This window comes from Actinoallomurus liliacearum (genome assembly GCF_039542035.1).
GTDB lineage: Bacteria > Actinomycetota > Actinomycetes > Streptosporangiales > Streptosporangiaceae > Actinoallomurus > Actinoallomurus liliacearum.
This window is the reverse complement of sequence record NZ_BAABHJ010000002.1, coordinates 56,388-503,174: the sequence shown is the minus strand read 5'-3', so window position 1 is coordinate 503,174 and position 446,787 is coordinate 56,388. Positions and strand designations below refer to the sequence as shown.

General features: G+C 71.6%; 451 protein-coding genes, 8 pseudogenes and 1 riboswitch (1 of these 460 cut by a window edge). Of the genes and pseudogenes, 219 read left to right on the top strand and 240 right to left on the bottom strand.

Annotated features, from left to right (window positions below; genetic code table 11):
• The 3 genes from ABD978_RS04950 to ABD978_RS04940 all read left to right on the top strand — a co-directional run.
• A protein-coding gene (locus ABD978_RS04950) for a bifunctional nuclease family protein (RefSeq protein WP_345348972.1) crosses the window boundary here: on the top strand, window positions 1-352 show its 3' portion. The gene continues 119 nt to the left of window position 1, outside the view; 352 of the gene's 471 nt are visible here — the last part of the coding sequence; the start codon falls outside the window, past its left edge; it ends in the stop codon at window positions 350-352.
• A 422-nt stretch (window positions 353-774) separates the two neighbouring features.
• Entirely contained in the window at window positions 775-1,368 is a 594-nt protein-coding gene (locus ABD978_RS04945; RefSeq protein ID WP_364441874.1) for a MerR family transcriptional regulator, read from the top strand.
• A gap of 46 nt (window positions 1,369-1,414) precedes the next feature.
• A complete protein-coding gene (locus tag ABD978_RS04940) occupies window positions 1,415-2,416 on the top strand; it encodes a glutathione S-transferase family protein (RefSeq protein WP_345348969.1) in 1,002 nt (333 codons plus the stop codon).
• 21 nt (window positions 2,417-2,437) lie between these two features.
• On the opposite strand, the gene ABD978_RS04935 is transcribed toward ABD978_RS04940, so the two are convergent.
• The 3 genes from ABD978_RS04935 to ABD978_RS04925 form a co-directional block, all read right to left on the bottom strand.
• On the bottom strand, window positions 2,438-5,059 hold the full coding sequence (locus tag ABD978_RS04935; RefSeq protein WP_345348966.1) for a lysylphosphatidylglycerol synthase transmembrane domain-containing protein: 2,622 nt from the start codon (window positions 5,057-5,059) through the stop codon (window positions 2,438-2,440).
• Window positions 5,060-5,325: 266 nt separating this feature from the next.
• Window positions 5,326-6,159, bottom strand: a complete 834-nt coding sequence (locus ABD978_RS04930; RefSeq protein ID WP_345348963.1) for an NmrA family NAD(P)-binding protein — start codon at window positions 6,157-6,159, stop codon at window positions 5,326-5,328.
• Between the two features lie 202 nt (window positions 6,160-6,361).
• On the bottom strand, window positions 6,362-7,222 hold the full coding sequence (locus tag ABD978_RS04925; RefSeq protein ID WP_345348960.1) for an SCO6745 family protein: 861 nt from the start codon (window positions 7,220-7,222) through the stop codon (window positions 6,362-6,364).
• Window positions 7,223-7,355: 133 nt separating this feature from the next.
• Window positions 7,356-7,453, top strand: a riboswitch (glycine riboswitch).
• 162 nt (window positions 7,454-7,615) lie between these two features.
• On the opposite strand from ABD978_RS04925, the gene gcvP reads away from it, so the two are divergent.
• A complete protein-coding gene (gene gcvP, locus ABD978_RS04920; RefSeq protein WP_345348957.1) occupies window positions 7,616-10,453 on the top strand; it encodes an aminomethyl-transferring glycine dehydrogenase in 2,838 nt (945 codons plus the stop codon).
• Window positions 10,454-10,616: 163 nt separating this feature from the next.
• Here gcvP and ABD978_RS04915 read toward each other — a convergent pair whose 3' ends face one another.
• Window positions 10,617-11,693 (bottom strand): glutamate--cysteine ligase 2, encoded by a 1,077-nt coding sequence (locus ABD978_RS04915; RefSeq protein WP_345348954.1) that lies wholly within the window; start codon window positions 11,691-11,693, stop codon window positions 10,617-10,619.
• A gap of 191 nt (window positions 11,694-11,884) precedes the next feature.
• Here ABD978_RS04915 and ABD978_RS04910 point away from each other — a divergent pair, with 191 nt between their 5' ends.
• Together ABD978_RS04910 and ABD978_RS04905 are read left to right on the top strand one after the other, a co-directional pair.
• Window positions 11,885-13,000: a WD40/YVTN/BNR-like repeat-containing protein gene (locus ABD978_RS04910; RefSeq protein ID WP_345348951.1), complete on the top strand. Its 1,116-nt coding sequence runs from the start codon at window positions 11,885-11,887 to the stop codon at window positions 12,998-13,000.
• Window positions 12,997-13,293 (top strand): MoaD/ThiS family protein, encoded by a 297-nt coding sequence (locus ABD978_RS04905; RefSeq protein WP_345348949.1) that lies wholly within the window; start codon window positions 12,997-12,999, stop codon window positions 13,291-13,293. Before ABD978_RS04910 ends, ABD978_RS04905 begins: the two co-directional genes overlap by 4 nt.
• A gap of 134 nt (window positions 13,294-13,427) precedes the next feature.
• Here ABD978_RS04905 and ABD978_RS04900 read toward each other — a convergent pair whose 3' ends face one another.
• Genes ABD978_RS04900 through ABD978_RS04890 form a run of 3 tightly spaced genes read right to left on the bottom strand, consistent with a single transcriptional unit; the run spans window position 13,428 to window position 15,318 of the window.
• On the bottom strand, window positions 13,428-14,255 hold the full coding sequence (locus tag ABD978_RS04900; RefSeq protein WP_345348947.1) for a MauE/DoxX family redox-associated membrane protein: 828 nt from the start codon (window positions 14,253-14,255) through the stop codon (window positions 13,428-13,430).
• 20 nt (window positions 14,256-14,275) lie between these two features.
• Complete coding sequence (locus ABD978_RS04895) at window positions 14,276-14,878, bottom strand: cell wall protein (RefSeq protein ID WP_345348945.1); 603 nt, start codon at window positions 14,876-14,878, stop codon at window positions 14,276-14,278.
• 14 nt (window positions 14,879-14,892) lie between these two features.
• Entirely contained in the window at window positions 14,893-15,318 is a 426-nt protein-coding gene (locus ABD978_RS04890; protein ID WP_345348943.1) for an RlpA-like double-psi beta-barrel domain-containing protein, read from the bottom strand.
• Between the two features lie 546 nt (window positions 15,319-15,864).
• Between ABD978_RS04890 and ABD978_RS04885 the strand changes: the two genes are divergently transcribed.
• Window positions 15,865-17,322 (top strand): serine hydrolase domain-containing protein, encoded by a 1,458-nt coding sequence (locus tag ABD978_RS04885; protein WP_345348940.1) that lies wholly within the window; start codon window positions 15,865-15,867, stop codon window positions 17,320-17,322.
• A gap of 473 nt (window positions 17,323-17,795) precedes the next feature.
• Window positions 17,796-18,926: a tetratricopeptide repeat protein gene (locus ABD978_RS04880; protein ID WP_345348937.1), complete on the top strand. Its 1,131-nt coding sequence runs from the start codon at window positions 17,796-17,798 to the stop codon at window positions 18,924-18,926.
• Between the two features lie 87 nt (window positions 18,927-19,013).
• Here the strand turns inward: ABD978_RS04880 and ABD978_RS04875 are convergent, their stop codons facing one another.
• Window positions 19,014-19,442: a PPOX class F420-dependent oxidoreductase gene (locus ABD978_RS04875; protein ID WP_345348934.1), complete on the bottom strand. Its 429-nt coding sequence runs from the start codon at window positions 19,440-19,442 to the stop codon at window positions 19,014-19,016.
• A 43-nt stretch (window positions 19,443-19,485) separates the two neighbouring features.
• The gene (locus ABD978_RS04870) at window positions 19,486-20,613 is read right to left on the bottom strand and encodes a VIT1/CCC1 transporter family protein (protein ID WP_345348931.1); all 1,128 of its coding nucleotides are present in this window, start codon (window positions 20,611-20,613) and stop codon (window positions 19,486-19,488) included.
• A gap of 125 nt (window positions 20,614-20,738) precedes the next feature.
• On the opposite strand from ABD978_RS04870, the gene ABD978_RS04865 reads away from it, so the two are divergent.
• Entirely contained in the window at window positions 20,739-21,341 is a 603-nt protein-coding gene (locus tag ABD978_RS04865) for an alpha/beta hydrolase family protein (protein WP_345348928.1), read from the top strand.
• A 51-nt stretch (window positions 21,342-21,392) separates the two neighbouring features.
• Here ABD978_RS04865 and ABD978_RS04860 read toward each other — a convergent pair whose 3' ends face one another.
• From ABD978_RS04860 to ABD978_RS04850, 3 genes are all read right to left on the bottom strand, one after another.
• Window positions 21,393-21,596, bottom strand: coding sequence for a DUF5999 family protein (locus tag ABD978_RS04860; protein ID WP_345349566.1), 204 nt, complete (start codon window positions 21,594-21,596; stop codon window positions 21,393-21,395).
• 265 nt (window positions 21,597-21,861) lie between these two features.
• Window positions 21,862-22,728: an oxygenase MpaB family protein gene (locus ABD978_RS04855; RefSeq protein ID WP_345348924.1), complete on the bottom strand. Its 867-nt coding sequence runs from the start codon at window positions 22,726-22,728 to the stop codon at window positions 21,862-21,864.
• 225 nt (window positions 22,729-22,953) lie between these two features.
• On the bottom strand, window positions 22,954-23,493 hold the full coding sequence (locus ABD978_RS04850) for a TetR/AcrR family transcriptional regulator (RefSeq protein WP_345348921.1): 540 nt from the start codon (window positions 23,491-23,493) through the stop codon (window positions 22,954-22,956).
• 115 nt (window positions 23,494-23,608) lie between these two features.
• On the opposite strand from ABD978_RS04850, the gene ABD978_RS04845 reads away from it, so the two are divergent.
• A complete protein-coding gene (locus ABD978_RS04845) occupies window positions 23,609-24,019 on the top strand; it encodes a plectin (RefSeq protein ID WP_345348918.1) in 411 nt (136 codons plus the stop codon).
• Between the two features lie 410 nt (window positions 24,020-24,429).
• A complete protein-coding gene (locus ABD978_RS04840; protein ID WP_345349563.1) occupies window positions 24,430-25,056 on the top strand; it encodes a maleylpyruvate isomerase N-terminal domain-containing protein in 627 nt (208 codons plus the stop codon).
• Between the two features lie 55 nt (window positions 25,057-25,111).
• Here ABD978_RS04840 and ABD978_RS04835 read toward each other — a convergent pair whose 3' ends face one another.
• Together ABD978_RS04835 and ABD978_RS04830 are read right to left on the bottom strand one after the other, a co-directional pair.
• Window positions 25,112-26,068, bottom strand: coding sequence for a DUF5996 family protein (locus tag ABD978_RS04835; RefSeq protein ID WP_345348915.1), 957 nt, complete (start codon window positions 26,066-26,068; stop codon window positions 25,112-25,114).
• Between the two features lie 173 nt (window positions 26,069-26,241).
• Window positions 26,242-26,769, bottom strand: coding sequence for a winged helix-turn-helix transcriptional regulator (locus ABD978_RS04830; RefSeq protein WP_345348912.1), 528 nt, complete (start codon window positions 26,767-26,769; stop codon window positions 26,242-26,244).
• Window positions 26,770-26,846: 77 nt separating this feature from the next.
• Between ABD978_RS04830 and ABD978_RS04825 the strand changes: the two genes are divergently transcribed.
• Both ABD978_RS04825 and ABD978_RS04820 read left to right on the top strand, forming a co-directional pair.
• The gene (locus ABD978_RS04825; protein ID WP_345348909.1) at window positions 26,847-28,211 is read left to right on the top strand and encodes an MFS transporter; all 1,365 of its coding nucleotides are present in this window, start codon (window positions 26,847-26,849) and stop codon (window positions 28,209-28,211) included.
• A gap of 210 nt (window positions 28,212-28,421) precedes the next feature.
• Complete coding sequence (locus ABD978_RS04820; protein ID WP_345348906.1) at window positions 28,422-29,066, top strand: lysophospholipid acyltransferase family protein; 645 nt, start codon at window positions 28,422-28,424, stop codon at window positions 29,064-29,066.
• A 59-nt stretch (window positions 29,067-29,125) separates the two neighbouring features.
• Here ABD978_RS04820 and ABD978_RS04815 read toward each other — a convergent pair whose 3' ends face one another.
• Together ABD978_RS04815 and ABD978_RS04810 are read right to left on the bottom strand one after the other, a co-directional pair.
• The gene (locus ABD978_RS04815) at window positions 29,126-29,773 is read right to left on the bottom strand and encodes a response regulator (protein WP_345348903.1); all 648 of its coding nucleotides are present in this window, start codon (window positions 29,771-29,773) and stop codon (window positions 29,126-29,128) included.
• Window positions 29,770-31,017, bottom strand: coding sequence for a sensor histidine kinase (locus ABD978_RS04810; protein ID WP_345348900.1), 1,248 nt, complete (start codon window positions 31,015-31,017; stop codon window positions 29,770-29,772). Before ABD978_RS04810 ends, ABD978_RS04815 begins: the two co-directional genes overlap by 4 nt.
• Before the next feature lie 381 nt (window positions 31,018-31,398).
• Between ABD978_RS04810 and rho the strand changes: the two are divergent.
• Window positions 31,399-32,529: pseudogene (gene rho / locus ABD978_RS04805) on the top strand (transcription termination factor Rho); the annotation flags it as partial.
• Between the two features lie 63 nt (window positions 32,530-32,592).
• Here the strand turns inward: rho and ABD978_RS04800 are convergent.
• The 3 genes from ABD978_RS04800 to ABD978_RS04790 are packed head-to-tail and all read right to left on the bottom strand — an operon-like array spanning window position 32,593 to window position 35,271.
• Window positions 32,593-33,189 (bottom strand): LysE family translocator, encoded by a 597-nt coding sequence (locus ABD978_RS04800; protein ID WP_345348894.1) that lies wholly within the window; start codon window positions 33,187-33,189, stop codon window positions 32,593-32,595.
• Window positions 33,189-34,991, bottom strand: coding sequence for a glutamine--fructose-6-phosphate transaminase (isomerizing) (gene glmS, locus ABD978_RS04795; RefSeq protein ID WP_345348891.1), 1,803 nt, complete (start codon window positions 34,989-34,991; stop codon window positions 33,189-33,191). Before glmS ends, ABD978_RS04800 begins: the two co-directional genes overlap by 1 nt.
• Window positions 34,992-35,001: 10 nt before the next feature.
• Complete coding sequence (locus tag ABD978_RS04790) at window positions 35,002-35,271, bottom strand: hypothetical protein (protein ID WP_345348888.1); 270 nt, start codon at window positions 35,269-35,271, stop codon at window positions 35,002-35,004.
• Between the two features lie 153 nt (window positions 35,272-35,424).
• On the opposite strand from ABD978_RS04790, the gene ABD978_RS04785 reads away from it, so the two are divergent.
• On the top strand, window positions 35,425-36,006 hold the full coding sequence (locus tag ABD978_RS04785; RefSeq protein ID WP_345348885.1) for a TetR/AcrR family transcriptional regulator: 582 nt from the start codon (window positions 35,425-35,427) through the stop codon (window positions 36,004-36,006).
• A gap of 71 nt (window positions 36,007-36,077) precedes the next feature.
• Window positions 36,078-36,926: an NAD(P)-dependent oxidoreductase gene (locus tag ABD978_RS04780; RefSeq protein WP_345348882.1), complete on the top strand. Its 849-nt coding sequence runs from the start codon at window positions 36,078-36,080 to the stop codon at window positions 36,924-36,926.
• Between the two features lie 158 nt (window positions 36,927-37,084).
• Here ABD978_RS04780 and ABD978_RS04775 read toward each other — a convergent pair whose 3' ends face one another.
• The gene (locus ABD978_RS04775; protein ID WP_345348879.1) at window positions 37,085-37,666 is read right to left on the bottom strand and encodes a TetR/AcrR family transcriptional regulator; all 582 of its coding nucleotides are present in this window, start codon (window positions 37,664-37,666) and stop codon (window positions 37,085-37,087) included.
• A 183-nt stretch (window positions 37,667-37,849) separates the two neighbouring features.
• Between ABD978_RS04775 and ABD978_RS04770 the strand changes: the two genes are divergently transcribed.
• Window positions 37,850-38,266: a VOC family protein gene (locus ABD978_RS04770; protein ID WP_345348876.1), complete on the top strand. Its 417-nt coding sequence runs from the start codon at window positions 37,850-37,852 to the stop codon at window positions 38,264-38,266.
• A 64-nt stretch (window positions 38,267-38,330) separates the two neighbouring features.
• On the top strand, window positions 38,331-39,335 hold the full coding sequence (locus ABD978_RS04765) for an RNA polymerase subunit sigma-70 (protein WP_345348873.1): 1,005 nt from the start codon (window positions 38,331-38,333) through the stop codon (window positions 39,333-39,335).
• 41 nt (window positions 39,336-39,376) lie between these two features.
• On the opposite strand, the gene ABD978_RS04760 is transcribed toward ABD978_RS04765, so the two are convergent.
• The gene (locus ABD978_RS04760) at window positions 39,377-40,711 is read right to left on the bottom strand and encodes a nitrate/nitrite transporter (protein ID WP_345348870.1); all 1,335 of its coding nucleotides are present in this window, start codon (window positions 40,709-40,711) and stop codon (window positions 39,377-39,379) included.
• A gap of 236 nt (window positions 40,712-40,947) precedes the next feature.
• Between ABD978_RS04760 and ABD978_RS04755 the strand changes: the two genes are divergently transcribed.
• From ABD978_RS04755 to ABD978_RS04730, 6 genes are all read left to right on the top strand, one after another.
• On the top strand, window positions 40,948-43,014 hold the full coding sequence (locus tag ABD978_RS04755) for a molybdopterin oxidoreductase family protein (RefSeq protein WP_345348867.1): 2,067 nt from the start codon (window positions 40,948-40,950) through the stop codon (window positions 43,012-43,014).
• Window positions 43,011-44,453 (top strand): FAD-dependent oxidoreductase, encoded by a 1,443-nt coding sequence (locus ABD978_RS04750; protein WP_345348864.1) that lies wholly within the window; start codon window positions 43,011-43,013, stop codon window positions 44,451-44,453. The genes ABD978_RS04755 and ABD978_RS04750 overlap by 4 nt, the downstream gene beginning before the upstream one ends.
• Before the next feature lie 96 nt (window positions 44,454-44,549).
• Window positions 44,550-47,012: a nitrite reductase large subunit NirB gene (nirB, locus tag ABD978_RS04745; protein ID WP_345348861.1), complete on the top strand. Its 2,463-nt coding sequence runs from the start codon at window positions 44,550-44,552 to the stop codon at window positions 47,010-47,012.
• Window positions 47,013-47,076: 64 nt separating this feature from the next.
• On the top strand, window positions 47,077-47,451 hold the full coding sequence (nirD, locus tag ABD978_RS04740) for a nitrite reductase small subunit NirD (RefSeq protein WP_345348858.1): 375 nt from the start codon (window positions 47,077-47,079) through the stop codon (window positions 47,449-47,451).
• A complete protein-coding gene (locus ABD978_RS04735; RefSeq protein WP_345348855.1) occupies window positions 47,448-48,626 on the top strand; it encodes a uroporphyrinogen-III synthase in 1,179 nt (392 codons plus the stop codon). The genes nirD and ABD978_RS04735 overlap by 4 nt, the downstream gene beginning before the upstream one ends.
• The gene (locus ABD978_RS04730; RefSeq protein ID WP_345348852.1) at window positions 48,623-49,339 is read left to right on the top strand and encodes a sirohydrochlorin chelatase; all 717 of its coding nucleotides are present in this window, start codon (window positions 48,623-48,625) and stop codon (window positions 49,337-49,339) included. Before ABD978_RS04735 ends, ABD978_RS04730 begins: the two co-directional genes overlap by 4 nt.
• Here ABD978_RS04730 and ABD978_RS04725 read toward each other — a convergent pair.
• Window positions 49,278-49,874 (bottom strand): GNAT family N-acetyltransferase, encoded by a 597-nt coding sequence (locus ABD978_RS04725; protein ID WP_345348849.1) that lies wholly within the window; start codon window positions 49,872-49,874, stop codon window positions 49,278-49,280. The genes ABD978_RS04730 and ABD978_RS04725 overlap by 62 nt on opposite strands.
• Window positions 49,875-49,927: 53 nt before the next feature.
• Window positions 49,928-50,332: a winged helix-turn-helix transcriptional regulator gene (locus ABD978_RS04720; RefSeq protein ID WP_345348846.1), complete on the bottom strand. Its 405-nt coding sequence runs from the start codon at window positions 50,330-50,332 to the stop codon at window positions 49,928-49,930.
• Window positions 50,333-50,444: 112 nt separating this feature from the next.
• Here ABD978_RS04720 and ABD978_RS04715 point away from each other — a divergent pair, with 112 nt between their 5' ends.
• Window positions 50,445-51,380 carry an NADP-dependent oxidoreductase gene (locus ABD978_RS04715; protein WP_345348843.1) on the top strand — a complete coding sequence of 312 codons (936 nt, stop codon included), beginning with the start codon at window positions 50,445-50,447 and terminating at the stop codon, window positions 51,378-51,380.
• A gap of 91 nt (window positions 51,381-51,471) precedes the next feature.
• On the opposite strand, the gene ABD978_RS04710 is transcribed toward ABD978_RS04715, so the two are convergent.
• From ABD978_RS04710 to ABD978_RS04700, 3 genes are all read right to left on the bottom strand, one after another.
• Entirely contained in the window at window positions 51,472-52,239 is a 768-nt protein-coding gene (locus ABD978_RS04710) for a dioxygenase family protein (protein ID WP_345348840.1), read from the bottom strand.
• A gap of 162 nt (window positions 52,240-52,401) precedes the next feature.
• The gene (locus tag ABD978_RS04705; protein ID WP_345348837.1) at window positions 52,402-53,514 is read right to left on the bottom strand and encodes a sensor histidine kinase; all 1,113 of its coding nucleotides are present in this window, start codon (window positions 53,512-53,514) and stop codon (window positions 52,402-52,404) included.
• Entirely contained in the window at window positions 53,511-54,173 is a 663-nt protein-coding gene (locus ABD978_RS04700; RefSeq protein WP_345348834.1) for a response regulator transcription factor, read from the bottom strand. Before ABD978_RS04700 ends, ABD978_RS04705 begins: the two co-directional genes overlap by 4 nt.
• A gap of 255 nt (window positions 54,174-54,428) precedes the next feature.
• On the opposite strand from ABD978_RS04700, the gene ABD978_RS04695 reads away from it, so the two are divergent.
• The 3 genes from ABD978_RS04695 to ABD978_RS04685 are packed head-to-tail and all read left to right on the top strand — an operon-like array spanning window position 54,429 to window position 57,612.
• A complete protein-coding gene (locus tag ABD978_RS04695) occupies window positions 54,429-55,298 on the top strand; it encodes an ATP-binding cassette domain-containing protein (protein ID WP_345348831.1) in 870 nt (289 codons plus the stop codon).
• Window positions 55,295-56,845, top strand: coding sequence for an ABC transporter permease subunit (locus ABD978_RS04690; RefSeq protein ID WP_345348828.1), 1,551 nt, complete (start codon window positions 55,295-55,297; stop codon window positions 56,843-56,845). Before ABD978_RS04695 ends, ABD978_RS04690 begins: the two co-directional genes overlap by 4 nt.
• Entirely contained in the window at window positions 56,842-57,612 is a 771-nt protein-coding gene (locus ABD978_RS04685) for an ABC transporter permease (RefSeq protein WP_345348825.1), read from the top strand. The genes ABD978_RS04690 and ABD978_RS04685 overlap by 4 nt, the downstream gene beginning before the upstream one ends.
• Before the next feature lie 82 nt (window positions 57,613-57,694).
• Here the strand turns inward: ABD978_RS04685 and ABD978_RS04680 are convergent, their stop codons facing one another.
• Together ABD978_RS04680 and ABD978_RS04675 are read right to left on the bottom strand one after the other, a co-directional pair.
• A complete protein-coding gene (locus ABD978_RS04680; protein ID WP_345348822.1) occupies window positions 57,695-59,035 on the bottom strand; it encodes an RNA polymerase sigma factor in 1,341 nt (446 codons plus the stop codon).
• A 257-nt stretch (window positions 59,036-59,292) separates the two neighbouring features.
• Window positions 59,293-59,676 (bottom strand): hypothetical protein, encoded by a 384-nt coding sequence (locus ABD978_RS04675; RefSeq protein WP_345348819.1) that lies wholly within the window; start codon window positions 59,674-59,676, stop codon window positions 59,293-59,295.
• A gap of 166 nt (window positions 59,677-59,842) precedes the next feature.
• Between ABD978_RS04675 and ABD978_RS04670 the strand changes: the two genes are divergently transcribed.
• Window positions 59,843-60,256, top strand: a complete 414-nt coding sequence (locus ABD978_RS04670; RefSeq protein ID WP_345348816.1) for a ribonuclease domain-containing protein — start codon at window positions 59,843-59,845, stop codon at window positions 60,254-60,256.
• Window positions 60,257-60,314: 58 nt separating this feature from the next.
• On the opposite strand, the gene ABD978_RS04665 is transcribed toward ABD978_RS04670, so the two are convergent.
• A complete protein-coding gene (locus ABD978_RS04665; RefSeq protein ID WP_345348813.1) occupies window positions 60,315-61,481 on the bottom strand; it encodes an AMP-binding protein in 1,167 nt (388 codons plus the stop codon).
• A gap of 180 nt (window positions 61,482-61,661) precedes the next feature.
• On the opposite strand from ABD978_RS04665, the gene ABD978_RS04660 reads away from it, so the two are divergent.
• The 3 genes from ABD978_RS04660 to menD all read left to right on the top strand — a co-directional run bounded on the left by ABD978_RS04660 (window position 61,662) and on the right by menD (window position 65,331).
• Complete coding sequence (locus ABD978_RS04660) at window positions 61,662-62,561, top strand: 1,4-dihydroxy-2-naphthoyl-CoA synthase (protein WP_252781354.1); 900 nt, start codon at window positions 61,662-61,664, stop codon at window positions 62,559-62,561.
• A gap of 119 nt (window positions 62,562-62,680) precedes the next feature.
• Window positions 62,681-63,673 (top strand): o-succinylbenzoate synthase, encoded by a 993-nt coding sequence (locus ABD978_RS04655; RefSeq protein ID WP_345348808.1) that lies wholly within the window; start codon window positions 62,681-62,683, stop codon window positions 63,671-63,673.
• A complete protein-coding gene (menD, locus tag ABD978_RS04650) occupies window positions 63,670-65,331 on the top strand; it encodes a 2-succinyl-5-enolpyruvyl-6-hydroxy-3-cyclohexene-1-carboxylic-acid synthase (protein ID WP_345348805.1) in 1,662 nt (553 codons plus the stop codon). The genes ABD978_RS04655 and menD overlap by 4 nt, the downstream gene beginning before the upstream one ends.
• Before the next feature lie 13 nt (window positions 65,332-65,344).
• Here menD and ABD978_RS04645 read toward each other — a convergent pair whose 3' ends face one another.
• The 5 genes from ABD978_RS04645 to ABD978_RS04625 form a co-directional block, all read right to left on the bottom strand.
• A complete protein-coding gene (locus ABD978_RS04645) occupies window positions 65,345-67,129 on the bottom strand; it encodes an ABC transporter ATP-binding protein (protein ID WP_345348802.1) in 1,785 nt (594 codons plus the stop codon).
• A complete protein-coding gene (locus tag ABD978_RS04640; RefSeq protein ID WP_345348799.1) occupies window positions 67,126-68,964 on the bottom strand; it encodes an ABC transporter ATP-binding protein in 1,839 nt (612 codons plus the stop codon). Before ABD978_RS04640 ends, ABD978_RS04645 begins: the two co-directional genes overlap by 4 nt.
• Window positions 68,961-69,401: a MarR family winged helix-turn-helix transcriptional regulator gene (locus ABD978_RS04635; RefSeq protein ID WP_345348796.1), complete on the bottom strand. Its 441-nt coding sequence runs from the start codon at window positions 69,399-69,401 to the stop codon at window positions 68,961-68,963. Before ABD978_RS04635 ends, ABD978_RS04640 begins: the two co-directional genes overlap by 4 nt.
• Window positions 69,402-69,487: 86 nt before the next feature.
• Window positions 69,488-70,639: a winged helix DNA-binding domain-containing protein gene (locus ABD978_RS04630; RefSeq protein ID WP_345348793.1), complete on the bottom strand. Its 1,152-nt coding sequence runs from the start codon at window positions 70,637-70,639 to the stop codon at window positions 69,488-69,490.
• 54 nt (window positions 70,640-70,693) lie between these two features.
• Window positions 70,694-71,500, bottom strand: a complete 807-nt coding sequence (locus ABD978_RS04625; protein ID WP_345348790.1) for a tyrosine-protein phosphatase — start codon at window positions 71,498-71,500, stop codon at window positions 70,694-70,696.
• Window positions 71,501-71,593: 93 nt separating this feature from the next.
• Between ABD978_RS04625 and ABD978_RS04620 the strand changes: the two genes are divergently transcribed.
• Entirely contained in the window at window positions 71,594-72,358 is a 765-nt protein-coding gene (locus ABD978_RS04620; protein ID WP_345348787.1) for a TetR/AcrR family transcriptional regulator, read from the top strand.
• A 6-nt stretch (window positions 72,359-72,364) separates the two neighbouring features.
• Here the strand turns inward: ABD978_RS04620 and ABD978_RS04615 are convergent, their stop codons facing one another.
• The 3 genes from ABD978_RS04615 to ABD978_RS04605 all read right to left on the bottom strand — a co-directional run bounded on the left by ABD978_RS04615 (window position 72,365) and on the right by ABD978_RS04605 (window position 75,196).
• The gene (locus ABD978_RS04615; RefSeq protein WP_345348784.1) at window positions 72,365-73,591 is read right to left on the bottom strand and encodes an isochorismate synthase; all 1,227 of its coding nucleotides are present in this window, start codon (window positions 73,589-73,591) and stop codon (window positions 72,365-72,367) included.
• Window positions 73,592-74,193: 602 nt separating this feature from the next.
• Entirely contained in the window at window positions 74,194-74,382 is a 189-nt protein-coding gene (locus tag ABD978_RS04610) for a hypothetical protein (RefSeq protein ID WP_345348781.1), read from the bottom strand.
• 409 nt (window positions 74,383-74,791) lie between these two features.
• Window positions 74,792-75,196, bottom strand: coding sequence for a VOC family protein (locus tag ABD978_RS04605; RefSeq protein ID WP_345348778.1), 405 nt, complete (start codon window positions 75,194-75,196; stop codon window positions 74,792-74,794).
• Window positions 75,197-75,258: 62 nt separating this feature from the next.
• Between ABD978_RS04605 and ABD978_RS04600 the strand changes: the two genes are divergently transcribed.
• Complete coding sequence (locus tag ABD978_RS04600; RefSeq protein WP_345348775.1) at window positions 75,259-75,702, top strand: MarR family winged helix-turn-helix transcriptional regulator; 444 nt, start codon at window positions 75,259-75,261, stop codon at window positions 75,700-75,702.
• Here ABD978_RS04600 and ABD978_RS04595 read toward each other — a convergent pair.
• Both ABD978_RS04595 and ABD978_RS04590 read right to left on the bottom strand, forming a co-directional pair.
• Entirely contained in the window at window positions 75,699-76,733 is a 1,035-nt protein-coding gene (locus ABD978_RS04595) for a zinc-dependent alcohol dehydrogenase family protein (protein ID WP_345348772.1), read from the bottom strand. The genes ABD978_RS04600 and ABD978_RS04595 overlap by 4 nt on opposite strands.
• A 66-nt stretch (window positions 76,734-76,799) precedes the next feature.
• On the bottom strand, window positions 76,800-77,600 hold the full coding sequence (locus tag ABD978_RS04590) for a class I SAM-dependent methyltransferase (protein ID WP_345348769.1): 801 nt from the start codon (window positions 77,598-77,600) through the stop codon (window positions 76,800-76,802).
• Window positions 77,601-77,690: 90 nt separating this feature from the next.
• Here ABD978_RS04590 and ABD978_RS04585 point away from each other — a divergent pair, with 90 nt between their 5' ends.
• Both ABD978_RS04585 and ABD978_RS04580 read left to right on the top strand, forming a co-directional pair.
• Window positions 77,691-78,008 carry an ArsR/SmtB family transcription factor gene (locus ABD978_RS04585; protein WP_252781336.1) on the top strand — a complete coding sequence of 106 codons (318 nt, stop codon included), beginning with the start codon at window positions 77,691-77,693 and terminating at the stop codon, window positions 78,006-78,008.
• Between the two features lie 8 nt (window positions 78,009-78,016).
• Entirely contained in the window at window positions 78,017-78,934 is a 918-nt protein-coding gene (locus tag ABD978_RS04580) for an SRPBCC family protein (RefSeq protein ID WP_345348760.1), read from the top strand.
• Here the strand turns inward: ABD978_RS04580 and ABD978_RS04575 are convergent.
• Complete coding sequence (locus ABD978_RS04575; RefSeq protein WP_345348757.1) at window positions 78,907-79,554, bottom strand: spermine/spermidine synthase domain-containing protein; 648 nt, start codon at window positions 79,552-79,554, stop codon at window positions 78,907-78,909. The genes ABD978_RS04580 and ABD978_RS04575 overlap by 28 nt on opposite strands.
• Before the next feature lie 107 nt (window positions 79,555-79,661).
• Between ABD978_RS04575 and ABD978_RS04570 the strand changes: the two genes are divergently transcribed.
• The gene (locus tag ABD978_RS04570; RefSeq protein ID WP_345348754.1) at window positions 79,662-79,895 is read left to right on the top strand and encodes a CsbD family protein; all 234 of its coding nucleotides are present in this window, start codon (window positions 79,662-79,664) and stop codon (window positions 79,893-79,895) included.
• Between the two features lie 96 nt (window positions 79,896-79,991).
• On the opposite strand, the gene ABD978_RS04565 is transcribed toward ABD978_RS04570, so the two are convergent.
• From ABD978_RS04565 to ABD978_RS04550, 4 genes are all read right to left on the bottom strand, one after another.
• Window positions 79,992-80,570, bottom strand: a complete 579-nt coding sequence (locus ABD978_RS04565; RefSeq protein WP_345348751.1) for a TetR/AcrR family transcriptional regulator — start codon at window positions 80,568-80,570, stop codon at window positions 79,992-79,994.
• 11 nt (window positions 80,571-80,581) lie between these two features.
• Window positions 80,582-80,962, bottom strand: coding sequence for a hypothetical protein (locus ABD978_RS04560; RefSeq protein WP_345348748.1), 381 nt, complete (start codon window positions 80,960-80,962; stop codon window positions 80,582-80,584).
• Between the two features lie 56 nt (window positions 80,963-81,018).
• Complete coding sequence (locus tag ABD978_RS04555; RefSeq protein ID WP_345348745.1) at window positions 81,019-83,097, bottom strand: tetratricopeptide repeat protein; 2,079 nt, start codon at window positions 83,095-83,097, stop codon at window positions 81,019-81,021.
• A 290-nt stretch (window positions 83,098-83,387) separates the two neighbouring features.
• Complete coding sequence (locus ABD978_RS04550) at window positions 83,388-83,945, bottom strand: Hsp20/alpha crystallin family protein (RefSeq protein ID WP_345348742.1); 558 nt, start codon at window positions 83,943-83,945, stop codon at window positions 83,388-83,390.
• 357 nt (window positions 83,946-84,302) lie between these two features.
• Here ABD978_RS04550 and ABD978_RS04545 point away from each other — a divergent pair, with 357 nt between their 5' ends.
• The 11 genes from ABD978_RS04545 to ABD978_RS04495 all read left to right on the top strand — a co-directional run bounded on the left by ABD978_RS04545 (window position 84,303) and on the right by ABD978_RS04495 (window position 91,072).
• Entirely contained in the window at window positions 84,303-85,007 is a 705-nt protein-coding gene (locus tag ABD978_RS04545) for a hypothetical protein (RefSeq protein WP_345348739.1), read from the top strand.
• Between the two features lie 6 nt (window positions 85,008-85,013).
• Entirely contained in the window at window positions 85,014-86,312 is a 1,299-nt protein-coding gene (locus ABD978_RS04540) for an SRPBCC family protein (protein ID WP_345348736.1), read from the top strand.
• Window positions 86,313-86,339: 27 nt separating this feature from the next.
• Entirely contained in the window at window positions 86,340-86,738 is a 399-nt protein-coding gene (gene gvpJ, locus ABD978_RS04535; protein ID WP_345348733.1) for a gas vesicle protein GvpJ, read from the top strand.
• A 1-nt stretch (window position 86,739) separates the two neighbouring features.
• The gene (locus ABD978_RS04530) at window positions 86,740-87,525 is read left to right on the top strand and encodes a GvpL/GvpF family gas vesicle protein (protein ID WP_345348730.1); all 786 of its coding nucleotides are present in this window, start codon (window positions 86,740-86,742) and stop codon (window positions 87,523-87,525) included.
• A gap of 3 nt (window positions 87,526-87,528) precedes the next feature.
• Window positions 87,529-87,771: a gas vesicle protein GvpG gene (locus ABD978_RS04525; protein ID WP_345348727.1), complete on the top strand. Its 243-nt coding sequence runs from the start codon at window positions 87,529-87,531 to the stop codon at window positions 87,769-87,771.
• A 34-nt stretch (window positions 87,772-87,805) separates the two neighbouring features.
• On the top strand, window positions 87,806-88,216 hold the full coding sequence (gene gvpO, locus ABD978_RS04520; RefSeq protein ID WP_345348724.1) for a gas vesicle protein GvpO: 411 nt from the start codon (window positions 87,806-87,808) through the stop codon (window positions 88,214-88,216).
• A complete protein-coding gene (locus tag ABD978_RS04515) occupies window positions 88,213-88,626 on the top strand; it encodes a gas vesicle protein (protein WP_345348721.1) in 414 nt (137 codons plus the stop codon). The genes gvpO and ABD978_RS04515 overlap by 4 nt, the downstream gene beginning before the upstream one ends.
• Window positions 88,619-89,410 (top strand): GvpL/GvpF family gas vesicle protein, encoded by a 792-nt coding sequence (locus tag ABD978_RS04510; protein WP_345348718.1) that lies wholly within the window; start codon window positions 88,619-88,621, stop codon window positions 89,408-89,410. Before ABD978_RS04515 ends, ABD978_RS04510 begins: the two co-directional genes overlap by 8 nt.
• A complete protein-coding gene (locus ABD978_RS04505) occupies window positions 89,407-89,655 on the top strand; it encodes a gas vesicle protein (protein WP_345348715.1) in 249 nt (82 codons plus the stop codon). Before ABD978_RS04510 ends, ABD978_RS04505 begins: the two co-directional genes overlap by 4 nt.
• Complete coding sequence (locus ABD978_RS04500) at window positions 89,652-90,005, top strand: gas vesicle protein K (RefSeq protein ID WP_345348712.1); 354 nt, start codon at window positions 89,652-89,654, stop codon at window positions 90,003-90,005. Before ABD978_RS04505 ends, ABD978_RS04500 begins: the two co-directional genes overlap by 4 nt.
• 146 nt (window positions 90,006-90,151) lie before the next feature.
• Window positions 90,152-91,072 (top strand): undecaprenyl-diphosphate phosphatase, encoded by a 921-nt coding sequence (locus ABD978_RS04495; protein ID WP_345348709.1) that lies wholly within the window; start codon window positions 90,152-90,154, stop codon window positions 91,070-91,072.
• Here ABD978_RS04495 and ABD978_RS04490 read toward each other — a convergent pair.
• Window positions 91,021-92,052, bottom strand: coding sequence for a M56 family metallopeptidase (locus ABD978_RS04490; RefSeq protein ID WP_345348706.1), 1,032 nt, complete (start codon window positions 92,050-92,052; stop codon window positions 91,021-91,023). The two genes, ABD978_RS04495 and ABD978_RS04490, sit on opposite strands and share 52 nt — an antisense overlap.
• A gap of 102 nt (window positions 92,053-92,154) precedes the next feature.
• Between ABD978_RS04490 and ABD978_RS04485 the strand changes: the two genes are divergently transcribed.
• The 3 genes from ABD978_RS04485 (at window position 92,155) to ABD978_RS04475 (ending at window position 94,390) form a co-directional block, all read left to right on the top strand.
• Window positions 92,155-92,532, top strand: coding sequence for a BlaI/MecI/CopY family transcriptional regulator (locus ABD978_RS04485; protein WP_345348703.1), 378 nt, complete (start codon window positions 92,155-92,157; stop codon window positions 92,530-92,532).
• 56 nt (window positions 92,533-92,588) lie between these two features.
• Window positions 92,589-93,476, top strand: a complete 888-nt coding sequence (locus tag ABD978_RS04480) for an alkaline phosphatase family protein (protein ID WP_345348700.1) — start codon at window positions 92,589-92,591, stop codon at window positions 93,474-93,476.
• A gap of 113 nt (window positions 93,477-93,589) precedes the next feature.
• Window positions 93,590-94,390 carry a M14 family zinc carboxypeptidase gene (locus ABD978_RS04475; RefSeq protein ID WP_345348697.1) on the top strand — a complete coding sequence of 267 codons (801 nt, stop codon included), beginning with the start codon at window positions 93,590-93,592 and terminating at the stop codon, window positions 94,388-94,390.
• A gap of 68 nt (window positions 94,391-94,458) precedes the next feature.
• Here ABD978_RS04475 and ABD978_RS04470 read toward each other — a convergent pair whose 3' ends face one another.
• Complete coding sequence (locus tag ABD978_RS04470; protein ID WP_345348694.1) at window positions 94,459-95,628, bottom strand: glycosyltransferase family 4 protein; 1,170 nt, start codon at window positions 95,626-95,628, stop codon at window positions 94,459-94,461.
• Window positions 95,629-95,817: 189 nt separating this feature from the next.
• On the opposite strand from ABD978_RS04470, the gene ABD978_RS04465 reads away from it, so the two are divergent.
• Together ABD978_RS04465 and ABD978_RS04460 are read left to right on the top strand one after the other, a co-directional pair.
• Window positions 95,818-96,198: a BlaI/MecI/CopY family transcriptional regulator gene (locus ABD978_RS04465; RefSeq protein WP_345349560.1), complete on the top strand. Its 381-nt coding sequence runs from the start codon at window positions 95,818-95,820 to the stop codon at window positions 96,196-96,198.
• A gap of 1 nt (window position 96,199) precedes the next feature.
• Complete coding sequence (locus ABD978_RS04460) at window positions 96,200-97,219, top strand: M48 family metalloprotease (protein ID WP_345348691.1); 1,020 nt, start codon at window positions 96,200-96,202, stop codon at window positions 97,217-97,219.
• A gap of 165 nt (window positions 97,220-97,384) precedes the next feature.
• On the opposite strand, the gene ABD978_RS04455 is transcribed toward ABD978_RS04460, so the two are convergent.
• The 6 genes from ABD978_RS04455 to ABD978_RS04430 all read right to left on the bottom strand — a co-directional run bounded on the left by ABD978_RS04455 (window position 97,385) and on the right by ABD978_RS04430 (window position 102,147).
• A complete protein-coding gene (locus tag ABD978_RS04455) occupies window positions 97,385-97,552 on the bottom strand; it encodes a hypothetical protein (RefSeq protein ID WP_345348688.1) in 168 nt (55 codons plus the stop codon).
• Between the two features lie 108 nt (window positions 97,553-97,660).
• Window positions 97,661-98,470, bottom strand: coding sequence for a COG4705 family protein (locus ABD978_RS04450; RefSeq protein WP_345348685.1), 810 nt, complete (start codon window positions 98,468-98,470; stop codon window positions 97,661-97,663).
• A 46-nt stretch (window positions 98,471-98,516) separates the two neighbouring features.
• Window positions 98,517-99,176 carry a response regulator gene (locus ABD978_RS04445; protein WP_345348682.1) on the bottom strand — a complete coding sequence of 220 codons (660 nt, stop codon included), beginning with the start codon at window positions 99,174-99,176 and terminating at the stop codon, window positions 98,517-98,519.
• Complete coding sequence (locus ABD978_RS04440; protein WP_345348679.1) at window positions 99,173-100,396, bottom strand: sensor histidine kinase; 1,224 nt, start codon at window positions 100,394-100,396, stop codon at window positions 99,173-99,175. The genes ABD978_RS04445 and ABD978_RS04440 overlap by 4 nt, the downstream gene beginning before the upstream one ends.
• 6 nt (window positions 100,397-100,402) lie before the next feature.
• The gene (locus ABD978_RS04435; protein ID WP_345348676.1) at window positions 100,403-101,221 is read right to left on the bottom strand and encodes an ABC transporter permease; all 819 of its coding nucleotides are present in this window, start codon (window positions 101,219-101,221) and stop codon (window positions 100,403-100,405) included.
• Window positions 101,218-102,147 (bottom strand): ABC transporter ATP-binding protein, encoded by a 930-nt coding sequence (locus ABD978_RS04430; RefSeq protein ID WP_345348673.1) that lies wholly within the window; start codon window positions 102,145-102,147, stop codon window positions 101,218-101,220. Before ABD978_RS04430 ends, ABD978_RS04435 begins: the two co-directional genes overlap by 4 nt.
• Window positions 102,148-102,689: 542 nt before the next feature.
• Here ABD978_RS04430 and ABD978_RS04425 point away from each other — a divergent pair.
• From ABD978_RS04425 to ABD978_RS04410, 4 genes are all read left to right on the top strand, one after another.
• On the top strand, window positions 102,690-103,793 hold the full coding sequence (locus tag ABD978_RS04425; protein ID WP_345348670.1) for a YncE family protein: 1,104 nt from the start codon (window positions 102,690-102,692) through the stop codon (window positions 103,791-103,793).
• 107 nt (window positions 103,794-103,900) lie between these two features.
• Window positions 103,901-104,845, top strand: a complete 945-nt coding sequence (locus tag ABD978_RS04420) for a DUF523 and DUF1722 domain-containing protein (RefSeq protein WP_345348667.1) — start codon at window positions 103,901-103,903, stop codon at window positions 104,843-104,845.
• A 197-nt stretch (window positions 104,846-105,042) separates the two neighbouring features.
• On the top strand, window positions 105,043-106,434 hold the full coding sequence (locus ABD978_RS04415) for an MFS transporter (RefSeq protein WP_425550669.1): 1,392 nt from the start codon (window positions 105,043-105,045) through the stop codon (window positions 106,432-106,434).
• Complete coding sequence (locus tag ABD978_RS04410) at window positions 106,431-106,928, top strand: MarR family winged helix-turn-helix transcriptional regulator (protein ID WP_345348661.1); 498 nt, start codon at window positions 106,431-106,433, stop codon at window positions 106,926-106,928. The genes ABD978_RS04415 and ABD978_RS04410 overlap by 4 nt, the downstream gene beginning before the upstream one ends.
• A gap of 9 nt (window positions 106,929-106,937) precedes the next feature.
• Here the strand turns inward: ABD978_RS04410 and ABD978_RS04405 are convergent, their stop codons facing one another.
• Window positions 106,938-108,002: an ABC-2 transporter permease gene (locus ABD978_RS04405; protein ID WP_345348658.1), complete on the bottom strand. Its 1,065-nt coding sequence runs from the start codon at window positions 108,000-108,002 to the stop codon at window positions 106,938-106,940.
• Between the two features lie 97 nt (window positions 108,003-108,099).
• A complete protein-coding gene (locus tag ABD978_RS04400; RefSeq protein ID WP_345348655.1) occupies window positions 108,100-108,951 on the bottom strand; it encodes a dienelactone hydrolase family protein in 852 nt (283 codons plus the stop codon).
• A 96-nt stretch (window positions 108,952-109,047) separates the two neighbouring features.
• Between ABD978_RS04400 and ABD978_RS04395 the strand changes: the two genes are divergently transcribed.
• Window positions 109,048-110,022 (top strand): GlxA family transcriptional regulator, encoded by a 975-nt coding sequence (locus ABD978_RS04395; protein ID WP_345348652.1) that lies wholly within the window; start codon window positions 109,048-109,050, stop codon window positions 110,020-110,022.
• 172 nt (window positions 110,023-110,194) lie between these two features.
• On the opposite strand, the gene ABD978_RS04390 is transcribed toward ABD978_RS04395, so the two are convergent.
• Entirely contained in the window at window positions 110,195-111,862 is a 1,668-nt protein-coding gene (locus tag ABD978_RS04390; protein WP_345348649.1) for a phosphodiester glycosidase family protein, read from the bottom strand.
• Window positions 111,863-112,173: 311 nt separating this feature from the next.
• On the opposite strand from ABD978_RS04390, the pseudogene ABD978_RS43760 reads away from it, so the two are divergent.
• Window positions 112,174-112,581 (top strand): annotated as a pseudogene (locus tag ABD978_RS43760) (ATP-grasp domain-containing protein); the annotation flags it as partial.
• A gap of 61 nt (window positions 112,582-112,642) precedes the next feature.
• Here the strand turns inward: ABD978_RS43760 and ABD978_RS04385 are convergent.
• Window positions 112,643-113,074 (bottom strand): hypothetical protein, encoded by a 432-nt coding sequence (locus ABD978_RS04385; protein ID WP_345348646.1) that lies wholly within the window; start codon window positions 113,072-113,074, stop codon window positions 112,643-112,645.
• 202 nt (window positions 113,075-113,276) lie between these two features.
• Here ABD978_RS04385 and ABD978_RS04380 point away from each other — a divergent pair, with 202 nt between their 5' ends.
• The 3 genes from ABD978_RS04380 to ABD978_RS04370 all read left to right on the top strand — a co-directional run bounded on the left by ABD978_RS04380 (window position 113,277) and on the right by ABD978_RS04370 (window position 119,515).
• Complete coding sequence (locus tag ABD978_RS04380) at window positions 113,277-114,623, top strand: helix-turn-helix domain-containing protein (RefSeq protein ID WP_345348643.1); 1,347 nt, start codon at window positions 113,277-113,279, stop codon at window positions 114,621-114,623.
• 224 nt (window positions 114,624-114,847) lie between these two features.
• Window positions 114,848-117,673 (top strand): FAD-binding and (Fe-S)-binding domain-containing protein, encoded by a 2,826-nt coding sequence (locus tag ABD978_RS04375; RefSeq protein WP_345348640.1) that lies wholly within the window; start codon window positions 114,848-114,850, stop codon window positions 117,671-117,673.
• Window positions 117,674-117,910: 237 nt separating this feature from the next.
• The gene (locus ABD978_RS04370; RefSeq protein ID WP_345348637.1) at window positions 117,911-119,515 is read left to right on the top strand and encodes an FAD-dependent oxidoreductase; all 1,605 of its coding nucleotides are present in this window, start codon (window positions 117,911-117,913) and stop codon (window positions 119,513-119,515) included.
• A gap of 45 nt (window positions 119,516-119,560) precedes the next feature.
• On the opposite strand, the gene ABD978_RS04365 is transcribed toward ABD978_RS04370, so the two are convergent.
• The gene (locus ABD978_RS04365) at window positions 119,561-120,670 is read right to left on the bottom strand and encodes a sulfite oxidase (RefSeq protein ID WP_345348634.1); all 1,110 of its coding nucleotides are present in this window, start codon (window positions 120,668-120,670) and stop codon (window positions 119,561-119,563) included.
• A gap of 132 nt (window positions 120,671-120,802) precedes the next feature.
• Window positions 120,803-122,431, bottom strand: coding sequence for a hypothetical protein (locus ABD978_RS04360; RefSeq protein ID WP_345348631.1), 1,629 nt, complete (start codon window positions 122,429-122,431; stop codon window positions 120,803-120,805).
• Between the two features lie 414 nt (window positions 122,432-122,845).
• Here ABD978_RS04360 and ABD978_RS04355 point away from each other — a divergent pair, with 414 nt between their 5' ends.
• Both ABD978_RS04355 and ABD978_RS04350 read left to right on the top strand, forming a co-directional pair.
• A complete protein-coding gene (locus ABD978_RS04355) occupies window positions 122,846-125,242 on the top strand; it encodes a DHA2 family efflux MFS transporter permease subunit (protein ID WP_345348628.1) in 2,397 nt (798 codons plus the stop codon).
• The gene (locus ABD978_RS04350) at window positions 125,239-126,066 is read left to right on the top strand and encodes a YceI family protein (protein ID WP_345348625.1); all 828 of its coding nucleotides are present in this window, start codon (window positions 125,239-125,241) and stop codon (window positions 126,064-126,066) included. Before ABD978_RS04355 ends, ABD978_RS04350 begins: the two co-directional genes overlap by 4 nt.
• A 111-nt stretch (window positions 126,067-126,177) precedes the next feature.
• Here ABD978_RS04350 and ABD978_RS04345 read toward each other — a convergent pair whose 3' ends face one another.
• From ABD978_RS04345 to ABD978_RS04335, 3 genes are all read right to left on the bottom strand, one after another.
• Window positions 126,178-127,749: a phytoene desaturase family protein gene (locus ABD978_RS04345; RefSeq protein ID WP_345348622.1), complete on the bottom strand. Its 1,572-nt coding sequence runs from the start codon at window positions 127,747-127,749 to the stop codon at window positions 126,178-126,180.
• Between the two features lie 72 nt (window positions 127,750-127,821).
• Window positions 127,822-129,381 (bottom strand): APC family permease, encoded by a 1,560-nt coding sequence (locus ABD978_RS04340; protein WP_345348619.1) that lies wholly within the window; start codon window positions 129,379-129,381, stop codon window positions 127,822-127,824.
• A 207-nt stretch (window positions 129,382-129,588) separates the two neighbouring features.
• Window positions 129,589-131,568 (bottom strand): putative Ig domain-containing protein, encoded by a 1,980-nt coding sequence (locus ABD978_RS04335; protein WP_345348616.1) that lies wholly within the window; start codon window positions 131,566-131,568, stop codon window positions 129,589-129,591.
• 211 nt (window positions 131,569-131,779) lie between these two features.
• Here ABD978_RS04335 and ABD978_RS04330 point away from each other — a divergent pair, with 211 nt between their 5' ends.
• The 5 genes from ABD978_RS04330 (at window position 131,780) to ABD978_RS04310 (ending at window position 137,564) form a co-directional block, all read left to right on the top strand.
• On the top strand, window positions 131,780-132,661 hold the full coding sequence (locus ABD978_RS04330; protein ID WP_345348613.1) for a Gfo/Idh/MocA family protein: 882 nt from the start codon (window positions 131,780-131,782) through the stop codon (window positions 132,659-132,661).
• A gap of 91 nt (window positions 132,662-132,752) precedes the next feature.
• Window positions 132,753-133,070: a PadR family transcriptional regulator gene (locus ABD978_RS04325; protein ID WP_345348610.1), complete on the top strand. Its 318-nt coding sequence runs from the start codon at window positions 132,753-132,755 to the stop codon at window positions 133,068-133,070.
• 2 nt (window positions 133,071-133,072) lie between these two features.
• Entirely contained in the window at window positions 133,073-134,098 is a 1,026-nt protein-coding gene (locus ABD978_RS04320) for a permease prefix domain 1-containing protein (protein WP_345348607.1), read from the top strand.
• A 170-nt stretch (window positions 134,099-134,268) separates the two neighbouring features.
• On the top strand, window positions 134,269-135,039 hold the full coding sequence (locus ABD978_RS04315) for an ABC transporter ATP-binding protein (RefSeq protein WP_345348604.1): 771 nt from the start codon (window positions 134,269-134,271) through the stop codon (window positions 135,037-135,039).
• Window positions 135,039-137,564 (top strand): FtsX-like permease family protein, encoded by a 2,526-nt coding sequence (locus ABD978_RS04310; RefSeq protein WP_345348601.1) that lies wholly within the window; start codon window positions 135,039-135,041, stop codon window positions 137,562-137,564. Before ABD978_RS04315 ends, ABD978_RS04310 begins: the two co-directional genes overlap by 1 nt.
• Window positions 137,565-137,595: 31 nt before the next feature.
• Here ABD978_RS04310 and ABD978_RS04305 read toward each other — a convergent pair whose 3' ends face one another.
• The 6 genes from ABD978_RS04305 to ABD978_RS04280 all read right to left on the bottom strand — a co-directional run bounded on the left by ABD978_RS04305 (window position 137,596) and on the right by ABD978_RS04280 (window position 143,271).
• Entirely contained in the window at window positions 137,596-138,456 is an 861-nt protein-coding gene (locus ABD978_RS04305) for an aldo/keto reductase (protein WP_345348598.1), read from the bottom strand.
• A 129-nt stretch (window positions 138,457-138,585) separates the two neighbouring features.
• Window positions 138,586-140,373 (bottom strand): discoidin domain-containing protein, encoded by a 1,788-nt coding sequence (locus ABD978_RS04300; protein ID WP_345348595.1) that lies wholly within the window; start codon window positions 140,371-140,373, stop codon window positions 138,586-138,588.
• A gap of 138 nt (window positions 140,374-140,511) precedes the next feature.
• Complete coding sequence (locus ABD978_RS04295; RefSeq protein WP_345348591.1) at window positions 140,512-141,126, bottom strand: glycosyltransferase family 2 protein; 615 nt, start codon at window positions 141,124-141,126, stop codon at window positions 140,512-140,514.
• Window positions 141,123-141,713 carry a class I SAM-dependent DNA methyltransferase gene (locus ABD978_RS04290; RefSeq protein WP_345348588.1) on the bottom strand — a complete coding sequence of 197 codons (591 nt, stop codon included), beginning with the start codon at window positions 141,711-141,713 and terminating at the stop codon, window positions 141,123-141,125. The genes ABD978_RS04295 and ABD978_RS04290 overlap by 4 nt, the downstream gene beginning before the upstream one ends.
• Window positions 141,710-142,402 (bottom strand): PIG-L deacetylase family protein, encoded by a 693-nt coding sequence (locus ABD978_RS04285; protein WP_345348585.1) that lies wholly within the window; start codon window positions 142,400-142,402, stop codon window positions 141,710-141,712. Before ABD978_RS04285 ends, ABD978_RS04290 begins: the two co-directional genes overlap by 4 nt.
• The gene (locus ABD978_RS04280) at window positions 142,399-143,271 is read right to left on the bottom strand and encodes an acyl-CoA dehydrogenase family protein (RefSeq protein ID WP_345348582.1); all 873 of its coding nucleotides are present in this window, start codon (window positions 143,269-143,271) and stop codon (window positions 142,399-142,401) included. The genes ABD978_RS04285 and ABD978_RS04280 overlap by 4 nt, the downstream gene beginning before the upstream one ends.
• A 130-nt stretch (window positions 143,272-143,401) precedes the next feature.
• Here ABD978_RS04280 and ABD978_RS04275 point away from each other — a divergent pair, with 130 nt between their 5' ends.
• On the top strand, window positions 143,402-144,043 hold the full coding sequence (locus tag ABD978_RS04275) for a class I SAM-dependent methyltransferase (protein ID WP_345348579.1): 642 nt from the start codon (window positions 143,402-143,404) through the stop codon (window positions 144,041-144,043).
• 63 nt (window positions 144,044-144,106) lie between these two features.
• Here ABD978_RS04275 and ABD978_RS04270 read toward each other — a convergent pair whose 3' ends face one another.
• The 3 genes from ABD978_RS04270 to ABD978_RS04260 form a co-directional block, all read right to left on the bottom strand.
• A complete protein-coding gene (locus ABD978_RS04270; protein WP_345348576.1) occupies window positions 144,107-145,114 on the bottom strand; it encodes an acetamidase/formamidase family protein in 1,008 nt (335 codons plus the stop codon).
• On the bottom strand, window positions 145,111-146,502 hold the full coding sequence (locus ABD978_RS04265; RefSeq protein ID WP_345348573.1) for an APC family permease: 1,392 nt from the start codon (window positions 146,500-146,502) through the stop codon (window positions 145,111-145,113). Before ABD978_RS04265 ends, ABD978_RS04270 begins: the two co-directional genes overlap by 4 nt.
• Before the next feature lie 74 nt (window positions 146,503-146,576).
• Window positions 146,577-147,683, bottom strand: a complete 1,107-nt coding sequence (locus ABD978_RS04260) for an ABC transporter substrate-binding protein (RefSeq protein WP_345348570.1) — start codon at window positions 147,681-147,683, stop codon at window positions 146,577-146,579.
• Between the two features lie 46 nt (window positions 147,684-147,729).
• On the opposite strand from ABD978_RS04260, the gene ABD978_RS04255 reads away from it, so the two are divergent.
• The 3 genes from ABD978_RS04255 to ABD978_RS04245 all read left to right on the top strand — a co-directional run bounded on the left by ABD978_RS04255 (window position 147,730) and on the right by ABD978_RS04245 (window position 153,539).
• Complete coding sequence (locus ABD978_RS04255; protein ID WP_345348567.1) at window positions 147,730-148,185, top strand: MarR family winged helix-turn-helix transcriptional regulator; 456 nt, start codon at window positions 147,730-147,732, stop codon at window positions 148,183-148,185.
• Window positions 148,186-148,467: 282 nt separating this feature from the next.
• Window positions 148,468-151,890: a glycoside hydrolase family 3 C-terminal domain-containing protein gene (locus tag ABD978_RS04250; protein WP_345348564.1), complete on the top strand. Its 3,423-nt coding sequence runs from the start codon at window positions 148,468-148,470 to the stop codon at window positions 151,888-151,890.
• A 332-nt stretch (window positions 151,891-152,222) separates the two neighbouring features.
• Entirely contained in the window at window positions 152,223-153,539 is a 1,317-nt protein-coding gene (locus ABD978_RS04245; RefSeq protein ID WP_345348561.1) for a hypothetical protein, read from the top strand.
• Between the two features lie 34 nt (window positions 153,540-153,573).
• Here the strand turns inward: ABD978_RS04245 and ABD978_RS04240 are convergent, their stop codons facing one another.
• On the bottom strand, window positions 153,574-154,803 hold the full coding sequence (locus tag ABD978_RS04240) for a trans-sulfuration enzyme family protein (RefSeq protein WP_345348558.1): 1,230 nt from the start codon (window positions 154,801-154,803) through the stop codon (window positions 153,574-153,576).
• Between the two features lie 98 nt (window positions 154,804-154,901).
• On the opposite strand from ABD978_RS04240, the gene ABD978_RS04235 reads away from it, so the two are divergent.
• Window positions 154,902-155,399, top strand: coding sequence for an Lrp/AsnC family transcriptional regulator (locus ABD978_RS04235; protein WP_345348555.1), 498 nt, complete (start codon window positions 154,902-154,904; stop codon window positions 155,397-155,399).
• Window positions 155,400-155,571: 172 nt separating this feature from the next.
• Here the strand turns inward: ABD978_RS04235 and ABD978_RS04230 are convergent, their stop codons facing one another.
• Window positions 155,572-156,903, bottom strand: a complete 1,332-nt coding sequence (locus ABD978_RS04230; protein ID WP_345348552.1) for an esterase/lipase family protein — start codon at window positions 156,901-156,903, stop codon at window positions 155,572-155,574.
• A 553-nt stretch (window positions 156,904-157,456) separates the two neighbouring features.
• On the opposite strand from ABD978_RS04230, the gene ABD978_RS43755 reads away from it, so the two are divergent.
• From ABD978_RS43755 to ABD978_RS04220, 3 genes are all read left to right on the top strand, one after another.
• Entirely contained in the window at window positions 157,457-157,960 is a 504-nt protein-coding gene (locus tag ABD978_RS43755) for a radical SAM protein (protein ID WP_425550668.1), read from the top strand.
• Window positions 157,864-158,832, top strand: a complete 969-nt coding sequence (locus ABD978_RS04225) for a hypothetical protein (RefSeq protein WP_345348549.1) — start codon at window positions 157,864-157,866, stop codon at window positions 158,830-158,832. The genes ABD978_RS43755 and ABD978_RS04225 overlap by 97 nt, the downstream gene beginning before the upstream one ends.
• 507 nt (window positions 158,833-159,339) lie before the next feature.
• A complete protein-coding gene (locus ABD978_RS04220) occupies window positions 159,340-161,652 on the top strand; it encodes a molybdopterin-dependent oxidoreductase (RefSeq protein WP_345348546.1) in 2,313 nt (770 codons plus the stop codon).
• A gap of 20 nt (window positions 161,653-161,672) precedes the next feature.
• Here ABD978_RS04220 and ABD978_RS04215 read toward each other — a convergent pair.
• From ABD978_RS04215 to ABD978_RS04195, 5 genes and pseudogenes are all read right to left on the bottom strand, one after another.
• A pseudogene (locus tag ABD978_RS04215) lies at window positions 161,673-161,828 on the bottom strand (superoxide dismutase); the annotation flags it as partial.
• A gap of 250 nt (window positions 161,829-162,078) precedes the next feature.
• Window positions 162,079-162,630, bottom strand: coding sequence for an EF-hand domain-containing protein (locus ABD978_RS04210; protein WP_345348540.1), 552 nt, complete (start codon window positions 162,628-162,630; stop codon window positions 162,079-162,081).
• Between the two features lie 311 nt (window positions 162,631-162,941).
• Window positions 162,942-163,244, bottom strand: coding sequence for a hypothetical protein (locus ABD978_RS04205; protein WP_345348537.1), 303 nt, complete (start codon window positions 163,242-163,244; stop codon window positions 162,942-162,944).
• Window positions 163,245-163,397: 153 nt separating this feature from the next.
• A complete protein-coding gene (locus ABD978_RS04200; RefSeq protein WP_345348534.1) occupies window positions 163,398-164,405 on the bottom strand; it encodes an Rv2578c family radical SAM protein in 1,008 nt (335 codons plus the stop codon).
• 55 nt (window positions 164,406-164,460) lie between these two features.
• Entirely contained in the window at window positions 164,461-165,345 is an 885-nt protein-coding gene (locus tag ABD978_RS04195) for a LysR family transcriptional regulator (protein ID WP_345348531.1), read from the bottom strand.
• Window positions 165,346-165,417: 72 nt separating this feature from the next.
• Here ABD978_RS04195 and ABD978_RS04190 point away from each other — a divergent pair, with 72 nt between their 5' ends.
• Entirely contained in the window at window positions 165,418-166,401 is a 984-nt protein-coding gene (locus tag ABD978_RS04190) for a DMT family transporter (protein ID WP_345348528.1), read from the top strand.
• Here ABD978_RS04190 and ABD978_RS04185 read toward each other — a convergent pair.
• Window positions 166,346-167,449: a site-2 protease family protein gene (locus ABD978_RS04185; protein ID WP_345348525.1), complete on the bottom strand. Its 1,104-nt coding sequence runs from the start codon at window positions 167,447-167,449 to the stop codon at window positions 166,346-166,348. The two genes, ABD978_RS04190 and ABD978_RS04185, sit on opposite strands and share 56 nt — an antisense overlap.
• 76 nt (window positions 167,450-167,525) lie before the next feature.
• On the opposite strand from ABD978_RS04185, the gene ABD978_RS04180 reads away from it, so the two are divergent.
• Together ABD978_RS04180 and ABD978_RS04175 are read left to right on the top strand one after the other, a co-directional pair.
• Window positions 167,526-169,091, top strand: a complete 1,566-nt coding sequence (locus ABD978_RS04180) for a glycoside hydrolase family 10-like protein (RefSeq protein ID WP_345348522.1) — start codon at window positions 167,526-167,528, stop codon at window positions 169,089-169,091.
• Window positions 169,092-169,219: 128 nt separating this feature from the next.
• On the top strand, window positions 169,220-169,423 hold the full coding sequence (locus ABD978_RS04175) for a DUF3040 domain-containing protein (RefSeq protein ID WP_345348519.1): 204 nt from the start codon (window positions 169,220-169,222) through the stop codon (window positions 169,421-169,423).
• Window positions 169,424-169,684: 261 nt separating this feature from the next.
• On the opposite strand, the gene ABD978_RS04170 is transcribed toward ABD978_RS04175, so the two are convergent.
• Complete coding sequence (locus ABD978_RS04170) at window positions 169,685-170,140, bottom strand: ester cyclase (RefSeq protein WP_345348516.1); 456 nt, start codon at window positions 170,138-170,140, stop codon at window positions 169,685-169,687.
• Between the two features lie 179 nt (window positions 170,141-170,319).
• Between ABD978_RS04170 and ABD978_RS04165 the strand changes: the two genes are divergently transcribed.
• From ABD978_RS04165 to ABD978_RS04155, 3 genes are all read left to right on the top strand, one after another.
• Window positions 170,320-170,895, top strand: a complete 576-nt coding sequence (locus ABD978_RS04165; protein ID WP_345348513.1) for an RNA polymerase sigma factor — start codon at window positions 170,320-170,322, stop codon at window positions 170,893-170,895.
• On the top strand, window positions 170,882-171,670 hold the full coding sequence (locus tag ABD978_RS04160; RefSeq protein ID WP_345348510.1) for a methylated-DNA--[protein]-cysteine S-methyltransferase: 789 nt from the start codon (window positions 170,882-170,884) through the stop codon (window positions 171,668-171,670). Before ABD978_RS04165 ends, ABD978_RS04160 begins: the two co-directional genes overlap by 14 nt.
• 109 nt (window positions 171,671-171,779) lie before the next feature.
• Window positions 171,780-173,105 (top strand): acyltransferase family protein, encoded by a 1,326-nt coding sequence (locus ABD978_RS04155; protein WP_345348507.1) that lies wholly within the window; start codon window positions 171,780-171,782, stop codon window positions 173,103-173,105.
• Between the two features lie 66 nt (window positions 173,106-173,171).
• Here the strand turns inward: ABD978_RS04155 and ABD978_RS04150 are convergent, their stop codons facing one another.
• The 3 genes from ABD978_RS04150 to ABD978_RS04140 form a co-directional block, all read right to left on the bottom strand.
• Window positions 173,172-173,927 carry a nuclease-related domain-containing protein gene (locus ABD978_RS04150; protein WP_345348504.1) on the bottom strand — a complete coding sequence of 252 codons (756 nt, stop codon included), beginning with the start codon at window positions 173,925-173,927 and terminating at the stop codon, window positions 173,172-173,174.
• Between the two features lie 347 nt (window positions 173,928-174,274).
• A complete protein-coding gene (locus tag ABD978_RS04145; RefSeq protein WP_345348501.1) occupies window positions 174,275-174,889 on the bottom strand; it encodes a MarC family protein in 615 nt (204 codons plus the stop codon).
• Window positions 174,890-175,134: 245 nt separating this feature from the next.
• On the bottom strand, window positions 175,135-175,737 hold the full coding sequence (locus ABD978_RS04140; RefSeq protein ID WP_345348498.1) for a CGNR zinc finger domain-containing protein: 603 nt from the start codon (window positions 175,735-175,737) through the stop codon (window positions 175,135-175,137).
• Between the two features lie 92 nt (window positions 175,738-175,829).
• Here ABD978_RS04140 and ABD978_RS04135 point away from each other — a divergent pair, with 92 nt between their 5' ends.
• Window positions 175,830-176,258, top strand: coding sequence for a carboxymuconolactone decarboxylase family protein (locus tag ABD978_RS04135; RefSeq protein WP_345348495.1), 429 nt, complete (start codon window positions 175,830-175,832; stop codon window positions 176,256-176,258).
• Complete coding sequence (locus tag ABD978_RS04130) at window positions 176,255-177,160, top strand: phosphotriesterase family protein (protein WP_345348492.1); 906 nt, start codon at window positions 176,255-176,257, stop codon at window positions 177,158-177,160. The genes ABD978_RS04135 and ABD978_RS04130 overlap by 4 nt, the downstream gene beginning before the upstream one ends.
• A 397-nt stretch (window positions 177,161-177,557) precedes the next feature.
• Here the strand turns inward: ABD978_RS04130 and ABD978_RS04125 are convergent, their stop codons facing one another.
• Window positions 177,558-178,337 carry an alpha/beta fold hydrolase gene (locus tag ABD978_RS04125; protein ID WP_345348489.1) on the bottom strand — a complete coding sequence of 260 codons (780 nt, stop codon included), beginning with the start codon at window positions 178,335-178,337 and terminating at the stop codon, window positions 177,558-177,560.
• A gap of 47 nt (window positions 178,338-178,384) precedes the next feature.
• Window positions 178,385-178,789, bottom strand: coding sequence for an ArsR/SmtB family transcription factor (locus ABD978_RS04120; RefSeq protein WP_345348486.1), 405 nt, complete (start codon window positions 178,787-178,789; stop codon window positions 178,385-178,387).
• Between the two features lie 122 nt (window positions 178,790-178,911).
• Here ABD978_RS04120 and ABD978_RS04115 point away from each other — a divergent pair, with 122 nt between their 5' ends.
• Complete coding sequence (locus ABD978_RS04115; RefSeq protein ID WP_345348483.1) at window positions 178,912-180,156, top strand: MFS transporter; 1,245 nt, start codon at window positions 178,912-178,914, stop codon at window positions 180,154-180,156.
• A 177-nt stretch (window positions 180,157-180,333) separates the two neighbouring features.
• Here the strand turns inward: ABD978_RS04115 and ABD978_RS04110 are convergent, their stop codons facing one another.
• The gene (locus tag ABD978_RS04110; protein ID WP_345348480.1) at window positions 180,334-180,690 is read right to left on the bottom strand and encodes a tetratricopeptide repeat protein; all 357 of its coding nucleotides are present in this window, start codon (window positions 180,688-180,690) and stop codon (window positions 180,334-180,336) included.
• A gap of 164 nt (window positions 180,691-180,854) precedes the next feature.
• On the opposite strand from ABD978_RS04110, the gene ABD978_RS04105 reads away from it, so the two are divergent.
• Window positions 180,855-181,850, top strand: a complete 996-nt coding sequence (locus tag ABD978_RS04105) for a pirin family protein (RefSeq protein WP_345348477.1) — start codon at window positions 180,855-180,857, stop codon at window positions 181,848-181,850.
• A 1-nt stretch (window position 181,851) separates the two neighbouring features.
• Here ABD978_RS04105 and ABD978_RS04100 read toward each other — a convergent pair whose 3' ends face one another.
• A complete protein-coding gene (locus ABD978_RS04100; RefSeq protein ID WP_345348474.1) occupies window positions 181,852-184,584 on the bottom strand; it encodes a hypothetical protein in 2,733 nt (910 codons plus the stop codon).
• A gap of 91 nt (window positions 184,585-184,675) precedes the next feature.
• On the opposite strand from ABD978_RS04100, the gene ABD978_RS04095 reads away from it, so the two are divergent.
• Both ABD978_RS04095 and ABD978_RS04090 read left to right on the top strand, forming a co-directional pair.
• The gene (locus tag ABD978_RS04095) at window positions 184,676-185,653 is read left to right on the top strand and encodes an EamA family transporter (RefSeq protein ID WP_345348471.1); all 978 of its coding nucleotides are present in this window, start codon (window positions 184,676-184,678) and stop codon (window positions 185,651-185,653) included.
• Window positions 185,654-185,737: 84 nt separating this feature from the next.
• Window positions 185,738-186,154 carry an acyl-CoA-like ligand-binding transcription factor gene (locus tag ABD978_RS04090; protein WP_345348468.1) on the top strand — a complete coding sequence of 139 codons (417 nt, stop codon included), beginning with the start codon at window positions 185,738-185,740 and terminating at the stop codon, window positions 186,152-186,154.
• Between the two features lie 16 nt (window positions 186,155-186,170).
• Here ABD978_RS04090 and ABD978_RS04085 read toward each other — a convergent pair whose 3' ends face one another.
• Window positions 186,171-186,770 (bottom strand): TetR/AcrR family transcriptional regulator, encoded by a 600-nt coding sequence (locus ABD978_RS04085; RefSeq protein WP_345348465.1) that lies wholly within the window; start codon window positions 186,768-186,770, stop codon window positions 186,171-186,173.
• Window positions 186,771-186,902: 132 nt separating this feature from the next.
• Here ABD978_RS04085 and abc-f point away from each other — a divergent pair, with 132 nt between their 5' ends.
• From abc-f to ABD978_RS04070, 3 genes are read left to right on the top strand one after another with little or no spacing between them, the layout of a single operon-like run.
• Entirely contained in the window at window positions 186,903-188,537 is a 1,635-nt protein-coding gene (abc-f, locus tag ABD978_RS04080; RefSeq protein ID WP_345348462.1) for a ribosomal protection-like ABC-F family protein, read from the top strand.
• Window positions 188,538-188,570: 33 nt separating this feature from the next.
• Entirely contained in the window at window positions 188,571-189,200 is a 630-nt protein-coding gene (locus ABD978_RS04075; RefSeq protein WP_345348459.1) for a TetR/AcrR family transcriptional regulator, read from the top strand.
• The gene (locus ABD978_RS04070) at window positions 189,197-190,615 is read left to right on the top strand and encodes an MFS transporter (protein WP_345348456.1); all 1,419 of its coding nucleotides are present in this window, start codon (window positions 189,197-189,199) and stop codon (window positions 190,613-190,615) included. Before ABD978_RS04075 ends, ABD978_RS04070 begins: the two co-directional genes overlap by 4 nt.
• 43 nt (window positions 190,616-190,658) lie before the next feature.
• Here the strand turns inward: ABD978_RS04070 and ABD978_RS04065 are convergent, their stop codons facing one another.
• Window positions 190,659-191,294 carry a PadR family transcriptional regulator gene (locus ABD978_RS04065; protein ID WP_345348452.1) on the bottom strand — a complete coding sequence of 212 codons (636 nt, stop codon included), beginning with the start codon at window positions 191,292-191,294 and terminating at the stop codon, window positions 190,659-190,661.
• A 183-nt stretch (window positions 191,295-191,477) separates the two neighbouring features.
• Here ABD978_RS04065 and ABD978_RS04060 point away from each other — a divergent pair, with 183 nt between their 5' ends.
• From ABD978_RS04060 to ABD978_RS04050, 3 genes are all read left to right on the top strand, one after another.
• A complete protein-coding gene (locus tag ABD978_RS04060) occupies window positions 191,478-192,419 on the top strand; it encodes an arylamine N-acetyltransferase family protein (RefSeq protein WP_345348449.1) in 942 nt (313 codons plus the stop codon).
• A 74-nt stretch (window positions 192,420-192,493) separates the two neighbouring features.
• Window positions 192,494-193,630 (top strand): epoxide hydrolase family protein, encoded by a 1,137-nt coding sequence (locus tag ABD978_RS04055; protein WP_345348446.1) that lies wholly within the window; start codon window positions 192,494-192,496, stop codon window positions 193,628-193,630.
• A 93-nt stretch (window positions 193,631-193,723) separates the two neighbouring features.
• A complete protein-coding gene (locus ABD978_RS04050; RefSeq protein ID WP_345348443.1) occupies window positions 193,724-194,902 on the top strand; it encodes an FAD-dependent monooxygenase in 1,179 nt (392 codons plus the stop codon).
• A 63-nt stretch (window positions 194,903-194,965) separates the two neighbouring features.
• Here ABD978_RS04050 and ABD978_RS04045 read toward each other — a convergent pair whose 3' ends face one another.
• The gene (locus tag ABD978_RS04045) at window positions 194,966-196,570 is read right to left on the bottom strand and encodes an FAD-dependent monooxygenase (RefSeq protein ID WP_345348440.1); all 1,605 of its coding nucleotides are present in this window, start codon (window positions 196,568-196,570) and stop codon (window positions 194,966-194,968) included.
• A gap of 404 nt (window positions 196,571-196,974) precedes the next feature.
• Here ABD978_RS04045 and ABD978_RS04040 point away from each other — a divergent pair, with 404 nt between their 5' ends.
• Window positions 196,975-199,263: an NACHT domain-containing protein gene (locus ABD978_RS04040; RefSeq protein WP_345348437.1), complete on the top strand. Its 2,289-nt coding sequence runs from the start codon at window positions 196,975-196,977 to the stop codon at window positions 199,261-199,263.
• A 592-nt stretch (window positions 199,264-199,855) separates the two neighbouring features.
• Here the strand turns inward: ABD978_RS04040 and ABD978_RS04035 are convergent.
• From ABD978_RS04035 to ABD978_RS04025, 3 genes are all read right to left on the bottom strand, one after another.
• Window positions 199,856-200,323, bottom strand: coding sequence for an SRPBCC family protein (locus ABD978_RS04035; RefSeq protein WP_345348434.1), 468 nt, complete (start codon window positions 200,321-200,323; stop codon window positions 199,856-199,858).
• Complete coding sequence (locus tag ABD978_RS04030; RefSeq protein ID WP_345348431.1) at window positions 200,320-200,640, bottom strand: ArsR/SmtB family transcription factor; 321 nt, start codon at window positions 200,638-200,640, stop codon at window positions 200,320-200,322. The genes ABD978_RS04035 and ABD978_RS04030 overlap by 4 nt, the downstream gene beginning before the upstream one ends.
• Before the next feature lie 66 nt (window positions 200,641-200,706).
• Complete coding sequence (locus ABD978_RS04025; RefSeq protein WP_345348428.1) at window positions 200,707-201,174, bottom strand: MarR family winged helix-turn-helix transcriptional regulator; 468 nt, start codon at window positions 201,172-201,174, stop codon at window positions 200,707-200,709.
• A 68-nt stretch (window positions 201,175-201,242) separates the two neighbouring features.
• On the opposite strand from ABD978_RS04025, the gene ABD978_RS04020 reads away from it, so the two are divergent.
• The gene (locus tag ABD978_RS04020; RefSeq protein ID WP_345348425.1) at window positions 201,243-201,797 is read left to right on the top strand and encodes a carboxymuconolactone decarboxylase family protein; all 555 of its coding nucleotides are present in this window, start codon (window positions 201,243-201,245) and stop codon (window positions 201,795-201,797) included.
• Window positions 201,798-201,803: 6 nt separating this feature from the next.
• Here the strand turns inward: ABD978_RS04020 and ABD978_RS04015 are convergent, their stop codons facing one another.
• From ABD978_RS04015 to ABD978_RS03985, 7 genes are all read right to left on the bottom strand, one after another.
• Window positions 201,804-203,687: a helix-turn-helix domain-containing protein gene (locus ABD978_RS04015; protein ID WP_345348422.1), complete on the bottom strand. Its 1,884-nt coding sequence runs from the start codon at window positions 203,685-203,687 to the stop codon at window positions 201,804-201,806.
• 11 nt (window positions 203,688-203,698) lie between these two features.
• On the bottom strand, window positions 203,699-204,487 hold the full coding sequence (locus ABD978_RS04010; RefSeq protein ID WP_425550667.1) for a 3-hydroxybutyrate dehydrogenase: 789 nt from the start codon (window positions 204,485-204,487) through the stop codon (window positions 203,699-203,701).
• Window positions 204,484-205,458, bottom strand: a complete 975-nt coding sequence (locus ABD978_RS04005) for a branched-chain amino acid ABC transporter permease (RefSeq protein WP_345348416.1) — start codon at window positions 205,456-205,458, stop codon at window positions 204,484-204,486. Before ABD978_RS04005 ends, ABD978_RS04010 begins: the two co-directional genes overlap by 4 nt.
• Window positions 205,455-206,318: a branched-chain amino acid ABC transporter permease gene (locus ABD978_RS04000; protein WP_345348413.1), complete on the bottom strand. Its 864-nt coding sequence runs from the start codon at window positions 206,316-206,318 to the stop codon at window positions 205,455-205,457. Before ABD978_RS04000 ends, ABD978_RS04005 begins: the two co-directional genes overlap by 4 nt.
• Window positions 206,319-206,382: 64 nt before the next feature.
• Window positions 206,383-207,624: an ABC transporter substrate-binding protein gene (locus ABD978_RS03995; RefSeq protein ID WP_345348410.1), complete on the bottom strand. Its 1,242-nt coding sequence runs from the start codon at window positions 207,622-207,624 to the stop codon at window positions 206,383-206,385.
• Window positions 207,625-207,658: 34 nt separating this feature from the next.
• Window positions 207,659-208,363, bottom strand: coding sequence for an ABC transporter ATP-binding protein (locus tag ABD978_RS03990; protein ID WP_345348407.1), 705 nt, complete (start codon window positions 208,361-208,363; stop codon window positions 207,659-207,661).
• Window positions 208,350-209,123 (bottom strand): ABC transporter ATP-binding protein, encoded by a 774-nt coding sequence (locus ABD978_RS03985; protein WP_345348404.1) that lies wholly within the window; start codon window positions 209,121-209,123, stop codon window positions 208,350-208,352. Before ABD978_RS03985 ends, ABD978_RS03990 begins: the two co-directional genes overlap by 14 nt.
• Before the next feature lie 329 nt (window positions 209,124-209,452).
• Here ABD978_RS03985 and ABD978_RS03980 point away from each other — a divergent pair, with 329 nt between their 5' ends.
• A complete protein-coding gene (locus ABD978_RS03980) occupies window positions 209,453-210,823 on the top strand; it encodes a tannase/feruloyl esterase family alpha/beta hydrolase (protein ID WP_345348401.1) in 1,371 nt (456 codons plus the stop codon).
• 196 nt (window positions 210,824-211,019) lie between these two features.
• On the opposite strand, the gene ABD978_RS03975 is transcribed toward ABD978_RS03980, so the two are convergent.
• The 6 genes from ABD978_RS03975 to ABD978_RS03950 all read right to left on the bottom strand — a co-directional run bounded on the left by ABD978_RS03975 (window position 211,020) and on the right by ABD978_RS03950 (window position 214,741).
• A complete protein-coding gene (locus ABD978_RS03975; protein WP_345348398.1) occupies window positions 211,020-211,541 on the bottom strand; it encodes a hypothetical protein in 522 nt (173 codons plus the stop codon).
• A 244-nt stretch (window positions 211,542-211,785) separates the two neighbouring features.
• The gene (locus ABD978_RS03970; RefSeq protein WP_345348395.1) at window positions 211,786-212,613 is read right to left on the bottom strand and encodes a MerR family transcriptional regulator; all 828 of its coding nucleotides are present in this window, start codon (window positions 212,611-212,613) and stop codon (window positions 211,786-211,788) included.
• Window positions 212,614-212,636: 23 nt separating this feature from the next.
• Window positions 212,637-213,437, bottom strand: coding sequence for an alpha/beta fold hydrolase (locus ABD978_RS03965; RefSeq protein ID WP_345348391.1), 801 nt, complete (start codon window positions 213,435-213,437; stop codon window positions 212,637-212,639).
• Between the two features lie 3 nt (window positions 213,438-213,440).
• Entirely contained in the window at window positions 213,441-214,022 is a 582-nt protein-coding gene (locus ABD978_RS03960) for a carboxymuconolactone decarboxylase family protein (RefSeq protein ID WP_345348388.1), read from the bottom strand.
• Between the two features lie 105 nt (window positions 214,023-214,127).
• Window positions 214,128-214,475, bottom strand: a complete 348-nt coding sequence (locus tag ABD978_RS03955; protein WP_345348384.1) for an STAS domain-containing protein — start codon at window positions 214,473-214,475, stop codon at window positions 214,128-214,130.
• Window positions 214,472-214,741 carry a hypothetical protein gene (locus tag ABD978_RS03950; protein ID WP_345348381.1) on the bottom strand — a complete coding sequence of 90 codons (270 nt, stop codon included), beginning with the start codon at window positions 214,739-214,741 and terminating at the stop codon, window positions 214,472-214,474. Before ABD978_RS03950 ends, ABD978_RS03955 begins: the two co-directional genes overlap by 4 nt.
• A 170-nt stretch (window positions 214,742-214,911) precedes the next feature.
• Here ABD978_RS03950 and ABD978_RS03945 point away from each other — a divergent pair, with 170 nt between their 5' ends.
• The 3 genes from ABD978_RS03945 to ABD978_RS03935 all read left to right on the top strand — a co-directional run bounded on the left by ABD978_RS03945 (window position 214,912) and on the right by ABD978_RS03935 (window position 219,791).
• Window positions 214,912-219,138, top strand: a complete 4,227-nt coding sequence (locus tag ABD978_RS03945) for a SpoIIE family protein phosphatase (RefSeq protein ID WP_345348378.1) — start codon at window positions 214,912-214,914, stop codon at window positions 219,136-219,138.
• Window positions 219,135-219,455, top strand: a complete 321-nt coding sequence (locus ABD978_RS03940; protein WP_345348375.1) for an STAS domain-containing protein — start codon at window positions 219,135-219,137, stop codon at window positions 219,453-219,455. The genes ABD978_RS03945 and ABD978_RS03940 overlap by 4 nt, the downstream gene beginning before the upstream one ends.
• A 162-nt stretch (window positions 219,456-219,617) precedes the next feature.
• Window positions 219,618-219,791 (top strand): hypothetical protein, encoded by a 174-nt coding sequence (locus ABD978_RS03935; RefSeq protein ID WP_425550677.1) that lies wholly within the window; start codon window positions 219,618-219,620, stop codon window positions 219,789-219,791.
• Window positions 219,792-219,844: 53 nt separating this feature from the next.
• On the opposite strand, the gene ABD978_RS03930 is transcribed toward ABD978_RS03935, so the two are convergent.
• From ABD978_RS03930 to ABD978_RS03920, 3 genes are read right to left on the bottom strand one after another with little or no spacing between them, the layout of a single operon-like run.
• Window positions 219,845-220,156 carry an EthD family reductase gene (locus tag ABD978_RS03930; RefSeq protein WP_345348372.1) on the bottom strand — a complete coding sequence of 104 codons (312 nt, stop codon included), beginning with the start codon at window positions 220,154-220,156 and terminating at the stop codon, window positions 219,845-219,847.
• On the bottom strand, window positions 220,153-220,710 hold the full coding sequence (locus tag ABD978_RS03925; protein ID WP_345348369.1) for a dihydrofolate reductase family protein: 558 nt from the start codon (window positions 220,708-220,710) through the stop codon (window positions 220,153-220,155). The genes ABD978_RS03930 and ABD978_RS03925 overlap by 4 nt, the downstream gene beginning before the upstream one ends.
• 56 nt (window positions 220,711-220,766) lie before the next feature.
• Window positions 220,767-221,789 (bottom strand): sigma-70 family RNA polymerase sigma factor, encoded by a 1,023-nt coding sequence (locus ABD978_RS03920; RefSeq protein WP_345348366.1) that lies wholly within the window; start codon window positions 221,787-221,789, stop codon window positions 220,767-220,769.
• A gap of 27 nt (window positions 221,790-221,816) precedes the next feature.
• Here ABD978_RS03920 and ABD978_RS03915 point away from each other — a divergent pair, with 27 nt between their 5' ends.
• Window positions 221,817-222,029: a hypothetical protein gene (locus ABD978_RS03915; protein ID WP_345348363.1), complete on the top strand. Its 213-nt coding sequence runs from the start codon at window positions 221,817-221,819 to the stop codon at window positions 222,027-222,029.
• Here ABD978_RS03915 and ABD978_RS03910 read toward each other — a convergent pair.
• Window positions 221,995-223,119: a methyltransferase gene (locus ABD978_RS03910; RefSeq protein WP_345348360.1), complete on the bottom strand. Its 1,125-nt coding sequence runs from the start codon at window positions 223,117-223,119 to the stop codon at window positions 221,995-221,997. The two genes, ABD978_RS03915 and ABD978_RS03910, sit on opposite strands and share 35 nt — an antisense overlap.
• 327 nt (window positions 223,120-223,446) lie before the next feature.
• Here ABD978_RS03910 and ABD978_RS03905 point away from each other — a divergent pair, with 327 nt between their 5' ends.
• Window positions 223,447-224,046, top strand: coding sequence for a GNAT family N-acetyltransferase (locus ABD978_RS03905; RefSeq protein ID WP_345348357.1), 600 nt, complete (start codon window positions 223,447-223,449; stop codon window positions 224,044-224,046).
• 37 nt (window positions 224,047-224,083) lie between these two features.
• Here the strand turns inward: ABD978_RS03905 and ABD978_RS03900 are convergent, their stop codons facing one another.
• A complete protein-coding gene (locus tag ABD978_RS03900) occupies window positions 224,084-224,620 on the bottom strand; it encodes a DUF1062 domain-containing protein (protein ID WP_345348354.1) in 537 nt (178 codons plus the stop codon).
• 496 nt (window positions 224,621-225,116) lie between these two features.
• Here ABD978_RS03900 and ABD978_RS03895 point away from each other — a divergent pair, with 496 nt between their 5' ends.
• The gene (locus tag ABD978_RS03895; protein ID WP_345348351.1) at window positions 225,117-225,635 is read left to right on the top strand and encodes a carboxymuconolactone decarboxylase family protein; all 519 of its coding nucleotides are present in this window, start codon (window positions 225,117-225,119) and stop codon (window positions 225,633-225,635) included.
• 245 nt (window positions 225,636-225,880) lie between these two features.
• Here the strand turns inward: ABD978_RS03895 and pdxR (ABD978_RS03890) are convergent, their stop codons facing one another.
• Complete coding sequence (pdxR, locus tag ABD978_RS03890) at window positions 225,881-227,371, bottom strand: MocR-like pyridoxine biosynthesis transcription factor PdxR (protein ID WP_345348348.1); 1,491 nt, start codon at window positions 227,369-227,371, stop codon at window positions 225,881-225,883.
• A 70-nt stretch (window positions 227,372-227,441) separates the two neighbouring features.
• On the opposite strand from pdxR (ABD978_RS03890), the gene ABD978_RS03885 reads away from it, so the two are divergent.
• Together ABD978_RS03885 and ABD978_RS03880 are read left to right on the top strand one after the other, a co-directional pair.
• Window positions 227,442-228,053 carry a LysE family translocator gene (locus ABD978_RS03885; RefSeq protein ID WP_345348345.1) on the top strand — a complete coding sequence of 204 codons (612 nt, stop codon included), beginning with the start codon at window positions 227,442-227,444 and terminating at the stop codon, window positions 228,051-228,053.
• Window positions 228,054-228,079: 26 nt separating this feature from the next.
• On the top strand, window positions 228,080-228,811 hold the full coding sequence (locus ABD978_RS03880) for a B3/B4 domain-containing protein (protein ID WP_345348342.1): 732 nt from the start codon (window positions 228,080-228,082) through the stop codon (window positions 228,809-228,811).
• 92 nt (window positions 228,812-228,903) lie between these two features.
• On the opposite strand, the pseudogene ABD978_RS43750 reads toward ABD978_RS03880, so the two are convergent.
• Window positions 228,904-229,020 (bottom strand): annotated as a pseudogene (locus ABD978_RS43750) (helix-turn-helix domain-containing protein); the annotation flags it as partial.
• 237 nt (window positions 229,021-229,257) lie between these two features.
• Between ABD978_RS43750 and ABD978_RS03875 the strand changes: the two are divergent.
• Complete coding sequence (locus ABD978_RS03875; protein WP_345348339.1) at window positions 229,258-229,704, top strand: hypothetical protein; 447 nt, start codon at window positions 229,258-229,260, stop codon at window positions 229,702-229,704.
• Between the two features lie 178 nt (window positions 229,705-229,882).
• Here ABD978_RS03875 and ABD978_RS43745 read toward each other — a convergent pair whose 3' ends face one another.
• Complete coding sequence (locus tag ABD978_RS43745; protein ID WP_425550666.1) at window positions 229,883-230,011, bottom strand: DUF397 domain-containing protein; 129 nt, start codon at window positions 230,009-230,011, stop codon at window positions 229,883-229,885.
• On the bottom strand, window positions 229,974-230,837 hold the full coding sequence (locus ABD978_RS03870) for a Scr1 family TA system antitoxin-like transcriptional regulator (protein ID WP_345348336.1): 864 nt from the start codon (window positions 230,835-230,837) through the stop codon (window positions 229,974-229,976). Before ABD978_RS03870 ends, ABD978_RS43745 begins: the two co-directional genes overlap by 38 nt.
• A gap of 178 nt (window positions 230,838-231,015) precedes the next feature.
• Here ABD978_RS03870 and ABD978_RS03865 point away from each other — a divergent pair, with 178 nt between their 5' ends.
• The 3 genes from ABD978_RS03865 (at window position 231,016) to ABD978_RS03855 (ending at window position 234,198) form a co-directional block, all read left to right on the top strand.
• Window positions 231,016-231,687, top strand: a complete 672-nt coding sequence (locus ABD978_RS03865) for an ATP-binding protein (protein ID WP_345348333.1) — start codon at window positions 231,016-231,018, stop codon at window positions 231,685-231,687.
• 127 nt (window positions 231,688-231,814) lie between these two features.
• Window positions 231,815-233,008, top strand: coding sequence for a YncE family protein (locus tag ABD978_RS03860; protein WP_345348330.1), 1,194 nt, complete (start codon window positions 231,815-231,817; stop codon window positions 233,006-233,008).
• 65 nt (window positions 233,009-233,073) lie between these two features.
• The gene (locus ABD978_RS03855) at window positions 233,074-234,198 is read left to right on the top strand and encodes a PucR family transcriptional regulator (RefSeq protein WP_345348327.1); all 1,125 of its coding nucleotides are present in this window, start codon (window positions 233,074-233,076) and stop codon (window positions 234,196-234,198) included.
• Between the two features lie 73 nt (window positions 234,199-234,271).
• Here ABD978_RS03855 and ABD978_RS03850 read toward each other — a convergent pair whose 3' ends face one another.
• The gene (locus tag ABD978_RS03850; RefSeq protein ID WP_345348324.1) at window positions 234,272-235,150 is read right to left on the bottom strand and encodes an SDR family NAD(P)-dependent oxidoreductase; all 879 of its coding nucleotides are present in this window, start codon (window positions 235,148-235,150) and stop codon (window positions 234,272-234,274) included.
• Between the two features lie 97 nt (window positions 235,151-235,247).
• On the opposite strand from ABD978_RS03850, the gene ABD978_RS03845 reads away from it, so the two are divergent.
• Window positions 235,248-235,814: a TetR/AcrR family transcriptional regulator gene (locus tag ABD978_RS03845; protein WP_345348321.1), complete on the top strand. Its 567-nt coding sequence runs from the start codon at window positions 235,248-235,250 to the stop codon at window positions 235,812-235,814.
• 37 nt (window positions 235,815-235,851) lie between these two features.
• Here the strand turns inward: ABD978_RS03845 and ABD978_RS03840 are convergent, their stop codons facing one another.
• The 3 genes and pseudogenes from ABD978_RS03840 to ABD978_RS03830 form a co-directional block, all read right to left on the bottom strand.
• Complete coding sequence (locus ABD978_RS03840; RefSeq protein ID WP_345348318.1) at window positions 235,852-236,748, bottom strand: RNA polymerase sigma-70 factor; 897 nt, start codon at window positions 236,746-236,748, stop codon at window positions 235,852-235,854.
• Between the two features lie 2 nt (window positions 236,749-236,750).
• Window positions 236,751-237,950 (bottom strand): NAD(P)/FAD-dependent oxidoreductase, encoded by a 1,200-nt coding sequence (locus ABD978_RS03835; RefSeq protein ID WP_345348315.1) that lies wholly within the window; start codon window positions 237,948-237,950, stop codon window positions 236,751-236,753.
• 85 nt (window positions 237,951-238,035) lie between these two features.
• A pseudogene (locus tag ABD978_RS03830) lies at window positions 238,036-238,305 on the bottom strand (dihydrofolate reductase family protein); the annotation flags it as partial.
• Between the two features lie 44 nt (window positions 238,306-238,349).
• On the opposite strand from ABD978_RS03830, the gene ABD978_RS03825 reads away from it, so the two are divergent.
• The gene (locus tag ABD978_RS03825; RefSeq protein ID WP_345348312.1) at window positions 238,350-239,675 is read left to right on the top strand and encodes a DUF4158 domain-containing protein; all 1,326 of its coding nucleotides are present in this window, start codon (window positions 238,350-238,352) and stop codon (window positions 239,673-239,675) included.
• Here the strand turns inward: ABD978_RS03825 and ABD978_RS03820 are convergent.
• Together ABD978_RS03820 and ABD978_RS03815 are read right to left on the bottom strand one after the other, a co-directional pair.
• Entirely contained in the window at window positions 239,594-240,472 is an 879-nt protein-coding gene (locus tag ABD978_RS03820; RefSeq protein WP_345348309.1) for an NADP-dependent oxidoreductase, read from the bottom strand. The two genes, ABD978_RS03825 and ABD978_RS03820, sit on opposite strands and share 82 nt — an antisense overlap.
• Window positions 240,473-240,506: 34 nt before the next feature.
• Window positions 240,507-241,676 carry an MFS transporter gene (locus ABD978_RS03815; RefSeq protein ID WP_345348306.1) on the bottom strand — a complete coding sequence of 390 codons (1,170 nt, stop codon included), beginning with the start codon at window positions 241,674-241,676 and terminating at the stop codon, window positions 240,507-240,509.
• Between the two features lie 95 nt (window positions 241,677-241,771).
• Here ABD978_RS03815 and ABD978_RS03810 point away from each other — a divergent pair, with 95 nt between their 5' ends.
• Both ABD978_RS03810 and ABD978_RS03805 read left to right on the top strand, forming a co-directional pair.
• Window positions 241,772-242,161: a MerR family transcriptional regulator gene (locus ABD978_RS03810; protein WP_345348303.1), complete on the top strand. Its 390-nt coding sequence runs from the start codon at window positions 241,772-241,774 to the stop codon at window positions 242,159-242,161.
• 75 nt (window positions 242,162-242,236) lie between these two features.
• Window positions 242,237-242,506 (top strand): annotated as a pseudogene (locus ABD978_RS03805) (recombinase family protein); the annotation flags it as partial.
• A 419-nt stretch (window positions 242,507-242,925) separates the two neighbouring features.
• Here ABD978_RS03805 and ABD978_RS03800 read toward each other — a convergent pair.
• Both ABD978_RS03800 and ABD978_RS03795 read right to left on the bottom strand, forming a co-directional pair.
• A complete protein-coding gene (locus ABD978_RS03800) occupies window positions 242,926-243,246 on the bottom strand; it encodes a recombinase family protein (RefSeq protein WP_486303909.1) in 321 nt (106 codons plus the stop codon).
• Between the two features lie 95 nt (window positions 243,247-243,341).
• Window positions 243,342-243,764: a YybH family protein gene (locus ABD978_RS03795; RefSeq protein ID WP_345348297.1), complete on the bottom strand. Its 423-nt coding sequence runs from the start codon at window positions 243,762-243,764 to the stop codon at window positions 243,342-243,344.
• Between the two features lie 199 nt (window positions 243,765-243,963).
• On the opposite strand from ABD978_RS03795, the gene ABD978_RS03790 reads away from it, so the two are divergent.
• Window positions 243,964-244,605, top strand: coding sequence for a TetR/AcrR family transcriptional regulator (locus ABD978_RS03790; protein ID WP_345348294.1), 642 nt, complete (start codon window positions 243,964-243,966; stop codon window positions 244,603-244,605).
• Between the two features lie 411 nt (window positions 244,606-245,016).
• On the top strand, window positions 245,017-245,190 hold the full coding sequence (locus ABD978_RS03785; protein ID WP_345348291.1) for a hypothetical protein: 174 nt from the start codon (window positions 245,017-245,019) through the stop codon (window positions 245,188-245,190).
• 228 nt (window positions 245,191-245,418) lie between these two features.
• Here ABD978_RS03785 and ABD978_RS03780 read toward each other — a convergent pair whose 3' ends face one another.
• Window positions 245,419-245,832, bottom strand: a complete 414-nt coding sequence (locus ABD978_RS03780; RefSeq protein WP_345348288.1) for an SRPBCC family protein — start codon at window positions 245,830-245,832, stop codon at window positions 245,419-245,421.
• Window positions 245,833-246,026: 194 nt separating this feature from the next.
• Window positions 246,027-246,794 (bottom strand): SDR family NAD(P)-dependent oxidoreductase, encoded by a 768-nt coding sequence (locus tag ABD978_RS03775; RefSeq protein ID WP_345348285.1) that lies wholly within the window; start codon window positions 246,792-246,794, stop codon window positions 246,027-246,029.
• A gap of 50 nt (window positions 246,795-246,844) precedes the next feature.
• On the opposite strand from ABD978_RS03775, the gene ABD978_RS03770 reads away from it, so the two are divergent.
• On the top strand, window positions 246,845-248,158 hold the full coding sequence (locus tag ABD978_RS03770) for an SLC13 family permease (protein WP_345348282.1): 1,314 nt from the start codon (window positions 246,845-246,847) through the stop codon (window positions 248,156-248,158).
• 5 nt (window positions 248,159-248,163) lie between these two features.
• Window positions 248,164-248,652 (top strand): universal stress protein, encoded by a 489-nt coding sequence (locus ABD978_RS03765; protein ID WP_345348279.1) that lies wholly within the window; start codon window positions 248,164-248,166, stop codon window positions 248,650-248,652.
• Window positions 248,653-248,665: 13 nt separating this feature from the next.
• Here ABD978_RS03765 and ABD978_RS03760 read toward each other — a convergent pair whose 3' ends face one another.
• Window positions 248,666-249,394 carry a DedA family protein gene (locus ABD978_RS03760; protein ID WP_345348276.1) on the bottom strand — a complete coding sequence of 243 codons (729 nt, stop codon included), beginning with the start codon at window positions 249,392-249,394 and terminating at the stop codon, window positions 248,666-248,668.
• A gap of 263 nt (window positions 249,395-249,657) precedes the next feature.
• On the opposite strand from ABD978_RS03760, the gene ABD978_RS03755 reads away from it, so the two are divergent.
• Together ABD978_RS03755 and ABD978_RS03750 are read left to right on the top strand one after the other, a co-directional pair.
• Window positions 249,658-251,127 carry an AlkA N-terminal domain-containing protein gene (locus ABD978_RS03755; RefSeq protein ID WP_345348273.1) on the top strand — a complete coding sequence of 490 codons (1,470 nt, stop codon included), beginning with the start codon at window positions 249,658-249,660 and terminating at the stop codon, window positions 251,125-251,127.
• Between the two features lie 16 nt (window positions 251,128-251,143).
• On the top strand, window positions 251,144-251,683 hold the full coding sequence (locus tag ABD978_RS03750) for a methylated-DNA--[protein]-cysteine S-methyltransferase (RefSeq protein ID WP_345348270.1): 540 nt from the start codon (window positions 251,144-251,146) through the stop codon (window positions 251,681-251,683).
• Here the strand turns inward: ABD978_RS03750 and ABD978_RS03745 are convergent.
• Window positions 251,680-252,540, bottom strand: coding sequence for a helix-turn-helix transcriptional regulator (locus ABD978_RS03745; protein ID WP_345348267.1), 861 nt, complete (start codon window positions 252,538-252,540; stop codon window positions 251,680-251,682). The two genes, ABD978_RS03750 and ABD978_RS03745, sit on opposite strands and share 4 nt — an antisense overlap.
• 147 nt (window positions 252,541-252,687) lie before the next feature.
• On the opposite strand from ABD978_RS03745, the gene ABD978_RS03740 reads away from it, so the two are divergent.
• The gene (locus ABD978_RS03740; RefSeq protein WP_345348264.1) at window positions 252,688-253,419 is read left to right on the top strand and encodes an SDR family oxidoreductase; all 732 of its coding nucleotides are present in this window, start codon (window positions 252,688-252,690) and stop codon (window positions 253,417-253,419) included.
• A gap of 17 nt (window positions 253,420-253,436) precedes the next feature.
• Here ABD978_RS03740 and ABD978_RS03735 read toward each other — a convergent pair whose 3' ends face one another.
• From ABD978_RS03735 to ABD978_RS03720, 4 genes are read right to left on the bottom strand one after another with little or no spacing between them, the layout of a single operon-like run.
• The gene (locus ABD978_RS03735) at window positions 253,437-254,288 is read right to left on the bottom strand and encodes a TIGR02452 family protein (protein ID WP_345348261.1); all 852 of its coding nucleotides are present in this window, start codon (window positions 254,286-254,288) and stop codon (window positions 253,437-253,439) included.
• Window positions 254,285-254,845 (bottom strand): GNAT family N-acetyltransferase, encoded by a 561-nt coding sequence (locus tag ABD978_RS03730; RefSeq protein ID WP_345348258.1) that lies wholly within the window; start codon window positions 254,843-254,845, stop codon window positions 254,285-254,287. The genes ABD978_RS03735 and ABD978_RS03730 overlap by 4 nt, the downstream gene beginning before the upstream one ends.
• A gap of 56 nt (window positions 254,846-254,901) precedes the next feature.
• On the bottom strand, window positions 254,902-255,327 hold the full coding sequence (locus ABD978_RS03725) for a nucleoside deaminase (RefSeq protein ID WP_345348255.1): 426 nt from the start codon (window positions 255,325-255,327) through the stop codon (window positions 254,902-254,904).
• Window positions 255,328-255,341: 14 nt separating this feature from the next.
• Window positions 255,342-256,196: an LLM class flavin-dependent oxidoreductase gene (locus ABD978_RS03720; RefSeq protein WP_345348253.1), complete on the bottom strand. Its 855-nt coding sequence runs from the start codon at window positions 256,194-256,196 to the stop codon at window positions 255,342-255,344.
• 93 nt (window positions 256,197-256,289) lie between these two features.
• Between ABD978_RS03720 and ABD978_RS03715 the strand changes: the two genes are divergently transcribed.
• Window positions 256,290-256,754, top strand: coding sequence for an Lrp/AsnC family transcriptional regulator (locus tag ABD978_RS03715; protein WP_345348251.1), 465 nt, complete (start codon window positions 256,290-256,292; stop codon window positions 256,752-256,754).
• A 43-nt stretch (window positions 256,755-256,797) separates the two neighbouring features.
• Window positions 256,798-257,703 carry an alpha/beta hydrolase fold domain-containing protein gene (locus tag ABD978_RS03710; RefSeq protein ID WP_345348248.1) on the top strand — a complete coding sequence of 302 codons (906 nt, stop codon included), beginning with the start codon at window positions 256,798-256,800 and terminating at the stop codon, window positions 257,701-257,703.
• Between the two features lie 93 nt (window positions 257,704-257,796).
• Here the strand turns inward: ABD978_RS03710 and ABD978_RS03705 are convergent, their stop codons facing one another.
• A complete protein-coding gene (locus ABD978_RS03705) occupies window positions 257,797-258,480 on the bottom strand; it encodes a TioE family transcriptional regulator (RefSeq protein ID WP_345348245.1) in 684 nt (227 codons plus the stop codon).
• A 90-nt stretch (window positions 258,481-258,570) separates the two neighbouring features.
• On the opposite strand from ABD978_RS03705, the gene ABD978_RS03700 reads away from it, so the two are divergent.
• The 6 genes from ABD978_RS03700 (at window position 258,571) to ABD978_RS03675 (ending at window position 264,605) form a co-directional block, all read left to right on the top strand.
• Window positions 258,571-259,737: an erythromycin esterase family protein gene (locus ABD978_RS03700; protein ID WP_345348242.1), complete on the top strand. Its 1,167-nt coding sequence runs from the start codon at window positions 258,571-258,573 to the stop codon at window positions 259,735-259,737.
• Between the two features lie 280 nt (window positions 259,738-260,017).
• Window positions 260,018-260,983: an alpha/beta hydrolase gene (locus tag ABD978_RS03695; RefSeq protein ID WP_345348239.1), complete on the top strand. Its 966-nt coding sequence runs from the start codon at window positions 260,018-260,020 to the stop codon at window positions 260,981-260,983.
• Between the two features lie 20 nt (window positions 260,984-261,003).
• Entirely contained in the window at window positions 261,004-261,453 is a 450-nt protein-coding gene (locus ABD978_RS03690; protein WP_345348236.1) for a hypothetical protein, read from the top strand.
• Window positions 261,454-261,513: 60 nt separating this feature from the next.
• Window positions 261,514-262,494: an aldo/keto reductase gene (locus ABD978_RS03685; protein ID WP_345348233.1), complete on the top strand. Its 981-nt coding sequence runs from the start codon at window positions 261,514-261,516 to the stop codon at window positions 262,492-262,494.
• An 85-nt stretch (window positions 262,495-262,579) separates the two neighbouring features.
• Window positions 262,580-263,344 carry an NAD(P)-binding domain-containing protein gene (locus ABD978_RS03680; RefSeq protein ID WP_345348230.1) on the top strand — a complete coding sequence of 255 codons (765 nt, stop codon included), beginning with the start codon at window positions 262,580-262,582 and terminating at the stop codon, window positions 263,342-263,344.
• Between the two features lie 211 nt (window positions 263,345-263,555).
• On the top strand, window positions 263,556-264,605 hold the full coding sequence (locus ABD978_RS03675) for an aldo/keto reductase (protein ID WP_345348227.1): 1,050 nt from the start codon (window positions 263,556-263,558) through the stop codon (window positions 264,603-264,605).
• Between the two features lie 44 nt (window positions 264,606-264,649).
• On the opposite strand, the gene ABD978_RS03670 is transcribed toward ABD978_RS03675, so the two are convergent.
• The 4 genes from ABD978_RS03670 to ABD978_RS03655 all read right to left on the bottom strand — a co-directional run bounded on the left by ABD978_RS03670 (window position 264,650) and on the right by ABD978_RS03655 (window position 266,702).
• Window positions 264,650-265,063, bottom strand: a complete 414-nt coding sequence (locus ABD978_RS03670) for a nuclear transport factor 2 family protein (RefSeq protein WP_345348224.1) — start codon at window positions 265,061-265,063, stop codon at window positions 264,650-264,652.
• A 167-nt stretch (window positions 265,064-265,230) separates the two neighbouring features.
• Window positions 265,231-265,851, bottom strand: coding sequence for a dihydrofolate reductase family protein (locus ABD978_RS03665; RefSeq protein WP_345348221.1), 621 nt, complete (start codon window positions 265,849-265,851; stop codon window positions 265,231-265,233).
• The gene (locus tag ABD978_RS03660; protein ID WP_345348218.1) at window positions 265,851-266,357 is read right to left on the bottom strand and encodes an SRPBCC family protein; all 507 of its coding nucleotides are present in this window, start codon (window positions 266,355-266,357) and stop codon (window positions 265,851-265,853) included. Before ABD978_RS03660 ends, ABD978_RS03665 begins: the two co-directional genes overlap by 1 nt.
• A 3-nt stretch (window positions 266,358-266,360) precedes the next feature.
• Entirely contained in the window at window positions 266,361-266,702 is a 342-nt protein-coding gene (locus tag ABD978_RS03655) for an ArsR/SmtB family transcription factor (RefSeq protein ID WP_345348215.1), read from the bottom strand.
• Window positions 266,703-266,878: 176 nt separating this feature from the next.
• Between ABD978_RS03655 and ABD978_RS03650 the strand changes: the two genes are divergently transcribed.
• On the top strand, window positions 266,879-267,625 hold the full coding sequence (locus ABD978_RS03650; RefSeq protein WP_345348212.1) for a Clp protease N-terminal domain-containing protein: 747 nt from the start codon (window positions 266,879-266,881) through the stop codon (window positions 267,623-267,625).
• Window positions 267,626-267,751: 126 nt separating this feature from the next.
• On the opposite strand, the gene ABD978_RS03645 is transcribed toward ABD978_RS03650, so the two are convergent.
• Together ABD978_RS03645 and ABD978_RS03640 are read right to left on the bottom strand one after the other, a co-directional pair.
• On the bottom strand, window positions 267,752-268,498 hold the full coding sequence (locus ABD978_RS03645; protein ID WP_345348209.1) for a MerR family transcriptional regulator: 747 nt from the start codon (window positions 268,496-268,498) through the stop codon (window positions 267,752-267,754).
• Between the two features lie 137 nt (window positions 268,499-268,635).
• On the bottom strand, window positions 268,636-269,286 hold the full coding sequence (locus ABD978_RS03640) for a LysE family transporter (RefSeq protein WP_345348206.1): 651 nt from the start codon (window positions 269,284-269,286) through the stop codon (window positions 268,636-268,638).
• 197 nt (window positions 269,287-269,483) lie between these two features.
• Between ABD978_RS03640 and ABD978_RS03635 the strand changes: the two genes are divergently transcribed.
• Together ABD978_RS03635 and ABD978_RS03630 are read left to right on the top strand one after the other, a co-directional pair.
• A complete protein-coding gene (locus ABD978_RS03635) occupies window positions 269,484-270,947 on the top strand; it encodes an EamA family transporter (protein ID WP_345348203.1) in 1,464 nt (487 codons plus the stop codon).
• Window positions 270,948-271,042: 95 nt separating this feature from the next.
• Window positions 271,043-271,396 (top strand): methyltransferase domain-containing protein, encoded by a 354-nt coding sequence (locus tag ABD978_RS03630; RefSeq protein WP_345348201.1) that lies wholly within the window; start codon window positions 271,043-271,045, stop codon window positions 271,394-271,396.
• A 50-nt stretch (window positions 271,397-271,446) separates the two neighbouring features.
• Here the strand turns inward: ABD978_RS03630 and ABD978_RS03625 are convergent, their stop codons facing one another.
• Window positions 271,447-272,121 carry a formylglycine-generating enzyme family protein gene (locus ABD978_RS03625; protein WP_345348198.1) on the bottom strand — a complete coding sequence of 225 codons (675 nt, stop codon included), beginning with the start codon at window positions 272,119-272,121 and terminating at the stop codon, window positions 271,447-271,449.
• Between the two features lie 435 nt (window positions 272,122-272,556).
• Here ABD978_RS03625 and ABD978_RS03620 point away from each other — a divergent pair, with 435 nt between their 5' ends.
• From ABD978_RS03620 to ABD978_RS03610, 3 genes are read left to right on the top strand one after another with little or no spacing between them, the layout of a single operon-like run.
• The gene (locus ABD978_RS03620) at window positions 272,557-273,015 is read left to right on the top strand and encodes a nuclear transport factor 2 family protein (RefSeq protein ID WP_345348196.1); all 459 of its coding nucleotides are present in this window, start codon (window positions 272,557-272,559) and stop codon (window positions 273,013-273,015) included.
• Window positions 273,016-273,041: 26 nt separating this feature from the next.
• Window positions 273,042-273,176, top strand: a complete 135-nt coding sequence (locus tag ABD978_RS03615) for a hypothetical protein (RefSeq protein ID WP_345348194.1) — start codon at window positions 273,042-273,044, stop codon at window positions 273,174-273,176.
• Entirely contained in the window at window positions 273,173-274,141 is a 969-nt protein-coding gene (locus ABD978_RS03610; RefSeq protein ID WP_345348192.1) for a pyridoxal-phosphate dependent enzyme, read from the top strand. The genes ABD978_RS03615 and ABD978_RS03610 overlap by 4 nt, the downstream gene beginning before the upstream one ends.
• 10 nt (window positions 274,142-274,151) lie before the next feature.
• Here ABD978_RS03610 and ABD978_RS03605 read toward each other — a convergent pair whose 3' ends face one another.
• On the bottom strand, window positions 274,152-274,742 hold the full coding sequence (locus ABD978_RS03605; protein ID WP_345348190.1) for a TetR/AcrR family transcriptional regulator: 591 nt from the start codon (window positions 274,740-274,742) through the stop codon (window positions 274,152-274,154).
• Window positions 274,743-274,836: 94 nt separating this feature from the next.
• Between ABD978_RS03605 and ABD978_RS03600 the strand changes: the two genes are divergently transcribed.
• On the top strand, window positions 274,837-275,511 hold the full coding sequence (locus ABD978_RS03600) for an alpha/beta fold hydrolase (protein ID WP_345348188.1): 675 nt from the start codon (window positions 274,837-274,839) through the stop codon (window positions 275,509-275,511).
• 38 nt (window positions 275,512-275,549) lie between these two features.
• Here the strand turns inward: ABD978_RS03600 and ABD978_RS03595 are convergent, their stop codons facing one another.
• Window positions 275,550-276,389, bottom strand: coding sequence for a helix-turn-helix transcriptional regulator (locus tag ABD978_RS03595; RefSeq protein ID WP_345348185.1), 840 nt, complete (start codon window positions 276,387-276,389; stop codon window positions 275,550-275,552).
• 102 nt (window positions 276,390-276,491) lie between these two features.
• Between ABD978_RS03595 and ABD978_RS03590 the strand changes: the two genes are divergently transcribed.
• Entirely contained in the window at window positions 276,492-277,199 is a 708-nt protein-coding gene (locus ABD978_RS03590; protein WP_345348183.1) for an SDR family NAD(P)-dependent oxidoreductase, read from the top strand.
• A 192-nt stretch (window positions 277,200-277,391) separates the two neighbouring features.
• Here ABD978_RS03590 and ABD978_RS03585 read toward each other — a convergent pair whose 3' ends face one another.
• Window positions 277,392-277,790: a Dabb family protein gene (locus ABD978_RS03585; protein ID WP_345348180.1), complete on the bottom strand. Its 399-nt coding sequence runs from the start codon at window positions 277,788-277,790 to the stop codon at window positions 277,392-277,394.
• A gap of 116 nt (window positions 277,791-277,906) precedes the next feature.
• On the opposite strand from ABD978_RS03585, the gene ABD978_RS03580 reads away from it, so the two are divergent.
• Window positions 277,907-278,566: a TetR/AcrR family transcriptional regulator gene (locus tag ABD978_RS03580; protein ID WP_345348177.1), complete on the top strand. Its 660-nt coding sequence runs from the start codon at window positions 277,907-277,909 to the stop codon at window positions 278,564-278,566.
• A gap of 99 nt (window positions 278,567-278,665) precedes the next feature.
• Here the strand turns inward: ABD978_RS03580 and ABD978_RS03575 are convergent, their stop codons facing one another.
• The 7 genes from ABD978_RS03575 to ABD978_RS03545 form a co-directional block, all read right to left on the bottom strand.
• Window positions 278,666-279,589, bottom strand: coding sequence for an RNA polymerase sigma-70 factor (locus ABD978_RS03575; protein WP_345348174.1), 924 nt, complete (start codon window positions 279,587-279,589; stop codon window positions 278,666-278,668).
• Between the two features lie 92 nt (window positions 279,590-279,681).
• Window positions 279,682-279,843, bottom strand: a complete 162-nt coding sequence (locus ABD978_RS03570) for a hypothetical protein (RefSeq protein ID WP_345348171.1) — start codon at window positions 279,841-279,843, stop codon at window positions 279,682-279,684.
• A gap of 94 nt (window positions 279,844-279,937) precedes the next feature.
• Window positions 279,938-280,108: a hypothetical protein gene (locus tag ABD978_RS03565; RefSeq protein ID WP_345348168.1), complete on the bottom strand. Its 171-nt coding sequence runs from the start codon at window positions 280,106-280,108 to the stop codon at window positions 279,938-279,940.
• On the bottom strand, window positions 280,105-280,488 hold the full coding sequence (locus ABD978_RS03560; RefSeq protein WP_345348165.1) for a DUF6069 family protein: 384 nt from the start codon (window positions 280,486-280,488) through the stop codon (window positions 280,105-280,107). The genes ABD978_RS03565 and ABD978_RS03560 overlap by 4 nt, the downstream gene beginning before the upstream one ends.
• A gap of 68 nt (window positions 280,489-280,556) precedes the next feature.
• A complete protein-coding gene (locus ABD978_RS03555) occupies window positions 280,557-281,702 on the bottom strand; it encodes an RNA polymerase sigma factor (protein ID WP_345348162.1) in 1,146 nt (381 codons plus the stop codon).
• The gene (locus tag ABD978_RS03550; protein WP_345348159.1) at window positions 281,699-282,106 is read right to left on the bottom strand and encodes a YciI family protein; all 408 of its coding nucleotides are present in this window, start codon (window positions 282,104-282,106) and stop codon (window positions 281,699-281,701) included. Before ABD978_RS03550 ends, ABD978_RS03555 begins: the two co-directional genes overlap by 4 nt.
• 87 nt (window positions 282,107-282,193) lie before the next feature.
• Complete coding sequence (locus ABD978_RS03545; RefSeq protein WP_345348156.1) at window positions 282,194-283,192, bottom strand: helix-turn-helix transcriptional regulator; 999 nt, start codon at window positions 283,190-283,192, stop codon at window positions 282,194-282,196.
• Window positions 283,193-283,303: 111 nt separating this feature from the next.
• Here ABD978_RS03545 and ABD978_RS03540 point away from each other — a divergent pair, with 111 nt between their 5' ends.
• Complete coding sequence (locus tag ABD978_RS03540) at window positions 283,304-283,696, top strand: RidA family protein (protein WP_345348153.1); 393 nt, start codon at window positions 283,304-283,306, stop codon at window positions 283,694-283,696.
• Window positions 283,697-283,834: 138 nt separating this feature from the next.
• Here ABD978_RS03540 and ABD978_RS03535 read toward each other — a convergent pair whose 3' ends face one another.
• On the bottom strand, window positions 283,835-284,464 hold the full coding sequence (locus ABD978_RS03535; protein ID WP_345348150.1) for an LUD domain-containing protein: 630 nt from the start codon (window positions 284,462-284,464) through the stop codon (window positions 283,835-283,837).
• Window positions 284,465-284,617: 153 nt separating this feature from the next.
• Between ABD978_RS03535 and sigJ the strand changes: the two genes are divergently transcribed.
• Window positions 284,618-285,556: an RNA polymerase sigma factor SigJ gene (gene sigJ, locus ABD978_RS03530; protein WP_345348147.1), complete on the top strand. Its 939-nt coding sequence runs from the start codon at window positions 284,618-284,620 to the stop codon at window positions 285,554-285,556.
• Window positions 285,557-285,596: 40 nt separating this feature from the next.
• On the opposite strand, the gene ABD978_RS03525 is transcribed toward sigJ, so the two are convergent.
• Entirely contained in the window at window positions 285,597-286,499 is a 903-nt protein-coding gene (locus ABD978_RS03525; protein ID WP_345348143.1) for an aminoglycoside phosphotransferase family protein, read from the bottom strand.
• 122 nt (window positions 286,500-286,621) lie between these two features.
• Window positions 286,622-286,840, bottom strand: a complete 219-nt coding sequence (locus tag ABD978_RS03520; RefSeq protein WP_345348140.1) for a hypothetical protein — start codon at window positions 286,838-286,840, stop codon at window positions 286,622-286,624.
• Between ABD978_RS03520 and ABD978_RS43740 the strand changes: the two genes are divergently transcribed.
• Complete coding sequence (locus ABD978_RS43740; RefSeq protein WP_425550665.1) at window positions 286,830-287,174, top strand: helix-turn-helix domain-containing protein; 345 nt, start codon at window positions 286,830-286,832, stop codon at window positions 287,172-287,174. The genes ABD978_RS03520 and ABD978_RS43740 overlap by 11 nt on opposite strands.
• On the opposite strand, the gene ABD978_RS03515 is transcribed toward ABD978_RS43740, so the two are convergent.
• Window positions 287,095-290,310: an ATP-binding protein gene (locus tag ABD978_RS03515; RefSeq protein WP_345348137.1), complete on the bottom strand. Its 3,216-nt coding sequence runs from the start codon at window positions 290,308-290,310 to the stop codon at window positions 287,095-287,097. The genes ABD978_RS43740 and ABD978_RS03515 overlap by 80 nt on opposite strands.
• Before the next feature lie 102 nt (window positions 290,311-290,412).
• Here ABD978_RS03515 and ABD978_RS03510 point away from each other — a divergent pair, with 102 nt between their 5' ends.
• The 3 genes from ABD978_RS03510 (at window position 290,413) to ABD978_RS03500 (ending at window position 292,907) form a co-directional block, all read left to right on the top strand.
• Window positions 290,413-291,051, top strand: a complete 639-nt coding sequence (locus tag ABD978_RS03510; RefSeq protein WP_345348134.1) for a hemerythrin domain-containing protein — start codon at window positions 290,413-290,415, stop codon at window positions 291,049-291,051.
• A gap of 35 nt (window positions 291,052-291,086) precedes the next feature.
• Window positions 291,087-291,524 carry a DUF4267 domain-containing protein gene (locus ABD978_RS03505; protein ID WP_345348131.1) on the top strand — a complete coding sequence of 146 codons (438 nt, stop codon included), beginning with the start codon at window positions 291,087-291,089 and terminating at the stop codon, window positions 291,522-291,524.
• Between the two features lie 72 nt (window positions 291,525-291,596).
• Entirely contained in the window at window positions 291,597-292,907 is a 1,311-nt protein-coding gene (locus ABD978_RS03500; protein WP_345348128.1) for an FAD-binding oxidoreductase, read from the top strand.
• Between the two features lie 55 nt (window positions 292,908-292,962).
• Here the strand turns inward: ABD978_RS03500 and ABD978_RS03495 are convergent, their stop codons facing one another.
• On the bottom strand, window positions 292,963-294,093 hold the full coding sequence (locus ABD978_RS03495; protein WP_345348125.1) for a coiled-coil domain-containing protein: 1,131 nt from the start codon (window positions 294,091-294,093) through the stop codon (window positions 292,963-292,965).
• A gap of 116 nt (window positions 294,094-294,209) precedes the next feature.
• Here ABD978_RS03495 and ABD978_RS03490 point away from each other — a divergent pair, with 116 nt between their 5' ends.
• Window positions 294,210-294,443 carry a Tn3 family transposase gene (locus ABD978_RS03490; RefSeq protein ID WP_345348122.1) on the top strand — a complete coding sequence of 78 codons (234 nt, stop codon included), beginning with the start codon at window positions 294,210-294,212 and terminating at the stop codon, window positions 294,441-294,443.
• A gap of 363 nt (window positions 294,444-294,806) precedes the next feature.
• Here ABD978_RS03490 and ABD978_RS03485 read toward each other — a convergent pair whose 3' ends face one another.
• The gene (locus ABD978_RS03485; RefSeq protein WP_345348119.1) at window positions 294,807-295,505 is read right to left on the bottom strand and encodes an SDR family NAD(P)-dependent oxidoreductase; all 699 of its coding nucleotides are present in this window, start codon (window positions 295,503-295,505) and stop codon (window positions 294,807-294,809) included.
• Between the two features lie 114 nt (window positions 295,506-295,619).
• Between ABD978_RS03485 and ABD978_RS03480 the strand changes: the two genes are divergently transcribed.
• Both ABD978_RS03480 and ABD978_RS43735 read left to right on the top strand, forming a co-directional pair.
• Entirely contained in the window at window positions 295,620-296,516 is an 897-nt protein-coding gene (locus tag ABD978_RS03480; protein ID WP_345348116.1) for a helix-turn-helix transcriptional regulator, read from the top strand.
• 284 nt (window positions 296,517-296,800) lie between these two features.
• The gene (locus tag ABD978_RS43735) at window positions 296,801-296,998 is read left to right on the top strand and encodes a helix-turn-helix domain-containing protein (RefSeq protein ID WP_425550676.1); all 198 of its coding nucleotides are present in this window, start codon (window positions 296,801-296,803) and stop codon (window positions 296,996-296,998) included.
• 91 nt (window positions 296,999-297,089) lie between these two features.
• Here the strand turns inward: ABD978_RS43735 and ABD978_RS03475 are convergent, their stop codons facing one another.
• Window positions 297,090-297,872 carry an SDR family NAD(P)-dependent oxidoreductase gene (locus ABD978_RS03475; protein WP_345348113.1) on the bottom strand — a complete coding sequence of 261 codons (783 nt, stop codon included), beginning with the start codon at window positions 297,870-297,872 and terminating at the stop codon, window positions 297,090-297,092.
• Window positions 297,873-297,983: 111 nt separating this feature from the next.
• On the opposite strand from ABD978_RS03475, the gene ABD978_RS03470 reads away from it, so the two are divergent.
• Together ABD978_RS03470 and ABD978_RS03465 are read left to right on the top strand one after the other, a co-directional pair.
• Window positions 297,984-298,391: a winged helix-turn-helix transcriptional regulator gene (locus ABD978_RS03470; RefSeq protein ID WP_345348110.1), complete on the top strand. Its 408-nt coding sequence runs from the start codon at window positions 297,984-297,986 to the stop codon at window positions 298,389-298,391.
• A 68-nt stretch (window positions 298,392-298,459) separates the two neighbouring features.
• Window positions 298,460-298,879, top strand: a complete 420-nt coding sequence (locus ABD978_RS03465; RefSeq protein ID WP_345348107.1) for a formylglycine-generating enzyme family protein — start codon at window positions 298,460-298,462, stop codon at window positions 298,877-298,879.
• Window positions 298,880-298,975: 96 nt separating this feature from the next.
• Here ABD978_RS03465 and ABD978_RS43730 read toward each other — a convergent pair whose 3' ends face one another.
• Window positions 298,976-299,083, bottom strand: coding sequence for a Tn3 family transposase (locus ABD978_RS43730; RefSeq protein ID WP_425550675.1), 108 nt, complete (start codon window positions 299,081-299,083; stop codon window positions 298,976-298,978).
• Here ABD978_RS43730 and ABD978_RS03460 point away from each other — a divergent pair.
• Window positions 299,083-299,764 (top strand): annotated as a pseudogene (locus tag ABD978_RS03460) (DNA glycosylase AlkZ-like family protein). The gene ABD978_RS43730 and the pseudogene ABD978_RS03460 overlap by 1 nt on opposite strands.
• Here ABD978_RS03460 and ABD978_RS03455 read toward each other — a convergent pair.
• On the bottom strand, window positions 299,659-300,513 hold the full coding sequence (locus ABD978_RS03455) for a helix-turn-helix transcriptional regulator (protein WP_345348104.1): 855 nt from the start codon (window positions 300,511-300,513) through the stop codon (window positions 299,659-299,661). The pseudogene ABD978_RS03460 and the gene ABD978_RS03455 sit on opposite strands and share 106 nt — an antisense overlap.
• Before the next feature lie 189 nt (window positions 300,514-300,702).
• Between ABD978_RS03455 and ABD978_RS03450 the strand changes: the two genes are divergently transcribed.
• Window positions 300,703-301,464, top strand: coding sequence for an SDR family oxidoreductase (locus ABD978_RS03450; RefSeq protein WP_345348101.1), 762 nt, complete (start codon window positions 300,703-300,705; stop codon window positions 301,462-301,464).
• 25 nt (window positions 301,465-301,489) lie between these two features.
• Here the strand turns inward: ABD978_RS03450 and ABD978_RS03445 are convergent, their stop codons facing one another.
• The gene (locus tag ABD978_RS03445; RefSeq protein WP_345348098.1) at window positions 301,490-302,623 is read right to left on the bottom strand and encodes an FAD-dependent oxidoreductase; all 1,134 of its coding nucleotides are present in this window, start codon (window positions 302,621-302,623) and stop codon (window positions 301,490-301,492) included.
• A gap of 108 nt (window positions 302,624-302,731) precedes the next feature.
• Here ABD978_RS03445 and ABD978_RS03440 point away from each other — a divergent pair, with 108 nt between their 5' ends.
• Window positions 302,732-303,493, top strand: a complete 762-nt coding sequence (locus ABD978_RS03440) for a TetR/AcrR family transcriptional regulator (protein WP_345348095.1) — start codon at window positions 302,732-302,734, stop codon at window positions 303,491-303,493.
• A 215-nt stretch (window positions 303,494-303,708) separates the two neighbouring features.
• Here ABD978_RS03440 and map read toward each other — a convergent pair whose 3' ends face one another.
• The gene (map, locus tag ABD978_RS03435) at window positions 303,709-304,476 is read right to left on the bottom strand and encodes a type I methionyl aminopeptidase (protein WP_345348092.1); all 768 of its coding nucleotides are present in this window, start codon (window positions 304,474-304,476) and stop codon (window positions 303,709-303,711) included.
• A gap of 52 nt (window positions 304,477-304,528) precedes the next feature.
• Between map and ABD978_RS03430 the strand changes: the two genes are divergently transcribed.
• Complete coding sequence (locus ABD978_RS03430; RefSeq protein ID WP_345348089.1) at window positions 304,529-304,846, top strand: helix-turn-helix domain-containing protein; 318 nt, start codon at window positions 304,529-304,531, stop codon at window positions 304,844-304,846.
• Window positions 304,847-304,919: 73 nt separating this feature from the next.
• Here ABD978_RS03430 and ABD978_RS03425 read toward each other — a convergent pair whose 3' ends face one another.
• Window positions 304,920-306,164, bottom strand: a complete 1,245-nt coding sequence (locus ABD978_RS03425) for an MFS transporter (RefSeq protein ID WP_345348086.1) — start codon at window positions 306,162-306,164, stop codon at window positions 304,920-304,922.
• A 102-nt stretch (window positions 306,165-306,266) separates the two neighbouring features.
• On the opposite strand from ABD978_RS03425, the gene ABD978_RS03420 reads away from it, so the two are divergent.
• Complete coding sequence (locus tag ABD978_RS03420) at window positions 306,267-307,352, top strand: DUF5937 family protein (RefSeq protein WP_345348084.1); 1,086 nt, start codon at window positions 306,267-306,269, stop codon at window positions 307,350-307,352.
• 108 nt (window positions 307,353-307,460) lie between these two features.
• On the opposite strand, the gene ABD978_RS03415 is transcribed toward ABD978_RS03420, so the two are convergent.
• Window positions 307,461-308,354, bottom strand: coding sequence for an NADP-dependent oxidoreductase (locus tag ABD978_RS03415; protein WP_345348081.1), 894 nt, complete (start codon window positions 308,352-308,354; stop codon window positions 307,461-307,463).
• Between the two features lie 70 nt (window positions 308,355-308,424).
• Here ABD978_RS03415 and ABD978_RS03410 point away from each other — a divergent pair, with 70 nt between their 5' ends.
• Window positions 308,425-309,066, top strand: a complete 642-nt coding sequence (locus ABD978_RS03410) for a TetR/AcrR family transcriptional regulator (protein WP_345348078.1) — start codon at window positions 308,425-308,427, stop codon at window positions 309,064-309,066.
• A gap of 146 nt (window positions 309,067-309,212) precedes the next feature.
• On the opposite strand, the gene ABD978_RS03405 is transcribed toward ABD978_RS03410, so the two are convergent.
• Entirely contained in the window at window positions 309,213-310,676 is a 1,464-nt protein-coding gene (locus ABD978_RS03405; RefSeq protein WP_345348075.1) for an MFS transporter, read from the bottom strand.
• A 125-nt stretch (window positions 310,677-310,801) separates the two neighbouring features.
• On the opposite strand from ABD978_RS03405, the gene ABD978_RS03400 reads away from it, so the two are divergent.
• Both ABD978_RS03400 and rox read left to right on the top strand, forming a co-directional pair.
• On the top strand, window positions 310,802-311,446 hold the full coding sequence (locus ABD978_RS03400; RefSeq protein ID WP_345348072.1) for a TetR/AcrR family transcriptional regulator: 645 nt from the start codon (window positions 310,802-310,804) through the stop codon (window positions 311,444-311,446).
• A gap of 293 nt (window positions 311,447-311,739) precedes the next feature.
• Window positions 311,740-313,167 carry a rifampin monooxygenase gene (rox, locus tag ABD978_RS03395; protein ID WP_345348069.1) on the top strand — a complete coding sequence of 476 codons (1,428 nt, stop codon included), beginning with the start codon at window positions 311,740-311,742 and terminating at the stop codon, window positions 313,165-313,167.
• Between the two features lie 116 nt (window positions 313,168-313,283).
• Here rox and ABD978_RS03390 read toward each other — a convergent pair whose 3' ends face one another.
• The 5 genes from ABD978_RS03390 to ABD978_RS03370 form a co-directional block, all read right to left on the bottom strand.
• Window positions 313,284-315,674, bottom strand: a complete 2,391-nt coding sequence (locus ABD978_RS03390; protein WP_345348066.1) for an ATP-binding cassette domain-containing protein — start codon at window positions 315,672-315,674, stop codon at window positions 313,284-313,286.
• Window positions 315,675-315,786: 112 nt separating this feature from the next.
• Window positions 315,787-315,936: a hypothetical protein gene (locus tag ABD978_RS03385; protein WP_345348063.1), complete on the bottom strand. Its 150-nt coding sequence runs from the start codon at window positions 315,934-315,936 to the stop codon at window positions 315,787-315,789.
• A complete protein-coding gene (locus ABD978_RS03380) occupies window positions 315,933-316,382 on the bottom strand; it encodes a helix-turn-helix transcriptional regulator (protein ID WP_345348060.1) in 450 nt (149 codons plus the stop codon). Before ABD978_RS03380 ends, ABD978_RS03385 begins: the two co-directional genes overlap by 4 nt.
• A gap of 65 nt (window positions 316,383-316,447) precedes the next feature.
• On the bottom strand, window positions 316,448-317,581 hold the full coding sequence (locus ABD978_RS03375; protein WP_345348057.1) for an epoxide hydrolase family protein: 1,134 nt from the start codon (window positions 317,579-317,581) through the stop codon (window positions 316,448-316,450).
• A gap of 86 nt (window positions 317,582-317,667) precedes the next feature.
• Entirely contained in the window at window positions 317,668-318,318 is a 651-nt protein-coding gene (locus ABD978_RS03370; protein WP_345348053.1) for a TetR/AcrR family transcriptional regulator, read from the bottom strand.
• A 166-nt stretch (window positions 318,319-318,484) separates the two neighbouring features.
• Between ABD978_RS03370 and ABD978_RS03365 the strand changes: the two genes are divergently transcribed.
• Window positions 318,485-319,558 (top strand): tyrosine-type recombinase/integrase, encoded by a 1,074-nt coding sequence (locus ABD978_RS03365; protein ID WP_345348050.1) that lies wholly within the window; start codon window positions 318,485-318,487, stop codon window positions 319,556-319,558.
• A gap of 64 nt (window positions 319,559-319,622) precedes the next feature.
• Here ABD978_RS03365 and ABD978_RS03360 read toward each other — a convergent pair whose 3' ends face one another.
• Both ABD978_RS03360 and ABD978_RS03355 read right to left on the bottom strand, forming a co-directional pair.
• Complete coding sequence (locus ABD978_RS03360; RefSeq protein WP_345348047.1) at window positions 319,623-319,793, bottom strand: hypothetical protein; 171 nt, start codon at window positions 319,791-319,793, stop codon at window positions 319,623-319,625.
• 112 nt (window positions 319,794-319,905) lie between these two features.
• A complete protein-coding gene (locus ABD978_RS03355) occupies window positions 319,906-320,391 on the bottom strand; it encodes a DUF2269 family protein (protein ID WP_345348044.1) in 486 nt (161 codons plus the stop codon).
• 230 nt (window positions 320,392-320,621) lie between these two features.
• Between ABD978_RS03355 and ABD978_RS03350 the strand changes: the two genes are divergently transcribed.
• Window positions 320,622-321,566, top strand: a complete 945-nt coding sequence (locus tag ABD978_RS03350; RefSeq protein WP_345348041.1) for a GlxA family transcriptional regulator — start codon at window positions 320,622-320,624, stop codon at window positions 321,564-321,566.
• A 228-nt stretch (window positions 321,567-321,794) separates the two neighbouring features.
• Here ABD978_RS03350 and ABD978_RS03345 read toward each other — a convergent pair whose 3' ends face one another.
• On the bottom strand, window positions 321,795-322,436 hold the full coding sequence (locus tag ABD978_RS03345) for a TetR/AcrR family transcriptional regulator (protein WP_345348038.1): 642 nt from the start codon (window positions 322,434-322,436) through the stop codon (window positions 321,795-321,797).
• Between the two features lie 234 nt (window positions 322,437-322,670).
• Between ABD978_RS03345 and ABD978_RS03340 the strand changes: the two genes are divergently transcribed.
• Window positions 322,671-323,609: an alpha/beta fold hydrolase gene (locus ABD978_RS03340; RefSeq protein WP_345348035.1), complete on the top strand. Its 939-nt coding sequence runs from the start codon at window positions 322,671-322,673 to the stop codon at window positions 323,607-323,609.
• A gap of 153 nt (window positions 323,610-323,762) precedes the next feature.
• Here ABD978_RS03340 and ABD978_RS03335 read toward each other — a convergent pair whose 3' ends face one another.
• Window positions 323,763-324,554 (bottom strand): alpha/beta fold hydrolase, encoded by a 792-nt coding sequence (locus tag ABD978_RS03335; RefSeq protein ID WP_345349554.1) that lies wholly within the window; start codon window positions 324,552-324,554, stop codon window positions 323,763-323,765.
• Between the two features lie 250 nt (window positions 324,555-324,804).
• On the opposite strand from ABD978_RS03335, the gene ABD978_RS03330 reads away from it, so the two are divergent.
• On the top strand, window positions 324,805-324,975 hold the full coding sequence (locus tag ABD978_RS03330) for a hypothetical protein (protein ID WP_345348032.1): 171 nt from the start codon (window positions 324,805-324,807) through the stop codon (window positions 324,973-324,975).
• 51 nt (window positions 324,976-325,026) lie between these two features.
• Here the strand turns inward: ABD978_RS03330 and ABD978_RS03325 are convergent, their stop codons facing one another.
• Together ABD978_RS03325 and ABD978_RS03320 are read right to left on the bottom strand one after the other, a co-directional pair.
• Window positions 325,027-325,401, bottom strand: coding sequence for a DUF2218 domain-containing protein (locus ABD978_RS03325; protein WP_345348029.1), 375 nt, complete (start codon window positions 325,399-325,401; stop codon window positions 325,027-325,029).
• 22 nt (window positions 325,402-325,423) lie between these two features.
• Window positions 325,424-326,080, bottom strand: a complete 657-nt coding sequence (locus ABD978_RS03320) for a class I SAM-dependent methyltransferase (RefSeq protein ID WP_345348025.1) — start codon at window positions 326,078-326,080, stop codon at window positions 325,424-325,426.
• Window positions 326,081-326,185: 105 nt separating this feature from the next.
• Here ABD978_RS03320 and ABD978_RS03315 point away from each other — a divergent pair, with 105 nt between their 5' ends.
• Entirely contained in the window at window positions 326,186-326,761 is a 576-nt protein-coding gene (locus tag ABD978_RS03315; protein ID WP_345348022.1) for a TetR/AcrR family transcriptional regulator, read from the top strand.
• Between the two features lie 37 nt (window positions 326,762-326,798).
• Here ABD978_RS03315 and ABD978_RS03310 read toward each other — a convergent pair whose 3' ends face one another.
• The 7 genes from ABD978_RS03310 to ABD978_RS03280 form a co-directional block, all read right to left on the bottom strand.
• A complete protein-coding gene (locus ABD978_RS03310; RefSeq protein WP_345348019.1) occupies window positions 326,799-327,419 on the bottom strand; it encodes an ABATE domain-containing protein in 621 nt (206 codons plus the stop codon).
• Between the two features lie 162 nt (window positions 327,420-327,581).
• Window positions 327,582-328,979, bottom strand: a complete 1,398-nt coding sequence (locus ABD978_RS03305) for an NAD(P)/FAD-dependent oxidoreductase (protein ID WP_345348016.1) — start codon at window positions 328,977-328,979, stop codon at window positions 327,582-327,584.
• Between the two features lie 7 nt (window positions 328,980-328,986).
• A complete protein-coding gene (locus ABD978_RS03300) occupies window positions 328,987-329,823 on the bottom strand; it encodes an ABC transporter permease (protein ID WP_345348013.1) in 837 nt (278 codons plus the stop codon).
• Window positions 329,820-330,674 (bottom strand): ABC transporter permease, encoded by an 855-nt coding sequence (locus tag ABD978_RS03295; RefSeq protein ID WP_345348010.1) that lies wholly within the window; start codon window positions 330,672-330,674, stop codon window positions 329,820-329,822. Before ABD978_RS03295 ends, ABD978_RS03300 begins: the two co-directional genes overlap by 4 nt.
• A gap of 3 nt (window positions 330,675-330,677) precedes the next feature.
• Window positions 330,678-331,901 (bottom strand): polyamine ABC transporter substrate-binding protein, encoded by a 1,224-nt coding sequence (locus tag ABD978_RS03290; RefSeq protein WP_345348007.1) that lies wholly within the window; start codon window positions 331,899-331,901, stop codon window positions 330,678-330,680.
• Complete coding sequence (locus ABD978_RS03285; protein ID WP_345348004.1) at window positions 331,898-333,031, bottom strand: ABC transporter ATP-binding protein; 1,134 nt, start codon at window positions 333,029-333,031, stop codon at window positions 331,898-331,900. The genes ABD978_RS03290 and ABD978_RS03285 overlap by 4 nt, the downstream gene beginning before the upstream one ends.
• A complete protein-coding gene (locus ABD978_RS03280; protein WP_345348001.1) occupies window positions 333,028-334,500 on the bottom strand; it encodes a gamma-aminobutyraldehyde dehydrogenase in 1,473 nt (490 codons plus the stop codon). The genes ABD978_RS03285 and ABD978_RS03280 overlap by 4 nt, the downstream gene beginning before the upstream one ends.
• 111 nt (window positions 334,501-334,611) lie before the next feature.
• On the opposite strand from ABD978_RS03280, the gene ABD978_RS03275 reads away from it, so the two are divergent.
• Entirely contained in the window at window positions 334,612-335,115 is a 504-nt protein-coding gene (locus ABD978_RS03275; protein WP_345347998.1) for an Lrp/AsnC family transcriptional regulator, read from the top strand.
• A gap of 14 nt (window positions 335,116-335,129) precedes the next feature.
• A complete protein-coding gene (locus ABD978_RS03270) occupies window positions 335,130-336,497 on the top strand; it encodes an aspartate aminotransferase family protein (RefSeq protein WP_345347995.1) in 1,368 nt (455 codons plus the stop codon).
• A 327-nt stretch (window positions 336,498-336,824) separates the two neighbouring features.
• Here ABD978_RS03270 and ABD978_RS43720 read toward each other — a convergent pair whose 3' ends face one another.
• Window positions 336,825-337,139, bottom strand: coding sequence for a DUF5994 family protein (locus ABD978_RS43720; RefSeq protein ID WP_425550674.1), 315 nt, complete (start codon window positions 337,137-337,139; stop codon window positions 336,825-336,827).
• Between the two features lie 26 nt (window positions 337,140-337,165).
• Window positions 337,166-337,573 (bottom strand): STAS domain-containing protein, encoded by a 408-nt coding sequence (locus ABD978_RS03265; protein WP_345347992.1) that lies wholly within the window; start codon window positions 337,571-337,573, stop codon window positions 337,166-337,168.
• A gap of 182 nt (window positions 337,574-337,755) precedes the next feature.
• Here ABD978_RS03265 and ABD978_RS03260 point away from each other — a divergent pair, with 182 nt between their 5' ends.
• Window positions 337,756-338,154 (top strand): hypothetical protein, encoded by a 399-nt coding sequence (locus tag ABD978_RS03260; RefSeq protein ID WP_345347989.1) that lies wholly within the window; start codon window positions 337,756-337,758, stop codon window positions 338,152-338,154.
• A gap of 60 nt (window positions 338,155-338,214) precedes the next feature.
• On the opposite strand, the gene ABD978_RS03255 is transcribed toward ABD978_RS03260, so the two are convergent.
• From ABD978_RS03255 to ABD978_RS03245, 3 genes are all read right to left on the bottom strand, one after another.
• The gene (locus ABD978_RS03255; protein ID WP_345347986.1) at window positions 338,215-339,063 is read right to left on the bottom strand and encodes an SDR family NAD(P)-dependent oxidoreductase; all 849 of its coding nucleotides are present in this window, start codon (window positions 339,061-339,063) and stop codon (window positions 338,215-338,217) included.
• On the bottom strand, window positions 339,060-339,971 hold the full coding sequence (locus ABD978_RS03250; RefSeq protein WP_345347983.1) for a helix-turn-helix transcriptional regulator: 912 nt from the start codon (window positions 339,969-339,971) through the stop codon (window positions 339,060-339,062). Before ABD978_RS03250 ends, ABD978_RS03255 begins: the two co-directional genes overlap by 4 nt.
• A gap of 325 nt (window positions 339,972-340,296) precedes the next feature.
• Window positions 340,297-340,965, bottom strand: a complete 669-nt coding sequence (locus tag ABD978_RS03245; RefSeq protein WP_345347980.1) for a TetR/AcrR family transcriptional regulator — start codon at window positions 340,963-340,965, stop codon at window positions 340,297-340,299.
• Window positions 340,966-341,089: 124 nt separating this feature from the next.
• Between ABD978_RS03245 and ABD978_RS03240 the strand changes: the two genes are divergently transcribed.
• The 3 genes from ABD978_RS03240 (at window position 341,090) to ABD978_RS03230 (ending at window position 344,001) form a co-directional block, all read left to right on the top strand.
• Complete coding sequence (locus ABD978_RS03240) at window positions 341,090-342,262, top strand: CoA transferase (protein WP_345347977.1); 1,173 nt, start codon at window positions 341,090-341,092, stop codon at window positions 342,260-342,262.
• 18 nt (window positions 342,263-342,280) lie between these two features.
• Window positions 342,281-342,742, top strand: coding sequence for a MarR family winged helix-turn-helix transcriptional regulator (locus ABD978_RS03235; RefSeq protein ID WP_345347974.1), 462 nt, complete (start codon window positions 342,281-342,283; stop codon window positions 342,740-342,742).
• Between the two features lie 62 nt (window positions 342,743-342,804).
• Window positions 342,805-344,001: an epoxide hydrolase family protein gene (locus ABD978_RS03230; RefSeq protein WP_345347971.1), complete on the top strand. Its 1,197-nt coding sequence runs from the start codon at window positions 342,805-342,807 to the stop codon at window positions 343,999-344,001.
• Window positions 344,002-344,032: 31 nt separating this feature from the next.
• Here the strand turns inward: ABD978_RS03230 and ABD978_RS03225 are convergent, their stop codons facing one another.
• From ABD978_RS03225 to ABD978_RS03215, 3 genes are read right to left on the bottom strand one after another with little or no spacing between them, the layout of a single operon-like run.
• The gene (locus ABD978_RS03225; RefSeq protein WP_345347968.1) at window positions 344,033-344,602 is read right to left on the bottom strand and encodes a GNAT family N-acetyltransferase; all 570 of its coding nucleotides are present in this window, start codon (window positions 344,600-344,602) and stop codon (window positions 344,033-344,035) included.
• Window positions 344,599-345,186 (bottom strand): helix-turn-helix domain-containing protein, encoded by a 588-nt coding sequence (locus tag ABD978_RS03220; protein ID WP_345347965.1) that lies wholly within the window; start codon window positions 345,184-345,186, stop codon window positions 344,599-344,601. Before ABD978_RS03220 ends, ABD978_RS03225 begins: the two co-directional genes overlap by 4 nt.
• A 42-nt stretch (window positions 345,187-345,228) precedes the next feature.
• On the bottom strand, window positions 345,229-346,074 hold the full coding sequence (locus tag ABD978_RS03215) for an alpha/beta fold hydrolase (protein ID WP_345347962.1): 846 nt from the start codon (window positions 346,072-346,074) through the stop codon (window positions 345,229-345,231).
• 230 nt (window positions 346,075-346,304) lie between these two features.
• On the opposite strand from ABD978_RS03215, the gene ABD978_RS03210 reads away from it, so the two are divergent.
• The 7 genes from ABD978_RS03210 (at window position 346,305) to ABD978_RS03180 (ending at window position 352,804) form a co-directional block, all read left to right on the top strand.
• Window positions 346,305-347,180 carry a helix-turn-helix transcriptional regulator gene (locus ABD978_RS03210; protein ID WP_345347959.1) on the top strand — a complete coding sequence of 292 codons (876 nt, stop codon included), beginning with the start codon at window positions 346,305-346,307 and terminating at the stop codon, window positions 347,178-347,180.
• A gap of 137 nt (window positions 347,181-347,317) precedes the next feature.
• Complete coding sequence (locus ABD978_RS03205) at window positions 347,318-348,172, top strand: oxidoreductase (protein WP_345347956.1); 855 nt, start codon at window positions 347,318-347,320, stop codon at window positions 348,170-348,172.
• A gap of 406 nt (window positions 348,173-348,578) precedes the next feature.
• On the top strand, window positions 348,579-349,037 hold the full coding sequence (locus ABD978_RS03200; protein ID WP_345347953.1) for a PaaI family thioesterase: 459 nt from the start codon (window positions 348,579-348,581) through the stop codon (window positions 349,035-349,037).
• 72 nt (window positions 349,038-349,109) lie between these two features.
• Window positions 349,110-349,772, top strand: coding sequence for an iron-containing redox enzyme family protein (locus tag ABD978_RS03195; RefSeq protein ID WP_345347950.1), 663 nt, complete (start codon window positions 349,110-349,112; stop codon window positions 349,770-349,772).
• Entirely contained in the window at window positions 349,773-350,498 is a 726-nt protein-coding gene (locus ABD978_RS03190) for a hypothetical protein (RefSeq protein WP_345347947.1), read from the top strand.
• A gap of 1 nt (window position 350,499) precedes the next feature.
• Entirely contained in the window at window positions 350,500-351,582 is a 1,083-nt protein-coding gene (locus ABD978_RS03185; RefSeq protein WP_345347944.1) for a methyltransferase, read from the top strand.
• A gap of 19 nt (window positions 351,583-351,601) precedes the next feature.
• Entirely contained in the window at window positions 351,602-352,804 is a 1,203-nt protein-coding gene (locus ABD978_RS03180; protein WP_345347941.1) for an acyl-CoA dehydrogenase family protein, read from the top strand.
• A 34-nt stretch (window positions 352,805-352,838) separates the two neighbouring features.
• Here the strand turns inward: ABD978_RS03180 and ABD978_RS03175 are convergent, their stop codons facing one another.
• The 4 genes from ABD978_RS03175 to ABD978_RS03160 all read right to left on the bottom strand — a co-directional run bounded on the left by ABD978_RS03175 (window position 352,839) and on the right by ABD978_RS03160 (window position 358,735).
• Window positions 352,839-353,717 (bottom strand): alpha/beta hydrolase, encoded by an 879-nt coding sequence (locus ABD978_RS03175; protein WP_345347937.1) that lies wholly within the window; start codon window positions 353,715-353,717, stop codon window positions 352,839-352,841.
• A gap of 3 nt (window positions 353,718-353,720) precedes the next feature.
• Window positions 353,721-356,423, bottom strand: coding sequence for a helix-turn-helix transcriptional regulator (locus tag ABD978_RS03170; protein ID WP_345347933.1), 2,703 nt, complete (start codon window positions 356,421-356,423; stop codon window positions 353,721-353,723).
• Between the two features lie 169 nt (window positions 356,424-356,592).
• A complete protein-coding gene (locus ABD978_RS03165; protein ID WP_345347930.1) occupies window positions 356,593-357,426 on the bottom strand; it encodes a pentapeptide repeat-containing protein in 834 nt (277 codons plus the stop codon).
• 115 nt (window positions 357,427-357,541) lie between these two features.
• Window positions 357,542-358,735, bottom strand: coding sequence for a thiolase family protein (locus ABD978_RS03160; protein WP_345347927.1), 1,194 nt, complete (start codon window positions 358,733-358,735; stop codon window positions 357,542-357,544).
• Window positions 358,736-358,908: 173 nt separating this feature from the next.
• On the opposite strand from ABD978_RS03160, the gene ABD978_RS03155 reads away from it, so the two are divergent.
• Window positions 358,909-359,052, top strand: coding sequence for a hypothetical protein (locus ABD978_RS03155; RefSeq protein WP_345347923.1), 144 nt, complete (start codon window positions 358,909-358,911; stop codon window positions 359,050-359,052).
• Window positions 359,053-359,154: 102 nt separating this feature from the next.
• Here ABD978_RS03155 and ABD978_RS03150 read toward each other — a convergent pair whose 3' ends face one another.
• On the bottom strand, window positions 359,155-361,947 hold the full coding sequence (locus tag ABD978_RS03150; RefSeq protein WP_345347920.1) for an ATP-binding protein: 2,793 nt from the start codon (window positions 361,945-361,947) through the stop codon (window positions 359,155-359,157).
• Window positions 361,948-362,084: 137 nt separating this feature from the next.
• Between ABD978_RS03150 and ABD978_RS03145 the strand changes: the two genes are divergently transcribed.
• The 4 genes from ABD978_RS03145 (at window position 362,085) to ABD978_RS03130 (ending at window position 364,900) form a co-directional block, all read left to right on the top strand.
• Complete coding sequence (locus ABD978_RS03145) at window positions 362,085-362,558, top strand: pyridoxamine 5'-phosphate oxidase family protein (protein ID WP_345347917.1); 474 nt, start codon at window positions 362,085-362,087, stop codon at window positions 362,556-362,558.
• A gap of 81 nt (window positions 362,559-362,639) precedes the next feature.
• Complete coding sequence (locus ABD978_RS03140; RefSeq protein WP_345347914.1) at window positions 362,640-363,077, top strand: winged helix-turn-helix transcriptional regulator; 438 nt, start codon at window positions 362,640-362,642, stop codon at window positions 363,075-363,077.
• A 78-nt stretch (window positions 363,078-363,155) separates the two neighbouring features.
• Window positions 363,156-364,256 carry an LLM class flavin-dependent oxidoreductase gene (locus tag ABD978_RS03135; RefSeq protein WP_345347911.1) on the top strand — a complete coding sequence of 367 codons (1,101 nt, stop codon included), beginning with the start codon at window positions 363,156-363,158 and terminating at the stop codon, window positions 364,254-364,256.
• Between the two features lie 20 nt (window positions 364,257-364,276).
• A complete protein-coding gene (locus ABD978_RS03130) occupies window positions 364,277-364,900 on the top strand; it encodes an FMN reductase (RefSeq protein ID WP_345347908.1) in 624 nt (207 codons plus the stop codon).
• Between the two features lies 1 nt (window position 364,901).
• Here ABD978_RS03130 and glgC read toward each other — a convergent pair whose 3' ends face one another.
• Window positions 364,902-366,137 carry a glucose-1-phosphate adenylyltransferase gene (gene glgC, locus ABD978_RS03125; RefSeq protein ID WP_345347905.1) on the bottom strand — a complete coding sequence of 412 codons (1,236 nt, stop codon included), beginning with the start codon at window positions 366,135-366,137 and terminating at the stop codon, window positions 364,902-364,904.
• A gap of 71 nt (window positions 366,138-366,208) precedes the next feature.
• Here glgC and glgA point away from each other — a divergent pair, with 71 nt between their 5' ends.
• From glgA to ABD978_RS03110, 3 genes are all read left to right on the top strand, one after another.
• Window positions 366,209-367,390, top strand: coding sequence for a glycogen synthase (gene glgA, locus ABD978_RS03120; RefSeq protein WP_345347902.1), 1,182 nt, complete (start codon window positions 366,209-366,211; stop codon window positions 367,388-367,390).
• Window positions 367,391-367,523: 133 nt separating this feature from the next.
• On the top strand, window positions 367,524-368,402 hold the full coding sequence (locus ABD978_RS03115; protein WP_345347899.1) for a helix-turn-helix domain-containing protein: 879 nt from the start codon (window positions 367,524-367,526) through the stop codon (window positions 368,400-368,402).
• Between the two features lie 84 nt (window positions 368,403-368,486).
• Entirely contained in the window at window positions 368,487-368,786 is a 300-nt protein-coding gene (locus ABD978_RS03110; RefSeq protein WP_345347896.1) for a hypothetical protein, read from the top strand.
• A 70-nt stretch (window positions 368,787-368,856) separates the two neighbouring features.
• On the opposite strand, the gene ABD978_RS03105 is transcribed toward ABD978_RS03110, so the two are convergent.
• Entirely contained in the window at window positions 368,857-370,140 is a 1,284-nt protein-coding gene (locus ABD978_RS03105; protein WP_345347893.1) for an MFS transporter, read from the bottom strand.
• An 83-nt stretch (window positions 370,141-370,223) separates the two neighbouring features.
• Here ABD978_RS03105 and ABD978_RS03100 point away from each other — a divergent pair, with 83 nt between their 5' ends.
• Both ABD978_RS03100 and ABD978_RS03095 read left to right on the top strand, forming a co-directional pair.
• Window positions 370,224-370,556, top strand: a complete 333-nt coding sequence (locus tag ABD978_RS03100; RefSeq protein ID WP_345347890.1) for an ArsR/SmtB family transcription factor — start codon at window positions 370,224-370,226, stop codon at window positions 370,554-370,556.
• Window positions 370,557-370,614: 58 nt separating this feature from the next.
• The gene (locus ABD978_RS03095) at window positions 370,615-371,046 is read left to right on the top strand and encodes a VOC family protein (protein WP_345347887.1); all 432 of its coding nucleotides are present in this window, start codon (window positions 370,615-370,617) and stop codon (window positions 371,044-371,046) included.
• 83 nt (window positions 371,047-371,129) lie between these two features.
• Here ABD978_RS03095 and ABD978_RS03090 read toward each other — a convergent pair whose 3' ends face one another.
• Together ABD978_RS03090 and ABD978_RS03085 are read right to left on the bottom strand one after the other, a co-directional pair.
• The gene (locus ABD978_RS03090) at window positions 371,130-371,279 is read right to left on the bottom strand and encodes a hypothetical protein (protein ID WP_345347884.1); all 150 of its coding nucleotides are present in this window, start codon (window positions 371,277-371,279) and stop codon (window positions 371,130-371,132) included.
• Window positions 371,273-371,563, bottom strand: coding sequence for a hypothetical protein (locus ABD978_RS03085; RefSeq protein WP_345347881.1), 291 nt, complete (start codon window positions 371,561-371,563; stop codon window positions 371,273-371,275). Before ABD978_RS03085 ends, ABD978_RS03090 begins: the two co-directional genes overlap by 7 nt.
• On the opposite strand from ABD978_RS03085, the gene ABD978_RS03080 reads away from it, so the two are divergent.
• Together ABD978_RS03080 and ABD978_RS03075 are read left to right on the top strand one after the other, a co-directional pair.
• Window positions 371,562-371,711: a hypothetical protein gene (locus ABD978_RS03080; protein ID WP_345347878.1), complete on the top strand. Its 150-nt coding sequence runs from the start codon at window positions 371,562-371,564 to the stop codon at window positions 371,709-371,711. The two genes, ABD978_RS03085 and ABD978_RS03080, sit on opposite strands and share 2 nt — an antisense overlap.
• A 103-nt stretch (window positions 371,712-371,814) precedes the next feature.
• Complete coding sequence (locus tag ABD978_RS03075; RefSeq protein WP_345347875.1) at window positions 371,815-372,231, top strand: MerR family transcriptional regulator; 417 nt, start codon at window positions 371,815-371,817, stop codon at window positions 372,229-372,231.
• 140 nt (window positions 372,232-372,371) lie between these two features.
• Here ABD978_RS03075 and ABD978_RS03070 read toward each other — a convergent pair whose 3' ends face one another.
• Complete coding sequence (locus tag ABD978_RS03070; RefSeq protein ID WP_345347872.1) at window positions 372,372-372,926, bottom strand: TetR/AcrR family transcriptional regulator; 555 nt, start codon at window positions 372,924-372,926, stop codon at window positions 372,372-372,374.
• Between the two features lie 318 nt (window positions 372,927-373,244).
• Between ABD978_RS03070 and ABD978_RS03065 the strand changes: the two genes are divergently transcribed.
• From ABD978_RS03065 to ABD978_RS03055, 3 genes are read left to right on the top strand one after another with little or no spacing between them, the layout of a single operon-like run.
• The gene (locus ABD978_RS03065) at window positions 373,245-373,895 is read left to right on the top strand and encodes a CatB-related O-acetyltransferase (protein WP_345347869.1); all 651 of its coding nucleotides are present in this window, start codon (window positions 373,245-373,247) and stop codon (window positions 373,893-373,895) included.
• A 38-nt stretch (window positions 373,896-373,933) separates the two neighbouring features.
• Window positions 373,934-375,214 (top strand): erythromycin esterase family protein, encoded by a 1,281-nt coding sequence (locus ABD978_RS03060; protein WP_345347866.1) that lies wholly within the window; start codon window positions 373,934-373,936, stop codon window positions 375,212-375,214.
• A 3-nt stretch (window positions 375,215-375,217) separates the two neighbouring features.
• Window positions 375,218-375,607 (top strand): PPOX class F420-dependent oxidoreductase, encoded by a 390-nt coding sequence (locus tag ABD978_RS03055; RefSeq protein WP_345347863.1) that lies wholly within the window; start codon window positions 375,218-375,220, stop codon window positions 375,605-375,607.
• Between the two features lie 135 nt (window positions 375,608-375,742).
• On the opposite strand, the gene ABD978_RS03050 is transcribed toward ABD978_RS03055, so the two are convergent.
• Complete coding sequence (locus ABD978_RS03050; protein ID WP_345347860.1) at window positions 375,743-376,615, bottom strand: sigma-70 family RNA polymerase sigma factor; 873 nt, start codon at window positions 376,613-376,615, stop codon at window positions 375,743-375,745.
• 138 nt (window positions 376,616-376,753) lie between these two features.
• Here ABD978_RS03050 and ABD978_RS03045 point away from each other — a divergent pair, with 138 nt between their 5' ends.
• Complete coding sequence (locus ABD978_RS03045; protein WP_345347857.1) at window positions 376,754-377,209, top strand: carboxymuconolactone decarboxylase family protein; 456 nt, start codon at window positions 376,754-376,756, stop codon at window positions 377,207-377,209.
• A 51-nt stretch (window positions 377,210-377,260) separates the two neighbouring features.
• Here the strand turns inward: ABD978_RS03045 and ABD978_RS03040 are convergent, their stop codons facing one another.
• A complete protein-coding gene (locus ABD978_RS03040; protein WP_345347854.1) occupies window positions 377,261-378,169 on the bottom strand; it encodes a LysR family transcriptional regulator in 909 nt (302 codons plus the stop codon).
• A gap of 78 nt (window positions 378,170-378,247) precedes the next feature.
• Between ABD978_RS03040 and ABD978_RS03035 the strand changes: the two genes are divergently transcribed.
• Window positions 378,248-378,961 (top strand): aspartate/glutamate racemase family protein, encoded by a 714-nt coding sequence (locus ABD978_RS03035; protein WP_345347851.1) that lies wholly within the window; start codon window positions 378,248-378,250, stop codon window positions 378,959-378,961.
• A 72-nt stretch (window positions 378,962-379,033) separates the two neighbouring features.
• Here the strand turns inward: ABD978_RS03035 and ABD978_RS03030 are convergent, their stop codons facing one another.
• From ABD978_RS03030 to ABD978_RS03015, 4 genes are all read right to left on the bottom strand, one after another.
• Entirely contained in the window at window positions 379,034-380,332 is a 1,299-nt protein-coding gene (locus ABD978_RS03030; RefSeq protein ID WP_345347848.1) for an alpha-amylase family protein, read from the bottom strand.
• A gap of 11 nt (window positions 380,333-380,343) precedes the next feature.
• Window positions 380,344-380,826 (bottom strand): MarR family winged helix-turn-helix transcriptional regulator, encoded by a 483-nt coding sequence (locus tag ABD978_RS03025; protein ID WP_345347845.1) that lies wholly within the window; start codon window positions 380,824-380,826, stop codon window positions 380,344-380,346.
• Between the two features lie 163 nt (window positions 380,827-380,989).
• Complete coding sequence (locus ABD978_RS03020; protein WP_345347842.1) at window positions 380,990-381,727, bottom strand: alpha/beta hydrolase; 738 nt, start codon at window positions 381,725-381,727, stop codon at window positions 380,990-380,992.
• Between the two features lie 276 nt (window positions 381,728-382,003).
• Entirely contained in the window at window positions 382,004-383,047 is a 1,044-nt protein-coding gene (locus tag ABD978_RS03015) for a methyltransferase domain-containing protein (RefSeq protein ID WP_345347839.1), read from the bottom strand.
• A 128-nt stretch (window positions 383,048-383,175) separates the two neighbouring features.
• On the opposite strand from ABD978_RS03015, the gene uppS reads away from it, so the two are divergent.
• On the top strand, window positions 383,176-383,952 hold the full coding sequence (uppS, locus tag ABD978_RS03010) for a polyprenyl diphosphate synthase (protein ID WP_345349551.1): 777 nt from the start codon (window positions 383,176-383,178) through the stop codon (window positions 383,950-383,952).
• A gap of 187 nt (window positions 383,953-384,139) precedes the next feature.
• Here the strand turns inward: uppS and ABD978_RS03005 are convergent, their stop codons facing one another.
• Window positions 384,140-384,580, bottom strand: coding sequence for a YybH family protein (locus tag ABD978_RS03005; RefSeq protein ID WP_345349548.1), 441 nt, complete (start codon window positions 384,578-384,580; stop codon window positions 384,140-384,142).
• Window positions 384,581-384,864: 284 nt separating this feature from the next.
• On the opposite strand from ABD978_RS03005, the gene ABD978_RS03000 reads away from it, so the two are divergent.
• Complete coding sequence (locus ABD978_RS03000; RefSeq protein WP_345347836.1) at window positions 384,865-385,851, top strand: EamA family transporter; 987 nt, start codon at window positions 384,865-384,867, stop codon at window positions 385,849-385,851.
• Between the two features lie 13 nt (window positions 385,852-385,864).
• Here the strand turns inward: ABD978_RS03000 and ABD978_RS02995 are convergent, their stop codons facing one another.
• Entirely contained in the window at window positions 385,865-387,214 is a 1,350-nt protein-coding gene (locus ABD978_RS02995; protein WP_345347833.1) for a PP2C family protein-serine/threonine phosphatase, read from the bottom strand.
• Between the two features lie 252 nt (window positions 387,215-387,466).
• On the opposite strand from ABD978_RS02995, the gene ABD978_RS02990 reads away from it, so the two are divergent.
• Together ABD978_RS02990 and ABD978_RS02985 are read left to right on the top strand one after the other, a co-directional pair.
• Window positions 387,467-388,087 (top strand): YigZ family protein, encoded by a 621-nt coding sequence (locus ABD978_RS02990; protein ID WP_345347830.1) that lies wholly within the window; start codon window positions 387,467-387,469, stop codon window positions 388,085-388,087.
• A gap of 112 nt (window positions 388,088-388,199) precedes the next feature.
• Window positions 388,200-388,571: a VOC family protein gene (locus tag ABD978_RS02985; protein ID WP_345347827.1), complete on the top strand. Its 372-nt coding sequence runs from the start codon at window positions 388,200-388,202 to the stop codon at window positions 388,569-388,571.
• A gap of 135 nt (window positions 388,572-388,706) precedes the next feature.
• On the opposite strand, the gene ABD978_RS02980 is transcribed toward ABD978_RS02985, so the two are convergent.
• Both ABD978_RS02980 and ABD978_RS02975 read right to left on the bottom strand, forming a co-directional pair.
• Window positions 388,707-389,144: a pyridoxamine 5'-phosphate oxidase family protein gene (locus ABD978_RS02980; RefSeq protein ID WP_345347824.1), complete on the bottom strand. Its 438-nt coding sequence runs from the start codon at window positions 389,142-389,144 to the stop codon at window positions 388,707-388,709.
• Window positions 389,134-389,793, bottom strand: coding sequence for a response regulator (locus ABD978_RS02975; protein WP_345347821.1), 660 nt, complete (start codon window positions 389,791-389,793; stop codon window positions 389,134-389,136). Before ABD978_RS02975 ends, ABD978_RS02980 begins: the two co-directional genes overlap by 11 nt.
• Window positions 389,794-390,092: 299 nt before the next feature.
• On the opposite strand from ABD978_RS02975, the gene ABD978_RS02970 reads away from it, so the two are divergent.
• A complete protein-coding gene (locus tag ABD978_RS02970) occupies window positions 390,093-390,908 on the top strand; it encodes a universal stress protein (protein WP_345347818.1) in 816 nt (271 codons plus the stop codon).
• A gap of 91 nt (window positions 390,909-390,999) precedes the next feature.
• On the top strand, window positions 391,000-392,250 hold the full coding sequence (locus tag ABD978_RS02965; protein WP_345347815.1) for an MFS transporter: 1,251 nt from the start codon (window positions 391,000-391,002) through the stop codon (window positions 392,248-392,250).
• A 133-nt stretch (window positions 392,251-392,383) separates the two neighbouring features.
• On the opposite strand, the gene ABD978_RS02960 is transcribed toward ABD978_RS02965, so the two are convergent.
• Window positions 392,384-393,004, bottom strand: a complete 621-nt coding sequence (locus tag ABD978_RS02960; protein ID WP_345347812.1) for a TetR/AcrR family transcriptional regulator — start codon at window positions 393,002-393,004, stop codon at window positions 392,384-392,386.
• A gap of 75 nt (window positions 393,005-393,079) precedes the next feature.
• Between ABD978_RS02960 and ABD978_RS02955 the strand changes: the two genes are divergently transcribed.
• Together ABD978_RS02955 and ABD978_RS02950 are read left to right on the top strand one after the other, a co-directional pair.
• Entirely contained in the window at window positions 393,080-394,099 is a 1,020-nt protein-coding gene (locus ABD978_RS02955; protein WP_345347809.1) for an NAD-dependent epimerase/dehydratase family protein, read from the top strand.
• Window positions 394,100-394,330: 231 nt separating this feature from the next.
• Window positions 394,331-395,020 carry an HAD family hydrolase gene (locus ABD978_RS02950; RefSeq protein WP_345347806.1) on the top strand — a complete coding sequence of 230 codons (690 nt, stop codon included), beginning with the start codon at window positions 394,331-394,333 and terminating at the stop codon, window positions 395,018-395,020.
• Between the two features lie 76 nt (window positions 395,021-395,096).
• Here the strand turns inward: ABD978_RS02950 and ABD978_RS02945 are convergent, their stop codons facing one another.
• Genes ABD978_RS02945 through ABD978_RS02930 form a run of 4 tightly spaced genes read right to left on the bottom strand, consistent with a single transcriptional unit; the run spans window position 395,097 to window position 399,755 of the window.
• Window positions 395,097-396,143 (bottom strand): alcohol dehydrogenase catalytic domain-containing protein, encoded by a 1,047-nt coding sequence (locus tag ABD978_RS02945; RefSeq protein ID WP_345347803.1) that lies wholly within the window; start codon window positions 396,141-396,143, stop codon window positions 395,097-395,099.
• Entirely contained in the window at window positions 396,140-397,402 is a 1,263-nt protein-coding gene (locus ABD978_RS02940) for an aspartate aminotransferase family protein (RefSeq protein ID WP_345347800.1), read from the bottom strand. Before ABD978_RS02940 ends, ABD978_RS02945 begins: the two co-directional genes overlap by 4 nt.
• Window positions 397,402-398,826 carry a trehalose-6-phosphate synthase gene (locus tag ABD978_RS02935; RefSeq protein WP_345347797.1) on the bottom strand — a complete coding sequence of 475 codons (1,425 nt, stop codon included), beginning with the start codon at window positions 398,824-398,826 and terminating at the stop codon, window positions 397,402-397,404. Before ABD978_RS02935 ends, ABD978_RS02940 begins: the two co-directional genes overlap by 1 nt.
• Before the next feature lie 2 nt (window positions 398,827-398,828).
• On the bottom strand, window positions 398,829-399,755 hold the full coding sequence (locus ABD978_RS02930) for an SDR family oxidoreductase (RefSeq protein WP_345349545.1): 927 nt from the start codon (window positions 399,753-399,755) through the stop codon (window positions 398,829-398,831).
• A 209-nt stretch (window positions 399,756-399,964) separates the two neighbouring features.
• Between ABD978_RS02930 and aroB the strand changes: the two genes are divergently transcribed.
• From aroB to ABD978_RS02910, 4 genes are all read left to right on the top strand, one after another.
• Complete coding sequence (gene aroB, locus ABD978_RS02925; protein ID WP_345347794.1) at window positions 399,965-401,137, top strand: 3-dehydroquinate synthase; 1,173 nt, start codon at window positions 399,965-399,967, stop codon at window positions 401,135-401,137.
• Complete coding sequence (locus tag ABD978_RS02920; RefSeq protein WP_345347791.1) at window positions 401,134-403,128, top strand: TIM barrel protein; 1,995 nt, start codon at window positions 401,134-401,136, stop codon at window positions 403,126-403,128. Before aroB ends, ABD978_RS02920 begins: the two co-directional genes overlap by 4 nt.
• A gap of 31 nt (window positions 403,129-403,159) precedes the next feature.
• Window positions 403,160-404,329 (top strand): sugar phosphate nucleotidyltransferase, encoded by a 1,170-nt coding sequence (locus tag ABD978_RS02915; protein ID WP_345347788.1) that lies wholly within the window; start codon window positions 403,160-403,162, stop codon window positions 404,327-404,329.
• A gap of 517 nt (window positions 404,330-404,846) precedes the next feature.
• Entirely contained in the window at window positions 404,847-405,446 is a 600-nt protein-coding gene (locus ABD978_RS02910; RefSeq protein WP_345347785.1) for a GNAT family N-acetyltransferase, read from the top strand.
• Window positions 405,447-405,535: 89 nt separating this feature from the next.
• Here ABD978_RS02910 and ABD978_RS02905 read toward each other — a convergent pair whose 3' ends face one another.
• The 6 genes from ABD978_RS02905 to ABD978_RS02880 all read right to left on the bottom strand — a co-directional run bounded on the left by ABD978_RS02905 (window position 405,536) and on the right by ABD978_RS02880 (window position 412,197).
• Complete coding sequence (locus ABD978_RS02905) at window positions 405,536-406,246, bottom strand: YcnI family copper-binding membrane protein (RefSeq protein ID WP_345347782.1); 711 nt, start codon at window positions 406,244-406,246, stop codon at window positions 405,536-405,538.
• 32 nt (window positions 406,247-406,278) lie between these two features.
• The gene (locus ABD978_RS02900; RefSeq protein WP_345347779.1) at window positions 406,279-407,001 is read right to left on the bottom strand and encodes a hypothetical protein; all 723 of its coding nucleotides are present in this window, start codon (window positions 406,999-407,001) and stop codon (window positions 406,279-406,281) included.
• Window positions 407,002-407,059: 58 nt separating this feature from the next.
• Window positions 407,060-408,826 carry a copper resistance CopC/CopD family protein gene (locus ABD978_RS02895; RefSeq protein WP_345349542.1) on the bottom strand — a complete coding sequence of 589 codons (1,767 nt, stop codon included), beginning with the start codon at window positions 408,824-408,826 and terminating at the stop codon, window positions 407,060-407,062.
• Between the two features lie 16 nt (window positions 408,827-408,842).
• Window positions 408,843-409,010 (bottom strand): hypothetical protein, encoded by a 168-nt coding sequence (locus tag ABD978_RS02890; protein ID WP_345347776.1) that lies wholly within the window; start codon window positions 409,008-409,010, stop codon window positions 408,843-408,845.
• Complete coding sequence (locus ABD978_RS02885; protein WP_345347773.1) at window positions 409,007-410,473, bottom strand: LVIVD repeat-containing protein; 1,467 nt, start codon at window positions 410,471-410,473, stop codon at window positions 409,007-409,009. Before ABD978_RS02885 ends, ABD978_RS02890 begins: the two co-directional genes overlap by 4 nt.
• Window positions 410,474-411,435: 962 nt before the next feature.
• Complete coding sequence (locus ABD978_RS02880; protein WP_345347770.1) at window positions 411,436-412,197, bottom strand: SDR family oxidoreductase; 762 nt, start codon at window positions 412,195-412,197, stop codon at window positions 411,436-411,438.
• A gap of 101 nt (window positions 412,198-412,298) precedes the next feature.
• On the opposite strand from ABD978_RS02880, the gene ABD978_RS02875 reads away from it, so the two are divergent.
• Window positions 412,299-413,162 carry a helix-turn-helix transcriptional regulator gene (locus ABD978_RS02875; protein ID WP_345347767.1) on the top strand — a complete coding sequence of 288 codons (864 nt, stop codon included), beginning with the start codon at window positions 412,299-412,301 and terminating at the stop codon, window positions 413,160-413,162.
• 748 nt (window positions 413,163-413,910) lie between these two features.
• Here ABD978_RS02875 and ABD978_RS02870 read toward each other — a convergent pair.
• A complete protein-coding gene (locus tag ABD978_RS02870) occupies window positions 413,911-415,485 on the bottom strand; it encodes an immunity 49 family protein (RefSeq protein WP_345347764.1) in 1,575 nt (524 codons plus the stop codon).
• Window positions 415,486-415,611: 126 nt separating this feature from the next.
• The gene (locus tag ABD978_RS02865; RefSeq protein WP_345347761.1) at window positions 415,612-416,547 is read right to left on the bottom strand and encodes a quinone oxidoreductase family protein; all 936 of its coding nucleotides are present in this window, start codon (window positions 416,545-416,547) and stop codon (window positions 415,612-415,614) included.
• Between the two features lie 192 nt (window positions 416,548-416,739).
• Here ABD978_RS02865 and ABD978_RS02860 point away from each other — a divergent pair, with 192 nt between their 5' ends.
• A complete protein-coding gene (locus ABD978_RS02860; RefSeq protein ID WP_345347757.1) occupies window positions 416,740-417,375 on the top strand; it encodes a TetR/AcrR family transcriptional regulator C-terminal domain-containing protein in 636 nt (211 codons plus the stop codon).
• Window positions 417,376-417,407: 32 nt separating this feature from the next.
• Here ABD978_RS02860 and ABD978_RS02855 read toward each other — a convergent pair whose 3' ends face one another.
• On the bottom strand, window positions 417,408-418,826 hold the full coding sequence (locus ABD978_RS02855) for an MFS transporter (RefSeq protein ID WP_345347754.1): 1,419 nt from the start codon (window positions 418,824-418,826) through the stop codon (window positions 417,408-417,410).
• A gap of 307 nt (window positions 418,827-419,133) precedes the next feature.
• On the opposite strand from ABD978_RS02855, the gene ABD978_RS02850 reads away from it, so the two are divergent.
• Window positions 419,134-419,748, top strand: a complete 615-nt coding sequence (locus tag ABD978_RS02850) for a TetR/AcrR family transcriptional regulator (RefSeq protein WP_345347751.1) — start codon at window positions 419,134-419,136, stop codon at window positions 419,746-419,748.
• 199 nt (window positions 419,749-419,947) lie between these two features.
• Window positions 419,948-420,961, top strand: a complete 1,014-nt coding sequence (locus tag ABD978_RS02845) for a tyrosine-type recombinase/integrase (RefSeq protein ID WP_345347748.1) — start codon at window positions 419,948-419,950, stop codon at window positions 420,959-420,961.
• A 203-nt stretch (window positions 420,962-421,164) separates the two neighbouring features.
• Here ABD978_RS02845 and ABD978_RS02840 read toward each other — a convergent pair whose 3' ends face one another.
• From ABD978_RS02840 to ABD978_RS02835, 3 genes and pseudogenes are all read right to left on the bottom strand, one after another.
• Window positions 421,165-421,569, bottom strand: a complete 405-nt coding sequence (locus ABD978_RS02840) for an SDR family NAD(P)-dependent oxidoreductase (protein ID WP_345347745.1) — start codon at window positions 421,567-421,569, stop codon at window positions 421,165-421,167.
• A 16-nt stretch (window positions 421,570-421,585) separates the two neighbouring features.
• Window positions 421,586-421,732: pseudogene (locus ABD978_RS43715) on the bottom strand (SDR family NAD(P)-dependent oxidoreductase); the annotation flags it as partial.
• 114 nt (window positions 421,733-421,846) lie between these two features.
• Window positions 421,847-422,692: an SDR family oxidoreductase gene (locus ABD978_RS02835; protein WP_345347741.1), complete on the bottom strand. Its 846-nt coding sequence runs from the start codon at window positions 422,690-422,692 to the stop codon at window positions 421,847-421,849.
• Between the two features lie 138 nt (window positions 422,693-422,830).
• On the opposite strand from ABD978_RS02835, the gene ABD978_RS43710 reads away from it, so the two are divergent.
• Window positions 422,831-423,295: a helix-turn-helix domain-containing protein gene (locus tag ABD978_RS43710; protein WP_425550663.1), complete on the top strand. Its 465-nt coding sequence runs from the start codon at window positions 422,831-422,833 to the stop codon at window positions 423,293-423,295.
• A gap of 179 nt (window positions 423,296-423,474) precedes the next feature.
• On the opposite strand, the gene ABD978_RS02825 is transcribed toward ABD978_RS43710, so the two are convergent.
• The gene (locus tag ABD978_RS02825) at window positions 423,475-424,677 is read right to left on the bottom strand and encodes an MFS transporter (protein ID WP_345347737.1); all 1,203 of its coding nucleotides are present in this window, start codon (window positions 424,675-424,677) and stop codon (window positions 423,475-423,477) included.
• A gap of 101 nt (window positions 424,678-424,778) precedes the next feature.
• Between ABD978_RS02825 and ABD978_RS02820 the strand changes: the two genes are divergently transcribed.
• Window positions 424,779-425,372, top strand: coding sequence for a TetR/AcrR family transcriptional regulator (locus tag ABD978_RS02820; protein ID WP_345347734.1), 594 nt, complete (start codon window positions 424,779-424,781; stop codon window positions 425,370-425,372).
• Between the two features lie 40 nt (window positions 425,373-425,412).
• On the opposite strand, the gene pdxR (ABD978_RS02815) is transcribed toward ABD978_RS02820, so the two are convergent.
• Entirely contained in the window at window positions 425,413-426,849 is a 1,437-nt protein-coding gene (gene pdxR / locus ABD978_RS02815) for a MocR-like pyridoxine biosynthesis transcription factor PdxR (RefSeq protein ID WP_345347731.1), read from the bottom strand.
• Window positions 426,850-426,972: 123 nt separating this feature from the next.
• On the opposite strand from pdxR (ABD978_RS02815), the gene ABD978_RS02810 reads away from it, so the two are divergent.
• Complete coding sequence (locus tag ABD978_RS02810; protein WP_345347728.1) at window positions 426,973-428,232, top strand: MFS transporter; 1,260 nt, start codon at window positions 426,973-426,975, stop codon at window positions 428,230-428,232.
• 112 nt (window positions 428,233-428,344) lie between these two features.
• Here ABD978_RS02810 and ABD978_RS02805 read toward each other — a convergent pair whose 3' ends face one another.
• The 5 genes from ABD978_RS02805 to ABD978_RS02785 form a co-directional block, all read right to left on the bottom strand.
• The gene (locus tag ABD978_RS02805) at window positions 428,345-429,580 is read right to left on the bottom strand and encodes an RNA polymerase sigma factor (RefSeq protein WP_345347725.1); all 1,236 of its coding nucleotides are present in this window, start codon (window positions 429,578-429,580) and stop codon (window positions 428,345-428,347) included.
• On the bottom strand, window positions 429,577-429,957 hold the full coding sequence (locus ABD978_RS02800; RefSeq protein ID WP_345347722.1) for a YciI family protein: 381 nt from the start codon (window positions 429,955-429,957) through the stop codon (window positions 429,577-429,579). Before ABD978_RS02800 ends, ABD978_RS02805 begins: the two co-directional genes overlap by 4 nt.
• Complete coding sequence (locus ABD978_RS02795; protein ID WP_345347719.1) at window positions 429,954-430,577, bottom strand: dihydrofolate reductase family protein; 624 nt, start codon at window positions 430,575-430,577, stop codon at window positions 429,954-429,956. The genes ABD978_RS02800 and ABD978_RS02795 overlap by 4 nt, the downstream gene beginning before the upstream one ends.
• A gap of 259 nt (window positions 430,578-430,836) precedes the next feature.
• On the bottom strand, window positions 430,837-431,466 hold the full coding sequence (locus tag ABD978_RS02790; protein WP_345347716.1) for a LysE family translocator: 630 nt from the start codon (window positions 431,464-431,466) through the stop codon (window positions 430,837-430,839).
• Window positions 431,467-431,559: 93 nt separating this feature from the next.
• Window positions 431,560-432,162, bottom strand: coding sequence for a TetR/AcrR family transcriptional regulator (locus tag ABD978_RS02785; protein ID WP_345347713.1), 603 nt, complete (start codon window positions 432,160-432,162; stop codon window positions 431,560-431,562).
• 86 nt (window positions 432,163-432,248) lie between these two features.
• Here ABD978_RS02785 and ABD978_RS02780 point away from each other — a divergent pair, with 86 nt between their 5' ends.
• Entirely contained in the window at window positions 432,249-433,736 is a 1,488-nt protein-coding gene (locus ABD978_RS02780; RefSeq protein ID WP_345347710.1) for a carboxylesterase/lipase family protein, read from the top strand.
• Window positions 433,737-433,825: 89 nt separating this feature from the next.
• Here ABD978_RS02780 and ABD978_RS02775 read toward each other — a convergent pair whose 3' ends face one another.
• Entirely contained in the window at window positions 433,826-434,608 is a 783-nt protein-coding gene (locus ABD978_RS02775; RefSeq protein ID WP_345347707.1) for a hypothetical protein, read from the bottom strand.
• Between the two features lie 127 nt (window positions 434,609-434,735).
• Between ABD978_RS02775 and ABD978_RS02770 the strand changes: the two genes are divergently transcribed.
• Genes ABD978_RS02770 through ABD978_RS02760 form a run of 3 tightly spaced genes read left to right on the top strand, consistent with a single transcriptional unit; the run spans window position 434,736 to window position 437,637 of the window.
• Window positions 434,736-435,740, top strand: a complete 1,005-nt coding sequence (locus ABD978_RS02770) for an AAA family ATPase (protein WP_345347704.1) — start codon at window positions 434,736-434,738, stop codon at window positions 435,738-435,740.
• Window positions 435,737-436,693: a DUF58 domain-containing protein gene (locus ABD978_RS02765; RefSeq protein WP_345347701.1), complete on the top strand. Its 957-nt coding sequence runs from the start codon at window positions 435,737-435,739 to the stop codon at window positions 436,691-436,693. The genes ABD978_RS02770 and ABD978_RS02765 overlap by 4 nt, the downstream gene beginning before the upstream one ends.
• The gene (locus tag ABD978_RS02760; protein WP_345347698.1) at window positions 436,690-437,637 is read left to right on the top strand and encodes a VWA domain-containing protein; all 948 of its coding nucleotides are present in this window, start codon (window positions 436,690-436,692) and stop codon (window positions 437,635-437,637) included. Before ABD978_RS02765 ends, ABD978_RS02760 begins: the two co-directional genes overlap by 4 nt.
• Before the next feature lie 22 nt (window positions 437,638-437,659).
• On the opposite strand, the gene ABD978_RS02755 is transcribed toward ABD978_RS02760, so the two are convergent.
• A complete protein-coding gene (locus ABD978_RS02755; RefSeq protein ID WP_345347695.1) occupies window positions 437,660-438,385 on the bottom strand; it encodes an SDR family NAD(P)-dependent oxidoreductase in 726 nt (241 codons plus the stop codon).
• 171 nt (window positions 438,386-438,556) lie between these two features.
• On the opposite strand from ABD978_RS02755, the gene ABD978_RS02750 reads away from it, so the two are divergent.
• Window positions 438,557-439,558, top strand: coding sequence for a sigma-70 family RNA polymerase sigma factor (locus tag ABD978_RS02750; RefSeq protein WP_345347692.1), 1,002 nt, complete (start codon window positions 438,557-438,559; stop codon window positions 439,556-439,558).
• Between the two features lie 71 nt (window positions 439,559-439,629).
• Here ABD978_RS02750 and ABD978_RS02745 read toward each other — a convergent pair whose 3' ends face one another.
• Window positions 439,630-440,082: a hypothetical protein gene (locus tag ABD978_RS02745; protein WP_345347689.1), complete on the bottom strand. Its 453-nt coding sequence runs from the start codon at window positions 440,080-440,082 to the stop codon at window positions 439,630-439,632.
• Window positions 440,083-440,181: 99 nt separating this feature from the next.
• Here ABD978_RS02745 and ABD978_RS02740 point away from each other — a divergent pair, with 99 nt between their 5' ends.
• On the top strand, window positions 440,182-440,787 hold the full coding sequence (locus tag ABD978_RS02740; protein ID WP_345347686.1) for a class I SAM-dependent methyltransferase: 606 nt from the start codon (window positions 440,182-440,184) through the stop codon (window positions 440,785-440,787).
• The gene (locus ABD978_RS02735) at window positions 440,781-441,323 is read left to right on the top strand and encodes a TrmH family RNA methyltransferase (RefSeq protein WP_345349539.1); all 543 of its coding nucleotides are present in this window, start codon (window positions 440,781-440,783) and stop codon (window positions 441,321-441,323) included. The genes ABD978_RS02740 and ABD978_RS02735 overlap by 7 nt, the downstream gene beginning before the upstream one ends.
• Window positions 441,324-441,373: 50 nt before the next feature.
• On the opposite strand, the gene ABD978_RS02730 is transcribed toward ABD978_RS02735, so the two are convergent.
• The 3 genes from ABD978_RS02730 to ABD978_RS02720 all read right to left on the bottom strand — a co-directional run bounded on the left by ABD978_RS02730 (window position 441,374) and on the right by ABD978_RS02720 (window position 443,232).
• Window positions 441,374-441,985, bottom strand: a complete 612-nt coding sequence (locus tag ABD978_RS02730) for an NAD(P)-dependent oxidoreductase (protein WP_345347683.1) — start codon at window positions 441,983-441,985, stop codon at window positions 441,374-441,376.
• 219 nt (window positions 441,986-442,204) lie between these two features.
• Window positions 442,205-442,957: an SDR family NAD(P)-dependent oxidoreductase gene (locus tag ABD978_RS02725; RefSeq protein ID WP_345347680.1), complete on the bottom strand. Its 753-nt coding sequence runs from the start codon at window positions 442,955-442,957 to the stop codon at window positions 442,205-442,207.
• A complete protein-coding gene (locus ABD978_RS02720) occupies window positions 442,954-443,232 on the bottom strand; it encodes a hypothetical protein (RefSeq protein ID WP_345347677.1) in 279 nt (92 codons plus the stop codon). Before ABD978_RS02720 ends, ABD978_RS02725 begins: the two co-directional genes overlap by 4 nt.
• 487 nt (window positions 443,233-443,719) lie before the next feature.
• Here ABD978_RS02720 and ABD978_RS02715 point away from each other — a divergent pair, with 487 nt between their 5' ends.
• A complete protein-coding gene (locus ABD978_RS02715) occupies window positions 443,720-444,937 on the top strand; it encodes a Cmx/CmrA family chloramphenicol efflux MFS transporter (protein WP_345347674.1) in 1,218 nt (405 codons plus the stop codon).
• 55 nt (window positions 444,938-444,992) lie between these two features.
• Here the strand turns inward: ABD978_RS02715 and ABD978_RS02710 are convergent, their stop codons facing one another.
• A complete protein-coding gene (locus ABD978_RS02710; RefSeq protein ID WP_345347671.1) occupies window positions 444,993-445,943 on the bottom strand; it encodes a MerR family transcriptional regulator in 951 nt (316 codons plus the stop codon).
• A gap of 15 nt (window positions 445,944-445,958) precedes the next feature.
• The gene (locus ABD978_RS02705; RefSeq protein ID WP_345347668.1) at window positions 445,959-446,756 is read right to left on the bottom strand and encodes an alpha/beta fold hydrolase; all 798 of its coding nucleotides are present in this window, start codon (window positions 446,754-446,756) and stop codon (window positions 445,959-445,961) included.
• Window positions 446,757-446,787: the final 31 nt, after the last annotated feature.

Genomic DNA, 446,787 nt, shown 5'->3' with positions numbered 1-446,787 from the left:
CACCGCGATCGCCTTCGCCCAGCAGGGTGTGCTGCCGGCCCGCCCGCTCACGCACGACCTGTTCCGCGACGTGCTGGAGGCGTTCGACATCCAGTTGCGGACGGTGAACATCACGGCCCTGCGGGAGGGCATCTTCTTCGCCGATCTGGTCTTCTCCAACGGCGCCGAGGTGAGCGCCCGTCCTTCGGACTCCATCGCCCTCGCCCTGCGCACCGGTGCGTCGATCTTCGCCAGCGAGGACGTGCTCGACGAGGCGGGCGTGGCGATCCCCGACGAGCAGGAGGACGAGGTCGAGAAGTTCAGGGAGTTCCTGGACACGATCTCGCCCGAGGACTTCGGCCGCGCCACCTGAGCGGCGCCTCTTCTCACCTGAGCCGTCTCTTCGCGAGGCGTCTCCGTCTGCCCGAGCGCTCGTGTCCGGGCGGCGATATCGATGATCGCCCTCTGTGTCCGAGTGGTGCTCTTCTTCCGGCACGGGAGGCCGCCCGGACGACTCCTCTCGGTAGCAGGATCGTAATCCCGGGGGAAAAGTTCCGTACCGCTTCGCGGTAACCTTTGTGCCGCGAAGAGCGTCACTACGTGGGTAGGTGCCGTCGATAGCGCCGAATATGGGGTTTAGGCGGCGTCGTAGCGGTTTGTGTTGGCTGCGACGCGCCGACCGCGAACGTTGACCCTGCAGGGGCCGCGACCTACCGTGCTGCTTGAACACCTGCGGCGTAATTCCGTCAAACCCCCTTGGTGGATCGCTGCGGGATGATAGAGCCGGAGGTCCGCGTGGCGGCAAGCAGCGGCGAGGGCAAGGCGGCCCGCGAAAGGCACGATGCGTCTCAACGCGCCGGGGAGCAAGGTCTCCTGTTCGGCGGGAGCGTGTCGCCCCTGCCCGACGACGTCGGGTTTCGCGGCCCAACGGCATGCGCCGCGGCGGGCATCAGCTACCGCCAGCTCGACTACTGGGCGCGCACGGAGCTGGTCGTGCCCAGCGTGCGCTCCGCCCATGGCTCGGGGTCCCAGCGCCTGTACAGCTTCCGCGACATCCTGGTGCTGAAGGTCGTGAAGCGGCTGCTGGACACCGGGGTCTCCCTGCAGCAGATACGCACCGCGGTCGAGCACCTGCGGGACCGCGGGGTGCACGATCTTGCGCACATCACCTTGATGAGCGACGGCGTGAGCGTCTACGAGTGCACGTCCCCCGACGAGGTCGTCGATCTGGTGCAGGGCGGGCAGGGGGTGTTCGGGATCGCGCTGGGACGGGTATGGCAGGAGGTCGAGGGCAGCCTCGCGGAGATGCCGGCCGAACGCGCGCACGCGGGCGGCGACAGCCCGCACGACGAGCTGGCCCGGCGCCGGCGGGTGCGCAAGACCGGCTGACCCCATGGATCCGTTTGTTCCCCCGATCTCACCGAGAGCGAGCGCCTTGAGCCTCACCCAGCAGCAGGACGACAAGGAGTTCACCCGGTCGCCGAGCCACTTCGCCGACCGCATCACCGCCGACGGCTCCTCGCCGTGGCCGGTCGAGGCGGGCCGGTACCGCCTGGTGGTCAGCCGCGCCTGCCCCTGGGCCGGCCGCGCGTTGATCGTCCGGCGGCTCCTGGGGCTGGAGGACGCGATCTCCGTCGGGGTCGTCGACCCGATCCAGGACGAGCGCAGCTGGCGGTTCACACTCGACGCCGACGACCGTGACCCGGTCCTCGGCATCCGCTTCCTGTCCGAGGCGTACGCCAAGGCCGAGCCGGACTACGACGGCGGCGTGAGCGTCCCGGCGATCGTCGACGTGCCCAGCGGGCGGCTCGTCACCAACGACTACCAGCGGATCACGCTGGACCTGTCCACCGAGTGGACCGCCCACCACCGGCCCGGCGCGCCGGACCTGTACCCCGAGCGGCTGCGGGACGAGATCGACGCCGTCAACGCCGAGGTCTTCCGCGACGTCAACAACGGCGTCTACATGGCCGGCTTCTCCCGGGACCAGGAGGCGTACGAGGGCCACGTCCACCGGCTGTTCGAGCGGCTCGACGCGCTGTCCGAGCGCCTCGAGGACCGCCGCTACCTCGTCGGCGACACGATCACCGAGGCCGACATCCGGCTGTTCGTCACCCTGGTCCGGTTCGACGCCGTCTACCACGGCCACTTCAAGTGCAACCGCCGCAAACTCACCGAGCTGCCGGTGCTGTGGGCGTACGCCCGTGACCTCTTCCAGACGCCGGGCTTCGGCGACACGGTGGACTTCGACCACATCAAGCGGCACTACTACTACGTGCATCACGAGATCAACCCGGCGCGGATCGTCGCGGTCGGCCCCGACCCGCGCGGCTGGCTGACGCCGCACGGCCGCGAGGAGCTGGGCGGCCGGCCCTTCGGCGACGGCACCCCGCCCGGTCCCGTTCCCGCCGCCGAGCGCGTGCCCGATCTGGGCTGACGGCCGATGACCGGATGACGGTCAGAGCGCGTCTTTGCGCTGCAGGTAGGACAGCGACGCCCAGCCGGGCAGCACGGGCAGCCAGAACGTGTGCAGCCGGAACAGCAGCACCGCCGAGGTCGCCGTTCCGGCCGGCAGCCCGGCGAGCGTCAACCCCAGCGACAGCGCGCCCTCCACGGCGCCGAGCCCGCCGGGGGTGGGCGCGGCCGAGCCGAGCGCGTTGCCGGTGAGGAACACCACCGCGACGGTCGTCAGGCTCAGCGAGCCGCCGAACGCCCGGATCGACGCGTCCAGGCAGGCGACGAACGCGACCGTGAGCAGGATCGTGCCGCCCAGGCCCGTGGCGAGCTTCTTCGGCGACTGGAGCACGTCCAGCAGGCGGGGGAGCACCCCGGAGAACATCGAGCGCATCCGCGCGGCGACGAGCCGCCGCAGCGGCCCGACCGACAGCACGATGATCGCCAGCACGGCCGCCGCGAGCAGCGAGATGATGATGATCCGCGACGGCGGCAGTGACGGACCGTAGTTGCTGCCGGTGATGTAGCCGAACAGCGCCAGCATCAGGATGTGCGAGCCCATGCCCGTCAGCTGCGAGGCGCCGACGCTCGCGGCCGCCTGGCCGGCCGGCACGCCCGCCCGCTGGAGGTAGCGCGTGTTCACGGCGATGCCGCCGACCGCCGCGGGCGCGACCAGCTTGACGAAGGACGAGACGAGCTGCACCAGGATGGTCCGGCCCAGCGAGAGCCGTTCCGGCACGAACCCCATCAGCATCAGGGCCGCGGCCAGGTAGCTGACGGCCGAGGCCAGCGCGCCGACCGCGAACCACCGCAGGTCCGCGTGGGCCACGAGGTGAGGCAGATTCACGTTGCCGAGCTGGGACAACAGGAGGTACGCGCCGACGGTCCCGGCGATCACGCTCAGCAGGGTGCGCGGCCGGAACCGGTCGAGCCGCAGCGGCTGGGCCGCCGTCACGAGCTCCGGCCGCAGCACGCGGATCTGCTCCCGGATCCGGCTCAGCAGCTTCTTGTCCCTGCGCAGCGCGTTCCTCGTCGACTGGGCGAGCACGACCTTCTGCAGCAGGGGCACGGCCGCGCCGAGGGTCTCCACGCCGAGCACCCCGGAGGCCGTGCGCACGGCCCGCTCGGCGCCGACGCGCAGCGCCAGTTCGGTCAGCAACTGCGCCAGGTCGACGCGCAGGACGAGGTCGCCGGCGGCCGTCTCGCCGCCACGCAGGTCGACCAGGTACGGCCGGCCGGCCTCGTCGACGAGGATGCTCTCGCTGACCAGCCGGCGGTGCGCGAGGCGCCGGTCCTGCAGCAGCTTCAGCTGGGTCCAGATCCCGGTGAGCAGTTCGTCGGTCAGCTCCTCGTCGGGCAGGTCGGCGAGGAGCCGGCCCGGGACGTGCTCGTAGGCGAGCAGGGCGGCCTCGCTGCCCACCTCCGAGGTCACCAGCAGCAGGGGCGTCGACGCGCCCGCCGCCGTCGTGGCGTAGGACATCAGCGACTCCTGCTCCAGCGAGCGGCGCAGCGACCGGATCGTACGGCGCGGCATCTCACCGCGCAGCCGCGCCCGCCGCCACAGGCGGTACAGCAGCCCGGCCGTCTGCTGGTCGCGGTCGAGCACCGTGACGTCGACGGACCGGCCGTCGGTGAGCGTCGCCGTGTAGCGGCGGGTGTCCTCGGGGCCGGCGCCCACGCGCGCGGCGCGGACCGGCACCAGCCCGACGCGCCGGAGCGCGGCCACCACGGCGTCACCGGGCGGGCGGATGCTCGGCGAGCCGACCGCGTACAGGGTGCCGTAGCCGACGGCGCGGCCGATGAGGTACGTCGTCAGCACCGCGAGCGGGGTGATCGCGCCGGTGGTCAGCGACGCGACCGCGTCCAGGCCGATCACGCTCCAGGTCACGAGCTGCCATCGGGTCCGGCCGCCCAGGCCGACCGCGGTGACGTAGGCGATGACAGGCGTGATGTCGATGTGGGCCGGTCCGGGGAACCACCCGCCGTGCCGCTTCCACGTCAGGTACCAGGCGAGGTCGCGCATGCCCGCCGCCGTCATCCACGAGTCCAGGCTGAGGGAGACGAACAGCGCGGCCACCGCGGCGACGACGCCGATCACCACCCGCAGCCCGTCCCGGCCGATGACGCGGGCGACGCCGAAGGCGACCGGGACGGCCAGGACACCGATGCCGGAGGCCAGGTTGGCGAGGGTGAGGAGCAGGTGCGGTGCCCGCTCGGTGCCGTTGGCGATGTCGGAGGCCAGCCCGCTGGTCGTGTGCCGCGCGATGTGGGCCAGCACCAGGATGAGCCCGATCATGCCCACCGTCAGCAGGAAGCGGATGGCGTCGGACGGACGCCGGATCCGCCGCGGCAGCGACGGCTCGGCGACCGGAACCTCGGCGGCCGGAGCCTCCGCTCCGGGAGCCTCGGCGGCCGGAGGCTGGGCTGCCGGGGTCTCGGCGATCGGGCCCTCGGCAGCCGGAACCTGCGCTGCCGGAGCCTCGGCGACCGGGTCCTCGGCGGCCGGTCGGGCGCCCTGGACGTCTTCGCCGGCCCGGGCCGCCGCGTCCACGAGGCCGTTATCGGCGGACGGGGGCGACTTGCCGGGGACCATGCGGTCGGGACCGGGGGATTCGTTCACGGACACGCAGTGAATCCTTCCAGGCCATCGCCTGGAGCGCGCGGGAGGTGTCCGATGTGCCGCCCGATCGATGCCCCGCCCGATCGATGCCCCGGCCGGACCGGGGATGACCTCGTCGTGCCGTGCCGCCGTCCGGAGACGGCCGCCACGCCGTACCGCGCCCTGGCCGACCGAGGCGACGGCGCGACCGCCGGCCCGGACCAGGCCCCGCGCGATATCGGCGTGCCGCGGCGCCGGTTCCGCGCCGCGCGGCCCCGGCCCTGAGCCGGCCGTCAGCGGAAGTCGTCGAGGTGGTCGGCGACCCATTGGCGCAGTGACCGTGGCGGGACGCCGGTGACCTCCTCGACCGTGGAGGTCAGGACCGGCGGCGGGCCGGCGAGCATGGCGGCGTAGCCGTCGAGCAGCACGTCGACGAAGGAGTCGGGGAAGGTCTCATCGGCCAGCAGGCGCTGCCGGGCCTGGTCGCGGCTCAGCTCCGCCCAGCGCAGCGGCCGCCCCAGGACCTCGCCGATGACGCGGACCTGCTCGGCCTGGGTGAGCACTTCGGGGCCGGTGAGGGTGTAGGTCGCGCCGTCGTGCCCGGGGCCGGTCAGCGCCCGGGCCGCGACCGCGGCCATGTCGGCCTCATGGATCAAGGACATGGGCAGCGCGCCGTACGCGCCGCGGACCACGTCGCCGGCCCGGATCTGGTCCGCCCACCACAGCGTGTTGACCGCGAAGGTGCTCGGCCGCAGCACGGTGGACTCGATGCCGCAGTCGTGGACGAGCCTGTCCTGCTCCTCGAACGGCAGATCGGGGACGCCGCCCGTGCCGAGGAAGACGATCCGGCGGGCCCGCGCGGCGATCAGGTCCAGCACGGCCGGGAACCGTTCGCCGGCGCGCAGCGGCCACAGCAGGAAGACCGCGTCGATCCCGGCGAGGCACGCGTCGAGGGTCGAGAGGTCGGCCAGATCGCCGGGCACGATCTCGACGTCAGCCGGGAGGCTCGCGGTCCCCGGGCCACGGGTGACCGCCCGTACGGCGTGGCCGGTCTCCCGGAGGAAGGTGACGAGGTGGCGGCCGATGTTCCCGGTGGCGGCGAAGACGAGGATCTTGGTGTTCGTCATGCGCCGATCTCACCGCGACGTCCCGGCGTCGCGACAGCCGGCGGGCGCGAATCGCCGGGAACCGTCATCCGGGCGTCGTCACCGGACGGATGCCGTCAGTCCTGCTGCGAGCGGGACCCTCACCTGCGTCATGCGGATGCGTGCGCACGTGGAGGGGACCGCGCATGGCCTGATCGGGTCCCCCTCACGCGGAGGATCGAGATCAGAATGCGAGGCCGGATGCGTCAGGCCGCGGCATGGCCATCGCGTTGGGGAAGGGTACGCCGCCGCCCTCGACGATCGCTCGGGCCAGCGGCCGGAGCAGGTCGGCCAGCCGGGCCGCGCCGTCCGGGCCGAGGGCGTCGAGGGGCGGGCGGGCGAGCCGGTCGGTCAGGTCCTCGATCGCCTGGCGTTCGGCGCGCCCGTCCGGGGTGACGGCGCCGTCGCCGTCGAGGAGGCCCCGGGCGCGCAGCCGGCCGGCTGCGGCCGCCCACTCCTCTTCGGTCCAGCCTCGGTGGTCGCGTTGCTCGGGCGGGGTGAGACCGAGCGCGCCCGAGAGGACGTTCGCCTCGCAGCCGTCGATGCCCGCGGTGAGCAGTGCGGCGATATGCCCGTCCCCGCGGAACTCCCGGAGCGCGGTCGCGGCGTGCCACAGCGCCAGGTGCGGCTCGGCCGGCCGGGGGAGCGCCGCGTGCGCCGCGAACATGACGCGACCCGCGACGGGTGACGCGTCGACCGCCCGCCCCGCGAGGGCGGCGGCCTCGGCGACGGCGGGGCCGTCGATCAGATCGCCCGCCAGACGGCGCAGGGCGCGATCGACGATGGCCGTCCGGGCGGCGAGGACCGCCGTCGGTGAGGAGCGTCGCCAGACGTCCGGGATCGCGCGGGCCACCATGCGCGGCGCGAAATTGTGGAACGCCGCCGTCACCACCTCGGCCGGGGCGGTGCCGAGGGCGGCGGCCCGCGAGGCGAAATAGCCCCGCCAGAAGCCCGTCAGACCGGCCTCGGCGTAGGCGTCCCGCGCCTCGGGAACGAAATAGACGAACGCGTGACAACACTCGATCAGCCGCCAGATCTCGTCCATCGCGTTTCCTCATGCGCGGGAACCGGGAGGCCGATCGTCGCACGGACATCCGCGCGAGATCCGCGCGAGGGGAGGGAAGCATGATCGTGACCGGTATGCGGCTACCTGTCCTCCGGTAGGGTGGAATGGCCGTCGACCTCGTACGGGAGAGTCCTCGCACAGCGTGGTGCGGGGCGCCGAAGGAGCAACCCTCCCCGGAACCTCTCAGGCACAAAGGACCGTACGAACGAGGCACCTCTGGAAAGCAGGACCGGTGATCCACACCGGGCCTCACCGAAGGTGCAAGCCGCGCCCCGGCGCGGTGAAGCTCTCAGGTTCACCTGACAGAGGGGGAGACCGGCCACCGGCCTGCCCGGTGGTGGCTGCGCATCCATCGCACCAGGAGGCTCCCCAATGACCGAGGTTCCCTTCGCCGATCGGCACATCGGGCCGTCCCATACCGACCGCGACGAGATGGCCGGGGCCGTCGGCTTCCCGAGCGTCCAGGCCCTCGTCGACGCCGCCGTGCCCACGGCGATCCGTACCGACCGGCCGCTGGACCTGCCTCCGGCGCTGACCGAGGTCGAGGCGCTGGCCCGGCTGCGCGAGCTGGCCGCCGAGAACCAGGTCCTCACCTCGATGATCGGCCTCGGCTACTACGGCACGGTGACGCCCGGCGTGATCCTCCGCAATGTTCTGGAGAACCCCGGCTGGTACACCGCCTACACGCCGTACCAGCCGGAGATCTCCCAGGGGCGTCTCGAGGCGCTGCTGAACTTCCAGACCGTCGTGAGCGACCTGACCGGGCTGCCGGTCGCCAACGCCTCCCTCCTGGACGAGGGCACCGCCGCCGCCGAGGCGATGACGCTCGCGCACCGCGCCGCCAAGGCGGGGGACACCTTCCTGGTCGACGCGGACGCGCTGCCGCAGACGATCGAGGTAGTCCGCACCCGCGCGGTGCCGCTGGGCCTCGAGGTCGTCGTCGCCGACCTGTCCGAGGGCCTGCCGGACGGTGACTTCTTCGGGGTCCTGCTGCAGTACCCGGGCGCGAGCGGCGCCGTACGCGACCTGTCGCCGGTGACGGAGGCCGCGCACGACCGCGGCGCGCAGGTCGTCGTGGCCGCCGACCTGCTGGCCCTGACGGTGCTCAGGGCGCCGGGGGAGTTCGGCGCGGACATCGCGGTGGGCACGTCCCAGCGGTTCGGCGTGCCGTACGGCTTCGGCGGCCCGCACGCCGGCTACATGGCCGTACGGGAGGGGCTGCAGCGGCAGCTGCCCGGCCGTCTCGTCGGCGTGTCCCTCGACGTGGACGGGAACCCGGCGTACCGCCTGGCGCTGCAGACCCGTGAGCAGCACATCCGCCGGGAGAAGGCCACCAGCAACATCTGCACCGCCCAGGTGCTGCTGGCCGTCATGGCGAGCATGTACGCCGTCTACCACGGCCCGGAGGGGCTGCGCGGCATCGCCGAGCGGGTGCACGCGCACGCCGTCCGCCTCGCGGGCGGGCTCGCGACGCTCGGCGCCGAGATCGTGCACGAGACGTATTTCGACACCGTGCTCGCCCGGGTCCCGGGCCGGGCCGGGCAGATCGTACGCCGGGCGTCCGAGCGCGGCGTCAACCTGCGCCTCGTGGACGCCGACCACGTCGGGATCGCCTGCGACGAGACGACGACCGACGAGCACGTGACCGAGGTGTGGCGGGCGTTCGGCCTGGCCGACGAGGACGCGCCGCCCGTCCACGCGGAGGCCGTGCTGCCCCCGGCGCTCCGCCGGGAGAGCGACTACCTGACCCACCCGGTCTTCCACGCGCACCGCTCGGAGACGGCGATGCTGCGCTACCTGCGCCGCCTGCAGGACAAGGACATCGCGCTGGACCGCTCGATGATCCCGCTGGGCTCCTGCACGATGAAGCTCAACGCCACCACCGAGATGGAGCCGATCACCTGGCCGGAGTTCGCGCAGATCCACCCGTTCGCGCCGCTCGACCAGGCACGCGGCTACGTCCGGCTGATCGCGGAGCTGGAGACGTGGCTTGCCGAGATCACCGGGTACGCCAGGGTGTCGGTGCAGCCGAACGCCGGATCCCAGGGCGAGCTGGCCGGGCTCCTCGCCGTGCACGGCTACCACGCCGCCCGCGGTGAGGGCCACCGCGACGTGTGCCTGATTCCGTCCTCCGCGCACGGCACCAACGCCGCCAGCGCGGTGATGGCCGGGATGCGCGTGGTCGTCGTCAAGAGCACCGACCACGGCGACATCGACCTCGACGACCTGCACGCCAAGATCGAGAAGCACCGCGACCGGCTCGCGGCGATCATGGTGACGTACCCCTCGACGCACGGGATCTACGAGGAGACGATCACCGAGGTCTGCAAGAGCGTGCACGACGCGGGCGGTCAGGTGTACGTGGACGGGGCCAACCTCAACGCCCTGGTCGGCCTGGCCCGGCTCGGGGAGTTCGGCGCGGACGTCTCCCACCTGAACCTGCACAAGACCTTCTGCATCCCGCACGGCGGCGGCGGCCCGGGCGTCGGCCCGGTGGGCGTGCGCGAGCACCTGGTGCCGTTCCTGCCCAACCACCCGCTGCGGCCCGAGGCCGGCCCCGAGACGGGCAGCGGCCCGATCTCCGCCGCGCCCTGGGGCTCGGCGGGCATCCTGCCGATCTCGTGGACCTACATCGCGATGATGGGCGGGGACGGGCTGCGCGCGGCGACCGAGGTGGCCGTGCTGGCCGCCAACTACGTGGCCAAGCGGCTGTCGGAGCACTACCCGGTCCTCTACACCGGCCGGGGCGGCCTGGTCGCGCACGAGTGCATCATCGACCTCCGTAAGATCACCAAGGACACGAAGGTCACGGCGGAGGACGTCGCCAAGCGGCTCGTCGACTACGGCCTGCACGCGCCGACCCTCGCCTTCCCCGTCGCGGGCACCCTGATGATCGAGCCCACGGAGAGCGAGGACCTGGCCGAGCTGGACCGCTTCTGCGACGCCATGATCCAGATTCGCCGGGAGATCGAGCGGGTGGCGACAGGGGAGTACGACGCGGACGACAACCCGCTGAAGAACGCCCCGCACACCGCCGCGTCGTTGCTCACCGACGACTGGAAGCACTCCTACGGCCGGGAGGACGCGGCCTACCCGCTGCCGTCCCTGCGGGAGAACAAGTACTGGCCGCCGGTGCGCCGCATCGACCAGGCGTACGGCGACCGCAACCTGGTCTGCGCCTGCCCGCCGCCGGAGGCCTTCGAGTCCTGACACCGCGTTGCACCACCCGGTGCGCGACGCGAGTCGCGCACCGGGCCGTCGGCCGTCCGCCGCGGCGGTGTGGCCCCGGCGGCGCTCGAACCGCGGCGGCCGCCCGCCGAGGCGCCGCGGCCGGGGTCCGCGGATCGCGCGCCGCGCCGAAGAGCGGGCGCGCTCAGGCGCCGAGCGTCCGGGCCACGGCGGCGTTGACCACGGCGGACATCTCGCCGGTCTCCTCGTACACCTGGCGCTGCAGCGCGGCCCCGTTGCCCCGCTCCAGCAGCCGCTCGGCCAGCTCGGTGGCGGTCTGGAGGTCGCCCGTGTCGACGAGGGCCGGCGCCGTGTGCTCGATCAGCGCGTACACGACGTCGCGGGCCGGGGCCGGGCGCTGCGTCACCGGATGGATCAGGTCGCCGGCGAGTCCGGAGCGGCTCGCCCGCCACGACGCCAGGCGCAGCAGCTCCGTGCGCACGGGCACCGGCGGCTCCCCGGACCGCCACTCCCGCGCGGCGGTCTCCACCAGCCCCCGTACGAGCGCGGCGAGCAGCACGGCGTCGTCCGCCATCAGGCACACGTCCGCGACGCGGACCTCCACGGTCGGATAGTGCCGGGACAGCCGGGCGTCGAAGTAGATCATCCCCTCGTCCAGCAGCGCGCCGGACTCCACCATCGACCGTACGGTGTCGTGGTAGAGCTTCGGGGTGCCGAACGCCTCGGTCGGCCCGGCCGACGGCCAGCGCCCCCAGACCTGGTACCGATAGCTGTCGTATCCGCTGTCGCGGTCCTGCCAGAAGGGTGAGTTCCCGGTCATCGCGAGCAGGGGCGCCAGCCACGGGCGGATGCGGTCCAGCACGCCGACGCCCTCATCCTCGGACTCGATGCTCACGTGGACGTGGCAGCCGCAGGTCAGCTGCTCCTGCGCGGTGAGGGCGTACTCCTCGGCCATGCGCAGGTAGCGGTCCGCCGGAGTGGTCGACGGGGTGACGGCCCGCGGCGAGGTCGCGAGCGCGGCGACCTCCGAGCCGGCGCGGCGGGCGGCCCGGGCGGCGGCGTTCCGCCGGTCCCGTAGCTGGCCGGCCAGCTCGTCGAGCGTCGTACACGGGTCGGTGCCCGTCTCGACCTGCTGCCGCTGTAGCTCGCGCTCCGGCCCGTCGTCGTCCTTCCCCCGCGTGACGGACTCGGCGAGCGCGACGGGGACTCCGCTGCTCGGCGCGACGAGCAGGAGTTCCTCTTCGACTCCGAAACTTCGCAACCACGACCTCCTCGTTCTCGGAAATCCGTCTCTACCCCGCCATAGGCGGGAGAACCGGACCGGCAGCGAGTCGTCGCGCTCATCGATTCAGCGGATTCGACTCACCGGTGCGCGGAAACGATGAGTTTTCGTCGCAGCGGCGGTCTACCGTGAGCAACCTGCACATCCGCAGGTCAGGCGAGGGAGGGCGCATGAGCGGAGTACGTGTACTGGTCGGCACGCGCAAGGGCGCGTTCGTCCTGACCTCGGACGGTCACCGGAGGGACTGGGCGATCAGCGGCCCCTTCTTCGGCGGCTGGGAGATCTACCACATCGCGGGTTCCCCGGCGGACCCGTCACGGCTGTACGCCGCCCAGTCCACCGCGTGGTTCGGGCAGCTGATGCAGCGGTCCGACGACGGCGGCCGGACCTGGGAGGCGGTCGGCAACCGGTTCGACTACGACGGCGTCACCGGCACCCACCAGTGGTACGACGGCACGCCGCATCCCTGGGAGTTCGCGCGGGTCTGGCATCTGGAGCCCTCGCCGACCGACCCGGACACCGTGTACGCCGGCGTCGAGGACGCCGCGCTGTTCCGGTCGAAGGACGGCGGGGGGACATGGGAGGAGCTGCCCGGGCTGCGCCGCCACGGCTCCGGCTCGTCCTGGCAACCGGGAGCGGGCGGGATGTGCCTGCACACGATCATCCTCGACCCGTCCGACGCGCGGCGGATGTACGTGGCCATCTCCGCCGCGGGCGCGTTCCGCACCGACGACGGGGGCGACACCTGGCGGCCGATCAACCGCGGCCTGCACACCAACGGGATCCCGGACCCCGACGCCGAGGTGGGCCACTGCGTCCACCGCCTCGCGATGCACCCGTCGCGGCCAGAGGTCCTGTACATGCAGAAGCACTGGGACGTCATGCGGACCGACGACGCGGGCGCATCGTGGCGCGAGGTCAGCGGTGACCTGCCGTCGGACTTCGGGTTCCCGATCGCGGTGCACGCCCACGAGCCGGAGACCGTCTACGTCGTGCCGATCAAGAGTGACTCCGAGCACTACCCGCCGGAGGGGCGGCTGCGCGTGTACCGCAGCCGGACGGGCGGGAACGACTGGGAGCCGCTGACGAAGGGCCTCCCGCAGGACCACTGCTACGTCAACGTGCTCCGCGACGCGATGGCGGTCGACTCGCTCGACTCCTGCGGCGTCTACTTCGGCACGACGGGCGGGCAGGTCTACGCCTCGGCCGACGCCGGGGACAGTTGGGCGCCGATCGTCCGGGACCTCCCGGCCGTCCTGTCCGTCGAAGTCCAGACGCTGCCGTGATCCGTGTCGTCCTCCCCGCGCACCTGAAGGTCCTCGCCGAGGTCCACGGCGAGGTGGAGCTCGAGGTGGCCGGACCGATCACGCCGGGCTCCGTCCTCGACGCCCTGGAGGCCCGCTATCCGGTGCTGTGCGGCACCATTCGCGATCACGGCACCCACCGGCGCCGGGCGTTCGTCCGCTACTACGCGTGCGAACGGGACCTCTCCCACGACCCGCCGGACACGCCGCTGCCCGAACCGGTCGCGACGGGCGCCGAGCCGTTCCTGATCATCGGCGCCATGGCAGGCGGCTGACCGCACCGCTGGTTCCGGCCCCAGCTGCCCGCGTTCGGTCGGCGTGCCGGGATCCGGGGTCCCGGCATCGGTGAGCGCCCCCCGCGGGGGCGGAGGGCGCTCACCGGGGACGACCCGGCGACGCGGGCCGCGGGTCAGGCGCCGTCGAGGACCAGCAGCGTCGACTCGGCCGACTCGTCGACCAGGGCGACGCGGATCTCTTCGGGCCGGTAGTGCCGCAGCGGCACCGCGAACACCGCCGTGGCGAGCCGTCCCTCGTACTCCGCGGTGTAGCAGAGCACCCGGACGTCCTCCTCGTCCCAGTTCTCCCGCAGCCCGGATCGCAGCAGCCCGCTCACCTGCCGATACGCCGTGCTGCCGTGGAGCTGCTGGAGACTGGACTCCAGGGGCATGTCGAACGACCGGTCGGCGAGTGGGTGGCGCAGCCGTACCCGTAGGCGCCGCAGCGGGTACAGCCACCGCCGGTCCGCCTCCGGCGAGAGCGCGACCAGCGCCGCGACCTCACCGAGGAGCGTGACCCCGGCGGCCCAGGGGTGAGCGGCCGGCCCGTCCCACCACGGACCGGCCCGCGTACCGAGCAGCGCCGCCGCCAGGATCAGCCCGGCGCGGGCGAAGCCGCGCCAGGTGACCGGCATGGGGCGCGCGCTCATGCAGCCGCAGGAGGAGTCCGGCGCGGCGATCCGGGCGTACGCCAGGTAGGCGAGGAACCCGATGGCGAGCACGGCGGCCGCCACGGCCTCGCCCGCGTACACCGGCGGCAGCAGCAGGGCGGCGGCCAGGACCAGTTCCAGGGCCCCGACCAGGCGGTAGACGACCGGTGCCCTCTCCTCGCCGACCAATGACCGCAACGCGGACCGTTGCGCGGCGCGACGGGCGGACGTACCGGCGCACTTGATCCCGCCCGACCACAGCAAGGTCGCCCCGACGAACAACGGCTGGACCGACGCCGGCCACTCGACCATGGGGGATCGCCTCCTTTCGGCTACGCGCCCGAGTAGACGGTCGCGATGTCCACCTCGTTGGTGTCGGGCCGCCAGGCGCCGATCACCTTCACGTGCCTGCCGACCTGCAGGCGGGTCAGGTCGGCGGCCGCCGGCGCGGCGCCGTACACCGCGGCGGTCCTGCCGCTGACGACGTGGCCGATGACCCTCTTGCCGTTGTGGTCGAGGTGGAGGCGCTTGGTCTCGATGGAGGCGATGGACGCGTCCAGGTTGACGATGTTCACCCAGATCGCGTCCGCGGCCAGTGAGCCGTCCGGCAGGCGGACGCCGCGGGCGTAGAACCCGTCGCCCACCTTGATCTGGTCGAAGGTCGTCGGGTGCAGCTTCCAGATGCTGGTGCCGTCGGTGACGTGGACGCGATGCAGCGTCCGGTCGGATCCGGAGGCCTTGAGCAGCGATCCGCTGATGCCGGTGATCCGGCCTTCGGCGAAGTTCGGGTCGAGGGCGCCCGGGTCGAGCTTGATCTTGGGGGCGGCGGCGAACGCGGCCTCGGGGGCCAGCGAGCCGAGGGCGGTCGCGCCGGCGACGGCGGAGCCGCCGAGCACGGCGGAGGTGAGGAAGCGACGGCGGTCTGGCTGGGGCATGGCGGGGCCTCCGGTCAGCTGTCGATGCGGGCGGGGGACAGCCCGGTGGAGAGGTCGGCGATGGCGCTGTAGGCCGAGGGCGTCAGGTCGATGAGCCGGTTCGTGTGGCAGGTCGACCCGCAGCACGACCGTTCGCCGCAGAAGGAGTTGGTGTCCGGCCCGCAGTCGGCGATCGACACGCTCACGCACTTGCCGCTGCAGGCGCTGGTCACGTAGAAGACGTGGCCGCAGGTCCGCCGGGACAGTCCCTCGCCGCACTGGTCGGGGCGGGTGATGTTGAAGCAGGCGTCGGACGTGTTCGGCCACGCGCACTGGTGCGAGCCGGAGTTGCAGGTGCCGCAGGCCCCGCCGCCCGCGCTCCCGCACGGGCCCCAGGAGCTACCGCAGCAGAACCACGACATCTCCCCATACGCGGGAGAGCTGCTGTTGGAACACCCCATTTTCTGTCTCCGTTCGTTGGTTCCGACGTGACAGGCCTGCCCGGGTGCCCCTGATCGTGAAGAAAATAACTTACGGCGTCAACAGCCGAGTAAAAGGAAAGTTTCTACAACCAACCGTCAGTGTGATTGGCAGAACCACGCTTCCGTCCTCGTCGTGGGAATCGTCCGGGTGTCCGGCCGCCGCTCGTTCTGGCCACACCAGGCCACGGAGGAGTGCTCCTCGGGCTGGAGACGGCATGGCCCGGCAGGAGCTCCGGTCGTCCGTTGACGGCTCCCGTTCTTCCGGCTCGGCGGCGCGCGGAACACTCGGTGAACGCCACCCGGTTCGCCGCGAGAATCGGGTGAGACTCCCATAAGTCGGGCGGCCACGACGGCATTCGCCGAGACTTCCGCGCGCGCCAAGCGAACCGTCCGGCATCTGGCCGCTCCCTTGTTCTCCCTGGTCCTCGCTTCGGGCACCGCCGGGGGCGGCGGAGGAGGCGAGGTGGCCGCGTGGTAGATGTCCTTGCCGACGAATTCGCGTCGGTCGAGGTAGGGAGTGGGCGGATGACGGCGGCGGAGCATCGGACGTCGAGCGGTGGAGCACTCGATGAGGTCGACTCGTTGTTCCGCGCGCTCGTGGACGACGGTGAGGTGCCGGGGCTCGCGTACGGGATCGTCGACCGGGCGGGCATCGTCCACGCGGCCGGGCACGGCGTCGCGCGTCTGGACGGCCCCCGTCCGGACGCGGCGACGGCCTTCCGCATCGCGTCGATGACCAAGAGCTTCACCGCCGCCTCGGTCATGATCCTTGTCGACGAGGGGGCGGTGCGTCTCGACGACCCGGTCAGCCGGTACGTTCCGGAGTTCGGCGCGGTGCGGCTCCCGACGACCGACTCCCCGCAGGTGACCGTGGGGATGCTGCTGTCCATGTCGGGCGGGCTGCCCACCGACGACCCCTGGGCCGACCGCCAGGAGTCGATGAGCCGGGAGGAGTTCGGACGCCTGCTGACCGACGGCGTCCGGTTCGTCGGCGTTCCGGGCACCGGCTTCGAGTACTCCAACCTGGGCTACGCCGTCCTCGGTCAGGTCATCGAGGCCGCCTCCGGCACGCCGTACCAGGAGTTCGTGGACCAGCGGCTGCTCCGCCCGCTCGGGATGACGGCGACCGGGTTCGACGCGTCGGTGGCGGCGCCGAGCGGTGTCGCGATGGGCCATTCCCGGCTCGACGGACGCTGGCATCCGGAGGCGTTCTCCGGGCCCGGGGTCTTCTCCGCCATCGGCGGGATGTTCAGCACGGTCGAGGACCTCAGCCGGTGGGTGCGCTGGCTGGCCGACGCCTTCCCGGCCCGCGACGGCGTGGACGACGGGCCGTTGCGCCGGGCGTCGCGCCGGGACATGCAGCAGGTCCACCGGGCCGTGTTGCCGCCCCGGCCCGCGGGGAACCCGGACGACGGGGCGATGCCCGTCACCGTGGGCTACGGCCACGGCCTGATGATCCAGCAGGACCCGGTCTGGGGGACGGTCGTCGCGCACAGCGGCGGATACCCGGGCTTCGGGTCGCACATGCGCTGGCATCCCCGTACGGGCCTGGGCGTCATCGTGCTGACCAACGCCAGGTACTCCACGGGTCGCGTACCGGCGGCGGCCGCTCTGCGCGCCGTCCTCACGGACCTGGCCGACCCGCAGTCTCCCGAGGCGCTCTGGCCCGAGACGGTCCGGGCGCGGACCGCCGTGGAGGGGCTCCTGCGCGGCTGGGACCCCGCCGTGGCCGGTGACTGGTTCGCCGACAACGTCGACCTGGACCTGGACCCGGCACACCGCCGGGCCGAGATCGAACGCCTGATCGGAGAGGTCGGGCCACTGCTCGATCCTGCCGGGCCGGAGGAGGTCATCCGGTCCGAGTCGCCGGCCCACGCCGTGTGGCAGGTCCGGGGCGCTCGCGGACTGCTGCGCTGCGAGATCCGACTGAACCCGCAGGATCCGCCCAGGATCCAGACGCTCGACGTGACGCGCGAGAGCTGACGCCGGACGGACCGCTCGGTGAAGGGCCGATCCGGCGGGCGGTGCGAGGTGACTCCTCCCGGTCCGTACCCGCGATAGCCGAGCATTCGGCTCGCCTTGCTCGCGTAGTAGTCCGCTGCCCACCTCCGGCCCCGGCGGACGGGACGCGGAGACCGCGTCGTCGCCCTGGCCCAGCGGGACGTGACCGCGAGAGTCGGTGTCGGACGGGCCGCTCGGACAAGGGTCGGAGGCGCGAGCGACGCGAGGCGATTCGTCCTGATTGTGCCCGTGATCGCCGAGCGTTCGGTTCGCCTCCCCACCTGCCGCCGCCCGAGTGGCCGACACCGGCGGTGAGACGGGACGGAGCGGCCCCCGCCCGGTTAGGCTCGTCCCCACACGGCCAGCGCCTACCCCCAAGGCACGGAGATGAGTGCGAGCGACGAGGCATCACCAAGGTTCCCGGCCGATGGGCCGTCGTGCGATCGGAGGGATCGATGAGCACGACGCCCGACGAGGCGACGGCCGACCCGTCGACCTCCCTCGAGGAGGCCCGCAACCACGCCGAGAGCGGTGATCTGGACCGCGCCGCGGAGCTGTTCCGCCGGGTGCTGGAGACCGGTGACACGGCCGAGCGGGCGCAGGCGGCGCTGGGCCTGGCGGTGGTGCTGGAAGGACGCGGCGACGACGAGGGCGCCCGGGAGGCCGATCGGCTCGCGATCGCGACCCGGGACCCGGAGTACGGCCCGCGCGCCGCGTACCACCTCGCGCTGTCCTGGCAGCGGGCCGGCGAGCGCGACCAGGCCCGTGACGCCTGGCGCGCCGTCGTCGACTTCGGCAACCGCGCCTACCTGCCGCCCGCGTACCTCGCGCTCGCCCAGATCGCCGACGAGGAGGGCGACGCCCGGCAGGCGTCCGAGTGGTGGGAGCTGGCCATCGCCACCGGCGACGAGGAGTACGCCCCCGTCGCCGCCCACGACCTGGCGCTCCGCCTGATCGACTGGGGCGAGCCCGCGCGCGCCCAGCGGATCCTCGCCGGCGCGCTGGACCTCGTCGACCGGGGCCACGACCCGCAGGCGCACGCCCGGCTCGCGGTCAGCCTGGGCATCGCCCACCTGGAGCAGGCGATCCACGCCTTCGGCAGCGTGACGCCGGGTGAGGACGCCGACCCGGAGGTCGTACCGCTCGCCATCGAGCTGCTCGCCCGGACGCTTCCGCTGCGCGGCCGGGACGACGCCGCCCAGGAGATCTGGCGGCGCGGCCTCGACGATCCGGCCCTCGGCGAGCACGTACGGGCCCGGCTGCGCCGTACGTTCGCCGCCGACGGGGAGGAGGACGCCTGGTGGGAGGGCGAGGTGGAGGCCGCCCTGCGCGCCGGCACGCTGCCCATGCTCACCGGCGAGGTGTTCGGCGCGCTCGACCACATGTACACCGTGATCGCCGCCCGCTACGCCCACGGCCCGGACGGCCTGCCCGCCGAGGCCTACGACGTGCTCGAGAACACCGTACGGGTGCCGGCCGCCTATCCGTGGGGCCGCGCGCTGCAGGACAGTTTCGCCGAGCGCCTCCGCCAGGCCATGGGCTCCGACATCCCCGTCCTGCCTCCGGAGTGGCCCGCGGCCGACTGACCGAGGGCCCCGCGCGCGGCCGTCACGCCGCGACGTCACCCTGGCGGCACTCGGCAAGGGCGCTCGCCCGGCGCGACCGAGCGCCGGTCAGTCTGCGATGTCGCGCTGGGCGATGACCTTGGTGATCCGGACCCGGACGAGGAGCTCGCCGGGCACCGCGTTGCGGGCGCCGTACGCCTCGGCGCGGTCGGCGCCCATGTAGCGGCGGCCGAGCGCGGTCGCCCAGCGGAGCAGTCCGTCGGGATCGTCCGACAGGGACGCCTCGCCCCACAGCGAGACGAAGGAGTACGGCGGGGTCTCGTCGTCGACGCAGAACGAGATCCGGGGGTCACGGCGCAGCGCCTTGCCCTTGATCCCCGAAGCCGCCGTCGTGAAGACCAGGTCGTTCCCGTCCAGAAGGAACCAGATCGGCGTGACGTGCGGTGTGCCGTCCTCCTTCACGACGGCCGCCTTGCCGGTACGGGTACCGGTCGACACGAACTCGTGCCACTCTTCTTCGCTCATGGTCTCGGCCATGATCCGATTCTTCCCGAGCGGCGCACCGCCACGCGCGCCGGGATCAGGACACGGAGGTGCCGATCAGGTGGCCCACCCCGAACGTCACCGCGGCGGCGACGCCACCGACGACGACCTGGCGAAGGCCCGAGCGCACGGCCGGCCGCCCGTTCAGCACGCCGATGCCCGCGCCGACGCCGAACAGCGCCAGGATCGCGAGCCCGATCGCGGTCAGCAGCGCGACGGCGCCGCCGGTGATCAGGTAGGGCAGGACCACGACGAACGCGCCCAGCGCGAACGCGAGCAGGCTGGAGCCCGCCGCGCTCCACGGAGAGCCCAGCTCGTCCGGGTCCAGGCCGAGCTCCTCCCGCGCGAGCGTGTCGAGCGCGACCTTCTTGTCGCTCATGATCCGGTCGGCGAGGCGTTCGGCGTCGGCGCGGTCCAGGCCCTTGGCGCGGTAGAGCAGGACCAGCTCGGCGTGCTCCTCCTCCGGGGTCTCCTCCAGCTCCTGCGCCTCCAGCGCAAGCTCCCGCTCGAACATCTCCCGCTGGCTGGACATGGAGACGTACTCCCCGGCCGCCATGGAGAACGCGCCGGCCAGCAGTCCGGCGATCCCCGCCAGCAGGATCGCGGTACGGGACGATCCGGATCCCGCGAAGCCCATGACCAGGGCGGTGTTCGACACCAGGCCGTCGCTCACCCCGAACACGCCGGCCCGCAGCGCCCCTGAGCGGTCCGTACGGTGCCAGCCCTCCCGGCGCGAGATCTGCACGCGCGGTTCGGGCTTGCCGCCGTCGATGAGCTTGGCGAGCACGCGCGCGTGACCGCGTTCGTCGTCGGCCATCCCCGGGGCGGCGTCCGGGTCGCGGTCGTAGATCCCCGCGTCCGAGCGTTCGGCGCGCTCGATCATCGGCAGGACCGCGCGCGGGGAGAGCCGCCGCGCCGCCGTCGCGAGCATCCGGGTGCGCATGCTGGGCGGTCCGGGCGTGGGCACCTCCGCCCCGGCCGCGCGCAGCTTCCCCTCCCAGTGCGCCGCGTGCTTGAGTTCGACGCTCGCCAGCTCCTCCAGGATCTCGCGCCGTTCGCCGTCCTCGGCGACCGCGAGGCTGGAGTACAACGCCGCGGCGTCCCGCTCACTGGCGAGGAGCTCCTGCCAGCGTTTGACCTTCTGCCGATCGGCGGTGTTCCCCATCGTGCTCCTCAAGACCGTGTCGTATCCATAATCACAACCTGCCGCGACCGAAAAGTCATTCCTCGAGCCTGCCGCGCGACACCCTCCGTGACGGGGGCCGGTCGGCCGCGGAGTACGGTTTTCGCATGGACATCGCGACCCCGCAGGGGCCGGCCGAGGTGACGCTGGACGAGCCGGCCGATCCGGCGTTCCTCCTGGTCCTTACCCACGGGTCGAACGGCGGTGTTGACGCTCCTGACCTGCTGGCCGTCCGTGAGGAGGCGCTCGCGCTCGGTGGGGCCGTGGCGCGCGTGCTGCAGCCGTTCCGCCGTGCGGGACGGCGGGCGCCCGGTTCCGCTCCCCGGCAGGACGAGGCCTGGCTCACGGTGATCGCCGCGCTCCGGGAGAGGTTCCCCGACGTGCCGCTGATTCAGTGCGGGCGGAGTAACGGGGCGCGGGTCGCCTGCCGTACGGCGCTGAAGGCCGGCGCGCGCGGAGTGATCGCGCTGGCGTTTCCGCTGCATCCCCCCGGCAGACCCGAACGTTCGCGCGCGGACGAGCTGAGAGCCGCGGGCGTGGAGGTCCTGGTCGTCAACGGCGACCGTGATCCGTTCGGTGTCCCGGACCCCGCGGATGCGACCTGTGTCCAGGTCCTGCCGGGAGAACGGCACGATCTGGCCAAGAGGCCCGCCGCGGTGGGGGCGGTGGTGGGGGAGTGGCTGCGCCGGTGGAGCACCGGGTCGCGCTGATATCCCCCGGGTCGATGGTCATTTCGGACTGATCCCCCGAAGAGAAACGCGTCACGCCGCCGTGTGAGCCGGAACGTCGGTCGGGCGGTGCGGTGCGATGATCCCCCCGTCAGGGAGCAGTTCGCCGGTGTCCTCGAACAGCAGGACCCCGTTGCAGAGCAGACTCCATCCCTGCTCGGGGTGGCAGGTGATGGTGCGAGCGGCCTCACGGTCGGGTGCGGTCGCCGAGGGGCATGGCGGCTCGTGCGGGCACATCTGCGTGCCTCCGGTCTCGACTACTCGTAGGTGCGGTTGCCTCATGTCACTAAGACGTCTTCGAGTGTGCTGCGGTTCGCCCGCGCGCCGATATGGCCCGGGTGGGCGGTTTTCCGAAGGCCCCAGTGACTCCTCGTGACAGAGATCACTTTACGGCTTATCGGTCCGTACCCGCATCCAAATCGGCCAAAGAACAACTCTCAGTACAGACAACGATCTGTCCCCGTGACCACCGTCCCCACGTCGCGGCCCACGTGGGGCGGCCTCAGTCGGTCCGGAGGCCGAGGTCGTTCACCCACTCGGGGCCGATGTCCCGGAGGGAGTAGCCGTCGGGGTAGGAGCGCGTGGACGGCTTCTTCGGCCGGGACGACGGGCGCGGGGGCAGCAGCCGTACGGCGAGCGCCCGCGCCTTGAGGGCCCGGTGCGCGCCGATCTCCATGATCCGCGGTGCCCGCGGCAGGCCCAGGGCCTGGCGCAGCGGCGCGTCGGTCAACGCGAGGACGCCCTTGCGGGCGAGCGGGCGCAGGAACCGGGGGAACCAGCCCTCGAAGATGGCGATCGTCGCCTCCGCCACGCGATGGTTCTCGGGGGTGTAGGCGTAGTTCTTGCGCTCGTACCGGTCGAGGAACTCGGCGAACTCCTCGTAGGTCGCCGGGATCTCCTTCAGCCCCATGAGCCGGCCGATGTGACGGAACGTGTTGACCGTCGCCCGTACCTCGTGCCTGCTGTACGGCCGCCAGCCGTAGTCCGCCATCCAGCGGACCGGGATGACCACGAACGTCGACAGGACGTACAGGAAGTCGTCATTGGTGATCGAGTATCGGCCGTGCATGCGGTTCATGCGGCGGATGGCGGCACGGCCGCGTTCGGAGTCCAGACCGCCGTCCTGCGTCATCTCGTACAGCAGGACCACGGTGTCGTCGTAGCGCTTCTGTCCGTGCCGGGCGAACTCCCCGGTCCGGTCGAGCAGTCCGCCGATCGACGGGACCGCGTACGTACGGAAGAGTGCGAGTTCCAGGGACCGCTGGAGGTCCCACGGGAACTCGTACTCGGCGCTGATCCGATAGATGTCCTGGTAGTCGCGCTCGGGGTCGAGGGCCTGGAGTTGCCGTAGACGGGTATAGCGGGCCATCCCGAATCTCCGTATAAGGGGGTGATTACCGGATTCGGACTCCATGATCGTACGGGAGACGGCCGCCCCCACGGCAAGGGCCGTGCCACGGGAGCCGGCCATGGCGGGGAAGACCCGGCGCGGCAGACCGGGGTGTGAGAGACGCGCGGCGTGAAAGACCCGCGTGGTGGGAGGCCCGGACGGCGGAGGCCCGCGGTGAGACTCCGGCGGTGCGCCGTCCGGTTCTTAGACCAAGCCGGCGAGGACGCGGTCGAGGCCCGCGGTGAACCGTCCGTCCTGGTCCACGTCGCCGGGCGTCGTCCCGGTGGCCTGCTCGCGGGCCTCCAGGGCGACCGCGCCGAGCAGGTAGCCGAGCAGGACGTGCGCGCCGACGGCCGCCTCCGCCTCCGGCAGGCCGGCGGCGCGCAGCAGTTCCCGTACGGAGAGCGTGGTCGCCGTGAGTGCCCCCGGATTGCGGCGGGTGACGATGAGGGGCATCACGCCGACGTGCTCGAGCAGCCGGCCCCGGTAGGCGTGGGCCCAGGCACGCAGCCGCTCGCGGGGGTCGCCGTCGCCGGGCGGCACCGGCAGCGCCGCGACGTGGGCGATGAGCTGCTCGAGGAGCTGTTCCTTGCCGTGCGGGAGGTGGTGGTAGATCGCCATCGCCTCGACCTGCAGCGAGTCGCCGAGGCGGCGCATGGTCAGCCGGCCCAGGCCCTGACCGTCGATGAGGTGGAGCGCGGTCTCGATGATGCGCTCGCGCGTGAGCGGTTCCCGCTGCGACATGATCGCACCTTACTGCGTAAAGGCGGTCGCCCGGAAGAGTATCCCGACTGCGTGTCACGGTGCCGTACCCTCTAACCTTGGCTCGGAGAGCATCGAGGAGAGAAGGGGAGCCGCCATGGTCCTGGGTCGCAAGGTGAGCCCGGAGGTCGCTGAGCACCACGCCGCGGACAAGGAGCTCGCCGGCGAGCTGCGCGACCGGCTCGCCGCCGCGCAGGACGCGGAGCGGGAGTTCCACGCCGCTCAGGTCGAGGGCCGTCCGCTCGACCGGCTGCGCCCGCTGGCGGTCGCCTACGACCGCGCGCTGTACGCCGCGCTGCTCGCCGCGGAGGCGGCCGAGCGCGTGGCGATGGGCCCGAAGGTGTACGAGCACGGCGACGCCAAGCAGCGCCGCGCCGCGCAGATCGCCGCCCGCAAGGCACGGGCCAAGGCGAGCGTCCGTCCGTACGTCCACGAGGTCGACCGGCTGCGCACGCTGCGCGAGGCGCACAAGCTGGCCGTGCGCACGACCTCGGCCGCCCACGTCTGAGGCGTAGCACCACCACGCGTGACCGGCTTCGCGCCGCGCCCGGACCTCGGGCGCGGCCGCCGGGCGGCGTGTCGACGGAATACGGGTGTGACCCGACCGGTACGGGGGCGGACCGGTCGCCGCGCGAAGACTCGCGCCGCCCTGGGGCACGTCCGGGTGACCTGGCCGATAGGGGACCTTGACCCTCGGTGCGATTGGCTCGCGCCGTCGCCACTTGTCCATGAAATCGCCGCTGGATTTCGTCCAACGGGTACAAGGCAGTGCCCCACCAGCGTGAACACGGCCCGGTCGGAGTGGCACGGGCCGATGAACTTTGAGACTCTACCGACTCAGGTGTCGTCGTGGGCAACAGCGGCCGTCCCGGCCACGGCGACGCGGCCAGCAGGAAGTGCTCTGTCCGGGGGGATCAGTTGGAGCGCACGCCGCCTGATCGGCGAGACCTTCTCGGCGCATGCCGGGAAGGCGTCATCGCCATCTGCGAGCTTGCCGCGCACTTCTCCGACTGGTCCGTGCCCACGCCGTGCAAGGAGTGGGAGGCCATCGACCTGGCCGGTCACCTGCGCTGCGTCGCGGAGAACTTCCACGAGTACCTCAACGACGCGCCGAACAGCAGGCTGTCCCGGCTGTTCGCCCAGGACGCCCCGGCGGCGCTCATGATGCGTCAGCTGTCGCGGCAGAACGCTGCCGAGCTGGCCGTGCTGCCGTCCGCCGAGGGGCGGGACCACATCGTCGCGTTCGCCGTCTCGGCCGAGGCGTACTCCGACCGGCTGCTCGACGTGTGGGACGAGCCGTACCTCTCCTACCGTGGCACGAAGCTGACCGCGGGCGACTACGCCGGGGCGGTGTGCGTCGAATGGCACCTGCACGCCTGGGACCTGGCCCGCGCGCTCGACAAGGACCACCGGCCCAGTCGCCCCGACGTCATCGCGGACGCCTGGCGCACCGGGGTCCCACACCTGCCGGCGCCGGGCCGGGGCGACGAGTGGGAGGCCGTGCTGCGCGCGTCCGGGCGGTCGCCGGACTGGCATCCCGAGTGACGGCCGCGGGTCGCGGTTCGCCGGATGAGCCACGGTTCCCGAGATCGCGAGGTCGTCAGGGTCGGTTTCTGGTCACGCGCCCCTTCAGCTGAGGGTCGGTGATGCCGCCAGGACAGGCCATCCCGCCGATGTCCCAGCCGGCACGTCGGGCACCGGCCTGATACGCGCTTTCGTAGAAGGCGAGTACCGTCGCGCGTGGGTCGGGTTCCGCTCGTGCGTCGTCGTAGGGCAGGACGGCCAGGTGGCTGCCTCGCTGTGCGATCCATCCCGCTGCGGCCGGCTGGAGGGGTTCGGCGTGCAGGCCTTCGGGCTCGGGCGCCGTGTAGGAGTAGAAGGCCGGTGCGGGGAACGAGTCGTCTCCGAACCAGAAGCCGAAACTGATCACTTCGCGGGAATAGGCCTCACGGGTCACCGGGTCGACGTCGGCAGGCTGATCGATCACTCGGTCGGAGAATCGCGTATAGGCGATGTCGAAGGTATGCCAGAAATGGTGCACCGGGCTGACCTTGCCGGAATATCTCCCGGCGAACTCCTCAAGGACGAGATTCACCTGGCTGAGCACCTGCCAGTAGCGCGTCACCATCGATGGGTCGTAGGCGGTGTGCTCGGTGTCGTCGGCGAACGGCCGGTCGGAGTCGGGGAGGTCGAACGGCCGGGGGATGTTCACATCGACGTGGACGTCCAGAGCCGTCAGTGCTCGCATCACCTCGCGGTAGAAGGACGCCACCGACTTGCCGGGGAGCGGAAATGACACGCTTCTGCCGTCCACCGTCGAGACGATCAGCTCATGTGCGATGAAGTCGAAGTCGATCGTGAAGATCGGGTTGCCGTTGATCAGCCCCATCGGCCGGGTGGTCAGGCCGCGTCCGGTGAGATGAAACGGTGCGTGCCACCAATGGTTGCGCCGGGCGCCCGACGCGAGTCGTATCTTTCCCACGACCTGGGCGAATCGGTGAAGCGTTTCTTTTGTATCCTGCCAGTCGGCCAACGGTATGGCGGGAAAAAGCTCCATGTAATTCCCTTCCAAGGCAGTACGTTGATCAGCTGCGCTTGTCCCCTGTGGCGATCCTACGTTCGGCTTCGAACGCGAGGGTCGGTTCGGCGGGCCGGCGGCGCCGGCGTCACCTGCGCACCCGGCTGCGGCCGGACGGGCCGTATCCCGAGTGACGGCTCCGGGCCGCGGGTTCACTCGGCGAGCAGCGGCTCCAGCAGCCGGTGCGGCCGCCGGAGCGCTCGCGAGACCGCGTCGTCCCGGTGCGGCCGGTCGGCGCCCGGGCCGGGCCGTACCTCCAGCTCCTCGGGCGGGGCGAACCGTCCGCACGCCGGGCAGGTGCCCGTCCGGCCGACGCGCGTGCCACAGGTGAGATGGGTGTAGAGCCGGCTCGGACCGAACGGCGACAGATGCTCCCCGCCCCAGTGGCCGAGCGCGTTCAGCGCGGGCCAGAGCTCGCGGCCGCGTTCGGTGAGCACGTACTCGTGACGTCGCGGTGACTCCTGGTACGGCCGCCGGGTGAGCACCCCGGCGTCCACGAGGGCCTGCAGGCGCGTCGCCAGCACCGCCCGCGGGATGTCCAGATGGGCGAGGAAGTCGCCGTAGCGGCGCACGCCGTAGAAGGCGTCCCGGACGATGAGCAGCGTCCACCGCTCGCCGAGCAGTTCGAGGGCGCGGGCGAGCGCGCAGTCCTGTGCCTCGTAGTCCTTGCCGAGTGCCATGGGGTCCATGTTAGTTCATTCAACGAACCGACGTGTTACAGTTCGCCGATCGTTAGTTCAATGAATGAACCGAGGTGATGACCGTGCAGACGACCGTGCCGGTCGGCGGACGCGTCCGGGAGGGGCGAACGCTCGCCGTCGTCTCCGCCGCGACGATGCTCGCGCTGATGAACTACAACGCGACCTTCTCCACGCTCGCCGCCATGGCCCGCGACCTGAACGCGGGAACGGCGGGGCAGACCTGGATCCTCGGCGGCATCGCGCTCGGCACCGCCGTGCTGCTGCTGGCCGTGGGCGGCCTCGCCGACGACCATGGACGCAAGCGGGTCTTCGTCGCCGGGGCCGGCACGCTGGCGGCCTCCAGCGTGGTGTGCGCCGTCGCCCCGACGACGACGGCCTTCGTCGTCGGCCGGCTGCTCCAGGGCGGAGCGACCGCCGCCCTGCTGGCGGCCGGGCTGGGGCTCATCGGCCACGCCTTCCCGGCCGGACCGGAGCGCGCCCGCGCGACCGGGATGTGGGGCGCGATGCTCGGCCTGGGGATCGCCCTCGGGCCCGAGGCCTCCGCCGGGCTGGCCGAGGTCGCCGGCTGGCGGGCGTGGTACGTGGCCGCGGCGGTCGCGTCCGTCGCCCTGGCCGCCGCGGCCGGGGCCGCGCTGCGGGAGTCCCGGGCCGAGGCGCGGCGAAGGGCCGATGCCGCCGGTGTCCTGACGCTGGGCCTGGGAGTCGCGGCGCTGCTCGGCGCGATCACCCTGGGGCGAGGGGGATGGGCCAGGGCCGAGGTGCTCGCGCTGCTCGCCGCGGCCGTGGCCCTTCTGGCGGCGTTCGTCGTCGTGGAGTCGCGGACCCGCGAGCCGCTGCTCGACCTGCGGCTGCTGCGCCGGGCGGACTTCGCGGTCGCCACCGGCGGGGCGTTCGTCACGGGGGTCGCGGTGATCGGGCTGATGAGCTACCTGCCGACGGTGGTGGGCCGCGTGCTCGGGGCGCCGCCGCTCCTCGCGGGCGCCGTCCTGACGCTGTGGTCCGGCGTCGCGTTCGTCGTCTCCCTCCAGGTCCGCCGCCTCGCCGCCGAGGGCCGTCATCTCATCGCGGCCGGCCTCGTGCTGTGCGCGCTCGGGGACCTCGCCCTGATCGGCCTGTCCGCCGACTGGGGGTGGTGGCGGCTCGTCCCCGGCCTGGTGGTCAGCGGGGCGGGCAGCGGCCTGCTGAACGCCGCGCTCGCCCGGATGGCCGTCGAGAGCGTGCCGCCGTCCCGTACGGCCATGGGGTCGGGCGCGAACAACACGGCCCGCTACATCGGCGCCTCGATCGGGGTCGCGGTCGTGGTCGCCATGGCCACGTCCGGACCGAGCCCGACCCGGGGCGCAGACGTCGCCCTGGCCGTCTGCGCCGCGATCGCCCTCGCCGGCGCGCTGGCCGCCCTGGCCGTGCGCCGCGGCCGATGAGCGCGGTGCCTCTGGCCGGTCCTCCGGCCAAGGAGGGCGCATAGCCGAGGCGTCGCGGCGCGGTCGGCGGTGAATCCCAAGGCGCGGGCATGTGTACGTCAAGTGATGGCGCGGTACAAGAAGCGTGGCGTGTTTCTTGTGACCGGTACGCAACGACGTACCGGGCCGGAGACGCCAGACTGTCGGGCACTCGTCAGTGGAAGGGTGGCCGTGTTCTTCTCGCTCCTCAAGCACGTCTTGCTCGGGCCGCTCCTGAGGATCGTCTTCCGGCCGAAGGTGACCGGCACGGTTCCGGACGGCGCCGCGATTCTCGCGTCCAATCACCTCTCCTTCTGCGACTCGCTGTTCCTGCCGCTGATGGCGCCGCGCAAGGTCGTCTTCATCGGTAAGGAGGAGTACTTCGTCGGCACCGGGCTCAAGGGGCGGCTCATCGCGGCCTTCTTCCGGGGGGTCGGCACGATCCCGGTCGACCGTCGCGGCGGCTCCGAGGCGGCCGACGCGCTCGACACGGCGCTGCGCGTGCTCCGACAGGACCGGCTGTTCGGCATCTACCCGGAGGGCACCCGCTCTCCGGACGGCCGGCTCTACCGGGGTAAGACCGGTGTGGCCCGGCTGGCCCTCGCCTCGGGCGCGCCGGTGGTGCCGTGCGCGCTGATCGGCACCGACAAGGTCCAGCCCATGGGGCACAAGCTGCCGAAGAAGATCATGCGGGTGGAGGTGCGGTTCGGCGAGCCGATGCGGTTCGGCGAGGACGCCGACCCCCGCGCCGTCACCGACGAGATCATCGCGGCGATCCAGAAACTGTCCGGCCAGGAGTACGTCGACGTCTACGCCGCCTCCGTCAAGAACCGCTGACGGGCCCGCCGGCCGGCGGGAACAGTTCCACGCCCCACGCGGTTGAACGGTGTGCCGGGCTACGCGGGCCGGACGAACCCGGACTCGTACGCCGTGATCACCGCCTGGGTGCGGTCCCGAGCTCCGAGCTTGGCCAGCAGGTTGCCCACGTGGGTCTTCACGGTCTCCACGCTCACGACGAGATCCGCGGCGATCTCCGCGTTCGACAGGCCCCGGGCCATCAGGGTGAGGACCTGCTCCTCGCGTTCGGTGAGCCGCGCCCGCCGCACCCGGTCGGTCGAGCGACCCGCGCCGTGCCGGGCGGCCAGTTCCCGGATCGCCGCCGGGAACAGCAGTGAGTCGCTGAGCGCGACGGTGCGGATCGCCTGCAGGATCTCCGGCGGACGGGCCCGCTTGAGCAGGAAGCCGCTCGCGCCGGCGCGCAGCGCCTCGTACACGTAGTCGTCGTTCTCGAACGTCGTGATGACCAGGATCCGCGGCGGCTCGGGGACCGCGCCGAGGATGGTGCGGGTCGCCTGGATGCCGTCGACGGCGGGCATGCGGACGTCCATCAGGACCACGTCGGGACGCAGCGTGCGGACCATGGGCAGCACTTCGGCGCCGTCGGCGGCCTCGCCGACGATCGTGAAGTCCGGTTCGGCGTCGATGATGGCGCGCAGGCCGGTACGGATCAGCGGCTCGTCGTCCGCGATGAGGATGTCGGTCACCGTCGTTCGAGCTCCAGAGTGGGGACGACCGGGATGGCGACGTGCACGCGCCAGCGCGAGCCGTCGAGGCCGGCGCTCGAGCGCCCGCCGAGAAGGGCGACGCGTTCTCGGACGCCGCGCAGGCCGCTGCCGCCGCCCGCCCGTGGCGCGGCGACGGACCCGACGGGGTTCGTCACCTCGAGTTCGAGCCGGTCGGCGCACACCCCGAGTCGCACGTCGACCGGAACCTTACCGGCGTGCCGGAGGACGTTGGTGAGCGCCTCCTGCAGGATGCGGTACGCCTCCCGGGACACCACGGCCGGGATGCCGTCGGTCGGGCCGACCTCGGCGCGCACCTCGGCGCCGGCGGACCGGGTCTGCTCGAACAGCCCGGTCACGTCGGCGAGCGTACGCTGCGGCGTGCGAGCGCTCGGGTCCTCGCGCAGCAGGCCGAGCACGTGGTCGAGGTCCTCCAGCGCCGTCCGCCCGGTCTCCTCGATCGCCGACAGCGCTCGGCGGGCGAACTCCGGGTCCGCGTCGAGCAGGCGGGCCGCCGCGCCGGCCTGAAGAGTGGTGACGGTCAGCGCGTGCCCGATGGAGTCGTGCAGTTCCCGCGCCAGCCGGTTGCGCTCGATGAGCTGTTCCGCCTGGCGTTCGAGCTGCATGAGGCGGTCCGCCGGTGACGGGCCGAGCAGCGCCGGCGCCAGCCGGGCCAGCAGCGCTCCGACGCCCGCCCCCAGGCAGACGACCAGCGGCAGCACGACGAGCGCCAGGAGCACGTACGCCGCGGTGAGCAGTGCGGAAGAACCGCCGAACAGCTCACGGAGGGCGTTCTCGCCGCCGAACGCCTTCTGCAGCAGCACCAGGGCGAAGGGCAGGGCGAACACGGCGGCCAGCCCGGTGCCGCCGCCGACGCCGATGTGCAGGACCCACCACGCGGCGGTACGCCGGCGGGACCGCCATGAGCGCATCCCCTCCGCGGTCTCCGCGGGCAGTCGTACGCCCAGCAGCGTCTCGGCGGCGGTCCGGGACAGGATCCGCACGGCGGGGATGAACGCCACCGCGCTGGAGACGGCGACGTAGGCGAGCAGCATGACCAGCGACTGCAGCACCTGGTCGGCGGGCAGTCGCCCCGCGCTGCCCATGATCTGGAGCAGCGCGACGTAGATCAGGAGGTACGGCACCAGGATCGCCGTGCCGCCGAGGAGGAACGTCCAGCGGCGGTACGTCGTCACGCTGACGAGCGGGCGGACCAGGGACTTCACGCTGAGATCCTCGCAGAGCGGCGGACCGCCGCGCCTCCCCCGGAGGAGCGAGGTTCCGGGCGGCCGGAGAATCCACGGCTGGTGCGTCGGGCGTCCCTGTGCTATATCTTGGGCACAACGCCGGGATTTCCGCCCGATCGGAAAAGGCGTTCTCCCTTCAGGGTCGTTTCCCACCCGCCGCCGTTGAGTTCTCCGGCAGGCGACGTTCCATCTCTCGCAGGACTCTCGTCGTTTCGCGCACCGCTCCGCCGTGCGCGTCATCTCCGGCGGCCCACCGCGCCGCCCATTCTCCGCGCGCCGTCATCGGCGACGGCGCCGCGTTCCGAAAGGATTTCCATGACCATCACCCTCGAACCCACCACCCCGTCCCGCGCGCCCGATTCCCGGGAGAACCCGGCGACGCCCGTCTCCGGCGTCCTGGAAGTCGGCGACAAGCACGCGTTCGTCCGGGCCTCCGGCTATCTGCCCGGCCCGGCCGACGCGTACCTGTCCCTCGCGCAGGTCAACAAGCTCGGACTGCGCCCCGGCGACCGGATCGAAGGCGCGGCCCGCCGCCCGCGGCCGGACGACAGGCGGCAGAAGTTCCAGGCGCTCGTCCGCGTCGACAGCGTGAACGGGCTGCCGCCGGAGAACGCCGCGGCGCGGCCGCGATTCGCGGACCTGACGCCGCTCCATCCCCGGGAACGCCTGCGCCTGGAGACCGATGGAAAGAACCTGGCCGGCCGGGTCGTGGACCTGATCGCGCCGATCGGAAAAGGCCAGCGCGGGCTCATCGTCGCGCCACCGAAAGCCGGCAAGACGATGATGCTGAAATCCCTCGCCACCGCCATTCGCGGCAACCATCCCGAATGCCACCTGATGGTCGTGCTCGTGGACGAGCGGCCCGAAGAGGTCACCGACATGCGGCGATCCGTCGACGCCGAGGTCGTCCACTCGACGTTCGACCGGCCCGCCGCCGAGCACGTCGCCGTCGCCGAACTCGCGATCGAGCGCGCCAAGCGGCTCGTCGAACTCGGGCAGGACGTCGTCGTCATCCTCGACTCGATCACCCGGCTCGGGCGGGCGTACAACCTCGGCGCGTCGTCGGGCAGCCGCATCCTCGCCGGCGGCGTGGCCACGACGGCGATCCACCCGCCGCGCCGCTTCCTCGGCGCCGCCCGCAACATCGAGGAGGGCGGCTCGCTGACCATCCTCGCGTCCGTGCTGGTCGAGACCGGCTCCCGGATGGACGAGGTCTTCTTCGAGGAGTTCAAGGGGACCGGCAACATGGAGCTGCGGCTCAGCCGCGAGCTGGCCGACAAGCGGATCTTCCCCGCCGTCGAGGTCACCGGCTCCAGCACCCGCCGCGACGACCTGCTGATGTCGCCGGCGGAGCTCGAGGTCGCCGCCCGGCTGCGCCGGGTCCTGCACGCGCTCGGCCCGCAGGAGGCCGCCGAGCTCCTCATCGGCAGGCTGCGCGACACGACCTCCAACGCCGAGCTGAGCCGGATCGTCCTGACCACGTCGCGCTGAGGGACCGGACGGCGGAGCGTCACGGGCGCGGGGCCGGCCGCAGCGCGAACCCGCGGCGGAGCCTCACGGGCGCAGGGCCAGCCGCAGCGCGAACCCGAGGAACGCCGTCCCGGCGACCCGGTCGAGCACACTCCCCACGGCGGGCCGCCGCAGCAGCCCTCCCAGCCGGTCCGCCAGCACGGCCAGCAGGACGCACCAGAGGAACCCCTCGGTGACGTGCACGCCCGTCAGCAGGAGGCTCCACGGCAGCACCGGCGCGCCGGCCGGCACGAACTGCGGCAGCAGCGACAGGTAGAAGACCCCGACCTTCGGGTTGAGCGCGTTGGTCAGCAGTCCCATGAGGAACCGGTTCCGGCCGGACGGGCCGGCCGCCTCACCCGTCTCCTCCCCGCGGATCAGCAGCCGCACGCCCAGATACAGCAGGTAGGCGGCGCCCGCCCAGCGCAGCACGGTGTACAGCGTGTGCGAGGCCGCGAGCACGGCGGTCAGGCCGAGACCGGCCGCGGCGCCCCACCACAGACATCCGACCTGGATGCCGAGCGCGGCGATCAGCGCCGCTCGGCGGCCCTGCGCGATCGCGGTGCGCAGCACGAGGAGCGAGTCCGGGCCGGGGACGAGCGTGAGCAGTGCCGCGACCCCGGCGAACGTCAGCAGCGCCATCACTCCACCGTCACGCTCTTGGCGAGGTTGCGGGGCTTGTCGACGTCGTGGCCCAGCGCCACGGCGGCGTGGTAGGCCAGGAGCTGCAGCGGGATCGACAGCAGGATCGGGTCGAGCTCGGGTTCGTTCTTGGGGACGACGATCGCGTCCTCGCCGAGCTCGCGGTGCCCGACCGTCAGGACGCGGCCGCGCCGGGCACGGATCTCGCCGAGCGTCGACAGGTTCTTGTCCAGCAGCTCGTCGTCCGGAACGACGGCCACGGCGGGCAGCTCCGGGCTGACCAGCGCGAGCGGGCCGTGCTTCAGCTCGCTGGCCGGGTACGCCTCGGCGTGTACGTAGGACACCTCCTTGAGCTTCTGCGCGCCCTCCCGGGCGACCGGCCAGCCGCGCACCCGCCCGACGAACAGCATGCTCCGGTACGCGGCGAACTCCCGCGCGAGCTCGGCGATCCGGTCCTCCTGCTTGAGAATCTCCTCGATCTGCGCGGGCAGCGCCCGCAGGCCCTCGGCGATCCGCCGCCCGTCCGCCGGGGACAGGTCGTGGATGCGGCCTAGGTGCAGCGCGAGCAGCGCGAACACCACCGCCGTCGAGGTGTACGCCTTGGTCGACGCCACGGCGATCTCCGGGCCGGCGTGCAGGTAGACCCCGCCGTCGCACTCGCGGGCGATCGCACTGCCGACGGCGTTCACGACACCGAGCACCCGGCCGCCCTTGCGCTTCAGCTCCTGCACGGCGGCGAGGGTGTCGTACGTCTCGCCGGACTGGCTCACCGCGACGTACAGGGTGTCCGCCTCGACGACCGGGTTGCGGTAGCGGAACTCCGAGGCGGGCTCGGCGTCGGCCGGGATGCGGGCGAGCTCCTCGATGAGCTGGGCCCCGACCTGCCCGGCGTAGTACGCCGAGCCGCAGCCGAGGATCTTCACCCGGCGGATCTCCCGCGCCTCGCGCGGGTCCAGGTTCAGGCCGCCCAGGTGCGCGGTGTGAAAGCGCAGGTCCAGCCGGCCGCGCAGCGCGCGCTCGACCGCGGCCGGCTGCTCGTGGATCTCCTTGCGCATGAAGTGCGTGTAGCCCTCGGCGTCGTAGGCCGCCTCCTCGGCCTCGATGAGGGACGGCTCCTTGCGCGTCGCGCGCCGGTCCAGCGTCGAGGTGCGGAACCCGTCGGCCCGTACGGTCGCCAGCTCACCGTCGTCCAGGTGCACGACCTGCCGCGTGTAGCGCACCAGCGCGGCGACGTCGGAGGCGGCGAACATCTCCTTCTCCCCGATGCCGAGCACGACCGGACTGCCGTTGCGGGCGACGACCAGCACCCCGGGGTGGCGCGCGTCCACCACGGCGATGCCGTACGTCCCGACGACCCGCGACAGCGCCTCCCGTACGGCGTCCTCGAGCTCCGCCTCGCCGGACCGGGCGATCAGGTGGGGGAGCACCTCGCTGTCGGTCTCGGAGGAGAAGGCGACGCCATCGGCGGCCAGCTCGGCGCGCAGCTCGTCGGCGTTCTCGATGATGCCGTTGTGCACGACGGCGATCGACCCGGCGACGTGGGGATGGGCGTTCGCGTCGCTCGGCTCGCCGTGGGTGGCCCAGCGCGTGTGCCCGATGCCCGGCGCGCCCTTGAACCGGGCGGGCAGCTCGGCCGCCAGCTCGCCGACGCGCACCTTGGCCTTGCGGACGCGCAGGTCACCCGCGCGGCCGAGGACGGCCAGGCCCGCCGAGTCGTAGCCCCGGTACTCCAGGCGGGCCAGCCCCTCGGCCAGGATCGGGACGGCGTCCCGCGGGCCGACGTAGGCCACGATTCCGCACATCAGGTCTCCTTCATCCGTAGACGATGCGGCGAAGCTGGCGCAGCGAGAGCTCCGGGGGAGCGACCCGCCACGACGGCAGCTCGGCGGCGATGCGTTCGAAGATCCGGTCGTTCGTCAGCCCGCGCGCCTTCAGCTCGGCGTGCCGCCGGCGGACGAAGTCCTCGGCGGGCTCGGCGAAGTAGGCGAGCACGTCGGCGACGACACGCGCCGCCTCGCCGGGACTCAGCGGCGACGTACGGCTGAGGTGGGCGACGAGCTCGTCATGGGGGTGTCCGGACACGAGCGACGATGTTGCCGGGTCTGGAATCGCAAAAGCAAGAATTCTGCCCGGAATCGGGCAGGATTCTCATCGAGAGGTGAGCGGTAGGTGGCCGGAGGTGTGTCGCCGGGCTTTTCTTGACCGTTCGTTACAGATTTGGCTATCGTCCTGGTCATGGCACGGACCCGGGAGTTCGACACCGACACGGTCGTCCGGTCGGCGATGGAGCTGTTCTGGCGGCGCGGCTACGAGGCCACCTCGATCCAGGACCTGGTGGACGCGACCGGGCTGGGGCGCGGCTCGCTCTACGCGGCCTTCGGCAGCAAGGACGGGCTGTACGAGGCGGGCCTCCGGCGCTATGTCGAGATGTCCTCGGCGCGGATGACGGCCCGCCTCGAACGGGACGTCCCGATCCGGGAGGTCATCGGCGACCTGCTGCTGTCGCTGGTCGACGAGGCGGCGCGGGACGCCGACAGGCGCGGCTGCCTGGTGACGAACACCGCGGTCGAACGGCTTCCGCACGACTCCGTCTCGGGGCGCATTGTCGCCGACGCGCTCGGCGGAGTGCGCGAGTCGATCGCGGCCGCGCTCACCCGGGCACGGGAGCGCGGGGAACTCCCTCCGGACGCCGACGTCCCGGGGCTGGCCGACTTCTTCATCACGGCCATCCAGGGGCTGCGTGTCATGGCCAAGGCCGGGCCCGACCGGCGGCGGCTGACCGGCGTCGTCGAGACGGCCCTCGGCGTGCTGCCGTGACGTGGCGGGCGCTCGGCGTCGCGTCATGCCCCGAATATGTAACGAGCAGTCAAGAAAGAGGAGATGGACCGATGACCGTGGCACTGCTGGGCACCGGGATCATGGGCGCGGCGATGGCCCGCAACCTGCTGGCGCAGGGCGTCGACCTTCGGGGCTGGAACCGCACGCGGGCGAAGGCCGAGGCCGTCGAGGGCCTGAAGGTCGCCGACGGTCCCGCCGAGGCGGTGGAGGGCGCCACCGTGATCATCACGATGCTGAACGACGGCGAGGCCGTGCGCCAGGCGATGGAGCAGGCCGCCCCGGGCCTGCGGGAGGGACAGATCTGGGCGCAGATGAGCACGGTCGGCCTCGCGCCGCTGGACGATCTGCGCGCGATCGCCGAGCGGCACGGCCTCGTGTTCGTCGACGCCCCGGTGCAGGGCAGCCGGCAACCCGCGGAGCAGGGACGGTTGGTCGTCCTCGCCTCCGGGCCGGAGGCCGCCCGGGAACCTTTGCGCCCGGTGTTCGACGCGGTCGGCAAGCAGACGCTGTGGCTCGGCCCGGCGGGGGCGGGCAGCCGGCTCAAGCTCGTCACGAACACCTGGGCCCTCACCCTGGTCTCCGGCGTCGGCGAGGCTCTCGGTCTGGCCCAGGCCCTGGGCGTCGACCCGCAGGCGTTCCGTGACGTCGTCGGTGCCGGTCCGATGAACAGCGCGCTGTTCCAGCAGAAGGCCGCCGCGATCATCGAGCGCGACTTCGCGCCGACCTTCACCGTGGCAGGCGCCGAGAAGGACACCCGGCTGATCTGCGCGGCCGGCGCGTCCGCCGGGGTCCGGATGGACGTCATGGAGGCCGCCCGCGAGCGTTTCCGGCGGGCCGCCCTCGCGGGCCACGCCGAGGAGGACATGGCGGCCGCCTACTTCGCCGCCTTCACCGCCTGACGGGGCGATGGAAGAACGAACGGCCGTCACTGACCGTGACGGCCGTTTGCGGGTCAGTCGGTGACGATTCGGCCCGCCTGCCGGATCAGCAGTCCGAGTCGAGCGTCACGACACTGAGCGAGTCGTTGGGCAGGACGCCCGTCCGGTTCGGGTGGTTCTCAGTCCAGGGCGGCCAGGGCCTGCTCGGCCGCGTCGCGGAGGCGCGCCGGATCCGGGTGGGCCCGGCCGAGCACCCGCATTCCCTGCAGCAGCACGAGGAGCAACCGGGCCAGCGCCCGGGGGTCCTTGTCCGCCGACAGCTCGCCCTGGGCCCGCGCCCTGGTCAGCGCCGAGGTCAGGGCGGTCTCCACCGTGTCCCAGCTCGCCTCGACCCGGCGGGCCGCCTGTGGATCCCGGCCCGCCAGCTCCACCGCGGTGTTCACGACCATGCATCCCCGCCGGTGCGGATCGGCCGCCGACTCCTCGGCATAGGCCCGCACCAGCGTCCGTACGGCCGGCAGGACCGGGCCCGGCTGTGACAGGAGCTCGACGACGTTCAGATCGCGGGTCTGGGCGTACCGCTCGTACGCCTTGAGGAAGAGCTCGTGCTTGCCGCCGAAGGTGGCGTAGATGCTCGCCCGCGCGATGCCGAGATGCTCGACGAGGTCGGCCATCGACGTCGCCTCGTACCCGCGCTCCCAGAACAGCTCCATCGCCTTCTGCAGCACGGCGTCCGGGTCGAACTCCTTCGTCCTCGCCACGACTCAGGACGCTAGTCGAATGTAGACCGATCGGTCAAATATCGTCCGGTGGCCGGCGGAAACGCGCCGACGGCGTACCTCGAGGAGAATCTTCATCGCGATACCGATGAGTTCGTCGGAGGCCTGTCGTTACATGGACCAGAACGTCGGCGAGCGGCCGACCGGACCCGAGGAGACAGCACCATGGAGATGAAGCTCGAACTCATCGTCGTCCCCGTCTCGGACGTCGACCGGGCGAAGGCGTTCTACGCCGAGAAGGCCGGTTTCACGGTGGACGTCGACTTCAGCGCGGGCGAGGACTTCCGCGTGGTGCAGCTCACGCCCCCCGGTTCGGCCTGCTCGATCGCGCTGATGAAGAACAAGGAGACGGCCGGTGCGGTGCAGGGCCTGCACCTGGTGGTCACCGACATCGAGGCCGTACGCGCCGAGCTCGTCCAGCGCGGCCTGGCGGTGAGCGAGGTCTTCCACCACGAGGCCGGCGGCCCGGTGCCGGGGCACGACGCGGAGGAGCGCGACTACGCGAACTTCGCCTCCTTCAGTGACCCGGACGGCAACGGCTGGCTGCTCCAGCAGGTCCGGCGCGGCGGCGGCGCAGCATGACCGAGCGAAGCGAGGGAATCGGTAGGCACGGCACCTTGGTCATGAGGCCGACGAAGGAGGTCTCATGACGGGCACCGCCGAGGCGACGCGCACGCCGGACCCGAGGGACGAGATCGCCGCGGCCGTCGCGGGCGACGAGTCGGCGTTCGCCGCGCTCACCGAGCGGCACCGGCGTGAGCTGCACGTCCACTGCTACCGGATGCTGGCGTCCTTCGACGAGGCGGAGGACGCCGTGCAGGAGACGTTCCTGCGGGCCTGGCGCGGCCGGGAGGGCTTCGACGGAGACACGCTGTTCCGCGCGTGGCTCTACCGGATCGCGACGAACGTCTGCCTGGACCTGCTCCGGCGCGCCGCACGCCGGCCGATCCGGGCCGGCTCGTTCGCCGAGGTGCCGTGGCTGCAGCCGTACCCGGACGGTCTGCTCGAGGAGGTCGCGCCGGCCGACGAGGGACCGGACGCGGTCGTGGTCGAGCGGGAGACGATCGAGCTGGCGTTCGTCGCGGCCCTGCAGGCGCTGCCGCCGAGACAGCGGGCGGCGTTCCTCGCGCGCGACGTGCTCGCCAGGTCGGCGGCTGAGACGGCGGAGCTGCTGGGCACGAGCGTCGCCGCGGCCAACAGCGCGCTGCAGCGGGCCCGCGCGACGATGCAGCGGCAACTGCCGGCGCGCCGCACCGAGTGGTCGACGGGTGGGCTGAGCGGTGCGGAGCGTGCGCTGCTCGACCGGTTCATCGACGCGCACGAACGCTGCGACGCCGCGGCCGCCATCGCGATCGCGGCCGAGGACGTGCGCGTCACGATGCCGCCGTACCCGTACCGCTACGAGGGCCTGGCGGCGCTCACGCCGCTCCTCGAGCGGGCGTTCGGGGAGGACCGGGACGGCGACTGGCGTCTCGTCCCGACGTCGGCGAACCGGATGCCGACCGCGGCGAGCTACCTGCGGCGGCCGGGCGACTCGGAGTTCAGGGCGTTCAAGTTCGACGTCCTGCGCGTCGAGGACGACCGGATCAAGGAGATCACGACGTTCGGCCCGGAGTTGTTCCCGCGGTTCGGCCTGCCGCCGACGCTCTGACGGCCCGGTGCCGCCCCTCGGCGGGGCGGCGCCGCGCCCGTTCAGACGCCCGGCAGTCGCCGCGGGGATCGGCGGAGGTAGACCGCCCAGGTCACCACGGCGCAGAGGACGTAGTAGGCGATGAAGGCGATGTACGCGCCGTTGCCCGTCTTGTAGGTCAGGAACGACTGGCGGAAGGCCAGGTTGACCAGGACGCCGCCGAACGCCCCGACCGCGCCCGCCACGCCGATGAGGGCGCCCGACAGCCGGCGGGCCTCGTCCTCCGTCGGGGCCTTGGCCCGGAAGATCGCGGGGATCATCTTGTAGGTCGAGCCGTTCCCGACGCCGCTGAAGACGAACAGCAGCACGAACCCGGTGAGGAAGAGCGGCAGCGACCGCGCGGCGGACGCGCCGAGGACGACCGAGGCGCCGACCGCCATCGCCGCGAAGTTCCAGAAGGTGACCCTGGCTCCGCCGAGCCGGTCCGCCGCCCAGCCGCCGACGGGCCGGATCAGCGAGCCCAGCAGCGGGCCGAGGAACGTCAGGTACGCCGCCTTGATCGGCGTGTCGAAGTCCGCTTTGAACTGCACCTGCAGCACCTGGCCGAAGGCGAAGCCGAACCCGATGAACGATCCGAACGTCCCGACGTACAGCAGCGACATGATCCAGCTGTGCGGTTCCGTCATGACGTCGCGCATCGCCCGCTTGTCGTTGCGCATCCCGGCGAGGTTGTCCATCCGCAGCGCGGCGCCCAGCGCGGCCAGCACGATGAAGGGGATGTAGATCCCAGCGACCAGTCGCGGGTGGCCCCTGCCGGCCGTCGCCAGCACCGCCAGCCCGACCAACTGGACGACGGCCACGCCGATGTTGCCGCCGCCGGCGTTGATCCCGAGCGCCCACCCCTTGAGCCGCTGCGGATAGAACGCGTTGATGTTGGCCATCGAAGAGGCGAAGTTGCCGCCGCCCACCCCGGCCACCGCGGCGAGGACCAGCAGCGTGCTGAAGGAGACGCCCGGCCGGACCAGGACGGCGGCCGACACCGCCGGGATCAGCAGCAGCGCGGCGCTGAACATCGTCCAGTTGCGCCCGCCGAACCTGGCGACCGCGAAGGTGTACGGCAGGCGCAGGGCGGCGCCGAGCGCCGTGGGGACCGTCGTCAGCAGGAACTTCCCGGCGGGGTCGACGTGGTAGGCCGGGCCGAGGAACAGCACCAGCACGGACCAGAGGCTCCACACCGAGAACCCGATGTGCTCGGAGAAGATCGAGAAGGCGAGGTTGCGCCGCGCGACCCTCGCTCCCGTCTCCTCCCAGAAGTCCCGCTCCTCCGGGCGCCAGTCCGCGATCCACCGGCGTCCGGCCGTGCCGCCGCGGGGAAGGCGTTGTTCGATGATGGTCATTCGGGTCCTCCTGGCTGCGGTGCCCTGGCTGGGGTGCTGCGCCGAAGCTAGGAACGGCCCGTTTCTCCGGTGTGTGTCGCGTAATGCGATGGTGATAACTTCCCCGCACCCGAGCCGGGGCGGGCTGTGAGAGTTCACTCACCGCACCGCAGGTCAGCGGCCTCGGTGAAGTGGTTGTAGCGGCCCGGTAACACCGCGGACCCGGCTGTGAAACGCCTCGACCACACGATCGAGGCATGTCGCCCATACCCACCCACTGTCCGTACTGCGCGCTGCAGTGCGGCATGCTCGTCGGCCCCGGCACCGTCGCGCCCCGCGACGACGTCCCGGCCAACGGGGGCGGTGGCGGGGCGCTCTGCCAGAAGGGGTGGACCGCCGGAGACCTCCTGCGCACGCCGGACCGGCTGACCGTGCCCCTCATGCGGGCGCATCGGGACGCTCCTCTCGAGCCGGTCTCCTGGGACGCCGCGCTGGACCGGATCGCCGCCGAGGTCCGCCGGATCCAGGAGGCGTACGGCCGCTCGGCCGTCGCGGTCTTCGGCGGCGGCGGGCTGACCAACGAGAAGGCCTACCAGCTCGGCAAGTTCGCCCGCGTCGCGCTCCGTACGCCCAACATCGACTACAACGGCCGTTTCTGCATGTCGTCGGCGGCCGCGGCGCAGAACCGCGCGTTCGGCCTGGACCGGGGCCTGCCCGTGCCGATCACCGACGTCGCCGCCGCCGGCGCCATCCTGCTGGCCGGCGGCAACGTCGCCGAGACGATGCCGCCGTTCGTCCGGCACCTGACCGCCCAGCGCGAGCGGGGCGGCAAGCTGATCGTCATCGACCCGCGGGAGACCCCGACCGCCCGCCGCGCGGACCTGCACCTGCAGGTCACGCCGGGCACGGACCTGGCCCTCGCGAACGGCCTGCTGCACCTGGCGATCACCGAGGGACTGGTCGACAAGGCCTACCTCGACGAGCGCACCGCGGGCTTCGAGGCCGTCCGCACCGTCGTCAACGGCTACTGGCCCGAGCGCGTCGAGCGGATCACCGGCGTGCCGGTGACGGCGATGCGCGCGGCCGTGCGCATGCTGGGCGACGCGGCGGACGCGCTGATCCTGACCGCGCGCGGCGCCGAGCAGCACGCCACCGGGACCGACACGGTGACCGCCTTCATCAACCTGGCCCTGGCGCTCGGCCTTCCGGGGCGTCCCGGCTCCGGGTTCGGCTGCCTGACCGGACAGGGCAACGGGCAGGGCGGCCGCGAACACGGGCAGAAGGCCGACCAGCTGCCCGGCTACCGGAAGATCGACGACCCGGCCGCGCGCGAGCACGTCGCCCGCGTCTGGGGGATCGACCCGGGCGACCTGCCGGGCCCCGGGCTGTCGGCCACCGAGCTGCTGAACGCGCTCGGCACGCCCGGCGGGCCGCGTGCCCTGCTGCTGTTCGGTTCGAACCCGGTCGTGTCCGCGCCGGACGCGGGCCGCGTCGAGGCCCGCCTCGACGCGCTCGACCTCCTCGTGGTGTCCGACTTCGTGCCGTCCGAGACCGCCGTACGCGCCGACGTCGTGCTGCCGACGGCGCAGTGGGCGGAGGAGACCGGCACGGTCACCAACCTGGAGGGCCGGGTCCTGCTGCGGCGGGCGGCCGTGCCGAGGCCGCCGGAGGTCCGCACCGACCTGGAGATCATCGCCGCCCTCGCCGGGCGGCTGGCGGCCCCCGGCCGGTTCAGCGCCGAGCCGGCCGAGGTGTTCGACGAGCTGCGGGCGGCGAGCGCCGGCGGGCTCGCCGACTACTCCGGCATCACCTACGACCGCATCGTCGCCGAGACCGGCGTCTTCTGGCCGTGCCCGGGGCAGGGGCACCCGGGCACACCGCGGGTGTTCCTCGACCGGTTCGCCACGCCGGACGGCCGCGCCCGCCTCGTCCCGGTGGAGCACCGGGGGCCCGCCGAGGACGTGTGCGCGGACTACCCGATCTACCTGACCACCGGGCGGGTGCTCGCCCACTACCAGAGCGGCGCGCAGACCCGCCGGGTGCGGGCGCTGCTCGACGCGGTGCCCGAGGCGTACGTCGAGATCCACCCCGACCTGGCCGGCCGGCTGGAGATCGGGGAGGGCGACGAGGTCCGCGTCACCGGCCGGCGGGGCCACGCGGTCGCCAAGGCGCGGTTCAGCACGGCCATCCGCCGCGACACCGTCTTCATGCCCTTCCACTGGGCCGGCCCCGCCCGCGCGAACCTGCTCACCAACCCGGCACTCGATCCGACGTCGCGGATGCCGGAGTTCAAAGTGTGCGCCGTCCGACTGGAGAAGAAGTGAACGGACACATCGTGGTCGTCGGCAACGGCATGGCGGGCTCCCGGCTCGTCTCCGAGCTACGGGCCCACGACCGCGACCTGCGGATCACCGTCTTCGGCGCCGAGACCGCCCAGCCGTACAACCGGGTGCTGCTGTCGAACGTCCTGGCCGGTGTCACCGCGCCCGGCGACATCGGCCTGACGGATCCGGCGTGGTACACCGCGAACGGCGTCGACGCCCGCCTCGGGCAGGAGATCGTCGCGGTCGACCGGGAACGCAAGACGGTGACCTGCGACGACGGGACCGTCACCGGGTACGACACGCTCGTGCTCGCCACCGGCAGCGCCCCGGTCGTGCCGCCGCTGCCGGGGCTGGACGCCGAGGGCGTCGTCGCCTTCCGCACGCTCGACGACTGCGGCGCCATCATCCGGCTGGCCGATGACGCCGAGTCCGCGGTAGTGGTCGGCGGCGGGCTGCTCGGCCTGGAGGCGGCCCGCGGGCTGGCCGGGCGCGGGCTGCGGGTGACCGTCGTCCACCTCGGCGGGCATCTGATGGAGCGGCAGCTGGACGCCGAGGCCGGCGGCGTCCTGCGGCGCACGATCGGGGACCTCGGCGTCCGCACGCTCGTCGGAGCGCGGTTGACCGGGGCCCGGACGGACGGCGGCCGGGTCACCGGGATCGAACTCGACGACGGCACGGTGCTGCCCGCCGACCTGGTGGTGCTGGCCTGCGGCATCCGGCCGCGGACCGGGCTCGCGCGCGAGGCGGGCCTCACGGTCGACCGGGGCGTCGTCGTCGACGACCGGCTGCGCTCGGTGGACGACCCCGACGTGCACGCGATCGGGGAGTGCGCCCAGCACCAGGGCACGGTGTACGGGCTGGTCGCGCCCGCGTGGGAGCAGGCCCGGATCCTCGCCGATCTGCTCACCGGCGGCGACGCGCGGTACGAGGGATCACGGCAGGTCACCCGGCTGAAGGCGGCAGGGATCGAGCTGGCCGCCATGGGCGAGACCGACCTCGGTGACGACGAGGCGGAGGTGATCCGCTTCGCCGACCCGGCGCGCGGCACGTACAAGAAGGTCGTGATCCGGGACGACCGGCTGATCGGCGCGATCCTGGTCGGCGAGACCACCACCGCGGGGATGCTCACCCAGCTGTACGACCGGGCGGCGCCGGTGCCGGCCGACCGCCTGGCGCTGTTGTTCCACGGGCTGAACCCGGTCACGCCCGCCGAGACGCCGGTGCGGATGCCGGACGCGGCGACGGTCTGCGCGTGCAACAACGTCAGCAAGGGGCGCATCCGTGCGTGCTGGGAGGCGGGCGCGCGGGACGTCTCCGGCGTCGCCGCCGAGACCCGTGCCACCACGGGCTGCGGCGGCTGCCGGGACACGGTCGAGGGGATCCTCGAATGGCTCGGAACCCAGGAGGTGACGTCTCCTACCAGGTCAGGCCGTACGTGAGCGGCTTGTAGCACAGCGGTAACAAGCGGGACGCAGACGCGAAACGCCTGATGGTCAAGATCGAGGTCAGGTCGCGTCGGGGAGGACTGAATTCGGATGACCAGCCGTCTTGTCGTTGTCGGCCACGGCCCGGCGGCGCATCGCCTCGTCGAGGCGCTGCGGGAGCGCGACTCCGCCGACCGGTGGCGGATCACGGTGGTCGGGGAGGAGCCGAGCGCGGCCTACGACCGCGTCGCACTGACGTCCTACCTCACCGACGGCGCCGACCTCGGCTACCCGTCGCACGACGAGAGCGTGGTCGTACGGACCGGGGAGCGGGTCGCCGCGATCGACCGCGCCGCCCGTACGGTCCGCACGGACGCGGGGGAGACCCTGCCCTACGACGCGCTGGTGCTGGCCACCGGGTCGGTGCCGTTCGTGCCGCCGGTGCCGGGCGCCGAGCACGCCTTCGTCTACCGGACGATCGAGGACCTCGACGCGTTGCGCGTCGCGGCGAGCGGCGACCTTACTATGTCAAGGCGGGCGGCCGGTGTGGTCGTCGGCGGGGGACTGCTCGGGCTGGAGGCCGCCCGCGCGCTGCAGGGGCTCGGCCTGGACACCCACGTCGTCGAGGTGGCGCCCTGGCTGATGCCGCGCCAGCTCGACGAGGGCGGCGGCGCGATGCTGCGCCGTCACATCGAGGCCCTCGGCATGACCGTGCACACCGGCGTCGGCCTCGAACGCGTCGAACCCGGCGCGGTGCGCCTGGCCGGGGACGTCGTCCTCGCCGCCGACGTGGTGGTCTTCTCGGCCGGCGTCCGCCCGCGCGACGACCTCGCCCGCGCGGCCGGCCTGCCGGTGGGGCCGCGCGGCGGCGTCGTCGTCGACGACGCCTGCCGTACCGAGGACCCGCGCGTCTTCGCCATCGGCGAGTGCGCCCTGGCCGGCGGAATGGTCTACGGGCTGGTCGGGCCGTGCTTCACGATGGCCGAGGTGGTCGCGGACCGGCTGCTGGACGGGGAGGCGCGGTTCACCGGCGCGGACCTGTCCACCCAGCTCAAGCTGATGGGCGTGGACGTCGCCAGCTTCGGCGACCCGTCCGCCGACGCCCTCGACGTCATCTACACCGACCCGATCGCCGGGATCTACAAGCGCCTCGTCGTCAGCGACGACGCGCAGACCCTCCTGGGCGGCGTGCTGGTCGGCGACGCCTCGTCCTACCCGACGCTGCGCGCGTACGTCGGCGCGAAGCTGCCCGGCACGCCCGAGCAGGCGCTGTTCGGCGGCACCGAGGCGGCGGGCGGCGCGCTGCCCGAGTCGACCATCATCTGCAGCTGCAACAACGTGACCGCCGGGACGATCCGGGGGGCGATCGCCGAGGGCGGGCTCACCGACGTGCCCGCCGTGAAGGCCTGCACCCGGGCGGGCACCGGCTGCGGCAGCTGCGTGCCGCTGGTGAAGAAGATCCTCGACGCGGAGCTGACCGCCGCCGGCGTCGAGGTCAGCAAGGCCCTCTGCGAGCACTTCGACCACAGCCGCGCCGAGCTGTTCGACATCGTCCGGGTGCGCGGCATCACGACCTTCTCCCAGCTGATCGCCGAACACGGGCGCGGCCGCGGCTGTGACATCTGCAAGCCGGCGGTCGCCTCGATCCTGGCCAGTCTCGGCAACGGCCACATCCTCGACGGCGAGCAGGCCGGCCTCCAGGACACCAACGACCGGTTCCTCGCGAACCTGCAGAAGAACGGCACCTACTCGGTGGTGCCGCGCATCCCCGGGGGCGAGATCACACCCGAGAAGCTGATCGTCATCGGCGAGGTCGCCCGGGAGTTCGGGCTCTACACCAAGATCACCGGTGGGCAGCGGATCGACCTGTTCGGAGCCCGCGTCGAGCAGCTGCCGCAGATCTGGAAGAGGCTGATCGACGCCGGGTTCGAGTCCGGCCACGCGTACGGCAAGGCGCTCCGTACGGTCAAGTCCTGCGTCGGCTCGACCTGGTGCCGCTACGGCGTCCAGGACTCGGTCGCCCTCGCCATCCGCCTCGAGCTGCGCTACCGGGGCCTGCGCGCCCCGCACAAGATCAAGTCGGCGGTGTCCGGGTGCGCCCGCGAGTGCGCCGAGGCGCAGAGCAAGGACTTCGGCGTCATCGCCACCGAGAAGGGCTGGAACCTCTACGTCGCCGGGAACGGCGGAATGCGGCCGCGCCACGCGGACCTGTTCGCCGGCGACCTGGACGAGGACACGCTGGTCCGCTACGTCGACCGGTTCCTGATGTTCTACATCCGCACCGCCGACCGGCTGCAGCGCACCGCGTCCTGGCTGGAGGGCCTCGAGGGTGGCCTCGACTACCTGCGCGAGGTCATCGTCGACGACCGGCTCGGCATCTGCGCCGAGCTGGACGCGGCCATGGAACGGCACGTGTCGGACTACGCCGACGAGTGGCGGGCGATCCTGGACGATCCCGAGAAGCTGCGCCGCTTCGTCTCCTTCGTCAACGCGCCCGGCATGCCCGATCCGAGCATCGTCTTCGAGCCCGAACGTGACCAGATCAAGCCCGCGATGGAGGAGGTGGCCCGTTGACCGGCACGTGCGCGTTCCCGGTCGGCGGGCGGCGACCGGGCGGGCGGAGCGAAGGGAGCACCCGTTGACCGAGACCCTGGCGCCGGCGCCCGCGATCACCGGCACGCCGGCCGTGCGGACGTGGACGACCGTCTGCGACTACGACGACCTGCAGCCCGAACGCGGCGTCTGCGCGCTGGTCGGCGACCGGCAGGTCGCGATCTTCCGCACCTACGACGGCGCGCTGTACGCCCTGTCCGGGCACGACCCGTTCAGCGGCGCGAACGTCCTGGCGTGGGGGATCGTCGGGACCCGCGGTGGGCTGCCCACCGTGGCCTCCCCGATGTACAAGCAGGTGTTCGACCTCGCAACGGGCCGCTGCCTGGACGACCCGGCCGTGGCCGTGCCGACCTTCCGAATACGGCGTGCCGGTGGCCGCGTGGAGGTGGCCGAGTCGTGAACGACGCGCCCCTGGCCGGATTCACCGTGGGCGTCACGGCGGCGCGTCGGCACGAGGAGCTGTCGGCGCTGCTGGAGCGCAAGGGCGCCCGCGTGGTGTACGCCCCCGCGATCCGGCTGCTGCCGCTCGCCGACGACGCCGAGCTGCTGGCGGCCACCCGCGAGATCCTCGCGGACCCGGTGGACGACGTGATCGTCACGACCGGCATCGGCCTTCGGGCCTGGCTGGAGACGGCCGACGGCTGGGGGCTGCGAGACGACCTGATCAAGCGCCTGGGCGACGTGCGCATCCTGGCGCGCGGCCCGAAGGCCAAGGGCGCCGTGCGCGCCGCCGGGATGGCCGAGGCATGGTCGCCCGAGTCGGAGAACTGCGACGAGGTGCTGCGTCACCTCCTGGAGGAGGACGTCCGGGGCCGGCGGATCGCCGTCCAGCTCTACGGCGAGCCGACGCCGCACCTCACCGGCGCGCTGCGGCGCGCGGGCGCCGACGTCGTGGAGGTCCCGGTCTACCGCTGGGCCCGCACGGACGATCCGACGCCGTTGCGCAGGCTCGTCGGGCAGGCGGTGGCCGGCACCATCGACGCGATCACCTTCACCAGCGCCCCGGCGGTGTCCGCGACCCTGGCCGTCGCGGCCGAGGACGACCTCGAGGATCCGCTGCTGGACGCGCTGCGCACCCAGGTGGTCGCCGCGTGCGTCGGTCCGGTGACCGCCGCGCCGCTGGAGGAGCGGGACGTCGCGACGGTACGACCCGAGCGCGCCCGCCTCGGCGCGCTCGTCCGGGCGCTCGCCGCCGAGCTGCCCGTCCGGCGGTCCAGCCGGGTGGCCGTGGCCGGTCACGCCCTTGAGCTGCGCGGACACGCCGTGGTGATCGACGGGCAGCTCAAGCCGATCGCCCCGGCGCCGATGGCGATCCTGCGGGCCCTCGCCCGCCGTCCCGGCCACGTGGTCTCGCGTGCCGAGCTGTGCACCGTGCTGCCGAGCCGGACGCTGCCGGGCGGCACGAGCCAGGGGCGCCCGTACCCGGACGAGCACGCCGTGGAGATGGCGGTCGCGCGGCTGCGCCGCGGCCTGGGCCGGGGTGGACTCGTCGAGACCGTGGTCAAGCGCGGTTACCGGCTGGCCTGCGAACCGATCCGCTCCACCCCGCGCGCCGGTGCCCCGGAGGCGGTATGACGCTGCTCGCGGTCGGGCACGGCACTCGCGACCCGGCCGGAGCCGCCGTCATCCGCGCCCTTCTCGACCGCCTCCGCGTCCTGCGCCCCGGGCTGACCGTCGTCGAGTCGTACGCCGAGATCACCGAGCCGTCCCTGGAGGACGCCCTCGCGGGGCTGCCCGCCGTGCGGAGCCCGGTCGTGGCGGTTCCGCTGATGCTCGGCCGCGGCTATCACACGCTGGTCGACATCCCCGGCCGCGCCGGCCCGTACGTCACGGTCGCCCGGCCCCTGGGACCGCACCCGCTGCTGGCCGGGGCACTGGCCGACCGGCTGGGACGGCACCGGCACGCCGACGCGGTCGTGCTGGGCGCGGCCGGCACCTCCGACCAGCGGGGAGTCGCCGACGCGGCCGCCGCCGCGCACCTGCTGGGCCGTCGCCTGCGCCGCCCCGTGTCGTACGGCCTGGCGGCCGGAGCGGGCCCCGAACTCGCCGAGGTCGTGCGCGGCCTGCGGGCCCGGGGCGCGCGCCGGATCGCGGTCGCCTCCTACCTGCTGGCGCCCGGCCACTTCCACGACCGCATGCTCGCCGCGGGCGCCGACGCGGTCGCACCGCCGCTGGGCGTGCACGACGCGCTGGCGCGGGTCGTCCTCCGTCGCTACGACGACGCGGTCACGGCCGCGGCCGCCGGGGCGAGTATCCGGGACCGTCGGGCGGTGAGCCGCGCAGGATGACGTGGGCCGGACGCCCCAGCTCGAGGAACATCCGCACGTCGTCGTACCGATGGTCGCCGACCTCGATCGCGTTGGGCAGGCGTCCCCACTCGCGGAAGCCGAGCCGCTCGTACAGCTCGATGGCGCCGTGGTTGTTGCCCCGGGCGCCGAGGGTCAGCACCTCGATTCCGTTCGTGCGGGCGTGGTCGATGACGGCCTCCAGGACACGCCGGCCCAGCCCGAGCCCGCGCGCCTTCGGGTGCGCCATGACCTTCTGCACCTCCGCGTTGTGACGGAAGACGTCGGTGGCGCCGCGACGCCACAGGCCGCCGGCGGCCACCTCGCCGTCGAGGAGGGCCAGCGCCAGAGCGGCGTCGCCGGCCCGGGCCCGGTCGAGGACCTCGTCCAGCCACCGGTCGGTCTCCGCCCGCTCGGGCGGGGTCAGCCAGCCCACCGCCCCGCCGAGCTCGACGACAGAGTGGATCATCCGGTGCACACCGGCGCGTAGGCGCTCGTCGGCTGAGGTCGGCCAGTGAATCTCTACGCGTCGGCTCACGGTCGGCCATTCTCCCGGACCGGCACCGGCCCCCTTCGCCCCGGGCCGCGAAGTCAGGGGGCGTCCGGCGCGTCGTAGGTCGCGCGGGCGGCGTGGACCTCGCCGATGTGCGTCTCGGCCCACTCCTTCGCCGCCTGGACGAGCGGCAGCAGGCTCATACCGAGCGGGGTCAGCTCGTAGTCGACACGGACCGGTACGGACGGAGTGACGGTGCGGGTCACCATGCCGTCCCGTTCGAGCGTCCGCAGCGTCTGGGTGAGCATCTTCTGGCTCACGCCCGCGATGGTCCGGCCCAGGTCGCTGTAGCGCCGTGGGCCGTCGGCCAGCGCGTTCAGGATGAGGGTGACCCACTTGTCGCTGATCCGGTCGAGCAGCTCCCGGGCGGGGCAGGTGGCGAGGTACGCGTCGAAGGCGGCGCGGGCCTCGGCCCGTTGCTCGGCGGCGGTCTGGGTCGGCATGGCTCTCCTGAGGGTGGCTTACGCACTTCCAGGTACGTACTTCCCGATAGAGAGTAGCAATCCGTAGGTTTCCGGTGTACCGCAAACCGACACACGGAGAAAGGACTACGCCATGCGCGCGGTCGTCGTTCGTTCCTACGGGGGCCCGGAGGCCCTGGAGCTCGCCGAGGTCCCGGTTCCCGAGCCGGGCTCCGGCCAGGTACGCGTCCGGGTCCGCGCCGCCGCCGTCAACCCCGTCGACGTCGCGGCCCGCGCCGGTCTTCTCGTCCAGGGCGGGATCATGGCGGCGCGCGAGGTGACCGGCCTCGGCTGGGACGTCGCCGGGGTCGTCGAGGCGACCGGCCCCGGCGTGGCCGGGTTCGCGCCGGGAGAGGAGGTCATCGGGCTGTCCGACCGGCTCGACCTGCCCCTGGGCACCCACGCCGACCAGGTCGTCCTCGACGCGGACGCCATCGCGCGCAGGCCGGCCGGGCTGTCCCCGGAGACGGCGGCCACCTTGCCGCTGAACGTCCTCACCGCCGACCAGGCCCTGGACCTCCTGGACCTCCGGGCCGGGCAGACCCTCCTGATCACCGGCGCGGCCGGTGCCGTCGGCGGGTTCGCCACCGAACTGGCCGCGCTGCGCGGGATCCGCGTCGTCGCGGTCGCGGGGGCGCAGGACGAGGAACCGGTCCGCGGGCTGGGCGCCGAGATCTTCGTACCCCGGACGCGGGAGCTGTCGGCGGCCGTCCGCTCGGTGGTGCCCGGTGGCGTCGACGCCGCGATCGACGCGGCCGTCGTCGGTCTCCCCGCGCTGGAGGCCGTACGCGGCGGCGGCGCGTTCGTGGCCGTCGTCGGCGGCGCGGCCCCGCCGGCGCTGCGCGGCACCCGGGTCGCCAACGTGTGGATCCGCGCCGACGGGCCGCGGCTGGCCGAGCTGGCGCTGCTCGCGGCCGACGGACGCCTTACGCCGCGGGTGGCCGGGACGTTCCCGCTGACCGAGGCGGCGACGGCCCACCGGCTCCTGGAGAAGAGCGGCCTGCGCGGCCGCCCGGTGCTCGTGCCCTGAGCCGGCGACCGCCCGCCGGGAACGGGTCCTCATCGCCGGGCGACCGGCCGAGCGCGATGTGCTCGGCCGGTCACGCGCCATGGGCGGCGGTTCAGGCCGGGACGGTGAGGGTGGCGGTGTAGCCGGATGTGGTGTTGCCGGTGACGGTGGCCAGCTGAGTGGCGTATCCGTCGCTGAAGACCATGTCGGTGTTCAGACTGACCCGGGACAGGTTCGAGGCGCTCGATCCGTAGCCGCTGGTGGCGTACACGGCCCGGCAGACGTCTGCGGGAAGGGCCAGCTGTGAGGTCTTCACGGGGTCGCCCGCGGCGGTGGCGTCGGCGAGGGTCCGGTAGATCTCGAAGTGGATGTGCGGCCATCGGCCGGAGTAGCACCCCGGGAAGATGCTGGTGAAGGTGACCAGACCGGAACTGTCGGCCACCTGGACGCCGCGCAGGTAATTGACGCTGCTCAGCCCGGAGGAGTAAAGCGAGTATCCGCCGGTGGCGTTGCAGTGCCACAGATAGACGGCGGCGCCGGGGAAAGGCGCGCAGGAGCTGGTCTCGATCGTGAGCTTGATCGTGAGGGGGACTCCGGTGGCGGTTCCGCTCAGGCCGCCGAAGCTGGAGCGGATGTCGCTGCGGACGATGCCGCTCTGCGTCAGCACGTTCGGCCCGTTGGAGCCGTCGGCGGGGTAGGGCCCGGCGGTCTCGCTGGGAATCTCCGTGCAGGCGGCCGCGGCGGCGTCGGCCCTGCCCGGCAGGGCGGATGCCATGGCCGCGAGGCCCGCGCCGCCCATGAGAAGGAGCGCCTTGCGTCGGCTTAACGTGCCCAGGTCGAACGAGAGACCTCGGTCGTGGTCGTGCAGTTCTTCAGCCATGACCGGGAGCGTAAAAGGTACCCGGCGGTGCGTGAAGACCCCTTTCCTGGGAGTTCCATGAAAAGATATCGATGCTTGATTAAAAGTTTATGAGAATCGAGTCGGGTTTCTTGACCGAATTAGTCAATCTTCTGTTCGAAGGATGGATAGGGAGCTCGGCGGTCAGTCCCGGTACGACTTCCGCTTCAGCCGAAAACTCACTTCGACCGTGAGTCCTCCTTCTGAGCGGGGATGCGCTGCGAGTCTGGCGCCGTGTGCTTTGGCGATGGCCAGCACGATGGCGAGACCGAGGCCATGTCCGTCGCGGTGTACCCGCTCCGTGCCGGCTTGGTGGAAGGGCCGGAAGAGGCGTTCGAGGTCCTGGCGGGGAATCGACGGGCCGGTGTTGCTGATCGCGATGTTCGCATGTTCCGTCGATGAGGTGGTCGAGACCGTGACGTGGCCCCTGGCGATGTTGTGGTGGAGGGCGTTGTCGAGGAGGTTCGCGATCAGACTGGTGACCAGTCGGGGATCTCCGACGGTTGGTGCGGGGGCGAGACCGGCCTCGATGCGGATGCCGCGGTGGTCCGCTTCGCGCCGGTGGCCCGAGATGACGCCCTGGGTGATCTCGGCGAGGTCGATCGGGTCCCAGCGTTCGACTCCCCGCTCGCCGGTCGCGAGGGTGAGCAGGGCCTCGATGAGCCGTTCTTGTTGGTCTCCGAGGCGGAGTGCCTCTTCGCAGGCGGCCCGCAGGCTTTCGGTATCGGCGGCGGGGTCGGCGAGAGCGACCTGGAGAAGCGTGCGCTGGCCGGCGAGGGGGGTGCGCAGTTCGTGGGAGGCGTTGGCCACGAAGTGGCGCTGGGCTTCGAAGGCGGCCTGAAGCCGTCCGAAGAGATCGTTGAGGGTCCTGCTGAGGTCGGTGAGCTCGTCAGCCGGGCCGGTGAGGTCGAGCCGTCGGTCCAGGTTGGTGGCGGAGATCTCCTGGGCGGTGGTGGTGATGACGCGCAGGGGGCGAAGGAATCTGCCGGCGAGCCACCAGGCTCCGGCCATGGCGATGGCCACGGCACCCAGGCCGATGGCGGCGGGACCGACGTCAAAGGTGCGGCCGCCGGTCGCCGGAGCGGCGGGGGTGCCGGCCGGGGCTCTTTGTTCGCTGTGGCCGTAGAGGAGGTTGGTGGCCAGCAGGACCGCTGCCAGCAGACCGAGAGCCAGGCCGGAGTAGAGCAGAGTGAGCTGCACCCGCAAGATGGGCCGGCGGCGCAGGAGGGACATGACGTTCTTCACCGGGCGCGTCACTGGTCTCCGATCCGGTAGCCGGCCTCGCGGATGGTGTGGATGAGGGGCGGGTCGCCGAGCTTGGCCCGCAGCCGGCGGATGGTCGTCTTGACCGCGGTGGTGAAGGGGTCGGCTGCCTCGTCCCAGACCCGTTCGAGGAGCTCTTCGGCGGAGACCACCCGGTCTCCTGCGGCGAGGAGGCATTCGAGGACCGCGAACTCCTTCGGGCTCAGCTCCAGGCGCCGTCCAGCACGGAAAGCGACCCGACGGCCGGGGTCGAGTGTGACGTCACCAGCGTGGAGGGTCGGTGGTGTCGCGGGCGCGGCTCGCCGCCCGAGAGCGCGGACACGGGCCACCAGTTCGGAGAAGTCGAACGGCTTGGGAAGGTAGTCATCGGCGCCCAATCCGAGGCCGTCGACGCGGTCCTTGACGGTGCCGGCGGCGGTGAGCATCAGTACGCGGCTGTTCGACCGTTTCGCGACGATCTGCCGGCACACCTCGTCTCCGTGGACCCCGGGCAGGTCCCGGTCGAGGACCACGACGTCGTATCGGGTGACAGCCAGGTGATCGAGCGCGTCGCTGCCGTCGAGGACGACGTCGACCGCCATGCCCTCGCGGCGCAGGCCGGTCCCGATCGAGCGTGCCAGGACCTCGAAGTCCTCGACGACGAGCACTCTCACGGCCGTTCTCCATTCGGGTTCCTACCTGTGGCGGCGAGGCCCGGTTCGGAACATCGACCACGTCGCTCTTCACGATGACAGGCACAGGGTGTCAGCCCGGTGTCGGCGGCTGCCACCGGGCTGACACCTGCCGTGCCGTACATCTGGTGGCGAAGACCATCCCCATGACCAAGGACGGACGAGCACGTGAGCGACGCAACGATCGAAGTCAGCGGCCTACGTAAACGCTTCGGGCCGACAGTCGCCCTCGACGGTATGACCTTCACGGTCACGCCCGGCACGGTGACCGGCTTCGTCGGCCCGAACGGTGCGGGCAAATCCACCACCATCCGGGTGATCCTCGGCCTGGACGCCCCAGACGAGGGCCACGCCCTGATCGGCGGAAGGCCTTACGCGCAGCTGCCGCACCCGCTGCACCACGTCGGTGCGCTGGTCGACGCCGCCGCCCTCCAGCCCAGCCGCACTGGGCGAAACCATCTGCTGTGGCTGGCCCACTCCCAGGGCATGTCCGCCGGCCCCGTCGACGCCGCGATCGAGCTCGTCGGGCTCGGCAGCGCGGCACGTCGGAAAGCCGGCGGCTACTCACTGGGTATGCGCCAACGCCTCGGCATCGCCGCGGCCATGCTCGGCGCCCCCCGGATGATCATCATGGACGAGCCGTTCAACGGCATGGACCCCGAAGGGATCATCTGGATGCGCGGGCTGCTGCGCTCCCTCGCCGCAGAGGGACGCGCCATCCTCGTCTCCAGCCACCTGATGGGCGAGCTGCAAGGTATCGCCGATCACGTCGTGGTGGTCGGCCGCGGCCGTGTACTCGCCGACGCCCGCGTCGAGGACCTGGTCGCCCGCGCCTCGGGCGACCAGGTCCGGCTGCGCACCTCGGCGCCGGCCGACGCTGCCGCGGCGCTGCACCGGTCCGCGACCGCCGCAACCGTCACCGACGCCCACACCGTCACCGTGTCCGGGGTCCCCGCGCAGCGCGTCGTGGAAATCCTCAGCCAAGCGGGCGTGCCCTTCTCCGAGGTCACCACGCACCGGGCGACGCTCGAAGACGTCTACCTTCAGCTCACCAGCAGCGAGACCGAGTACCAGGCCGGCACCTTGCACCGGGAGGCGCGACGATGACCACCACCGCAGCGCCCCGCCCGACCGCCCAACCTGAGCGGGAGAGCTTTCGGCCGGTTCTTCGGGCGGAGTGGACCAAGTTCCGCACGATCCGGGGCTGGCTGATCGGCCTGGGCGTCGCCGTCGTGCTGTGCACCACGTTCACGTTCCTTGTCGCCAACGGTACCCACGAAGGCACCTGCACCGGCACCGGCTCGACCTGTCAGTCTGGTCATCCCTACGTGGCGACCGGACCGGACGGCGAAGCGGTCGCTGACAGCTACCAGTTCGTTGAGCAACCGCTCACCGGCGACGGCACGATCACCGCGCAGGTCCGCTCACTCACCGGGGTGACCTCGTCCAACCCGACCAACGTCGCCCCGTCACTCGCCCAGACCCGCCCCGGCCTAGCGGCCTGGGCGAAGGCCGGGATCCTCCTGCGGCCGAGCACCAAGCAAGGATCGCCCTACGCCGCAGTCATGGCGACCGGCGCTCACGGCGTCCGCTTCCAGGACAACTACACCCACGACCAGGCCGGCCGGCCCGGGCCGGTCTCCGACACCTCGCCACGCTGGTTGCGGCTGACCCGGACCGGCGACACGCTCACCGGCTACGACTCCACCGACGGCACGGCCTGGACCAAGATCGGCGCCGCGCGCCTGGCGGGGCTTCCCTCCACCGTGCATGTCGGGCTGTTCGTCACCTCGCCCGTGTCGTTCGATCGTTCAAGCAGTGGATTCGCCACCCAGGCCACCGCCACCTTCGATCACGTCACCCAAGGCGCCTGGCGCGAGCAGAGCATCGGCGCTCAGGACTTCTACCCGAAACTGCCAGGCGGCAGCTACCACCGCACCGGCAGCTCCTTCGTCCTGCGCGGCTCCGGTGACATCGCCCCCGCCGTGGTGGAAGGGCTCCTCGGCACCGACACCCCCTCCAGCACCATCGTGTTCGGGCTCATCGTCGGCCTGATCGCGATCATCGTGGTCGCCACGATGTTCATCACCGTCGAGTACCGCCGCGGCCTGATCCGCACCACCTTCGCTGCCACCCCGCACCGGCATCGCGTGCTCGCGGCCAAGGCAGTCGTCATCGGCGCCGCTGCCTTCGTCATCGGAGCACTCGCCGCTGCGGTCGCCGTCCCCCTCGGCGAGCACATCCTCAAAGCGAACGGCGCCTACGTCTTCCCGGTCAGCACTCCCACCATGGCGCGCATCATCGCCGGCGCCGGCGCGCTGGTCGCCGTCACCGCCGTCGCCGTCCTCGCCGCCGGCACCATCGTCCGGAAGAGCGCCGGTGCCGTCACGGCAGGCATCGTCGTGTTCGTCCTGCCATACATCATCGGCTCATCGATGTCCGGTGGCGCTGAGCAGTGGCTGTTCCGCCTCACTCCAGCCGCCGGCTTTTCCGTCCTGGGCGCTCTCCCCAGATCTGCGCAGGTCGCCTACCCCTACACCATGGCAAACGGCTACTATCCGCTCTCTTGGTGGGCCGGCCTTGCCGTGTTGTGCGCCTACGCCGCCCTCGCCCTCGGCATCGCCGCCGTCACGCTGCGCCGGAGAGACGCATGATCGACGCGCTGCGAGCCGAATGGACCAAACTGCGCACCTTGACCAGCACGGCCTGGCTCCTCATCGGCGCCGTCGTCCTGACCGTCGCGGTCAGCGCCGGCATCGCCGCCACCACCCACGTATCCTCCGACCGCGGGCAGGACCCCACCAAACTCGCCCTGACCGGCATCACTCTCGGCCAGGCGGTCGTTGCCGTCCTCGGCGTCCTCGCCGTCTCGGAAGAGTACGGCAACGGCATGATCCGCCTCACCCTCACCGCCATGCCCCGTCGCGTGGTCGTCTTGGCCGCCAAAGCCGTCAACGTCGCCGGCCTCACCCTCCTCGCCGGACTGCTCGCCGTCGCCGGTTGCCTGCTCATCGGGCGACTGATGCTCCCCGGCGCCGGCCTCGACCCAGCTCACGGCTACGCACTCATCTCGATCAGCCACGGGCCTACTCTGCGGGCCGCCGCCTGCGGCGGCCTCTACCTCATGCTCATCGCCCTGCTCGCCCTCGGCGTCGCCACCGCCATCCGCGAGACCGCCGTCTCGATCGGAGCCGTCCTCGCCCTGCTCTACCTGCCCCCGATCCTCGCCCAAGCCGTCGCCGACCCGCTGCGACGACACCTCGAACAGATCGCCCCCATGACCGCCGGGCTGGCCGGCCAGGCCACCACCAACCTCAGTTCCCTCCCTATCGCCCCTTGGACCGGCCTCGGAGTCCTCGGCGGGTGGGCGGTCGCCGCGCTCTTCATCGCCGGACTCCTGCTCCGGCGGCGCGACGCCTGAGCGGTCGCCTGCGACCTGGAACGCGAAGGCCCGCCGGGAGCGGGTGCTCCCGGCGGGCCTTCGTACGGTCGGCTCGGTCCGCTCAGCTGGCGAAGTCGAGCAGCGGCTGGGCGTTGCTCGGGTGCCGCAGCTTGGACAGCGACTCCTTCTCGAGCTGACGGATCCGCTCACGGGTCAGCCCGAGGTGCTTGCCGATCTCGTCCAGCGTGCGCGGCGTGCCGTCGTACAGCCCGAACCGCATCGCCATGATCTTCTCTTCCCGCGGGGAGAGCACCGACAGGGCGCGGCGCAGCTGGTCGGCCATCAGCTGGCGGTCGACCAGTTCGGACGCCTCCGGGCTGTCGGTGTCCTCGATGAGGTCGCCGATGCGCGTCTCGCCGTCCTCGCCGATCGTCGAGTCCAGGCTGATCGGCTGGCGGCTGGTCCGCAGCAGCTCCTGGACCTGGGCGGGGCTCTTGTCGAGCTCCTCGGCCAGCTCCTCCGGAGTGGGCTCGCGGCCCAGACGCTGGTGCATGTCCCGCTCGACGCGGCTGAGCTTGCTCAGCATCTCCAGGACGTGAACCGGCAGCCGGATCGTGCGGGCGGAGTCGGCGAAGCCACGCTGAATGGCCTGCCGGATCCACCACATCGCGTAGGTGGAGAACTTGTAACCCTTGGTGTAGTCGAACTTCTCCACCGCGCGGATCAGGCCGAGGTTGCCCTCCTGCACCACGTCGAGCAGGGACAGGCCGCGGTCGGCGTACTTCTTCGCCACCGAGACGACGAGCCGCAGGTTGGCCTCGAGCATGTGGGCCTTGGCCCGGCGGCCGTCCTCGGCGACCAGCTCGAGATCATCGCGGTCGTCCTCGGAGAGCCCGGTCTCGGTCTCGAGCTTGTGCTCGGCGTAGAGTCCGGCCTCGATGCGCTTGGCGAGCTCGACCTCCTGCGCGGCGGTGAGCAGCTGCCGGCGGCCGATCGCCTTGAGGTAGGTGTGCACCGAGTCGCCCATGACCGAGGACTGGTCGTCCAGGTCGGTCGGGGCGTCGACCTCGTAGTCATCGGACTCGAGCTCGGCGGCGGGAACGTCCACCGCGTCGGGGTCGGCCGGGTGCTCGGATCCGGTCTCGGCCCGCGGCGCCTCGGCCTCGGCGGCCTTCGCCTTGCCCGCGGTCCTGCTCTTGGCGCGGGCGGGCTTGGCCTTCTTGACAGTGGCCGTACCCTTCTTGGTGGACGCGGCCTCGGTCTTGTCCTCGCTGGCCAGTCGGACTCCGGCGTCGGTCAGCTGGCGAATGATGGAGCGGCCCTGCGTGGGGGTGATGCCGGCTTCCTGGAAGGCATTGCGCACCTCGTCCAGCGAGAGGTGCCCCTGAGAACGGCCACGGTCGAGAAGCTCCTCGAAGGGCGTCAGCCCTGCGGGCATGGTCGCAGCAGCGGTTCGCGGCATGAGGACACCTCCCTCCCTTCGTGTCCTAGCGGTATGGGACGTATGTCGTCTGCTTGCGCGCGCACTATCGGAAACGCACGATCGTGGCCGGGTTGTTCCCGCAGAGCGGAAACTTTCACGTGTGCACGCGCCCGGGTACGGCAAAGCCCCCCTCGCCTGCCAGCCGCACAGGCTATCAGCACCCCGCCCGACCTGCGGGGTAAGCGCCTCCGCGGGTCGTCACCAGGTGTGACCAAGACCACTCCGCGTGGCCGGCCTCAGCGATGGGTGCGGATCGTCGCGATCTTCGACGTGCACGTGGTGATCGTGCCACGAGTGCCGCAGGTCCAGTGGCCGATGACCACCAGGCCGGCCGTGCCCTCCGCCGGAGTGTCGGGGTCGTTGTACTTCTCGAAGACGCTCATCGCCTCGACGCAGCTCGTCCGGCCGCGTACGACCTGGACCGTGGCACGGCCTCCGGTCACGGTGGTGACCTGGCCGCACTCCGTGCCGGGACGGGCGAGCCGCGGCCGGCCGGTGGGGGACGGTGACGGGGTCGGGATCACCAGGGACCGGGTCGGCCGCGCCTGCGGATGGCGCTCACTCGCGCAACCCGCGACGGCGACCAACATCAACAGGGCGAATGCAGGGCGTACCACCACGACGACGGATTCTCCCAGAGCCGCAGGGCCCGCCGGGCCGCGGCGTCGCGCGGGCGGTTACCTCGATCAGTAGAAGAATTCACCATTTTTTGGCGGTTCGGGGCTTCAACGGCGCCCTGACAAGGCTGATCATGACGGGTGACCGTCCCCCTGACAAGGAGGCTCCGTGCACACCCGCCAACGCTCTCGCTCCACCTGGCCGGTCCGGTTCGCCGTCACCGTCGCGGCGACCGCATCCGTGGCCGGCGTGGTCGGCGTCACCCACGCCGGCGCGTCGGTCTACGGCTCCTGCACGATCTCGCGGTGCGCCGACGCCCGTTCGGCCGACTCGATCTGGGCGTCCAAGGGCTATCCCACGACCAGCGGCTGGTACTCCTGGCCGGACGGCAAGTACAACTACACCGGCGGCCGGTTCTACAACCGGGAGGGCGAACTGCCCAGCGGCGCGACCTACTACGAGTACGACGTGTACTCCCGCGCGAAGGGCGCCGCGCGCGACGCGTACCGGATCGTGGTGAACCGCAGCACCGGCGTGACCTGGTTCTCGCCGAACCACTACACCGACTTCTACCAGCTGTAGGCGCGTCCGGCGGGTCGCCGCCCGCCACGGACGGGATCCACCGGACACGCCCTCGGCGTCAACCCCGGCGCAGGCGCTCGAGGTCGGGTTTGCCGGAGGGGAGCAGCGGCAACTCCTCGACGAGCTCGAGCCGGCGCGGCGCCGCGTACGCGGGGAGCTCCGTGCGGACCCGGGCGCGGAGCTCCTCCAGGTCCGGCGGATCGTCGCCGGGGACGACGACGGCCGTCACCCGCTGGCCCCACTCGGGATCGTCGCGCCCCACGACGGCGACGTCCCGTACGCCGGGATGCCGGGCCAGCACCGCCGCGACCTCGCCCGCCACGACCTTCTCCCCGCCGGTGACGATGACGTCGTCGGCCCGGCCCCGTACCCGCAGCCGCCCGTCCTCGAGCACGCCGAGATCCTGGGTGACGAACCACGCGCCGTCCCGTACGGCGGCGGTCAGCTCGGGCCGCAGCCGGTAGCCGCCGAACAGCACCGGGCCGGCCAGCCGGATGCGCCCGTCGGCGCCGATCTCGACGGACACGCCGTCGAGGGGGACGCCGTCGTAGACGCAGCCGCCGCAGGTCTCGCTCATCCCGTACGTCGTGAAGACCCGGCCACCGCGCGAGCGGGCCGTCGCCACGAGGTCGGGCGGCGGCGCCGCCCCGCCGAGCAGGATCGACCGGAAGCCGCGCAGGTCGACGTCGGCGTCGATGAGGCGGCGTAGCTGGGTCGGCACGACCGAGATGTGGGCCGCGCCGGATCCCGCGACCTCTGACACGTCGAAGCGCGGGTGTATCACCGGGTCGGTGCCGGCGACCAGGGACCGGATGAGGACCTGGACGCCCGCGATGTGGCTGGTCGGCAGGCAGCACAGCCAGCGGTCGCCGGGCTCGGCGCCGATCCGCGACAGCGTCGCCGAGGCGGAGTGCCGGAGCGCCGTCGCCGCCAGCTCCACGACCTTCGGGGCGCCGGTCGATCCGGACGTGGCGATCAGCACCGCCGTGTCGTCGGCCACCGCCGGCCCCGGCGCGCAGCCGGTACCGCAGTCGTACCGCCGTTTTCCGTCGGCGGTCTCCACCCAGGCCGGGCGGAGCGCGTCGAGCAGCCGGGTCAGGGCGGGGGCGGGCAGCTCGGGGGAGAGCGGGCAGATCGCCGGGCCGGTGCCGTCGAGCGCCGCCTCCAGGCGGCGGAACAGCGACGGGCCGGGCGGCAGGATGACGGCGTGCAGGCTTCGGCTCATGACGCCGATCAGCCTAGTGCAGTGACGGAACTTGATTGATCATTCAAATTACTATGTAAAGGCGGCCACCGTGTCGGCGACGACCCCGGACACCGACTACGGAACCGGACCGCCGACGCGCTTGAATAGAGCGGGCGCCGACAGGCAGCGGGCCGCCGGCGGGCTGGAAAGGAACACCGAATGGTCTCCGAGCTGTTCGACCCGGACGCGTGGAAGGCGGTCGAGGGCTTCGACTTCACCGACATCACGTACCACCGGGCGGTGGACCAGGGCACGGTGCGCATCGCGTTCGACCGGCCCGAGGTCCGCAACGCGTTCCGGCCGAACACCGTCGACGAGCTCTACCGCGCGCTCGACCACGCCCGGATGTCCAGCGACGTCGGGTGCGTGCTGCTCACCGGCAACGGCCCGTCCCCGAAGGACGGCGGGTGGGCGTTCTGCTCGGGCGGTGACCAGCGGATCCGCGGCCGGGACGGCTACCGGTACGCCGAGGGCGAGACGGCCGACACCATCGACCCCGCACGCGCGGGCCGGCTGCACATCCTGGAGGTGCAGCGGCTGATCCGCTTCATGCCCAAGGTCGTCATCTGCGTCGTCCCCGGCTGGGCGGCCGGCGGCGGGCACAGCCTGCACGTCGTCGCGGACCTGACCCTGGCCAGCCGCGAGCACGCGCGGTTCAAGCAGACCGACGCGGACGTCGCCAGCTTCGACGGCGGCTTCGGCTCGGCCTACCTGGCCCGGCAGGTGGGGCAGAAGTTCGCCCGGGAGATCTTCTTCCTGGGCGACACGTACGACGCCGAGGCGGCGCACCGCATGGGCATGGTCAACGCCGTCGTGCCGCACGCCGAACTCGAGCGGACCGCGCTGGAGTGGGCGCGGAAGATCAACGGCAAGAGCCCGACCGCGCAGCGGATGCTGAAGTACTCCTTCAACCTCATCGACGACGGTCTGGTCGGCCAGCAGGTCTTCGCCGGTGAGGCGACCCGCCTGGCGTACATGACCGACGAGGCCGCCGAGGGGCGCGACTCCTTCCTCGAGAAGCGTGCGCCCGACTGGTCCCGCTTCCCCTGGTACTACTGACCTCCCGGCTCCGCCCCGCGGCCCGCACGCGGGGCGCCGGAGCCGCCCGGACCTCCGAGATCGTCGGCCCCGGTACCGACCGGCCCGTGCACGAGCGGGGGACACGCGGCCCTAAGGTAATGCGGGAAGCAGCGTCTCCGGACAGGGGGGTCAGGCCATTGCGCGTGTTCGCCATCCCGATGCGCACGCGGTTTCGCGGGGTGACACGGCGAGAGGGAATGCTGGTGCGGGGCCCTGCCGGATGGGGGGAGTTCTCCCCTTTCCCGGAGTACGGCCCGAAGGAGTGCGCCCGCTGGCTCGCCGCGGCCCGCGAGGCGGCGCATGACGGATGGCCCGCGCCACTGCGGTCCCGGATCCCGGTCAACGTCACGGTGCCGGCGGTCGACGCCGACACCGCCCACCGGATCGCCGCCGCGTCCGGCTGCCGTACGGCCAAGGTGAAGGTCGCCGAACCCGGGCAGCCGGAGGCCGACGACCTCGCGCGCGTCGAGGCGGTCCGCGACGCGCTCGGCCCCGGCGGGAAGGTCCGGGTGGACGCGAACGGCGCCTGGGACCCCGACACCGCCGTCCGCATGCTGCGGCTCCTCGGCGAGCTGGAGTACGCCGAGCAACCCTGCGCGACGCTGGACGAGCTCGCCGCCGTACGCCGCCGCGTCGAGACGCCGATCGCCGCGGACGAGTCGATCCGCCGTGCCGAGGACCCGCTGCGGGTCCGTGCCGCCGAGGCCGCCGACGTCGTCGTGCTCAAGGTGCAGCCCCTGGGCGGGGTACGCGCCGCGCTGCGCGTCGCCGAGGCGTGCGGGCTGCCGGTGGTCGTCTCCAGCGCGGTGGAGACCTCGGTCGGGCTCGCCGCGGGCGCGGCGCTGGCCGCCGCGCTGCCCGAACTGCCCTACGCCTGCGGGCTCGGCACCCTGTCGCTGCTGGAGGGCGACGTCGTGGCCGACCCGCTCACGGTGACCGACGGCGCGATCGACGTGCGCCGTCCCGAGGTGGACGAGGACGCCTTGCGGCGATACGAGGTGGACGGCGCGGCCTGGCGACGGCGCGCGGGTGACGCGCAACGGGAGCTGGGCGGGGCGCCACTGGTGACGGACGCAGAGGCGGCTCGATGAACCCGGCGACCGCGCTGGCGACCGTACTGGTCGACGAGCTGACGCGCTGCGGGATGACCGACGCCGTCCTGGCGCCGGGTTCCCGGTCCGCGCCGCTGGCCCTGGCGTTGTACCAGCAGTCGAAGATCCGGCTGCACGTGCGGATCGACGAGCGGTCCGCGTCGTTCCTGGCGCTCGGCATCGCCAAGCGCAGCGGCCGCCCGGTCGCGGTGATCTGCACGTCGGGGACGGCGGCCGCCAACTTCCACCCGGCCGTGGTCGAGGCGCACGAGGCCGGGGTGCCGCTGCTGATCCTGACCGCCGACCGGCCGCCGGAGCTGCGCTACACCGGCGCGAACCAGACGGTCGACCAGGTCAAGCTGTACGGCACGGCGGTGCGCTGGAGCTGTGAGGTCGGCACACCGGAGGAGCGTCCGGGCATGGTGGCGTACTGGCGGTCGCTGGCCAGCCGCGCCTGGCATGCGGCGCAGCAGCCCGACCCCGGCCCGGTCCACCTGAACCTCGCGTTCCGCGAGCCGCTGATCCCCGACGGGGACGAGGACTGGTGCGAGCCGCTGGACGGCGACGTCACCGGCGCCTGGACCAAGGTGCGCGCGGCGACGCCCGGCTCGGTGCTGCACGTGCCCCCGACCCGCCGCGGCGTCCTCGTCGTCGGCGACGGCGCGGTCAACGTCAAGCGCTACGTCGCGGCGGCGTCGATGGCGGGCTGGCCCGTGCTGGCCGAGCCGAACGGCAACGCCCGCTACGGCGACCACGCCCTGTCGGCGCACCACTTCCTGCTCGGCGTGCCCGAGTTCGTCGACCGGCACCACCCGGACGTCGTCGTCACGCTGGGCAAACCAGGGCTGTCGCGGCCGCTGCTGTCGTTCCTGCGCCGCGCCGAGCAGCACGTCGTCGTCTCCCCGTCGCTGGCGCGCTGGCCGGACCCGGTCCGGTCGGCCACGCAGGTGGCGCAGGAGGCGGAGATCCCGGTCGTGTCGGGCGACGACTCGTGGCTGAAGTCCTGGCGGACCGCCGACCTGATCGCGCGCAACGCGGTCGACTCGGTCCTGGACGCCACCGACGAGCTGACCGAGCCGAGGCTCGCCCGGGACCTCGTCGCGGCCATCCCCGGCGGCTCGCTGCTGCTGGCGGCGGCGAGCATGCCGATCCGCGACCTGGACCAGACGATGCACCCGCGCCGGGGCATCCGCATCCTCGCCAACCGCGGGGCCAGCGGCATCGACGGCCTCGTCTCGACGGCGATGGGCGCCGCGCTGGCGCACGGCAACCGCGCCTACGCCCTGCTGGGCGACCTGGCCTTCCTGCACGACCAGAACGGCCTGGTCATCGGGCCGCAGGACCAGCGGCCCGACCTGGCCATCATCGTGATCAACAACGTCGGGGGCGGGATCTTCTCGCTGCTGCCGCAGGCGTCGTTCCCCGAGCCGTTCGAGCGGGTGTTCGCCACGCCGCACCAGGTGGACATCGCCTCGATCGCGGCGGCGCACGGCATCCCGTACGCCCGGCTCGAGTCGCTGAACGACCTGTCCAAGGTCGTGGCCAAGGAGGGTCTGCGGATCGTGGAGGCACGGACCGACCGCGCGGCCAACGCCGAGTTCCACGCCCGGATGCGCGAGGCGGCGCAGGACGCGGTCCGGTCGCTCCTCGGCGTCTGAGACCCTCCGGTGCTCAGCCGGTCTCGTACGCCTTGGCCTGCAGGGTGAACAGCTCGGCGTAGCCGCCGCCGCGGGCGAGCAGGGTCTCGTGGTCGCCCACCTCGGTGATCCGGCCGCCCGCCAGCACGATGATCAGGTCGGCGGTGCGCGCGGTGGAGAACCGGTGGGAGATGAGCAGGGTGACGCCGCCGGCCCGGCGTCCGGACCGGGACAGCTCGGCGAACCGGGTGAACAGCTCGGCCTCGGCGGCGGGATCCAGGCTCGCGGTCGGCTCGTCCAGGACGGTCAGCAGGGGGTCGGTCCGCATCAGGCCGCGGGCGAGCGCGATCCGCTGCCACTGCCCGCCGGAGAGCTCCTTGCCGCCGGTGAACCAGCGGCCGAGGGGAGTGGCGAGACCCTGGGGCAGCCGGGCCGGCAGGTCCTCGGCCCCCGCGGTGGCCAGCGCGGCGCCTACCGCGGCCTCGTCCTCGATCCGGGGCAGGTCGCCGATGCCGACGGCCTCACGGGCGATGAGGTTGGGGCGGACGAAGTCCTGGAACACCGCCGTGGTCCGCGTGCGCCACCGGTCGGGGGAGATGCCGGCCAGGTCGGCGCCGTCGACCAGGATCCGCCCGGCGGTCGGCCGGTACATCCCGGTCAGCAGCTTGACCAGCGTCGTCTTGCCCGCGCCGTTCTCCCCGACGATCGCGACGGTCGCCCCGGCGGGCAGGTCCACGGTGAGGTCCTGAAGGACGTCCTCGGCCGCTCCCGCGTAGCGGAAGCCCACGCCCTCCAGGCGGAGGCCCGTGCGGAGACGGTCGGGCACCGGCGCCGCGGCGGGCATTCGGGTCTCCTTCTCGACGTAGTCCTCGAGCCAGACGAGCCGCCGGGCGGTGCGGACGGCCGTGGCGAGGGACCCGGCGGTGTCGGAGGCGCCGGCGATCTGGCGCTGGGCGCGTCGCATCAGGCTCACGGCCATGACGACCTGCCCGGGGGAGGTGTGCCCGTGCGCCGCCCGCAGTACCAGCACGATGATGACGCCGACGAAGGCGACGGCGTACCCGGTCCAGCCCAGCGCCTCCCACGCCGCGCCGCGGATCGCGCCCCGGACGTCGCGCCGGCGGGCGTCCTCGGTGAGCGCGGCGTGGCGGGCGGCCAGCGCGTCGGTGACGCCGTACGTGCGCAGTTCCTTGGCGGTCTCGGCCGTGGTGGCGAGCGTGAACAGGTCGCCGATCAGCCGCCGGACCGGGGCGAGCTCGTCGCCGGCGCGGGCCTGGACGCGCCCGGCCCGCCGGTCGGCCAGCGCCGGGATCAGCCCGAACAGCGGCACGAGCATGACCGGTGGGTACACGGTCGCCAGCAGCAGCATGATCACGCCACCCCGGATGGCCACCTGCCACGCCCGGAGCAGCTGCCGGGGCGCGGCCGCCAGGCTCCGGCGGTCGTCGCGAAGCTGGTCGACCTCCGACAGCAGCTCCTTGCGTTCGAAGTGCTCCAGCCGGGGAGCGGTGCTCAGCAGCAGCGCGACGCGCTCGGAGACGAACAGGTTGAGGCGGTCGGTGAGCGTCCAGTTCCCGGTGACCGACAGCGTGGTGAGCGTCGTCGCCACGGTGAAGAGGATCGCCACGACGGCCACACCGAAGGTGATCTCATCGGAGCGGTGCGCGAGCGCCCCGTCGACCATGTAGTGGAAGCCGAGGGGGAAGGTGGCCGAGGCGACGGCCCCGGCGGTGGCCGCCGCGAACGCCCACAGCAGCGTCATGGGCGCCGCCCGCCAGGCGGTGCCGATCAGGGTCGTGAGGGCGGAAGTGCCTTTCACCGGCGTGCCTCCCGGCTCGGTGCGAAACGGGCGGCCTGGAGCCGGAACATCTCGGCGTACGTGCCACCGGCCCGCAGCAGCTCGTCGTGGCTCCCGGACTCGGTGATGCGGCCGCCGTCGAGGACGGCGATCCGGTCCGCCCGGCGGACCGTCGAGAAGCGGTGCGAGATGATCAGGCTGGTGACGCCCTCGGTGATGGTCAGGAAGCGGTCGTAGAAGCGGGCCTCGGCGCGCACGTCGAGCTGTGCGGTCGGTTCGTCGAGGACGAGGACGCCCGCGCCTCGCTCGACGGCGTACAGCGCCCGTGCGAGGGCGATCCGCTGCCACTGCCCGCCGGACAGGTCCCGGCCGCCGTCGTACTGTGCGGACAGGATGGTGTCCCACCCGTCCGGGAGGCCCTCGATCGGTTCGACTGCGCCGGCCCGGCGCGCCACCGCCGCCAGGACCTCCGGGTCGGCGGCCTCGCCGGACAGGGCCATCGTGACGTTCTCGCGGGCGGTGAGCGGCAGTCGGGTGAAGTCCTGGAAGACCGCGGCGACGTGCCGTTGCCAGTCCCGTACCGGGAACTCCTCCAGGGGGACGCCGTCCACGAGCACGCGGCCCGCGGTCGGCGTGCGCAGGGCCGCCAGCAGCGAGATGAGGGTGCTCTTCCCGGCCCCGTTGACGCCGACGACGGCCAAGGAGCGGCCCGCCTCCAGCACCAGGTCCAGATCCTGCAGCACGTCCCGATCGGCGCCGGGATAGCGGAACGAGACGCCCTCGAACCGGATCTCCCGGTGCGGTCGCCCGGCCACGGCGCGCCCGCCGCCCGCGGGCACGGGGGCGGGCCGCAGGTCGGTGGTCAGCGCGTCCAGGTCGGGGACGGACGACAGCATGGTCTCCAGCGCGATGTCGGCCGCCGTCAGCCCGCCGACCTGCATCGTGGCGGGCAGCATGGTCAGCATCGTGACGAGCGTGCCCAGCGGCAGCGTGTGACGGTACGCGGCCGTGCCCAGGGTGACGGCGGCGGTGCCGTATCCGGCCAGGATCAGCACGGTGGACATGGCGATCCGGCCGTTCAGCCGCCGTATCTCCTCGCCGGCGGGCCGCATCGCCTCGGCGTTGTGCTCCCGGTAGTTGCCGACGAGCCAGGGGCCGAGGCCGAACACCCGGACCTCCTTGGCGGCGGCCGGGCGGAAGGCCAGGTGAATGTAGTACCAGCTGCGCCGCAGCGGTTCGGTGGCCTTGCGGAACGTCGCGATCCGCGCCCGGACCAGCGCCCGCAGCGGCCGCCGGACCATTAGCCACATGACGAACAGGCCCAGCCCGAGCCACCACCGGAAGCCGGCCAGGACGGCACAGGCGACCACGCCCGAGAGCCGGTCGCCGAGCTGACCGATCAGCGTCATCGCCGCCCCGGCGGGCTGGTAGGCGGACAGCTCGCCGCGCGCGGACGCCAGCCGGTCGAGCACGGCCGGGTCCTCCAGGTGCGTGATCCCGGCGGGCGCGCAGACCGCCTCGATCAGCCGTGCCTGCTGCAGGGCGCTCATCCTCGCCTGGACCATCGCGGTCAGGACGTCCTCGGCGGGGCCGCGCAGCAGCGACAGCGCGTACAGCAGGCCGGCCACGGTCAGGCGGGTCAGCAGCACCTCCCCGTCGTGTCCGCCCAGCCCGGACCGTGCGGCCGCCGGAACCGCGCCGACGGTCCGGCCCATGGCGATCAGGACGAGATTGGGGATGAGTCCCTCGGCGAGCATGAAGACGACGGCGCCGGTCAGCAGGCCGGGCGAGCCGACGGCCAGCGTCTTCAGCACGCGGTAGCGCGGCGAGTCCCGCAGTGCCGCCGGCGGCCTCACGGGGCGACCGCCTGGTCGTCGTCCCACGAGACCAGCGACTCCATCAGCTCACCGGCCAGCCGCAGCAACTCCCGCTCGGTCGGGGTCAGCCGCTCCTCCATCCGGCGGGCCAGCCAGTCGGTCCTCGGCCGCAGATGGTCGTCCAGGCGCCCCCGGCCCGCCTCGGTCAGCCTGATCCGCAGCCGTCTGCGGTCGTCCTGATCGGGGACCCGGTCGATCAGGCCCTCCTCCTCCAACCGGGACAGCGTCCGCGTCATCGTCTGCGGCTCGACCTTCTGCAACTCGGCCAGCGTCCCGGGCGTCAGGGCCCCCGCCCGGTCCAGGTGGGACAGCACGCCGACCATCGACAGGCTCAGCCCGTCGCGCGGCCGCTCGGCCCGCATCCGTTGCGCCAGGCTGTTCGCCGCCCGAGCGACCACTTCTGCTACCTCATCCATGGCGGCAGAATATAGTTCGTAACTGCGTACGAGTACTACCGATTTTTTGGCTTATACGGCCGGAGTATGTTCGCTGCTGCGTACCGTCAGCCCGACGAGTCGCCGATCCGGACGTCGTGGTCGGCTCCGTCGGCGGCGAAGGTCAGGAGCCGGGCGCCCTCCTCGAGCAGCGCCGTACGGTCCCGGGCGGACAGCGGCGCGTACGGCTCGACGGTGAGGACGGCGCGGTCGCGCTCGCCTGTGATCCGCCAGGTGCCGTGGACGAAACCGTCGATGAGGAACGTCGGCCGGGGGGAGTCATTCGGAGTGGCGAGCCGGCCGCGGTGGTCATCGGAGAGGACGCGCGTACGGTCCGCGTGCGACCGGAGCAGGTTGTCGTACTCGGGAAGGAAACGGGGCGGAGCGGGCGTCTCCGGGTCGGGCCGCGGTGCGTCGGGCAGGTCGAGCAGTTCGGTGCCGTTCTCGTCGCGGAAGGACAGCAGGCGCGGCCGGAGCCGGTCGATCACCTGGCGTTGCCGGGTCAGACCGGACCAGGTCTGCAGGTCCTTGACGGAGGCCGGCCCGTACGCGGCCAGGTAACGGAGCACCAGGTCCTCCGGCGAGGGGTCCGACGACAGCGACCGGCCCAGCCAGGCCTCGGCCGACGTGTGCACGGCCTGCCCGCCCCGGCCCCAGACGCCCCGGGGCGGCAGTTGCACGAGCGGCACCCGGGTGCGCACGACCGCCGTGAGCGCGCCGGGGTCGCGGTCCGGCAGGGCGTCGCCGAGCGTCGCGCCGAGGTCGGCGAAGGTGCGAGGCCGTTCCTCGACCAGCGTCCGGCCGAGGGCCGCGACCTCCTCGAGGTCCAGCTCGGCCAGGTGCCGGCCGTATCCCGTTCTGAGGGCGCGGTCGAGCAGGGGCTGGACGAGCGGACGCAGTTCCAGGCAGTCGGCCGCGCTGACGAGGTGGATGGTCCCGCGGATCAGCGTGCTGCGGACGAGGTCGCGGCCGTTGATCCCATCGGCGAGCTCGTCGGTCCGGAACCCGGCCAGCCGGGTCCACAGCCCGACGTACGGCGCCAGCGGCGCCTGGGCCTGCATCGCGACCAGACGCTCGACCGCTCGGACCGCCGGCAGGGCCTGGCGAGCGAGCAGCAACTGGCGGGCGAGCAGCGCCCGGTTCAGCGCCCGGCGGCCGAGGACGTCTCCCGCCTCCGCGGTGGGGGACGGCGCCGGTCCGGGGGAACGAAGCATCTCCATGGCCGACACCGTACGGGGGAATGCGGCCGGTTTCCGGCCGCAATGATCACTCGGTCACCGGTTGCGGAACCTGCCCAGGTCGACCCGGAGGGTGGCGCGGAGGGCGGCGGTGTCCTCGTCGGTCCAGCCGTGGCGTTCGAGCCAGCCGAGGGGGCCGTCGTAACGTTCGTCGATGACCGCGAGGAACTTCTCCATCGTCTGCGGGTGCGGCATGTGCGTGTCGGCGGGCCGGGAGTCGAGGTCCTGGGCGTAGACGGGGCTGGAGCGCAGGCGGGCGAGGATGGCCTCCAGACGTTCGCCGGTCGCCGCGTAGTCGGCGACGATCTCCTCACGGGGCACGCCCGCGACGTGCAGGGCGAAGGCGACGACGACGCCGGTGCGGTCCTTTCCCGCGGCGCAGTGCACGATCGACGTGCCGCCGGGGACGACGCGGAGCGCGCCCACGACAGAGTCGGGGCGGTCGGCGAGGTAGCCGAGGTAGTGCCCGACGGATCGGTCGCTCTCCGGGCCGGCCTCCTGGCGGCTCTGCCAGGGCAGGATCTTGTCGGTGTCGAGCGAGTCGGCCTCGACGTCGGTGAACCGGCCGCCCTCGGTGAACAGGGACAGGTGGTGGATCGTGACCGTGGGCACGTCGGTCAGCGGACCGGGGCCCGTGAGGTTCACCTCGGCCTCGCTGCGCAGGTCGACGACGTTGCGCAGGCCCAGGTCCGTGACCAGGCGATGGACGTCGGCCGGGGTGAGGTCCTGCAGGTTGTCCGAGCGCAGCAGCGCGCCGGGACGGATGGCCCCGCCGTCGGCCGTGGGCAGGCCGCCCAGGTCCCGGACGTTGACCGCGCCCTCCAGTTCGATCCATTTGCTCATGGTCTGGACCTTATCCGGCGTGGATGACCGTTCCACGTCGCGAGGGCGCGCGCCGATCGGCGGAGCGGTGACGGGTTTGGAGACAATTACGGGGTGACGACCGAGTACAGCGGTAGCGGAGATCCCACGCGGACCATGGAGCTGTTGTGGGGTGCCCGGCCACGTCCCCGGAGAGGCCCGAGACCGCGGCTGACCACCGAGCAGATCACCCGGGCGGCCATCGAGGCGGCCGACGCCGAGGGACTGGCCGCGCTGTCGATGCGGCGGGTCGCCGAACGGCTGGGCGTCGGTGCCATGTCGCTCTACACGTACGTCCCCGGCAAGGCGGAGCTGGTCGACCTGATGGTCGACGCCGTCTACGGCGAGCGATCGGGTTCGGTCGAGACGTCCGGTGGCTGGCGGGAGCGGCTCGCGGGGGTGGCCCGCGCCAACTGGGCGCTGCACCGCCGGCACCCCTGGATGCTGCAGGTCGCGACGGTCCGCCCCGCCCTCGGGCCGAACGCGCTGGCGAAGTACGACGAGGAGCTGCGTGCCGTCGAGGGGATCGGCCTGACCGACGTGGAGATGGACGGGGTGCTCACCCTCGTCCTGCAGCACGTGGTGAGCTCGGCGCGCCTGCTGGTCGAGGCGGCGGAGGCACAGAGCCGTACGGGCATGACCGACGGGGAGTGGTGGGCGGCGCACGCCCCGCTGCTGGCGGAGGTCTTCGAGGCCGACCGGTACCCGGTCGCCGCCCGCGTGGGGGCCGCCGCGGGCGAGGCTCACCAGGCCGCCCTCAGTCCCGAGTACGCCTTCGAGTTCGGTCTCGCCCGGATCCTCGACGGAGTCGGCGCGCTCGTGGAGTCCCGTTCGGTCTGAGGAGGTTCAGCCCTCGATGGCGTACTGCATGGCGCGCAGCTTGGTCTGGGTCTCGGCGAGCTCGGCGGCCGGGTCGGAGCCGGCGACGATGCCGCCGCCGGCGTACAGCCGGGCGCGCGGTCCCTCGATCTGCGCGCACCGCAGCGCGATGCCCCACTCGCCGTCGCCACGGGCGTCGATCCAGCCGACGGGCCCGGCGTAGCGGCCGCGGTCCATGGCCTCCAGCTCCCGGATCAGGGCGAGGGCGGGGTCGGTGGGTGTGCCACCGACCGCGGGCGTCGGGTGCAGCGCACCGACGACGTCCAGGACCGAGCGCTCCTCGTCGAGCCGGCCGCGTACGGGCGTGGCCAGGTGGATGAGGTTGGACAGGCGCAGGATCTCCGGCTCGGTGGGCATCGTCAGGTCCCGGCACAGCGGGGCCAGCGCGGCGCGGACCATGTCGGCGGCGTAGGAGTGCTCCTCGCGGTCCTTGGCCGAGGCGAACAGGGTGGCGGCGCTGGAGTCGCCGTCCGAGCCGCGCGCAATGGTCCCGGCCAGCACGAGCGACTCGACCTGGCCGCCCATGCGCCGGACCAGGAGCTCGGGCGTCGCTCCGACGAGCCCGGCGCAGGCGAAGGTGTAGCAGGAGGGAAAGCGGTCGGCGAGGCGCCGCAGCAGGATCCGGCTGTCGATGGGTTCGTCGGCCACGGCCAGCAGGTCGCGGGCGAGGACGACCTTGGACAGGTCGCCCGCGCGGATGCGCTCGACGGCGGCGGCGACGGCCCGCATGTGCCGCGGCGCGGTCACCTCGCCGTCGGCCCACCGGATGCCGGTGGGCGGCGCCGGGGGCCGCAGGAGGGTCAGCGGGTCGGCGTGCTCGCCGATCGTGGTGTACCAGGCGTGGCCGTCCCGGCGGCCGAGGACGGTGCGCGGCACGATCAGCACCGAGTCCCCGGAGCGGGGATCGAAGGAGAAGCTGCCGAAGGCGACCGGCCCGGAGCCTGGCACCTGGAGGGGATCCTCGACCGTCGCGGCGTCGAAGAGCGCCGCGAGCCACTGCCGCGCCCACGTGAAGCGGTCCTCGCCCGGCGGCACGGCGACACGCGCGGCCTCGCCCCAGCCGACGATCCCCTCACCGTGCCGCACCCAGGCCAGGGCGGTGGAGTGGGGGAGTCGTGCCAGCAGGTCCTCCGGCGCGCGCACGGGGACGGTGCGTACGGCGAGCCGCTCCGGCAGTCCAACAGCGAGGGTCACGAGATCCCACTGTACGGGAGATTTGAACCCGTTCAAACAGCAGGGTCCCCTGCGATTCGCGAGATGTCGCGCGGCGGTTCCCGTCTGAGGTGATGCCCGAAATGCAGGGTATCCGTCACGCCAGGCACTAAACATCACCGCATATCGGTTGTTCGGCGTAGTTTCTTGATATATCGGTAACATAGCTAGAGCTGCTCAGAGGATGGATCATGCAGAAGCCTGGCGCGACGATCGCGCGGGGCCGGCTTGTGGTCCTCACGTGAAGAAGATCGCTGACTTACCCAGGAGAGACGGCGCCGCAGGCTTACTCTCGTGGCGGCTGTCGGCGGAGATCGTCTCGGGCTGCTGCGTGTGGGTCTGGCTCGATCATGCCGGATTCGTCCCCGAGCGCCGCGGTGGGGACGCGACGTCTGCCAGGTAGCGGCCGTGGCCTTGCTTCCTGCGGGCTGCCGCTGGCCTGGGTCGTCGAGGCGGAAGCGACTGCTGGTACGGAGCGCTCGTGGAGGGCGGGAGCCGGGGAGACGCGGGAGAAAGGGCCGGCCCTGGGCTCCTGCGGTGGGAACCCAGGGCCGGTGATGTATGGCGTCCCAGCGTGGGGACTACTACGCGCGCTCGATGTACGCCAGGGCCTCGATGATGCGGCGACTGCTGCTGAGACCGTCGGCCGTGGCCTTTTGCAGGCCGTAGACGAACTCCGGCAGCTTCTTCTGGCTGTCGGCGATGACGATCGACGCCGAGTCGGCGCCGAGCTTCCTGGCTTCCTCTGCGGGTTCCATGCCGGGCGTGACCATCGCGGTGTTCCTTTCCTCTTCTTTGTACGGTCGTGATGGCGACTGTGACGGTTTGAGGTGCCAACGCCACGGATGCGGCGCTCATGTGAAAGACGTCACGCCGTGTACGTGCTGGGTGACCGTGTCCGGCAGCGAATCGCCCAATCCATGTCGGCTGCGTTGATCCAGTGAGTCCGGATGGTTCCCGCGTCTACCGTGACCGCTCGATGCTCGATGAGCAGAGGAGATGACCGTGGCCGGCGAGCGCCTTCACACCGGCATCCCGGCGATCGACGATCCGCAGATCGTGCAGGCCATGGCCGTGTACGACACCCTCGAGCGTCGGCGCCACCTGGCGGTGTCACGTCCGACTGACAGATCGGGGCCGGGCCGCCGCCGGCCGGGGAGGCTCGCGGCCGGCGGCGCCGGCTCAGTACGCCTGCAGCTCCAGCAGGTTCCCGTCGGGGTCGCGGACCAGGGCGTTGCGGAGGGTCGGCCCCCACTCCGGGCGGTCGGCCGGGGCCGCGACCGGGCGGGCGCCGTGGCGCAGGCACAGCGCGTATCCGGCGTCGACGTCGGCGACCCGGCCGACGAACATGGCCCGGTCCTGGGCCGGCGCGTCGGCGGGCAGGTCCGCGGTGCCCGCGACCGCGGCCATCGCGGCGCGGTCGAACAGCGCGAGCAGGCCCTCGTCCCCGACATCCCAGCTCGCGTACGGCCCGGCCGCGTCGCCCCGGGCCAGCGTGGCACCGGTCAGCTCGGGCAGCACCGCGTCATAGAACCCGAAGCACTCGGCGAACCGGCCGACCAGCAGGCGGGGATACAGCGCGTCCACGGTGAACTCCCTAATAGTAGGTGGCGACCCATCATTGGTGCGCACCCTACACTTGGCGGATCATGGAGGAGACACCACCCAGCCTGCTGGCGCTGACCCCCTACCTGCTGTCGCGGGTGGGGAAGACGGCACGCGGCCGGATCGCCGAACGCCTCACGGCCCGCGAGATGCGCCTCTGGCACATGGCCGTCCTGGCCGCGCTGGCCGACTTCGGTCCGCACGCGCAGCGCGACCTCGCCGCCCGCCTGAGGATCGACCCGAGCGACGTGGTGAAGGTCCTCGACGAGCTGGCCGCCGCGGGCCGGGTCGAGCGGGCGCGCGACCCGGCCGACCGGCGCCGCGTGACCGTGACGATCACCGCCGCCGGCCGTACGGCCCTCTCGGAGCTGACCGCCGACACGTCGGCCGTTCAGGAGGAGGTCCTGGCCCCCCTCGACGAAGGTGAGCGCGCCGTGCTGCACTCGCTACTGCGCCGGATCTTCGCCCATCTGCACGAGGGGACCTAAGGGGCGATGACGGTGGCGCCCGCGGCGGGCGCGGTGCCCATCGCCGCCAGCGCGGCCGGCGCGTCGGCCAGGCCGATCGTCCGGGTGATGAGCAGGTCCGGCCGCAGCGCGCCGGACGCGACCATGGCCATCATCGGGCCGTAGGCGTGCGCGGCCATCCCGTGACTGCCGAGGATCTCCAGCTCCAGCGCGATGACCCGGTGCATCGGCACGACGGCGGGCCCGGCGGCCGGGGGCAGCAGGCCCACCTGGACGTGACGTCCGCGGCGGCGCAGGCTCTCGACCGACGCCGCGCAGGTCGCCGGGCTGCCGAGCGCGTCCAGGGACACGTGCGCGCCGCCGCCGGTGATCTCGCGGACGGCCTCGGCCACCCCGTCCGGGCCCTCCACGCAGGCGGCGGCGCCGAAGCGGCGGGCCAGCTCCAGCGCGCCGGGGGAGACGTCGACCGCGACCACCCGGGCCCCGCACGCCGCGGCGATCATGACCGCGGACAGCCCGACTCCGCCGCAGCCGTGCACCGCCACCCACTCGCCCGGTCCGACGCGCCCCTGCGCCGTGACGGCCCGGAAGGCGGTCGCGAACCGGCAGCCCAGCGCGGCCGCCGTCGCGTACGGCAGCTCCCCGGGCAGCGCCACGAGGTTGACGTCGGCGTTGTCGATCGCGACGTACTCCGCGAACGACCCCCAGTGGCTGAAACCGGGCTGCGTCTGCCGCTCGCACACCTGCTGGTCGCCGGCCGCGCACGCCGCGCACCGGCCGCACGCGCACACGAACGGCACCGTCACCCGGTCGCCGGCCCGCCATCCGGTGACGTCCGGGCCGACCGCGGCGACGACTCCGGCCAGCTCGTGCCCGGGTACGTGCGGAAAGTGCGTGATGTCGGGGTCGTGGCCCATCCATCCGTGCCAGTCGCTGCGGCACAGCCCGGTCGCCTCGACCCGGATCACCGCCCCGGCGCGAGGCGGCTCCGGATCGGGCACCTCTCGTACCTCCGGCATCAGCCCGAACCCGTCGTACGCCACCGCCCGCACCGGCCCGCCCCTTCCTTGACTCCGGGGCTCACCGTATAGCGGCACCCGACCGGGCGGGAACGCGTGTCAGCGCGTGGCGTGGGCCAGGAGGGCGTGGGCGGGTACGCGCACGCGCCCGCTCCGCGCCGCGTACGGCTTCAGAATCCCGTCATAGGCCTCTTTGACCCGCGCGATCGTCGCGGCGTCCTGCCGGGCGAGGACGACACCGTTCGAGCCGACCCGCGCCATCGCCCCGGTTCGCCACCATTCCTCCGGCTTGAACTCGAAGTCCCAGGTCAGCTCCTCCACCGCGACGTCGCGGAATACCCGGCCGACCAGATCGCCGAACGCGTCCGGCCGGCCGTACTCCAGGAACGGGCTGAGCGGCACGTCGTCCGGCCACGGCACGCCGACCTGGTCCATCGCGTCGCGGACCAGCGCGAGCACGCCGCTGCCGGGCATTCTCCAGCACGTCAACGCGAGCCGGCCGTCCTGCCGGAGCACGCGGCGCAGCTCCCGCAGGGCGGTCTCGGGCTCGCCGACGTGGTTGATGACGAAGTTGCCCGCGACCGCGTCGAACGCCGCGTCCTCGTGCGGCAGGGCGGGCAGCACCGCGACGCGCACGTCCGCCTCGGGCGCGTTGCGCGCCGCGGTCCGTGCCATCTGCGGATCGGCGTCCACGGCCGCGACGACCGCGCCCCTGCGCAGCGCGCCGGCCGCGACGATCCCCGGGCCCGTGCCCAGGTCGAGCACGCGGCGGCCCGCACGCACCCCGGCCGCGTCCAGCAGTGGCTCGACCGCATGGGCCGTCAGCCGGGCGAAGCCCTGCTCGTACGCGTCGGCTCGGCCGGCCCACAGCTCACGTTCGTACGCGTCGAATTCGGTCACGAGCGGCAGCGTACGGGTCCCGGCGCCTCGGATGAGGTGACGTCGCTGTATTCCTTGACAGGAATATAGCTATAGCGTTATGTTCCCTGGGTGAGCACGACCTTCGACGTACTGGCCGAACCTGCCCGCCGCCGCATCCTGGACCTGCTGCTCGAGCGTCCCCGTCTGGTCGGGGAGCTGACCGAGGCTCTCGGCCTCACCCAGCCCGGCACTTCCAAACATCTGAGGGTCCTGCGTGAGGCGGGCCTCGTCAGGGCCCGCCCCGAGGCGCAGCGCAGGTGGTACGAGCTGCGCCCCGAGCCGCTGGCCGAGGTGGACGCGTGGCTGGCGCCCTACCGGCGGCTGTGGTCCGACTCGCTCGACGCACTGGAGCGTCACCTGGACACGATGGAGACCGACGACACATGAACCCGACCATGAAGACCGCGGATGGCCGCAGCGTCCTCCGGTTCGAACGCCGCCTCAGGCATCCGGTGGAGAAGGTCTGGCGCGCCCTGACCGACCCGGCCCATCTCGCGCACTGGTTCCCCTCCGAAGTCGAGGAGATCGAACTGCGCCTTGGTGGGAAGATCCGCTTCAAGCAGGAGTTCCCGGAGCTCCCGCTGGGCACCGGGGAGATCACCGAGCTCGACCCGCCGCACGTGCTGGCCTTCACCTGGTACGAGGATCCGCTCCGCTGGGAACTGCGCCCCGACGGCGAGGGCTGCCTCCTCGTCTTCACCCACACGTTCGCCGACCGGCCGATGGCCGGCAGCTTCGCCGCCGGCTGGGATGCCTGCCTGGCCTCGCTGGACTCGGCGCTGGCCGGCGCTCCCACACCGCCGGTTCCGGAGGACTACGCCGCGCGACACGACGCGTACGCCGAGGCGTTCGGCCTGGACGAAGGCGATCTGATCGAGGACGCCGGCGGCTGGACCATCCGGTTCGAACGGAACGTCCCACATCCCATCGAGAAGGTCTGGCCGGCGCTCGCCGGGTCCGGGGCCGTCACCGGCGGCACCCCGCCGCCCGGGGCCGTCGCCGACCCCGTCGCGCCGGGCGAGGTGACCGAGGTCGTCGCGCCGGAGCTGCTGGAGTACGCCTGGCCGTCCGGCGGCAACGCCCTCGGGCGGGTGCGATGGGAGCTGACCGGCGGCCACCCGGCGGGCACGCGGGTGGTGCTCACCCACACCGGACCGGCGGAGGAGCGCGGCCGGTGCGCCGCCGCCCTGGCCGCCTGGCACCTGCGGCTGCGGTCGCTGGCCGACCGGCTGCGCGACGCGGAGCGCCCCGGCCCCGGCGAGGACGCCGGAGAGCTGGAACGCCGCTACGCCGCCCGGGTCGCGGCCAGGTAGACGACGTCGGGTTCGCCGCGGGTGACCTCGACCGGATGCGCCGACACGTCGGCGAACCGCTCCCGCAGCCGATCCGCGAACGCGGTGACGGCGGCGGAGCTCCACACCGCGAGGACGCCGCCGGGCCGCAGCCGGCCCGCCAGCAGGTCCAGTCCCTCGGGGCCGTACAGCGCGGCGTTGCCCTCGCTGACCGTCCACTCCGGGCCGTTGTCGATGTCCAGGCAGATCACGTCGTACGGCTCGCCGGGCGCGCGCAGCCAGTCCAGGAGATCGGCGCGCTCGACACGTACGCGCGGGTCGCCGAGGGCGCCCTCGGAGTACGGCCGGAGCGGGCCGGCGTGCCAGCCGATCACCGCCTGCTCCCGCTCGATGACGGTCACCTCCCGGGTGTACGGCGAGCGCACGGCCTCGGCGAGGGAGAAGCCCACGCCCAGCCCGCCGATCAGCAGATCGGCCGGGCGGGCGAGGCGGTCGAGGGCCGCCCCGACCAGGAGGCGCTCGGACGCGCCGGCCCGGGTGTCCATCAGGAACACGCCGTTGCTGATGATCTCGAAGTGCTCGCCGTCGCCGCGTAGGACCAGCTCGCCGTGCGGGCCGATCCGCCGATCGTGGACCTCCATGAGTCGCCAGCCTACTCTTCAAGATCACCGGTCGGCGGGGTGAGTGGACGGTGACGGAGAGTCGTTCGCCGAGGTCGGAGAGCCGAATAGGTCGTCAACGAAGGGGAATGACCAGCCCGTACAGCTTCGTACGGAAGGGGGAGCCGATGGGTCTCCTGGACAAACTCAAGAACAAGATGGAGAAGGCGAAGGGTCGCGGCAAGGAGGCGGCGGGCCGAGGTGCCGGTGACCCGTACCTGGAGTCAGAGGGACGCAGGGACCGCATGAAGGGCGGCGCCAAGCAGGTCGGCGAGCAGGCCAAGGACGCCGTGAAGGAGGCCCGTCGCACCTTCAAGCGGTAGGGAACCAGCAGGAGGGTCGCCGCCGGTCGTCTCGGCGGCGACCCTCCGGTCGGCGGTCCGCGCTCGCGGGCCTGGTCCGGCCGGCGGACTCCCGGCTCACGCGGATCGGGTGCTGAGGTCGAAGAGGACGACCAGTTCGTTCGCGCACCGGACGGGGTCGAGGCCGGCCGAGAGCAGAGGGGCCACGCCGTCGATCGAGGCGCGCAGCGCCGCCGCCATGACCTGCGGATCGAAGGGGCGGAACGCCCCCGTGCGCTGGCCGTGGCCGAACAGGTCCGCCAGCCGGCTCACGGAGTCGATGTGGTGCCGTTCCCAGTCGCCCAGACCGCCGTTGAGGAGGATCTGCTGTAGCGCCCGCACCTGCGGCGAATGGCCGGCGATGAATGCCACGTTCGCCCGGATGACGGCGGCGAGCAGCTCACGGGCGCCGGTCGCGGCGTCGATGGCGGGTCGCATGTAGCTCTCGGCGTCGGCGACGACCTGGTCGGCGACGGCCGCGAACAACGCGTCCTTGCTGGAGAAGTGGTAGGTGATCAGGCGTTTGCTGCTGAGCCCGGCCGCCTGGCAGATGGCCTCGAACGTGGTCGCCTGGTAGCCGCGCTCCGCCAGCAGGGCGATCGCCGTACGGATGATCTGCTCCTTGCGGGCCGCGGTCGCCGCCTGACGGGTGGTCATGGCCCTCAAACCTAGTGGTCGGTCCCGGCGTAGGCGCGGCGGACGGCCTTGCGGCTCACCAGAACCGCGACCACCGCCAGCAGGAGACCCACGACGGCCTGCTCGACCTTCATCCAGGCCGGGAAGCCGTCGTGCGGAAGCGCGACGATGACCACTATCGCCACCGGTGCGACGGCGGACATCAGCCGCATGCGCCGATAGGCGGCGCGACTGCCACGGCGGCTGCGCCTGGCCAGCGCGATGAGCAGGGCGGCGATCACGACGACGATGGTGCCGCGGATCCACACGGCGGCGCTGCCGCCGATGAGCGCCGCGGTGCCGAGAGTGGCGATCGAGATGACCAGGACGGTGACGAAGAGGGCGCGGATCCACGCGTACAACTTGTTATCCATGCGGATAAGCTTATCCGCATGGATAACGAAATGTCGATCGTTCCGACCGCCGGACGTCAGAGCCTGATCCCCGCGGGCAACTGGTTCCGGAACTCCGGGTTCAGGCGGATCGCCGTGCGCAGGTGCCTCCGGCCCAGGCCGCTCTCACCTCGCCCGACCAGCAACAGGCCGAGGTTGAGGTGAGCCGCCGCGTTGCGCGGCTCGACTCGTAGGTCCCTCTCGTAGAAGGAGATCGCCTTCGCCGGTCTGGTCGTGGCCAGCAGCACGCCCAGGTTGTAGAGCGCACTGCCGAACCGTGGATCGACGGCCAGGGTCTTCAGGTACTCGAGCTCCGCCGCGGTGGATCTACCGATCCCCTGGAGGATCACGCCCTTGTTGTAGTGCGAAATCGCGTTGCGGGGAGCGATGCGGGCCGCCGCCGTGTAGTCGATCAGGGCGTCCTCCGTGTCGCCGGCATCCTGGGCGGAGTGTCCCGCGCCGACCAGTCGATCCGCGGCGTCGCGGGGGAGGCCTCTCGGATCCAGTTCCGTCGTCTTCTGGAAGAGGAAGGTGCCGGGCGCCGTGTACACCAGCGTGTAGTGCGACCACACGTAAGAGAACATCTGCGGGGTCCAGGGCACGAAGCTGCTCCGCGGTGACACCAGGAACAGGTAGTCGGCCTGCCGCACGGCGGTCTCCCACTGCCGTACCAGCCGTGGCTCGAACGGTCCGACATAGGGCGGCGGGTGGGCGGGGTCGGCCGCGAGCCATTGCCCGTAGACGTCCACTGTCGCGGGACAACGTCGGTTCGTGGTGAGACGGTCGGCCTCGATCAGGGCGGTGGCGCCGTCGAACACCACACACGAGCCTCGCCGAATGTAGGAGGCGAGATCACGCCCGGAGTCGACGAAGTGGGCCGTGTAGTTCCGTGCGTAGCCGATCCGCGTCAGGGCGGCGGCATAGGCGACGATCAGGAGAGTCGCCATCGCGGTGTGCCGCAGGAGTTTCACGTTGCGTTCCGTGCCGAAGTGGCTGATCGTCACCGCACGCGCGAATCTGCCGACGACCACGCCGAGGAGCATCGCGAGAAAGACACCGGGAAAGTAGCCGTAGCCGTTGAAGAACTGACGTGGAACACACAGCCCGGCCACCGTCGCGATCGCGGCGGCGAGGATGAACCAGTCCAGTGCGACGCGGCCGCGGGCCAGGGCGTAACTGACGACGACCGCCGCCGCCAGCGCCGCCAGCACGCCGGTGGCCACGACGGCTGCCGCGTTCAACCCGGGCATCCCGCCAAGGCCGGTCATCCACGAGAACCGGTCCATGATCGACACGCCCGCCCATCCCGAGGTGCCCCGGCTGAGCTGTACGAAGAACAGGTCATGGAGGAATCTCCCGGGGGTCAGGGCGAAGAACGGGGCGACGGGCACAGCCGCCCCCGCCGCCATGCCGCCGACCAGCCACCGGACCGGTCCGCGTCGCCCGTCCCTCAGGTGGAAGACCAGGTAGACGGCCAGGACGGCCGCGATCGGCAGCACCGCCCAGATCTTCACCGCACAGGCGAAGCCGAACGCCAGACCACCGGCGAACGTCCGGCGGCGACTTGACGTGAGAGTGCCGGTCCCGCCGAACAGGGCGAGTGCGCCGAGGAGGCAGAACACGACGTGATAGGCCTCGAGTTCGACGGTGTTGGCGGCATCGAAGGTCAGCGGAGAACACGCCAGCGCCACGCCTGTTGTCATCATCGCGACACGCCCGCGATACCGCACGAGCAGCGTGCCGAGCACGGCGACTCCCACCGCCATCACGGCCGTCAGCACGCGGGCGATCGCCATGGCCACCTGTTCGCCGACCATATCGGCCAAGGCCGCGACAGGCGCCAACATCAGCGGCAGACCCGGCGGATGCAGCAAGGTGAAGTCTCGATAGGGAAGCCTTCCGCCGACCAGCCGCAATGCCGCGCCGAAATAGACGCCGTCGTTGTAGGAGTTGAGCTGGTGCATTCCGACCAGGGCGTGCGGCCGGGAGAACTCCCAGACGAGCAACGCGGCCGCGACGAGTCCCACGCCACCGACCACCGCCCGGCGACCCCACGACGGCGATACGCGGACGGCAGGCATCCTCGCGCCGGACCGCGGCAGATCCTCGATCTTCATGCCCACCAGGGTCCGACAGCCCGCGCCACGTCATCCGGCTCGACAGCCGGGCACGTGGCAACCGGGAGCCGCTCCGCACCGAATCTTGACCTTGCCGCCGCCGATGCTCGGGTCTTCGACGGCTAACGGTCGGGACGCTGCACGGGCAGGGTCTGCGGCAGCATCTGGATGGAGCCACCAAGGGTCGCGGGCCGCCACTCGGCGAGGATGACGGTGGCGTCGTCGGCCGGCGGCGCGCCGTGGCCATGGCCTGTGGCCTGCCGTCCCTTCGACGCTACGCCCGGCGCTCCTCAGCGCTCGGGCCGGATCCCCTCACTCGGGATGCCCCCGGACGGGGGCATCCCGCCACCCGGCATCCCGGTCGCCTGTCCTTCGGCGGGCATGCCGGTGGTCTCCGTGCCGCCGGTCGGCATTTCCGTGGGGCGTCCGCCCGTGATCGGGATGTGGTGCCCGTGGGCTCGCTGCGCCTTCGGGATGCGCAGGGTCAGCACTCCCTCTTCCAGGCTCGCCTCGACGTTGTCCGCGTCGACGTCGGATGGGAGCGAGGTGTGGTAGTGGAACCGCCCGACCCGTACGCGCAGCGCGTTCGATCCCTCGGTCTCCTCCCGGACCTCTCCGTTGACGCAGAGCTCGCGGCCACGGATGCCGACGTCGATCTCGTCCGGCATGATGCCCGGCAACTCGAGCCGGGCGACGTAGCCCTCGTCGGTCTCGTCGATCTCCGCCACCGGTACCCACGGACGCGCGGCCTCGGCCTCCATCGGCGCGTGGATGAGCCCGGTCATCCGGTTGAGCAGTTCCTGAACGTCCGCGAAGGGATCCCGGTGCAGCAGTCCGGTCGGCTCCATCCCGTGCAGCCGACCGCCCCTGGCTCGCCGCCTCATCGGCATAGTCATGACAATCCCCGTATTTGTCAGTATGGGCGCCTTCGCCGGCGTCCAATGTCCGGTTCCGTTGGCGCGGTGATCCCCCGATCGCCGCAAACCGCCTCACTTTGCGCCGTACCCGCCGTTACCCGGGCCACACGCAGGCGGGTTTTGCAGACGACGCGGAGGGTAGGGCGATCTGTACAGACCTACGTATTGATCGTTTTTACGCTGGATGTCGGCGATATCGGCAGTAGGGGCGGCCGACGCCGACGGTCGGTCAGGGCGGATGGGGGCACGGCACCCGCTCGGGCTGCGGGCGCTAAGGGGGACACGATCATGAAGGACGGACTGCGGATCGCCCTCGCCGTCGGCGCGGGTTACCTGATGGGCCGCAGGCGCAAGATGAGGCTCGCGCTGACGCTCGCCGCGGCCGGCGCCTCCGGGCGTATCGCCAAGAACCCGGCGAACCTGGTCAAACAGGGCAGCAAACTCCTGAACACCTCTCCCGAGCTGAAGAACCTGACCGACACCGTTCGCGGCCGTCTCGTAGAGGTCGGCAAGGCGGCGGCCGTCACCGCCGCCAGCAGTCAGATCGACGCGCTCAGCGACCGTCTTCAGCGACGGACCGAATCTTTCCTGCGGCCGCCTACGCCCGGCGCCGCCCGGGAGAAGGCCGCCCGGGAGAAGGAGGAGCCCGCCGAGGAGCGGGGCGGCTACGAGGAGGACGAGCGCTACGAAGAGGAGCGCGAGGAACGGCCGAGGCGTCGGCCCGCCGCGCTGCGCAGACCGTCCGCCATCCGTCGCCGGCCGCGGGCCCGGGACCTTCCAGAGGAGCTTGAAGAAGAGGACGTGGAGCGGCCCAGCGCCGCCGAGGAGTACACCGAGGATGAGATCCCCGACCGGCCGCGCGGCGTGCGGCGCCGGGCATCCCGCCGAGCGGAGCCGGAGGACGAGTACGACGAGGAGACCGACGACCAGCCGCTGCGGGAGGCCCCGCTGAGCGGACGGGGACGGCCGCCCGTCCGGCGGACGCGGAGGTGAGCGCCGATGACGGAGTCGACGCGCTCGGTGACCGATCCGCTGAAGCAGACCGCCGAGCAGCTTCCCGGCGGTGACCTGCTGAAGGACCTGCACGCCGACCGGTTGCTCGGCGAGCTGCAGAATCTGGCCACCGCCATGGGCACACGGGCCGCGATGCGGCTGCTCGAGCGGATCTCGGGAACCGCGGACCGGCTCGGCGACTACTCCGAGCACGGCGAGGGCGGGCTGCTGTCCGCCCTGACGGGAGGCGCCGGCGGGGGGCTGGTGTCCGGTCTGTCCAAGCGCGGTGGCGGGGGCCTGCTGTCCGGCCTGGCCAAGCGCGGAGGCGGTCGCCTGCTGTCCGGCCTGGCCAAGGGCGAGGGCGGCGGCCTGCTGTCCGGCCTGGCCAAAGGCGCAGGCGGCGGGGTGCTGTCCGCCCTGACCGGAGGCGGGAAAGAGGGATCGCTGAGAGAGCGGATTGCTCCCGGCTTCGCCGCCGTCAAGGCGTACGCCAAGACGAAGTTGGAGCAGAAGCTGCGCGGGGGCGGCAAGGGCGGCAAGGGCAAGAAGCTCAAGGTCACCAACATCGTCGAGACCCTCGACGTCGGCGCGCCGCTCCAGCTCGTCTACAACCAGTGGACGCAGTTCGAGGACTTCCCGTCGTTCACCAAGAAGGTCGAGGACGTCCACCAGGAGTCAGACGAGAAGGTCCGGTGGAAGGCACAGGTCTTCTGGTCGCACCGCACCTGGGAGTCGACCATCATCGAGCAGATCCCCGACAAGCGGATCGTCTGGCGGTCCCGGGGGCCGAAGGGCTATGTCGACGGCGCCGTGGCCTTCAGCGAGATCGGGCCCGACCTGACCCGCATCGCGCTGGTGCTGGAGTACCACCCGCAAGGGTTGTTCGAGCACACCGGGAACCTCTGGCGCGCCCAGGGCCGCCGCGCGCGCCTGGAGTTCAAGCACTTCCGGCGGCACGTCATGACCCAGGCGATCCTGCGCCCCGACGAGATCGAGGGATGGCGTGGCGAGATCCGTGACGGTGAGGTCGTCAAGGACCACGAGACCGCCGTGCGCGAACGGGAGGAGGCCGAGGGCCGGACGGAGAGGGCCGGGCCCGAGGAGGAGCCGGAGCGCGAGCGGGAAGGCGAGTACGCGGAGGAGTACGAGGGCGAGGAGGAGGCCGAGTACGAGTCCGAAGAGGCGGAACCCGGCGAGGAAGAGGAGCACAGGCGCCGCGAGCCCGTGACCTCCGAGAGACGGAGCGGCGACACCGGGCGGGGGGACCGGTCCGAGCGCTCGGCACGCCGCGAGCGCCGCAGGTGACACTGACGCGACCACGGGGGGGGAACCATGACCACGGCAGTACAGCCGGCGGGCGGAGGGGGGCTCGGACGCCCATCGGGCGGCGGCCTGGCCGACGTCATCGACACGATCCTGGACAAGGGGCTGGTCATCGACGCCTACGTCCGGGTGTCGCTGGTCGGCATCGAGGTGCTGGCCATCGACGCGCGGATCGTCGTCGCCAGCGTCGATACGTATCTGCAGTTCGCCGAGGCGGCCAACCGCCTGGACCTGACGCAGACCGAGGAGCAGGGCCTCCCAGGTCTGATGAAGGGACTGCAGGAGGGCGGCGCGAAGTACAAGACCCGCGGCGCCATCGAGGGTGTCGGCGAGAAGCTCCGCGAGTTCGTGGGCATGGACGACGCCGAGCGGGCCCCACGTCGGCGCCGCCGGCCGGGGGAGGAGTGAGATGACGGCGCCTGGACAGGCCCGCGAGGCCCAGCAGACCCGGAACGTCGGCTGCTACGTCTACGGCATCCTGCCGGGTGACGTGGAGCTGACCCCCGACGCCCGCGGACTGCGGGACGGCGACGTCGACCTCGTGCGGCACGGGGACATCGCGGCACTCGTCAGCGAGATCGACCTGGGCGGGCCGATCGGCCGGCCGGAGGACCTCACCGCGCACGAGCGGCTCCTGGACGACGCCGCCGTGGAGGTCCCCGTGCTCCCGATGAGGTTCGGCGCGGTCCTCGCGAGCCGGGAGGCGGTGGAGCAGGAGCTGCTGGCCGCCAACCACGATCAGTTCCTCGCGGCGCTGGACGAGATCGAGGGGCGGGTCGAGTACACCCTGAAGAGCCGCTACGAGGAGCAGGCCGTGCTCCGGGAGATCATTTCGGAGAACCCGGACGCGACGCGCCTGCTGGAGCAGATCCAAGGCCGTCCCGAGGAGCTCACCCGTGACGCCCGGATCCGGCTCGGCGAGTTCATCAACCAGGCCATCTCCGCCAAGCGCGACGCCGACACCCAGTGGGTGTGCCAGGCGCTGTCGGAGTACTCGCAGGCGAGCGTTCGCCGGCGGCCGACGCACCCGCAGGACGCCGCCCAGGTGGCCTTCCTCGTCGAGACCGACCGGCGGGCGGAGTTCGAGAAGGCGGTGGCGAAGATCGCCGAAGTGTGGCACGGGCGGGCCGGTGTCCGTCTGCTCGGCCCGATGGCGCCGTACGACTTCGTCATCACGCCCAGACCGGGAGGCTGAGCCATGGGCCTGGTCTCATCGATCCTCACGTTGCCGTTCCTCCCGGTGCAGGGCGTGATCAAGCTGGGCGAGCTCATCGAGCAGCAGGTCGAGCAGCAGCTCAACAGCCCGACGGCGATCCGCGCGCAGCTGGAAGAGATCGAGCGGCGGCGGCAGGCCGGTCTCATCTCGGAGGAGGAAGAGGCCGAGGCCCAGCAGGAGATCCTCGGCCGACTGATCGGCGGTCCGGCCACCGGCGCCCCGTAGCGGGTTCCGGCCGCCCCGCCGGAAGGGAGAAACCGTGTCCGTCAGCCGCAGAGACCGGCCGGAACGCGCGCGCGGGCGGCTCGATGACGACGTGGACGAGGACTACGACGCCGAGTACGAGGCCGAGGACTACGAGGAGGACGAACCGCGGCCGGGGCGCCGGGGCGCGGCACCGGCCGGGTCCCGGCGGCTGTCGGCGGCGGAAGCGGCGCAGGCCGCCCGCCGTGAGATCACCGCGCTCACGGGCAAGGCCACGGAGGGCGTGGTGTCGATACATCCGGCGGACAACGGCTGGGTCGCCGGCGTCGAACTGCTCGAGGCCCGGCGCGTCCCTTCCTCCTCGGACACGCTGGCGCTGTACGAGGTCGAGGTCGACGACGAGGGCGACCTCGTCGCGTACCGCCGGATCCAGCGGTACCCGCGCGGCCGCAGCGAGGCATCATGACCGGCGGGTACGTCACCCCGTACGGGGCCGGGCCGAGCGGCGGGCGCGAGGCGACCAACCTCGGCGACATCCTGGAACGCGTCCTGGACAAGGGCATCGTGATCGCCGGCGACATCCAGGTGAACCTCCTCGACATCGAGCTGCTCACCATCAAGCTGCGGCTGCTGATCGTGTCGGTGGAGACCGCGCGCGAGCTGGGGATCGACTGGTGGGAGCACGACCCGTGGCTGACCGGGGACCGGCACGGCCTGGAAGAGGAGAACCGCCGGCTGCGGGAGCGGGTCGCCGACCTGGAGGAGGGCCGGCGGGCCGTGGAGGCGCCGTACGAGGAGCCGCGTTCGGAGGCGGAGCGCCGCCGTGCCGAGGAGCCGGAACGCCGTCGGATCGACCCGGAGCGCCGCCGTGACTGACACGGGAACGTACCTGTACGCCATCGCCCGGGACACCGGGACGCCGTTGCCGCCGGGCCTGACCGGGCTGCTGGGCGCGCCGGTCCGGACGGTCACGGAGGCCGGGCTCGCCGCGTACGTGGGGACGGTGCCGCTCGCGCAGTTCGGCGAGGCCGCCCTGAAACGGAACCTGGAGGACCTGGCGTGGCTGGAGGCGACGGCGCGGGCCCATCACCAGGTCGTCGAGGCGGCGGCGGAGACCGGCCCGGTCGCCCCCGTACGGCTCGTGACCGTCTACCGGGGCGACGAGCAGATTCAGGGTCTCCTGCGCGACCGCGCCGAGGAGCTCGCCGACGTCCTCGCCCGCGTCGCCGGGTGCCGGGAGTGGGGCGTGAAGGTCTTCGCCACTCCGCAGGGCGGCGCACCGGACGACACGGGGGCCGGCGACGCGGCGGAGAGCCCCTCGGGCCGCCCGGGGACGGCGTACCTGAAGCGGCGCCGGACGAACCTGCGCACGCGCGAGGAGGCATGGCGCCGTGCGGCCTCGCGCGCCGAGCGGATCGACTCCGTCCTCGCCGGGATCGCGGTGGCGCGCCGGCACCACCGGGCACAGGACCCGCAGCTGTCCGGCCGGGACGACTGGATGGTGCTGAACGGCGCGTACCTCGTCGATGACGAGCGGGGTGAGGAGTTCGCCGCCGCAGTCGCCGCGCTCCGCGACCCGGAACTGGACGTTCAGCTCACCGGGCCGTGGGCGCCGTACTCCTTCACGGTCGGCGAACCCGGAGCGGGAGGGGCCGCGTGACGGTCGGCCGTTCCGTCGAGCGCCCGCCGGCCGTACGAGGCGGCGTCCCGGCACAGCGCGTGGCGCTGGTCGACCTGCTCGACCGCCTGCTCGCCGGCGGCGTCGTCATCAGCGGCGACCTGACCCTGTCCATCGCCGACGTCGACCTGGTCCGGATCTCGCTGCGAGTGCTGATCGGCTCGGTCGGCGGCGACGACGTCATCGCACCGCGACGACCCGACCCCCCGGGGACGGTGGCACCGTGACCGAGCCCTTCGACGCCCATCCGCACGACCCGGACGCCGTTCTCCCCGCGGGCGCCCCGGTGCGCCGCGGCGGCCGGCGCATCGAGGCCGACTCCGAGACCGTCCAGCGCGACCTGGCACAGCTGGTCCTCACCGTGGTCGAACTCGTACGGCAGCTGGTCGAGCGCCAGTGCCTCCGGCGGGTCGACCAGGGCGACCTGTCCGACGAACAGGTCGAGGAGATCGGCGTGACGCTGATGCGCCTGGAAGAGGCGATGGAGGAGCTGTGCGAGCGGTTCGGTCTGTCGATGTCGGACTTGAACCTCGACCTCGGCCCGCTCGGCACCCTCCTGCCCACCGACCCGGATTGACCAGCGCGATCTCGGCTCACCAGCGGGTGACAGTTCACGCGCACGCCGGGGGCGCCCGGGCGGGCTCCCGAAGCCCCATCTTCGCTACGATTGCGATAGTAATAACTATCGCGGTAGTAGTTCATCTCCAAGTCGTAGGGGTACGGGTGTCTCATCTGACGTATACCGAGGCCGCCGTGGTCGGGCTGTTCCAGGGCGTGGCCGAGTTGTTCCCGGTCTCCAGTCTCGGGCACAGTGTCCTGATCCCGGCCCTGGTCGGTGGCCGGTGGGCGCGGGACCTGAACGTCTCGACGCCCGAGTCGCCCTATCTCGCCTTCATCGTCGGCCTGCACGTGGCCACCGCGCTGGCGCTGCTGGTCTTCTTCTGGCGAGACTGGCTCCGGATCATCGGCGGTTTCCTCTCCTCGCTGCGCGATCGCCGCATCGAGACCCCGGACCAGCGCCTGGCCTGGCTGATCATCGTGGCGACCATCCCGGTGGGCATCGTCGGGCTGTTCGCGGAGCACGCGTTCCGGACCATCCTCGGCAAGCCGGTCCCCGCAGCCGTCTTCCTCACCCTCAACGGCGTGGTCCTCTACGCGGGGGAGCGGCTGCGCCGCCGGGAGTCACGCGCCGCCGACCGGGCCGTCGCGGCCTCGGTCGGGACCACGGCGACCGACCTGGCCGTGGAGTCGGACCGGCGCCTGGCCCGGCTCGGTTTCGGCCGGGCCGCGACCATCGGCGCGGCGGAGATCCTCGCGCTGCTGCCCGGCATCAGCCGGTCGGGCGTCACGATGGTCGCCGGCCTGCTGCGCGGGCTGTCCCACGAGGACGCCGCGCGCTTCTCGTTCCTGCTGGCCACCCCGGTCATCCTCGCGGCCGGGCTGCTGAAGATCCCCGACCTGGCCGGTCCGCTCGGCAACGGCATCCACGGCCAGGTCCTGGTCGGCAGCGCCCTGTCGGGCGTCGGGGCGTACGCGTCGGTGCGTTTCCTCACGCGGTACTTCGAGACCCGGACGCTGACGCCGTTCGCCGTCTACTGCGTCCTGGCCGGCCTCGGCAGCCTGATCTGGCTCGGGGTCGGCTGACGGACGGCGGCCGTCCGGCCGGTGTAGGCGGCGAGGATGGTCTCGGCGGTCCCGGACCTGTGGTGGCGGTGGACCTCCATGGCCTCCATGCTGCCCCGGAGATCGGTGGCGGCGTCCAGCGCGCCCCCGCCCGACAGCGCCACGCAGGCGACCAGGGCCGCCGCCATGCCGGGCAGCAGCCGAGAGCGTCTCGTCGGCGGAGCGGTCAGCAGCGCCGCGACGCGGCGGGGGACGGGACCGGCGGTCGCGGAGAACGCCCCCGCCGGGGCGGAGCCCGACCGGCCGCCGGCCAGCGCCGCCCGCGCGATGGCGCGGGCCACGAGGCGCCGGTCCCCGACCGCGCCCGCCGCCGACTCGTCGGCCCAGCGCTCGAGGTGGTACCGGAGCGGCGCGCGCAGCGCGATCAGCGCCGGATGCAGGACGGCCGCCACGTCCACCACCAGGGTGAACCAGTGGTGGCGACCGGACAGATGCGCGCGCTCGTGGGCGAGCAGCACCTCACGTTCCCGGGCGTCGAGGGCGCGGAGCATGCCGGTCGTCACCACGACGGTGCCGGGGCGTCCGGGTACGGCGTAGGCGTCCGGGAGGTCGTCCGGCAGCACGGCGAGACCGCCGCGCCGGGACGGTGCGGTCTTCGCGGCCAGCAGCAGGGCGGTGACCCGCCGGTGGAGCGTCCAGCCCGCGAGGCCGATCGTGACGGCCAAGGCGAGGCCGGCCGCCCAGGCCAGCGGCAGCGGGGTCGGCGACATCCGCCGTAGCAGGAGCGGAGACAGGTGCTCGGCGGCCGCCACGAAGCCGAGCCGGAGCAGGCCCGCGCCGGTCAGCAGGCCGAGTGCCAGCATGGTGCAGCCGGACAGCAGGGCACCGGTGGCGGCCAGGAGCCAGGAGGCCGGTCGGGGTGCCAGGCGGTCCGCGAGGAGACGGACGAGCGGCACCGCGAGCAGGGGGATCAGCAGCGGCATCCAGACGTCGACGACCATGCCGTTCATTATGGGCCTGGGAGACGGTGGCGGGTCGAGGGCTGCGCCCGGTCGCCGGTCGATCTACTATCGAGGTAATACCTGAGGTGTCTGGAGCAGGACGTGACCAAGGAGCATGAGCCGGGGCGGCGACCCGCCGGCATGCTGGAGGACGCCGTGCTGGCCGCGCTGTGGCACGGCGGCCGGCCGATGAGTCCCGCGGACGTGCAGGCGGTGCTGCCCGACACGCCGGCTTACACGACGGTGATGACCACCCTGGCGCGGCTGCACCGTAAGGGTCTGGCGACGCGCACCCGTGAGGGGCGCGGGTTCGTCTACTCGCCCAACGTCGACGAGGCCGCCCACACGGCCACCGCGATGCACGACCTCCTGAGCCGCCGTCGCGACCGGGCCGCGGTGCTGGCCCGATTCGTCTCCGAACTGAGTCCCGAGGACGAGGTCCTGCTGCAGCAACTGCTGCGTCAGGAAGACGCCGAGTGACGTACGACCGAATGCTACTATTCATGTAGTAGTTGCTCTCGCATCGGAGGTCCGCTGTGAAGGACCGGCGTTTCCGCCGCGCACTGCTCCTCACGGCGACGATCCTCACGACGTGGTCGGCGGCCGGCTGCGGGAACGACGGGGTGACCCACGCCGGCGGCCAGCACCCGGCGGTCCGCGAGGTGCCGCGGCCGGCGCACGTCGTCGTCGTGGTGCTGGAGAACAAGTCCGACCGGCAGGTGATCGGCGCCCCCGACGCGCCGTACATCAGCTCGCTGGCCGGGTCCGGCGCGCTGTTCACGAACTCCTACGCGGTACGGCACCCGAGCGAGCCGAACTACCTGGCGCTGTTCTCCGGGTCGACGCAAGGGCTGACCGACGACTCCTGCCCCCACACCTACTCGGCTCCGAACCTCGCCTCGGAGCTGTCCGCGGCGGGGCTGACCTTCGCGGGGTTCGCCGAGGCCTCGCCGGTCTTCGACCGGACCGCCTGCGTCAGCGGCCGCTACGCCCGCAAGCACGTCCCCTGGGCGGACTTCCCGGACCTGCCGGACGCCGTCGGCCGGTCCTTCGCCGACTTCCCGTCCGACTACTCGGCGCTGCCCACGGTGTCGTTCGTCATCCCGGACATGTGCGACGACATGCACAACTGCCCGGTCAAGACCGGAGACTCCTGGCTCAGGAGCAATCTCGACGGCTATGTCCGGTGGGCGAGCACCCACGACAGTGTGCTCATAGTCACCTTCGACGAGAACGACGGATCGCCCGGCAACAAGATCGCCACGATCTTCGCCGGAGCGCGGGTCAAGCCCGGGAGGTACCCGGAGAAGATCGACCACTACAGCGTGCTCCGGACGATCGAGGACGCCTACGGGCTCTCCCACGCCGGGGCGAGCGCCGCGCGCAGCCCCATCACCGACGTCTGGACGGCCGGCCCGAGCTGACCCCGGAGCCGGAGGCCTCCCGGTAGGTTTCCGGGTAGGGGAAGTCCGCGGCCGAGCGGCGCGTTCCTCCGGGTCTCTCCGGCGGCCGGCGTGCGCCAGGGGGTGAGGCGACCGTGACGAAGCGAGGACCGGCCCGGCCCCGGTGGGGCCGCGGCGGCACGGCGCGGCTGATTGCGTTCGCCCTGGTGTCGCTGCTCCCGCCGTGCGCCTGCGCGAGCCCCGGCGACACCGCGACGACGCGTCACCCCGCCCCCGGCGGAGCGTCCTCGCCTGGGACGGTCCACCGCACCCTCACCCTGGGCAGGTCCGTACGCGGCCGCCCGCTCGTCGCGGTCGAGTCGGGCGACCCGGCGGCCCCGCGCAAGGTGCTCGTGGTCGGCTGCGTGCACGGCGACGAACCGGCGGGGATCGCGGTCGCCCGTGCCCTCATCGAGGGTCCCGCCCCGGCCCATGCCGACCTGTGGTTGATCCCGGTTCTCGATCCGGACGGGGTCGCGGCCCGTACGCGCGGCAACGCCCACGGAGTCGACCTCAACCGGAACTTCCCCGCCCGATGGCGGTCTCTGGGGCCGGCGGGTTCGGAGTTCTTCGCGGGCGCCGGGCCGTTGTCGGAGCCGGAGTCCCAGGCCGCCGCCGCGTTGATCCGCAGGGTCAGGCCCACCGTGGGGATCTGGTTCCACCAGCACATGGCCGTCGTCGACACCTCGGAGGGGCCGCAGGCCGTCGCGCGGCGCTTCGCCCGCCAGGTGGGGCTGCCCGCCCGGCCGCTGACCGACTACCCCGGCAGCGCCACCGGATGGGAGAACACCGTGGTGCCCGACAGCGCCTTCGTGGTGGAGCTGCCGGCCGGCGAGGCCCCCGCACCGGCGGTCCGCCGGTACGTCGCCGCCGTCCGGACGGTCACCGGCACGTGACCGTGGATCCGTGACCGTGGACCCGCGACCTTCGTACGACCGTCCCGGCCGCGATCCGACCGTACGACCTATCGACGCACGCGTCCTTTCGCGCGGGCGGCGAGGAGGTCGGTGAGGAGGGTCTCCCATTGCCAGGCGGTGGTGGCGAGGTCGTAGCGGGCGGCGGCCTGGTGGGCGGCCGCGCCCATGGCGCGGCGTTCGCCGGGGTCGTCGATGAGCCGGCCGAGCGCGTCGGCCAGGGCGTCGGTGTCGCCGGGTGGTACGAGGAGCCCGTTCCGGCCGTGGGTGATGATTTCACGGGGGCCCTGGGGGCAGTCGAAGCTGACGACCGGGACACCGCAGGCGAAGGCTTCGATGATGGTCATGCCGAAGCCTTCGAAGGACGAGGACAGCGCGACGACGGAGGCCTGGGCGAACGCGGCGTGGATGTCGCTGGTGCGGCCCATGAACGCGACCTTGTCGCCCAGGTCGTGGTGGGCGGCGACGGTACGCAGCCGGTCGAGTTCGGGGCCGGTCCCGTACAGGCGCAGGGTCCAGTCGGGATGGGTGGCGGTGACTTTGGCGAAGGCGGCGATGAGCCGTTCGTAGTGTTTGACCTTGGCCATGCGGCCGGCCGCGGCGATCACGGGGGCGTCCAGGCCGGAGATCGGCTTGGCGCCCGCGGACAGGGCGTTCGGGATGACCTGCAGGCGGGTGGGCGCGTCGGCGAGGAAGCCGGTGTAGGCGCGCCGGTCGGCCTCGGTGAGGGTCACCAGGGCGTCCAGGCGTGGGTACCAGCGGCGCATGTGCTCCTTCAGGCCCGGGCGGTGCGCGTCCAGGTGAAGGTGTTCCTGACCGACCACGACGACGTCGCGCGGGGCGAACCTGGCGGCCAGCAGATTGAACGCCGGGCGGGTCGTGACCAGCACATCGGTCTCCAGCCCGCGCAACGCCCGCCACATCCGGTAGTCACCGCGCAACGTGACCTCCGGCCAGATCCTCTCGCTGCGGGGCACCAGCCGGCTGTTGTGCCGGCCCAACCGGGCGTCGAGGCGACCGGGACGTGCTCCCTTGCGAACGTCCATCAGCGTGCGGACGCCGATGCGCTCATCGATCGGAAAGAACGGATCGGTCCGCCGCCGGTGCAAGGTGATGATCTCGATCTCGTGCCGCGCCGCGAGGTGGCCGGCCAGGGTGAGCGTGGCGCGGATCGTGCCGCCCATGCCATAGGCGGACCCGAGAAGGAACGTGATCTTCATGCGCGGCATCTCCAGGGGGTGGACGTCATCCCGGCCAGGCCCTGCCCGCGCCGGGATGTCGGGGGTTAATGCCGGATCGGTGGGCAACTCGTGACCAGCAGAAATAGGTACTATTCAAATAGTATTACCGCGATAGTACTACTTGATACGTAGACTGTGGCCGGAAGAAGGAGCACACCCGTGAACCGAATGAACGGCGATGGCGCCGCCCCCCGCCGGCCCCCGGGCATGCTGGAAGACGAAGTGCTCGCGGTGCTGTGGGCGCTCGGGCGGCCGATGACGCCCGCCGAGGTGCAGCTGGAGCTCGGCGACCGGCTGGCCTACACCACCGTCATGTCGACCCTCACCCGCCTGCACCGCAAGAACCTGGTCACCCGCGAGCCGACCGCGCGAGGCGGGTACTCCTACGCCCCGACGATGGATGAGGCCGACCACACCGCCCGTGCGATGACCGAGCTGCTGGACCGCCGCCGTGACCGCGCCGGGACGCTGGCCCGCTTCGTCTCATCGCTGCCGCCGGAAGACGAAGCGCTCCTCCAGCGGCTGCTCCAGGCGGAAGGCGGCGCCTGACATGCACTTCGTCGTCTACGCGCCGTTCGCGGCCTCGGTGCTGCTGGCCGCCTGCGGGCCGCGGCTGGCGGCCCGGATGCCGCCGGCGACCGGCACCCGCCTGCTGCTGACCGCCGGCCTCGTATGCGCCCTGACGTCATCGCTGTCACTCGCGCTGTTGGCCGCCACGCTCATCGGGCGGCTTCCCCTGGTCGCCGCGGTCGGCGCCTGGTCCGGCGAGCGATTGCACCACGCCGACCCGGTCATGCCCGCCATCGCGAAGCTCGCGATGCTCGCCCTGGCGATGCCGGCGGCCGCGGTCGCCTGGACCACCGCACGCCGCGCCGCCGCCCTTCACCGCGCCCGGCGCGCCTGCGCCCGGCTCGCCCCGAACACCGGCCGCCTCGTCGTCCTGGACCAGCCCGCGATCGAGGCGTTCGCCGTTCCCGGCGGCCGCAAAGACCACGGCCGCATCGTGGTGTCGACCGGCATGCTGCGCATCCTGGGCGCCGCCGAGCGCCGGGTCCTGCTCGCCCACGAGACCGCCCACCTGCATCACCGGCACTACCGCCACCGGACCCTGGCCGCCCTCGTCGCCGCGGCCGACCCCCTGCTGGCCACGCTCCCCGCCGCGATCCACCACCTCACCGAACGCTGGGCGGACGAAGACGCCGCCGCAACCGTCGGCGACCGCCCCCTGGCCGCCCGCGCCCTCGCCCGTGCCGCTCTCGCCGCCCGCCACGACGGCCGGCCATCACCTCGAAGCGCCGTGTTGTGCTTCGGCCGCAACGACGTGCCAGGCCGCGTCCGCGCCCTGCTCGCCGGAACCCCGGCACGCCGTCCGATCATCGCCGCCGTGCCGGCCGCCATCCTCACCGCATGCTTGGTCGGCGTCGGCGTGGCCGGACACGACACCGCCCATCTGTTCGACCAGGCCCGTGACGGCTACCACGCCGAACGGCTCGGTATCGCCACCGCCACCCGGCACGAGGCGCGCCACCTCCTCACCGTCCTCGACCACCGCATCGACGAGTCGCGCTGACCGCCGGCTCATCGGCGTCCCGAGGCGGACCAGGCGGGGCGTTTCCGTCCGGGACACGTCGGGGAGGACCGCCGGCACGGGACCCGGTTCGTGGTCGGTGACCGCTACGTCGGCGTGACCTCGAGAGTCCCGGTGGCGCTCCGGGACTCGGCAGTGCGCCGGCGCTCAGCCGGGAGGCGTGCCTCGGCCGCCGGGACGCGGGATTTCGGACGGCAGGTCGCGGCCGGTCGCAGGCCCGTGGTCCCGCTCCCGCCGGGCGACGAACATCGGGGCGAGTTGCAGGTACCAGAGGAGCGCCAGACCGACGCTGCCGAGAAGCAGGGAGACGAGCATGCTGAGCCTATCCGGGAGACTACTACAACGATAGTAGAAGATGGCGTCGATGGGAACCGGCCGTGCCGGCCCGGCCGGCACGGTGTGAGAGTCCCAGCCTCCGGTCGATCAGCGGCCGGACGCGTGTGCTCCTCGGCGGCCGGCGGTGGTGTCCCTGCGGGTCACGGTCAGGTAGCCGACGAACCCGAAGATGATCAACGCCAGGACGAGGCTGACCGGACCGGTGCCCAGGGCGAGGCCGCCTCGGCCGCGCGATACGCCCAGCCAGTCGGCGAACGACGCGCCGAGCGGCCGGGTGAGGACGTAGGCGACCCAGAAGGCGGCGATCGCGTTCATCCTGAGCAGTCCGTAGGCCAGGGCCGGAACGCCGATCAGGACGGCGAACATCACGCCCGAGGCGAGGTAGCCGAGATGGAGCGTGACCGCGGTCAGGTCGCCCGTGGCGGTGCCGAGCGCGAACGTGGTCATGACCGTGGCCCAGTAGAACAGCTCACGCCGCGCCGTCACGATGCTGTGGATCGACAGCGTCCGCTCGCTCGCGTACCAGATCGCGAAGACCGTGGCGAGGGCGACGACGAAGAACGCGGTGGAGATGACGTACGGGACGCCGAGGGCGACGTGCAGCACATCGGCGGCCATCGTGCCGAACACGCTCACCAGGACGATGGCCGTCCAGTAGATCCAGGCGACATAGCGCCGGACGTAGAACTGCAGCGCCAGCGAGGCCGCGAGGACGATGCCCGCCACGGCCACCGCGACGATCGGATCGAGGCGATGGGCCAGGTAGTCGGAGGTCGTCTCGCCCATCCCGGTGGTCAGGACCTTGACGATCCAGAAGTAGGCCGTCACCTCCGGGACCTTGCTCATCGGCCGCCGGCTGACGGCGCGGGGGTTGTTTCGCAGTTGACTCGTCGCCATGTGACTCGTCGACCTTGTCCTCTCGTGTTCTCATCCGGTGGGGTGGTCAGGTGGGCCGCAGCAGTCCGGTCTGGTAGGCGAGTACGACGGCCTGGACGCGGTCGCGGAGGCCCAGCTTGGGAAGAATGCGGCTGACGTGCGTCTTCACGGTCGCCTCGGACAGCCCGAGCGACACCGCGATCTCGGCGTTGGACAGGCCCCTGGCCATCTCGATCAGCACCTCGCGTTCCCGGTCGGTGAGCCGGGCGAGACGCGGGTCGTCGGCCGGGCCCGGCCGCGCGGGGTTCTGGCGGGTGAACGTCTCGATGAGCAGCCGGGTGAGGCGGGGCGCGACGACGCCGTCGCCCGCGGCGACCGTGCGGATGCCCGCGATCAGCTCCGCGGGCTGGACGTTCTTGAGCAGGAAACCGGCGGCGCCCGCGTGAAGCGCGGCGAAGGCGTACTCGTCCAGGTCGAACGTCGTGAGGATGAGGACCCGTGAGGCCGCGTGGTCACGGGCGATCCGCTCGGTGGCCTCCAGACCGTCCATGCCCGGCATCCGTACGTCCATCAGCACGACGTCGGGGGCGACCGAGGCCACCTCCGCGAGGGCCTCGGCGCCGTCGCCGGCCTCGCCGACGACGGTGATGTCGGGTTGCGTCTCCAGTACCAGCCGGAACCCCATGCGCAGCAGGGGCTGGTCGTCGACGAGCAGGACGTTGATCACCGGGTGACCTCCAGCTGGGACGGTTCGAAGCGGGCGTGCACCCGCCAGCCGCCATCGGGCAGCGGGCCGGCCGTGAGCCGGCCGCCGTAGACCGCGACGCGTTCGCGCATCCCGGCGATGCCGTGTCCGGCGCGCCGCCGGCCGGCCGGAACGGCGGCGACCGGCCGCCCGTCATCGGTGACATCGACGTCCACCTGCTCCGGGGCATACTCGATCCGGACCCGTGCCGTGGTGCCGGGAGGGGTGTGCTTCCGGACGTTGGTGAGCGCCTCCTGGACGAGGCGGTAGATGGTGAGTTCGGCTCCGGAGGCCATGGCGGGCGGCCGCCCGGCCACCACGAACTCCACCGGCAGCCCCGCGGTGCGTACCTCGGTGAGCAACGCGTCGAGCTGACTCAGCCCGGGCTGCGGACGTCTCAGCCGAGCGGCGGGCTCGTCCTGGCGGAGCACCTCGAGGACGCGCTGCATCTCCGCGATGGCCTGGCGCCCGATCTCCGACGCCTTGGACACGGCGTCGGCGGCCCGCTCCGGCGCGGTCGGCAGGGTGTAGGCGGCGCCGTCCGTGAGGGCGACCATGACCGAGAGGCTGTGGGTGACGATGTCGTGGACGTCGCGGGCGATCCGGGCGCGTTCTTCGGCGGCGGCGATCTGGGCCTGCTGGTCGCGTTCCTTCTCAAGGCGGGCGGCGCGATCCTCCAGCGACGCCAGGTAGGCGCGGCGCGTGCGCATGTTCAGCCCGATCACGGCGGCGGCGGTGGTCATCCCGGACAGCAGGACGAACGCCTTCCACAGGTGAACCCGCGGAACCCACTGGTCGGTGGCCATCGCGACGCCGAGTTCCACGACGCCCGCGGCCACGAGCAGCCGGCGCAGCGTCGAGTGGGCCGCCACCGAGTACAACGCGATCAGCACGGCGAGGTCTCCGGTCGGCAGGAGCACCCCGCCGAGCCACTGAACGAACGCGAGCGCCGCGACCACGGCGAAGGCGGTGAACGGTGCGCACCGCCGCCAGGCGAGCGGGATGAGCAACGCGACCTGCAGGACCCAGCCGAGCAGCACGTGCCCTGGCGGGTCCTTGATCAGATGAGGCGTCCCGATCAGGAGCAGCGCGAGGGCGAACACGCCGTCGACCACGGTGGGATGCCCACCGGTGAGCGCACGGACGCGAGGGCCCCAGCGCGCCACGAGCGCGCCGGGGCCGACCTCGGGTGCGTCGGTCATCGAGGGTCAGGCGTCCCTGCGCTTGAGCAGGTACGCGGCGACCGCCATTGCGATGACGGTGTAGAGGACGAAGACGCCGAAGCCCGTCCACGGGCCGAGCGATCCGGGGTCGGGCGCGTTGGTGAGCAGGTCGCCGCCGGCGTTGCTCGGCAGGTACGGCGTGATGTGCTTACCCCAGGACGTGAGGTTGAGGACCTCGCCCAGGACCGGCAGGACCAACAGGATGCCGAACAGCGCGGCGATGGCTCCGGCGGTGCTGCGGATGATGGTGCCGAGCGCGGTGCCGAGGAGTCCGACGACCGTGAGGTAGAGCCCGACCCCGGTGACGATCCGCAGCGCCTGCGGCGAGGACAGCGTGGCCTGGACGTGCTGGGAGGAGAGGATCGCCTGGCCGCCGAGGAAGGTCACGAAGGACACGATCTCCATCAGGACCAGGACGACCACGCTGAACACTGCGGCTTTGGCCCACAGCACGGGAATCCTGCCGGGGACGGCGGACAGCGTGGCGCGGATCATCCCGGTGGAGTACTCACCGGTGATCACCATGACGCCGAGCACGCCGACCGCGAGCTGAGCGATCACGTACGGGCGCAGCGGCACGGTCACCGCCATGGTCGCGGCGTCGTGGAGGGGACGGGCGTGGTCGCCGACGCGGCTGGCGAAGCCCCAGCTGAAGAGCAGACCGAGGCCGATGGTCGCGGCGATCGCGGCGAACAGCGACCAGAAGGTGGAGCGCAGGGTCCTGAGCTTGATCCACTCGGAGTTCAGCACCCGGACCTGGGTGACCTTGCCAGGCTGAACGGTCGCGGTGGTGGCGGTCGTCATGCCGCAGACCTCTCTGTGCTGCGGGTGGGCGCCCGGTACTCGACGGAGTCGCCGGTCAGCTCCATGAACGCCTCTTCCAGCGAGGCCTGCTGCGGAGCCAGTTCGAACAGCGTGACGCCGTCGTCCGAGGCGATCTGCCCGATCTGGTCGCTGGTCAGCCCGCTGACGAGCAGGGTGCCCTCCTCGGTGTTCGACACCGTGACGTCCGGGCCCGCCAGCAGAGCGCGCAGCCGCGCCGCCTGGGGGGAGCGGACTTTGACGCGACCCGTCGAGGCGCGCTCGATGAATTCGGCGACGGAGGTGTCGGCGATGAGCCGGCCACGGCCGATGACGATCAGGTGCTCGGCGGTCAGCGCCATCTCGCTCATGAGGTGGGAGGAGACGAATACCGCCCGCCCTTCGGCGGCCAGGTGCTTGAGCAGGTTACGGATCCACAGGATTCCCTCGGGGTCCAGCCCGTTGACCGGCTCGTCGAGGATCAGCGTCTTCGGATCTCCCAGCAGCGCCGACGCGATGCCGAGGCGCTGGCCCATGCCGAGGGAGAAGCCACCGGCGCGTTTGCGGGCGACCTCCCGCAGTCCGACCAGGTCGATGACCTCGTCGACCCGGCGGCGCGGGATGCCGGTGGTCGCGGCCAGCGCGAGCAGATGGTTGTAGGCGGTCCGGCCGGTGTGGATGGCCTTCGCCTCCAGCAGCGCGCCGACCTCGTGCAGCGGCGCCGCGTGCTTGGCGTACGAACGGCCGTTCACGGTCACCGAACCCGAGGTCGGCCGGTCCAGGCCGAGGATCATGCGCATCGTCGTGGACTTGCCCGCGCCGTTGGGCCCCAGGAATCCGGTGACCACCCCCGGTCGGACGGTGAACGACAGGTCGTTCACCGCGGTCTTCTCGCCGTAGCGCTTGGTCAGGCCCTTGGCCTCGATCATCATCGTTCCTTCGGAAGAGTCGGCGGCGTTTCGAGGAGAAACGGTAGGGCCCGCGCTTGGCCGGATCGTCGCCCCTGCGGAGGAATCCGGCAGGTCATGAAGGTCCCCCGCCCGATGTACGGCTACATCCCGGGATGGACGGCCGCGAAGTGCTGCATTGCCCTCGTTTCCGGTCGATCACGTGGATCGGCTGGTTGCTTACGATCCAATCACTATCGAGATCGTACTATCGCAATAGTAGTTGATGTTCGAGATGAAGGTGGTGGACCGTTACTGGCTCATCGGGTCCCTGGTGGTCGGGGTGTGCGGACTGGCGCTGGCGGCGGGGGAGCCGGCCTGGTCCTGGCCGTGCGGCGCCGGTCGGCCGCTGTCCGTGTTCCGGTCGCCTGAATCCGGCCGACGCCCGGCCGGGACGCCGGAGAGCGTTTTTGCCGTACCGGTGGGACACGGGGGACAGAGCCGGGAAACGCTTTGCGTTCGCGTTCATAGGCTCCCGCCATGCCCGGTGACCAGGCGGCTGAGCCGCCCAGATGATGAGACGTGTGCTCGTGACGGCCGTCGCGGCGCTGGCGGCCGGGTGTGCGTCGGACGCGGTCCGGCAGCGTCCTCCCCAGGCGCCGCCACCACCGGTGGCCGCGCCCCGCGGGACCCGGCCCGACGTCTATGCCCACGATCGGCCCGGCATGCTCAGTCCGGTCGTGCGCGGGTTCCCCGCGCGCGTGTACGTGCCCGACAGCCGGAGCGATGACGTCATCGTCTTCGACCAGCGGACCTTCAAGAGGGTCGGACGGTTCCGGGTCGGGCGGACGCCGCAGCACGTGGTGCCGTCCTGGGACCTGAAGACGCTGTGGGTCAACGACAACGACTCGGGCGACCTGGTGCCGATCGATCCGCGCACCGGCCGGCCCGGTCGGCCGGTACCGGTCCAGGACCCGTACAACCTGTACTTCACCCCGGACGGCAGGTTCGCGATCGTCATGGCGGAGCGGCTGCAGCGGATCGACTTCCTGGACGCCCGTACGATGCGGCCGGTGCACCGGGTGAACGTGCCGTGCCGGGGCCCGAACCACGCGGACTTCTCCGCCGCCGGTGACTTCTTCCTCACCGCGTGCGAGTTCTCCGGCGACCTCCTCAAGGTCGACACCCGTCGGCAGAAGGTGATCGGCACGCTGCGACTCGGTCGCGGTTCGATGCCCCAGGACGTCAAGCTGGCCCCGGACGGCAGCGTCTTCTACGTCGCCGACATGATGGCCGACGGCGTCTGGGTGATCGACGCCGCGACCTTCCGGAAGATCGGGTTCGTCCGCACCGGCCGGGGCGCGCACGGGCTCTACCCCGACCGTGCCTCGAAGTACCTGTACGTCTCCAACCGGGGTGAAGGGTCGATCTCGCTGCTGTCCTTCGCCGACCGGCGCGTCGCCCGTACGTGGCGGCTGCCCGGAGGCGGTTCGCCGGACATGGGCGGCGTCTCGGCCGACGGAAGGATCCTGTGGCTGTCCGGCCGCTACGACGGCGTGGTCTACGCCATCTCGACCACCGACGGGCGGCTGCTCCACAGACTCCCGGTCGGCAAGGGTCCACACGGTCTCTGCGTCTACCCCCAGCCCGGCCGCTACTCCCTCGGTCACACCGGCGTCCTGCGGTGACCGGTCCCGCCGGCCGTTCGGAGCGCTCCGGCCACCGTCGCCACGGGCGGTGGTCCCAGGTCCCGGTGGGTGCCGGGTCGTCGTGGGCCCGGAATACAGTGGGGCGTATGGCGGCTCCGGAGAGCGACGCGGTCGGCCGGCCGCGGATCGGGGTGTCGAGCTGTCTGCTCGGCGACCCGGTCCGGTTCAACGGCGGGCACAGCCGCTGCCGCTTCCTCACCGACGAGCTCGCCCCTTACGTCGACTGGGTGCCGTTCTGCCCGGAGATGGAGATCGGTCTCGGCACGCCGCGGGAGACGCTGCGGCTGACGGCCGACGATCGGCTGGTCAGCCGGAGCCTGGCCGCCGACCACACCGCCGCGATGGCCGCCCTGCCGTTGGCCTCGGGCCTCGACGGTCAGGTGTTCAAGGCCAAGTCGCCGAGTTGCGGCGTCCGGGGCATCCCGCGGTACGCCGCGGACGGGCGGCCCGCCGATCGACGTGGCCGGGGCGTGTACGCGGCGCGGCTGATCGACGCGGACCCGCTGCTGCCGGTGGAGGACGAGGGCCGGTTGAACGACGCCGGGCTCCGAGAGGCGTTCGTCGAGCGGGTGTTCGCCCGCGCCCGGCTGCGCGCGCTGTTCGACGGCGACTGGCGCCCGCGTGACCTGGTGGCCTTCCACACCCGCCACAAGGTGCAGATCCTCGCGCACGACCCCGCCGGGTACCGGCTGATCGGGCGGGTCGTCGCGCGGGTCGGCGACCGGCCGCGCGCGGAGATCGAGACCGCCTACCGTGAGCTGTTCGACACCGCGCTGGCCCGCAAGGCCACGCGGGGGCGCAACGCGAACGCGCTCCAGCACGTGTTCGGCCAGATCAGCGAGGTACTCGACGCCACACGGCGACAGGACATCGTCGCGAGCATCGAGGAGTACCGCCTCGGCGGCGCGCCGCTCAGCGTGCCCGTCGCCCTGCTGAGCCATCACGCCCGCGGGGACGGCCTCGCCTGGGCCGCGGACCAGACCTACCTGGCGCCCTTCCCGGCCGCCCTTCGCCTGCGTCATCACCTCTGATCGCCGCCTGGAGCGGCCGAGCTCCGGGAGGACGTGACCGCCTCCCGGAGCCTCCGCCGCTTGCCACGCTCGCGGCCGAGTTAGTTAGCGGGCATAATGGTTATATGTCTATAACTGACGGCGTCACCGCTCATAGCGGTGCACATCACCAGGATCCGGGTCGGCGTCGGCGCTGGCTCATCCTGGGGATCTGCTGCATGAGCCTGTTCATCGTCGGGCTGGACAACACGATCGTGAACATCGCACTGCCGTCCATGCAGCATGATCTGCACGCCTCCGTCTCCGGCCTGCAGTGGGTGATCGACGCCTACACCGTCGTGCTGGCCGCGCTGCTCATGCTCTCCGGCTCCACGGCCGACCGCGTCGGCCGGCGCCGCACCTTCCAGACGGGCCTCGCACTCTTCACGCTCGGCTCGCTGCTGTGCTCGCTGTCCCCGAGCCTCGGCTGGCTCGTCACCGCCCGCGTCGTGCAGGCCGTCGGCGGCTCGATGATGAACCCGGTGGCCATGTCCATCATCACCAACACGTTCACCGACCCCCGGGAACGCGCGCGGGCCATCGGGGTCTGGGGCGGCGTGGTCGGTCTCAGCATGGCCATGGGCCCGGTGGTGGGCGGCGCGCTGGTCGCCTCGGCCGGCTGGCAGGCGATCTTCTGGATCAACATCCCCGTGGGCCTGCTCGCGATCGTCCTGTGCGCGCTGTTCGTGCCGGAGTCGCGCGCGCCGCGCGCCCGCCCGTTGGACCCGATCGGCCAACTCCTGATCTGCGTGCTGCTCGCCGGCCTCACCTACGGCATCATCGAGGCACCGTCCGCCGGCTGGGCCTCCGCCCAGACCCTGTGCTGCCTCCTCGGCGCCGCCCTCGCCCTGGCCTGCCTCGTGCCGTACGAACTGCGGCGCGCCGAACCGCTGATCAACCCGCGGTTCTTCCGGAGCGCCCCGTTCGCGGGAGCGACGGTCATCGCGATCTGCGGCTTCGCCGCGCTGGGCGGCTTCCTGTTCCTCAACACGCTCTACCTGCAGGACGCGCTCGGCCACACCGCGCTCCACGCCGGACTGCTCACCCTGCCGATGGCCGGGCTGACGGCGGTCTGCGCGCCGCTGTCCGGGCGGATCGTGGGCAGCGCGGGCCCGCGGCTGCCCCTGGTCGTCGCCGGCGCGGCCATCACGCTGAGCGCCCTGATGCTGACCGGCCTCACCGCGTACACCCCACTCTGGCGGCTCATGGTCGCGTACGTGCTGTTCGGCCTCGGCTTCGGCATGCTCAACGCGCCGATCACCAACACCGCCGTCTCCGGGATGCCGCGCACGCAGGCCGGTGTCGCCGCCGCGGTCGCGTCCACCAGCCGGCAGATCGGCCAGTCGCTCGGCGTCGCCGTCATCGGCTCCCTGGCCATGTCCGCCGTGCACGGGTCGCTGCGCACGGGGTTCCCGACCGCCAGCCACGTCGGCTGGTGGGTCGCCGTCGGATGCGGCGCCGCGATCCTTCTCCTCGGTATCCTCACCACCGGTCGCTGGGCCAGGCGGACCGCCGAGCGTACGGCCGAGCGACTCATCCACGGCTCGACCGAAACGGCGGAGACCGCATGAGCGAGCGCGACACCACGCCCGGTGCCCTGGACGCCGGTCCCGGGGCCGTACGCGACGCGGTCGCCCCGGCCGGCGCCGACCCGGACGCGGTCGCCCGGGTCTGGGCGGCGATGTGCTCGCTCGTCCTGAAGCAGGAGGACCGGCGCAAGGAGGTCGCCGAGACCCTCGGCATGAGCTTTTTTCGCGCGAAGGCGCTGCGCCGGCTGCTGCCCGGTCCGCTGACCATGCGTGAGCTGACCAGCAGGCTGGCCACCGAGAAGCCGTACACCACGCTGGTCGTCGACGATCTGGAGCGGCGCGGCTTCGTCGAGCGCAGTGTCCATCCGGACGACCGCCGCTGCAAGATCGTTACCCTCACCCCGGCCGGGGTGGCAGCGGCCGAGCAGGCCGAACGCATCCTGGCCCGGCCGCCGCGCTCGCTCCTCGCTCTCGCCCCCGAGGACCTGGCGGCCCTCGACCGGATCATGGCTGCGCTCCGGTCCCCGCAGGGCTGAGAGAGGGCGTCATTCCGCCGCGTGCGCGGGTCTCTTCTCGAGGCGTCCGGGGTGGCGGTGCCGCCAGGTCCAGAAGACGGCGCAGGACACGAGCGACCAGCCCGCGAGGACGAGGAACGGGAACGCGTGCTGGTGGTGGGGGAAGTAGATCGCCGTGTGCTGGGCGTTGACCGACGCGCCGGGCGGAAGCCAGCGGCCGATGGTGCCAAGGGGCGAGGGGAGGAGGGCCCAGGAGACCGCGCCTCCCGAGGACGGGTTGCCGAGCAGGACCATCAGGCTCCACGTGGGCAGCATCGCCCAGCGCCCGAACAAGGTCCTGAACATCGTGAAGACCATGCCGCAGGTGAACATCGTGAACGACAGGATCAGCCAGGACTGGACGAAGGGCAGGCGCAGGGCGTCCAGGAGCCAGGTCACGATCGCCACGATGACGAACCCGCCGAGCAGCGAGTACGCCGCCGTGAAGCCGATCCGCTCGAGCGGCGTCAGCGCCTCCGCGTGCACGCTGAGCTGGACGGCACCGACGAACCCGAGGATCACGGCGGCGATCGAGATGTAGAACACGGCCAGCCCGCGCGGATCGCCGCGCTGTAGCGGCTTGATGTCCCGTACGGTGACGGAGACGTTCGTGGCCCGGCCCACCTCCGGTGTCGTCTGCGCCAGCAGTTGGGCCACCGAGGCCCCCGAGGCCCCGGCCACGTCCACGGTGACCTCCCGGCCGGAGTCGCGGAACTCGAAGATCGCGAAGACCCTCTGGGCGTCCACCGCGTCGACGGCCGCCGCCCGGCTCTCGTACGGGTAGATCTTGACCGAGGCGTTCAGCGCCTTCTCCAGCCCGGTGATGAACGCCTTGGCGGCCGCCGGCCGGTGGTTCCCCACGATCGCCGCCGGGACCGAGTGCGGCGTGGGGTTGGCCATGGAGTAGGTGTACGAGCCCGCGAACAGCCCGGCGGCGGCCGAGATGATGAACATCAGCACGATCGCGGGCAGGAATGGTGACCGTTTGAAAGCCGCCCAGCGTTCCGCGCGGGTGGGCGGCCTGCCGTGCGCGCCGTGGACCGGCGTCTCGGACATGCCACCACGCTAATAAGCCGAGGTCGGCGGGGGTGCCATGGGGGCAGCTCCCCGCAGGGTGGGGGCTTGGTGGCTGTGACCCCTTGGGACAGGCACTTCAGGGGGCTTGGCCGTTGCCCTCGGAGTGTCCGGACGGGCTCAGGCGGTCGGTCAGGAAGGCGAGGATCTCGTCTCTGGCCTTCAGCGTGGGATGGCCGTCCTCGTCGATGAGGTGGGCGGTGACGACGCTGTGGGGGGTCTCGACCACGTCCCGAAAGAACGGGGGCGGGTCGGTGTTGGCGGAGCCGCCCGAAAGGACGCGGCCGTCGAAGGCGTCGCCGAGGAGCGTCTGGTAGGCGGCGAAGCGCTGGCCGGTGCACCAGCGGTCGTCGTCGAAGCGGTAGGCGAGAACCTTCAGTCCATCGCGCGCGACGCGCTCTTGGACCGCGCGCGCGTCCTCGTCGCTGATCTCCAGTCCGGCGGGGTCGTCCAGCGGCAATGACGGGTGGTTGACCACTGGCGCGATGACGGCCGGCTCAAGCGCCATGGTGAGGGCGAAGTTGCCGGTGAAACACAGTCCGATCGCGCCGACTCCCGGACCGCCGCGTTCGGCGTGGGCTTGGCGCGCAAGTCCACGGAGCCACGCCGTGACAGGGCTGGTGCCGCCCCCGGCGAACGCTCGGAACTCGGCGCTGACACACGCACGGCGGACAACCTCCCTGCCACCCTCGGCCGTCGGATAGGCGCCGTCGACCCCGAAGAGCGAGGGGACGTAGACGGCGAAGCCCGCATCCCGCACCCACCGCGCCAGCCGAAGGACGTCAGGGCTGATGCCCGGCATCTCCGGCATCAGCACGACGGCCGGCCCGCAACCCGCGGCGTAGACCGTCTTCACCACCCCGTCCACCTCCACGAGCCGGCGAGAGAAGTCCGTGATCGCGTCGTCAAGGCGTTCGTTCGCAGCGCTCATGGGGACAGCGTGGACCGATGTGCGCGCACCAGGCGATAGGCCAGACCGCCATGCATGGGGGTAATCTCGCCAAGGCATGGTGGCGAGGAGGCGGGCGTGAGCGCACTGCGGGTCGGTGTCCTGGCCTATCCGGGCTGCTTCGCGTCCGAGGTGTTCGGCGTGCCCGATCTGCTGACGATGGCCACGCGCGTGGCCGGCCCGGACCGCGCCGGATACGAGGTGTCGATCGTTTCGCCTCGTCGTCACGTCGCCGCATCGGGCGGTTCGGCGCTGGCCGTCTGTCCGCCGCGCGAGGTCGACGTCCTTGTCGTCCCCGGGTTCGAGCTCGCGCCGGGCGTCGATGTGGACGCCCGGCTCGCCGCCCTCGCCCCTGAAGTCGCCGTGATCCGCTCACACGCGGCCACGGGCAACGTCGTCGTCTCGATCTGTGTCGGTGCGTTCCTGCTCGCCGAGGCCGGACTGCTCAACGGGCGCCAGGCCACCACGGCATGGCTTTTCGCGGGCGAATTGGCCCGGCGCTGCCCGGACGCCGATGTCCGGCCCGAACGTCTGGTCGTCACCGACAAGGGCGTGACGACGACGGCGGCCTTCAGCGCCATGTACGACTTCGCGCTGGAACTGATCCGCGAGCACAGCGGTGCCGGCGTGGCACGGACGACCGCGCGGGTGGCGCTCGTCGACGACGCGCGGTCATCCCAGACTCCCTACGTCGACGCACGACTTCTTCCGCGGCCCGGAAACGAGTTCTCCCGCAGGGTCATGCGCCGGCTCGACCAGAACCTCGCCGCCCGGTACGACCTGGCCGCGTTGTCGGACACGTTCAATGTCAGCACTCGGACGCTGCTGCGGCGCTTCGCGGATGAGACCGGCCAGAGCCCGCTGGAGTACCTGCAGTCGTCGCGGGTCCGTCGCGCCCGCCACCTCCTTGAGACCACGGATCGAACCGTCGCCGGCATTCGCACCGCGGTCGGGTACAAGGACGCCGGAACCTTCGCTGCTCTCTTCGCGAAGCACACCGGACGACGCCCGGGGGACTACCGCGCGACCTTCCGGCGTGGCACCGGCCGATGACGGCCTCCCCCCGGATGACAGGTGGGCGGGCCGGGGGAGCGGCGTCGCCGCCGGGTCGGTGACGGTAGGAGCCGTTCGAACTCGGCGCGGAGACGCGATCCCCCGGCGCGCTTACGGCTGGGGCGTATCTGACGAATCCCGCTCGCTACGAACGGGATTCGTCAGACACGTCCTAGCGGCGCGACGGCAGGACGACGACGGCGTCGCCGACGGGACGCTGGCCGGTGGCGTCCGAAGGCGAGTTGATCATCTGGCCGCCGACGACCATCGTCGACGAGCCGCCGCCGTCGAGGTTCATCGCCTGGACCGCGCCGAGGCTCTTCATCACCTGTCCGGTCTCGGCGATGGACAGGCCCTGGCTGAGGGACGCCTGCCGGCCGTCCGCCTCGGCGAGCAGAAGCCGTCCGCGCCGATCTGTGCCGATCATGGTGCGAGGGTTACGGCGCAGTACCCAGCCGTAGTAGAACGACGGGTCATCCGGGTGAACCAGGCCGTCGGCCTGCGGGGCGATGGCGACCCTGCCGTCGGTGACCAGCTGCGGGCCGCCGTTGACGACCGAGTCGTTCGGCCCGAAGCGCACCGTCCGGCCGCCGGGGCCGGTGATCTGGGTGCGGAGGCGCAGCCGGTGCCCGACGACCGCGTGCTCGCCGAGCCAGGACGCCTCGGTGCCGATCGCCTCGATCACCTGACCGCCGGCGGGCACCGACGTGGTGGTGCGCGGGCCGGCCGACACGACCGTGCCGTGTGCGTCCAGTACGGCCTCGGTGCCGGGCCCGGTCGGGAGCGGCCCGCCGAACTCCGGCGTGAACACCGCCATCTCGTTCGGGTCCGTGCAGGTGACGTCGTGCCGGGGGAGTGACGTCGGGCTGTCTTCCGCGTCGCCGCCGCAGTCGCGGATCACGCCGGGCGTGCGGTTGAGTCCTTCGACCCGGTGGGTACGGCCGTGTTCGTCGACGAGGTCGATGCCGGTCCACAGCTTCTTGAGCTCGACCCGGCGGCCGCCGTCCCGCAGGATCGCCGCCACCCGGCCGTTGGTCGCGTCGTGCAGCAACCGGCCGTGTTCCACGACGATGCCGGCCGTGTCGCCGGGCACCCCGTCGTTCTCGGAGATGACGAAGAACCCGCCGTTCACGGCGGCGAGGGCTCCGGTGTCCTGGGCGATCTGGGTGGTCGTCCGGCGGCCCGCGAGCGTGGCGTCGTGCGACTCGGCGACGCTGCCGCGGAACCGGTGGAAGTCGATGGTCAGGGCGCGGACGACCCAGGGCCCGGTGGTCGAGTCGCCGTCGAAGCCGGTGTAGACCACCGACGGCTTGAAGCGCGCCGCCTTCAGTTGCTTGGCGGCGGCGTTCGCGGCGTCCTGGGTGGCGTACCGGCCGACCCGCACCCGGTAGCCGATCACGCCCGCCTTGACGTCGGCGAACGCGGGCGTGGACACCGGCTGCGCCTGGCCGGTCCAGCCGGCCGCCGAGAGCTGGGCGACGACCGCGTCGGCCGCCGAGTGCGTTCCCAGCACCGCCGTGACGGCGTCCGGGTCGGGTGACGGCGGAACGTCGGAGGAGGTGGGGATGCCGACCTCGATGGTCCAGTAGTCGTCGGGCGACACCCGGCCGCGCGTGATGGTCGTGAGGGTGACGCCCGGGGCCACGTCCTGGGTGGTGCGGGTCTCCGCCAGACCGGCGGGACCGAGCGGCAGCGAACCCGGATTCGTCGCGGAACGGCCGGTCTCCGCGAGTCCGGGGGCCGTGCCGGGCGTGGCCGCACGCGCCGCCGTTCCGGTCGTCGACAACAGCGTGAGGGCCGCGGCACCCGCGAGCCACCCCCGTCGAACTCCGTGTTTCACGACGCCTCCTCGTTACCGGTGGTCCCGGCTGGACGATCACCTGATGTTGATCAATGGCGTCGGCATCCTACGGAACGCTGGATCGCTCCAAAAGACCTTGAAAGTGGCCGAATGTCGAATTCGAGACGCGTGCGGGGAAGATCGGCGGGCCGGCGGATCCGGACCGGTCCCCGCCGACGCGCGAAACCTCGTTGCTCCGGGTGCTCTTCACGCTGAAAAATTCCAGGGTGGGCACACGTCGATCATTTCTGCTGCCGCCGCGTGCGACCACGACGGCCCGGCTCCTGGCGGAGGCCGCTGTGTGGCGGGGTATGGACGTGCGCACGCTGCCCGGACCTCCGATCCCGACCGACCTGAAAGGGCGCGCCCACCTGTACGGCGGCGAACGTTTCGCCGACGCGGTGGCGTCCGCGCTGGACATGGCGCTGTTGGACCCGCCTCTCGATCTGCTGGCGGATCTGCCCGTGTACTTCACCGGCAGGTCTGTCGAGCTGATCACTCTCGGGCAGGCTCGGCGGCAGCGTGGCCCTCGCTTCGTCAAGCCTGCCGCCGGGAAGCTGTTCCCGGCCGGGGTGCGCCCGGACGGCGCCGCTCTGCCGCCGCAGCTTCCGGTCGAGCTTCCCGTGCTGTCCGCCGAACCGGTGACATTTACAGAGGAGCACCGCCTCCACATCCTGGACGGGGAGGTCCGCGCCGCGAGCCGCTACGCGGTCTTCGGGGTTCTGGACAGCGGACGAGCCGGCGGGCCCGTGAGACGGACCCGCCGGCGGGTGTCGGACCTCAGGAGGTCCAGTCGATGTGGACGTCGACGGTGCTGGCGAACTTCCACCAGCCGTTCCCGGTGTGCGTCCACTCCTTCGGGATGCCCGAGTAGGCGCCGTAGTACGTCGTGCCACTCGGGATGTAGATGGCGTCGACGTCCTTGAGCTGCGGAGTGCCGTAGACGCTGTGCGGAGCCGCGTAGGCGATCGAGTCGCACTTGCCCGACGTCTGGTAGGCCTGGTCCGATCCGTTGCCGTTCCAGGCCAGGCAGACCTCCACGTTGTGCGTCGTGTTGTTGTAGACCGTCCCGCAGATGATCCCGAGCCGGCAGCCGCTCATCGGGTGGACGTCGTCCGTGCCGGCCGACGCGGGTCTCGCCGTCGCGGCGAGGACGGCGACGCCGAGAGCTCCGGCGCCGACAACGGAACCGATCTTCGTACCCAGGTGCATGAGACTCCCCGTGTGGTGTCTCGCCGGACGGACCGGCGCATTTCCCCGTTTGTCGCTGTATGCGACGTCAACGAGCGTGCGGTGGCGCCCGCCGCGGCCACAAGGGTTTCCCGTCCCTGACGAATGGTGGGATGAGATGATCTGTCTGACCTGGGGGAAATGGGCGGGGCTGGGACGCGCAGCATGCAGGAAGGAACGCGTCATGGTGGAACTGGCCGCGCGCTTGCACGACCTCAAGGAACGCAGCGGAGCCTCTTACGCCGAACTGGCCCGCCGGTGCGGGATCAGCGCCTCGACCTTGCACCGGTACTGCCGTGGTCAGGTCCTGCCGGACAGCTACGGCATGGTCGAGCGCATCGCGCTGGTGTGCGGAGCGGACCGGGCCGAGCTGGCAGAGCTGTACACGCTCTGGGCACGCGCCGACGCTGAGCGCAGCCGGGCCGGCGACGACGCGCCGGTTCCGGCCGTGGCCGGTCCGCCCGCCGGCGAGGTGGCCGAGGCCGCCGTGGTCTCCGGGCGCACGGCACGTCCGCACGGCCGCAGGCTGTTGTGGCTCACCGCGCTCCTCGGCGTACTGGTGCTGGCGGCGGCCGTCGGGGCGGTCTCCTTACCCGGTGGCCACGTGGCGAAGAGCACGGGATCCCAGCGGGTGTTCGGGCCCGCCTGGTCGCAGTACCCCGCGACCGTGCCCTCGACGTTCTACGGCGTGACCATCAACAGCGACAGCGGTGCCATGCCCGGCTTCCGCGTCGGCGCCGTCCGGCTGTGGGACAGCGAAACCCGCTGGTCCGGCGACGCCACGACGCTGGCGCGGATGACCCAGCGGGCGAGCACGGTGATCCGCCGGGCCGACCCGGACGCCACGGTCGTGTGCCCGTCAATGGGCGACCTGTGGGAACCGGCCTCCCAGCGGTTCCTGCTCGAATTCGCGGCGGCTGACGGCTACCAGGCATGCGACGCCGCCGGGGTGAAGCTTTATCCGCGCCGGGACGGCGACACGCCCGAGAGCCTGATCCGGCTCGGGGCCGTGATCGACCGAACGTTCCACGAAGCAGGTGTGCATCCGCCGCTTTGGAACACCGGGACCGTCTACCGGATTCCAGCGGACCGGCCGCTGGACCAGCGGCGATCGATCGCCTACGCCACGCGCTTCTACCTCATCGGGATGTACCTGCGATACCAGCGCATGTACTTCTACAACTGGGGTGGCACCGCCATCCCGCTGGTTCTCCAGGCCGCCGGAGGCCGGCCGACGGCCGCCGCGCAGGCCGTCGACACGCTGCAGCGGTGGCTGGTCGGGGCCCGGATCGTCGCGTGCGGTCAGGGTCGGCAGGCGGGGCTGCCCACGCGTGTCTGGCAGTGCCGGTTCCTGCCGCCCGCCGGCCGCACGCCCGATCCGATGTTCGTGCGCTGGACGGAGTCAGGGACGGCGACGATGCCTGCCGACGCCGGTACGCGGGTCGTACGCCTCCTCGACGGCACCTCACTCCCCGCCCCGCGCACCCTGCGCGTCACCGAGCAGCCGGTGCTGGTCATGACCGGACGCTGACGCACCGTTCAAGACCTTTCGTGCCGGCGGGTGCGCCCGCCTCGACGACGTGGCGGCGACACGCCGAAACCCCTGTGCGCTCGTGACTTCTCGACCCGGCTCGTCGGAGACCCAGGCTGTTCGCCGACGGACCCGTCGCATCACCGGCCCGTCGGCCGCCATATGCTGGACAATCGGGCCGAATAGGGCCTTTCGGCCCACGCCGGTAGACGACCAACTCCATCTTGGACGAAGACGATATGAGCGTCACCCGCACCCAAGGAACGCCGAGGCTGCCCGCGCCGGATCCCGCCGTCCTGGCGGCGGTCGAGGCCGCGGTACCGGGGATCACCCGTTCGCGTGCGAGTGACCGGCTCGGCATGGCGCACGACGCGTCGCACTATCTGCTGACCCCGCAGGCGGTTCTTGTGCCCCGCAGCGCCGAGCAGGTCGGCGCGCTGATGCGCGCCGGTCTGCCGCTGACGTTCCGGTCCGGCGGCACCAGCCTGAGCGGGCAGGCGGTCACGGACCACCTGCTGGTGGACACCCGGCGGCACTTCCGCGGCATCGAGGTGCTCGACGGCGGCGCTCGCGTCCGGGTACAGCCGGGCGCCGTGCTGCGGCAGGTCAACGCCAGGCTCGCTCCCCACGGCCGCAGGCTGGGGCCCGACCCGGCCAGTGAGGCGGCCTGCACGATCGGCGGCGTCGTCGCCAACAACTCCAGCGGCATGACCTGCGGCACCCACGCCAACACCTACGAGACCCTCGAGTCGATGGTCCTCGTGCTGCCCAGCGGGACCGTCCTCGACACCGGCGCGCCCGACGCCGACGCCCGCCTGCGCGCCCTCGAACCCGACCTGGCGGCGGGCCTGGAACGCCTGCGGGACCGGATCCGCGGCAACCCGGAGTCGGTGCGCCGGATCAAGGCCCAGTTCGCACTGAAGAACACCATGGGCTACGGGCTGAACAGCTTCCTCGACCACGACTCGCCCGCGCAGATCCTCGCGCACCTCGCCATCGGCAGCGAGGGCACCCTCGCCTTCGTCGCCGAGGCGGTCCTGCGCACGGTGCCGGCGCATCGCCTGGCCGCGACCGGGCTGCTCGTCTTCCCCGCCCTGCGGACGGCGATGGCCACGGTGCCCGAGATCGTCGCGGCGCACCCGGCCGCCATCGAACTGCTGGACGCGGAGTCCCTGCTCGTCGCCCAGGAGGATCCCAAGGCCGAGGACGTCCTGCGCACGTTGACCGTGGAGGACCACGCCGCGCTGCTGGTGGAGTGGCAGGAGTCGGATCCCGAGCTCCTCGCCGACCGCGAACGCGCGGCCGAGCGGCTGTTCGCCGCGTTCGACCTGGCCACTCCGGCGCGGCTCAGCGGGGACGCCCGGGGCCGGGCGGCGCTCTGGCACATCCGCAAGGGCCTGTACGCCTCCGTCGCCGGCGCCCGCCCCAGTGGCACGACGGCGCTGCTGGAGGACGTCGCCGTCCCCGTCCCCGCGCTCGCCGACCTCTGCGACGATCTCGCGGAGCTGTTCGCCAAGTACCGCTACGAGCGCAGCGTCGTCTTCGGGCACGCCAAGGACGGCAACCTGCACTTCATGCTGAACGAGCGCTTCGGCACGGACCTGCAGCGCTACGCGGACTTCACCGAGGACATGGTCGACGCCGTCCTCGGCCGCGGCGGCACGCTCAAGGCCGAACACGGCACCGGCCGGGTCATGGCCCCCTTCGTGCGGCGCCAGTACGGCGACGAGCTCTACGCGGTGATGCGGGAGGTCAAGCGGCTGTGCGACCCCGGCGACACGCTGAACCCCGGGGTCGTGCTGACTGACGACCCGCAGGCCCACCTGCGGGACCTCAAGTCCGTCGTCACCGTCGAACCCGAGGTCGACCGGTGCGTCGAGTGCGGCTACTGCGAACCCGTCTGCCCCAGCCGCGACCTCACCACGACGCCGCGCCAGCGCATCGTGCTGCGCCGTGAGCTGGCCGCCGCCCGGGCCGCCGGCGACGAAGACCTGGCCCGGCGGCTGGAGCGGGAGTACGAGTACGACGCCGTCGAGACCTGCGCCGTGGACGGCATGTGCGCCACCGCCTGCCCCGTACTGATCAACACCGGCGACCTCACCAAGCGGCTGCGCGCCCAGAGCCACGGCCGCGTCGCCCAGGCCGGCTGGAAGACCGCCGCCGACCACTGGGGGACGGTGACGCGGGCGATGGAGAGGGCGCTCGACGTCGCGGCCGCGGCACCGCCCGGGGCCGTCGAGGCGGCCGCCCGGGCGGCCCGCAGGATCGGCGGCCCGGACACCGTCCCGGAGTGGAGCCGCGACCTGCCGAGCGGAGGCTCGCCCCGCCGGCCCGCAACCGTGCCGGACGCGGACGCCGTCTACGTGCCCTCCTGCCTGAACACCCTGTTCGCCCCCGCCGAAGGCGGCCCCGGCGTCATGGCCGCGGTGCTGCGCCTCAGTGAACGGGCGGGCCTGCGGCTGCGCGTGCCCGAGAACATCGCGAACCTCTGCTGCGGCACTCCGTGGTCGTCCAAGGGCTTCACCAAGGGGTACGAGGTCATGCGCCGCAAGGTGCGCGAGTCCCTGCTCGCCGCCACAGACGGCGGCCGGATCCCGGTGATCAGCGACGCCGCGTCCTGCACGGAGGGGTTCCGCCGGCTCGCCGCCGCGGCCGGGCCGGCCGTCGAAGTGCTGGACGCGGTGAGCTTCGTGGCGCAGCGCGTCCTGCCCCGGCTGCCCGCGGCCCGGCGCCTGCCCTCGCTGGCCCTGCACCCGACCTGCTCCTCGACCCGGCTCGGCCTTGAGGGGGACATCACCCGCATCGCCGAGGCGGTCGCCGAAGAGGTCGTCGTGCCCGAGGGCTGGCAGTGCTGCGGCTTCGCCGGCGACCGCGGCATGCTCCACCCGGAGCTGACCGCCTCGGCGACCCGCGCGGAGGCGGAGTCGGTCGCCCGCGGCGACTTCGCCGCCCACGCCTCGGTCAACCGGACCTGCGAGATCGGCCTGACCCGCGCGACCGGCGAGACCTACCACCACCTGCTCGAACTCCTCGACCAGGGCACCGCCTGACCGGGCCGTCCCGGCCGCCGGCACGGCTCGGCGCGCTCGATGGTGAGGACCATCCTGATCACCTCGGGTCGGCGACGACGCACCCGCGGTGACGGGCCGGGAATACCCAGGGTGACTCCTGCCGTTGTAAACGTCATCTCTGGATGACATCCCCCCGCCCCGCGTACCGGACGTCCCTTCCTTCCCCTTGGCGTCACCGATCACAGCGGGCGGCCCTTCACAGGAGTTCTTCCCCTCATGGAGATTCACACCGATGCCCTCGTCGTGGGCGGAGGTCTGGGCGGCGTCGCCGCCGCACTCGCACTCGCCAAGGCCGGCTCCTCGGTCGTCCTGACCGAGGAGTACGACTGGCTCGGCGGTCAGCTGACCAGCCAGGCCGTACCCCCGGACGAGCACAGCTGGGTCGAGCGCTTCGGCGTCACGGCCACCTATCGCGCGCTGCGTGACGGGATCCGGAACTACTACCGCGACCACTACCCCTTGACCGGATCGGCCCACGCGTGGGACGAGCTCAACCCCGGCGCCGGCTGGGTCAGCCGGCTCTGCCACGAGCCCCGCGTCGCCGTGGCCGTCATCGAGGCCATGCTCGCCCCCTACCGCGGCTCCGGCCGGCTGCGCGTGCTGCAGCCGTACCGGCCGATCGGGGCGGACACCGAGGGCGACCTCGTCACCGCGGTGACCTTCGCGCACCGCGACACCGGCGCGCGGGCGACCGTGTCCGCCGAGTACGTCCTGGACGCCACCGAGACCGGTGAGCTGCTGCCGCTGACCGGCACGGAGTACGTCACGGGCTTCGAATCGCAGGCGGAAACCGGCGAGCCCAGCGCCCCGGCGGAGGCCCAGCCGCAGAACATGCAGGCCATCTCGGTCTGCTTCGCCATGGACCACGTCCCCGGCGACCACACGATCGAGCGGCCGAAGACCTACGACTACTGGCGCGCGTACCAGCCGGACTTCTGGGGCGACCGCCTGCTGTCGTGGCGGGCGCCGATCCCGCGCACGCTGGAGCCGGTCGAGCGGACCTTCACGCCGAACCCCGAGGGCGATCCGATGGCCGTCCTGGGCGACCAGCAGCGCTTCGGCGGCGACCTGGACCTGTGGTCGTTCCGCCGGATCGCCGCGCGGGGCCTGTTCGAGGACGGCGCCTACGCCAGCGACATCACGCTGGTGAACTGGCCGATGATCGACTACTTCGACGGTTCGATCATCGACGTGCCGGACGCCGACCGGCACGTGGAGGCCGCGCGGGAGCTGTCGCGGTCGGCGCTGTACTGGATGCAGACCGAGGCGCCGCGGCCGGACGGCGGCACCGGATACCCGGGGCTGCGGCTGCGCGGCGACGTCACCGGCGGCGCCGACGGCCTCGCCCAGGCCCCCTACATCCGGGAGTCGCGCCGGATCCGCGCGCTGTACACCGTGCCCGAGCAGGACCTGTCCCTGGCCGTGCGCGGCGACAAGGGCGCGGTCCGGTACGGGGACTCGGTCGGCGTCGGCATGTACCGGATCGACCTGCACCCCTCGACCGGCGGCGACAACTACATCGACGTGGGCTGCTCGCCGTTCGAGATTCCGCTGGGCGCCCTGATCCCCCGGCGGATGCGCAACCTCGTGGCCGCGGCCAAGAACATCGGCACCACGCACATCAGCAACGGCGCGTACCGCCTGCACCCCGTCGAGTGGAATATCGGCGAGGCGGCGGGCACCCTCGCGGCGTTCTGCATGGAGCGGTCCGCGACGCCGTACGCCGTCCGCGAGAAGGCGGACCTGCTGTCCGACTACCAGGAACGGCTCGTCCGGTCCGGGGTGGAGCTGCACTGGCCGGACGGGGTGCACGGCTACTGAGCCGCCATGATCCAGGGGGTGTCCGGTAATGGGGCCGGACGCCCCCTATCGTGCGTCCGGGCCGGGCCCGGTCGTCCTCAGGCGGATGCGGTCCCAGGAGTTGTTGGCGTAGCCCTTCGGATTCCAGACCGCGGCGGGGGTCTCCGGCTGCGTCGCGCCGGTGGAGTCCCAGGCCCGCGCGGTGACGACCGTCTCGCCGGCCGGCAGATCGACGGTGAGGCGCCAGTGCTGCCACGTCCAGGGGCTCGGCGGCGCGTCCAGCTCGGCCTGGGCCCAGGTGCGGCCCCCGTCGAGGGAGACGTCCAGCCGGGCCACGGTCCGGTCCTCGCCGGCGTACGCGTAACCGGTGATCTCCGTCGGCCCCGGCGGCAGCGGCGTGCCGCCGTCGGGCGCCAGGATGGCGCAGTTGACGGCGACCGGGCCGAGTGAGATGCCCGTGCCCGGTGCGGTCCGGTCGGGGTCCGCGTCCGGCGGCAGGACGCGGTAGGCGACGGCCTGGAAGTAGTTGTCCGACGGTTCGGCCTGCGCGGTGACGTGCTCCAGCCACTTGACGCTGCGCGCGCCGATCCACCCGGGGACGATCACCCGCAGCGGGGCGCCGTGCGCCTCGGGCAGGGGCCGGCCGTTCATCCCCCAGGCCAGGAGGACCTCGCCGGAGATCGCCTTGGCCAGCGGGACGGAGCCGCCGAAGGGCTGTGGCGGATCGACGAGCCGCGAGACGTCGGGTGCGGCGAAGGCGACGTGCCGGGCGCCGGACCGCACGCCGGCGGCGGCGAGCACGTCGGCCAGGCGTACGCCGGTCCAGCGGGCGGTGGAGGTGGCGCCGGGTCCCCACGGGTCCTCGCCGGGGATGTCCCGGACCTCGAGCAGGCCCGCCCGGCGGTTGCCCGCGCACTGCACGGTGGCGACGAGCTCACGCTCCTCGAACCGCTCGCGCAGCTCGTTCAGCGACAGTGTCAGGGGCCGGTCCACCAGGCCGTCCACGCGCAGCCGCCAGGCCTCGGCGTCGACGCGGGGGACCGGGCCGTGGTTGCGGCTGTAGAAGCTCTCCGTACCGGTGAGCGTGTGCCGGGCGAGCGCGTGCCGCGGAGGCTCGGCGTTGAACGGCTCGCACCGGTGCACCAGGATGTCGTCCCGCTTCCCCCAGGGCCCCATGTCCGAGCGCTACCCGCGCGGACGGCCTCCACCCCGGCGCCTTCCTTGGGCGGCACCAAGTTCGTGCCCGGAGTTCTTTGCCGAGGCAGAGGCCCGAGTCGGACGGCCACGGATCGGGTACGCGGGCGCGGCTCAGCCGGGGGACATCGACGGGTTGGGCGACTCGGCGAAGGCGCACTCGGGGTGGACGTCGCGGTCGATGATGTTCCCGACGGTGGCGTGGACACGGACCGGGCCGGGCCGGAGCGCCGTCACTTGGAACCAGCCGTCGGCCGTGGTGGTGAGACAGGCCGCGCCGCCGTCGGCGACGCCCCACATGTCGTTGGCGTGGATGCGGACCGTCTCGGTGCCGGCCGTCGGGAAGTCCAGGATGAACGACGAGACCGCCAGCGTGCGCAGCGTGGCCGGGCCCGAGGCCAGCGGAACCCCATCGGCCACCTCCCAGACCTTCCAGTGCGCGTCGTGCCAGACCTCACGCAGGTACGAGGGCGGGTTGGCCAGCAGCGCGGCCTCGGAGAGGCCGCCCCGGTCGAGCGGGACGTCGGGCAGCGCGACCAGGCCGACGGCGTTGGCGTTCAGCCAGGCGCGGTAGCCGTCCGCGGTCAGCGGCCTGTAGAGGGCGGGGGAGTAGCGGAGGTCGAGCTGCCGTTCCCACCCGCGTGCGAGCGGGAACCGCTGGGCGAGGAACACGGTCTCCCAATGTTCGCGGGTGAAGGGGACCTCGAGCCGGCCCGCCGCCGGTTTCCGGGTCGCCAGGAACGACTGCAGCCCGGCGTAGTAGGTGGCGTTGGACGACGGGTCTCCGGCCGAGTTGGCCAGGGCGGTCGCCACGGGCACCAACTGCCAGCTGAGCAGCGGCACGATCAACAGCGCCAGCACCAGTCGGCGGCGGTAGCGGAGCAGCAGGTAGCCGGCCGCCGGCAGCGCGAGCGTGCTGCCCAGCCGGGCGATGTTCGCGCCGACCGGGTTGGGCACGAAGAAGAGCGCCGCGCTGAGGGTGCCGTAGATCACCGCGAAGCGGCGGATCAGCGTGCTGCTCCGGGGCGCGATGGCCAGGGTCAGGATGCTGAACAGCAGCACGCCGAGGAGGTTCACCAGGGGGAAGGGGAACCGGCCGCTGCCGCCGCCGGTGACGAACGAGACGGCCATGCCCAGGGCGGCGGAGCCGAGCGGAGCGACCCGCCGCCAGCCGGCCTGAGGCGCCCAGCTCAGGCCGGCGAGGAGCAGGAACAGCCCCGCGAGCGGGCTGGACAGCGAGCAGCAGGCGGCCATCAGCAGTACCAGCGACGGGAGGCCTTCCAGCGCGGCGAGCAGCGCGGCGAGCCCGAAGGCCAGCCCGAGGGCGAAGGGCAACTGCCCGATGATCAGCTCGCCGACGATGCCGATGGCGAGCGCCAGGCGGAAGAAGATCTGCGCGCTGTCGCGGGGGCCGGGCAGCAGCCTGCAGGCCGCCCAGGTGATGACGGTGCAGGCGAGCAGGCCGGTCATCCGCGCGCCCAGGACCGCGGCGATCGGCGGGAACAGGACGCTGTAGCCGGGCAGGCTGTGTCCGTCGTACCACTGGTTGTTGAACGCCACCAGGCCCGCGTTACGCGCCACCCAGGTGCGGAAGTACTGCGCCGGCAGGTCCGGGCCCCGGAGGTTGAGGGCGATGACGAGAAGGCCGAGTGAAAGGGTCACCATCCACGGGTGGCGCACCGGTACGGCGAGACATCGGCGGGCCCACTCCCAGCGGTGGTCCGGCGCGGGTGCCGTGGCCACACGGTCAGCGGCCCGGCCGGTCGCGTCTAGGCCGCCGCTCGGACGCGGACGCATGGATGTCGTCACTGCTCTCCTTCCCCACCGGGCTCAGCGCACGCCCGCCAACTCCCCCATCCTCCACCACCGACGTCGCAGGTCCTGGCGTCGGCCCTTATCCGGCGCGCCCGATACTGGCGCATCGGGCGCCGCACCACGGCCGGGACTTCGGATGGTCACGTTGTTGACACGGTCCGTCATGCGGCCTTTATCCGTGCTAAGCAGTGATGTACCGTCAGTGTCGGAACAGATACACAATGTGAGATCATCTCGGGGGTGACGAGGGGGTGGCGACTTCACGACGCCTCCCGCCGCCCGGTTCCCTGATCTTCGATCGCCGGCAGGCCCGCCCGACACCGCACTAGGAGACATCTCCTCATGTCGACGACCGCCTCGGTTCTGGTTCCCCGTCGCTGGATCGCACTGATCTTCATCGCTCTCGCCCAGTTGATGGTCGTCCTGGACGCGACCGTCGTGAACATCGCGCTCCCGTCGGCACAGCGGGCGCTGGACATCTCGGATGCGAACCGGCAATGGATCATCACCGCCTACACGCTCGCGTTCGGTGGGCTGCTGCTGTTCGGCGGCCGGGTCGGCGACCTGATCGGCCGCAGGCGCGCCTTCCTCATCGGCCTGATCGGTTTCGCGGGCGCGTCGGCCGTCGGCGGTGCCGCGGTCGACGAGGCGATGCTGCTCGGCGCCCGCGCGCTGCAGGGCGCGTTCGGCGCGCTGCTCGCCCCCTCGGCCTTATCGCTGCTGGCCGTGACGTTCACGGTCGCGAAGGAGCGCGCCAAGGCGTTCGGCATCTACGGCGCGATCGCGGGCGGCGGCGCCGCTATCGGCCTGATCCTCGGCGGCCTGCTCACCGAGTACCTGAACTGGCGCTGGGCGCTGTACGTCAACGTGCCGATCGCCGTCATCGGGCTCGTCGGTGCGCTGGCGTTCGTCCGCGACCCCGCACCGCATGACGGTGCGCGCCTCGACATCCCCGGCGTCGTGCTCGTCACCGGCGGGCTGGTCGCCCTCGTGTACGGCTTCACCCGCGCGGAGTCGGCGGGCTGGGGCGACCACGGCGTCATCGGCCTGCTGGCCGGGGCGGGCGTGCTGCTCGTGGCGTTCGTCGTGGTCGAGGCGCTGACGAGGGTCCCGCTGCTGCCCCTGCGCGTCGTCCTCGACCGCAACCGCGGCGGCGCCTATCTCGCGGTCGGCCTGTCGGTGATCGGCATGTTCGGCCTGTTCCTGTTCATGACCTACTACCTGCAGACCGTCCGGCACTACTCGCCGGTCCGGACCGGCCTGGCGTTCCTGCCGCTCACCGCCGGAATGATCACCGGCTCGACGCAGATCTCCGCCCGGCTGATGAACCGCGTACCGGCGCGCCTGCTGATGGTCCCCGGACTCATCATCGCGGAGTGCGGCATCGCGCTGCTCCTGCGCCTGCGGGCCGACAGCGCCTACGTGGACATGGTGCTGCCCTCGCAACTGCTGCTCGGCCTCGGCCTCGGCACGACGATGATGCCCGCGATGAACCTGGCCACGCTCGGCGTGAACGTGCGGGACGCCGGTATCGCCTCCGCGATGGTCAACACCTCGCAGCAGGTCGGCGGCTCGCTCGGCACCGCCCTGCTGAACACCATCGGCACCACCGCGGCGACGAGCTACATCGCGGCCCACGCCGCCGGCCGCCCGTCGCCCGCACTCGCCGCGGCCGGGCTCGTGCACGGTTTCCAGGTCGCCCTCTGGTGGGTGATGGGCGCCGTCGGCCTGGCCGCGATCATCGTCGCGGCGCTCGTCAACGGCAGGGGCGCGTCGCGCGCCCCGGCGCCCGTCCGATCCGCCGCCGACCTCCCGCGTGAGGAGAGGAGCGCCGAGGCCGAGCCGCCCCGGGAGCTGGCCGCCGTCGGGACGTACGCCGAGGCGCCGCGGGACGACGGCACGCGGGGCGAGTCACGCCTGGTCTACGCCCGGACCGCGTCGGCCGGAGCGTACGACGGGCCCGACGGGGCGCGCGTCGGCGGCCGGGTGCAGGGTGCCGAGGGCGGCCCGGTGTCCGGTGCCGCGCTCACCCTCATCGACCTCGGCGGACGCCAGGTCGACCGGGCCGTGACCGGGCCCGACGGCACGTACGCGCTGCGCGCGCCGGGCGGCGGCCCGTACATGCTGATCACGGCGGCCGACGGGCATCAGCCGCGGGCGGCCACCGTGGTCCTCGGCGACGGTCCCTTGAGTCATGACGTGTCGTTGTCCGGCACCGCGAGCCTCACGGGGGTCGTACGCGCCGCCGCGACGGGCCGGCCGGTCGCCGCGGCGGTCGTCGTCGTGACGGACGCCCACGGCGAGGTGATCGGATCCGCGCAGACCGGCGACGACGGTGCGTTCGTCTTCGACGACCTGGTCGCGGGCACGTGCGTCGTGGCGGTCAGCGCGGGCGGCCACCGGCCGGCGGCGCTGCCCGTGGAGGTCGGCGCGGGCGGCACCACGCGCTGTGAGGTGGAGCTGCCCGCCGGCGTGCGCGTGCGCGGCACCGTGCGCGCCGGCAGCGACGATCTCCTGCTGGCCGACGCGCGGGTCACGCTGGTGGACGCCGCCGGCAACGTCGTCGCCACGGCCACCACCGGCGCCGACGGCGCTTACGCCTTCGAGGACCTCGACCCCGGCTCGTACACCGTGATCGCCACGGGTTACCCACCGGCCGCCATGGCGGTGGTGGCGGGGGAGAACGGCTCGGAGGCGTTCGGCCTGACCTTGCGCCATCCCACCGAGGAGGAGGCATGACGGACGACCGGGGCCTGCGCGCACGGGTCCGGACCACGGACGGCTGGGCGGTGCCGCACGCGGTCGTGACGGTCGCCGACATGACCGGGCACCAGGTCTGCCGCGCCGAGGCGGACCCCGAGGGCGTCGTCCGCACCGAGGCGCTGCCGGCCGGCCGCTACACCGCGATCGTCACGGCCATCGGGTACACGCCGTCGGCCTCGACCGCGCGCGTGGGCTCGGCGGGCACCGCCGAGCTCGGCACGGTCGTGCTGGACCGCCAGACCGGCACCGACCTGCCGCCACCGGGCCCGTGGTCCATCGACCCGGCGCACTCCAGCATCCTGATCAGCGTCCGGCACCTGGGCCTGTCGAGCATCCACGGGAGGTTCGGGGAGTTCGGCGGCCGCATCGACGTCGGCCGGCCCGTCGAACGCTCCCGGGTCGACGCCGAGATCAAGGCCGCCTCCATCGACACCGCCAACTCCCTGCGCGACGAGCACCTGCGGGGCGGCGACTTTCTCGACGTCGAGCGGTTCCCGGTCATCACCTACGCGGGCACGCACGTCGTCCCGGCCGGCGGCGACCGATGGACCGTGCACGGGGAGCTGACGTTGAAGGGCGTACGCCGCCCGGCGGAGCTGGACCTGACCTACCTCGGCACCGGCGCGGACCTGTGGGGCGGCGTCCGCGCCGCGTTCCGCGCCACCGCCGAACTGCGTCGTGAGGACTTCGCGATGACCTACAACCAGATCATGGCGGCCGGGATCGGCGCGATCGGCACGACGCTCCGCGTCGTCCTGGACATCCAGGCGGTGCACGGCACCTCGCCGCCCCCGGTCTGAGGACGGCCCCACGGGACGCGCCCGTCCGGGTCACCGCCGTCCGCGGCGTTCCGCGAGCACCTGCGCGACGGCGTCTCCGGCGGCGGACTCACGGGACACGCGCCGTCCGGATCACCGTCGCCTGCGGCGGTCCGCGAGCACCTGCGCGACGACGTTGCGGCCGGGCACGCCGGTGACGCCGCCGCCCCCGTGCGTGGCCGACCCGGCCTGGTAGAGCCCCCTGATCGGCGTGCGCAGGTCGGCGTAGCCCGCCGCGGGCCGCGCGTGGAACATCTGGCCGGGCGTCAGCTCGCCGTGGAAGATGTTGCCGCCGATCAGGTGGTACTCGTGCTCCATGTCGTACGGCCCGATCACCTGGCGGTGCAGGATCGAGGAGGTGAAGCCCGGCGCGACGGCCTCCATCCGGGCGATCACCCGGTCGGCGTACGCGTCCAGCTCCGCCGTCGGCTGCTCGGCGTGCCAGGTGTGCGGCACCCACTGGGTGAACATCGACACGACGTGGTGGCCCTCGGGCGCCAGGGAGTCGTCGAACACGCTGGGGATGCAGATGTCCGCGAACGGCAGCGCGGCGGCCCGGCCGGCCACGGCGTCCTGGTAGGCCCCCTCGATGTCGTCGAGCGACTCGGCGAGCACGATCGTGCCGCCGTGCGCCTCCGGGTCGAGGCCGGAGACGCCGCGGAACTCCGGCAGCCGGTCCACCGCCAGGTTGATCTTGACGGTGCCGCTGCGGGTCCTCCAGCGCTCGATGTCCGCGACGAAGTCGGCCGGCAGGTCGCGGCGGTCCACGAGCCGCAGGAACGAGATCTTCGGATGCGCCGTCGTGATGACGGTGCCGGCCGTCAGCGCCTCGCCGGACTCCAGCGTCACGCCGGTGGCCCGGCCGGCGCGGACATCGACGCGGGCTACCGGCGCGGACGTGCGGATCTCGGCGCCGAACCCGCGGGCGGCCGCGGCCAGCGCCCGGGTCACGCCGCCCATGCCGCCGCGCGGGAACCCCCACGTCGTTTCACCGACGTGGTGGTGCAGCATGACGTACGCCGTGCCGGCGGACCGGGGGCCCGCCCAGGTGCCGATGACGCCGGACACCGACAGCAGGCCCCGCATCGCGTCCGAGTCGAAGTGGTCCTCGACCAGGTCGGCGATGCTGTCGGTCAGGATCCGGGTCACGTCGACCGCCGAGCGCACGTCGACGCGGCGCAGGGTGCACAGCAGCGCGGCCTGCCGCAGGAGGTCGGCGGGCCGGCGGGAGCCGAGCTTCGGCGGGATCTGGTCCAGCAGCGGGGCGAGGATCCGGCCGAGCTCGCCCATCCACGAGTCCCAGCGTTCGTAGGCCGCGGCGTCCTTGGAGGAGAAGCGCTCGATCTCCGCCCGGCGCCGCGCCGGATCGTCGGGCAGCCGCAGGTGCCCGCCGTCGGCGCGCGGCGCGAAGTACGGACCCTGCGGGTACACGTGGTAGCCGTGCCGGTCGAGCCGCAGGTCGCGGACCAGGGCGGGCGGCAGCAGGCTGACCACGTACGACAGGGAGGTGACCGTGTAGTCCGGGCCGAAGGGACGCTCGCTCACGGCGGCCCCGCCCACGACCTCGCGTGCCTCACAGACGCAGACCCGCAGGCCCGCCTTCGCCAGGTAGGCGGCGGCCACCAGGCCGTTGTGCCCACCGCCGACCACGACGACGTCGTACACGGCGACTCCTCACTGATCCTCGAGCCAGTATCGGTCGGCCCTCGGGACCGGACAAGGGCCCGTCGTCCGGGCTCACCGGTCGGCCGGGGCGTCCCCGGCGGGGGAGGGGCCGGGCTCCGCCGCGGACCGGCGCGCCCGGCGCGTGGGCGTTCCGAGCACGTAGAACAGCACGCCGAGGCCGACGCACAGGGCGAGCGGCACCAGCTGACTCACCACATAGCCGAGCCGGTCGTGGGCGAAGCCCTCGGGCAGAGAACCGGCGGGGTCGCCCGACGTGCCGAACCAGCCGACCCCGAGCCCCGGCCACACGAGCTGCACGAGGGTGAAGACGACGAAGACCGTCGGCAGCGCCGCCACCAGGCCCGCGGCGGGTGCGCGGTACGGCCGTTCGACGTCGGGCAGCCGGCGGCGCAGGACGTACAGGCTCGGGAAGGCGAGCAGGTAGGAGATGAAGGTGGTGGAGATGGCCAGGCCGAGCACCGCGGAGAAGTACTTCTGCGCGTCGCCCTTGCTCAGCAGGAACGCCGCCGCCATGACGACCGTCGACACGACGGACGACAGGATGTTCACCCGGACCGGGGTGCCGAAGCGGGCGGAGAACCTCCCGAGGAACGCCGGTCCGGCGCCGTCCGCGCATGCCACCGCCTGAGCCCGGTCGCCGCCCATCGACCAGGTGATGCCGCTGGTAAGCACCCCGATGATGAGCCCGAGTGCGGCGATCTCGCCCATGACCGAGCCCGCGCCGGTCAGTGTCACCGAGCCGTCGGCCGCGACGTGCCCGCCGTAGACCGTGAACACGGCCTTGCACGCGTCGACGAACCCGCCCAGGCTGCCGATGGCAGCGTGGGGAAGCACCAGGAGGGTGCCGAGGATCGGCGCGCCGTACAGGACCACCGCGAGCACACCGGAGCGGGCGATGGCGGCGGGCACGTCCCGGTGCGGGTCGGTCATCTCCTCGGCCGCGGTGCTGGGCAGTTCGAAGCCGACGTAGTTGAAGACGAGGACCGGCACCAGCCCGACGAACCCGATGTAGGTGGGCTTGAGATCGGCTCCGCGCAGGTGGACGCCGTGCTCGGCGCCGTAGACGACCACCGAGACGAGGAAGGCGCCGATCAGGACGATGCGGGCGACGGCCCCGATCGTGGGCAGCCACTTGCCGACGCGGAATGCGAGCAGCACCGCCAGCGCGCCGATCCAGACGAAGACCGCGCCGCCGGCGTACTTCCAGCCGCCCGGCAGGGCGAAGAAGAACTTCTCCCAGGTGGTGACGGCGACGATGGTGAGCGTGCCGCCGAGCCAGACCGGGTTGGACAGCCAGTAGAGCACCTGGTTGACGCCGGCGGCGAACCGGCCGAAGGCCAGCTTCGTCCAGACGTACGGCCCGCCCTCGAACGGGAACGAGGACCCGAGCTCGGCGGCGAGCAGCCCGTACGGCAGGAAGAAGAACACCGCCAGGAACAGCAGCCAGACCAGGCCCTGCGGGCCCTTGGCGGCGACCGTGCCGAGGGTGTCGAGGCCGACCAGCGCGCAGATGAGGAACGCCGCGATGTCGAGCCGGAAGAACGCCTTCCGCAGGTGGGTCTTCTCGTGTTCCCAGCGGCCGGTGAAGTCGCCCCGGTCGTCGGCGGCCATGGGCACTGCCTCTCTGCCGGGCCGGCGGCCGGAGGGCCGATCCACCGGTCGGTCTCCCGCCTGTCTACTCCAGGCGGCCGGATTTGGGAAGGGCGGCGTGCCGGTGGTGGCGTGCCCGGTGGTGGCGTGCCGGTGGCGCCGGGCCGGAGCGGCCACGAAGGAGGAGGGCCCCGCGCGGGAGACGCGCGGGGCCCCGATGGATCACGGTCAGGATGCGTTGATGGCGACGTCGTCGAGCACGAAGCTCGTCTGCAGGGACGAGTCCTCGGTGCCGCTGAACGACAGTGTCACGGTCTGGCCGGCGTAGGAGGACACGTCGAAGGTCTTCTGCGTGTATCCGGACGCGGCGTTGACGTTGCTGTAGGTGGCCAGGGTCGTGCTGCCGACCTTGACCGTCAGCTTGTCGTAGGCGGTGCTGCCGGACTCGCTCGTGTCGATGTGCAGGTAGAAGCTGAGCGAGGCCTTGCAGCCGGACGGGATCGTCACCGACTGGGTGGCGCTGTCGGTGTGGGTGGTGCCGTAGCCGTCGAGCCAGGCGAAGTAGCTGCCCGAGTGCGAGGTCTCACCGCTGCCGTTGGCCGAGACGACGCCGGAGGTCGTCGTCCAGGGTGAGGTGCCGCTCTCGAAGCCGCCGTTGCTCACCTTGTTGCCCGGCGAGGAGCACCCGCCGCCGACCGGGTTCACCGTCCAGGTGAAGGACGCCGACCCGGAGGCGCCGGTGGAGTCCTTGGCGCTGACGGTGACGTTCGAGGTGCCCGCCGTGGTCGGCGTCCCGGAGATCAGGCCGGTCGAGGAGTTGATCGACAGCCCGGCGGGCAGGCCGGTCGCGCTGTAGGTCAACGTCTGGCCCGAGGCGGAGTCGGTCGCCTGGATCTGCAGGGTGACCGCCGTGCCGACCGTGCTGGTCTGGTTGCCCGGGTTGGTCACCGTGACGGTGTTGCCGCCGGTGGATCCGCCCTGGAAGGCCGTCGCCCCGTTGGGAGTGCCCAGCCCGGTCGGCCCGTCGTACCCGGAACCGGCGGTGCACAGGTAGGACGGGCTGCACGAACCGTTGCTGCCCGAGGTGACGTCGTTGAGCGCGCCGGTGTGAGCGTACGGGTAGGACGCCGGGTAGGTGCCGGACGCCGGAGACCCGCCCAGCGCGTAGACGCCGGCGATGATCGGCGAGGAGGCGCTGGTGCCGCCGACGACGAGCCACCCGCCGACCTGGTAGCTGTCGTAGACGGCGAGGCCGGTGTTCGGGTCGGCCACGGCCGAGACGTCGGCCACCGTGCGCTTGGCGCAGCCGGAGTCCTTCTGCCAGGACGGCTTCGAGTCATAGGAGGAGCAGCCCGAGCCCGCGCCGGACCAGGCCGACTCGCTCCAGCCACGCGAGTTCGACGCCCGGGACAGCGAGGTTCCGCCCACCGCGGTGACGTACTGCGAGGCCGCCGGGTACTCGACGCCGTAGCCGCTGTCGCCCGACGACACGGTGATCGCGACGCCCGGGTGGTTGAAGTAGGAGGAGTCGCTGCTCGGGTCGGTGCTGTCCTCGGAGCCGCCGTAGCTGTTCGACACGAACTTGGCGCCGAGGCTGACCGCGGTGTTCACCGCGGTGCCCAGGTCGGCCATGCTCGGCTGGGTCGCCTCGACGAGCAGGATGTGGCAGCTCGGGCAGACCGCCGACACCATGTCCAGGTCCAGCGACTCTTCCTCGGCCCAGCCGGAGTCGGCGGACGGGAGGCTGCTGCCACCGGTCTCGTTGACCTTCTTGAAACAGCCGTTCGCGGTGGTGCAGGCGGCCAGCCCGTACTGGGAGCGGTACGTCGCCAGGTCGGATTCGGCGTTCGGGTCGTCATAGGCGTCGACGATCGCGACCGTCTGCCCGGATCCGGCCGACGAGGACGGCAGGGCGTACGCGCTCTGCAGGTCGGAGGGGCCGTATCCGGACGGTGCCAGGTTCGGGTGGACGCCCTGGCGGGCGGCCACGTCGGTGCGTACGAGGGACAGACACGCCATCTGGCCACGACGGGTGGGGGCCGCGCACGCGCGCTTCACCGGGGCGACGTGATGCGGTCCGGCGGCGGCCGGGGCGGCGCTCGCCGGCGCGGTCGCGGCGGTGAGCAGGGCGATGGGCAGGGCGAGTGCGGCGATGAGGGTCAGGAGCGTGCGCCGCAGGCGACGGGCTCGGGTGGATGGGGGTGACATCCTTGCTCCCTTTCTGGCGGGAGGCCGGATGCGGCGGGGTCTACCGCCTTCCGGCCGGTGGCACCACGTTTGGTGGTGCTGCGCGGAACATAGGAATTCGTCACCTGCGGGTCAATATGACTTTACGTCCTCTTGACTATTGGTGTCCGGTTCCGGACTTCGACACCATGTCGGTCGACGGGGTTGGTAAGCGTACGAGGAGGGCGAGAGAGTGCGGATCGGACTACTGGGGACTGGCCCGTGGGCGGAACTCGCGTACGCCCCGGCGCTGCGCGGCCACTCCGAGGTCGACTTCGTCGGAGTCTGGGGCCGGCGCCCCGAGGCGGCCGGCGTGCTCGCCGAGCGCTTCGGCACCCATCCGTACGAGGACGTGGACGCCCTCATCGGGGACGCCGAGGCGATCGCGATCGCGCTTCCGCCGGCCGTCCAGGCGCCGCTGGCCGTACGCGCCGCCCGGGCCGGCCGTCACCTGCTGCTGGACAAGCCACTGGCGATCGAGGTGTCCGACGCGCGCGCCGTCGTCGCCGCGGTCCGGGAGGCGGGTGTCGCGTCGGCGGTGTTCTTCACCTCCCGCTTCGCCGACGAGGTACGGCAGTGGATCGCCGAGCAGGCCCGGCGCGGCGGCTGGTTCACCGCGCACGCGGCGTGGATCGGCGCGCTCGACGGCGGGCCGTTCGCGGACTCGCCGTGGCGGCGCGAGAAGGGCGCCCTGTGGGACGTCGGTCCGCACGCCCTGTCCGTGCTGGTTCCCGTGCTCGGCGACGTGCGTGCGGTGGCCGCGGCGACGACCGGCCCCGGCGACACCGTGCATCTCGTCCTGCGGCACGACGGCGGCGCGTCGAGCACCGCCACCCTCAGCCTGACCGCGCCGCCCACGGCCGCGGGTTCGACCGTCGAACTCCGCGGCGACCACGGCGTCACCGTGATGCCGTCGAGCGAGAGAACGCCGGTGGCCGCGCTCGACCGGATGATCGACACGCTGCTGGACTCGGCGCGCACCGGGTGCTCCCACGACTGCGACGCGGCGTTCGGCCTGCGCGTCGTCGAGATCCTGACCGAGGCCGCCCGGCGACTCCCGGCGGACGCCTCCTGATACCGCTCCGACGAACGAGCGGGACGCCTCCTAGCGCGGCCGGCCTCCGCGCGCTTGATACCTAGACATTCTAAGCCTAGGATCTCTAGGTATGGATGCCGTACGTGGACACCTGGACGGTCTGGTGCTCGCGGTGCTCGCCACGGGCCCCGCGCACGGATACCGGTTGATCGACCTTCTTCGAGAGCGCAGCGGCGGCTTCTTCGAGCTGCCCGAGGGGTCGGTCTATCCGGCGCTGCATCGCCTGGAGCGGGCGGGCCTGATCGAGAGCGGCTGGTCGGCGGAGGAAGGCCGGCGGCGCCGGGTCTACGCGCTCACCGCGCGGGGCCGGCACGCCGTGGACGAACGGCGCCGGGAGTGGCGGTCGTTCTCGGCGGCGGTCGACGCGGTCTTCGGAGCGGGGGCCTGACCATGCCGAACTCGACACGCGACTACCTCGAAACCCTGCTGACCAGGCTGTGCGTCGGCGCGGGACGCCGGCGCCGGATCGTCGCCGAGGTCTCGGACCATCTGGCCGAGTCGATCGAAGAGGAGAGGCGTGGCGGAGCCTCTCCTGAGGAGGCGGCCGAGCGCGCGCTGGCCCGGTTCGGCGACCCGCGAGCGCTCGCCGCCGAGTTCAACGCCGACTTCGTCCGGCACTCGCTGACCCGGGCGGCGTGGGCGCTGGTCGGCTGCGGCGCCGTGACGTTCGCGGCGGCGGGCCTGGCCCTGAACACCGCGCCGCCGGCGCGGCCGTGGCCGTCGCCCCTCGTCTTCTACGCCGTCCCAGAGCTGCTGGTGCAGGTCGCCGTCGTCTGCGGACTCAACGGCCTGTTCCTGTCCGTGGTGGCGCCGTGGCTGCGCGGCACCGCGCTCGCCGGGAGACCGGCGGCACTGGCCGGGCGCAGCCTCGCCGCGGCCGCCGTCGCGTTGCTCCCGGTCGGGGTGGTGGCCGCCGGGAACCTGCGGCCGTCCGTGCCGTTCGCCGAACGCCTGCCACTCGCCGTGGCCGCGATCAGCATCCCGATCGCGGTGTACGCGGGGCTCCGGGCCGCCGGGCGGACGTCCTGGCTGGGACCGGCCCGGCACGGTGAGGACACCCTCGACGTGATCGCCGCGGCCTGCCGTGCGCTGGCCGACCGCGTGCCCGTCGCGGGTCGGATACTGCGGTTCGCCGAGGCGCTGTGGCGGGGAGCCCGCCGCCGGGCGCCGCGGCTGACGCGCTGGCTCGACCTGCGTCACCATCCCTGGCGCGCGGCGGCGACCACCTCGGTGGCCGCGGGACTCATGATCAAGGCGCCGGACCTCCTCATCGGCGATCCCGACTTCATCGCGGTCGGCATCGAGGCGGTCGCGGTCTTCGGCTGCTTCGCCGTGCTCGGCGGGCTCCTCGGCCTGCGCGGCGACCCCGCGCGCGACACGCCGGAACCCGAGCGCGCGCCGGTGCTCACCGGCTGAGCCCTTCCGGCGGCCCCGGCCGGCCGGCGCGCCGGCTGAGCCCGGCGGCCTCGGCCCGGTCGGTGACGGCTGCTCGCCGGCCGAATCCTCAGGACAACCTCGCCCGGTCGGCGGGCCGGTCGCACATCGGCCGGTCCGCGGGCCGAGCCATGCCGAAACACAGGAGAACCATGCCCGTCCCCACGTCCTCATCGACCGTCACGACCACCGCGGCCATCAGCGCCGTCGGGCTGTCCCGCCGCTACGGTGAGGGGCCGACCGGCGTCGACGCGCTCCGGGAGGTGGACCTGACGGTCCCGGCGGGGTCCTTCACCGCGGTCATGGGCCCGTCGGGCTCCGGGAAGTCGACGCTGCTGCACTGCCTGTCCGGGCTGGACACCGCGACCGGCGGGCAGGTCTTCCTCGGCGACATGGAGATCACCCGCATGGGCGAGCGCGAGCTGACCCGGCTCCGCCGCGAGCGGGTCGGGTTCGTGTTCCAGGCCTTCAACCTGCTTCCCTCGCTGACGGCACGGGAGAACATCCAGTTGCCGCTCCAGCTCGCCGGGCGGAGCGCCGACCCGAGTCTGCTGGAGACCATCGTGGGCCTGCTCGGGCTGGCCGAACGCCTCGATCACCGTCCGGCCGAGCTGTCCGGTGGGCAGGTCCAGCGGGTCGCCGTCGCCCGCGCGCTGATCACCGAGCCGCGGGTCGTGTTCGCCGACGAGCCGACCGGCAATCTGGACCGGCGGTCGGGAACGGAGCTGCTGCGCCTGTTGCGCCGATGCGTGACCGAGCTCGGCCAGACCGTCGTGATGGTCACGCATGACCCGGCGGCCGCCGCGCACGCCGATCGGGTGCTGTTCCTCGCCGACGGCCGCGTCGCCGGGGACCTGGCCGGGCCGACGCTGCCGGCGATCCTCGACCGGCTGGACGCTCTGGAAGACGGAGCGGAGCGGTGATGGGCGTCCGCACCGTGCTGCGCCGGGGCATCGCCGCGCGCCGGGTCCGTACCGGCACGACGGCGACGGCGATCGCCGCCGCGGTGGCGTTCCTGTCCGGGACGTACGTGCTCACCGACACCATCGACGTGGGGGTGCACCGCGCGGCCGCCCAGTCCGCCGGGAACGTGTCCGCGATGGTCACCGACGCCGGCGGGCTCGAAGGGTCGATTCTCGCGGGCGCGCCGACCATCCGTCCCGACCTGGTCTCGAAGGTGCGGGGCGTGTCCGGGGTGAGCGCCGCGGAAGGCATCGCCGCCGGGTACGCCATGCCGCTCGATCGCCATGGCCACGCCGTCTCGTCTTCCGCCGCCGTGGGCGTCTCCGTGCCGGCCGACCCGAGGCTGCGTCAGTTCACCCTGCGCGACGGGCACTGGCCGCGCGGCGCGGACGAGGTCGCAATCGACGCCACCACCGCGGGCAGCCTCCACCTGGCCCCGGGCCGTACGCTGCGGGTCGCGCTGGCAGGCGGGGCGCGGACCTTCACCGTCAGCGGCGTCGTCGGATTCGGCTCCGCCGGAACCGTCGCCGGTCTCAGCGTCGTCGGGTTCGCGCCGGGGAGCGCGCCCGGGCTGCTCGGGACCGGCGGGCGGTACGCCGCCGTCGGGGCCGCGGGCCAGGCGGGAGTGCCGGCCGCCGCCCTCGCGCACCGCATCAAGGCGGCGGTGGGCGCCGCCTACACCGTACGGACCGGTGCTCAGCAGGCCGACCGGCTGGCCGGCGACATCTCCGGAGCGGCCTCGGTGGTCGGCGCCATCCTGGGCGCCTTCGCCGTGATCGCGCTCATCGTCGCGACTCTGCTGATCGCCAACACGTTCACGATCACCGTCGCCCAGCGCACGCGGGAGCTCGCCCTGCTGCGCTGCGTCGGGGCGAGCCGAGGCCAGACGGCGCGGCTCGTGCTCGCGGAGGCCGCCGCGATCGGGCTGGCCGGTGGCGTCGTCGGCCTGTTCGGGGGAATCGGGCTGGCCGCCGGCCTGCGCGCCGCCCTCGGCGCTCTGGGCCTGCCGCTGCCCGCCACGGCACCGGTCCTGCGGACGCACACCGTCGTGGCCTCGCTGGTCGTCGGCGTCGGCGTGACCGTGGTCGCGGCGGGCGCCGCCGCGCTGCGGGCGTCCCGCTCGCGGCCCCTGGCCGCGCTGTCCGCCGACCTGACGACCACCGGCACCCGTCCGCCCGGATGGACGCGCCGGATCGTCGCGACGTGCGTCCTCCTCGCTGGGGCCCTCCTGCTCGTCACGACCTCGGGGAGGGGGTCCATCGCGATCGGCGCACTGGTGCTCCTCCTGGGCGCGGGTCTGGCCGGGCCCATGCTGGTACGCCCGCTAACCGCGCCGGCACGCCGCCTGCTGTCGGCCGTCACAGGCGTCTGCGGACACCTGGCCGACCGGCAGATGCTGCGCAACCCGCGCCGGGTCGCCGGCACCGGCGGAACCCTCGTCGTCGCGGTCGCCACCGTCTCCCTCGTCGCCGCACTCGCGGCGACCATCACCTCCAGCCGCGCGCTCGACGCACGGCGCTCGCTGCGCGCCGACTACGTCCTCAGCACCACACCAGGGACGGGCGCCGGACTGGATCCGGCGCTGACCGGTCGGATCGCGCGATCACCCGGTGTCGCCGCGGCCGCCGGGATCCCGTGCGGGATCTTCCAGGCGCCCGGCACGTCCGACAAACTGTGCGGCATCGACCCGGGGGCCTATCCACGGCTCGTCGACCCGCACGTGCGCGCCGGCAGCATGGCCGACCTGCGACCGGGGACCATGGCCGTCAGCGCCACCGTGGCCGCACGCACCGGCTGGCACCTCGGCCAGACGATCCCCATCACCTACCCGACGGGCGGCACCCGGCCGGTGCGCGTCGTCGCCCTGTACGACTACGAGCAGGTCGCCGGCGCCTACCTCATCCCCCTCACCGACTACACGCGTCACTACCCGCCCGCGCAGCAGGCCGACCAGACGATCCTCGTCCGGGCCGCCGAGGGTGCCCGGCGACAGGTGCGCGCGGAACTCGTCGCGCTGCGCGGCGACTACCCGCAGGCGAGCCTCGACGACAGGGTCGGCTACGGCCACCGGGTCGGCGCCGGGATCGACCTGATCGCCACGATGATGACCGGTCTGCTGGCGCTGAGCCTCCTCATCGGCCTGATCGCCGTGGCCACCGCCCTGGCGCTCGGTGTTCTGGAGCGCACTCGCGAGATCGGGCTACTGCGCGCCGTCGGGGCCGAGGCCCGTCAGATCCGCGCGATCGTCCGGGTCGAGGCGCTCACGACCGTGGTCACCGGGTCGCTCACCGGCGTCGTGCTCGGCCTTTCGATCGGCTGGCCGCTCGGCCGGGCCCTGGAGGGGCGCGCCTTCGGTCCGCCGGGCGTTCCCGTCCCGCTCCTGGCCGTCGTTCTGCCCGCCGCGGTGGTCGCGGGGCTCCTCGCCGCCGTCCCCGCACGCCGCGCCGCCCGCCTGCACGTCCTCACCGCCCTGCACACCGAATGAAGCCCCCGACGGGACCGGCCGGGCCGCCGGGTCAGACGAACAGCGGCTCGGCCCGGGCTCGCTCGACCAGCGCGTCCATCGCGGCGTCGTCGGGCGCACCGTCGAAGCGTGCGGCGGCGTCGAGGACGCGGGGGAGCAGGTCCACGTCGCCGACGCTGTTGACGAAGACGCCGGGTCGGCTGAGCGCCCACCAGACGGCGAGGTCGATGTCGTCCTGCCGCTCGAGCGGTTCGTACCAGGTGGACCGGGTGTGCGGGCGGCCCATCCACGGGCGCAGCGCGATCGACTTGATCGTCTGCATCGCCACCCGCCGCTCCTGGCACGTCCGGTACAGGGCCTCGAAGTTGTCGGCGTAGTAGGGATTGCGCATGGTGACGTGGTTGTAGGGCAGCAGCACCGAGTCGAAGTCGAACCTCTCCAGGCTGCGCCGGTGGGTGGCCGCGATCTGCGTGCCGTGGCCGGTCACGCCGATCCACCGCACGAGTCCTTCCTCCCGGGCCGCGAGGGCCGCCTCGATCGCCCCGCCAGGGCTGAGTGCGACGTCCCACTCGATCGGGTCGGCCAGGGCGTGCAGTTGCCACAGGTCGACGTGGTCCACGCCGAGGCGGTCCAACGACCGGTGCAGCTCCTCCCGCGCGCCGGCCGCGGTGCGCTCGCCGGTCTTGGTCGCCAGGAAGAACCGGTCCGGCTGCCGTCGCAGGAGCGGGCGGAGGCGCACCTCGGCCTCGCCGTAGGACGCGGCCACGTCGATGTGGTTCACGCCGTACTCGAGGAGGACGTCGAGGGTCCGGTCCGCGACGCTCTGGGACACCGCGGCCAGTGCCGCGGCTCCGAAGATCACACGCGTGCTGGAGTGGCCGGTACGCCCGAACTCCGCCGTCTCGATCGGCATCTGCCGCCCTCCCAGGCCAGGCGGGCGTCCTGCGCCGACGCCTCATCGGGGGAACGGCCCGCGCGGTGCCGTCTACGCTACCGCGCGGGCCACATCCGTCCCACCGGTCCCGGGCTCAGATCATCGCGCCTAGGACCCGTAGACCTGGAGCTCCCAGAGCGAGTAGCCCCACTGGGTCGCCCGCTTCGTGCCGTACACGCGGACGTAGCGGCCCGATCCGGTGACGTCGACGGTCTGGGTTCCTCCGGTTCCGGTGGTGGTGGAGTAGACGGTCGTCCAGGTGTTCGCGTCGCCCGAGACCTGGATCTGGAACGCGGTGGCGTAGGCGGTCTCCCAGTTCAGGGTCGCCCGGCAGATGGATCGCGTGCCGCCGAGGTCGACCTGGAGCCACTGGGGATCGCTGAAGGCCGACGACCACCGGGTGCCCAGGTTCCCGTCGACCGCGTTGGGCGCCGGGAAGGCCACGGACTCGGCCGATGACGCGGTCGCGGTCCTGCCCTGGGCCAGGTTCGTCGTGGAGCATCCGCCGCCGGAGCCGCCGGACGGCGTGGTCCACTGCTGCTGCGCGGAACCGGTGCAGGTCTCGATGTCGAGCCGGGCGCCCGTGTTGCCGCCGGGGTCGGTCAGGCACAGGCCGGAGTTGGGATTGACCAGTTCGCCGTTCTGGGGCTTCCAGACCTGGGCGTTCGTGCCGTTGCAGGGATACCAGTCGACGTTGGTGCCGCTCGTCGTCCCGGCGCTGACCACGTCGAGGCAGCCGCCCTGCACCCGCAGCGTGTCGTCGCTGTAGGTCGACCAGACCTGGCCGGCACCGCCGTTGCACGCGCTGACGCCGATCGGGTTGCCCTCGGTGTTCAGCGCGTTCTGGTTCGTCAGGCACAGGCCGTTGATCCCCTTGACCGCGCCCGTCGCGGTGGCGGTGGCGGTGGGGGTCGAGTTGCCGCCCTGCTCGTACACGGCCACGTAGGCGACGCTCATCGAGGCGCCGGACGTCGTGGCGGAGGTCGGCGTGGTGCAACCGCAGATCCCGTCGGGGTAGTTGCCGCCCATCGCCAGGTCCCAGATGATGAAGAACCCGTGGTCGATGGCCTGCTGCCAGGCGGTGGTGCCCACCGAGGCCTCGGTGATGGTGCTCTCCACCGTGCCGTCCATCAGGAACTGCAGGGTCTCGGCGGCGGTGTTGGTGCGGTCGATGACCACCGAATAGGTGTGGTAGCCGGTCTGGCAGGTCGAGCTGGTGTCCGGGCAGGGGATCAGCGCGTGCCCGGGGCTGTTGGCCGAGTCGTGCAGCGTCTGGGACGCCTCGTTGAGGCCGTTGACGTCCTCCATCATGTCGATCTCACCGGAGGTGGGCCAGCCGCCGCCGGCCCGCATCGGCGAGCCCAGCGCCCAGAACGCGGGCCAGTACCCCAGGCCGGCGGCCGGGTTGGGCTGCTGGATCGACGCCGTCATCTCCAGCTTGCCGCCCGGCGGGGCCTGGAAGTCCGCACGCGTGCTCTCCAGCCGTGCGGAGGTCCAGGTGCTGCCGTTCTTGATGGCCTTGAGCACCAGATGGCCGTTCCCGTCCAGGTAGGAGTTGGCGGTGGAGCTGGTGGTCTGCTCGATCTCGCCGGTGCCGTAGCCGGTGCCGATGTCGTAGAACCAGTTCGCCGAGGAGGGCGGTGACCCGGCGGCCCCGGCGAAGTCGTCGCTGAACACGGTCGTCCAGCCGGACGGGGGCGGCGGCACCGTACCGGCGTGCGCCGCTGGGACGCCGACGACGGCGGTGGTGATCACTCCGCTCAGGCAGGCGCCGAGCAGCGCCAGGATGACCAGGACCGACCGGTGCCCGAGCGACCGCGAGGAACGCCGGGCGCGCCGTTTCCACGGCCGTGTGGTCCGAGCCCGGACCGGGGACGAGGATGATGCGGGGGACATGGGATCTCCTGAGAGCGAGGCGGGGGAGCTCCTCAGGGAGCGCTGTACGAGCCGTACACTCACCTCGTTCCGACCTTATGTCAAGGCTAAGTTTAAGTAGCAGTCACCTCCGGGACGCGCCGCAGAGGAGACGCCGTTTCAGAGCGTCGTCAGCAGGTGCCCGAAGCCGTACGGCGCGCGGTAGTGCCGGCGCGCCGAGGTGACGACGGGGAGCCGTCGCGTGCGCAGCACCCGCCGCCCGGCCCGCTCCAGCGCCGTGACGAGCGCCCGGTCCTCTCCCGTCGCGAGCGGCGGGAAGCCGCCGGCCGTGCGGTACGCCGCCGCGCTGAAGCCGAGATTGGCGCCGTGGACGGGGGAGTCGGCCGCGTAGTGGCGAGCGTAGGCGGCGGGACGATGCCGAGGATGGCCGGTCCAGTCGGCGACCGTGACGGTGCCGACGACGGCCTCCCACCCGTCCGCGGCGTACCGCAGCTGCGTCGCGAGCCAGTTCGGCGGGACCAGCGTGTCGGCGTCGGTGGTGGCCACCCACGACACGCCTCGCCGCAGCAGCTCCCGCACCCCGGCCGCCCGCGCGATCCCGACGTTGTGCGCCTCGACCTCGACCACCATGGCACCGTGCCCGCGCGCCACCGCGGCCGTACGGTCGGTGCACGCGTCGGCGACGACGACCACCGTCGAGTCGCCGAGCGCCCGCAGGCAGGCGGAGAGCAGCCGTTCCTCGTCGTGGGCGGGGACGACGACGCCCGCGATCACGTGAGTCCCTCGGCGGCGGCCACCGAGACGGGATCGCCGTCGACGTACACCTCGGCGAGGAAGTCGGCCTCCCGGTGCTCGGCGAGGAGGGACAGCCCGGTCGCCCGCAGGGCGGCGTGCGCCTCGTCACCGGTCAGCGGATGGTCGGACACGGGGTGACGCCAGTGCACGGCCAGCAGGGTGCCGCCGGGCTTCAGCGACCCGGCGCCCAGGTCCACGACCCGCCGCAGGTCGTCCCGGTCCAGGTAGTAGAGCAGCTCGGAGAACACGATCAGGTCGAACTCGCCGGCCGGCCACTCCTCGGGGAGCATCCGCTGCTCCACCCTCGTCCCGGGCGATCGCAGCCGGGCCTGCCGTACGGCTTCGGGGGAGACGTCGCAGGACAGCAGCCGGTCGCACCGGGGCGCCAGCAGCGTGGTGAGGACGCCGATCGAACAGCCGGGTTCGAACGCGTCGGCGTAGCGCGGGCGGGGGAGCATCGCCAGGGTGAGCGCGTACTTGCGTTCCTCGTACCAGCGGGTGGTGAAACCCCACGGGTCGCTGGACGCGGCGTAGACCTTTTCGAAGTAGTCCGGTCCGAGGGTCACCGGAAGAACACCTCCCGGCATCGCGTGAAGTGCGCGACGATGCCCGGCGGCAGGATCGGGTCCGGACCTTCGAGCTGACTGGTGAAGCATTCGATCGCCGCCCGCTTGCGCTCGGCGATCTCGGCCGGCAACGGCACCTGGACCGCGCGGCCCCAGGGGAGCCGCGGGTCGGCGGGCCGCGCCCAGTGCCAGGTCCAGATGGGGAACCGGAGCACCTGGACGCCGCACGCGAGGGCGGCGCGTCCCGTGGCCTCGTGGTCGGAGTGGACGTCCTTCTCCCACGGGGCGAGGCAGACGTCGAAGCCGTCGAGGAGGCCGGGCAGCAGCCGGGCGAGTTCCGTGTCCCGTACGCCGGTGTCGGGCATCCCCAGGCGCACGACCTCGCAGTCGCCGAGGTGCTTGAGCGCGTCCGCGGTCTCGGCGACCCGCCGGGGCGCGACGTCCTCGCCCGGGTGGGACGCCTCGCCGTCCGTGACGGCGACCAGCCGGAGCCGTACGCCGGCGTCGGCGAGCAGCGCCGTCAGGCCGCCCGCGCCCAGCACCTCGTCATCGGGGTGCGCGGCGAGGACGACCACGTTCCGCCACCGCGACACGTCGAGGACGGGCAGCGCGTCCAGGCCGTCCCAGGCCCGCCAGGTCTCCTCGGCCGTGCCCGGCGCGTCGATCGGGTTCGGCTCGCCGGCGCTCACCACTCCTCCCCGGTGACCAGTTCGCCGAGGGCGGCCAGATCGCGTTCGGCGTGATGCTGGCGGATGTAGACGGTCAGGTCGGCGACCCGCCGGGCGTGCGCCTCGTCATGGCACAGCGGTCCCGCCCCGAGCGCCCGGCCCGTACGGTCGAGCACGTCGGCCGCCACTTCGGCGACCAGGGAACGCACCCGCAGGGCGCGCGCCGCCGCCTGGCCCTTGCGGTCGAGCGGGTCCGCGTCGATGTCGGCGGCCGCGCGTTCCAGCGCGTCACGCGCGGCGGTCAGCGCGAGGTCCACCGCCCCGAGGTGGGCCAGCGCGTGCGGCCCCCTCGCGCCGAGCAGAGCGCGGGCGACGGCGCGGGCCCCGCCGTACCAGACGGCCGCCACGCCGATCCCGCCGTGGTGGAAGCCCGGCCGGTGGATGTAGCCTCCGGCCGGCCCGACCTCCTCGGCCGGCACGTCGTCGAAGCGGACGCTGAGGCTGTCGCTGGCCGCCATCCCGGTCGCCGGCCAACTGCCCTCGATCGGCTCGCCCGGAGACACGGCGAACAGCCGGTCACCCACGGTGACCAGCGCCCGGGTGCAGACGCGCGCCCCCGAGCAGTACGGCTTCACCCCGCGCACGCGGCCGTCCCGAACCTCCAGGCCGGCCGGCTTGGCCGCCCAGACACCCCAGCGTTCGCCGGGTCCGGGCTCCGGGCCGTTTAGCTCGGCCAGGATCGCCAGCGCGTCGAAGTGGCCCTCGCTCAGCCGGGCCAGCGAGAGATCCTCCTCCGCGAGGCGGGCCAGCGCGGCCCACCTCGCGCGCGTCGCACCGCCGCCGGGCAGGGGAAGCCGCGACGCGGTCACCTCAGTGAAACGCCGTTCCACATACCGACCCCATGAAGACATGCGGCGCTTCTACCCGGATATGCCGTTTCTAGCTTTCCGTTCATCGAGCGGAGGGTGAGACTGACAGAGCGGCGTCGTCGCCTCGCCAGGGAAGAGAGGGGCAGTGAGGATGCGCACGAGCGGTTCGCGGGGACATCCGCTGTTCGCCCGCTGCTACGCGCGCTTCTGCCCGCTGCTGGACCGCGGGCTCGTCGCCTCCCGCAGGGCGCTGCTCGCGGACCTCTCCGGCGAGGTCATCGAGATCGGCGCGGGCACCGGGTCCAGCTTCGCCCACTACCCCCGGGAGGTCCGCCGCCTCGTGGCCGTCGAACCCGAGAGCCACCTGCGGCGGGTCGCCCGAGCGGCCGCCGCGCGGGCCCCCGTCCCCGTCGAGGTCGTTCCCGGCGTCGCCGACCGTCTTCCCGTCACCGACGGATCCTTCGACGCGGTGGTGGCCTCCCTGGTGCTGTGCACGGTTCCCGACCAGACCGCCGCGCTGGCCGAGATCGTCCGCGTGCTGCGGCCCGGTGGCCGGCTGCGGTTCTTCGAGCACGTGCGAGCCGGCACTCCGGTCCGGCGAGGGGCACAGCGGGCCGTCGACGCCACCGTGTGGCCGCTGCTCGCCGGCGGCTGTCACACCGGCCGCGACACGGTCGCCGCCGTCCAAGCGGCCGGGTTCGAGATCGAACGTCTCGATCGGTTCGGCCGCGCCGAGACCGGCATGCCCTTCCCCATCGCTCCGCAGGTCCTGGGCAGCGCGATCCGTCCGTGAGGCCGTGGCACGGTGGTGCGGCCGGCCTCAGCCGACCGCACCACCACTGGCCGGAGCGGCCTGTCAGCGCCGGCCGAGGTACTCGGCGGCGACGGCGCGCAGGCGGGCGTGCGTGCCGTCGTAGACGGAGGCGCCGGTCAGGACGCTCTTCGGCAGCTTGGCGAGCATGGTGTAGTTGGTGTCCACCACGTTGCCGGCCGGCGCGAGCCCGGCCTGGCTGACCAACTGGTACGCGTCGAGCAGGTCGAGCCCGAGCAGGTCGGCGGTCCAGCCGACCAGATCGTGCTGGCTGATCCGGAAGGCGTCCTCCAGCGGACGGGCCGAGCCGATCGACATGACGTGGCCGTCGCTCTCCAGGCGCGGCCACGCCGGCGCGCCGCCCTTGATGAGATCCACGACGACCACCGTGTTCATCGCGGTCTCCACGGCGGTACCGCACACCTCGCCCTCGCCCTGCCGGCAGTGCCCGTCGCCGATCGAGATCAGGCCACCGGGCACGTTGACGCCGAAGTACGCGGTGGTGCCGGCGCGCAGTTCCGGAGTGTCCATGTTCCCGCCGTGCGCACCCGGAGTGATGGACATGATGACCTCGCCGGCGGCCGGCGCCACGCCGACCGTGCCGTGCATCGGGTCGAGCGGCAGCTCCACCTCCAGCTCGGCGGAGCGCGCCCGGAACCGGCAGATCCCGCGCGCCGCGTCGACGTCGTACAGCCACACCCGCTCTTCGAGCGCCGGATGCAGCATCGCCGTCGTGTGGGTCGTGGTCAGCGCGCCGAAGTGCGGGAACGTGGACGAGACGGCCCAGCTCCTGGCCGGCCGGATGTCCACGAAGTGCACCGCGACCGTGTCGCCCGGCTCGGCGCCGGCCACGGCGATGGGACCGGTGACCGGGTTGAGGTAGGGGAACTCACAGACCTCGCTCGGCAGGTCGTCGACCGTGCGGACCGCGCCGCCGAAGCAGTCCTCGGTGAACAGCTCGACCACGGTGCCCGGTTCGACGGTCAGCGCCGGTGGCCGGCCGCCGAAGGCGAAGGCGGGCTCGGCGTCCAACGTCACGACCTCGATGCTCACTGTCCGGCCTCCTCACCGGTGATGCCCGCCAGGGTGGGCCGGCGACGGGCGATGAGGAGCCCCACCAGCACGACCACCCCGACGGCCAGCCAAACGAAACCCATCTTCTGCGCCGCGACCTTGGCGTTGATGACGACGTAGCCGAGGATCAGGAAGCCGAGCGCCGGAGCGATCAGATGGCGCCACCAGTCCCGGCTGCCGGAACGGACCACGTAGTGCACCACGACGGCGACGTGCAGCACCAGGAACGCGGTCATGGCCCCGAAGTTCACCAGCGAGCTGAGCAGGGTGATCCCGTCACTGCGGCTGTCCATGTAGAGGCCGAGGCCGAGCGAGACCGCCGCGACCAGCAGGGTGGCGTTGACGGGGACACGCCGCCTCGGGTGCACCTTGGCCAGGAAGCCGGGCAGCTGCCGGTCCCGTGCCATCGCGTACAGCAGCCGCGACGTGGCGGCCTGGGCGACGAGCGAGTTCGCGAAGCCCCAGGAGATCGCGGTCGCCAGGGCCGTCAGCTTGGCCAGCCAGGCGCCGCCCGCGGCCCGGGCGGCGTCGTAGAAGGCGGTGCCGTCCGGATCCCCGTGGGCGATCAGCCTGGCCTGGTCGGGCACCAGGAGCGAGGCCACCCAGGTCTGCACGATGAACAGCACGCCGGTCAGTACGAGGGCGGCCACCATCGACCTGCCGATGGCCCGTGCCGACTCGCGGTTCTCCTCGGCCAGCGTCGAGATGCCGTCGAAGCCGAGGAAGCTGAGGACGGCGATGGAGACCGCGCCGAAGACCAGGCCCCAGGAGAAGGTGGCGTGGTTGTAGAGCGGGGACAGCACCGAGCCGTGCCCCTTGCCCTGCGCGAGGGCCACGACGCCCACGACGAGGAAGAGCGCGAGGACGATCAGCTCGGCGACGAGCATGATCCGGTTGATCCGCGCGGTCATCTCGATGCCCAGGTAGTTGACCACGGTGTTGAGGACGACGAAGGCGATCAGCCACAGCCATACCGGGACCGCGGGCACGAGGGAGTTCATCGCCACGCTCGCGATCAGGTACAGCAGGCTGGGCACGAGTACGTAGTCCAGGAGGATCATCCAGCCGGACAGGAATCCGACGGGCGCGCCGATGCCCCGGCCGGCGTAGGTGTAGACCGAGCCCGCCATGGGGAACGCCCGCGACATCTGCGCGTACGAGCCGGCGGTGAACATCATGGCCAGCATCCCGATGGCGTACGCGAGGGCGACCATGCCGCCCGAGCCCTGGAACACGCTGCCGAAGATGCCGAACGGCGCGATCGGCACCATGAAGATCAGCCCGTACACGACCAGATCCCGGAAGCTGAGCGAACGCCGCAGCTCCTGGGTGTATCCGTAACGTTCGATCCCTTCGACGTCACTCATGGATCCTCCTCGATGGAGCGGTGAGCGCAGCCTAGGGAATCTACTTCCAGATGAAAAGGTTTTGACTGGAAAAATCAGTAGCGGCTGACCACCGTCAGATCGAGTCCATCCGCCCTGGCCAGGTACCCGCCGGCGCGCGGCGGACCGAGCGGGGCGGCCGCCCACGCTCTCCGGGCGTCCGGTGCGCCGGCCAGCAGACGACCGGCCGCCGCGGTCACGCGCTCCGGGGCGAGCGCGCCGTACGCCGCGAGTGCCGCCGCCAGGTGCACGCCGTCGTACAGCCCCTCCGCGTAGACGTCCAGCGCCGGACCGTGATCGCCGAACTCGGCCCGATGGCGCTCGGCGAGGGCGATCCGGCGCTCACTGTCCTGACCGGCGAACGAGCGCATCGCGGAGTACAGCTCTCCGGTCTCGTCGCCGCCGATGGCCAGCAGCCCGTTCGTCTCCAGCGACCCGGACAGCCGCAGCACGCGCGAGCCGAGACCGGACGACGCGAACAACCGGTTGAACCGGACGAGGTCACGGCCGACGAGGCTGAGAAGGACGGCGTCCGCGCGCACCCGGAGCAGGGCGTCCACCGCCTCCTCGGCGCCCGTTCCCACGACCGGCTCGAACGGCAGGAGCCGGTCCAGGACCACCTCGGCCCCGATCGATCGGATCAGCGGGGCGGCCACCCGGTGCACCGAGCGCGGCCAGATGTAGTCGCTGCCCACCAGCGCCCACCGCCGCGGTCGCCGGTGTTCGGCCAGCCAGCGCAGCGCGGGCGCCAACTGGTCCGCCGGGGACCCGCCCAGCAGGACGACGCCCTGCTCCCGCGTGCCCCCTTCCTGCGGCGGCGTGAAGAAATAGGCCGACCGGCGGGCGATCGCGGCCTCCACGGCCCGGTGTACGTCACTCGTGTGGTAGCCGACGAACGCCTGGACGAGCCCCGCCTCGGCGAGCGAACGGGCGTCCCGTGCCACCTCCCGCGGCCGCCGGCCGGCGTCGACCAGGACGAGTTCGACGGGCCGACCGGCCGAGGTCGCCTCGCCCGCGGCCAGCCGCGCCGCGGCGAGTCCGGAGGGGCCGGTCAGGCCGAGCGGCCCGGACAGCGGAAGCAGCAGGCCGAGACGCAGCACCGAGGCATCCGGTCCCGCGACCATGAGCTCCATGGCGTCCCGTACGACCGCCGCGCCGTTCATCCCGACAAGTATGCTCTGCGCAACGGCCCACGGCGGAAGGCGCATCTTGTCGACCTCGGCGACGAACCAGAGTGAAACGGTCCTGCCCGCCGCCACGGCCGACCTCGTCGACCTGCTCACCCGCACCCAACGTGCCATCGCCCGGGACCTGGGCGCCGTGCTGGAGGAGGAAGGCACGTCCGTGGACCAGTGGCGGGTGCTGCGCGCGCTGGACGGCGCGGAGGGCCGCTCGATGGGTGAGCTCGCGGCGGAGGTGGAGATCCCCCATCCCACCCTCACCCGCATCGTCGACACCCTGGTCGACTCGGCCTACCTCTACCGGTCCCAGTCGAGCCGGGACCGTCGGCGGGTGACCGTGCACGTGTCCGAACTCGGCCGGCACAAGCTGCGGAGACTGGACGCGCTGGCCGCCGCGCACGAGCAGGGGATCGCCGCCCGCCTGGGCCCGGGCACGGTGACGGCCCTGTCCGCACTGCTCCGATCCGTGCGCGAGAGGCTCTGAACGCCCGAGCGGGCCCACGCCGCCCCGAGCCACCGGGTAACGAAACCTGAACGCGGCGCTCGGCTCCGAGAGCCGCGTGGAGCGGTTCCCTTCCCCTGTATCCGCAGTTCACGGCCGCTAATCGGGTGCTGAGGGGCGTTGTCCACTTCCGGCCTCATGGTCGGGACTTGTGTTCAGACTATTGACGCTATTCGCCTCATTAACGGACACTACGCCGGGATCTTGATCACTTTCTGAACGCACCAGGATTCCGTCAATCCGTACGTCGAGTGGAGTCTCGGTATGCGCATGGCTCGTCTCGCGGTCGCAGCGGCGGCGATCGCCGCTTTGGCCGCGCCGTTCACCGCGGCCACCGGAGTGGCCCAGGCCGCTTCCGGCGAAGGGGCCAGACCCTGGCTGAACACCTCACTGCCGCTGGAGAAAAGGGTCGATCTGCTGCTGAGGCAGCTGACCAATGACGAGAAGGCCACCCTGATGACCGCGGTGGGGCGGCCCAGCGGTTCGCACGCCACCGGTTACATTCCGGGAATCGAGCGTCTGGGCATCCCCGGCATGCAGTTCAGCGACGGCCCGAGCGGCGTCCGTGACGGCCAGCCCGAGACCGCGCTGCCCTCCCCGGTGTCGCTGGCCGCCTCGTTCAACACCGAGACGGCCAAGGCGTACGGCACGGTCATGGGCACCGAGGCCAGGTACCGCGGCTACCAGGCGATCTACGGGCCGATGGTCAACATCGTCCGCACCCCGCTCGGCGGCCGTGACTTCGAGACCCTCGGCGAGGACCCGGAACTGGCCGGCGACCTCGCCTCCTCCGAGATCCGGGCCATCCAGGCCCAGGGCGTCGCGGCCCAGGTCAAGCACTACGCGGGCAACAACCAGGAGAACGCCCGTACGACCTCCAGCTCGAACATCGACGAGCGGACGCTGCACGAGATCTACCTCCCGGCCTTCGAGAAGGCGGTCGCGGACGGCAAGGTCTGGTCGGTGATGTGCGCCTACAACAAGGTCAACGGCGTCTACGCGTGCGAGAACGCGCAGATCCTGCGCGACATCCTCATCGACACGTGGAAGTTCGACGGAGTCGTCGACACCGACTACCCGGCCAACCACTCGACGGTCGCCTCCGCGCTCGCCGGCCTGGACCAGGAGTTCAGCGGCACCACCTACTTCAAGCAGCTGCCCGCGGCGGTCGCGGCCGGCCAGGTGCCGCAGTCGGTGCTCGACGACGCGGCCCGCCGCATCCTGCGGCTGGAGTTCCGCACCGGCCTGTTCGATCCGAGCAAGCCCGTGACCGCGGACTTCGACAAGGACAGCGCCGTTGCGAAGCAGGCCGCCGAGGACGGCAGCGTACTGCTGAAGAACAGCAGGAACACGCTGCCCCTGGACACGAGGAAACTGCACTCGATCGCCGTGATCGGCCCCAACGCCGACACCGCGGTCACCGGAGGCGGCGGCAGTTCGGCCGTCACCCCGTACAAGAAGGTCGACCCGGTCTCCGGCCTCAAGGCGCGACTCGGCGACTCGGTGACCGTCGACTACGTCAAGGCGGGCACGACCTCGGGCCAGCCCGCGATCCCGGCGTCCGCGCTGACCGGCCTCAAGGGCGAGTACTTCACCAACAAGACCCTCAGCGGCACCCCCGCGGTCACCCGCGACGACGCCAACGTCGACTTCACCTGGGGGAGCGGTTCGCCGGCCACCGGCATCCCCGCCGACGGCTTCTCCGCGCGCTGGACGGGCACGCTCACCGCCCCGGCGACCGGCGCGTACACCTTCTCCGCCACCAGCGATGACGGCAGCCGCGTCTACCTGGACGGCAAGCTGATCGCCGACAACTGGAGCGACCACTCGGTACGGACCGTCAAGAGCACCCCGGTGCAGCTCACCGCCGGTGAGCAGCACGCCATCCGGATCGAGTACTACGAGAACACCGGCAACGCGTCCGTCACCATCGGATGGTCGTCCCCGACCCTTCCCGACCCGCAGATCCAGACGGCCGTCGCCGCCGCCAAGAGCGCCGACGCCGCCGTGGTCGTGGTCGGCGACTCGTCCACCGAGGGTTCGGACCGCACCACTCTGGCCCTGCCAGGCAACAATGACGCCCTGATCGAGGCGGTCGCCGCCGCGAACCCCAGCACCGTCGTGGTGCTGCGGGCCGGCGCCCCGGTGCTGATGCCGTGGCTGGACGAGGTCCCCGCGGTGCTCGACACGTGGTACCCCGGACAGGAGGACGGCAACGCCCTCGCCGAGCTGCTCACCGGCGACGCCGAGCCCGGCGGCCGGCTCCCGGTCAGCTTCCCGACGACCGACACCCAGACCGCCGTCGCCGCCGCGCCCGGCCGCTACCCCGCGGTCAACGGCGTGTACGACTACAGCGAGAAGCTGGACGTCGGATACCGCTGGTACCAGGACGAGAGCAAGACACCGCTCTTCCCCTTCGGCTACGGCCTGTCCTACACCACCTTCAAGCTGTCCCACCTGCGCGGCAGCCCGGCCCACGTCATCGCCGGCGCGGGCACCAACGGCAAGGTTCGGCTGACCGTCGACGTCACCAACACCGGCGACCGCACCGGATCCGACGTCGTCCAGGCCTACCTCGGCCACCCCAAGAGCGCCGGCGAGCCGCCGAAGGAGCTCAAGGCGTTCGCCAAGGTCCAGCTGAATGCCGGTCAGACCAAGAAGGTGACGCTCACCCTGGACTCGAACGACCTGCGGATCTGGGACGACAAGGCCCACGCCTGGACCGTTCTGGACGGCGAGTACCCCGTCTACGTGGGCGAGTCCTCCGCGGACACCCCGCTCACCACCTCGGTGACCGTCCGCCGTACCCTCGGCACGCAGTACACGTCGGTCACCGCCGCCAAGATCACCCAGCCCGGCACCACGCAGACGGTCGAGCAGACCTTCACCAACACCGGTGACTCCGGCGTGCGCGACCTCAAGCTCTCGCTCTCCGCGCCCCAGGGCTGGACGGTGGAGCCCGCGACCACCCGTAAGCCCGTCCCGACCGACGTTCCCCCCAACAGCAAGGTCAGCACCACCTGGAAGGTGACCGCACCGGCCGGCGCGGCGGGCGGCCCGGCCACCCTCACCGGGAACGCCTCCTTCACCCTGCACGGGAAGCAGACCCGCAGCGACGGCACGACGACGGTCGTGCCGTACACCGCAGTGGCGAACGCGTTCAACAACGTGGGGATCACCGCCGACAGCGACCCGTCCCCCGGCAACCTCGACCCGAAGGGCTACAGCTTCTCCGCCACGCAACTCGCCGCGGTCGGCTACACCCCGGGCGCGACGGTGACCGCGAACGGCCTCTCATACGCCTGGCCGAACACCCAGCCCGGACAGCCGGACAACGTCGCCGCGGCCGGGCAGGTCATCCAGGTCCACGGCAAGGGCGGCAGGCTCGGCCTCCTCGGAACCGGCACCGGCTCCTCGCACTCGGGCACGGTGACCGTCACCTACACCGACGGCACGACCGCCGACGTCGCGATCACCTTCCCCGACTGGTACAGCAACGCCGCGAGCGGCAACAGCCAGTTGGCGGTCACCACCGCCAACTGGAACCGCCCGCCCACCGACACCCTCGGCAACCACAAGGTGAGCCTCTACACGACCGGAGGCGCGCTCGACCCGTCCAAGACCGTCGCGACGGTCACCCTGCCGGCCGACAACGGAATCCACGTGTTCGCCATCACCGTCGGCTGACCCGCGGGCCGGCCGAACCCACGGCACCACCCCGCCCTCCGCCCGCCCACCCGGCAGGCGGAGGGCGGCGCCTTGCCCACTTTTACCCTGCCGTTTCGGTCGCCTGGTCGGTACGGACACCGGGTGGACGGCGGGGAGCGGCCACGCCTGCACGCGCGCCGACGGACGGGAACGGTCAGCGGGCGTCGACCACGAGCGGGACCTCCAGCCGGGCGCGGAGCTCCTCGACGGAGGTGCCGAACGACTCGAGCACGCGGACGCCGTCGGGGATGATCTCGAAACGGCGTGGTCGGTGGAGACACGACTGACCGCCCCATGACGCACACGTCGAGGTGGCCGCCGCGCACGGCGATGGCGCGTCCGTGACGGTCAGTCGTAAGGATCTGCCCGAGGGGGCCGAAGTACGCATCCGGCCCCTGGCACAGACGCCGCAGGGCATCTGGCCGGCGACGGGCGCGGTACGGCGGGCCGTGCGGATCGAGACCACGAAGGGCCGGTTGCGGGGAGAGGCCACGATCCGATTCGACTATCCGGTCGGCACCCGGCCGGAGGACCTGATCGTCTCGGCCTACGACGAAGACGTGCGGGCATGGATCCCCGTGCCGTTCGACATCGACGTCAAGAAACGTCGACTCGTGGTGCGGACCGATCATTTCTCGATGTGGCAGGTACGGGAAGGGGAACTGCCCGCCGTCACCGAGGCACAGAAGTTCGGCAATGACGTGGGCAAGGACGCCGGCCGACACCAGGGTGACCAATTCGCCGGCTTCTTCGAGCGGTTGCTGCCGCCCACACCGGATGCGAAATGCGAGAATCCCACGTCGGAGCTGGATGTGAAGGTGACCGACTATGGACAGCCGCAGGCACATCCGGCGTGCACATCGATCGCGGATCGTCCAGGCGAGGTCACACTGCGGGTGGCGAACACGCACCTCTACCCGATGCTCGTCGCCCTGCCCAAGGGAGTCACGGTGTCCGAGCAGTTGCCGGAGGGCGATGACTTCGAGGAGGTGATGAGCCAGCTCATCGCCCAGGTTCTCGACACGGACAGCTTCGTGCTCTGGCACAAGACCAAGAAGACGGCCGGAAAGGCAGGCAAGAAGGCCGTGAGCGTGGGCGAGCAGATCTTCCCGGCCGGGCTGATGATCAAGCAGCTGCGCACCATCTGGAGCAACCCCGGGCTGATCTCCGAGTGGACCGAGGGTCTGGTGGCCGGTCTTTCCCCGGGCGACGCCGGACGGATCACCATTACGCTGACGCGGAATCCTTTCTTCGCCGACGGCACACGCTTCGCTTACCTACGCGAACTGGAGACCAAGCCGCCCGTGCTCCTCCTGGACCTTATCCAGTTCTTCGATCGCAACCAGAATCCCGCCGGCGAGTGCCGCAAGGACGGAATCGATCCGGATGTCAATGGCGGCGAGATGTGCCATGAGTACTACATCCGCGATCTGCACCAAGAATTGGACGCGCCGCTGGCGAAAGACGTCACATGCAGGATCGTTCCGGACAACGACATCTGGCCGCGGACCGTACCCTGTTCCTACCTCGCGCAACACGTCAAGAACACCGACGGAAACGGCCGTCCCTACCAGGTGACGGTACGCGATTCCCGCGTCGTGCGAATCGAGGAGCTCTACACCCCGTGATGCTCAGGTCGGGTGTCGGCGGTGCGGTGTCGCCTCACCGGCTGCTGCACGATTGCGGGTGCGGCGCGCCCGCATGGGCCGCAGCCGGGCGGCGCGTGGCGAGGGCCTGGTCGAGGTCGGCCATCAGGTCTTCGTGGTCCTCCAGCCCGATGGAGAGCCGGACGAGACCTGCGGACGGGCGGGCCTCAGGGGCGACGGGCCGGTGCGTCAGCGCCGCGGGATGCTGGATCAGTGAGTCGACGCCGCCCAGGGACACCGCGTGGGTGAACAGGCGAACCGTCGATGTGACATGCCTTGCCTGCTCAAGACCTCCGCGGAGGTCGATCGAGATCATCGCCCCTGTGCCCCTCATCTGCCGGTGGAGAAGTCCCCGCGCATCCCCCGCCATCCCGGGGTAGTGCACACGGGAGACGCTCGGGTGGGTGCTCAGCCACGCGGCGACGCGCTGGGCGTTCGCCTGCTGCGCCCGGACCCGGATCGGGAGCGTGGCCAGCCCCCGGTGCAGAAGGTAGGCGCCAAGCGGGTGAAGAAGGGCACCCGTGATGGCGCGGACCCGGCGCAGCGCGGCCGCCTGTTCCTGGTCGCAGGCGATGACGCCGGCGATGACGTCGCCGTGCCCCCCGAGATACTTGGTCGCGCTGTGCAGCACCATCGAGGCGCCGAAATCGACGGGGTTCTGCAGGATCGGGGTCGCGAACGTGTTGTCCACGAGAACGGGAACGCCGCGGGCCGCCTCGACGACGGCACGGATGTCGACCAGGTCGAGTGTCGGGTTGGCGGGTGTCTCCAGCATGATCAGCGCCGTGTCCGGCCGGAGCGCCGCGGCGACGCCCTCCGCCGTACAGAACGTCACCTCGGCACCGAGTACGCCGGAGGCCAAGAGGTGATCGGTCCCGCCGTAAAGAGGCCGGACCGCCACGATGTGGCGGTGGCCGCTCTCCTGCGTCGTCGCGAGGATCGCCGCGGTGGTCGCCGCCATACCCGATGAGAACGCCACGGCTGCCTCGGTGTGCTCCATCCGCGCCAACGCCGACTCGAATCGGGCCACGGTCGGGTTCCACAGCCGTCCGTAGACGGCTCCGCCCTCCGCGTACGGCGTGCCCCCGCCGGCCATGGCCTCGTACGAGAGGCCGCCCGCCTCGATGTCCGGCAGCGGATTGGTCGAGGACAGATCGATGGGAAGCGCGTGGACACCGAGTTCGGCGAGGTCCTCGCGGCCGGCGTGGACGGCGATGGAGTCGAGCTGCAGCCGAGGCGAGATCATGCCGCAAGGATGAGCGGATCCACAGAGAATCTCAATGGTCATTGCGGAAATCCGCGCCGTTCGCCAGGATCGGTGCTGATTCGACGAAAGGAGCCCTCATGTCCGAGCTGTCGTCGAAGAAACCGCAAGCCGCTCCAGCGTCTCTCGACGGCACCGACCTGGCCATCCTCGCCGCGCTCGTGGAGGACGGCCGCATGACCAACGCCGCACTCGCCGCCCGCGTGGGAGTGGCCGAGTCCACATGCGCGTACCGGGTGCGCGCGTTGCGGCAGTCGGGTGTCATCGTGAGCGTCAACGCCCGGCTCAACCTCGGCGCGCTGGGCCACCCGATCCACGCGATCGTCAAGGTCCGGCTGGGCAGCCACAACAGAGAGCACGTCCGCAACCTCTACGACAAGCTGGTCGCGGTGCCGGGGGCGCTGACGGTTCTCCACGTGGGCGGCGACGATGACTTCCTCCTGCACGTCGCCGTGGAGAGCCCGGAGAAACTCCGGGATCTCATCCTGGAACACGTGACCATCTACCCGGTGGTGCAGCGGACGGAGACTCAACTGGTGTTCGAGGTACGCGAAGGTCGCGGCGTGCTGAGTCCGTGAAGATGTCGCCACAGTGCCGGCGGATCTTGCCCAGGTCGACCTTGTCGCGCGCGAAATGGTTCAGCGGCCCGTAGTCGGCTCCGGCGTTGCGGTCGGCACGCCCCCGAAGCGGAAGTGCGGCCACCCCGGTCGATGGCCCGCCGAGGTGGCCGCACGTTCCCAGCGGTTGGGGTCAGTGGACGATTCGCTCCACGATCCAGTCGACCAGTGGCTTGGTCACCTGGCTGTGCATGGTGTTCTCGCTGTCGCACTTGAACTCGTCGAGCGCGGTTTTCGCGCCGTTCGCCTCGACATTCTTGTACGGGTCGACGTCCCACTCGGCCGGGTCGTAGTCCAGCGCGACCGCGCTCACGGAGGGAACGAAGCAGCTGAACTTGTATGTTTCCGGTATGTCGGCCCCGAGTTCCTCGGCGATCTGGCCGAAGGAGTCGAGGGTGCCGCCGGGCACGCCGTCGAGGCCGGGGACGTGCGAGGTGAAGCCCCGTCGCACCTGGCCGGCGGCCCGCATCTCACCGATCCGCTTGCGCTCGCCGCCGTCGGGCTGGAAGTTCGCCTGGGCGTAGACGACCAGCGGTATCTGGTACTTGAACACCTCCATGCCGGGCGGCAGGTCGCGGCCGGTGCCGTTGCCGGCGCCGTTGGCCACGCCCAGCTTGTGCGGTCGCTCCGGGAACTGTCCGAGCTCACGCAGTTCATCCAGGAACTGCGTGCGCAGTTCGCTGGAGGTGGCGACGGGGCCTTCGTACTTCGCGTCCGGGATCCATGCGTACAGCAGTTGCTGCGCGGCGGGGCTCCTGATCAGCTCGGCCTTCTTGATCTTGCCGGGCCCGGTCGGCAGTGACTCGAAGAAGTAGGCCATCTGCTGGAGGACCAGCGGGATCCAGGCGCCGTTGTGGGGGGAGTCCCAGGACAGGTACGTCGCGGTCTGGTGGTCCTGGTTCTGTTTTTCCATCTCGGCGAGGGCGTAACGGGTGATGATGCCGCCCATGCTTACTCCGCCGACGATCAGCTCCGCGTCGCCGCGTCGCCGCTGGACGGCCTCGTTGATGGCGCTGATCACCACGCCGGCGTTGGCCTGGATGTGCGTGTGCCGCTGCTCGAAGCCCACCAGGATGACATCGATGCCCGCGGCGAGCAGCTGGTCGAGGAAGCCGACCTCGCCGCCCGGGTAGGGCGCGTTGAAGTGGGCGAACAGTCCCGGCAGGTCACTAGGGCCGTAGTTGAAACCGTCCGCGAAGATGAACGGACGCTCCAGTTCGTCATGGCCGTCGGCGAGGTAGACCGCAGCCTCGCCGAGGGCGATCTCCCGCCGGTACGGTCGGGCGGACCGCAGCGGCCAGGTGTGGTTCGGCTGCCGGCCGCCGGCGCGCGCCACGCCCGTCGGGGTGCCGAACCACGGCCCCGGCGGCAGATCCTTGGCGAACTCCGCCACCTTCTCGGTCGAGGACTCCTCCTCGGCCTGATTCCACGTCAGCTCGACGTCGATCCTGGCTTCCTGTGTCATGAGGTCTGCTACCGCCTCTGTGTAGGTGTCGTTTACGAGGGCGCCATAGCGCACCGCGATTCACATGCGAACGGGCCGGAACTGCGCGGGAGTCGACATAGCTCCCCGCAGATGATGAGGCCCGCTCCCCACGCCGCGCGGTGATCGACTACAACAGTGCCATCACTCAATGTGTCCGGTGGTCCGCGTGAGGAAACGGGAACGACTCTGTAGTTAAGAGAAGGCGCGTAGGGCAAACTCGTCGTATAGGCCAAATGCGGCTTGGAGGCCATATAGCGTAAATGTCAAGAGGGTTCATGAGGCGCGTATAACAGGTTTTCCCCAAGCCGCCGCTGACGCCGGGGCGATTCACCCGGTGGTCCGGCTTTGACCCGTCGCCGGCAGGTGTCACACGACACGACGGGCTCTCGCCGGTGCGGGAGATGACCCGCTTGCGCCGCCCGCAGCCGATGCATGGCATGGCCGGCTCAGCGTGTCGGCGCCGACCGCGCTGCGGGCCACGGGCGTCGCGGAACCCGGACGCGCCGGGCCTGTCCGCAGTCCCGGTCCCGGCATGCCGACCGCGCTCCATACTCGGCCAGGCGCAGCGTACGACCAGATCGATCACCTCCTCCATGAGGACAGAGCGCATGTGTGTCGTTACGTTCGGCGTGTGGTGGGAGTGCCGGAGAGAGTTGCTGATGCGGGAGTCATGCGAACAGGTGAGGTAAGGCTGGCCGGGACGGCGTCGGTCGTGCTGATGCAGCCGACGACGTTGTGCAATCTCAATTGCTCCTACTGCTACCTGCCCGACCGGAAGGTGTCGCGGCGGATGAGTGTGGATGTCGCCGAGGCGGTGGCGGCCGGTGTCCGGGAGTGGTCCAAGCGGCGTCCGGTGGTCGTGGTGTGGCATGGCGGCGAGCCGCTCGCGGTGGGCCCGGCGTACTTTCGCTCTTTGGTGGTGCCGTTCGGGCCGGTGAGATGCATCCGGTGGTTCATGCTGTACAGACCAACGCCACGCTTATCGACGAGGCCTGGTGTGAGGTGTTCTCGACGACACCCGTCCGGGTCACGGTGAGTGTTGATGGCCCGGGTGAGGAGAACGCCTCGCGGGTCGACTGGGCGGGGCAGCCGAGCACGGTGCGGGCCATGAACGGGATCGACATGCTGCGCCGGGCCGGCATCACTTTCGGCATGATCGCGGTGGTGGCCGATTTGTCCCCAGGGGCGGCTAGCCGTCTGTACCGCTTCGCATGCGAGCTCGGCTGCGGATACCTCGGGGTGAACCTGGCCGAGAAGAAGGGCGTGTACGCAGGCGGGCAGGAGCCGGAGACCGGGGTCATCGCCTTCTGGGAGGAGCTGGCGGCCAACTGGCAGGCCGATCCGCGTATCCGGGTCCGGGAGCTCGACCACGCCTACACCTACATTCGCGAGGACCTTTCCGGCGCTGCGGCACAGCGTGCCGACCGCCCGCTCGAGCCCCTGCCTCTGGTGACCTGGGACGGCCATTTCCTTCCCGTCGGCGCGGAACTGGCCGGCTTCTGCTCATCCCGCTACGGGCCGTTCACCGCCGGCAATGTCCTGGACACTCCCTTGGCCGTCCTGGCGGCCCGCGCGCAGGAGGTGCCGTGGGTCGCCGAAGCCGTAGCCGGCATCACCAACTGCCGGAAACAGTGTGAGTACTTCGCCTACTGCCGCGGCGGGCAGGTGGCCAACAACGGATCGAAGCCAATCGGGACCACCTCGCCCAGACAGCAGCGGAAGCGGGCGAACGCTACGACATCGCCAGCATCTTCGGCTGGGCGTAATCGATCGCGAGATCTTTCCGGAGTTTGTGGCCGAGCCGGTAAGCATGATCTGCCGAGCATTCTGGATCACAGACGCACTCCGCGCCTTCCTTACCTGACACTTCCGATACACGGCCTAGTAGGCCGGAGGCCTCTCGTCTAGGATTTTCGTTGTCCGCTCATCGAGAGTGGAGGGCTGGTTCTCTGGTGGCTGGTGATCGACCGTTAGCCTCGCGCACTGTCCTCGCATCCGCTCCACTTGATTGCATGCTGGTCACTGGGGCCTGGCGCGAAGGGGGCGCGCCCGGCCACCGGCAGTTCTTTTGGTGCCCCGGTGACCTGGCACTTGAACGAGATCAGGTCCTGCCGGACTTCACGCTGCCGTTCGAGACCTGGGGTGAGCTAAACGTCGATGCCTCGAACGCGATTTGGATCGGGCATCCCTTCAGCGCCGACAGCCACGTCGCCGGCGAAGCCGGCGCGACCCATTCGACTCCGGACCGGGGGACGATGGCCGGGCCCGGCCGGGCGATCGACACCTTGCGGTCTGGCCATCGGCTGCACCGCGTACACGACGGCGGAGATGATCGCGCAGGGCTACAACCAGATCAAGGCCACCATAGACGGCCCCGGCTGGCACGGCGGGGACTACTACCAGCGGAGTTGATGCATGGTGGAGCGACGCATGTCGGTTGCGACGCACTGGGGTAGTTTCATCGCCGTAGTCGATTCCGGCCGGTTGGTGCGAATCGAGCCGAGGCACGATGACCCCAGTCCATCGCCTATCGGCCCCGGAATGGTGGCAGCCGCCGACGATAGCGCCCGCGTGTTGCGCCCCGCGGTGCGCAAGGGCTGGCTGAACGGCGAGCCGCGCGCCCATGACACGGCCAGAGGCATAGCCGCCTTCGTGGAGGTGAGCTGGGACGATGCGATCACACTGGTGAGCGGTGAACTCCGTCGAGTTCGTTCACAGCACGGAAACAGCGCGGTGTTCGGCGGATCCTACGGCTGGGCGAGTGCGGGCAGGTTCCACCACGCGCAGGGTCAACTCCACCGGTTCCTGGCGCTAGGCGGGGGATACACCGACTCTCGCAACACCTACAGCACTGCGGCTTTGGAGGTCATCCTCCCTCATGTGATCGGCGGCCATCCGTGGAGTTACCAGACTCGGATGCCGATGTGGGACGAGATAGCCGAGAGCTGTGAGCTTGTGGTGGCGTTCGGAGGGCTGGCCCTCAAGAACAGCCAAATCAACCCTGGTGGGCTGGCCAGGCACCAGACGCAGAACCTGCAACGCCAGTGCCGTGAGGCTGGGGTGCGGTTCGTGAACATCAGCCCCATCCGCAGCGACGTCGCCGGCTTCCTCGACGCCGAGTGGCTGTCCGTCATCCCCAACACCGACACCGCCGCGATGCTCGGCATCGCACACACGATGCTGGTCAACGGGTGGCACGATGAGGACTTCCTTCGCCGGTGCTGCGTCGGGTTCGACCGCTTCGCCTCCTACCTGGTCGGCGAGGTCGATGGCATCCGGAAGGACGCTGCCTGGGCCGCGAAGATCACGGGCATAAGTCGCGACGCGATCACCGACCTCGCTCGCCGCCTCACCACCCAACGTTCTCTCATCATGGTCAACTACGCGGTGCAGCGGGCAGACCACGGCGAACAACCGATCTGGATGTCTGTCGTGCTGGCCGCCATGGCGGGCTCGATGGGTCGGCCTGGGTGCGGCTGGGGCGCAGGTTACGCGACGATGGACGCGACAGGCGTTGCCCCAGACCGCGCCTTCGTGGCGACGATACCCGAGGTTCCCAACCCCGTTCCGGATTTCATCCCTGTTGCAAGGATCGCCGATACCCTGCTGCATCCGGGTGAGGTCATCGACTACGACGGCCGGCGCCTCACGTTGCCCGAGCTTCGCCTGATCTACTGGTGCGGAGGGAACCCGTTCCACCACCACCAAGATCTTCATCGGTTGACCCGTGCCTGGCAGACCCCTGACACGGTGGTGGTTCACGAAGCCTGGTGGAACACCACGGCCAAGTTCGCGGACATCGTCCTCCCCGTCGCCACCAGCTTGGAGCGCGACGACTTCGCCGCCGGATTTTCGGACCCCCACCTCGTCGCGATGCCGAAAGTCCGTGAGCCGGCGGGCGAGTCGCGCACCGATCACCAGATCTTCACCGCCTTGGCCTCCCGGCTCGGATACGAGCAGGAGTTCACAGAATCGCGCTCCGAGATCGAATGGGTCCGACACCTTTACGAGCAGACGAGGGCCAAGCTCGGCGGCGATGCCGCCTTGCCGAGCTTCGACGACTTCTGGCGAAGCTCCACCGCTGAGCTGCCGGCGGTGACCGGACCGTTTCCCGGCAGTTTCGAGGCCCTCCGCTCAGACCCGCAGCGTTTCCCCCTGCTGACGCCGTCGGGCCGGATCGAGATCTTCTCCGAGGAGATCGACTCGTTCGGCTACGACGACTGCGCCGGGCATCCGAAGTGGTTTGAACCAGTGGAGTGGCTTCGTGCCGATGCGGCGGATCGATTCCCGCTGCACTTGATCTCGAACCAGCCCGCCTCACGCCTGCACAGCCAGTACGACAATGGTGGCCGCAGCCTCAGTTCAAAGATCCGTGGTCGTGAGCCCGTGACGATCAATCCGTTGGACGCCGCGTCGCGCGGCATCGAGAGCGGCATGATCGTACGCGTCTACAACGACCGAGGTAGCTGTCTCGCGGGCGCAGTCCTATCGGACGACGTCATGCCGGGCGTCGTACAACTGTCCACGGGAGCGTGGTGGGATCCGGTCCAGCCAGGCCTGAGCGGAACATCGGACCGCCACGGCAACCCGAACGTTCTCACGGCGGATCGACCGTGCTCGCGCCTGTCCCAAGGACCGAGTGCTCTCAGTGCGCTGGTCGACGTCGAGGTCTACGACGACCCCCTTCCCGATGTGCTCGCTTTTTCACCACCAAGCCTCGAGCATTGAGACAAAAAGCGTCCTGCCTCTTCGGGCAAGTTTGCGAGCTGCTCGAGGGTGTCATTGGCGCCCTTGACGTAGGCGGCGTGGTGCTTGTCGTGGTGCAGCTCCAGGATCTCCCCTGTCATCGCAGGTTCCAGCGCCGCGTAGTCATACGGCAGGTCCGGCAGCGTGTAGACGCCCAAGGCGAACTTCTCGAAATCGCGTGAGCCGATCGGTGATCACGACCCTTCACCGTCATTGGCGAGGGGTCTGACCGGTCCGTGACGCGCGGAACTCCAGAGGGTTAGGCCCTGGTACCGCATCCATCGGCTGCGGCCACACTGGCACCCAGACGCGAGCTGGGCGACGGCACTGTTCACCGCGCGCAGGAGACGATCAGGATGCCTTCACGGTGCCGTGATCGTCGCGCGGCTTTGCGGGCAAGGGGCCTCGTCAGTCGGCGATTTTGCCGAACAGGTGGTTGGCGGGGGCGTGCGGGTCGTTGCCGTAGAAGAACTCCGCGACCGCCTTGTGGAATTCGGCGCGGTCCAGCGCACCCGAGCCGTCCAGGTCCAAGGTGGCGAAGACCTCCGCGCAGTCCTCGCCGGGGACGTCGGCGACCGCGTCGTAGATCAGTTGGAACTCGCCCTGATCGATCTTGTCGTCTCCGTCGAGATCGGTGAGGTCGAAGAAGAGGTTGGTGATCGGCGCGATCTGCTGCGGGTACAGGGCGGGGTCGGTCAGGACCCGCCGGAAGCCCGCGATCATCTCCCGCAGATCGACCTTCCCGTCACCGTCCTGATCCATCGGCGCGATCACGTTCGTCCAGAACCCGTCCATCCCGTCGTTGAGTCGACGAGCGGTCTCGGAGTCCGGCGCGGCGCCACGAGCGGCGATGTAACGCTCGCTCATCATCCGGACGTCCCGCCGGGTGATGAACCCGTCGCCGTCGACATCGGCACCCCTGAACCACTGACGGTACTTGAGATCTTGAGGCTCAGTCACAACTACATACCGTAAATGCTTCGTTACAGATATGCAATTGGCCGGGTGGGAGCACGGCAGATCAGGGCAAAGACACTCGTCGCCGAGGTCGGGGTTCGTTTGAGCCAGACCCCACCAGGAACGTGCCGCCTTCGGGGAAGGTGCCTCGCTGGACGGCGTCGCGAAGCTGGTCGGCGATCTGGCGGAACACAGCTCGGTCGCTCGTGGGGTCCAGGGCGCCAAAGGGGTTTCCGCCACTGGCTCCTCAACTCGTCTGTACGTGTCGAATGCTTCGGCAGCGCGGCAGGGCTCTCGCTCAGGTCGTCGAGGGCCTACGGACGCTCGCGTGGAATCCGGCGGAGGGCCTTGGTCGTATGGTTGGCGAACCCTTCTGCGGCTGCGAAGACGTTCGCTGCGTGGGTCGCGTCCGCCTCGACGTCCAAGTCGGGCACCGTCTTCTCGCCGGCGTCTGCGAGGTCATTGGCGATCTGGTAACCGTGGTGTGCGACCTCGGCCATGTACGCCGCGAGCTGGTCCATCTGTGCGGTGCTCAACGGCTTCAGCGCGTGGACGCGCTTTGCCAGCTGCGCGAGGCGGTCGGTGATCGCATCGAGCTCGGTTTTCAAGTCATCCATGGTCGGTCATCTCTCCGTACGCCACAAAACGGTCGCGCTGGTCGGTTGCAGGGACTGTAGTTCCCCAGGCAGCGGAAACCAGAGGCCTTCGACGGCCTGATGCCCGAGTCGGGTTGGCGGCTGTGTCGCCTCACCGGCGTCTGCACGAGTCGGTCACAGGATGGTGAGTTGTTCGGGCTCGGGGCGGCGCTGTGGTGGGGGCGGGGGTGTGCGGAGGCGGCGGACGTTGCGGCGTCCGCCGATGCCGTGCTCGTCGGCGAGGTCCTTGACGCGTTGGGCGATGCGGTGCTGGTAGTCCTTTGGCGCGTAGGCGCCGCGGCCGTACAGGCGCTCGTACGGTGCGACGAGCTCGGGGTGGTGTTCGCGGAGCCAACGGGTGAACCACTCGCGGGCGCCGGGGCGCAGATGCAGGGCGATCGCCGAGACGGAGGTGGCGCCGGCTTCGGCGATCCGGCGCACGGCCGCCTCCAACTGGCGTGGGGTGTCGGTGAGGTAGGGGATGATCGGGCCCATCAGGACGCCGCAGCCGATGCCGTGCTCGTTCAGCGTCGCGCAGACCTCGAGGCGTTTGAGGGGGCCGGGCGTGCCGGGCTCGAGCAGCCGCCACAGCTCCTTGTCGACGAAGCCCACGGACACGGCCGCGCTGACCTCCGTGCGGTCGGCGGCCTCTTCCAGCAGCGGCAGGTCGCGCAGGATCAGCGAGCCCTTGGTAAGGATGGAGAAGGGGTTCGCCGCGTCCCGCAGCGCCTCGATGATGCCCGGCATCAGCCGGTAGCGGCCCTCCGCCCGCTGATAGCAGTCGACGTTGGTGCCCATCGCGATGTGGCCCCCGGCCCACTTCGGCGCGGCGAGCTCCCGACGTACGAGCTCTGGAGCGTTCACCTTCACCACGATCTGCGAGTCGAAATCCCGACCCGTGTCGAAATCCAGGTACTTATGGGTGTTTCTGGCGAAACAATAAACACATGCGTGACTGCAGCCTCGGTAGGGGTTGATGGTCCAGCTGAACGGGACCCGGGAGGCGGCGGGGACCCGGTTGATGATCGACTTGGCTCTGATCTCGTGGAAGGTGATCCCGCGGAACTCCGGGGTGTCGACCGTCACCGGGCTCCCGAACAGGCCAGGGTCCTCGCCGTCCAGTGCCAACGCGTCCCAACGCATACCCTCACTTTAGAACATCTGTTCGATGATCGCCTGTCGGGTGGCGGCTGAACGTTCATTCGGGGTGCGGGGAAGGTGTGTCCGCGCCGCGTCCGGCCGCGCCGACGAGGGCGGTGACGGCGGGGTGCCAGGGGCGGTCGACCGGTCCGGTGAGGACGAGCCGCCTGCTGATCGAGGGCCGTACGGGCACCATCACCAGGCCGGGGACGAGCATCGCGGCGGTGAGTCCGGGCACGATCGTGACCCCGATCCCCGCGCGGACCATGGCCAGCAGGGTGCCCACGTCGCGGATGCGGTGGGTGGGGGAGAGCGGCGTGCCCGCTCGACGGTACAGCTCGCGGAGGTGTCGCTCGCACCCTCCGCAGGACAGCAGGAACGCGTCGTCCTCGAGGTCGGCGGGGCCGATGCCCGGCTCTCCGGCGAGCGGGTGGTCCTCGCGGAGGAGGACGTGGAAGGCGTCCTCGGCCAGGGCCGTGCCCGGGCCCGGTGGCGGGTCGACGAGGATGGCGAGGTCGACCGTGCTGCGGGCCAGCCAGTCGGCGACCTCGTCGTCCTCGCCTTCGAACACGGCGACGTCGACGCGTGGCAGCTCGGTCTTCCACTGGGGGATCAGCCGGGGGAGGAGGCCCTGGCAGACCGTGGTGGGCGCGGCGAGCCGTACGGCGCCGGCCGGGAGCCCGTCGCGCTGGGCGGCCAGGTCGGCGATGGCCACCGCCGCCGCGAGGGCCGCGCGGGCGTGGCCGAGGATGGAGTCGCCGAACGCGGTGGGGCGGGGGTGGCCGTGCCGGGTCAGTACGGCCCCGCCGAGGGTGCGCTCCAGTGCGGCGACGGAGTGGGAGATCGCGGACTGGCTGACCCCGAGCTCGTCGGCGGCGGCGCCGAAGCCGCCGTGGTCCAGTACGGCGACGAACGCCCGCAGCTGGCTGAGGTTGAGGCTCATGAGTCTTTCTCATCGAGGCGGTGTGGCCACTTGTTGGACTCATCTTCGCATTCCGCTGCAAGATCGCGTCGCATGACCGGTGTAGCGCGGCGCGGGGGAGGACTGATGGAGCGGACGGCGGGATGGGTGCCCGGGTTCGTGGTGCTGTCGATGATCTGGGGTTCGAGCTTCGCCCTGATCAAGGTGGCGGTCGACGCGGGCGTCGCGCCGCTGTGGGTCGCGTCGTGGCGGTGCCTGTTCGGGCTGGCGGCGCTGGGCGCGGTGTGCGTCGTACGGCGGGCGCCCCTGCCTCGTGGCCGGCGCGTGTGGGCGCACGCGTTCGTGGTGGCCGCGCTGTTGAACTCCGTGCCGTTCGCGCTGTTCTCGTACGCGGAGACGCGGGTGAGCTCGGTCGTGGCGGGCGTCTGGAACGCCACGACGCCCTTGACCACGCTGCTGTTCGCCGTCGCCGTGATCCCCGCGGAGCGGCCGACGCCACGGCGGTCGATCGGACTGGCGACCGGGTTCTGCGGCGTGCTCTTGGTCCTGGGAGTCTGGCGGGGATTCGACGGCGGCACGCTGGGCGGCAGCCTGGCCTGCCTGGGAGCGACCGTCTGCTACGGCGCCGGTTTCACCTACACCCGGCGCTTCTTCGCCGGGGGTGGGGAGTCGGTCGTCGCGCTCTCGGCGGTACAGATCCTGTGCGCGACCGCCGAACTGGCCCTGGTCACCCCGGTCGTGGCGGGCCCGCCGACCTGGCCGGGGCCGGCGGCGGCAGCGGCGCTGGTCGGGCTCGGCGCCGTCGGCACCGGCCTGGCGTACATCATCAACCTGGGCGTGATCCGCGCGGCCGGGCCGACGGTCGCATCGACGGTGACGTACCTGACTCCGCTGTGGTCCACGCTGCTGGGGGCGGTGCTGCTGGCCGAGCCGCTCGGCTGGAACACCGTCACCGGCGGCCTGCTGATCGTCGCCGGGGTGATCGTGGCCCGGGCGCCTCGCCGGGGGGAGCGGGCGGCCGTCAGCGTGCCGGGAAGCCCGGGACCTCGCGGGCGAGGTGTTCGAGCTCGCGGGTGAGGTCGTGGGGGGTCACGATGCCGACGAGCCGGTCGCCGTCGAAGACGAGAAGGCGCTCGCGGGCCAGCCGGGCCAGCAGTTCGGTGAGGGGCGTCTCGGCCGCCGTCCGCTCCGCGTCCTCCACGAGGGCGCCGACGGGGGTCTCGGGCGGTTCCCGGCGGATGCGCTCGGTGGTCACGACGCCGTGGACGACGCCTTCGTCGACGACCGGATAGGCGGAATGCCGGTGCCGGGGCAGCATCTCGCGCAGGAACTCGGCGACCGGCATGGAGCTCGGCACGGTGAACGGATCCGGGGTCATGATCCGGCGGATCGGGATGCCGTCGAGCCGCGCGCGGACGCGGGCCTGTCCGGCCTCCAGGCCGGCGGCCGTGATCAGGAACCAGCCGACGAGCGTGAGCCACAACCCCTCCGCGCTCCACATGGCGATGTAGAAGCCGGTCAGCATGGTCACCCAGCCGAACGCGCGGCCGACCTGGGTGGTCTGCAGCGTCGCCTTCAACCGGTCGCCGGACATCCGCCACAGCAGGGCGTGGACGAGTCGCCCGCCGTCCAGGGGCGCGGCGGGGATCACGTTGAAGGCCGCCAGGAGCGCGTTGATCAGGGCGAGCCAGGTGACGCAGCCGCTCACCATGCCGTCCACCCCCGTGAGGAGGAGGGCGGCCGACGCCGTGCCGAACGCCGCCGCCAGCAGCACGCTGACGAGCGGTCCGGAACCGGCGATGCGCACCTCGGCGCCCGGGGTGGCCGGCTCGCCCTCGTACCGGGCGACGCCGCCGAGCAGCCACAGGGTGATCCCCGTGACCGTGAGCCCGTTCCGGCGCGCCACGATGGCGTGCGCCAACTCGTGGGCCAGCAGGGAGGCCAGGAACACGGTGGCGGTGAGCAGCCCGCCCAGCGCGTAGAACAGCGGGGGCAGACCCTTGTACGCGTGGGGCAGTTGCTCGCCGGCCAGGCCGTACGTGATGAGCGCGAAGATCACCAGGACGGTCCAGTTGACGCCGACGCGCACGCCGCCGATCCGGCCGAGCCGGAGGGTGTCGTTCATAGCCGCCGCCTTTTGTCGTCCCTGAGAAGGGGATACCCGCCAAACCACTCGAGAGTCTCGGGCAGAATGCCCTTCCGTGGGTTCATCCATCGCCAAGGGGAGCATCGCGGTCGTCGCCGCCGCGGTCGTCGCGGCTGGATGCGGTGGCCCTGCGGACCGGTCCCGGCCCCCTGCCGCGCAGGCGGCCGAATGCGGTCAGGTGACGATGGCCCGCTCGGACGCCGCGCGGCAGACCCGGGCGATGTGGATCGTCTCGGTGGGCAACGGCGACTGGCCGAGCAAGCCGGGGCTGCCGGTGGCGAAGCAGCAGGCGGAGTACCGCGCCCTCTTGGATCTGGCCGTACGGCGGAACCTCAACACCGTCTACGTGCAGATCCGGCCGTCGGCGGACGCCTTCTACCCGTCCCCGTACGAGCCGTGGTCGCGGTACCTCACCGGGAAGCAGGGCAAGGCCCCGGGTTACGACCCGCTGCGGTTCCTGGTCGACGAGGCGCACAAGCGCGGGCTGGAGTTCCACGCCTGGTTCAACCCGTACCGGGTCAGCACCGGGCCCAACCGCAAGAGCCTGGCGCCCGGCAACCCGGCCCGGCGGCATCCGGACTGGGTGTACCGTTACGGCGACGCCCTCTGGTACGACCCCGGCCTGCCCCAGGTCCGTGACCTGGTGGCGAAGGTGGTCCTCGATGTCGTACGGAAGTACGACATCGACGGCGTCCACTTCGACGACTACTTCTACCCGTACCCTTTGCCGGGCAAGGAGTTCCCCGACAAGCCGACGTTCAAGAAGTACGGCGCGGGCTTCAAGAACCGCGCCGACTGGCGCCGGCACAACGTGGACACGCTGGTGCAGACCGTGTCGGCCGGCATTCATCAGGCCAAACCGTGGGTCAGGTTCGGCATCAGCCCGTTCGGGGTCTGGCGCAACAGGTCCGATGACCCGAACGGTTCGGCGACCCACGCGCTGCAGAGCTACGACGACATCTACGCCGACACCCGTAAGTGGATCAAGAGCGGCTGGATCGACTACGCCGTACCCCAGCTGTACTGGCCGATCGGGTTCGGCGCCGCGGACTACCGCACGCTCGTCGCGTGGTGGGCCAGACAGGTGACGGGCACGCACGTCCAGCTGATCATCGGGCAGGCCGCGTACCAGGTGGGGCACGGCGGCCCGTGGAACGCGCCGGCCGAACTCTCCCGCCACCTGACGATCGACGCGAAGTACCCCCAGGTGACCGGAGAGGCGATCTTCAGCGCCACCGACCTGAAACAGGACCGCCGCGGGTTCGCGTCCCGGCTGGCGCGCGATCACTTCGGCCGCCCGGTGCTCGCCCCGGTGAGCCCGCGTACGGCCGCCGCCCGGCCGTCGGCGCCGAGCCGTCTGCAGGCCGAGGACCGCCGGTTGACCTGGCAGGGCACCGGCGCGGCGGCGTACGCCGTCTACCGTTCGCCGGCGAAGGGCCCGGCGTGTGCCGCGCCGGATCCACACGACCTCCTCATGGTGGTGCCGGGTACGACGCACCAGATCACCGACCACTCCGCCAAATCGGGTCAGGTCTACACGTATTACGTGACGGCGCTGGACTCACGCCACCGGCAGAGCCCTCCGACCCGAGGCGCCCAGATGACCGCTCGAGGCGGCTGACCAGGGCCTACCCGGCGGCGATGCCACATCCGGCCGCGAATGCCGAGGCTCCTTGGGTTTTTGAGGTTTCCCATGCTTGGCAAACAGGGGATGATTCCTGGAAATCTGTGACCCCCTGGAGGTGCGGCATGGCGCTCTCGATGGAGGAGGAGCGAATCCTCACCGAGATCGCATCTCAACTCGGTCAGGAAGACCCTCGCCTGGCCGACCGGCTGTCCAACTTCGGGCGCCTGCGCAGGCGGCGGCGCATTCGCGCCGCCCTGGCGATCGCGGTCGCCGTGCTCGTGATCGCTTCGTTGGTGGCCGCGGCCGTGGCCACCGTGCCGGTCTGACGAACGAGGTCGCCCCCGCGGGAGACTCTCCCGCGGGGGCGACGACACGCTGAGGCCGGTGTGGTGGTCGCCTCTCGGCGAAAAGCACAACGCGGCTCCTGCTCCGGCCATGCGGCCGGACGGTATTCCGCGAAGGCGATAGGTGCGGCCCGGGGACACATGCCACACCGGCCTCACCAGCGTAACCGATTCCCACCCGTGACCGGCACATCCCCGGGCGGGTCGGTGCACCGCGTGCGGTCGGGAGCCGGCCGGCCGGGGCTACGACCCGTCCGCGGCCATGCCCGGCATGACGCCGAGCTGGGCCGCGATGGTGGCGATGTCGAAGTAGATCCGCTCGCAGATGATCCGGTCGCCGTCCGGCCCGTCGAAGAAGAAGAACGCCACCATCGGGCACCGGAAGGCGCGGCCGGTCGGGGGGAAGCCGTACGCCTCGCCGAGGTGCGTGCCGAGCAGGTCGAACTCCGCGATCACGGCGTCGTCCGCGTGCCAGAGGCGGACGTTGTCGTGCCGCTGGTCGGGAAAGGCGTCCCGGGACCTGCGGTAGTACCCCATCACCTCCTCCGGGCCGTCGAACACCTCGCCGGTGGGGATGATCTCGTAACGGGGGTGGTGGCTCATCGTCGTCAGTGTGACGTCGAAGTCCTGCGCGGTCTCGGACTCGAAGTGGGCGCGGATCAGGGCCTCGCGCGCCTCGCGCACGCTCGTGGTGGTCACGGTCTCTCCGTCCTGCGGCTCGGGCGAATGGTCGCGTGGTGCGACTGGCGCTTTGTCGGCTCCACTTATGATCTACATCGTAAAGGTAGCGGGCCCTTAGAACCCGAAAGGCTCACGGAGCACGGCAAGATGGTCATAATGCTCCGCAACCCGACCGCCTCGACCGGTGTTCTATGAAGGTGACCGAGACCGACATCCGCCGCCCGATCGTCACCGCGCTCACGGAAGACCTCGACACCGGGTTCGTCGCGCTGTTCGACGCATACCGCGACGTCGTGTTCTCCGCCGCGCTGCGGCTGTGCGGGCGATGGGCCGACGCGGAGGACCTGACGGCGGAGACGTTCCTGCGCGCCTACCGCGCGCTGGCCGGTTACGCGCCGCAGCGCGTCGAGAGCCTGCAGCCGCGCCCGTGGCTCATGACGATCCTGGCGAACCTCTGGCGTAACACGTTGCGCTCGGCAGCCCGGCACCCGCCCCCGGCGCCGCTGGAGACGGCACCGGAGGCGGCCGATCCGGCGGAGCCGACCGAGCAGGTCGCCGAGCGGTCCGAGACGGGCCGTGAGCTGGCCGCGCTGCTCGGCGAGCTGACCGAGGAGCAGCGCCTCGCCGTCGTGCTGCGGCACGTCGCGGATATGCCGGTCACGGAGATCGCGACAGTCCTCGGTGCCCCCGAGGGCACCGTCAAGTCCCACATCTCGCGGGGTCTCAAGCGACTCCGCCTGCTCTACCCGGGGAGGAACGATGAGCACCGTTGAGCCTTACGACCCGGAGCCCTTCGACCGGCACGATCCACTGATCGCGGGCCTCGGAGCCCTGGCCACCGGCGCACCGGCGGGCCTGCTCGACCGGGTGGCGGCCCGCTGGGTGCGCGTCGACGCGGCGATCGGCGGCGTCTACGTCGCGATGACCGACCAGGGCATCGCCTACCTGCGCGCCGGACAGGACCAGGAACAGTTCGTCGCGTCGTTCCGGAGCCGGTTCGCCCGACCACTGCTGCCGGGCGGCGGCGCGCCGCCGGCCCTCGAGCGGGCGCTGCGGACCGGCCGTACCACCGGAATCCGGCTGGACCTGCGAGGGCTGCGTCCCTTCGAGGAGGCGGTGCTGCGCGCGGCCGCGGCGATCCCGCGGGGGGAGATCCGGCCGTATGCCTGGATCGCCGAGCGGATCGGGCGGCCGAAGGCCGTCCGGGCGGTCGGCACCGCGCTGGGAAAGAACCCGGTGCCGCTGCTGATCCCCTGCCATCGGGTGACGCGTTCCGACGGCCAGATCGGGCAGTACGTCTTCGGCGCGCCGGCCAAGGAACGGCTGCTGCGCATGGAGGACGTCAACCTCGAGGAGGTCGGGACGCTTGCGGCGAAGAACGTCTACTACGTGGGCAGTGACACGACGGGCGTCGTGTGCTTCCCGAGTTGCCGCGACGCGCGGCGGATCACTCCGGCGCACTGGCACGGTTTTCGTAGCCTGGCACAGGCCGAGAGCGCCGGATACCGGCCGTGCCGGCACTGCCGGCCGGGGGTCGGCGTGTCCTGAGCACCGGTGGCACCGGACACGGGTGTTCAGGACCCCTTGCGCTTTCGTTCAAGAACGTCCTGTTGACTGATCCAGGTAAGCCGTTGTCTCCGACCGGGGTTCCGCCGCTTTGAGTTTCCGTACCGACCTCGTCCGCACCGACCCTGTCCCCGATGACACCGTCCGCACCGACCCCGTCCGGACCGGTCGCATAGGCACCGACCCTGATGGCGGCGCCGATCCCGTCCGTCCGGGCCCTGACCACGCCGATCCCGGCCATGCTGGCGGCGGCCACGTCCGTCCCGACGGCAGCGGCCGCACCGATCCTGCCGGTCCCGACCACGCCGGCCGCGGGCCGGCGGGTCACGGCCGCGCCGATCGAGATCCCTACTTCGACAACGCGAAGTTCCTCGCCGTCGTCCTGGTGGTCATCGGCCATGCCTGGGAGCCCCTTCGGGGCGCGAACATCGGCGGTCGGCTGCTCGAGGCCGCGCAGACGTTCATCTACGCCTTCCACCTGCCGGCCTTCATCGTCATGTGCGGGTACTTCTCGCGTGGTTTCCCGACCACCCGCGGCCGGACGCGCAAGCTCGTCGCCGCCATCGTGGTGCCCTACGTGCTGTTCAGCGTCGCGTACCCCCTGTGGGCCGGGATGCTGTCCGGCGACCACGTCGGCTGGGATCCGCTGGAGCCGTACTACCTGACCTGGTTCCTGCCCGCCCTGCTGCTGTGGCGGCTGTCCACACCGCTGTGGCAGCAGATCCGTCTTCCCGTCGTCGTCGCGGTGCTGATCTCGATGCTCGCCGGGTTCGTCACCCTGCCGAGCACGCTCAACGCCGCGCAGGTGCTGTCGTTCCTGCCCTTCTTCGTGCTCGGGCTGGTGCTGCGGCCCCACCACTTCGAGATCCTGCACCGCCGCGCCGTGCGCGTCGCGGGCGCGGCAGTGCTCCTCCTCGGCGGCCTCACCGCCTACCTCCTCGCGCTGAGTGTCGATCCGGAGTGGGTGCACTGGCGGCGCAGCTTCGGGCAGCTCGGGGTGGGCGCCTCGGCGGGCCTCGGGTTCCGGGTCGTCGCGATGGCCGCGGCGCTGGTCCTCACGGTCGCGTTCCTCGCGGTGGTGCCGGCACGGCGCACGTGGTTCACCCGGCTCGGCTCGGCCACGATGTACGCCTACCTGCTCCACGGGTTCGTCACGCTCTACCTGTCCTACCAGGACTGGTACTACGGCATCTCCGGCGAGCAGGTCCTGCTGGTGACGGTGGGCTGCGCGCTCCTCGCCGTGGTCCTGTCCGGAGAGCCCGCGCGCCGGGCGTTCCGGTGGGCGGTGGAGCCCCGCATGGACTGGCTCTTCCGCGCCGGCCCCACCCGCCGACCGCAGTCCCGCCGCCGACCGGGGCGGCGGGAGATAACGCGCGGGCGAAGAGACACGGCGGGCGTGGTCACCGGGACCGAGTGAGGGGTACGGGCGGCGCGGTCTCTTCTGAGGGCGCGCCGCCCGCACCGGAGTCCTCCCGCCCGGCGCTCAGCGAACGATGCTGGCGTGCCGACTGATCGGCAGTTGATGCGCCGCCTCGGTGATGGCCGCGACCTGCTCGGGGGAGAAGCGGTTGCGCTGGCGCCGGATCCAACGGGGCAGACGGTGCATCCGGACGAGCGTGACGCCCTCGGCCTCCACGAGGCCCCGGGCGAGGTGACCGCCGTGGACGACGGCCACGGCCTCCACGACGACCTCACCGCCGAGCCGCTCGGCGAGCAGCGCGGCGGTCGCATCGGCCCGGGCGCGCAAGGCGGAGGCCATCTTGGCGCCGGACCGCTCATCGACGTACAGCGTTCCCTGATAGGTGGCGATGTCCGTGTCCGGAGCGACGGCCTGATTATCGATCATTAGGACGCCGGTCGGTCCGATCACCAAATGATCGATCTGGCCCTGCTCCGGCACGTTCCTTCCCTGAAGGACGCGGTATCCGCGCCAGGCCAGGGCCAGGCGCAGCAGAGCCGAGGTGCGCCGTTCGCCACGCTGGCCTTTGCGCCAGACGCTGGAGACCATCCGTTGGCGCAGGTAGTAGAGACTGTCCACCGCGGCGACCACGACCGCGGCCAGCAGCCCGAACCAGAAGTCGACGAGTACCGTGCCGATCACCAGGCTGACGGCGGCGAGCGCACCGCGCATTTGAAGCCGACGGCGCTTCCCCTGCGCCCACAGCTGCTCGTGCACCGCCTGGGGGGACCCGCCGATCAGCGCCGGGTTGTCCGGAACATAGATCGACCGACCGAACATCACGCGACCCTTTCGCTCGTGGGAGTTTATTATCTCGTGACCACGGCGTTAAGGCCCACCCCGGGTAACGCGGTTAAACATAAAAGTAACAAACGGAATTAGCGTTGGCTGCTGCGCATGGAATTGCTGTGCAACCTGCACTGCAGCTTGCATCATGCGCCGGGAGGGGATGAGGTGCCGAGCTCGGCGCGGTGACCGATTGCCGCGCCGCGCGATGGATACGTCAGCATAATCCGTTCGTCTCCGGCGAATGCAGCGGTATTGAGATCGGTCGCACGCCGTTTATCGTCGCCCCGGGTCGGCGCCGCCCCGCCCGTCGCCGGCCGCTTCCGGCCGGATTCCGACGGTCATGGGTGACCGGGGATTCCGACGACGCCCATCGTCCGCAGGCCGACGATCACCAGGTCCACGCCGACGGCCGCCAGCAGCAGCCCGAGCAGCCGGCCGGCGACCTCCACCCACATGCGCGGAACCCGGTGCAGCACGTAGGTCAGGACCAGCATCGTGAGGAGGTTGCTCGCGGCGACGGCCGCATAGGCCACGGCGACCAGTGGGGGCCAGACCCAGCCCGGCCGGGTCACCGTCAGGACGATGATCGACGTCATCGCGAGCGGACTGACGATGTACGGCAGCAGCAGCGCCATGAAGCCCTCGCTGGGAGAGCCGGCCGGTGTCTCGGCGTGGCCGTCGAGGACCAGGCGCAGAGCGTACATGAAGAAGATCGCCCCACCGGCGATCATCACGTCGGCGTGTCCGATGTGGAAGACGTCCAACAGCGGATCGGCGGTCATCGCGAGGACGACGGCGCACAGCGTCGCCGCGCCGGTGGCCCGCCAGGCCAGTCTTCGCAGCGCGCGCGGGTCCCGTCCTTCGGCCAGCCGCGCGAAGCTCAGGATGACCTTCGGCGGCCCGGCCACCGCGATGAGGACGACGAACACGTCCCAGAGGTCCAAACGCCCCACCCCGGCGTCTTCCCTGCGTGAAGACCCGCGCAAACCTTCTTCCGTCGCGGTGCCGCCGGACGCGGTGGGTGTGGGTACGCCCGCGTACGGTCATGGAGGCGGGTGTGCCCGCGTACGGTCATGGCCGCGAGGTGCGCCTGCGCCGACGCCCGCGCACGGTGATGGACGCGCATGCGTCGCGTTCGGCCGAGGCGGTCCGGTCCCGGTGAGCCCCCCGCCCGGCGGCGCCGGTGGAGGCGTGCTCGTCACTGTGTCGACGCCGGCGTGTGATCGTCGTTCGACCCGGAGGCGGCGGCGTTGCGGCGGGCGCGGAGCGCGCGGACCCTGCCCCGGCTCGCGCACGCGGGGGATGGGCACCAGCGTCGGCGTCCGGGCGGGTCGATGAAGACGCCCCTGCAGTCGTCTTCCGGGCAGCGTTTGAGGGCGAGCCGGTCGGAACCGGTCATCTGGTCCACGGCCTGACGGGCGATCCGGGCGAGGGCGTGTGCCGTGGTCGCCGGAGGCTCACGTCGCAGGCGGTCGTCCGCGGTGAGCCGGACCGGATCGTCGTGCCCGGCCATGAACGCGGCCAAAGTCGCCACGGCCGTCGCGGGCGGCGGCCTCTCCTCGACCGTGGCCAGTGCGATGCCGCGCAGCGTCTCGCGCAGGGCCCATGCCTGGTGCAGGTCGTCTTGACCGGGTGGCTGAGCCGGAGACAGCTCACAGCGCTCCAGCCACTCGGCGAGAAGCCCGGGGCTCGCCAGCCGCTCCACCGGGGCCGCGCTGAACGTGCGGCCTTTGGTGGCCAGGAAGTTCAACCAGGTGGCGCCGCAGTCGAAGCGGAACGCGAGCTTGTCCTCTGTGGCCATGGGTCAATCGTAACGCTTCAGCCGTTACGTCTGCTAGCGTTCGTGTAACGCCCAAGGCGTTACAAGGGTCGATCGAGGAGTGAGGAGTGACCATGGCGGCGAGCCAGGCACTGTCGGAGCAGTTGACACCGGCGCGGTTGGACCGCGACGAGGGCTACCGGATGCTGGCCCTTCTCCAGGACGAGGCGACCCAGCAGGCCGTCTTCCCGGATCTCGAGCGGCTCGCCCCCGGATACGCCGACTGGATCGTCACCGCCCTGTTCGGCGGCACTTACCTGCGCGAGGGGTTGTCGCTGCGCGACCGCCAGCTCATCAACCTGGCCGCCCTCACCGCGCTCGGCGGTGTGGACCCGCAGTTGTCCGGCCACGTCAAGACCTCGTTGCGGGTCGGAATGACCCCCGGCGAGATCACGGAGGTCTTCGTGCATCTGGCGCCGTATATCGGCGTGCCCAGGGCATTGGCCGGGCTGCGCGTCGCCGCGGCCGCGCTCGCCGACGTGGAGCAGGAGGCCGGACGATGAGCGGGATGATCCGGACCGTGCTCGGGGACATCGCGCCCGAGGAACTGGGGGTCTGCGACGCTCACGACCATCTGTTCATCGGCTCGCCGGCGCTACCGGGCCAGGAACTGGACGACCCCGAGGCCGCGCTCGCCGAGCTGAAGGCCTTCGCCGCGCTCGGCGGCCGTGCCGTGGTCCAGTGGACACCGTGGGGGATGGGGTCGCGAACCGAACGACTGCCCGCACTGTCCCGGCAGTCGGGCGTCCGCATCGTCTCCGCCACCGGAATGCACCAGGCCAAGCACTATGACCCAGCTGAGCTGGAACGCCGCCGTGGCGGGCTGGCCGACCTGTTCATCCACGAACTGACCGCCGCACCGGTGAAGGCGGGCATGATCAAGGTCGCCGGCGCCTACCACCGCCTCGACGACCACGCCCGGCACGTCATGGCGGCCGCCGCCGAAGCCCATCACGCCACCGACGCGCCCATCGGCGTCCACTTGGAGGCCGGAACCGCCGCGCTGGACGTGCTCGACCTGCTGTGCGGGACGCACGGGGTCGCTCCGCACCGCGTGATCCTCGGACACCTGCATCGATTCCCTGACACGAGGATTCACCGGCAGGCCGCCGAGGCCGGCGCGTTCCTGGCGTTCGACGGCCCATCGCGGGTGCACCACGGCACCGACTGGCGCCTGCTGGACAGCCTCTCCGCCCTCGCCGACGCCGGCCACGCCCAGCAGATCCTCCTCGGCGCCGACACGGTCACCCCGTCGGCACGGTCCGACGCCGACGGTCCGGGCATGCCGTTCCTGCTCAGCGGCCTGCGCCCGCGGATCGAGCGGGAACTCGGCCTCGACCTCGCGTCCGCGATCTTCGTCGGGAATCCGGCCCGCGCCTTCGCGGCGCGATGGCGGCGGCCATGACCTGACATCTTCCGAGCGTGGGCGGCTCGCCGGACCTCCGGAGGTCCTGGGTCCGCGCGGCGACGGCCGGGGATCGGTGAAACGGTGCTCCGGCCGCCCGGACCGGCAGGCCGCTGCGGGCCATTACGGCGAAATCCGCTGGCCGGTCCGCGCGCCGACCGCCAGCCGTTCGGTGAGCGCTCGCGCCCACAGCGGTGCCGGGCCGCCCGTTCCCCGACGCGGCCGGCGGGCCGCGCGAGAACGGGTCACCCCCTCATCGTGACTCGCGCACGTCGGGATGGGAAGACCTCCGGACGCCAGGACGCCCGCACCGCCCGGCCGCACACGGCCACCGCGGGCGACCGGCGGGGGGACCTGTCCCCGAGGGCGCCCGAATCGGCGGGGCGTCGGCCGCCGGTCAGTTGGAACTGCCCTCCAGGAGCACTCGGGCCACGAGCGCGGGGTCGTCGCCCATCGGGACGTGCCCGCAGCCCCCGAGCCAGACGAACCGCGCGTGCGGCAGCGCCTGCTGGGCGCGTACGGCCTGGCTCGACCGCAGGAGGCGGTCCCGGGTGCCCCACGCGATGGTCACCGGTACGTCCTCCACCTTGCCGCGGAACGTGGTCTCGCGGCCGGCCTTCAGGGTCGGTTCGAAGCCCACCGCGCCGCGCAGCGCGGCCGCGTCCGCCAGCAGGGTGTCGATGCCGATGAGATCCGGCCGCCCATAGATCATGCCGAACATGAGTCCGCGCAGCCGCGGCGAGTTCGCCAGCCGGCGCATGGTCGAGGCGGGCAGCCCGGCGCCGAGTCGCGACGCGCGCAGTACGAGCGCGGCGTAGCGCAGTTCGAGCGGCGTGTAGAACCCGGCGGGGGAGAGCGCCGTCACCGAGCGGGCGAGCCCCCGGTCGGCGGCATCGAGCGCGAACAGCCCGCCGAGGGAGTTGCCGGCGACGTGCGGGCGGTCGACGCCCAGCCGGTCGATGAACTCCCGCAGCAGGTCCACCACCGTGTCGAGGCCGTACGGGGTGCCGGCGGGCAGCGGCGGGGAGGCGCCGAATCCGGGCAGGTCCACCGCGATGACGTCGCGTTCCTTGGCGAGCAGGTCGATGACCGGCTCCCAGGCCTGCCAACGGTGGCCGATGCCGTGCATGAGCAGCAGGGGCGGGCCGTCGCCCCGCCGTTCGAAGACGATGTCCACCCGCCGAGGGTAGACCTGAAGTTACCGCTTGGTCACTATGATGGCGCTCACTTCCGTCGACCGCTCGGAGACCTTCGGTCGGACTCGGGGGTCCAGGCGGCGACGAGGTCGATCAGGCCGGGAAATCGGGCCTCGAGGTCGTCGACGCGGACGTGGCTGCGGCGCTCCAGGCCATACTGGCGCTGCCGGATGACGCCCGCCTCGCGCAGGGCCTTGAAGTGATGGGTGAGCGAGGACTTCGGGCGGTCCAGGCCGAGCCAGCCGCATGGGTGGTCGAACTCCTCGCGCTCCAGGAGGAGCTTGCGCACGATGCGCAGCCGCAAGGGGTCGCTCAGCGCGCCCAGCACCGTCTCCAACCGCAACTGATCGACGGCGGGCTCGGGCAGGGGGGACGGTGCGCCGGCAGGCTCCGGCAGCACCCTGATGGTCGGCTTCGCCTGTGTCGCCGGCATCGGCGGTCCTTCCTCGTCGCGCGCTCACTAGTACGACTTGAATCGTACTGCCTGTGCTAAGTTCGACTCCACTCGTATAAGTACGACTTAACTCGTACATTGGTCGAACGGGAGGATCCTCCATGCCGGACACTCGATCGGCGCGGGTCGACGACCCGCCGCGGCCGGGGCGCGAAGCGACGGAAGCCGCCGTCCCCACCTGGTGGCTGTGGGCGGCGGCATGGCCGGTGACGGCGGTCTTCGTCCTGTCGAACGCCGCAACGCCGCTGTACGTCCTGTGGCAGCGCGACATCGGCTTCTCCAAGGGCACGCTGACCGTGATCTTCGCCTGCTACATCGCCGGGCTGCTCGGGTCGCTCCTGGTCTCGGGCGTGCTGTCCGACCGTGTCGGGCGCCGGCCGGTCCTGCTGCCCGCGCTGGTCCTGGCCATGGCCGCGTGCGTCATCTTCGCCACCGCCTCGTCGGTCGCCGCGCTGGTCGTGGCCCGGCTGTTCACCGGCGTCGCCGTCGGTGCGGTCGTCTCGGCCGGCATGGCGGCGGTGACGGACGTGGCCGGACCGCGGCGGAAGCGGCTCGCGGCCCTGCTCGCGTCCTGCGCGATGGTCTTCGGCGCGGGGCTCGGGCCGTTCCTCGCCGGAGTGCTGTCCGAGACTCTGCCGGCGCCGACCGTCACCGTCTTTCTCGTCGAGGCGGTGCTGCTGGCGACGGCGGTGCTCACGACACTGCGCATGCCGCTCGGCCGCCCGGAGACGCCCGCGCCGGCGGCCCGTTCCTGGATCCGCGTGCCGCGGGTCCCGCGCGGCAGCGGCATCCGGCTCGCCCTCGGCGTCGCGGTGTTCGCTCCCGGCATCACCGCGACGTCCTTCGTCCTGTCACTCGGCCCGTCACTGCTCGCCGGACTGCTCGGCACCACCGACCGCGTGGTGGCCGGGGCCATGGCGTTCGTGATGTTCCTCGCCGCGACCGGCGTGCAGTTCGCGGTGCAGCGCCTGCGCAGGTCCGTGATCCTGCTGATCGGCGCGGTCGGCACGACCGCGGCGATGGCGGCCCTCGTCGCCGCGGTGCACACCTCGTCGGTGCCGCTGCTGATCGTCGCGGCGGTGTTCGCGGGCGCGGGCCAGGGGACGGGCCAGCTCGGCGGCCTGTCCCTGCTCAACGCGAGCGTCCCGCCGCAGCGTCTGGCCGAGGCGAACGCGGCGCTCAACGTGGGCGGGTACGTGCCCGCGGGCGTGCTCCCGGTGGCATCCGGGTACCTCAGCGACGCCATCGGGCTGACGACCGGCGCCACGGTCTTCGGCGCCGTACTCGCGACCCTGGCGATCGCCGGAGGCGTCGTCGTCCTCGGCGCCCGCAGCCGGATCCGCTGACCGGAGGTCCGCCGGCCGTACGTGGAGCACGTGTCTCGACGAGTCCCGTTCGGTCGGCGGATGTGTCAGGCGCACCTGGCGTGGTCCGTGAACACCGCGTGCCGTCGGCCGGCGCCGGCGGCACGCGGCCGTGGGCGGCGGGAGGAAGTCGCGCGCTTCTTCTCCGGGCGCGTGACGTCAGTCGGCGAGGTTCGCGGCGGAGACGGAGATCGCCACCTCGTCGGCCGGATCGGTGCCCATCGCGCGAGCCAGGCTGCGGTACGGCGTGGCCTCGTCGGCGCGGCCACGCCGCTCGAGAGTCCGGGCCAGCGCCTCGTGCGCCCAGCCGTTCGCGGGGTCCAGCTCGATCAGCCGCCGGAAGGTCTGCTCCGCGCGGCCCAGCTGCGCGCTGTGGAAGTAGGCTCGCCCGAGCAGCTCGACGGCCGCCCGGTTGTCCGGCTCGCTCTCGACGATCGGAGCGAGGATGCGCCCCGCCTCGGCGTAGTCCCGGGCGTCGAAGAACATCCGTCCGCGCTGGTACTCCTCGTAGGTCATCGGCGTCCTTCCATCGATGGCGTCCGCATCGTCGGACGCCGCACGCCACAACGCCGGCACCGGTCACCGTCTTCCCGGCGGCCCGCTGGAGGCGGCGCGCCGGTCTATCATCATCCCGTGATAGTTGAAAAAGAAACTACCTGTGGCAGTGACGGGGCCGTGGGATGAGCACCACCGACGCGACCCCCGCCGTGCTGGGCTGCGGCAGCCTCGCGGAGGCCGGAGCGCCCCCGGAGGAGCCCCGAGTCCAGGTCCTCACCGCGCGGGACGTCCCGCTGGGCGGTCCCCGGGCGATGACGGTGCGGCGCACGCTGCCACAGCGGGCCCGCACGCTGATCGGCGCCTGGTGCTTCGCCGACCACTACGGTCCCGACGACGTAGCCGACAGCGGCGGCATGGACGTCGCGCCGCATCCCCACACCGGCCTGCAGACGGTGAGCTGGCTGTTCAGCGGGGAGATCGAGCACCGCGACAGCATGGGCAACCACACACTCGTGCGGCCCGGCGAGCTGAACCTCATGACCGGCGGCCACGGGATCAGCCACTCCGAGGTCTCCACCGCCCGCACCACCATCCTGCACGGCGTCCAGCTGTGGGTGGCGCTGCCCGAGGAGCACCGGCGCACCAGCCGCGACTTCCAGCACTACGTCCCGGCCGTGATCTCGTTGGACGGGGGCGAGGCCAGGGTGTTCCTCGGCTCGCTGGCCGGCGACACCTCCCCGGTGCGGACCTTCACGCCGCTGCTCGGCGCCGAGCTCACGATCGCGCCGCACGTGACGGTCACCTTGACGGTGGACGCCCGCCTCGAGCACGGCCTGCTCATCGACAGCGGGGACGTTCGCGCGGCCGGAACCCCGCTCCGGCCCGCCGAACTCGGCTACCTCGGCACCGGCGCCGGCACGCTGACGCTCGCGAACGAAGCGGACACCGCGGCCCGCATGCTCCTGCTCGGCGGCCCGCCGTTCGACGAGCAGATCGTCATGTGGTGGAACTTCATCGGCCGCAGCCACGAGGAGATCGCCGAGGCGCGGGAAGCGTGGCAGAACGGCTCCGACCGCTTCGGCGCCGTCGAGGGTTACGCCGGGAACCGCCTGCCCGCGCCGGCCCTGCCGAAGGCCACCATGAGACCCCGCGGCAATCCTTCGGAAGGAACCCGATGACCTAGGGCTCGAGTTCGGCGGCGACGCCCTGGAAATCGTCGATGGAGAGGGTCAGGGTGTTCTGGCCCTGGAAGACCTGGGTCTCGCCGACCTGGCCGAGGTGGTGGTTGCAGGCGCGGTCGAGGTACGCCTCGACGAGCCGGGCGTTGGTGAGCCGGCCGCGGCCCCGGAGCTCCGCCAGGTCACGCCGGGCCACCTGCCAGGCCTCCGGCGCCAGCTTCAGGCGGCGTTCGCCGGCCAGGAGCGCCGCGAGGTGGACGCGCAGCTCCGGGTCGGACAGGTCGGGCAGTCGTACGGTGCGGAAGTCAGTGATCAGCTCCGGGATGGCGTCGGTGAGCTCGCGCAGCCGATCCGGCGCGCAGGTCGCCGCGAGAACGGTCTCGCTGACGCCCTCGACCCGCGCCCGGTACAGAGCCGAGGCGTAGGCCGACCCACGGTCGTCGTCGAGGACGACCGTGTCGAGCCCCTCGATCAGGAGCGTGTGGCCGTTGTACTCGGCGATGTGTTCGCGCAGCCGCCGTGGGTCGATCTCGGCCAGCTCGTCGGCCTGCAGCGTGTGCACCTCGCCACTGCCCAGGCCCACCTCGGCCAGCGCGCGGGCGATCATGCGGGTGAGGCGGCGCTGGCCGCAGGACAGCTCACCGACGAGCAGCACGGCCGGCGCGGACGCGCTGGACACCTCCTGCCCACGCAGGCTGAGCGCCCAGGTGCCGCGCCGGCGCAGCTCCGTCAGCAGCCGCTCGATGTCGTCGGGGCCCGGCAGGAACGTGATGCCGTACGCCTCCACCGGCCGCGGCCCGGGATCGGACCGGTGACCCGCCGGCTCCGGGAAGGGCGGCGGGGTACCCGTCCCGGCCGCCGGAGCCCCGAACGGCGGACCGGGCCACGGTGGCGGAGTGCCCGCTCCGGCCGCCGGACCCGGGAACGGCGGTGGGGTGCCCGCTCCGGCCGATGGCTCACCGGGGGTGACCGAGGTGGGCGGTGGGCCGGGGTCCGGCGTGAGCGCGGTGGGTGGAGCGGTGGAGAACGGGGGCGCCGGGTCGGGGGTCACGGCCGTGACTCCGGGGATCCAATCCTCGTGCGGAGAGCCGACCGGTGACGCGTCCCCGGGCCCGGCGGACGGGCCTGGAGAGCCGGGACCCGGTCCGGGGCTCGCGGGGGCGCCGGGGATCGATGTGGGCGCGGCGGGGCCGGGCCACGCGGTGGTGCCCGCCGGGAAGCCCGGGCTGGACGTGGGCGCGGCGGGGTCGCCGCCGGCGGAGCCTCCCGGGTCGGAGGAGGGGACGGAGGGCAGCGGCTCGGAGGCCGGCCAGGCCGTGGTCGCCGGCTGCGGCGGGGGAGGGGCGTCGGCCTCGCGCTGCTCGGCGAGGTGCGCGCGGGCGGCCTCGATGATCTCCCACGGTGTGAGGCCCTCACCGGGACCCGGCTCGGGCCCGGCGACGATCGCCTTCATCAGCGCCGCCGGGACGGTGAAACCGGGCCGTGGCGGCGCCATGTTCGCCAGCCGGGACCAGGACAGCGCGGTCGCGTACGAGACGGCCAGCAGACTCCGCAGGATCTGTGGATCCGCGCCGGCCACCGCGCTGGGCAGCGTGCCGTCGACCGGCCACAGCTCCCGGAGCGGGTGACCGGGCTGCCCGAGCGCCTGCAGGGTGCGGACGGCTTCGGGGTCCAGCCAGGGAAGCACCGCGGCCGCCGCGCCGGGTACGCCATCGAGGTCGGCGGCCAGCAGCGCGAACGCGACCCGCCGGGCCTCGGCCGGCCCGGCCGCGGCGGCGGGTAGTGCGGCCGCCGTCGCGGCGAGGTCGTAGCAGGCGAGCCGGAACTGGTCGCCCGTGGCGGTCTCCCGCAGCAGCGTCACCCGGAGTTCCGCGGGGCAGCGGCGCAGCCATTCCTGGACGATGGCCTGGTCGCCGTAGCGCACTCCGGCGTGGTCGCTCGGGACCATGCGCAGGGTCGTACCGGCGATCGCGGCGAGCGCGTCGGCGCGTGGCCGGAAGGCGGGGTCACCGCGCAGGGCCTCGGCGGTCTCCCACAGGGCGCGGGCGATGTACGAGGCGCCCATCGGGTCGCCGGCCCGCAGGCGCTCGGTGTAGGCGCCGACGATCAGCGGGAGAGTGGGCGGCAGGAACCACCGCGGGCCCGGCGCGGTGGGGGTCAGATGGCGGCCGTACAGGCCGAGGAGCGGATGGTCGTCCAGGGCGACCGGAGCTCCCGTGCACCACAGCATGGCGAAGAAGGACACCGCGACCGGGCTCGGCGTGCCCGGCAAGAAGAGAGGGTCCTGCATCGGGAACTGGGCGGGGTTCGCGCTCGCTGCCGCGGTCACGGTCTGCTGGAGCCGGCCGAGCACCACGGGGGCGGGCGGCGCGCCGAACAGGCCGTCGGCGGCCAGGGGGCCGGGGGTCAGGTCCGGCCCGGTGGTCAGGATGGAGGGCGGTACCGGCGGCCGGCCCGCGCCGGGCGGTGCGGGCATCACCGCCTGGCGCGCGGCGGGATCGAACGGGGGCGGGCACAGGTGCCAGTTGCCGTCCAGGCCGCAGCGGTACCAGCGGCCCCATGCGCCGAAGAGCCACCATTCGCCGGCCCCGGCGAGCATCCGCGACGTGATCGCCTCGGCGCGCGCGTGCGGCGGCGCGCCCATCCACCACGGGGAGGAGGTGATGCCGCGCACGTCTGTCTCGATGGCCGCGAAGGGATCGCTCGGGGGTGCGGCCGAGGCCTGCCAAGTCACGATGCGCATCGTAGTGGGTTGATTCGGACGGCATTGCGGCGCGTAATGACCGTCCTGTAGCTTTGCTCCTTAATTGCGAGGGGGTGGGCATGTGAACGCCGCGCGGCTCAGGGCGTCCGGATTGGGTTTCGGAATCGTGTCAGCGATCGCCTTCGGTACGTCAGGGCCGTTCGGGAAGGCGCTGATCACCGCGGGCTATTCGCCGTTGCAGGCGTCATGGACGCGAATCGCCGGCACCACCCTGGTCCTCGTGCCGATCGCCCTCCTGCTGCGCGGGCGTGCCGCCGGGCGCGCGGTGCGCGGGCGATGGCCGCTCCTCCTGCTGTACGGCGTGATGGGCGTGGCGGGCTGTCAGTCGCTCTACTTCTTCGCAGCGTCCCGCCTGCCGGTCGGCGTGGCGATCCTTCTGGAGTTCACCGGTCCGGTGCTGGTCGTGGCGTGGATGCGGGTCGTGCAGGGACGGCGGGTGCCCCGGAGCGCGGCGATCGGCGTGATGATCGCGCTGGTCGGCCTCGCCTGCGTCGTCGAGGTCTGGTCGGGCCTCAGCCTGGACCTTCTCGGGCTGCTCGCCGGGCTCGGCGCGGCCGCCTGCCAGGCCGCCTACTTCCTGATCATCGATCGGGTCGGGGAGGACGTGGACCCGCTGGTCATGACCGCCGCCGGGTCAACGGTCGGCGTGGTCGTGCTGGCCGTGGCCGCGCCACCGTGGGGCATCCCGTGGCACCTGCTGACCACCGGCGTCCGGTTCGGCGACCGGTCGGCCCCGGGGTGGTCGCTGGTCGTCTGGATCGTCCTGGTCAGCACGGTCACGGCGTACCTCACCGGCGTCGCCGCGGTGCACCGCCTGTCCGCCCCCGTGGCGGGCGCCGTCGCGTACATCGAGACGGTCTCGGCGGCCCTGTTCGCCTGGATCGCGCTCGGCGAGCGGCTGGGCGCGGCGCAGCTCGCCGGAGGGGCGATCGTGCTGGTCGGCGCGTTCGTCGCCCAGCGGTCGGTCGCCCCCGACGAACCCACCCTGGAACCGGTGCCCCTCCTGGAGGGCGTCGGCGTCAGGAGTGCTGACGGGTGAAGGCCCGGGTGCCGATCGCCGGCGCGGCCGCCGCGAACGCCGCGCTGGCGGTCGGCCCGACCGTCAGCGTCGCGCCTCGATGACGTGATCCATGCGAGCACACTGCGCGCGGGGGAGTCGGTCGTCGAGGCGCTGCGCCGCGACTTCCACGAGGCCCTCGACGAGGGGGACTGGCGCTACGGCATCACGAGCGGTATGGAGGACTTCTCCCGCATGGTGTTCGAGAGCCCGTCGCTGCAGGCCCGGATGCGTGAGATGTCCGACCAGCGCAGGGACCACCTCGCACAGGTCCTGGTGGAGGAGACCGACGCCGACTCGGACGACCCCACCCCGCGGTTCGTCGCCGCGCAGGTCGTCGCGCTCACCCACGCCATCTCACTGGAGTCCCTCCGGCGCCGGCGCGCCGGCGAGAGCCACGCGGCGGTCCTCCCCGCCGTACGGGCCGCCGTCGACCAGGGCTTCGACCTGCTGAAGTCCGGCATCGGGGACTATCCCCGCTGAGGGGGACACCCGCCGGCTACAGGGCGCCCGCGCGGGCGGCGGCCAGGGCGGCGCCGGCGGCCCGGTCGGCGACCGCGGCGTCGACCGGCTCCCGGCTGACGAACAGCCGGTAGTAGATCGGCGCGACCGCCGCCCGTACGACCTCGACCGGATCGGTCCCGGGCGGAAGCTCGCCCCGGGCGACGGCGCGCGTCACGATCGGGGCGGCCTGGTCGTGCCGGGAGGCGAAGAAGCGCCGCAGCGCCACCGCGGCGGCGGAGTTCTGCATGGCGGCGGCGATGAACGCGGTCGACACCGGTCCCTCGTCCGGATCGGTGAAGCCGGTCACCACCAGCCGCGCCAGGGCGCGCAGGTCATCCTCGACCGAGCCGGTGTCGGGGATCGGCCAGGGCTCCTCGCTCGCCATCTCCAGGGCGTCGGCGATCAGGCCTTCGACGCCACCCCAGCGCCGGTAGACGGTGGTCTTGTGCACCCCGGAGCGGGCGGCGACGCCCTCGACCGTCAGCGCGGTGTACCCCTTCTCGGCGAGTTCGCTCAGGGTCGCCGCCCGGACGGCGGCCCTGACGCGGGCGCTGCGGCCACCCGGCCGCCGCCCGTGGCCCTCGGCGATCGTCATCGGTAATCCCGTTGCGCTCGGGAACGCTGGTCTGTCATCATCCTAACGCAACCACAGTTGCGATAAGCCGAAAGTGGAGGAGAGCAGTCGCCATGGGCCTGGTCCCGAACACCGTGATGTCCCACCCACGCCGTGTATCGGAGGCCCGTTCTGTCCACTCAGCTCACCCTGCGAAGCGTCGCCAAGTCCTACGGTGACCACCTCGTCCTCGACGACGTCTCGTTCTCCGTACGACCCGGGGAGCGCGCCGGCCTCGTCGGGGAGAACGGCTCCGGCAAGTCGACGCTGCTGCGGCTGATCGCCGGCGTCGAGACGCCGGACGACGGCGACGTCACCGTCATGGCCGACGGCGGCGTCGGCCATCTCGGTCAGACGAGAGGCCTGCCACCTGGTGACACCGTCCAGCAGGCCATCGACGCGGCCCTCGCCGACCTGCGGGCGATGGAGCGCCGGATGTGCGAACTGGAGGCCGACCTCACCGAGGCCCGGTTCGCCGAGTACGCCGCGCTGCGGGCCGCCTACGAGGCCCGGGGCGGCTATGAGGCCGACGCCCGCGTCGACAAGGCGATCCACGGGCTCGGCCTGGCGCACCTCGGACGGGACCGCGCGCTCGCCACGCTGTCGGGGGGAGAGGAGGCCCGGCTGGCGCTGGCCTGCGTCCTCGCGGCGGCGCCGGAGATCCTGCTGCTCGACGAGCCCACCAACCATCTCGACGAGCCGGCGCTGAGCTGGCTGGAGGACCGGCTCCGCACCCACCAGGGCACCGTCCTCGTGGTCTCCCACGACCGCCTCTTCCTCGACCGGGTCGCCACCGTGGTCTACGAGGTCGAGGAGGGGTCCGTGACCCGCTTCGGCGGCGGATACTCCGGGTTCCTCACGGCGAAGGCGGCAGCCCGCGCCCGCTGGGAGCAGGCGTACGCGGCCTGGTGCGAGGAGGTGGAGCGCGTCGAGATCCACGCCGCGACCACCGCGCGCCGGGTCGCTCCGGGCCGGCCCATGAAGGACCGCAACAAACCCGCCTACGACCGGGACGCCGGGCGCGTGCAGAGCTCGGTCGCCAGCCGCGTGCGCCAGGCGCAGGAACGGCTCCGGCAGCTGAGGGCGAACCCGGTTCCCCGGCCGCCCGAGCCGCTGCGCTTCGACGGGCTGTTCGGCGGGGGAGACGAGGAGGGCACGCTCGCCGAACTGCACGAGGTGACCGTCGGCGACCGCCTGCGCGCGGTCTCCCTCACCGTGACCACCGGCGACCACCTGCTGGTCCACGGCCCGAACGGCGCCGGAAAGACCACCCTGCTGCGGGTCCTCGCCGGCGAGGCGCCCGACTCCGGGACCGTGCGCCGGCGTGGCCGCATCGGGTACCTCCCGCAGGAGGTCGAGTTCCCCGAGCCGCGGCGGTCCGTGCTGTCGGTGTTCGCCGACGGCCGGGCCGGTCACCCGGAGGAGCATCGGGCGCGGCTGCTCTCGTACGGCCTGTTCCACCCCGACGCCCTGGACACTCCGGTCGGCGGCCTGTCGGTGGGCCAGCGGCGGCGGCTGGCCCTGGCCCGGCTGCTGGTGGCGGAGCACGACCTGCTGCTGCTCGACGAGCCGACCAACCATCTGTCGCTCGTCCTGGTCGAGGAGCTGGAGGAGGCGCTCGCCGACTACCGGGGCGCGCTGGTCGTCGTCTCGCACGACCGGACGCTGCGGAACCGCTTCCCGGGCGCGCGGCTGGAGCTGCGCGCCGGGCGTCTCGCCGGCCGCCAGGATGAAGGCGAGGTGGAGTAGACATTGTCTATGTTCGTTGGGTAGACAGTGTCTATGGAATCGGAGGGTCCGCTTCGAGAGCGGCTGGTCGATGTCGGCGTGGAGCTCGTGCTGTCCGAAGGCGTCTCGTCGCTGGGGCTGCGGGAGATCGCACGCCGGGCGGGAGTGTCGCACGGGGCTCCTCGCCGCTACTTCCCCACGCACCATGCGCTGCTGTCGGCCATCGCCCGTCGCGGTTTCGATGATCTCGCGGGATGGTTCGCGGAGGCGGCCGATGGGGCGGCGTCGCCGCGAGCGCAGTTGCGGGCGCTGGCGTGCGCGTACGTGCGGTTCGCCCAGGAGCGTTCCGGCATGTTCGCGTTGATGTTCCGGCACGACCTGCTGCGCGGACAGGCGCATGCGGCGGGCGAACCGCGGCTGCGGGAGGCGAGTCTGCCGCTGTTCGGCCGGATCGTGGAGCTCGTCCGTCACTGCCGGGAGCAGGAGGGCGGTGGTCGGCGGGACGTCCCCGCAGAGGTGACCGCCGTCGCGCTGTGGGCGAATGTGCACGGCCTGACCCAGCTGTGGGGCTGGGGCAGCATCGGGCTGGCACTGGGGGAGGACGACTCGCCGCCGGTCGATGACCGGCTCGAGGGGCTCATCACCGCGATCCTCGACGCCCATCTGGGCGAGGCGGACGCGTGAGCGGCACGGCGCGGCGACGTTCGGCCCTCGTCGTCAGCGCGGCGGGCGCCATGCTGGTCGCGCTGGACGGCACGGTGCTGATCGTGGCCCAGCCCAGCCTGCGGCGCGACCTCGGCGCGAGCGTGGCGCAGACGCAGTGGGCCAATACCGGCTACCTGCTCGCGGTGGCCGCGCTGCTGGTCATCGCCGGGCGCCTCGGTGACCGGTACGGCCATCGGCGGCTGCTGCTGTACGGCCTGTGCGGCTTCGCGGCGGCCTCGGCGGGGATCGCGCTCGTGCCCGGCATCGGCGCGCTGATCGCCCTGCGCGCGGTTCAGGGGGTGTTCGGCGCCCTCCTGCAACCGGCGACGCTGGCGTTGCTGCGGCTGACCTACCCGGCGGACCGGCTCGGCAGAGCGGTCGCCGTCCGTACCAGCGCGATCGGGGTGGCCGCCGCGGCCGGGCCCGTTCTCGGCGGTGTCCTGGTAACGCACCTGGGCTGGCGCAGCGTGTTCGCGGTCAACGTGCCCATCGCGCTGGCGATCGCCGCGGTCGCCGTTGTGATGCGGCCACCCGCGTCGGCGCGTCATGAACCGCAGCGGTTCGACGTCGCGGGGGCGGTGCTGGTCGCGGGGGTTCTCGCGGTGTGCGTCTACACCCTGGTCGGCGTCCCGGCGCACGGCTGGACCGGTGGGTCGACGCTCGTCGGCCTGGCCTGCGCCGCAGGCGGGGCAGCGATCCTGATCGCCTGCGAACGCCGAGCCGCCCATCCGATCGTGCCTGCCGTCGTGGCACGTTCGGTTCCGGTGACGGCCGCCATGGCGATCCTCCTCCTCACCACCGGCGGCATGTTCGGCGCCCTGTTCGTCGCGACCTTCCTGTTCCAGGACACGCTGAGACTGGGCCCGCTCGCCACGGGCCTGCGGGTCCTTCCCCTGACCGCGCTGATGGTCCTCGGCGCGCCGTTGGCGAGCGTGGCGCTGCGCCGGTACGGGCCGCGCCGCACCGCAGCCGCCGGCTCGGTCCTGGTGGTCCTCGGCATCCTGGGCATGACCCGCCTCACCTCGGCCGGCGCCTGGGCGGCGACCGCCGCGGCCTTCGCCCTGCTGGGCCTCGGCTTCGCCGCCGTGATGGTCACCGCCACGGGTACCGTCGTCGGTGACGCGCCGGCCGGCCACGCCGGAGTCGTCGGCGGACTGAAGCAGACCGCCACGAACATCGGCCCCACCCTCGGCATCGCGGTCGCCGCCGGCCTGATGACACCCCTTCCGTCCGCCGGGGCGGCCGAACCCGCGCTCCTGGTCCTGGCCGCGGTCGCGGCCCTCGGGGTGTTCCCCGCTCTGCTGCTGCCCGTACGGCCGGTCCATCGCGCCGCGTCTCGAGCAGCCGGCGGAGATGCCTCGGCGCAACCCGTTCCCATGCGCCGGGAACCGTAGAACTCCAAGATCACGGCGAGGCGTGGTCGGAGTGATCGAGCGTTCAGGGCCCGGCCTCGGGGACGTCCCGGCGTGCCGAGGCCACCGCGCGCAGCTCTTCGTCGGTCCAGGTCAGCGTGCCCGACCGCAGCCCGTCGACGACCTCGGTCACCCAGCGCAGCTCGGCGGCCGCGGCGGCGTGCAGGTAGTCGGTCTCGAGCATCGAGACGCGGGGGAGCGGATCGGGGCCCGACTCGGTCGCCGCGTCGAGCGTCGCCCGCAGCCGGGCCAGCCGGTCGGCCAGGAGCGCCTTCCGCTCCTCGAGGAACCGCAGCGTCTCCTCCGGGGTGAGGAGGGGAAGGAAGGACAGCGCCGCGGGCAACTCGGGGAACTCGTTGCGCGGCGTGGAGAGCATCTCGCCCATCCACTGACGAAGGACGGCGCGGCCCTGGTCGGTGAGCGCGTAGACCGTGCGTTCGGGGTATTGCTGATCGCGTTCGGTCTGGCGGGCGGCGACCAGGCCGGCCTCGTGCAGTCGATTGATCGTCTTGTACAGGCCGGCCCGCTGCCCGACGTTGACCACCTCGTCCTTGCCCCACCGCTTGAGCAGGGCCTGGATGCCGTACGGGTGGAGGGGGCGGTACGCGAGGACGCCGAGCACGGCGAGCGCCAACGGGGACCGGCGCGGGGATGACGACATAGTCGCGAGTCAACTAGTTTCCGAGGGACTGGTCAAGCGCGGGGCGGTACTCGCCGCTCCGGAGGGTTCGACGGCGTTCGCGATGACGGGAACTTACTTTGTAAAGGCGCTCGCTTTTTTCATCTTCTCGACATCGGCCCGCACTTCAGCCCCGAAGGTAAGATCCACGACGGGGGGTGCGCGATGGACGGTTTCGACGCATCCGCTTATCTCCGGAGGCTGGGTCTCTCCGACCCCGGCCCCCCGAGCGTCGCGGCCCTGCACGCCCTGCACGCCGCTCAGGTCGAGCGCATCGCCTATGAGGCGCTCGACATCCAGCTCGGCCGGCTGACCTCGATCGATCCGTACGACTCCGCCGCACGGATCACGGCGGGTCGTGGCGGCTACTGCTATCACCTGAACGGCGCGTTCGCGCTTCTGCTGGACGCCTTGGGCTATGAGGTGACCTGGCACCGGGCGGGCGTGCAGGGTCGGCAGGCCGCGGAGCCGCCGGGTCCCGCGCCGGCCAACCACCTGGCATTGACCGTACGCGGGTTGCCGGCGGAGGACTGCCCGTCGGGAGTGTGGCTCGTCGATGCCGGTCTGGGGGATGGACTGCACGAGCCGCTGCCCCTGAGCGAGGGAGAGTACGTCCAGGGGCCGTTCCGGTTCCGCCTGCGGCGTTCAGCGGCCGCGCCAGGTGGGTGGCGGCTCGACCACGACGATCGCGGCGCCTTCACCGGCATGGACTTCGGCATGCGGCCCGCGGTGGTGGGGGAGTTCCTCGACCGTCATCGGTACCTGTCCACGTCGCCCGATTCGGGGTACGTACGGACCTGCACGGTGATGCGCCGGGACGCCGGGGGCGCCGACGTGCTCACCGGGTGTGTGCTGCGACGCGTCGGTGTCGGCGCGGGGCGGCGGGAGGTCTTGGAGACCAGGACCGAGTGGTACGCCGTTCTCGCCGACCTGTTCGGGCTGACGCTCACCGACCTCGACGACGCCGACCGGGAGACGTTGTGGACGCGCGTCCGCGGTGCCCACGAGGCATGGTCCGCCGGCCGCGACGCCTCCGGGCCTCCGGAGGGCGAGGACTCGGGTCCTCGGCGGGCGACCGATGCGGTCAGCGGTCAGGATCTGGCCTGAACGGTTCCTAGCGTGATCCCCGGGCGGGCCGTCCGGCTCGCCTTCCCGGCAACGACGGACCTTGGGGAACACGCATGGAGATCGTCCCGTTCAGCGTCGACATCCCGCAGCCGGACCTCGACGACCTGCGCGACCGGTTGACCCGGACCCGCTGGCCCGACGAACTCCCCGGAGTGGGATGGGACTACGGCGTCGCCCGATCGCACCTGCGGGATCTGGTCGCGTACTGGATCGACGGATACGACTGGCGGTTCCACGAGGCCCGGCTGAACAGGGTGCCGCAGTTCACCACGGCCATCGACGGGCAGACCGTGCACTTCCTGCACGCCCGCTCGCCCGAGCCGGACGCCCTTCCGCTGATCATCACGCACGGCTGGCCGAGCACGGTCTGCGACTTCCTAGACATCATCGGACCGCTCACCGATCCGCGCTCACACGACGCGGATCCCGCCGACGCGTTCCACGTCGTGGCGCCCTCCGTGCCCGGATTCGCCTTCTCCGGGCCCACTCGGGAGAAAGGGTGGGGGAGCAACCGCGTCGCGCGGACCTGGGCCGAGCTGATGCGACGTCTCGGCTACGCCCGCTACGGCGCCCAAGGCGGCGACTTCGGGTCGATCGTCTCGCCCGAGCTCGGCCGCGTCGCTCCGGACGCCGTCATCGGTGTCCACGTCAACGCGCTGGTCAACGCCTCGGCGCCCGCCGGGCCGGACGAACTGGACCTGCTCTCGGACGCCGAGCGGGAGCAGGCGCGGGCGAACCGGGCGTGGTGGCAGGCCCGCTCGGGCTATGCCACCCAGATGGCGACCCGCCCCCAGACCGTGGCGTACGCGCTCAATGACTCGCCGGCGGGTCAACTGGCCTGGAACCTCGAGTGGTTCGTCGACCACGATCCGACGCGGACGCGGCAGCCGCTCGCCGACCGGGACGCCGTGCTGACCAACGTGACCGCGCTGTGGCTCACCTCGACGGCCGGCTCCGCCGCGCGGATGTACCGCGAGCTGACGGCGGACGGCTGGGGCCGCCCCGCCCCCTCGGGGGTGCCGACCGGAGTCGCCAAGTTCCTCGGCGACCGCGCGATCCGCCGGCTGGCGGAGCTGTCGAACACGGTCACGCACTGGTCGGAGTTCGACACCGGCGGCCACTTCGCCTCCCTGCAAGCCCCCGACCTGCTCGTCACCGACATCCGCGCCTTCTTCCGCTCCCTGCGCTGATACGGCCGCCCGGACCGTGACCGCACGACATCTAGTTGACATGCAACTAGTAGCAATGTGACTATCTCCTCGTCCTGAGATGAGGGAGTGGGCATGAGCAAGGTGAGTACCGCGTTGGTCATCGGAGGCGGCATCGCCGGGCCGGTGATGGGGCTGGCCCTGGCGAAGGCCGGGATCCGGGGGACCGTCCATGAGGCGCATCCGGTGACCGCCGACGGCGCGGCGGCGATGCTGAGCCTGGCGCCGAACGGCCTGGACGCGCTACGCGTCATCGGGGCGGACACCGCCGTGACCGCAGTCGGGCACGCGGTCCCGGGCGTGGTGATGGCCGACGGCGGCGGGAACCGGCTGGCCGAGTTCGGCGGCTTCCCCGGTCTGCCGGCGACGCTGGCGATGGCCCGCGCCGACCTGTTCCGCGCGCTGGCCGACCGGGCGGTCGCCGGGGGTGTGCCGATCGAGTACGGCAAGCGGCTCGTCTCGGTCCAGGAGTCCCCTGAGGGCGTCACCGCCGTCTTCGCCGACGGCACGACGGCCGGCGCCGACATCCTGATCGGCGCGGACGGCATCCGCTCGACCGTCCGTACCCTCATCGACCCGGCGGCACCCGGCCCGGAGTACGGCGGGGTGCTCAGTTTCGGCGGGTACGCGACCGGCGTCGACGTGCCCGCCGAGCCGGGCGTCATGTACTTCGCCTTCGGCCGTGCCTTCATCGGCTACTGGCGCGTGCCCGACGGGCGGATCTGCTGGTTCGCGAGCCTTCCGCACGCCACCCCGATGTCCTCGGCCGAGGTCCGCCAGGTCCCCGCCGCGGATTGGCTGGTGCGGCTACGGGAGCTGTACACGGGTCACGTTCCGGGGCAGGTCCTGCTGGAGCACACCGAGCCCGGCGACCTGATGGCGGTGGGGGCGATGGAGCGGATGCCGTCATTGCCGCACTGGCACCGGGGCAGGATGGTGCTGGTCGGCGACTCGGCGCACGCTCCGTCCTCGAGTTCGGGGCAGGGGGCGTCCCTGGCCATCGAGAGCGCCGTCGAACTCGCCCGCTGCCTGCGCGACCTGCCCGATCCGGCGGCCGCGTTCAGCGCGTACGAGCGGCTGCGCCGCGACCGAGTCGAGATGATCGGCGGCGACGCGGCCGCTAAGAACAAGGCCAAGGCCGGACAGGCGGGGGCGCGGCCCGCCCTGCCCGACCCCGAGCAGATGTTCGGCCCCGTCCACCGTCACCACATCGCCTGGGACGAGCCCGCGACCGCGGGCCTGGTGCGCGGCTGACCGTCCGGTGCGATGCGAGGTGACGTCCGGGGACGACGGCGGGTGCCCGGGAGGCGACACCGGTCACGCTGGGACGCGGGGGAGCCGCAAGGCCCGTCGCGTGGCTTCGGCCAGGGCCGCGGTGGGGTCCGCGGCGGCATGGCCGACACGCCAGGCGACCACGTGGTCGGGGCGTACCAGCTGGGCGCCATGGTCGCCGATGCCGCAGGTCTCGGCCGGCCGTGCCGGTCCGGAACCGGCCTCGCGGGGCAGCAGCGCCACCTCCAGAAAGGCACCGGAGGGATCCAGCTCGCGGGCGGCCCGCGCCCACGAGTGCCCTTCGGCGCCGGCCAGCAGCAGGTGACGACCGTCGCGGACGAGGTCGAGCGTGGACAGGCCGCCGTCCCGGCCGGTGAGAGGCACGTGCGGCAGCCGGGTGCCGGGCTCGCCACGCCAGCGGCCTGGCTCGCCGGCCTCCGGCAGGCCGGGATCGCGGTCGTCACCGGGCATGCGGTAGCGGTAGCCGATCGCGACGGCGGCCTCACTGAGCAGCGGACGGCTCTCAGCCGACGCCGCGACTCGGTCCCGGACACGCAGCAGTGCCTGTTCCACCGTCAGGGCGCCTACCGGCCGGCGCTCGGGATCGTAGTCGTCCAGCAGCCGGGGACCGGCGTCACCGCGCAGGACGGAGACCAGCTTGGTGGTGAGGTTCCAGGCGTCCTGGATACCGGCGTTGGCGCCGAAGCCACCGGCTGGCGGGGTGACGTGCGCGGCGTCTCCGAGCAGGAAGACGCGGCCCGCGCGGTAGGAGTCGGCCACCCAGGCGCCCATGTGCCACGGCCGGGCGCCGCTGATCGTGAAGCTCGACGTGGGCAGCCCGAGCGCGCGCGAGACGATGTCATGGCACCGCTCGGCGTCGAACACGGTTGCCCGCTCGGGGCTCGCGGGATCGTAGGTCACCGACACCGTCCCACGGTCGTGCGCCGTGTTCCACGAGATGAAGGCGCGCTCGGGCAGGTCGGTCCAGGCCAGGGCGAGCCGGCGGCCGTCGAGGGCCCGGCGCAGGTCGGCCGTGAAGCCGATCTCCATGACGTGGGAGACCGCTTCGCCGCCGCTGCGGCCGATGCCGAGCGCCTGCCGGATGACGCTGCCGTTCCCGTCCGCGGCCAGGAGGTAGTCGGCCTCCACGGTGTACGCGCGGCCGTCGGCGCCGAGCACTCGGGCGGCGACGTGGTCATCGTGCTGACGCAGATGGAGGAATCGGTGGCCGAAACGCAGGTCGGCGCCGGCGGCGCGGGCGTGCGCGCGGACGACCTCCTCCAGGTCGGACTGCTTGACGAAGGCGCTGGGAGACGGGGAGACGTCGCTGAAGTCCTCCGCGGCCGGCAGGCGCCAGCGCCGTAGTTCCGGCCCGGTGAGGGATGTGACCACCGCGGCGTGATCGGCCGGCGGGAGGCTGCGCTGGACGGCGTAGACGTCCTGGTCGGCTCCGACACAGCGGTACGCCTCCATGGTGCGCGGATAGAACAGCTTGGCGCGCAGCCTGGTCGACACCGCGGGATGCTTCTCGACGAGGATGGGGGTGATGCCGTGTGCTGCGAGGAACAGCGCGGCCGAGATCCCCACGATGCTGCCGCCCACGATCAGAACGGCGGCGTGCTCTGCCGGTAGCGGCTGATCAACGTTCATGGCCCCATCGTGTCCGTCGCACGGGCGTAGGTCCGCTCACCGGCCAGAGAACCGAAACATTCCGACACGATCCGAGACGTCCTGATGGAATCCGACTACTTCGACGCGATCGACCTTCAAATCCTCCATGCCCTGCATCTGGACGCACGGCTGTGAGGTGTCGAGGGAACCGTCGAATGAGGTGATCTAATCAGGCGTTGCGCGGGGGGCGATCATCTTGTCTACTAAGGCATATCTTTCGTCGATGAGCGTGAAGGACCTGCCTTATGCGCCGAATGTCGACTTTTGTGTGGATGGTCGCGGGAGAGCTCATCGGCGTCATTCTCGGTATCACGATAAACGTCGCCACCGGCATTATTCCGCAAGCGCTCCAGCCGTACCTATGGGTGGCGTGGTTAGTGATCTTGCCTCTCACGCTCCTCCTCGGATGGCATCGCGAGAGGGGGGCCGCCCGGGAGACTCGGTCGGAGGCCGACGGAGACCTGCTGCTGCGGGAGCGTCGCGAGATCCTGCGAAAGGTCCGGAGGACCTGGATCTCCGGCTTCCTGGACCACGCCTACGAGCAGCGCCTGGACATCGGCCTGATCGACGATCCCGGCGCCGCGGCCAGGCCGTGGAATCCGCTGGTGCAGGAGCTCGGGCCCGCAGCGTCGCGCCTGCCGGCGGGCACCCGCCCCGTCGAGGTCTTCTCCCGCTTCGGGGGAAGATTCCTGATCCTGGGCGAGCCCGGCACCGGGAAGACGACGCTCCTGCTGGAGATCGCGAAAGGCCTGCTGGAGGAGGAGGGGGACGACCGCCCGATCCCGGTCGTCTTCCACCTCGGCTCCTGGACCCGGGGCACGAGATCCCTCGGCGACTGGCTCCGTGACGAGCTCACCGGGGAGCGCTACAAGGTGCACCCGGACGCCGCCGCGGCATGGCTGAAGAGGAACGCGATCGTCCCCCTGCTCGACGGCCTGGACGAGGTGATGCCTGAGCTGCGGGCCGCGTGCGCGTCGCAGATCAACGAGTACATCCGCCACAGCGGGGCGGTCCCCCTCGTCATTTGCAGCAGGACCGCCGACTACGCGGCGCTCGGCATCAAGCTCGATCTCGACGACGCGGTCCGCCTGGAGCCGCTGAGCCGGGAGCAGATCGCCTCCTTCCTGGAGCACCTGGGCGAGCCCCTGGACGGCATCCGCACCGCGATCGCCTCAGACCCCGTGCTCTGGGATCTCGTGCGGACCCCGCTCATGCTGCACGTCGCCGTCGCCGCCTACTCCGGTGTCGCCGTCGTCGCGCCGCCGGACCACGCCACGGTCCGTACCTGGCGGGCCAAGCTCTTTGACGACTACCTCCACCGCATGTTCGGGCGCAGGCGGCTCAGGTCCGAGTACACGGAGGCCACGTCCTTGCGCTGGCTGATCTACCTGGCCCGCGACCTGGCCCGGGGCAGGAACCTCGTCTTCAGCATCGGCGCGCAGGCGGGGGAGTGGCTTCCGGGAAGCGGCCGCCGACGATTCCTGTCGGTGACAGGTGCGAGCATCGGCGGCCTGACCTTCGGGTCCTTCGTCGGCGCGCTGGGCTGGGCCTTCCTCGGGCCGGTCCTGAGCCTGATCCTCGGGGCCGCCGCCGGGCTCCTGATCGCCTGCGTGGCGGTCCGGGACGGCTTGCTGGGCGTCCCGCTGCCGACGCCGGCACGACCCGTCCCTCCGGGGATGACGCCGGACGACCTGCCCCTCATCGCCGGTAGCGTCGCCGTCCTCGGCGTCGCCGGGGGAGTCGTCGGCCTCGTGGCCGGGCTCTTCGACGGCGACGTCCTGGCCACCGCGATGCGCGGGGTCGCCGGCGGCTTGATCGTGGCGGTGGCGGTGTTCTTCGGGGAGGACCAGGTGGAGAGCGTGAAACGCCACTTCGGCGGCGCGCCGTACGCCATCGGGGAGATCCCGCATCAGGAGACGAGCTGCCGGCCGGGCCTGTTGCTCCGCCGTTTCGCACGGTTGTTCACAGTCGGAGCCTTGGGGGTGACGGCGTTGCTGACACCCGTTCTCGGGTGGTCGGGAATCGCCGTCGGCGTGCTTTTTGGACTCACCCTGGGCTATTGGCGCGCGGGTATCAACCTCTTTCACCACTATCTGGTCCACGGTCTTCTCGCCGTCGCCGGGCTAGTGCCGTTTCGGTATGAACGGTTCCTTGTTTTCGCGTGCGACCGCATCATCATGCGGGACGTCGACGACGGCTATGTCTTCATCCACCGGTTGCTGCTTGAGCACCTCGCCAGGCAGGGCATCGCCGAGGACGGCAGGCGTGGGTTCGACGGCCTCCGGCCCGTCGACCTCGATCCGGCTGAGGCCTCCCGCTCGTGTTTCGACCTGCTCGACCGCGGTGACGTCGCGGGGGTCCGGTCCTGTTTCCTGTGGGCGGTCGACTACGACGAGTCCCAGGTCCGGCTCGCGGAGGCGGTGATGCTGGGAGAGCGGCTGTTGCGGCTCGTCCCCGACCGGCGAGGCCGCGAGAACGTGATCAGCGGCGGCGCCGGACTGCGCTTCAGGCGGTTCACCGCCACGGAGACCGCGAGGACCGCGGAGATCGTCCTGGAGTGGGCGGCCGCGCACGATTCACCGGAGGCCGAAGCGCTGCTCGTACGGCTGCGCGCCCTCGATCTCGACGCGCTGGACCGCTCGCTGGTGAGCGCGCCCCTCGACGACCTCTGACGGGGGCGAGCCCAAGGCGTGCTTCCGGTCCCCGGCCAGGCGCATCCAGGTCCCGCAGCCGCCCTCCGCAACCGGCCATCTCTGTCTCCAGCCGGCCGAACGCCTCGGCGATCGCCGCAGCGTCTGGGGGAGGGGACGCCCCGAGGGTGATCCTCTGTTGGGGACAGGTCACCCTGGTCTTAACCGGAGGGCGGTGCCCCCTTCACGCCGCGAGACGCGCACGGAACCACGGCGAGGCCGAGCGGCAACGATCCTCCCGCAGCTGCGAATTTACTATGTAAAGGCCGCTGGTTGATGAAAAATTCTGAAAACCAGCTTCACAAAAAGCAAAAAACAACAGCACCCCAGCAGCGTACCTCGTCGGCAGGAGACGCGAGCTACCCTGGAGTTCCACTGGCGGCGGCCTCGGTCGTCGCGCGGCGGAGGGGCCCGCCGTATCCCAACCGCGGCATCAGGCGCCGCCAACGGTCCCTGCTTGTGACGGCACACGCCCGCACTCGTGCGGGCGTCACCGGATTGAGCGCCGCCGCCCTAGCCGGAACCGCCATCGCCCATGCCCTGTGGGCCCACTGATCGTGATCGGCGGCGGTGCTCAGGCGGGACCTTCGCTGATCACCTTGCCGATACGGGCCGCGACGCCGGGCCAGCCGCCGCCCATGAAGCGGCGCGCCATGACCTGGTGGGGGTTGTCGGGGTCGAAGCCGTCGTGGACGAGGAAGAGCCGGGTTCCGGTGCCCTCGGGCTGCAGGGTGAAGGTGACGGTGGACTCCAGTCGGCTGGGGTCTTCGGGTGCGGCGCACCAGCTGATGCGGAGCATCTTCTCGGTGGTGAAGTCCAGGACCGTGCCGTGGCCGGTGCCGCCGAAGCCGGCCTGGGGGATGGGGGTCCCTTGGAAGGTGAAGGCGTGGCCGATGACGAGCTTGAAGTCGTTCGGCATGAGCCAGCGGGCCATCAGGTCGGAGTCGGTCAGGGCTCGCCAGACGGCGGTGGGCGGGTGCGGTAGGAATTCGTCGACGCGGATGGTCCGTGGGTCGTTCGGGTCGTGGGCGGTCGGGTTCATGAGTTCTCCTCATCCAGGACGTGGCGCAGGGTCTTCAGCCGGTCGCGCCAGAATCGCTCGTACGGGTGGAGCCAGTCCTGCAGTTCCATGAGCGGGCCGGCCTCGAGCCGGTAGTGGCGTTCGCGTCCGCTCTTGCGCTCGCTGACCAGCCCGGCGTCCCGGAGCACTTTGAGGTGTTCGGAGATGCTGGGCCGGCGCATGTCGAAGTGCGAGGCGAGGTCGTTGACCGTCCTGGGCCCGTCGAGGAGTAGCCGGAGCAGCTCGCGGCGGGCGGGGTTCGCCAGGGCGGCGAAGACGTCGTCGGTCAGAGCAGTCACGACACGTAGGATATCTCCTACGCTTCATATGTAGGAAGTCCCCTACCTGCCGGCTCGGGCGGGACGTCAGGGTGAGAGCCAGCTGATGGTGTCGATGCGGAGTCCGGCGGGGCCGGCCACCATGCGCAGGGCGTCCTCCAGGTCGGCGAGGCGGTCGGCGCCGAGGGTGGTCGCCCACCGGGCTCGCAGCCGGTCGAAGATCATCGCGGAGCGGGTGAGCGCGTCGATGCCGTGCGGGGTCAGGCGCACGATCTTGCGCCGCGCGTCCGCCGAATCGTTCACGCGCTCGGCGTAGCCAAGCTCCTCGAGCCGATCGATGGTCTTGCCCGCTGCCTGTTTGGAGACGCCGAGCCGGCGGCCGACGTCACTGGCCGACGTTCCGTGGGGGCCGATCGCCTGCATCGCGAAGCCGTGTGCCGGTCGCAGGTGCGGATGGCCCTGGCGGGCCAGCTCGGCGTGCAGCTCGTCGATGAGCGTCCGGAATCCCGCGAGCAGCAGAAAGGCCAGCTCGTAGCCCGGACGGTCCTCAGGCATTGCGGACATGGTCAACCCGGTTTACTATTTCGACAACCACGTTGCCGATTTTAGGGGATGGAACCCTCATGACGTTCGTCGACCACACGATCGAGTCCGCGCCGCCGGCCGCCCGCCGTTCCATGGAGGCCGTCGCCAAGAGCTTCGGCCATCTGCCCAAGGCCGTCGGCCGGCTCGCCACCTCCCCGCAGTTGCTGGACGGTTTCCTGCGGGCGAACGGCCTGTTCGAGAGCACCACCCTGGACCCGATCGCGCGGGAGGTGCTCGTCATGACGATGGCCACCCGGAACGGCTGCCACCTCTGCGTCGCCATGCACTCGGCCAAGCTGACCTCGCTCGGCGCGGACCCCGGCCTGATCGCCGCGCTGCGTGAGAGCCGCCCGCTGGAGGACGCGTCGCTGGAGGCGATGCGGCGGTTCACCCTGGCGGTGCTGGCCACCTCCGGCGCGGTCTCGGCGGAGGACATGCGGGACTTCCTCGACCACGGCTACACGCGGCAGAACGCCTTGGAGGTGGTGCTCGGCATCGGCGTCTACACCATGTCGACTCTGGCCAACCGCATGACGGACGCGCCGCTGGACGAGGCGTTCGCGCCTTTCGCCTGGACCGAGCACGCGGCCTGAACCGTCTCAGCGGTCGGCGGTGATGGTGAGGCGGTGCAGCCGGAGCGCGAGCTGGATCTCCAGCGTGCGCTCCGGGTCCTGCCAGCGCTCACCGAGGAGTCTGCCGACCCGGTCGAGGCGCTGGGTGACCGTGTTGACGTGGACGTGCAGGCGTTCGGCGGCCCGTGCCAGGCTGCCGCCGACCTCGAAGTAGATCTCCAACGTCTGTACGAGTTTGGTCCCGCGGCGCTCGTCGTAGTCAAGGACGGGACCCAGCGCGGAGGTGAGGAAGCCGGTGACGTCCCGGCCGTCGCCGAGGAGGAGCCCGACGAAGCCGAGCTCGGCGGCACCGGCACCGTGCCCGGCGCGGCCAAGGGCGCGCAGCGCGTCGGCGCAGCGTCCGGCCTCTCGGTGTGCCGCCGCGACGTCGGCGGCCGTGTCGACCGGGCCGGCGGCGCCGGCCGTCGCGGTCGTGCCGAGCGCCGTACCGCAGTCTTTGGCGGCGCGGCGTGCGACGGCGCCGGGGTCGAGGCCGGGGAGGAGCAGCACGATCTCGTCGCTGCGGATGGCGAAGAGGCCGCCCGCGGCCGAGGCGTAGGAGGTGGCCCAGAAGGTGGCGCGGGGCCGGTCTGCGTCGTGCCGGACGACGACGAGGACGTACGGGGCTCCGAGGTCGAAGCCGATCAGGCGGGCGCGGGCCCGTAGTGCGTCGAGGTCGGTGACGCGGCCGCTGAGCAGGTCGTCGAGCAGTTCACCGCGGACCCGGCCTTCGGCCTCGGCGACGCTGCGCCGGAACAGCAGCAGCAGCGCGGTGACCAGCGCGCCGCGTTCGAGGATGCGCTGGTCGCTGCCGGACAGTTCGCCGGCTGCCGGGGCGCGCAGGATCAGGGTGCCGAGCACCTCGGCGCCGGCGGCGAGCGAGGCGATCCAGAGCCGTCCGCGTTGCACGGCGCGGCCGAGGGAGCGGGAGGCGCGTGCGGCCTCGGTGACGGTGGCGTCGTCGGGTTCGCCGAGGTCGCCGACGGCGGCGAGGCGGCGGCCTTCGGCGTCCAGGACGAGGAGCGCGCCGCCGAGCACGTCGATGATGACCTCCGCGACGTCCTGGACGCCGCCGCCGCGTACGGCGAGTGTCGTCATGCGGTCGTGGGCGTGTGCGGCGCGTTCGACGGCGGCGCTGCGGGCCTTGATGAGTTCGTTGGCCGCGCTGAGTTCTTCGAGGGCGGCCCGGGTCTCGTCGAGGAGGCGGGCGTTGTCGATGGCGATGGCCGCGTGCGCGGCGAGGGAGGCGAGGAGCGCGACCTCCTCTGGGACGAATGGGCGGGCGCTGCGGTTGGCGGCGAACAGGACGCCGATGACGCGTGGGCCCAGGCGCATCGGGACGCCGAGGATCGCGACCAGGTCCTCTTCCTGTACGGCGGCGTCGATGTAGGTGCGGTGGTTGAAGCGTTCGTCGGCGAAGTAGTCGGGGGTGCTGTAGGGGGTGCCGGTCTGGGCGACGAGGCCGGCCAGGCCGGCGCCGAGGGGGATGCGCAGGGCGCGGAACGCGGCGGACACGGATCCGTCGGTCACGCGCATGCAGGTGTCGCCGCGTTCGTCGTCGCTGAGGGTCATGTACGAGACGTCGGCGCCGAGGAGGCGGCGGGCGCGGCGGACGATCGCCTCGAGGACGGCGTCGAGGCCGTGGAGGCCGGCGAGGTCGCTGGCGGTGTCGAAGAGCGCGGCGAGTTCGGCTTCGCGGCGGGCGCGGTGTTCGAGGAGGGAGCGGACCCGGAGGGCCGCGGCCTTGGTCGTCTCCAGTTCCGCGAGTACGCGTGGGTCCGCGCCGGCGACGCGTGCCTCCAGGAGGGGTGCTTCGAATTCGGCGGCGGATGCCTCGCGGGCCAGCAGGTCGAAGAAGACATCGCACTTCATGGCGGTCATTTTCAGTGCGCGGTCCAGGCGCCGTCGATGGTGACGGACGATCCGGTGATCATCGCTGCGCTCGGTGAGCACAGGTAGGTGACGAGGTCGGCGACCTCGTCGGGTTCGATGAGGCGGCGGACCGCGGCCCTGGCGAGCATGATCTGGTCGATGACCTGGTCGGGTTCGAGGTCGTGGGCGGCGGCCTGGTCGGCGATCTGTTCCTCCACGAGCGCGGTGCGGACGTATGCGGGGCTGACGCAGTTGGCGGTGACGCCGTAAGGGGCGGCCTCCAGGGCGATCACCTTGGACAGGCCTTCGAGGGCGTGCTTGGCGGTGACGTAGGCGGCCTTGTAGGGGGAGGCGCGGTGGCCGTGGACCGAGGAGATGTTCACGACGCGGCCCCAGCCGCGCTCGTACATGCCCGGGAGTGTCCGGCGGGCGAGCCGGAACGGCGCCTCGACCATGACCCGCTGGATGCGCGCGAAGATGTCCGGGGGGAATTCGGTGACCGGTGCGATGTGCTGCAGGCCGGCGTTGTTGATGAGGATGTCGACGCCGTCGCAGTCGATGCGTTCGACCGCGTCCGGGTCGGACAGGTCGACGGTGAGGGCGCGGCCGCCGAGTTCGTCGGCTGCGGCCTGTGCGGCGTCCGTGCGCAGGTCGACGATGACGATGTCGGCGCCGGCGGCGGCGAGGCGCCGGGCGCAGGCCAGGCCGATTCCGGCGGCGGCGCCGGTGATCAGGGCGCGATGCCCGGTCAGGTCGGTGTCGGCGGCGGGGGCGGTGTCTGTGGTGACGGCCACGGTCATGCTCCTTCGGATGCGGATCGGCGTGGCGCGCGGTGCCGGGTGGGGTCGGGGAGGAGGTGGTGGACGGTGCCCCAGACGCCGCGGCGGAACACCAGGACGGTGATCACGAAGATGGCGCCGGTGACGAGGCCGATCTCCTGGAACCCGGCGGTGGCGAGGTAGTCGCCCAGTTCGACGATGAGCGCGGCGCCGAGGGCTCCGCCCCACAGGGTGCCGATGCCGCCGAGGACCACCATCATCACGACCTGGCCGGACGTGGTCCAGTAGACCTCGTCGAGGGAGGCGAATCCGTGGCCGATCGCGAACAGGCCGCCGGCGAGTCCGGACAGTCCGGCCGACAGGACGAACGCGAGCAGTTTGTAGCGGGCGACGGGGTATCCCAGGGCCTGGGCGCGTGCGGGGTTGTCGCGGACGGCGGTGAGGACCCGGCCGAAGGGGGAGCGGACGACGCGCCAGGCGGCGAAGAGGCCGGCCAGCACGAGCGGCAGCCCGGCGTAGTAGAAGAAGAACGGGTCGGACAGGTCGATCCCGAAGAAGTCGCGGGGGATGCCCTGCAGGCCGTTCTCGCCGCCGGTGAGGCCGCGCCACTGGTTGGCCACGAAGTAGACGACCTGGGCGAATGCGAGGGTGACCATCGCGAAGTAGATGCCGCGCAGGCGGGCGGACAGGTATCCGATGGGCACGGCGAGGATCGCGGCGGCGACGGCCCCGCCGAGCACGGCGAGGGGGAACGGCAGCCCGGCGTGCAGGGCGATGAGGCCGGTGACGTACGCCGAGCCGCCCCAGAAGGCCGCGTGGCCGAAGGGCAGCAGCCCGGTGTGGCCGAGCAGCAGGTCGACCGCTGTGGCGAACAGCGCCCAGCAGGCGATGTCGAGGGCGACCGGCGGGTAGATCATCCAGGGCAGGGCGAGGGCGATGAGGAGCCCGGCGATGAGGGGTACCGGCCGGGCGGAGAGGCGGGACAGGATCACAGGGCGGCCTCCTCGCGGCCGAAGAGTCCGGCCGGGCGCCAGAGCAGGACGGCGGCCATGACGATGAAGACGAGGGTCTGGGAGAGGGCGGGCACGTAGAGGTTGCCGAGCGCGGATACCAGCCCGATCCCGAAGCCGGCCGTGACCGACCCGAGGATGGATCCGAGGCCGCCGATGACGACGACGGCGAACACGGTGATGATGAGGTCGGCGCCCATGAGCGGGTTCACGGCGCGCATCGGCGCGGCGAGCACGCCGGCCAGTCCGGCGAGGGCGACGCCGAAGCCGAACACCGGCGCGACCCAGCGGCCCACGTCGATGCCGAGGGCGCGGGTCAGCTCGGGGCGTTCGGTGGCGGCCCGGACGATCATTCCGACGCGGGTGCGGGTGAGGATGAGCCAGGTCGCCGCGCAGACCAGCACGGACAGGGCCAGGACGAAGACCTGGTAGGTGGGGTAGTCGAACAGGCCGAGGTCGAGCGAGCCGGACAGTGCGGAGGGCCGGGGGTAGGGCTGGGACTGCACGCCGTACTCGCGTTTGACGGCGTCCTGCAGGATCAGCGCGAGCCCGAAGGTGAACAGGAATCCGTACAGCGGGTCCAGGCGGGTGAGCCGCCGGACGAACACCCGCTCGACCAGCACCCCGGCGGCGCCGAGGACGACGGGTACGGCGACGAGGGCGATCCAGAAGTCGACGCCGAAGGAGTCAAGCAGCACGTACGCGCCGAAGGCGCCGAGCATGTAGAAGGAGCCGTGGGCGAAGTTGACGACGCGGAGCATGCCGAAGATGACCGACAGCCCGAGGGCGAGCAGGGCGTAGAACGCGCCGCCCACCAGGCCGTTGAAGGCCTGTTGCAACACGTTGACCTCCAGTGGGGGGTTCTGTGGCCCGCCGGGGCGGGACGGGCCACGGAGGAGGGCCGGGTCAGCCGAGCCGGCAGGCGGGGGAGGGCGGCTGGAACGCCTGGGCGGCCGGGACGGTGGACAGGACCTTCTCGTAGTCCCAGGGTTCGGTGACGTCCTTGCCCGCCTTGACCTGGGCCAGTGACACGTCGTGGGTCAGCAGGTGGTCGGCGGCGCGGATGGTGCCGCCGTGGGTGAAGGCGTCGTCGATCTTGGTTCCTTCGAGTTGCCTGACGACGGCGCCGGATTTGTCGGTGCCGGCGCGTTGCACGGCCTCGAGGTACTGCAGGGCGGCGGAGTAGTTCGCGGCGTTGGCGAAGGTGGGGCGCTTGCCGGCGACGGCCTGGAACCGGTCGGCCCACGCGCGGTTGGTGGCGTCCGCGTTCCAGTACCAGGGGTCGGTGAACTTGGTGCCGGCCAGGGCGTCGGGGCCGAGGGAGTGGATGTCGGTGAGGAACATCAGGCCGACGGCCAGGCCGATGCCCTTGGCGCGCAGCTTGTATTCGTTGTACTGCTTGACGAGGTTGACGAGGTCACCGCCGGCCTGCATGGCGCCCAGGACCTGCGGTTTGGGGGTCAGCGAGGGTGCCTTGAGCAGGAACGAGGAGAAGTTGTCGTTGGGGAACGGCGCCGGGTCGCTCTTGACGACGGTGCCGCCGGCGCTGCGGACGGCCTGGGTGAAGCTCTTGTTCATGTCCTGGCCGAAGGCGTAGTCGGGATAGACGATGTACCAGTTCTTCGCGCCGTCATGGGTGACGGTGCCGCCGGTCCCGCTGGCGAGCGTGTAGCTGTTGAAGCCGTAGTGGAAGGTGTACTTGTTGCACTGCGCGCCTTCGAGTTCGGTGGTGGCGGCGGACACGTCGAAGAACAGCTTCTTGCGGGCCTTGGCGACGCCTGCGACGGCGAGCGCGGCGGAGGAGGTCGGCACGTCGAGGATGACGTCGGCCTGCCGCCGGTCGTACAGTTCCTGGGCCTTGCTGTGTGCGATGTCGGGTTTGTTCTGGTGGTCGGCGGTGACGACGTCGATCTTCTTGACGACGGCCTTGCTTCCGTACTTGGCCTTGTAGTCGTCGACGGCGAGCCGTACGGCCTTGACGCTGCCCTGCCCGGACAGTTCGGAGTAGATGCCGGACTGGTCGTTGAGCACGGCCAGCACGACCTTGCCCCCGCTGATCTTCCCCCCGCCCCCGCCGGGTCCGCCCGCGCATCCGGCGAGCGTGATCGCTCCGAGCGTCACCGCGGTCGCGGCGCGTAGAGCCTTCATGGGTTGTTCCTCCTCGGTGGTGGTCCGGGGTCTGTCAGATCCCGAGGTGTTCCAGCAGTTCGTGTTCGCGGGCGCGGATCTCGTCGCCCCGCAGTGACCGGACGATGCGGCCCTCGGCCAGCAGGTAGTGCCGGTCGGCGACGGTGGCGGCGAAGTGGACGTTCTGCTCGACGAGCAGGACGGTGACGCCTTGGTCCTTGACGTCGCGGAGGATCTTGCCGATCTGCTGGACGATCAACGGCGACAGTCCTTCTGTCGGCTCGTCGCACAGCAGCATCCGCGCGCCCATCCGCAGGACCCGGGCCAGGGCGAGCATCTGCTGCTCACCGCCGGACAGGTTCGTGCCGGCGGAACGGCGGCGTTCGCGCAGCCGGGGGAACGTCTCGTACACCTGGCCGAGCGGCCAGGGATGCGGGCCCACGGCCGGGGGGAGCGTGAGATTCTCCTCGACGGTGAGCGTCGCGTAGATGCCGCGGTCGTCGGGGACGTAGCCGAGGCCGCGGCGGGTCCGTCGGTGGGCGGGCAGGCGCGTCAGGTCGGCGCCGAGGAACTCGGCCGTGCCCGCGGTACGGGCGCCGCCGGTCGTGTGCAGTCCCATGACGGAGCGCAGCAGCGTGGTCTTGCCCGCGCCGTTGCGGCCGACGAGTGTGACGATCTCGCCCTCGGCGACCTGCAGTGACACCTCGGTCAGCACCCGGGCTTCGCCGTACCAGGCCGACAGGTCCTCAATGTGCAGCACGGGCGTCTCCCAGGTAGGCGCTGATGACGCGGTGGTCGCGGCGGACCTCGGCGTAGGGGCCCTCGACGAGGACCCGCCCGGCCTGCAGGACCGTGACCCGGTCGGCGAGGGCGGCGACGACGGTCATGTTGTGCTCGACCATGACGACGGTGCGTCCCGCGCGGATCCGCCGGATCAGCTCGACGGTGCGGTCGATGTCCTCGGTGCCCATGCCGGCGGTGGGTTCGTCCAGCAGCAGCACCCGCGGGTCGAGCGCGAGGGCGAGCGCGAGCTCCAGGGCCCGCTTCCGCCCGTAGGCGAGCGCGCCCGCCGGCTCGTCGGCGTGCGCGGCGAGGCCGACCTGGTCGAGCAGGTCGAGGGCGCGGTCGGTGAAGCGCCGCAGGGCCCGGTCCGAACGCCAGAACCGCCAGCCCAGCGTCGTACCCGCCTGCAACGCCAGCTCCAGGTGCTCGCGGGGGGTCATCTGCGGGAACAGGCTGGTGATCTGGAACGACCGTGCCACGCCGTGCCGGGCGATCTGCTCCGGGCGCTTGCCGGTCAGGTCCCGCCCGCCGACGTGGATGCGGCCTGCGGTCGGCCGGTGAAAGCCGGTGAGCAGGTGGAACAGCGTCGTCTTACCGGCGCCGTTCGGGCCGACGAGCGCGTGCACCGCGCCGTCGGCGACGTCCAGGTCGACCCCGTCCACCGCGCGAAAGCCCCGGAAGTCCTTCACCAGGCTCCGCGCCGTGAGAACGGGAGACTCGGGGACGGGAGTGCCCATTCGCCCTCCTTGGCAGCGTCGTACCGGTCACCGGGGTGCTCACCGCCGGTCAACGGTTCAGGTGAGGCGGAACACTAGGCAGCCGTCCGGGCCTTATCCATGTGTCCGGGCACCACATTGGGCCTCGCTCCGGTGGTCCGCCGCCACACCCGCCATCCGGCCTCCGCGCCGCGCGCACCGGCGGTGGGGACGTGCGCGCCGTGCGGGCATGGGGGCGGCCGCCACAGGACGGCCGGCGATTGTGGGTACGCGGGCCGTCGACCGGTGGGCGAAGCGGACTCACCATGGCGGGCACGGTGTTTCCCGTCCCCCGACGAACCGAGGCGTGCATGCGACCGACGCGTCAGCTTCTCGCCGTCACCGTGGCCGCGACGATCGCCGCGGCCGCCGTGGCGGCCCCGCCCCGCCCCCAGGCCGCGCGCGCGGCGGCGTGTCCCGCGGTGACCGTTCCCGGCGCGGAACGTCAGGTCGCGGCCTGCCTGGCCGACCTGACGACGGCCGGGACGGTGGCCTCCGGCCACACCGTGCCCGCCGACTGGGCCGGCCTGCAGCCCTCCGGCGCGCGCAACCCCGCCGGCGTGCCCGGCCTGCAGATCGACGGCTACTTTCCCGACACCTCCACCACCAACACGAACAACGGCTGGGACCACGACGCCCAGTTCGTCATCCGGTTGCCGAAGCACTGGACCGGCGGGCTGGTCGTCGCCGGTTCACCGGGCAACCGGCGTCAGTACGCGGGCGACTTCGCCATCTCCGACTGGGTGCTGGCCCGGGGCTACGCGTACGCGGCGACCGACAAGGGCAACACCGGTGCGCTGTTCTACCGCGACGGCACGCGGCCCGGCGACGCCATGGCCGAGTGGAACCGGCGGCTGACACAGCTGACGATCGCCGCGAAGGCGGTGGTGGCGCGCAGGTACGGCCGCCCGCCCGCGCGTACGTTCGCGGCGGGGATCTCCAACGGCGGTTATCTCGTGCGCTGGCAGTTGGAGAACCGGCCCGGCCTGTACGACGGCGGTCTGGACTGGGAGGGCACGCTCTGGCGGGCCGAGGGCCCGAACCCGCTCACGTCTCTGCCGACGGCGCTGCGGGAGTACCCGCGGTATGCCGCGACCGGTGACCCGGCGGCGCACGCGGCGCTGCTGGGCGCGGGGTTCGCGGCCGGCTCCGAGCCGCTGTGGGATTACCACGAGAAGGTGTACTGGGACCTCACCCAGCGGATCTACCGCCAGGAGTTCGACCCGGCGTTCAGCGCGCCGGTCGAGGGCGGCACACCGTACTGCGCCTCCGGCAGCCCCGGCTGCGACGCCGACTACGACTACGCCGACCGGCCCCGGTCGGTGCACGAGGCCGTGCGCCGCGTGGCCCTGACCGGGCGGATCGGCAGGCCGCTCATCACCCTGCACGGAACGCTCGACTCGCTGCTGCCGATCTCCGAGGACTCCGACGTGTACGACCGGCTGATCCGTGCGCGTGGCCGCGGCGGGCTGCACCGCTACTACCGGATCGCGGACGGCAATCACGTCGACTCGCTGTACGACGCGTTCCCGGATCTGCTGCGCCCGATCCTGCCGTGCTTCCACGCCGCGTTCGCGGCGTTGGAGGACTGGACCGGCCGCGGCACGCTACCGCCGGCGAGCGGCACGATCCCCCGCCCCACCGCCGGTGATCTCGCCAACAGTTGCGCCCTCACCGGCTGAGCCGATCACCGGCGAGGCGCGGGCGCGCTGTCTGAAGATCCCCTCGCCGCCGGTTCCCGCGACGGGTTCCACCCACCCGCCCAAGCGCGGGGCGCTGCCGGAGGGAAGGCGCGGGGCCCGGTGTGGCCGGGCCCCGCAGGTGGTGGTTGTTGGTTCTCGTCGCTGCCCTCGGCCGTTGGGCGGCGACGCCGTTGGTTCAGACCAGCGCGGTGATGACCGCGGCGATCAGGATCCACAGCTTGTGGTAGCTCTGGTCCAGCGCGTAGGCGCCCGTTCCGAGGGTCTCGTTGTCGTCGTAGGGCACGCCGTTCTTGTCCAGCTTGAGCTTGCCGTCCTCGTCCTCGCCCTGGCGGGGCGCGCCGAGGAGGTAGAAGCCGCCGCTGCCGAACTTCCCGGCGAGCCACTGGAGGGTGCTCCGCCGGTCCGCCCAGTAGTGCGTGATCGCGGACACCGCCTGGCCCAGGATGAAGCCGGTCCAGCTGATGTGCAGCCCGAAGCACCACCACATCACTCCGACCGCGAGAGCGGTGCAGAAGGTGTAGGACGCGACGTGCTGCGCGCAGGCCCGGCGGCCCGTCCACTTCTCGGTCCCGTGCAGGCCCTTCTTGTCCGCCTGCCAGGAGGTCTGGACCCAGTGGTCCGCGACCTCGTGCGTGACCAGCATCACGAAGCCGACGACCACCAGGGTGATTGCTGCGTAAAGGTGTGCAGGAGTCATGACGACGTCCCTTGTTTGAGGATTTCGGCTGGGTTTTCGGCGCGCCGTTTAGGGCGTGCCAAGGAACGACAGTGCAGGGAAGTTCAAGATCGGCAACGGCTGAATCGCCCGGCGCGCCGGGGCTGAGGCGCTCCAGACCGTCGCAGGGCACCGGACCTCTCGCAACGGCGCGGCATCCCCCTCGCCGCAGCGTGTCCCGTGATGACCGTCCCGGCGCGGAGACCAGGTCTTCTGTGGGGTACCGCTAGGGCCGGGACCGCCGTGTCCCGGTGTCTTCCTGCCGGGTTTCGGTCGTGCCCGGTGCGGGCTCCACGCGCTCGAGCCTGGTCCAGCCGGTCCAGCCGCGTTTCTTCAGCAGCTCGATCAGCCGGCGGGCCGGCGGCAGGGCGTCGAACGCCAGTGTGTCCATCAGCGCGACCAGCGGCGCCTCGATGTCGGTGTCGTCGACGTAGTCCTCGCCCTGCTCGTCGGCCATGCGCGTGAGGTGGGCGGCGAGGTCGTCGGCCAACTCGGCCAGCCTCGGATCGTCGGCGGTCCAGTCGAGCGCCTGGCCCAGGGTGAGGTAGAACTCGATGAGCCGGGGGTCGGCGAGCTGTTCCCGCTTGCGTGCCGTCCATTCCGGGACTCGCTCGGGTGAGTGCGCGGCGAGCGGGATCCAGCCGTCGCGTTCGACTTCGATGATCCGCTCGTCGACTCCGAGCGCCCGCAGCCGGTCGAGGAACTCGACCACCTCCGGGGGAAGTACCAGGTTGTCGCCGGCGGCGAGCCGGGCGATCCGCTCCCGACTGCGCTGCCGTTGCCGGATCTCCGCCCGCAGTCGCGCGTCGATGTCCGCGACCGCCGCGGTGAACTGCTCCTGGTCGGCCTGCAGCAGCTCCCGTACCCGCGCCAGCGGGACGCCGGCCTCCGCGAGGGTCCGGATCTTGATCAGCTCGACCACGGCGCCGGCGTCGTACCTCCGGTAGCCGGAGTGGTCCCGCTCCGGTTCCGGCAGCAGCCCCTTGGCGTGATAGTGCCGCACCGCGCGCACCGTCACTCCGGCGTACGACGCCAGCTCGCCGATGGTCAGCATCGCACCAGTCTCCTATGGGGCGTTCAAGGAGTCGCCTGACCGGCCGGCCGTTGTGCACTCCGGATGATCTGGGCGATCTCCGGGGCATGGGTGAAGACCAGTCCGTGATCGGCGTCGAGCCAGGAGGCCGAGATGTGCGGTCGGTCGCGGACGAGCCGCTCGACGCCGGCACGCCAGTTCCGGTTGTAGCGCGCCGCGCGCGCGTCGCCGTCGTCGCCGGCCATCAAGGTCGACATGATCATGCTGATTGGCCGGTCGATCTTCCGGTACCGGTCGAGGATCGCGGACCGCATCGCGTCGATCTCGACATTCAGGTCGAGGATCTCCTGGGCGGTGAGGAGCACCTGGCGCGCGGTGCCCCGCCGGGCCTGCTGCCGCGTCGCCAGGTCCTCCCACATCGCGCGGAACTCCGGCAGGTCGGCTTCGGTGATGAAGGGTTCAGGCACGGGGTTCGCCCCGTCGATGAGAACGAGCCCGGCGACGGTGTCGGGATGTTCGGAGGCATGGTGCACGGCCAGGTCCGCGCTCAGCGAGTAGCCCACGAGCACGGGCGCCGTGGGCAGGCCGAGGCTTTCCAGCCCCGCCAGCACGGCGGCGAGATCGCTGAGGAACGCCTCGAAGGAGTACCGGTCGGCGGCCGAGGCGAGGCCATGGCCCCTCAGGTCGAAGGTCACGACGTCGTGGTCGCGTCGCAGCAGTTCGGTCAGCTCGCGCAGGTCGGCCTGTGTCGAGTTCAGTCCGGGGCACAGGACCAGGGGTCGTCCCCGGCCGCCGCGCGCCATCGGGATCGTGACGCCGTCGTGGTGGATCGTGAACTGCCGCATCGTCTAGTTGCCTCTCTGGGCCCGTTCGCCGCCGTGGTCGCCGTACGAGGCGACCTGTGTCGCACTGGTCTGCGTGGTCACGTCGCCATGCTGAGAGGTTGACCCTGCGTCAGGGTCAACCGGCGCGGCGAGCGGCCCTGCGCCCGGTCCCTCGGTGGCGGCGGGCAGGCGGTTGAGGAAGGCGGTCGTGGCGGTCATGAGAATGATGGCGGCGAGCTGCCGCGCGTCGAAGTGGTCCGCGGCCTCGTCCCAGATCTCGTCCGGCACCGCCTGGCCTGGCCGGTCGGGGACCTGGACGACGGCTTCGGTGAGCGCCAGCGCGGCACGTTCGGAGCCGGTGTAGAAGGGCGCGTCGCGCCAGGCGCCGACGTGCTGCCGCCGCTCGTCGGTCTGGTCGGCCTTTCCAGCGCTGAAGGTCCCGGTGGGCACGTGGGCACCGCTGCCGTTGAGCCGGCTCGTGCGCAGATGAACCAGCTCCAGAACCCGGTGCGAGGCGCCGCCCTGGCGGATTGCCCGGAGAACGTACTCGGCCGCCTTGGTGGCATCGGGCAGGACGATCGCCGGGGTCTTGACGCGAGCGCTCATGGTGACCCTCCGTGTCGCGGGCGGCCGGCGCGTTCGTCGCGGCGGCGGTCGACGCCCGTCACCCCCACTGACGCATCGGGCCCCGCGGGTGTGACACGGGGAGGGTTACAGCGCGGCGACGGCCTCTTCGACCGTGGGGTAGGAGGCGAAGACGTCGTGGAGACCGACGATGCCGAAGACGCGGTCCAGGTCGGGGTTGAGGCCGGCCAGCGCGAGCGGGGTGTCGCTGGCGCGGGCGCGGTGGTAGGCGGTGACCAGCACGGTGATGCCGGTGGAGTCGCAGTAGGTCAGGTCGGTCAGGTCGATGATCACACCGTCGGCGGTGAAGGTCGTCTCCTCCAGGGCCTTCCGCAGGTGCGCGGCGGTGTAGTAGTCGAGTTCGCCGGCCACGGTGATCAGGTTCGGGCCGGTGGGGTGGGGGTGGCTGGTGGCGGTCAGGACGCGGTCGGTCACCGGTTCTCCTGTGCGGGCACGGCGGTGGGACGGGCGGGCGCGGACGGGGCCGGCAGGGTGGTGCCGGCGGTGACGCCCCTACCCAGATCCTCGAGAAGCTTGCGTACTGCCGTGAAGACGTCGTCGGCGTCCTGCGGCCAGGGCGGTGACGTGGTCGAACGCCTCGTCGGATGGGGTGTCCAGGGCCCGGTGGCGGCGTGGCGCGGCCGGCTGCGGCCGTTCATCGGGGGCATGGACACCACGGCGGTGGCGTCTGCGGTGTCCACGGACGTTTCTCTCCTACCTGTGTGCGCCCTTCCCGGGCAGAAGATACGGATGTAACGCCGCGGGGACGGTTGGCCTATCCTACGAAAGCCGCCGGTGCGTCCCCCACCTCAGGTCCCAGCGAAGGCGTGGTCGGGCCCGTCGGTACGGGGCTGTGGCGAGGGAGAAGGCGATGAGCGGTGCTGGGCCCACCGGGCCGGTGGACGACGCCGAGCGCGGTCCCTCGGCCGCGACCGGGGCCGGGGTGTTCTTCGTCGACGGTGAGGTCGGCCGGGACCTCGCCGTCGTGGACTGGGCGGCGACGCGGCTCGGCCCGCCCGACCACTGGCCGCAGAGCCTGCAGACCGCCGTCAGCATCCTGCTGTCGTCCCGTTTCTCGATGTGGATGGCGTGGGGACCGGAGCTGACGTTCTTCTGCAACGCCGCCTACCGGCGGGACACGCTGGGCCGCAAATACCCGTGGGCGCTGGGCCGGCCGGCCAGTGAGGTGTGGGCGGAGATCTGGGACGACATCGGCCCGCGGATCGACACGGTGCTCAGTACGGGCGAGGCGACCTGGGACGAGGCGCTGCTGCTGTTCCTGGAGCGCTCGGGATACCCGGAGGAGACCTACCACACGTTCTCCTACAGCCCGCTGCGGGACGACTCGGGCGCGATCGTCGGCATGCTGTGCGTGGTCAGTGAGGAGACCGAGCGGGTCATCGGCGAGCGCCGGATGGCGACGCTGCGGGATCTGGGGTCGGATCCCAGCGTGGTCCGCACCGAGCAGGAGATGCTGACCTTCGCCGGCCGCCAGCTCGGCGGCAACCTGCAGGACCTGCCGTTCACGCAGGTCTACCTGTTCGACGACGACCACCACGCGCGGCTGGCGGCCACGACGGGGATCGATGCGGGGCACCCGGCCGCCCCGGCGAGGATCGCGGTCGAGGACTCGAGCGGTGTGTGGCCCGCGGCGGAACTCGCGCGGGGCGAGTCCGCGCTGGTGGCGCTCGAGGGCGCCCCGTTCACCGGGCTGCCGACCGGCGATTGGCCGGAGCCGCCCACGCACGCGCTGGTGGTGCCCCTGCTGCAGCAGGGCAGCGCGCCGTCCGGCTTCCTGGTCGCCGCGCTGAACCGGTACCGCGCGCTGGACGAGGGCTACCGCGGGTTCGTCGAGCTGGCCGCCGGGCACGTCGCGGCGGGGATCGCCAGTGCCCGCAGCTACCAGGCTCAGCAGCGGCGGGCGGAGGAGCTGGCCGAACTGGATCGCGCCAAGACCGCGTTCTTCTCCAACATCAGCCACGAGTTCCGCACCCCGCTCACGCTGATCATGGGCCCGGTGGACGAGCTGCGCACCAGGCTGGGCGACACCGACCCGCAGGCTCGTGAGGAACTCGACGTCATCCGCCGCAACGGGCTGCGGCTGGGCAAGCTGGTCAACACGCTGCTGGACTTCTCCCGCCTCGAGGCGGGCCGGATGCAGGCCCGTTACGAGCCGGTCGACCTGTCGGCGGTCACCGCCGAGCTGGCCAGTGTGTTCCGCTCCGCGGTCGAGAAGGCCGGGCTGGCCTTCGAAGTGGACTGCGTCCCGCTCCCTGAAGCGGTGTACCTCGACCGCGGCATGTGGGAGAAGGTGATCTTCAATTTGCTGAGCAACGCGTTGAAGTTCACCTTCGACGGCTCGGTCTGTGTGACCGTCCGCGTCGAGCAGGACCACGCGGTCGTCGCCGTGGCCGACACCGGGATCGGCGTCGCCGAGCAGGAGATACCGCGGCTGTTCGAGCGGTTCCACCGCATCGAGAAGGCCCGTTCGCGATCGAACGAGGGCAGCGGCATCGGGCTCGCGCTGGTCAAGGAGCTGGTCGGCCTGCACGGCGGCACGATCAGCGCCGCCTCCACCGAGAACGAGGGCACCACGTTCACCGTCCGGCTGCCCTTCGGGCACGCTCACCTGCCGCCCGAGGCCCTCGCCACCGGAGACGGCGCGGAGGGCGGCGCGACCGAGGACCCGGCCACCGCCGAACCGTACCTCCAGGAGGCCCAGCGCTGGCTGCCCTCGGATCCGCAGGACGGCCACGACGCGGCAGGGTCCGCGCCGGAGGAGGCCACGCCCGTCACCGGTGAGGAGCCTGCGGCCGGCCCGGGCCGCGGCCGGCCCGGGCGGGTCCTCATCGCCGACGACAACGCCGACATGCGCGAATACCTCACCCGTCTGCTGCGCGGCGCCGGGCACGTGGTCAGCGCGGTCACCGACGGGCAGGCCGCGCTGGAGGCCGCGCGGGCCGACGCGCCCGACCTGATCGTCAGCGACGTGATGATGCCGCGCCTGGACGGCCTGCAGATGGTGGCCGCGCTGCGCGAGGACACGCGGACCGCGAGCGTCCCCGTGCTGCTGCTGTCGGCCCGGGCCGGGCAGGAGGCCTCCATCGAGGGCCTGGAGGCGGGTGCCGACGACTACCTGGTCAAGCCGTTCTCCGCGGCCGAACTGCTGGCCCGGGTGCAGGCGAACGTCGAGCTGGCCCGGCTGCGCAGCCACCATGCCCGCTGGCGCACCGCGCTGGTCGACTCCCTGCAGGAGGCGTTCTTCGTCTGCGACGAGCAGGGCGCCATCGTCGAGATCAACGCCGCGTTCACCGACATCCTGGGTTTCGGCCCCGAGGGCCTGCCCTACACCCCCATCCACCCGTGGTGGCCCGACGCCGACAGCGACCCCGAGGCTCACCGGCTGGTGGCCGAGGCCTTCGCCGACGTGCTGGACCAGGAACGCGGCGCCTACACCGTGCCCGTCACCCACCGTGACGGGCGCCGGATGTGGGTCAGTGCCGCGTTCAACCAGGTCCAGGACCTGGAGACCGGGAGCCGCGTGGTCGTGGGCACCTTCCGCGACGTCACCGCCGAGCACTACGCCATCCAGCGTGAGACCGCGGTGGCGTCACTGAGCCTGTGCCTGTCCCAGGCGGCCAGCCTCGAGGAGGCCCTGACCGGGGCGCTGGAGGAGCTGAAGGCCCTGTGGCGGGCCGAACGCGCCCTGGCCACCGTCTTCGACGGCGGCGGCGCGCCGACCGTGACCGGCACGGAGGCAGGCGTCACCTGGGAGGCGCTGTCCGAACAGCACCGTGCCGCGCTGACCGGCCTGCGTGAGGGTCCCTCCCTGGCCCCCGCCATCAGTGCCGACGGCACCGCCGCGGGCGTCGGCCTCGAACACCCGCACGGGCCGATGGTGCTCTGGCTCGACCTGGCCGGGCACCGGCCCTTCACCGAGCAGGACCAGACCCTGCTGTCCCTGCTGGCCGGCCATCTCGCCCAGGGTCTGACCCGCGCCCACCAGATCGACCAGCAGCGTGAGACCGCCATCGCCCTGCAGCGCGCCATCCTCGGCCCGGCCGACCTGCCGGAGGGTTTCGCCGTCCGCTACGAACCCGCCGCCCGTCCTCTGGAGGTCGGCGGCGACTGGTACGACACGGTCCCGCTGCCCGACGGCCGCATCGGCATCGTCGTCGGCGACTGCGTCGGCCGCGGCCTGCAGGCGGCGACCGTGATGGGGCAACTGCGCAGCGCCTGCCGGGCCCTGCTCCTGCAGGATCCCCGGCCCGACCAGGTCCTCGTCGCGCTGGACCACTTCGCCGCCGGCGTCCCCGGTGCGATGTGCACCACCGTCTTCTGCGGGATCCTCGACCCGCGGACCGGCCACCTGACCTACTCCAGCGCCGGCCACCCGCCCGGCATCCTCGTCCAGCCGGACGGCGCCCGCCACCTGCTCGAGGGCGGGCGATTCGCCCCGCTCGCCGTCCGCCCCGGAGCCCCGCGCCCGTACGCGGAGCACACCCTGTCCGCCCGCGCCACCCTGTTGCTGTACACCGACGGTCTGGTCGAACGCCGCCGCAGGCCGCTGACCGAGGGCATCGACCAGGCCGGCGAAGCCGTCCAGGACGGCCGGGAGACCGGCATCGATGTGCTGGCCAGTCAGGTCATGACCCGGCTGGCCCCCGCGGGCGGCTATGACGACGACGTCGCCCTGTTGTTGTACCGGCACCCCGCCCCGCTGGAGATGGCCTTCCCCGCGGAGGCCACCCAGCTCGCCCCCGTCCGCAGGGCCCTGCGCAATTGGCTCACCAAGTGCGACCTGCCGCCGCAGATGGTGCAGAACGTCCTCGTCGCCGCCGGTGAGGCGTGCGCCAACGCCATCGAGCACGGTCACCGCCACACCCCGGGCGACATCGTACGGATGCGCGCCGAAGCTCTGGTCGATCAGATGCGTTTGACGATCACCGACACTGGACGCTGGAAGACTCCGCAGCCCGAGGCCAGCGCACACCGCGGCCGTGGGCTGACCCTGATGCGCGCCATGATGCAGCAGGTCACCGTCACCCCCGGCCCTGACGGCACCACCGTCGACATGCAGACCAGGATCGCCAAATGACCACGCCCCTGACCCTGACGCCGGACCGCCGTCCGGACGGCACCCCCGTCCTGACCGCGGTCGGTGAGATCGACATGAGCAATAGCGCCGATCTCGCCGCCGCGGTCGCGGACGGCCTGGAGGGCGCCACCGGTCCTCTCGTCATCGATCTCACCGACGTCGAGTACCTCGACAGCGCAGGACTGAGCATCCTGCTCACGCACGCGGACCGCATCGAGGTCGTCGCCACACCACTGCTCGCCCCGGTCCTGACCTTCTGCGGTCTCACCGACCTGACCACCATCCACGGCCTGGGCCCGGCCGGCCCCGCCTCCTGACCGAGCACATCAAACGGTTCGGCGAGTACAGCACCCGCGAACTCGGCATCCGGCCCGAGGCGTACGACCCCAAGCCCGACGTCGACTTCACGCAGCTACGCGACCAGGAATCGGCCGCCTCGGGCTGCTGACCGGGAGGACCGCGAGCACGCCGAGGTGTCCATGCTCGCCCTGCACCTACTGCAGTCCTCCCTGGTCTACGTCAACACCCAGCTCATCCAAGCCGTCCTGCGTGACCCCGGAAGGGGACTCAGCCCGCTGTTCTGGACGCACATCAACCCGTACGGACGTTTCTACCTGGACATGGACACCCGCCTGGACCTCACCGCAGCCTGACGGACCCGCAGGGAGCTGTCCGGCAACCTGGGCACGGTGACGGTGCGCCTACCTCATGCTTCGTTCGCGGTATAGATCATGATGCGTACGGGGGCGAGCTCCTGGAGGCGTGCCGCGTCGTCGGCGGCGGCGCGGCCTTCGGGCGAGGCGAACGCGGCGCGTAGCTGCTCCATGGTGTCCCATTCCAGCTCGGCGACCAGGTAGCAGGGCGCGCCGCCGCGTACGGGCGCCAGGTCGCGGCCGACCACGTACCGGCGCAGGCCCGGCAGCCGGCGCGCGAGCGGGATGTGAATCTCGCGGTAGTGCCGCTCGAACGCCTCCGGATCGGCCGGGGTCTCGTACAGGGCGAGGAAGCGAACGCTCATCGTGCCGCCCTCCCATACCGCGTGAGAACGGCGGCGCCGGCCGGCTCAGCCGACAGGCACTCCAGGAAAGCGGGTGAACCTCCAGCGGGGAAGAGCCGCTCGCCGGTGCGGAGGACCGTGGGGAACGTCAGCAGCCGGTATTCGTCGATCAGGTCCTCGGCCATCAGCGCGTGCACGACGCTCAAGCTGCCGGTGATGATCACGTCTCGTTGCTCGCGTTTGACGGCGTTGACGAGGTCACCGTCGATGACCGTGGAGTTCGCCCATGCCGAGGTGTCGGTCAGCGAACGGGAGGCGACCAGCTTCGGTACGGCGTTCATCCGCGTGGAGAACGGATCGTCGCGTCCTGGCCACAGCCGCGAGAACAGCTGCCAGGTGCTGCGCCCCAGCACCATGACGCCTTCATCCAGTGTGCCGCCGAGCCGGAACTTGTCCCCGGCGACCGTCTCGGGTCCGTGCCGGAACGCCCAGCCGCCCGCCGGTGTACCTGCGGACCCGTCGGGATCGGAGACGATCCCGTCGAGGGTGATGAACTCAATGACGATGACGGTCATGATGAGTGTCCTTTCGGTCGATGCTCACCCGTACGTACCGGCGGCATCGGCCGAACTCATCGATCCCGGTCCAACTCGTCGAAAGAAATCCGCCGGGGCAGGTCGAAGGCCTCGAACACGGCTGGGTCGGCGAACACGACGTTGCGCGCGACCCGGCCGCCGGTGACCGTGAACACCTGCAGCGTGTGCAGGTGATGCCCGCCGCCGGGCTCAGGTGCGTAAGCGGCGAGCGCCGGCTGCCCGTTGGCGGTGAGACACCGGACGCCCCAGCCCGTCCCGCGCATGTCGAACACGCGGCGCATGAACAGGCCGTAGTCATGGCTGCCGCGATACCACAGTGGCACCGGCGGCATCTCCAGGACGGCATCCTCGGTGAGGAGCCGCACGAGCGCGGGGACGTCGGCCGCCTCGAACGCCCGCGCATACCGCCCGATCACCGTGCGCACCTGAGGGTCGTCCGGCTCGGTGACCTCCTCGACTCCGCCTGCCTCCGTCAGGGCGGCGCGGGCCCGTTGCAGGGCGCTGTTGACGGCCGGGACCGTGGTGCCGAGTTGGCCGGCCACCTCGGCGGCACTGAACTCCAAGACCTCACGCAGCACCAGCACCGCACGCTGCCGCGGTGGCAGAATCTGCATCGCCGCCACCAGCGCGAGCCGAATGTCCGCCCGCACACCAACGTCGAACCGCGCGTCGGGAAACGGCTGCAGCCAGGGAACATCGAACGCCGGCGTGAGCGGTTCCCCCGGATCGTCGCTGGGTGCCCCCAGCCCGGACGGCAGCGGCCGCCGCGCACGCCCCTCTATCGCCGTCAGGCAGACGTTCGTCGCGATCCGATACAGCCAGGTCCTCACCGTCGCGCGCGTGCGGTCGTACCGCTCCCGGGCCTTCCAGGCCCGCAGCATCGTCTCCTGCACCAAGTCCTCGGCCTCGTGGAACGACCCCACCAACCGATAGCAGTACGCCACCAGCTCACCCCGGTACGGCTCGAAATCCACGGGCCCATCATGGCGCACACGGCACATGGCGATGTCCCGGCCCGGCGACACCTCACCCGGTGCACCGCTGGCCGTCACCGTCACCCTGCTGCCCCCGGGCGGGGGATCGTGGTGACCAGCGCCGCGCTTCCCGTGGGCCCGCTGCTGGAGGGCTCCCTCGGCAACAACCCTCTCGCCGCCGAACCGGCCGCATCGACCGGCGCGCTGATCGGATACGCCCGCGTCGCCACCGGCGGGCAGCGCCTGGGCCGGCCGCCGGCGATGACGCCCGAGCGGAGGGCCGACCCGTTCAGCCGACCACGGCCAGCCGCCACAGCGAGGTGACCTCCGCGCCGCGCGCGGCGTGGAGGGGATCGGCGGTGTCGGTCGCCCGTGGGTGGCGGGGTCGCGTGTCGGCCTTGTCCACGACGCGCAGGCCGGCCGCCTCGATCCCGGTCAGCAGCTGCCAGCGGGTCCTGAGCCCGAGGTGTTCGGCGAGGTCGGACAGGATGAGCCAGCCTTCGCCGCCCGGTGTGAGGTGAGAGGCGAGCCCGTGCAGGAAGCCATGGAGCATGCCGCCGTCCGGGTCGTAGACGCCGTGCTCGAGCTGGGAGGTCGGCCGGGCCGGGATCCAGGGCGGGTTGCAGACGATGAGGTCGGCGCGGCCCTCCGGGAACAGGTGCGGGCCGGCGACCTCGACGCGGGCGGCGAGGCCGAGCCGGCGGACGTTGTCACGGGCGCAGGCCAGGGCGCGCGGGCTGATGTCGGTGGCCGTCACGCGTTCGAACCCCCGGCGGGCCAGAACGGCGGCGAGCACTCCGGTGCCCGTTCCGAGGTCGAACGCGGTGCGGCGCACCGCCGGCGCGGGGAGCGGCGCCTCGGCGACCAGGTCGACGTACTCGCCCCGGACAGGGGAGAAGACCCCGTAGTGCGGGTGGATTCGAGCGCCCAGGGCAGGGACCCGGACGCCTTTGAGACGCCACTGGTGCGCCCCGAGCACGCCCAGGAGCTCGATGAGCGAGATCGCCGTCGGCTCACGCGGCGGCCCGTACGCCTCGACGCACGCCTGACGTACGTCCGGGGCCCGGCGCAGGTTCAGGGCGTAGCCGTCCTCCAGCAGGACGAGCAGCCGGCCCAGCACCCGGGCGCGGTGACTCCGGGCCCTGCGGTGAAGATGGAAGGACTCGAGAGGGTCGTCCCCCGGCCGGGGGGACTTCCTCTCGACGCGGCGGCGCATCGCCTGCAGCAGCTGACGCGCGTTGTGATAGTCGCCTTGCCACAGCAGGGCGGTGCCCTCGCAGGCGAGGCGGTAGGCGGTATCGGCTTTGAAGCGGTCGTCGGCGACGATGACCCGTCCGGGCGGTGGGGTCGCGTTCTCGGAGTGCCAGCGGGCGGATCGGGTGGTGCGGGCTTCGGTCCAGTGAATCGTGGACACCACGTGCTCCTCGTGGTCGAACGTGCGGATGACACGAAGAGCACTTCGACGAGGAGCAGCGACAACACGCCCGTGCTGCGTACGGGCGCGCGTGGCAGGGCGGGAAGGGCCTACCGCTCCCGCGCCGAAGCGCGCGGGAGAACGTCGCCGAGAACCATGCCGAGTGTCATGATCAGCCCTTTCCGAACGTCGGCATCAAGGCTCGCACACGCCGAGCCGACGGGGAACACGACGCGCGGGCCGCCTCCTCGCGAGGGAAGTGGTCTTCGCCGAGTCGCGTCGACTGGCTCTTTCAGGACGGACCTGACCCTCCCTAGGGTGCCGACCATGAGTAGGAGTACGTGGTTCGACCGTCCCGTCCTGTCCGGGGAACACGTCCGCCTGGAGCCGCTCCGGCTCGAGCACGCGGAGGGACTGTACGAGGCGGGCAAGGACCCCGAGGTCTGGCGGTGGCTCAACGTCCGTCAACCGGCCGACCTCGTGGAGACGCGCCGCATGGTCGAGGACGACCTCCGCGCGATCGACGCCGGGCGGCTGCCCTGGGTGCAGATCGACGCGGCCACCGGGGAGGTGGCCGGCACGACCTCGTACTACGAGATCGAGCCGGCGCACCGCGGCCTGTGCATCGGGCACACCTGGATCGGCACCCGCTGGCAGCGGACCGCCCTGAACACCGAGGCCAAGCTCCTGCTGCTGGAACGGGCGTTCGACGGGCTGGGCGCCATCCGGGTGGGCTGGCACACCCACCACCGCAACGAACGCTCCCAGCGCGCCATCGAACGCCTCGGCGCACACCGCGAAGGAGTCCTGCGCAGCCACCGCATCCGGCCCGACGGCTCCGTCCGCGACACCGTCTGCTACTCGATGCTCGCCGCCGAATGGCCCGCCGCCCGCGACCGCCTGCGCGCCCGCCTCGCCTCCGCCTGACCCGCGGTCCACCTCGCGCGCCGCGGCTACATCCTCGCTAGTCCCCGGCCATCACGGTGAAGGTGAATCCGGCGCTCGTCGGACGGCGCAGCGGAATGTCGCACTCGATCCGGCGCAGTACATCGTTCCTGCTGAGGCCGAGCCCTTGCGCGATGAGCCGTTCCGGGCGCACCGGTACCGGATCCTCGAACACGACCTTCACCTGGACCGGCGCCTCGTTGAGCCGTGCCGGCGGGGTGTCCAGCCGCCAGGCCCCCGCCCAGTCCAGGGTGAAGCGGTTGCGCCGGGCGAGTAGAGGATCCAACAGCCTGGACGCCACCAGTTCCGGATCGTTGACGCGGTAGCCGTGGATCTCGGCCGGATCGAAGGATCTGACCGGCGCTCGCTTGTGCACGATGCGCTTGCTCGTCCGATCGCAGGATACGCAGTGGACCAGCAGCCACACGTCCAGCAGCTTGCTGTTGGCGTTGACGCGGAACCTGCCCTCGCCGGTGGTGGCCGACTCCGACCGGCAGTCCGCGCACCGCAACGACAGCAGAGGCAGCCTGGTCCGGCGAACGACCCAGGGCAGCACGGTATGAGGTTGTGAAGACATGAGCTCTCTAGACCTGACACGAGGCCGATCGCGCGCGGCCTCAAACGCTGTATGACCGGGCGCGCATGGGCAGCCCGGCAGAGCCGACGGGAGCGTCGGCTTGAAGGTGAGCTGAAGAAGGTGTCAGGTCTAAAAAGCAGGCGGGGTCATGCGGTCTTGTCCTCTGTCCTCACTGCGATGGGCCGCAGGCAACCTACGGGAACGCGGAAGGAAGGCTCAACCGCTTTTCCGGGGTCTGAGGAACATCCCCGCGAGGACTACGGGCTGGAGACCGTGAACCGGGAGCGCCGTGTCAAGTTCGTCCAGCACCATCGCGAGCACCTTGTTTCCGCGCAGAATTCGAGATTTTCGCCGCCGGGGGATTCGACAAGACAGCGCCTCTGAACGTGATGTCGGTGCCCAGCCTGACATTTCGAGCGCCTGTGGTGTCGGACTGGTGAGACACCATCCAGCACACCGGAAGGAAGACCTCACCATGTCCACGCCACCGATGACCGATACGACGACGGAGCAGGACGGCATCCAGTCGCGTCTGCCCAACCTCACCGAGCTTTTCCCCGAGGTGGCGAAGCTCTCCGGAGCCGTGCGCAACGCCGTCTGGAACGGGCCGGTTCCGCAGACCACCATCGGCCTGATGCTGCTCCGCGCCGCGCAGATCGTCGGCAGCACCTACCACGCCATCTCGTTGACCGACAAAGCCCGCAAGGCCGGGGAGACCGAGAAGCGCATCACCGCCGCGGCGACCTGGCAGGACGCCCCCTACTTCACCGACGCCGAACGGGTCGCGCTGGAGCTCGTGGAGGCCGTCCTCACCCCGAACCCGTTCGGGGAACGCGTCTCCGACGACCTGTTCGCCAAGGCGTCCGCGCTCTACGACGACGAGGCGCTCTGGACGCTCACCATGGCGATCGGCCACTTCTGCCTGTTCGTCCCGGTCGCCCTGATCGGCAAGCCGATCCCCGGCAGGCCCATCGGGAAGAACTACAGCAAGTAAAGGGGGCTGATGGACCCCAGGGCTGGAGGTCCACGAAGGGCACCGGCGCGACCGAGGACGACGTGAGGCGTCTGTCCGGCTCGGTCACGCCCATCTTCGACTGTCTGAACCGCTAAGCGATCACCCCGTCGGGACCCGGCCAGTCGTCAGTTGGCTGGCCGGGACCTCCGTGTCGAGCATCCCGGCGCCGGTCGTCGACGGACCGGCCGGGTGTGATCAGCCCCACTGGACGCCTCGCGGAGCCGTCAGCGCACACGGCGTAGTGCCTCGCCGATGACCGCCACGCCTTCGCCGATGGCGGTCGGGACGCTCGCGGCGTAGCCGAGCACGAGCCCTGGGCGGCCGGGGCACTGCCTGTGCCATGAGAGCGGCTGCACCTTCACCCCGTGCGCGAGCAACGCGGCGGCGAGGTCGACGTCGGAGAACCCGGCGTCGAAGGTGATCGTCAGGTGCAGGCCCGCTGCGGCGCCGTGCACCGTCGCGTCCGGTAGGTGGGCTCCGATCGCATCGATCATGGCGTCTCGGCGACGGCGGTGGCGTCTGCGCAGCAGCCGCAGATGGCGTTCCATCTCTCCCGATTCCATCAGGCGGGCCAGCACCAGTTGCGGAAGCGCCGCGTTGCCGAGATCGGCGAACCGCTTGGCGGCCACGACGGCGTCGCGGTACCGCGGTGGCGCGAGGCACCATCCGATCCTCAGCGCCGGTGCCAGTAGTTTGGACACGCTCCCGGCGTAGCAGACGCGCTCGCCGAGCGGCGACCGTAGCGCCGGAACCGGAGGCCGGTCGTAACGGTGCTCGGCGTCGTAGTCGTCTTCGATGATCAGGCCACCGTCATCGACCCACCGCATCAACTCGCGGCGCCGGTCGCCGCCGAGCACCACGCCGGTCGGGAACTGATGTGCCGGGGTGAGCAGGACAGCCGGGGCGCCCGTCGCCCGCAGCGTACCGACATCTATCCCGTCGGCGTCGACCGGCACCGGCGGGGTGGCCAGCCGCCGGTTGTGCAGGTGCTGGCGGGCGCCCAGTGATCCGGGATCCTCCACGGCCACTTCGCGGATCCCGGCCTCGACGAGCACCTCCGCGAACAGTCCGAGCGCCTGGGCGGTGCCGGCGGTAATGATCACATCTGCCGGGTCGGCGAGGATCCCGCGGTTGCGGGCCAGCCAGTTCGCCACGGCGACGCGCAACGCCGGGCATCCTCGGGGATCCCCGTATCCGAGGGCGGAGGATCCCAGGTCGGCGAGCAGTGAACGTTCGGCGCGCAGCCACGCGGCCCGCGGGAAGGCGGCCAGGTCGGGCACGCCCGGTGACAGATCGATCCGTGCCGCGGCCGCCCGCAGCGAGTCGAAGACCTCGACGCCGGGTGACGCCGTGAACACCGCGTCCGTCGCCGTCGCGCCCGCTGGAGCGGACCGCGGCCGCGCCGGGGGCGTCCGGCCCGGAGCACCGACGACGATCGTTCCGCCCCGGCCGCGCCCTGCGACGTAGCCCTCCTCGCTGAGACGCTGGTAGGCCTCGGTGACGACGCCGCGGGACACGTGCAGATCCCGCGCGAGCACCCGGCTCGCGGGCAACCTGCTTCCCACGCTCAGGAGGCCGTCGCGGATCGCCCACCGGAACCGCTCGGCGAGCCATTCGGACAGCCCACCGACGGGCGCGTCCTCGACGTTCAGCTGGAGGAAATCCGAGCCGGCTGTTATGGACTCCTCGAAGAGGTCTTCATTGGACCTGTTCATCAGGCCATTGTGGCGGCAGAGTGCCGGTCACGAGAACGGCCCATCACCGGAACCCATCAGGAGAGCCACCTTGAGCATCGCGTTCCTGGTGACCACGCTCATCGTGGTCGCCACGCCCGGCACCGGGGCGATCTACACACTGTCGGCGGGCCTGTCGCACGGCCGCCGCGCGAGCGTCGTCGCCGCGATCGGCTGCACGCTCGGCACGGTTCCCCACATGGTGGCGGCGATCACCGGCATGGCGGCGCTGCTGCACACGAGCGCGACGGCGTTCCAGCTCGTCAAGTACCTGGGGGTGGTCTACCTGCTGTACATGGCGTGGGCCACGCTGAAGGACACGGACCCGATCGTCGCCGAGGAGGAGACCGCACCGCGCCCGGCCGGTCGCGTGATCGCCTCCGGCGTCTTGATCAACCTCCTCAACCCGAAGCTGACGATCTTCTTCTTCGCCTTCCTGCCGCAGTTCGTCGACACCGGCGAGCCGGGCCACGTACTGCGGATGCTGGAACTCAGCGCTGTGTTCATGCTGGTCACGCTCGCGGTCTTCGCCGCTTACGGCGTTTCCGCCGCCTCGGTACGGGACCACGTGACCGCGCGGCCGCGAGTGATGGCCTGGCTACGCAGGGGCTTCGCCGGATCCTTCGTCGCCCTCGGCGCCAAACTCGCGCTCGCCGCCCGATGACCGCCCACTCCACGACGGACTCGATCATGTACTTCCAGCATTTGGACGAGATCTGGTCCGAGTACCCCGAACTCGTCGCCGGCGCGCTCGTCGCCACGGGGATCACCGCCGACGCGGTCGTCGAGCCCCGGATCGAGGCGTTCAACACGCTCGCCAAGGCGCGACTCGCAGCGGGCACGGAGTCCGACCTGCCCGAGATCCAGGCCTGGCGGCGCACCTTCTCGAGGATGGGACTCAAACCCACGCGGTATCGATGCGCCTCGGAGTCGCTGCTGCGGCGCTTCCGCAAAGAAGGCGCCCTGCCACGGATCCACCCGTTGGTCGACCTCTGCAACGCCGTCTCGCTTGCCTTCGCGATCCCGGTGGCCGCGCTGGACGTCGCCAGGGTCTCCGGGCACCTCGAGGTCCGGCGCGCGGCCGGCGACGAGAACTACCTGACGCTCTCGGGAGAGCCGGAGAATCCGGAACCGGGAGAGGTGACCTTCGTCGACGCCGCCGGGCATGCACACGCCCGGCGGTGGACGAACCGGCAGAGCGGTCACTCGGCCGTTCGCGACACGACCCGTACGGCCTTGATCATCGCGGAGGGTGTGCACTCCTCGGCGGCCAAGGACGTCCCAGACCTCATTGCCACGCTGTCGGACGCGCTGAGCAGCACCTGGCCGACCACGGTGCGGACCGCGAGATTGAGCCGCTCCGCGCCGCGCTTCGACTTCGCCGTCCCGTCGTACGGCGCCGGAGACGAGAAGCAACGCTGACCGGCCGTACAGGCCCCGGCAGCGGACCTGCGGCCCGTCAGCTGCGGCGGGCGGCCGATCGCGCCGGCCGTGGTCCCGGCGGCCACGTCGCGAGGTGGAAGGACCTGGCCGCCCAGGTAGCGGCTCCACGCCGACTCGCTGCGGGAGGTCTTGCGCGCCAGGGCGGCCAGGCGCAGCCCGCTCCGGTCCTTGAGAGCACGCGACCGCACCGCCAGGTGCCGCACCTCGGGTTCGGGGGTGTCCGGCAGTGGCGACCACGCCCCCAAGAGGGTCCCTCCGTCCCGCGCCGTCCCGCCGGGACATCCCGTCTCCGCAGCTCAGTGCCTGGGACGTCCCCGCGCGGCCCTGCCCGGTTCGCCACCGTATCGGGACGCGTGTCCGGCGCCTGAGGATTCGATCGAGCGGCGGCCACCGGGGCCACCGCGGACGATCAATGAGGAGCGAAGGTGCGAATCACCAACGCGGCCAAGACCGGCCTCATCGGACTGGCCACCGCCGGGACGGCGCTCACCCTGGGCGCCACCATCCCCTCCGCCCAGGCCGCCACCCCCACCACCGCCCACACGGTGACCGCCGCCGCCAGCAGTAAGTGCATGTGGTTCAACGCGCCCAAGGTCCACGGCTACACGGCGAAGATCAAGCTCTGCTGGAACTGGGCGTACGACGGGCACGGCGCCTACAACGGTGTCATCCACGCGACCTACTACGACTCGTCCAGGACCAACGGCACGCTCTACGTCAAGGCCCGGATCTCGAACCGCTGGGTGGCCACCCTCGGCGCCGGCCACGAGGTCTCCTATGGCACTCACAAGTACCTGCCCTACAGCCACGGCAAGAACCTGGCGTTCCGCGCCTGCCTCTCCCACCACGGCTGCGGCCCCAACGGCCACTGACCCGGTGCCGCCCTTGGACAACCGGAGCGGATAGCGCAGATCAGCCGAACACGACGCGGCCCCCACCCTCGCCGGCAGCGAACCGAGCCAGAGTGGGGGCCGGCGGCGTACGCAACGCTCGGTGAAGGACGCCCCGGCCGGGTGAGACGTCCAAGAACGCGCGACGCGGAAGGGGTGTCTACCGAGACTTCCGTTCACCTCGCCCCGTCGATACGTTCGTGACCGCCACCTCGACGCAATCGCCTTCGTTTCCGCCGCTCTTACTGCTCTTACGCCAGAAGGCATCGACCGTCTCTGGAAGACTCATATTGCGACGTTAACCGCTCGATGAGCCGCAGAGAAGCACCTTCGCTCAACGATGCGTCCAGCAGTCGGGTGAAGGTGGCCTCGGTCAGGGCCACGTCACTCTCCTTTTCCATGAACAGGCTTTTCGTGAACTGCTCGACCATCGACACTGTCAGGCCGCCCGGCGGCCGGAGCGTGAACAGGCCGAATGGCCCTGCCAGCCAGAGATAGGCGCCCGCAGAGTTGGGGAGCACTCGGAGCGTCACGTGTTTGAGTTGCGCGGCGTCGGCGAGCCGACGCAGTTGGGCGTACATGAAAGCGGGGCCGCCGACCTGATGGTGGAGGACGGATTCACTGATTACGGCGACGTAGTGCGGCGGTTCAGGTCGCTTCAGCACCTCTTGTCGGGCCACCCGGAAGTCGACGAGTGCACGGGCCATGCGGGCAGATCCCGACGGCCCGGCCGCGATGAGACCACGGGTGTACTCGGGGATCTGTAGGAGGCCAGGAACCACGCATGGTTGAAAGGTACGGATCAGTTCCGCGTCCTCTTCGAGGCTGGCGAGGTCGAGGGCAGCGGCGGAGATGCGGCCCTCGTAGGCGCGTTCCCAGTTCTTGCCGGGCTTGTGGGTGGCGAGGTGGAGGAGGGAGTCGCGGAGGGGACCTTCGGGGACCTCGTAGAAGTTCAGGAGGTCGGCGAGTTCCTGGGGGTCGATGGAGTGGAGGCCGTTCTCCAGGGTGCTGAGCCAACTCTTGGAGCGGCCGTAGCGGCGGCAGGCGGTGTCGATGGTCAGCCCGCCGTCCTCGCGGGCCTTGCGTAGTGCCGAGCCGATGCGGCGCAGGCGCACGGATGGGATGTTCCGGGAGGGCATCCACCCACGCTGTCACGCACCGTGTCCGCTTGTATACGCATAGCCGCCAGGAGAATGTTCGCCCGGCGAAAGTTCCGCCCAGGTCAGCGGGTGTTGCGGCCTGCCGCGGTCGGTGGTGACCGTAAGTCTCCGACATGGGGAAGGGAGCCGTCGAGTGCAGGTGTCGAAGACGCGGTACGCGCTGCTGGTCCGGTTGGCGTGGGAGTTGCGGGGCGCGCCCGTGACCTCGCTGCTCGTCGTGCCCGGCCACGGCGAAGCGGTGCTGTGGGTGCTGGGGCGGGGCGGCCGCAAGGAGGCCGTGCTGGCGGTGCCGCGGCCGGACCGGTGGCGGATCCTCTGGCGTGGCGCGGAACTGGACGCGGCGTCGGTGCCGGAGGCGGCCCGGGCGGATCGCGGCGGCGGTCGCGGCATGACCGAGGTGGGGGAGGCGACCGGAGAACCGGTCGTGCTCGGGCGGATCACGCTGCCAGGGTTTCGGCGCTCCGTCGCGCACGCGCGCATGTTCCTGCGGGACCTGCTGCCCTGCGGTCATCCGGTGATGGACGACCTGGTCATGGTGGGGAGCGAGACGGTGTGCAACGCCGTGACGCACACCGCGTCGGGTCGCCCCGGAGGACGGGTGACGGTCGCGCTCATCGCCGACCGCGGTGCGTACCGGCTGGAGGTCACCGACGACGGCGCCGGTGGCGCGCGGCCGCGCCTCCGGGACGAGGAGGGCGGTGAGGGCGGGCGTGGGATGCGGATCGTCGACGCGCTGGCCCGGCGCTGGGGTTACCGGGAGGACGGCGACCGTACGGTCGTGTGGGCGGAGTTCGCCGGTAGGTGAGCCGGTTGTCGGTGGGCGACATCGGAGCCTTGTGACGTTGGCGGCGGCGATCTGTGCGGCGGCGCGTCCCGTACTCAGACTTAGGCGCGATCCCGTTTCGGGCGACGGCGGTTCGTGAGGAGACGAGATGTCCGGCAGGAGACTCAAAACCCTGATGGTCTGCGCGGCGACGGCCGCGGTGCTGTCCGTTCCGATGAGGCCGGCCGGTGCGGCCGGGCTGCGCGACGTGTTGTTGGTCGGCAACAGTCAGTCCGGCAGCGTCAGCTTCATCGACGGGCACACGTACCAGAATCTCGGGTCGTTCAACGTGATCGGGGACCTGCAGCAGCGGCTGAACGAGATGGACCCGATCCAGCGGGCCGGGTACGAGACGGTCAAGCAGATCGAGGGCGGGGACCGGTTCGTCGACGACGTGCAGTTGTCCCCGGACGGCAGGACGCTGTACGTCTCGCGCGGCAACCTCGACGACGCCGCCGCCTTCGATCTGGTGTCGGGGCGGCAGCTGTGGCACACCCGGCTGGACGGCTTCCACGCCGACCACGCGGCGCTGTCCCCGGACGGCAGGAGGTACGTCATCTCGGCGACGACGGCGCAGGTGGCCGAGGTGCTGGACCCCGCGACCGGGGCGGTGGTCGGCAAGTTCGCCACTGGGACGTACCCGCATCAGAACGACTACACGGCCGACGGGAAGTACATCTACAACTCCAGCATCGGGGTGACGTCGCTGCCGCAGTCGCTGGAACTGCTCAAGGGCAGCTTCCGGCTGACGAAGGTCGACGCGGCGACGCTCCAGGTCGTGAAGACGTGGAACCTCCCGCACGGCATCCGGCCCAACCTCATCGCGCCGGACGGCAACACCTTCTACGCCCAGCAGTCCTACCTCAACGGCTTCGTCAAGTACGACCTGGCGCAGTCGAAGATCGTCTCGACGGTCACGATGCCGTACAGCGCGCACGGCCAGGCGCTGAAGCCGGACGACTACCCGCAGAACTCCGCGCACCACGGCCTGGCGCTGTCCGGGGACGCTTCCAAGCTGTGCGACGTCGGGACGATCGACGACTACACCGCGATCGTGAACACCGCGGACCTGTCCACGAAGGGCTTCGTGAACTACCCGACGGACAGCCTGCCGTACTGGGGGACCACCAGCGTCGACGGTACGCGCTGCTTCGTGTCGCTGAGCAAGGCGAACGCCGTGTCGGTGGTCGACTACGCGACGGCGACGGAGGTCGCCCGGGTGCCCGTCGGGGTGTTCCCGCAGCGGGAGCGGATCGGACAGGCGGCCCCGGAGGCGATCGCGGCCCTCACGCCGGCGGGCTGAGCGGTCCACACTGGGCGTCACGGAAGATCCGCACCGTGACGCCCAGTGCCGTACCGGGAGACGAGATGACCGAACGCGCCGTGCTGCGCCGCCTCATGGAGAAGATGCGCGCCGACCCGCGGACGCTCGAGGCGGTCGTCGAGGCGGCCCGCGCGCAGTCCCCGCCGATCGCGGCGCTGCCGGTGCAGGAGGTCCGGCGGCACATCGCGGCGCTGCTGGCGGTGGTGTCCGCGGCGTTCATCGACGAGTCGGGGCTGAACGAGGACGACGCGCGGGTCGCGGACCGGCTGGCCACCGACCGGGCGTTGCAGGGCGTGCCGCTGGCGGCGCTGCTGGACGGGTTCCAGGCGGCGCGCTCGCACGTGATGACGCGGCTGCTGAACGAGGCCCGGTCGGCGGGGGTGTCCCTCGACGGGCTGATCGAGGAGCTGATGGAGCTCGACGCGTACGCGAACGGGCTGCAGAACCGGCTGGTCCACGCGTTCCGGGAGACGGAGCTGAGCCTGGCGAACTCCGCGCACGCCGCCCGCGTGCAGGCGCTGCGGGACCTGCTGGGCGGTGGCCCGGTGTCGTGCGCCGCCGACGCGGGCCTGGACGCGCGGCGGCGCCATCACTGTCTGGTGACCGACGTCGGCGATCCGCGGGAGGCGCGGCGTGTCGAAGCGGCCCTGTGCCTGGCCGACGGGGTGTCGGGGCTGGTGGACGGGCGGCTGTGCGCCGTGACGACGCGGCTTCCGGCGGATGCCGCGACGCTCGTGGTGGCCGGCCCGGCGGTACGGCCCGAGGAACTGGCCGAGGTCTACCGGCTGAGCCGGACCGCGCTGGCCTCGGCGCGCCGGCGGGGGCTGGCGGGGCTGTGGGAGCTGACGGCGCTGGCCATTCCGGTGGCGCTGGACGCCCATCCGGCGTTGGGGGAACTGCTGGCCCGGGAGCGGCTGGCCGGCCTGGACGCGGGCGACGAGTTTCACCGGCTGCTGGCCGAGACGGCCGTGGTCTATCTGGACCACGGTGGCCGCGCCGACCAGACCGCCGCCGCGTTGCACGTGCATCCGAACACGGTCAAGCACCGGCTGCGCCGCCTGACGGCGCTGACGGGCTTCGCCGATCCGGTCCCGCCCGGGGAGGCCCTCTCCGACGCGTTGCGGTGGCGGTGGGCGCTGCACGCCTGGCTCGGCGGCCACGGCTTCTGACCACGGACGAAGGCCCCCGGGGCCCTTGTCGAGGTCCCGGGGAGGTGCCGCCCTTCGTCCGTGGTCCCGGCGTCTAGTGATGGCCGAGGGGGTCCAGGTGCTGTGCCGTGGCGTCGTCGGCGGTCGTCGACTCGCTCAGGTGACGCCAGCGCTCGTCCTCGGCCAGCAGGGCCCGGCCGGCCTGGGTGGCATAGGTGTAGGCGTCCGGGCCGACGAGCAGGCGCAGCGGCGGCTCCTCCATCGCGACGACCTCGAGCACGAGCCGGGCCACCTTGACGGGATCGCTGGCCATGGTGACCTGTCCGTCACTGTGCCTGGCGGCCATGCGGCCCACGGTCTCGGCATACTCGGGACGGATCGGGTCGATCCGCATCGACGATCCGGACCAGTCGGTGCGCATGCCGCCCGGTTCCAGGACCGTCACCTTGATGCCGAGCGGGGCGACCTCGCCGGCGAGCACCGACGAGAAGCCGCCGACGGCCCACTTGGCGGTCTGGTAGGCGCCCAGGCCCGGGGTGGCGAGCCGGCCGCCGACCGATGAGACCTGGATGATCCGTCCGGCTCGCTGCGCGCGCATCACCGGCAGTGCGGCGCGGGTCAGCCGGACGACGCCGAACAGGTTGGTGTCCACCTGCGCGCGGAAGTCGTCGAAGTCGGCGTCCTCGATCGAGGCGACGTTGGCGTAGCCGGCGTTGTTGACCAGGACGTCGAGCCGGCCGTACCGGTCGACCGCGGTGGCCACCGCGGCCTCGGCGGCCTGGTCGTCGGTGACGTCGAGGGGGACCACGGTGAGGCGCTCGCCGTGCTCGGCGGCGAGGTCGTCCAGCGCGGACGCCTGGCGGGCCCCGGCGACGACCCGGTGCCCGGCGGTGAGGGCGGCGCGTACGATCTCGCGGCCGAGGCCTCGGGAGGCCCCGCTGACGAGGAAGACCAGAGAAGAGGACGAGGACATGAGAACTCCAGAGGCGAACTAACTAACCGGTTGATTAGTTACAGTTATACTCGCTTCGGCTCGCATGTCAACTAAACGTTCAGTTACGATGGTGCTCGTGGGGAGCAGAGACGCGGAGGCCACCCGGAGACGGCTGCTGGAGGCGGCGCGGGAGGAGTTCGCCGCCTACGGCATCGCGGGCGGACGGGTCGAGCGGATCGCGGCCGCCGCCCGGAGCAACAAGGCGCAGATCTACCACTACTTCGGCAGCAAGGACGGGCTCTTCGACGCCGTCTTCGACGCCATGTGCCGGGAGACGGTCGACGCGGTGCCGATCGACGCGGAGAACCTCCCCGAGTACGCCGGCAAGCTGTTCGACTCCTACGAGCGGCGCCCGTGGGTGCAGCGGATCGCCGCCTGGTACCGGCTGGAGCGGGCCGGCACCGGCGACCTGCTCACCGTCGTGGTGGCGAGCAACGAGGCCAAGCTCAAGGCGGTCGCCGACGCGCAGGCCAGGGGAGTGCTGCCGACGCGTTTCCCGGCGGACGTGCTGCTCGGGCTGGTCATCCACCTGTCCGGCTTCTGGAGCTCCAACGTGCCCGAGTTCGACGCGGTCGTCGCCGGCCACTCGTCCGCGACCCGGCGGCAGGTGGTCGTCGACGCGGTCGCCGCGCTCCTGGCCTGACCTCGTCCCGCCCGGCGGGCGCGAGGGCACCGGTGTCTCATCGCAGGGTGAGCGGCGTCTCGGATTCGAGGTGGGTCAGCTTCTGCGGGTTGCGGACGTAGTACAGGCCGGTGATGCGGGCGTCCTCGACGCGGACCGCCATGACGCCGTCGATCTCGCCGTCCACGCGGAGGAGGAGCGCCGGGCTGCCGTTGACCACGGTGGGGTCGACGGTGAGCGCGACGTCGGCCTTGCCTATGCCGCCGAGCATGTAGCGGACGATCTTGTCGGCGCCGGTGATCGGCCGCAGCGCGGCCTGCTTGACGCCGCCGCCGTCGCTCACGAGCACGATGTCCGGGGCGAGCACGTCGAGGAGGCCCTGTGGGTCCCCGGTCTCGAGCGCGCGCTGGAACGACTCCAGAGCCGCCCGGGCCTGGCCCGGGGAGACCGCCTCGCGAGGGCGGCGGGCATCGACGTGCCCACGGGCGCGGTGGGCGATCTGGCGCACGGCCGCGGGGCTCTTGCCGACGGCGGCCGCGATCTCGTCGTAGCCGAGGTCGAAGGCCTCGCGCAGCACGAAGACCGCACGCTCGGTCGGCGAGAGCGTCTCGAGGACGAGCATCAGCGCCATCGACATGCTCTCGGCGAGCTCGACGTCCTCGGCCACGTCCGGGGCGGTGAGCAGGGGCTCGGGCAGCCACGAGCCGACGTACGCCTCCTTGCGGCGCTTCATGGTGCGCAGCCGGTTGAGCGACTGCCGGGTGGTGATCCGGACCAGGTAGGCGCGCTCGTCGTGCACCTGCGCCAGGTCGACCTTGACCCACCGCAGCCAGACCTCCTGAAGGACGTCCTCCGCGTCGGCCGCCGAGCCGAGCATCTCGTACGCGACGGTGAAGAGCAGGTTGCGGTGGGCGACGAAGGCGTCGGTCGCCGCGTTGGTGGCCTGGTCGTCCATATCTAGGCCGCCCTTCCAGCGGTGATCGGCGCCTCGGCGCGCTCGGCCTGCAGCAGTCCCTGGCGCTTGCCATCCTTGGCCCACCAGGTGCGCGCACCGGGCTTGCGCGCCTCGTACCCCAGCTGCCAGACGGTGCTCCGGCACACGAACTCCTTGAGCTTCGCACCCGGCCGGCCGCCGAGGTAGAACCGTATCGCGGTGTCGTTCCGGCGGGAGAACTGGAAGATGCCCGCGCGACGCCCCAGGCTGATGCACTGGCCGGCGAACCCCACGCTGACGGGCGCGGGCCGCTCACCCGCCATCCGGCTGAGCACCGTCTCGGCTGTCTGCGGGCCCAGCTGAACCGCGGACTGGCAGCCCATCCGGAACGGCAGGTCCGACGGTGCCGCCGAATCCCCGGCCGCGACGACGCGCGCGTCGTCCACGCTGGTCAACGTCTCGTCGGTGCGCAGGCGGCCCAGGGCGTCGGTGCTCAGCCCGCTGCGCGCGGCCAGGTCCGGCACGCCGAACCCGGCGGTCCAGATGGTCACCTCGCTCGGCACCGCGCGGCCGTCGCCGAGCCGCACGACGTCGCGCGTCACGGCCGTCACCTTCGTGCCGGGGCCGTCGAGCACGGTCACCCCGAGCCTGGCCAGCCACTTGGCGACCGAGCGCCGGCCGCGTGGATGCAGGTACGGGCCGAGCGCCCCGCCGCACACCAGGGTCACTCGGCGGTTCTGCTCCGCCAGCTCGGCGGCGGTCTCGATGCCGGCCGGACCGGCTCCGACGACCGTCACCGCGGCCGTCGCGGGCGCGGACTCGAGGATCGGCCGCAGCCGCTGCGCCTCCTCCAGTGCGGCGATCGGATGGGCGAACTCGGCCGCTCCGGGCACCTGCGGGTCGGCGCTCCCGCTGCCCACCGCGTAGATCAGATAGTCGTAGCCCACCGTGCCGCCGGTCGCCAGGGTCACGCCGCGCCCGGCCGCGTCGATCCGGGTCACGGTGTCGACCACCAGCCGGACCCCGTCTGCCAGGACCTTCCGGTAGTCGACGACCGCGTCGTCGGATCCGCCCACCAGTTGGTGCAGGCGGATCCGCTCGACGAAGGTCGGGCGCGGGTTGATCAGCGTCACCGCCACGCCGTCGCGCTGCGTCAGGCGATTGGCCGCCATGACGCCGGCGTATCCGCCACCGACCACGACGACCTCGGTGTTCTCAGCCATGATGTCTCCTCCGTTTCCAGGGGGTCGGCCACAAGACACCGCGCAATCGACCGTTGTGACAGGCGTGAGGCAGATCACTTCGGCGTTATCGCTCCAGCCGGTAGTGCAGGTGTGTCACCCCAGGCGCCGGCACGGCCTTGACGAGGCTGAGCCGCACGTGGGCGGGCAGTTCCTGGAAGAGCCGTCGACCGCCGCCGAGCAGCACCGGCACCTGGTGGACGGTGATCTCGTCGACCAGTCCCGCGGCCAGGGCGGCGGTGATTACCCCGCCACCCATCAGGGTGACGTCGAGGTCCCCCGCCGCCGTGCGAGCGGCGGCGACCGCTTCCTCGATCGAGGTGGCGAATCGCTGCGCGGACGTCGCCTCGGGTGGTGCCGGCCGATGGCTGACGACGAAAAGTGGAGCGGCTTCGGTCGTTCCCCGACATCGGGAGAGAGGAGCTGATCAAGTACTTCACTTTGACGTCGCGGGAGCAGGCGTTCCTGGACGCTCCGGGGCGCGGTGCGGAGGCGCGGCTGGGGCTGGCCGTTCAGCTGTGCAGCTTGCCATGGCTGGGGTTCGTTCCGGACGATCTGCTTGGGGTGCCGCGGGCGGCGTTGCAGCGTCTGGCGTCGCAGCTGGTGGTGTTCCCGGGGGCGTTGCAGTACTACGTGCAGAGCACCCGCAAGCGCCCGCAGACCCGCAGTGATCATCTGAAGCTGGTCATGCGGTACCTGAAGTGGAAGACCACGACGCCCGGTGGTCAGGAGATGAAGGAGTTGGAGCAGTTCCTGCTGGACCGGGCGATGGAGCATGACACCCCGTCGTTGCTGTTCCAGCAGGCCACTGAGCACCTGATCAGCGCGAAGGTGGTCCGGCCGGGCGTGGTCACGTTGATGGAGTTGGTCGGGGCGGCCCGGGGCGGGGCGGGGTCGCTGACCTCGGAGAAGGTCGAGCATCTCTTGACCGGGCAGATGCGGGCGGATCTGGACCGGCTGCTGGTGTACGACCCGGTGCTGGGAATGACACGGCTGATGTGGTTGACGACCCCGGCGGTGGAGGCGACGTCGGCGGCGGTGAAGCTGGCGATCGAGAAGCTGACGTATCTGCGTGGGATGGACGCTCACCTGCTGGATCTGTCGATGCTGCCGGTGCTGGTCGACCCCGCCGTCGCCGATGAGGACGTGGGCGGGCTGCTGCGCGAGCGGATAGGGATGGACAAACTCCGCGAGATCGCGTCGGTGAACTGGAAGCCGCTGCCCCGCGACCATGGGCGCCTGGCGACGCTGGAGGCGTCCTACTCCTACTTGCGTAAGTTCACACCGCAGGTCCTGGAGGCGATCGATTTCCAGGGCGGGCCTCGCGATCGCCGAGCTGCGCGCCCAGGACCGCGAGGTCCCCGACGAGCTGCTGTCGTTCATCGCCCCCGGCCACCGCGAGAACATCAACTTCTTCGGCTTCATCACCGTCGACGTCGAGGCCGAACTCGCCAAGCTCATCGAAGGCTGGCGGCCACTGCGGCCCACCACCGTCAACGAGTCCGGCACCACCTTCATGCTCGGCCCCTGAAGCGTCGAAGAAGAAGAGCTTCGCATGACCAGCAACGAAGCCTCTGTCGCCCGGACTCGGCTGTCCGGGCGACAGGCTCGGCCATGCGCTGGCTTCAGAAGGTGAGCAGGAATTTGCCGAGGTTGCCGCCAGCTTCAAAGCGTTCGTGTGCGGCGCGGACCTGGTGGAACGGGTAGCGATTTGCGACGCGCAGTCGAAGCTCACCTCGTTCTACCAGTGAGGCGAGGTGGGCGAGCTGTTCCTGGTCCTCTTGGACGTAGCTTTTGACCGCGCCGGGAACATCCGGGAGGGGGTGGTCGGCGATGGAGACGTACCGGCCGCCGGGCGCGAGGGCGCGGCTCACGTCGAGGCCGGCGGTGTCGAGTACGGCGTCGTAGGCGCCGGCGGGCAGGTCAGCAGGGGTGTGCCAGACCTGGTCGGTGCCGAGGGCTCGCGCCTCCTCGTGGTGGCCGGGCCGAGACACCAGTGCATCGACGACGGCCCCTGCCCGGCTGGCGAGCTGCACTGCGATGCCGCCCACGGCACCGGCCGCACCGATGATGAGCAGGCGCGTGCCGCTGGTGGCAGCCGCCTTGTCCAGCGCCTGCACGGCTGTCACGCCGGCCAGCGGCAGTGCTGCGGCGTCGGCCAAGGGCACGGTCGTGGGGGCTTTTGCCAGCAGCCCGGCGGGAAGGGAGACTTGCTCGGCCCATGTGCCGCGCCCGGTGGCGATCTGCGCGGACATCGCGATGACGTGGTCTCCGGGACGGAACGCGGTGCCGCCGCCGGCGATGACGACTCCGGCCAGGTCCCAGCCGAGGGTGGCGGGAAGGCCGGGACCGATGTCCCACGCCCGGGTCTTCCAGTCAACCGGGTTCAGACTGCTGGCCGTCGAACGGATGAGGATCTCGCCGGCCTCGGGAACGGGTTCGGGAACCTCTCGGACGGTGAGGACCTCCGGACCGCCGTGGCGGTCGATCTGGACAGCACGCATGGGTTGCCTCCTTCGGGGAGTGATCGGCGGCGAGTCAGACGGCGGCTGGGACGTCGTCTTCGGCCGGCTGCATGGCCGAGGGCGTGCGGGGCAGGGCGAGGTAGGTCAGGGCTAGGCCCGCCAGGCTCAGCACCGCGCCGGCCAGACCGGTCCAGCGCAGGGCACCTGCCGAGACGATGACGCCGCCGATGGCCGAGCCGGCGGCTGCGCCGAGGTTGAAGGCCCCGACGTTGGCGGAGACGGCCAGCGTCGGGGCATCGCCCGCGTGGTGCAGGATCAGCCCCTGCAAGGGCGCGATGGTGGCGGTGGCGAGCAGGCCGAGTACCAAGACCGCCGCCACTGCGGAAGGCTGCCAGACGGCGGCGAACGGAATGAGGACGAGCACACCGGTCAGCCCGCCGAAGACGCCGCGCACGGTGGCGCTCATGGATTTGTCGGTGAGCCGGCCGGCGAGGAGGTTGCCGAGAAAACTGCCTGCCCCGTACGTGAGCAGCAGCCCCGAGACCGCCGTGGAGGAGAAGCCCGATACGCGCGTCAGCAGCGGGGCGATGTAGGTGAACACCATGGCGACGCCGGAGAATCCAACCGCGGTGGTGGCGATGGCCAGCAGGACCGGGCGGCGGGTCACCACTCGGACCTCGTCCCGCAGCCGCGTGGCCGGGGCCGGCTGCTTGGGCAGGACGACTGCGAGCAGCACGACGCCTGCCAGTGCCAGTGCGGTCAGGATGGCGAACGGGGTGCGCCAACCGGCGCTCTCCCCCAGCAGCGCGCCCAAAGGCACGCCGAGCAGCGTCGCCACCGTGAAACCGGACGCGACCGCGGAGATCGCCGTGCCGGTCTTGTCCGACGGCACCACTCTGGTCGCCATCACCAGGGCAAGGGCGAGAAAAGCGGCGTGGCTGAAGGAAGAGACCAGGCGTCCCACGAGCAGCAGTTCGTAGGAGGGGGCCAGAGCGCAGATCGCGCTGCCCGCCGCGAAGAGCAGCATCAGACCGAGCGCCAGCCCCTTGCGGGGCATCCTGGCGGTCGACAAGGCCACGAGGGGCCCACCGACCACGACTCCGAGCGCGTAGACGGTGACCGCCTGCCCGGCCGTGCCCACCGATACCTTCAGATCCGCTCCGACCTGGGGCAGCAACCCGGAGATCAAGTATTCCGACGTCCCGACGACGAAGACGCTCACACACAGGGCAGCGAGCGTCACGAAACTCCTTCTCATGGCAAGGACGCTAAAGTCTCACATAGATGTGAGAGTCAAGTCGCGTCGGCGACTTCCTCGCGGCAGACCAGGGAGAGACCATGCGCATCGGCGAACTGTCACGACGGACCGGCGTCCACGAGCGCCTGCTGCGCTACTACGAGGAACAGGGCCTGCTCCACCCCGAGCGGCGCCCCAGCGGTTACCGGGAATACAGCGACACGGACATCGACACCGTCCGCCGTATCCGCAGCCTCCTGGCCGCCGGTTTGAACACCTCCACCATCGCCACGATCCTTCCCTGCCTGCGCGATGACGGCGACCGTCTGGTCCCAACCTGCTCAGACCTGCTCGCCGACCTTCACCGAGAACGAGACCGGATCACACGGTCGATCGCAGACCTGCAGACATCCCTAGGTGCACTCGACAGAGTCATCGCTGCGGCCCCGCCCGATGTCACGCGCCGTGCACTCGCCGCGCTCAACGACTGAAGGGGTCTGTCATCATCGGGACGGAAGTCAGCGGTAGCTGCTGTAATCGGTCGATTGGTCAGCAAGAGCGCGTCGATGGGAACGCGATGGCCCGAGTTGCCCCGTCCGGTCGCGGCCGGCGCCGAACCGGCCGGGCACGTGCGGATCGGCTATGCCCGCGCCTCGACCGTCCGCCAGTCCCTGGACACCCAGCTCGACTCGCTCAAGGCCGCGGGCGTCACACGGGTCTTTTCGGAGAAGATCTCCACCCGCGCGACCAGCCGTCCCGAACTCGACAAGGCGGTCGGTCTGGCCCGCGAACTGCGGTCCTCTCGTGTCGCGGTCACCCTCGTGGTGCATGAGCACAAGCGGCTCGGACCGGCCTGCGACCTGCACCGATTTCACAGATCCGACCGGATCCAGGTGCCGCGGCCCGGTTATCCGACCGCGCCGGCGCACCGCGCGCCCGACTTATCCCCGGCCGTCCGGCCGACGGACGTCCGAAACCGCTTGCTCCAGCATGTGCCGCCAATGGTCGTTGTTCCGTTGCTCCCCGAGGGCCGATACAGCCGGACTACGTCGAGGAGGGGTGGCCGCCGAGGTGATTCTGCCGACCCTGGTGTTCAGAAAATTGCACGCCAGTCTGCGTCTGGTGGCGGCGATGGGAGCCGCGCGATTCAACGACGCTCGAACGGGTTGACCCCAGTCCACGGGTCGCTGTGCGGCTCGCCGCGCTCGCGTAGCTCCTGTTGGTAGGGGGACGGTCGGAATACGCCAGAAAGGGATCACGGACCAGTGTCGTAGCTGATTGATCGTTTGCGTGGCTCGGTCGGCGGGCCGTGAATGATGCGGTGGATGGTGGAGCGGCCGACGCTGTACTCGGTGGCCAGGTCCGCCAGTGACACCTCGCCGGCGGCGTAGCGGCGGCGGATGGAACGCCGCGCCGGCTCAGGCAGCTTGGGCTGCTTGCCCTTGAGCTTGCCGTTCTTCTTGGTCAACGCCATGCCCTCGCGAGTGCGCAGATGACCCAGGTTCGCTTCGAACTCGGCGACCATCGCCAGGGTCTGCAGGAACAGCCGGCCGAACGCGCCCCGCTGAGCAGTCAGAGCCGGGTCCGTTCGTTGGTGCTGAGAGGGGTAGAGCGGGTTGCTGGATCCTCGGTTATGTTCGCCGAAAGCTGCGGCCCCTGCGGGTGGCCGGGTCAGGCACTTGCGATCGGTGTTGTCTGTGCGAGAGCGATGCGCCAGCCGTCCTGCTCCTCGACCAGGATGTAGGTGAGGCTGCCCGACTGCGGCACGCTTGCGCCGCTGGGGTTCTTCGCCGCCGGATCCCGTTCGTCGGATAGGTGCTTGAGGCAGCTCACGATCGCGACCCCGGGGCCGGCGAAGCGGACGTCCACGATCTCCTGCCTGTTGCGCACCTGCGCCAATGGGCTCGCCAGGGCCGCCTTCATGGCCTGCCGCAGCGCGTCCCTGCCCAGAACTCGCCGTCCGGCGACGTTGACGATGATCGTTCCGGGTGTGTGCAAGGCGAGGAACGGTTCGAGGTCGTTCTGATGCTTCTCGGCCTCGGCCACCACCTGCTTGATGGCGGCGAGCCGCTCTGTGCCGGCCTGCTCGTTCATCCGTGGGCTCCCTGCTGTGCGTGGGCTTGGGTCGGTGCTGCGAGTCGCCTGTTGAAGAGGCTGCTCGAAGGTCGGTCGCGCCGGTGACTGGGAGGGCGTGGAACGGATATGGGCGTCCCACCCCTCCCAGAATTCGGAGCAATCCGCTCCGAGTAATCTAACTCGGAGCGGACCGCTCCGCAATTGGTATTCTCGGTGCATGTACGACGCCACGACGCCCCGCAAGCGGGGGCCTCAGGCCCGTGCCGCACGCAACGACCAGGCGCTGATCGAGGCGGCCCGCGAGGTCTTCATCACCCAGGGGTTCGACGCGCCGGTGTCGGCCGTCGCCGAGCGGGCCGGGGTGGGGATGGGCAGCCTGTACCGCCGATACCGCACCAAGGAGGAACTGCTCCAGCGGCTGTGCGCCGACTCCATGCAGCGCCTCGCCGAGACGGCCCGCGCCGGCCTGGCGATCGACGACCCGTGGCAGGGACTCGCCCACTACATCGTCGAGTGCGCCCGATTCGGCTTCGGCGCTCTGGCCCCCCTGGCGGGAACCATCGATGTCACACCGCAGATACAGCGAGCCGCCGAACAAGCCCAGCAGTTCACCGACAAACTGATCACGCGAGCCCACGACGCGGGAGCCCTTCGCGCTGACGTGACCGCCATGGATATCCACCTGCTCATCGGGCGGTTCAGCCGACCAGGCCCCGCACCGTCCCGGCACGCCGAGGAAGAGACCAGGTCCCGCCTGCTGGCGATCGTCCTGGACGGCCTCAGATCAAACAACGTCGGCCCGCTCCCGGGCACCCCACCAGACCCCCGGCAGTACCACGCCATGTGGGCCGCCGACTGATCGACGGCGGACTCAATCGCACCGAAGGCCTCCCATCAGGCCGCACCGCACTCTCCTTCGGGCACGACCTGATCGGCTGCTCCCCGGAGGCGACATCACCAAACCGCACGGATCTCGACGCCTCCTCTTCGTAGGAACACCGCCGAGCGGGGATCTCAGGCGTGTACGGGGGGTGAGGAAGATCCGTGTCGGAGGACCTGGTGACGGTCGAGTTCCTGTGGGATCAGCAGGCAGCCGAGCCCTCACCGGCGAACTCCAGGGCTCCCACGACCCGTCCGGGATCGTGTTCACCGTGCTCGCGGCGCTGTCGGGGATGGAACGCGAGTACATCCGCGACCGCACCCTCGAAGGCCACGAATCCGCCCGCACCCGGGCAAGACCATCGGCGGCGCCACCGTCACCGACGACGCCATGCTCAGCATGGCCCTCCACCTGCGCGACCAAGGATCGAGTCTGCGCGACATCGCCGCCCGGCTCGTCATCACCAAGGGCAAGAAGAAAGGCCAGCACCCCTCACCCGCCACCGTCCTGCGCATGCTCCGCGAACACGACGAGAAAACCGCCGCGATCCCGCCGAACGACTGACCGAGCCCGTTCAGCCCGGTCAGGGCAGAAGGACGGTCTGCGCTGCCAGCATCTCGCCCCAAGGGACCAACATTGCCGCAGCTCAGACCGCCATCCGTTGGATTTTCGGCGATTGCTACCGGCGCCCCCCGATGCACAGGGCGCAGGGGCCCGCCTCGGGTCCGGCTTGTCAGTTGGTCGAGGCTCTTACGGGCTCTGAGGGACTACCGGTCGGTGGCACCCGGCCGGTCACGAGGCCAGCAGCTTGTCAAGGTGCGACATCGAGTCGCGGACGCCGTGCTCCATGCCGTCTTCGATCATCGCGTCACGGGTCTCCACCGACGGGAACACCGCGTGGATGTGCACACGGGTGCGTCCACCGAGGTCCTCGAAGGTCAGCGTCTCGAGACTGACGTCGTTCGGCCGGCCGTCGTACTGGAAGGTCTGCACGATCCGCTCGTTGGTCACGACGGTGTGGAACACGCCGCGGAAGCCGTGTTCACCCGACTCGTTACGGTGGACGTAGGTGTAGCGACCGCCCGGGGTCGCGTTGTACTCGATCAGGGTCATCGTTGTTCCGGAGGGACCCAGCCACTGCGGGATGAGCTCGGGGTCGGTCCAGGCCCGGAACACCTGGGCCGGGGCCGCGTCGAACTCGCGCACGATGCCGATGAACGGTGTGCCGGGCTGGGCGGGCCGTGCGTCACCGGCCCGTCAAGCCTCAGCCATGCTCGCCTCGCTCGCGGCTGGTAATACCGTCATTCACCCGCTGGAACGCGGCCCTGAACGCCTTCGAGATCACCTTCGAAGGACGCCTGGCGGCTTGGCCGCCGGCCGCAACCAGCCCCTGCGGCCGGTCAGTGGGCGGAGAAACCGCCGTCGACGAAGAGGGCCTGGCCGGTGACGTAGGCCGACGCGGCGCCGGCCAGGAACACGGCGGCGCCGGCGAAGTCGCCGGGCAGGCCGTTGCGGCCGATGAGGGTCCGCTCGGCCATGGCGTCCTGGCGGTCGGCGGGGATGTGCGTGACCAGTGGCGTGACGACGAAGCCGGGGACGAGCGCGTTGACGCAGACGCCGCGCGGGGACCACGCCTCGGCCTGGGAGCGGGTCAGGGCGACCAGCCCGCCCTTCGACGCGCCGTAGGCGCCGCTGTTGGCGAAGGCACGGAAGGACTGCTGGGAGGCGACGTTGATGATGCGGCCGTGGCCGCGGCGGGCCATGCCAGGCCCGAACCTCTGGCCGAGCAGGTACGGCGCATCCAGGTTGACGGCGATCGTCTTGTCCCAGGTGGGCTCGTCGAGCTCGTCCATCGGGGGCCGCAGGTTGATCCCGGCGCAGTTGACCAGGATGTCGGGTTCGCCGAACGGCACGACCGCCTTGTCGGCCGCCCGGTGCAGCTGCGCGCGGTCGGCGAGGTCGGCCGTGACGTACGCGGCGGGGCGGCCGTGGGACTCCAGCTCGGCGGTGGTGTCACGCAGCTCGGGCTCGCGGCGGGCGATGAGGACGACCCGCGCGCCGGCGCGGCTGAGGGCGGTGGCGATGGCGCGGCCGATGCCGGAGCTGCCGCCGGTGACCAGCGCGACACGGCCGTCGAGGGAGAACAGCTCCTCCAGGTAGGTCGTCACGAGGCGAAACGGTACCGGGACCGGGCCGGTCGCGCTGATCGCGGGGTGAGATGCTGGCGTTCTGCGGAGACGGTTCCGGCCGTACCGTTCGCCATCGGGAGGTCGCGCTGCACACCGTCGTCGCCGAGACGCTGGCGGTCGCGTTGCTGCTGGCGGTGCTGGTCTTCGCGGTCGCCCGGCCGCGTGGGCTGCCGGAGGCCGTCGCGGCGGTGCCAGCGGCCGGGCTGCTGACCGCCGTCGGCGCGGTGTCCCCGTCCCAGGCCTGGGCGCAGACCCGCACGCTGCTCCCCGTCGTCGGGTTCCTGGCGGCCGTGCTGGCGCTGGCGCAGCTGTGCGACGACGAGGGGCTGTTCAGGGCCGCCGGCGACCTGGTGGCGCGTGCCTGCCACGGGCGGCCCGTGCGGCTGCTGGCCGGGGTGTTCGCGGTCGCGTCACTGGTCACGGCGGTGCTGAGCCTGGACGCCACGGTCGTGCTGCTGACGCCGGTGGTCTTCGTGACCGCGGCGCGGGTCGGGGTTCGGCCCCGCCCGTACGTGTACGCCTGCACCCACCTGGCCAACTCCGCGTCGCTGCTGCTGCCGGTGTCGAACCTGACGAACCTGCTGGCGTTCGCGGCCAGCGGGCTGTCGTTCGCGCGGTTCGCCGGGCTGATGGCGCTGCCGTGGCTGATGGTCATCGCGGTGGAGTACGCGGTGTTCCGCTGGTTCTTCCGCGATGACCTGGCCGTCGCCCCGGGCCGGGAGCGGCCGGTCGAGCGGCCGCGGGTGCCGGTGTTCACGGTCGTGGTGCTGGCCCTGACGCTGGCGGGGTTCGTCGTGACCTCGTTCGCGGGGGTGAACCCGGCGTGGGCCGCGCTGGCCGGCGTGCTGGTGCTGGCGGCCCGGGCGCTGCGGCAGCGGCGGACCACGGTACGCGGGGTGGTGGCGTCGGCCGGTCCGCTGTTCTGCCTGTTCGTGCTGGCGCTGGGCGTCGTCGTCAAGGCGGTGGTGGTGAACGGCCTGGACCGGGCGGCCGGTCGGGTGCTGCCGCACGGGTCCGGCCTGCTCGCGCTGCTGGCGGTCGCCGCCCTGGCGGCGCTGCTGGCGAACCTGATCAACAACCTGCCGGCCGTGCTGGCGATGCTGCCGCTGGTGGCCCCCGAGGGTCCGGGACCGGTGCTCGCGGTGCTGATCGGCGTGAACCTGGGCCCGAACCTGACCTACGTGGGCTCGCTGGCCACGTTGCTGTGGCGGCGGATCCTGCGCGAACACGACGCCGAACCGGGGCTGGGGGAGTTCACCCGTTTGGGCCTGGTGACCGTCCCGGCCACATTGGTGGCCGCGACCGTGGCACTGTGGGGAATGCTGGCGACGATCGGAGGCTGATCGGCGTGAAAGTGACCATCTGGATCGCGGAGGGAACCTGGGAGGCAGCCGTCGACGCCGCCCGCGACCTGGCGCCCGCCGACGCCGACCTGACACTGCTGCACGTGACGGACGAGAAGGTCACCGCGGCCGCCCACCACGCCTACACCGGCCTGCTCGGGCGGGGCCACCGCGAACGCGACCCCGGCGTCCGCCTCGAGGAGCTCTCGCAGGCCGCCGCGGCCGAGCTGCTGGAGGCGGCCGCCGCGCGGCTCGGCCGGGACGCGGCCCGGCAGGCCCGGCACGGCCGCCTCGAACACGAGGTCGTACGGGCCGCCGAGGACGCCGACCTGCTCATCTGCGCCCGTGACGGTACCCGCGACCGGCTGGGCCCGCACAGCCTGGCCCCGCCGACGCGGTTCGTCGTCGACCACGCGCCGTGCCGCGTGCTGCTGGTGTGGCCCGAGCCGGCCCCCGGCCTGGACTCCCTTCCACCCCCGCCCCCGCCGCGCTGAGGCGTCGAAGCCGTCAGCGGTCCGCGGCGACCTCCGCGCGGTCCGCCGGTTCGGCGGCCGGCCCGGCCCCGGCGTCGCGGCGGCCGCGGACGCCGCGGATGACCATGACGCCGACGACCAGGGCGATCGAGGCCCAGGTGCCGTAGTGGGAGATGGTCTTGGCGACGTCGACGGCGTCCTGGCCGAGGTAGTAGCCCAGGCCGACGAGCATGCCGATCCACAGCAGCGCGGCGACCGTGTCGAGCAGCACGAACGTGACCAGGCGCATCCCGGTCCAGCCCGCGATGACGAACAGCAGGGCGGCCGGGACGGGCAGATAGTAGGCGATGACGACGCCGACCCAGCCGAGCCGGTGACCGAGGCGCTCGGCTCGGGCGAGCGTCCGGCCGCCGCGGCCGCCGCGCCCGGCCACGAGGGTGAGCATGCCGCGTCCCCACAGGCGGCCGGCCCACCAGAAGAACGGGTCGAACATGATCATGCCGGGCACGGCGGCGGCCACCGCCAGGACCAGGGACACCTCGCCGACGCGTGCGAACGCCCCGGCGGTGACGATCGAGGTCATGCTGCCGGTGAGCAACTCCAGCAGCACGGGGTCGCGGCCGATGAGCACCGGCCGCAGCGGGATGAGGGCCAGGGCGTACAGACCGCTCAGCGCGATCCCGGCCCAGCAGATCAGGTCGGCGCGGCCGGGCCGCCCGGTCCAGGGCAGGTCAGGGCGCGGACGTTCCCCCGTGGTCGGCATCCTCAGATGGTAGTCGGCGCTCTTCGGGGGTGCCTGCGTCCGAGCAAGCCCCCTACCCGAGATCGTTGATCAAGGTTAGGTTCACCTCGACCTTCGGAAGGAGGCCGGTGTTCGGCGACGACGGCACGTCCCGGTCGAAGAACGCCCACCTCCTGCGCGCCCGCTGAGGCGTCCTGCGGCCGCCGGGGGCGGGACCGGCGGCCGCAGGATGATGTCGGAATTTCGCGAGCGCGAGGCGCTGTCCACCAGCGATGCTTGTCGGTATGCATGAGGACGTGGAACGTTGTGTGCGGGCCGTGCAGTCCAAGGACGCCCGCTTCGACGGCTGGTTCTTCACCGCGGTGCTCACCACGGGGATCTACTGCCGGCCCAGCTGCCCGGTGGTGCCGCCCAAGCCGGAGAACATGCGGTTCTACCCCAGCGCCGCCGCGGCCCAGCAGGCGGGGTTCCGGGCGTGCAAGCGGTGCCGCCCGGACGCCAGCCCCGGATCCCCGCAGTGGAACGAACGCGCGGACCTGGTCGCCCGCGCGATGCGTCTGATCGCCGACGGCGTGATCGACCGGGAGGGCGTGCCGGGCCTGGCCGCCCGCCTCGGCTACAGCACCCGCCAGATCGAACGCCAGTTGCGCGCCGAACTCGGCGCCGGCCCGCTCGCGCTCGCCCGCGCGCAGCGCGCCCAGACCGCCCGCCTGCTGATCGAGACGAGTTCGCTGCCGATGAGCGACGTGGCGTTCGCCTCGGGGTTCGCCAGCGTCCGGGCGTTCAACGACACCGTACGGCAGGTGTTCGCGATGTCCCCGACCGAACTGCGCGACCGCGTCGCGCGCGGGCACCCCGCCGCCACGTCCGGGGCACTGTCGGTCCGGCTGCCGTTCCGCGTCCCACTGTGCCCGGACAACCTGTTCGGGCACCTGGCGGCGACGGCCGTACCCGGCGTCGAGGAGTGGCGCGACGGCGCGTACCGGCGCACCCTGCGCCTGCCCCACGGCCACGGCGTCGTCTCGCTGCGGCCCACCCCCGACCACATCGCCTGCCGGCTGCACCTGGCCGACCTGCGGGACCTGTCCATCGCGATCAGCCGCTGCCGATGGCTGCTGGACCTGGACGCCGACCCGGTCGCCGTCGACGACCTGCTGCGCACCGACCCGTCGCTGGCCCCGCACGTGGACAAGGACCCCGGCCGACGCGTGCCGCGCACCGTCGACCCCGCCGAGTTTGCGGTGCGCGCGGTCCTGGGCCAGCAGGTCTCGACGGCGGCGGCCCGTACGCACGCGGCCCGGCTGGTCACCGCGTACGGCGAGCCCGTCGACGATCCCGAAGGCGGCCTGACCCACCTGTTCCCCGGCGTGGACGCGCTCGCGACGCTCGACCCGGAGACGCTGGCGTTCCCCCGCGCCCGCCGTACGACGCTGACCACGCTGATCGGCGCGCTCGCGGACGGCGGGATCGACCTGGGCGCCGGCAGCGACTGGGGGCGGGCCCGCGAGCTGCTGGCGGCGCTGCCGGGCCTGGGACCCTGGACCGTCGAGATCATCGCGATGCGCGCGCTCGGCGACCCGGACGCGTTCACCCCCACCGACCTCGGAGTGCGCACGGCAGCGCGCGCACTCGGCCTGCCGGTGACCCGGGCCGCCCTCACCCGGCACGCCGCGGCCTGGCGGCCCTGGCGCGCGTACGCGGTGCAGTACCTGTGGGCGACCGGCGAGCACGCCATCAACCGGATGCCCGCCTGACCTGAGAGGAACCTCGATGACCACCCGCACCTACACGGTGCTGGACAGCCCGGTCGGCCCGCTGACCCTCGTCGCGGCCGACGGCGTCCTGACCGCCCTGTACATGGACCGGCAGCGGTACCGGCCCGAAGAGCACACCTTCGGCGAGCGCGACCCCGCGTCGTTCGGCGCGGCGATCGGCCAGCTGGAGGAGTACTTCGCCGGCCGGCGCACCACCTTCGACCTGCCGCTCGCGCCGGTCGGCACGCCGTTCCAACGGCAGGTCTGGGCGGCGCTGCTGGAGATCCCCTTCGGGGAGACCGTCTCGTACGGGGAGCTCGCCGAGCGGATCGGCCGGCCCACCGCCGCCCGCGCCGTCGGGCTGGCCAACGGCAAGAACCCCATCGGGATCATCGTGCCGTGCCACCGCGTCGTCGGGTCCACCGGCGACCTCACCGGCTACGGCGGTGGCCTGCACCGCAAGCGGCACCTGCTCGCCTTCGAACGGCACGCCGACGCCGAGCCGATGGGGCCGCTGCCCGCCCCGGACCAGGCGGGCCAGGGGACACTCCTCTAGGACCGGTCGCCCACGGTGAGGTCCTGGGTGCCGACGACCTTCAGCAGCTTGAGGGCCTCGTGCGACGGGCTCCCCGGAGCGGCGGTGTAGAAGATCGTCCACTGGTCGCGGTGCGGGTCGTGCAGCGCCTCGCAGTCCAGGTCGAGCCAGCCGACGAGCGGATGGCGCAGCCGTTTGCTCGCCGAGCGGCGGACCTGTACGTCGTGCTCGGCCCACAGGTCACCGAACTCGGGGCTGGCCGCGCGCAGCCGGTCGACCAGGCGGCGGACGCCCGCGTCATGCGGGTAGCGGGCCGCGGCGGCCCGCAGGTCGGCGACCGACTCCCGGGCGAACCGTTCGCCGCCCTCGGCGTCGTGGCGGGCCCGCGCGGCCGGGTCGGTGAAGAACCGCCAGATCAGGTTGCGCTCGCCGGGCGGCAGGTGGGAGAAGTCGCCCAGCAGCGCGGCCGCCATCGGGTTCCACGCCAGGACCTCGTACGTCGCGTCGCAGACCATCGCCGGAGTGTCGTCCAGCCGGTCCAGCAGGTGCAGCACGCCGGGCCGTACGTCGCGGACCGGCCCCACCGGCGGGCCGGGGATCTCCCCGCCCAGGTGGTACAGGTGGTCGCGTTCGTCGTCGGACAGGCGCAGCGCCCGGCCGATCGCGGCGAGGATCTGCCGGGACGGGCGGGGACCCCGGCCCTGCTCCAGGCGGATGTAGTAGTCCACCGACATGCCGGCCAGCTGCGCGACCTCCTGGCGGCGCAGGCCGGGCGTGCGCCGACGCGGACCCGCCTCCAGCCCGACGTCGGCCGGGCGCACCCGGGCGCGGCTGCGCCGCAGGAAGGCGGCCAGCTCCGCCCGGTCGAGTTCACTCATGCGCCCTCCTTCGTCGGAGGAGCGACCAGAGACGCTGCGCTCATAGGACAAGGGTGCCGGGCCGGCGCGGCCGGGACCATGGGACCGCCGGTACCAGCCTCGGCGGGTCTCTCCCGGCCGTGGCGCGCGGCGGCCAGGGTGAGAGCCATGACGAACCAGAAGAAGATCGTTCTGATCACCGGGGCCAACAAGGGGATCGGCTTCGCCACGGCGCGGGAACTCGCCCAGGACGGCCACACCGTGCTGCTCGGCGCCCGCGACCCGGAGCGCGGCGGCGCCGCGGCCACCGAGCTGGCCGGGAAGGGCCTCGACGCGCGGTTCGTGCGCCTCGACGTGACCGACCCGGACACGATCGCGGCCGCGGCCCGGCTGATCTCCGAGACCTACGGCCGGCTGGACATCCTGATCAACAACGCCGGCATCACCCGCGACCGGCCGCACCCGCCGGCCGAGCTGCCCGTCGCCGCGCTGCGGGAGGTCTACGAGACCAACGTGTTCGGCGCCGTCGCCGTCACGAACGCGATGCTGCCGCTGCTGCGCAAGTCACCGGCTCCCTACATCGGCAACGTCTCCAGCGGGCTGGGCACCGTCGCGTTCCTCGCCGACCCGGAGCCGGCGATGCTGCCGTACGCGAACCTGCTCGCCTACAACTCCTCCAAGGCCGCGCTGAACGCGGTGACGCTGATCTACGCGAACGCGCTGCGGGACAGCGGCATCACGGTCAACGCCCTGTCCCCGGGCTTCTGCGCGACCGACCTGAACGGTCACCGCGGGCAACTGAGCGCGGAAGAGGGCGGAGCGAACATCGCCCGCCAGGTCACCGAGGACGTCCCGAGCGGAGTGTTCCTGAACGAGAACGGCGGGACCTACCCCTGGTGACGCGGTGAGCGGGCGCCTCAGGCCGGCTGTCCCGTGCCGGTCTCGGCGGCGAAGCGGGCGGCGAACGCGGCGCGGTTCACCGAGTCCGGCTTGCGGTCCCACACCGCGAAGACCACGTGGTCGAACACGCCCGGGAACTCCCCATCCGCGGCCAGGTGGGCGTGGAACGCCTCAGCGACCTGACGCGGGTCGTTGCGGAACACCCCGCAGCCCCACGCGCCCAGGACCAGCCGGCGCGCGCCGTGGTGGGCGGCCACCGCCAGCACCCGGCGCGCCCGGTCGCGCAGCACTCCCGGGATCCGGTCCGCCACGGCCGGGTCCCGGCGCAGCGCCTCGCCCGCGTTGGGCGCCGGGCAGGTCAGGAACGACACCGGGTACGGCTCGGCCAGCAGGTCCCCGCCATCGCCCCGGTGCACCGGGACGTCGGGGGACCAGATGACGCGGTGGCTGTAGAGCAGGTCGGGGGAGGCGCGGTGCGCCTCGTAGTAGTCGCGGGCGCGCAACAGGCACGGGTACAGCAGCGAGTGGCGGCACAGGTCCTCCTCCTGCGCGCGGGCGCCGCCGACGTAGCCGCCACCGGGGTTGCGGGCCGAGGCGAAGTTCAGCACGGCGATCCGGCCGGTGCCGGTGGCGTTGAGCCGCCGGGCCGCCTGCAGACTGCCCTCGGCGGTCACCTCGAAGCGTGTCCGGTGCCCCGGCCCGGCCGCGGGCGGCGGGATCGGCCCGTCCGGGGGATGGCTGACCGTGCCCGCCATCGCGGCCTCCAGCGCCGGGGCGATGACGACGACGGCGCCGTCCGCGGTGGTGTACTCGCCGTCGTCGACGATCCGCGCGTTGTCGGCGGCGTACCGGCGCAGGCGCGTGCTCACGCGCGGGCCCGCCACTCGTCCTCGAGCATCGCGTAGATCACCTCGTCGGTCCACTCGCCCTTGACGATCTCGTTCTGCACCAGGTGCGCCTCGCGACGCATCCCGAGGCGTTCCAGGACGCGGGCCGAGGCGGTGTTGCGGCCGTCGAGGCGCCCGACGAGGCGGTGCAGGCCGAGCCCCTCGAACCCCAGGCGGAGCATCACCTCGGCGGCCTCGGTGGCGTAGCCGCGGCCGCCGTGGTCGGGGTGGAACACGTACCCGATCTCGCCCTGCCGGTGTTCGCGGCTCGTCCACATCAGCACGACGTCCCCGATCAGCGTGCCGGACTCCGGCAGCACGACCGCGAGCTGAAGGCCCCCGTTCTCATCGGCGATCACCGAGGACCGGATCTTCGTCTCCAGCGCCTGGCGGACCTCGTCGCGGTCGCGCGCGCCCCAGTACAGGTAGCGGGCGACCTCCGGCCGGGACTGGATGTCGTGGAGGGCGTCGAAATCCTCGGACGTGTACGGGCGCAGGTGGAGTCGTTCGGTGATGATGGGGTAGTCGGGCTTCAGCACGAACGTGATCGTATGGCCCGGCGTGAGCGCGCGGCCACCGACTTCTCGGACGGGCCTCAGCGGTAGAAGTCCACGATCGGTATCCGGGCCTCGTCGAACAGCGCGGGCCCCTCCTGGGGCACGACCGGCCAGCCGGCGCCCGGTTTGACCGCGTCCAACTGCTCGGTGGACAGCGCGAACACGACACGGCCCAGCCCGGAGCGCTGAATGCCGCCGTAGCACATCGTGCAGGGCTGGCAGCTGGTGTACATCGTGGTCGCCGCCGCGGTGGCGGGGTCCAGCTCGCGGGCCGCCCACCGGGCCAGCTTCAGCTCCGGGTGGGCGGCGATGTCCCGGTCGCTGATGACGGTGTTGTGCTCCTCGGCGAGCACGTCGCCGTCCGGGCCGACCAGCAGGGAGCCGTACGGGGCGTCCCCGCCCGCGGCGGCCGCGGCGGCCAGCTCGATGGCCCGGCGCAGGTACCGCTCTTCCTCAGGTGTCATCGTCGCTCCGATCGTCATGGTCGCGGGTCCAGGTCCCAATGGTCGGCCACGGTCGCCAGCGCGCTCCAGGCCGTCTGCGGATGCAGCGTCTCGGCCGGATCGCCGATGAACGGATCGAGGACGACGGTGTCGGCGCCGAGCAGGCGCAGCTGTTCGAGGTCGCCGACGACCTGCTCGATCGAGCCCTCGCCCAGCCGGCGGTCGTCGCCGAGGAGGGGAGAGCCGGTCAGTCGCAGGAGGATGCGCGGCGTCAGGGCGGGCACCGGGCGCCCGAGCTCCTCGGCGAGAGCGGTCATCCGGCCCACCGCGTCCCGCAGCCCGGAGAGGGTCAGGTCGCGCAGCGGATGCCACGCGTCGCCCAGGCGCACCGCCCGGCGAATGCCCACGTCGCTGTTGCCGCCCACCCAGATCGGGATCGAACCGCTCCGGTAGTCCTTCTCGTCCGCCCACGCGGCGCGGACGGTCCGCAGGTGCTCGTCGGTCAGCGCCCCACGCCGTTCGAACGGCACCCCGAGAGCCTCGAACTCCTGGCGCGCCCAGCCGACGCCCACGCCGAGGACCAGCCGGCCCCCGCTGAGCTCGTTGAGGTTGGCCGCCATCCGGGCGAGCAGAAGGGGATGCCGGTAGGGCACGATGACGACCGAGGTGCCGAGCCGGATCCGCTCGGTGACGCCCGCCAGCCAGGAGAGCGCGGTGAACGGCTCGTAGAACGGCGCCGGATACTGCGCGGCCACGTCCGGCGTCACCGCGACGTGGTCCGACAGCATCAACAGGTCATACCCGAGGGCCTCGGCCGTCCGCGCCCAGCGGCGCAGCAGCTCCGGCCTGGTTCCCGGCCCGTAATTGGGAACATTCACACCGACTCGCATGCAGCAACGCTATCGAGGCCATCGAGCCGCCTGGAAGAGATCATTCCCGGCGTATGAGGACTGTCGCCGTTGATATCCCGCTATATTCGCCGGATGGCCGAGGATCTCGACGAGACCGACTGGGCGATCATGGCGGAGCTGCAGCGCGACGGCCGCGTCCCCCTGACCGAACTCGGCCGCCGGGTCAGCCTCAGCGCCTCGGCGGCGACGGAGCGGGTCAGACGGCTGGAGTCCCTGGGCGTCATCACGGGCTACCGCGCGGAGGTCGACCTGACGAAGGTCGGCTACGCGGTCCTGGCGGTCGTACGGCTGAAATATCCCGGCAGCCGGCACGAGCCGCTGCACCGGCTGCTGGAGCGACGCCCCGAGGTCCTCGAGTGCCTGCGGACCACCGGGGAGGACTGCTACACGCTCAAGGTGGCCGCCGGGTCCATGGCCCACCTCGAACGCCTCGTCGACGAGCTGGCGCAGTTCGGCAGCACCACGACCAACGTGGTGTACAGCCAGACCCTGCCCTACCGGGGCCCCGGTATCCCGCCGGACGCCCCGCACCACTGAGGACCGCGACGCGAAGCGGCGGACCGGAAAGGACACGGGAACGGTGGTCAGCGCACGCAGCCGGCTGGTGGCCGGATACGTCCGCGTCAGGCGGATGAACCGCCTGTACGTCACGGCCGAAGGGGCACGGGACCACCTCGAGGAGCGCACGCTCCGCCCGCAGCCGTACGGACCGCCGCGCCGCCTTCGCGCGGACGTGACGGTGTCCGTCGAGCGGTCGCAGGGGTGGCCCGTCTACCGCCTCGCCCCGAAAGGTCGCGCTCCCCGTGGGTGCCTGGTCTACGCGCACGGGGGAGGGTGGGTCAACGAGATCGTCTCCCAGCACTGGCGGCTCGCCGCGCAGGTCGCCGCCGAGGTGGGGACGACCGTCGTTCTGCCGATCTACCCCCTCGTGCCGTACGGGACCGCGGGGGAGGTCGTCCGGCGCGTGGCCGAGCTCGTCCTCGCCGGTCGGGCCGAGCACGGAGCCGCGTGCCTGGCCGGAGACTCCGCGGGCGGGCAGATCGCGTTGTCGACCGCGGTGTTCCTGCGCGACCGGCATCAGGTGGCACTGCCACGGACCGTGCTCATCTCGCCCGCGCTCGACCTGACATTCGCCAACCCGGACATCGACGCGGTGCAGCCCAGCGACCCGTGGCTCGGGCGCGAAGGCGGCCGGGTCTTCGCCGAACACTGGCGCGGCGACCTGCCCATCACCGATCCGCGGGTCAGCCCGCTCAGCGCCGACCTGCGCGGGCTGGGTCCGGTGACGCTGTTCTGCGGCACCCGCGACATCCTGAACCCGGACGCGCGCGTCCTGGCGGGCAAGGCCACCGAGGCGGGCGTCGACCTGGAGTTCCATGAGGCCCCGGGTCTCGTGCACGTCTACCCGCTCACCCCGACGCCCGAGGGCAGGGCCGCCCGGACCGTCATCGTCGACCGGCTCCGCACCGCGCTGACTCCCGCCTGAGCGCACTGCACGTACACACCCCGGCCGGAGAGCGGCGTCCCGGACGGGAGGCGACGCGGTGCCCTCGCGGTCGAGCACGGAACGACCTCGGCCTCAGGGCTCGCGGGCGCGGAGGTACGCGTCCAGGTCGGCGGCGCCCTTGAGCATGGCGCGGCCCCGGGCGGACAGGCGGGCCTGCCAGTCGCGCAGGGTCGCCTCCAGCGGGGCGACGCCTCCGGCGGAGCGGACCTGAGCGATCAGCGGGGCGATCTGCTCCAGCAGGTAGCCGCCCCGCCTGAGCTGGTGGGCCAGCCGGACGTCCCGTACGTCGGCCGCGCTGTAGATCCGGTAGCCCGTCTGCGGATCGCGGCGTGGCCGGACCAGCCCGGCGCTCTCCCATTTGCGCAGGGTGGCAGGGCGGAGGCCGAGCCGTCTGGCCAGGGGGCCGATGAACGTGTCGCCGCGTTCCTGCGGCACGGGCGCCAGATCGCGGAGCGCGGCTTCGACGGCCTGGAGGGTGCGGCGGTCGTCGAGGAGCTGGCCGTGGCTCTCGTCGATGAGCCGCAGCGCGTCCTCGGTGGCGCCCCGGTTGACCGCCTGCATGATCGACGTGGCCGTCTGGTGACCGTGCCCGGGCAGGAGGGCGAGGAACGCGCCCAGGGCCCGCGCGTGCAGCGGCGTATAGGTGCGGTAGCCGTGGACGGTGCGTTCGGCGGCGGGCAGGATGCCGGCCTCCTCGTAGTTCCTGACCGCCTGGGTGGACAGGCCGTGCTCGCGCGCCAGGTCCACTGGCCTCATGGATGCATCACCGATTGAAGGTTCATCGCGATCAAAGCAGGCATTTTCCGGAAAAGTTTACATCGAGAGTTCAACGATACCGTTTAGGGAATGGACATCAAGGACACGGCCTGGCCGCTCGATGGCACCGGCATCTCGGCGTTCCTCCGGTCGCTTCCCGCCAGGCCTCTGCTGCTCGGTCTGGGCGAGGCCAGACACTTCGTGGGGGAGCTGGGCGAGCTGCGCAACGAGATCTTCCGGCAGCTGGTCGAGCACGAGGGCTACCGCTCGTTCGCCATCGAGAGCGACTGCCTGATGGGCCTCGTGGTGGACGACCACATCACGACGGGCGCGGGCACGCTGGACGACGTCATGGAACGCGGCTTCAGCCACCGCTTCGGCACGGCACCGGCCAACCGCGAGCTCGTGCGCTGGATGCGCGCGTACAACGAGGAGCATGACGAAAAGCTGCGGTTCTTCGGCTTCGATGGCCCTCTGGAGTACTGGGCCGAGAGCCCGCGCCAGGCGCTCACCGCCCTCCACGCCCTCCTCGACGGCCCGCTTCCCTGCACCCGGGAAACCCTCGACGCGCTGCTGGGCCCGGACGACCGGTGGTCGAACGAGGCCACGGCCATGGATGCGTCCCAGTCGATCGGCCAGTCCGCCGACGCCCAGCGGCTGCGACTGATCGCCGACGACCTGGCGGCGCTGCTCGACACGCAGGCGCCGCGGCTGAGCGCGGAGGAGAGGGACCGGGGGGCACTGTACGCGCGCACCGCCACCGGCCTGCTCCGCTACCACTACTGGCTGGCCGACGCGTCCCCGGAACGGTGGACCCGGCTGTCGACCCTGCGGACCGCGATGATGGCCGCCAACCTGCGTGCCGTCGCCGAGCACGGCCCGGCCCTGGTCTTCGCCTCCAACCTCCACCTGCAGCGGAACAAGAGCGTCATGTCGTTCGGCGACCAGTCGCTGGAGTGGTGGAGCGCGGGGGCGATCACCGCGACGCGCCTGGGGGACCGGTACGCCTTCCTGGCCTCCGCGTTCGGCGCGGTCGGCGACGACGCCCCGCCGCCGGACACCGTCGAGGGCATCCTGTCCACGCTCCCGTGGGATCACTCTCTCATCGACGCCCGCCGCCTGGCCGAGGCCGTCACGAAGCCGGCCCCGCGCGTCTCCCAGGACTTCGCGTATTTCCCGTTGGATCCGGCTCAGCTCGACACGGTCGACGGCGTCGTCTTCCTCAATCAGGTCGTCAGGCTGGGTTCGCTGGGGTGACGAGGCGCGTCAGGAGATCCCGGCCTCGATCTGGGTGAGCCGGGCGGCGAGGATCTCTTCGAACGCGGCGCGGCGGTCCGCCCCGATGGGGCGGGCCGCCGCGCGCGAAGTGGTAACGCACTTGCTGTTGCACGCACCGCGTGCATAATAAGGACACGTGCTTGGCGGCGGGTCGAACCTCAGGGGGCGCCCTCACCGGAACCGCACGACCTGCGCAACGCCCGGCATGCGTGACCACACGACACACCCGGCCTCCGGCCGGGAAGGGGGAGAAAGAGACATGAGCGAGGCCACTGCCGTGACGCGGCCACCGGAGCCGGACTTCTCGGCGATAACGGCCGAGGAGCTGGTCGCCTACCGCGACGCGGAGAACCGCTTCCGGGCGTCCAGCACGGCGCGGGCGATCACCGGGGATCCGGATCCCGGCGCCGCGATCAGCTGGCGGCAGGTGGCGCTGCCCGGCCGCGAGCTGCCGGTCCGGGTATACCGGCCGGCGGCCGAGAACGGCGGCAGGGCGGCCGCCCGGGCCGAGGAGTTGCCGCTCGTGCTCCACGTGCACGGAGGCGGCTTCGTAGGCACAGCGGTGCAAAGCGACTGGGTCAACAGCCACCTCGCCGCCCGGCTGCCCGCGGTCGTCGTCTCGGTCGAGCATCGCCTCCTCGCCCCGGACAGTCCGCTGTCGGCGGCCGTCGAGGACGGGTGGGACGTGCTGCGGTACATGGTGCGGCACGCCTCGCAGTGGGGCATCGACCCGGCGCGCACGGCCGTCTTCGGCGAGAGCTGCGGCGCGTTGATCAGTGCCCTGACCACGATCCGGGCCAGGGAGGCCGGTCTGCGGCTCAAGGCGCAGGTACTCCTCAACCCCGTAGCCGATGTGACCGGGACGATGTTCGACCACGTCTCGGTCACGCAGCACGCCCGCACCCCGACCCTCGCCGTGCCGCAGCTGCAGCTGTTCCAGCGGCTCGCCGTTCCATCGGGTACCGATCCTCGGGCGCTCTCGCCGCTGTATGCCGACAGCGTGAAAGGGCTGGCCCCGGCGCTGGTGGTGGTGCCGACCCACGACCCACTGGCCGACCACGGCCGCCGCTACGCCGAACGACTGCGAGCGGCCGGGACACCCGCGCAGCTCTCCGAGTACCCCGGGGCGGGGCACGCGTTCCTCAGCCTGCCGGGCGTGGCGCCCCAGGCCGAGGCCGCGCGCGCGGAGATCCTCGAGTTCCTCCGAGCCTCCCTCACCGCGTGAGGCGAAAGGAGAGCACTCTGATGACGAAGACACGTCATAAGCGATGGGCCATCGCGGCGATGTACACCGGCCTTGGACTCACCGTCATCGCGACGATCGTCCCCTACCTCGACCGCGCCACCGCCCATCTGCTGGCCGATCACATCCGGGCCGGCTATCCCACGTACAGCCAGACGCGTGTCGACGCGGCCGTCACCGCCTACCTGATCGTCCTGTCCGTCATCGGAGCGTTCGGCGTCACCGCCTGGGTCGGGACGACCTGGGCCGTCACGACGGGCAAGCGGTGGGCCCGCCCCGCCGCGACCGTGATGTTCCTGCTCGGCACAAGCGTCGGGCTGACCGGGCTGCTCACCAAGGACACCTCCGGCGACACCGGCCTGCCGCCCGCGCTGGGCTGGGCCGGCATGGCTCCCTGCCTGGCCGGACTCCTCGCGGTCACGCTGCTGTGGAGACGCCCCCGGCCGGAGTGACGCCGGCTCCGGAAGCAGCCCCGGCGACGACTCACGCCCGAAACCCCCGTGAGAGGAACGATGCGCACCACCACCCTTGGCGCCGACGGCCCAGCGGTCGGTCGACTCGGCCTCGGCTGTATGAGCATGAGCGGCAGCTACGGTCCGGCCGACCCGCACGAGGCCGCTGCCACCTTGCTGGAAGCCCTCGATTCCGGCGTCACCATGTTCGACACCGGCGACTTCTACGGCGACGGAGCGAACGAGGAACTTCTCGGCCAGACCCTCGCCCCGCACCGCGACCGCGTCGTGCTGGCCACCAAGACGGGCGTCCGGCGCACCGCCGGCGGGCTGGTCCCCGCCGGTGCACCCGACGATCTGCGCCGCGCCTGCGAAGCGTCCCTGCGGCGGCTCCGCACCGATCGCATCGACGTGTACTACCTCGCCCGAATCGACCCCGCCATCCCCATCGAGGAGTCGGTCGGCGCCCTGGCCGACCTGGTCGCCCAGGGGAAGGTCGGCCACATCGGCCTGTCCGAAGTCTCGGCCACCACCCTCCGCCGCGCCCACGCCATCCACCCGATCAGCGCCGTCCAGACCGAGTACTCACTGTGGGAACGCCATGTCGAAAACGACATCCTGCCCACACTCCGCGACCTCGGCGCCGCCCTGGTCGCCTACAGCCCCCTCGGCCGTGGCCTGCTCACCGGAGCCGTCCGTGCCACCACGCGGTACGAAAGCGGCGACTTCCGCGCGACCGCCCCCCGCTACAACGGCGATGACCTCAAGGCCAATCTCGCCATCGTCGAAGCCATCACGGCACTCGCCATCACCAAGAACGCCACTCCCGCCCAGATCGCCCTCGCTTGGCTCCTCACCCGCGGCAGCGACATCGTCCCCATCCCCGGCAGCGCCCGCCGGCCTCACCTGCTCGACAACCTGGCCGCACTCGACCTGCGCCTGACCACGGCCGACCTCGCCCACATCGACGCCGCCGTTCCCACCACCGGCGCCCAAGGATCCCGGTACGGCGACCACGGCATCCGCATGATCGACCAATGAGACCCATGGCGAACGGCGCCTTCGACACGGACTCGACCGAGACCGACACGGGTCACGACCACCGCGCACCACGGAGGAGGACACGGTGAAGCGCATCGGCATCATCGGGGTAGGCGAGATCGGCCGGGCCATCGTGGACGGCCTGTACTACCAGGGCGACGATGCGCCCGAGGTCTTCCTCTCCCCTCGAGGAGCCCGCACGGTCGCGGAGCTGTCCCAGCGTCACGAGGGCGTGCGGGTGTGTCCCGACAACCAGGCGGTGGTGGACCGCTCCGAGATAGTGATCATCGCCGTGCGCCGTCAGAACCGGCACGAAGCGCTCGCCGGCTTGACGGTGGCCGATGACAAGATCTTGATCAACGTGATGTCCGGCGTCGAGAACGACGACCTGCGCCGGACGCTGGCCACCGACGCCCCGCTCGTACGGGCCATCCCCCTGCCCGCCATACGCGAACGCCGCTCCGTCACGGTGACGTACCCGTCCCACCCGGTGGTGGACTCCCTGTTCGAGCACCTGGGCGGGGCGCTCCCGGTCGCGGACGAGACGGCCTTCAACGTCTTCTCCGCGGTGACGGGGACGCTGACCACCCACTACCGGTATCTCGCCACGCTCACGTCATGGGCCGTCGGCCACGGCATCGCCGCCGGCGACGCGGACCGCTACGTCCGCGGCCTCTTCCGGGAGGTGGGTCGTTCCCTGAGCGACGAGACCCGCACCCTGCAGCAGCTCGCGGCCGATCACGAGACCCCGAAGGGAAACAACGAGCGCATCCGCACCACGTGGTTCACCCCTGCCAACTCCGAAGCCCTCACCCAGGCCCTCGACGGTCTCCTCGCCGACCTCACGTAGAGCCACATAGGCAGGGTCCGAGCAGTCCGCGCCAGGCCCTCGGGCAGCCCGAGTTCGCGCACGCTCGGGATTTGATCTAGAGCCGACTCCAGCTCCTAAGGTACGGGGCGGTGCGGCACCACCGGCCCCGTACGGGCGGCGGGGCCGCGGCCGCGTCGCGACCACCGTCATGGGGGATCGCCGTCGTCCCACCCTGACAAGGAGCATGATCGTGCGCTATCGCGTTCTCGGCGGCACCGGCATCCAGGTGAGCGTCCACTGCCTGGGCGCCATGATGTTCGGTGCCGTCGGCAACCCCGACCACGACGAGTGCGCCCGCATCATCCACGCGGCCCTCGACCAGGGGATCAACTTCGTCGACACCGCCGACATGTACTCCGCCGGGGAGTCGGAGGAGATCGTCGGCAAGGCCCTGAAGGGCCGCCGCGACGACGTCGTGCTGGCCACCAAGGTGCACTTCCCGATGGGGGAGGGACCCAACCGGGGCGGCAACTCACGACGCTGGATCATCAAGGAGGTCGAGGAGAGCCTCCGCCGCCTGCGCACCGACTGGATCGACCTCTACCAGATCCACCGTCCCGACCACAGCACCGACGTCGAGGAGACGCTGTCCGCGCTGACCGACCTGGTGCGCCAGGGCAAGATCCGGGCCTTCGGCTGCTCCACCTTTCCGGCCGAGGAGATCGTCGAGGCCCACCACGTGGCCGAGCGCCGCGGCCTGGGACGGTTCCGCAGCGAGCAGCCGCCGTACTCGCTGCTCGCCCGGGGGATCGAGGCGTCGGTGCTGCCGACCTGCCGACGGCTCGGCATGGGCGTGCTGACGTGGAGCCCGCTCGCCTCGGGCTTCCTGACCGGCCGGTACCGCAACGACGGTTCCGCCGACCTGTCCAGCGGCCGTGCCGCGCTGACGCCCGCCCGGTTCGACCCCGCCCTCCCGGAGAACGCCGCGAAGTACGAGGCCGTCGAGCGGCTCATCGAGCTCGCCGCCGATCTCGGCTGCACGCTGCCCGAGCTCGCCGTCGCCTTCCCGGTCGCGCACCCGGCCGTCACCTCGGTGATCATCGGCCCCCGGACGATGGAGCAGCTGCAGGCCACGCTCAAGGGCGCCGACCTCACCCTCGACGACGCGGCGCTCGATCGGATCGACGAGATCGTGCCGCCCGGAACCGACCTGTACCGCGCGGACGGCGCCTGGCGCTCGCCCGCGCTGACCGACGTCTCGGCGCGGCGCCGCGCCGTCGGCGACCGCGCCGCCGGCTGAGCGCCGGGCATCGCTGATCGGCGAGCCGGCGTCCCGGAAAGAGATCAGTTCTCGCGGGTCCAGACGGGCGTGATCCGCACTTCGCGGAGGCGCCAGCCCACCGGCGTCCGCACTGCGGTGCCGGCCAGTCGCAGGCCGCCTGTGAAGTGGGGCGCCTGGCCGTCGCGGTAGTAGTACACGAGCGAGTTCGCCGAGGCGGCCGCCTGGTCGCCGTCGACGTCCACCAGAAGGTCAGTGGTCGTGTGCTGGGCGTGCTGCCCCTCGACCTCACCCCGGCGCATGAAGCCGACAACCTTGTCGATGCCGCGGAGCTCGCCCCCGCGCGGCGAGTGCACCGCCACATCGTCACTGAAGACGGTGTCCGCATCCTCCCACCGCTTCTCGTCGAGCAGGAGTGCGAAGCGGGTGAACAGGTCGGCGATCTCGATACGGTCGGCGATCAGAGTATCCGTGGACACGACATTCCTTTCATTGGAACGCCCAACATTGGCTACGCCAACGATACACGGATTCATTGGCCGCGCCAACGATGCAGGACGACCTACTCGGACCGCCTCCAGCCGAGGACGGACGGACCTTGTCCGCGTGCCGGCCGCATGGGGGTTCCTTCGTGTCCGCCGTGCGCCTACCGCTTCCGGACGGCGTAGGTCAGGTGCGTCACCCTCGGAGAGGGCTCCGCGCGGACCGGCTCCAGGGCCACGCGGCCCGCGTCCACGCCCTCGAACAGGCGGATTCCGGAGCCGAACAGTACGGGCGACAGCGCGATCGAGAACTCGTCGATCAGGCCGGCGTTCACGTACTCCAGGATCGTCGCGCCGCCGCCCGCGATGCGGACGTCGCGGTCGCCGGCGGCCTCGCGGGCCTGGTCGAGCGCGGTCTCGATGCCGTCGTTGACGAAGTGGAAGGTGGTCCCGCCCGGCCGCTCCCAGGGGTCACGCTTCTCGTGTGTCACGACGAAGACCGGCGTGTGGAACGGCGGCTCCTCCGGCCACGCATGCTCGCCGCCGTCGAACATGCGCTTGCCCATCACGCTCGCGCCGGTGCGCTCGAACGTCTCCCGCACGATGTCGTTGTCGCGCCCTTCCTCGCCGCCCTTGCCAAGCTTCAGGTTCTCCCGGAAGAACCGCTGCGGGAAGATCCACCGCTGCAGTTCCATCCACCGCTGCCCCATCAAGTCCTCGATGGACTCGGGAGCGATGAACCCGTCCAGCGACATCGACACGCTGAAGAACACCTTCCCGGACATCAGCCTTCCGCTCCCTTCCGAACGATCTCGGTGACGTAGGCAGCCAGGTTGCTCAGGGTCTGCCGGCCGCCCTCGATCGCGTGGTACTTCTCGGCCGCCTCGTCGCGCAGCTCCTTGGTGGGGAACACCGTGCGCATCTCGATCCGGGTCGCCGCACCGTCGGGCGCGAACGTGAGAACCGACTCGAAGGCGTTCGGGTCGTCGCGGGACTCACCGTGCAGCAGCGCGATCCGCTCTGGCGGGGCGATCTCGGTCCAGGAGATCCACTCGGTGTAGTCCGTCCCGTCCGGTCCGTGCATCACGAAGTCCCACTCCCCGCCGACGCGGAACTCGAACGACTGCGTGGTGGTGGTGAACCCGTCCGGGCCCCACCATCGCGACAGGTGCCGGACCTCGGTGAACGCCTCGAACACCAGCTCTCGTGGGGCGTCGATGACCCGGGAGATGACGATCTCGCGGTCGGCCGTCGCGGACTGCGCCGGCGCTCCTCGTCCCATTGCGCTCATCAGCTATTCCTCCTGCCTTGCCTGCTTCAGGTCCTGCACGTACGCGTCCAGCCGGTCGAAGCTCTCGTTCCAGAACCGCTCGAAACCGCCGGTCCACTCGTGAACCGCTCGCAGCCCACGGGCGTCCAGGCCGTACAGGCGCTGCTTGCCTGCCTTGCGGTCCCGCACCAGCCCGACCTCCCGGAGCACCCGCAGGTGTTTGGACGCCCCCGGCTGGGTCATCCCCAGCTCCCGGGCCAACTCGGTCACCGGCCGCTCACCCGCCCGCAGCAGCATCAGGATCTCCCGGCGCTGCGGCTCGGCGATCGCATTGAAGACGTCCGACGTCGTCGCTGCTCGTGCCATGGTCCAATCATATGCCCATATCGGCATGCGTCAACCCGGACCACCGGCTACCGCGACTTTTCGTTCCGATGCCGGGCGACCCCCGAGGCGTCCATCGAATGATGGGGTTATATACGCATGACCCCAACGGGGGTATAAGAGAGAGGGTCATCGCGTTCCCGACCTGAGGACCGGCCGTGCCGAAGATCAACGTGTACCTGCCCGACGAACTCGCCGAAGCCGTCAAGAACGCCGACGTGCCGGTCTCCGCGATCTGCCAGCGAGCCCTGGAACAGGCCGTGCGACGGGTCACCGCGATCCGCCAGACGGCGCTGGGCGAGCTGTCATCGGACGACCTGAGCGACCGGCTGCCCTCGTTCACCCCACGGGCCCGCACCACGATCAAGCTGGCCACCGATCGGGCGTCCACAGGCGGACGTCCGAACGTCGGCACGGCGGACCTGCTGGCCGGCATCGTCGCCGAGGGCGGGAACCTCGCGTTGCACGTGCTGCGCGCCATCGACATCGACCCTGCCCGGCTCCAGCGTGACCTCGAACGGAACACGGACGCCGAGCCCGGCGGGGCGGACGACGACTCCTCGATGCGCTTCAGCGTCGCCGCCGCCGGCGCGCTCGAACTGGCGGTGACCGAGGCGACGGCGCTCGGGCACAACTACGTCGGCTGTGAGCACCTGCTGCTCGGGCTGGTCGCCGAGCCCGAGGGCACGGCCGGCCGCGTCCTGCGGTCGCTGGGCGCCGACCCCCGGCTCACCCGGCGCGCGGTCACGGCCGCGCTGGCCGGCTACGTGCACCTGCGCGCCCAGACCTCCGCCGCCGATCCCGCCCAGGCCCTGGCCGCCGCCGTACAGCGGCAGCTGCAGCCGCTCGTCGCGCGGATCGAGCGACTGGAAGAGCGGTTCGGCACGATGTCCGGGCAGGAGTGAACGGCATGGTGCGTCCCGCCCGCCGCCGGAACGGCGACGGGCGGAGCCGTACCGAGCCGGTGGCCCGGCCGAGCTCGACGACGTGTTCGCGCGCGCCGGCCCGCCGCCGTGCCGGCGCGGCCGGTGCTACGGGGAACCCTCGTCGGGGTGTGGCCGCCCGGCGGTGATGTAGGTGTACAGGCGACCCGAGCCGTCGAGCATGGCCGTCGCCTGCCGATTCAGGGCGTCCCGGCGTTCATTGAGTGCCGTGCTCAGCGCCTCGCCGCTCCCCGTACGGCGCAGGTCGTCGAGGACCGCCCGGATCCGCGATAGGGGATAGCGGCTCTGACGAAGGACGGCGATCAGACGCGCGTCCCGTAGATCGGCGGTGCCGAACCGGCGATATCCGGTGATCGGGTCGCGTGCGGGGGTGAGCAACCTCTCGGCCTCCCACACGCGGAGCGCGGAGCTGCGCACCCCGATGCGCGCGGCGACCTCACCGATGCTCAGACCCGAACGCGGCGCAGGCTCCACGTCGGGCGCCTGGCGGGCCAGCGCCTCGAGGGCCTCGCTCGCCGTGTCGAGGGACGACCGGTGCCGGTGCAGCGCCGCGTGCTCGGCGTCCACGAGGGTGAGCGCCCGGGGCAGGTCCCCGGCGTGCACCGCACGCATGATCGCCTGAGCGGCACGGTGGCCGTACCCGCTCAGGAGCGTCCGGTAGGTGAGCAGAGCGCAGCGGTGCCGGTCCTCGAACCGGCGGTAGCCGGCTGCGGTGCGCGTCGCGGGCGGGAGGATGCCCGCCTCCTCGTAGTTGCGGATCTGCTGTGTCGAGACACCCGCCAGGCGCGCAAGGTCGACGGAGCGGAGCCCCGCCCGCTCGCCAAGTTCGGTCATGGGACCTCCTTCGTCGGCCCCATGACCAAGGTGCTGTGCCGATCGATTGCCTCGCTTCGCCCGGTCATGAGGTGAAGGGTACGGCCGGGTATCCGTCATGATCCGCCGGAGGACACCGGCCCGCCGAGGGTTCGGCGTCAGGTGATGAGCAGGTTCAGGGCCAGGGCGGTCATCACCAGGCTGGAGACGAGGGCGGTGACGAGCCGTCCCCGGGCGCCCGTCAGCACCCGGCCGAGGAGCGCACCGCCGCCGGCCAGCAGTAGCTGCCAGCTCGCGGACGCTGCGAAGGCGGCCAGGACGAACACCGCCCGCCGCGGCTGGTCGGCGGCCACCGTGTTCTGGCCGCCCAGCACGAGCGCCGTGAAGTAGACGATGGTGGTGGGGTTCAGCATCGTGATCGCCAGCAGTCCCAGGTAGGCCCGGCCGGGACTCGTCGGCGGCCCGGCGGGCCGAGCCTGGGTCAGGCGCTCACGGTGACGGGCCACCGTCCCGACCAGCCCCCGGACGGCCAGCACGATCAACACGAGGGCCGAACACCAGCGCAGCGGGGCCAGCACCGGCCGGATCGCGGCGGCGACGGCGGAGCCTCCCACCGTCGCGACCAGCGCGTACAGGCCGTCGGCGGTGGCCACGCCGAGCGCGGCGCACGCGCCGGTCGTCAAGGACGTCCGGGTGGTCAGCGTGATGAGGTAGGCGGCGACCGCTCCGACGGGGACCGCGATGCCGTAGCCGGCGAGCAGTCCCGCGACCAGCGCGGCGATCACGGCCGTACGGTGATCGGCCTCCACGGTCGCCCCTGCTGCCGCTGGACCCGCACCGGTCGGACGGCGGCGGTCGGCGGCAGTACGGCACTGGTCGTGGTCATGTGCGGATCCTGCCCGCCGTCCGGTCCGCCCGGCAACCGGTTTTCCGGCCCGCGCGATTTCTCGCATCAGGCCGATCGGCGGTATCGCGGACTACCTCGAATCGAGTTAATCTACTTTCCGTGTCCTTCCGATGGTCGACCGGCCTGATCGGCCTGTGGGTGACGCTGACGCTCGGCGTCCCGTTCCTGCTGATTTCCATCGCCGGGCGTGCTCTGCCCGCTGATCTGCTGACCTTCGTCCGCTTCGCGCTCGCCGGCCTGACCCTCCTGACGGTCATGGCCATGCGTCGCGGTCTGGCGCGGTCGGTCGCCGACGTCGCCGGGCTGCTGCGCGCCAAGCCGGGTGAGATGCTCGCCGTCGGATTGTGCAGCGCCGCACTCCCGTCCGTCCTGATCACCTTGGGCGAACACCATGTGGCGAGCGGCGTGACGGCGCTGCTCCTGGCCGGCACGCCGATCTGGATCGCGGTCGGCACTCACGTCCTGCTGCCCGCAGAGCGCCTGCGCCCGCGCCAGGCGGCATGCCTGGCCGTCGCACTGGGAGGGACAGCACTGCTGACGACCGGCGCGCCCGGCGGGTTCACCGTCTGGTCGGTGCTTCCGCTGGCCGCCGCGGTGAGCTACGCGGCCGGCAACCTGCTCGTACGCGGCCGCCTCCGGCACGACGACGCGCTCACCCTCACCTGTGCGCAGATGACGGTGGCGACCGTCATGGCCTCCCCGTTCGCCGCCGCGCACCTGTCCCGGGTCACCTGGCGGCCCGGCCCGTGGCTGGCCACCGTCCTCCTCGGCGTCGTGTGCTCCGGACTGGGCTGGCTCGCCAACACCGTCCTCATGCAGCGAGTGAGCGCCGTACGCGCCTCCCTCGTCTCCTTCGCCGCGCCGGTGGTCTCCGTCCTCCTCGGGGCGATCGTCCTGGGCGAGCACCTATCATCGCTACAGTCGGCGGCGGCCGGGGTCGTACTGGCGGCCATCATGGCGTTCGGCGTCCTGTCCCGTGCGACCGCGCGGCCGAGCGCCCGTCGGGAGGTGCGCGTCATCCTCGAACTCGCGATCCTCGGATTCCTCTCCGAGCACGCGATGCACGCCTACGAGCTGCGCAAGCGGATCACCGTGCTGGTGGGGCACGTACGGCCGGTCAGCGACGGCTCCCTGTACCCCGCGCTGCAGCGGCTGCGGCGGCAGGGCCTGGTGACGCGCCGTTCCGAACCCGGCTCAGGGGGACCGGCACGTCAGGTCTTCGAGCTGACCGATGAGGGACAGGCCGAACTCCGGCGTCGCCTCACCGAACCGGACGAGCTGGAGATCACCGACCGCAACAAGTACTTCGTCCTGCTGGCCTTCCTGCATCTGCTGCCGTCCATGCGGGCGCAGGCCACGGTGCTCCGCCGGCGTCTGGAGTTCCTGGACGACCCGGGACGCGGGTTCTTCGTCCACGACGACCGCGTGTTGCGCCAGGACGAGCTCACGTCTCCGTTTCGATCCGGTATCCAGCACATCGCCCGGGCCACCACATCGGCCGAGCGGGCGTGGCTCGGCGAGATGCTCGGCAGGATGGAGGAGGCTCCGGACACCGCCTCCTGACACCGGCCTGGTCCGTGCCCGCGGACCCCGACCGGTTCCGCACCTGCGGTTCCCGCCGTGCGAGCCTCGTGCGATGCTGTCGGCCGTGGAAGATCATGGAGACCACGACTCCGTCCGCGGCCGGTGAGTTCGGCGCGGCCGTGGCGTTCTACTCGATCACCCACCTGCACCCCACCGAGTTGTCCCGCGCCTTCGAGCAGGTCCATCGGGCGTTGCGCCCCGCCGGGCTGTTCCTGCTGTCCTTCCACATCGGCACGGAGATCCGGCATCTGGACGAGTGGTGGGGTCATTCGGTGGACATCGACTTCCGGTTCCTCGAACCCGCCGAGGTGGCCGGGGCGCTGGAGGCGGCCGGATTCACGGTCGAGACGCGCGCCGAGCGCGTGCCCTACGCCGGTGAGGTGGACACCCGCCGCGCCTACCTGCTGGCCCGCCGGGCCGGCGCGTGACGGCCGGCCACGAAGCCCGGTAGGGCGGAACCCGGATCGAGTACCGGGGTTCACCGTGACCGGGCGAGGCGGAACCCGAGGTCGTCGATGCGGAAGGTGGGGTGGCTCTTGCGCCGGGACGAGGCCCGGCAACCCCAGGTGCGGTCGTGCGCGCCCCCGCCGCGGAAGACGCGGTACGGGCCGTAGACGGCGGGGTCGTAGAGGTCCCAGCACCACTCCCACACATTGCCGATCATGTCGTGGAGACCCCAGGCGTTCGGCTTCTTGGCCCCGACCTCGTGCACCACGCCGCCGGAGTTCGCGCGGTACCAGGCGATCTCGGCCAGCTCGCCGTACCGGACGCCCGTGGTCCCGGCCCGGCAGGCGTACTCCCACTCCGCCTCGGTCGGGAGCCGGTAACCGTCGGCGTCGCGGTCCCAGACGACGTCCTGCCCGTCGACGTCGTCGCCTCCGGAGTAGCACGGTCGAAGCCCCGCCGCCCGGGAGAGGCGATTGCAGAACTCGACGGCCTCCCTCCAGGAGACGTCGGTGACCGGCGTGCGCGGCCGGGCGTCCACCACCGGTCCTTCGCCGCGTACCTCCCGGTACAGGTCCCAGGTCACCGTGTGAGCGGCGAGCCGAAAGGCCGCGACCTCGACCTCCCAGCTCCGCTTCGTGCCCTCGTCCCGCAGCACGACCTGTCCGCCGGGGATGTCCACCAGGCCGACGGCTGACTCGCGTTCCATGATCGCCCAATCCCACCATGCCCGCGGCCGGCGGACGAGCCCGGCTGCCGCCATCAGTCCAAAGGGTGGACCCGCGCGAAAAGGAGGGCCGACGCCTAGTATTCCGTTCTGCGACCCAAGGTATGTCCAGGGCCGAACGATCACGACAACGTCGCCACCGCGGTGTCACAAGACGTCACCTACCGGTTCATGGGGGTGACCCACCGGGCTCACGTCGCCTTCCACGGCGCCGGCTTCGGCATCACGGGCATCGCCTCATGCTGATGGCGCACTCGCAGCGTCTTCTCCCGCAGGTGCACCTCCCGATGGGCGAGCGAAGGTCCTTCAACAGGTGCACCGGCTTATCGGCGGTGAAGGTGGACGTCAGCGTTTCTAACGGATTTCAGGAGCTACGTTCGTTAGAGGAGACGTGTCCGACCGCTCGAGGAGGCTCCCGTGACCGCACGACCACCCTTCCCGCCGTTCACCCTGGAGACCGCGCTGGAGAAGGTCCAGGCCGCGGAGGACGCCTGGAACACCCGTGATCCCGAACGCGTGGCGCTCGCCTACACCGAGGACTCGGTCTGGCGGAACCGCGACCGGTTCGTCACGGGCCGGTCCGCGATCATCGCCTTCCTGCGGGACAAGTGGGACCGGGAACTCGACTACGCCCTCCGCAAGGAGCTGTGGGGATTCCGCGGCGACCGGATCGCGGTGCGCTTCCAGTACGAATGCCACGACCCGACCGGTCAGTGGTGGCGCAGCTACGGCAACGAGCTGTGGGAGTTCACGCCTGAGGGTCTGATGAGCCGCCGCGAGGCCAGCATCAACGACGTCCGCATCGCCGAGGCCGACCGGCGGATCTTCGGACCCCGCCCCGCCGAGGAACGCGGCGCCCTCCTCCCGATCCACTGAGGTCTAAAATCCCCGCCGTACGCGGGGTGGCGCGGCAGGTCGCCGCCCGGCTCGGCATCTCCCGGGCGTCCACCTACGACCATCTCGCCGAGGCCCGGACCGCGGCCTCGCCCGACGGCGCCGAGCCCGGTGCCATCGCCTCGCAGAAAGACGGAGCATGACCGACACACCCCCGGTGACCCTGGAAGACGTCCGTTCGGCCGCCGCCCGGATCGAGGGCGTCGCGCACCGTACCCCGGTGCTGCGTTCCCGCACCCTGGACGCGCTCGTCGGCGCCGAGGTCTTCCTCAAGTGCGAGAACCTGCAGCGGATCGGCGCGTTCAAGTTCCGCGGCGCCTACAACGCCGCCTCCCGGCTGACGCCGGAGCGGCTGGCCAAGGGCATCGCCGCGTACTCCTCGGGCAACCACGCCCAGGCCGTCGCCCTCGCCGCGCGCGAACTCGGGACGACCGCGGTGATCCTCATGCCCGAGGACACCCCGAAGTCGAAGATGGACGCCACCGCCGGATACGGCGCGGAGATCGTCACGTACGACCGTTACACCGGCGACCGGGTCGCCATCGGCGAGGCCTTGGCGGCCGACCGCGGCCTGGCGCTCATCCCGCCCTACGAGCATCCGCACGTCATCGCGGGACAGGGCACCGCCGCGCTCGAACTCATCGAGGAGGTCGGCGAACTCGACGCCCTGGTGGTCCCGGTCGGCGGCGGCGGACTGATCGCCGGCAGCGCGACGGCCGCCAAGGGTCTCACCCCGGCGATCCGCGTGATCGGCGTGGAACCGGAGGAGGGGGACGACACCAAGCGGTCCCTGGAGGCGGGCCGGCGCGTGTCCATCCCCGTGCCCCGCACGATCGCCGACGGCCAGGCCGCGGACATCCCGGGCGAGCTGACCTTCTCCATCAACCGGCGGCTGGTCGACGAGATCGCCCTGGTCACCGACGACCAGATCCGCGAGGCGATGCGGCTGGCCTTCGAACGCATGAAGATCGTCATCGAGCCGAGCGGCGCGACGCCGCTGGCTGCCCTCCTGGCCGGCCGTATCGCCCCGATCCCGCCGCGGGTCGGTGTGATCGTCTCCGGTGGCAACATCAGCGCCCGGCGCTTCGCCGAGCTCTGCGGCGGCTGACCGAGGCCGGTCAGCCGCCGTGGGAGGCGGCGGACAGGAGGGTGAGCGCGGCCTGACGGGCGTGCTCACCCGCGTCGGCGGCATCGTGGTGGGCGGCCATGACCGTCGCGCCTTCGACCAGCATGAGCAACTGCCGGCCCAGGGCCTGCGGATCGGCGGCTCCGGCCAGCTCGGCGATGCCGGTGAGGAGCTCCAGGTAGCCGTCCAGATGACGGGCCGTGATAGCGCGTACGGCCTCCACGTGGTGCTGGGCGGCGGCGTTCAGCATCGCGCAACCGCGGAAGACCGGATCGTCGTACCACTGCTGCAGAGCCTCGAACACCGCGGTGAGCCGGCGGGCCGGGTCCGGCCCGGCGGCCGCGACGGCGTCGGCCAGCCACCGGGTCACCCGCTCGCTCCGCTCCTCGAGCATCGCCCGCACCAGCCCGTCCTTGGTGCCGAAGTGCCGGTAGAGCGTCTCCTTGGACACCCCGATACGGGTGCACAGCTCGGCGACGCCGATGCCGTCGAGGCCGCGCTCGTACAGCACCGGAGTGGCCGCTTCGAGGATGGCGGCGCGAGTTCGCGCCGGGTCGATGGTCGAGCCCTTGGGAACCGGCATGCATGGATAGTACCGACCGGTTCGATCGTGGCTATCATTCAATGATCGTACCGATCGGTTCGATCTTTGGGTTCGGTCATGAAGGAGCACGACTGTGGCGACATACGTCCTCATCCCCGGCATGTGCCATGGGGGCTGGTGTTTCGAGGAGCTCACCGAGCGGCTTCGCGCGGAAGGGCACCGCGTCCACCCGCTGACGCTGACCGGGCTCGCCGAGCGCGGTCATCTGCTGCACGGCGGAGTCAACCTGGATACGCACATCCAGGACGGCATCGGCGTGCTGGCCGCGGAGAACATCGAGGACGCGGTGCTCGTCGGCCACAGCTACGGGGGAATGGTGATCACCGGGATGGCCGACCGCGCGCCCGACCGGGTCGGGACCCTGGTCTTCCTGGACGCCATGGTGCCCGGAAACGGCGACTCCTGCTGGTCACTGGTCACCGACCAGGAGCGGCGGTGGTACACGGACGTCACCGACACCGGCTACGGCGTACGGCCGCTGCCGTTCTTCGACACGCGGGCCACACCCCATCCGCTCGCCTCACTGATGCAGCCCCTGCGGCTCACCGGCGACCTGGCGCACCTCCGGCGCAGGGTCTACGTGTACGCGGCCGGGTGGGCCGGGCCCTCCCCGTTCACGCCCGTCTACCGGCGGCTCCGTGAGGACCCCGCGTGGACGACGTACGCGCTGGACGGCGGGCACAACCTCATGCGGGACGCGCCACAGGACCTGCTCAAGGTCCTGCTGGCGGCCGCCGAACCGGGCTGACCGACGGGGGAGGCCACGGCCCCGCAGCGCAGTGGCGATCAGCCGACGAGTGCTTGAGTGCCCAGCACGATGGCCAGGGCCAGGCGTTCGGCGTCCTCGGTGCCGGGCTCGGCCGTGTAGATCATGATGTGCAGGCCGCTGCCCGTCACGGTGAGCACGTCGCAGTCCAGCGTCAGGGCGCCTACCTGCGGATGGTCGATCGTCTTGCGCGCGGCCTCGTGGCGGCCGACGGCACCGGAGTCCCACAGCTCGGCGAACCGCTCGCTGTGCGCGCACAGGTCCGCCACCAGCCGCCGGAGCCGCTGGTCGCCCGGATAGCGGCCGGCGGTCGCGCGCAGGTCGGCGACCAGAGCGGCCTGCAACGCGCGCCGGGACTCCGGCGTCTGCCGGGTCCGGCCCTCGTGGCCGAGGAAGTTCCGCCACACGCCGTTGCGCTCGTTGCCCCGCCAGCCGGACGGGTCACCCATCAAGGCCGCGTACGGCGGGTTGGCCACGAGCAGCGTCCACGACGCGTCGTAGACCGCCACGGGCGTCCCGGCCAGCCGGTCCAGCATCCGCTGGACGCTCGGGGTGATGTACGCGGGTACCGTGTCGGGGCCCGGCGGTACCAGCCCGGCCAGGCGGAACAGGTGGGTCCGCTCGTCGCCCGACAGCCGCAGGGCCCGGGCGAGGGCCTCGACGACCTGCGCGGACGGGTTGGCCGCGCGGCCCTGTTCGAGGCGGGTGACGTAGTCGACGGAGATCCCGGCCAGCAGCGCCAGTTCCTCGCGGCGGAGGCCGGGCGCGCGCCGCTGCCCACCGGCGGGCAGCCCGGCGACCTCGGGGGAGACGCGGTCGCGCCAGCGGTGCATCGTCCGCCCGAACTCCGTCGTGGTCATGCCCACCAGTGTGCACGGCCGGCCGAGGACCTGCCTGGTACCGGTGGTCCCAGGAAGACGGGACGGCTGGGTGTCTCCCGCACGCGGCGGCAGCCTGGAGACATGACGACAACACTGATCACAGGAGCGAACAAGGGGCTCGGTCACGAGACCGCCCGTCGACTCATCGCCGCGGGCCACACCGTCTACATCGGCAGCCGGGACGCCGAACGTGGACGCCGGGCCGCCGAGCGGCTGGGCGCGCGGGCGGTCCTCCTCGACGTCACCGACGACGCGTCCGTCGCCGCGGCGGCCAAGACGATCGAGGCCGACGGCGGCCTGGACGTACTGGTCAACAACGCCGGCATCGAAGGACGGACGCAGGACGGGGGAGTGGTCGGCGCCGCGGAGGTGACCGCGGGCATCATGCGGGAGATCTTCGAGACGAACGTCTTCGGCGTTGTTCGCGTCACCCACGCGTTCCTGCCGCTGTTGCAGCGGTCCGCGGCCCCGGTCGTGGTCAACGTCAGCAGCGGCCTGGCCTCGCTGAGCGCGGTCACCGCCGAGGGCACGCCGACGTACGCGTACCCGGGAGTCGCCTACCCGGCGTCGAAGACCGCGCTCAACATGGTCACCGTGCAGTACGCCAAGGCGTTCCCGAACATGCGGATCAACGCCGTCGAGCCCGGTTACACCGCCACCGACCTGAACGGTCACACGGGTATCCAGACGGTGGAGGTGGGCGCCGAGATCATCGTGCGCATGGCGCAGGTGGGCCCCGACGGCCCGACCGGCGGCTACTTCGACGCCGAGGGCACTCTTCCCTGGTAACGGGAGAGAGCGCGGGCTGTAGGGCGTGTCAGTTGACCGGGGCCGGATCCGCGGCGCTGCGCTCGTCGAAGTCGCGGCGGGCCGCCAGGATCTGCCGGGCGTCCTGACCGTGGCGTAGCGGCGACGGCGGGCCGGCCGTCGCCTCGATCCCGCGTGATCCGGAGGTACGACCGGCCCTGCCGCTCTGCCCGGTCAGGCGACCTGTACGTCCGGAATCGCGTTCAGCAACTCGCCCCACTCGGGGTACGTCGCGACCTTCTTCAGATGCATGGCCACGATCTTCGCCGCCAACTCCGGGTCGGGGTCGTCCGAGAAGCGCACTGCGGACAGCCGCGCCAGGCGCGGGATGATGAGGTGGTCGCCCTCCAGGTGCACCGGGTCGTACATGTAACGCTCGAGCGCCGCGAGATCCTCGACCGCGGCGCAGTACACGTGCGTGTAGCCCTCCGCCGGATCTCCCAGGTCCTGTCCGACGGTCGAGAAGGACACCGACTCGACCGTCGCCGTACGCCGCATGGCGGCCAGCACCTCGGCTCTCTCCTCGTCGGACGTCCCGTCCCGGAACGCGAATCGCAGCAGGTTGACGATCATGGATCTCTCTCCTTTTGAACTTATGGGTTCACTTTATTGATCTGAACGATACACATGATCGCCGGGATGGTGAACCGGTCAGTTCAGTGGATCGTCCTGATTGGTAGCCTGTGAGGGTGACGGATACGGCTTCCACCAAGCGGTCGGCCCCGCGTGGCCGGATCGACAAACGGGTGGCGATCCTGGACGCCGCCTTCACCGTCTTCGCCCGTCGTGGTTACGAGCAGGCGTGTGTGCAGGAGATCGCTGAGGTGGCGGGCGTCGCCAAGCCGACCGTGTACAACCACCTCAGCGACAAGGAGAACCTGTTCCGGCACGCGATCGAGGCCGCGGCCGACGCCGTCATGGCGGACAACCTCGCTGTCGTCGACCGGATGCGTGACGCCGGCGACGACCTCCGTACCACCATGGAGGACGTCGCCTACCGCATGCTCCGGATCTGTTGTGACGAGCGTTCCCGCGCCCTACGGCGGCTCGCCTACGCCCAACTCAACCGCTTCCCTGACGTGATCGAGGTCGTGCATCGGCGCACGTCCGGCCGGCTCGCCGAGGGGCTGGCCGACCGGCTGGCGCGATTGTGCCTGTCCGGGCACCTGCGCCCGTGCGACCCGACGCAGGCGGCGGAGCAGTTCCTCGCGCTGCTCACCGGTCCGATGGAGACCCGCTCCCAACTGGGCAGCCGGAAGGTGAGCGCCGCGGAGACCCGTGCCGTGGCGGCCGCCGCCGTCGACACCTTCCTGCGGGCATACCGCGCGACCCCCGCGGACCCCTCCTGACACCTCGGCGTCACCAGCGGAACACGCCGGAGGAGGACTTCGCCGCGGCGACGTGCGGGCGGAGGCGCTGTTCGCGCACGTGTTTCCGGGACCCCGGGTTCAGCGGCGCAGGGCGGTCTCCTGCTCCATGTGCGACAGCTTCTCGGGGTTGCGTACGGCGTAGAGGCCGGTGATGAGGCCCTCGTCGATGCGCACCGCCATGACGGTGTCGATCTCTCCGCCCATCCGCAGCACCAGCGCCGGGTAGCCGTTGACCTGTGTCGACTGCAGCGACACCACGGCGGAGATCCTGCCCAGCACGGGAGCCACCGCCTCGGCGCCCATGATGGGCTCGAGCGCTGCCTGCTTGACGCCGCCGCCGTCGGTCAGCAGGACGACGTCGGGCGCGAGGATGTCCAGCAGGCGCTGGAGATCGCCCGTCTCGATCGCCCGTTGGAAGGCTTGGAGGGCGTTTTGGGTCTCGGTGGCGGAGACGGCTCCGCGTGGCCGGCGGGCGGCGACGTGGACGCGTGCCCGGTGGGCGATCTGACGGACTGCGGCCGGGCTCTTGTCGACGGCTTCGGCGATCTCGTCATAGTCCAGGTCGAACACCTCGCGCAGCACGAACACCGCCCGCTCGGTCGGCTGAAGCGTCTCCAGCACCAGCAACATCGCCATCGAGACACTGTCGGCCAACTCCACGTCCTCGGCCACATCAGGCGCCGTCAGCAACGGCTCGGGCAGCCAGGGCCCGACGTAGGACTCCTTGCGGCGGCGGAGCGTACGCAGCCGGCCGAGTGCCTGGCGGGTGGTGATCCGCACCAGGTAGGAACGCTGATCCCGCACCGTGTCGAGGTCGACGCCCGTCCACCGCAGCCAGGTCTCCTGTAGGGCGTCTTCGGCGTCGGCGGCCGAGCCGAGCATCTCGTACGCGACGGTGAACAGCAGGTTGCGATGGGCCACGAACGCCTCGGTGGCGGCGTCCGTTCGGTCGCCGTCGGCGAGCGGGTCTGCTGTGTCCGTCGGCTTGCTGTGCTCGCTCATGGCCGGCTCCTGCCTGTTCGCTGTCGACTGTGCCACACGCACCAGATGCCGGTCGCCGTCGTTCTGTGACATCCAGGAGTCGGTGGCGTACCTCACATCGCCGCGCGGTCGAAGTTGGACCCCGGCGCGAGCAGGTTCATCGTCTGCCAGTGGCGACGGTGAAGCCCTTCCACGGCGAGCACCCGGTTGAGGTTCTCCTCGATGAGCTGGTCGAGGAGCTTCAACCAATAACCCAGCGGCCGACGCTGTTCCATGCTGCTCCTTTCTACGACGACCCAGGACATTCCGGGCCCGGCCGCAGACACCGACCATGGCCACGGCACGGGTCTCTTGTGGTGCGGCCTGTCCCTATTCGGCGGATGCCCGGGTGGCGAGGACGCGATCGGTCCAGGTGATGATGCTGCGGTAGGCCATGGCGGCATTGCGGTGCAGGTTGATCGCGTGCCCGGCGTGGGGGATGACGACGGCGTCCACGCGGGTCTGCGGGTAGAAGGGGCGCTCGGCCGCGGTTGCCCTCAAGGCGGCGGCGGACCAGGGGGATGATGACGGCGGCCGCGATGAGGTGGGCGGCGACGAGCGTGAGCTTGGTCCCCGGTCGAGGTGGCCGCGGCGATCAGCGGAGCGGCGAGGGAGACGAGCACGAGCGCGCTCGTCGCGATGGTGTAGGCGCGGGCCGGGCGGGACGAGCGCCGGTTGATCAAGGCGGCGAGGCCGATGCCGAGGACCATGACCATCGCCAGGGCGATCGCGCACGCCCCAAAGTTGACCGGTACGACGCTGGACGCACTGCCGCCGGGGTCGCCGACCGCGAGGTGTACGCCCGCGGCCCGGACGAGGGCGGTGAACGCTTCGGTCGCCGCCGCGGCGAGGACCGTGGCGACCAGGTTCGTCCGCAGCAACCCGCGGAACGGAACCCGAACGGCGGCAGGAGCGTGGTCGGTGGCTGTTACGGCGGGCGACGCAGCACTCACGGACGCAGCAGTTGCCGCACCCGTGCGGCCTGCCGAGTGAGGTGGTCGCGCTCCGGCACGCTGGTGGCGGCGCGGGCGGCCTCGGCGTACAACTCGGCGGCGTGCTCGAGGTCACCGGCGCGTTCGTACAGGTATGCCGTCACCGCGGCGTAACGGGGCAGGTCGGGGCTCACGTCGGCCAGCGCCGCCAGGCCGGCCCGGGGTCCGTCGGCCTCGCCGACCGCCACCGCGCGGTTGAGCCGCACCACCGGGCTGCCGGTGAGGAGCACCAGTTCGTCGTACCACTCCACGATCTGCACCCAGTCCGTCTCGGCGGCGGTCCGGGCGTCCGCGTGCAGGGCGGCGATCGCGGCCTGCGCCTGGTATTCGCCCAGCCGGTCGCGGGCCAGCGCGGCCTGCAGAATCGTCACCCCCTCGGTGATCAGGCCGGTGTCCCAGCGCGACCGGTCCTGCTCACCGAGCGGCACCAGGCGACCTCCCGGAACGGTGCGAGAGGCGCGGCGCGCATGGTGCAGCAGCATGAGCGCGAGCAGGCCCGCGACCTCCGGCTCGCCCGTCAAGGCGACGAGCTGGCGGGTGAGGCGGATCGCCTCGGTCGCCAGATCGACGTCCCCGCCGTACCCCTCGTTGAAGACCAGGTACAGCACGCGCAGCACCGTCCCGAGGTCGCCGGGCTGGTCGAGGGGCAGCCCCGCGATCCGCCGCTTGGCCCGGCTGATCCGCTGCGCCATGGTCGCCTCGGGGACCAGGTATGCCGTCGCGATCTGCCGCGTGGTCAGGCCACCGACCGCGCGCAGCGTCAAGGCGACGGCCGAGGCCGGCGGCAGGGTGGGGTGCGCGCACAGAAAGTAGAGCCGCAGCGTGTCGTCCGTGGCGGGCGCCGGACCGGCGGGCGGCTCGGCGCGCACGGCGAGTTCGCGGCCCCGCCGCGACGCCTGGGCACGGGCGGCGTCGAGGAACCTATGCCACGCGACCGCGACCAGCCATCCCTTCGGGTCGCGCGGTGGATCGTCCGGCCAGGTCTCCAGCGCCCGGATCAGGGCTTCTTGCACGGCATCCTCGGCCGACGCGAAGTCGGCTCCGCGCCGGACGAGGACACCGATCACCGCGGGCACGAGCTCCCGCAGCAGCGACTCCTTCACTCGGTCACCGTGGGCGGCTCGGTGAAGAACGGCCGGACCTCGAGCCATTCGTGGATGGGCTCGCCGCCGGGCCCGGGAGCGGCGGACAGCTCCCCGGCCAGTTCGACCGCGCGATCCCAGGACTCCACGTCGATGATGTACCAGCCGGCGATGAGGTCCTTGGTCTCGGCGAACGGACCGTCGGTCACCGGCGGGCGCCCCTCGCCGCCGTACCGCACGAACGTGCCCTCGGGCGTCAGGGCCTGGGTGTCGACGAACTCACCCGTCTCCTCCAGGCGGGCGGCGAAGTCGCGCATGAACCGCACGTGCGCGTCGACCTCCTCCGGCGTCCACTGGTCCATCGACCCGTAGTCCACGGCGGGGGCCGGGCCACCTCGGTAGTGCTTCAGCAGCAGGTACTTCATCGTGGTTCTCCTTCGTCGTCGCGCGGCCCGTCGTGGCCGCTCGTGTCCCTGGGACGAAGCCGGCGCCACATTCTCGACACTCGAGGCTCATGACTTCTCCACGTCCGGCACCGGCGAGATCGCCGCACCGGCCGACAGGAGTCTCTCCGCCAGCGCGCGGCAGCGTCTCCTGAGCTCCGGAGGGTCCAGTACCTCGAAGTCGTGCCCCAGCAGGAGTACGTGCATGAGCACGAAGTCGAGGCTGCCGGCGCCGCTGAGCACCTCGCAGAACTCGCTGCCGCGCCGCCGTACGACGGCCGCCGATGCCGGAACCTGCGCGCGCACCGTGTCGGCCGGGGCGTGCACGAGGAAGCGCGCCTGGTGCGGGTAGACCCGACTCGCAACGCTTTCTTGGACGTACGTCGCCGCTTCGGGCGCCGCGCGCGGGCGGAAGCGCCAGGTCCGTGCGGACACATCGGTCATCCGGTCGACGCGGAAGCTACGCCAGTCGTCGCGATCGAGGTCGTAGGCGAGGAGGTACCAGCGCCGGTCGGAGGCGACCAGGCGATACGGCTCGACCCGGCGCCGTCGCACCTCGCTCCCGGACGGGTAGTCGAAGCCGGCTTCGACCTCGTCGCGGCAGGCCCGGGCCAGCGTCATGAGCACCTCCGGGTCGACCGGCGCGCGGCCTCCGGAGAAGGACTCCACCGAGCCGGAGAGCGCGCGCACCTCGTGCCGCAGCCGGGTGGGCAGCACCCGGTCGAGCTTGGTCAGCGCCCGGAGTGCGGCGTCGCCGGCACCGGCGACCGCACCACCCGCGCCCGCGAGCAGCGAGACCACCGTGGCGATCGCCTCCTCATCGTCGAGGAGCAGCGGCGGCAGGTCCTGTCCCGGGCCGAGCCGGTAGCCGCCGCCGACACCCTGGCTGGCGTACACCGGATAGCCGAGCGCGCGCAGGCGCTCCACATCACGCCGTACCGTGCGCGGCGTCACCCCGAGCCGGTCGGCGAGCTCGGGACCGGTCCAGACCTGGCGCTGCTGCAGCAGTCCGAGCAGGGTGAGCACCCGCTCCGTCGTACTCCGCTCGTCACCGCCGGCCCTGTCCATGTCGCCCCACCCTGCCAGATAGCGGACCGATGCTGTCCGCTAGGAGTGTCAGCGTGGCTCCCTGAATCCGGTCGAACCTGACCGGAAACCCGGCAGCTCCAGGAGAGACTCATGACCGCCAAGACGACGCACCTCGACCCTCAAGAACTCGCCGCCAACCCCGCCTTCACACAGGGTGTGATCGCACCGGCGGCCCGGACGCTCTATGTCGGTGGCCAGCTCGGCAGCGACGGCACCGGGAACCTGCTCGACGGTGTCGAGGCGCAGACCGCTCAGGCGATGCGGAACGTGCTGACCGTGCTCGCCGCGGCGGGTACCGGTCCCGAGCATGTCGTCAAACTCAACATCTACCTCGTCAATGGGGTCGACGCGCAGGTGGGATACATGGCGGCGCGATCCGTGTGGGGCGATCACCGCACAGCCGTCACGGTCGTTTCCACCGCAGGACACGCCCGCCCGGGTGCTCTCGTGGAGATCGACGCCGTAGCGATCATCCCCGAGTAGGACGAGACCCTCGGATCGAGGCCGTGGGCCCGGCGGCGTCGGCCGGGCGATTCGGCACAGCCCGTGACGCCGTGCGCACCGTGCCTGTGCCGAATCGGGGCCTCTGCTGAATCGGGTCCCGCGAGAGATGCCGGTGGTTCAGAATCCGATGGCTTCGCGGAGCAGCAGGACGGTGCCGCGCCCGGGGTGGGGTTCCGCGTTGAGGATGAGAAGGCGATTGAGGGAGCTCGGCTGCCCGTAGGCCTTCATGGCGCGCTCGTTCTCCAGCGGGAGGCAGTGCTCTTCGAGGCGTCGCAGCGCGGTGCCCAGGTCGGGTACCACCTTCTGCGCCCCGACGATCCAGATCGCGCGGGCGGCGGCGCCGGCGTAGCCGGGCAGCTGGCTTCCGCTGGCCGAGGCGACCACGAGAGAGCCGGTTTCGGTGACCGCGGCGACGCTGCCCACGATGACGTCAGGGGTGGACATCAGCCGCCAGATCTCGCGCATCTGGGTGGCGCGGTCCATGGCCAGGCCGCGTGGCTTGACGGCGTCGTAGCGCCCGTCGGCGTTGATGTCCTCATCGATGCCGGACAGGCGGAGGGTCTCGCTGGCCCCGGTGAACACACTGGCGCCCTCGGGGATCAGCTCTTTGACGCGGGTACGCGCGGCGGCGGCGTCGTCGAGGATTTCGACGGTGAAACCGTGTGCGGTCAACGCAGCGGCCGCCCGCTCCAGGCGTTGCGCGGGCGCCGGGTCGGCGAACGGTGCTGTCGGCGTTGGGGTGGTCATGGTGTCTCTGAGCTTCCTGTTCGCTGGATGGTGTGTTCCTCCGAGCAGTACGACGACACAGCCGCTGCGAATGTGAGGCGACGCACCGGCCTCACATTCCGAGGGGCTGTCTCGTCGAACCGGTGAGAGCGGATGCGACCAGGGGGCGACACCATGACCACCGGATACGGGCCAGGAGAGGACCGGGCCGACCCGGGTCTGAACGCGATCGTGAGCGAGCGGCGGCAGCTGATCAATCTCGCCTACCGGCTGCTCGGCTCGCTGGCCGAGGCCGAGGATGTCGTCCAGGAGACCTACGCCCGCTGGTACGCCATGTCCCGGGAGCAGCAGGAGGCCATCGCGTCCCCCGGCGCCTGGCTGACGAGGGTCGCCAGTCGCATCTGCCTGGACGTGCTCGGCTCGGCGCGCGCGAGGCGGGAGCGGTACGTGGGCGAGTGGATCCCCGAGCCGCTGCCCGAGCGTACGGAGTGGATCAGCGGGCGGCCGGGCGGCGCGACCGTCGACCCGGCCGACCGGGTCACCCTGGACGAGTCGGTCAACATGGCCTTCCTGGTCGTGCTCGAATCGATGACCCCGGCCGAACGCGTCGCGTTCATCCTGCACGACGTCTTCTGCCACTCCTTCGCCGAAGTGGCCGAGATCGTCGGCCGTACGCCGGCGGCATGCCGCCAGCTGGCCTCCTCGGCCCGCCGCCGCATTCGCGAATCGCAGGGCCCCGCGAGTCCGACCGCCCAGCAGGCCGGCATCGTCAGGGACTTCAAACAGGCATGGGAGGCCAAGGACATCGACGCCCTGATCGGCCTGCTCGACCCCGACGCCACGGCGATCGCCGACGGCGGCGGCCTCGTCACCACCTTCCTGCGCCCCATCGAAGGCGGCGAGCAGATCGCGCGCGCCTGGATCGAGATCTCCAACCGAAGGCCCGGCGACATGACGTTCCTGGAGCGTACGGTCAATGGTCAGCCCGGCCTGGTGGCTCAGCAAGACGGCGTCACCGTGACGGTGTTCGCGTTCGAGGTCGCAGGCGACCGGATCAAGAGCATCTGGGTGGTACGCAACCCCGAGAAGCTCCGCCGCTGGACGACGGGCTGAGGAGCGTCGCGACGGGAGCGGGGCCCATTGTGGGAGAGGGTCAGCTCGAGCCGGATGTCAGAACACGCTCGAGCGCCGCCCGGCCTGCGGGTCCCCATGTCGGCTTGCCGCCAGGCAGGCCCCGATCCCCGTTCTGGCCCATACGAATAAGGAAAAGGCTTTTCAGCGCAGCCAGCCCTCGGGCGCGCCGGATCGTCGCCTCGTCCGCACGCGCGTACACCTCGAAGAACCGTGAGCCCGCGCCCGCGGGAATGAGCAGCCACGCGGCCGCGAGGTCCCACGCGGGATCGCCGGCGAACATGTCACCGAAATCAATCACGCCCGAGAGCGTCCCGTCCGAGACGACGACATTCGCGGGATGGAGGTCACCGTGCAGCCATAGCGGCGGGCCCTCCCACTCGGGGGCCGCGACAGCATCGTCCCAGACGGCCCGGACGTCGGCGGCGACGCCGCCGAGGGCAACGGCTTGCAAGGACTTCTCGAAGCCGTCCGTGCACTTCTTAGGGTGAGCGCCGCGGTCCGAACTGGTCGGCGCCTCGGCGGGCGCCTCCACATGGAGCGCCCTGAGGAAGCCTGCCAGAGTGTCGGCCGCGTGGTCGTCGCGGCTGATCGAGGTGGAGTCAAGTGGCTCGCCGGAAACCCACGTCATAACGCTCCAGAGCCTCGGGAAGCGCGCGCACGGTTCGCCGATCCGCACAGGAGTCGGAACCGGGAGTGGAAGACGCGGGGCCAGGACGGGCAGCCACCGGCGCTCCTTGCGCTGGAGATCCGGGGCACGTTCCGTGCGCGGCATGCGCACGACCAACTCATCCCCAAGCCGCCACATCTGGTTGTCCCAGCCGCCCGCCACCTCGCGGATGGCCAGCCCCGCAAGGTCCGGATGCTGGTCCTTGAGAAGATCGTGTACCAGCTCTGCGGTGATCTCGATCTCGGAGTCGGTCATGTGAAGTGACCGTACGCGAGGCAGGCGGACCGGACACCCACTCTCCGGAATGCCCGCCGCCACGCCCGTTCCCGGCCTCCATGAGTCGCGAACCAGCAGCCGACCTCTATCCGAAGGCTCGATCAGCCGATCGGTGGTGCGAGGTATTCCAGCGCATAACCGTCGCCGGAGGAGGTTACGCGGGCGATGCCGGGTGAGTCGAGGTGGGCGCCGGCTACGAAGTGGTGTGGTCGGGTCAGCTGTTCGAGGAGCGCCGCCCGCGCGGCGCGGGCCTGGGACTGGTCGCCGTCGAGCTCCCAGGACACGTTCGGCTGATCGGTCAGCCGGGCGATGCTGTCCAAGGTCGAACGCGGTGAGAAGAGCCCGACGATCGGCGTCGCCTCTAGGATCGCCCACGCGCTCGACGCGTCCCTCTCGGACCTGATCGGTGCGCCGGCTGCTGCCGAGTCTGGTGTGGCCATTGTCATGCGCGAGAACGATCGCCCCGTTTTCCGTGACCCGGAAACCGGCTTCGAGCGGCACATGGTGCGAATACATCATGGTCATCTCGCGCAGGACCTGATCGGCCGCAGCTTGCGGGCCTGGACAAAGCCGGCTAAGCGGTCGTTCGCGACCGGGCCTCGGCGGCCCAGGAGGGTGCGTTCCATTGGTCGGCGATGGTGGCGGCCTGGGTGAAGTGAGCGGCGGCCTCCTGGTCGCGGCCGAGGAGGATGGCCAGCTCGCCGAGGGTGTGGGCGACCGGGCGCAGCGCCACCGACATGCTCGTGGCGCCCGCCGGGGGGCCGTCGCGGTACGGAAGCAGCGTCGCGTAGATCTCCTCGGCGGCGTCGCGGTCGTTCAAGGCGACGAGGGCCATCGCGCGCAACGTTGTGAGGAAGGTGAAGAAGAAGTCGGGGCGGATCGGGCTGGGTGACGCGCGGACCTCGCGGGCTTCGGCGTCCAGGCCGTTGGCGTGGAGGGCGAGCGCGAGCAGGTCGGAGGTCATGGGGCCGAGCGCGGCGTGGAGGGCGCGAACGTCGTCCAGGTGCGCCCCAAGCGTGCCGTCGTTCAGCCAGATCGTGGTCAGGGCGAGTTGGAGAAAGCCCGTGGCGTGCACCGATCCGATGCGCCGCATGCCCTCGTCGGCCTTGATGTAGAGGAGTTCGGCGTCGGCGAATCGGCCTTCGATGAGCGCCAGGGTCGCCAGCGTGATCTCGGCGACGGCGATCGCCTCGCGCATTCGGTAGGTGCGCGCGAGTTCCAGGGCCTCGGTGGTCACCTGGCGCATGGTCACCGGGTCGTTGGCGGCGGCGGCGCCGGAGGCGTGGTTGAGCAGCCCGGTGACGCGGTAGACCGGTAGGTCGTGCTCGGTGCCGATCTCCACGAGTTCCCGGCAGAGCTCGGCGTCGCCGTGGACTCGGGTCAGGATCTGGAGTGCCGCGGCCCGCAGCCGGGGTTCGGTGGCGAGGTCGAGTGCCTCCTGCGCCGCCTCCAGGACGGTCGGGTCGTCCTCGCCGACCAGTTCGTTCGCGTACGCCGTCAGGAGCCGGGACCGCACCGGAGGGGCCAGTTCGCGCTTCAGCAGGCGGCTCAGGCGGTCGACGACGGGCCGGTCCACCGTGCCGTACGTACGGGCTTGCCAGGCGGTCGGCTCTGTCCACGCGGTGAACGCGGCGATCATCAGGTCGTCGCGGCCCAGGGACTCTGCGTACTCCACGGCTTCACGGCGTGTCTCGCGGGCGGCGCCGACGGCTCCCGCCCGGATCTGCGCGCGCAGCAGCCTGCCGAGCAATTCGACGCGTTCGTCCGGTCCGGTCGAGTTGGTGACGGCGTCGGTGAGGAGGTCGGCCGCCACGTCGTGGGCGTAGCGGGCCTCGGCGAGCTCGGCGGCCCGGACGCAGTAGCCGACGGCCTTCGGTGAGCCGGCGCGCGCGTAGTGGTGGGCCAGCGCCGCGATGTCGTCGGTGCCTTCAAGAGCGGCGGCGATCCGGGCGTGCATCCGGGTGGCACGCAATCTGCTGAGGTCGGCGACGAGCGTGTCCCTGACGAGGGCGTGGACGAAGCGGATGTGGCCTGGGCCGGGCTCGTCGAGGAGCCCGGCGATGACGCCCGCGTCCAGCGCGTCCATCACGCCGTCCTCGTCGGTGTCGGCGGCCTTGACGAGGACGTCCACTGAGCTTTCCCGGCCCGCGACCGCGGCGAGCCGGAGGATGGACACGCCTCCCTCGGGCAGGCGCGTGAGCCGGCGGCGGAGGACGTCCCGTACGCCTTCGGGGACCTCGGAGAGGGCGACCAGCGCGCCTTCGCCGTTCAGCAACCGGGCGCTTTCGCGCACGTAGAACGGGTTGCCGCCGGTGCGCTCGGCGATCCCGGCGATGGTCTCCTCGTCGGCCGCGCATTCGTTCCGTACGAGCTGCGCGACGGCCTCGTCGTTCAGCCCCGGCAGCGCTAGGCGGAGGGGCGTGGCGCGCGCGAGGGAGGCCAGCGTTTCGGTGAGGTGCCCGCTCTCGTCCGCGCGGTACGCGGCGACGACCAGGATCGGGGCCCGCAGGCCGAGGCCGCCGCCGAGCAGTTCCAGCGTGGCGGCGTCCGCCCAGTGCAGGTCGTCCAGCACGACGGCGACCGGGCGTACCGTGGCGACCGCCGCGAGCCATTTCCACACGGCTTGGCGCAGCCGGAACCGTCCGGCGGTGGGGTCGGCGTTCACCGGCTCGGTGTCTGTGAGCAGCGGCGCGAGGGCGTCCGCGAACTCGCCTGGGGACGTGGTCGCGGCGACGGCTCTCAGCGCCTCGGTCCAGGCCCATGCGGGCGGCGCGCTGTCGACCTCGGGGCAGTGGCCGGCGGCGACCAGCCATCCGTCACGTTCGAGCCGCCTGCCGAGGTGTTCCAGGAGCGTCGACTTGCCGAGCCCGGCCTCGCCGGTGACAAGGGCGATGCGGGCGCCGTCGGTGGCGGCCTCGGCGGCGGCCGTGACCAGTGCCGACAGCTGTGCCTCACGTCCGACGAACGGCGCCTCGTTGATCGGAGCCGGCCGCGACAGCGGTGCGGTCGGCGGTGGCGGGGGCACGGTCTCGCGCATGACGTCCGTGCGCTGGGTGAGGATCGCCTCCTCCAACGCCGTCAGGTCCGGGCCGGGGTCGAGCCCGAGCTCCTCGGCGAGGATGCCGCGGGCGCGGCGGAGCGTCGCCAGCGCGTCGGCCTGGCGGCCGCTGCTCCACAGTGCCAGGGCGTGCAGCCGCCAGCCTTCCTCGCGGAGGGGCTCGTCGCGGGTGAGCCGCTCGGCCTCGGGAACCACCGCGGCGGGGTCGCCGATTCGCAGTCCCGCCGCGACGTGCAGTTCGGTGGCGCCCAGGCGCAGCTCGTTGAGCCGGGCCGTCTCGGCGGCGGCCCACGGCTCGTCGGCGACCTCGGCGAACGCCGGTCCCTGCCACAGCCCCAGCGCCTCGGCGAGCCGAGCCCGGGTGGCGCGCGGGTCGGTGTCCGTACGGGCCTGGTCGAGCAGGTCCTCGAACCGCCACGCGTCCACCGACTCCGGCGGCAGCCGCAGCGCATAACCGGGCGACGCACTCACCAGCAGCCGGGCCGGCGTGCGCGGCGGACGTCCGGGCTCCAGCAGCCGGCGCAGGTTGGACACGTACGCCTGCAAGGACATCAGCGCCCGCGCGGGCGGCTCCCCGCGCCACAGATCCTCGATCATCCGGTCGACCGGCACGACCTGCCCACGCGCCGCCACCAGCAACGCCAGCACGCCCCGCTGCCGCGGCCCGCCGAGGTGAACGGTCTCACCGTTCACCTCGGCCGCGAACGAACCCAGCACCCGGACGAAAACCATGATCCGCACATCGTACGTGGACTGGTCCAAGTCACCTCCAAGTCCCCTCCAAAGGCCCGGGAGCAGCCTGAACACATCGCAACCGATGAAGGGCAAGAACAGATGAGCGTCAACACCCAGGACATGGAGATCGTCCACCGCGTCTTCCGCCGTGAGTCACGGCTGCTGGTGGAACTCGTCGCGGCCGTCACCCCGGGTGACACCGCTCGCGCCACGGTGATCGCGGACCACTTCCGCGACTACCGGCTGGGCCTGCACCACCACCACGAGGGCGAGGACGAATTGCTGTGGCCGCCGCTGCTGTCCCGGGTGGACTTGGAGGCCGACATCGTTCTGCGCATGGAGACCCAGCACGAACGCATCGCGGCCACCCTGACCAGGCTGGACGCCGCGGTCCCCGCCTGGGAGGCCACCGCGGGCGCCGACGAACGCGACACCCTCGTGGCCGCCCTCACCGAGCACCGCGCGGTCCTGCTGGAACACCTCGACGACGAGGAGGCCACCCTCCTCCCGCTCGCGGCCAAGCACATCACCGAACAGGAGTGGGCCTCCCTGGGCGACCACCTGGTGAACAACACTCCCAAGCTCACCCTGCTCACGCTCTTCGGCGCCGTCCTGGAAGACGCGAACCCGGCCGAGCGCGCCCTCGTCCTGCGCGGCCTCCCCACCCCGGTCCGCGTCATCTGGCACGTCATCGGCCGCCCCCGCTACGCCCGCCACATCCGCCGTGTCCGCGGCTGAACCCTGCCCAGTCTGAACATCAGAGGAGAAGAACCATGTCGCTGAAGAACGTCAACACCGTCCTGGCCACCGCCGTCGTCCTGTTCACTCTCTACCTCGGGGTGTCCTTCGTCCTGACCCCCGAGACGTCCGCCCCGGGCTTCGGCCTGCCGAACTGGCCCTCTGGCGACGGCGGCGGCTTCCTCATCGTGAAGGGCAGCCGCGAACTCGCGATGGGCCTGGCCATGGGCATCCTGCTGGTGAAGGGCCACCGCCGCGCCCTGGGCTGGGTCCTGCTGATGGTGGCCGTCGCCCCGTTCGGCGACATGGTCAACGTCCTGGCCCACCACGGCTCCATGGCCGCCGCGTTCGGCATCCACGGCCTGACCTCGGCGCTGATCGCGGTCACGGGCCTGCTGATCCTCCGCGAGACCGGCAAGGCGCGCAAGGCCCAGGAGGCCGCCGCCCCAGCGCCCGCCGCGCAGCCCGCCTGACGTTCTGCACGCGCCGAAGGGGTGGACGGTACTCCTTCGCATTCTCTGAGAACTCGAAAAAGGGAGACGACGATGACGATCAACGATCTGCGCGGTGTGCTCAAGGGGCGCGTGCTCCTGGCCGATGACGACGGCTTTGAACAGGCGGCCACCGCGTGGAATCTGACCGTTAGGCAGCCGGTGGCGGCCGTGGTGGAGGCCGCGGATGCCGATGACGTGGCGGCGCTCGTGCGTTTCGCGCGGCGGGCGGGTATGACGGTGGCCGCGCAGCCGAGCGGGCATGGCGCCTCGGGTGATGTGGAAGGCCTGATCCTGTTGCGGACCGGCCTGCTGAACGAGGTGGAGGTACGCGCGGAGGAGCGCGTGGTCCGGGTGGGCGCGGGCGTGAAGTGGGGGCAGGTGCTGGCGGCGGCCGGTCCGCTGGGTCTGACCGGCCTGTCCGGCAGCGCGCCGGGGGTCGGCGTGACCGGCTACACCCTGGGCGGTGGGGTCGGCTGGTTCAGCCGCAAGTACGGCTTCGCCTCCGACAGCGTGCGGGCCATCGACATCGTGGACGCCGATGGCGAGCCGGGCCGGGTGACCGCCGAGTCCGATCCCGAGCTGTTCTGGGCGCTGCGCGGCGGTGGCGGGGACTTCGCGGTGGTGACCGCCCTCGAACTCGAGCTGTATCCCGCGCCCACCATGTACGGCGGGCGCATCATCTGGCCGGAGCACCGGACCAGGGAGGTATACGACGCATTCCTGGAGATCACCGCCGAGGCGCCGCGTGAACTCAGTGTCTGGATCAACCGGTTCCAGCCACCCGGCGCGTCGGCGATGGTGACGCTGGATCTGGTCTACCTGGGTGAGGCGGCTCAGGGGGAGGACCTGCTGGCGCGCATCGACAAGGTCGGGGGCGCGATCTCCGACAGCCGCGGTGTCGTCCCGGTCGCCGACCTGGGGGACATCACCGCCGAGCCCACCGACCCGACCCCCTCCATCACTCGTGCGGAGTTGCTCACCGGCCTGGACGCGGACGCGGTGGAGCTCCTGCTGGCCAAGCCGGTCGAACCGCTCGTCAACGTGCAGATCAGGCACCTGGGTGGGGCGCTCGCCGAGCCGGGCGGCGGGGCCGGCGCGAGCGGCGCGGTGGTTGAGCCGTACCTGCTGGGCCTGCTGGGTCTCGGCCTGCCGCACGTGGCCGGTGCGACGCGTGCCAAGCAGGCCGAGGTCGTGGCCGATCTTGAGGCTTACATCAGCGGCCGCAAGCCGTACACCGTGCTGTCTCCTGGTGAGACGGCGGCGAAGTCCTTCTCCGGCAGCGCGCTCGCGCGGCTGCGGGAGATCAAGCGGGCCCGTGACCCGCACAACGTGTTCCGCGCGAACTACCCGGTGCTCGGATAGATCGGTTCCCCGCAGGTCGCGGCCCCTCCGCCTACCGGGGCGGCGGGGCCGCGAATCAGTCTCGATGTTCCTCTCGGGCCCGTCCTTGTTCCTCGTGGCGGGCGCGCAGCTCGGCGGTGACGGCGCGTTCGCGCTGGGCGTCCGCGTCGGCGCGGGCCGCAGCGCGGTCGCGTTCCAGGTCACGGACACGGGCGTGTTCGGCGCTCAACCGCAGGCGCGCCTCCTCCAGCTCACCGCGCAGGCGTTCGGCGACCGCTCGGGCCTCGGCGGCTTCGGCGCGGATCCGGTCCGTGTCCGCGAGGGCCGCGTCCCGTACGGCGACGGCGGCGGCGCGCTCGGCGTCGGCGGAGGCAGCCCTGGTCTCGGCACGCTCCCGGCCGGCCTCGGCGACCTCCGCCCGAGCGTGGGCGGCCGTCCGGTCCCGGTCGGCCTGTACGGCGACGGTCCGCGCCTCGGTGAGCTCGGCCCGAACCTCCTCCAGCCGGGCGCGGGCCTGTTCGGTCTCGTCTTCGGCGCGCTGGGCGGCGGCCAGGGCCTCCGCCTGCGCGCGCCGCGCGGCCTCGGCGTCCTGCCGGGCGCGTTCGACCTCGGCTCGTGCGCGCTCGACGTCTTCGGCGGCGGCCCGGCGGATGTCCTCGATCTCCTGAGCGGCCCGCCGAGCCGTCTCCTCGGCGGTGTTCTCGGCCTGACGCACCAGGTCCGCCGCCTCCGCCTGGCCGCGCTCGGCCTCCTCCGTCCGCTGCTCGGCGGCCGCGGCGCGGGCGTCGGCGTCCGCGGCGGCCTGCTGGGCCTGCTCGGCGAGCCGGGTCGCCTCTTCCCGGGCCGCCATGGCGGCGGCCACCCGGGCCTGCGCCTGCGCGCGCTCGGAGCTCAGCCGGGCCTCGACGCCGCGCGGCGACAGCTCGGACTCCAGCGCGGACGCGAGGGGAGCGATGGCCGCGGTGAGGCCCTGCTCCATGCGGTCGTAGAGGTCCTCGGCGCGGGCGAGCGCCCCTTCGAGACCGGGCACCGCGCGGCGCAGCTCGCGGTCGCGTTTGGCGCGGGCCTGGCAATCGCCGTCCGGACAGTACGCACGCGGTCGGCCGCGTCCGGTCCGCTGGGGGACCGGACGTCCGCAGTAGCGACAGGGCCGCTCCGCCGGCTGTGTTTCGTCCGCGTCGGCGTCTTGGGCGCTCGAGGTCGTCACAGCGACACTCTAGCATTTTCTGTTTTTCTGTTTCCGAAAAATAAGAAGTCATAGAAAAACACGTCGCCAACCCACGGGAATGATGATTCCCGCAAGTTACGCTGAGCCACGGGAGCGTGGTGCTGTGGACGACCCGGTACCTCGACGCCGCCGTCGACCAACTCCGCGCCGAGGGCCACGAGATCGCGGGCGAGGACGTCGCCAGGCTCTCCCCGCTCAAGCACCGCAACCTCAACGTGCTTGGCCGCTACAGCTTCACCGTTACCGTCCCGGCCGCCGGTGCCCTGCGGCCGCTGCGCGACCCGGACGCGCCCGAGCTGGACGAGGACGACGACGGCGGGCAGGAATGAGTGTCAGGAGCCGACCAGATCATTCCGATACGGGCAGGCACTCGGCGAGCAGGTCGACGATGTCGCGCCAGGCCCGCTGCGCGTGCCGTGGATGGTGGCCGACGCTTCCGGCGTTCCGATCGGCTCCCGGCCTTTCTGCTGGAGCACGAACGCGGCGACAAGGGGGGCTGCCATCAGGAAGACGGCGGAGACGCAGAACGCCGTCCGGTATCCGTGAACCTGGGCGGCGAGTGCTGTCGCCTGATCGTTCGTCTCGCCTTCCAGCGCGTTGCGGTCGAGGGCATCGGTATGGAATCCCTTCCGGGAAGTGGCTGGGCATCCCGGTCCTGCTGTCGCAGGGCCGGGAGTCGGGAACTGGCGGGTTCAGGACCAGGCGATCTCGCCCTCGCGGGAGACGAAGCGTCCGGTGCCGGCGCCGGGCCCCTCGGTGGCGAGGGCGACGATGGCGTCCGTGCCTTCGGTAACGGTTTGGGTGCCGCTGTGGCCGTTTATGTCGGTCGCGGTGTAGCCAGGGTCGGCGGCGTTGACGCGGATGCCCTTGAGCCCCTTGGCATACTGCGTCGTCAGCATCGTCAGCGCCGCCTTCGACGCGGCGTACAGCGGTGCGACGACCTGCGACTCGGACCGGGCGGGGTCGTGGGTGATGGCGAGGGAGCCCATGCCGCTGCTGACGTTGATGATCACGGGGTCGTCCGAGCGGCGCAGCAGTGGCAAGAACGCGGTTGTGGTGCGGACGGCGCCGATGACGTTGACGTTGAGGACGGCGTAGGCGTCGGCGGCGGTGAGGTCGCCGGGATCGCCGAACGGGCCTTGCACCCCGGCGTTGTTGATCAGGACGTCGATCCTGCCCTCATGCCTGGCGACGTCCGCGGCCGCGGCGGCCACGGATGCGTCGTCACTCACGTCGATAGGGACGTAGCGTGCGCCCAGCGCGGCGGCGGCCTCCTCGCCCCGCTCGCGGTCGCGTGCTCCCACGAGCACGATGTGACCGCACGCGATCAGACGGCGGGCGGTCTCGCGGCCGATTCCCTTGTTGGCTCCGGTGATGAACGTGATCGTCATGTCTTCGATGGTTCCGGGGCTGGAGGACGCCAACCAGGGAGACTTCGACGGTAGGAAGGGCAGTACCACCGTCGCGTCCGCCCCGGCGACCGGAACTGCGGAAAGATGTGAACCATGACGGCAAGACCCAGAACCGGACTGGGCGCGATGATCCGCACGTGGCGCGACCGGCTGCCACCGTCGGCAGCCGGCCTGTCAGCGGCCCCGGGACGCCGCGCGGCCGGGTTGCGGCGCGAGGAGCTGGCCGAGCTCGCCGGGGTGTCGGTCGACTACATCGTGCGCCTGGAGCAGGGACGCGCCACAACGCCCTCGCCGAGCGTGGTGGCGTCTCTGGCGCGCGCCCTGCAACTGTCCGACGCCGAGCGGGACCACCTGTATCGGCTGGCCGACCTGGTCCCACCGACGCACGGCACAATCTCCGACCACCTGCCACCCGGCATGCAGCGGATGCTCACCCGGCTTGGGGACGTCCCGGCCGCCGTTTTCGCGGCCGACTGGCAGCTGATCTGGTGGAATCGCAGCTGGGCCGCGCTTCTGGGCGATCCCGCAGCGTCATCGCCGCGACTGCGCAACTTCGCCCGGGACAGATTTCCGGTGAACGGAAGCCCCGCCCGTCTCGCACCATGGCCGATCACCGAAACGGACCGGGACGCCACCGACGCCGCCATCGTCTCCGACCTGCGCCGCGCAACCGGACGCTTCCCCCAGGATGCGCGCCTTGCCGCTCTGATCCGCGAACTGAATGCGGGCAACGAGAGATTCGCCGCCATGTGGGCGACCGGACAGATGGCCGCCGCGCACCGCGAGGACCACAAGACCATCGACCACCCCCTGGTGGGGCCTGTCACGGTCGACTGCGACACCCTGACCGCCGGCGACAACGAACTCAAGATCGTCATCTGGACGGCCGCGCCCGGCAGCGAGGATGAGACCAAGCTCCAGCTCAGCACCGTCGCAGGCCCTCCGGCCAGCCCGTACACGTGCACGGGCGAGCGGCGAAAGACCACCTAGTCCGGCATTCCGGGACGGCGGAGCCCGCTGGCTGGCTGCGAGGAGTTGTCGATCGGACCATACCGATGTTCCCCAAGGCCGAACTCGCCCGTGTCGGGGGCGGTTCATCACAGGAGCGCTGACCTGGGGTCGGCGTGGGTCCGAGGAAGGGGTGCGGCCGGAATACGGAAGAAAGGGGCCGCGGGCAGCAGTCGCTGGAGCGGCGTATGAGGCGTTGGCGTCCTTGAGGGTTTTGTGGACGACACCGATGGAGACCTTGACCCCGGCGGCGATGGTGCGGATGGATTCTCAAGGGTCGCTCGCCCAAGCTGAGCGGGCGACAGCAGACCGAGCTGGTGCGCACGCATGCCACCGGCGAGTACACCGTCGCCGACCTGATGGAGGTCTTCTCCATCGGGAGGGCGACGGTGTACCGCACTCTCGAACGCGCAGGAGCCCGCCCAACAGCCGTAGGCATGTCGGCCAGCGGAGCTCGGACATGAGCGCACCCGCCTCATCAGCGCGTTCCCCGAGCTGCGCGACCTGGTCGACTTCATCAACCTGGAGTTTGAGCCGCACTCCCTGTTCTGAGGCTCACGAAGGCGTGGGGAACTGGGCCGGCAGGCCGTCCAGCAACTGGCTCAGCAGCGGGTATCCGCCATCGACGGGGATCACCTGGCCGGTGACCGTGGCGAACGCGCCGTCCACGAGCGCGGCGATCGGGCGAGCCAGGTCCTGCGGCCGCAGCATCGTGCCGGTCACCGACCGGTCGCCGAAGTGGCGCCGGATGCCATCGGTGAACACCTCAGCGGTGGCATCGGTACCGACCCCGCCAGGGGCGACGGTATTAACGGTGATGCCGTCCCGTATGGCCTCGCCGGCGACCTGCCGGGCGAAGGCGTTCAGGGCGGCCTTGGCCGTGGAGTGGGCGGCGCTGCCGATGATCAGCTCGGCCGCGGTGGCGGAGACGTAGACGATCCGGCCGGACCGCCGTTGCCGCATGATCGGCAGCACCCGCCGGGTCAGGTGGTAGACGCCGGCCAGCTCGACGCTCACCTTGGCCGCGAACGCCTCCCACGGCACATGCTCCAGCGGGCCGAACGGCGGCGCCGCGGTGTGGGCATTACCCACCAGCACGTCGATCCGCTCGTGCTCGGCGACCACCCGGTCCACCAGCATGGTCACCTGGGCCTCGTCGGTCACGTCGGCCTGAATCGCCTGCGCGGCGCCGATCTGCTCGACCACCAGCTCCGCGGACTCGGCGTCGCGCAGATAATTGACGATCACGTGATAGCCGAGCCGGCCCAACTCGCGCGCGGTCGCGGCCCCGATTCCCCGGCTGGCTCCGCTGACCAGCGCCACCTGCTTGCTGTTCATCTGTCTCTCCTGACTCGTCGGTGCGAAGACGCGAGAGACGCTAGGTTCTGGGCTTACTCTTTGTAAGTACGTACCTTGTGGTAAGCCCTAGAGATAGCGGTAGGTGAGCAGGTGGATGAGAGCGACGCCCAGTGGATCAGTGACACGTTTCACAACGATTGTCCCGGGCGAGAGGTGATGGAGCATGTCACCGGACGGTGGGTGCCCCTGATTCTCGCCGCCCTGACGCCTGGGCCAATGCGCTTCTTCGAGCTGCGCCGACGCATCGAGGGCATCAGCGAGAAGATGCTCTCCGCCAAACTGCGGACCCTGGTCCGCGACGGGCTGGTAGAGCGCACCGTCGAGCCGACCACCCCGCCGCAGGTCAGCTACGAGCTGACCGAGTTGGGCCAAGGCCTGTCCCGCCCGTTCGCCCAACTGGTCCGCTGGATTTCGGCGCACACCCCCGAGGTCATCGCGGCCCAGCAGCGCTATGACCACAGCGGGAATCCTGCGGGTCGGGTGATTCTGAGTCAGTAATGATCCTGGGCCCCTTCGGGGAACCGCACGGCGGGAGCCCGCCGCGGGCATGGTGGGATTGGGCGATCATGGAACGCGAGTCAGCCGTCGGCCTGATGGACATCCCCGGCGGACAGGTCGTGCTGCGGGACGAGGGCACGAAGCGGAGCTGGGAGGTCGAGGTCGCGGCCTTTCGGCTCGCCGCTCACACGGTGACCTGGGACCTGTACCGGGAGGTACGCGGCGAAGGACCGGTGGTGGACGCCCGGCCGCGCACGCCGGTCACCGACGTCTCCTGGAGGGAGGCCGTCGAGTTCTGCAATCGTCTCTCCCGGGCGGCGGGGCTTCGACCGTGCTACTCCGGAGGCGACGACGTCGACGGGCAGGACGTCGTCTGGGACCGCGACGCCGACGGTTACCGGCTCCCGACCGAGGCGGAGTGGGAGTACGCCTGCCGGGCCGGGACCACGGGCGTCCGGTACGGCGAGCTGGCCGAGATCGCCTGGTAGGGGGTTGAGGAACATCGGAACGAAAACCGGCGCTAAGGCGCCGTCGCTCCTGGTGAGCGTCCGGCGGGCAGCAGGAACTGTACCGGCCCAGCATGTTCAGGCCCGCACCGCGCCGGTGTGGATGGAACCGATGATCCGCAGCACGTCCTCCCAGTTCCGCTCGATGCGCTCCAGATCGATGCGGCCGCGGGCGGCATCTAGGATTGTGGACCCGTCTCCAGGACTTCGCGGCGGACGAGCTTTCGACGCTGACCGAGCAGCGTCAGGTGGTACGGCTGCACCTGATGCGCAACACCGTGCATCTCGTCAGCGCGCGATTGCCTGGACTGGCGCCCGCTGTTCCATCCGCTGCACGCCGCCCGGTTCAGCGGGCACTTTCGCCACGGTACCCAGGGAGTGAACCGGGACGCGCTGCTCAGGCAGGCGAAGCGGCTGCTGGAGGAGCAGCCGCGCACCCGCGCCGAGCTCGGCAAGCTGCTTGCGGAACACTGGCCAGACGCCGATCCGAACGCGCTGGCGTACGCGGCGACGCATCACATCGCGCTGTGCCAGGTGCCACCACGGGGCGTCTGGGGCAAGAACGGTCCCGCGGCATGGGCACCGGTGCAGAGCCGGCTGGGCACGCCGCTGCGTTCGGTACCGGTGGACGCGCTGGTACTGCGCTATCTCGTCGCGTTCGGTCCGGCGCATGTCGCGGACATCCAGGTGTGGTCCGGGCTGACCTGGCTGCGCGAGGTGGTGGAGCGGCTGTCACGCCGGCGTCAATCCAGGCGGCCGGCCTACCGCGACTTTTCGTTCCGATGCTGGTCGACCCCCGACTCGGTGTGTGAGAGCGCGGCGAGGAGCCGCAGTTTCTCGTCGCTGTCGCTGTCCTTGTCGGGGTAGTAGACGACGAGGATGACGTCGTCGATGGGGAGTTTGTCCCGGTGGAGGCGTAGTTCACCGACGACGGGGTGGTGGACCGTGGTCGTTCCTCCGTCGAGAGTGCGCACGTCGTGGCGGGCCCACAGGGTGCGGAACCGCTGACTGGACAGCGCGAGTTCTCCGACGAGCTCGACGAACCGGGGGTTGTCGGTGTCGTCCCCGATGGTGGTGCGGAGGGCGGCGATGAAATCGGCGGTGGCTTTCGTCCAGTCCTGGTGGAAGGCCTGTTCCTCGGGATCAAGGAGGAGAGAACGAAGCCGGTTCTGGCCGGGCCGCAGGCGGGGGGAGAGTGCGACGGCCATGGGGTTGGAGGCCAGGACATCGAACGCGCGCCCTTCGACGAACGCGGGGATCTGAAGGTGGGCGAGCAGCTCGTGCACCCGCGCCGGTACGTGCTCGGGCCGCTTGCGGCGCGGCGCCCTGGGGCGTGCCGCCGCGAGGCCGAGTAGGTAGGCCCGCTCTATGTCGTCGAGCTGCAGGACCCGCGCGAGTGATTCGAGGACCTGCGGTGAGGGATTCTTGTCACGGCCCCGTTCCAGGCGCAGGTAGTAGTCAGGACTGATTCCGGCGAGCAGGGCGACTTCCTCACGGCGCAGGCCGGGCACACGGCGGTTGCCGCCGGGCGGGAGTCCTGCCTGCGTCGGGGAGACCAGCTCACGCCGGGCACGAAGGTAGTGGCCAAGCCGGTTGCCGGATTCCTCATCCTTCATACCAACACCGTAATGCGGTGCGCGTATCTCAGAGGGGGCCCTGCCAGGACCAGGGAAGAGGGGGGCCCTGCCACACCCAGCGGATGTCGTCAAGACTGCGATGGCACTGTTTTGAAAGAGACAGAGGACACCGCTGTCTGCGCTGCGGGCCTGAACGCCGCCGGCGCCCTGGACTGAAGGGAAGATCTCGTGGATCTCTCCAACCGCACCGTTCTCATCGTCGGCGGGACCTCGGGTATCGGGCGGGAGCTGGCCCGGCGGTTCGCCACGGCGGGCAGCACCGTGGCCGTTGGCGGCCGCAACCCGGAGGCGCTCGCGGAACTCGCCGGGGAAGGTTTCGGCACGTTCGGTATCGACGTCACCGACAGTTCCTCCGTCGCCTCTCTCCGCGACGCCGTGCTCGCCCGGTACCCCGGGCTGGACACGGTGGTGACGATGTCGGGCGTCATGCTCCTGGAGGACCTGCGCGACCCCGCGCACTTCGAGGCGGCAGAGACGGTGATCGACACCAACCTGGTCGGCACCATCCGGATCATCGACGCCTTCACCCCGCACCTGGTCCGGCGGGGCGCCGGCACCTTCATCACCGTCACCTCCGGCATCGCCTTCCTGCCGTTCCCGCCCATGCCCAGCTACGCCGCGTCGAAGGCCGCGGTGCACGCCTACTCGGAGGCACTGCGCGCGCAGCTGGACGGCACCGGTGTCGGCGTCGTCGAGCTCGTCCCCCCGGCCGTCGCCACAGCAGACCAGGAAAAGGTGAACCCGCACGCGCTGCCGCTCGACGACTTCGCCACCGAGGTCATGCAACTGCTCTCAGAAGACCCCACCCCCCACGAGGTCCTCGTGAAGGGCGTCCTCATGCACCGCTGGGCCGAACGTGACGGCACCTACGACGACCTCGTCGCACAGCGCTCCCAGGCCCTGGCCATGCTCCCCAGCCGCGAGGGCTGACACCCTTCCCCGGGAGGCTCTGAACCTATACCGGCTCGGGTCGTTCCGGGTTCGGGGCGAAAGCGGGAAGCGCGGCGAGGCTGTGGCGCACGGCCTCGCCCCCGTACTCGAACATCTGCCGCTCGTAGTCGCCGACCGCGCCGAGGAGGTCTTGGCGGCGCTCGCCGGCCTCGATCAGGCAGCGGCGCAGCAAGTCGGCATCGCGCAGGGCGGTGTTCGCGCCGTTGCCGCCGGTCGGGGAGGTGGCGTGGATGGCGTCTCCGAGCAGTGTGACCGGACCGGGCGCCCAGCGCTCGCGGGGCTCGACCACCCGGATGGACAGCAGGGTGCTGTTGTCCGGGTCGGCCTGCTCGATGAGCGCCTGCAGGTCCGGATGCCAGCCCTCCATCCTGGACAGCACGGCCTCCTGCGCGGTCGGGGCGCCGAGCGAGCCGTTCGGTGGCAGGATCATCGCCCAGCGCACGTAGTCGCGGATATCGGGGAGGGGCACCTCGGGTGCCAGTTCCTCGGCCGCCTGCTTCGGCGGGGTACGGAAACGCATCGCTCCGAGCATCAGGCTCACCCCGGCCCCGGCAATCTTCGAGCCGAAGGCCGGCTCCAGGGTGGCAAAGCGCTCGGTCAGCGGCGTACGGCCGATGACGAACCGGGTGCCGGTGTCGGTCGCGGTGGTCTGCGGCGAGAGCACCGCACGGACGGCGGAGCCGACCCCGTCCGCCCCGACGAGCAGGTCGGCGGTGGTCGGGTCGCCGTGCGCGAACCGGGCTTCGACCTTGCCGTCGTCCAGCACGTCGTAGCCGGTCAGCTCGGCCCCGGTGCGCACGGTGAGTCCGGTCAGCAGCAGGTGCCGCAGCACGTGCCGGTCGATCACGATCCCGGTCCTACCGGGGCCGAGCTCGCCGATCCGGTTCAACTGCGGGTCCAGGATCAGCCGCTCGGCATAGGCGTCACCGACGATCGCGTCCAGCAGCGGGTGCCAGCGCAGCGGCAGACATCCGCGCAGCGCCTCGAACCCCATCGGGCTCAGCACGAGCCGGTAGCCCTGGAACCGCGCGGTGATCGCCGGGTCCCGCTCGTACACGTCGGCCTCGATCCCGGCACCACGCAGACCCTGCGCCAAGCACAGACCTCCCAGACCGGCTCCGACCACGGAAACTCGCATCACACACCTCCTGAACAAGATTTTCCGAGCAGATACGAACTTAGTTCTGCATGAACGATCTAAGCTCTACTTGGAGAACTTAGATCGTGTCAAGCTATAGTGATCGGTATGCCCTCCGATCCCTGGCAACGCCGAGCAGCTCGTCACGCCCAGCCCGCTGGGGAGCCCTCAGCGGCGTCACCACGCAAGAAGCCCATCACGGTCGACCGGATCACCGACGCCGCCCTGCAGGTCGTGGCCACCGAGGGCTACGACGCACTGACCATCCGTCGAGTCGCCGCGGTACTCGACACCGGGCCGTCGTCGCTGTACGCGCACATCGTCAACAAAGAGGACATCGACGATCTGCTCGTCGGCCGGCTCTGCTCCGAGGTCGTGCTGCCCGAACCGGACCCGGCCACGTGGCGCAAGCAGATCCTGGACGTGTACGCGCAGATCCGCGACCAGTACCTGAAATACCCCGGAGTCTCCCGTGCCGCGCTGGGCGTAGTCCCGACCAACCTCTCCACGTTGCGGGTCAAGGAAGGGCTTTTGGCGATCCTGCTCGCCGGCGGAATCGAACCGCAGAGCGCCGCCTGGGTGCTCGATGCTCTGTCTCTCTACGTCAGCGCCTACACCTTGGAGCAGTCGTTGGTCCAGCAGCGGCGCAGACACCCGGACCAGGAATGGGTCCTTGGTCGCGAGGAGCTGATCCGCCGGTTCACCGCACTGCCGGCCGACACATTTCCGCAGACCCGACGCTATGCCGCTGAGCTGACCTCCGGCACCGGACACGACCGGTTCGAGTTCACCCTCGGACTGATAATGGACAACCTCACCCGGGCCCAGCCCCAGCCCCAGCCGACGCCGGCATCCGACACCGCCGGATGAACGCCGCAGCCCGAGGCGGGTCTGTACTGGTGTAACTCCCGGTCATGGAAGTCGCACCTGATGAGTGACCAGCGACGGGCTACTGGTCCTGCCGGTGTAGTGCCGCCATGGACGGGCGGGCTGTCCTTCGGCTTGATGAACGGCGGACATGCCCCCAGCCGGGCCCTGACCTCGAAGCCGGTCTCAACCGAACCGCGGCCCTCTCCCCTTGGGCATCAGGGGAGGGTCAGGATGACCGGCCCGTCGTCGGTGACGGCCACCGAGTGCTCGACGTGGACCGTACGGCTGCCGTCACCGCTGCACAGGGACCAGCCGTCCTCGGCCATCGTGTAGTCGTCATCGCCTCCGGCCATCAGGCTCGGCTCGATGGCGATGACCATGCCGGGGCGGAGCCTCAGGCCGTGCCCTCGACGGCCCTCGTTGGGTACGAACGGATCCTCGTGCATGGCCCGCCCGATGCCGTGGCCGGCGAAGTCGTGCTGGATGCCGTAGCCGGCCGCGCGGCCGATACGGGACATGGTCTGGCCGATGTCGCCAAGCCGCGCGCCCGGCACGGCCTTCTTGATCCCGGCGGCCAGCATGTCCTCGGCCGTCCGGATCAGGTCGCCGTCGCCCTGGCGGGCCCGGCCGACGCAGAAGCTGACGGCGCCGTCGGCATGCCAGCCGTCGATGTGGGCGCCGCAGTCGATGCTCAGCAGGTCGCCGTCACGGAGCCGATAGCCGGTGGGCAGGCCGTGCAGCATGACCTCGTTCACCGAGGTGCAGATCACGCCGGGGTAGGGAGTGGCGCCGAACGTCGGGTGGTAGCCGAGGAAGGACGATCCGGCCCCGGCCTCGTGCATGATCTGGCGGGCCAGCTCGTCGAGCTCACGGAGGGACACGCCGACCGACGCGTACGAACGAACCTGTGCGTGCACCGCCGCGACGACCCGGCCGGCCTCCCGCATCACCTCGATCTCGGTGGCGGTCTTGAGCTCGATCAACTCCTGCCTCCTTCTAACTTCCGATAACTATACCGGTATTAGTATTGGGCACATGGTACGGGAACCGTTGTCGATCGCCGACCGCCTGCGCGGGGAACGGCTGGGCGACCTGCTGCGCGAGGCCAGGGGTTCGCGCAGCATCACCGACGTGGCACTCCAGGCCGGGATCTCCCCGGAGACTCTGCGGAAGATCGAGAGGGGCCGCATCCCCACACCGGCCTTCTTCACGGTCGTCTCCGTCGCCGGGGTCCTGGACCTGTCACTCGACGCGCTGCTGGTCCAGGTCAGCCCACCCGGCACGGCCGCCGAAGCCGCGGACGAAGCCATCGCTGACACTCCGGCCGAAGGCGGGCATAGAGCTGCGGGATGATGCCCCGCCGCCAGAAGGCAGCCGGAGAACGTCCGCCGCTACTTCAAACCCTCCCCGGAGGCGATCGCCGAGCTCACGAGCCTGCTCGCGCCCGGCGGCGGCAACCGCTGAACCGCGTTCCTCGATCCTTATCGGTGGCAACGGCGGAGGCGGAGAGGAGCGTCGCAGCGGCGAGGCCGCCCCAGAGGGCGGCCGAGCCATGGGAGGCGAGAGCGGTGATGACCGCAGGGGAGACGGCGAGGCCGAAGCCCGTGGAGAGCTGGAAGCGGGCGAGGGCGCGTCCCAGGACATGAGCCGGGGCGAGAGCGGTGACGAGCGCGGTGGCGCTGCCGGCATAGATGATCTCGCCGATGGTGCAGACCACGGACACCGCGGCGACGGCCGGGGTACCCCAGCCGTGTCCCAGTGAGGTGGCCGCGAGGAAGCCGAGGTAGGACGCGGCGAGTACCACGCCGGCGAGAGCCAGCACGGTCCGCCGGGAGAAGCGGGATATCAGGACGGTTACCGGCACCTGCAGGGTGACCACCAGCACCGTGTTCGCCACGAAGACGGCCGCCGCCCACACCGGGGACGCGTGGAACTGCGTCACCAGGACCAGAGGGATCGCGATCTCGGGGACGTTGAGGCAGAAGACGTAGACCACGTTGGCGGCGAGTAGCGCGAGCATCCGGGGCGCGGGCTCGTCGTCCCGGTCCTTGGCCGGGGCGGCCTCCGCTGGATGTGCGTGCACGTGGACCGACCACGCCAAGGCGGCTGCGGCAAGGTAGGCGAGCGCAGTGACAACTGCCAGCGCCCGCAGTGCGGTGGTGCCGCCGGCCAGGCATACGGTGGCAAGGAGTGCTCCGACGCCCAGGGCGGCGTTGCGCAGGGCGCGGGCCCCTGCGAGGGCGGTGTCGCGTTCTCGTCCGTCGGTGACCGTGGCCACGAGCGCGGCGTGGGCGGCCGGCCATGCCTGATTGCCGATGCCGAGGAAGAGTGCCGCCGTCGCAAAAAGCCAGATGTGCCCCGCCGGGGCGGCCAGTAGCAGCGCCACGCCCAGCACCCGCACCAGCATCGATGCCGCCACGACCGTGCTACGTGCGCCGTGGTCCAGCCATCGGCCCACCGCGGGCATGCACACCAGACCCGCGACGATGCCGACCGTCATGGCGGTGCCGGTGACCGGCGCGGACAGCCTCAGTACGGTCACGCCGTAGAGCAGCAGAAAGGGCCGCAGCAGGCCGGTGCCTAGCGCGTCCACGGCCAGGGCGACGGCATAGCGGGGGCCTCCGGAGGCGCGAACGAGGGCGCGGGGCTGGATTCGGGTGATGGTTGCCATGGCGTCAGACGATGCGTTCGGCCACTGAGGCAGGGCACGTCGGTTGACGCACATCGTCAATCGACGCCGTCGCCAGGTTGTCCGGGCGGTGATGATGGGGGGATGACGCTGAGGATCGACATCAGCGGTCTGCCGTCCGAGCGAATGCGGTTCGCCGCCTCCCCACTGGCCGAGCTGACCGCGATGCTGCACGTGCTGGCCGAACCCGGTCACCATCCGCAGTTCGCCGGTTGGGCCGCGGACGTCTGGGCCGGGCTGCGCCCGGAGCTGGCCGAGCGGCTCAGGGAGGCGGAGTTCCTCTGGCGTTCTTCACAGGCCGACTTCCTGATCCCCGCGCGACCCCGGCTGACCCTCGCCGAGGAGCTGGACGACGTGGACCGGATCGACGACGAGAAGTACGTGACCGCAGCGCTCGTCACCACCTGCGGCAGCAACCGGGTCCATTTCTTTGGGGCCTCGCCGCTCACCGATACGACCGCGCGCGAGCGGGCCCTGGACGTGGCCCAGGCCCGCGGCGCGCTGCAGGAGGCCTTCGCGGAACGGCTGCTCGCGGACCCGGCCGCGGTGCGGGCGCGGGTGCGCCACACCCTCGAAGAATGCGCCGAGGCGTTCTTCGACGGCGCCTGGGCGGACGTCGCGGTGCAGCTCGCCACCGATCTGCGCCTGAAGAACGAACTGCTCAGGCGCCAGGGCATCGGGGCGGCACTCGCCTCGGTCTCCGGCGCGGTCACCCTGGCACCGGACGGCGACTGCATCATCGTGGACAAGGTGCAGGACAAGGCGACCGCCGCCCGTGGCACCGGGGTCACCTTCATCCCCAGCGTCTTCGGCCGCCCGCACCTGGTGGCGGTCCACGCGCCCGGGTGGCATCCGGTGGTGCAGTACCCCGTCGCCGAGCCGAGTCCGGCGGAGCCGGTCTCACTGGAGACGGTCACCCTCCGGCTGGAGGCGCTCGCGCATCCGGTACGGCTGCGGCTACTGCGCACCCTGGCCCGCGGCCCGCACACCACCGGCGAGCTGGCCCACTTCTGGGAACTCTCACCCCCCGAGGTGTCCCGCCACCTCGCCGTCCTGCGCCGTGCGGGCCTGCTCACGGCTCGGCGGCACGGTCGTTATGTCCGGTACACCCTCAATCTGCCCGATCTGACGGCGCTGGGGGCCGACCTGCTGGCGGCCGTACTGCGCTGAGTAGAAGACCTGCAGCCATCCCTGCCCGGCAGGCTCGGCGGTGGGAGGCATGTTCACCACGGCCGAGGAAACCAGCCTGCCGGGCTGTGCAACTGCGCAGGAAATGGCTCAGACGATTATGACCCGGCGTCCGCGCGTGTGACCGGCATGGCTGTCGATGTGCGCCGCCGCGGCCTCGGCGAGCGTGTACGACTTCTCGACCGGGATGTGGAGCCTTCCCCGCGAGATGAGGCCGGCGGCCTCGGCGAGCGCGTCTGGGACGCTCCCGGGCACGCCGGAGAATCGGACCCCGAGCTCCGGAGCACCGAGATCGGCGATGGAGATCACCTTCTGCGGATCCCCGGTCAGCTCGACGAGCTCGCGGATCACGCCCGAGCCGGCCAGGTCGAGAGCCGCGTCGACATGGCCGAGCTGTCGCACCCGCTCGACCCAGCCCTCGCCGTACGTCGTGGCGACGGCACCCAGGCTGCGCAGATAGTCCTGGTTCGCGGCCCCAGCCGTGCCGATCACCGTGATGCCGCGGTCGCGGGCGATCTGCAGCACCGCCGATCCGACTCCGCCGGACGCGCCGCTGACCAGCAGCGTCTGCCCGGACCGCACACCGACCTGGCGGATGATGCGGAGCGCGGTCTCCACTACGGAAGGGTACCCGGCCGCCTCTTCGAACGTCAGGCCCTCGGGCATCCGGGCCCAGGCCGACAGCACGGCGAACTCGGCATAAGTGCTCGAGCCTTCGCCGAACACGTGGTCGCCGACCTCGACACCTTCGACGCCCTCGCCGACCTCGTCCACCACCCCGGAGGCGTCGAGCCCGACTCCGGAGGGCAGCTCGATCGGATGGGCTTTCAGTCTTTGGCCTTCACGGATCCTCCAGTCGACGGGGTTCACCCCCGCCGCCCGCACGGCGATGCGTACCTGACCGGGGCCCGCGTGGGGCTCCTCGGCGTCGATGAGTTGCAGAACGTCCGGACCGCCGAACTCGGCGAAGCTCACTTTCTTCATGCGGCCGACCGTAGCACTAACGGTTAGTGTTTTGGAACCGCTACGTATTTGCATCTGGTAGCATTAAGGTATGACCGTGCCGCTCGGGCGCCGTGAGCGCAAGAAGGCCGCGACCCGCCAGAAGATCGCCGATGCCGCCCTCCGGCTCTTCCTGGAACGCGGGTACGACGCGGTGGGCATCCGTGACGTGGCCGCTGAGGCCGACGTGGCCGTCACCACGCTCTTCTCCCACTTCGCCTCGAAAGAAGCCCTGGTGTTCGAGCAGGACGAAGACTTCGAGCAACGCCTCACGCGGGCGGTCACCGGCCGGGCCCCCCACGAGTCGCTCATCCCCGCGCTGCGCCGCGAGATCCAGGCCCTGGTGCGGCATTGCACGGCGGACAGCGCCGCCCCGATCTGGCGCATGATCGACGGATCACCCGCCCTGCGGGAGTACGAGGAGTCGATGAGACTGCGCCATGCAGAGTCGCTGGCAACGGCCATCGCCGCCGATCCCGACCTGCCGCAGAGCACGACGGCCTGCCGGACGATCGCGAGGTTCGCGATCGACGCCTACTCGCTGGCCCGCGAGGCGGCCGATCCGGAGGCCGCGGTGGACGAGATCTTCCTGATGATCGAGGCGGCCTGGGAGGTCGCCCGCCCTTCTCGCCATGCGCGAGAAGCCGTTCCTCCAGGTAGGGCAGAGGCCGGTCGGGCTGTCACGAGTCGTTGAACGTTTGTGGTTTTCGATTCGTCAGGGATCGCATGTCGACGCCGGTGGCCTGTTCGATCGCTTAACCGGTCGCGGACGCGATGGCGGAGGGCGGGATGGCGATCTCGTCGCACTGGCCGTCCTCCGCGCTCACCCGCTACGGCCGATCACCCAAGGGTCTGGTCACCATGGTCGGCGACCTCCGCCAGCGCGAGATCGGGTTCACCTCCCCGCACGAATGACTCGACACGATCACCCCCGGCGGCCGCGGTCGCCTCGCGGCGTTCGGGCAGGTGGATGAGGCGCCAGGCGATCAGCGCCGCAGCGAGGTAGGCGGCGCCGACGAGGAGGAAGGAGAGGGCCGCTCCGGCGGTCCAGTCGGGGGAGCCGGCCAGGACGGCGCCGATGGAGGCGATGCCGATCAGGGAGCCGATCTGCCTGTTGGCATTGAGGATCGAACCGGCGGTGTTGGCGTGCCGGGTGCCCGTCGCGTCCACCATGGCCGCCGTCATGGCGGGGGAGATGATGCCGCCCGCGATGCTGGTAAGGCCGAGGGCGACGGCCAGCATCCAGTACGGGGTGGAGGGCGAGAGGGCGACCAGGGCCAGCGAGGCGGCCCCCGCGACCACGAGGGGAACAGTGAGGAGCGGGCCGGCCGCGACGCGCACGGAGATGCGGGCGAAGGCGATGTTGCTGAACGGGATGAAGATCGTGAGAGGCAGGATCTCCAGCCCGGCCTGGAGCGGGCTCGCGCCGCGGGCGTGCTGGACGTACAGGCCGATCACGAAGAGCGAGCCGTAGAACGCGGCGTTGAACAGGAAGCCCACGGCGTTGGCGCCGGTGAAGCGGGCCCTTCGGAACAGCGTCCAGGGCATCACCTGGTTGTCCGTCCGGTACTCGCGGCCGATGAGCAGGACGGCGGCGAGCGCCGCGGCGGCGACGGCGCCGATCACCGGGGCTGCGGCCCAGCCGAGCTGCGGTCCCTCGATCAGCGCGAAGCTGATGCCGGCCAGCAGGACGATGACGGCGCCGTGCCCGGGGGCCGCCAGCGGCCGGGCGTCCCCGCCGGCCCCGGCGATGTGCCGGCGGGTGAGGAGCATGCCCGCGATGCCGATCGGCACGTTGATCAGGAAGATGCTGCGCCAGCCGAACGCGCCGACCATGATGCCGCCGGCCGTCGGGCCCAGCGCCATCGACGAGGAGACGATCGCCGACCAGACGCCCAGCACCTTGATGCGTTCGCGCGCGTCCGGGAAGGCCCGCACCAGGAGCGCGAGCGAACTCGGCATGAACAGCGCCGCCCCGGCCCCCTGCAGGAGCCGCGCCCCGATCAGGACCTCGATGCCCGGCGCCAGTGCGGAGGCCAGTGACGCGACACCGAAGATCCCCATGCCCCACATGTAGACCCGTCTCGCGCCCACCCGGTTCGCCAGGCCGCCGGCCAGCATCAGCAGGGCGGCGAAGGTGAGGACGTAGCCGTCCACGGCCCAGGTGAGCTGGGAGAGGGAGGCGTGCAGGCGTTCCTGGATCGTGGCCCCGGCGACCTGCATCACGGTGGTGTCCAGGCTCGCCATGAGGAACCCGGCGGCCAGCGCCGTGATCTTCATCGGGCCTGGCGGAATCTTGGGCATGATCGACCTCGCACTTCTCAATCTAAGTGGACGCTTTGCGTCCGGATCGAAGACGCTAGTGCAACCGGAGGCGATCTGTCCACTTAAACGGACTGGGTCGGTCCGCTTATTGCTAGGCTGGTCGTATGGCAGCAGCAGTTCCCGCGGTGGACCGGCTCCTGGACGACGGTTCGGGCCGGCGTCCGCGCGCCGACGCCCGGCGCAACGTGGAACGCCTCGTCGTCGCCGCCCGTCAGGCCGCCGTCGAGGGTGGCGAGATCACCGCCCACGAGATCGCGCGCCGCGCCGGTGTGGGCATCGGCACGTTCTACCGCCGGGTCGGCTCCCTCGAAGCCCTGCTCGAAGCGGTCCTCGGCGAGGTGCTGGGGGAGATCATCGCCAAGGGCGACGAGGGGATGGCCGATCCAGACCCCTGGGCGGGCTTCACGACGTTCGCCCTGTCCTACATTCACCTTCGCAACGAGCTGTGCGACGTCAACAAGCGTCTCGGTGACGTTCTGGACCACTCCCGGGCCGAGCTGCGCGACCGTATTCAGATCCTGGTGGAGCGAGCTCAGCGGGCCGGAGCGATGCGTACGGACGTGACCTGGGAGGACGTGACGTTCCTCATGGTCGCCGCATCCACCGGACCCCACACCCTGGGCCTCCAGGCGGGCACCCGCCAGTGGGACCGCAACCTCCAGGTCGTCCTGGACGGCCTGCGCACCCCCGCCCCCGGCGTCCTCCCCGGCGAACCGCCCGTACTGGCCCCCGGACCGGAAACCGCCTGACCGCAGCCCCGCTCCGGTTTCATCGGCTGTCGGGACCTCGAAGCTCTGCCCTGGCCATCTCGCCCTGCCGGGTACCCCGAGCCGACCGCACAGCGAGGCGAAGACGAGAAAAGGCAAGGAGATTATCCACTCCTTGCCACTTTCAACGTATAGCGCACTGGGGGGCTTGCGGCAAGACCCGGGTCATGCCGCAGAATCTGCGGCTGAAGCCGGCACCGATGGAAATCGGGGATTCGGCGCCGAACCGCGCGGCGCAGCCGGCCGAAAACGCAACCTCGGGGAATGGGTGATTCATGTTCGACGTGATCGTGGTCGGCGGCGGGCCGACCGGCTTGATGCTGGCCGGCGAGTTGCGGCTGCACGGAGTGCACGTGCTCGTGCTGGAGAAGGACGCGGAGCCCACCGAAATCGTTCGCTCGCTCGGGCTGCACGTGCGCAGCATCGAGGTGATGGACCAGCGCGGTCTGCTGGAGCGATTTCTCGAGCGCGGCAAAAAGTTTAGGTACGGTGGTTATTTCGCTGGTATCGACAAGTCGTGGCCTGACCGGCTGGACACCGCGCATTCGTACATTCTCGGCATCCAGCAGCCCGTCATCGATCGCCTGCTGGCCGAGCGCGCCATCGAGGTCGGCGCCGAGGTCCGGCGCGGCTGCGCGTTGGTCGGGCTGAGCCAGGACGATCAGGGGGTGACCGCCGAGCTGGCCGACGGCACACGGCTGCGCTCGCGCTATCTCGTCGGTTGCGACGGCGGCCGCAGCACGGTGCGCAAGCTGCTCGGTGTCGGCTTCCCCGGCGAGCCCGCCAAGGGCGAATGGCTGCTGGGCGAGATGAAGGTGACCGAGGACCCGGCGACGGTCGCCGCCATCGTGGCGGAAGTCCGCAAGACGCATCATATTTTCGGCCTCGGGCCCTTCGGGGAGGGGATCTACCGCGTCGTCGTGCCCGCCGAGGAGGTGGCCGAGGACCGTACGGTCCCGCCGACCCTCGAGGAGTTCAAGCAGCGGCTGCGGGTGTTCGCCGGCACCGACTTCGGCGTGCACTCACCGCGCTGGCTGTCCCGCTTCGGCGACGCCACCCGGCTGGCCGAGCGCTACCGGGTCGGCCGGGTGCTACTGGCCGGCGACGCGGCGCACGTCCACCCGCCGATCGGCGGGCAGGGCCTCAACCTCGGCGTCCAGGACGCCTTCAACCTCGGCTGGAAACTGTCCGCCGAACTCGCCGGCTGGGCACCCGAGGGGCTGCTGGACAGCTACCAGACCGAACGGCACCCGGTGGCCGCCGACGTGCTGAACAACACCCGCGCGCAGTCCGAGCTGATGTCCCTCGAGCCGGGCCCCCAGGCAGTGCGCCGGCTGATGACGGAACTGATGGAATTCAAGGACGTGCACCGGTACCTGATCGAGAAGATCATCGGGATCGGGGTCCGCTACGACTTCGGCGACGGGCATGAACTGCTCGGCAAGCGGATGCGTGACATCGGCCTGAAACAGGGCCGCCTCTACGAGCTGATGCACGGCGGTCGCGGGCTGCTGCTCGATCAGACGGGCCGGCTCTCGGTGACGGGCTGGGCGGATCGGGTCGACCACGTCGTCGACGTCAGCGAGGAACTGGACGTACCCGCGGCGCTGCTGCGGCCGGACGGCCACGTGGCGTGGGTCGGTGACGATCAGCAGGATCTGCTCGGCCGGCTGCCCAAGTGGTTCGGCGCTGCCGCCGACTGAGCGCTGTCGCCGGCACCCGACCGGACACCGCGGTCCTTCCCCCGGGGGCTTCCCAGTCCTAGGGGGCTTCCCGTGACGTGCGAGAACGCGTTCCACGGTGTCCGGTAGGGCCTGGGTCAGGCGCCGACGTAGGCCGCGAGGTGCTCACCGGTGAGAGTGGAGCGGGCGGCGACGAGGTCGGCGGGTGTGCCCTCGAAGACGACCCGGCCGCCGTCATGGCCGGCCCCGGGGCCGAGGTCGACGATCCAGTCGGCGTGCGCCATGACCGCCTGGTGGTGCTCGATGACGATGACCGACTTGCCGGAGTCGACGAGCCGGTCCAGCAGGCCGAGCAACTGCTCGACGTCGGCGAGGTGCAGACCGGTGGTCGGCTCGTCGAGGACGTAGACGCCGCCCTTCTCGGCCATGTGGGTGGCCAGCTTGAGCCGCTGCCGCTCGCCGCCGGACAGCGTCGTGAGCGGCTGGCCGAGGCTGAGGTAGCCGAGCCCGACGTCGGCGAGCCGGCCGAGGATGGCGTGTGCCGCCGGCGTGCGCGCCTCGCCGGCGCCGAAGAACTCCTCGGCCTCGGTCACCGACATCGCGAGCACCTGGCTAATGTCGCGGCCGCCGAGGTGATACTCCAGCACCGTTGCCTGGAACCGTTTCCCCTCGCACTCTTCGCAGGGGATGGCGACGCCGGCCATCATCGCCAGGTCGGTATAGATCACGCCGGCGCCGTTGCAGTTCGGGCAGGCGCCCTCGGAGTTGGCACTGAAGAGCGCCGGCTTCACGCCGTTGGCCTTCGCGAACGCCTTGCGGATGGGGTCGAGCAGTCCGGTGTAGGTCGCCGGGTTGCTCCGTCGCGAGCCGCGGATCGGGGTCTGGTCGACCGACACCACCCCGTCGCGTCCGGAGACTGAGCCGTGGATCAACGAGCTCTTGCCCGACCCGGCCACGCCCGTCACCACGACGAGCACCCCGAGGGGGATGTCGACGTCGACGTTCTGGAGGTTGTGCGTCGCCGCGTTGCGGATCTCCAGCGTGCCGGTGGAGGTCCGCACCTTCTCCTTGAGGGCCGCCCGGTCGTCCAGATGGCGACCGGTGATGGTGCCGCCGGCCCGCAGCCCCTCGACGGTGCCCTCGAAGCAGATGGTGCCGCCCGCCGTACCGGCGCCGGGGCCGAGGTCGACGACGTGGTCGGCGATCGCGATCGCCTCCGGCTTGTGCTCCACGACCAGCACGGTGTTGCCCTTGTCTCGCAGGCGCAGCAACAGGTCGTTCATCCGCTGGATGTCATGCGGGTGCAGCCCGATCGTCGGCTCGTCGAAGACGTAGGTGACGTCGGTGAGCGAGGAGCCGAGGTGGCGGATCATCTTGGTGCGCTGAGCCTCGCCGCCCGACAGCGTGCCCGCCGGCCGGTCGAGCGAGAGGTAGCCCAGCCCGATCTCCACGAACGACTCGAGGGTCTCCCGCAACGCCTCGAGCAGCGGCCCGACGGACGGTTCATTCAGGCCCTTCACCCACTCGGCGAGGTCGCTGATCTGCATCGCGCAGGCGTCGGCGATGCTGATCCCCTTGATCTTCGAGGACCGGGCCGTCTCGCTGAGCCGGGTGCCGCCGCACTCGGGACAGGTGGTGAAGGTGACCGCTCGCTCCACGAAGGCGCGGACGTGCGGCTGCAGCGAATCGACGTCCTTGGACAGCATCGACTTCTGGATCTTCGGGATCAGACCCTCGTAGGTCAGGTTGATCCCCTCGACCTTGATCTTGGTCGGCTCCTTGTAGAGGAGGTCGTTCAGCTCTCTTTTGGTGAACTTGCGGATCGGCTTGTCCGGGTCGAAGAAGCCGCAACCGCTGAAGATGCGGCCGTACCAGCCGTCCCTGCTGTAGCCGGGGATCGTGAGAGCGCCCTCGTTGAGCGACTTGCCGTCGTCGTACAGCTGGGTCAGGTCGATGTCGTTGACCGAGCCCCGGCCCTCGCAGCGCGGACACATGCCGCCGGTGACGCTGAAACTGCGACGCTCCTTCACCGTGCGTCCGGCGCGTTCCAGGGCGACCGCCCCCGCCCCGCTGATCGAGGCGACGTTGAAGGAGAACGCCTGCGGCGAGCCGATGTGCGGCTGCCCGAGTCGGCTGAACAGGATGCGCAGCATCGCGTTGGCGTCGGTGGCGGTGCCGACCGTGGAACGGGGATCGGCACCCATCCGCTGCTGGTCGACGATGATCGCGGTCGTCAGCCCGTCGAGCACGTCGACGTCGGGCCGCGCCAGCGTCGGCATGAAGCCCTGCACGAACGCGCTGTAAGTCTCGTTGATCAGCCGCTGCGACTCGGCGGCGATCGTGCCGAACACCAGCGAGCTCTTGCCCGAGCCGGAGACGCCGGTGAACACCGTCAGCCGACGCTTCGGGATCTCGACGCTGACGTCCTTGAGGTTGTTCGCGCGCGCGCCGTGCACGCGGATCAGATCGTGGCTGTCGGCGACGTGCGGCGCAGGCGGCTGCGTGTCCGTTCTCGTGGCAATGCTCATCGTGTCTCCATCTGTTCGGGTGAAGCCGTTTCCGCGGTCTCCGTCGGCGTCGCCCGGCGCGGTTCGGCCGGCTTCGAGCAGGGGCGTCCGGTCAGCGGACCCGGCCGGGGCGTCAGACCAGCCGGCGGCCGTCGCGCATCAGTTCGCGGTCGGGCGGCTCGTTCACCTCGTGCCAGGACTGGACGCGGTGCGGGGTGACGCGGAACCAGTGGTACGGGGTGGTCAGTGCGCGCGCGGGTCGACGTCGGTGAATGGCTGTCACGCTAGCTGCGGCCCGCTGACCGGCGCTTCTCGATTCCTGATCGGTCTGGTCACCTGTTTGGCCACGCATGACGGGATCCCTACGATCGCGCCCGCCGCCTGGCGCCGGTAGACGCTGGGTGGCATTCCGACGAGTTCGGTGAAGCGGGTGCTGAAGGTGCCCAGCGACGAGCAGCCGACCGCGAAGCAGATCTCGGTGACGCTCAGGTCGCCACGGCGCAGCAGCGCCATCGCGCGTTCGATACGCCGTGTCATGAGATAGGCGTACGGCGGCTCGCCGTAGGCGCGCTTGAACTCGCGGCTGAGGTGCCCGGCCGACATGTTCACGCCACGGGCGAGCGCCTCGACGTCCAGCGGCTGCGCGTACTCCCGGTCGATCCGGTCGCGGACACGGCGCAGCCGCGCGAGGTCGCTCAGGTGCTGCGCGGCGGCGGGTCTGCTGGTCACCTGCGTGATAGTGCCACGTCGCACCCGAAGTTGCTAACGCCGCCGGCGTCCGCACCCTCCGCTGATCACCGGTAGGCGCGGAAGAAGTCGGTGATGTCGCGGGCGAGCAGGTCCGGTTCCTCGTGGGCGGCGAAGTGCCCGCCACGGGGCATGCGCGTGTACCGGGTGAGGTTGTAGGTGCGCTCGGCCCAGCTGCGGGGCGGCCGGCTGAGGTCGGCCGGGAACAGGGCGAGCGCCGTGGGGACGTCGACCCGTTCCACGCGCCGCGTCAGTCCCTTGGCGTACTCGTAGTAGGGGCGGAACGACGTGGAGATGGTCTCGGTGAACCAGTAGAGCGATGCCTGGGTCAGGATGAAGTCGTCGCTGAACCGGGTGGCCAGATCGCCTTCGCAGTCGCTCCACGCGCGGTACTTCTCAACGATCCAGGCGAGCAGCCCGGCCGGCGAGTCGGCCAGTCCGAAGCTCAGGGTGAGGGGGCGGGTGCTCTGCTGGTGCTGGTATCCCCCCTCCTCCGCGGTCCACGCCGCGACGGAGTCGAGGTACGCCTGTTCCTGCGGGGTGAGGCCGGCGGCGTCGTAGGCGATCGGATTGGCGATCGCCAGCAGGTGAATGCCGACGAGCGCTTCGGGGTGGGCCTCGCCGAGACGCGAGGTGACTCCGGCGCCCAGGTCGCCTCCGTGGGCGGCGTATCGATCGAAGCCGAGTTCGTCGTGCATGAGCCGGTGCCAGAGCTCGTGGGTCTGCGGCGGGTCCGTGAGTGAGGGCCGCTGCGGCGAGAAGGCGAATCCGGGCAGCGAGGGGACGATCACGGTGAACGCGTCGGCGGCGTCGCCCCCGTACCGCGACGGCGTGGCCAACCGGTCGGCCAGACCGACCAGTTCGAGGAAGGAGCTGGGCCACCCGTTGGTCAGGACGATCGGCAGGGCGCCGGGGCGTTCGCCGTCGAAGCGCAGGTAGTGGACCGGGGTTCCATCGATGTCCGCGAAATGGGACGGCAGAGCGTTGACCTCGGCTTCGTGGGCGCGCCAGTCATAGCCGGAGGCCCAGTACGCGACGAGTCGCCGCAGCTCGCCGGCGTCGGTGCCGGCGCCCCACCCGCTCGTGGGCCAGGCGGGCGGCCACCGGGTGCCGAGCAGCCGAGAACGCAGGTCGTTCAGCTCTGCGTCGGTGACCGCGAGCAGAGGTGCGGTGCGGGACATGGAGATCTCCTTTGTCTGCCTTGGCTGTCAGTACGTCGCCGGCGCCGGCCGTCACTTCGCGCGCCGGTGGGGCGCCGGCATACCGGTCAGGCGCCCGTTCCGTCGGCCGGGTCGAGAGTCCGGGCGATCGCGGCCCGCGTCACCTCGCGTGGCTCCGGCGCCGTCGCCAGCAGGGCATGCATGATCATTCCCTCCAGCAGGGCGTCCAGGCGCGCGGCATTGTCCGGGCCGGTGAAACGGGCCAGTACGGCCCGGCTCTCCCGCGTCCACGCTTCTGTCAGGACGCGCAGGTCGGGGTCGCGGAGCGCGGCCAGGTGGAGCTCGAATCCGAGGACCGCGCCGCGGTGCCGGGCAGGGCCTCCGTGGACGAGATCGACCAGAACCTCGACGAACTGCTCATGCGTTCGCACGTCCTCGAACAGCCTCTCGAAGTGCGCGGACTGCAGTTCCACGTACCGGGCGAACGCCTGCGCCTGCAGATCGACCAGGCTGGAGAAGTGGTAGGTGACCGAGCCCAGCGGCACGTCGGCACGCGTGGCGATGTGCCGGTGGGTCGTCCCGGCCCTCCCGTGCTCGGCGATCACGTCGAGAGCGGCGTCCAGGATGCGCGTCCTGCGGTCCGGGTCGTACCGGCGAGTCCGCCGCGCCCCGCCCGACCCGGCCGCGGAACGGCGCCCTGTTCCCGTAGCCGTCTCTCCCTCGGCAGGGTCCGCCGACGGCCGTTCGATGGGTGCCATGCGGACAAATGTACACTCGCTAGGAACAAATGTACGCATAGGTGTCCGCGGCAGCCGCGTTCGCCCCTTCCGCGTAAGGCGCTGGACTTGATCACGGTGACACCCGTAGAGGACGAAGGCGCACCGCTCGAAGAAGGCCGCCGTTGGATGACAGGATGGTCCGCCGATGACCGAAGACGAACCTCAGGCGAGCGCACCGATCCCTCATCGGATCCACCGGGCCGGCACACCGGCCCGGCTGTCACCGACCGACGGGCGCGCCCTGCACGACTGGGGGGCTCCCGGCCTGCCGGCGGCGTACGACCCCGAGCGCGACCCGTACCGCGTCTATCTGGACCGGCTCGACAGCGAGCAGTCGCGGCGGACGATGCGCGGCTGCCTGGACCGTGTCGCCCGGATCATCGCCATGGACGACACCGTGACCGGGGCCGGGCGCCCGTGGTGGCTGCTCCGCTACGAGCACACGACGCGCATCCGCGCCGAACTGCGCGCCAGGACGAGTGAGGACGGGCGGCCGGCCTACTCGCCGTCGTCGATCAACAAGCACCTGGTGGCCTTGCGGCAGGTCCTGCGCGAGTGCTGGCGGCTCGGGCTGATGACCGCCGAGGACTATCAGCGTGCCGTCGACCTGAAGTCGGTGGAGGGGGCCCGGCTGCCGCGCGGTCACCACATCCCGGACCGCTCCCTGGGCGCGGCGCTGGCCGTGTGCGACGCCGACCCCTCACCGGCCGGGCGGCGTGACTCCGCGCTGCTCGCCGCCCTGTACACCACCGGCGCCCGACGCGGAGAGATCGCCGGGCTGGCGATCGGCGACTACGACCCGGCGGAGCGGTCACTGCGGGTACGCGGCAAGCGCGACAAGGAGCGGCTCGTCTTCGTGACGGTCGAGGCGGCGACCCGCCTGGACGCCTGGATCGCCGTTCGCGGCCGTGGGCCCGGAGCGCTGTTCCCGCCGATCAGCAGGGTCGGCCGCTGCCGGATCCGGGACGGAGCGCTGGCCCACCCCACGGGCCAGGCGATCGCCGGCATCCTCGCCCGCCGGCTGGCGCAGGCGGGCGTCCCACCGCACACGCCGCACGACTTCCGCCGTACCTTCATCGGCGAGTTGCTGGACGCCGGAGTCGATCTGGCCACCGCCCAGCAGCTCGTCGGTCACGCCTCTCCGGCCACCACGGCGCGTTATGACCGCCGCCCCGAACGGCAGCGCCGCGACGCCGTCGACCGGTTGCGCCTGCCCTGACCGCGCGGATGTAGCCGAGCACCTCCCGGTGGGGTCTGGCCCATGCCCCGACTCGGTACCGCGCTCAGGCGCGGCCGAGCGCGCGCAGTGCGAGCATGCCGCCGATGCCGGGGATGGCGGCGCACACCGTGATCCCCGTGGTCCGACGCGGGTCGCGCCAGGCGGCGAAGATGCCGAACAGCCAGGCGATGCCGTGGACGGGACCGAAGAGCGCGGCGATTCCGGAGACGTCCACCGTCGCCATGTTGAGGAGCAGGACGGCGAGGCTGACCAGCTCGACGGTCGCGGAGACGCGCAGCGGCCTCCGGGCCGGCCGTGGCGTCGATGCGGTGGGTGCGGCGATGGGGTCACACTCCCGTGGTCGAGCCGGGGCGCACGATCATCAGGACGGTGACCGTGGCCCACAGCAGGTTGAAGACGCCGGTCAGCATGGCCAGCCGTTTAATTCGCGCGGGCTCGGGCCGTGCCGCCGCCGCGACTTCGGAACCGGTGCCGGCCAGGCCGGCGAGGACGTTCTCCTGAGCCGGGAGGACCAGCAGCGCGAGCACGAGGGCGGCGACGCCGGTCAGCACGATCGACACGATCAGCCAGGCGGTGCCCAGGACGTGCAGGCTGCCGGCGGTCGCGAGGCCGAACACGGGGACGGCCAGGCCGACGACGGCGTAGACCCGGCAGATGCGGTGCAGGAGGCGTACGGCGGCGACCGCTTCGGTCGCGTCGGGTGCGCCGGCCGCCTTACGGGCCGCGGCGGGGAACAAGCTGCCCGCGACGGTCACGGGTCCCACGGCGATGACCGCCGCGAGTACGTGGAGGATGAGGAGGATCTTGGTCATCGCCGTGTATGTGGGCTCTCGGTGCGGGGGAGGGAAAGGGGTCAGGCGCTCATCGGGGAGGGCCCGAGATCGCTGCCACGTTCACGCTAGGAGACCTCGCAGGTCCGGGCCACAGGCTGGATCGACAGTTTCCAACGACTTCTCGCCAACTCGCTGAACTGCGAAATTCCTTCTGCCGTCAACATGACGCACGGCCGCCCGTTGGCCGGAACTCGGCGTACGCTGCGTTCGTGCATACGGTGGCGATCCTGGTGCTGGATCAGACGGTGGTCTTCGACATGGCCATTCCGGTGGAGGTGTTCGGCCGGGTCCGCCTGCCGGACGGGCGTCGTCCTTATCGAGTGCAGGTGTGCGGAACGCAGCCGCAGGTGGCGACCGAGATCTTCACCATCCACCCGCCGTGGGGGCTGGACGCTCTCGCGGACGCCGACACGATCATCGTCCCCGGTAGCGAGACCGCGGAGCCGCCACCGGCCACCGCGCTGGAGGCGCTGCGCGACGCGGCCGCTCGCGGCACCCGCATCGCCTCGATCTGCGGCGGCGCCTTCCCCCTGGCCGCCACCGGGCTGCTGGACGGTCTGGCCGCGACCACGCACTGGACTGCGGCGAAGCTGTTCGCCGAGATGTTCCCGAAGGTCGACGTGCGGCCCGACGTGCTCTACGTGGACAACGGGCAGTTCCTCACCTCGGCCGGCGCGTCCGCGGGACTGGACCTGTGCCTGCACATGGTCCGCCGCGATCTGGGCTCGGCCATCGCGGCGGACGCCGCCCGCCTGGCCGTCACCCCCCTGGAACGCGAGGGCGGCCAGGCGCAGTACATCGTTCACGAGCAGCATCCGGTGCCCCGCGGTTCGCTGCTCGAGCCGACGCTGACCTGGATCGAGGACCACCTCGGAGAAGACCTCACCCTGGAGGTCATGGCCGCCCGCTGCGGTATGAGCACCCGCACCTTCAGCCGCCGCTTCCGCGAGCACACCGGTACGACACCGCTGCAGTGGCTGCTACGCGCTCGGGTCAGACGGGCGCAGTACCTGCTCGAGCACACCGACCACTCCGTGGAGCGGATCGCCGTCCAGGCGGGCTTCGGATCCGCCACGGCCTTCCGGGAACGCTTCAAGCGTGTCGCCGGTACGACCCCGAACGCCTACCGGTCCGCGTTCCGCAGGTCCCGCTGACGCGGCCCTTGAGCAGCAACCGAACGGCCAGCGGCGCTAGAGCGTGTTAACGAACCTCTGATCCAGTTGAAGCCGGAGGTCAGCGGCTTCGGTTCCGCCCCGTTCGGCCCCGACCCACCGGCCTCGGTCGGGTCGGCCATCGGCCGGCGCAGAGGCCGCCGGCTCGCGATTGCGGGGACCACGGGTGTGAGTAGTTGAGGTACCGCCGTCGGCTACCGGCTCGGGCGGCTAGTCCCGTACTTCGCGGGTGGTCGGTTCGGCTGATGTTGCCCTGGGGTGCTGGTCGCGCGTGCGCAACGCCTGTGAGAGCGCGTCGACGGTTACGCCCACAATGGCCAAAAGCTGCGCCGGGCTCGCCCCGGCTCTGCTCATGACGGCGAGAGACTGGTTCACGGCCGCCACGTGTTCAGCGAAGGCCTCGGCGTCCTGGTCGGTCAATCGGCCGGCCTTCAGTGCGGCGCGTATACGCAAGCGCTGCAAGCCCAGCACCTCCTTCGCGTGCGCCGCGACGCTCGGGCTCAGCACCGGGATTGCCATGGCCGATTGGGCGACCAGGCATCCATCCGGCAGTTCGGGATCGGCGATGCGCTCGAGGGTGACGTCGAAGAACGCACGAACGGCTGTAAGAGGCTCCGAGGCCGCACACGACAGGGCGGCGTCGTACTTGTCGCCGTAGCGCGCAGCATAGCGATCCAAGCAGCGCAGGAAGAGCGTGTCCTTGTCGCCGAGCGAGGAGTAGATGGAGCTGCGGTTCAGGCCGGTTGCCCGGGACAGATCGTCCACTGAGGTGTCGGCGTAGCCGGCGCGCCAAAACTGGATCATCGCGGCGTCAAGCGCCGTGTCCATGTCGAACTGCTTCTTGCCTGCCACGTGGCACTTCCTTGCCGGTGTGTTGATGTCTCGGGCTGCGCTGCGCACCATCCTATCTTGAACTGATCAGTTCAAGATGTGTTAGCCTCCAAGCATGGTCATGGCCGGGCCTCCCCGTCGGGACCCGGATTTCGAGCACCACGCTGGCCGCTCTCGTCATCTGCACCGCGCTCGTGGGCCTCACCCTCGGGCGAAGCACCGAACGAGCACACCTGACACCGATGGAGGATCCCCGTGGCTGACCCTGCGACCAGCGCTTGGCGCGTCTGCGAAAGCAACCCGGTCCGCGACCTGCCACTGCACGACCTGGCGGGATTCACTCACCGCTGGGTCGACGCGGACGGCGTCCGCCTTCATGCCATCGAAGGCGGCCGGCCGACCGGCCCGGCTGTTGTCCTGCTCGCCGGATTCCCGCAAACCTGGTGGGCTTGGCGAAAGGCGATGCCCAGCCTCGCCGGCCGGTTCCACGTCATCGCGATCGACCTGCCGGGGCAGGGCCACTCCGAGCGTCCGGAGCGCAGCTACGACACGCACACGGTCGCCGCGCACGTCCACGCCGCCGTGAAGGCTCTCGGAGTGTCGACTTACTGGCTGGTCGCCCACGACATCGGCGCCTGGGTCGCTTTCTCCCTCGCACTTCAATTCGAGAGCCAACTGCGCGGGGTCGCTCTGCTCGACGCCGGAATTCCCGGCATCACCCTCCCGGAAGCGATTCCCACCGACCCGGATCGGGCGTGGAAGACCTGGCATTTCGCGTTCCACCTTGTGCCCGACCTGCCCGAGACGCTGCTCGCCGGCCGCGAACGGGACTACGTCGGCTGGTTCCTGAGAATGAAGGCCCTCTCTCCCGACACGTTCGACGACGCCGAGCTCGACCACTACGCAGCGGCCGTCGCCGTCGACGGTGGCCTCCGCGCCTCCCTCGCCTACTACCGAGACGCCGCCGAGTCGGCGCGCAAGAACCACGAGGCGCTCAAGCGGCAGCACCTCACCGTGCCCATCCTCGGAATCTCCAGCAGCCACGGCTCCATCCCGGACATGGCGGCCTCCATCCGCCCATGGGCCGACGACGCCACCGGAGTCGTCGTGCCCGACGCTGGACACTTCATCCCCGATGAGCAGCCCGAAGCCGTGGCTGCCGCTATAGCCGATTTCATCCTCGACGGCGACTGACACCGGTCAAACCTGCCCGACTGCGCACCGCCCCGGTCCGCGCGAAGTCACGAGCGGCCGCCCGGTCCTCATCATCGAGGAAGAACACCCGCTCCAGATCCGCCCGCACCTGGAACCCGGTCCTGCGTGCGGGCTCGACACGGGTTGTCCCTGCTACTGGGGTCGCTCTTCGGGGAGCCGCACCTGGGTGAAGGCACGGATCTGCTCGGCGACCACGTGAGGCGCGTTCAGATCGGGGGCGTTGTGGTCCAGCCCACGCAAGATCACGTGTCGGGCGTCGGGGATCACTCCTGCCAGGCGGGGGAGCACACCGGTCAGATAGGTGGGCGACTTCCCGCCGCCCATCAGCAACGTCGGGGATGCGATGCCCGCGTACCTGGTGCCGTCGGAGTCCAGACGGGCGATCTCGCCGATCTCGGCCGGAGTCGTCGCCATCATCGCCGACGTGTCGTGCCCGTCGGCCCCGCGCAGCAGCAAGAACGCCAGCGCGCGGAACACGGGCGTCGGCGCGTCCCCAATGGGAGTCAGGCGGGTGCCCTTGAGGAAGGTCGCCATCGCCGCGACGCGCTTGCCGTTCTGCAGCAGGTGGGTGAAGGACGGCAGCCAACGGGCGTCGAAGGACCCTGCGATGCTCACGCCCGGTTCGTACACCATCAGCGCGGCCACCGTTCTCCGCAGCCCGAGGTGCAGGGCGACCAGACCGCCGTGGCTGTGCCCGAAGACCAGGCTTGAGCCCGTGTGCTCCATGACGGCGATCGCGTCGTCGACCTCGGCCTCGACCCCGTAGCCCGGGCCCTGCGGCCCGCTCCGGCCACGTCCTCGCCGCTCGATCACGCGCACCGTGTACGTATCCGACAGCCTCTGTGCCAGGGCCCCGTAGTGGTGGGCGCGCCGGTTGTTCCCCTCGGTTGGGTGGGTATGGTCAGAGGCGTTGCGCGCGAGCAGGCGATCCTGACGGCGACGATCGAGTTGCTCGGGGAGATCGCCGGCACACTGCGGGGTTACTTGCTGGCAGCCCTGAACCTACTGTGCGATCAGGTCGACGACCGGTACCTGACCATGATGACCGGGCTGATTCACGCGATGCGGACTGACGCTGAACTGGCCGACAGCCTGCGCACGCACGCACGCACGTCGCGGATGAGGATCGGGGACTGTTCCGGACGGTCGTGGAGCACGCGGTGGCCCGTGGCAGGTGTCCGCCTGTACATCGACCCGGCTGGCGCATCAGGTGGCCGAGGGCCAGGTCATGCGCCGGATGATCCTCGGCCGGCCGCTCGACCACGACTTCCTGGCCGACCTGGTGGACAACCTGCTCGTGCCTCTGCTGACTCGGACCTTCCCCGCCGACGAGGAAGACCGTTGAACAACAGGACGGATGCGGCGGTGCCGATCGTCGGCACGAGGGCCGCTCGAATCAGGGAGCGCAGGCGTCCGTGGACGGGGCCGGCGGCGTCGGCCGCCAGGTAACGGTGAGCGCGTCGCGCCGTCCGATCCGTTCCAGACGAGCGGCGACGGCGTCCTGGATTCGGCGCAGCTGCTGCTGGTCGTCGGCTTCGACGCGCAGCAGCAGTCCGTCGCCGGTGGCGTGCAGCGTGCAGCGTCCACGGTCGAACTCGATGACCCCGTCGGTCTCGGACCACTCGGCGTGCCGCGGCGTGGACGCCACTCCGCCGCCGTGACCGTGGCCGCCGCGGAGGGTGAGGGAGGTCATCCGGGCGCCGTGCCCGCACAGCTGCGCGAGATAGCGGCCGGCGCGGTTCGTGGGAACGTCGGCTTGGGAAGCGGGCATCGCGGGGTCCCTTCCAGAAGGTTCAGATCCGGGTACACGTGACGAGCCAGGCGGCGACGCCGTCGGCGTGCCGACGGGTGAGGCACACGGTGGCGCTGACGGCCTCCAGCCGCCACCCGTCGGAGAAGCAGGTCTCGATGTCGGCGCGGGACAGCTTGTGCGGAACGTCCGGCTCACCGGTATGCCGGTCGCTGTAGCCGAGTACGAACAGCCTGCCTCCTGGCCGCAGGACCGTACGCAATCCGGCTGCGTAGGCCGCGCGGTCCGGCGCGTCGAAGGCGTGCAGGAGGAGCGAGTCCAGGGCGGTGTCGAAGAGTTCGCCGAGTTCGCTCAGGCGCAGGGCGTCGTGCCGCAGGAACCGCGCCGCCAGGCCCCGCTCCCGTGCCTTCCGCCCGGCGGTCCGCAAGGCCTCGTCGGCGAGGTCGATCCCGGTCGCGTCGAGCCGGGCGGCCGCCGCCATCAGCGTGTGCTCCCCGGTGCCACAGCCGACGTCCAACACCCGTCCGCGCAGCGCGCCCTGGTGGGCGAGCGCCAGCAGCGCCGGCTGCGGTCGGCCGATGTCCCACGGCGGTCCGTCGGCGAACGCGGGCTGCGATGTCGGTGGTGGGCGGTGCCGTGCGGAGTCGGGCCGGCCGCTGACGGCGGGACCGGGATCTTCGTGGGACGGCGGCTTGGACATGCGGCACTCCTCGTCTCGCCGGGGGCAATTTCGGCAAGTTTTGCGATACAGAGTGTCTCTGTCAATACACCTGTCTCTGGAAGCGGCGCACTGTACGATCCGGGAATGCCGAGAATCTGGAGCCAGACGATCGCGGCGCATCGCGACGCGGTCCGCGAGGCGATCCTCGACACGACTGCCGACCTCGTCGCCGAACACGGCCTGACCGGCGTGACGATGTCGGGGATCGCTAAGGACGCCGGCATCGGGCGCGCGACGCTGTACAAGTACTTCCCCGACGTCGAGTCGATCCTTCGTGCCTGGCACGAACGCCGGATCGACCGGCATCTGGACCGGCTGCACCGGCTCCGCGACGGCACAGAAGGCGCCATGCCGCGGCTGGAGGCGGTGCTGACGGCCTACGCCACGGCGATCTCGCACCAGGGACGGCACGACTCCAAGATCGCCGCCGACCTCCATCGCGGTGAGCATGTCGCCGCCGCCCACCAGCACCTGCGCGACTTCGTCCGGGACCTGGTGGCCGACGCCGCGGCGGCCGGGGCCGTACGCAGGGACGCACCGGCCGACGAACTGGCCGGCTACTGCCTGCACGCCCTCGCCGCGGCCGCCGATCTGCAGGATCCGGCGGCGATCCAGCGTCTCATGCGGACCACCCTGACCGGCCTTCGAGGCCGACCGTGAGACAGCGGATCGGAAGAAGGCCGAGGTGATCCCGGCCTCAGGAGACCGGGTGGCGGTGGCGCCGGTAGTGGCGCGCGGCGCGGGCCCGGTTGCCGCAGGCCGCGGAGCACCATTCACGGCGCGGGTGGTCCTTGCGGAAGTACAGGACGCATCCAGGGGCCGGGCAGGCGCGTAGCCGCAACCGGTCGTCCCCGCAGAACAGGTCGATGGCCTCCTCGGCGATGGCCGAGACCGTCGCGTCGGCCGCCCGCCCGTCGGCGTGGGTGAGGCGGCCCGCTGCCTCGCCGGGCGTCCACGTCAGCGCCGACCACCGCGGTACGGCGCGGGCCGCCTCGTTGACCACGGCGACGGCGGCCTCCAGCTCCCGGATCGGAGCGGCCGCCGCCGGTCGCAGGTCGCCGGTGGCCTCGGCCGCGAGCCGCCGCAGGGCGTCGCGCAGTCCGAGCAGCCGCCGGGCCAGGTGGTCGAGGTCCTCCTTCGGCAGGGCGTCGAGGTCGGACGCGGTCATCGGCTCGATGCGGGGGAGGACGGCCCGCAGCCACGCCTCGGCGCCGGCCGACCCGTCGAGCGCGTCGTGCACGCCGCCGCGGTCGCCCCACAGCGTGTTCATCAACTCGATGGGCAGCGGTTCGCCGAGCAGCGGCGCGCTCGTGTCCATGGCCGCACCCTAACGCACCTCTAACGGTTGCCAGCGGCTGCTTCCGTTCGAAAACCCGCACTTCGCCTACGGCTCTCGACAAAGCCGCGATCGAGTCGCCGTCCGGCGCAGGTCCGCCTCGGCGAGGGCCGCCTGCCCTGGCCGAGGCGGACGTACGGCCGGTCAGGAGTCGAAGCCGACGCCCAGGTGGTCGAGGGTGCGCAGCCACAGGTTGCGGCGGCCCTGGTGCTGGTCGGCGCGGGCGAGGGACCAGCGGGTGAGCTGGATGACGCCGTAGCGGAGCGGCTCCGGGGGGAACGGCATGGGCCGGGAGCGCACCATCTCGAGCCGGGTTCGCTCGGTGTCCGCTCCGGACAGCAGGTCGAGCATGACGTCGGCCCCGAACCGCGTGGCTCCGACGCCGAGGCCGGTGTAGCCGGCCGCGTACGCCAGCCGGCCGCCGTACGCCGTGCCGTAGAAGGCGCAGAAGCGGCTGCACGTGTCGATCATGCCGCCCCAGGCATGGCTGAAGCGCACCCCTTCCAGCTGCGGGAACGTCGCGAAGAAGTGCCGGGCGAGCGTCGCGAACGTCTGCGGGCGGCGGTCCAGCGCCGACGGGACCCCACCGCCGAAGTGGTAGATGGCGTCGTAGCCGCCCCACAGGATCCGGCCGTCCGCGGTGAGCCGGTAGTAGTGGAACCGGTTCCCGCCGTCGCCGACTCCCTGGCGGTTGCGCCAGCCGATCGACGCGAGCCGGTCGGCGGACAGCGGCTCGGTGACCAGCGCGTAGTCGTAGACCGGAACGGCGAAGTGCCGAAGGCGACGCAGCGGCCCGGCGAACGCGCCGGTGCCGACCGCGACCTTCGCCGCGTCGACGGAGCCGTACGGGGTGCGCAGCCGCAGCCGGCCGTGCTGCTCGTCCTCGACCGCGTCGACGGGCGTGCGCTCGTACAGCCGGACGCCGGCCGCGAGGCAGGCCCGCCGCAGTCCCCAGGCGAGCTTGGCCGGGTGCACCATCGCGACGCCGTCCCGGTCCCACAGCCCGCCCTTGTAGGTGGGCGACGCGATCTCCGCCTGGACGGCGTCGGCGTCCAGGAGTTCGGCGGGCCGGCCGAGGGCCGCGGACTCCTCGGCCAGCGTCCGCAGATCGGCGAGCTGCCAGTCCTCCGTCGCGACGTTCAGTTCACCGGTGCGCTCGAAGTCGCAGTCGATGCCGTGGCGCCGCACCGTGTCCTCGATCCCGTCGAGGTTCTCCCGGCCGAGCCGCTCGAGCACAGGCATCTCCGCACGCCAGCGGGACAGGCCGTTGCCGAGCCCGTGGGTGAGGCTCGCCGCGCAGAACCCGCCGTTGCGGCCGGACGCGGCACCGCCGGCCACGTCCGCCTCGACGATGACGACGTCCAGGGACGGATCGCGCTCCTTGGCGCGCAGCGCCGTCCACAGGCCCGTGTAGCCCGCGCCGACCACGGCCAGATCGCAGGAGGTCGAGCCGACCAGGGCCGGCGCGGGTTCGGGCGCCGCCGGGTCCATCAGCCAGTACGGGGTGGGCTCGGCCTCGGCCAGGGCCGCCAGGACGTTCATCGCCGGATCACCGCCGCCTGCGGGCGAGCACCGCGTTGCCCACCGCGAGGAGGACGCCCGCTAGGAAGATCAACGTCCCCATGACGTTGACCTGCGGCGGAAGCCCCTGTTTCTGCGCGCCCCAGATCCACAGCGGGAACGTCAGGGTGGAGCCGCTGTTGAAGCTCGTGATGATGAAGTCGTCGATGGACAGCGCGAACGCCAGCAGCCCGCCGGCCAGCAGCGCGGGAAAGATCATCGGCAGGGTGACGAGCCGAAACGTCGTCCAGCCGCTCGCTCCCAGGTCGCGCGCCGCCTCCTCCACGAACGGGTCGAGGGTGAGCACCCGCGCCCGTACGGTGACCGCCACGAACGACAGTGAGAACATGATGTGCGAGACGAGGATCGTCAGGTAGCCCCGGCCCACGCCCGACTGGACGAAGAACGACAGCAGGGACGCGCCCATCACGGTCTCCGGGGCGGAGATCGCCGCGAACTGCACGAGATTCAGCGCGCCCTGACCGCGGAACCGGTAACGCCCCAGGGCCAGGCCGATCAGCGTGCCGAGGACCGTCGCGCCGAGCGCGGCCAGGATCGCGATCGTCAGCGAGTTCACCAGCGCCGTGGTCAGGTCCGGAACCGCGAACAGCTTCCCGTACCACTTGACCGTGAAGCCCTGCCACGTCAGGTTGAGGCGCCCCTTGGCGTCGTTGAACCCGAACGCGATCATCACGGCGATCGGCAGACACAGCCAGCCGATGATCGCCCAGGTGTAGGCGTACAGGATCCGGTCGCCCCAGCGGCCTCGGCCCCGCCGTGCGCGGACCGCAGGCCCGGCCTCAGCCTCCGTCACGGTTGCGCTCATCGGGCCGCCACCTCCAATACGTCCTCGGTGCCCAGCGCCCGCGCGTACGCGAAGATCCCGAGCAGCAGGATGGCCATTAGCGCGAACGACAGCGCCGCCGCCTGGGGATAGTCGTTGTTCACCAGGTAGAGGTTCTGGATGACGTTGCCGATCATCGTGTTGTTCGTGCCGCCCAGCACCGTCGCGTTGACGTAGTCGGCGCTGACCGGGACGAACGTCATCAGCACGCCCGCGAACACCCCCGGCACCGACAGCGGCAGCACCACGCGCAGGAACGCCTGCGCCCGGCCGGCGTACAGGTCCTGCGCCGCCTCGATCAGCCGCGGGTCCACCCGCTCCAGCGCGACGTAGATCGGCAGCACCATGAACGGCAGGTAGTTGTAGGTCAGGCCGGCCACGACGGCGAAGCCGGTGGCGAGCACGTGGAAGTCCTCCGGCAGCAGCCCGGCGTGCTTCAGCGGGCCCAGGACGATGCCGTCGTCGGCCAGCAGGAACTTCCAGGAGAACGTCCGCAGCACGAACGACACGAAGAACGGCAGCAGCATCAGGAACAGGTACGTCGACTTGCGCGTGCCGCCGCGGAAGGCGATCCAGTACGCGGCCGGGTAGGCGAGCAGAACGCACGCCGCCGTCGCGAGCAGGCCGTACACGAGGGAGCGGATCAGCTGGTCGGCGTATGCCGACAGGCTGTCGGTGTAGTTCTGCCAGTGCCAGGTGAGCTGGAAGCCGTTCACGACGTCGCCCTGCATCAGCGAGAACGACAGCATGACGACCATCGGCAGCACGAAGAAGATCGCGAGCCAGAGCCCGCCGGGCAGGACGAGCAGGTACGGCGCGAGGCGTCTGCGCATCGGTCACCCGGCCGTGATCTGCTGGAACACCGTGTTGTACTGCTGTTCCTCCGCCGTCGTCATCTTCCGGTAATGCCGGAGCCGGGCGTAGTCGGCGTCGGAGGGGAAGATCAGCGGGCTGGCCGCCAGCGTCTGGAGCGTCTTCTGTCGCGCGCCGGTGGCCTTGGCGGCCTCGGCCGTGAGGACGTCCTTGGCGCCCGGGACCGGCGTCACGTAGCTGACGATCTCGGCGAGCTGGGCGGCGACATCCGGCCGGTAGAAGTAGTCCATCAGCGTGATGGCGTCGACCGGGTTCTCGGCGGTCTTCGGGATCGTCAGGTTGTCGGTCCAGATCGTGCCGCCCTCCTGCGGGATGACGAACTTCAGGTTCGACTTCTCCGACAGGTTCTGCTGGAAGATGTCGCCGGAGTAGGCCATGGACAGCCAGATGTCACCGCGGGTGAGCGCGTCGATGTAGTCCTGGTCGAAGTACTTGCGGACGATCCCCTGCGCCTTCTGCTCCTGCAGCTTGGCGCCGGCCTTCTTCCAGTCGTCCGGCGTGGACTTCTCCGGGTTCACGCCGACCGCCATCATCCCGAAGTTGCCGATCTCCTGGATGTCGGACAGCATCCCGACCTTGCCCTTGAACTTCGGGTCCCACAGGTCGGCGAGGCTGGTGATCTCGCGGCCGGTCTTCGTCGGGTCGTAGGCGATGCCGGTGATCCCGGTCTGGTACGGGACGCTGTAGACGTTGCCGGGGTCGAAGGACTCGTTCTTGTACGCGGCGCCGGCGTTCTTGGTGAAGTTCGGCAGCTTGGAGTGGTCCAGCGGCACGAGGTAGCCGAGCTCGGTGAGCTTGGTGAACGACACGCCGTTGGTGACGACCATCAGGTCGTACCCGATCGACTGATTCGCCTGCAGCTGCGGCTGGATCTTGCCGAACCACGACGGGTCGTCCTGAATGACCTCGCGGTAGGTCACCGCGATGCCGGTCTCCTTGGTGAACTGCTTCAGCGGGGTACGGCCCTTGTCCATGTACAGCGGCCAGTTGGCGAAGTTCACGTGGCCGTGCTTGGTCTTGCCGTTCCAGTACTTCTGGACGTCGCTCTGCTCGGCTGGGGCCGCCTTCTGGCCCTTGACGCCGCACGCGGCGAGGCCGAGGCCGGCGCCGGCCAGGCCGAACAGCCGCAACGCGTCGCGCCGGCTCCGGGTCATGCCGCGCAGGAGCGCCGGGTCGATCTCGTTCATGATGCTCCGATCGCGTAGGAGTGGCGGGGCTCCCAGGAGAGCCAGGCGGTGTCCCCGGACGCGGCGACGTCGTCCGCGGAGGAGGCGTTCTGCATGAAGACCACGACGTCGGTCCCGAGGGAGGTACGCACCGTGTAGTTGGTGAACGTGCCGAGGTAGACGACCTCGGTCACGGTGCCGCGTAGCGCGCAGACCTCCCCGTCGGGGGGATGCAGGCCGATGGCGATCTTCTCGGGCCGTACGGTCAGTTCGACGGTGCCGTCGGCGGCGGGCTTCGCGTGCGGCACGAGGATCCGCTCGCCGGGGCCCGGCTCGATGACCGCCGTATCGCCGTCGGTGCGGGCGACGGTGCCGGACAGGACGTTCGAGGTGCCGATGAAGCCGGCGACGAACGCGGTGGCGGGCCGTTCGTAGACCTGTCGGGGCGGGCCGAGCTGCTCGATGACGCCCTCGTTCATGACCGCGATGCGGTCCGACATCGTCAGCGCCTCGCCCTGGTCGTGAGTGACGTAGACGAAGGTGATGCCGACCTCACGCTGGATGCGCTTGAGCTCGACCTGCATCGCCTGACGGAGCTTGAGGTCCAGCGCGCCGAGCGGCTCGTCCAGGAGCAACGCCCGGGGACGGTTGACCAGCGCACGTGCCAGCGCGACCCGCTGCTGCTGGCCGCCGGACAACTCGCGCGGCCGGCGTTTCTCCCGGCCCGTGAGGTCCACGATCTCCAGCATCTCCCCGACCCGGCGGGTCACCTCATCCTTGGGGGTGTTCTTGCGGCGCAGCCCGAACGCGACGTTCTCGAACACGCTCATGTGCGGGAACAGCGCGTAGGACTGGAAGACCATGTTGATGTCGCGGCGGTTCGGGGGCACGCCCACCACGTCGCCGCCGTGCAGGATGATCTGTCCCTCGGTGGGCTCGTCGAACCCGGCGATCATGCGCATCGTCGTCGTCTTGCCGCACCCGGACGGGCCCAGCAGCGAGAAGAACTCGCCTTCGGCGATGGACAGGTCGACGCCCCGGACGGCGGTGACGGTCTCGCCGTGGGACTGGAAGCTCTTGACGACGCCGCGCAGTTCGATCGCGGCGATCTTCGCGGCGGCCCCGGCCTCGGTCTCTCGCAGCTCGGTCATGCGCCGGCTCCGATGTAGCTCATGACGTGCTTGATCCGCGTGTAGTCCTCGAAGCCGTACATCGACAGGTCCTTGCCGTAGCCGGAGTGTTTGAAGCCGCCGTGCGGCATCTCGGAGACGAACGGGATGTGGGTGTTGATCCAGACCGCGCCGAAGTCGAGTCGTCTGGACATGCGCATCGCCCGGCCGTGGTCGCGTGTCCACACGCTGGCGGCCAGCCCGTACGGCACGCCGTTGGCCATGTGCACCGCCTCGTCCTCGTCGGCGACGCGCTGCACCGTGATGACCGGGCCGAAGATCTCGCTCTGCACCATCTCGTCGTCCTGGTGCAGGCCGGTGACCACGGTGGGGGAGTAGAAGTAGCCGCGGTCGCCGACGCGCTCGCCGCCGGTCACGACCTCGGCGTGGGCGGGCGCCCGTTCGAGGAACCGGGTGACGCGGTCGAGCTGGTTCGCGTTGTTCAGCGGGCCGTAGAAGGCGTCCTCGTCGCTCGGGGGGCCGACCTTCGTGGCCTTCGCCCGCTCGGCGAGCGCGACGACGAGGTCGTCGTAGACGCCGGGGGTGGCCAGCACGCGGGTGGCCGCGGTGCAGTCCTGGCCGGCGTTGAAGTATCCGGCCTCGGCGATGCCCTGGGCGGTCTTCGCGACGTCGGCGTCGTCGAAGACGAGCACCGGCGCCTTGCCGCCGAGTTCGAGGTGGACCTTCTTCAGGGAGTCGGCGGCCTGCCGGGCGACCTGCATGCCGGCCCGTACCGAGCCGGTGACCGAGACCATCTGGGGGATCGGATGGTCGACCAGCTCACGTCCGGTGTCCCGGTCGCCGCAGACCACGTTGAGCACGCCGGGCGGCAGGAACTCCGCGGCGATCTCGGCGAGCATCAGGGTGGTGACGGGCGTGGTGTCGGACGGTTTGAGGACGACCGTGTTGCCGGCCGCCAGTGCCGGCGCGATCTTCCAGGTCGCCATGACCATCGGGTAGTTCCACGGCGTGACCTGGGCGCAGACGCCGATCGGCTCACGGCGGATCATCGAGGTGTGGTCGGTCATGTACTCCCCGGCCGACCGTCCCTCCAGCAGCCGGGCACAGCCGGCGAAGAACCGGAACTCGTCGACCATGGGGCCGACCTCCTCGTCCCGGGTGAGCTGCAGCGGCTTGCCGGTGTTGCGGCACTCGGCCTGGACGAGGTCCTCGGCCCGGGCCTCGATGGCGTCGGCCATCCGTAGGAGCGCCAGGCTTCGCTCACCCGGCGTGGCATCGCGCCACTCCTCGAACGCCGCCGCGGCGGCGGTCATGGCGGCGTCGACGTCCGCGGGCCCCGACAACGGCGCCTGGGCGTACGTCTCCCCGGTGCTGGGATCGATCACATCGGACGTGCGGCCGTCCTTGGCATCGACGTGCTCGCCGCCCACGAAGTTCCGCAAGATCACGGTCGGGCCTCCGGGCTGTACAGGCTGTGATGTGCCGACCATGACAGAACAAATCGACCAAAACAAGCGATTCCGTTGTTACGATCAGATTGCACGACGAAATCCTTGACTTCCGGCTCTGATCTGCCACGATGTCGCAGCAAGGAGGCCGCGATGACCGACGATCAAGGACCCGCCGCACGGCCGGTGGGTAACGGACGGCGCACGGGCAACAACCACCTCGACGAGACGTCCAAGAAGCTGATCGAGCTGCTCCAGGCGGACGGCCGCAGCTCGTACGCCGCGCTGGGCAAGGCGGTGGGACTGTCCGAGGCGGCCGTGCGGCAGCGCGTCCAGCGGCTGCTGGAATCGGGTGTGATGCAGATCGTCGCGGTCACCGACCCGCTCTCGCTCGGCTTCTTCCGGCAGGCCATGATCGGCGTTCGATGCGAGAGTGACCTGGAGACCGTCGCCGACGCGCTCGCCGATTTCGACGAGATCGACTACGTCGTGATCACCGCCGGATCCTTCGACCTGCTGGTCGAGATCGTGTGTGAGAGCGACGACCACCTCCTCCACGTCCTCGGCCGGATCCGGGCGGTGCCCGGGGTCGCCGGCACCGAGAGCTTCGTCTACCTCAAGCTCCGCAAGCAGACCTACGCGTGGGGAACCCGCTGAGAGAAGGCAGACTCATGAACCTCCAGGACGCCGCCAAACGTCATCTGTGGATGCACTTCACCCGGTTGTCGTCCTACAAGGACGCCGACGTGCCCGTCATCGTGCGCGGGGAGGGCGCCTACGTCTACGACGACAAGGGCCGACGCTACCTCGACGGGCTGTCGGGCCTGTTCGTGTCCCAGCTCGGGCACGGCCGCCGCGAGCTCGCCGACGCCGCGGGCGCTCAGGCCGGGGAGCTGGCGTACTTCCCGCTGTGGTCCTACGCCCACCCGAGTGCGATCGAGCTGGCCGAGCGGCTCGCCGCTCTGGCCCCCGGCGACCTGAACCGCGTCTTCTTCACGGCCAGCGGCTCGGAGGCCGTCGAGTCGGCGTGGAAGCTGGCCCGCAACTACTTCAAGCTGATCGGGCAGCACGGCCGCTACAAGGTGATCAGCCGCGACATCGCCTACCACGGCACCTCCATGGGCGCGTTGTCGATCACCGGCCTGGCGCCGATCAAGCACCCGTTCGAGCCGCTGGTGCCGGGCTCGGTCCGCGTGCCCAACACCAACTTCTACCGCGCGCCCGAGTACGGCGACTCCCCGCAGCGGTTCGGGCAGTGGGCGGCCGACGAGATCGAGCGGGCCATCCTGCGGGAGGGCCCCGAGTCGGTGGCCGCCGTCTTCCTCGAGCCGGTGCAGAACGCGGGCGGCTGCTTCCCGCCGCCCCCCGGCTACTTCGAGCGGGTCCGCGCGATCTGCGACAAGTACGGCGTGCTCCTGGTCTCCGACGAGGTGATCTGCGCGTTCGGCCGGCTCGGCCACTACTTCGGCTCCGAACGGTACGGCTACCAGCCCGACATCATCACCTTCGCCAAGGGCGTCACCTCCGGCTACTCGCCGCTGGGCGGCATGATGGTCAGCGACCGCCTCGTCGAGCCGTTCGCCGACGGCCCGGACACCTTCCTGCACGGCATCACCTTCGCCGGGCACCCCGTCTCCACCGCGGTCGCCCTCGCCAACCTCGACCTGTTCGAGAAGGAGAGGGTCCTCCAGCACGTCCGGGGCAACGAGGCCGCCTTCCGCGCCACGCTGGAGAAGCTGACCGACCTGCCGATCGTGGGAGAGATCCGCGGGGCGGGCTACTTCTACGGCATCGAGCTCGTCAAGGACAAGGACACCCGCGAGACCTTCGACGCCGCCGAGTCCGAATGGCTGCTGCGGGGCTTCCTGTCCTCCGCGCTGTTCGACGCCGGCCTGATCTGCCGGGCTGACGACCGCGGCGACCCGGTGATCCAGCTGGCCCCGCCGCTCATCTGCGGCCAGGAGCACTTCGACGAGATCGAACGCATCCTGCGCGAGACGCTGACCGAGGCCTGGTCCCGGCTCTGCGACCGGGCCTGAGCGGCCTGAGCACCGACAGGATCCGCACGACCGATCCGAGGCGATCGCCGGCGTCCGGTGATCGCCTCGGTCACCGGCTCTCGGCTATGGGTCGCCGTCCGCGCCTCCGGCCGCCGAGGCCCTCCACTCGGGCGCTGGCTACCGAGGGGTGCTCGCCTTTGCTGTCGAACATACCGGCCCGGGATCCGGCCGTCTGTGGCGTCGGCGCAGGCCGGCGAACCTGCCGGCTCACCAGCGCCGGCGGCCCCAGTCTCGGCCCCGACACCGCCAGCGCCGCTGGCGGTGTCGGTAGCGCGAGGTGAGGTACAGACCCCGACGAACCAACCACTACGGCCATCCCCGGCCGTACTGCCCTGTCTCAACGCCTGTCACCGCTATTTCCAGACGCGATCTCGGCGCAGCTACCGTCGGAGTTGCTGCCCGATCGGCTGCTCGCAGAATGTGCATCACAGGGCCGTGCTCACGCGGAGGGCCGGGGCCCTGGAGTGCCCGGATGAGACCCGGGAACTCTGCGGACGGATCAGCCGATCGGGGCCACCAGGCACCATCGAACGGTGTGTGGGACGAGCAGGCGGGTTCCGCAGCGTACGGGACATTCCCCAGCAGGAGCCGTGGTATCGACGGGGATGGCGGGCCGGTCATCACTCGGCGTTCCTCAGTATTCCTCATCACTGCATCTTTTCCATGGCCGCTGCGGCCTGTCGGTTCGGATCGGTTCCGTTCCGGTTGACGGCGATGGGCCGTGATGGGCTCGTATGCACAATCGGCATGGTGCGGTCCAAACCGGTGATATTCAGTAGCCGGGACATGTTCCTGCGGGGCGCGGTCAGGGCGAGACAGATTCCCATCGCTCTGGCACGGTTTTGGATTCCGACCAGGACGCTCAGGCCCCGGGCGTCGCAGAAGGTCACACCGGACAGGTCAAGGATGAGCAGGCTCCTGCTGCGCAGCAGGACGCTCAGCAAGGCCTCGCGCAGGGTGGGGCCGGTGAACAAGTCGATCTCACCGGCCAACTGGATCGTTGTCGGGGCCAACGGATCGGCTCTGCCGAATGGGGCGGTGTCAGCGATAGTCATTGCGATACTCCGATCGGAAAGGTACGGGTTGCCCGTCGGCTGTGCCGGTACGGCTCGCGCTCGCTGAACAGGCGATGTGCGTGTCACGAAGTGGTGTTGCTCCGCGGTCGTCGCCGCGGTCCTGCGTGTTCTGTCAGGGTGGCCGGGCCGTCAGGTTCCGGCGCCGCAGCCAGGCTGACCGGATGGCGAGCGGTGGTGAGGCGATCGGCCGGATACAGACCAGCCGTGTCCTCGAGGGCGGGCATGAAGTCGGCCGCGGTGATGCCCGGCGGGATGATCAGCAGATTGACGGCTCGCCTGGCCTGTCCAAGGGCCCGTTAAGGTCCAGTCACGTTATCGCCGAGGGCGACGCCGACCCGGGTGCCAACGCACAAAAAATCCTCAGTACTTCGAAATGTACCCCTACTTTCCGGAATGATTCGATTTCGGAAAGTAAAAACGTGCTGGATGCCCCGTTCGCCGGGCTAGACGGCCGTGCAGCAAGTCGACGCCAGCGACACTTCCTGGGCCGCTACGCCTTCACCCGCACCGAGCCCGACACCGGGGTGCGCCCTTTCCATGACGGATCCGAGGGACGGTGACGGTGATCCCGGCTGCTCGGTTCATCAGGCGCCTGCCGGATTGATGATTCAGGCAGCCTGTCAGCGGGAGGCCGTGGCGGTGTCGCGTTGCCGGGACGCGGTGTCGCGGGGCCGGGCCTTGCGGGCGTGGCGGGCGGCTTTGAACGGTTCGGGGAGCAGGCGGTTGGTCAGGGCGGTGAGTTTGGTGCGCAGGTCTCCGCCGATGACGTGGTCTTTGCCGGCCATGAGGGCGCGGTACCCCTGGGCGGCGACCTGGACACGGCTGTTCTTCCTGGCGCCGGGCCCGAAGGCGGTGTTGCCCATTCCGGCGCGGGCGTGGAAGTCGCTGTCGGTGGCGCCGGGCAGCAGCGCGGTGACGGTGACGCCGGGCGCACGGTCCTTCATCTCCTGGCGCAGTGCCTCGGCGAACATGTACGTGAACGCGCGGGAGGGTCCATAGACGGTCTCGTAGGGGGTGGGCAACGTCGCCGACAGGGACGAGGTGATGAGGATTCTGCCGTTGCCGTGATCGGCCATGTGCCGGACGACGGGCTTGGCGAGCGCGACGACGGAGGTGACGTTGAGGGCGAGCAGGTCGAGTTCGTCGTCCAGATCGGTGTCGAGGAACGCGCCGCCGATGCTGCGACCGGCGTTGAGCACGGCCGACTCCAGCGGTCGGCCGGTTTCCTGGACGGCCTGCCACACCGCTTGGACGCCGTCGCGTTCGGACAGGTCGGCCCGTACGGGAACGACGTGGGCGCCGTGCTGTTCGAAGTCGGCGGCGGCGCGGTCGATGGTGTCGCTGCGGCCGGTGGCGACCAGGTCGTAGCCGTCGCGGGCGAACAGCAGGGCCAGCTGGCAGCCGATACCCGCGGACGCGCCGGTCACCAGGGCGAGGGGACGGCCGGATTTGCGGTGGGTGGTGCTCACGAGGTGCTCCTGGGGTCGTGTGCGGAATCGGCGGGACCAGCTGCGGTCCGGTCGGCTGCGGTCCGGGGGAGGGGATCGGCGGCCCAGCTGGCCAGGAGGCGCCAGGCGTCCTGCGAGGACCGGTCGTCGGTCGGCAGGTAGATGAAGAGAGTCTGGTCGTCGGTGCCGGGCATTGTGAAGGCTTGGTAGTCGATGCTCAGTGGCCCGACGACGGGGTGGCGGAACCGTTTGGTGCCGAAGCTGCGGTCCAGGACCTTGTGGTCGGCCCACCAGCGGCGGAAGTGCTCGCTCTTCATCGACAGCTCGCCCACCAGTTCGGTGGTGCGGGTGTCGTCGGGGTGGCGGCCGGCGTCCAGGCGCAGAATCGCGGTCATCTCCGAGGCGATCTTCTCCCAGTCGACGTACAGGTCGCGGGCGGCCGGATCCAGGATGATCCACCGGGTGAGGTTCCGCTCCCTGTAGGGCATGGCGTCGAAATCGGCCAGCAGCGCCTTGGCCAGCCGGTTGGCGGCGAGGACGTCGCCGCGCCGCCCCAGGACGAAGGCCGCCTGGTCAGTGAAGGAGTCCAGGAACCGATGCAGCCCGGAGCGAACCCTCTGCACCCGCGGCGGGCTCCGGCGGGCGCCGGGCTGCGACCGCACGAGGTCGAACAGGTGGGCCCGTTCGGCGTCGTCCATGCCCAGCGCGACCGCGATCGCCTCCAGCACACCCGGCGTGGGGCTGATCTGGCGGCCCTGCTCCAGCCGCGTGTAGTAGTCGGTGCTCACCCCGGCCAGCTGGGCGACCTCCTCGCGCCGCAGGCTCGGCACACGCCGGTAGGCGCCGCGCTCGGGCAGGCCCGCCGACTCCGGGCTGATCCGGGCACGGCAGCGGCGCAGGAACTCACTCAGATCCACATTTCGTGCCATACCCCCAGGCTCCCCGCCGACCGGGGCCGCGGAACGCCACGAGCCTGGGTCGCTGCGTCCTAGGAAGCCGTTGACCAGGACATTTCTCCCCCGCTACCGGCCTCTGTCCGGCCCTCGGCCGGTGATGTCGTGGAAGAGCGGCACCCCATCGCCCCGCGGCACCGGGACCGCACCCGTACCGACCGACCTGGCGGCGCCCTGGGTGCCGCCGCACGAAAGGGATCTTTGCCTCGTGAAGACCTGGCTCATCACCGGCTGCTCCACCGGCTTCGGCCGCGAACTGGCCCGCGCCGTCCTCGCCGAACCGGACAGTACGGCCTGAAGATCACGCAGAGTTACTTTGGGTCCCATCGCACGGACCCGAGTGGAGGGTCGCCGAGGCCTCAGGCCTGGTGCCCGTGACCCCGGCGAGGATGGTCTCGACCAGGGCGTCCAGGTAGTCGGCCGCGTTCGCGCGGGCGGCGTCGCGCATGGCGGCGGGGGTGACGGTGGCGTGCATCATGGCGGCGCCGAAGAGCATGTCCATCAGAATGGTCGGGCTCGTACCCTCGGGCAGTTCGCCGCGGGCGACGGCGCTTCGCACCAGGCGCCGTGCGGCCAGGACGGTCGGGCTGCCCTCCCGGTGCGGGGTGCCGAAGACCTCCGGGTGCACGGAGGAGTCCACGATCCGGCGCATGTAGGCGAGGCCGGCGTCGCTCCACAGCAGGAGGAGCATCTGCTCGGCGAGGCGCCGTAGGTCGGCTCGCAGATCGCCGGTTTCGATGTGGGTGTCCAGGACGATCCGCGCCTTCAGCGCGTCGACGAGCAGAGCCTTCTTGTCGGGCCAGCGCAGGTAGAGCGAGGCCTTCCCGACGCGGGCCTCGCGGGCGACGGCGCCGAGGCTCACCGCTTCCAGACCGCCTCGGGCGTACAGCGCGATGACGGCGTCGAAGACCCGGTCCTCGAAATCGGGGTCACGCGGCCGGCCGCGGACGGACGCGGTGCTCTCAGCCATGGCCCCGCCCCTCGTCTCGTGCCGTCTTGTGTGCGGCGTCGCGCAGGGACATACTCCCATCGTATTTTCAGACCGGTAGAGTCTATTATCAGCGCCGGGGCAACAGCTTCGACTGGGAGTCACCATGACCGCTTCCCCCTCCCACCGCCCGCTCGACGGCTTCCGGGTCCTGGACTTCACCCAGAACGTGGCCGGCCCGCTGGCCGGCACCGTGCTCGCCGACCTCGGCGCCGAGGTCATCAAGGTCGAGGCACCCGGCGGCGAGGCCGCCCGCCGGATCACCTCGAGCCGCCCCGGCCTCGAGCACGTGGCGCCGTACTTCCTGCCCAACAACCGCGGCAAGAAGTCCGTCATGATCGACCTCAAGTCCGAGGAGGGACTGCGGCAGGCGCTGGCCCTGGCCGACACCGCCGACGTCGTCCTGGACGGCTTCCGGCCCGGCGTGATGGACCGGCTCGGCCTGGGCGCCGAGACCTTGCAGGCTCGCAACCCCAGACTGGTCTACGCGGCGCTGTCCGGATACGGCGGTTACGGTCCGGTGGGGCGGCGGCCCTGCATCGACATGATGATCCAGGCCGAGTCGGGTCTGGTGACCGGCCTCCGGTCCGGCGACGGCACGCCCGAGTTCGTGCGCTCCACGATCGTCGACGCGGCCACCGGGCACGTCCTGGCTCAGGCCGTCCTCGCCGCCCTGCTGAACCGTGAGCGGCACGGCGTCGCGGACGTCGTGCGCGTCGCCATGTACGACGTGGCGTGCAGTCTGCAGTCCAACAGCCTCACCATGGCGGCCAACACCGCTTCGAACACCCCCAGGCCCACCGACGGCCGGAGCCCGTTCGCGACCGAACCCAGCGGCGCCTTCCGGTGCGGCGACGGCGATTACCTCGTGCTGGCCGCGTATGTGCCCAAGCACTGGAAGAAGCTGACTGAGGTGCTCGGCCGCCCCGATCTGCCGGCCGATCCCCGGCTCGCCGACCAGCGGCAACGCGGCCTCCATCGGCGAGAACTCACCGCCGAGTTGACCGCGGCGCTCCGCGCGCATGCCGCCGCCGAGTGGGTGGAGATCTTCGAACGGGCCGGGCTGATGGCCACGCGCGTACAAACATGGAGGGAGGTGGTCAGTTCGCCGCAATTCGCCGAGAATCAGCTCGCCGTCACGGTCACCGACGGCGAACGCGCCGAGACGGTCATCCGCACCCCGGCCCGCTACGACAGCTTCACCCCGGCCGGCACCACGCCGACCCCGGCCCTGGGCCGGCACAACGACGAACTCCTCCCTCCGAGCGGTGCGGCGTGACCTCCTAAGCTGGCGGCCGTGGACGACACCGCGAACGACGACCTGGACGTGGCCGCCTTCACGACGGCGATCGAGGACTTCAACCGCTTCTACATTCGGTTGCCCACGCTGGAGAAGCTGCCGTTCACGACTCTGTCGGTGCTGGACACCCTCGCGTACGGCGACGGCCCGATGCGGCTGACCGACCTGGCCAGGACCGAGCAGATCACCCAGCCCGGCGTCACCCAGCTGGTCACCCGGCTCGAGCGGGAGGGACTGGTCGAGCGCCGCCCCGACCCGGGCGACGGCCGCGTCGTCCTCGTGCACATCACCGAGGCCGGCCGGCGGATCTGCCGGTCTCGCCACGCCGACCGGACCGGCCACCTGATCCCGCTGGTCGCCCGGCTGGCCCCCGAGGAGCGGCAGGCGATCGCCGAGGCGCTGCCCGCCCTGACCCGCCTGGCCGAGCTCGGCCGTGACCGGGGGCGTGCCGCCCGGTGACCCCGGCCCTGCGCGGGCCGCCCTGCCCCACCTCGTCATGGCCGTTTCTCTAGCATGACCGGGTGACGACCGCCGATGAGAACATCCGCCCGTACCGGGTCGACATCCCCCAGGCCGACCTGGATGACCTGCACGCGCGCCTGGACCGCACCCGCTGGCCGGACGAGCTGCCCGGCGTCGGCTGGGCCTACGGGGTGCCGGGGGAGTACCTGCGCGAGCTCGTACGGTACTGGCGGCACGAGTTCGACTGGCGGGCCGCCGAGGCACGGCTGAACGCCTGGCCGCAGTTCACCACCACCATCGACGGGGCGACCATCCACTTCGCCCACGTGCGTTCCCCGGAGCCGGACGCCGTCCCGCTGGTCATCACGCACGGCTGGCCCGGATCGATCGCGGAGTTCACCGAGATCGCCGGTCCGCTGTCGGACCCGCGCGCGCACGGTGGCGACCCGGCCGACGCGTTCCACCTGGTCATCCCCGGCCTCCCCGGGTTCGGCCTGTCCGGGCCGACGCGCCAGACCGGCTGGGAGTTCAAGCGGATCGCGGCCGCGTTCGCCGAGCTGATGCGCCGCCTGGGCTACCGGCGGTACGGCGCGCAGGGCGGTGACTGGGGTGCGGTCGTCTCCCGCGAACTCGGCCGGACCCGCCCCGAGGAGATCATCGGCGTCCACCTGAACCTGCTGCCCGGCGGGGCCGCCACCGAAGAGCCCGACGAGCGGGCCGCGCTGTCCCCGGCCGAACGCGACCGCGCCATGGCTTCGTGGCGGCGCACCCAGGCGTGGGAGCGGGAGAGCATCGGCTACGCGGCGATCCAGTCGACGCGTCCGCAGACCCTCGCCTACGCCCTGACCGACTCCCCGGTCGGCCAGCTGGCCTGGATCGTGGAGAAGTTCAAGGAGTGGACGGACTCCCGGGACCGGCCCGAGGACGCCGTGGACCGCGACCAGCTGCTGACCAACGTGATGCTGTACTGGCTGACCGGGACCGCCGGATCCTCGGCCCGGATCTACTACGAGCGGGCGCACGCGGACTACTGGGGCCGGCCGCCCGAGCCGTCGACCGCGCCGACCGCCCTGGCCGTCTTCCCCCACGACAACTTCATCCCGCTGCGGCACATCGCCGAACGGACGAACACCATCGTGCGCTGGACGGAGTACGACCGGGGCGGGCACTTCGCCGCGATGGAGCAGCCCGACCTGCTGGTCGGCGACATCCGCGCGTTCTTCCGAACCCTCCGTCAGGCGAACGGCCGCCGGTGAGCCCGCCCGCTCCGGTCGCTCGCGGCGGGGCTCACGCCAGGCGCTTGTAGAAGAAGCTGCAGTCGCGCAGCGCGCCCGACGGGTCGGTGGCGTAGTCCGGGACGATGCCGTACCGCGTCCAGCCGGCGGCGGCATAGAGGCTCTCGGCGGCGCTGCCGGTCTCGGTGTCCAGGAGCAGGAGCGTCGCGCCGAGCTCGGCGGCCGCCCGCTCGGCGATGGTCAGCAGCGCCCGGCCCAGCCCCCGGCCCCGCGCGGCGCGATGGACCATCAGCTTGACGACCTCGGCGCGGTGCCGGCCGTTGGGCTTGGGCTCCACGGCGAGGCTGACGGTCCCCTCGATGCCCTGCGGACCACGGCAGGCCCAGACGAGCAGGCTCCCGTCGGCCACGGCCGGGGTACGGGCCCGCCAGAAGTCGAGCGCGGCGCCACGCTCGAACGGATCCACGAAGCCGAGGGAGTGACCGCCGGCGACGGCGTCCAGCAGGAGGTCGGCCAGGTCCGGCACGTGGGCGGTGAACTCGGCGGCGGACAGGCGGGTGATGGTCCGCGTCGGGCGCGCTCCTTCACCGGCCGGCGGCGGGGGAGAGGGAGACGACGTCACGGCAGGACCACCAGGAGGGCGTAGCGGACCGGTTCGGTGCCGAGGCAGCGGAACCGCGACCGGCCCCACAACCGGAACCGCAGGCAGTCGCCTTCGCGCAGCTCGTACGTGTGACCGTTCGCGCCGACCTCCAGGGCTCCGTCGAGCACCCAGATGTGCTGCTCCAGGCCGGGAACCGGCGGTCCGTCGTAGGAGATGTCCGCGCCCGGGCGCAGCAGCCCCTCGATGGCCTCGCCGCGCAGGCCGGGGTGCGGGGGCGACACCGACCGCCGGGTGAAACCCGACTCCTCGTCCCGCCACACGGTCTGCTCACCGGCGCGTACGAGCTGGGGAGGGTCGGCCTCGACCTCGGCGAGGAGGCGTGACATCGTCCGCTCGTACGCGGCGCACAGCCTGCCGAGCAGGGCGGCGGTGGGGCTGATCTCGCCCCGCTCCAGCCGGGACAGGGTCGATCGGCTCACCCCCGTCCGCCGTGCCAGCTCCTCCAGCGACCAGCCGCGCTCGACGCGCAGCTCCGCCAGCCGGGCCGCCAGCCGGGCGTCCACTCCGCCCGGCCCGGCCTCCTTCACCGAATCCGATCCCATATCCGGGACGATATCCCATATTCGGGATCACTCAGGCGCGCCCTAGGTGTGGATCGCGGTGAAGGCCAGGAGGAGTTCGGCGGTCCGCGTCGGGTCCTCCAGTATCGGCGTGTGTCCGACGCCGGACAGCATCTCGACTCTCGCGTCCGGAACGGCGCGGTAGTCGGCGGCGGACGATGGCCGCCATCGACGGTCATGGTCGCCGAAGATCACCTGCAGTGGTTTGCCGAGGACGGCCAGCCGCTCCGGGAGCACTCGCTGCCTCAGGTAGTCGCGGGGGGCCTGCATCGCCGCGGCGAACGCGTGGTAGGGCATAGCGCGCACCTCGTCCACGAAATCTTGCGGGAACTGGAAGCCCTCGCGACTGAAAGCGGTGCTCCCGAACTGGCGGATCTGCTCATCGGTCGGAGGCCACTCTGAGGGTCCGATCGCGGCGGTCTCCGTCGCGATGAAGGCGTCCATGCCGGGTCCGGTGTTGATGAGCACGAGCGCGGTCACCAGGTCGGGTCGTTGCTCGGCGAGGGCGGTGGCGACCAGGCCTCCGGCGGAATGGCCGACGATCACGGCGTGCTCGACGCCGAGCCGGTCCAGCGCCGCGCCGACCCGGCGTCCCTGCTCGGGGGGCCCGTAGCCGCCGTCGGCCGGTGCGGCCGACCGGCCGCACCCGAGCAGGTCGATCCGGATGACACGATGGGACTCGGTCAGCAACGGGACCAACGAGTCCCACGAGCGGGTCGATGCGGCGGAGCCGTGGATGAGGAGCAGTGGCGGGGCGTCGCGGGGGCCGTCCTGGCACACGTACATGTCACCGTCGTCCAGGGGCAGAATCGAGCCCTCAGTGGCCTCGGCGCCGCCGTTCACGTGCGGTTTCCCGTCAGGAATGGTCATGAGCCCACTGTCGCCGCCGGTGCGCGCCCGCGTCTTGAACGAATGTTCCGGCGCTGAATGGTCGACGCGCTCAAGCGCCGGGGTGCTCACCGACACGGTCCTTCACGAGTTCCGGGATCGCCAAGCTTGGCCGCCGCCGCCAAGCACCCGACCTGCGGATCTGCCTGGGTGGTCCTCGCGGGGCCACCTACCCCATTGGCTGGTGATCACAGCGAGCACAGACTTGAGGCATGGCCAACAAGGAACTGGGCGACTTCCTCCGCGCCCGCCGCGACGGACTCGCACCGGAGGAGATCGGGCTCCCGGTCGAGCTCGGTGTCGGTCGCCGCGTCGCCGGCCTGCGGCGCGGCGAGGTCGCCCGGTTGGCCGGGGTGAGCGCCGAGTACTACACCCGGCTTGAACAAGGCCGCGCCGGACAGCCCTCCGAGCAGGTGCTGCTCGCCCTGTCCGACGCCCTACGGCTTGACGACGTCGAGCGACGGCACCTGTTCACCCTCGCCGGCACCGCATCCAGGATGCGGGACCGCGGCGAGCACTCGGCGCGACTGCGGCCGGCGATGCGACAGGTGCTGGAGTCGATGGACCTGTGCCCTGCCTACGTCCGCGACGGCAATCTCGAGATCGTCGCCGGGAACGCGCTGTGGGCACTGGTGTTCCCCGATATCGCCACACTGCCCCGCCGGGAACGCAACATGGTCCGCTGGACGCTGCTGGACCCCCGCGCGCGCCTGGTCTGGTGCGACTGGGAGCGCGTGGCCCGTGACTACGTCCACGTGCTGCGGCTAGCCGCCGCGGACCAGCCCCGCAACCAGCGCATCGCCAACCTGATCGGCGAGCTGATGGTGCGGTCACCTGAGTTCCCTGCGTGGTGGTCCGAGCACCGCGTCCACGAACGCAGCACCGGCAGGAAACGGATCCACCACCACATCGTCGGTGACCTCGAGCTGCAATTCGAGATCTTCACCCCGGTCGCCGACCCGAGCCTGTCGATGCTGGTCTACTCCGCTCCGACCGGCTCCCCCAGTGAGGAGCGCCTACGGCTGCTCGCCAGCTGGGGAAGCGAGCCCACGGCCGCGGCGCCCCGGAGCGCTGACGCCGGCTCCTGACCGACCCAGCGGGCATCCGACCGCCCCCCATCACCCGGACACGCGTGCGCCGCGCACGCGGAGTCGATATCGCCGTGCGCACACGCGCCCGGCGGCTCGATCACGGCTTGAGGGCCGTCACTGAAAGGAAATCCCTGATGAGCAAGACGTTCCTGGTCACCGGTGTCAGCACCGGGCTCGGACTGGCGATCGCCCGGCGGGCGCTGGCGGCCGGGCACCGGGTGGCCGGCACGGTGCGCACCGACCAGCACGCGGCCGCCTTCCAGTCCCTGGACGCCGAACGCGCCCGGGCCTTCATCCTCGACCTGACCGACGAGGACCGGATCGAGCCGACCGTACGCGCCGCCGAAGCCGCATTGGGGCCGATCGAGGTGCTCGTGGCCAACGCCGGCTACGGCGTCGAGGGCACCTTCGAGGAGTCCCCGATGGCCGATCTGCGCCGTCAGTTCGAGGTCAACGTGTTCGGCACGGTGGCGACCATGAAGGCGGTGCTGCCTGGTATGCGCGAACGGCGGGGCGGTCACATCTTCGTTATCACCTCGATGGGCGGGATGACCACGTTCCCCGGCCTGTCGTTCTACGAGGGCAGCAAGCACGCGATGGAGGGCATCACCGAGGGACTCGCACAAGAGGTCGCGCAGTTCGGGGTGCGGGTGACCGCGGTGGCCCCCGGCGCGTTCGCGACCGACTGGGCGGGCCGGTCGCTGGCCCGCGCGCCACGCGGCATCCCCGACTACGACGAGCTGTTCGATCCGATCCGCGCCCGCCGCCGGGCCCTGGCCGGCCAGGGGATCGGCGATCCCGACCGCGCCGGCCAGGCCATCCTCACCGTGCTCGAGGCCGACACGCCACCCGTGCACCTGCTGCTCGGCTCGGACGCCCTGCGCCTGGTCACGGCCGGACGCCGGCGTGTCCAGAATGACATCGACACCTGGAAGGACCTCAGCCTGTCCACCGATCGCCCCGATGGCGGAGTCACCGTCTCCTCCTGACACAGCGGTCGCCGTCGCGGCGGTGAGTGAACGCGTCGCCGGGAGTCTGCCGCCCATCGGCAACCGGCCGGCCGCAGCCGCGTGGCCGGCCGGTCGGAGCGGCCGACGCCCGGCCGGAATCCGGAATTCGGCCCACCTGTAAAACACGGGATGCTCGCGCGAATCGGGCGGCGCGTTCCATCGTCGTCGTTGAATTCGTCGAAACCGTCGGCATTCGCCGCAGCCGAGGCGTTCGGCCACCGGGCGCGTACACAGAGTGGACGGATGGGGCACGCCGTTGACTTGACAAGGACCATGAAGTCATTAACCCTGTCGGACGAGGCCCGGTGCCTCGTTGTTCGTAATTCCGAGCAGACGGGTCTCGACGGCCGAGGCTCGTTGAGGTATCAACGAAAGCGACTCGTGCGTGCCTGAAATCAACACGACAGAAGAGACGATCTTCGACCACCTGGGCGATCGACCGCAGGTCGCGGCGCTGATCGACTGGACGCTTCTGAAGCTCGACAAGCAGTCGGATTCGATCCATCTGTCGTTTACCGCCACTGAGGCTTTCACGAATCCCGCCGGAACCGTTCACGGCGGATTCATCGTGGCCATGCTCGACGAGTGCATGGGCTCGGCCATTGTGGGGCTCACCGACGCGCGATTCCTGCCCATGACCATTTCGATGTCCACGGACTTCATCAAGCCGGTTCTGGTGGGAACGGTCTTTGGTGAAGGCCACATCACCTCAATGGGCAATAGTTCCGCTTTCCTCGAGGCACGTCTTTCGGACGGGGCCGGCCGCACACTGGCACGAGCGATCGGCACCTACCGCCTGTTGCCCTTCCCGCACGGCCCGAACCACGACGCCCGACCGCACTAGCGGCCCGGCGTCCCGCAAACCTCACCTCCCTCGCCCGCCCCAGCGAGTCCCCCGAAGGATGGAACGCCGCGCATGAGCAATTTCGACGAACTGCTGTCCGCGACCGAGCGAGAGTTCAAGAGCGAGATCGAGAACAACCCGTTGATCGAACTCGTCCTCGGCGGCGGAATGAAGCGTGAGCACTACATCAGCTATCTGCGCGAGACGTACCACATGGTCCGGCACACCTCCCGGATGCTGTCGCTGGCGGGGGCCCGCCTCGGCGACGACTACCGCGGGCTGCGGGACTGGTTCTTCGAGCAGGCCCGCGAGGAGAACAACCATGACCTTTTCTGCGTCAAGGACCTGAAGAACCTCGGTGAGGACGTCGACCGGGTCCTGTCCGTCCCGCCGATGCCCGGCTCCTGGGCCCTGGTCGCGCAGAACTACTACATGGCGACCTACGGAAGCCCGCTGGGCATCCTCGGGGTGGCGAGCCTGACCGAAGGGCTCGGCGCGGGCCTGGGCAAGGTGGTCGCGGACACGCTCAAGCAGCAGTACGGCCTGGAACGCGGCCAGGTGACCTTCATCAAGAGCCACGCCGGGCTCGACGCCCGGCACATCGAGGACGTCAAGAAGGCCGTCGACGGCCTGCTGGTCAAGGACTCCGACCTCGACGAGGTCGTCCAGGGCAGGCGGATGACGATCCACTACTACGGCCAGATGTTCCGCGACGTGCTGAGCGCCGCCTGTTAGATGATCACGTACGACGGTCTTCACCTGGAAGACGACGCGATCCTCGCCAACCGCGACGTGACGTCCCCGATCACCCTGGTGGCCGCCCCCGAGGATGAGACGGTCCTGCGGGAGGTGCGCAAGTACCGGACCCACGAGATCGAGGACGTGCACGAGCACGACGAGTACCGGGAGTTCCTGGAGAAGGCGCTCAAGCCGCTCGGGCTCTACAGCGCGGACTTCCTGCCGAGCAGCGCGTCGAGCTGTTACAAGGTGACCTTCCGCGACGAGGCGGTGGCCATCTTCCGGCTGACCCCGGTCGCCCCGGACTCGGTCTTCCACCGGACGATCCCCGGGGCGTCCGGCAAGAAGATCCTCCAGGTCAACAACGTCGCGGTCGAGCAGACCTACCAGGGCGACCTCCTGCTGGGCATCATCCTGAAGAACTGCGCGCTGCTGTCGCACGCGAAGGGCTTCGACTTCGTCGCCGGCCTCGTCCGGCACGAGGTCCTTCCGCTGTTCGTCGACTTCGGCACGCTCCCGGTCCGCCACGAGCCGCTGCACCTGCTGGGGGATTCGGCGATCTGCGACTACGTCACCTACTTCAGGACGGACCGCAGGGAGCACATCGACTACGCCCTCGCCCGCAGCTACCACTACTTCCACCGGAAGGTCACGATGAAGAGGATCGCCGCCGACGTGAAACGGTCGGCCCTGCGCGCGACGGACGAATTCGGGAGCGTGTGAGGTGCCCGCCACGGATCGGGTCGGCGACGCCCGGGACACCGGCACGGCCGCCGGCGCGAACGCGCGACCGGCGCCGGCCCGCCTCATGCAGATGGTCCTGCACGCCATGGCCGCCAAGTCCGTCTACGCGGCGGCCGAGCTGGGCCTGGCCGACCTGCTCGGCGAACGGCCGCGGACCACGGCCGAGCTTGCCGAGCTGACCGGCGCGCACGGGCCCTCCCTGCGGCGGCTGCTGCTGGCCCTGGCCGGGCTGGGACTGGTGACCCAGACCGGCATGGACCGGTTCGAGCTCACCGAGTTCGGGCGGCCACTGCGCAAGGACGCCCCGAACTCCATCCGCGACCTCGTGCGGATGATGTGCGGCCCGGCGGTGTGGCGGAGCTGGGACGAGCTGGTGCCCAGCGTGCGCACCGGAGAGCCGGCCTGGGACCTGGCGCACGGCGTCACCTGGCTCGAGTACTACGCGCGCGAGCCCGAGGAGGCGGCGACGTTCAACCGGGCCATGGCCGAGCACACCCGGGACACCGCGCCCGGCGTCCTCGCCGCCGCCGACCTGTCCCGGTTCGGCACCGTCGTCGACGTCGGCGGCGGCGACGGCACCCTGATCTCCCACGTCCTGCGGGCCCATCCCGGCGTACGGGGCGTGGTGTTCGACGTGCCGACCGGCCTGGCCGCCACGGCCACGACGCTGGCGGCCGCCGGCGTCGCGTCGCGGTGCCAGGTGGTGAGCGGCGACTTCTTCGTCTCGGTGCCCGCCGGCGCCGACGCGTACCTGCTCAAGCAGATCCTCCACGACTGGGACGACGAGCGCGCCACGGCGATCCTCCGCACCGTCCGCGCCGCGGTCCCGCCCGGCGGCCGCCTGTTCGTGATCGAGCGGGCCGTTCCCGAGCAGGTCACCCCGGGCGACCCCGCCGAGACCCGTGACCTCCTGCTGGACCTGCACATGCTCGTCGCCACGGGCGGGCGGGAGCGCACCGAGGGGGAGTTCGGGCGGCTGCTGGAGGCCGCCGGGTTCGAGATCACCCGGCTGACCGCCCTGCCCCGCTTCGACTTCCGGGTGATCGAAGCCACCCCGGCCTGAGAGTAGGAGGCATCGACCCTTGACGCTCCCGACCGACACCACGGTCCTGGATGGCGCGACGATCCTGGCGAACGCCCGCGCGGTCGCCCCGGTCCTGCGCGAAGAGGCCGAGGCGAGCGAACGCGGCCGCCGGCTCACGCCGCGCGCGGTGGAGGCACTGCGCTCGACGGGCGTGTTCCGCATGGCGATGCCGCGGGCGTGGGGCGGACCGGAGGTCGACATCCGCACCCAGACCGAGATCATCGAGGAGCTGTCGGCGGCCGACGGCGCGGCCGGCTGGTGCGCCATGATCGGCTCGGACGGCGGCTTCTACACGGCGCCGCTCGAGGACGCCGTCGCCCGCGGGCTCTACCCCGACCTCGACATGATCACCGCGGGCTGGATCGTGCCGGCCGGGCGGCTGCACCGGGTGGCCGGCGGCTACCGGCTGGAGGGCCGCTGGCAGTTCGGCAGCGGCTGCACGCACGCCGACGTCATCATCGGCGGCGCGCTGGTGTTCGAGGACGGCGCGCCGGTGTTGACGGAAGGCCGGCCGGAGGTACGCGTCGCGATGCTGCCGGCCGGGGAGTTCGAGATCCTCGATACCTGGCACACCACCGGGCTGGCGGGCAGCGGCAGCCACGACTACACGACCGAAGGCGCTTTCGTCCCGGCCGAGCAGACCTTCCGGTTCGGTGACCTTCGCCGCCGCCGGCGCGCCGGGACCCTCTACGCCTGGCCGGGCATGTTCTTCGCCAACCTGCCCGGGGTGCCGCTGGGCATCGCCCGCGCCGCGCTGCGGTCCGCCGAGCAGATCCTCGCCGACAAGATGCTCGTCCCGGAGATGCGCCCGGCGCGCGAGGACCCGCGGGTGCGCACCGGCATCGCGCAGGTCCACGCGATGGTCGGCGCGGCCCGCAGCTACCAGTACGACGTCCTCGGCGAGCTGTGGGCGACCCTGGAGACCGGCGGCGAACCGTCCCTGCGCGAGCGGGCGGCACTGGTCGGCGCGCACATGCACACGATCCGGACCTGCCGCGACGCCGTGCGGCTCCTGGCCGACGTCGTGGGCAGCGCCTCGATCTATCGGCGCTGCCCGATCGAGCGTCACCAGCGTGACCTGACGACGATCGCGCAGCATCTCATGGGCCAGCCCAAGATCCTGGAGATGGCGGGCGCGCTGTGGCTGGGCGTGGACAAGGTCCTGACCAGGCACCCGCTGTCGGCCGAAGGACTGATCTGACCGTGATGCGGACGACCTCGCAGTGGTGAGCAGGTCACCCCGCCGTGTGCGCGAGGATGGCGGCGGCCAGTTCCTCGTGCGCCTCCGGCGGCAGCGTGTGCCCCATGCCCGCCACGGTCATCAGCCGCGCGGCCGGAATCCGCTCGGCGATGATCGCGCCATGACCGGGCTTGGCCGGCTCGTGGCTGCCCTCGATGACCAGTGTGGGCGCCTTCACCTGGTGCAGCACGCCCACCGGCTCGAAGTCCGGCTTGGCCATCGCGGCCAGCCGGTGGTTGGCCACCGCCGACAGGTCGCGGGCCCGGTCGTAGATCCGTTCCTGCAGCCGGCGCGCCGCGTCCTCGTCGAACGGTAGCCCGGTGCCGTGCAGCAGGCGCTGCTCGGCGATCATGCCGTCGATCAGCGCGCGCCGGTCCTGCGGCGGCGGGGCGGCCATCAGCCCGCGGTAGAAGGCCACGAACTCCGATGTCGGCTCGGGCAGGCTCCCCTCGGGCTGCGGCTGCCCCATCAGGGCCCGCATTAGCACCTGCCCCTCGCCGCCGCCGAGCGGCGAGGAGGCGATGACGGTCAGCGAGCGCACCCGCTCCGGCCGCTCCACGGCGACGAACTGGCCGAGTAGTCCGCCCGCCGAGTGGCCGACCAGGTGCGCGCTGTCCAGACCATGGGCGTCCATCACGCGGTACACGTCTTCCTTGATGTCGTCCCATGTGTACGGCTCCGCCGCGAAGTCGACGGTGCCCGACATTCCGGTGTCACGGTGGTCGTACCGGATCACCCGACGGCCTCCGGCGGTCAGGCGGCCGACCAACTCGTCCGGCCACAGAATGCCCTGCGACATCGAGCCCATGATCAACAGGATCGGCGCGTCCGTCTCGGCGCCGAACTCTTCACTCCAGAGGGTCACGTTTTGCATGTCTCACAGCATGTCGTCGTCGGGTACGGGCGCCTTCTGTAGAACTACTAGTCGCGCCAGATCCGTACGGGAGCCGATGCCCAGCTTCGGATAGATCTTGTACAGGTGGTACTCGACCGTGCGCGGGCTCAGGAAGAGCCGGGCGGCGATCTGCTTGCTCGACAACCCGTCGGCGACCAGGCCCGCGATGCGCAACTCCTGCGGGGTCAGCGCGTCGAGCGCGGCCGCGGGCGGTGCCTGTCCGCTCTCACCCGCCGCCCGCAACTCGTCCTGCGCGCGCCGCGCCCACGGTCGGGCGCCCGCCTGCTCGAACGTCTCCCACGCCATCCGCAGATGCACCCGCGCCTCACCCGGCCGCTGTCCGCGACGCAGGCGCTCACCCAGCAGCAGCGCCGTCCTGGCCGCCTCGAAAGGGTTGGTGTGCAGCCGCAGCGCCTCGCCGAAGGCGTCCTCGGACGAGTCTGCCAGGCCGCGGCAGCGCGCCAGCAGCGCGCGTGGCTCGGGTGTCGCGGCGTGCGCCGACCACCGCTCGTACGCCTCCAGCGCCGCACGCGCCCCCGCCTCGTCACCCGCACCCACGGCGGCCTCGACGCGGTCCGGCGCCATCCGCCACACCACGGTCGGATGCCCGGCGCCCGGTCCCGCCGCCGCGATGGCCGTGAAACGGTCGTGCGCCGCCGCGTAGCGGCCCAGGCACAGGTCGAGCAGCGCCAGCGCGTACGCGGCCACTCCCGCGCGCAATCCGACCCGGTGTGGGATGGCGATGGCCAGCGCCTCGCGGGCCTGCCGTTCGCAGGGTTCCTCCTCGCCCCGCAGCGCCGCCAGCGCCGCCAGGTTGGCCAGGTGTGCGGCCACCGTGTTCTCATACCCGGCGTCTCGGGCCAGCGCCAGGCCCTCCTCGGAGATGGCCTGGCTGCGTGCCAGCCGTCCGGCGACGCGCTCTGCGGTCGCCACGAATTCCAGCACGACGGGCAGCTGCCCGGTCATTCCCGACACCCTGGCCACCTGTCCGGCCCGGGCGGCCATTTCGGCGGCCAGATCCGACTCGCCCAGAGCGCTGGCCGCGGCCGCCGCCCACAGGTACTCCGCCGCGTCCTCCAGCTCGCCGGTCCGCGCCAACGCCCGCCGCAGCAGGCCCGGCCCGGCGGCGTCACCGTCCAGCGTCAGGCCGAGCCCCGCCACCGTGTCCCGCAGGAAACCCTCAGGGTGCGCCGCCGCCCTCCGGCCGAGCTCGACGACGGCCGCTGTGTCACCGACGTATGAGGCCGCCTCCACGGCGTCGGCCAGCATGTCCAGGCTGTCGCCTGCCTCCAGGATCCGGACGGCCTCGGCGGCGTTGCCCGAGTTCAGCGCGAACCGGCCCCGGAGCTGAGCGATCTCCACGGCCAGGGTGGCGTCCCCGTCAGCCTGTTCACGCGCCTCTGCCAGCAGCGACTCCGCCTGTCCCGGGCGGCCGCCGAGCCAGGCCGCCGCGGCGGCGTCCTTCAGGCGGGAGGCACGGGCGCGCGGCTCGGGAGTCAGCTCGGCGGCCCTGGCCAGGGCCGTGGCGGCGGCGCCGTACCCGCCGCCGTCGCGCGCCCGCACCGCGGCGGCCACCAGCGCGGTGGCGACCTGCTCGTCCTGCCCCAGGGCGGCCCCGGCCAGGTGCCACGCGCGGCGGTCATCCGCGGTCAGTTCCGCCAGGACGGCGTGCACGCGACGGACGTCGGCGGGAGCGGCCGCCTCATGCGCCGCGGACCGGATGAGCGGATGACGGAACCGCACACTCGTGCCCGACACCTCGGCCAACCCGGCCCCCTCCAGCTCGGCCAACGCCTCCCGTCCGGCCCGAGCTCCCGTGTTCTCGCCGGGCCGTACCGCTTGCTCGGCCAGCAACCGGCCGGTGGCGCGCAGGACCGGGTCGAGGTCGGTCTCCACGGCGGCGACCAGGGCGACCAGCCGAGCAGGGGCGGACAACGCGGCCACCCGATGGCCGAAGAGCCGGGCGCCACCGGGCAACGGGTCGGGCAGCGGTTCGCGCCCGGCGAGCTGCGCCGGCGTCAGGCCGGCGGCGATCTCGCCCAGTGCGAGCGGGTTCGCGCGGGTCAGCGTGACGAGCTCCCGTGCCACATGGGCGGGCAGCACACCGCAGCGGGACTCCAGCAACTCGGCCGCTGCGGACTCGGGCAAGCCGCGCACGTCAACCGTCAGCGGCACGCCCTTGACCGGTACGTCCCCGCGCACGGCGAACAACATCGCGATCCGTTCCGTCCTCAGCCGCCTGGCGGCGAACAGCAACGCGTCGGCCGAGGCCCGGTCGACCCACTGGAGGTCGTCGATCACGCAGATCAGCCCGTTCGGCGCGGCGGCCTCGGCCAGCAGTGAGAGCACGCCGGCACCCAGCAGGAACCGATCCCCGACACTTCCCGCGGAAAGCCCCAAGGCCGTGCTCAGAGCGTCCCGCTGCGGTTCGGGCAGCGCGTCGAGCGAGCCGGTCACCGGCCACAGCACCTGGTGCAGCGCCGCGAACGCGAGGTCGGACTCGGGTTCGACGCCGGTGGCCCGTAGCACGCGCATCCCGCCGCCTCGCGCGGCCGCCGCGTCGAGCAGGGCGGTCTTGCCCGCACCTGCCTCGCCCCGCAACGCCACCGCGCCGCCGGAGCCGTCGCGGGCCCGTGCGATCACCTCGTCGAGTGCGTTGATCTCCGCTGATCTGCCGTAAAGCACGACCAGCCACTGTAAGAGGTCTCCACGCCGCATCCGCCGCCTGCCCGCCGCCAAGCCGTGCCCACCACGGTCACCCACGGCTCCCTCCCGCCCGTATGGCGATGACACCCGGCGCTCCGGACCCGTACGGACCTGGCCGCACACGTCCGGTGACGGGCGGCCGCCCGGGTCACCAGTGCGCGGGGCGGGTCGGCGTGGGCGGCAGCCGCGTGGCGGTGTCGCCGCGGGCCGCGTTGACCTGCGCCTGGGTCAGGAAGATCGCGCCGGTGAGGTCCGCTCCCCGCAGGTCGGCGTCGCGCAGGTCGGCGCCGATGAGGTCGGCCATGCGCAGGTCGGCGTTCCGCAGGTCCGCGGCGATGAGGTAGGCCCCGCGCAGGTCGGCGCCGCGCAGATCCGCGCCGCGCAGGCGCGCGCCGACGAGATCGGCGCCCCGGCGGTTCTTGCCGCGCTTCGGCACCCCGGCCCGTACGAGCTCGCTGGTGCGCAGCAGGAGCGGGTTGACGCGGGCGCGGTGCGCGGCGACGTCGAGGCCGGCCAGCTCCGCCGCGTCGGCGCGGGTGAGGCGCTCGGTGTCGGCCAGCGCCCGGCGCAGCTCGGCGTGCACCGGGCGGGCGGCCGGCAGCGCGAGCGCCTCGGTCAGGTACCACCTGATCTCGTTCAGCTGCCGCATGACGGCGAACACCGCGAACATCCGCCGGGCGGTGTCCGGGGACTCCCGCCAGTCCTGCCCGGCGAAGGTGACCTGGCAGACCTGCTGTCCGGCGCCGAAACAGTCGAAGACGGTACAGCCGGAAAAGCCCTTGGTCCGCAGGTCGGCGTGGATGCCGCAGCGGGAGTCGCCGCGCAGGTTCGGGCAGGGCCGCCCGGCGTCCTTGTCGATCGCGAAGTCGGCGGAGGCCGCGAACGGCAGCGCCACGCAGCACAGTCCCTGGCAGCGGCCGCAGTCGGCGCGCAGGTCCGGGCGGACCGGCGTCACGGGCAGGGTCTGACGGTCGCGGGGCAACGGGCGGTCTCCTGGCTCGGCTCGGCACCGGGCGCGGCGCCCGGCGTGGACTTCCATTGTCCGGGACCGGGCACCGTGCCGGAGCCCCCAGGGCGGACGCCGTGCCGCCTGCCGTTCAGAGGCGCTCGACGATGGTCGCGTTGGCGAGGCCGCCGGCCTCGCACATCGTCTGCAGGCCGTAGCGTCCGCCGCGCTGTTCGAGGACCGACAGCAGCGTGGTCATCAGTCGTGCGCCGCTGGCTCCGAGCGGGTGCCCCAGGGCGGTCGCCCCGCCGTTGACGTTGACCTTGGCCGGGTCGGCGCCGGTCTCGGCGAGCCAGGCGAGCACGACGCTGGTGAAGGCCTCGTTGACCTCGAACGCGTCGATCTCCTCCAGCGACAGTCCCGCGCGGTCCAGGACCTTGCGGGTCGCGGGGATGATGCCGGTGAGCATGAGCAGGGGGTCGTCGCCGACCACGGCGAAGGTGTGCAGGCGGGCCCGGGGCCGCAGCCCGAGCCGCCGTGCCGTCTCACCGCTGGTGATGAGCACGGCGGCGGCACCGTCGTTGACGGGCGAGGAGTTGCCCGCGGTGATCCGCCAGTCGATCTCCGGGAACCGCTCCTCCCAGATGTCGGCCCGGAACGCCGGCCGCAGACCGGCCAGGACCTGCGGCGAGGTGTCGGGCCGTACGGACTGGTCCTCGGTGACCTGCGCGGGCGTGCCGTCGGCCGAGGGGGCCTTCACCGGCGAGACCTCGGCCGCGAAGCGGCCGTCCGCCCACGCCCGCGCGGCGCGGTGGTGGCTCTCGGCGGCGAAGGCGTCCAGCCGTTCCCGGGACAGGCCCCAGCGCTGGGCGATCAGCTCGGCGCTGACGCCCTGTGGCACCAGCCCGTCCGGATAGCGCCGGCCCACGCCCGCGCCGAGGAAGTCGCGGCCGGCGGTCTGGCTGCCGATCGGCACGCGGCTCATCGATTCGACGCCGGAGGCGATCACGACGTCGTAGGCGCCGCTGATGACGCCCTGGGCCGCGAAGTGGATCGCCTGCTGGCTGCTGCCGCACTGGCGGTCCACCGTGACGGCGGGCACCGACTCCGGCAGCCCGGCCGCCAGCGCCGCCCACCGCGCGGTGTTGGCGCTCTGCTCGCCGATCTGGCCGACGGCCCCGCTGATCACGTCGTCGACGGCGGCCGGGTCGATCCCGGTCCGTTCCAGCAGCGACCGGATCGCGTGCGCGTGCAGATCGACGGGGTGCATCCCCGACAGGGCGCCGCCGGGCTTGCCCTTGCCGATCGGCGTACGGACCGCATCGACGATGACCGCGTCGTTCATGACAGCTCTCCTCACTCGCAACCGAACCTACCGACCGGTATATCGTGCAGAGTTGGATTTCACAACCTACTTCCGACCGCGCACTCCCGGACCGGAGCCGACACCGATTCCGTGGTCCGTGGTGATTTCCGTGGTGAGCACGGAGGTGGCCCGGGCCCCTGGGGAGACAGAGTGTGACCACAGCGATCAGCCCGGGGTTGAGCGACCTGGCGACGCTGGACGAGGGCTCGATGTGGGCGGTCGGGTTCGCCCTGACCGAGCTGACCCCCGAGGTGGACACGCGGATCGCCGCGCTGGTGAAGAAGGCGGTCGGCTGAGCCGCGCGCCCGGCGCACGGCCGGGTGCGCCAGGTCGGCGGCGTGGGGATCGTTCCGCTGACGTCCCGCCCGCGCCGCTCGCCGTGGGCGCCCGGGGTGCGGCTACCGGACGGCCGTGGGCGTGAGGCCGAGGCCCGCGAGCGCGGCCTCGCCGGCGGCGGCATGCTCGCCCCCCGCGAGCACCAGCGTGCGTGCCGCCTGGTAGCGGCAGCCGGCCGCGTCGAACGCCGCTGCGGCGGCGAGCTGCCGCGGCAGGTCACCGTCGAGCAACGCCTCCGCCCGGTCCACCTGGGCGGAGGCGACCGGGTTTCCGGCGACCATGGTCCGGGCGGCGTCGATGCGGTCACGGGCGTCCGGGTGCCCGGCGAGCACCGCCGCCTCCGCGCGGAGCGCCGCGTACCAGTGCAACCAGACCCAGCAGACCCACTTCCACACCTGATCCGGCTCCGGCGCGACCCGCTCGAGCGCCGACTTCGCGTCCCCGTGATGGAGCATGACCATGGCGTCGAAGACCGCGCCGTAGCCCAGGCGGTGGTCCGCTGAGGGGCCGGCCTGGTCGACGATCGCCAGCCAGGCCGCACGGGCGTCGTGGTCGCCGCGTAGGCCGTGGATCATCGCGACCGACGCGGCGGCGGGGCCGAGAGAGCGCGACCGCAGTCGACCGCTCTGCTCCCACGCGCCGAGGAACCTCACGCTGCCGGTGAGTACCTCCGCGACATCGCCGGCGAACGCTTCCGCGACCAGGAGCCAGGACGTGGCGTGGTGGCTCGCCTCGGCCAGCAAGGGGTGGTCGGCGAGCTGCCTGCCCCATCGGCGGGCTTGCGGCAGTTCACCCAGGCCGACGGCGGTTCCGGCGGCCATGGCGAGGGCGTCCATCAGCTCGTGCGTACCGGCGGGGGTGGGCGGTGCAGAGGCCAGGATGTCGATCCGGCGCCGGGCGGCGGCCGCGGCGGCGAAGGCGTCACCGGCCCAGCTCTGTGCGCCGGACAGCGCGTCGAGGGCGGCGGACTCGGCAACCGGGTCGCCTACGCGCCGGGCGAGCTCGACCGCGTGTTCGGCACGCTCCACCGTCTCCTGCGCGGTGTTGTCGGGGTCCCCCCGGACCGCGCCGAAGGCATCGGCGACCACCGCCGCCTCGGCCAGGGCGACAGCCGCCTCGGCGGCCGGGTCATCGCCGGACAGCTCTCGCGCCTCCGCGAGGATGGCGGTCACCTCGTCCACGTGGGGAACCCGCGTGAACGAACTGGAGAAGCGGTACGCGACGGTGGCGGCGGCCGCCAGGTCGCGGCCGGCACCGGCGGTGTCTCCGGCCCGGCGGGCGGCCGCCGCGGCGGCACGGTACAGGCGGAACGAGTCGCCGTCGACGCTGCGGCACCCGGCCACCGCGGCGGCGTGCCGCAGTGCCGTGGCGCCGGCCGCCGCGTCGGCGAGCCGGGCCGCCTGCTCGAACCGCTGCTGGGCCTCGCCGAGCAGGTTGCGGGCGAAGGCCAGCTCGGCCATGGACAAGGCGAGCCGGTAGGCGTCCGCGTGCTGCTCCGGCCGGTCGGCGGCCCCGGTGAGGGCGGCCCGCATGTCCTCTGCCACGGCGTCGAACCGGGCGCGCCAGTCCGCGCCTCGAGCTCCCATGAGGGTGGCCGCGCCGGCCGAGCACCAGCCCAGATGCCGGGATCGGACGCCCGTCAGCTCGCCGGCGTCGCCGAGCCGCTCCATCCCGTACTGACGGATGGTCTCCAGCGCGTGGTACCGGGTGCCGGTCTCCGACGGTGCCACGGCCAGCAGGCTCTGCTCGGCGAGCCTGCCGAGCCCATCGACGACCGCGGCCGGATCCAGCGGGGCGAACCCGGCGACCTCGGCGGCCGCCTCCGCGGTGAACGGCGCGACGAACACCGACACCCGGCGCAGCAGCGCCTGATCCGAGGGCTCGAGCAGGTCATGGCTCCAGTCCAGCACCGCCCGCACCGACCGGTGCCTGTCGTCGGCGCGGGGTCCGCCGGTGAGGATCCGCAACTGGTCGGAGAGGCCGGTCGTGAGGCCGTCCAGGCCGAGGGTGGACCACCGCGCCGCCGCCAGCTCGATCGCCAGCGCCATGCCGCCGAGCCGTTCGCAGATGGCCACGACCTCCTCGCTCACCGCGGGACCCGGAGGCCGGCCGACCGCCGCCGCCCGGTCCATGAACAGGGCCACCGCCTCGGACTCGTCGCCGCCGGCCCGCGACAGCGGCGGGGCCGGGAGGACCCGCTCGAACGGCACCATCAGCCGGGCCCGGCTCGTCACGAGCACCCGCGACCGCGGACAGGCCGCCAGCAGCCGCTCCACGAACGGCGCGACCCCGTCGCGCACGTGCTCGCAGTTGTCCAACACCACCAGCGCCCGGCGATCCGCCAACGCGGCCAGCACCGCGTCGTCGATGCCGAGGCCGGGTTGCTCGCCCACGCCCAGAGCCGCCGCGACCGCCGCCCCGACCCGGCCCGGCTCGGTGACCGGGACCAGGTCGACGAACCACACCCCGTCGGAGAAGTCGCCGGTCACGTCCGCCGCCACCGCCAGCGCGAGACGCGTCTTGCCCACCCCGCCCGGGCCGACCACGGTCACCAGCCGGTGCGCCTGCACCGCCTCGGCCAGTTCCCCGCGTTCTCGCACCCGGCCGATGAACGCGGTCAACGGCGCCGGCAGGGCGGGTGCCGAGCGCGACTGCTCGGCCCGCGCGAGTTCGGCCGCGTGCCGGGCGAGCGCCCGCCGATCCGGCAGCCGCAGCTTGCGCAGCAGCGAGGAGACGTGCGACTCGACGGTGCGTACGGAGAGGACCAGCCGGGCGGCGATCTCGGCGTTGCTGAGGTGCTCCCCGAGTAGCGCGAGCACTTCGGCTTCCCGGGGCGAGATCACTGGGCCGGACACCGGCCCATTATCGGTGGTGGATTCCGTGGTCGGCACGGAGGCGGCCCGCCCCCGGCCAGGAGAGGCTGTGACCACAGTGCCCGGGGCCCCGACACGGCGCCCCGGGCCGATCAACACCTTCGATGACAGGAGTGGCCATGACCGGCTCTTCTTCCACCTTGAACGCCGCCCCTCGCTCCCGCGCTCAGCGTCGTCGCGACACCGAGCACCGGCTCGCCCACGACATCGACCTCTGGGTGGCCACCGCCTCGGCGGACGGCGCGCCGTACCTGGTGCCGCTGTCCTTCGACTGGGACGGCCGGGCACTGCTGATGGCCACCCCGCCGGACAGCCCCACCGGCAGGAACCTGGCCACGACCCGGACCGTCCGGCTGGGACTGGGCCCCACCCGCGACGTGATCATGATCGACGGCGAGGTCGAAGTCCTGGAGATCGACGCGCTGCCGCAGGAGCGCGGTGACCGGTTCGCGGCGCGCACCGACTTCGACCCGCGTGCACTGACCACTCCGTACCGCTGGTTCCGCGTCACCCCGCACCGCGTCCAGGCCTGGCGCGAGGTGAACGAACTGCCCGGCCGCGAACTGATGCGCGAAGGCCGCTGGCTGGTCTGACGTTCCACGGCGATCCCCGGGGTAGGTTGGGTTTCAGGACCGACCGGTGCGCCGACGGCGCCGAGCGAGGAGGGCAGTCCCGTGGCCGTACGCGGCCGTCAGTGTTCGATCGCCAACGCGCTGGCCGTGATCGGCGAGAAGTGGAGCCTGCTCGCCCTGCGGGAGATCCTGCTCGGGGAGCGGCGGTTCGACCAGATCGCCCGCAACACCGGCGCCAGCCGCGACATCCTCGCCGCGCGGCTGCGGACGCTGGTGGAGGCCGGGGTCCTGACCAGGCGGCAGTACGAGGCGCATCCCCCGCGCTATGAGTACGTGCCCACCGAGGCCGGCCGCGCGCTCCAGCCGATCCTGCTGAACCTGATGGACTGGGGCGACCGTTACGTCACCGACGGACCGCCGCCGACGGTCTGGCGGCACTCCTGCGGGGCCGACCTGCACCCCCGGACGGTGTGCGCGCACTGCGGCGAGCCTGTGACGGAGGGGGAGGTCCACGCGGTCCGCCTGGGCCCCGTCCGCTGACGGCACCGGGAATCGGTGATCGGGGTGTGACGTTTCCCGCTATAGTTGAATTTTCAATAAGCAGCGAAGGGTTGCGTCATGCAGTTCGGGATCTTCACGGTCGGCGACGTCACGCCCGATCCGACCACCGGCAGAACGCCGAGTGAGCACGAGCGGATCACGGCGATGGTGACGATCGCGCAGAAGGCCGAGGAGGTCGGCCTGGACGTGTTCGCCACCGGCGAGCACCACAACCCGCCGTTCGTGCCCTCGTCCCCGACGACGATGCTGGGCTACATCGCGGCGCGGACCGAGCGGCTGATCCTGTCGACCGCGACCACGCTGATCACCACGAACGACCCGGTGAAGATCGCCGAGGACTTCGCGATGCTGCAGCACCTGGCCGGCGGGCGCGTCGACCTGATGCTGGGCCGGGGCAACACCGGCCCCGTCTACCCGTGGTTCGGTCAGGACATCCGCCAGGGAATCCCCCTGGCCATCGAGAACTACGCGCTGCTGCACCGGCTCTGGCGCGAGGACGTGGTCGACTGGAAGGGCCGCTTCCGCACCCCGCTGCAGGCGTTCACCAGCACGCCCCGGCCGCTGGACGGGGTCCCGCCGTTCGTGTGGCACGGCTCGATCCGCAGCCCGGAGATCGCCGAACAGGCCGCCTACTACGGCGACGGCTTCTTCGCCAACAACATCTTCTGGCCCAAGGAGCACTTCCAGCGGCTCATCAGCCTGTACCGGGAGCGTTACGCCCACTACGGCCACGGCACGCCGGAGCAGGCGATCGTCGGCCTGGGCGGGCAGGTGTTCATGCGGAAGAACTCCCAGGACGCCGTACGGGAGTTCCGTCCCTACTTCGACAACGCCCCCGTGTACGGGCACGGTCCGTCGCTGGAGGAGTTCACGGCCGAGACGCCGCTGACCGTCGGCAGCCCGCAGCAGGTCATCGACAAGACCCTGACCTTCCGCGAGCACTTCGGGGACTACCAGCGCCAGCTCTTCCTCGTCGACCACGCCGGACTGCCGCTCAAGACGGTCCTGGAACAGCTCGACCTGCTCGGTGAGGAGGTCATCCCGGTGCTGCGCAAGGAGTTCGCGGTGAACCGGCCGGCCGAGGTCCCCGACGCGCCCACCCACGCCTCGCTCCTGGCCGCCCGCGGCACCGAGACCCCGACGGAGACCGCCCGATGAGCGAGCGGAGCGAGCGATTCATGAACGCAGCGCGTCTGGTCGCCGTCTCCGCCGGACTGGGCACCCCCTCCTCGTCCCGCCTGCTGGCCGACCGCCTCGCCGCGGCCACCCGCGAGCGCCTGACCGCGGACGGGCGCCCGGTCGAGGTCACCGTGATCGAGCTGCGCGACCTGGCCACCGACATCGCGAACGGCCTGGTTACCGGCTTCCCCGGCACCCGGCTGCGCACGGCGATCGAGGCGGTGACCGGCGCGGAAGGCCTCATCGCGGTCAGCCCGATCTTCTCGGCCTCCTACAGCGGGCTGTTCAAGTCGTTCTTCGACGTCATCGACAACACCGCCCTCGCCGGACGCCCCGTCCTGATCGCCGCGACCGGCGGCACCGCCCGCCACTCCCTCGCCCTCGAACACGCGCTGCGGCCGCTGTTCACCTACCTGCGGGCGATCGTGGTCCCCACCGCGGTGTACGCCGCGCCGGAGGACTGGGGCTCCGGCGGGGATGCCGGCGCCGGCGACCTGGCGGCCCGGGTCGACCGCGCGGCGGACGAGCTGGCCGCGCTGATGCGCGACCGCCCGCCCGCGGCCGCGCCGGCCGAGTCGGTGGTGCCGTTCGCGGAGCAGCTCGCCGCGCTGCGCCCGGAGTGAGTCAGCCGGGCACGACCTGGTTCTTGCCCAGGACCCGTACGCCGCTCGCCGTCACGGTGAAGTGCTGCCGGTCGTAGTCCTCGTCGACGCCGATGCGGGCGCCGTCGGGGATGACGACGTTCTTGTCGATGATGGCGCCCCGTACGACGGCGCCGCGCCCGACCCGTACGCAGTCCATCAGGACCGAGTCCTGGACGGTGGCTCCGGCGTCGACGTGGACGCGGGGCGACAGGATGGAGCGCTCGGCCACCCCGCCGGCGAGGATGACGCCGGGGGAGACCATCGAGTCGACGGCGTACCCGCGCCGGCCCTCCTCGTTGAACACGAACTTGGCCGGCGGCAGCGGGTCGTGGCCGGTGTAGATCGGCCACTCGTGGTTGTAGAGGTTGAACACCGGGTGGATCGAGATGAGGTCCATGTGCGCCTCGTAGAAGGCGTCCAGGGTCCCCACGTCGCGCCAGTACCCGCGGTCCCGGTCGGCGGAGCCGGGCACCTGGTTGTCGGCGAAGTCGTAGACCTGCGCGCGGCCGGCCTTGACGAGCTTGGGGATGATGTTCCCGCCGACGTCGTGCTTGCTCGACAGGTCGGCGGCGTCCTCCTTGACCACGTCGACGAGGACCTCGGTGTCGAAGACGTAGTTGCCCATGGAGGCGTACACCTGGTCGGGCGCGTCGGGCAGGCCCACGGCGTCCTTGGGCTTCTCCCGGAACGCCGAGACGCTGACGCCGTCGGGACCGGTCTCGATGACCCCGAACTGGTCGGCGAGGGACAGCGGCTGGCGGATCGCGGCGATGGTGACCCCGGCGCCGGACTGGATGTGCTGGTCCACCATCTGCCGCGGGTCCATGCGGTAGATGTGGTCGGCGCCGAAGACGATGACGTGGTCGGGCCGCTCGTCCTCGATCAGGTTGAGGTTCTGCAGGATCGCGTCGGCCGAGCCGGCGAACCACCGGGGCCCGAGGCGCTGCTGGGCCGGCACGGGCGTGACGTAGTTGCCCAGGAGCGTCGACATCCGCCACGTGCGGGAGACGTGCCGGTCCAGGCTGTGACTCTTGTACTGCGTCAGCACAACGATCTTGAGATAGCCGGCGTTCGCCAGGTTGGACAGGACGAAGTCGATCAGCCGGTACATTCCGCCGAAGGGCACCGCCGGCTTGGCCCGGTCGGCCGTCAGCGGCATCAGCCGCTTGCCCTCCCCGCCCGCCAGCACCATCGCCAGGACATGAGGTCTCGCCATGGCCAGACCTTAGCCCTCCTACCAGCGTTGAAACAGGACGAGGGGGCACATTTGGCACTACGCTGCCGGGCATGCGCGTCGACCTGCTCACCCGTGAATACCCGCCGGACGTCTACGGGGGAGCCGGCGTCCACGTCGAGCACCTGGCCCGGGAGCTGCGCCGGCTGTGCGACCTGCGGGTCCACTGCTTCGACGGCGACCGGGCCGAGCCCGGCGTGACCGGCTACCGCGTTCCGGCGGCGCTCGAGGCGGCCAACCCGGCCCTGCAGACGCTCGGCGTCGACCTGGAGATGGCCGCCGGCGCCGGGGGAGCGGACCTGGTGCACAGCCACACCTGGTACGCGAACCTCGCCGGTCACGTCGCCAAGCTCCTGCACGGCGTCCCGCACGTGGTCACCACCCACAGCCTCGAGCCCCTGCGGCCCTGGAAGGCCGAACAGCTCGGCGGCGGCTACGCGATCTCCTCCTGGGCCGAGCGCACCGCGATCCTGGCGGCCGACGCGATCGTCGCCGTCTCCGAGGGCATGCGCCGCGACGTGCTCACCTGCTATCCCGAGGTCGACCCCGACCGCGTCACCGTCCTGCACAACGGCATCGACACCGACGAGTACGCCCCGGACCCCGGCACCGACGTGCTCACCCGCCACGGCATCGACCCGCGGCGCCCCTCCGTGGTGTTCGTGGGGCGCATCACCCGCCAGAAGGGGCTGCCCTATCTGCTGCGGGCCGCCCGGTCCCTCGACCCGTCCGCCCAGCTCGTGCTGTGCGCCGGCGCGCCCGACACCCCGGAGATCTCCGCAGAGGTCGAAGCGCTCGTCGACGAGCTGCGCCGCGAGCGCGGCGGGATCGTGTGGATCACGAAGATGCTGCCCCGCCCCGAGGTCGTGCAGATCCTCAGCCACGCGACCGTGTTCGTCTGCCCGTCGGTGTACGAGCCGATGGGCATCGTCAACCTGGAGGCCATGGCCTGCGAGGCGGCCGTCGTCGCCACCGCGACCGGCGGCATCCCCGAGGTCGTCGCCGACGGCGAGACGGGCCTGCTCGTGCCGATCGAGCAGGCCGCCGACGGTACCGGCACACCCGTGGATCCCGACCGTTTCGCCGCCGACCTCGCCGAACGCGTGAACGCGCTGCTCGCCGACCCCGAGCGCGCCGCCTCGATGGGCAAGGCGGGCCGCCGCCGCGCGATCGAGCACTTCTCCTGGTCCCAGATCGCCCGCCGCACCCACGGCCTGTACGCCTCCCTCACCTGACGCCGGCCGTCCGCCCCGCGGCGTGGCGCGGGTCCTGCGGGGCCGCGGAATGGACGCGGATACGGGATTACCCGGATCCGCGGGCGGGGGTCCGCCGGGGAGACTGGCCAGGTTCCCCGCGGAAGGACGGTCGATGGTGAATGGCATCGGGGGAGTCATTCTGGAATGCCCGGACCCGGGGTCCGGGCCGCGGATGGTGGCGGCCCGGCCGGCACCCGTGCTGCGCCCGTACGTCGCCGGGTACGCCGGTCTCCGCGTCGACGCCGCCCGGCCGCTGCGAGGGCGCGCCGTGGCGACCTGCAGGGTCACGCTGTTCCTCGACTTCGCCGCCTCGGTGCGGCTGGTCGCCGCCGAGGATCGGCCCCTGCGCGTCCAGGCCTCGCACGTCACCGGCCTGCACGACCGGCCGGTCCTGTTCGAACAGCGCAGCCACCACCGGGGGATGGCCGTCGAGCTCACCCCGACCGGGGCGTACGCGCTGTTCGGCGTGCCGATGCGAGAGCTGAGCAACACGACCGTCGACCTGGCCGACCTGCTGGGGTCCCGCGCGGAGCCGCTCACCGAACGGCTCCGCGCGGCACCCGACTGGGCGACGCGGTTCGAGCTCCTGGACCGCCTGCTGCCCGCGTGGCTCTGTGCCGGGCCGGAGCCGGCGCCCACGGTGCTGCGCGCCTGGCGACTGCTGCGGCGCACCGGCGGAGCGGTGAGCGTCGCCACGATGGCCGAGGAGACCGGCGTGACCCGCCGCTGCCTGGAGATGCGTTTCGCCGAGCAGATCGGGCTGCCGCCCAAGACCATCGCCCGCCTCCTGCGGTTCGAGCGGGCCGCGCGCCTGCTCACCGCGTCCGCGAGCCCGGCGCCCGCGCAGGTCGCCGCCGTGTGCGGCTACGCGGACCAGGCGCATCTCAGCCGGGAGTTTCGCAGGCTCGCGGGCCGCACCCCCACCGGGCTGCGCGCCGAGCACGCGGCCGCGATCACTCTCCGCCGATCGCACGGCGCATCCGATCTCTGACGCTTCGCATTCGTTCAAGACCCGGAGAGAGGGTCGCCCATAGCGTCCGAGGTGGAAATTCCCCCGGACGAAAGGGTCCGCTCCATGCTGATACCGAACTTCATGGCGGCTGCCGTCGTCGGCGGCGCGCTGGTCACCGCCGGTGTCGCGCTCGCGCCCTCCGCGAGTGCGACACCGGCGCCGGCCTCGACCCGAGAGGCGGTCGCCCACCGGTGCAACCACCCCTGCAGCGACCCGCCGGGCCCCGGCTGGCGCTACATCGACAACTACTTCTGGGCCAGCAGCTGCATCGAGGTCGGCAACCGCGGCATCAACAACCATTCCTGGTCCAAGTACCAGTGCTACGGCAGCACCTGGACCAATTACGACCTCTGGGTGATCTGACCGCCGTCCGGTGACGGGCGGGCGTCCCCCTCGGCGCCCGCCCGGTCTCCGCGCCTGAGGCCGTGCCGGGTCACCCGGCGGCGCGGTCGCCCACGGGGCAGGGCGCGGCGGGTGGCGGGGCGGCCGCCATCGGGCGGGCGGCCCGGGACCGTACGACACCGGACACCGCGGCGGTGAGGGCCAGGGCGATGACGACGGCGCCGTAGGCGGTGGCGGTCGCCCGCAGGCCGAACGACGGCACCGCCGCGCCCGCGACGACGGCGGGCACGCTGAAGGCCAGGTAGCTGACCACGTACACCGAGGCGAACAACTCCGCCCGCCACCCTGGGCCGGCCAGCGCCGCCAGGGACCGGAACGCCCCGAGGAAGGCGCTGCCGAAGCCGCAGCCGGCGATCGCCGTGCCGATGAAGAACAGGGACGTCGAGGCCATGGCCAGCGCCAGGAGCGTCACGGCGGTTCCGGCGGCCAGCGCGGCCGAGCCGGCGGCCATGACGCGCTGCGGCGCCCGGTCGCGGACGAGCATCGAGGCCATGGCACCCGCTCCGGTGAGGGTGGTGACGACGAGCCCGCCGACCAGGTGGTTGCCGATGTGCAGGACGCCGGCCGTCAGCGACCCGCCCAGGGACAGGTACAGGCCGCAGATCGCCCAGGTCGCCACCAGGCAGGGCGCGGTCGCCAGGAAGGCCGCGCGGGCCGGGACGGGAACCGCCGCCCGGGGCCGCAGGGAGGCCAGCGCGCCGGGGCGCGCGGTGACCAGGTCCGGCAGGAACGCCATCACGGCCGCCAGGATCACGAACGCCGCGGTGAGCCCCGCGAAGACCAGCGTCGTGGGGGTGGGGGCGTACTCCACCAGCGATCCGCTGCCCAGCGCGCCGGCGGCCAGGCCCAGGGCGGGCGCCACGCTGTTGACCAGCGACCCGGACCGGGCGCCGGGCTGCAGGTCGACCAGGCCGGCGCTGATGGCGCCGGTCGCGGCGCCGGTCGCCAAGCCCTGCACGGTGCGCGCCGCCAGGAGCGTCCCGACGTCGCCGGCGGTCAGGAACAGGACCATGGCGGCGGCTTCGGCCAGCAGGGCGGCGATCAGGACGGGCCGGCGGCCGAGGAAGTCCGAGAGCCCGCCGACGGTCAGCAACGCGATCAGCAGGGCGAGGGCGTAGACGGCGAAGATCTCCGTGAGGGTGGTCGCCGAGAACCCCCATCGGTGCTGGTAGACGACGTACATCGGGGATGGGGCGCTCGCGGCGCCCATGAAGACCAGCAGGGTCGCGCCGAGCAGCCAGAAGCCGGCCGGGCGCGGCAGGCGCCGAACCGTACGGGCCGCCGCGGGCGCGACGCGGTCGTCCACTGTGGGCATGCGGTGCTCCTCCAACAGTTCTAAGATTCTCGAACCATTGAAGGCTACTCCGGCCCGGTCTATTGTTCAACTATTATCGAACCATGCAGCCCGGATCGACACGTGAGCTCGCCCATCCAGACGCCGCGGACTTCGTCCTGACGGACGTGCTGTTCGCACTCAGCGATCCGGCGCGCCTGGAGATCACCCGCCGCCTCGCCGAGGGGCCTCTGGAGGTCGCGGCCTGCCAGCCCACCGGCGGCGACATCCCCAAGTCGACCCTGTCCCACCACCTGAAGACGCTGCGCGAGGCCGGCGTCGTCCGCAACGACCCGCACGGCCGGCAGCGCTACGTCAGCCTGCGCCGCGACGACCTGGAGCAGCGGTTCCCCGGCCTCCTCGCCGCCGTCCTGCGCGCGGCCCCCACCGGCGAATGACCTTCTGACCGCCCACTACAGTGTCGCCCGCTGCCGCCGACGGAAGGACGACCCCGCCGTGTCCACGCTCGACTCCTCGATCCCGCGGTTCCACCTGGCCATGCCCGTCGACGACCTGGACGCCGCCCGCGTCTTCTACGGCGAGGTCATCGGCTGCGCGCAGGGCCGCAGCGCCGACACCTGGATCGACTGGAACCTGCACGGCCACCAGTTCGTCACCCACCTGGCACCGCGCCGCGCCGAGCGCGTGCACAACCCGGTCGACGGCCATGACGTCCCCGTGCCGCACTTCGGCCTGATCCTGACCATCCCGGAGTTCCACCGGCTCGCCGAGCGGTTCCGTGCGGCGGGTACCACGTTCGTCATCGAGCCCTACCTGCGGTTCGAGGGCCTGCCGGGCGAGCAGTGGACGATGTTCCTGCTGGACCCGGCGGGCAACGCGCTGGAGTTCAAGGCCTTCGCCGACGACGCGCAGGTCTTCGCCGTCTGAACCCAGCGCCGTGACTCCGCGGCGGTGCCCGGCGGTCACCGCCGGGCATCGCCGGAGGCCGCCCTCCGGTGTGTTCAGTGGATTCAGTAGCTCTTGCCCGCCTGGACGTCCACCGCCGAGTTGCCGCCCGGCCATGCGCCGTGGAGGTCGATCTGACGTACGCCGTCGCCGATGACGCTGTTCAGCAGCAGTTCGAAGGAGCCGAGGACGCTCGTCCACTTCTCGATCAGCACCCTGCCGTCGAAGGACGTGAAGGTGTACGCGATGGGCACCGGAATCGGGAGGCCCTCATGTTCTGCCTGTCGGCGATCTGTTCCAGCCATTCGATCTGGCGGGTGAGCAGACCGGGGTCGAGGAATTCCTCGGAGGTGACCGCGAACTCGGAGATCAGCGACTCGGACCGCTCGAGAGACCAGGAGACCGTGACCTCGGCGTTGACCTTGGTCCCCGTGTCGGGGTCCACGACCGTCGCGTCGGCGCCGAGGTCGGTCTCCTGGCGCGACACGTGCTTGGACATGACCGACCACTGCTGGGAGACGGGCCGCGAGGTGGTCGTCAGCTCGGGGATCACCTTGTCGGCCGGGGTGAAGGTCCCGGCACCGGGGTCCAGGACGCCGACCGCGCCGGGGACGATCGCCGGGTTCAGCGACCAGTTGCCCCAGTAGCCCTGGCGGTCTTTGCGGATCAGTTGGGCGAACGCGACATCCCACGTGAGTGGGGGAGCTCTCGACGGGCGACGGGTGAGGACGGAGGCCTACGCTGGGCGGCATGCCGGATTCCGCATCCCTGCTGAGCATCGGGCAGGTCGCCGAGCGAACGGGCCTGAGCGTGCACGCGCTGCGCTTCTACGAGCGTGAGGGCGTATTGGTCGACCCGGTGCGGCGCGACCCGGCCGGTCGCCGGGTCTACAGCGAGAACGACGTCGAGTGGCTGACCGTGTGCATCATCCTGCGGGCCTCCGGCATGCCGCTGCCGGCGATCCGCCGCTACACCGAACTCGTCCGCGAAGGGGACGGCAACGAGGAGGAGCGCCTGGCGCTCCTGCGCGCGCACGGGGAGCGGGTCAGCGCCCAGATCGGCGACCTGACCCGGTGCCTGGACCTGGTGAACTACAAGGTCGGCGTCTACGAGGACATCCTCGCCGACCGGGCCGCTCCCTGCCGGCCGGCATCGAGCGGACACTGATCCAGACCCTGGCGCGCGCCGCCGCCGCCCGCCCCGACCCGCACGCGTGGTCAGAGGCCGCCCGCCGGGCCGTCGGCATGTGTACTCGGCGATCGGCATGTGCGGTTGTTCCCGCTCGGCCGTGGGGCGGGCCGGGCCCGTCAGGTGTCGCCGGCCGGGGGCTCGGCGAAGGCGCCGGCGGACGCGGCGAGGGCGGCGGTCCTGGCCGCCTGACCGGGCAGGTCCGGGTCGGATGGCGTGCGGAGAAGCACCAGGTGGTGGTACAGGGGCGCGGTGGCGGCGATGAGCAGTCGCCGGGCGTCGGTGCGCGGCGGGAGTTCGCCGCGCTGGACGGCCCGGCCGACGATGTTCTCGCAGCGGGCGTACCGGTCCTCCCAGAGCCGCCGTTGGGCGTGGTCGGCCTTCTCGGAGCGGAACGAGGCGGCGATCAGGGCCGCCATGATCGGCGGCTGGGCGGTCATGGCCGCCTGGATCTCATGGTTCAGCGCTGCCAGGTCGCCTTCCAGTGAACCGGTGTCCGGGGGCTGCCAGTCGTCGTCGCTCGCCGCGTCGAGGACGTCGGCGAGCAGGCCGCCGACGTCTCCCCAGCGCCGGTATACCGTCGCGCGGTGCACGCCGGCGCGGGCGGCGACGGCGTCCATGGTGAGCCCGTCATAACCGTGCTCGCCGAGTTCCGCGAGGACCGCGTCGAGCACCTGCGTGCGGATACGGGCAGTCCGGCCGCCGGGGCGGCGTCGGGTCGGTGGCACGGGCCGGGTGTCCTCCGGTCGTGGTGCTGGGGGAGTCATCGCTGGTAATCCGGTTGCTCGGTGGGACGGCGTCGTGGCAGTATCTTAATGCAGCATTTGTCGCACTAGTAGAGTCTTCGGGCCGACGGCGACGTCGGCCATCTCGCCCAGGACGGGCGACTGCCGCCGGACGCGACCGCCCACCTGGGCGTACGGCTCGGCGTCCGCCGCAGGGCCTGACGCCCCAAGCCGCGAACACCCCCTGCAGGAAGGAAACGACTGCCGATGCCGACCGCCCCCGACCCGACGGTGGTGCATCCGATGCCCGAGCAGCCGCGGGTGGTGCTGCTCAAGCCGCTGGTCACCTCGCCGCTGATCGAGATCGGAGAGTTCTCCTACTACGACGATCCGGACGATCCGACCGCTTTCCAGGCCCGTAACGTGCTGTACCACTACGGCCCGGAAAAGCTGATCATCGGGAGGTTCTGCGCGCTGGCCGAGGGCGTGCGGTTCATCATGAACGGCGCCAACCACCGCATGGACGGCCCCTCGACGTTCCCCTTCCCGATCATGGGCGGTTCCTGGGCCGAGCACTTCGACCTCATCACCGGCCTGCCCGGGCGGGGCGACACCGTCGTCGGCAACGACGTCTGGCTCGGATACGGGTCCATGGTGATGCCCGGCGTCCGCATCGGCCACGGCGCGATCATCGCCTCCGGATCCGTCGTCGTCGACGACGTCCCCGACTACGGCATCGTCGGCGGCAACCCCGCCAGGCTCATCCGCCGCCGCCACAGCGACGCGGACATCGACCGCCTCCTGGCCCTGGCCTGGTGGGACTGGCCGCTCCAGCACATCACCGAGCACCTCCGCACGATCATGTCCGGAAGCATCGACGACCTGGAGGACGCTGCGCCCGCGCTCCCGCACCGGTGATCCACCCGCGTTCCAGCACTGAGAATCGAGCTGTCAGCATGCCTGTTCCGTCCGACCACGGTCCCTTCGCCGGCTGGCTTCGCGGCCATGCCGTCCCGCTCACCCACCTCGACCCTGAGGCGCCGCTCGACGACCTGGAACCGCTGCGCGACATCATCGGCGGCGCGCGCGTGGTCGCAATCGGAGAGAACTCCCACTTCATCACCGAGTTCTCACTCATGCGCCGGCGCATCCTGCGGTTCCTGGTCGAACGCTGTGGTTTCACCGTCCTGGCCGTCGAATACGGCTTCAGCGAAGGTTTCCCCCTCGACGCCTGGGCCCAGGGCGAGGGTACGGACGATGATCTGTCGGCCCATCTCGCCGAGACGATCCCCGTGGGAGTCGACGAGCCGCTGCGCTGGATGCGCCGGCACAACGCCACGGCCTCGAAGCCGGTGCGTTTCGCCGGGATCGACATCCCGGCGGCCGGTGGATCGTTGCTTCCCGCCCTGGCCCCGGTCGCCGACTATCTGCGCCAGATCGATCCCGAAACCCTGCCGGCGGTCCAGACGGCGATGCGGATCGCCGGATCGTTCGCCGGAGCCTCCGCGGCCTCGGCCGCACCGGCCTGGACCCGCCTGGCCACCGCCGAACAGGACACCCTCAGCGCGATCCTGATGCGCCTGCTCATCCGGTTCCGCGCCGTCGAACCGCTGTACGTCTCCCGCGGTGACCGGCGCGGCTACGACATCGCCCTGCGTCGCCTCGAAGCCGCCTGTCACGCGGACTACGGCTTCCGCGCCATGGCCGACCTCTTCGCCGGAAGCGGCCTGACCGCCGACACCTCGGCCCGGGACGTCTACATGGCCGGGTCGGTCCGGTGGCACCTGGAGCGTTCCGAACCCGGGACCCGCATCGTGCTGGCGGCCCACAACGCCCACATCCAGAAAACGTCGGTCTCGTTCAACGGTCACCTCACGGGGCTGCCGATGGGACAGCACCTGCACGGCGTTCTCGGCCATGAGTACTTCGCCCTCGCCCTGACGAGCGTCAACGGGCACACGGCCGACATGCGCCCCGACGAGAAGGCGCGCTTCGGTTTCACCATCGACGACACCGCACTGGAGCCGCCCGAGCAGGGAAGCATCGAAGCCGCCTTCGCCGACGCCGGCCTCGGGCTCAGCATCGCCGATCTTCGCCGGGCACACCCGGAGACCCCCGGCCCCGACCGCGTCCGGATCCAGAGCGCCTACCTGCACACCCCCGTCATCGACGCGTTCGACGGCGTCCTCAACACCTCGACCTCCACCGTGATCGACGACGTCCGTCGGAAGGACTGACACATGATCTTCACCCAGGCCGAACTCGACTACCTGGCCACACAGCACATCGGGCGGCTGGCCACCGTCTCGCCCGACGGGCAGGTGCAGAACAACCCGACCAATTTCCACCTCGATGCCGGTACCGGCACGATCTTCATCGGCGGGGGCGCGATGGGCAGGTCGAAGAAGTTCCGGAACGTCCAGCAGGGCAGCACGGTCGCGTTCGTCGTGGACGACCTGGCGACGATCGATCCCTGGGCGCCCCGGGGCATCGAGATCCGGGGCAACGCGGTGGCGCTGACCGACCAGGAGCCGCCCGTGCCCGGCATGTCCCGAGAGATGATCAGGATCACCCCCACCAAGATCGTCTCGTGGAATCTCGACGGGCCTCGGGCGAGCCGCACGGTGTGAGGCACCGCACCGGGGCTCCTGCCCTCTCCGGAGCGGACCGGCACCGAGCGCGGCGGAGGCGGTGCGCGCACCGCCTCCGGCCCTGGCCGTACGTCTCGGCCATCCGGGTGACGATCCCCCCGGGAAGCCGCACGGTCACGCGACCCACGACGGAACGACCTGGCCCAGCCGGGCCGGGTCGGTCAGTGCGCGGATCGCGGTGACGGCACCGTCCGCGACCGTGAAGGCCATGACGGTGACCGGCCGTCCGCGAACGGTGATGAGAACGCCCGGGACGCCGTCCACGAGCACCGGATGCCCCAGCGCGTCCGGGCGCGCGAACCGCGCCGCCTGCGCGGCGACCTCGTCCGCGCCGCGGACGACGACGGTCCCCTCGGGACCCTGGGCCCGCATCTCGACCCCGGGCGCGAGCACGCTCAACAGCGCTGCGACGTCGCCCCGGCCCGCCGCCGCGAGGAACGCGTCGACGACGTCCCGGGCCGCGGCGTTGGCGTCGGCCGTAGGTACGCCCGACCGCAGCCGTCCCCGGGCCCGGCTGGCGAGCATCTTGGCGGCCGCGGTGCTGCGGCCGAGGACGGCGGCGATCGCGTCGAACGGGACCGCGAAGATGTCATGGAGCACGAATGACACCCGTTCCGCCGGGGTGAGGGCGTCCATGACGACGTACAGCGCGAGGCCGACGGACTCGGCCAGCACGGCCTCCTCCTCGGGATCGATTCGAGAGTCGCCGATCGCCTCCCGCGGAAGTGCGCCGACGTGAAGTTCGAGGGGCTGCTCGCCCCGCGCCCCGCGCCTGCGAAGCGCGTCCAGGCAGATCCGGCTCGTCACCGTGGTGAGCCAGCCGCGCAGGTCCTGGATGCCGCCGCGGCCGGACCGCGCGAGCCGCAGCCACGCCTCTTGGACGGCGTCATCCGCATCAGCGTGCGAGCCGAGCATGCGGAACGCGATCGCGTGAAGATACGAGCGCTGTGTCTCGAACTCCGCGGCGAACTCTTCCTCTACGGTCACGGTTCTCCTTGGCGTACGGCGGTGTCACTACCAGGACGCATCGCGCGCCGGTGAGGTAACTCCCGGACCGGCGTTACCTTCCGCCGCGACCGGACGTCGTAGTGCCGTTCACCGATCCAAAGGCTCCCTGGAGGAGAGATGGCAGCACGCATCCAGAACGCGGCGAATCAACCCGATATCACGCCGGCCATCCAGCACCTTTTCAAGGAGGTGTACGCCGGCGGCGTACCGCGTCAGACGCTCGAGCTGGTGCATCTGCGCGCGAGCCAGATCAACGGCTGCAGCGCCTGTGTCGACGCCGGCGCCACGAGCGCGGCCAAGGCCGGTGTCAGCCCCGAGAAGCTGTTCACCCTCGCCGCCTGGTACGAGAACCCGCTCTTCGACGACGCCGAGCGGGCCGCGCTCGCGCTCACCGAGGCCGCGACCAGGCTCTCCGACCGGCCCGGCGCGGTCACCGACGAGATCTGGGCCGAGGCCGTGCGGCATTACGACCAGCGGCAGCTCGGTGCCCTGGTGCTCATGGTGGCGATCACCAACTTCTTCAATCGCATCAACACGACCTTCCGGGTGCCCGCCGGGACCACGTGGGACTGACCGTTCCGGCCATGGGCGGCGATCGGAACCCGATCGCCGCCCCGCTCGCGGTCAGCAGGGCTCAGCTGAAGCCTGGACGTCCTGGATGGCGCGTACGGCGCTGCGTATCGCGGGGATCTGCTCGGCCTCGCGGTGACGGATCAGATGCAGGGTGCGGGGCCGGAGCCGTGTCGCCGCGCGCACGGTGACACCGGGGTCCTGGAAGGCGTCGAGCGCGAGTTGCGGGAGCAGGCCGATGCCCAGCCCGCGAGCGATCAACGCCTGGGTGACCACGTAGTCGTCGGTCCCATGCCGGATGTCCGGGACGAAGCCGGCCTCCTGGCAGGTCTGCCGCAGGTTCGCGGTGCAGCGCGCACAGCCCGCGATCCACTGTTCCCCGGCGAGCAGCCGCAGGTTCACCGGCCGGTCCGGCGGCAGGGCGTGCGGATGGGAGCGCGGCAGGACCAGCCGTACGGCGTCCTCACCCAGCACCGTCCCGACAAGCCCGGGAGGATCGAGCGGTACCTCTCCGCCATGGGTGAACGTCACGGCCAGATCGACCTCCCCGGCGTTGATCAGGTCGAGGGCCTCGGGAGGTTCGGCCTCGCGGAGCCGTACGTCGATGCCGGGGTGCCGGCGGCTCAGCAGGCTCATGGCGGCCGGGACGACGGTGGCGCTGGCCGAGGGGAAGGCGGCCAGCCGGACGGAGCCCCGGCGCAGGTGGGTCAGGGCGTCCAGGTCGTCGGCGGCGGCCTGCAGCCGCGCGGCGATGGCGTCGGCGTGGCGCAGCAGCACTTCGCCCGCCTCGGTCAGCTGGACTCCGCGCGGGCGGCGGACCACGAGCGCCATGCCGGCCTGGCGCTCCAGTTGACGAAGGTGCTGGCTGACCGCCGGCTGGGTCCACCCGAGTGCGCGGGCGGCACCCGCGATCGACCCCGCGCGCGCGATCTGACGGAGGATGAGCAGGCGCTGGACGTCCATGGCTCAAAGTATTGCTTGGGTCTCGTCTAAGAAAGCCAGGTCTTCCTATGGTCCACCGCGTCACGCCACGATGGCCCGATGACGCGAACAATCGGCTTGATCGGCGGCATGAGCTGGGAGTCCTCCGCCGAGTACTACCGGCTCCTCAACGAGGAGGTCCGCCGCCGGCTGGGCGGCCACCACTGCGCGCCGAGCCTGCTGCTGACCCTGGACTTCGCCGAGATCGAGGCCATGCAGCGCGCCGGCGACTGGGAGAACGCCGGTCGGCGATTGGCCCAGGCGGCGCGGACTCTCGAGCAGGGCGGCGCGCGGATGATCCTGCTGTGCACCAACACCATGCACCGTGTCGCCGAGGCCATCGAGGCCGAGATCAGTGTGCCGTTCGTCCATATCGTCGACGCGACCGCGGCACGGATCACCGAAGCCGGCCACACGACCGTCGGACTGCTCGGCACGCGTTTCACCATGGAGATGGACTTCTACCGGTCCCGGATGCGCGAGCACGGCGTACGGGTCATCGTCCCCGGCGGATCCGACCGCACGCTGGTGCACGACGTCATCTACCAGGAGCTCACCCAGGGCCGCGTCGAGGACTCCTCACGCGACGCCTACCGCCGGATCATCGCCGGCCTCGCCGGGCAGGGCGCCGAGGCCGTCATCCTCGGCTGCACCGAGATCACCCTGCTCATCGGCGCCGATGACAGCCCGATCCCGATATTCGACTCCACCCGGATCCATGTCGAACACGCGGTGGATCTGGCCTTGGGCGACCGGTCACGCTGTTCACCGTGACCCGTTGATCGGCCGCCCGGGCAGGCCTGCGATTCTCCTCGGCCGCCATCCTGGGGATGACGCGCGGGGCGGTCAGCCGCCTGCGGTGGCGATCGCCCAGCCCGCCGCGGGCAGGCTCAACCGTCCTTCGTGAATGCGCCCGCCGCCCGCGGCGTGCGCCCAGCCGCCGGGCGGAAGGGGGAGCTCGACGGGCCGGTCGGCGGCGTTGAGGGCGACCGCCACGGCCTCGCCGTCGTGACCGGCGGTGTAGACGATCGCGGTGTTCGTCAGCGTCGCCACCTCGGTACGGGCGCGGACCAGCCACGGGTGCCGCCGCCGGAACCCGATGAGGTCCTGGTGGAGCCGGTAGTAGGAGCGGCCGTGCCCGGCCAGGCCCGCCGGGTCGTCGGGGAAGGCGGGCCGGATCGCGTCGTCGCCGCCCTCGCGGTCCTCCTTGACCCCCCGGAACGCCTGCTCGTCCCCGGAGTAGATCGCGGGGATCCCGCCGACCGTGCACAGGATCACCAGGGCGTGCTCCAGGTGACGCGGCTCGCTCAGCCGGCTGGCGATCCGGGTGACGTCGTGGTTGCCGACGAAGGTGTGGGGCGCGAAGGTCTCCAGCAGGGCGTTGTGCCGTTTCAGGGCCCAGGCCAGCTCGAAGAGGTTCCCGTCGTTGAGCGAGCTCCAGACCGCCTTCCACAGCTCGTACTGCGTGACCGAGTCCAGCCCGCCCTCGGTGACGTAGGAGGCGTAGTCGCCGTGGATGACCTCGCCCATCAGCCAGGCGTCGGGGAACCGCGCCCGGACCCGGTCGGTGACGGTGCGCCAGAACGGCGCCGGCACGGCGTAGGCGGCGTCCAGCCGCCAGCCGGACACGCCGCGCTCCAGCCAGTGCGTCATCACACGGCTGACGTAGTCGGCGACCTCGGGTTCGTCGTGGTTGAGCGCGACGAGCCGGTGGTGGCCCTCGAAGGTCGCGTAGTCGCCGTCGGGCGCAGGACGGAACCAGGAGGCGTACCGTGAGCGCGACCCGTGCGCGGCGGCGTCGGCGAAGGCGGGGAAATCCCGGCCGACGTGGTTGAACACCCCGTCCAGCAGCACCCGCACCCCGCGTTCGGACGCCTGCTCGATGAGCCGGAGCAGGTCCTCCTCGGTGCCCAGCCGCGGATCGACGCGGAAGTGGTCGACGGTGTCGTAGCCGTGGGTCTGGGAGGCGAACACCGGCCCGAGCGCCAGCCCGTTGCAGCCCAGGGCGATCAGGTAGTCCAGCCAGTTCGCCAGGCGGGACAGCCGGGGCACCGGCGGCGCGGACGGCGGCAGGGCCTGGCGTTCGGCGCCGGTGAACCCGAGCGGGTACACGTGCCACCAGACGGCGTGTTCGGACCAGTGCATGCGAGATCCCGTCAGTGCTCGGTGGGCCGGCCGCCCTGGCGGCCGGGGTGGGGGAGGTCGCCGGCGAGCCGGTCCATCAGCGTCCCGGCGAGCCGCAGGACCTGGCGTTCGGTGTCCGACAGCCCGGCCATCGCCGAGGCCAGCCACGCGTCGCGCTCGGCCATGTCACGGGCCAGCGCGGCGGTCCCCGCCGGGGTGATGGCCAGCACCGACTGCCGGCGATCGCGGTCGTCGCGCATCCGGGTGATCAGACCGGCCCGCTCCAGCTCGGCGAAGACCCGGGTGAGGGACTGCGGCTGCTGGTACTCGGCGGCGGCGAGCTCCCCGGCGGTGGCCGGACCGTGCTGGTGCAGATGGCTCAGGACGCCGAGCTTGTTGGCGCTGAGCGCGCCGGGCGCACGCGCCGCGCGCAGCCGCCGCCCGAGCCGGGTGACGCCCTGGCGCACCTGCGCGGCGCCCTCCAGGAGTTCGGGGTCCTCGTCCGCCTTGCCCACATTGCTACGCTATCACTTACGATTCTCGGCTGAGTGACCAGCTGTTAAGCCACTCCAATCCTCTGATCTCGTACGCATCTCGTAAGTCTGATGCTGGTCCGCCGCCGTCAGGCCGGTAGCGCCTACCGTCTGCTGCCGGCCTGACGGCGGGGATGGTCGGTGGCTACCTCAGATGCCGGGTGAGGAACCGGGCCGAGGCGTCCCCCTCGAACTGCGGGACGCCGGTGTGCCCGCCCATATTGGCGTGCAGCGTCTTCTCCTTGGAGCCGAAGGCGTCGAACAGGTCCAGGGCCGCCTGCCGGTCGTTTCCTTCGTCGTCCCACTGCAGCAGGACGTGCAGCGGAATGGTGACCTGCCGGGCCTCCTCGAACGTGGTGCGGGGCACGAAGCTCCCGGCGAACAGAATGGCGGCCGAGATGCGCGGCTCGACCACCGCCAGCCGGACGCCGATGGCGATCACTCCCCCCGAGTACCCGACCGGGCCGCCGATCTCGGGCAGCGAAAGGAGGGCGTCCAGGACCGCCTGCCATTCCGGGACCGCCTTTTCGACCAGCGGGAGGACGAGTCGGTCGACGATCTCGTCGTCGACCGACTCGCCGGCCTGCAGCGCCCGGCGCAGGTCGGCGCGGGCCTGCTCGGCGGCGGCCGAGCGGGGCCGGTCACCGCTCCCGGGGAGCTCGATGGTGGCCGCGGCGAAGCCGTCCTCCGCCGAGTGCCGGGCCCGGCCCACCAGCCGGGGGTACATCTTGCGCTGCCCGCCGGGGTGGCCGAGCAGGATCAGGGGTGCCGGCGCGGACGCGGAGGCGGAGGCGGGTGTCCAGAGGATGCCGGGGATCTCGCCGAGGGTGAATTCGCGTTCGAGGACGCCGTCGTCGAGGCGCTGCTCGGAGGTGAATCGCATGGTCGTGCCTTTCGGGAGTGCTCGTGAACGGCGCTCCCGGACGACCTATCGCCCGACCGCGACCCCGGAGAGGAGCACCCATGTCGATACTGCGTTCACGGGTACCACCTCCTCGTTCTCTGGCACGGCCTCCGGCAAAGTAGCAGTGGTCGCCGTGGTCCGCCAACGGGTTTTCGCGGTGGCTCCGTGGCCGGATGCCACGGAGCCGCTCGCCTGAAGGCCAAGGCCGTGTGGTCAGGGGCTTCGGAACACCACGCAGGGCTACTTGGGGGCGGGTCAGGTCGGTGCGGGCGCCTCCGCCGTAACGATGTAGAGCGTCACCGCAGCGAAGAATGGGCTCCGTGCGAGGTGGTCCAGCCACCCGTCGGCCTGCCGACGGGTGAGATAGCCGGCGGCCACGGCGCGCTCGGTGTTGCGTTGGAGACCGAGGACCTGGTCGGCGGCATGGACTTCGCGGAAGACCGAGGTGACCGGGACGACCGACGTGACGGCGAATCCCGCTTCCTCGGCCAGCCGAGGCAACTGCCGCCCGACGATGGCATTGCGCACGATCCGGTCGGTGATGTGGCGGGTGTACGCCCGGGCGACGTCCAGGTCCGGGTGGTCGACGGCGAGCGAGTCCCAGTCCGGTTCGGCCATGACGAGGCGGCCGCCAGGGCGCAGGACCCGCCGTGTCTCCGCCAGAACTCCGGGAACGTCGGCAACGTGCTGAAGCACGCGGTCGGTACGCACCCGATCCGCGGAGCATGGGGGAAGCGGAAGCGCGTGCACGTCGGCCATCAGCACATCAGCGTGTGGCAGGCCGGCGATTCGAGTCAACGCCTGACGGGTCATCTGAGGGTCGGAGTCGACCCCGAGAACCATCCCTGCGGGTGCCGCCGCGCGCGCCAGCGCACCGAGGTCGGTGCCCGGGCCGCAGCCCAGGTCCAGGACGAGGTGGCCCGGTCGGACGGCCAGCGCGTCAAGCACGGCCTGCTTGTAGGAGTGCGCGACATCGGTGGCGGCGAGCCGATCCTGGTAGGCCACCTTGTCGGGGACCACGGTCTCGAAGATGCGCCCCGCGACATGAGCGAGGGATTCGAGTTCGCCTTCGAGCACCTCACGGCCGGCAGAGGTCAGGCGCATCGGGCGCCGCCTGCCCTCTCCCTCCAGATACTCGATCAATCCCTTGCCGCGCAGCCGTGCGAGCGCGCTGGACAGACTGCCACGGCCGAGTCTCTCGCCGGTCATCCGCTCGATCGCGGTGTTGACGGCATAGCCGTGCAACGGACCGTCCGCCAACGCGGACAGGACGAGCATCTGGGCGTCGTTGGTACGCACTGGCACTCCCGGGCGGTGGGCGGTGGGCGGCGGGTTCCCCCAATGACACGCGACGCGTGCTATTACTTCGTAGTATGCACGCTGCGGCCGGCCGGCGGCTGCCGACCCCGACTCGAAAGGCTTCGATGTTGCGCGTCACCGACCCGCTCTACGCCCTGTACACCCGCCGACTTCGCCGGCAACTCCAGGACGGAGAGGCGCCCGGGCACATCGGGCTGATCATGGATGGCAACCGCCGCTGGGCGCGCCGGCGAGGCATCGGGAACCCGAGCCTCGGTCACAAGTACGGCGCCGAGCACGTGGAGAACGTGCTGTCCTGGTGCGAGGCACTCCAGATCAGGCATGTCACTGTGTTCGTCTGCTCCGCGGAGAATCTCCAACGGCGCGGTGACGCCGAGGTCGCCTTCCTGATGCAGGTGATCGAGGACGTCCTGACCCGGCACCTCGCCAGGCCGCTGCCGCGCTGGCAGGTACATATCGCCGGAGCGCTCGACACGCTGCCCGACACCACCGCCCGCGCCCTCAAAGAGGCGGTCGAGGCCACGCGAGAGTGCACCACGGGGGCGCATGTGACCCTCGCCGTCGGATACGGCGGCCGCCAGGAGCTCGTGGACGCCATGCGGGATCTGCTGTACGAGCAGGCGGAGACCGGCAGGTCGATGCGGGACGTCGCCGCCGACCTGACCGCGGACGACATCGCCCGCCACCTGTACACCGCCGGCCAGCCGGACCCCGATCTGGTCATCCGTACCAGCGGAGAGCAGCGCATGTCGAACTTCCTGCTGTGGCAGAGCGCTTACTCGGAGCTGTACTTCTGCGAGGCGTATTGGCCGGCGTTCCGTGAGGTCGACTTCTTGCGTGCCGTACGCGCGTATGCCGCCCGGCAGCGCCGCTATGGCGCCTGACGCCCCGGACCCGCGTGGCTCACACACCGGACGCGTACGTGTCGCCTTACGGCAGCTTCGGGAGTCCAGGGCCGTGATCGATGGCGGCCGGGGTGCGGAGCTCCACGGACCGGAGCGCCGCCGCGCCCCCGGCCTGCGAAACCAGGCCGGGGGCGCGGCGGGCGAGGTCACGGACTTCCGCGACGCCTCAGGGCTCGAGGTCCGTCACTCCCTTGCCGCTCGCGATATCGAACGGCACGGAGGCCTGGTCGTGCACGATCAACCAATTCCCGTCGATCTTCCGGAAGCAGAAAGTGCCCCGGACCCATATGCCGTTCGTCGCCGTCCCGTTCTTCAGCGTGCCGCTGAGCCGGCCGAAGAGGTGGCCGAAAGCCAGGTCATCGCCCACGGTGAGCGTCAGGTCGCGAACCTCATAATCCAGTTCCTGGAAGAACGTGAACGCGTTCGTCCAGTTCTTCAGTTTCGCGGCTATCCCCACATGCTGCAGCGGCGGCTCGACGTCGAAGGACACGACGTCCGTCGCGTAAAACCGCTTCAGGCCCTCGAGGTCCTTGGCCCGGATTCCTTCGACTATCTTGCTGATCTGCTGCTTGATCTCGGCTTCGTCTACCTCGCGCTGCGCGGGCATCGCCACCTGTCCCTTCCGTTCGGTGCGGAATCTTGTCTTTGCACCAGTACGACGGCACAGCACCATGGAATGTCAGGCCCGCGGCCGCCGTACGCCTCGGTTCCCCGGGCGACCGCCTGGTTCCACCGAGCCGCACCGGCCGGCCTCCTCAGCGGGTTTTCCGGTCGCCCGCCACATCGGCTCCGAGGCCCTGGATCCGCCTCTGGCATCATGGCCGCGAGTCCGCCGAAACGGACACGAATCGGGCGTGATCCGGCGAGCGCGCCCTCAGACCAGGAGGTCGCTTGCTGGAGGACACCGCGCGACGGCGTGGCGCGATGGAGCATACGGTCGGCCTGATCCTCGCCGCCACGGCCGCCGTCCTGTGGGGGGTGGGCGGTGTCGCGGCCCAGGAGCTGTTCCAGCGGCACGGCATCGACCCGCGCTGGCTGGTCGCCGTGCGCATGACGGGAGCCGGGCTGCTGCTGCTGGCGGTCTTCCGCCCGGCCTGGCCGGGCCGCCAGACCCTGCGGCTTCTCGTCCTGGGCATCGTGGGAATGGCCGCGACCCAGTACACGTGGTTCGCGGCCATCGCGCACTCCGACGTCGCGACGGCCACGTTCCTGCAGTACAACGCCATCGCCATCACGGCCGGGTGGCAGATGCTGCGCGGTGAGATCCGTCCGACGCCCCGGCGGCTGGCGGCGCTGGCGGCCGCGGTGGTGGGCGTGGCCCTGCTCGTACTGGGTCAGCGCGGCGGCCTCGCCGCCCTGCGGGTCAGTCCCCTCGGCGTCGTGTTCGGCCTGGCGTCCGCCGTCGCCTTCGCGTACTACATGCTCGCCTCGGCGCGCATGGTCCGGGTCATCGGCTCCGGAGCGACCACGGCGTGGGCGCTGAGCTTCGCGAGCGTGCCCATGCTCGTGTGGACTCCGCCCTGGCAGGTCCATCCGGTCGGAGACGCGGTCACCGTGACCGCCCTGACGGGGATCGTGGTCGTGGTGTCCACGGCGCTCGCCTTCAGCCTGTCCGTCGCCGGGCTGCGCCGCGTCACGGCCACCGAATCGGCCATCGTCAGCACGATCGAACCGGCCGTCGCCGGCCTGGCCGGGGCCCTGTTCCTCGGCGTACGGCTGCTGGCCCCGCAGTACCTCGGCGCCGCCCTGATCCTGGTCGCCGTGCTGCTGCTGACCGCCGCCGACCGGCCCGAGACGGCCGTCCCGCCGCCGCGCCGACCGGAGGACGACGCCGCCGCCCGCACCGGTTCCCGCCCCGTTCCGGACTCAGGACGGTGAGCGTCCCGATCGGTCAGGCGGGGATGCTGAGGGCGACCATGGCGATGTCGTCGTCGGCGGGATCGTCGAACGTGTCGACCAGGCCCCGCAAACGGTCCATCAGGGCCGGCGCGGCGAGCCCGCCGCAGTCGGCCAGGAACGCGTGCAGCCCGTCCTCACCGAACCGGGTGCCGCCGCGGTGGGCGTCGATCAGCCCGTCGGTGTGCAGCAGCAGCGTGTCACCGGCGGCCAGTTCCACGTGGACGTTGTCGAACGCCGCGCCCTCGAGGCAGCCGATGATGGGCCCGCGCAGTTCCCGGCTCTCCAGCCGGCCGTCGGCGCGCAGCAGGATCAGCGGGGGATGCCCGCCCGCGGCGAGCGTGATGATCGCCCCGTCGGGGCCGGGACGCACGATCGCCGCCGCGGCGGTGCAGAACCACATCTCCGCGCCGCCGGGCCCGTACACGGCCTGGTCCAGTTTGATCGCCGCGTCCAGGCCCGTCAGCATCCGCGCGGGATTGGGGCGGGTGATCGCCTCGGTCCGCAGCGTGTAGCGGACCAGGGAGGTACGGCCGGCCGCCTGGGCGCCCTTGCCGACGACGTCGCCGATGAACAGGCCCCACCGCCGGCCGTGCTCGTCGAGCGGGAACAGGTCGTAGAAGTCCCCGCCGATCGGCTCGATCGCCGGCTGGTAGTGCGCGGCGATCTCACAGTGCGGCAGCTCGGGCAGGCCCGGGGGCAGCAGCGACCGCTGCAGGGCGTCGGCCAGGGCCGCCAGCTGGGTCTTCTCCCGCTCGGCGGTCTCGTGCACGGCGCGTTCGAGGGCGGCGGCGCGCAGCGCCGACAGCCGCAGCTCCAGGTGCTCCATGGCCAGGGCCGCCAGGTCGGCGAGCACGGTCAGCTTCTCCGAGGTGACCTCGCGCGGCCGAGGGCCCATGACGTTCACCGTTCCCAGGCGGTGCCCGTCGGCGGTCGTGATGGGCGCGGCCGCGTAGAACCGCACCCCGGGCTCGCCCGCCACCAGGGGGTGCCCTGCGGCGTGCCGGTCCCGCGCGGTGTCGGCGACGGCGTACGGCCCGGGCCGGGAAACCGCCTCGGCGCACAGGCCCGGCTCGCGGCTCACCTGCGCGACGCCCGGCAGCCCGGACGACGCGACGAACCACACCCGGTCCTCGTCGACGATCGTCACGTTCCCGATCGGCGCGTCCAGGACCCTGGCCGCCAGCGCGGCGACGCGATCCAGCACCGCGTCCGGCGGGGAGTCGAGGATCTGGTAGCGGCGGACGGCCGCGAGCCGCCCGCGTTCGCCGGTGTCCATGCCCACCGGAGCCTCAGCGACCGGGATCGGCGGCAGGGACCCGTCCGGGACCTCGAACGATTCCATCAGCCGCGCTCCCTGTGCCGCCCGCCCGTGGGCATGATCAAAGCGTGATCATCTCACATGTCCCGGCACCGCCCGTCCGGGCCGGCCGTTCCACTATGCCCGACGCGAATCACCACATCAGACACCGTGCGGGACACGATGGGGTTGCGGTCCGGCCCCGCCGAGCGGCCCGGCACCATTCGTCACTGTCGGTGACCAGTGCGGGCGGCGGTGCGGACGTCGCGCCGGGCGCGCCCTACGGTGGGAGGCGACATGCGCACCATCAAGCACTCCGGTGTCCACGAGCTGGAGATCCGCCGGTCCCGGTTCATCTGCGCCCTGGCCCGCGTCCTCACCGAGGAGGAGGCGCAGGCGTTCATCGCCGCGCGCCGCCGCGCCCACCGGGACGCGACCCACAACTGCACCGCCTACGTCCTGGGCGAGCACGGGGAGATCACCCGCAACAGCGACGACGGGGAGCCGGCCGGGACCGCCGGCCTGCCCATGCTGGAGGTCCTGGGCCGCCGGGGCCTGACCGGCGTGGCCGCGGTGGTCACCCGGTACTTCGGCGGCGTCAAGCTCGGCGCGGGCGGCCTGGTCCGCGCCTACGGGCAGGCGGTCGCCGAGACGATCGACGCGGTGGGCGTGGTCGAGCGGCGTCCCGTCGTGACCGTCACCGTCACCGTCGGCCACGACCGGGCCGGCCGGCTCCAGCGGGACCTGCACGCCACCCCCTACCCGCCGGTCGGCGCCCGCTACGGCCCGAGCGCCGAGATCGACGTCGCGGTGCCGGAAGAGGAGCTCACGGCGTTCGACGCCTGGGTCGCGGCCGCCACCGGCGGGCAGGCCGCCGTACGGCGCGGCGCCCGCGCCCTCGTCGACGTCGAGATCTGACGCCTCACCGGAAACCGCTCGAGGCGATGACGGTCCGCCGAAGATCCTGCCAGGAGATGTCAGGTATCGCCGGAATGATCGACCCGTCACCAACGAAAGGAAGGGCGGCGTCATGACCGCGATCGCCTCTTTGGCCATGTTCAACCTTGACTGCGCCGACCCCGGCGCGCTCGCCGAGTTCTACCACGAGGTCCTCGGCATGCCGATCACCCATCGCGAAGGCGACTACGCGATGATCGGCGACGGCGTGACCAACATCGGCTTCGGGCGCGTCGAGGGCTACCGGCCGCCGAACTGGCCCGACGAGGACGCTTCCAAGCGCTACCACCTCGACCTGTACGCCGACGACCTGGAGGAGGCCGAGGCGCGCTGCGTGAAGCTGGGCGCCTCCCGCCCGGACTTCCAGCCGGGAGGCGAACGCTGGCGGGTGCTGCTGGACCCGGCCGGTCACCCCTTCTGCGTCTGCCCGCGCCCGGCCTCCTGACGACCACTCGATGCGCGGCAGGCCGGGCGGGGACCCGGGGGCCCGTCCGGCGCGCGAATCGCGCGCCGGACGGCCCGGGTCGGGCGGGGCCGGCGGAAGCACTCGGGCCCGGGTTCGCGGGGGAGGGGAGCGGTCTCAGGCCGCCGAGCCGCCGCGCGCCGGAATCCGCCGCCCCGACACCAGCTCAGGAGTGATCGCGATGTAGTCGCCGCGTTCGCCGGGCACCCACACCGGCAACGGCAGGCCGCGCAACCGCTGCAGCTCACCGGCCTCGGACACGACACGGGCCTGCCCGGTCACCACCACCGACCAGCCGGTCCCGGCCCGCGGATCGAACTCATCGGCCTCGAACGCGACGACCGCGCCACGGGCCGCCGCCGCCAGCTTCGACCCCGCCGTGGTGCGGATGACGATGTCCCCGCCGCTCAGCACGAAGTTCACCGGCTGCACCGCCGGCAACGCCCGGTCGGTGAACACGATCCGGCCGATCTGGGCCGCGCCGAGCAGCGCGAGGCACTCCTGCCGGCCCAGGACCTCCAGGCCGCCGGCGTCCAGCACACCGTCACTCGGCACGGGACTCGCGGCCCTCGGCCGCCTTCAGCTGCGCCACGAACGCGGCCGCCTGCGTACGCCGGCGCATGTCCAGCTTGGCGAACAGGTTCGACACGTAGTTCTTCACCGTCTTCTCCGCCAGGAACAGGCGCTCGCCGATCTGCCGGTTCGTCAGGCCCTCACCGATCAGCTCGAGGATCTGACGTTCCTGCGCCGACAGGGCCGCCAGCGGATCCTTGCGGGTCTGCCGCTCCCGCAGCCGCGCCAGCATCTGCGCGGTGCTGCGCGGATCCAGCAGCGACTGTCCGGACGCCACCGTACGGACCGCGCTGACCAGGTCCGATCCGTGGATCTGCTTGAGCACGTATCCGGCGGCCCCGGCCATCACCGCGTCGAACAAGGCCTCCTCGTCGGAGAAGGACGTCAGCATCAGGCACGCCACCTCCGGCATCCGCGACCGGACCTCCCGGCACACGCTGACACCGTCGCCGTCGGGCAGCCGCACGTCCAGCACGGCCACGTCCGGGCGGGCCGCCGGGATCCGGGCCAGCGCCTGCTCCGCGCTGCCGGCCTCACCGACGATCTCGATGTCGGACTCGGAGGACAGCAGGGCCGCCACCCCGCGCCGGACGACTTCATGGTCGTCCAGCAAGAACACCCGGACGGTCATATCCGCCTCGCTTCCTGATCCGATGCGACGCACCACCGTAGACCTGGACTCGATCCGGGCGACAGGGCGGCACGCCCCGCAAATCAGGGACCAACGACCCTGTCGAGCGACCGGCTCCGCCGGTCCTGGAGACGGCATTCCCCGATATTCCCGATATTCCCGCCCTGGCGCCGGCCGCCTGCGAGGCACCGCCACCGGCCGCATCCGAGAAGGGGCCGTCGGCCGCCGTTCCAGGCCGTTGGTCCCTGCCCTGCCCGGCCCCGCCGTTGATGAGCTGGAGACGACCAGAGGAGGTCCACATGCACGACCAGCCCGGCCCCGTCACCGTCGGCGTCGACGGCTCCGACGAGAGCCTCACCGCCGTCGAATGGGCCGCGGACGAGGCACGCCTGCGCCACGCACCGCTGCGCATCGTCCACGTCTTCACCCTGCCGATGCTGTACGCGCCCCTGGGCCCGCCCCTGCTCGGCTCGGAACTGGACTCTCTGCGCGAGACGTCCGACCAGATCGCCCGCACCGCCGAGCGCCGCGCGCAGTCCCGCGCGCCCGAGCTGCCCGTCGAGACCACCGTCCTCGACGGCGCACCCATCCCCGTCCTGCTCCAGCAGGCCGCCCACGCCTCACTGATGGTGGTCGCCTCCCGAGGGATCGGCGCCGTCGGCAGACTGCTCGTCGGCTCCACCGGCGTCGAACTCGCCGCCCGCGCCCCCTGCCCCGTGGTCGTCGTACGCGGCCGCCCGCACAAGGCGCAGCGGATCGTCGTCGGCGTCGACGGCTCCGACCCCTCCCTGACCGCCCTCGCCTACGCGTTCGACGAGGCGGCCCTCCGCGGCGCCGAACTGACCGCCGTCCACGCCGTCGAGGACGCGACCGCCACCGCCGACCCCGCCCTGACCGAGGCGATCGAACGGCACGGCCGGCGCTTCCCGGACGTGCCCGTCGACCTCGTCACCGTGCCCGCCCATCCCGCCGAGGCCCTGATCAACGCCTCCGCGGCCGCGGACCTGCTCATCGTCGGCTCCCGCGGCAGAGGCGGCTTCCGCGGCCTGCTGCTCGGCTCGGTCAGCCAGGCCGTCCTGCACCACGCCGACTGCCCCGTCGCCGTACGCCGCTGACCGCTCCCTCCGAAAGGAGCCGGGGACGCCCGGCGCCGCCCGGGGCGGTCCGCCGCGGATCGGCTTACGGGCAACGGCGCGCTTCGGTACGGTGATCGTCCGCGACGCGCACCGACACGGGCCGAAGGAGTACGTCATTACCTCGCCACGCAGCCTGGTGGTCTCGGCGTTCACGGCTTTCGCCGCCTTCGGCGCGTTCTGGGGAGTGTGGGGCGCCTCGGTGCCCCGGGTCCAGGACCAGGCCGACGTCACCGACGGCGAACTCGGCTTCGCCCTGCTGTTCGTCGGCGCCGGTGCGCTGCCGGCGATGATGCTGGTCGGCCGGGTGCTCGACCGGTGGGGGCTGAGGGTCTCGGCCGCCGTCATCGCCCTGCTCGGCCTCGTCGGCGCCGGCCTGGCCCTGACCGCGGTGGACCTGCCGGCCCTGTGCGCCGGCCTCGCCGTCGCCGGTGCCTCCAGCGGCGCCGCGGACGTGGCCATGAACGCGGTCGCCGGGCGGGCCGAGAAGCTCGCCGGACGGCCCGTCATCACCCGCGCCCACGGCACGTTCTCCGCCCTGGTCGTCCTCACCAGCCTGGGCACCGGCGCCGCCTCCGCCGCGGGCCTGCCGCTGGCCGTCCCCTTCGCCGTGGTGGCCGCCCTGTCCGTCGCCGCCGGCGCGGCCCTGTTCACAACCCTTCCCCCGGGCGCCACCGGCCAGGACGAGGAGGAGGCCGCCCCGGCGCGGCTCGCCCCGGTCACCCGGTCCCGGCTCCTTCCCCTCCTGCTCGTCGGGGTGCTGGGCACGCTCGCCTTCGCCAGCGAGAACGCCCACCAGAGCTGGAGCGCGGTCTTCGCCCAGGACGAGCTGCACGCCGGGGCGTGGCTCACCACCGTCGCCCCCGCCGTGTTCGCCGGGACCGTCGCGATCACACGGTTCTGCCTCGGCGGGCTCAACGACGCCCACGCCCGGCCGGTCCTGCTCGGCGGCGCCGCCACCGCCGCGTTGGGAGCGCTGGTCATCTCCGTCTCCCCGAACCTGCTCCTGGCCGCCGTGGGACTCATCCTGGGCGGCGCGGGAACCGCCGTGCTGTTCCCCACCCTCCTGGGCGTGGTGTCACGCAATGTCGAGGAGGCCTACCGGGGCCGCGCGACCTCGATCGTCGGCACCGTGTCCTACATGGGCTTCCTCCTCGGCCCGGTCTACGTCGGCGTGTGGGCCGACGCCACCGGCCTGCGCGGCGCCATGGTCGCGGTCGCGGCCCTGGCCGCCGCCCTGGTCGCGCTGACCCCGCCGCTGCTGCGCCTGAGCGGGTTCACCGCCCCGTCGGCGCGCCCGGCGCCCGAGCGCGCCGACGCCTGATCCCGGCGTTACCACCGCAGGCAAGTCCGCGAGGCGCTGGGATTCCGGGAGTCGACAGTGAGCACGGACTGGGCACGGCTGCGTTGGGGCCGGCGAGTGAGGCTGCGCTGCCACGACGTGGAGCCTTCGTCGATTACCGCCGATCTCTGGGGTGTACATCGACGAGCCGGAGCATCGCGGGGAGCAGGTCGCTCGTCAACGGATCGGCGGCTTCCTCGTCGATCGCTCCCTCCAGTGCGAGGGTGGTGTAGCCGTGCACGAGCGACCACACTGCGTAGCTCTGCACCAGCGCGGCGCCCTCGGCCGTCTGCGCGGCATCCGTGCCGCGCAGGACGCGATCCAGGGCGCCCAGGGCGCGGTGCTTCTGCTCGGCCAGTTCTGGATCGTTGTAGTCGAACTGCGTCATGCGCCACATGAGGTCGAACAGTGCGCGGTTGTCCCGCGCGAACGCAACGTATTCGAGTGCGAGCGCCGCCACCCGCTCGCGCACATCGCGCCCGGAGAGCTCCACCGCCTCGAGGCGCTCGCACAGCTGGCGGTAGGCGCGCGTGGCGAGCGCGCCGAGGAGCCCGCCTGTATCGCCGAAGTGGTGCTTGGGCGCGGACTGCGAGACGCCGGCGCGTCGGGCTGCCTCGCGCATGCTGAAGCCGGCGACGCCGCTCTCGGTCAATACCTCCAGCGCGCTGTCGAGCAGCGCCGCGCGCAGGTTGCCGTGATGGTAGCGATCACCGGTCCTGGACTCTTCGGTCACCATGATGCCTGCATCTTGACAGTGAGTAGATCATCCGTAAACTGCTCACTGAAAAGATAGCAGGTCGATGGGGTGGATATGGCGGACAGGGTTCTGGTCACGGGCGTCTCAGGGTTCATCGGTGGTCACATCGCCGCAGAGCTTCTGCGCCGCGGGTATGCGGTCCGCGGGTCGGTACGGTCCCCGGCCCGCGCCGACGAGGTGCGCGCTGCGATGGCGACCGCAGGCGCGGACGATGCCTTGCTCGAGATCGTGCAGCTCGAGCTCCTCTCGGACGAGGGCTGGGCGGCCGCGACCGCGGGGTGCCGTTTCGTGCAGCACGTTGCTTCCCCCTTCGTCACGGCGAAGCCGAAGGACCCCGATGATCTGATCCGTCCTGCCGTTCAGGGCACGACCAGGGCGATCGATGCCGCGCTCGATGCGGGCGTGGAGCGCGTGGTGGTCACTTCTGCCCTCGCGACGGTGCAGTACGCCCCGGCGCGAAAGGGTCACGTATTCACGGCATCCGATTGGACTCCGCTCGAGCAGCGTGGTCTCGGCGCCTACGTCACCTCGAAGGTCCGCGCCGAGCGCGCGGCGTGGGACGTCACCGAGCGACGCGGCGCACGCGACCGCCTCGCCGTCATCAACCCGGGCGGGGTCATCGGCCCGCTTCTCTCCGACGACCCGGGAACCTCGGTCACGGCGATCCAGCAGATCATGGCAGGCGCGCTGCCGATGATTCCCGACCTGCGCCTTCCCTGGATCGACGTACGAGACGTCGCCGACGCGCATATCGAGGCCATGACCGCCAAGGCGGCGGGCGGCAGCCGCACGATCGTCGCCACCGATCCGTCATCGCTGATCGAGGTCGCCGCGGTGCTGCGGGAGAGGCTTCCCGAGGCGAGTAGGAAGATGCCCACCCGCGCGATGCCGACCTGGCTGACCTGGGCCGCGAGCATGTTCGAACCTCAGCTTCGCGACAACCGATGGCTCATCGGCTTGGCGCAACGCTTCGACCGAGGACCCGCCGAGGCGCTCCTCGGCCGGCCTCTCCGCTCGATACCCGACACGATCGAGGAGACCGGCCGCAGCCTTGTCGAGCACGGACTCGTCTGATCCCGCGTCCGCTCTCGGCCGGAGGTTCCATGTCTCACGGTAGTGCGCGGCTGACCGTCTTCGCGTAGGCCGTCGGAACCACTACCGCAACGACACCTCGGTATGGGACAAGCGCTGACCGGTCGTTAGACGAACGCCCGCCCCGTCATCACAGACCGCCACTTTGGGGCTGGGGACACGTTCGGGAGCAGGACGCCGGCCCGGGCCGCCCGCCGCCCTATGCTGGCGCCCGTGGATCAACTCGCCGACGCCCGGGCCGAAGCCGTCCTGTTCGACTTCTCCGGCACCTTGTTCGACGACACCGGCGTGCTGGACCCGGCCGCCCTCGCCGCGGCCGCCGCCCGCCACGGCGTACGACTCGACGAGACCGGTGCCGCGGAGGTGATCCGGCGGACCCTGCGGCACGTCGACTCACCCGAGGGCTTCGCCGCCCGGGAGGGATGCGACCTGTCACCGCAGGCCCACCGGAGGGTCTGGACCACGCTGATCGCCGACGCCGGCCCGTTCGAGGCCCCGCTCGTCGAAGCGCTCTACGCCTGCCTGACCGACCCGCACGCCTGGCTGCCCTACCCCGACACCGTCCCGGTGCTGCGCGCCCTGCGGGAGGCAGGGGTGCGCACCGGAGTGCTCAGCAACATCGGCTGGGACATCCGGCCGGCCTTCGCGCGCGTCGAGGTCCTCGACGCGCTGCACACCGTGGTGCTGTCCTGCGAGCACGGCCTCGCCAAACCCGACCCCGCGCTGTTCGCCCTGGCGTGTGAGCGGCTGGGCACGCCCCCGGGACGGGTCCTGTACGTCGGGGACGACCCCGCCAAGGACGGCGCGGCCGTACGCGCCGGGCTGCCGGTCTACCTGCTGCCCAGCGAGCGGTCCGCCGGCGCGGCGCGGGGCCTGGCCGCGGTCCTGCGCCTGGTCCGCTGACCGTCCGGACCCGGGCCGCGGTCCCGGCGTCGGCCGTCCCGGCCGCGCGCCGCCGCCCCGCGCCCGGGCGGGCCGGTCACGGACGGGCCAGCACCTTCCCGAAGCACCGCTCGGCCGCCATCCGGCGCAGCAGGCCCGGCAGTTCCGGCAGCGCCACCTCGGCGGTGATCAGCCGCTCGACACCGAGCCCGTCCGGTGCGCCGGCCAGGGCACGCAGCGCCAGCGCGAAGTCGGCGGGCGTGGTGCCGTAACTGCCGCCCACCCGCACCGGCCTGCCCCGCCACCGCGCCGCCGCCACCAGCTCGCCGCGCCGCACCCGGTCCAGGTCGCAGTCCAGGCCCGGGAGCCGGTCACCGGCTGCGGTACCGCCGTACAGCATCACCAGCCCGCCCGGGCGGACCAGCCGCAGCGCGTGTGTCAGCAGTTCGGGCAGCACGAAGCTCGTGGCGACGACCACGACGTCGTGGCCGCCGGAGGGCGCCTCGGCCAGGCGCATCCCGCCGGCGCCCGGCAGCATCCGCCGCGCCGACAGGAACGCGAGCCGGTCGGCGTCCCGGTTGACCAGCGAGACACCGGCGCCGGCGGCCTCGGCGAGCCGGCTGATGAGCACCCCGGCCGTCCCCGCCCCCAGCACGCACATCGCCGCGCCCCGCAGGCCGGCGCGGCCCAGATGCCGCCCGGCCATGGTCAGGCAGTGCGCCGCGCACGCCAGCGGCTCGGCGAAGACCAGCCGCCGCTCCGGAACCCCGGCGGGGGCCAGGGGGAGTGCCCGCGCCAGTGGCTCGTCGTCCCCGCCGACCCACATCGCGCGGGCGAACCCGGTGCCCCGCAGCACCGGGACGTTCGGGTCGAGGCAGACCCGGGCGCCCACCGGCAGCCGCGGCGTCGAACTGCGCGCCACAACCCCGACCAGCTCGTGGCCGAACTGGCTCGGCCCGGGCCGCCGCCCGGCGATCTCCTTCAGGTCCGAACGGCACACGCCCACGACCAGCGGTTCGACCAGCACCGTGTGCGCGCCGTCCGGGCGGTGGGGCCGGGCGCGCGACAGCAGCGGCCCCGACCCGGTCAGCTCCACGCTCAGCGGGCCCGGCGGCGCCGGGCCGGTTCCGGGGAGGGCGTTCACGGCCGCAGCGTCTCCAGCGCCTCACCGAACCGGTCGGCGATCAGGCCGGCGTCCTCCACCGACAGCACCAGCGGCGGCCGCAGCTCGATCACGTTGCCCAGGCCGTGCTCGGACACCCGGGTGATCACCGACCGGTCGTACAGGGCCTTGTTCAACGCGGTGGCCAGCCGGGGGGAGCGGGCCCCGTCCGGCTCGACCAGCTCCACGCCCAGCATCAGCCCGACCCCGCGCACGTCCCCGACGCACGGGAAGTCCGCCCGCAGCGCGCGCAGCCGTTCCAGCAGCACCGCGCCCGACGCGCGCACCCCGGCGAGGAACTCCGGGCGGCGGACCTCCTGCAGCGTCACCACCGCGGCCGCCGCCGACAGGGTGTGGCCGCCGTAGGTGAACCCGTGCATCGAGCGCGGCATGCCCACCAGGCGTTCCTCGGTGAGGATCGCGGCCAGCGGGAACCCGCTGCCCGTCAGTCCCTTCGACAGCGTCATCATGTGCGGTGTCACGCCGAAGTGGTCGGCGGCGAACAGCCGGCCCGTGCGGCCCAGGCCCGTCTGGTTCTCATCGAAGATCAGGATGATGCCGCGTTCGTCGCAGAACTCCTTGAGCCGCCGCAGGTAGCCCGGGGGCGGGACGACGTTCCCGCCCACCCCGCTGATCGGCTCGATGATCATCGCGGCGACGCTACCGGAGCTGGCGTAGGTGATGAAGTCCTCGATCCGGTCCACGCACCACATGCCGCACCGGTCCGGCGTCTGCCGGTAGAAACAGCGGAAACAGTACGGGTCGGGGACGTGCACCGCACCCGGCAGGTGGTACGGGAACGGCGCCCGCATCCGCGACGTCCCGTTGTAGCTGGTCGCGGCCACGCTCTGCCCGACATGCCCCCGGAACGGCACGATCACGTCGCGCCTCCCGGTCACCCACTGGGCGATCTTGATGGCGCCCTCGTTCGCCGTCGACCCGCCCGAACTGCGAAGGTTCACCCGCGTCAGCTCCGGCGGGCTCATCTCCACCAGCAGCTCCATCACCCGGTCGGTCGGCTCCGTACGGAACGACGAGCTGGCGAACACCAGGTCATCCAGCTGTCCCCGCACCGCCGCCAGCACCGCCGGATGGTTGTGCCCCAGCACCAGGTTGAACGTCCCGGCCACACAGTCCAGGTACTCCCGGCCGCCTTCGTCCCAGACCCGCACGCCCTCACCGCGCACCAGCCGGGCCTCGCCCAGCTCGTAGTACGCGAACGCCCCCGGACCGGCCTCCATCAGCGGACGCCCAGGCTCTCGAGCTGCGCGGTGACCCACGCCTCCAGCGTCCACGGCCGGGCGGTCTCCCGCCGCCGCCGCGCCGCCTCGGCCCGCTCGCCCGGCCCGGCCAGCAGCCCCGCGGCGATCGCCTCGCCCTGCTCCACCAGGTCGAACGGGTTGACCGTCCGGCACACCGGCCCCAGGATCTCCGCCGCCCCGGCCAGCTCCGACAGGACCACGTCGGCGTCGCGCTCGTTCACCAGCGGAGCCTCGAAGACACTCAGGTTCTGGCCGTCCACCGTCGAGTTGAACATCAGCAGGTCCGCCCGCTCGAAACAGCCGAACGTGTGACCGACGTCGTTGTCGCAGTGCACCCGGATCGTGCCCGCGCCCAGCGCGGCGTTCGCCTCGGCCACCGCCCGCTCCACCCGCCTCTGGTACTCGGCGTTGGCCTCGACGTACAGCCGGTTCGGGTTCATCCGCACCAGCATCCGCGTCCCGCGCAGCCGCTCGTTCGCCTCGACCGCCGCGACGAACGCCCGCACGGCGCGCTCCCCGTTCTTGATCGGGTCGGTGCGGCCCGAGTGCACCACCAGCGGACGGTCGCCGGCCCACTCGGCGACGCCCTCGGGCAGCCGCGCGTCCCGGCGGTGCAGCGTCTCGGGGCTGTAGCCGAGCGGCTGCGTGCACACCTTCGTCACGTGCCCGCCCCGCCGTACGGTGCCGGCGGCGGCGTCGACCTCGGCGTCCGGCAGCAGGTCGGCCACGCACGCCAGGAAGTTGTCCGACCAGCGGCGCGCGAAGAACCCGATGACGTCTGCCGCCAGCATGCCCTCCAGCACCCCCGTCCGCATCATCTTCGGCAGGATCCGCCAGTAGTCCGCGGCCGGCCAGGGGATGTGCACGAACAACAGGATCGGCGCGTCCGGGCGCTCGGCCCGCAGCCGCTGCGGCACCCGCACCAGCTGGTAGTCATGGACGAGGAACACCGGGTCGGGCTCACCTTCGGAGCGCCGCAGCAGCTCACCGGCGAAGTCCTCGGTGAACTCCCCGAACCGCTCCCACGCCGCCCGGGTCTCGGCCCCGAACGACGGCCGCGTCCACCGGTCCCACCCGTAGTTGTTGCCCGCCCACATCAGCTCGGCGGTGAAGAAGTCCTGCACGATCCGGAACGTGTCGCGGTCGTGGCGCAGCTGGTGCAGCCGCACCCCCCGCCCCGACGGCAGCTCGATCCGCATCCCGTCCGGATGCTCCAAGGCCGCCTGGTGGTCCGCGTCGCTGTCCGCGCTCACGATCCACGCCACGTCCAGGTACCCGGCCTGCTCGGCGACCACGTTCCCGGTGCCGCCGGGCGCCAGCCACGCGCGCAGCCGCCCGGTCTCCGGCTCGGGCGCGTAACTGACGACCGCGCGTTTGCTGGCGAGGAAGACGCGCTTGCTCACTCTCACTCCTCCACGGATCGGGGGGCGGGGACGGCAGGAGGCCCTTCGGGGGCGAGCGCCACCGCGGCCAGCCGCCGGGTGCCCTCATCGACGTCGACCGGCCACAGCCCGGCCAGCTCCGGCAGGTCCGCCGCGTGCTCACTGTGCAGGCAGGCGTTGCTCGGCCGGCACGCGTACGCCGTGCCGGCCTTGCCGACGGCCCGGACCAGGTCCTCGCCCAGGCCCAGGCCGGCGGCGATCCGGCGCGCCCACGCGTACCGGGACAGCCGCTCGGGCCCCGCCAGATGCAGCACCCCGGTCCGCCGGGTCCGCACCAGCTCGGTCGACCAGGCCGCCACGTCGTCGACGAGCACGGGGGTGTTCCAGTGGTCGTCCGGGGCCTCGACCGCGCGCCCCGCCCGCAGCGAGCGCACGCAGGTGGTGAAGTAGTTGGGGCGGTGCCCGTCCGGATCCCAGCCGTAGACCAGGCTCACCCGCAGCACCAGCGCCGCCCCGGTGTCCAGCAGGGTCCGCTCGGCCGCCAGCTTGGCCCGGCCGTAGGCGTTGGCGGGGGAGACCTCGTCGGACTCGCCGTAGCTGTCCCGCGTCCCCGCGAAGACGTTGTCGGTGGAGACCAGCAGCACCGGGAGCCGCCCGGCGGCGGCCGCCAGGTTCACCGCGCCCGTACCGTGCGCGGCCATCGCCTCCCGCGGATGCTCCTCGCACCAGGTGATGTCGGACGGGCCGTGCACGATGACGAGGGAGTCCGGCGCCACGCCGCGCACGACGTCCCGGCACGCCCGCGCGTCCCGCACGTCCAGCTCGCGCCACTCCAGGCCCGCCGCGGACCGCGCCGCGGGCGGCCGCCGCGAGCACAGCACCGCCCTGCCGCCCAGCGCGCGGATCCGGGCGCCGATGCGGCCGCCGAGGTAGCCGCTGCCCACCACCATCGTCAGCACGCCGCCACCCCCGGCGTCCGGGTACGCCCCGCGTCCCCGACAGGGCCCGCCCGCCCGGCCCACCGGGCATCCGCACACTTACGCATCGGGACTGATCATTGACAAATCTGGTGTTTGCCAAACACATCCGTTAAAAGGTTATGGTGCGGACCGATGGGGTAACTCCGACACATTTGGTCGATCTAAGTAAGGGAAGAAAGATGGCCGTAAACGGTCACGTCGTTCACGACCGCATCCCGTTGTCCACGACCCCGTCGGCCATTGAGGTCACTCACCAACGAAACGACACCTACCGCATCCACGTCGCAGCCGATCCGGCAGCGGCCACCCAGGCGCTCCTGGCCGAACTCGACGGCCGCCGTGCCGCGGTCATCACCGAACGCACCGTCGCCGCCCTGCCACCGGGCGACCTCACCCGCACCCTCCAGGAACACGGCCTGCTGCTCGGCAACATCGCCGTCCCACCGGGGGAGCGCAGCAAGACCCTCGACACCGCCTACCTCCTCATCGACTGGCTCACCCAACTCGACCTCGCCCGCCGCGACGTCGTCATCGCCCTCGGCGGCGGCGTGATCCTCGACACCGTCGGCTGGGTCGCCAGCGCGTACATGCGCGGAGTGCCCTACATCAACGTCCCCACCACCCTCCTCGCCCAGGTCGACGCCGCCATCGGCGGGAAGGTCGCCGTCGACCACAACTCCGCCAAGAACCTCGTCGGAGCGTTCCACCAGCCCCGCGCCGTCATCTCCTGCCTGTCCTACCTCGACACCCTCGACACCAGACAGACCAGCGCCGGCCTCGCCGAAGCCGTCAAAAAAGCGATCATCGCCTCCCCGGAGCTGTTCGAGTTCATCGAGAACCACACCGACGACCTCCTCCACCACCGCCGCCCCGCCACCGAGACACTCGTCCGCGCGGCCGGCGCCATCAAATCCGAACTCGTCGGACGCGACCCCTACGAACAGGACCTGCGCCGCCCCCTCAACTTCGGCCACACCGTCGGGCACGCCGTCGAGACCACCACCGGATACGGCCCCGTCCTGCACGGCGAGGCCGTCGCCTTCGGCATGACCATCGCCGTCGACATCGCCCGCGCCCGCGGCCTGCTCGACCCCGCCGTCGCCGACCGCATCACCCACCTCCTCACCGACCTGGACCTGCCCGTCCGCCTCCACCAGCTCCGCGCCGTGCCCCCCATCGACGACGTCCTCACCGCCCTCGGCAAGATCCGGCAGATCCGCGACGGCAGCCTGCGCTTCGTCCTCCCCGTCGAACTCGGCACCACCCTCATCACCGACGACGTCACCGAAGACGAAGTACGCGCCGCCCTCCTGCGCGCCACCGCCGAGGACCTCCCGGCAGGCCGCCCATGACCGCACTGTGGGCCGTCGACGCCGGCGGAACCACCACCTCCGCGATCCTCCCGGCGCCGGATCCGGGGGCCATCACCACCCACGGCCCCATCAACCCCGCCTCCGCCGGATCCGACACCGCCGACCACAACCTGCGCGCCCTCCTCCACGACATCGCCCAGGCCCTCGACGGCCGCCCCGGCACCGGATGGCTCGCCACCGCCACCGTCGACCTGACCACCCCCGGCACCGAACCCGACCGCCTGCGCGAACTCGCCCGCCACGCCGGCCTGCACGGCAGCCTCATCCTGTCCAACGACGCCCTGCCCTGGCTCCTGGCCCCACCGCTGCACGGCCGCGGCGTCGCCCTCGTCTGCGGCACCGGATCAGGGTTCATCGCCGCCGGCGACCACCCCCGCCTCGCCCGCGTCGGCGGCTGCGAATACCTCGGCAGCGACGAGGGCAGCGCCTTCGACCTCGGCATGGCCGGGCTGCGCGCCGCCGTCCGCGCCGAGGACGGCCGGGGACCGGCCACCACGATCGGCGCCCGCCTCACCGCCCGGCACGGCCGGCCCCCGGCCGAACTCGCCCGCCGCCTCGCCGCCTCGGCCTTTCCCAAGACCGCCGTCGCCGCCCTCGCCCCCGCCGTCTGCGACGCCTGGCTCGACGGCGACGAACCCGCCACCGCCCTCGTGACCGCCGCACTCGACGAACTCATCCTCGGCGTCCGCGCCGCCCACGACCGCGCCGAACTCACCGGCCCCTGGTCCGCCGCCGCCGGCGGGGGAGTGCTGCGCGGCTGCCCGGAGATGCTCACCGAACTCGACCGCAGACTGCGAAACGAACTCGGGGCCGCCCACGTCGCCCCCATCACCGAACCGGTCACCACCGTCCACGCCGCCCTGCGCCACACCCTCAAGGACGGCCGGCTCGACCCACCCGGCGGCCCGGCCGGCACCGCCGCCTGGCTCATCGACCTGGACCCGCCGCCACCCCGGCCCCGGCGGCCGGCACCCCCACCACGCCGCCCCCGCATCGGCGACCCGCCGATCACCATCGGACTGTGCCTGGCCGCCTGGGGCGGCTCCGACCTCACCACCGCCCTCCAGCACGCCACCGAGACCGGCGCCGACACCCTCGACCTGCCCACCGACACCACCACCGGCCTGCTCGACCTGAACCGCTGGTCCCACGACGACACCTACCGCGCCGACCTGCGCACCGCACTCACCGGCGTCGACGTCGGCTGCGTCAGCAACAGCCGCGACACCCAACTCCTCCTCGGCCCCCACGGCCCCCACACCGACCCCGTCCTGCACGGCACCGAACAGGACAAACACGACCACGCCCTCCGCCACGCCCGCGACACCATCCGCCTCGCCGCCGACCTCGGCGCGCCCCACGCCCGCCTCATGCTCGGCGTCCCCGACCTCACCCGCTGGCTCTCCTGGTGGCACAGCCCCGTCACCTGGGACGACAACATCACCACCTGGTGCGAACGCGCCCACCCCATCCTCACCCTCGCCGCCGAACACGGCGTGACCCTCCTCATCGAACCCCACCCCAAACAGGTCGCCTACGACCGCGCCAGCACCCGCAGGCTCCTCGACGCCGCCGCCCGCACCGAACCCCGCGCCACCGTACGGATCTGCCTGGACCTCGCCAACCTCGCCGCCACCGGCCACGACCCCGTCGACGCCGTACGCGGCTGGGGCACCGACCTCGCCGCCGCACACGCCAAAGACCTGCAACGCTGGACCACCACCCAGGCCCCCCACGGCGCCGGCTGGTCCCGCTACGGCCCCGGACCACCCATCCGGTTCCGCGCCCTCGGCGCCGGCGAACTGCCCTGGCCGACGATCATCTCCGCGCTGCTCGACGAGGACTTCCACGGCACCCTGTACGTCGAACACGAAGACGCGCTGCTGCCCCGCGAACAAAGCGTCCACGTCTCGACACGGCTCCTGCGCGACCTGCTCCCACAGCACGCTCCCCAGGGACGCACCTGGTGACCCGCCCGCACCCACGTCGGAGGAGGACCCGATGACCCTGCACGACGTACGCGCGGCCCTGCTCGCCGGCGGCCTCGGCGAACGCATGGGCCACCTCACCGACACCCTCTGCAAACCCCTCGTCCCCTACGCGGCGTCCTGCCGCCTCGTCGACTTCAGCGTCGCCAACGCCGCCCGCTCCGGCGTACCGGAGATCGTCCTGCTGTCCCTGCACCGCGAACGCGACCTCATCGACCACCTCCGCGCCCACTGGGACGGCAGGGGAGTGCGGATCAACTACGGCCCCCACGACCACCTCATCCGCTCCGGCGCCCTCGCCCCCGGCGAACCCCTGCCGCCACGCCCACCCGAAGCCGGCACCGCCGACGCCCTCCTCACCAACGCCGACCACGTCTTCGCCCCCGGCGCCCGCGACATCCTCATCCAGCACGCCGACCACGTCTACGTCCACGACTACGGGCCCATGGTCGCCGCGCACCGCACCGCCGGCGCGGACGCCACCATCGGAGTGCAGCGCATCGAACGACGCTTCGTGCACCTGTTCGGCATGGTCGACGTCGATCCGGACCTGCGCGTACGCCGCCTGGTCGAAAAACCCGCCGAGCCGACCTCCGACCTGGTCTTCACCGCGTTCTGCCTGTTCCGCGCCGACGTCCTCCACGACGTCCTGCACTCACTCGCCGCGCTCGGGCAGGACCGCTGGCAGCACGACATCAGCCGCGACGTCCTGCCACTCATGATCCGTGAAGGACGGCACGTCCAGGCGTACCCGATCACCGGCTACTGGGCCGACATCGGCACCGTCGAGCGCTACCACCTCGAACAGCTCAAGCTCCTGGACCGGCCCTTCCCACTCCCACCCGACACCCTCCCGCGCACCCTCACCGACGCGCCCCCACGCCACCTCGACGGCCCCCGCAGCCTCGCCGGCGCGGACGTCACCGTGCCACCCGGCGCCGTCATCCGCTCCAGCGTCCTATTTCCCGGCTGCGTCATCGAACCCGGCGCCGAAGTGAACCGGTCCCTGATCCTGCCCGGAGCGACCGTACGAGCCGGCGCCCGCCTCGACGGAACCATCGCCGCCACCGGCGAAGACATCACCGGCACCCGCACCGGCCTGGCGGGCCTGACCCCCACTCGAGCCGCCGGCCCCCCGGACCCGACCACGGCAGCGAGGGAACCGCGGCACCCGCAACCGTGACCGCCGGCGGGACGGCCGCACCTCCCGCGACAGGACACCCGAAAATTCCACCACAGTGCGATTGCGCCGAGCGCCCACCACCGTACGGTCAAGATCGACCCGCTCCATCCGGACCGGGCCCGTCCGCGCCAAAGAAGCGGACGCCGATCGCAGAGCAGACAAAGGAGTACAGCATGGCCACTCCGCACCTCCCCAGCCGGCCGACGATCGAGCGGCCGACGGTCAGGCAGCCGCGGCCGATCCAGACGCCGCCGCCCATCCGGCGTCGGCCGCGAATCGGCTGACGGCACCGAGCAACTGCCGCTGAAGCCGGCCCCATCCCAGCAGCCCTCCGCCGTCAGGCGGGGGGCTGCACCCTTTCCGGCTCACGGGCCGGATGCCCGGGCCACCGGCGAGGACACGCAGCAGACAGTGCGCCGTGACACCGTCCCCTGAACCCGGACTGACCACTCCACCCAGCCCAGCCGCCGGGAACTACCGTTCAAAGACGGGCATTGAGTCCATGGAACGATGGGGCATGCTCACGCTGACGGAGATCGCCGAGGAGCCGCGCGTCCTGACGTACCGCGTGAACCTGCGCGACGGCGCGGAACTCGTCCTCCGGCCGCTCACCCACGCCGACACGGAACGGCTGGCCGGATTCTTGTGCGGGTTGTCCGCCGAGTCGAGACGGTACAGCACGTTCGACGGATACGATTTCGCGGCCGCCCGGGAGCTGTGCGCCGCGATCGCACGCTACGACAAGCTTCGGCTGGTGCTCGAAGAGCCGGCCTCCGGCGGGATCGCCGGCCTCTTCGAGTTCAGCCTCGCCATCACCGCCGGGGACATCGCGCGCTATCGCGCAGCCGGCGTTCACATCACCGAGACGACCGACTGCCGCTTCGGCCCCACCCTGGCCGACGCGTACCAGGGCCGTGGGGTGGGGACGCTGGCGTTCCCGTCCCTTGCAGAGGTCGTACGCCGGCTCGGCAGGACGAGGATCATCTTGTGGGGAGGTGTCCTGGCCGACAACGTCCGCGCCATCCGCTTCTACGAGAAGAACGGCTTCCGGCACGTCGGATCGTTCACCGACCAGAACAGCTCACGGTCGTTGGACATGATGCTCGACCTCCCGTGAGCCGCCCACAGCCCAGCCTCCCCGAAGACCATTCCGGCTCACGAACCCGGGCGCCCGGGCCGCGCCGACACGCTCGCCGCTGCGGACTCTCAGCGGCGCGACGCGCGGAGCGCCATCACGGCGGACGCGAACGCGACGACCACAGCCACCACGGACAGCCACAGAGCCCAGTACGCGACGGTGTCATCCGCCTCGGAGACCGCGGCGCTGCGGGAGGCCCGCGCCGGCGCGTCCCCGGCCGGTTCGGCGCCGGTCTTCGACGGGGGCAGGAGCCGGAGCACCGGAGCGGGGTGCTCCGGCTCTGGGCCGTTCGCCTGCTGCTCCTGGATCCAGCGCACCACCTGACCGTCGCCGTAGTACTGCAGCGCCTTGAAAGTCATCGAACCGGCCTTCGGCAGCGGCCCCACGCTCACGGCGAACTCGTCGTACTCGTCCGGTCTGATCCCCGCCTTCGGGTCCTGCGCGGTCCAGATGATCTCACTGACCGCCTCGGTGACCTTGGCGCCGTCCGACTCGACCGGCGTGGCCAGCTTCGTCTTCTTGATCTCATAGGACCAGCCCGGGCGCGCCTTGACGCGGACCGACGCCAGCGGCGCACCCGACGGCAACTGGACGTCGACCTTGACGGTGTTCGCGTCGTCCCGCTCATTCGGGACGCGGAACACCAGGGCGGCATAGTCGCCCTGCGTCGCGGTCTCCGGAGCGACCGTCACGTGCGCCGAGGCCGCGGTGGCCCCGAACCCGACCACAAGCGCCGCCCCGACGGCGATGACCGCGCCTCGGACGGAATGCCGCCACATATGTTCTCCCACTGATCATCAGATGAGCCGGCTCAGCCGAGCCGGCCGAGCGTGGTCTTCGCCAGTTTCTCGGCCTTCGCGCTGGAGTCGGCGCGCTGACCGATCTTGTGGATCTCCGCGTAGCTGAAATAGATGACGGCGTTCGCCTTGTGCGCGACGACGGTCGTCAGATCGTCGTACGTCGTGGTGCCCAGATCCGGCGGCGCCGTGTGCGCGAGCTGCTGCGCGAACCCCGTCCAACCCCCCGACTTGAACGCACGACTGTTGATCTTGTAGTCGCCGACGATGATCGGCGGCCCGCCGAGAATCGTGAACGACGCCGGACACTTCGCCGACTCGGCCAGCACGGCCTTCATCCCCGTGTCCGCCAGCGCGTTGGTCGTGAAGACCACCGCGCCCTGGGTGACCACGGGAAGCGAGGACTGTTCCGGGTTGGGCGGGCCGACGATGAAACGACCAGTCGAATTGCCCCCCACCGGCTCGACGTCCGGCTGCACCGCCACGGTGATGTTGTCGGCACGCTGGACATAAGGACAGGTCGGCACACTGTTCGGCGGCGTGTAGATCACATGCGAGCCGTGATCGGAGTCCTGGACCTGGACCGCGCCCTTGCCGATGTCCTTGACGGTGACGAATCCCGACTGGATCGACTTCACCGTGTACGGCGGGTGGGTGAGCTTCTTGCCCGAATCCGAGCCACAGCCGCCCACGGCGGCCGACGCCACGACCGCCGCGCCGGCCACCAGCGCCACCACGGGACGCCGCCTCAGCCTGTCACGAAGACCTGCGAGCCTCATTTCGTCTGCGATCCTTTCAACGCGCCGTGAAGGAGAAGTGCACCGGCACCTCGTCGAAGTCGGAGGTGCGGATGTTGAGCCACAGGTCCCACCGGCCCGGGTACGGAATGGACATCGCGCTCGCGACATAGTGGCCCGGCTCCGCCGCGGACACCGTGACCGGCAGCGCACCGATGTCCTTGCCGACCGGTGCCAGCCGGCCGGAGACCTCAGGGACGTTGACCAGCGACCCGCCCTTCGCCACGAGGTAGATGTCGGCGACATTGGACCCCCGCCTCGCCGGCGTCAGCCTCAGCTCGACATGACCGCCGTCCAGGCCGGTATGCGTCCCGGCCGCCGCCGGCACGGCGACCGTCGCCCGTACCGGCGGCGCGTAACTGCTGCGGGCGGGAGCCGTGTTGACCAGAACCGAGGTCACCGACAGCACGACGACGCCGAGAACGACCTCGGTCGCCACCGACACGCGCAGCCGGCGCAACTCTCCGGCGGGCACGTCCTCCGCCGGGTCCGACCCGCGGCGCCGGACGAAAGACCGTCCCCGCGCCGCGAGCGCGACGACGAGGAGCACGAGACCGAACTTCACCAGCAGCAGCCGACCGTAGGTCGTACCACCGAGAGCGCCGAAGGTCCCCACCTGCCGCCACGCCAGATACAGGCCGGTCACCGCGATCACCGCGAAGCAGACCTGCGCCAGACCGGAGAAACGGGGGAGTGCCGGCCGCAGGTCACGCACGCGCTCTGAGCGGCCGGCGGCCGGACCGACGACACACGCCGTGAGCGGGACCAGACCGCCGAACCACACCGCGATGGCCAGAAGGTGCAGGCAGGTGACGGGAACGGCCAGCCACGCCTGTGAGCCGGTGTGCGCGTGGTCCGTGAGCGGCCAGGTCAGCACCAGCGCGACCCCGCAGACCGCGCCCAGGATGAGCGCGGCCACCGGTACCCGCGCCTCCGCGCCGTCCCCGTCGGCCCCGCCCCGGTGCCGGACCACGACCGCGAAGACGACGGCGAGCACGACGGCGGTCCCGAGGCGCGCCGACAGGGCATGGCCGAAACGTGTGCTCAGGGTCAGCCGCAGGACGCCGGGGTCGAACGCCGTCGCCAGCGACCTCCCGGTGCCGTACGGGCCCTGGGCGAGGAACACCACGACGGTTCCCACACCCAGCGCGGCGAACCCGGCCCAGACGACGAGCCGGCCACGACGCCGCCCCAGCCCGCCGGGCCAGATGACGCCGAGGAAGACGACACCCCCGAGCGTGAGCGCCAGCCCCAGGAACGCCAGGCCACGCCCGACGCCGTGCACCACCGGCGTCACCCGGCCGGTCCCCGTACGAGGGGAGGCGACCGCGGCGCTCGGCGCGCCGACACTGAACCGGAAGGCCCCGGAGACGGCGTGCGAGTCCGCGGACACGACACGCCACGCGACCGTGTAGGTCCCCCTGGCCAGGTCGGCGGGCAGCGCCGCCGCCGCGGTGTTCGCCTTGCCCGCCGCGTGCACGGGAGCACCGACCCGGACCTCGTCGCCGTTCGGGTCCAGGAGCTGAATCGACTCCGGAGTCAGCGTCACCGCTTCGTTGAAGCGAAGGACCGCCTGCCGTGGCGCGGAGCCCACGACCGCGTTGTCGACGGGGGAGGATTCGAGGAGCACGGCGTGGGCCTCGGCGGGACGGAACAACGCACCGAACGTCACCTCGGCGGCGAAACAGCCCACGGCCAGCGCCGCGACGAGGAGGACACGCAGAACCCGCCGGTGGTGACCGCCGCGTTCGGCCGCGCGAAACATGAAGGTCAAGTGGTAATCAATCTGTGCGCGGCTCGCCGGCCAGGACGGACGCGTCGCCCCGTACGACGGCGACGACGAGGTCGTACCGCCCGGAAGCACGCGCCGGGACGCCGGTCCTGAACCGCGTCCGGCCGGTCGGGCCCGCCGGCGCGAGGCGCCGGCGGGCGATGATCGGTGATGTCACTTGTCGCAGGAGTTCCAGCAGATCTTCTTGTCGGGCTTGCCGGCCAGCTTGCCGTCGAACCGCAGGACGTCGACGCCGCGGCTGTAGTCGGCGACGTAGACGTAGCCGTTGTGCCAGTAGGCGGCCGAGGCCGACCCGGCGGTCACGTTCGCGGTGCCGGACGGGATGCGGAAGTAGCCGACCTGCTTCGGGTGCTTCGGGTCGGAGACGTCGATGAACCGTGTGCCCTGGGCGTACCAGCCCTGGGCGATGATGTTGCCGTTCACCGTGAACCAGTGCGCGGAGCAGCTGGCGGCCGAGGTGTCCGAGCCCTGCTGGCCCCACGCCGTCCAGCTGCTGACCAGGTTGAGGCGGAACGGCTTCTCCGGCGTGGAGTTCCAGCTCTCGCCGTTGTAGCTGCCCTTGGTCGAGGCGATCATCAGCGCACCGGCGTCGGAGCAGGTACGGATGTCCTCTTCGGTGATGTAGAGCAGCTCGCCCTTGTCGTACTTACCGAGCTTCTCAGTGTTGTGGTACGAGTTGTGGTCGAAGTAGGACACCGGCGCGGGGTCCACGACGGTGCCACCCGCGTACGGCACGGGGTCGTACGCCGTCGCGGTGCGCTTGACCTTCTTGACCGGGTCGTAGTGCCGGCCCGTCGTCCAGTAGCCGCGCACGCCACCGGCCCCGGACGTCCACACGACGCCGTTCTTGTCCACGTCCACGCTGTGGACGTAGTCGGTGGTCTGATCGAACCGGTTCAGGTCGAGCGCCTGCGCAAGGGTCTTCGGATGGTTGATGTCACGGATGTCGGTGACCCAGACCGGCACGCCGTGCCAGCTCGGGTCGTTACCCTTGGTGCCGGTGTTGTACGGTCCGACCGACCACAGGTAGTCACAGTCGTTGATACAAGTGGCGGTGTGACCGGCGGGAACGGATTGGAACGTGACAATCCTGGGCTGCCAGGGGTTCTTCACATCGATGATGTAGAAGCCGGACTGGCCGGTGGTGAGAGTGCCGCCGAAGCCGCGCGGGTCGCGGCTCAAGAAGACCAGCTTGCGCTTCTGGTCGACGGTCATGTTCTCGCCTTCCCAGAACCGGTCCTGGGTGTCGCCGGGACGGCGCAGATCGGCGGCCGTGAGCTTCCCGACGAGGGCCGGGTGCTTACGGTCCTTCAGTGACCAGATCGCCAGGCCACCGGTGCCGTTGGCGAACATGAAGTCGTAGCCGTAGTTCTTGTAGCTGATGAAGTTCAGCCCCGAGTAGCCGCTGACACCCTTGACGTTGTCGATGAAGGTGACGTTGCCCGAGACCGCGTTGGTGGGCACGTTGTGGGTGTCATCGAGGGTGGGGCCCCCACGGGAGGGGCCGCCGGAGGCGGGGCCTGCCGGTGCGGCGGCGAACGCCGACACCGAACTCGGCAGCTGCAGCGCCACCGCCGCGGCGAATGCGACCACACCAGCCGCGAACGATTTGATCTTCAATGCGTTACTCCTGAACGCTCACTGAGACGAGCGGGCCGCCGGACGTCGCGGGTTCGACCAAGCCGGGTTGACGCCTCCCCTTGCGGATCGAGCCAGGACCGCGAGAGAGAACCGATGACTCGGGGGTGTGACAGGCCTGGGAGGTGGTCTGTCTCGCGGGACCGCCGTCCTCCTTTCCGTCGGCCGGGCAGGGCGATAACCGACGCAGTGTCAGGCAATGAGAGGATAATGATCATTCCTGCCCGTGTCACCACCGGATATCGGTCAGACCGGCACACTCACCGACACAACGGACGCCGAACATCGGACGTGTCCGCCGGCGCGGAGTGGCCCCCCAGCTGATCACCGCCATCGGCGCGGACGGCCGGGCCGGGGGAGAGGCGGACCCGCAGCCGCTTAACCACTCGGCGGCCTTCTCACCCTGACGGCCCCCGCCGCCGCACATGCGGCCGACGGGAAACTGATCATCGGCCACAAGACGTACAAGAACCCCAGCGGCTGCTACGGCAGCGACAGGGGACCGCTGCGGGTCAGCAACAAGACCGACCAACCCGCCCTCATCTTCAATAAGCCCAACTGCAAGGGCTGGCCCGCCTGGATTCTCCGTCCCGGCCAGAGCGTCGTCTGGGAGTCCGGGCTCAGCGTCTCGATCAAGTAACCCACCGGCCAGGCCAAGGCCGCCGCGCATGGCGGGACGCCATGCGATCCGTCATCCGCGGCGACATCCTCGGCGCAGGACGGCCGGTGTCCGAAGGTGGCTTCACCTTCATCATCGGGAGGCCTCGACCTTTACCCGGCCACCGACGCGCCCCCCTCTGCCGGGCCCGCAGAACTCATGCTTGGACGTCCAACGCGTCAAGCGAGCAGGGCGATGACCCGGCAGCACCTCGGACGCATCAGCGATCCATCGAAGATCACTGACACGAGGATGGTGCACCAGTGAGCACGCTGCCCGCCTGGAGTCAGGCGGGCTGGCCGATCGGACGGATCGTCACCGTGTTGAGGTCGACGCCTGCCGGCTGGTCGAGCGCGAAGCCGATCGCCTCGGCCACCGAATCCGGGCTCATCGCGATGGGGGGAGCCTGGCCGTGCCAGAACGCGGTGTCGATCATGCCTGGGTTCACGACCGTGACTCCGACGCCGCGGGTCGTGGCGTGCATGCGGAGGTTCTCGGCGAAGCCGACCACTGCCCACTTCGTGGCGGAGTAGAGATTGCCCGGGCTGTTCTTGATTCCGGCCACGCTGCCGATGAGCACCAGCCGGCCGCGGGACTGCTCGAGGTGGGGCAGGGTCGCCTTGGCCAGCAGAGCCGGGCCGAGCACGTTGGCGAGTACCATCGGTGCCCACAGCTCCGGATCGCCGCCGTCGATGACGCCGGCACCGCCCGTCCGGAAGTGATCCGCGGACGCGCCGCCTGCGTTCGCGATTGCCGCGTCGAGCGACCCGAAGCGCTCCACCGTACTGGTGACCGCCGTGTTCGTGGAGTCCCAGTCGGAGGCATCTGCTACCAGGCCCAGGACGCGGTCCGCGTGGCCGACTTCGTCGAGGAAGGCCTTGAGCCGACCAGGGCCGCGCCCGGTGACGGCGACCCGGTGGCCACGCACGAGCAGGAGCCGAGCGGTCGCGGCGCCGATCCCGCTCGTGCCACCGGTGATCAGGACCGTCTTTCCGGCGACCGGCGATGCGCCGGAGTCAGTGAGTGTGTCAGTGAGTGAGGTGTTCATGGCGTCCACTCTGTGGCGCGGCGCGGGCCCGCAACAGTTGCTTCCAAAGGTGGGGACGACGTCCCCTGGCGCCAACGGCGCCGCCCAGGGAGGCTGTGCATATGTCGAACACGAGGTACTCCGAACTCGGTGGCTTCCTGCGTTCGCGACGCGCGCGGATCCGCCCCGAGGAGGTCGGGCTCGCGCCCGGCCCGCGGCGCCGCGTCCCCGGTCTGCGTCGCGACGAGGTCGCCGTTCTGGCCGGCGCCTCGGTGGAGTACTACACCGAGCTCGAGCGCGGTGCCGGCTCGCAGCCCTCCGACCAGATGCTCGCCGCGCTCGCCCGCGCCCTGCGCCTCAGTCGCGACGAACGCGACCATCTGTACCGGTTGGCGAACCGCCCGATCCCGCACCAGGGCGGGACGGCGTCACACGTCCACCCCGCGATGCTCGACCTGCTGACACGAATCGACGAGACCCCGGCGATGGTGAGCACCGACCTGCACACCGTTCTGGTCCAGAACCCGCTCGCCATCGCGATGCTCGGCGACCTGTCCGCGCACCACGGCCGCGCGGCGAGCTTCATCTACCGATGGTTCACCGACCCGGCCTCACGGCAGATCTACCCGCAGGAGGACCTCGCCCCGCAGTCACGCTCGTTCGTTGCCGACCTGCGCGCGGCAGTCGGGCGACGCAGCCCAGGCGACGCCGAGGCGACCAAGCTGGTGGACGAGCTGCTGCGGCAGTCGCCGGAGTTCCAGGCGCTTTGGGCCGACCAGGACGTGGAGGTGCGCAGAGACGAGCGCAAGCGGATCGTCCACCCCACCGTTGGCATGCTCGACCTCAACTGCCTCAGCCTCTTCAGCGAGGACAGCCGCCAGCGGTTGCTCTGGTTCACCCCACGCGCCGGGACCGACACCGCCGAGAAGCTCGCGCTGCTGACCGTCGTGGGCACACAGGCGATGCAAACCGAACCGGTCCGATGAACCGATCGAGGAGGTATCGCTCGAGCGATAGACGCGACCGGCCGATCGTCAAAGCTCTCGGCGGCGTCGGGAGACCCGCCGTCTCGCCACTCAAAGTGGCGGCACACCGTGCCATCCGCCATCTCCACTGGCATCCGCCAGTTTGCCTGTCACAGGACAGCCGGGGGATCACACGGGTGCGATTCCAGACCCTCTACTTGACATAATGTCCCTTATCGAGCATCAGTCAGAGGGTAGGAGAGCGGGCCGCGGCAGCCGCTGATCGCCGCCGCGAGTCCGGCTGCTCGAGCGAATACGCCATCGCCGGGTGGTGCGATGCGAGGCGTGCCGCCATGAAGTCTCCGGGACGTCGAGCAGGCGCCGCAGGACGACCGGACGGACGGCGGGCGCCTACCGACGATCTTGGAACGCTCGGGCCGGAGCGTCGAGATCGACCCGGCCTGCGTGCGGCCCGTGACGATGAGAAGGCCTCCGATATCCGCACCCTCGAGCGACCCGGCCCAGGCCGCGGCCGCGCCGCCGGTGGCGCGCACACCAACCGCCGCGTCGCCAGGCCGCCGCCCGCCTCGCCGCGTCGCCCGCCCCCGGATCGGTCGAGTCACACCACTCCGTCCCATACCGGACAGAATCCAGCTTCTGTCCGGTATGGGTGTTTCATCACCTTTGAACCACCTCAAGACCTGGTGTCCCGTCTCACCGAATCTGCTTGGCGGCAAGCCGGCGGTTACGGCTTCGCGGTGGCCGGTCTTCAGTGTGGGCTGAGCCCTTCGATCACCGCGCGCGGCAGGTAGCCGGACTCGGCCCGCACCGGGATGCCCCGGTCGTGGGCGAGGCAGGCCAGTCCGAGCGCGTCGAAGGAGAGCTGCCCGTCCGGGTCGTCGATGCGGTCGCCCGCACTGTAGTAGTCGCGGTACAGGCCGAGCGCGTCGGCGAGGACGGCGTTGAAGCCGTCGGCGTCGTCCTCGGCGATGCGTTCCAGTAGCCGGGCACGGGGGTTGCGCAGGCACTCCCAATGCTCGTCGCCGGAGGTCTTGGCCAGCGCGTTCCGCAGGTGCGGACGCGGGTCCTGTCCGCGCAGGACGGCGTGGCACGCGTGCGCGTAGGAGTTGGTGTCCGGAATCGTGGAGTGAAGGTCGCCGGCGTCGAACGCGGCCAGGATCGCGAGATCCGCCTGCCGGCGAGACGTCCATGCCAGCGCGGCGGCCCGCGCGTAAATCCAGTCGGAGGCGTCGCGGTTCGGTCCGGACGCGGGTAGTTCCGCGGTGCGTCCACCCAGCGTGACGGCGATCGCCGTGCCGCGCGGGATCGAGGCCAGCCGGAACGCCGACGCGAACGACTCGCTCGCCAGGACCAGCCCGTCGGTGTACGCAGCGTTCTCGGCGCGCGGGTCCAGCACGGAGCGGAACGACAGCGCCATCATCATGTGCTCCCCGGGATCGGCCATCGCCGAGAACCGGTACTGGATGAGCACTTCCGGGGCAAACGCGAACTCCACATTCCGTTCGGAACGTTTGCCGGCGTTCTCCAGCCAGCGGGCGGCGCGGTCGGCGTCGAAGCCGGGGCGGGCGATCGGTCCGTCCGCGTTCGGCTTCTTGGGCCCCGCGCGTGTGAACAGCCGCTCGGGAAGGTAGCCGGACTCGACCTCGATCGGCAGTTCGGTCTCGTGCGCGAGCGTGGCCATGGCCAGCGGCCCCCAGGCGATCAGGTCGCGCGGGTACCTCCCGGCCCGCTGGCGGTGCTGCTCCAGTGCCGCGGCCAAGGTGGCGTTGAACGTGACGGCGTCGCCTTCGGCGATCGCGCGCAGCATCCGGCCCTCGGGAGAGTCCGGGTACGTCTCGGCGGGCTGTTTCGCCCAGAAGGCGCGAAGGCCTTGAAGGTCGTCGTCCTCGGGCAGGGACTGGACCAGCGGGTAGAGGTCGAGCAGGACGTCGTCCTTCCCGATGGCGAGCGACACCTGGTAGGCCCAGAGCCAGTCGTGCGCGCTCAGGCTCTCGTCCCGCTCCTGCAGGAAGCCGAACCCGACGCCCAGGTAGTCGACGAAGGCGCGGACCTCACCGCCGGCCGGGACGGTCTGGGCGCGTGCGTAGTCCCGGTACAGCGACGCGGCCGAGGTCAGCGCGAGCCAGGTCTCGCGGGTCTCGACGCGAGGGTCGATCGCGACGGTGCGCGCCGCCGCGTAGTCCAGCAGCATGTCGGCGAGCATCTCGATGCCGAACGGGCCGCCGTTCTCGGCGAGCTTGGTGTCCCGGCCCAGCCGCTCGGGGACGGCCGCCAGAGCGGATGCGAGGGACTCTTCGGAAATGCTGTGACGGTCAACGCGCATGGGGCGGGATCGTAGCGCCCGTCAGCAGTCCCGGCAGACAACCGTACGGCGGCCGGACATCCCGCGGGTCCGGTGAGATGAGTGGTCCGTCTCACCGGACCCGCGTGATGCGGTCCGAGCGGCGTGTCATCGGGGCAGGAGGACGATCTTGCCGCGGTTGGCGCGGGCCTCGATGAGGCGGTGGGCGTCGGCGGCGCGGTCCAGTGGCGAGGCCTCATGGACGGCCGGGCGCAGCCGCCCGTCCCGGTACAGCTGCCACAGTTCTTGCTGGTGGCGCTCGTAGGTGTCGTGCCGCCGGGCGGCCAGGTGCGCCATGGCGAACCCGATGACGGACAGACCGCGCATGCGCAGCTCGTTGGTGTCGATCGTCCCGCCGGCCGCGTTGAACGTGACCAGACGTCCCAGCGGTGCCAGGGATCGCAGTGCGGCGTCCTGGACCTGGCCGCCGACGCCGTCGAGGACCACGTCCACCGGTTCACCCCAGTCGTCCTGGTCGTAGGTGACGACGTGGTGGGCTCCCTGCTCGCGGGCGAACCCGGCCTTGGGGGTGTCACCGACCGCGGCCGTCACCCGTTCTGCGCCCAGTGCCACGGCCAGTTGTACCGCCAGGTGCCCGACGCCGCCGGCGGCGGAGGTGACCAGCACGCTGTCGCCCTTGCCGAATCCGCCGGCGCGCAGGGCGCCCAGCGCGACCTGGCCGCTGCGCGTCAGCGCGAGCGCCGCCAGGTCGTCGACCTCGTCGGGCACGGTCGTCATCATGGTGGCCGGGACCGCGACGGTCTCGGCGTACGCGCCGCTGAAGGCGAGTCCGGCCACCCGCTCCCCCACCTGCCGGCCGGTCACTCCCCGGCCGATCCGTGTCACCCGTCCGACGATGTCGCCGCCGGGGATGTGCGGGAGCGGCACGCCGGGTCGTCCGCGGGTGAGGCGGACGACCGGCAGTGTGACGCCGATGGCGTCGACGTCGATGAGGATCTCCCCCTCTGCGGGTTCGGGTGCGGGGACCTCGTCGACCTGCAGTACCTCTGGGCCGCCGTGCTCGTGGAAACGGACCGTGCGCATGTCTGACCTCCTTCGTTGGTCGTTGTGTCGGCGTGCGCCGGGCGGTGCCCGGCGCGGGACTGCGTCACGGCGTGTTCCTGATCAGCATCCGGCCTCCTCCCCTTCAGGACTTCAACATTGTTGAAGTTAAACGGTGTTGAAGTCTGCGGGATACTGGCGGGGTTCGTCAACGGATTAACGGGAGGGACACGGATGCGGCTGACCCGTGACCAGGTGGTCGCCGGCGGTCTGGACCTGCTCGACGAGGTCGGCCTGGACAAGCTGACGATGCGCCGGCTCGCTGCGGCGCTGGGTGTGCAGAACGGCGCGACGTACTGGCATTTCTCCAGCAAGCAGGCGCTGCTGGAGGCGATGGCCGACCGCATGCTCGAGGACGTGACCATCACCGTGGACCCGGGCCTGTCCTGGGACGCGCGGGTCGCCGAGACCGCGCACCGCCTGCGGCGTGCGCTGCTGGCGCGCCGGGACGGCGCGCGGCTGTTCGCCGGGGTGTTCTTCCCGTTGCCCAACGCCCTGGCCTACGGCGAGACCATGACCGCCACGCTGCGGGAGGCGGGGCTGGCGCTCCGGGACGCCGTCTGGGCCGTGGACGCTCTGACCTACTACGTCGTCGGTCATGCGACCGAGGAACAGCTGGCGGAGGCGCTGCCCGACGGCGGCCGGTCGGCCGTCGCGCGGCTGAGGTCGGCGCTCGACCCCGACCGTCATCCGGTCATGCATGCCGCGGCGGGCGACGTGGCGGCCCCGCATCCGCAGGAGCACTTCCGCTATGGGCTGGACCTGCTTCTCACCGGGATCCGCGCCCGGTTGGACGGGCCCGTGCCCTGACCGGCGGGTGGTGGATCACCTCGATTGGGGTGTCAGGCGTCCTGGGGGACGGTGTCGTCGACGGGGGTGGCCGCCTGGTCGCCGGCGGCCCGCCGGGTACGGGCGATGCCCCAGCCGACGAGGAGCGCTGCGACGACGGTGAGGGCGAGGCCTGCGAGCGTGACGGCCTGGTGGAACTCGCCGGTCTGCTGCGGGCTCCAGCTCGAGGTGGCGATGTCGCCGGTGAACAGGGCGGCGAGGATCGTGCCGGTGACGGCGATGCCGACGCCGGAGGTGACCTCGGTGGCGGTGTCGACGAGCGCGGTGCCGATCGTGGTCCGGTTCCCAGGCAGGCCGCGGACCACGTTGAGCCCGGCGACGACGCCGACCACGCGCATCCCGGCGGCCACGAGGACGAGCGCGATCGCGACCCACAGATACCCGAAACGGCTCAGCAGGCCGTAGACGGCGAGGCCGGACACGACCGCCGCGGCGCTGATCCATGCGGCCCGGTCCAGGCCGACGCGCTGCACGAACGGGTTGACGAAGGCGCTGCCCGCGATGAGGACGGCGACCTGCGGCAGCATGCCGATGGCGGCCAGTGCGGGCGTCCAGCCCCAGTCGAGTTGCAGTTGCAGCGTCACCATGTAACCGAGTCCGGCGGTCGCCAGCCCGGCGGCGGCCTTGTAGGCCAGGCCGCTGGAGACCAGAGGGAGGGCGAGGAGCTTCAGGTCGAGCAGCGGATGGCGGGCCAGGCGCTCGCGCAGGACGAAGCAGACGGCCGTCACGGCGGCCGCGGCGGTGACCGCCCAGGGCGCCCAGGAACCGGTGCCCTCGTCCACGAACAGCGTCGGTGCGAGGAGCGCGAGCACGATCGTCGCCGTGCCCAGCAGCATTCCGGGGACGTCGAGGGGGTCGCGGTGGAGACCGGCCGGGTCGTCGGCGGCGATGCCGGACCGCACGCCGAGGAACGCGAGCGCGGCGATCGGCACGTTCACCAGCAGCAGGACCTGCCAGGGCGCGATCGCCAGCACCAGGCCGCCCGCCGTCGGGCCGATCGCGAGCCCGATCAGGCCCACCGTCGAGATGAGGGTCAGTGCGCGGACGCGCAGGCCGTCCTCGTCGAACAGCCGGAACGCCAGCGCCATCGAGCCCGGGGTGGTCATCGCCGCGGCGGCCCCCATCGCCGCCCGGACGGCGATCAGCTGCCCGGCGGTGGTGACGAAGGCGGTCGCCAGGCTCGCCGCGCCGAGCAGGACCAGCCCGATCAGCATGATCCGCCGTCGGCCGGACCGGTCGGCGATCGCGCCGAACGCCAGCATCAGCCCGCCGAACACGACCGCATAGGCGCCCGTCACCCATTGCAGCGCTGTCGTGGAGGCGTGCAGCTCGCGTCCGATCACGGGCAGCGCGACGTTGAGGATCGAGTTGTCCAGCATCTCGAACAGGAACACCGCTGCCAGCCCCGCCAATGCGACCCACGCCTCCCGCAGTGAACGGGAGGAACGACCAGGCCGGCCCGCAGCCGTCTCATCCTGGAGGGCCCCTTTCATGTCGTGATCCCGGCGGGGACCCTGATCGGCACGGGCGTCGGCGGGGCCGGGCACGGGACGATCCGGCCGCTCACGCGGGCCGGTCGCCTTCGCCCCGCACGGGACGCGGCCGGGGTGGCGCGCGGCCCGCTGGGACCTGTTCCGGCGAGAATGACGGTTATCTGTGTGAAGGACACACCACTAGGTTATGTGACTAAATTTAGTGGCACAAGATAGTGAGGTCGGGATGCCCAGGACCGGAGCGCGAGGCGGACCGCGGACGCGCGCGAAGATCTCGGAGGTCGCGACCCGGCTCTTCCTCGAACGCGGATTCGACACCGTCACGGTCACGGAGGTCGCGCGGGAGGCCGGGGTCTCGGCCGTGACGGTCTTCAAGCATTTCCCGCGCAAGGAGGACCTCCTGCTGGACCGCGAGGTCGACGCCGTCGGGCTCCTGCGCTCGGCGGTACGCGACCGCGCTCCGGACGCCGGGGCACTCCAGTCGCTGCACGACATGACGTTCCGGCTCCTCGAGGAGCGGCATTCCCTGTCCGGCCTCAAGGACGGGTCCATCCCCTTCTTCCGGACCGTCGCGGCCTCGCCCGCCCTGGTCGCGCGCGCCAGGGAGATCGCCTCCGACCTCCAGCAGACGCTCGCAGGCGAGCTCGAAGACGACCCGTCCTTCGACGGCGACGCCTCGCTGCTCGCCGCCTTCTTCATCGCCGGTTACACCACCGTGCTGGTGGAGACCGCCCGGCGCCTGATCGCCGAAGAACCGGCTGACACCGTCGCCGAGGACCACCGCGCCCGCCTGGAACGCCTGTTCGACTCCCTCACCAGCGGAGTCGTGCCCCAGCCGTGAGGCTCTCCGCCGCACCGCGCGCAACCGCAGCCCTGCTGGACGCCGCGCGCCGGATCACCGCCGGGAATGCGCCCGCGCTCCGGCGGTGATCGCTCTCAGCGAGAGCGGCTGTCCGCCGTCCGTCCGGTGAGGCGGTCTTCTGTCGTAGGGGCTCGGTAAGGTCCGGCGGGTGCGTCCTGCCGATGTTCAACGGATCACCGTGGAAGAAGCCGCGGATCGTTACGCGGAGATGGTGCGGGCCAAGACCGTCACCGGTGCGCTGGCGGCGAGCACCGCGGAGATCTACACGCGTGACGTCCACACGTTCGCGGTCCTCGCCGGCGGGGAGCGGGTGCTGGACGATCTGACCGGTGAGGACGTCGACGAGGTGCTGCTGAGGTTCGCCCGCAAGCCGGACGGGCGCCGGAAGGCGCCCGTGACCGCCGGCGGGTCCGCTCCGCTGCAGAGCGCGCACTCCCAGGCGCGGTTCCGCCGGTCGGTGTCGGCGTTCTTCCGGCATGCCGCCGTGGCCGGGTGGGTGCAGCTGAACCCGATGCGGGCGGTGACGGTGACGTCGCGGCAGCGGGGCGGTCTGCGTCCGGAGCGGCGCGCGCTGACCCGGGAGCAGGCGGAGGGGCTGCTGGGCACGGCGCGGGTCCTGGCGTCGGCGGGGCCGGAGGAGGGTAAGCGGGCCGATCAGCGCACCGAGCTGCGTGATGCTCTGATCGTGTTGCTGCTGGCGACGGTCGGGCCGCGAGTGTCGGAGCTGACGCGCGCGGACGTGGACCACTTCTTCACCAATGACGGCGTGCGTTACTGGCGGATCTTCGGTAAGGGGGGCCGTACCCGTGACGTGCCGCTCCCCCACGGTGTCGCGCAGGTGCTGGACGCCTACCTGGCGCAGCGGCGCGCCCGGATAGTGGAGACTCCGGCGTTGCTGCTGTCGTGGCGGGGGCGCCGGCTGGCGCGCGGGGACGTGCAGGGGGTGATCGACCGGGTGCTGGCACGGGTCGATCCGGATCGGCGGCGTTCGGTGACGCCGCATGGGCTGCGGCATACGACCGCGACGCATCTGCTGGCCGCGGCGACGGACATGGACGCCGTACGGCGGGTGCTGGGGCATTCGGACCTGTCGACGCTGGGCCGGTACCGCGATGAGCTGCCCGGGGAGCTGGAGGCGGCGATGCGCGCCCATCCCCTGCTCGGCGACCGGGAGGCCGGCGGCCCGCGGTAGACACGTGGCCGTCGCGGGCGGCGCCCTCGAGGCGTGGGTGTGACTTAGATCGTTTGATGTCGTGATTCTGTGCTCGATATTTGTCGTGGTCCGGGTTGGTGAGACCGCTGTCCCGAACCTTCCGACAGCGGTCGGATCCCCGCCGAGCTCGTTCTGCGGATATACGACGCCGATCTGCGTCTTCCCCCTCCGGATTCGTTCGGTCAGGCCTGGTCGGTGGGCATGATCCACAGTTCGCTGACCGAGGCGTGGCGGGGGCGGGTGACCATGTAGGCGACGCCGTCGGCGATGTCCTCGGGGACCAGGACGTGGGTCTGCTCGTAGAACGGGTCGATCATCTGGCCGCGGATCTCGGGTGTGTTGTGCGAGCCGAGTTCGGTCTCGACGCCGCCGGGTTCCAGGACGCCGACGCGTACGTACCGCTGGGTGACTTCCTGGCGCAGGGATTCGGTGAATCCGTTCACGCCGAACTTGGTGAGGTTGTAGACGCCGTAGCCGTTCCAGGCGACGCGTCCGGCGATCGAGCTGATGTTGACGATGTCGGCGACCCGAGGGCGGCGGGTCGCCGCGGTCGGTGATGTCGGCCTCCACGACGAGCGCGGTGCCACCCGCCTTGCCGATCTCGGCGGCGAGGTCGTCGAGACGGTCCTTGCGGCGGGCCACGAGGGCGACAGCCGCGCCCTGCTCGGCCAGACGTCGGGCCGTTGCGGCGCCGATCCCACTGCTCGCTCCGGTGACCAGGGCGACGGTGCCGGACAAGGTCGAACCCATGATGATGTCCTCTTTCTCTTTCTCGGGGCGGGCGGCACTCGGTTGCCGCCCGCCAAAAGGGGGGTGTCTCAGCCGGTCACGATGGATCACGATGGCCTGTCCTCGACGTGAGGTTCAGGAGGCGTCGTCGTAGGCGAGCGAGGAGGACAGTTCGCGGTGGGCATCGGCCTGGGCGAGCATGGCGTTGGCCTTCTGCTCGAAGGCGCCAACCGCGTCGGCCCCCGCCGCCCAGCGCGCCGGCGGCTCCTGGGAACCGGCGAGTTGGACCAGTGCGTTCGCGAGTTTGGCGGGGTCGCCGCCCTGCTGGCCGTTCATGCCGTTCCAGGCGGTGACGGTCTGCTTGGTGCGCTCGGCGTAGTCATCGAGCGACAGGGCGGCGTAGCTGGTGGATTCCGGGGTGAGGAGTTCGGTGCGAAAGAAGCCGGGTTCGACGAGCATCGTGCGGATGCCGAACGGCGCGATCTCGGGGGTGAGTGACTCGATCCACCCCTCGACGGCGAACTTGGACGCTGCGTAGGCCGACACGAACTCCTGCCCGGTGAAGCCGGCGGTCGAGGAGAGCGTCACTACCAGCCCGGAGCGCTGGGCGCGCATGACGGGCAGCACGGCGCGGGTGACGTTGACCGGGCCGAACAGGTTGGTCTCGATCTGCGCCCGGAAGTCCTCGGGGCTGATCTCCTCGAAGAACCCGGCGTAGAAGTTCCCGGCGTTGTTGACCAGCACGTCGATCCGGCCGAACCGGCCGACAGCCGCCTTGACGGCGGCCTGGACACTGGCGGGGTCGGTCACGTCGAGCGCGACGACCAGCAGGTCGTCGTGAGCGCCGACGGCAGCGGCGACCTTGTCCGGGGTACGGCCGGTGGCGACGACCGCGTGCCCGGCGGCCAGGGCCGCCTTGGCGATGTCCACACCCATGCCGCGCCCGGCACCGGTGATCAGCCAGATCTTCTTGTCGGTCATTTCTTCACTCCTTGATTCGTGGATTCGCCATCCAGGCAACCCGGTGCCGGCCGGGCGGAGAAGTCACTGCTGGAAGGTGTACCGGCGGCCCACCCCATGGCCGCGCCATCCTCGCGGCCGTCCGCCTACCGTGGAGTTGTGGACAACCGCGAAGAGGTCAAGACGTTCCTCAGCACCCGCCGAGCCAAGATCACGCCCGGCGACGCCGGACTTCCGGTCTCCGGCCGCCGAAGGGTGCCCGGGCTGCGCCGCAACGAGGTCGCCGACCTCGCCGGGGTCAGCGTGGAGTACTACGCCCAACTCGAGCGAGGCAACCTGGCCGGCGTCTCCGAAAGCGTCCTGGACGCCCTCTCCCGCGCCCTACGACTCGACGACGCCGAACGGGCCCATCTGGCCGACCTCGCCCGCGCCGCCGGACCCGCCCCCCGCACCCGCCGCTCCCGGCAACCCACCCAACAGCAGGTCCGCTCCGCCGACCCCGGCCTGTCCTTGATCGCCTTCACCGCCCAAGCGGGCTCACCCGACGACCACGCCCTCAAACTCCTCGCCAGCTGGGCCGTCACCCACACCCCAGCCGACGCCCTCACCCCCGACTGGGGTTGAGGAACCGGCAGACAGCCGTTGGATCTTGGTTGGGGCGTGGAGGGTCGGTTGGAGCTGTTCCGTTAGGGGATCCCCCACCGGAACGGTGCCGATGGCCGTAGCCAGGGCAACGACAAATATCGGGCACAGAATCACGACATCAAGCGATCCAAGTCACAGCGTGGGGCCGGGGATCTCGGTCATCGCAGGTTCTCGTTGGTGCGTGCGCTCCGGACCGCCAGTGCGGCCGCCAGGGCGCAGGCGCCGCCGAGCCACAGGACGGCCTGGAGGGTGAGCGAGTCGACGATGACGCCGCCGGCGAGCGCGCCCAGGCCGATCGACAGGTTGAACACCGCCACCCACAGGGAGGAGGCCGCTTCCACGGCGTGCGGCGCGGCCTTGATCATCCAGGTTTGCAGGCCGACCGACACGCCGCCGTAGGCCAGGCCCCAGGCGATCAGCAGTGCGGCGCCGCCGACCGGTGTGCGGCCCAGCAGCAGGTAGAGCGGCATCGCGGCGGCCAGGGCCACGGTGATGACCAGCACGGTCCGGTGCGGATTGCGCGCCAGCGCGGCGCCGGCGACGAAGTTGCCGGCCATGCCCGCGAGGCCGAAGGCGAACAGCAGGGGGCCGACGAGTCGTTCATCGATGCCCGACAGTTTCTGCAGTGCCGGGCTGACGAAGGTGTAGGCCGAGAAGTGGCCGGTCACGATGAGGAATGTCGCGAGGATGCCGACGCGTACGCCGGGATTGCGGAACTGTTCGGCCAGGAGCCGCGGGCGGACGGGCTGGGAGGCGGCCAGCGGCGGCAGTACGGCCAGCAGAGCGAGCAGCGCGACGAGTGCCAGGGCGCTCAGCGCCGCGAAGGCGATCCGCCAGCCGGAGAACCCGCCGAGCAGCGTGCCGATGGGGACGCCGAACACGTTGGCGGCTCCGACGCCGCCGAAGATGATCGCGGTGGCCCGTGGCACGTTCGCGGTGGTCACGAGCCGGACGGCGAGGCTGCTGGCGACGGCCCAGAAGCCTCCGATCGCCACGCCGACCAGCACCCGGGAGGACACGAGGACGGCGAAGCTCGGTGCCAGGGCCGAGGCCGCGTTGGCGAGCGTCATCAGCCCCATCAGGGCGAGCAGCAGGAGCCGCCGGTTCATTCCGCCGACGAGCACCGGGACCAACGGTGCCGCGATCGCGGCGACCAGACTGGGGACCGTCACCATCAGCCCGGCCGTCCCTTCGGAGACCGACAGGGCCGATCCCACGTCGGTCAGCAGCCCGATCGGCAGTTGCTCGGCCGTGACCAGCAGGAATGTTCCCAGGGCCACTGCGGTGACCGCCGACCAGCGATTCCCGTGCGGGGCCTGCCGGCCGGTCGCCTGGGCGGTGGCCTGTCCTGTGGACGTCACCGGTACCTCCTCCACTCATTCGGGAACGATCGCTCCCATACCTCGGAATGGGGACCCTAATATGGGAACGATCGCTCCACAAGCCGGGTAGGGTGATGGCCATGGCACGTCCCCGGCAGTTCGACGAGCAGGACGCGGTCATCAGGGCGACCGACCTGTTCTGGCGTCGCGGCTACAACGCCACCTCGGTGCGCGACCTCGGCGCCGAACTCCAGCTCACTCCCAGCAGCCTGTACCGGACGTTCACCGACAAGCACACGCTGTTCCTGCGCGCGCTCGACCACTACCGGGCCACCGACTCCGCGCAGGCCGAGCAGCGGCTGGACGCCGCCGGCCGCCCGGTCCGCCGGGTACTGCGGGACTGGATGCTGTGGCTGGTCTCCTGCGCGTCCGACGGCGAGTCCGGCCGAGGCTGCTTCGTGGTCAACACGGCGACCGAACTCGGCACCACCGACGCCCAGGTCCGTCAGCGGACCGAGGCCGCCTTCGAGGTCACCCGCCAGGCACTGCGATCCCTGCTGCGCGAGGGCCGGAACAATGGCGAACTGCCCACCGACCTCGACATCGACGCCGCCGTGGAACTGCTGTTCACCACGGTGCTCGGACTGCGGGTACGGGAACGCGCCGGCCACGACCCCGAACGCCTGGCCACCGCGATCGACGCCGCGATCCAGGCCCTGGGATCCACGCGGTGAACCGGCCGCCCGGAGTAACCCGCTACACCGCACCCACGGCTCAGGCCGCCAGGACCGCCTCGAGACCCCGGCGCAGCAGACGCAGGCCCTCGGGGATGCGTTCGGCCGGGATCATGCCGTACCCCAGCACCAGGCCCGCCTGAGGCCGATCGGCGCAGTAGGCGGCCAGGGTCTCGACGGTGACGCCGAGGCGGCGGGCCGCGACCTGTACGGCGCGCGGGTCGGCGGGCACGTCCGGGGCGAGGCGGGCGCACAGGTGCAGGCCGGCCGTCGAGGGCACCGGGGTGAGCAGGCCGGCGAAGCCCTCCCCCAGTGCCGTGGTCAGGCGCTCGTGACGGGCGGCGTAGACGCGGGTGGCCTTGCGGACGTGACGCGACAGCTCCCCGGAGTCGATGAGGCGGGCCAGGGCGGCCTGGGCGGCCGGGTCGCCGTGCCAGTCGGTGAGCTGCCGGGCCGCGCGCAGCGCCGTTCGCAGCGCGGCCGGGGCCACCAGGAACCCGGCGCGCAGCACCGGGGACAGCGTCTTGGAGAACGTCCCGACGTAGACGACCCGCCCGGTGCGGTCGAGGCTCTGCAGAGGCTGCAGGGGCCGGGCGGAGAACCGGAACTCGCTGTCGTAGTCGTCCTCGACGATCACCGAGCCGTGACGGTCGGCCCAGGCGAGCAGCGCGGTGCGGCGGGCCGCCGACATCGGGACGCCCAGCGGGAACTGGTGGGAGGGCGTCACGTACACGACGCGGGCGCTGTCCGGGAGCGCGGTGACGTCCAGGCCCTCCGCGTCGACGGGCACGCCGATGACGCGGGCGCCCAGGGCACTGAACAGGCGCCGCGCCGGCGGGTAGCCGGGCTCCTCCACGGCGACATGGTCGCCGGGGGCGATGAGGACGCGGGCGAGCAGGTCGAGGGCCTGCTGGGCGCCCTGGGTGATGAGCACGTCCTCGGCGTCGGCGCGCACGGACCGGGACACCCCGACGTACCGGGCGATGGCGGCGCGCAGCGCGGGGTGCCCGGCGGGATCGCCGTACCCGGCGACGCGCAGCGCCGAGGAGCGCAGTTCCGCGGTGAGCAGGCGCCGCCAGGCGGCCAGCGGGAACAGGGCGCTGTCGGGCATGCCGACGCCGAAGTCGTACGGGGCCGGCGGGCCGGTGGGGTGCGGCACCGGGGCCAGGGCGTCCCAGGGCGGGCGGGGACGCACGGTGCCGCCGGTGGGCGCGGCGCGGCGCCGTAGGCGGGCGCGCTGGGCGTCACCGACGTAGGTGCCCGCTCCGACGCGGGCGACCAGGAATCCCTCGGCGGTCAGGCGCTCGTAGGCGACGCAGACGGTATTGCGGGAGACCTCGAGGCCGCGGGCGAGTTCACGGCTGGGCGGCAGGCGCTCACCGGGGCGGAGCCGGCCGTCGAGGATCGCCTCCAGGAGCTGGCGGTAGATGCGGGCGGCCAGGTCACCGGGGCCGTCCAGGGCGATGTGCAGGTCCACGTCCCTATATTGGCCTGTTCGATCGTACGGTCATTGGCTCTTCCAGCGGCCAATCGGCTGCGGTTCGCTGGCCGAGGGTCACCGGGTGGCGTGTCCGCCCGGTGGGATGAGGAGCGGCCGGAGATGTTCCGTATCGTGGCGGGTTCCGGGCCGGCGCGGACGCTGGCCCTGGCACAGCTGGCCGGTTCGGTGGGCGATGGGGCGTTCTACGCCTGCTCGGTGCTGTTCTTCACGCGCGTGATGGGGCTGTCGCCCACGCGGGTGGGGTTCACGCTGACGCTGGGGTGGGCGGTCGGCATGCTCGCCGGGGTTCCGCTGGGGCGGCTGGCCGACCGGTGGGGACCACGCCGTACGGCGGTGGCGCTGGCGGGCGCGACGGCGGGGACGCTGGCCGCGTTCCTGGTGGTGCGGTCGTTCCCGCTGTTCGCGGTGACCTTCGCCGCGTACGCGTGCGGTCAGGCGGGGCTGACGTCGGCGCGGCAGGCGCTGCTGGCGGGCCTGGTGCCGGCCGGTGAGCGCACCGGCGTACGGGCGGGGGTGCAGTCGGCGTCGAACGCGGGCCTGGCCGTCGGCGCCGGGCTGGGCGCGCTGGCGCTGTGCTTCGGGACGCGGCCGGCGTATCTGGCGATGTTCGGGATGGACGCGGTCGCGTTCGGAGCGGCCGCGCTGATCCTCGCGCGGCTGCCGGAGGCGCCGGCCGCGCCGCAGGCGAACGGCCCGCGGCCCGCCGTGCTGCGGGACCGGCCGTACGCGCTGGTCACGTTCCTGAACGCGGTGATGTACCTGAACATGCCGCTGCTGAGCCTGGGCCTGCCGCTGTGGGTGGTGCGGCGTACCGGCGCGCCGGCGCCGGTCGCGGCGGTGCTGCTGGTGGTCAACATGCTCAGCGTGGTGGTGTTCCAGGTGCGGGTGGCCCGGCCGGTGACCGGGCCGGCGGCCGCGGCACGGGCGACGCGGCGCGCCGGGACGCTGCTGGCGGCGGCGTGCGCCGTGTACGCGCTGTCGGGGGCTCGCGCGGGAGTCGTGGCGACGGTCGCGGTGCTGGTCGTGGCCGCCCTGTTGCAGGTGTTCGGTGAGATGCTGCAGGGCGCGGGCGGCTGGGAGCTGAGCTTCGCGCTCGCGCCGGAGGGCGGGCACGGGCAGTACCAGGGGTTCTACGGGATGGCGCCGCAGTTCGCGCGGATGGTGGGCCCGCTGGTCCTGACGACGCTGCTGCTGGGCTGGGGCGGGCCGGGCTGGCTAGTGCTCGGGGGCGCGTTCCTGGCGGCGGGGCTGGCGATGGGCCCGGTCACGCGGTACGCCGCGGGGACCCGTACGGCACCGCGGGCCGGTGCGGGTGCGGCACGGCCGGTGGACACTCCGATCTGCGCGGGCGACCGGTGATCGCAGGTGGGGGGCGCGCCGCGGCCCACCGGGGACCGCGCGGCACCATCGGCAGGGCCCCCCGGGGGCCGGCCGCCGCTGCGCGCGGGGTTTCGACCGGGATCTGTGGGCGCTACCGCAGTTGGTCGCGGCGGCGGGTCAGGTAGGCGGTCTCGGCGGTGTTGCCGGCCAGTTCGATGGCTTTGTCGTAGGCCGCGCGCGACTCATGACCGCGGCCCAGCCGGCGCAGCAGGTCGGCGCGGGTGGCGTGGTAGGCGTGATAACCGGCCAATCTGTGCTCAAGACGGTCGACGGCCGCAAGTGCCGCCTGCGGGCCGTCGAGTTCGGCGACCGCGATGGCCCGGTTGAGGACGACGATCGGCGATGGGTCGAGGCGGACGAGCTGGTCGTAGAGGGCGAGGACCTGCGACCAGTCGGTGTCGCGCACGTCGCGGGCGGAGGTGTGCACGGCGTTGATCGCGGCGAGGATCTGGTAGCGGCCCGGGGCCACCCCGGCGGCGGCAGCGGCGAGGCGTTCGCGCACCAGCCGGTGGCCCTCGGCGATCAGCGCCGCGTCCCAGGCCCCACGGTCCTGCTCGACGAGCGTGACCAGTTCGCCGCCGGCCGAGACCCGGGCGGTGCGGCGGGCCTCGGTGAGCAGCATCAGCGCCAGCAGCCCGGCCACCTCGCCCTCGTCCGGCAGGAGCGCGCGGATCAGACGGGTGAGCCGGATCGCCTCGGCGGTCAGGTCGTGACGCAGAGGATCGGTGTCGGGGCCGGTCGCCAGGTAGCCCTCGTTGAACACCAGGTACAGGACGGCGAGTACGCCGGAGACGCGCGCCGGCAGATCCTCGGCGGACGGCACCCGGTAGGGGATGCGAGCCGCCTTGATCTTGGCCTTCGCGCGGGTGATCCGCCGCTCCATGGCGGTCTCCTGCACGAGGAAGGCGCGGGCGATCTCGGGCACGGTCAGACCGCCGACCATGCGCAGCGTCAGCGCTACGCGGGTCTGCGTCGCCAGCGCCGGGTGACAGCAGGTGAAGATCAGCCGGAGCCGGTCGTCGTCGATGGCGCCGACGGGCTCGGGCGGGTCGGCGTCGTAGACCATCTGCGCCTCCTTGTGCTTGTCGTCGCGCTTGTTCTCGCGGCGGAGCCGGTCGATGGCCTTGCGGCCCGCGGTGGTGGTCAGCCAGGCGCCGGGGTTGGGGGGCACGCCGTCGGCCGGCCACCGCGCGACGGCGGTCGCGAACGCCTCGGCGGCCGCCTCCTCGGCGATGTCGAGGTCACCGAAGCGCCTGGTCAGGGTGGCGACCACCCGGGCCCACTCCTCGTGGTGGGCCCGGGTGACCGCCTCCTCGACGTCGCTCACTGGAACGGCCGCACCTCGATCTTCCGATCACAGATCTTCGACGCCTCGGTGGCGAGCTTGAGCGCCACATCCAGATCGGGGGCCTCCCACACCCAGACGCCGGCGAGGTACTCCTTCGACTCCACGAAAGGCCCGTCGCTGAACACCGCCTGCTCGCCCCGGTTGTCGATGACCGTGGCCGTGTCGGTGTCCGCGAGTCCGCCCGCGAAGACCCAATACCCTTCGGCGATAAGTCGTTCGTTGAACGCGCTGATGGCAGGCTGCCTGTCCGTGCTGCCGGGATTGCTCTTGTCATCGATCACGGAAACCAGGTACTGCATCTGAAGCTCATCTCCTGTGGTGTCAAGACGGCGTGGTCCGGTGGTCGGGGACGTCACGGCGTTGGCGCATACTGCGGGCGCCCGGCCGGCCGGTAGACCTGGATCGTCACGCCCTTGGTGTCGACTCGCGACTCGACCAGGTCGAGCGCGAGATCCGGGCCCGCGTCGGGGAACAGCCGCGCGCCCTGGCCGACGACCACCGGGACGGTGATCAGAGTCATCTCGTCGACCAGATCGTTCTCCAGCAGCCACCGGGTCAGGATGCCACTGCCGTGCACCTGCAGCTCACCGCCCGGCTCGGCCTTCAGTTCTCGGACGCGGGTCGCGACGTCTCCGGACAGGACGGTCGTGTCCGGCCACGCCGGATCGGTGAGCGTGGTCGACGCCACGTACTTGGGCCGTGTGTTCAACGCTTCCACGACGGACTCCCAGCCAGGGGCGTCCTGGACCGTCATGGTCCCCCATGAGCCGGCGAACAGCTCGTAGGTCCGCCGGCCGAACAGGAACGCGTCGGCGCGCCGGTAGGTCTGGTTGATGAACGCGTGGGTCTCGTCGTCGCCCTTCCCCCGGGCCCATCCGCCGCGCTCGAATCCGTTCCTGCGGTCCTCATCCGACGCGCCGCCGTTTCCCTGCGTCACTCCATCGATGCTGACCTGAGTCACGGTCGTCAGCTTCATGATCGCGGTTCCTCTGCCTTGGCGCCGCCCCTCGTGGGCGTCCTCACCCCTGCTACGAACACCACCGCCCCGATCCGACACCGCCTCCCGGATTTCTTCGAAGAACTTTCCGGGACACCGGTCCTCAGCGATCCGGCAACACGGCAGCTCCGTACCTGTGGAAAACCCGGCTCCGGGCCGCCCGGCGAATGCCGCGCCGCGCCACGATCCGGGCGGCCGGCTGGGGATGACGCTGTGGACGACCCCGGGACGACCGCTCTCAGCGGGAGTCCGTCACCAGCCGCACGCCCAGCCCCACCAGCACGACACCGGACACCTGCTCCATGCGCCGCCGGACACGCGGTCCGCGCAGCAGCCGCCCCGCACGCCCCGCCAGCCAGATCACCCCGAGATACCAGGCCACATCGACCAGCGCCCACACCACCACCAGCAGCGCCAGCATCGGCGGGACGGCGACCCCGTGCGGCACGAACTGCGGCAGGAACGACACCGCGAACACGCCCGCCTTGGGATTGGCGGCGTTGGTCAGCACCCCCAGCCGGAACAGCCGCCCCCGCGAAACCGCCGCCACGGGGACGTTCTCCTCCCCCGCCGGCGCGCCCACCCGCCGCGCCCGCCACAGCGCCCGCGCCCCCATCCAGATCAGGAACACCGCGCCGGCGACACGCATCACGTCATAGGCGATCCGGGAGGCCAGCAGCAACGCCGACAGGCCGAACACCGCCGCCACCCCCCACAGCAGCACCCCGATCTCGTTGCCCAGCATCACCGCCACACCCGCCCGGCGACCGGACCGCACCGACTCGCGTACGATCACCGCCGTGCTGGGCCCGGGCACCATCGCGACGAGGAACGCCGCGCCGACGAACACGAACAGACTCTGCAGCATGCCGTCATGATCACGGCCGCGCGCCGGCACCGGCAACCCGTTAACGGCGGCTGAGGCACCTACCGGAACGTGACCGCCGACGATTGGGGGCGGTCAGCCCTTGTCGGTGAACAGTCGGTCGAGGTGCTGGTCGACGGCGGTCAGGGCCTCATGGGGCTCGATCACGTTCAGTTCGATGAGCGGAGTCAAGCCGGTGAGTGCCAGGAGCAGGTTGGTCTCTGTCGCCGGGTCACGGTCGGAGCCGATGTGGCCATCGGTGATCGCCTGGCGGACGATCCGCTCGACGAGGTCGCGGCCCTGAGCCAACCCGTCGCGTGCGCGTGTATGGATGTTCGCGTCGTGCAGCGCCTCCAGGACATAGGCGGCGCTCATCCGGCTCGTCGCGCGCGCGTCGGGATGTAGAGGGAGCATCTCCGCGAGCATCACTCGGAGCACGTCACGGGGGTGTGGCGGGTCGCCGAGTTCTCTGACGCCTTCGGTGACGCGTCGTGATGTCTGTTCGGACGCGAAGTCCATGGCGAAGACCAACATCTCCTCTCGGGTGGCGAAGTAGTGCTGCACCGCGCCGTGGGAGATCCCCGCTTCCTGGGCGACTTCGCGGACGCTCGCGTGCGCGATGCCGCGTTGTTCCACTACGCGCCACAGCGCTCGGGCGATCGTCTCGCGGCGTTCGCGGTGATCCACCTGCTTGGGCATCGTCACCCCTCCCTGTTCCAATACAGTTGACATATTACATCTGACCGATAAACGCTGGGAGTCCGTTCGCGGAGGAAGGGTGTGGCATGTCCGAACAACCGAGAGCACGGACCGCGGAGGGCCTCGTCGAAGGGCGCCGGCGGGGAGAACATGCGGTGTTCCGTGGCATCCCCTATGCTCAGCCGCCGGTCGGACCGCTGCGCTTCCAGGCACCTGCCCCGGTCAAGGGGTGGGACGGGGCGAGGCCGGCGACCGAGTTCGGCCCCGTGGCTCCGCAGGCGGGACCGACGGCCGAGAGCTCAATCGGGAACGACTGGCTCACGCTCAACGTCAGCACCCCGGCCCTGGGGGCGGCCGGGCTGCCCGTGCTGGTGTGGATCCACGGTGGCGCCTACATCGCGGGGGCCTCCAGCGATCCGATGTACGACCCTGCGGCCCTGACCGGCGCGGGCCTGGTCGTGGTGAGCATCAACTACCGGGTGGCGGTCGAGGGTTTCGCTCTCATCGAGGGCGCCCCGGCCAATCGCGGGTTCCTCGACCAGATCGCGGCCTTGGAATGGGTACAGCGCAACATCGCCGCTTTCGGCGGAGACCCTGACCAGGTCACGGTAGCGGGACAGTCCGCCGGGGCGGGATCGATCGCGGCCCTGCTGACGATGAAGCGGGCGCGCGGGTTGTTCCGCAGGGCCATCGCGCACTCGGTGCCGGGATCGCTGTGCACCCGCGCGCTGGCGGAAGAAGTCGCCGCCGCGCTCGCGGGCCGGGTCGGTGCGGCACCGGACGCCGAAGCCCTGTCCGGCATCGACCCCCTGCGCCTGGCCGGCGAGCTCACCGCTCTTGGTGTCGACCTTCCCGGCCACCGCAGGAGTTGGGGTCGGCTCTCGCAGCTCGGTGTCGCCGTGTGCCCGGTCCTCGACGGCGTGGTGCTCACCGAAACGCCCTGGAGGGCGCTGGCCGGCGGCGGTACGGGCGGAATCGAGCTCCTCGTCGGCCACACTCGCGATGAATTCCGGCTGTTCAGCGTCATGATGGGGCGGCTGGGCACCTTCACCGAGGACGAGGCCCGTACGGCCCTGGAGCTGTTCGCCCCGGCACCGGACGGCGCCGACGCCTACCGTGCCGCCTACCCACAGGCCACCCCTGAAGAGCTGCTCGAACTGGTGTACTCCGATGCCCTCTTCCGGATGCCCTCACTGCAACTGGCCCAGGCGAACCAAGCGGCTGGAGGCACGTCGTTCCTCTTCGAGCTGCAACTAGCGGCTCCGGCGTCCGGCGGAGTCCTGGGCGCCTGCCACAGCCTCGACGTTCCCCTGGTGTTCGCCACGTTGGACAGCCCCGCCGGCCGGCACCTCTTCGGCGACCGGCCACCACCGGAGGTCTCGGCGGTATCCCGGGAACTGCAGCGGGCATGGGTCCGCTTCGCCACGACCGGCGACCCCGGGTGGCCCGCCCACCGGCCCGAGCGACGGCTGACCCGCGTCCTGGACATCGAGTCGAAGACCCTGCCTTACCCGGAAGAGGCCTCTCGCCGGATCTGGGAACGACACGACCCGGCCCCCTTCGACCTCACATAGACGAGGATCCAGTCCGCCCGGTCGATCCGCCGTCGACGCCGAGAACCCGGCCGGTGACCCATTCGGCGTCGTCCCCTGAACGCGCCGGTTCAGCCGCCCCCGACGCCGGCCAGCGGGCCACCCGGGGGGTTCCCGGTGTCCTGGCTGCCGCTGGGCGTGGGCCGCGGGCTCCCCGGCGTCGACCGGCCCGGGGACGGCGACGGCCGCGGCGACGTCAGCGACGGCGACGGCTCCGGGCTGCCCGGCGACGACGTGGGGGTCTCCGTCGGAATCGGCGGGGTCGGCTGCGTCGGCTCGCAGGAGAACAGCAGGAGCACCAGCAGGGCCAGCAACGCCAGCAACGCCGCCAGGGACAGCACCGCGGCGGCCAGCCCCTTCGAATCACCGAGCGCCGCCACCGGACCGGCGACCGGCGGGCCCTCGACACCGACCGCCGGATCGACCGGGCCGGACACCCAGTGCGCCTGGAACTGCGGGCCCCGGCGGGTCCGGCCCGTCCACCCGCGCTGCGGCAGCACCGGCTCCAGGAACCGCTCCGCGCCCGGACAGCCCTCCTCGTACGTCGTCGCCACCCACGGCGCGCCGCCCTCGGTCAGCGCCGCGACCACCGGAGCGGGCCCGCCCGCTCCGGGTTCCGGCAGCACCCGCGGCACCGAATCCGGTGGCGGCGTCTCACGCGCGATCGCCGCGCGGAACCGGTCCCGGGCGGCGGCGTCACCGGCCGCGGCGGTGGTCAGCAACGCCACCGTCACCGATCGGCCGTTCGGGTCGGTGCCCAGGTAGACGATTCCGGCGACGGACTCGCGCAGCCGGGAGCGCAGCCGGAACGGCCCCAGCTCGGCTGGATCGCCGACCTGCAGCGGTTTGGGCATCGATGCCCCCTCCCCCGGCGTGACCGTGTCGCGCGCGACACCCTAACAGCTAGGGGATCAGACGACTTTTCGCCTGAATCGCATAGGGTCGTCAGCGTCGGCGCACGCCCCTGACCCGAGGGAATAGATGACGATCGCCATAGGTGACATCGAAGAGGCGGCGGCTCTGCTGCAGCAGAGCGTGGCGGAGGTCAAAAAGGTCATCGTCGGCCAGGAACACATGGTCGAGCGCATGGTCATCGCCCTGCTCGCGCGCGGCCACTGTCTGCTCGAGGGCGTTCCCGGCGTCGCCAAGACCCTCGCCGTCGGCACCCTGGCCACCGTCGTCGGCGGGTCGTTCGCCCGCCTGCAGTTCACCCCCGACCTGGTGCCCTCCGACATCGTGGGGACCCGGATCTACCATCCGTCCACCGAGCAGTTCGACGTGGATCTCGGCCCGGTCTTCGCCAACTTCATCCTCGCCGACGAGATCAACCGCGCCCCGGCGAAGGTGCAGTCCGCGCTGCTTGAGGTGATGGCCGAGCGTCAGGTGTCCCTCGGCGGGCGGACCCACCCGCTGCCGAAGCCGTTCGTGGTGATCGCCACGCAGAACCCCATCGAGTCCGAGGGCGTCTACCCGCTGCCCGAGGCGCAGCGGGACCGGTTCTTGATGAAGGTCAACGTCGCCTACCCCGGCGCGAGCGAGGAGATGCAGATCCTGCAGCGGATGAGCGTCGACCCGCCGGACGCGACGCGGATCCTCGATCCCGACGGCCTCATCGCCTTGCAGCGCGCCGCCGACGACATCGCCGTGCACGAACTGGTCGCCGACTACATCGTGCGGCTCGTGATGGCCACCCGCGAACCGGAGCAGTACCGCCTGTCCGACCTCAAAGGCGTCATCGAGATCGGCGCCAGTCCCCGCGCCACGCTCGGTCTCGTCGCCTCCGCCCGCGCGCTGGCGCTGCTGCGCGGGCGTGACTACGTGCTGCCCGACGACGTCCGCGCCGTGGCCGTCGACGTGATGTCCCACCGGGTTCTGCTGTCCTTCGACGCCGTCGCCGACGGCATCGACCCCGTCACGATCATCGAGCGGATCCTGGCCACGGTCCCGCCGCCGCGCGTGGTCTGGAACCACCAGCACGCCTCATGAGCAGATCAGCGAAACTCAGCCGGCTCGCGCCCGAGCAGTCCCTGCGGCGGCTGGAGCTGAAGGTGACGCGCCGCCTCGACGGGCTGCTGCACGGTGAGCACCTGGGCCTGCTGCCCGGGCCCGGCAGCGACCTGGCCGAGGCCCGCCTCTACCAGCCCGGTGAGGACGACGTCCGGCACATGGACTGGGCCGTCACCGCCCGCACGACCGTCCCGCACGTACGGGACCTGATCGCCGACCATGAGCTGGAGACATGGGCGCTGGTCGACATGTCGCCCAGCATGGACTTCGGCACCGCGCGGATGACCAAACGCGACCTGGCCGTCGCGGCCCTGGCCGCCGTCGGGTTCCTCACCGCCCGCCTCGGGGACCGGCTCGGCGCCTACATCATGCACGGCGGTCCGGTGCGCCGCTGGCCCGCCCGCACCGGCCGCGCGGCCACGTACGCCCTGTTGCAGGCGCTGCTGGACACCCCCCGCGCATCCGGCGGCGCGCCCGGCCCGCGCCTGGCCGAGGGGATCTCCGGGCTGGCCCGCGGCCAGGTCAAACGGGGCCTGCGCGTGGTCATCTCCGACTTCCTGGACGGACAGGAGAGCGCGGGCGGGGAGCTGGCGTGGCAGCGTCCGCTGCGCCGTCTCGCCGCCCGCAACCAGGTGATCGCCGTGGAGATCATCGATCCGAGGGAGCTGGACCTGCCCGCCGTCGGGCCGGTGATGATGACCGACCCGGAGACCGGCGAGACCCGCGAGATCATCCTGTCGGGCCGGGTCCGTGCCGCGTACGCGGCCGCGGCGGCCGCCCAGCGCGCCCGGATCCGCGAGGCGATCCGCGGCAGCGGGGTGTCCCATCTGGTGCTGCGCACCGACCGTGACTGGATCACCGACGTGGCCCGGTTCGCGCTGCAGCAGCGGCGCGTCGCGGGCCGTCCGCAGCCGGGAGGAGCCCGCCCATGACCTTCCTGTCTCCCGGACGTCTGTGGCTGCTGGCGCTCGTGCCGCTGCTGGTCGGCGCGTACCTGCTGATGCAGGCCCGCCGGCGGCAGGCGGCGGTGCGGTTCTCCAACCTGGCGTTGCTGTCGCAGATCGCGCCGCGCCGCCCCGGATGGCGCCGGCACCTGGCGGCGACGCTGTTCCTGCTCTCGGTGATCTTGATGACGGTCGGGTTCGCGCGGCCCGCCAAGCCCGTGAAGGTGCCGCGGGAGCGCGCCACGATCATCGTGGCGATCGACGTGTCCCTGTCGATGAAGGCCACGGACGTCGCCCCGACCCGCCTGGACGCCGCCAAGGCCGCGGCGAAGAAGTTCGTTCAGGACCTGCCGATGCGGTTCAACGTCGGCCTGGTCAGCTTCTCCGGCAGCGCCTCCGCCGTGGTCGCCCCGACCTTCGACCGGGAGGCGGTGGGGCACGCCGTCGACGGGCTGCAACTGGGCAAGGGCACCGCGATCGGGGAGGCGGTGTTCACCTCCCTGCAGTCGATCCGGTCGTTCGACGCCCGCGCGAACCAGGACCCGCCGCCCTCGCACATCGTCCTGTTGTCCGACGGCGACAACCAGAGCGGCCGGTCGGTCACCGAGGCCGCCGCCGCGGCCCGCGCCGCGAAGGTACCGGTGTCGACGATCGCGTTCGGCACCCCGTACGGCACCGTCGACATCGACGGGGAGACCGTGCCGGTGCAGGTCAACAAGACCACGCTGCGAAACCTCGCGAACGACACGTCCGGCAAGGCGTACGAGGCGCAGGCCGGGTCCGAGCTGTCGGAGGTGTACCGGCACATCGGCAGTTCGCTGGGGTACCGCATCGAACGCCAGGAGGCGGCCTCGCAGTACATCTTCGGCGCGCTGCTGCTGGCCCTGACGGCCGGCGGGCTGTCGCTGGTGTGGTTCCAGCGCCTGCCCTGACCGGCCGTCCGAAGCGGCGCCCTTACGAAGCGGCGGGCGCCGCCCCCAGGAGCGTCGCGTTCTGGCGTTCGAGCGCCTTCGCCACCCCGCCGCGCCAACCGTCGGCCACGGATTCCGCGAGAGTATCGGGGAAGATGTCCTCCTCCTCCTTTTCCACTCCGTCGAAGATGCTCCGCGCGACCGATCCCGGAGCCGCCTTGGGAATGTCGAGCACGCTGGACATGTCGGTGTCGACCGGCCCGCTCAGCACGGCGTGGACCCGCACACCCCGCCCGGCCAGCAGCGCGCGCATCGACTGGGACAACGAGAACGCGGCCGCCTTCGAGACCGAGTAGGCCGGCATGACCGGCACGGCCGCGACGGCCGCCAGCGACAGAACGTTGACGATCGCTCCCTTCGAAGCGGTCAGCAGGGGCAGGAACGCCTGGGACACGCCGTACGTGCCGTACAGGTTGACGGCCAGCAACCGTTCGAGCGCGGCCCGATCGCCGAGGTCTTCGTAGATCGCCACCCCGGCGTTGTTGATGAGGATGTCGAGCGACGCCACGCTCTCGACGGCCGCCTGAACCTGCTCCTCGCTGGTCACGTCCAGGGTCAGCGGCGTGACACGCCCGTCCATGTGGCTCAGCGGCCGGCGCGTACCGGCGTAAACGCGCTCCGCTCCCCTGCTCAAAGCCTCCTCGACCAGCGCCCGCCCGATACCGCGGTTGGCCCCGGTCACCAGAATCGTCTTGCCTGCGATCGACATGCGTCCTCCTGAGAAAACGGACGGTCCGCGGCGTACCCCGGCCGTCCGAGCCGTCGAGGATGCAGACGCGGCAAAGTCACCGAACTGGGCGCCCGCCGAGCGCCCAGTTCACGCCTTGGCCGACGTCCATACTGCGTACGACACGACCCGCGGGAGAGAGGTGACCCCAGAGTGGGGACGGCAACCGCCGATCTGATCGGCAGGGCGCGAGCCGGGGACGGCGACGCGTTCCGGGAACTGACCGAGCCATACCGTCGAGAGCTGCACGCGCACTGCTACCGGATGCTCGGATCCTTCCAGGACGCGGAGGACGCCCTGCAGGACACGCTCCTGTCCGCCTGGCAGGGCATCGCGGCGTTCAAGGAACGTGCCTCGATCCGCACCTGGCTGTACCGGATCGCCACCAATCGGTGCCTCGACGCGCTCCGCTCGGCGAGCCGCCGCCCGGCCGTGCCGTGGGACATCCCCCAGGTCGAACCGCCCGAGCCGACCCGGCTTGGGGAGACGGTCTGGCTTGAACCGTTTCCCGACGTGCTCCTTGAAAGCACGCTCGGCCCGGCGGCCCGGTACGAGCAGAGCGAGGCCATCTCGCTGGCCTTCGTCACCGCACTCCAGGCCCTGCCGGCCCGCCAGCTCGCCGTGCTCATCCTGCGCGACGTACTCGGGTTCCACGCGGGCGAGGTCGCCGACATGCTCGACACGACCGTCGAATCGGTCACCAGCGCGCTCAAACGGGCCCGCGCCGGGCTGCAGCGTCGTCTGTCGCCGTCCGGCGATGGCGAACCGCCGCCCCCTCCGGGCTCACCCGCCGAGCAGGCGCTCGTGGCCAGGTTCGTCCGCGCATACGGGTCAGGCGACATCGACGCCCTGGTCGCCCTGCTGACCGACGACATCCACCTGTCCATGCCGCCGATCCCCCTCGAATACCAGGGCCGTGCCGACGTGGCCCGCTTCTACGCCACCATCCTCCGCCAGGACTGGACCTATGACTTCGTGCCGACGCGCGCGAACGGCCAGCCGGCGCTCGGGACCTACCTTCGCGGCCCGACCGGCATCGCCCACGGGATCGGCCTCGTCGTCCTCACCCTAAGCGGCGACCGGATCCGCGCCATTACCCGTTTCGACACCGGCGTGCTCCCGTCGTTCGGGCTGCCGGCCTCGCTTCCCGGCTGAGAGCGGGTCTGCCGCTCAGGGCCGCATTGAGGGCTCTCAGGGTGTGAGGCGCCCGGCCGCCGTCCCGGGGTTCAGCCGCGGCGGGCGGCCGGGCGGACGCCGCGCGCGACATACCCGATGATGCCCAGCAGGACCAGGACGCCCAGGCCGTCGGACAGTCCCTCCCACATGCTGCCGAACAGGCCGTGCCCGGACAGGAACACGTAGGTCGCGAACACCGTGAGCGCCGTGCCCGCGGCCGGGACCGCCGCGTACGACCACGGGTGCGCCTGCGCCCACGCCCGCGCGCGGTCATGGCCGCGGCGCAGCAGCGCGCCGCCGGCGCCGATGAGGAAGAACACCGACAGGCCGAGGGCGATCGGGGCGGCGAGGCTCAGGTGCCAGCCCAGCAGGTGCAGGGCGAAGTCGGCCAGGCCGACCGTCGCTCCCCCTGCGAGCGCGAGGGCCCAGGGCCCTTCGGAGGCCGCCGACATGGCGATCCAGGTCGTCTCCGACCGGCTCGGTACATCCGGTTGATGCGTCATATCGCGATGATGCGCCAGGATCGGCGGGAAGGCCATCAGGGATTCCCCCGACCCGCCCCTGAGGTCACCCCCACCCGAACGCTGGTACGGTCAGCCGACGTGGGGGAGCACTACTTCGCGCGACAGCCGCAGGCGGACAGCAGACCGGGCACCGTCGACCTCGTCCTGCCGGATCTTCACCTGCGGCTCGCCACCGACCGGGGGATGTTCTCCCCCGACCGCGTCGACCTGGGCACCCGCGTCCTGCTGGAGACCGTGCCCCCTCCCCCGCCACGGGGAGACCTGCTCGACCTGGGCTGCGGGTACGGGCCCATCGCCCTGACCATGGCCAGCCGATCGCCGCAGGCGATGGTCTGGGGTGTGGACGTCAATGAACGTGCCCTTACTGCTGCGGAGCGTAACGCCCAAACCGCCGGCCTTGACAATGTAAGGTTCAGTTTGGCCGACCGGATCGACCCCGAGCTGCGGTTCGCCGCGATCTGGTCGAACCCGCCGATCCGCATCGGCAAGCAGGCCCTGCACGCGCTGCTGGAGACCTGGCTGGCCAGGCTCGCCCCCGGCGGCCGCGCCCACCTGGTCGTGCAGAAGAACCTCGGCTCCGACTCCCTGCAGCGCTGGCTCACCGACCAGGGCCACCCGACCCAACGCCTCACCTCCCGTGCCGGGTACCGCGTCCTGGCCGTCGACCCGAAGGAACCATCGTGACCACGGACGCGCGCCGGCAACTGCGCCCCACCGACGTCAAGCGCCTGAACCGCACGTGGCGCAGGCGCACCGAGGACCGCCTCGCGCTGCTCGTCGAGTCGGTGACCCAGCCGTTCAACATCGGCTCGATCACCCGCTCCGCCGCGGCGTTCGGCGTCGACCACGTGTGGCTGGCCGGCAACGCCACTCCTCTGACCCACCCGAACGTCAACAAGACCGCGCTCGGCACCGAACGCCTCATCACCTGGGAACCTCCCGTGCCGATCGGTGACGCCGTGCGCGCCGCACGCGAGGACGGCTTCCGGATCGTGGCGATCGAGCTGACCGGCGACGCGACGCCCCTGCACGAGGCGCCGCTGGACGGCGACGTCTGCCTGGCCGTCGGCGGAGAGGACCACGGCTGCTCCCCCGCCCTGCTGGCCGCCGCCGACGCGGTCGCCTACATCCCCCAGATCGGGCGGGTCGGATCCCTCAACGTCGCGGTCGCCACCGCCATCGCCCTGGCCGAGGCCCGCCGCCGCGAGTGGGCCCGCTGACCGGCGGCCCTCCCCCGCCGCGGCGTCGGCCGGTTCCCGGTAGCCGGCGATCAGCTGAGCGGCACGACGATTCCGCCACCGTGGTCGCCCGTCTGCGCCTCGTCCAGCATGAGGGCGGCCACCGAAGCGCGGGAGATCCGGGGCGGCAGCAGGGGACGCCGTAGCTCCGCGAGCGGCACCATGCGGCGCCCGGGTCCGACGGGCCCGTCGGTGAGGTCCGGAGCATGGAACACCGTGGCACCGGCGTCCAGGGCGACCTGGTCGGCCTCGGCCTTCTCGGCCAGTTCCGCGCCGACGAACATCCGCATCACCGCCGAGTAGATCAGCCCGCCCGCGCCCTTCGACGCGCCCGACCCCAGAGCACCGAGCCACACCGTGCGAACGCGTGCCGCGGCGAGCAGCCCGGCCCCGGCGACCAGTGCGCCCGGACGGTCGCCCTTGCTGATACCGATGGCCGAGACGGCCACGTCGACGTCGTCCAGGTCGGGGAAGTCCCGAGGGGAGAAGACATCCGCCCGCCGGACGTCGACCTCCCGCGAGGTGGGCACGGTGACCCGGTCTGGAGTGCGGACGAGGGCCACGACCTCGTGTCCCCGCTCGAGTGCCTGGTCGACGAGCAGGCGGCCGACCTTCCCGGACGCGCCGAGTACGGCGATGCGCATGATGATCCATCCTCTGGCCGAACAGGTGTTGGTGAGACAGGTGGACAGGTCCTACCGCGAGAAGGCCCGTATCGAGATCTGCGGCGAGGCGATCTCGATACGGGCCGGCCTAGGCGATACCGAACACGCGCTCGGCCGTGCGGTGGCCGATCGCCGTCCGCTGATCGTCGGTCAGCGGCACGTCCCGCAGGAAGGCCACGGCGGCCGCCGGGTCCTCCCTCACGCCCGCCGCCCGCCGTCGACCGACAGCGCGGTCCCGGTGACGAAGGACGCGGCGTCCGAGCAGAGCCAGACGGCCGCCGCCGCGGCCTCCTCCGGCGTGGCCAGCCGGCCGAGCGGCGTGATCGCCGCCTGCCGCGCGATCATGTCGGTGCCGGCCGCCACCTCCTCGAACCCGGGCGTGAGGGTCGGGCCAGGGCAGACGGCGTTGACCCGGATGCCGTCCGGCGCGTAGTCGACCGCGGCAACCTTGGTGAGCCCGACGACGCCGTGCTTGGCTGCCACGTAGGCGGGCGCGGTCGGGATCGCGTACAAACCTCCGTTCGAGGCGACGTTGACGATCGCGCCGCCACCACGCCGCCGCAGGAGAGGCAGCTCATACTTCATGCACAGGAACGTCCCGGCCAGGTTGACGTGGACGACGCGCTCGAACTCCTCCAAGGTCATCTGATCGAGCCGCCGGTGGTGCGAGGCCAGACCGGCGTTGTTGACGGCGAAATCGAGGCCACCGTACGCCGTGACCGTGCGCTCGACGGCCGCCCGCACGGAGCGCTCGTCGGCGATGTCGACGGTCACGGCCAGCGCCTCCCCACCGTCCTTCCTGATCATCTCGGCGGTCTCGGTCGCCGTGCTCTCCTCGATGTCGAGCACGGCGACCGCGGCACCGCTCCTGGCGAACTCCAGCGCCGCCGCACGGCCGATCCCACTGCCGGCGCCGGTCACCAGCCCCACCTTCCCGGACATCGCGCTCATGCCAGCGGCTCGTGGTTCGCCCAGGCGACCTTGTACGGGTGCCGCGACTGCCAGTGGTCGATGACCTCGTGCACGCCGGGCGCGGTGAACGCCTTCGCCAGCGCGTCGAGGTCGGCCACGGCGGCCTGCACGATCGCGGTCGCGATCAGCGCCGGGATGGACTCCTCGCCGGGGAGGGGGATGTGGCGCCGGGTCACGACCGACTGCACGAAACCGGAGTCGAGCATGACCCGTTCGATGTCCGCGAGGTACTGATCGAGCTCGGTGTCGGGCAAGGCTTGATCGAAGGAAACGATCATCGTGTGCTTGATCACGCTGTTGATTCTTGAGGGCGCACGCCCCTGATGTCCAAGACCGGTTCGATCTTCAGCGATAACCTGCGGGCATGGTTCAACTGGAGACCCTCGAGCTCGAGTGGACGAGTCCGGTGCCCCCTCACTATCGTGTGGGCTCATGTCCGGTCCCGAGGCATCCAGACGCTAGCCACCGGTCCTTCGGTGGCTTCTCGTGATATCACGCGGCGGCGCCGTCGCTGAGGCCACGCCTCCCCCGCCGCCGGATCACCGTCGTACGGACCGGTTCTTCCCAGGGATTCCGTGAGCTCCACCGCCCTCGTGGTGTCGAGCCCGGTCTTCCCCACGCGATGACACCCGCGCGTCCCCGGTAGCCGCCCGCCTTCCCGCGGTCGGCCCGGGACGCCGCGGTGGTGCGTCCGTGTCCTGCCCGCGATGCCTTTTCGACGCGACCGTGGAGTTCCTGCCCATGCCCTTCGCCATCTACATCCTCGGACTGGCGGTCTTCGCCCAGGGGACGTCCGAGTTCATGCTGTCCGGGCTGATCCCCGACATCGCCCATGACCTCGGCGTCTCCATCTCGGCCGCCGGCACGCTGACCTCCGCGTTCGCCGCGGGGATGATCGTCGGAGCCCCGCTGATGGCGGTGCTCAGCCTGCGCTGGCCGCGCCGGCGGGCGCTTCTGATCTTCCTGACCGCGTTCGTGATCGTGCACGCCGTCGGCGCGATCACCACCAGCTTCCCGGTGCTCCTGGTGACCCGAGCGCTCGGGGCGCTGGCCAACGCCGGTTTCCTCGCCGTGGGACTCGCGACGGCGGCCGGCATGGCCAAGCCGGACGCCATGGGGCGGGCGACCTCCGTCCTGCTGAGCGGGATCACACTCGCGTGCGTCGCGGGAGTACCCGCCGGCGCCGCGCTCGGTCAGACCCTCGGCTGGCGGTCGGCGTTCTGGGCGGTGGCCCTCATCTCCCTGCCGGCCGTCCTCGCCGTCCTGCGCTCGGTGCCGGACACCGTGCGGGCGACCGACGACCCGGACGAGGCCCGTCCCGGCGCCCGGGACCAACTGCGGGCGCTGCGCGAACCGCGGCTGCTGGTCATGCTGCTGCTGGCGGCGCTGGTCAACGCCGCCACCTTCTGCACCTTCACCTATCTGACCCCGCTGAGCACCGACGTCAGCGGCTTCGCCGAGGGCTGGGTGCCCGCGCTGCTGGCGCTGTTCGGTCTCGGGTCGTTCGCCGGGGTCACCATCGGCGGCCGCCTGTCCGACACCCGGCCGATGCGGGTCCTGATTCCCGGCGGGATCGCCCTGCTCGCCGGGTGGGCGCTCTTCACGGCCACGGCCGCCAGCCCGGTCGCCGCGGTCCTGCTCATCTTCGTCCAGGGGGCCCTCTCGTTCGCCGTCGGCTCGACCCTGATCGCCCAGGTCCTGTACGCGGCGACCCGGGCGCCCTCACTCGGCGGCTCATTCGCGACCGCGGCGCTCAACGTCGGCGCGGCCGCCGGCCCCGCCATCGGCGGCGCCACCATCGCCGCCGGGCTCGGCTACCGTTCGCCGCTGTGGGTCAGCGCCCTGCTGGTGGCCGCGGCGCTGGCCACGGCGAGCCTCGCCCACGCCGTACGGCGCATGCGGGCCACGCCGCGCGATGACGCACCAGCCTTCCCCGCCACGGGGCGACCGCGCGGATGACCGAGACCTTGAAGATCCACGGTGCGTCGTCGCCGGCCGGGGCCGCACCGGCCTCTCACACCGGCTGCGCGGCCGAGGACTCCAGCGCACTGAGGAACCACCAGGCCACCGGAACCGGGTCGGGCCCGGCGGCCCGGCCGTCGACGACGGCCAGCAGCGCGAAGTACCGCGAGACCCGCGCGTCCGCGCCGACCCGGACCCGTTCGGCCAGCCAGCGCCGGAACTCCGCGTCGTCGTCGCGGCCGTGCGCGTCGGCGAAGACCGCGACCAGTTCCGCCACGACCGCCCGTGCCCGCGCGCAGCCCGGTGAGACGCCCTCCGCGAGCGCCGCACCGGCCAGGTCGAGGACGGCCTGCTCGGCCCTTCGCCAGCTCGCCGGATCGCCGCGGTCCGCGCCGGAGGCCCGATCGGCGGCGTGCCGCTCGAACGCGGCGCGGACCGCCGCCCGGAAGTCCGGATCGCTGACCAGGTACGCCAACTCGACCCACGCCTCGAGTTGCGCGGGCGCCGGGTCGTCCGGCGGGTCGGGCACCATCGAGCGCAGCCGCGCGGCGAAGCCCGGGTCCATGTCCAGGCCGCAGGTCGCCTCGCTGATGAGGTCGGCCACCATCCGGCGGCGCTGCCCCGCCGCGAGCGCGGCAAGCCGGTGCGCCCGGGTGACCGCAGCCGGACCCGCGCCGTGGGAGACGGCGTGCCGCAGCACGGCCTGCCGCACCCGCAGCTCCTGGATCCGTGCCTCCAGCGCGGCCGCCTGCCGGTCGGCGACCTGCGCCAGGCTCTGCGCCCCGCTGAGCACCCGGGCGACCGTGGCGAGGCCGACTCCGAGATCACGAAGCGTGCGGACGAGCTCGAGCCGGGCCAACGCCTCATCGTCGTACAGGCGGTATCCGCCGGGCGACCTGGCGACCGGGGGCACCAGTCCCTGATCGGAGTAGTACCGGATCGTGGCCACCGGAAGCCCGTTGAGCCGGGCCATCTCGCCGATCGTGTGCAGACCCTCGCGCATGCCGTCCAGCCTGACTCATCGATCCGCCGGACGGGACCCGTCCCCCGCCGGGTTCAGCCGCTCCAGGATCAGGTCGGCGACCCGGCCGGGCGCCTCCAGGTGAACGTCGTGGCCGGTCGCGACGTCCACCACCGTCAGCAGCGGCGTGGCCGCCCCGACCGCCGCCAGCTCGCGCGTGAACCCGCGCCGGTAGGCTGCGAACACCGTGGCGACCTCCGGCGGCAGCAGCTCCTCCAGGTCCTGGCCCGCCGACTGGACCACCACGAGCGGGCAGCGCGTCGCGCGGTAGGTCGCGAACAGGTCGAGGGTGCCCAGCTCGGCGACCAGCCGGGTCAGCGCGGGATCGCCGGCCCGCCGTACCTCCGCGTCGAGGAAGCCGCGCATCGTCTGCTCCGCCGCCCGCGCGGCGCCGGTGTCCAGGTCGAACGGCCCGGTGGGGTTGGTGTGCCCGTCCAGGTTGACGGCCAGGGGGCAGTGCGGGCGCCGTGTGGCCCACAGCGCCGCGACGATCCCGCCGAGGGAGTGCCCGACCACCGCCGGGTCGTCCAGCCCGAGATGGTCGATGACCGCGGCCAGATCGTCGATCGCGTCCGGCCAGGACCACAGGGCCGCCCCGGAGGCGCCGTGCCCGCGCAGGTCGACGGTGACCACCCGCAGCCCGGCCGCCGTGAGCAGCGGGGTCACCCGCCGCCAGTCGTCCATGGCACGGCCACCGCCGTGCAGCAGGACGACCGTCGCGCCCGTTCCCTCGTGGTCGCGGACGGCGATGTCCACGCCTCCGCGGGACACGACATGGTCCGTTCCTTCGCTCATCGTCACTCCTTCGATTCCGGGGTTCGGCCGA

Coding starts and splice junctions, on each gene's coding strand:
- ABD978_RS04060 (WP_345348449.1), top strand. CDS start 191,478: ATGGACGGTTTCGACGCATCCGCTTATCTCCGGAGGCTGGGTCTCTCC.
- ABD978_RS03430 (WP_345348089.1), top strand. CDS start 304,529: ATGGTACGGGAACCGTTGTCGATCGCCGACCGCCTGCGCGGGGAACGG.
- ABD978_RS04025 (WP_345348428.1), bottom strand. CDS start 201,174: ATGCCTGAGGACCGTCCGGGCTACGAGCTGGCCTTTCTGCTGCTCGCG.
- ABD978_RS04035 (WP_345348434.1), bottom strand. CDS start 200,323: ATGAACCCGACCGCCCACGACCCGAACGACCCACGGACCATCCGCGTC.
- ABD978_RS02850 (WP_345347751.1), top strand. CDS start 419,134: ATGCCCAGGACCGGAGCGCGAGGCGGACCGCGGACGCGCGCGAAGATC.
- ABD978_RS03260 (WP_345347989.1), top strand. CDS start 337,756: ATGGCGAGCGGTGGTGAGGCGATCGGCCGGATACAGACCAGCCGTGTC.
- ABD978_RS02755 (WP_345347695.1), bottom strand. CDS start 438,385: ATGTCGATCGCAGGCAAGACGATTCTGGTGACCGGGGCCAACCGCGGT.
- ABD978_RS03310 (WP_345348019.1), bottom strand. CDS start 327,419: ATGGACACGAGCGCGCCGCTGCTCGGCGAACCGCTGCCCATCGAGTTG.
- ABD978_RS04065 (WP_345348452.1), bottom strand. CDS start 191,294: ATGTCGTCATCCCCGCGCCGGTCCCCGTTGGCGCTCGCCGTGCTCGGC.
- ABD978_RS03630 (WP_345348201.1), top strand. CDS start 271,043: ATGGAGACCACGACTCCGTCCGCGGCCGGTGAGTTCGGCGCGGCCGTG.
- ABD978_RS03420 (WP_345348084.1), top strand. CDS start 306,267: ATGACGCTGAGGATCGACATCAGCGGTCTGCCGTCCGAGCGAATGCGG.
- ABD978_RS03295 (WP_345348010.1), bottom strand. CDS start 330,674: ATGCGCAGACGCCTCGCGCCGTACCTGCTCGTCCTGCCCGGCGGGCTC.
- ABD978_RS04885 (WP_345348940.1), top strand. CDS start 15,865: ATGACGGCGGCGGAGCATCGGACGTCGAGCGGTGGAGCACTCGATGAG.
- ABD978_RS03040 (WP_345347854.1), bottom strand. CDS start 378,169: ATGGACGTCCAGCGCCTGCTCATCCTCCGTCAGATCGCGCGCGCGGGG.
- ABD978_RS04130 (WP_345348492.1), top strand. CDS start 176,255: ATGAGCGGGATGATCCGGACCGTGCTCGGGGACATCGCGCCCGAGGAA.
- ABD978_RS04465 (WP_345349560.1), top strand. CDS start 95,818: ATGAACGGCGATGGCGCCGCCCCCCGCCGGCCCCCGGGCATGCTGGAA.
- menD (WP_345348805.1), top strand. CDS start 63,670: ATGAACCCGGCGACCGCGCTGGCGACCGTACTGGTCGACGAGCTGACG.
- ABD978_RS03645 (WP_345348209.1), bottom strand. CDS start 268,498: ATGACCGAACTTGGCGAGCGGGCGGGGCTCCGCTCCGTCGACCTTGCG.
- ABD978_RS02960 (WP_345347812.1), bottom strand. CDS start 393,004: ATGGTGACCGAAGAGTCCAGGACCGGTGATCGCTACCATCACGGCAAC.
- glmS (WP_345348891.1), bottom strand. CDS start 34,991: ATGTGCGGAATCGTGGCCTACGTCGGCCCGCGGGACGCCGTCCCGATC.
- ABD978_RS04075 (WP_345348459.1), top strand. CDS start 188,571: ATGGAATCGGAGGGTCCGCTTCGAGAGCGGCTGGTCGATGTCGGCGTG.
- ABD978_RS04765 (WP_345348873.1), top strand. CDS start 38,331: ATGACGGGCACCGCCGAGGCGACGCGCACGCCGGACCCGAGGGACGAG.
- ABD978_RS04665 (WP_345348813.1), bottom strand. CDS start 61,481: ATGAGCCGAAGCCTGCACGCCGTCATCCTGCCGCCCGGCCCGTCGCTG.
- ABD978_RS03790 (WP_345348294.1), top strand. CDS start 243,964: ATGTACGACGCCACGACGCCCCGCAAGCGGGGGCCTCAGGCCCGTGCC.
- ABD978_RS03005 (WP_345349548.1), bottom strand. CDS start 384,580: ATGCCCGCGCAGCGCGAGGTAGACGAAGCCGAGATCAAGCAGCAGATC.
- ABD978_RS04865 (WP_345348928.1), top strand. CDS start 20,739: ATGGACATCGCGACCCCGCAGGGGCCGGCCGAGGTGACGCTGGACGAG.
- ABD978_RS43740 (WP_425550665.1), top strand. CDS start 286,830: ATGCTGTCCAAGGTCGAACGCGGTGAGAAGAGCCCGACGATCGGCGTC.
- ABD978_RS02705 (WP_345347668.1), bottom strand. CDS start 446,756: ATGAGCGAAGGAACGGACCATGTCGTGTCCCGCGGAGGCGTGGACATC.
- ABD978_RS03365 (WP_345348050.1), top strand. CDS start 318,485: ATGACCGAAGACGAACCTCAGGCGAGCGCACCGATCCCTCATCGGATC.
- ABD978_RS03275 (WP_345347998.1), top strand. CDS start 334,612: ATGACCGACGATCAAGGACCCGCCGCACGGCCGGTGGGTAACGGACGG.
- ABD978_RS04150 (WP_345348504.1), bottom strand. CDS start 173,927: ATGTTCGGTCGGTCGATCTATGTTCCGGACAACCCGGCGCTGATCGGC.
- ABD978_RS03535 (WP_345348150.1), bottom strand. CDS start 284,464: ATGACCACCCCAACGCCGACAGCACCGTTCGCCGACCCGGCGCCCGCG.
- ABD978_RS03245 (WP_345347980.1), bottom strand. CDS start 340,965: ATGGCTGAGAGCACCGCGTCCGTCCGCGGCCGGCCGCGTGACCCCGAT.
- ABD978_RS03280 (WP_345348001.1), bottom strand. CDS start 334,500: ATGGTCGGCACATCACAGCCTGTACAGCCCGGAGGCCCGACCGTGATC.
- ABD978_RS03215 (WP_345347962.1), bottom strand. CDS start 346,074: ATGACCATTCCTGACGGGAAACCGCACGTGAACGGCGGCGCCGAGGCC.
- ABD978_RS03085 (WP_345347881.1), bottom strand. CDS start 371,563: ATGTCCAAGCACGTGTCGCGCCAGGAGACCGACCTCGGCGCCGACGCG.
- ABD978_RS02745 (WP_345347689.1), bottom strand. CDS start 440,082: ATGACGCATCAACCGGATGTACCGAGCCGGTCGGAGACGACCTGGATC.
- ABD978_RS04525 (WP_345348727.1), top strand. CDS start 87,529: ATGGGCCTGGTCTCATCGATCCTCACGTTGCCGTTCCTCCCGGTGCAG.
- ABD978_RS03755 (WP_345348273.1), top strand. CDS start 249,658: ATGCATGAGGACGTGGAACGTTGTGTGCGGGCCGTGCAGTCCAAGGAC.
- ABD978_RS04365 (WP_345348634.1), bottom strand. CDS start 120,670: ATGGGGCCCTGGGGGAAGCGGGACGACATCCTGGTGCACCGGTGCGAG.
- ABD978_RS04160 (WP_345348510.1), top strand. CDS start 170,882: ATGAGCACCGTTGAGCCTTACGACCCGGAGCCCTTCGACCGGCACGAT.
- ABD978_RS03060 (WP_345347866.1), top strand. CDS start 373,934: ATGCCTGTTCCGTCCGACCACGGTCCCTTCGCCGGCTGGCTTCGCGGC.
- ABD978_RS03035 (WP_345347851.1), top strand. CDS start 378,248: ATGACGCGAACAATCGGCTTGATCGGCGGCATGAGCTGGGAGTCCTCC.
- ABD978_RS04900 (WP_345348947.1), bottom strand. CDS start 14,255: ATGGTCGAGTGGCCGGCGTCGGTCCAGCCGTTGTTCGTCGGGGCGACC.
- ABD978_RS03860 (WP_345348330.1), top strand. CDS start 231,815: ATGTCCGGCAGGAGACTCAAAACCCTGATGGTCTGCGCGGCGACGGCC.
- ABD978_RS02790 (WP_345347716.1), bottom strand. CDS start 431,466: ATGCTGCAGAGTCTGTTCGTGTTCGTCGGCGCGGCGTTCCTCGTCGCG.
- ABD978_RS03965 (WP_345348391.1), bottom strand. CDS start 213,437: ATGCGGCAGTTCACGATCCACCACGACGGCGTCACGATCCCGATGGCG.
- gcvP (WP_345348957.1), top strand. CDS start 7,616: ATGACCGAGGTTCCCTTCGCCGATCGGCACATCGGGCCGTCCCATACC.
- ABD978_RS02785 (WP_345347713.1), bottom strand. CDS start 432,162: ATGCCCAAGCAGGTGGATCACCGCGAACGCCGCGAGACGATCGCCCGA.
- ABD978_RS03480 (WP_345348116.1), top strand. CDS start 295,620: ATGACGGCAAGACCCAGAACCGGACTGGGCGCGATGATCCGCACGTGG.
- ABD978_RS04120 (WP_345348486.1), bottom strand. CDS start 178,789: ATGCCGGCGACACAGGCGAAGCCGACCATCAGGGTGCTGCCGGAGCCT.
- ABD978_RS03605 (WP_345348190.1), bottom strand. CDS start 274,742: ATGCCGGTTCCCAAGGGCTCGACCATCGACCCGGCGCGAACTCGCGCC.
- ABD978_RS03840 (WP_345348318.1), bottom strand. CDS start 236,748: ATGGACGACCAGGCCACCAACGCGGCGACCGACGCCTTCGTCGCCCAC.
- ABD978_RS04225 (WP_345348549.1), top strand. CDS start 157,864: ATGCATCCGGTGGTTCATGCTGTACAGACCAACGCCACGCTTATCGAC.
- ABD978_RS04910 (WP_345348951.1), top strand. CDS start 11,885: ATGAGCGGAGTACGTGTACTGGTCGGCACGCGCAAGGGCGCGTTCGTC.
- ABD978_RS43755 (WP_425550668.1), top strand. CDS start 157,457: ATGCCGACCGCGCTCCATACTCGGCCAGGCGCAGCGTACGACCAGATC.
- ABD978_RS04870 (WP_345348931.1), bottom strand. CDS start 20,613: ATGGGGAACACCGCCGATCGGCAGAAGGTCAAACGCTGGCAGGAGCTC.
- ABD978_RS04380 (WP_345348643.1), top strand. CDS start 113,277: ATGGTGGAACTGGCCGCGCGCTTGCACGACCTCAAGGAACGCAGCGGA.
- ABD978_RS04045 (WP_345348440.1), bottom strand. CDS start 196,570: ATGAACGTTGATCAGCCGCTACCGGCAGAGCACGCCGCCGTTCTGATC.
- ABD978_RS03595 (WP_345348185.1), bottom strand. CDS start 276,389: ATGACCACGACGGAGTTCGGGCGGACGATGCACCGCTGGCGCGACCGC.
- ABD978_RS04415 (WP_425550669.1), top strand. CDS start 105,043: ATGAGCCTGTTCATCGTCGGGCTGGACAACACGATCGTGAACATCGCA.
- glgA (WP_345347902.1), top strand. CDS start 366,209: ATGCGCGTCGACCTGCTCACCCGTGAATACCCGCCGGACGTCTACGGG.
- ABD978_RS04560 (WP_345348748.1), bottom strand. CDS start 80,962: ATGGATAACAAGTTGTACGCGTGGATCCGCGCCCTCTTCGTCACCGTC.
- ABD978_RS03880 (WP_345348342.1), top strand. CDS start 228,080: ATGTACTTCCAGCATTTGGACGAGATCTGGTCCGAGTACCCCGAACTC.
- ABD978_RS03290 (WP_345348007.1), bottom strand. CDS start 331,901: ATGAACGAGATCGACCCGGCGCTCCTGCGCGGCATGACCCGGAGCCGG.
- ABD978_RS04555 (WP_345348745.1), bottom strand. CDS start 83,097: ATGAAGATCGAGGATCTGCCGCGGTCCGGCGCGAGGATGCCTGCCGTC.
- ABD978_RS04370 (WP_345348637.1), top strand. CDS start 117,911: ATGGAGATTCACACCGATGCCCTCGTCGTGGGCGGAGGTCTGGGCGGC.
- ABD978_RS03505 (WP_345348131.1), top strand. CDS start 291,087: ATGTCGCTGAAGAACGTCAACACCGTCCTGGCCACCGCCGTCGTCCTG.
- ABD978_RS03660 (WP_345348218.1), bottom strand. CDS start 266,357: ATGAGCGCAATGGGACGAGGAGCGCCGGCGCAGTCCGCGACGGCCGAC.
- ABD978_RS04310 (WP_345348601.1), top strand. CDS start 135,039: ATGGGCGTCCGCACCGTGCTGCGCCGGGGCATCGCCGCGCGCCGGGTC.
- ABD978_RS04115 (WP_345348483.1), top strand. CDS start 178,912: ATGCCGGACACTCGATCGGCGCGGGTCGACGACCCGCCGCGGCCGGGG.
- ABD978_RS02920 (WP_345347791.1), top strand. CDS start 401,134: ATGACCGCACTGTGGGCCGTCGACGCCGGCGGAACCACCACCTCCGCG.
- ABD978_RS03760 (WP_345348276.1), bottom strand. CDS start 249,394: ATGCCGACCACGGGGGAACGTCCGCGCCCTGACCTGCCCTGGACCGGG.
- ABD978_RS04760 (WP_345348870.1), bottom strand. CDS start 40,711: ATGACCATCATCGAACAACGCCTTCCCCGCGGCGGCACGGCCGGACGC.
- ABD978_RS03115 (WP_345347899.1), top strand. CDS start 367,524: ATGGTGAATGGCATCGGGGGAGTCATTCTGGAATGCCCGGACCCGGGG.
- ABD978_RS03785 (WP_345348291.1), top strand. CDS start 245,017: ATGCTCAGCATGGCCCTCCACCTGCGCGACCAAGGATCGAGTCTGCGC.
- ABD978_RS03665 (WP_345348221.1), bottom strand. CDS start 265,851: ATGTCCGGGAAGGTGTTCTTCAGCGTGTCGATGTCGCTGGACGGGTTC.
- aroB (WP_345347794.1), top strand. CDS start 399,965: ATGGCCGTAAACGGTCACGTCGTTCACGACCGCATCCCGTTGTCCACG.
- ABD978_RS03570 (WP_345348171.1), bottom strand. CDS start 279,843: ATGGAACAGCGTCGGCCGCTGGGTTATTGGTTGAAGCTCCTCGACCAG.
- ABD978_RS03030 (WP_345347848.1), bottom strand. CDS start 380,332: ATGCACTGGTCCGAACACGCCGTCTGGTGGCACGTGTACCCGCTCGGG.
- ABD978_RS04020 (WP_345348425.1), top strand. CDS start 201,243: ATGACGTTCGTCGACCACACGATCGAGTCCGCGCCGCCGGCCGCCCGC.
- ABD978_RS04660 (WP_252781354.1), top strand. CDS start 61,662: ATGGTCTCCGAGCTGTTCGACCCGGACGCGTGGAAGGCGGTCGAGGGC.
- ABD978_RS04565 (WP_345348751.1), bottom strand. CDS start 80,570: ATGACCACCCGTCAGGCGGCGACCGCGGCCCGCAAGGAGCAGATCATC.
- ABD978_RS03550 (WP_345348159.1), bottom strand. CDS start 282,106: ATGAAGTACCTGCTGCTGAAGCACTACCGAGGTGGCCCGGCCCCCGCC.
- nirB (WP_345348861.1), top strand. CDS start 44,550: ATGACCAGCCGTCTTGTCGTTGTCGGCCACGGCCCGGCGGCGCATCGC.
- ABD978_RS02905 (WP_345347782.1), bottom strand. CDS start 406,246: ATGTGGCGGCATTCCGTCCGAGGCGCGGTCATCGCCGTCGGGGCGGCG.
- ABD978_RS04455 (WP_345348688.1), bottom strand. CDS start 97,552: ATGCTCGTCTCCCTGCTTCTCGGCAGCGTCGGTCTGGCGCTCCTCTGG.
- ABD978_RS03685 (WP_345348233.1), top strand. CDS start 261,514: ATGCGCACCACCACCCTTGGCGCCGACGGCCCAGCGGTCGGTCGACTC.
- ABD978_RS04715 (WP_345348843.1), top strand. CDS start 50,445: ATGCGCGCGGTCGTCGTTCGTTCCTACGGGGGCCCGGAGGCCCTGGAG.
- ABD978_RS03400 (WP_345348072.1), top strand. CDS start 310,802: ATGGCAGCAGCAGTTCCCGCGGTGGACCGGCTCCTGGACGACGGTTCG.
- ABD978_RS03160 (WP_345347927.1), bottom strand. CDS start 358,735: ATGAACGACGCGGTCATCGTCGATGCGGTCCGTACGCCGATCGGCAAG.
- ABD978_RS02870 (WP_345347764.1), bottom strand. CDS start 415,485: ATGCGCGTTGACCGTCACAGCATTTCCGAAGAGTCCCTCGCATCCGCT.
- ABD978_RS04185 (WP_345348525.1), bottom strand. CDS start 167,449: ATGAACGACACCCTCCGGCTCGGCCGGATCGGCGGCGTGCGCGTCGGC.
- ABD978_RS04305 (WP_345348598.1), bottom strand. CDS start 138,456: ATGCCGATCGAGACGGCGGAGTTCGGGCGTACCGGCCACTCCAGCACG.
- ABD978_RS02995 (WP_345347833.1), bottom strand. CDS start 387,214: ATGGAATCGTTCGAGGTCCCGGACGGGTCCCTGCCGCCGATCCCGGTC.
- ABD978_RS04785 (WP_345348885.1), top strand. CDS start 35,425: ATGGCACGGACCCGGGAGTTCGACACCGACACGGTCGTCCGGTCGGCG.
- ABD978_RS03745 (WP_345348267.1), bottom strand. CDS start 252,540: ATGAGTGAACTCGACCGGGCGGAGCTGGCCGCCTTCCTGCGGCGCAGC.
- ABD978_RS03975 (WP_345348398.1), bottom strand. CDS start 211,541: ATGACTCCTGCACACCTTTACGCAGCAATCACCCTGGTGGTCGTCGGC.
- ABD978_RS03130 (WP_345347908.1), top strand. CDS start 364,277: ATGAACGCAGCGCGTCTGGTCGCCGTCTCCGCCGGACTGGGCACCCCC.
- ABD978_RS03770 (WP_345348282.1), top strand. CDS start 246,845: ATGCTGGCGTTCTGCGGAGACGGTTCCGGCCGTACCGTTCGCCATCGG.
- ABD978_RS04655 (WP_345348808.1), top strand. CDS start 62,681: ATGCGGGAAGCAGCGTCTCCGGACAGGGGGGTCAGGCCATTGCGCGTG.
- ABD978_RS03055 (WP_345347863.1), top strand. CDS start 375,218: ATGATCTTCACCCAGGCCGAACTCGACTACCTGGCCACACAGCACATC.
- ABD978_RS04685 (WP_345348825.1), top strand. CDS start 56,842: ATGATCGACGCGCTGCGAGCCGAATGGACCAAACTGCGCACCTTGACC.
- ABD978_RS03285 (WP_345348004.1), bottom strand. CDS start 333,031: ATGACCGAGCTGCGAGAGACCGAGGCCGGGGCCGCCGCGAAGATCGCC.
- ABD978_RS03985 (WP_345348404.1), bottom strand. CDS start 209,123: ATGGGCACTCCCGTCCCCGAGTCTCCCGTTCTCACGGCGCGGAGCCTG.
- ABD978_RS03105 (WP_345347893.1), bottom strand. CDS start 370,140: ATGCCCACAGTGGACGACCGCGTCGCGCCCGCGGCGGCCCGTACGGTT.
- ABD978_RS03500 (WP_345348128.1), top strand. CDS start 291,597: ATGACGATCAACGATCTGCGCGGTGTGCTCAAGGGGCGCGTGCTCCTG.
- ABD978_RS04470 (WP_345348694.1), bottom strand. CDS start 95,628: ATGAAGATCACGTTCCTTCTCGGGTCCGCCTATGGCATGGGCGGCACG.
- ABD978_RS03905 (WP_345348357.1), top strand. CDS start 223,447: ATGAGTAGGAGTACGTGGTTCGACCGTCCCGTCCTGTCCGGGGAACAC.
- ABD978_RS03080 (WP_345347878.1), top strand. CDS start 371,562: ATGACCGACCACTGCTGGGAGACGGGCCGCGAGGTGGTCGTCAGCTCG.
- ABD978_RS03250 (WP_345347983.1), bottom strand. CDS start 339,971: ATGGCACGAAATGTGGATCTGAGTGAGTTCCTGCGCCGCTGCCGTGCC.
- ABD978_RS03970 (WP_345348395.1), bottom strand. CDS start 212,613: ATGCTGACCATCGGCGAGCTGGCGTCGTACGCCGGAGTGACGGTGCGC.
- ABD978_RS02715 (WP_345347674.1), top strand. CDS start 443,720: ATGCCCTTCGCCATCTACATCCTCGGACTGGCGGTCTTCGCCCAGGGG.
- ABD978_RS02875 (WP_345347767.1), top strand. CDS start 412,299: ATGTCGAACACGAGGTACTCCGAACTCGGTGGCTTCCTGCGTTCGCGA.
- ABD978_RS02710 (WP_345347671.1), bottom strand. CDS start 445,943: ATGCGCGAGGGTCTGCACACGATCGGCGAGATGGCCCGGCTCAACGGG.
- ABD978_RS04055 (WP_345348446.1), top strand. CDS start 192,494: ATGGAGATCGTCCCGTTCAGCGTCGACATCCCGCAGCCGGACCTCGAC.
- ABD978_RS03020 (WP_345347842.1), bottom strand. CDS start 381,727: ATGCGATTCACCTCCGAGCAGCGCCTCGACGACGGCGTCCTCGAACGC.
- ABD978_RS03265 (WP_345347992.1), bottom strand. CDS start 337,573: ATGACTATCGCTGACACCGCCCCATTCGGCAGAGCCGATCCGTTGGCC.
- ABD978_RS02975 (WP_345347821.1), bottom strand. CDS start 389,793: ATGACCGTCCGGGTGTTCTTGCTGGACGACCATGAAGTCGTCCGGCGC.
- ABD978_RS04190 (WP_345348528.1), top strand. CDS start 165,418: ATGACCGGTGTAGCGCGGCGCGGGGGAGGACTGATGGAGCGGACGGCG.
- ABD978_RS04350 (WP_345348625.1), top strand. CDS start 125,239: ATGACGGACGACCGGGGCCTGCGCGCACGGGTCCGGACCACGGACGGC.
- ABD978_RS04515 (WP_345348721.1), top strand. CDS start 88,213: ATGACCGGCGGGTACGTCACCCCGTACGGGGCCGGGCCGAGCGGCGGG.
- ABD978_RS04545 (WP_345348739.1), top strand. CDS start 84,303: ATGAAGGACGGACTGCGGATCGCCCTCGCCGTCGGCGCGGGTTACCTG.
- ABD978_RS02955 (WP_345347809.1), top strand. CDS start 393,080: ATGGCGGACAGGGTTCTGGTCACGGGCGTCTCAGGGTTCATCGGTGGT.
- ABD978_RS03575 (WP_345348174.1), bottom strand. CDS start 279,589: ATGAGCGAGCACAGCAAGCCGACGGACACAGCAGACCCGCTCGCCGAC.
- ABD978_RS02940 (WP_345347800.1), bottom strand. CDS start 397,402: ATGGAGGCCGGTCCGGGGGCGTTCGCGTACTACGAGCTGGGCGAGGCC.
- ABD978_RS02820 (WP_345347734.1), top strand. CDS start 424,779: ATGGCACGTCCCCGGCAGTTCGACGAGCAGGACGCGGTCATCAGGGCG.
- ABD978_RS03725 (WP_345348255.1), bottom strand. CDS start 255,327: ATGACACCTGAGGAAGAGCGGTACCTGCGCCGGGCCATCGAGCTGGCC.
- rox (WP_345348069.1), top strand. CDS start 311,740: ATGTTCGACGTGATCGTGGTCGGCGGCGGGCCGACCGGCTTGATGCTG.
- ABD978_RS02860 (WP_345347757.1), top strand. CDS start 416,740: ATGCGGCTGACCCGTGACCAGGTGGTCGCCGGCGGTCTGGACCTGCTC.
- ABD978_RS03820 (WP_345348309.1), bottom strand. CDS start 240,472: ATGCGTGCTGTCCAGATCGACCGCCACGGCGGTCCGGAGGTCCTCACC.
- ABD978_RS03995 (WP_345348410.1), bottom strand. CDS start 207,624: ATGAAGGCTCTACGCGCCGCGACCGCGGTGACGCTCGGAGCGATCACG.
- ABD978_RS03375 (WP_345348057.1), bottom strand. CDS start 317,581: ATGTCCCGCACCGCACCTCTGCTCGCGGTCACCGACGCAGAGCTGAAC.
- ABD978_RS04300 (WP_345348595.1), bottom strand. CDS start 140,373: ATGTCCCCCGCATCATCCTCGTCCCCGGTCCGGGCTCGGACCACACGG.
- ABD978_RS03810 (WP_345348303.1), top strand. CDS start 241,772: ATGCGCATCGGCGAACTGTCACGACGGACCGGCGTCCACGAGCGCCTG.
- ABD978_RS03320 (WP_345348025.1), bottom strand. CDS start 326,080: ATGTCCAAGCCGCCGTCCCACGAAGATCCCGGTCCCGCCGTCAGCGGC.
- ABD978_RS04770 (WP_345348876.1), top strand. CDS start 37,850: ATGGAGATGAAGCTCGAACTCATCGTCGTCCCCGTCTCGGACGTCGAC.
- ABD978_RS03205 (WP_345347956.1), top strand. CDS start 347,318: ATGAGCAAGACGTTCCTGGTCACCGGTGTCAGCACCGGGCTCGGACTG.
- ABD978_RS04275 (WP_345348579.1), top strand. CDS start 143,402: ATGCGCACGAGCGGTTCGCGGGGACATCCGCTGTTCGCCCGCTGCTAC.
- ABD978_RS04550 (WP_345348742.1), bottom strand. CDS start 83,945: ATGGAGCCGACCGGACTGCTGCACCGGGATCCCTTCGCGGACGTTCAG.
- ABD978_RS02810 (WP_345347728.1), top strand. CDS start 426,973: ATGTTCCGTATCGTGGCGGGTTCCGGGCCGGCGCGGACGCTGGCCCTG.
- ABD978_RS02865 (WP_345347761.1), bottom strand. CDS start 416,547: ATGCGCACGGTCCGTTTCCACGAGCACGGCGGCCCAGAGGTACTGCAG.
- ABD978_RS03590 (WP_345348183.1), top strand. CDS start 276,492: ATGACGACAACACTGATCACAGGAGCGAACAAGGGGCTCGGTCACGAG.
- ABD978_RS03175 (WP_345347937.1), bottom strand. CDS start 353,717: ATGCAAAACGTGACCCTCTGGAGTGAAGAGTTCGGCGCCGAGACGGAC.
- ABD978_RS04845 (WP_345348918.1), top strand. CDS start 23,609: ATGGTCCTGGGTCGCAAGGTGAGCCCGGAGGTCGCTGAGCACCACGCC.
- ABD978_RS04410 (WP_345348661.1), top strand. CDS start 106,431: ATGAGCGAGCGCGACACCACGCCCGGTGCCCTGGACGCCGGTCCCGGG.
- ABD978_RS04010 (WP_425550667.1), bottom strand. CDS start 204,487: ATGACCGTGGCCGTCACCACAGACACCGCCCCCGCCGCCGACACCGAC.
- ABD978_RS04260 (WP_345348570.1), bottom strand. CDS start 147,683: ATGAACGGCGCGGCGGTCGTACGGGACGCCATGGAGCTCATGGTCGCG.
- ABD978_RS02985 (WP_345347827.1), top strand. CDS start 388,200: ATGACCGCGATCGCCTCTTTGGCCATGTTCAACCTTGACTGCGCCGAC.
- ABD978_RS04335 (WP_345348616.1), bottom strand. CDS start 131,568: ATGTCACCCCCATCCACCCGAGCCCGTCGCCTGCGGCGCACGCTCCTG.
- ABD978_RS04340 (WP_345348619.1), bottom strand. CDS start 129,381: ATGGCCGCCGACGACCGGGGCGACTTCACCGGCCGCTGGGAACACGAG.
- ABD978_RS04625 (WP_345348790.1), bottom strand. CDS start 71,500: ATGAGCAAATGGATCGAACTGGAGGGCGCGGTCAACGTCCGGGACCTG.
- ABD978_RS04110 (WP_345348480.1), bottom strand. CDS start 180,690: ATGACCTACGAGGAGTACCAGCGCGGACGGATGTTCTTCGACGCCCGG.
- ABD978_RS04800 (WP_345348894.1), bottom strand. CDS start 33,189: ATGGCGCTGCTGACGTTCGCCGGGGTCGCGGCACTGCTCACGCTCGTC.
- ABD978_RS43745 (WP_425550666.1), bottom strand. CDS start 230,011: ATGAGTCTTCCAGAGACGGTCGATGCCTTCTGGCGTAAGAGCAGTAAG.
- ABD978_RS03925 (WP_345348369.1), bottom strand. CDS start 220,710: ATGACCGTCATCGTCATTGAGTTCATCACCCTCGACGGGATCGTCTCC.
- ABD978_RS03540 (WP_345348153.1), top strand. CDS start 283,304: ATGACCGCCAAGACGACGCACCTCGACCCTCAAGAACTCGCCGCCAAC.
- ABD978_RS04240 (WP_345348558.1), bottom strand. CDS start 154,803: ATGATCTCGCCTCGGCTGCAGCTCGACTCCATCGCCGTCCACGCCGGC.
- ABD978_RS02990 (WP_345347830.1), top strand. CDS start 387,467: ATGCGCACCATCAAGCACTCCGGTGTCCACGAGCTGGAGATCCGCCGG.
- ABD978_RS04320 (WP_345348607.1), top strand. CDS start 133,073: ATGCCGAACTCGACACGCGACTACCTCGAAACCCTGCTGACCAGGCTG.
- ABD978_RS04250 (WP_345348564.1), top strand. CDS start 148,468: ATGCGCATGGCTCGTCTCGCGGTCGCAGCGGCGGCGATCGCCGCTTTG.
- ABD978_RS04385 (WP_345348646.1), bottom strand. CDS start 113,074: ATGCACCTGGGTACGAAGATCGGTTCCGTTGTCGGCGCCGGAGCTCTC.
- ABD978_RS03945 (WP_345348378.1), top strand. CDS start 214,912: ATGAGCGGTGCTGGGCCCACCGGGCCGGTGGACGACGCCGAGCGCGGT.
- ABD978_RS03440 (WP_345348095.1), top strand. CDS start 302,732: ATGCCCTCCGATCCCTGGCAACGCCGAGCAGCTCGTCACGCCCAGCCC.
- ABD978_RS04490 (WP_345348706.1), bottom strand. CDS start 92,052: ATGGTCGTCGACGTCTGGATGCCGCTGCTGATCCCCCTGCTCGCGGTG.
- ABD978_RS03855 (WP_345348327.1), top strand. CDS start 233,074: ATGACCGAACGCGCCGTGCTGCGCCGCCTCATGGAGAAGATGCGCGCC.
- ABD978_RS02910 (WP_345347785.1), top strand. CDS start 404,847: ATGCTCACGCTGACGGAGATCGCCGAGGAGCCGCGCGTCCTGACGTAC.
- ABD978_RS03705 (WP_345348245.1), bottom strand. CDS start 258,480: ATGAGGCCAGTGGACCTGGCGCGCGAGCACGGCCTGTCCACCCAGGCG.
- ABD978_RS03690 (WP_345348236.1), top strand. CDS start 261,004: ATGACGAAGACACGTCATAAGCGATGGGCCATCGCGGCGATGTACACC.
- ABD978_RS04205 (WP_345348537.1), bottom strand. CDS start 163,244: ATGGATGACTTGAAAACCGAGCTCGATGCGATCACCGACCGCCTCGCG.
- ABD978_RS04175 (WP_345348519.1), top strand. CDS start 169,220: ATGGCGCTCTCGATGGAGGAGGAGCGAATCCTCACCGAGATCGCATCT.
- ABD978_RS03325 (WP_345348029.1), bottom strand. CDS start 325,401: ATGCCCGCTTCCCAAGCCGACGTTCCCACGAACCGCGCCGGCCGCTAT.
- sigJ (WP_345348147.1), top strand. CDS start 284,618: ATGACCACCGGATACGGGCCAGGAGAGGACCGGGCCGACCCGGGTCTG.
- ABD978_RS03720 (WP_345348253.1), bottom strand. CDS start 256,196: ATGCGAGTCGGTGTGAATGTTCCCAATTACGGGCCGGGAACCAGGCCG.
- ABD978_RS03960 (WP_345348388.1), bottom strand. CDS start 214,022: ATGAGCGCTCGCGTCAAGACCCCGGCGATCGTCCTGCCCGATGCCACC.
- ABD978_RS03075 (WP_345347875.1), top strand. CDS start 371,815: ATGCCGGATTCCGCATCCCTGCTGAGCATCGGGCAGGTCGCCGAGCGA.
- ABD978_RS04450 (WP_345348685.1), bottom strand. CDS start 98,470: ATGGCGACGAGTCAACTGCGAAACAACCCCCGCGCCGTCAGCCGGCGG.
- ABD978_RS03625 (WP_345348198.1), bottom strand. CDS start 272,121: ATGGAACGCGAGTCAGCCGTCGGCCTGGTGGACATCCCCGGCGGACAG.
- ABD978_RS03695 (WP_345348239.1), top strand. CDS start 260,018: ATGAGCGAGGCCACTGCCGTGACGCGGCCACCGGAGCCGGACTTCTCG.
- ABD978_RS04430 (WP_345348673.1), bottom strand. CDS start 102,147: ATGATCGAGGCCAAGGGCCTGACCAAGCGCTACGGCGAGAAGACCGCG.
- ABD978_RS04890 (WP_345348943.1), bottom strand. CDS start 15,318: ATGGGGTGTTCCAACAGCAGCTCTCCCGCGTATGGGGAGATGTCGTGG.
- ABD978_RS04825 (WP_345348909.1), top strand. CDS start 26,847: ATGACCGTGCAGACGACCGTGCCGGTCGGCGGACGCGTCCGGGAGGGG.
- ABD978_RS03405 (WP_345348075.1), bottom strand. CDS start 310,676: ATGCCCAAGATTCCGCCAGGCCCGATGAAGATCACGGCGCTGGCCGCC.
- ABD978_RS03850 (WP_345348324.1), bottom strand. CDS start 235,150: ATGTCCTCGTCCTCTTCTCTGGTCTTCCTCGTCAGCGGGGCCTCCCGA.
- ABD978_RS03715 (WP_345348251.1), top strand. CDS start 256,290: ATGGCCGAGGATCTCGACGAGACCGACTGGGCGATCATGGCGGAGCTG.
- ABD978_RS04230 (WP_345348552.1), bottom strand. CDS start 156,903: ATGACACAGGAAGCCAGGATCGACGTCGAGCTGACGTGGAATCAGGCC.
- ABD978_RS43720 (WP_425550674.1), bottom strand. CDS start 337,139: ATGACCGGCCCGCCATCCCCGTCGATACCACGGCTCCTGCTGGGGAAT.
- ABD978_RS04600 (WP_345348775.1), top strand. CDS start 75,259: ATGGAGGAGACACCACCCAGCCTGCTGGCGCTGACCCCCTACCTGCTG.
- ABD978_RS03930 (WP_345348372.1), bottom strand. CDS start 220,156: ATGAGCGTTCGCTTCCTCGCCCTGTACGAGACCCCGGCCGATCCGGAG.
- ABD978_RS03145 (WP_345347917.1), top strand. CDS start 362,085: ATGACCGGCTCTTCTTCCACCTTGAACGCCGCCCCTCGCTCCCGCGCT.
- ABD978_RS04680 (WP_345348822.1), bottom strand. CDS start 59,035: ATGCCGCGAACCGCTGCTGCGACCATGCCCGCAGGGCTGACGCCCTTC.
- ABD978_RS04690 (WP_345348828.1), top strand. CDS start 55,295: ATGACCACCACCGCAGCGCCCCGCCCGACCGCCCAACCTGAGCGGGAG.
- ABD978_RS02795 (WP_345347719.1), bottom strand. CDS start 430,577: ATGAAGCTGACGACCGTGACTCAGGTCAGCATCGATGGAGTGACGCAG.
- ABD978_RS03465 (WP_345348107.1), top strand. CDS start 298,460: ATGGAACGCGAGTCAGCCGTCGGCCTGATGGACATCCCCGGCGGACAG.
- ABD978_RS04610 (WP_345348781.1), bottom strand. CDS start 74,382: ATGGTCACGCCCGGCATGGAACCCGCAGAGGAAGCCAGGAAGCTCGGC.
- ABD978_RS04220 (WP_345348546.1), top strand. CDS start 159,340: ATGGTGGAGCGACGCATGTCGGTTGCGACGCACTGGGGTAGTTTCATC.
- ABD978_RS04460 (WP_345348691.1), top strand. CDS start 96,200: ATGCACTTCGTCGTCTACGCGCCGTTCGCGGCCTCGGTGCTGCTGGCC.
- ABD978_RS03700 (WP_345348242.1), top strand. CDS start 258,571: ATGGACATCAAGGACACGGCCTGGCCGCTCGATGGCACCGGCATCTCG.
- ABD978_RS03795 (WP_345348297.1), bottom strand. CDS start 243,764: ATGAACGAGCAGGCCGGCACAGAGCGGCTCGCCGCCATCAAGCAGGTG.
- ABD978_RS03585 (WP_345348180.1), bottom strand. CDS start 277,790: ATGATCGTCAACCTGCTGCGATTCGCGTTCCGGGACGGGACGTCCGAC.
- glgC (WP_345347905.1), bottom strand. CDS start 366,137: ATGGCGAGACCTCATGTCCTGGCGATGGTGCTGGCGGGCGGGGAGGGC.
- ABD978_RS04880 (WP_345348937.1), top strand. CDS start 17,796: ATGAGCACGACGCCCGACGAGGCGACGGCCGACCCGTCGACCTCCCTC.
- ABD978_RS04440 (WP_345348679.1), bottom strand. CDS start 100,396: ATGACCGACGCACCCGAGGTCGGCCCCGGCGCGCTCGTGGCGCGCTGG.
- pdxR (WP_345348348.1), bottom strand. CDS start 227,371: ATGAACAGGTCCAATGAAGACCTCTTCGAGGAGTCCATAACAGCCGGC.
- ABD978_RS04850 (WP_345348921.1), bottom strand. CDS start 23,493: ATGTCGCAGCGGGAACCGCTCACGCGCGAGCGCATCATCGAGACCGCG.
- ABD978_RS04400 (WP_345348655.1), bottom strand. CDS start 108,951: ATGAGCGCTGCGAACGAACGCCTTGACGACGCGATCACGGACTTCTCT.
- ABD978_RS03515 (WP_345348137.1), bottom strand. CDS start 290,310: ATGGTTTTCGTCCGGGTGCTGGGTTCGTTCGCGGCCGAGGTGAACGGT.
- ABD978_RS03315 (WP_345348022.1), top strand. CDS start 326,186: ATGCCGAGAATCTGGAGCCAGACGATCGCGGCGCATCGCGACGCGGTC.
- ABD978_RS04875 (WP_345348934.1), bottom strand. CDS start 19,442: ATGGCCGAGACCATGAGCGAAGAAGAGTGGCACGAGTTCGTGTCGACC.
- ABD978_RS04575 (WP_345348757.1), bottom strand. CDS start 79,554: ATGGAGGTCCACGATCGGCGGATCGGCCCGCACGGCGAGCTGGTCCTA.
- ABD978_RS03610 (WP_345348192.1), top strand. CDS start 273,173: ATGACCGACACACCCCCGGTGACCCTGGAAGACGTCCGTTCGGCCGCC.
- ABD978_RS03980 (WP_345348401.1), top strand. CDS start 209,453: ATGCGACCGACGCGTCAGCTTCTCGCCGTCACCGTGGCCGCGACGATC.
- ABD978_RS04405 (WP_345348658.1), bottom strand. CDS start 108,002: ATGTCCGAGACGCCGGTCCACGGCGCGCACGGCAGGCCGCCCACCCGC.
- ABD978_RS02880 (WP_345347770.1), bottom strand. CDS start 412,197: ATGAACACCTCACTCACTGACACACTCACTGACTCCGGCGCATCGCCG.
- ABD978_RS04195 (WP_345348531.1), bottom strand. CDS start 165,345: ATGAGCCTCAACCTCAGCCAGCTGCGGGCGTTCGTCGCCGTACTGGAC.
- ABD978_RS02780 (WP_345347710.1), top strand. CDS start 432,249: ATGTCCGAACAACCGAGAGCACGGACCGCGGAGGGCCTCGTCGAAGGG.
- ABD978_RS04050 (WP_345348443.1), top strand. CDS start 193,724: ATGAGCAAGGTGAGTACCGCGTTGGTCATCGGAGGCGGCATCGCCGGG.
- ABD978_RS03740 (WP_345348264.1), top strand. CDS start 252,688: ATGACGAACCAGAAGAAGATCGTTCTGATCACCGGGGCCAACAAGGGG.
- ABD978_RS04755 (WP_345348867.1), top strand. CDS start 40,948: ATGTCGCCCATACCCACCCACTGTCCGTACTGCGCGCTGCAGTGCGGC.
- ABD978_RS04570 (WP_345348754.1), top strand. CDS start 79,662: ATGACCAGCCCGTACAGCTTCGTACGGAAGGGGGAGCCGATGGGTCTC.
- ABD978_RS04630 (WP_345348793.1), bottom strand. CDS start 70,639: ATGGAGATGCTTCGTTCCCCCGGACCGGCGCCGTCCCCCACCGCGGAG.
- ABD978_RS03475 (WP_345348113.1), bottom strand. CDS start 297,872: ATGAACAGCAAGCAGGTGGCGCTGGTCAGCGGAGCCAGCCGGGGAATC.
- ABD978_RS02770 (WP_345347704.1), top strand. CDS start 434,736: ATGACGATCGCCATAGGTGACATCGAAGAGGCGGCGGCTCTGCTGCAG.
- ABD978_RS04355 (WP_345348628.1), top strand. CDS start 122,846: ATGTCGACGACCGCCTCGGTTCTGGTTCCCCGTCGCTGGATCGCACTG.
- ABD978_RS03455 (WP_345348104.1), bottom strand. CDS start 300,513: ATGAAGGATGAGGAATCCGGCAACCGGCTTGGCCACTACCTTCGTGCC.
- ABD978_RS03445 (WP_345348098.1), bottom strand. CDS start 302,623: ATGCGAGTTTCCGTGGTCGGAGCCGGTCTGGGAGGTCTGTGCTTGGCG.
- ABD978_RS02730 (WP_345347683.1), bottom strand. CDS start 441,985: ATGCGCATCGCCGTACTCGGCGCGTCCGGGAAGGTCGGCCGCCTGCTC.
- ABD978_RS04085 (WP_345348465.1), bottom strand. CDS start 186,770: ATGACGATCGCCGAGGGCCACGGGCGGCGGCCGGGTGGCCGCAGCGCC.
- ABD978_RS03750 (WP_345348270.1), top strand. CDS start 251,144: ATGACCACCCGCACCTACACGGTGCTGGACAGCCCGGTCGGCCCGCTG.
- ABD978_RS03655 (WP_345348215.1), bottom strand. CDS start 266,702: ATGGCACGAGCAGCGACGACGTCGGACGTCTTCAATGCGATCGCCGAG.
- ABD978_RS04530 (WP_345348730.1), top strand. CDS start 86,740: ATGACGGCGCCTGGACAGGCCCGCGAGGCCCAGCAGACCCGGAACGTC.
- ABD978_RS04710 (WP_345348840.1), bottom strand. CDS start 52,239: ATGGCTGAAGAACTGCACGACCACGACCGAGGTCTCTCGTTCGACCTG.
- ABD978_RS04200 (WP_345348534.1), bottom strand. CDS start 164,405: ATGCGTTGGGACGCGTTGGCACTGGACGGCGAGGACCCTGGCCTGTTC.
- gvpJ (WP_345348733.1), top strand. CDS start 86,340: ATGACCACGGCAGTACAGCCGGCGGGCGGAGGGGGGCTCGGACGCCCA.
- ABD978_RS03895 (WP_345348351.1), top strand. CDS start 225,117: ATGTCCACGCCACCGATGACCGATACGACGACGGAGCAGGACGGCATC.
- ABD978_RS02760 (WP_345347698.1), top strand. CDS start 436,690: ATGACCTTCCTGTCTCCCGGACGTCTGTGGCTGCTGGCGCTCGTGCCG.
- ABD978_RS03300 (WP_345348013.1), bottom strand. CDS start 329,823: ATGAGCGCAACCGTGACGGAGGCTGAGGCCGGGCCTGCGGTCCGCGCA.
- ABD978_RS03135 (WP_345347911.1), top strand. CDS start 363,156: ATGCAGTTCGGGATCTTCACGGTCGGCGACGTCACGCCCGATCCGACC.
- ABD978_RS04835 (WP_345348915.1), bottom strand. CDS start 26,068: ATGGAGCTTTTTCCCGCCATACCGTTGGCCGACTGGCAGGATACAAAA.
- ABD978_RS02895 (WP_345349542.1), bottom strand. CDS start 408,826: ATGTTTCGCGCGGCCGAACGCGGCGGTCACCACCGGCGGGTTCTGCGT.
- ABD978_RS03410 (WP_345348078.1), top strand. CDS start 308,425: ATGACCGTGCCGCTCGGGCGCCGTGAGCGCAAGAAGGCCGCGACCCGC.
- ABD978_RS03390 (WP_345348066.1), bottom strand. CDS start 315,674: ATGAGCATTGCCACGAGAACGGACACGCAGCCGCCTGCGCCGCACGTC.
- ABD978_RS03525 (WP_345348143.1), bottom strand. CDS start 286,499: ATGACCGACTCCGAGATCGAGATCACCGCAGAGCTGGTACACGATCTT.
- ABD978_RS04580 (WP_345348760.1), top strand. CDS start 78,017: ATGAAGACCGCGGATGGCCGCAGCGTCCTCCGGTTCGAACGCCGCCTC.
- ABD978_RS04695 (WP_345348831.1), top strand. CDS start 54,429: ATGACCTTCACGGTCACGCCCGGCACGGTGACCGGCTTCGTCGGCCCG.
- ABD978_RS03545 (WP_345348156.1), bottom strand. CDS start 283,192: ATGGACAGGGCCGGCGGTGACGAGCGGAGTACGACGGAGCGGGTGCTC.
- ABD978_RS03270 (WP_345347995.1), top strand. CDS start 335,130: ATGAACCTCCAGGACGCCGCCAAACGTCATCTGTGGATGCACTTCACC.
- ABD978_RS03220 (WP_345347965.1), bottom strand. CDS start 345,186: ATGGGATCGGATTCGGTGAAGGAGGCCGGGCCGGGCGGAGTGGACGCC.
- ABD978_RS03510 (WP_345348134.1), top strand. CDS start 290,413: ATGAGCGTCAACACCCAGGACATGGAGATCGTCCACCGCGTCTTCCGC.
- ABD978_RS03190 (WP_345347947.1), top strand. CDS start 349,773: ATGATCACGTACGACGGTCTTCACCTGGAAGACGACGCGATCCTCGCC.
- ABD978_RS03305 (WP_345348016.1), bottom strand. CDS start 328,979: ATGAACGTCCTGGCGGCCCTGGCCGAGGCCGAGCCCACCCCGTACTGG.
- ABD978_RS04720 (WP_345348846.1), bottom strand. CDS start 50,332: ATGCCGACCCAGACCGCCGCCGAGCAACGGGCCGAGGCCCGCGCCGCC.
- ABD978_RS03370 (WP_345348053.1), bottom strand. CDS start 318,318: ATGGCACCCATCGAACGGCCGTCGGCGGACCCTGCCGAGGGAGAGACG.
- ABD978_RS03425 (WP_345348086.1), bottom strand. CDS start 306,164: ATGGCAACCATCACCCGAATCCAGCCCCGCGCCCTCGTTCGCGCCTCC.
- ABD978_RS04420 (WP_345348667.1), top strand. CDS start 103,901: ATGGCGGCTCCGGAGAGCGACGCGGTCGGCCGGCCGCGGATCGGGGTG.
- ABD978_RS02915 (WP_345347788.1), top strand. CDS start 403,160: ATGACCCTGCACGACGTACGCGCGGCCCTGCTCGCCGGCGGCCTCGGC.
- ABD978_RS02775 (WP_345347707.1), bottom strand. CDS start 434,608: ATGCCCAAACCGCTGCAGGTCGGCGATCCAGCCGAGCTGGGGCCGTTC.
- ABD978_RS02970 (WP_345347818.1), top strand. CDS start 390,093: ATGCACGACCAGCCCGGCCCCGTCACCGTCGGCGTCGACGGCTCCGAC.
- ABD978_RS04325 (WP_345348610.1), top strand. CDS start 132,753: ATGGATGCCGTACGTGGACACCTGGACGGTCTGGTGCTCGCGGTGCTC.
- ABD978_RS04855 (WP_345348924.1), bottom strand. CDS start 22,728: ATGGCCCGCTATACCCGTCTACGGCAACTCCAGGCCCTCGACCCCGAG.
- ABD978_RS04780 (WP_345348882.1), top strand. CDS start 36,078: ATGACCGTGGCACTGCTGGGCACCGGGATCATGGGCGCGGCGATGGCC.
- ABD978_RS04730 (WP_345348852.1), top strand. CDS start 48,623: ATGACGCTGCTCGCGGTCGGGCACGGCACTCGCGACCCGGCCGGAGCC.
- ABD978_RS03240 (WP_345347977.1), top strand. CDS start 341,090: ATGACCGCTTCCCCCTCCCACCGCCCGCTCGACGGCTTCCGGGTCCTG.
- ABD978_RS04635 (WP_345348796.1), bottom strand. CDS start 69,401: ATGGATGAGGTAGCAGAAGTGGTCGCTCGGGCGGCGAACAGCCTGGCG.
- ABD978_RS04540 (WP_345348736.1), top strand. CDS start 85,014: ATGACGGAGTCGACGCGCTCGGTGACCGATCCGCTGAAGCAGACCGCC.
- ABD978_RS03210 (WP_345347959.1), top strand. CDS start 346,305: ATGGCCAACAAGGAACTGGGCGACTTCCTCCGCGCCCGCCGCGACGGA.
- ABD978_RS03355 (WP_345348044.1), bottom strand. CDS start 320,391: ATGACCAAGATCCTCCTCATCCTCCACGTACTCGCGGCGGTCATCGCC.
- ABD978_RS02835 (WP_345347741.1), bottom strand. CDS start 422,692: ATGACCGACAAGAAGATCTGGCTGATCACCGGTGCCGGGCGCGGCATG.
- ABD978_RS04140 (WP_345348498.1), bottom strand. CDS start 175,737: ATGGCCACAGAGGACAAGCTCGCGTTCCGCTTCGACTGCGGCGCCACC.
- ABD978_RS04930 (WP_345348963.1), bottom strand. CDS start 6,159: ATGACGAACACCAAGATCCTCGTCTTCGCCGCCACCGGGAACATCGGC.
- ABD978_RS03065 (WP_345347869.1), top strand. CDS start 373,245: ATGCCGACCGCCCCCGACCCGACGGTGGTGCATCCGATGCCCGAGCAG.
- ABD978_RS02765 (WP_345347701.1), top strand. CDS start 435,737: ATGAGCAGATCAGCGAAACTCAGCCGGCTCGCGCCCGAGCAGTCCCTG.
- ABD978_RS03415 (WP_345348081.1), bottom strand. CDS start 308,354: ATGAAGAAAGTGAGCTTCGCCGAGTTCGGCGGTCCGGACGTTCTGCAA.
- ABD978_RS04235 (WP_345348555.1), top strand. CDS start 154,902: ATGTCCGAGCTGTCGTCGAAGAAACCGCAAGCCGCTCCAGCGTCTCTC.
- ABD978_RS04860 (WP_345349566.1), bottom strand. CDS start 21,596: ATGTGCCCGCACGAGCCGCCATGCCCCTCGGCGACCGCACCCGACCGT.
- ABD978_RS04435 (WP_345348676.1), bottom strand. CDS start 101,221: ATGACGACCGCCACCACCGCGACCGTTCAGCCTGGCAAGGTCACCCAG.
- ABD978_RS04105 (WP_345348477.1), top strand. CDS start 180,855: ATGAGCACCACCGACGCGACCCCCGCCGTGCTGGGCTGCGGCAGCCTC.
- ABD978_RS03100 (WP_345347890.1), top strand. CDS start 370,224: ATGCAGCCCGGATCGACACGTGAGCTCGCCCATCCAGACGCCGCGGAC.
- ABD978_RS03045 (WP_345347857.1), top strand. CDS start 376,754: ATGGCAGCACGCATCCAGAACGCGGCGAATCAACCCGATATCACGCCG.
- ABD978_RS04015 (WP_345348422.1), bottom strand. CDS start 203,687: ATGAAGTGCGATGTCTTCTTCGACCTGCTGGCCCGCGAGGCATCCGCC.
- ABD978_RS03110 (WP_345347896.1), top strand. CDS start 368,487: ATGCTGATACCGAACTTCATGGCGGCTGCCGTCGTCGGCGGCGCGCTG.
- ABD978_RS04925 (WP_345348960.1), bottom strand. CDS start 7,222: ATGGACGAGATCTGGCGGCTGATCGAGTGTTGTCACGCGTTCGTCTAT.
- ABD978_RS04830 (WP_345348912.1), bottom strand. CDS start 26,769: ATGGCACTCGGCAAGGACTACGAGGCACAGGACTGCGCGCTCGCCCGC.
- ABD978_RS04895 (WP_345348945.1), bottom strand. CDS start 14,878: ATGCCCCAGCCAGACCGCCGTCGCTTCCTCACCTCCGCCGTGCTCGGC.
- ABD978_RS03835 (WP_345348315.1), bottom strand. CDS start 237,950: ATGGCTGAGAACACCGAGGTCGTCGTGGTCGGTGGCGGATACGCCGGC.
- ABD978_RS03195 (WP_345347950.1), top strand. CDS start 349,110: ATGAGCAATTTCGACGAACTGCTGTCCGCGACCGAGCGAGAGTTCAAG.
- ABD978_RS03935 (WP_425550677.1), top strand. CDS start 219,618: ATGCTCGCCCTGCACCTACTGCAGTCCTCCCTGGTCTACGTCAACACC.
- ABD978_RS02725 (WP_345347680.1), bottom strand. CDS start 442,957: ATGAGCGCGATGTCCGGGAAGGTGGGGCTGGTGACCGGCGCCGGCAGT.
- ABD978_RS02930 (WP_345349545.1), bottom strand. CDS start 399,755: ATGGTGGTGGGCAGCGGCTACCTCGGCGGCCGCATCGGCGCCCGGATC.
- ABD978_RS03485 (WP_345348119.1), bottom strand. CDS start 295,505: ATGACGATCACGTTCATCACCGGAGCCAACAAGGGAATCGGCCGCGAG.
- ABD978_RS03940 (WP_345348375.1), top strand. CDS start 219,135: ATGACCACGCCCCTGACCCTGACGCCGGACCGCCGTCCGGACGGCACC.
- ABD978_RS04265 (WP_345348573.1), bottom strand. CDS start 146,502: ATGAGTGACGTCGAAGGGATCGAACGTTACGGATACACCCAGGAGCTG.
- ABD978_RS04135 (WP_345348495.1), top strand. CDS start 175,830: ATGGCGGCGAGCCAGGCACTGTCGGAGCAGTTGACACCGGCGCGGTTG.
- ABD978_RS04315 (WP_345348604.1), top strand. CDS start 134,269: ATGCCCGTCCCCACGTCCTCATCGACCGTCACGACCACCGCGGCCATC.